Source organism: Photobacterium sp. DA100, from assembly GCF_029223585.1.
Lineage (GTDB): Bacteria > Pseudomonadota > Gammaproteobacteria > Enterobacterales > Vibrionaceae > Photobacterium.
Genome location: NZ_CP119423.1, coordinates 171928 through 633300, shown reverse-complemented (window position 1 = coordinate 633300; position 461373 = coordinate 171928). Strand labels below are relative to the sequence as shown.

Annotated in this window: 424 protein-coding genes, 39 tRNA genes, 7 rRNA genes, 2 other RNA genes, 1 riboswitch and 1 other annotated feature (1 of these 474 only partly in view); of the genes, 178 read left to right on the top strand and 294 right to left on the bottom strand. The window is 54.3% G+C overall.

The window, feature by feature from the left end; genetic code table 11:
* From PTW35_RS03205 to rpsB, 20 genes are all read right to left on the bottom strand, one after another.
* Positions 1-75, bottom strand: the beginning of a protein-coding gene (locus PTW35_RS03205) for an aromatic amino acid transporter (RefSeq protein ID WP_281026507.1). It extends 1137 nt beyond the left edge of the window; the window shows 75 of its 1212 coding nt (coding positions 1-75); the start codon lies at positions 73-75; the stop codon falls past the left edge of the window.
* A 239-nt stretch (positions 76-314) separates the two neighbouring features.
* Positions 315-626, bottom strand: coding sequence for a c-type cytochrome (locus PTW35_RS03200; protein WP_281027425.1), 312 nt, complete (start codon positions 624-626; stop codon positions 315-317).
* Positions 627-756: 130 nt separating this feature from the next.
* Complete coding sequence (tilS, locus tag PTW35_RS03195) at positions 757-2079, bottom strand: tRNA lysidine(34) synthetase TilS (RefSeq protein WP_281026506.1); 1323 nt, start codon at positions 2077-2079, stop codon at positions 757-759.
* 140 nt (positions 2080-2219) lie between these two features.
* On the bottom strand, positions 2220-3179 hold the full coding sequence (gene accA / locus PTW35_RS03190; protein WP_044622600.1) for an acetyl-CoA carboxylase carboxyl transferase subunit alpha: 960 nt from the start codon (positions 3177-3179) through the stop codon (positions 2220-2222).
* A 60-nt stretch (positions 3180-3239) separates the two neighbouring features.
* On the bottom strand, positions 3240-6719 hold the full coding sequence (gene dnaE, locus PTW35_RS03185; protein WP_281026505.1) for a DNA polymerase III subunit alpha: 3480 nt from the start codon (positions 6717-6719) through the stop codon (positions 3240-3242).
* Between the two features lie 145 nt (positions 6720-6864).
* A complete protein-coding gene (gene rnhB / locus PTW35_RS03180) occupies positions 6865-7470 on the bottom strand; it encodes a ribonuclease HII (protein ID WP_044622598.1) in 606 nt (201 codons plus the stop codon).
* Between the two features lies 1 nt (position 7471).
* Positions 7472-8611 (bottom strand): lipid-A-disaccharide synthase, encoded by a 1140-nt coding sequence (gene lpxB, locus PTW35_RS03175; protein ID WP_281026504.1) that lies wholly within the window; start codon positions 8609-8611, stop codon positions 7472-7474.
* A 1-nt stretch (position 8612) separates the two neighbouring features.
* On the bottom strand, positions 8613-9401 hold the full coding sequence (lpxA, locus tag PTW35_RS03170; protein WP_281026503.1) for an acyl-ACP--UDP-N-acetylglucosamine O-acyltransferase: 789 nt from the start codon (positions 9399-9401) through the stop codon (positions 8613-8615).
* A complete protein-coding gene (fabZ, locus tag PTW35_RS03165) occupies positions 9401-9853 on the bottom strand; it encodes a 3-hydroxyacyl-ACP dehydratase FabZ (RefSeq protein ID WP_039458239.1) in 453 nt (150 codons plus the stop codon). Before fabZ ends, lpxA begins: the two co-directional genes overlap by 1 nt.
* Before the next feature lie 94 nt (positions 9854-9947).
* A complete protein-coding gene (lpxD, locus tag PTW35_RS03160; RefSeq protein WP_281026502.1) occupies positions 9948-10976 on the bottom strand; it encodes a UDP-3-O-(3-hydroxymyristoyl)glucosamine N-acyltransferase in 1029 nt (342 codons plus the stop codon).
* Between the two features lie 248 nt (positions 10977-11224).
* The gene (locus PTW35_RS03155) at positions 11225-11734 is read right to left on the bottom strand and encodes an OmpH family outer membrane protein (RefSeq protein ID WP_039458245.1); all 510 of its coding nucleotides are present in this window, start codon (positions 11732-11734) and stop codon (positions 11225-11227) included.
* Between the two features lie 19 nt (positions 11735-11753).
* A complete protein-coding gene (gene bamA, locus PTW35_RS03150; RefSeq protein ID WP_281026501.1) occupies positions 11754-14159 on the bottom strand; it encodes an outer membrane protein assembly factor BamA in 2406 nt (801 codons plus the stop codon).
* A 35-nt stretch (positions 14160-14194) separates the two neighbouring features.
* Positions 14195-15547, bottom strand: a complete 1353-nt coding sequence (rseP, locus tag PTW35_RS03145; protein WP_281026500.1) for a sigma E protease regulator RseP — start codon at positions 15545-15547, stop codon at positions 14195-14197.
* Complete coding sequence (gene ispC / locus PTW35_RS03140) at positions 15544-16740, bottom strand: 1-deoxy-D-xylulose-5-phosphate reductoisomerase (RefSeq protein WP_281026499.1); 1197 nt, start codon at positions 16738-16740, stop codon at positions 15544-15546. Before ispC ends, rseP begins: the two co-directional genes overlap by 4 nt.
* 112 nt (positions 16741-16852) lie before the next feature.
* Positions 16853-17701 (bottom strand): phosphatidate cytidylyltransferase, encoded by an 849-nt coding sequence (locus PTW35_RS03135; protein WP_281026498.1) that lies wholly within the window; start codon positions 17699-17701, stop codon positions 16853-16855.
* Between the two features lie 144 nt (positions 17702-17845).
* Positions 17846-18610: an isoprenyl transferase gene (locus tag PTW35_RS03130; RefSeq protein WP_281026497.1), complete on the bottom strand. Its 765-nt coding sequence runs from the start codon at positions 18608-18610 to the stop codon at positions 17846-17848.
* A gap of 80 nt (positions 18611-18690) precedes the next feature.
* On the bottom strand, positions 18691-19248 hold the full coding sequence (gene frr, locus PTW35_RS03125; protein ID WP_039458266.1) for a ribosome recycling factor: 558 nt from the start codon (positions 19246-19248) through the stop codon (positions 18691-18693).
* Between the two features lie 81 nt (positions 19249-19329).
* Positions 19330-20058 carry a UMP kinase gene (gene pyrH / locus PTW35_RS03120; RefSeq protein WP_039458268.1) on the bottom strand — a complete coding sequence of 243 codons (729 nt, stop codon included), beginning with the start codon at positions 20056-20058 and terminating at the stop codon, positions 19330-19332.
* 91 nt (positions 20059-20149) lie between these two features.
* On the bottom strand, positions 20150-20995 hold the full coding sequence (gene tsf, locus PTW35_RS03115) for a translation elongation factor Ts (RefSeq protein ID WP_281026496.1): 846 nt from the start codon (positions 20993-20995) through the stop codon (positions 20150-20152).
* Between the two features lie 115 nt (positions 20996-21110).
* Positions 21111-21839 carry a 30S ribosomal protein S2 gene (gene rpsB, locus PTW35_RS03110; protein ID WP_281026495.1) on the bottom strand — a complete coding sequence of 243 codons (729 nt, stop codon included), beginning with the start codon at positions 21837-21839 and terminating at the stop codon, positions 21111-21113.
* 326 nt (positions 21840-22165) lie between these two features.
* On the opposite strand from rpsB, the gene map reads away from it, so the two are divergent.
* The 3 genes from map to PTW35_RS03095 all read left to right on the top strand — a co-directional run bounded on the left by map (position 22166) and on the right by PTW35_RS03095 (position 26267).
* On the top strand, positions 22166-23041 hold the full coding sequence (map, locus tag PTW35_RS03105) for a type I methionyl aminopeptidase (RefSeq protein WP_281026494.1): 876 nt from the start codon (positions 22166-22168) through the stop codon (positions 23039-23041).
* A 118-nt stretch (positions 23042-23159) separates the two neighbouring features.
* Complete coding sequence (glnD, locus tag PTW35_RS03100) at positions 23160-25778, top strand: bifunctional uridylyltransferase/uridylyl-removing protein GlnD (RefSeq protein WP_281026493.1); 2619 nt, start codon at positions 23160-23162, stop codon at positions 25776-25778.
* A gap of 108 nt (positions 25779-25886) precedes the next feature.
* Complete coding sequence (locus tag PTW35_RS03095) at positions 25887-26267, top strand: DUF3461 family protein (RefSeq protein ID WP_281026492.1); 381 nt, start codon at positions 25887-25889, stop codon at positions 26265-26267.
* 98 nt (positions 26268-26365) lie between these two features.
* Here the strand turns inward: PTW35_RS03095 and PTW35_RS03090 are convergent, their stop codons facing one another.
* From PTW35_RS03090 to PTW35_RS03080, 3 genes are all read right to left on the bottom strand, one after another.
* On the bottom strand, positions 26366-26830 hold the full coding sequence (locus tag PTW35_RS03090; protein ID WP_281026491.1) for a flavodoxin: 465 nt from the start codon (positions 26828-26830) through the stop codon (positions 26366-26368).
* Positions 26831-26895: 65 nt separating this feature from the next.
* Complete coding sequence (gene truC, locus PTW35_RS03085; RefSeq protein ID WP_281026490.1) at positions 26896-27636, bottom strand: tRNA pseudouridine(65) synthase TruC; 741 nt, start codon at positions 27634-27636, stop codon at positions 26896-26898.
* 2 nt (positions 27637-27638) lie between these two features.
* Entirely contained in the window at positions 27639-27959 is a 321-nt protein-coding gene (locus PTW35_RS03080) for a YqcC family protein (protein WP_281026489.1), read from the bottom strand.
* A gap of 176 nt (positions 27960-28135) precedes the next feature.
* Between PTW35_RS03080 and PTW35_RS03075 the strand changes: the two genes are divergently transcribed.
* The 5 genes from PTW35_RS03075 (at position 28136) to PTW35_RS03055 (ending at position 32398) form a co-directional block, all read left to right on the top strand.
* The gene (locus PTW35_RS03075) at positions 28136-29185 is read left to right on the top strand and encodes a DUF3549 family protein (RefSeq protein WP_281027424.1); all 1050 of its coding nucleotides are present in this window, start codon (positions 28136-28138) and stop codon (positions 29183-29185) included.
* Between the two features lie 57 nt (positions 29186-29242).
* Complete coding sequence (locus PTW35_RS03070) at positions 29243-29548, top strand: DUF3301 domain-containing protein (RefSeq protein ID WP_281026488.1); 306 nt, start codon at positions 29243-29245, stop codon at positions 29546-29548.
* 885 nt (positions 29549-30433) lie between these two features.
* A complete protein-coding gene (locus PTW35_RS03065; protein WP_281026487.1) occupies positions 30434-30691 on the top strand; it encodes a hypothetical protein in 258 nt (85 codons plus the stop codon).
* Between the two features lie 1120 nt (positions 30692-31811).
* Complete coding sequence (locus PTW35_RS03060; protein WP_044622583.1) at positions 31812-32042, top strand: DUF2789 domain-containing protein; 231 nt, start codon at positions 31812-31814, stop codon at positions 32040-32042.
* A gap of 77 nt (positions 32043-32119) precedes the next feature.
* Complete coding sequence (locus PTW35_RS03055) at positions 32120-32398, top strand: hypothetical protein (RefSeq protein WP_281026486.1); 279 nt, start codon at positions 32120-32122, stop codon at positions 32396-32398.
* Positions 32399-32440: 42 nt separating this feature from the next.
* On the opposite strand, the gene PTW35_RS03050 is transcribed toward PTW35_RS03055, so the two are convergent.
* Entirely contained in the window at positions 32441-33217 is a 777-nt protein-coding gene (locus tag PTW35_RS03050) for a Zn-ribbon-containing protein (RefSeq protein ID WP_281026485.1), read from the bottom strand.
* A 3-nt stretch (positions 33218-33220) separates the two neighbouring features.
* The gene (gene syd, locus PTW35_RS03045) at positions 33221-33787 is read right to left on the bottom strand and encodes a SecY-interacting protein (RefSeq protein WP_281026484.1); all 567 of its coding nucleotides are present in this window, start codon (positions 33785-33787) and stop codon (positions 33221-33223) included.
* A gap of 63 nt (positions 33788-33850) precedes the next feature.
* Between syd and queF the strand changes: the two genes are divergently transcribed.
* From queF to xni, 5 genes are all read left to right on the top strand, one after another.
* Entirely contained in the window at positions 33851-34696 is an 846-nt protein-coding gene (gene queF, locus PTW35_RS03040; protein ID WP_281026483.1) for an NADPH-dependent 7-cyano-7-deazaguanine reductase QueF, read from the top strand.
* A 185-nt stretch (positions 34697-34881) separates the two neighbouring features.
* Positions 34882-37161, top strand: coding sequence for a GGDEF domain-containing protein (locus PTW35_RS03035; protein ID WP_281026482.1), 2280 nt, complete (start codon positions 34882-34884; stop codon positions 37159-37161).
* Between the two features lie 172 nt (positions 37162-37333).
* Positions 37334-38851, top strand: a complete 1518-nt coding sequence (locus PTW35_RS03030; protein WP_281026481.1) for a GGDEF domain-containing protein — start codon at positions 37334-37336, stop codon at positions 38849-38851.
* Positions 38852-39080: 229 nt separating this feature from the next.
* On the top strand, positions 39081-40457 hold the full coding sequence (gene ppnN / locus PTW35_RS03025; RefSeq protein WP_281026480.1) for a nucleotide 5'-monophosphate nucleosidase PpnN: 1377 nt from the start codon (positions 39081-39083) through the stop codon (positions 40455-40457).
* A 100-nt stretch (positions 40458-40557) separates the two neighbouring features.
* Positions 40558-41334, top strand: a complete 777-nt coding sequence (xni, locus tag PTW35_RS03020) for a flap endonuclease Xni (protein ID WP_281026479.1) — start codon at positions 40558-40560, stop codon at positions 41332-41334.
* 58 nt (positions 41335-41392) lie between these two features.
* Here the strand turns inward: xni and rlmM are convergent, their stop codons facing one another.
* From rlmM to PTW35_RS03000, 4 genes are read right to left on the bottom strand one after another with little or no spacing between them, the layout of a single operon-like run.
* Entirely contained in the window at positions 41393-42475 is a 1083-nt protein-coding gene (gene rlmM, locus PTW35_RS03015; protein ID WP_281026478.1) for a 23S rRNA (cytidine(2498)-2'-O)-methyltransferase RlmM, read from the bottom strand.
* Positions 42476-42484: 9 nt separating this feature from the next.
* Positions 42485-42868 (bottom strand): DUF423 domain-containing protein, encoded by a 384-nt coding sequence (locus PTW35_RS03010; RefSeq protein ID WP_281026477.1) that lies wholly within the window; start codon positions 42866-42868, stop codon positions 42485-42487.
* A gap of 9 nt (positions 42869-42877) precedes the next feature.
* Positions 42878-43558: an alpha/beta family hydrolase gene (locus tag PTW35_RS03005; protein ID WP_281026476.1), complete on the bottom strand. Its 681-nt coding sequence runs from the start codon at positions 43556-43558 to the stop codon at positions 42878-42880.
* A gap of 14 nt (positions 43559-43572) precedes the next feature.
* Positions 43573-44493: a transcriptional regulator GcvA gene (locus PTW35_RS03000; protein ID WP_044622573.1), complete on the bottom strand. Its 921-nt coding sequence runs from the start codon at positions 44491-44493 to the stop codon at positions 43573-43575.
* Between the two features lie 435 nt (positions 44494-44928).
* On the opposite strand from PTW35_RS03000, the gene csdA reads away from it, so the two are divergent.
* Both csdA and csdE read left to right on the top strand, forming a co-directional pair.
* Positions 44929-46149 carry a cysteine desulfurase CsdA gene (gene csdA, locus PTW35_RS02995; protein WP_281026475.1) on the top strand — a complete coding sequence of 407 codons (1221 nt, stop codon included), beginning with the start codon at positions 44929-44931 and terminating at the stop codon, positions 46147-46149.
* Between the two features lie 8 nt (positions 46150-46157).
* The gene (gene csdE, locus PTW35_RS02990; RefSeq protein ID WP_044622571.1) at positions 46158-46589 is read left to right on the top strand and encodes a cysteine desulfurase sulfur acceptor subunit CsdE; all 432 of its coding nucleotides are present in this window, start codon (positions 46158-46160) and stop codon (positions 46587-46589) included.
* Positions 46590-46672: 83 nt separating this feature from the next.
* Here csdE and tcdA read toward each other — a convergent pair whose 3' ends face one another.
* Together tcdA and mltA are read right to left on the bottom strand one after the other, a co-directional pair.
* Positions 46673-47485: a tRNA cyclic N6-threonylcarbamoyladenosine(37) synthase TcdA gene (gene tcdA, locus PTW35_RS02985; protein ID WP_281026474.1), complete on the bottom strand. Its 813-nt coding sequence runs from the start codon at positions 47483-47485 to the stop codon at positions 46673-46675.
* Between the two features lie 93 nt (positions 47486-47578).
* Positions 47579-48667, bottom strand: a complete 1089-nt coding sequence (gene mltA / locus PTW35_RS02980) for a murein transglycosylase A (RefSeq protein ID WP_281026473.1) — start codon at positions 48665-48667, stop codon at positions 47579-47581.
* Positions 48668-48917: 250 nt separating this feature from the next.
* On the opposite strand from mltA, the gene PTW35_RS02975 reads away from it, so the two are divergent.
* Positions 48918-49151: a hypothetical protein gene (locus PTW35_RS02975; RefSeq protein WP_044622569.1), complete on the top strand. Its 234-nt coding sequence runs from the start codon at positions 48918-48920 to the stop codon at positions 49149-49151.
* Here PTW35_RS02975 and PTW35_RS02970 read toward each other — a convergent pair.
* Positions 49148-49549, bottom strand: a complete 402-nt coding sequence (locus tag PTW35_RS02970; protein WP_281026472.1) for a DUF2850 domain-containing protein — start codon at positions 49547-49549, stop codon at positions 49148-49150. The two genes, PTW35_RS02975 and PTW35_RS02970, sit on opposite strands and share 4 nt — an antisense overlap.
* A 249-nt stretch (positions 49550-49798) precedes the next feature.
* Here PTW35_RS02970 and argA point away from each other — a divergent pair, with 249 nt between their 5' ends.
* Positions 49799-51124, top strand: a complete 1326-nt coding sequence (gene argA / locus PTW35_RS02965) for an amino-acid N-acetyltransferase (RefSeq protein ID WP_281026471.1) — start codon at positions 49799-49801, stop codon at positions 51122-51124.
* 69 nt (positions 51125-51193) lie between these two features.
* On the opposite strand, the gene recD is transcribed toward argA, so the two are convergent.
* The 4 genes from recD to PTW35_RS02945 all read right to left on the bottom strand — a co-directional run bounded on the left by recD (position 51194) and on the right by PTW35_RS02945 (position 61758).
* Positions 51194-53272, bottom strand: a complete 2079-nt coding sequence (recD, locus tag PTW35_RS02960) for an exodeoxyribonuclease V subunit alpha (RefSeq protein ID WP_281026470.1) — start codon at positions 53270-53272, stop codon at positions 51194-51196.
* Positions 53265-56879, bottom strand: coding sequence for an exodeoxyribonuclease V subunit beta (recB, locus tag PTW35_RS02955; protein ID WP_281026469.1), 3615 nt, complete (start codon positions 56877-56879; stop codon positions 53265-53267). The genes recD and recB overlap by 8 nt, the downstream gene beginning before the upstream one ends.
* 293 nt (positions 56880-57172) lie before the next feature.
* Complete coding sequence (recC, locus tag PTW35_RS02950) at positions 57173-60634, bottom strand: exodeoxyribonuclease V subunit gamma (protein ID WP_281026468.1); 3462 nt, start codon at positions 60632-60634, stop codon at positions 57173-57175.
* 143 nt (positions 60635-60777) lie between these two features.
* Positions 60778-61758, bottom strand: coding sequence for a TDT family transporter (locus tag PTW35_RS02945; RefSeq protein WP_281026467.1), 981 nt, complete (start codon positions 61756-61758; stop codon positions 60778-60780).
* A 129-nt stretch (positions 61759-61887) separates the two neighbouring features.
* Between PTW35_RS02945 and PTW35_RS02940 the strand changes: the two genes are divergently transcribed.
* Positions 61888-62808 (top strand): LysR substrate-binding domain-containing protein, encoded by a 921-nt coding sequence (locus PTW35_RS02940; RefSeq protein WP_281026466.1) that lies wholly within the window; start codon positions 61888-61890, stop codon positions 62806-62808.
* Here the strand turns inward: PTW35_RS02940 and PTW35_RS02935 are convergent.
* Positions 62805-63491, bottom strand: a complete 687-nt coding sequence (locus PTW35_RS02935) for a DNA-3-methyladenine glycosylase I (RefSeq protein WP_281027423.1) — start codon at positions 63489-63491, stop codon at positions 62805-62807. The genes PTW35_RS02940 and PTW35_RS02935 overlap by 4 nt on opposite strands.
* An 83-nt stretch (positions 63492-63574) precedes the next feature.
* Between PTW35_RS02935 and PTW35_RS02930 the strand changes: the two genes are divergently transcribed.
* The 5 genes from PTW35_RS02930 (at position 63575) to PTW35_RS02910 (ending at position 67360) form a co-directional block, all read left to right on the top strand.
* Positions 63575-63874, top strand: coding sequence for a YebG family protein (locus tag PTW35_RS02930; protein WP_281026465.1), 300 nt, complete (start codon positions 63575-63577; stop codon positions 63872-63874).
* A 272-nt stretch (positions 63875-64146) separates the two neighbouring features.
* Entirely contained in the window at positions 64147-65178 is a 1032-nt protein-coding gene (gene dapD, locus PTW35_RS02925; protein WP_281026464.1) for a 2,3,4,5-tetrahydropyridine-2,6-dicarboxylate N-succinyltransferase, read from the top strand.
* 143 nt (positions 65179-65321) lie between these two features.
* A complete protein-coding gene (locus tag PTW35_RS02920; protein ID WP_281026463.1) occupies positions 65322-65621 on the top strand; it encodes a hypothetical protein in 300 nt (99 codons plus the stop codon).
* Between the two features lie 103 nt (positions 65622-65724).
* Entirely contained in the window at positions 65725-66924 is a 1200-nt protein-coding gene (locus PTW35_RS02915; protein ID WP_281026462.1) for a multidrug effflux MFS transporter, read from the top strand.
* A 91-nt stretch (positions 66925-67015) separates the two neighbouring features.
* Positions 67016-67360, top strand: a complete 345-nt coding sequence (locus tag PTW35_RS02910; RefSeq protein ID WP_039462956.1) for a hypothetical protein — start codon at positions 67016-67018, stop codon at positions 67358-67360.
* A gap of 447 nt (positions 67361-67807) precedes the next feature.
* On the opposite strand, the gene PTW35_RS02905 is transcribed toward PTW35_RS02910, so the two are convergent.
* The 12 genes from PTW35_RS02905 to rluD all read right to left on the bottom strand — a co-directional run bounded on the left by PTW35_RS02905 (position 67808) and on the right by rluD (position 78976).
* A tRNA-Asp gene (locus PTW35_RS02905) sits at positions 67808-67884 on the bottom strand.
* A gap of 42 nt (positions 67885-67926) precedes the next feature.
* Positions 67927-68042: ribosomal RNA gene (rrf, locus tag PTW35_RS02900) — 5S ribosomal RNA — on the bottom strand.
* 84 nt (positions 68043-68126) lie between these two features.
* A 23S ribosomal RNA gene (locus PTW35_RS02895) occupies positions 68127-71013 on the bottom strand.
* 258 nt (positions 71014-71271) lie between these two features.
* Positions 71272-71347: transfer RNA gene (locus tag PTW35_RS02890), tRNA-Ala, on the bottom strand.
* A gap of 30 nt (positions 71348-71377) precedes the next feature.
* Positions 71378-71453: transfer RNA gene (locus tag PTW35_RS02885), tRNA-Val, on the bottom strand.
* A 30-nt stretch (positions 71454-71483) separates the two neighbouring features.
* Positions 71484-71559, bottom strand: a tRNA-Lys gene (locus PTW35_RS02880).
* Between the two features lies 1 nt (position 71560).
* Positions 71561-71636 (bottom strand) — tRNA-Glu (locus tag PTW35_RS02875).
* Between the two features lie 175 nt (positions 71637-71811).
* Positions 71812-73363 (bottom strand): 16S ribosomal RNA (locus PTW35_RS02870).
* Together the 16S, 23S and 5S rRNA genes with 5 tRNA genes alongside form the textbook arrangement of a ribosomal RNA operon.
* Before the next feature lie 305 nt (positions 73364-73668).
* Positions 73669-74325 carry a tellurite resistance TerB family protein gene (locus tag PTW35_RS02865; RefSeq protein WP_281026461.1) on the bottom strand — a complete coding sequence of 219 codons (657 nt, stop codon included), beginning with the start codon at positions 74323-74325 and terminating at the stop codon, positions 73669-73671.
* 206 nt (positions 74326-74531) lie between these two features.
* Positions 74532-77105: an ATP-dependent chaperone ClpB gene (gene clpB / locus PTW35_RS02860; protein ID WP_281026460.1), complete on the bottom strand. Its 2574-nt coding sequence runs from the start codon at positions 77103-77105 to the stop codon at positions 74532-74534.
* A 169-nt stretch (positions 77106-77274) separates the two neighbouring features.
* On the bottom strand, positions 77275-78000 hold the full coding sequence (gene pgeF / locus PTW35_RS02855; protein ID WP_044622556.1) for a peptidoglycan editing factor PgeF: 726 nt from the start codon (positions 77998-78000) through the stop codon (positions 77275-77277).
* 1 nt (position 78001) lies between these two features.
* Entirely contained in the window at positions 78002-78976 is a 975-nt protein-coding gene (gene rluD, locus PTW35_RS02850; RefSeq protein ID WP_281026459.1) for a 23S rRNA pseudouridine(1911/1915/1917) synthase RluD, read from the bottom strand.
* Positions 78977-79116: 140 nt separating this feature from the next.
* Between rluD and bamD the strand changes: the two genes are divergently transcribed.
* From bamD to pheA, 3 genes are all read left to right on the top strand, one after another.
* A complete protein-coding gene (gene bamD / locus PTW35_RS02845; protein ID WP_281026458.1) occupies positions 79117-79842 on the top strand; it encodes an outer membrane protein assembly factor BamD in 726 nt (241 codons plus the stop codon).
* Positions 79843-80209: 367 nt separating this feature from the next.
* Positions 80210-80551 carry a ribosome-associated translation inhibitor RaiA gene (raiA, locus tag PTW35_RS02840; RefSeq protein ID WP_281026457.1) on the top strand — a complete coding sequence of 114 codons (342 nt, stop codon included), beginning with the start codon at positions 80210-80212 and terminating at the stop codon, positions 80549-80551.
* A gap of 125 nt (positions 80552-80676) precedes the next feature.
* Positions 80677-80799 (top strand) — a sequence feature (Phe leader region).
* A 22-nt stretch (positions 80800-80821) separates the two neighbouring features.
* Positions 80822-82003 (top strand): prephenate dehydratase, encoded by a 1182-nt coding sequence (pheA, locus tag PTW35_RS02835; protein ID WP_281026456.1) that lies wholly within the window; start codon positions 80822-80824, stop codon positions 82001-82003.
* A 225-nt stretch (positions 82004-82228) separates the two neighbouring features.
* On the opposite strand, the gene tyrA is transcribed toward pheA, so the two are convergent.
* The gene (tyrA, locus tag PTW35_RS02830) at positions 82229-83368 is read right to left on the bottom strand and encodes a bifunctional chorismate mutase/prephenate dehydrogenase (protein WP_281026455.1); all 1140 of its coding nucleotides are present in this window, start codon (positions 83366-83368) and stop codon (positions 82229-82231) included.
* A gap of 27 nt (positions 83369-83395) precedes the next feature.
* The gene (locus PTW35_RS02825; protein ID WP_281026454.1) at positions 83396-84469 is read right to left on the bottom strand and encodes a 3-deoxy-7-phosphoheptulonate synthase; all 1074 of its coding nucleotides are present in this window, start codon (positions 84467-84469) and stop codon (positions 83396-83398) included.
* Between the two features lie 215 nt (positions 84470-84684).
* Here PTW35_RS02825 and PTW35_RS02820 point away from each other — a divergent pair, with 215 nt between their 5' ends.
* From PTW35_RS02820 to PTW35_RS02810, 3 genes are all read left to right on the top strand, one after another.
* Positions 84685-86385 carry a sensor histidine kinase gene (locus PTW35_RS02820; RefSeq protein WP_281027422.1) on the top strand — a complete coding sequence of 567 codons (1701 nt, stop codon included), beginning with the start codon at positions 84685-84687 and terminating at the stop codon, positions 86383-86385.
* Positions 86382-87095: a two-component system response regulator BtsR gene (btsR, locus tag PTW35_RS02815; RefSeq protein WP_281026453.1), complete on the top strand. Its 714-nt coding sequence runs from the start codon at positions 86382-86384 to the stop codon at positions 87093-87095. Before PTW35_RS02820 ends, btsR begins: the two co-directional genes overlap by 4 nt.
* 388 nt (positions 87096-87483) lie before the next feature.
* On the top strand, positions 87484-88968 hold the full coding sequence (locus PTW35_RS02810; protein ID WP_281026452.1) for a carbon starvation protein A: 1485 nt from the start codon (positions 87484-87486) through the stop codon (positions 88966-88968).
* 436 nt (positions 88969-89404) lie between these two features.
* Here the strand turns inward: PTW35_RS02810 and rplS are convergent, their stop codons facing one another.
* The 5 genes from rplS to ffh all read right to left on the bottom strand — a co-directional run bounded on the left by rplS (position 89405) and on the right by ffh (position 92925).
* Positions 89405-89758 carry a 50S ribosomal protein L19 gene (gene rplS, locus PTW35_RS02805; protein WP_039468648.1) on the bottom strand — a complete coding sequence of 118 codons (354 nt, stop codon included), beginning with the start codon at positions 89756-89758 and terminating at the stop codon, positions 89405-89407.
* A 37-nt stretch (positions 89759-89795) separates the two neighbouring features.
* Positions 89796-90542: a tRNA (guanosine(37)-N1)-methyltransferase TrmD gene (gene trmD / locus PTW35_RS02800; RefSeq protein WP_281026451.1), complete on the bottom strand. Its 747-nt coding sequence runs from the start codon at positions 90540-90542 to the stop codon at positions 89796-89798.
* 21 nt (positions 90543-90563) lie between these two features.
* Positions 90564-91091, bottom strand: coding sequence for a ribosome maturation factor RimM (rimM, locus tag PTW35_RS02795; protein WP_281026450.1), 528 nt, complete (start codon positions 91089-91091; stop codon positions 90564-90566).
* A gap of 26 nt (positions 91092-91117) precedes the next feature.
* Entirely contained in the window at positions 91118-91366 is a 249-nt protein-coding gene (rpsP, locus tag PTW35_RS02790) for a 30S ribosomal protein S16 (RefSeq protein WP_039468642.1), read from the bottom strand.
* Positions 91367-91548: 182 nt separating this feature from the next.
* Complete coding sequence (gene ffh, locus PTW35_RS02785; protein WP_281026449.1) at positions 91549-92925, bottom strand: signal recognition particle protein; 1377 nt, start codon at positions 92923-92925, stop codon at positions 91549-91551.
* A 210-nt stretch (positions 92926-93135) separates the two neighbouring features.
* Here ffh and PTW35_RS02780 point away from each other — a divergent pair, with 210 nt between their 5' ends.
* Positions 93136-93933, top strand: coding sequence for an inner membrane protein YpjD (locus tag PTW35_RS02780; protein ID WP_281026448.1), 798 nt, complete (start codon positions 93136-93138; stop codon positions 93931-93933).
* 79 nt (positions 93934-94012) lie between these two features.
* Entirely contained in the window at positions 94013-95290 is a 1278-nt protein-coding gene (locus PTW35_RS02775) for a CNNM domain-containing protein (RefSeq protein ID WP_281026447.1), read from the top strand.
* Positions 95291-95357: 67 nt separating this feature from the next.
* Here PTW35_RS02775 and luxS read toward each other — a convergent pair whose 3' ends face one another.
* The 28 genes from luxS to pncC form a co-directional block, all read right to left on the bottom strand.
* Positions 95358-95876, bottom strand: a complete 519-nt coding sequence (gene luxS / locus PTW35_RS02770; RefSeq protein WP_281026446.1) for an S-ribosylhomocysteine lyase — start codon at positions 95874-95876, stop codon at positions 95358-95360.
* Positions 95877-96003: 127 nt separating this feature from the next.
* Positions 96004-96639 carry a hypothetical protein gene (locus PTW35_RS02765; RefSeq protein WP_281026445.1) on the bottom strand — a complete coding sequence of 212 codons (636 nt, stop codon included), beginning with the start codon at positions 96637-96639 and terminating at the stop codon, positions 96004-96006.
* A 105-nt stretch (positions 96640-96744) separates the two neighbouring features.
* Positions 96745-98310 (bottom strand): glutamate--cysteine ligase, encoded by a 1566-nt coding sequence (gene gshA, locus PTW35_RS02760; RefSeq protein ID WP_281026444.1) that lies wholly within the window; start codon positions 98308-98310, stop codon positions 96745-96747.
* Positions 98311-98472: 162 nt separating this feature from the next.
* Positions 98473-101337: a pitrilysin family protein gene (locus PTW35_RS02755; protein ID WP_281026443.1), complete on the bottom strand. Its 2865-nt coding sequence runs from the start codon at positions 101335-101337 to the stop codon at positions 98473-98475.
* A 12-nt stretch (positions 101338-101349) separates the two neighbouring features.
* Positions 101350-101781 (bottom strand): YqaA family protein, encoded by a 432-nt coding sequence (locus tag PTW35_RS02750; protein WP_044622540.1) that lies wholly within the window; start codon positions 101779-101781, stop codon positions 101350-101352.
* 118 nt (positions 101782-101899) lie between these two features.
* Positions 101900-103030: a sodium ion-translocating decarboxylase subunit beta gene (locus tag PTW35_RS02745; RefSeq protein WP_281026442.1), complete on the bottom strand. Its 1131-nt coding sequence runs from the start codon at positions 103028-103030 to the stop codon at positions 101900-101902.
* 9 nt (positions 103031-103039) lie between these two features.
* Positions 103040-104830 (bottom strand): sodium-extruding oxaloacetate decarboxylase subunit alpha, encoded by a 1791-nt coding sequence (oadA, locus tag PTW35_RS02740; RefSeq protein ID WP_281026441.1) that lies wholly within the window; start codon positions 104828-104830, stop codon positions 103040-103042.
* A 68-nt stretch (positions 104831-104898) separates the two neighbouring features.
* Entirely contained in the window at positions 104899-105150 is a 252-nt protein-coding gene (locus PTW35_RS02735) for an oxaloacetate decarboxylase subunit gamma (RefSeq protein ID WP_281026440.1), read from the bottom strand.
* A 520-nt stretch (positions 105151-105670) separates the two neighbouring features.
* Positions 105671-105747: transfer RNA gene (locus tag PTW35_RS02730), tRNA-Arg, on the bottom strand.
* Between the two features lie 39 nt (positions 105748-105786).
* Positions 105787-105863 (bottom strand) — tRNA-Arg (locus tag PTW35_RS02725).
* A gap of 53 nt (positions 105864-105916) precedes the next feature.
* Positions 105917-105993 (bottom strand) — tRNA-Arg (locus PTW35_RS02720).
* 38 nt (positions 105994-106031) lie between these two features.
* Positions 106032-106108, bottom strand: a tRNA-Arg gene (locus tag PTW35_RS02715).
* Positions 106109-106199: 91 nt separating this feature from the next.
* Positions 106200-106276 (bottom strand) — tRNA-Arg (locus tag PTW35_RS02710).
* A gap of 40 nt (positions 106277-106316) precedes the next feature.
* Positions 106317-106393, bottom strand: a tRNA-Arg gene (locus tag PTW35_RS02705).
* Between the two features lie 89 nt (positions 106394-106482).
* A tRNA-Arg gene (locus tag PTW35_RS02700) sits at positions 106483-106559 on the bottom strand.
* 38 nt (positions 106560-106597) lie between these two features.
* Positions 106598-106690 (bottom strand) — tRNA-Ser (locus tag PTW35_RS02695).
* 10 nt (positions 106691-106700) lie between these two features.
* Positions 106701-106777, bottom strand: a tRNA-Arg gene (locus tag PTW35_RS02690).
* A 51-nt stretch (positions 106778-106828) separates the two neighbouring features.
* Positions 106829-106905: transfer RNA gene (locus PTW35_RS02685), tRNA-Arg, on the bottom strand.
* 28 nt (positions 106906-106933) lie between these two features.
* Positions 106934-107026, bottom strand: a tRNA-Ser gene (locus PTW35_RS02680).
* An 11-nt stretch (positions 107027-107037) separates the two neighbouring features.
* Positions 107038-107114 (bottom strand) — tRNA-Arg (locus PTW35_RS02675).
* Positions 107115-107166: 52 nt separating this feature from the next.
* Positions 107167-107243 (bottom strand) — tRNA-Arg (locus PTW35_RS02670).
* Between the two features lie 35 nt (positions 107244-107278).
* Positions 107279-107371, bottom strand: a tRNA-Ser gene (locus tag PTW35_RS02665).
* 205 nt (positions 107372-107576) lie between these two features.
* A complete protein-coding gene (gene csrA, locus PTW35_RS02660; protein WP_036818084.1) occupies positions 107577-107774 on the bottom strand; it encodes a carbon storage regulator CsrA in 198 nt (65 codons plus the stop codon).
* Between the two features lie 85 nt (positions 107775-107859).
* On the bottom strand, positions 107860-109038 hold the full coding sequence (locus PTW35_RS02655) for an aspartate kinase (protein WP_281026439.1): 1179 nt from the start codon (positions 109036-109038) through the stop codon (positions 107860-107862).
* 16 nt (positions 109039-109054) lie between these two features.
* A complete protein-coding gene (alaS, locus tag PTW35_RS02650) occupies positions 109055-111679 on the bottom strand; it encodes an alanine--tRNA ligase (RefSeq protein WP_281026438.1) in 2625 nt (874 codons plus the stop codon).
* A 278-nt stretch (positions 111680-111957) separates the two neighbouring features.
* Positions 111958-112419, bottom strand: coding sequence for a recombination regulator RecX (recX, locus tag PTW35_RS02645; RefSeq protein ID WP_281026437.1), 462 nt, complete (start codon positions 112417-112419; stop codon positions 111958-111960).
* Between the two features lie 88 nt (positions 112420-112507).
* The gene (gene recA, locus PTW35_RS02640; RefSeq protein WP_281026436.1) at positions 112508-113560 is read right to left on the bottom strand and encodes a recombinase RecA; all 1053 of its coding nucleotides are present in this window, start codon (positions 113558-113560) and stop codon (positions 112508-112510) included.
* 133 nt (positions 113561-113693) lie between these two features.
* Complete coding sequence (pncC, locus tag PTW35_RS02635; RefSeq protein ID WP_281026435.1) at positions 113694-114170, bottom strand: nicotinamide-nucleotide amidase; 477 nt, start codon at positions 114168-114170, stop codon at positions 113694-113696.
* A gap of 232 nt (positions 114171-114402) precedes the next feature.
* On the opposite strand from pncC, the gene mutS reads away from it, so the two are divergent.
* The gene (gene mutS / locus PTW35_RS02630) at positions 114403-116973 is read left to right on the top strand and encodes a DNA mismatch repair protein MutS (protein WP_281026434.1); all 2571 of its coding nucleotides are present in this window, start codon (positions 114403-114405) and stop codon (positions 116971-116973) included.
* Positions 116974-117070: 97 nt separating this feature from the next.
* Here mutS and rpoS read toward each other — a convergent pair whose 3' ends face one another.
* The 13 genes from rpoS to rlmD form a co-directional block, all read right to left on the bottom strand.
* Positions 117071-118063, bottom strand: coding sequence for an RNA polymerase sigma factor RpoS (gene rpoS, locus PTW35_RS02625; protein ID WP_281026433.1), 993 nt, complete (start codon positions 118061-118063; stop codon positions 117071-117073).
* A gap of 56 nt (positions 118064-118119) precedes the next feature.
* A complete protein-coding gene (locus tag PTW35_RS02620) occupies positions 118120-119094 on the bottom strand; it encodes a peptidoglycan DD-metalloendopeptidase family protein (protein ID WP_281026432.1) in 975 nt (324 codons plus the stop codon).
* 5 nt (positions 119095-119099) lie between these two features.
* Positions 119100-119729, bottom strand: coding sequence for a protein-L-isoaspartate(D-aspartate) O-methyltransferase (locus tag PTW35_RS02615; RefSeq protein WP_281026431.1), 630 nt, complete (start codon positions 119727-119729; stop codon positions 119100-119102).
* A 5-nt stretch (positions 119730-119734) separates the two neighbouring features.
* The gene (surE, locus tag PTW35_RS02610) at positions 119735-120481 is read right to left on the bottom strand and encodes a 5'/3'-nucleotidase SurE (RefSeq protein ID WP_281026430.1); all 747 of its coding nucleotides are present in this window, start codon (positions 120479-120481) and stop codon (positions 119735-119737) included.
* Positions 120462-121526, bottom strand: a complete 1065-nt coding sequence (truD, locus tag PTW35_RS02605; protein WP_281026429.1) for a tRNA pseudouridine(13) synthase TruD — start codon at positions 121524-121526, stop codon at positions 120462-120464. The genes surE and truD overlap by 20 nt, the downstream gene beginning before the upstream one ends.
* A 64-nt stretch (positions 121527-121590) precedes the next feature.
* A complete protein-coding gene (gene ispF / locus PTW35_RS02600) occupies positions 121591-122064 on the bottom strand; it encodes a 2-C-methyl-D-erythritol 2,4-cyclodiphosphate synthase (protein ID WP_281027421.1) in 474 nt (157 codons plus the stop codon).
* Positions 122064-122765 (bottom strand): 2-C-methyl-D-erythritol 4-phosphate cytidylyltransferase, encoded by a 702-nt coding sequence (gene ispD / locus PTW35_RS02595; protein ID WP_281026428.1) that lies wholly within the window; start codon positions 122763-122765, stop codon positions 122064-122066. Before ispD ends, ispF begins: the two co-directional genes overlap by 1 nt.
* Before the next feature lie 5 nt (positions 122766-122770).
* Complete coding sequence (gene ftsB / locus PTW35_RS02590; RefSeq protein ID WP_039465214.1) at positions 122771-123043, bottom strand: cell division protein FtsB; 273 nt, start codon at positions 123041-123043, stop codon at positions 122771-122773.
* 240 nt (positions 123044-123283) lie between these two features.
* Positions 123284-124585, bottom strand: coding sequence for a phosphopyruvate hydratase (eno, locus tag PTW35_RS02585; protein ID WP_039465216.1), 1302 nt, complete (start codon positions 124583-124585; stop codon positions 123284-123286).
* Between the two features lie 81 nt (positions 124586-124666).
* The gene (locus PTW35_RS02580; RefSeq protein WP_281026427.1) at positions 124667-126307 is read right to left on the bottom strand and encodes a CTP synthase; all 1641 of its coding nucleotides are present in this window, start codon (positions 126305-126307) and stop codon (positions 124667-124669) included.
* Positions 126308-126506: 199 nt separating this feature from the next.
* Positions 126507-127316 carry a nucleoside triphosphate pyrophosphohydrolase gene (gene mazG, locus PTW35_RS02575; protein ID WP_281026426.1) on the bottom strand — a complete coding sequence of 270 codons (810 nt, stop codon included), beginning with the start codon at positions 127314-127316 and terminating at the stop codon, positions 126507-126509.
* 70 nt (positions 127317-127386) lie between these two features.
* Positions 127387-129618 (bottom strand): GTP diphosphokinase, encoded by a 2232-nt coding sequence (relA, locus tag PTW35_RS02570; protein ID WP_281026425.1) that lies wholly within the window; start codon positions 129616-129618, stop codon positions 127387-127389.
* A 32-nt stretch (positions 129619-129650) separates the two neighbouring features.
* On the bottom strand, positions 129651-130970 hold the full coding sequence (gene rlmD, locus PTW35_RS02565) for a 23S rRNA (uracil(1939)-C(5))-methyltransferase RlmD (RefSeq protein WP_281026424.1): 1320 nt from the start codon (positions 130968-130970) through the stop codon (positions 129651-129653).
* A 153-nt stretch (positions 130971-131123) separates the two neighbouring features.
* Between rlmD and barA the strand changes: the two genes are divergently transcribed.
* On the top strand, positions 131124-133910 hold the full coding sequence (gene barA, locus PTW35_RS02560) for a two-component sensor histidine kinase BarA (RefSeq protein WP_281026423.1): 2787 nt from the start codon (positions 131124-131126) through the stop codon (positions 133908-133910).
* Between the two features lie 232 nt (positions 133911-134142).
* Here the strand turns inward: barA and acpS are convergent, their stop codons facing one another.
* From acpS to rpoE, 11 genes are all read right to left on the bottom strand, one after another.
* Positions 134143-134523, bottom strand: a complete 381-nt coding sequence (acpS, locus tag PTW35_RS02555) for a holo-ACP synthase (RefSeq protein ID WP_281026422.1) — start codon at positions 134521-134523, stop codon at positions 134143-134145.
* Positions 134523-135254: a pyridoxine 5'-phosphate synthase gene (gene pdxJ / locus PTW35_RS02550; RefSeq protein ID WP_044622515.1), complete on the bottom strand. Its 732-nt coding sequence runs from the start codon at positions 135252-135254 to the stop codon at positions 134523-134525. Before pdxJ ends, acpS begins: the two co-directional genes overlap by 1 nt.
* Complete coding sequence (recO, locus tag PTW35_RS02545) at positions 135251-135961, bottom strand: DNA repair protein RecO (RefSeq protein ID WP_044622514.1); 711 nt, start codon at positions 135959-135961, stop codon at positions 135251-135253. Before recO ends, pdxJ begins: the two co-directional genes overlap by 4 nt.
* Before the next feature lie 8 nt (positions 135962-135969).
* The gene (gene era, locus PTW35_RS02540) at positions 135970-136875 is read right to left on the bottom strand and encodes a GTPase Era (protein ID WP_281026421.1); all 906 of its coding nucleotides are present in this window, start codon (positions 136873-136875) and stop codon (positions 135970-135972) included.
* Positions 136872-137546, bottom strand: a complete 675-nt coding sequence (gene rnc, locus PTW35_RS02535; RefSeq protein ID WP_039465247.1) for a ribonuclease III — start codon at positions 137544-137546, stop codon at positions 136872-136874. The genes era and rnc overlap by 4 nt, the downstream gene beginning before the upstream one ends.
* Before the next feature lie 10 nt (positions 137547-137556).
* The gene (gene lepB, locus PTW35_RS02530; protein WP_281026420.1) at positions 137557-138456 is read right to left on the bottom strand and encodes a signal peptidase I; all 900 of its coding nucleotides are present in this window, start codon (positions 138454-138456) and stop codon (positions 137557-137559) included.
* A 174-nt stretch (positions 138457-138630) separates the two neighbouring features.
* Entirely contained in the window at positions 138631-140427 is a 1797-nt protein-coding gene (lepA, locus tag PTW35_RS02525) for a translation elongation factor 4 (RefSeq protein WP_281026419.1), read from the bottom strand.
* A gap of 79 nt (positions 140428-140506) precedes the next feature.
* A complete protein-coding gene (locus PTW35_RS02520; protein ID WP_281026418.1) occupies positions 140507-141004 on the bottom strand; it encodes a SoxR reducing system RseC family protein in 498 nt (165 codons plus the stop codon).
* On the bottom strand, positions 141001-141975 hold the full coding sequence (rseB, locus tag PTW35_RS02515; protein ID WP_281026417.1) for a sigma-E factor regulatory protein RseB: 975 nt from the start codon (positions 141973-141975) through the stop codon (positions 141001-141003). Before rseB ends, PTW35_RS02520 begins: the two co-directional genes overlap by 4 nt.
* 14 nt (positions 141976-141989) lie before the next feature.
* Entirely contained in the window at positions 141990-142655 is a 666-nt protein-coding gene (locus tag PTW35_RS02510; protein ID WP_039465259.1) for an RseA family anti-sigma factor, read from the bottom strand.
* A 23-nt stretch (positions 142656-142678) separates the two neighbouring features.
* Entirely contained in the window at positions 142679-143257 is a 579-nt protein-coding gene (gene rpoE, locus PTW35_RS02505) for an RNA polymerase sigma factor RpoE (protein WP_281026416.1), read from the bottom strand.
* Positions 143258-143657: 400 nt separating this feature from the next.
* Here rpoE and nadB point away from each other — a divergent pair, with 400 nt between their 5' ends.
* Positions 143658-145274 (top strand): L-aspartate oxidase, encoded by a 1617-nt coding sequence (gene nadB / locus PTW35_RS02500; protein ID WP_281026415.1) that lies wholly within the window; start codon positions 143658-143660, stop codon positions 145272-145274.
* A gap of 81 nt (positions 145275-145355) precedes the next feature.
* On the opposite strand, the gene PTW35_RS02495 is transcribed toward nadB, so the two are convergent.
* The 3 genes from PTW35_RS02495 to PTW35_RS02485 all read right to left on the bottom strand — a co-directional run bounded on the left by PTW35_RS02495 (position 145356) and on the right by PTW35_RS02485 (position 148031).
* Positions 145356-147185: a methyl-accepting chemotaxis protein gene (locus PTW35_RS02495; protein WP_281026414.1), complete on the bottom strand. Its 1830-nt coding sequence runs from the start codon at positions 147183-147185 to the stop codon at positions 145356-145358.
* Positions 147186-147373: 188 nt separating this feature from the next.
* Positions 147374-147742 (bottom strand): protein YgfX, encoded by a 369-nt coding sequence (locus PTW35_RS02490; RefSeq protein WP_348637732.1) that lies wholly within the window; start codon positions 147740-147742, stop codon positions 147374-147376.
* 28 nt (positions 147743-147770) lie between these two features.
* A complete protein-coding gene (locus tag PTW35_RS02485; RefSeq protein WP_039465267.1) occupies positions 147771-148031 on the bottom strand; it encodes a succinate dehydrogenase assembly factor 2 in 261 nt (86 codons plus the stop codon).
* Between the two features lie 304 nt (positions 148032-148335).
* Between PTW35_RS02485 and ygfZ the strand changes: the two genes are divergently transcribed.
* From ygfZ to PTW35_RS02470, 3 genes are read left to right on the top strand one after another with little or no spacing between them, the layout of a single operon-like run.
* Positions 148336-149316 carry a tRNA-modifying protein YgfZ gene (gene ygfZ / locus PTW35_RS02480; RefSeq protein WP_281026412.1) on the top strand — a complete coding sequence of 327 codons (981 nt, stop codon included), beginning with the start codon at positions 148336-148338 and terminating at the stop codon, positions 149314-149316.
* Positions 149317-149319: 3 nt separating this feature from the next.
* Positions 149320-149781, top strand: a complete 462-nt coding sequence (locus PTW35_RS02475) for a YbaK/EbsC family protein (protein ID WP_039465275.1) — start codon at positions 149320-149322, stop codon at positions 149779-149781.
* Between the two features lie 11 nt (positions 149782-149792).
* Positions 149793-150731 carry a LysR family transcriptional regulator gene (locus PTW35_RS02470; RefSeq protein WP_281026411.1) on the top strand — a complete coding sequence of 313 codons (939 nt, stop codon included), beginning with the start codon at positions 149793-149795 and terminating at the stop codon, positions 150729-150731.
* A 52-nt stretch (positions 150732-150783) separates the two neighbouring features.
* On the opposite strand, the gene nqrM is transcribed toward PTW35_RS02470, so the two are convergent.
* Genes nqrM through PTW35_RS02455 form a run of 3 tightly spaced genes read right to left on the bottom strand, consistent with a single transcriptional unit; the run spans position 150784 to position 151759 of the window.
* On the bottom strand, positions 150784-150981 hold the full coding sequence (gene nqrM / locus PTW35_RS02465) for a (Na+)-NQR maturation NqrM (RefSeq protein ID WP_281026410.1): 198 nt from the start codon (positions 150979-150981) through the stop codon (positions 150784-150786).
* A complete protein-coding gene (locus tag PTW35_RS02460) occupies positions 150978-151454 on the bottom strand; it encodes a NifB/NifX family molybdenum-iron cluster-binding protein (RefSeq protein ID WP_281026409.1) in 477 nt (158 codons plus the stop codon). The genes nqrM and PTW35_RS02460 overlap by 4 nt, the downstream gene beginning before the upstream one ends.
* Positions 151448-151759 (bottom strand): DUF134 domain-containing protein, encoded by a 312-nt coding sequence (locus PTW35_RS02455; protein ID WP_281026408.1) that lies wholly within the window; start codon positions 151757-151759, stop codon positions 151448-151450. The genes PTW35_RS02460 and PTW35_RS02455 overlap by 7 nt, the downstream gene beginning before the upstream one ends.
* Before the next feature lie 461 nt (positions 151760-152220).
* On the opposite strand from PTW35_RS02455, the gene PTW35_RS02450 reads away from it, so the two are divergent.
* Positions 152221-152421, top strand: coding sequence for a DUF1107 domain-containing protein (locus PTW35_RS02450; protein ID WP_044622503.1), 201 nt, complete (start codon positions 152221-152223; stop codon positions 152419-152421).
* Between the two features lie 61 nt (positions 152422-152482).
* On the opposite strand, the gene gcvH is transcribed toward PTW35_RS02450, so the two are convergent.
* From gcvH to PTW35_RS02430, 4 genes are all read right to left on the bottom strand, one after another.
* Positions 152483-152869: a glycine cleavage system protein GcvH gene (gene gcvH / locus PTW35_RS02445; RefSeq protein ID WP_348637731.1), complete on the bottom strand. Its 387-nt coding sequence runs from the start codon at positions 152867-152869 to the stop codon at positions 152483-152485.
* 361 nt (positions 152870-153230) lie between these two features.
* Positions 153231-154439, bottom strand: a complete 1209-nt coding sequence (locus PTW35_RS02440) for an FAD-dependent 2-octaprenylphenol hydroxylase (protein WP_281026406.1) — start codon at positions 154437-154439, stop codon at positions 153231-153233.
* A gap of 2 nt (positions 154440-154441) precedes the next feature.
* The gene (gene ubiH / locus PTW35_RS02435) at positions 154442-155629 is read right to left on the bottom strand and encodes a 2-octaprenyl-6-methoxyphenyl hydroxylase (protein ID WP_281026405.1); all 1188 of its coding nucleotides are present in this window, start codon (positions 155627-155629) and stop codon (positions 154442-154444) included.
* 26 nt (positions 155630-155655) lie between these two features.
* A complete protein-coding gene (locus tag PTW35_RS02430) occupies positions 155656-156282 on the bottom strand; it encodes a UPF0149 family protein (protein WP_281026404.1) in 627 nt (208 codons plus the stop codon).
* Between the two features lie 262 nt (positions 156283-156544).
* On the opposite strand from PTW35_RS02430, the gene zapA reads away from it, so the two are divergent.
* The 5 genes from zapA (at position 156545) to serA (ending at position 160118) form a co-directional block, all read left to right on the top strand.
* A complete protein-coding gene (zapA, locus tag PTW35_RS02425) occupies positions 156545-156847 on the top strand; it encodes a cell division protein ZapA (RefSeq protein ID WP_281026403.1) in 303 nt (100 codons plus the stop codon).
* A 7-nt stretch (positions 156848-156854) separates the two neighbouring features.
* A non-coding RNA gene (gene ssrS, locus PTW35_RS02420) (6S RNA) lies at positions 156855-157036 on the top strand.
* Between the two features lie 83 nt (positions 157037-157119).
* A complete protein-coding gene (locus PTW35_RS02415; RefSeq protein ID WP_281026402.1) occupies positions 157120-157722 on the top strand; it encodes a 5-formyltetrahydrofolate cyclo-ligase in 603 nt (200 codons plus the stop codon).
* A gap of 233 nt (positions 157723-157955) precedes the next feature.
* Positions 157956-158615, top strand: a complete 660-nt coding sequence (rpiA, locus tag PTW35_RS02410; protein ID WP_281026401.1) for a ribose-5-phosphate isomerase RpiA — start codon at positions 157956-157958, stop codon at positions 158613-158615.
* 273 nt (positions 158616-158888) lie between these two features.
* On the top strand, positions 158889-160118 hold the full coding sequence (gene serA / locus PTW35_RS02405; RefSeq protein ID WP_281026400.1) for a phosphoglycerate dehydrogenase: 1230 nt from the start codon (positions 158889-158891) through the stop codon (positions 160116-160118).
* A 259-nt stretch (positions 160119-160377) separates the two neighbouring features.
* Here the strand turns inward: serA and PTW35_RS02400 are convergent, their stop codons facing one another.
* Positions 160378-161076, bottom strand: a complete 699-nt coding sequence (locus PTW35_RS02400) for an oxidative stress defense protein (RefSeq protein WP_281026399.1) — start codon at positions 161074-161076, stop codon at positions 160378-160380.
* Between the two features lie 103 nt (positions 161077-161179).
* Positions 161180-162076 (bottom strand): LysR family transcriptional regulator ArgP, encoded by an 897-nt coding sequence (locus PTW35_RS02395; protein ID WP_281026398.1) that lies wholly within the window; start codon positions 162074-162076, stop codon positions 161180-161182.
* Between the two features lie 177 nt (positions 162077-162253).
* Here PTW35_RS02395 and PTW35_RS02390 point away from each other — a divergent pair, with 177 nt between their 5' ends.
* A complete protein-coding gene (locus PTW35_RS02390) occupies positions 162254-162886 on the top strand; it encodes a LysE/ArgO family amino acid transporter (protein ID WP_281026397.1) in 633 nt (210 codons plus the stop codon).
* Positions 162876-163391: a YbaK/EbsC family protein gene (locus PTW35_RS02385; RefSeq protein WP_281026396.1), complete on the top strand. Its 516-nt coding sequence runs from the start codon at positions 162876-162878 to the stop codon at positions 163389-163391. The genes PTW35_RS02390 and PTW35_RS02385 overlap by 11 nt, the downstream gene beginning before the upstream one ends.
* A gap of 43 nt (positions 163392-163434) precedes the next feature.
* Here PTW35_RS02385 and mscS read toward each other — a convergent pair whose 3' ends face one another.
* The 5 genes from mscS to tkt all read right to left on the bottom strand — a co-directional run bounded on the left by mscS (position 163435) and on the right by tkt (position 170416).
* Complete coding sequence (gene mscS / locus PTW35_RS02380; protein WP_281026395.1) at positions 163435-164358, bottom strand: small-conductance mechanosensitive channel MscS; 924 nt, start codon at positions 164356-164358, stop codon at positions 163435-163437.
* Positions 164359-164633: 275 nt separating this feature from the next.
* Positions 164634-165710 (bottom strand): class II fructose-bisphosphate aldolase, encoded by a 1077-nt coding sequence (gene fbaA / locus PTW35_RS02375; RefSeq protein WP_281026394.1) that lies wholly within the window; start codon positions 165708-165710, stop codon positions 164634-164636.
* Positions 165711-165856: 146 nt separating this feature from the next.
* The gene (locus PTW35_RS02370) at positions 165857-167020 is read right to left on the bottom strand and encodes a phosphoglycerate kinase (protein ID WP_281026393.1); all 1164 of its coding nucleotides are present in this window, start codon (positions 167018-167020) and stop codon (positions 165857-165859) included.
* Positions 167021-167106: 86 nt separating this feature from the next.
* Positions 167107-168147: an erythrose-4-phosphate dehydrogenase gene (epd, locus tag PTW35_RS02365; RefSeq protein ID WP_281026392.1), complete on the bottom strand. Its 1041-nt coding sequence runs from the start codon at positions 168145-168147 to the stop codon at positions 167107-167109.
* A gap of 274 nt (positions 168148-168421) precedes the next feature.
* A complete protein-coding gene (gene tkt / locus PTW35_RS02360; RefSeq protein WP_281026391.1) occupies positions 168422-170416 on the bottom strand; it encodes a transketolase in 1995 nt (664 codons plus the stop codon).
* Between the two features lie 408 nt (positions 170417-170824).
* Here tkt and metK point away from each other — a divergent pair, with 408 nt between their 5' ends.
* From metK to ruvX, 6 genes are all read left to right on the top strand, one after another.
* Positions 170825-171979 carry a methionine adenosyltransferase gene (gene metK, locus PTW35_RS02355; RefSeq protein WP_281026390.1) on the top strand — a complete coding sequence of 385 codons (1155 nt, stop codon included), beginning with the start codon at positions 170825-170827 and terminating at the stop codon, positions 171977-171979.
* Positions 171980-172232: 253 nt separating this feature from the next.
* Positions 172233-172739: a SprT family zinc-dependent metalloprotease gene (locus PTW35_RS02350; protein WP_281026389.1), complete on the top strand. Its 507-nt coding sequence runs from the start codon at positions 172233-172235 to the stop codon at positions 172737-172739.
* A gap of 120 nt (positions 172740-172859) precedes the next feature.
* Complete coding sequence (gene rsmE, locus PTW35_RS02345) at positions 172860-173591, top strand: 16S rRNA (uracil(1498)-N(3))-methyltransferase (protein ID WP_281026388.1); 732 nt, start codon at positions 172860-172862, stop codon at positions 173589-173591.
* A 33-nt stretch (positions 173592-173624) separates the two neighbouring features.
* Positions 173625-174572: a glutathione synthase gene (gshB, locus tag PTW35_RS02340; protein ID WP_039459699.1), complete on the top strand. Its 948-nt coding sequence runs from the start codon at positions 173625-173627 to the stop codon at positions 174570-174572.
* A 146-nt stretch (positions 174573-174718) separates the two neighbouring features.
* Positions 174719-175282: a YqgE/AlgH family protein gene (locus tag PTW35_RS02335; RefSeq protein WP_281026387.1), complete on the top strand. Its 564-nt coding sequence runs from the start codon at positions 174719-174721 to the stop codon at positions 175280-175282.
* Positions 175279-175707, top strand: a complete 429-nt coding sequence (gene ruvX, locus PTW35_RS02330; RefSeq protein ID WP_281026386.1) for a Holliday junction resolvase RuvX — start codon at positions 175279-175281, stop codon at positions 175705-175707. Before PTW35_RS02335 ends, ruvX begins: the two co-directional genes overlap by 4 nt.
* Before the next feature lie 339 nt (positions 175708-176046).
* Here the strand turns inward: ruvX and PTW35_RS02325 are convergent, their stop codons facing one another.
* Positions 176047-177153 carry a PilT/PilU family type 4a pilus ATPase gene (locus PTW35_RS02325; protein WP_281026385.1) on the bottom strand — a complete coding sequence of 369 codons (1107 nt, stop codon included), beginning with the start codon at positions 177151-177153 and terminating at the stop codon, positions 176047-176049.
* 15 nt (positions 177154-177168) lie between these two features.
* Positions 177169-178206, bottom strand: coding sequence for a type IV pilus twitching motility protein PilT (locus PTW35_RS02320; protein WP_281026384.1), 1038 nt, complete (start codon positions 178204-178206; stop codon positions 177169-177171).
* A 23-nt stretch (positions 178207-178229) separates the two neighbouring features.
* On the opposite strand from PTW35_RS02320, the gene PTW35_RS02315 reads away from it, so the two are divergent.
* From PTW35_RS02315 to hemW, 7 genes are all read left to right on the top strand, one after another.
* Complete coding sequence (locus PTW35_RS02315; RefSeq protein ID WP_281026383.1) at positions 178230-178940, top strand: YggS family pyridoxal phosphate-dependent enzyme; 711 nt, start codon at positions 178230-178232, stop codon at positions 178938-178940.
* 113 nt (positions 178941-179053) lie between these two features.
* Positions 179054-179872 (top strand): pyrroline-5-carboxylate reductase, encoded by an 819-nt coding sequence (gene proC, locus PTW35_RS02310; RefSeq protein WP_281026382.1) that lies wholly within the window; start codon positions 179054-179056, stop codon positions 179870-179872.
* A gap of 9 nt (positions 179873-179881) precedes the next feature.
* Positions 179882-180436: a YggT family protein gene (locus PTW35_RS02305; protein WP_281026381.1), complete on the top strand. Its 555-nt coding sequence runs from the start codon at positions 179882-179884 to the stop codon at positions 180434-180436.
* Entirely contained in the window at positions 180433-180726 is a 294-nt protein-coding gene (gene yggU / locus PTW35_RS02300) for a DUF167 family protein YggU (RefSeq protein ID WP_281026380.1), read from the top strand. The genes PTW35_RS02305 and yggU overlap by 4 nt, the downstream gene beginning before the upstream one ends.
* A 157-nt stretch (positions 180727-180883) precedes the next feature.
* A complete protein-coding gene (locus PTW35_RS02295) occupies positions 180884-181321 on the top strand; it encodes a DUF4426 domain-containing protein (protein ID WP_281026379.1) in 438 nt (145 codons plus the stop codon).
* 112 nt (positions 181322-181433) lie between these two features.
* The gene (locus PTW35_RS02290) at positions 181434-182027 is read left to right on the top strand and encodes an XTP/dITP diphosphatase (protein WP_281026378.1); all 594 of its coding nucleotides are present in this window, start codon (positions 181434-181436) and stop codon (positions 182025-182027) included.
* 3 nt (positions 182028-182030) lie between these two features.
* Entirely contained in the window at positions 182031-183194 is a 1164-nt protein-coding gene (gene hemW, locus PTW35_RS02285) for a radical SAM family heme chaperone HemW (protein WP_281026377.1), read from the top strand.
* Positions 183195-183347: 153 nt separating this feature from the next.
* Here the strand turns inward: hemW and PTW35_RS02280 are convergent, their stop codons facing one another.
* The 3 genes from PTW35_RS02280 to trmB all read right to left on the bottom strand — a co-directional run bounded on the left by PTW35_RS02280 (position 183348) and on the right by trmB (position 185563).
* On the bottom strand, positions 183348-183749 hold the full coding sequence (locus PTW35_RS02280; protein ID WP_281026376.1) for a hypothetical protein: 402 nt from the start codon (positions 183747-183749) through the stop codon (positions 183348-183350).
* Positions 183750-183800: 51 nt separating this feature from the next.
* On the bottom strand, positions 183801-184721 hold the full coding sequence (gene glsB / locus PTW35_RS02275; protein WP_281026375.1) for a glutaminase B: 921 nt from the start codon (positions 184719-184721) through the stop codon (positions 183801-183803).
* A 104-nt stretch (positions 184722-184825) separates the two neighbouring features.
* Positions 184826-185563: a tRNA (guanosine(46)-N7)-methyltransferase TrmB gene (trmB, locus tag PTW35_RS02270; protein WP_281026374.1), complete on the bottom strand. Its 738-nt coding sequence runs from the start codon at positions 185561-185563 to the stop codon at positions 184826-184828.
* Between the two features lie 155 nt (positions 185564-185718).
* Here trmB and mutY point away from each other — a divergent pair, with 155 nt between their 5' ends.
* The 22 genes from mutY (at position 185719) to PTW35_RS02160 (ending at position 192771) form a co-directional block, all read left to right on the top strand.
* A complete protein-coding gene (gene mutY, locus PTW35_RS02265) occupies positions 185719-186777 on the top strand; it encodes an A/G-specific adenine glycosylase (protein WP_281026373.1) in 1059 nt (352 codons plus the stop codon).
* 101 nt (positions 186778-186878) lie between these two features.
* Positions 186879-187151: an oxidative damage protection protein gene (locus tag PTW35_RS02260; protein WP_281026372.1), complete on the top strand. Its 273-nt coding sequence runs from the start codon at positions 186879-186881 to the stop codon at positions 187149-187151.
* A 126-nt stretch (positions 187152-187277) separates the two neighbouring features.
* Positions 187278-188423: a membrane-bound lytic murein transglycosylase MltC gene (gene mltC / locus PTW35_RS02255; protein WP_281026371.1), complete on the top strand. Its 1146-nt coding sequence runs from the start codon at positions 187278-187280 to the stop codon at positions 188421-188423.
* 121 nt (positions 188424-188544) lie between these two features.
* Positions 188545-188620 (top strand) — tRNA-Phe (locus tag PTW35_RS02250).
* A 45-nt stretch (positions 188621-188665) separates the two neighbouring features.
* Positions 188666-188741 (top strand) — tRNA-Asn (locus PTW35_RS02245).
* 10 nt (positions 188742-188751) lie between these two features.
* Positions 188752-188827 (top strand) — tRNA-Thr (locus PTW35_RS02240).
* 51 nt (positions 188828-188878) lie between these two features.
* A tRNA-Phe gene (locus tag PTW35_RS02235) sits at positions 188879-188954 on the top strand.
* A gap of 48 nt (positions 188955-189002) precedes the next feature.
* Positions 189003-189078 (top strand) — tRNA-Asn (locus PTW35_RS02230).
* 10 nt (positions 189079-189088) lie between these two features.
* A tRNA-Thr gene (locus PTW35_RS02225) sits at positions 189089-189164 on the top strand.
* A 61-nt stretch (positions 189165-189225) separates the two neighbouring features.
* Positions 189226-189301 (top strand) — tRNA-Phe (locus tag PTW35_RS02220).
* Positions 189302-189307: 6 nt separating this feature from the next.
* Positions 189308-189383, top strand: a tRNA-Asn gene (locus tag PTW35_RS02215).
* A 230-nt stretch (positions 189384-189613) separates the two neighbouring features.
* Positions 189614-190246 (top strand): glutathione S-transferase family protein, encoded by a 633-nt coding sequence (locus tag PTW35_RS02210; RefSeq protein ID WP_281026370.1) that lies wholly within the window; start codon positions 189614-189616, stop codon positions 190244-190246.
* A gap of 133 nt (positions 190247-190379) precedes the next feature.
* Positions 190380-190455 (top strand) — tRNA-Phe (locus tag PTW35_RS02205).
* Positions 190456-190500: 45 nt separating this feature from the next.
* Positions 190501-190576, top strand: a tRNA-Asn gene (locus PTW35_RS02200).
* A 10-nt stretch (positions 190577-190586) separates the two neighbouring features.
* Positions 190587-190662: transfer RNA gene (locus PTW35_RS02195), tRNA-Thr, on the top strand.
* Positions 190663-190713: 51 nt separating this feature from the next.
* Positions 190714-190789 (top strand) — tRNA-Phe (locus tag PTW35_RS02190).
* 48 nt (positions 190790-190837) lie between these two features.
* A tRNA-Asn gene (locus PTW35_RS02185) sits at positions 190838-190913 on the top strand.
* Between the two features lie 10 nt (positions 190914-190923).
* A tRNA-Thr gene (locus PTW35_RS02180) sits at positions 190924-190999 on the top strand.
* 61 nt (positions 191000-191060) lie between these two features.
* A tRNA-Phe gene (locus PTW35_RS02175) sits at positions 191061-191136 on the top strand.
* Between the two features lie 6 nt (positions 191137-191142).
* A tRNA-Asn gene (locus tag PTW35_RS02170) sits at positions 191143-191218 on the top strand.
* A gap of 43 nt (positions 191219-191261) precedes the next feature.
* Positions 191262-191337 (top strand) — tRNA-Thr (locus PTW35_RS02165).
* Between the two features lie 177 nt (positions 191338-191514).
* The gene (locus PTW35_RS02160; protein WP_281026369.1) at positions 191515-192771 is read left to right on the top strand and encodes an HD-GYP domain-containing protein; all 1257 of its coding nucleotides are present in this window, start codon (positions 191515-191517) and stop codon (positions 192769-192771) included.
* Positions 192772-192850: 79 nt separating this feature from the next.
* Here PTW35_RS02160 and mrcB read toward each other — a convergent pair whose 3' ends face one another.
* Positions 192851-195322 (bottom strand): penicillin-binding protein 1B, encoded by a 2472-nt coding sequence (gene mrcB / locus PTW35_RS02155; RefSeq protein ID WP_281026368.1) that lies wholly within the window; start codon positions 195320-195322, stop codon positions 192851-192853.
* A gap of 12 nt (positions 195323-195334) precedes the next feature.
* The gene (gene hrpB / locus PTW35_RS02150) at positions 195335-197800 is read right to left on the bottom strand and encodes an ATP-dependent helicase HrpB (RefSeq protein WP_281026367.1); all 2466 of its coding nucleotides are present in this window, start codon (positions 197798-197800) and stop codon (positions 195335-195337) included.
* 159 nt (positions 197801-197959) lie between these two features.
* Here hrpB and thpR point away from each other — a divergent pair, with 159 nt between their 5' ends.
* The 8 genes from thpR to panC all read left to right on the top strand — a co-directional run bounded on the left by thpR (position 197960) and on the right by panC (position 204641).
* Entirely contained in the window at positions 197960-198517 is a 558-nt protein-coding gene (gene thpR / locus PTW35_RS02145; protein WP_281026366.1) for an RNA 2',3'-cyclic phosphodiesterase, read from the top strand.
* Positions 198518-198534: 17 nt separating this feature from the next.
* Positions 198535-199248, top strand: a complete 714-nt coding sequence (gene sfsA, locus PTW35_RS02140; RefSeq protein ID WP_281026365.1) for a DNA/RNA nuclease SfsA — start codon at positions 198535-198537, stop codon at positions 199246-199248.
* 136 nt (positions 199249-199384) lie between these two features.
* The gene (dksA, locus tag PTW35_RS02135) at positions 199385-199834 is read left to right on the top strand and encodes an RNA polymerase-binding protein DksA (RefSeq protein WP_039457024.1); all 450 of its coding nucleotides are present in this window, start codon (positions 199385-199387) and stop codon (positions 199832-199834) included.
* A 124-nt stretch (positions 199835-199958) separates the two neighbouring features.
* On the top strand, positions 199959-200861 hold the full coding sequence (gluQRS, locus tag PTW35_RS02130; RefSeq protein ID WP_281026364.1) for a tRNA glutamyl-Q(34) synthetase GluQRS: 903 nt from the start codon (positions 199959-199961) through the stop codon (positions 200859-200861).
* A gap of 213 nt (positions 200862-201074) precedes the next feature.
* Positions 201075-202448 (top strand): polynucleotide adenylyltransferase PcnB, encoded by a 1374-nt coding sequence (gene pcnB, locus PTW35_RS02125; RefSeq protein WP_281027420.1) that lies wholly within the window; start codon positions 201075-201077, stop codon positions 202446-202448.
* Entirely contained in the window at positions 202445-202930 is a 486-nt protein-coding gene (folK, locus tag PTW35_RS02120; protein WP_281026363.1) for a 2-amino-4-hydroxy-6-hydroxymethyldihydropteridine diphosphokinase, read from the top strand. The genes pcnB and folK overlap by 4 nt, the downstream gene beginning before the upstream one ends.
* Positions 202931-202958: 28 nt before the next feature.
* Positions 202959-203753: a 3-methyl-2-oxobutanoate hydroxymethyltransferase gene (gene panB / locus PTW35_RS02115; RefSeq protein WP_281026362.1), complete on the top strand. Its 795-nt coding sequence runs from the start codon at positions 202959-202961 to the stop codon at positions 203751-203753.
* 9 nt (positions 203754-203762) lie between these two features.
* Positions 203763-204641: a pantoate--beta-alanine ligase gene (panC, locus tag PTW35_RS02110; RefSeq protein ID WP_281026361.1), complete on the top strand. Its 879-nt coding sequence runs from the start codon at positions 203763-203765 to the stop codon at positions 204639-204641.
* Between the two features lie 78 nt (positions 204642-204719).
* On the opposite strand, the gene PTW35_RS02105 is transcribed toward panC, so the two are convergent.
* A complete protein-coding gene (locus tag PTW35_RS02105; protein WP_281026360.1) occupies positions 204720-205490 on the bottom strand; it encodes an ABC transporter permease in 771 nt (256 codons plus the stop codon).
* Complete coding sequence (locus PTW35_RS02100) at positions 205487-206419, bottom strand: ABC transporter ATP-binding protein (protein ID WP_281026359.1); 933 nt, start codon at positions 206417-206419, stop codon at positions 205487-205489. Before PTW35_RS02100 ends, PTW35_RS02105 begins: the two co-directional genes overlap by 4 nt.
* Positions 206420-206618: 199 nt before the next feature.
* Here PTW35_RS02100 and can point away from each other — a divergent pair, with 199 nt between their 5' ends.
* Entirely contained in the window at positions 206619-207272 is a 654-nt protein-coding gene (gene can / locus PTW35_RS02095) for a carbonate dehydratase (RefSeq protein ID WP_044622472.1), read from the top strand.
* A gap of 73 nt (positions 207273-207345) precedes the next feature.
* On the opposite strand, the gene hpt is transcribed toward can, so the two are convergent.
* Positions 207346-207882: a hypoxanthine phosphoribosyltransferase gene (gene hpt, locus PTW35_RS02090; protein ID WP_107291736.1), complete on the bottom strand. Its 537-nt coding sequence runs from the start codon at positions 207880-207882 to the stop codon at positions 207346-207348.
* A 218-nt stretch (positions 207883-208100) separates the two neighbouring features.
* Between hpt and PTW35_RS02085 the strand changes: the two genes are divergently transcribed.
* On the top strand, positions 208101-208691 hold the full coding sequence (locus PTW35_RS02085; RefSeq protein WP_281026358.1) for a TetR/AcrR family transcriptional regulator: 591 nt from the start codon (positions 208101-208103) through the stop codon (positions 208689-208691).
* 79 nt (positions 208692-208770) lie between these two features.
* Here the strand turns inward: PTW35_RS02085 and PTW35_RS02080 are convergent, their stop codons facing one another.
* The 6 genes from PTW35_RS02080 to PTW35_RS02055 all read right to left on the bottom strand — a co-directional run bounded on the left by PTW35_RS02080 (position 208771) and on the right by PTW35_RS02055 (position 214943).
* On the bottom strand, positions 208771-209805 hold the full coding sequence (locus PTW35_RS02080; protein WP_281026357.1) for an ABC transporter ATP-binding protein: 1035 nt from the start codon (positions 209803-209805) through the stop codon (positions 208771-208773).
* On the bottom strand, positions 209805-211433 hold the full coding sequence (locus PTW35_RS02075; RefSeq protein ID WP_281026356.1) for an iron ABC transporter permease: 1629 nt from the start codon (positions 211431-211433) through the stop codon (positions 209805-209807). The genes PTW35_RS02080 and PTW35_RS02075 overlap by 1 nt, the downstream gene beginning before the upstream one ends.
* Before the next feature lie 181 nt (positions 211434-211614).
* Positions 211615-212628 (bottom strand): Fe(3+) ABC transporter substrate-binding protein, encoded by a 1014-nt coding sequence (locus PTW35_RS02070; RefSeq protein WP_281026355.1) that lies wholly within the window; start codon positions 212626-212628, stop codon positions 211615-211617.
* 161 nt (positions 212629-212789) lie between these two features.
* Complete coding sequence (locus PTW35_RS02065; RefSeq protein ID WP_281026353.1) at positions 212790-214019, bottom strand: ammonium transporter; 1230 nt, start codon at positions 214017-214019, stop codon at positions 212790-212792.
* A gap of 24 nt (positions 214020-214043) precedes the next feature.
* Positions 214044-214382 (bottom strand): P-II family nitrogen regulator, encoded by a 339-nt coding sequence (locus PTW35_RS02060; protein ID WP_281026352.1) that lies wholly within the window; start codon positions 214380-214382, stop codon positions 214044-214046.
* Between the two features lie 192 nt (positions 214383-214574).
* Positions 214575-214943 (bottom strand): YacL family protein, encoded by a 369-nt coding sequence (locus PTW35_RS02055; protein WP_039456975.1) that lies wholly within the window; start codon positions 214941-214943, stop codon positions 214575-214577.
* A gap of 109 nt (positions 214944-215052) precedes the next feature.
* On the opposite strand from PTW35_RS02055, the gene PTW35_RS02050 reads away from it, so the two are divergent.
* The 4 genes from PTW35_RS02050 (at position 215053) to PTW35_RS02035 (ending at position 219513) form a co-directional block, all read left to right on the top strand.
* Positions 215053-216189, top strand: a complete 1137-nt coding sequence (locus tag PTW35_RS02050) for a sugar diacid recognition domain-containing protein (RefSeq protein ID WP_281026351.1) — start codon at positions 215053-215055, stop codon at positions 216187-216189.
* A 157-nt stretch (positions 216190-216346) separates the two neighbouring features.
* Positions 216347-217612 carry a GntP family permease gene (locus PTW35_RS02045; protein ID WP_039456967.1) on the top strand — a complete coding sequence of 422 codons (1266 nt, stop codon included), beginning with the start codon at positions 216347-216349 and terminating at the stop codon, positions 217610-217612.
* A gap of 12 nt (positions 217613-217624) precedes the next feature.
* The gene (locus tag PTW35_RS02040) at positions 217625-218761 is read left to right on the top strand and encodes a glycerate kinase (protein ID WP_281026350.1); all 1137 of its coding nucleotides are present in this window, start codon (positions 217625-217627) and stop codon (positions 218759-218761) included.
* A 290-nt stretch (positions 218762-219051) separates the two neighbouring features.
* Entirely contained in the window at positions 219052-219513 is a 462-nt protein-coding gene (locus tag PTW35_RS02035; RefSeq protein ID WP_039456961.1) for a DoxX family protein, read from the top strand.
* Positions 219514-219570: 57 nt separating this feature from the next.
* Here PTW35_RS02035 and acnB read toward each other — a convergent pair whose 3' ends face one another.
* Both acnB and PTW35_RS02025 read right to left on the bottom strand, forming a co-directional pair.
* Positions 219571-222168, bottom strand: a complete 2598-nt coding sequence (gene acnB, locus PTW35_RS02030) for a bifunctional aconitate hydratase 2/2-methylisocitrate dehydratase (protein WP_044622462.1) — start codon at positions 222166-222168, stop codon at positions 219571-219573.
* Between the two features lie 276 nt (positions 222169-222444).
* On the bottom strand, positions 222445-224685 hold the full coding sequence (locus PTW35_RS02025; protein ID WP_281026349.1) for a patatin-like phospholipase family protein: 2241 nt from the start codon (positions 224683-224685) through the stop codon (positions 222445-222447).
* A gap of 133 nt (positions 224686-224818) precedes the next feature.
* Here PTW35_RS02025 and PTW35_RS02020 point away from each other — a divergent pair, with 133 nt between their 5' ends.
* Positions 224819-226735 carry a methyl-accepting chemotaxis protein gene (locus PTW35_RS02020; protein ID WP_281026348.1) on the top strand — a complete coding sequence of 639 codons (1917 nt, stop codon included), beginning with the start codon at positions 224819-224821 and terminating at the stop codon, positions 226733-226735.
* A 195-nt stretch (positions 226736-226930) separates the two neighbouring features.
* Here PTW35_RS02020 and lpdA read toward each other — a convergent pair whose 3' ends face one another.
* The 5 genes from lpdA to ampD all read right to left on the bottom strand — a co-directional run bounded on the left by lpdA (position 226931) and on the right by ampD (position 234812).
* On the bottom strand, positions 226931-228361 hold the full coding sequence (lpdA, locus tag PTW35_RS02015; RefSeq protein WP_039456949.1) for a dihydrolipoyl dehydrogenase: 1431 nt from the start codon (positions 228359-228361) through the stop codon (positions 226931-226933).
* 182 nt (positions 228362-228543) lie between these two features.
* A complete protein-coding gene (aceF, locus tag PTW35_RS02010) occupies positions 228544-230409 on the bottom strand; it encodes a pyruvate dehydrogenase complex dihydrolipoyllysine-residue acetyltransferase (RefSeq protein WP_281026347.1) in 1866 nt (621 codons plus the stop codon).
* Positions 230410-230423: 14 nt separating this feature from the next.
* Entirely contained in the window at positions 230424-233087 is a 2664-nt protein-coding gene (aceE, locus tag PTW35_RS02005) for a pyruvate dehydrogenase (acetyl-transferring), homodimeric type (protein ID WP_044622459.1), read from the bottom strand.
* A gap of 82 nt (positions 233088-233169) precedes the next feature.
* Positions 233170-233943 carry a pyruvate dehydrogenase complex transcriptional repressor PdhR gene (gene pdhR, locus PTW35_RS02000; RefSeq protein WP_281026346.1) on the bottom strand — a complete coding sequence of 258 codons (774 nt, stop codon included), beginning with the start codon at positions 233941-233943 and terminating at the stop codon, positions 233170-233172.
* Positions 233944-234257: 314 nt separating this feature from the next.
* Complete coding sequence (ampD, locus tag PTW35_RS01995; RefSeq protein WP_039456936.1) at positions 234258-234812, bottom strand: 1,6-anhydro-N-acetylmuramyl-L-alanine amidase AmpD; 555 nt, start codon at positions 234810-234812, stop codon at positions 234258-234260.
* 537 nt (positions 234813-235349) lie between these two features.
* On the opposite strand from ampD, the gene nadC reads away from it, so the two are divergent.
* From nadC to yacG, 8 genes are all read left to right on the top strand, one after another.
* Positions 235350-236237, top strand: a complete 888-nt coding sequence (gene nadC / locus PTW35_RS01990; protein ID WP_281027419.1) for a carboxylating nicotinate-nucleotide diphosphorylase — start codon at positions 235350-235352, stop codon at positions 236235-236237.
* Positions 236238-236556: 319 nt separating this feature from the next.
* A complete protein-coding gene (locus PTW35_RS01985) occupies positions 236557-237006 on the top strand; it encodes a prepilin-type N-terminal cleavage/methylation domain-containing protein (RefSeq protein ID WP_281026345.1) in 450 nt (149 codons plus the stop codon).
* Positions 237006-238706 carry a type IV-A pilus assembly ATPase PilB gene (pilB, locus tag PTW35_RS01980; RefSeq protein ID WP_281026344.1) on the top strand — a complete coding sequence of 567 codons (1701 nt, stop codon included), beginning with the start codon at positions 237006-237008 and terminating at the stop codon, positions 238704-238706. Before PTW35_RS01985 ends, pilB begins: the two co-directional genes overlap by 1 nt.
* Positions 238707-238751: 45 nt before the next feature.
* Positions 238752-239972: a type II secretion system F family protein gene (locus PTW35_RS01975; RefSeq protein WP_281026343.1), complete on the top strand. Its 1221-nt coding sequence runs from the start codon at positions 238752-238754 to the stop codon at positions 239970-239972.
* Positions 239973-240243: 271 nt separating this feature from the next.
* Positions 240244-241113, top strand: coding sequence for an A24 family peptidase (locus PTW35_RS01970; protein ID WP_281026342.1), 870 nt, complete (start codon positions 240244-240246; stop codon positions 241111-241113).
* Between the two features lie 3 nt (positions 241114-241116).
* Positions 241117-241737 carry a dephospho-CoA kinase gene (coaE, locus tag PTW35_RS01965; protein ID WP_281026341.1) on the top strand — a complete coding sequence of 207 codons (621 nt, stop codon included), beginning with the start codon at positions 241117-241119 and terminating at the stop codon, positions 241735-241737.
* A 19-nt stretch (positions 241738-241756) separates the two neighbouring features.
* The gene (zapD, locus tag PTW35_RS01960; protein WP_281026340.1) at positions 241757-242494 is read left to right on the top strand and encodes a cell division protein ZapD; all 738 of its coding nucleotides are present in this window, start codon (positions 241757-241759) and stop codon (positions 242492-242494) included.
* A gap of 8 nt (positions 242495-242502) precedes the next feature.
* Positions 242503-242721, top strand: a complete 219-nt coding sequence (gene yacG / locus PTW35_RS01955) for a DNA gyrase inhibitor YacG (RefSeq protein ID WP_281026339.1) — start codon at positions 242503-242505, stop codon at positions 242719-242721.
* A 78-nt stretch (positions 242722-242799) separates the two neighbouring features.
* Here yacG and mutT read toward each other — a convergent pair whose 3' ends face one another.
* The 17 genes from mutT to rnpB all read right to left on the bottom strand — a co-directional run bounded on the left by mutT (position 242800) and on the right by rnpB (position 263975).
* Positions 242800-243198, bottom strand: coding sequence for an 8-oxo-dGTP diphosphatase MutT (gene mutT, locus PTW35_RS01950; protein WP_281026338.1), 399 nt, complete (start codon positions 243196-243198; stop codon positions 242800-242802).
* A 134-nt stretch (positions 243199-243332) separates the two neighbouring features.
* Positions 243333-246059, bottom strand: coding sequence for a preprotein translocase subunit SecA (gene secA / locus PTW35_RS01945; RefSeq protein ID WP_281026337.1), 2727 nt, complete (start codon positions 246057-246059; stop codon positions 243333-243335).
* 552 nt (positions 246060-246611) lie between these two features.
* A complete protein-coding gene (lpxC, locus tag PTW35_RS01940) occupies positions 246612-247529 on the bottom strand; it encodes a UDP-3-O-acyl-N-acetylglucosamine deacetylase (RefSeq protein ID WP_044622449.1) in 918 nt (305 codons plus the stop codon).
* A gap of 113 nt (positions 247530-247642) precedes the next feature.
* Positions 247643-248830, bottom strand: coding sequence for a cell division protein FtsZ (gene ftsZ / locus PTW35_RS01935; protein ID WP_281026336.1), 1188 nt, complete (start codon positions 248828-248830; stop codon positions 247643-247645).
* A 34-nt stretch (positions 248831-248864) separates the two neighbouring features.
* Positions 248865-250121 (bottom strand): cell division protein FtsA, encoded by a 1257-nt coding sequence (gene ftsA / locus PTW35_RS01930; RefSeq protein ID WP_039459297.1) that lies wholly within the window; start codon positions 250119-250121, stop codon positions 248865-248867.
* Positions 250122-250173: 52 nt separating this feature from the next.
* Positions 250174-250941 (bottom strand): cell division protein FtsQ/DivIB, encoded by a 768-nt coding sequence (locus PTW35_RS01925; RefSeq protein WP_281026335.1) that lies wholly within the window; start codon positions 250939-250941, stop codon positions 250174-250176.
* 219 nt (positions 250942-251160) lie between these two features.
* Complete coding sequence (murC, locus tag PTW35_RS01920; protein WP_281026334.1) at positions 251161-252621, bottom strand: UDP-N-acetylmuramate--L-alanine ligase; 1461 nt, start codon at positions 252619-252621, stop codon at positions 251161-251163.
* Positions 252622-252635: 14 nt separating this feature from the next.
* Positions 252636-253709 carry an undecaprenyldiphospho-muramoylpentapeptide beta-N-acetylglucosaminyltransferase gene (gene murG / locus PTW35_RS01915; RefSeq protein WP_281026333.1) on the bottom strand — a complete coding sequence of 358 codons (1074 nt, stop codon included), beginning with the start codon at positions 253707-253709 and terminating at the stop codon, positions 252636-252638.
* Positions 253702-254880: a cell division protein FtsW gene (gene ftsW / locus PTW35_RS01910; RefSeq protein ID WP_281027418.1), complete on the bottom strand. Its 1179-nt coding sequence runs from the start codon at positions 254878-254880 to the stop codon at positions 253702-253704. The genes murG and ftsW overlap by 8 nt, the downstream gene beginning before the upstream one ends.
* A gap of 23 nt (positions 254881-254903) precedes the next feature.
* Entirely contained in the window at positions 254904-256268 is a 1365-nt protein-coding gene (gene murD / locus PTW35_RS01905) for a UDP-N-acetylmuramoyl-L-alanine--D-glutamate ligase (RefSeq protein ID WP_281026332.1), read from the bottom strand.
* A gap of 1 nt (position 256269) precedes the next feature.
* Positions 256270-257352 (bottom strand): phospho-N-acetylmuramoyl-pentapeptide-transferase, encoded by a 1083-nt coding sequence (gene mraY / locus PTW35_RS01900; protein ID WP_281026331.1) that lies wholly within the window; start codon positions 257350-257352, stop codon positions 256270-256272.
* Positions 257352-258740, bottom strand: a complete 1389-nt coding sequence (gene murF / locus PTW35_RS01895; RefSeq protein ID WP_281026330.1) for a UDP-N-acetylmuramoyl-tripeptide--D-alanyl-D-alanine ligase — start codon at positions 258738-258740, stop codon at positions 257352-257354. Before murF ends, mraY begins: the two co-directional genes overlap by 1 nt.
* Complete coding sequence (gene murE / locus PTW35_RS01890; RefSeq protein ID WP_281026329.1) at positions 258737-260248, bottom strand: UDP-N-acetylmuramoyl-L-alanyl-D-glutamate--2,6-diaminopimelate ligase; 1512 nt, start codon at positions 260246-260248, stop codon at positions 258737-258739. The genes murF and murE overlap by 4 nt, the downstream gene beginning before the upstream one ends.
* The gene (gene ftsI / locus PTW35_RS01885) at positions 260235-262013 is read right to left on the bottom strand and encodes a peptidoglycan glycosyltransferase FtsI (protein WP_281026328.1); all 1779 of its coding nucleotides are present in this window, start codon (positions 262011-262013) and stop codon (positions 260235-260237) included. Before ftsI ends, murE begins: the two co-directional genes overlap by 14 nt.
* Positions 262013-262333 carry a cell division protein FtsL gene (ftsL, locus tag PTW35_RS01880; RefSeq protein WP_281026327.1) on the bottom strand — a complete coding sequence of 107 codons (321 nt, stop codon included), beginning with the start codon at positions 262331-262333 and terminating at the stop codon, positions 262013-262015. The genes ftsI and ftsL overlap by 1 nt, the downstream gene beginning before the upstream one ends.
* The gene (gene rsmH / locus PTW35_RS01875) at positions 262330-263277 is read right to left on the bottom strand and encodes a 16S rRNA (cytosine(1402)-N(4))-methyltransferase RsmH (protein ID WP_281026326.1); all 948 of its coding nucleotides are present in this window, start codon (positions 263275-263277) and stop codon (positions 262330-262332) included. The genes ftsL and rsmH overlap by 4 nt, the downstream gene beginning before the upstream one ends.
* Positions 263278-263586: 309 nt before the next feature.
* Positions 263587-263975, bottom strand: an RNA gene (gene rnpB, locus PTW35_RS01870) — RNase P RNA component class A.
* A gap of 37 nt (positions 263976-264012) precedes the next feature.
* On the opposite strand from rnpB, the gene PTW35_RS01865 reads away from it, so the two are divergent.
* Positions 264013-264243: a hypothetical protein gene (locus tag PTW35_RS01865; protein WP_281026325.1), complete on the top strand. Its 231-nt coding sequence runs from the start codon at positions 264013-264015 to the stop codon at positions 264241-264243.
* Between the two features lie 173 nt (positions 264244-264416).
* Here PTW35_RS01865 and rsmI read toward each other — a convergent pair whose 3' ends face one another.
* Positions 264417-265277 (bottom strand): 16S rRNA (cytidine(1402)-2'-O)-methyltransferase, encoded by an 861-nt coding sequence (rsmI, locus tag PTW35_RS01860; RefSeq protein ID WP_281026324.1) that lies wholly within the window; start codon positions 265275-265277, stop codon positions 264417-264419.
* Positions 265278-265338: 61 nt separating this feature from the next.
* Here rsmI and PTW35_RS01855 point away from each other — a divergent pair, with 61 nt between their 5' ends.
* The 4 genes from PTW35_RS01855 to PTW35_RS01840 are packed head-to-tail and all read left to right on the top strand — an operon-like array spanning position 265339 to position 268672.
* A complete protein-coding gene (locus PTW35_RS01855) occupies positions 265339-267165 on the top strand; it encodes a penicillin-binding protein activator (RefSeq protein ID WP_281026323.1) in 1827 nt (608 codons plus the stop codon).
* A gap of 28 nt (positions 267166-267193) precedes the next feature.
* Positions 267194-267517 (top strand): YraN family protein, encoded by a 324-nt coding sequence (locus PTW35_RS01850; RefSeq protein WP_281027417.1) that lies wholly within the window; start codon positions 267194-267196, stop codon positions 267515-267517.
* Positions 267518-267520: 3 nt separating this feature from the next.
* Positions 267521-268111: a phosphoheptose isomerase gene (locus tag PTW35_RS01845; RefSeq protein ID WP_039464614.1), complete on the top strand. Its 591-nt coding sequence runs from the start codon at positions 267521-267523 to the stop codon at positions 268109-268111.
* A gap of 21 nt (positions 268112-268132) precedes the next feature.
* A complete protein-coding gene (locus PTW35_RS01840) occupies positions 268133-268672 on the top strand; it encodes a BON domain-containing protein (protein ID WP_281026322.1) in 540 nt (179 codons plus the stop codon).
* Between the two features lie 76 nt (positions 268673-268748).
* On the opposite strand, the gene sspB is transcribed toward PTW35_RS01840, so the two are convergent.
* The 8 genes from sspB to zapE all read right to left on the bottom strand — a co-directional run bounded on the left by sspB (position 268749) and on the right by zapE (position 275177).
* Positions 268749-269240 (bottom strand): ClpXP protease specificity-enhancing factor, encoded by a 492-nt coding sequence (gene sspB, locus PTW35_RS01835; RefSeq protein ID WP_281027416.1) that lies wholly within the window; start codon positions 269238-269240, stop codon positions 268749-268751.
* 2 nt (positions 269241-269242) lie between these two features.
* Positions 269243-269881 carry a stringent starvation protein SspA gene (sspA, locus tag PTW35_RS01830; RefSeq protein ID WP_039464622.1) on the bottom strand — a complete coding sequence of 213 codons (639 nt, stop codon included), beginning with the start codon at positions 269879-269881 and terminating at the stop codon, positions 269243-269245.
* An 85-nt stretch (positions 269882-269966) separates the two neighbouring features.
* Entirely contained in the window at positions 269967-270704 is a 738-nt protein-coding gene (locus PTW35_RS01825) for a cytochrome c1 (RefSeq protein ID WP_281026321.1), read from the bottom strand.
* Complete coding sequence (locus PTW35_RS01820; protein ID WP_281026320.1) at positions 270701-271966, bottom strand: cytochrome bc complex cytochrome b subunit; 1266 nt, start codon at positions 271964-271966, stop codon at positions 270701-270703. The genes PTW35_RS01825 and PTW35_RS01820 overlap by 4 nt, the downstream gene beginning before the upstream one ends.
* A complete protein-coding gene (petA, locus tag PTW35_RS01815) occupies positions 271966-272556 on the bottom strand; it encodes a ubiquinol-cytochrome c reductase iron-sulfur subunit (RefSeq protein ID WP_281026319.1) in 591 nt (196 codons plus the stop codon). The genes PTW35_RS01820 and petA overlap by 1 nt, the downstream gene beginning before the upstream one ends.
* Positions 272557-272976: 420 nt before the next feature.
* Positions 272977-273369, bottom strand: a complete 393-nt coding sequence (gene rpsI, locus PTW35_RS01810) for a 30S ribosomal protein S9 (RefSeq protein WP_007464367.1) — start codon at positions 273367-273369, stop codon at positions 272977-272979.
* Between the two features lie 15 nt (positions 273370-273384).
* Complete coding sequence (gene rplM, locus PTW35_RS01805) at positions 273385-273813, bottom strand: 50S ribosomal protein L13 (protein WP_039464635.1); 429 nt, start codon at positions 273811-273813, stop codon at positions 273385-273387.
* 266 nt (positions 273814-274079) lie between these two features.
* Positions 274080-275177 (bottom strand): cell division protein ZapE, encoded by a 1098-nt coding sequence (gene zapE / locus PTW35_RS01800; RefSeq protein WP_281027415.1) that lies wholly within the window; start codon positions 275175-275177, stop codon positions 274080-274082.
* A gap of 233 nt (positions 275178-275410) precedes the next feature.
* Between zapE and zapG the strand changes: the two genes are divergently transcribed.
* From zapG to degS, 3 genes are all read left to right on the top strand, one after another.
* Positions 275411-275854, top strand: coding sequence for a Z-ring associated protein ZapG (gene zapG / locus PTW35_RS01795; RefSeq protein WP_281026318.1), 444 nt, complete (start codon positions 275411-275413; stop codon positions 275852-275854).
* Positions 275855-275961: 107 nt separating this feature from the next.
* A complete protein-coding gene (locus tag PTW35_RS01790) occupies positions 275962-277329 on the top strand; it encodes a Do family serine endopeptidase (protein ID WP_281026317.1) in 1368 nt (455 codons plus the stop codon).
* Positions 277330-277517: 188 nt separating this feature from the next.
* Complete coding sequence (gene degS / locus PTW35_RS01785; RefSeq protein ID WP_281026316.1) at positions 277518-278585, top strand: outer membrane-stress sensor serine endopeptidase DegS; 1068 nt, start codon at positions 277518-277520, stop codon at positions 278583-278585.
* 259 nt (positions 278586-278844) lie between these two features.
* Here degS and murA read toward each other — a convergent pair whose 3' ends face one another.
* The 7 genes from murA to mlaF are packed head-to-tail and all read right to left on the bottom strand — an operon-like array spanning position 278845 to position 283468.
* Entirely contained in the window at positions 278845-280101 is a 1257-nt protein-coding gene (gene murA, locus PTW35_RS01780; RefSeq protein ID WP_281027414.1) for a UDP-N-acetylglucosamine 1-carboxyvinyltransferase, read from the bottom strand.
* Between the two features lie 10 nt (positions 280102-280111).
* Positions 280112-280369: a BolA family iron metabolism protein IbaG gene (gene ibaG / locus PTW35_RS01775; RefSeq protein WP_039464654.1), complete on the bottom strand. Its 258-nt coding sequence runs from the start codon at positions 280367-280369 to the stop codon at positions 280112-280114.
* A gap of 20 nt (positions 280370-280389) precedes the next feature.
* A complete protein-coding gene (locus PTW35_RS01770; RefSeq protein ID WP_044622428.1) occupies positions 280390-280701 on the bottom strand; it encodes an STAS domain-containing protein in 312 nt (103 codons plus the stop codon).
* Positions 280694-281338: a phospholipid-binding protein MlaC gene (gene mlaC, locus PTW35_RS01765; RefSeq protein ID WP_044622427.1), complete on the bottom strand. Its 645-nt coding sequence runs from the start codon at positions 281336-281338 to the stop codon at positions 280694-280696. Before mlaC ends, PTW35_RS01770 begins: the two co-directional genes overlap by 8 nt.
* Positions 281339-281350: 12 nt before the next feature.
* Positions 281351-281827, bottom strand: a complete 477-nt coding sequence (gene mlaD, locus PTW35_RS01760; protein WP_044622426.1) for an outer membrane lipid asymmetry maintenance protein MlaD — start codon at positions 281825-281827, stop codon at positions 281351-281353.
* 37 nt (positions 281828-281864) lie between these two features.
* Positions 281865-282647 carry a lipid asymmetry maintenance ABC transporter permease subunit MlaE gene (gene mlaE, locus PTW35_RS01755; RefSeq protein WP_281026315.1) on the bottom strand — a complete coding sequence of 261 codons (783 nt, stop codon included), beginning with the start codon at positions 282645-282647 and terminating at the stop codon, positions 281865-281867.
* Positions 282648-282649: 2 nt separating this feature from the next.
* Complete coding sequence (gene mlaF / locus PTW35_RS01750; protein WP_281026314.1) at positions 282650-283468, bottom strand: phospholipid ABC transporter ATP-binding protein MlaF; 819 nt, start codon at positions 283466-283468, stop codon at positions 282650-282652.
* Positions 283469-283864: 396 nt separating this feature from the next.
* Here mlaF and PTW35_RS01745 point away from each other — a divergent pair, with 396 nt between their 5' ends.
* The 12 genes from PTW35_RS01745 (at position 283865) to mgtE (ending at position 293246) form a co-directional block, all read left to right on the top strand.
* Entirely contained in the window at positions 283865-284833 is a 969-nt protein-coding gene (locus PTW35_RS01745) for a calcium/sodium antiporter (protein WP_281026313.1), read from the top strand.
* A 14-nt stretch (positions 284834-284847) separates the two neighbouring features.
* On the top strand, positions 284848-285819 hold the full coding sequence (locus PTW35_RS01740) for a KpsF/GutQ family sugar-phosphate isomerase (RefSeq protein ID WP_281026312.1): 972 nt from the start codon (positions 284848-284850) through the stop codon (positions 285817-285819).
* Positions 285819-286370 (top strand): 3-deoxy-manno-octulosonate-8-phosphatase KdsC, encoded by a 552-nt coding sequence (kdsC, locus tag PTW35_RS01735; RefSeq protein ID WP_281026311.1) that lies wholly within the window; start codon positions 285819-285821, stop codon positions 286368-286370. The genes PTW35_RS01740 and kdsC overlap by 1 nt, the downstream gene beginning before the upstream one ends.
* Entirely contained in the window at positions 286367-286924 is a 558-nt protein-coding gene (gene lptC / locus PTW35_RS01730; protein ID WP_281026310.1) for an LPS export ABC transporter periplasmic protein LptC, read from the top strand. The genes kdsC and lptC overlap by 4 nt, the downstream gene beginning before the upstream one ends.
* Positions 286911-287414, top strand: coding sequence for a lipopolysaccharide transport periplasmic protein LptA (gene lptA, locus PTW35_RS01725; protein WP_281026309.1), 504 nt, complete (start codon positions 286911-286913; stop codon positions 287412-287414). Before lptC ends, lptA begins: the two co-directional genes overlap by 14 nt.
* A 7-nt stretch (positions 287415-287421) precedes the next feature.
* Complete coding sequence (lptB, locus tag PTW35_RS01720) at positions 287422-288147, top strand: LPS export ABC transporter ATP-binding protein (RefSeq protein ID WP_039464678.1); 726 nt, start codon at positions 287422-287424, stop codon at positions 288145-288147.
* 108 nt (positions 288148-288255) lie between these two features.
* Positions 288256-289746, top strand: a complete 1491-nt coding sequence (locus PTW35_RS01715) for an RNA polymerase factor sigma-54 (RefSeq protein ID WP_281026308.1) — start codon at positions 288256-288258, stop codon at positions 289744-289746.
* Between the two features lie 26 nt (positions 289747-289772).
* Positions 289773-290060, top strand: coding sequence for a ribosome hibernation promoting factor (hpf, locus tag PTW35_RS01710; protein WP_039464684.1), 288 nt, complete (start codon positions 289773-289775; stop codon positions 290058-290060).
* Positions 290061-290063: 3 nt separating this feature from the next.
* The gene (gene ptsN / locus PTW35_RS01705; RefSeq protein ID WP_039464687.1) at positions 290064-290513 is read left to right on the top strand and encodes a PTS IIA-like nitrogen regulatory protein PtsN; all 450 of its coding nucleotides are present in this window, start codon (positions 290064-290066) and stop codon (positions 290511-290513) included.
* 40 nt (positions 290514-290553) lie between these two features.
* Complete coding sequence (gene rapZ / locus PTW35_RS01700) at positions 290554-291405, top strand: RNase adapter RapZ (RefSeq protein WP_281026307.1); 852 nt, start codon at positions 290554-290556, stop codon at positions 291403-291405.
* Positions 291402-291677, top strand: coding sequence for an HPr family phosphocarrier protein (locus tag PTW35_RS01695; RefSeq protein ID WP_281026306.1), 276 nt, complete (start codon positions 291402-291404; stop codon positions 291675-291677). The genes rapZ and PTW35_RS01695 overlap by 4 nt, the downstream gene beginning before the upstream one ends.
* 210 nt (positions 291678-291887) lie before the next feature.
* Complete coding sequence (mgtE, locus tag PTW35_RS01690; RefSeq protein WP_281026305.1) at positions 291888-293246, top strand: magnesium transporter; 1359 nt, start codon at positions 291888-291890, stop codon at positions 293244-293246.
* Positions 293247-293489: 243 nt separating this feature from the next.
* Here the strand turns inward: mgtE and pmbA are convergent, their stop codons facing one another.
* Entirely contained in the window at positions 293490-294833 is a 1344-nt protein-coding gene (gene pmbA, locus PTW35_RS01685; protein WP_281026304.1) for a metalloprotease PmbA, read from the bottom strand.
* Positions 294834-295003: 170 nt separating this feature from the next.
* Between pmbA and yjgA the strand changes: the two genes are divergently transcribed.
* The gene (gene yjgA, locus PTW35_RS01680; RefSeq protein ID WP_281026303.1) at positions 295004-295528 is read left to right on the top strand and encodes a ribosome biogenesis factor YjgA; all 525 of its coding nucleotides are present in this window, start codon (positions 295004-295006) and stop codon (positions 295526-295528) included.
* A 44-nt stretch (positions 295529-295572) separates the two neighbouring features.
* Here yjgA and tldD read toward each other — a convergent pair whose 3' ends face one another.
* The 25 genes from tldD to csrD all read right to left on the bottom strand — a co-directional run bounded on the left by tldD (position 295573) and on the right by csrD (position 326466).
* On the bottom strand, positions 295573-297021 hold the full coding sequence (tldD, locus tag PTW35_RS01675; RefSeq protein ID WP_281026302.1) for a metalloprotease TldD: 1449 nt from the start codon (positions 297019-297021) through the stop codon (positions 295573-295575).
* A 43-nt stretch (positions 297022-297064) separates the two neighbouring features.
* Positions 297065-297889, bottom strand: coding sequence for a carbon-nitrogen hydrolase family protein (locus PTW35_RS01670; RefSeq protein WP_044624360.1), 825 nt, complete (start codon positions 297887-297889; stop codon positions 297065-297067).
* A gap of 63 nt (positions 297890-297952) precedes the next feature.
* Complete coding sequence (locus PTW35_RS01665; RefSeq protein WP_281026301.1) at positions 297953-301837, bottom strand: YhdP family protein; 3885 nt, start codon at positions 301835-301837, stop codon at positions 297953-297955.
* Between the two features lie 15 nt (positions 301838-301852).
* Entirely contained in the window at positions 301853-303322 is a 1470-nt protein-coding gene (rng, locus tag PTW35_RS01660; RefSeq protein ID WP_039464716.1) for a ribonuclease G, read from the bottom strand.
* Positions 303323-303330: 8 nt separating this feature from the next.
* On the bottom strand, positions 303331-303909 hold the full coding sequence (locus tag PTW35_RS01655) for a Maf family protein (protein WP_044624359.1): 579 nt from the start codon (positions 303907-303909) through the stop codon (positions 303331-303333).
* 108 nt (positions 303910-304017) lie between these two features.
* Positions 304018-304506: a rod shape-determining protein MreD gene (gene mreD, locus PTW35_RS01650; protein WP_039464718.1), complete on the bottom strand. Its 489-nt coding sequence runs from the start codon at positions 304504-304506 to the stop codon at positions 304018-304020.
* Positions 304496-305356: a rod shape-determining protein MreC gene (mreC, locus tag PTW35_RS01645; RefSeq protein WP_281026300.1), complete on the bottom strand. Its 861-nt coding sequence runs from the start codon at positions 305354-305356 to the stop codon at positions 304496-304498. Before mreC ends, mreD begins: the two co-directional genes overlap by 11 nt.
* A gap of 40 nt (positions 305357-305396) precedes the next feature.
* A complete protein-coding gene (locus PTW35_RS01640; RefSeq protein ID WP_281026299.1) occupies positions 305397-306440 on the bottom strand; it encodes a rod shape-determining protein in 1044 nt (347 codons plus the stop codon).
* 115 nt (positions 306441-306555) lie between these two features.
* A complete protein-coding gene (locus tag PTW35_RS01635; RefSeq protein ID WP_281026298.1) occupies positions 306556-311052 on the bottom strand; it encodes a DUF6701 domain-containing protein in 4497 nt (1498 codons plus the stop codon).
* Positions 311049-311474 carry an MshP protein gene (locus tag PTW35_RS01630; protein ID WP_281026297.1) on the bottom strand — a complete coding sequence of 142 codons (426 nt, stop codon included), beginning with the start codon at positions 311472-311474 and terminating at the stop codon, positions 311049-311051. The genes PTW35_RS01635 and PTW35_RS01630 overlap by 4 nt, the downstream gene beginning before the upstream one ends.
* The gene (locus PTW35_RS01625; RefSeq protein ID WP_281026296.1) at positions 311464-312234 is read right to left on the bottom strand and encodes a prepilin-type N-terminal cleavage/methylation domain-containing protein; all 771 of its coding nucleotides are present in this window, start codon (positions 312232-312234) and stop codon (positions 311464-311466) included. The genes PTW35_RS01630 and PTW35_RS01625 overlap by 11 nt, the downstream gene beginning before the upstream one ends.
* Positions 312234-312959 carry a prepilin-type N-terminal cleavage/methylation domain-containing protein gene (locus PTW35_RS01620; RefSeq protein ID WP_281026295.1) on the bottom strand — a complete coding sequence of 242 codons (726 nt, stop codon included), beginning with the start codon at positions 312957-312959 and terminating at the stop codon, positions 312234-312236. Before PTW35_RS01620 ends, PTW35_RS01625 begins: the two co-directional genes overlap by 1 nt.
* Entirely contained in the window at positions 312943-313467 is a 525-nt protein-coding gene (locus PTW35_RS01615; protein WP_281026294.1) for a prepilin-type N-terminal cleavage/methylation domain-containing protein, read from the bottom strand. Before PTW35_RS01615 ends, PTW35_RS01620 begins: the two co-directional genes overlap by 17 nt.
* A gap of 101 nt (positions 313468-313568) precedes the next feature.
* Positions 313569-314051 carry a type II secretion system protein gene (locus tag PTW35_RS01610; protein WP_281026293.1) on the bottom strand — a complete coding sequence of 161 codons (483 nt, stop codon included), beginning with the start codon at positions 314049-314051 and terminating at the stop codon, positions 313569-313571.
* Between the two features lie 23 nt (positions 314052-314074).
* Positions 314075-314671 carry a prepilin-type N-terminal cleavage/methylation domain-containing protein gene (locus PTW35_RS01605; protein ID WP_281026292.1) on the bottom strand — a complete coding sequence of 199 codons (597 nt, stop codon included), beginning with the start codon at positions 314669-314671 and terminating at the stop codon, positions 314075-314077.
* Between the two features lie 43 nt (positions 314672-314714).
* Positions 314715-315197, bottom strand: a complete 483-nt coding sequence (locus PTW35_RS01600; RefSeq protein WP_281026291.1) for a hypothetical protein — start codon at positions 315195-315197, stop codon at positions 314715-314717.
* Positions 315178-316398 carry a type II secretion system F family protein gene (locus PTW35_RS01595; RefSeq protein WP_281026290.1) on the bottom strand — a complete coding sequence of 407 codons (1221 nt, stop codon included), beginning with the start codon at positions 316396-316398 and terminating at the stop codon, positions 315178-315180. Before PTW35_RS01595 ends, PTW35_RS01600 begins: the two co-directional genes overlap by 20 nt.
* 19 nt (positions 316399-316417) lie before the next feature.
* The gene (locus tag PTW35_RS01590) at positions 316418-318133 is read right to left on the bottom strand and encodes a type II/IV secretion system protein (protein WP_281026289.1); all 1716 of its coding nucleotides are present in this window, start codon (positions 318131-318133) and stop codon (positions 316418-316420) included.
* Between the two features lie 2 nt (positions 318134-318135).
* Positions 318136-319395: a tetratricopeptide repeat protein gene (locus PTW35_RS01585; protein ID WP_281026288.1), complete on the bottom strand. Its 1260-nt coding sequence runs from the start codon at positions 319393-319395 to the stop codon at positions 318136-318138.
* A 3-nt stretch (positions 319396-319398) separates the two neighbouring features.
* A complete protein-coding gene (locus tag PTW35_RS01580; protein WP_281026287.1) occupies positions 319399-320241 on the bottom strand; it encodes an AAA family ATPase in 843 nt (280 codons plus the stop codon).
* A 3-nt stretch (positions 320242-320244) separates the two neighbouring features.
* Positions 320245-321909 carry a pilus (MSHA type) biogenesis protein MshL gene (mshL, locus tag PTW35_RS01575; RefSeq protein ID WP_281026286.1) on the bottom strand — a complete coding sequence of 555 codons (1665 nt, stop codon included), beginning with the start codon at positions 321907-321909 and terminating at the stop codon, positions 320245-320247.
* A 17-nt stretch (positions 321910-321926) separates the two neighbouring features.
* A complete protein-coding gene (locus tag PTW35_RS01570) occupies positions 321927-322250 on the bottom strand; it encodes an MSHA biogenesis protein MshK (RefSeq protein WP_044622405.1) in 324 nt (107 codons plus the stop codon).
* Positions 322243-322878, bottom strand: a complete 636-nt coding sequence (locus PTW35_RS01565; RefSeq protein WP_281026285.1) for an MSHA biogenesis protein MshJ — start codon at positions 322876-322878, stop codon at positions 322243-322245. The genes PTW35_RS01570 and PTW35_RS01565 overlap by 8 nt, the downstream gene beginning before the upstream one ends.
* The gene (locus tag PTW35_RS01560) at positions 322875-324368 is read right to left on the bottom strand and encodes a PilN domain-containing protein (RefSeq protein ID WP_281026284.1); all 1494 of its coding nucleotides are present in this window, start codon (positions 324366-324368) and stop codon (positions 322875-322877) included. Before PTW35_RS01560 ends, PTW35_RS01565 begins: the two co-directional genes overlap by 4 nt.
* Before the next feature lie 127 nt (positions 324369-324495).
* Positions 324496-326466, bottom strand: a complete 1971-nt coding sequence (gene csrD, locus PTW35_RS01555) for an RNase E specificity factor CsrD (RefSeq protein WP_281026283.1) — start codon at positions 326464-326466, stop codon at positions 324496-324498.
* 251 nt (positions 326467-326717) lie between these two features.
* Here csrD and PTW35_RS01550 point away from each other — a divergent pair, with 251 nt between their 5' ends.
* The gene (locus tag PTW35_RS01550; protein ID WP_281026282.1) at positions 326718-327605 is read left to right on the top strand and encodes a LysR family transcriptional regulator; all 888 of its coding nucleotides are present in this window, start codon (positions 326718-326720) and stop codon (positions 327603-327605) included.
* Between the two features lie 71 nt (positions 327606-327676).
* Here the strand turns inward: PTW35_RS01550 and PTW35_RS01545 are convergent, their stop codons facing one another.
* On the bottom strand, positions 327677-328228 hold the full coding sequence (locus PTW35_RS01545; RefSeq protein ID WP_281026281.1) for a single-stranded DNA-binding protein: 552 nt from the start codon (positions 328226-328228) through the stop codon (positions 327677-327679).
* A gap of 267 nt (positions 328229-328495) precedes the next feature.
* Here PTW35_RS01545 and uvrA point away from each other — a divergent pair, with 267 nt between their 5' ends.
* Both uvrA and PTW35_RS01535 read left to right on the top strand, forming a co-directional pair.
* A complete protein-coding gene (uvrA, locus tag PTW35_RS01540) occupies positions 328496-331324 on the top strand; it encodes an excinuclease ABC subunit UvrA (RefSeq protein ID WP_281026280.1) in 2829 nt (942 codons plus the stop codon).
* Between the two features lie 104 nt (positions 331325-331428).
* Positions 331429-333174, top strand: coding sequence for a Wzy polymerase domain-containing protein (locus PTW35_RS01535; protein WP_281026279.1), 1746 nt, complete (start codon positions 331429-331431; stop codon positions 333172-333174).
* A 61-nt stretch (positions 333175-333235) separates the two neighbouring features.
* On the opposite strand, the gene PTW35_RS01530 is transcribed toward PTW35_RS01535, so the two are convergent.
* Positions 333236-334354: an alanine--glyoxylate aminotransferase family protein gene (locus tag PTW35_RS01530; protein ID WP_281026278.1), complete on the bottom strand. Its 1119-nt coding sequence runs from the start codon at positions 334352-334354 to the stop codon at positions 333236-333238.
* Positions 334355-334608: 254 nt separating this feature from the next.
* Positions 334609-334795, top strand: a riboswitch (Lysine riboswitch).
* Positions 334796-334991: 196 nt separating this feature from the next.
* Between PTW35_RS01530 and lysC the strand changes: the two genes are divergently transcribed.
* Complete coding sequence (gene lysC, locus PTW35_RS01525) at positions 334992-336287, top strand: lysine-sensitive aspartokinase 3 (protein ID WP_281027413.1); 1296 nt, start codon at positions 334992-334994, stop codon at positions 336285-336287.
* 79 nt (positions 336288-336366) lie between these two features.
* On the opposite strand, the gene metH is transcribed toward lysC, so the two are convergent.
* Positions 336367-340038 carry a methionine synthase gene (gene metH, locus PTW35_RS01520; protein WP_281026277.1) on the bottom strand — a complete coding sequence of 1224 codons (3672 nt, stop codon included), beginning with the start codon at positions 340036-340038 and terminating at the stop codon, positions 336367-336369.
* Positions 340039-340242: 204 nt separating this feature from the next.
* Here metH and PTW35_RS01515 point away from each other — a divergent pair, with 204 nt between their 5' ends.
* Positions 340243-341526: a sodium:proton antiporter gene (locus tag PTW35_RS01515; RefSeq protein ID WP_281026276.1), complete on the top strand. Its 1284-nt coding sequence runs from the start codon at positions 340243-340245 to the stop codon at positions 341524-341526.
* Positions 341527-341591: 65 nt separating this feature from the next.
* Here the strand turns inward: PTW35_RS01515 and metA are convergent, their stop codons facing one another.
* The 9 genes from metA to PTW35_RS01470 form a co-directional block, all read right to left on the bottom strand.
* Positions 341592-342533, bottom strand: coding sequence for a homoserine O-succinyltransferase (metA, locus tag PTW35_RS01510; protein ID WP_281026275.1), 942 nt, complete (start codon positions 342531-342533; stop codon positions 341592-341594).
* 236 nt (positions 342534-342769) lie between these two features.
* A 5S ribosomal RNA gene (gene rrf, locus PTW35_RS01505) occupies positions 342770-342885 on the bottom strand.
* An 8-nt stretch (positions 342886-342893) separates the two neighbouring features.
* A tRNA-Thr gene (locus PTW35_RS01500) sits at positions 342894-342969 on the bottom strand.
* Between the two features lie 48 nt (positions 342970-343017).
* A 5S ribosomal RNA gene (gene rrf, locus PTW35_RS01495) occupies positions 343018-343133 on the bottom strand.
* 85 nt (positions 343134-343218) lie between these two features.
* A 23S ribosomal RNA gene (locus PTW35_RS01490) occupies positions 343219-346105 on the bottom strand.
* 256 nt (positions 346106-346361) lie between these two features.
* Positions 346362-346437: transfer RNA gene (locus PTW35_RS01485), tRNA-Ala, on the bottom strand.
* A gap of 43 nt (positions 346438-346480) precedes the next feature.
* Positions 346481-346557 (bottom strand) — tRNA-Ile (locus PTW35_RS01480).
* A gap of 69 nt (positions 346558-346626) precedes the next feature.
* Positions 346627-348178 (bottom strand): 16S ribosomal RNA (locus PTW35_RS01475).
* A 457-nt stretch (positions 348179-348635) separates the two neighbouring features.
* Positions 348636-349550, bottom strand: coding sequence for a glycosyltransferase family A protein (locus PTW35_RS01470; RefSeq protein WP_281026274.1), 915 nt, complete (start codon positions 349548-349550; stop codon positions 348636-348638).
* A 169-nt stretch (positions 349551-349719) separates the two neighbouring features.
* Here PTW35_RS01470 and PTW35_RS01465 point away from each other — a divergent pair, with 169 nt between their 5' ends.
* The 14 genes from PTW35_RS01465 to PTW35_RS01400 all read left to right on the top strand — a co-directional run bounded on the left by PTW35_RS01465 (position 349720) and on the right by PTW35_RS01400 (position 365636).
* Entirely contained in the window at positions 349720-350859 is a 1140-nt protein-coding gene (locus tag PTW35_RS01465) for a glycosyltransferase (RefSeq protein ID WP_281026273.1), read from the top strand.
* Entirely contained in the window at positions 350856-352244 is a 1389-nt protein-coding gene (locus PTW35_RS01460; RefSeq protein WP_281026272.1) for an oligosaccharide flippase family protein, read from the top strand. The genes PTW35_RS01465 and PTW35_RS01460 overlap by 4 nt, the downstream gene beginning before the upstream one ends.
* A complete protein-coding gene (locus tag PTW35_RS01455) occupies positions 352244-353593 on the top strand; it encodes an oligosaccharide repeat unit polymerase (RefSeq protein WP_281026271.1) in 1350 nt (449 codons plus the stop codon). Before PTW35_RS01460 ends, PTW35_RS01455 begins: the two co-directional genes overlap by 1 nt.
* Positions 353559-354254 carry an acyltransferase gene (locus PTW35_RS01450; protein WP_281026270.1) on the top strand — a complete coding sequence of 232 codons (696 nt, stop codon included), beginning with the start codon at positions 353559-353561 and terminating at the stop codon, positions 354252-354254. The genes PTW35_RS01455 and PTW35_RS01450 overlap by 35 nt, the downstream gene beginning before the upstream one ends.
* Position 354255: 1 nt before the next feature.
* Complete coding sequence (locus PTW35_RS01445) at positions 354256-355398, top strand: glycosyltransferase (protein ID WP_281026269.1); 1143 nt, start codon at positions 354256-354258, stop codon at positions 355396-355398.
* Positions 355399-355501: 103 nt separating this feature from the next.
* On the top strand, positions 355502-355843 hold the full coding sequence (locus PTW35_RS01440; RefSeq protein ID WP_281026268.1) for a hypothetical protein: 342 nt from the start codon (positions 355502-355504) through the stop codon (positions 355841-355843).
* A complete protein-coding gene (locus PTW35_RS01435) occupies positions 355840-357282 on the top strand; it encodes a sugar transporter (RefSeq protein WP_281026267.1) in 1443 nt (480 codons plus the stop codon). Before PTW35_RS01440 ends, PTW35_RS01435 begins: the two co-directional genes overlap by 4 nt.
* The gene (locus PTW35_RS01430; RefSeq protein WP_281026266.1) at positions 357279-358355 is read left to right on the top strand and encodes a glycosyltransferase; all 1077 of its coding nucleotides are present in this window, start codon (positions 357279-357281) and stop codon (positions 358353-358355) included. The genes PTW35_RS01435 and PTW35_RS01430 overlap by 4 nt, the downstream gene beginning before the upstream one ends.
* 10 nt (positions 358356-358365) lie before the next feature.
* Complete coding sequence (locus PTW35_RS01425) at positions 358366-360168, top strand: sugar transferase (RefSeq protein ID WP_281026265.1); 1803 nt, start codon at positions 358366-358368, stop codon at positions 360166-360168.
* A 54-nt stretch (positions 360169-360222) separates the two neighbouring features.
* A complete protein-coding gene (locus tag PTW35_RS01420) occupies positions 360223-360537 on the top strand; it encodes an STAS domain-containing protein (RefSeq protein WP_281026264.1) in 315 nt (104 codons plus the stop codon).
* Position 360538: 1 nt separating this feature from the next.
* Positions 360539-361333, top strand: coding sequence for an OmpA family protein (locus tag PTW35_RS01415; protein WP_281026263.1), 795 nt, complete (start codon positions 360539-360541; stop codon positions 361331-361333).
* The gene (locus PTW35_RS01410; RefSeq protein WP_281026262.1) at positions 361330-363417 is read left to right on the top strand and encodes an SLBB domain-containing protein; all 2088 of its coding nucleotides are present in this window, start codon (positions 361330-361332) and stop codon (positions 363415-363417) included. The genes PTW35_RS01415 and PTW35_RS01410 overlap by 4 nt, the downstream gene beginning before the upstream one ends.
* Positions 363414-364106 carry a hypothetical protein gene (locus tag PTW35_RS01405; RefSeq protein ID WP_281026261.1) on the top strand — a complete coding sequence of 231 codons (693 nt, stop codon included), beginning with the start codon at positions 363414-363416 and terminating at the stop codon, positions 364104-364106. Before PTW35_RS01410 ends, PTW35_RS01405 begins: the two co-directional genes overlap by 4 nt.
* A gap of 27 nt (positions 364107-364133) precedes the next feature.
* Positions 364134-365636, top strand: a complete 1503-nt coding sequence (locus PTW35_RS01400) for a response regulator (RefSeq protein WP_281026260.1) — start codon at positions 364134-364136, stop codon at positions 365634-365636.
* Between the two features lie 3 nt (positions 365637-365639).
* Here the strand turns inward: PTW35_RS01400 and PTW35_RS01395 are convergent, their stop codons facing one another.
* From PTW35_RS01395 to fkpA, 40 genes are all read right to left on the bottom strand, one after another.
* Positions 365640-366620 (bottom strand): glycosyltransferase family 4 protein, encoded by a 981-nt coding sequence (locus PTW35_RS01395; RefSeq protein WP_281026259.1) that lies wholly within the window; start codon positions 366618-366620, stop codon positions 365640-365642.
* 94 nt (positions 366621-366714) lie between these two features.
* Positions 366715-367101: a 50S ribosomal protein L17 gene (gene rplQ, locus PTW35_RS01390; protein ID WP_007468807.1), complete on the bottom strand. Its 387-nt coding sequence runs from the start codon at positions 367099-367101 to the stop codon at positions 366715-366717.
* 33 nt (positions 367102-367134) lie between these two features.
* Positions 367135-368124: a DNA-directed RNA polymerase subunit alpha gene (gene rpoA, locus PTW35_RS01385; protein ID WP_107349871.1), complete on the bottom strand. Its 990-nt coding sequence runs from the start codon at positions 368122-368124 to the stop codon at positions 367135-367137.
* 23 nt (positions 368125-368147) lie between these two features.
* Positions 368148-368768 (bottom strand): 30S ribosomal protein S4, encoded by a 621-nt coding sequence (rpsD, locus tag PTW35_RS01380; RefSeq protein ID WP_039465382.1) that lies wholly within the window; start codon positions 368766-368768, stop codon positions 368148-368150.
* 32 nt (positions 368769-368800) lie between these two features.
* Positions 368801-369190 (bottom strand): 30S ribosomal protein S11, encoded by a 390-nt coding sequence (rpsK, locus tag PTW35_RS01375; protein ID WP_036817716.1) that lies wholly within the window; start codon positions 369188-369190, stop codon positions 368801-368803.
* 17 nt (positions 369191-369207) lie between these two features.
* Complete coding sequence (gene rpsM / locus PTW35_RS01370) at positions 369208-369564, bottom strand: 30S ribosomal protein S13 (RefSeq protein ID WP_036817714.1); 357 nt, start codon at positions 369562-369564, stop codon at positions 369208-369210.
* A 145-nt stretch (positions 369565-369709) separates the two neighbouring features.
* On the bottom strand, positions 369710-369823 hold the full coding sequence (gene rpmJ, locus PTW35_RS01365) for a 50S ribosomal protein L36 (protein WP_000868186.1): 114 nt from the start codon (positions 369821-369823) through the stop codon (positions 369710-369712).
* A gap of 23 nt (positions 369824-369846) precedes the next feature.
* Complete coding sequence (secY, locus tag PTW35_RS01360; RefSeq protein WP_039465384.1) at positions 369847-371172, bottom strand: preprotein translocase subunit SecY; 1326 nt, start codon at positions 371170-371172, stop codon at positions 369847-369849.
* 22 nt (positions 371173-371194) lie between these two features.
* Positions 371195-371629, bottom strand: coding sequence for a 50S ribosomal protein L15 (gene rplO / locus PTW35_RS01355; protein ID WP_039465388.1), 435 nt, complete (start codon positions 371627-371629; stop codon positions 371195-371197).
* Between the two features lie 5 nt (positions 371630-371634).
* Positions 371635-371814, bottom strand: coding sequence for a 50S ribosomal protein L30 (gene rpmD / locus PTW35_RS01350; protein WP_047885214.1), 180 nt, complete (start codon positions 371812-371814; stop codon positions 371635-371637).
* Positions 371815-371819: 5 nt separating this feature from the next.
* Positions 371820-372317 (bottom strand): 30S ribosomal protein S5, encoded by a 498-nt coding sequence (gene rpsE / locus PTW35_RS01345; protein WP_039465392.1) that lies wholly within the window; start codon positions 372315-372317, stop codon positions 371820-371822.
* Positions 372318-372329: 12 nt separating this feature from the next.
* On the bottom strand, positions 372330-372683 hold the full coding sequence (gene rplR / locus PTW35_RS01340) for a 50S ribosomal protein L18 (protein WP_281026246.1): 354 nt from the start codon (positions 372681-372683) through the stop codon (positions 372330-372332).
* A 9-nt stretch (positions 372684-372692) separates the two neighbouring features.
* Positions 372693-373226 carry a 50S ribosomal protein L6 gene (gene rplF, locus PTW35_RS01335; RefSeq protein ID WP_281026245.1) on the bottom strand — a complete coding sequence of 178 codons (534 nt, stop codon included), beginning with the start codon at positions 373224-373226 and terminating at the stop codon, positions 372693-372695.
* Between the two features lie 12 nt (positions 373227-373238).
* A complete protein-coding gene (rpsH, locus tag PTW35_RS01330) occupies positions 373239-373631 on the bottom strand; it encodes a 30S ribosomal protein S8 (RefSeq protein ID WP_064606082.1) in 393 nt (130 codons plus the stop codon).
* A 35-nt stretch (positions 373632-373666) separates the two neighbouring features.
* Positions 373667-373972, bottom strand: coding sequence for a 30S ribosomal protein S14 (gene rpsN, locus PTW35_RS01325; RefSeq protein WP_039465406.1), 306 nt, complete (start codon positions 373970-373972; stop codon positions 373667-373669).
* Positions 373973-373987: 15 nt separating this feature from the next.
* Positions 373988-374527: a 50S ribosomal protein L5 gene (rplE, locus tag PTW35_RS01320; RefSeq protein ID WP_039465408.1), complete on the bottom strand. Its 540-nt coding sequence runs from the start codon at positions 374525-374527 to the stop codon at positions 373988-373990.
* A 16-nt stretch (positions 374528-374543) separates the two neighbouring features.
* Positions 374544-374855: a 50S ribosomal protein L24 gene (gene rplX, locus PTW35_RS01315; RefSeq protein WP_039465411.1), complete on the bottom strand. Its 312-nt coding sequence runs from the start codon at positions 374853-374855 to the stop codon at positions 374544-374546.
* A gap of 12 nt (positions 374856-374867) precedes the next feature.
* Entirely contained in the window at positions 374868-375239 is a 372-nt protein-coding gene (gene rplN, locus PTW35_RS01310) for a 50S ribosomal protein L14 (RefSeq protein ID WP_004410450.1), read from the bottom strand.
* A 164-nt stretch (positions 375240-375403) separates the two neighbouring features.
* Entirely contained in the window at positions 375404-375658 is a 255-nt protein-coding gene (rpsQ, locus tag PTW35_RS01305; RefSeq protein WP_039465415.1) for a 30S ribosomal protein S17, read from the bottom strand.
* Positions 375658-375849 (bottom strand): 50S ribosomal protein L29, encoded by a 192-nt coding sequence (rpmC, locus tag PTW35_RS01300; protein WP_007469134.1) that lies wholly within the window; start codon positions 375847-375849, stop codon positions 375658-375660. Before rpmC ends, rpsQ begins: the two co-directional genes overlap by 1 nt.
* Entirely contained in the window at positions 375849-376259 is a 411-nt protein-coding gene (gene rplP, locus PTW35_RS01295; protein WP_039465418.1) for a 50S ribosomal protein L16, read from the bottom strand. The genes rpmC and rplP overlap by 1 nt, the downstream gene beginning before the upstream one ends.
* Before the next feature lie 11 nt (positions 376260-376270).
* Positions 376271-376960 carry a 30S ribosomal protein S3 gene (gene rpsC, locus PTW35_RS01290; protein WP_281026244.1) on the bottom strand — a complete coding sequence of 230 codons (690 nt, stop codon included), beginning with the start codon at positions 376958-376960 and terminating at the stop codon, positions 376271-376273.
* 19 nt (positions 376961-376979) lie between these two features.
* Positions 376980-377312, bottom strand: a complete 333-nt coding sequence (gene rplV, locus PTW35_RS01285) for a 50S ribosomal protein L22 (protein ID WP_007469139.1) — start codon at positions 377310-377312, stop codon at positions 376980-376982.
* Positions 377313-377326: 14 nt separating this feature from the next.
* Positions 377327-377605: a 30S ribosomal protein S19 gene (gene rpsS, locus PTW35_RS01280; protein WP_007469141.1), complete on the bottom strand. Its 279-nt coding sequence runs from the start codon at positions 377603-377605 to the stop codon at positions 377327-377329.
* A gap of 20 nt (positions 377606-377625) precedes the next feature.
* Positions 377626-378450: a 50S ribosomal protein L2 gene (rplB, locus tag PTW35_RS01275; protein WP_281026243.1), complete on the bottom strand. Its 825-nt coding sequence runs from the start codon at positions 378448-378450 to the stop codon at positions 377626-377628.
* An 18-nt stretch (positions 378451-378468) separates the two neighbouring features.
* Complete coding sequence (gene rplW / locus PTW35_RS01270) at positions 378469-378771, bottom strand: 50S ribosomal protein L23 (RefSeq protein ID WP_039465430.1); 303 nt, start codon at positions 378769-378771, stop codon at positions 378469-378471.
* Complete coding sequence (gene rplD / locus PTW35_RS01265) at positions 378768-379370, bottom strand: 50S ribosomal protein L4 (protein WP_281026242.1); 603 nt, start codon at positions 379368-379370, stop codon at positions 378768-378770. Before rplD ends, rplW begins: the two co-directional genes overlap by 4 nt.
* Positions 379371-379386: 16 nt before the next feature.
* Positions 379387-380016, bottom strand: a complete 630-nt coding sequence (rplC, locus tag PTW35_RS01260; RefSeq protein ID WP_039465436.1) for a 50S ribosomal protein L3 — start codon at positions 380014-380016, stop codon at positions 379387-379389.
* A 14-nt stretch (positions 380017-380030) separates the two neighbouring features.
* Complete coding sequence (gene rpsJ / locus PTW35_RS01255; protein WP_002541412.1) at positions 380031-380342, bottom strand: 30S ribosomal protein S10; 312 nt, start codon at positions 380340-380342, stop codon at positions 380031-380033.
* Positions 380343-380890: 548 nt separating this feature from the next.
* The gene (bfr, locus tag PTW35_RS01250; protein ID WP_281026241.1) at positions 380891-381370 is read right to left on the bottom strand and encodes a bacterioferritin; all 480 of its coding nucleotides are present in this window, start codon (positions 381368-381370) and stop codon (positions 380891-380893) included.
* A gap of 82 nt (positions 381371-381452) precedes the next feature.
* Positions 381453-381641, bottom strand: coding sequence for a bacterioferritin-associated ferredoxin (bfd, locus tag PTW35_RS01245; protein WP_039465447.1), 189 nt, complete (start codon positions 381639-381641; stop codon positions 381453-381455).
* Positions 381642-381863: 222 nt separating this feature from the next.
* Positions 381864-383048 (bottom strand): elongation factor Tu, encoded by a 1185-nt coding sequence (tuf, locus tag PTW35_RS01240; RefSeq protein ID WP_281026240.1) that lies wholly within the window; start codon positions 383046-383048, stop codon positions 381864-381866.
* A 109-nt stretch (positions 383049-383157) separates the two neighbouring features.
* The gene (gene fusA, locus PTW35_RS01235; RefSeq protein WP_281026239.1) at positions 383158-385254 is read right to left on the bottom strand and encodes an elongation factor G; all 2097 of its coding nucleotides are present in this window, start codon (positions 385252-385254) and stop codon (positions 383158-383160) included.
* 90 nt (positions 385255-385344) lie between these two features.
* Entirely contained in the window at positions 385345-385815 is a 471-nt protein-coding gene (gene rpsG, locus PTW35_RS01230; protein WP_039468866.1) for a 30S ribosomal protein S7, read from the bottom strand.
* 95 nt (positions 385816-385910) lie between these two features.
* Entirely contained in the window at positions 385911-386285 is a 375-nt protein-coding gene (gene rpsL, locus PTW35_RS01225; protein WP_004399892.1) for a 30S ribosomal protein S12, read from the bottom strand.
* Between the two features lie 179 nt (positions 386286-386464).
* Positions 386465-386758 carry a sulfurtransferase complex subunit TusB gene (gene tusB, locus PTW35_RS01220; protein WP_281026224.1) on the bottom strand — a complete coding sequence of 98 codons (294 nt, stop codon included), beginning with the start codon at positions 386756-386758 and terminating at the stop codon, positions 386465-386467.
* 23 nt (positions 386759-386781) lie between these two features.
* Positions 386782-387138 (bottom strand): sulfurtransferase complex subunit TusC, encoded by a 357-nt coding sequence (tusC, locus tag PTW35_RS01215; RefSeq protein ID WP_281026223.1) that lies wholly within the window; start codon positions 387136-387138, stop codon positions 386782-386784.
* Between the two features lie 11 nt (positions 387139-387149).
* Positions 387150-387542, bottom strand: a complete 393-nt coding sequence (gene tusD / locus PTW35_RS01210) for a sulfurtransferase complex subunit TusD (protein ID WP_281026222.1) — start codon at positions 387540-387542, stop codon at positions 387150-387152.
* Positions 387539-388261, bottom strand: coding sequence for a transcriptional regulator (locus PTW35_RS01205; RefSeq protein ID WP_039468940.1), 723 nt, complete (start codon positions 388259-388261; stop codon positions 387539-387541). The genes tusD and PTW35_RS01205 overlap by 4 nt, the downstream gene beginning before the upstream one ends.
* A gap of 254 nt (positions 388262-388515) precedes the next feature.
* Positions 388516-389322 (bottom strand): FKBP-type peptidyl-prolyl cis-trans isomerase, encoded by an 807-nt coding sequence (gene fkpA, locus PTW35_RS01200; protein ID WP_281026221.1) that lies wholly within the window; start codon positions 389320-389322, stop codon positions 388516-388518.
* A 176-nt stretch (positions 389323-389498) separates the two neighbouring features.
* Here fkpA and PTW35_RS01195 point away from each other — a divergent pair, with 176 nt between their 5' ends.
* Positions 389499-390476 (top strand): hypothetical protein, encoded by a 978-nt coding sequence (locus tag PTW35_RS01195; RefSeq protein ID WP_281026220.1) that lies wholly within the window; start codon positions 389499-389501, stop codon positions 390474-390476.
* Positions 390477-390480: 4 nt separating this feature from the next.
* A complete protein-coding gene (locus tag PTW35_RS01190) occupies positions 390481-390702 on the top strand; it encodes a SlyX family protein (protein ID WP_281026219.1) in 222 nt (73 codons plus the stop codon).
* Positions 390703-390764: 62 nt separating this feature from the next.
* Here the strand turns inward: PTW35_RS01190 and slyD are convergent, their stop codons facing one another.
* The 4 genes from slyD to kefG form a co-directional block, all read right to left on the bottom strand.
* Positions 390765-391334 (bottom strand): peptidylprolyl isomerase, encoded by a 570-nt coding sequence (slyD, locus tag PTW35_RS01185; RefSeq protein WP_281026218.1) that lies wholly within the window; start codon positions 391332-391334, stop codon positions 390765-390767.
* Between the two features lie 102 nt (positions 391335-391436).
* Positions 391437-391649 carry a YheV family putative zinc ribbon protein gene (locus PTW35_RS01180; RefSeq protein WP_281026217.1) on the bottom strand — a complete coding sequence of 71 codons (213 nt, stop codon included), beginning with the start codon at positions 391647-391649 and terminating at the stop codon, positions 391437-391439.
* Positions 391650-391689: 40 nt separating this feature from the next.
* A complete protein-coding gene (gene kefB, locus PTW35_RS01175) occupies positions 391690-393501 on the bottom strand; it encodes a glutathione-regulated potassium-efflux system protein KefB (RefSeq protein ID WP_281026216.1) in 1812 nt (603 codons plus the stop codon).
* On the bottom strand, positions 393491-394060 hold the full coding sequence (gene kefG, locus PTW35_RS01170; protein ID WP_281026215.1) for a glutathione-regulated potassium-efflux system ancillary protein KefG: 570 nt from the start codon (positions 394058-394060) through the stop codon (positions 393491-393493). The genes kefB and kefG overlap by 11 nt, the downstream gene beginning before the upstream one ends.
* A gap of 239 nt (positions 394061-394299) precedes the next feature.
* On the opposite strand from kefG, the gene PTW35_RS01165 reads away from it, so the two are divergent.
* From PTW35_RS01165 to PTW35_RS01130, 8 genes are all read left to right on the top strand, one after another.
* Positions 394300-396222 carry an ABC transporter ATP-binding protein gene (locus PTW35_RS01165; protein ID WP_044622381.1) on the top strand — a complete coding sequence of 641 codons (1923 nt, stop codon included), beginning with the start codon at positions 394300-394302 and terminating at the stop codon, positions 396220-396222.
* Positions 396209-396667, top strand: coding sequence for a TIGR02444 family protein (locus tag PTW35_RS01160; RefSeq protein WP_281026214.1), 459 nt, complete (start codon positions 396209-396211; stop codon positions 396665-396667). The genes PTW35_RS01165 and PTW35_RS01160 overlap by 14 nt, the downstream gene beginning before the upstream one ends.
* Positions 396668-396682: 15 nt before the next feature.
* The gene (locus tag PTW35_RS01155; protein ID WP_281026213.1) at positions 396683-397663 is read left to right on the top strand and encodes a hydrolase; all 981 of its coding nucleotides are present in this window, start codon (positions 396683-396685) and stop codon (positions 397661-397663) included.
* A gap of 230 nt (positions 397664-397893) precedes the next feature.
* Entirely contained in the window at positions 397894-398115 is a 222-nt protein-coding gene (locus PTW35_RS01150; protein WP_281026212.1) for a YheU family protein, read from the top strand.
* Positions 398116-398220: 105 nt separating this feature from the next.
* Positions 398221-399090: a phosphoribulokinase gene (locus PTW35_RS01145; protein WP_281026211.1), complete on the top strand. Its 870-nt coding sequence runs from the start codon at positions 398221-398223 to the stop codon at positions 399088-399090.
* Between the two features lie 113 nt (positions 399091-399203).
* Positions 399204-399623 (top strand): rubrerythrin family protein, encoded by a 420-nt coding sequence (locus PTW35_RS01140; protein WP_281026210.1) that lies wholly within the window; start codon positions 399204-399206, stop codon positions 399621-399623.
* Between the two features lie 64 nt (positions 399624-399687).
* Positions 399688-401016 carry a heterodisulfide reductase-related iron-sulfur binding cluster gene (locus PTW35_RS01135; RefSeq protein ID WP_281026209.1) on the top strand — a complete coding sequence of 443 codons (1329 nt, stop codon included), beginning with the start codon at positions 399688-399690 and terminating at the stop codon, positions 401014-401016.
* A gap of 23 nt (positions 401017-401039) precedes the next feature.
* Positions 401040-401618, top strand: a complete 579-nt coding sequence (locus tag PTW35_RS01130; protein WP_281026208.1) for a DUF3501 family protein — start codon at positions 401040-401042, stop codon at positions 401616-401618.
* Positions 401619-401628: 10 nt separating this feature from the next.
* Here PTW35_RS01130 and PTW35_RS01125 read toward each other — a convergent pair whose 3' ends face one another.
* Complete coding sequence (locus PTW35_RS01125) at positions 401629-402036, bottom strand: OsmC family protein (protein ID WP_281026207.1); 408 nt, start codon at positions 402034-402036, stop codon at positions 401629-401631.
* 270 nt (positions 402037-402306) lie between these two features.
* Here PTW35_RS01125 and crp point away from each other — a divergent pair, with 270 nt between their 5' ends.
* Together crp and PTW35_RS01115 are read left to right on the top strand one after the other, a co-directional pair.
* On the top strand, positions 402307-402939 hold the full coding sequence (gene crp / locus PTW35_RS01120) for a cAMP-activated global transcriptional regulator CRP (RefSeq protein WP_036801200.1): 633 nt from the start codon (positions 402307-402309) through the stop codon (positions 402937-402939).
* A 187-nt stretch (positions 402940-403126) separates the two neighbouring features.
* Positions 403127-403315, top strand: coding sequence for a hypothetical protein (locus PTW35_RS01115; protein ID WP_281026205.1), 189 nt, complete (start codon positions 403127-403129; stop codon positions 403313-403315).
* 93 nt (positions 403316-403408) lie between these two features.
* Here the strand turns inward: PTW35_RS01115 and PTW35_RS01110 are convergent, their stop codons facing one another.
* From PTW35_RS01110 to rpe, 8 genes are all read right to left on the bottom strand, one after another.
* Positions 403409-404206: a DUF1338 domain-containing protein gene (locus tag PTW35_RS01110; RefSeq protein WP_281026204.1), complete on the bottom strand. Its 798-nt coding sequence runs from the start codon at positions 404204-404206 to the stop codon at positions 403409-403411.
* Between the two features lie 44 nt (positions 404207-404250).
* Positions 404251-405708, bottom strand: coding sequence for a succinylglutamate-semialdehyde dehydrogenase (gene astD, locus PTW35_RS01105; protein WP_281026203.1), 1458 nt, complete (start codon positions 405706-405708; stop codon positions 404251-404253).
* An 11-nt stretch (positions 405709-405719) separates the two neighbouring features.
* Entirely contained in the window at positions 405720-406730 is a 1011-nt protein-coding gene (astA, locus tag PTW35_RS01100) for an arginine N-succinyltransferase (RefSeq protein ID WP_281026202.1), read from the bottom strand.
* A 110-nt stretch (positions 406731-406840) separates the two neighbouring features.
* Positions 406841-408055 carry an aspartate aminotransferase family protein gene (locus tag PTW35_RS01095; RefSeq protein ID WP_281026201.1) on the bottom strand — a complete coding sequence of 405 codons (1215 nt, stop codon included), beginning with the start codon at positions 408053-408055 and terminating at the stop codon, positions 406841-406843.
* A 404-nt stretch (positions 408056-408459) separates the two neighbouring features.
* A complete protein-coding gene (locus PTW35_RS01090) occupies positions 408460-409035 on the bottom strand; it encodes an aminodeoxychorismate/anthranilate synthase component II (protein ID WP_039468998.1) in 576 nt (191 codons plus the stop codon).
* A gap of 121 nt (positions 409036-409156) precedes the next feature.
* Positions 409157-410173: a tryptophan--tRNA ligase gene (gene trpS / locus PTW35_RS01085; RefSeq protein WP_039469001.1), complete on the bottom strand. Its 1017-nt coding sequence runs from the start codon at positions 410171-410173 to the stop codon at positions 409157-409159.
* Between the two features lie 86 nt (positions 410174-410259).
* On the bottom strand, positions 410260-410949 hold the full coding sequence (locus tag PTW35_RS01080) for a phosphoglycolate phosphatase (RefSeq protein WP_281026200.1): 690 nt from the start codon (positions 410947-410949) through the stop codon (positions 410260-410262).
* Positions 410949-411623: a ribulose-phosphate 3-epimerase gene (gene rpe / locus PTW35_RS01075; protein WP_039469006.1), complete on the bottom strand. Its 675-nt coding sequence runs from the start codon at positions 411621-411623 to the stop codon at positions 410949-410951. Before rpe ends, PTW35_RS01080 begins: the two co-directional genes overlap by 1 nt.
* A 193-nt stretch (positions 411624-411816) precedes the next feature.
* Here rpe and PTW35_RS01070 point away from each other — a divergent pair, with 193 nt between their 5' ends.
* Positions 411817-412014 (top strand): DUF2970 domain-containing protein, encoded by a 198-nt coding sequence (locus tag PTW35_RS01070; protein WP_281026199.1) that lies wholly within the window; start codon positions 411817-411819, stop codon positions 412012-412014.
* 7 nt (positions 412015-412021) lie between these two features.
* On the opposite strand, the gene dam is transcribed toward PTW35_RS01070, so the two are convergent.
* The 9 genes from dam to pilM all read right to left on the bottom strand — a co-directional run bounded on the left by dam (position 412022) and on the right by pilM (position 420823).
* Entirely contained in the window at positions 412022-412846 is an 825-nt protein-coding gene (gene dam / locus PTW35_RS01065) for an adenine-specific DNA-methyltransferase (RefSeq protein WP_281026198.1), read from the bottom strand.
* A gap of 104 nt (positions 412847-412950) precedes the next feature.
* Positions 412951-414531, bottom strand: coding sequence for an AAA family ATPase (locus PTW35_RS01060; RefSeq protein WP_281026197.1), 1581 nt, complete (start codon positions 414529-414531; stop codon positions 412951-412953).
* Between the two features lie 15 nt (positions 414532-414546).
* A complete protein-coding gene (gene aroB / locus PTW35_RS01055; protein ID WP_281026196.1) occupies positions 414547-415626 on the bottom strand; it encodes a 3-dehydroquinate synthase in 1080 nt (359 codons plus the stop codon).
* Between the two features lie 18 nt (positions 415627-415644).
* A complete protein-coding gene (aroK, locus tag PTW35_RS01050) occupies positions 415645-416163 on the bottom strand; it encodes a shikimate kinase AroK (protein WP_281026195.1) in 519 nt (172 codons plus the stop codon).
* A 213-nt stretch (positions 416164-416376) separates the two neighbouring features.
* Complete coding sequence (locus tag PTW35_RS01045; protein WP_281026194.1) at positions 416377-418128, bottom strand: type IV pilus secretin PilQ family protein; 1752 nt, start codon at positions 418126-418128, stop codon at positions 416377-416379.
* Positions 418129-418139: 11 nt separating this feature from the next.
* Entirely contained in the window at positions 418140-418673 is a 534-nt protein-coding gene (locus tag PTW35_RS01040; RefSeq protein ID WP_281026193.1) for a pilus assembly protein PilP, read from the bottom strand.
* Entirely contained in the window at positions 418670-419260 is a 591-nt protein-coding gene (pilO, locus tag PTW35_RS01035; RefSeq protein WP_281026191.1) for a type 4a pilus biogenesis protein PilO, read from the bottom strand. The genes PTW35_RS01040 and pilO overlap by 4 nt, the downstream gene beginning before the upstream one ends.
* Positions 419253-419828 carry a PilN domain-containing protein gene (locus PTW35_RS01030; RefSeq protein ID WP_281026190.1) on the bottom strand — a complete coding sequence of 192 codons (576 nt, stop codon included), beginning with the start codon at positions 419826-419828 and terminating at the stop codon, positions 419253-419255. The genes pilO and PTW35_RS01030 overlap by 8 nt, the downstream gene beginning before the upstream one ends.
* On the bottom strand, positions 419825-420823 hold the full coding sequence (pilM, locus tag PTW35_RS01025) for a type IV pilus assembly protein PilM (RefSeq protein WP_281026189.1): 999 nt from the start codon (positions 420821-420823) through the stop codon (positions 419825-419827). Before pilM ends, PTW35_RS01030 begins: the two co-directional genes overlap by 4 nt.
* 149 nt (positions 420824-420972) lie before the next feature.
* Between pilM and PTW35_RS01020 the strand changes: the two genes are divergently transcribed.
* Positions 420973-423501 carry a PBP1A family penicillin-binding protein gene (locus PTW35_RS01020; RefSeq protein WP_281026188.1) on the top strand — a complete coding sequence of 843 codons (2529 nt, stop codon included), beginning with the start codon at positions 420973-420975 and terminating at the stop codon, positions 423499-423501.
* A gap of 78 nt (positions 423502-423579) precedes the next feature.
* Here PTW35_RS01020 and oxyR read toward each other — a convergent pair whose 3' ends face one another.
* Entirely contained in the window at positions 423580-424479 is a 900-nt protein-coding gene (gene oxyR / locus PTW35_RS01015) for a DNA-binding transcriptional regulator OxyR (protein WP_281026187.1), read from the bottom strand.
* 157 nt (positions 424480-424636) lie between these two features.
* Here oxyR and PTW35_RS01010 point away from each other — a divergent pair, with 157 nt between their 5' ends.
* The 3 genes from PTW35_RS01010 (at position 424637) to PTW35_RS01000 (ending at position 427301) form a co-directional block, all read left to right on the top strand.
* The gene (locus PTW35_RS01010; RefSeq protein ID WP_281026186.1) at positions 424637-425365 is read left to right on the top strand and encodes a glutathione peroxidase; all 729 of its coding nucleotides are present in this window, start codon (positions 424637-424639) and stop codon (positions 425363-425365) included.
* 86 nt (positions 425366-425451) lie between these two features.
* Entirely contained in the window at positions 425452-426903 is a 1452-nt protein-coding gene (locus tag PTW35_RS01005; RefSeq protein ID WP_281026185.1) for a dihydrolipoyl dehydrogenase, read from the top strand.
* A gap of 128 nt (positions 426904-427031) precedes the next feature.
* Positions 427032-427301, top strand: coding sequence for a DUF3624 domain-containing protein (locus tag PTW35_RS01000; RefSeq protein WP_281026184.1), 270 nt, complete (start codon positions 427032-427034; stop codon positions 427299-427301).
* A gap of 48 nt (positions 427302-427349) precedes the next feature.
* Here the strand turns inward: PTW35_RS01000 and argH are convergent, their stop codons facing one another.
* The 4 genes from argH to argC all read right to left on the bottom strand — a co-directional run bounded on the left by argH (position 427350) and on the right by argC (position 432411).
* On the bottom strand, positions 427350-429227 hold the full coding sequence (argH, locus tag PTW35_RS00995) for an argininosuccinate lyase (protein ID WP_044622361.1): 1878 nt from the start codon (positions 429225-429227) through the stop codon (positions 427350-427352).
* A 59-nt stretch (positions 429228-429286) separates the two neighbouring features.
* Entirely contained in the window at positions 429287-430495 is a 1209-nt protein-coding gene (locus tag PTW35_RS00990) for an argininosuccinate synthase (RefSeq protein ID WP_044622360.1), read from the bottom strand.
* Positions 430496-430594: 99 nt separating this feature from the next.
* Positions 430595-431380, bottom strand: a complete 786-nt coding sequence (argB, locus tag PTW35_RS00985) for an acetylglutamate kinase (protein WP_281026183.1) — start codon at positions 431378-431380, stop codon at positions 430595-430597.
* Between the two features lie 17 nt (positions 431381-431397).
* Positions 431398-432411 carry an N-acetyl-gamma-glutamyl-phosphate reductase gene (argC, locus tag PTW35_RS00980; protein ID WP_281026182.1) on the bottom strand — a complete coding sequence of 338 codons (1014 nt, stop codon included), beginning with the start codon at positions 432409-432411 and terminating at the stop codon, positions 431398-431400.
* A gap of 631 nt (positions 432412-433042) precedes the next feature.
* Here argC and ppc point away from each other — a divergent pair.
* A complete protein-coding gene (gene ppc / locus PTW35_RS00975) occupies positions 433043-435673 on the top strand; it encodes a phosphoenolpyruvate carboxylase (RefSeq protein WP_281026181.1) in 2631 nt (876 codons plus the stop codon).
* 415 nt (positions 435674-436088) lie between these two features.
* Complete coding sequence (locus PTW35_RS00970) at positions 436089-436652, top strand: PadR family transcriptional regulator (RefSeq protein WP_044622356.1); 564 nt, start codon at positions 436089-436091, stop codon at positions 436650-436652.
* Positions 436653-436734: 82 nt separating this feature from the next.
* On the opposite strand, the gene metF is transcribed toward PTW35_RS00970, so the two are convergent.
* The 3 genes from metF to PTW35_RS00955 form a co-directional block, all read right to left on the bottom strand.
* Positions 436735-437625 (bottom strand): methylenetetrahydrofolate reductase, encoded by an 891-nt coding sequence (metF, locus tag PTW35_RS00965; protein ID WP_281026180.1) that lies wholly within the window; start codon positions 437623-437625, stop codon positions 436735-436737.
* 325 nt (positions 437626-437950) lie between these two features.
* On the bottom strand, positions 437951-440368 hold the full coding sequence (locus PTW35_RS00960) for a bifunctional aspartate kinase/homoserine dehydrogenase II (protein WP_281026179.1): 2418 nt from the start codon (positions 440366-440368) through the stop codon (positions 437951-437953).
* Positions 440369-441535, bottom strand: a complete 1167-nt coding sequence (locus tag PTW35_RS00955) for an O-succinylhomoserine (thiol)-lyase (RefSeq protein WP_281026178.1) — start codon at positions 441533-441535, stop codon at positions 440369-440371.
* Between the two features lie 177 nt (positions 441536-441712).
* Here PTW35_RS00955 and metJ point away from each other — a divergent pair, with 177 nt between their 5' ends.
* A complete protein-coding gene (metJ, locus tag PTW35_RS00950; protein ID WP_039469057.1) occupies positions 441713-442030 on the top strand; it encodes a met regulon transcriptional regulator MetJ in 318 nt (105 codons plus the stop codon).
* A gap of 101 nt (positions 442031-442131) precedes the next feature.
* On the opposite strand, the gene PTW35_RS00945 is transcribed toward metJ, so the two are convergent.
* Both PTW35_RS00945 and rpmE read right to left on the bottom strand, forming a co-directional pair.
* On the bottom strand, positions 442132-443382 hold the full coding sequence (locus PTW35_RS00945) for a malic enzyme-like NAD(P)-binding protein (protein WP_281026177.1): 1251 nt from the start codon (positions 443380-443382) through the stop codon (positions 442132-442134).
* Positions 443383-443675: 293 nt separating this feature from the next.
* Positions 443676-443888: a 50S ribosomal protein L31 gene (gene rpmE, locus PTW35_RS00940; protein ID WP_008988141.1), complete on the bottom strand. Its 213-nt coding sequence runs from the start codon at positions 443886-443888 to the stop codon at positions 443676-443678.
* Positions 443889-444122: 234 nt separating this feature from the next.
* On the opposite strand from rpmE, the gene priA reads away from it, so the two are divergent.
* The 7 genes from priA (at position 444123) to rraA (ending at position 451945) form a co-directional block, all read left to right on the top strand.
* Positions 444123-446324 (top strand): primosomal protein N', encoded by a 2202-nt coding sequence (priA, locus tag PTW35_RS00935; protein ID WP_281026176.1) that lies wholly within the window; start codon positions 444123-444125, stop codon positions 446322-446324.
* Between the two features lie 173 nt (positions 446325-446497).
* On the top strand, positions 446498-447502 hold the full coding sequence (gene cytR / locus PTW35_RS00930) for a DNA-binding transcriptional regulator CytR (protein WP_039469068.1): 1005 nt from the start codon (positions 446498-446500) through the stop codon (positions 447500-447502).
* 157 nt (positions 447503-447659) lie between these two features.
* Entirely contained in the window at positions 447660-448268 is a 609-nt protein-coding gene (locus tag PTW35_RS00925) for an SPOR domain-containing protein (RefSeq protein WP_281026175.1), read from the top strand.
* A gap of 135 nt (positions 448269-448403) precedes the next feature.
* Positions 448404-448931 (top strand): ATP-dependent protease subunit HslV, encoded by a 528-nt coding sequence (gene hslV, locus PTW35_RS00920; RefSeq protein WP_281026174.1) that lies wholly within the window; start codon positions 448404-448406, stop codon positions 448929-448931.
* 9 nt (positions 448932-448940) lie between these two features.
* Positions 448941-450272, top strand: coding sequence for an HslU--HslV peptidase ATPase subunit (gene hslU, locus PTW35_RS00915; RefSeq protein WP_044622350.1), 1332 nt, complete (start codon positions 448941-448943; stop codon positions 450270-450272).
* Positions 450273-450413: 141 nt separating this feature from the next.
* Positions 450414-451325, top strand: a complete 912-nt coding sequence (locus PTW35_RS00910) for a 1,4-dihydroxy-2-naphthoate polyprenyltransferase (RefSeq protein WP_281026173.1) — start codon at positions 450414-450416, stop codon at positions 451323-451325.
* A 134-nt stretch (positions 451326-451459) separates the two neighbouring features.
* Positions 451460-451945 (top strand): ribonuclease E activity regulator RraA, encoded by a 486-nt coding sequence (rraA, locus tag PTW35_RS00905; RefSeq protein ID WP_281026172.1) that lies wholly within the window; start codon positions 451460-451462, stop codon positions 451943-451945.
* Between the two features lie 94 nt (positions 451946-452039).
* Here rraA and zapB read toward each other — a convergent pair whose 3' ends face one another.
* Positions 452040-452282, bottom strand: coding sequence for a cell division protein ZapB (gene zapB, locus PTW35_RS00900; RefSeq protein WP_281026171.1), 243 nt, complete (start codon positions 452280-452282; stop codon positions 452040-452042).
* 150 nt (positions 452283-452432) lie between these two features.
* On the opposite strand from zapB, the gene PTW35_RS00895 reads away from it, so the two are divergent.
* The 7 genes from PTW35_RS00895 to PTW35_RS00865 all read left to right on the top strand — a co-directional run bounded on the left by PTW35_RS00895 (position 452433) and on the right by PTW35_RS00865 (position 458695).
* Positions 452433-452756, top strand: a complete 324-nt coding sequence (locus PTW35_RS00895; RefSeq protein ID WP_281026170.1) for a hypothetical protein — start codon at positions 452433-452435, stop codon at positions 452754-452756.
* Positions 452757-452939: 183 nt separating this feature from the next.
* Positions 452940-453788, top strand: a complete 849-nt coding sequence (locus tag PTW35_RS00890; RefSeq protein ID WP_039458638.1) for an MIP/aquaporin family protein — start codon at positions 452940-452942, stop codon at positions 453786-453788.
* A gap of 104 nt (positions 453789-453892) precedes the next feature.
* On the top strand, positions 453893-455407 hold the full coding sequence (gene glpK, locus PTW35_RS00885) for a glycerol kinase GlpK (RefSeq protein ID WP_044622346.1): 1515 nt from the start codon (positions 453893-453895) through the stop codon (positions 455405-455407).
* A 209-nt stretch (positions 455408-455616) separates the two neighbouring features.
* A complete protein-coding gene (glpX, locus tag PTW35_RS00880; RefSeq protein WP_281026169.1) occupies positions 455617-456624 on the top strand; it encodes a class II fructose-bisphosphatase in 1008 nt (335 codons plus the stop codon).
* A 178-nt stretch (positions 456625-456802) separates the two neighbouring features.
* Positions 456803-457420, top strand: a complete 618-nt coding sequence (locus PTW35_RS00875; RefSeq protein ID WP_281026168.1) for a metalloregulator ArsR/SmtB family transcription factor — start codon at positions 456803-456805, stop codon at positions 457418-457420.
* A 13-nt stretch (positions 457421-457433) separates the two neighbouring features.
* Complete coding sequence (locus tag PTW35_RS00870) at positions 457434-458177, top strand: ferredoxin--NADP reductase (RefSeq protein WP_281026167.1); 744 nt, start codon at positions 457434-457436, stop codon at positions 458175-458177.
* Between the two features lie 182 nt (positions 458178-458359).
* A complete protein-coding gene (locus tag PTW35_RS00865; protein WP_281026166.1) occupies positions 458360-458695 on the top strand; it encodes a DUF3135 domain-containing protein in 336 nt (111 codons plus the stop codon).
* On the opposite strand, the gene PTW35_RS00860 is transcribed toward PTW35_RS00865, so the two are convergent.
* On the bottom strand, positions 458685-459032 hold the full coding sequence (locus tag PTW35_RS00860) for a 5-carboxymethyl-2-hydroxymuconate Delta-isomerase (protein WP_281026165.1): 348 nt from the start codon (positions 459030-459032) through the stop codon (positions 458685-458687). The two genes, PTW35_RS00865 and PTW35_RS00860, sit on opposite strands and share 11 nt — an antisense overlap.
* Before the next feature lie 448 nt (positions 459033-459480).
* Between PTW35_RS00860 and tpiA the strand changes: the two genes are divergently transcribed.
* Positions 459481-460251 carry a triose-phosphate isomerase gene (gene tpiA / locus PTW35_RS00855; protein WP_281026164.1) on the top strand — a complete coding sequence of 257 codons (771 nt, stop codon included), beginning with the start codon at positions 459481-459483 and terminating at the stop codon, positions 460249-460251.
* A 137-nt stretch (positions 460252-460388) separates the two neighbouring features.
* Here tpiA and pfkA read toward each other — a convergent pair whose 3' ends face one another.
* Complete coding sequence (gene pfkA, locus PTW35_RS00850) at positions 460389-461351, bottom strand: 6-phosphofructokinase (protein WP_281026162.1); 963 nt, start codon at positions 461349-461351, stop codon at positions 460389-460391.
* Positions 461352-461373: the final 22 nt, after the last annotated feature.

The window sequence follows — 461373 nt, the reverse complement described above, 5'->3', positions numbered from 1 at the left end:
TAACCCAAGCATGCCGGCCCCAACACAGACACTGGCGATAATACACGCGCCTCCAAGGGTGGATGGTTTACTCATAATGACTCCTAGACAATCCCATTGCATCAGCGTGCTAGTACAATAATGTGTTCTAACATTTAACGCAACAGCAGAGTAATCACTTGGGCAAAAGATAACCAAGCAGGTGGAAATATTGGTTTACAGCATTCATTCATTAAAAATCGCCCAGCCCCTTTGCAAGAAAAGGGCTGGGCGACCGTGGTTAACTGTTGTACTAGGTAACCGGAGGGATCAACCGGCTACTGATGACGCAGGGATCATTTCATTTGAGAAAAATACGCCGCGACATTGGCAATATCGTTGTCACTAAGCATAGAAGCCTGCGGCTGCATCACCATGGCCATGCCGCCGTTACGCTCTTTGTTTTTGTATGCCTTCAGCGAACTGACCAGATACTGCTCATTCTGCCCTTTGAGATTTGGGTAACCAGGAATCATCGCTACGCCGTCAGCCCCGTGACAGGCTGCACACACTGCAGCTTTAGCCTTTCCGGCGACCGGATCGCCCGCAGCCATCGCTGGACTTGCCATTACGGCCGCTAACATTACACAAGCTAATACTTTCTTCATCAGGTCCTCATTATTATCTCTGTTATCCATTCCCCCTTCCGGGGTGACGCTGGCACGACAACACACTCAGCAATTTAAATTGTGCCTTTTTTCAACAATAAATACCAAACTAAGTATTGATATTGTGCGCTTATTCCTGCTCGTAGTGCCAATTCAGATCACAATCCTTGCCTGCAAAGGCTTCGACAACAAACAATCCAGCCACCGCCGCCAGCGACTCGCCATAGAAAAGCAAAGGCGTCCGCCGCCGCTGCCAGCTCGGTACCCCGTACTCCTGGAACAGCTTCTTCAGCTTGCGCTTGCCGACCCGGCCAACCGGCTGGACCTCCAGCCCTGCGGGCTCAAAGCGCACCGACAGCGGCTCGTCCGGCCGCGGACGGCGCAGCTGCCCATGCCCTGACTCCGCAAGCACCAACGAGCCCAATGACGCAGGCAACAGACTCACTTCGTTTAGCCGCAACGGAACCACATCGCCGGAGACAGCCGGCCATGGCCGGACAACATACAAACGGCTGCGAAACCTGCGCACTTCCACTTCGCCCCAGCCCACCTTAGGATTGGCATCCGGCTTGGCCAACACGACCGAATACCATATCTGATCGAGCTGGGCCTGCGACGGCATTTTCACGCCGACAGCAGCAAGCCAATAGCGCAGCAGCGCCTTAGCCCGCCGCTCGCTCCCCGGCTTGTCCGGACACAGGCAGGCGATATCCAAACTCTGATCGGCCGAGATGGCCCGGCAGAGCTGCTCTTCCAACAACTCCTGTAACAGGGCCTCCTGCTCGGCACACAACGCTGCACTGCGGGCAACGGCTTTGCGGATCCCCGGCCAACGGGCATTCAACAGCGGGGTGATTTGATGGCGAAGGAAATTGCGGTCATAGCGCTCGTCGCGGTTGCTCTCGTCCTCCACCCACGCAAGGCAGTGTTGGTGGGCGTACTGCTCAATGGCAGCCCGCGGCTGGTCAAGCAGCGGGCGGAGATGCCAGCCAGACGCGAAAGCCGTCCACTGCGGCATGGCGGATAACCCAGCCGGCCCACTGCCCCTTTTCAGGGCCAGCAGCACGGTTTCCAGTTGGTCGTCGGCATGCTGGGCCGTCAATAGGATATCGCCGGGCTGGATATGGGCGCGCAAGGCCGCATAACGGGCCTCCCTGGCCTGCTGTTCGACACTTGTCCGCTTGCCCAAAGCCAGAGAAACCCTTTCAACCACCAAGTCGATACCCGTCTCTTTGGCCCACCCGGCACAGAGCTCTACCCAGTGATCGGCATTGGTACTCAGGCCGTGATGAACATGGACGGCTTTGCAGGATGCCGCTGGGTTACGTTCTAAATAGCGCCCCATCAAATGCAGCAGCACCCGCGAGTCCATGCCGCCACTGAGGGCAAGAACGAAACGGGCTGATTTGTCCGTCAGGGTTGCAAGGTTGGCTTCTAGGTTGGCATAAAGCATTGAGCGACATCCGAATTAACACACAGCAAAAGTATACCTTCTCAGCCCCGGCAAAGGTAAATCCATAATAAAAAACGGGCCAGCCCAAGGGCTGACCCGTTATTTTCTAAACTTCCTTGCGCACTGGCAAGCTCAGCACCTTAACAGTAACCGTAGCTCATCAGGCGCTGGTAGCGGCGCTCAAGCAGGGTTTCGGTATCAAGCTGGTCAAGCTCTTCCAATGTTGCCAGGATTTGCTTTTTCAATGATGCCGACATCTCGACAACATTGCGATGCGCGCCGCCCAGCGGCTCTTCGATGATGTTGTCAATAAGCTCAAGCTCCTTAAGGCGCTCAGCGGTCATGCCCATCGCTTCGGCCGCCTGAGGCGCTTTGTCAGAGTCGCGCCACAGGATAGAGGCGCAACCTTCAGGCGAGATCACCGAGTAGGTTGAGTACTGCAGCATGTTCACGCAGTCACCCACACCGATCGCCAGCGCGCCACCGGAACCACCTTCACCCACCACATTACAGATCACCGGTACGGTAAGACCGGCCATCTCTTTGAGGTTGGTCGCAATCGCTTCGGACTGGCCGCGCTCTTCCGCACCGACACCAGGGTATGCACCCGCGGTGTCAATGAAGGTCACGATAGGCATTTTAAAACGCTCCGCCATTTTCATCAGGCGAAGGGCCTTACGGTACCCTTCCGGCTTTGGCATACCGAAGTTACGCAGCACTTTCTCTTTGGTCTCGCGGCCTTTCTGGTGACCGATCACCATCACAGGGCGGCCATCAAGGCGGGCAATGCCCCCCACAAGGGCTTTGTCATCGGCAAACGCACGGTCACCTGCCAGCTCGTCGAACTCGGTAAACATATTCTCGACATAGTCGAACGTGTATGGACGCTGTGGGTGACGCGCCAACTGAGCCACTTGCCAAGCGCCTAGATCACCGAAGATTTTCTTGGTCAGCTCTAGGCTCTTCTTTTCCAGTTGCTCAATTTCTTTATCCAAATCAACCGATTTAGACTCATCACGACGCGAAACGTCACGCAGTGCTTCGATTTTTGCTTCTAGTTCAGCAATCGGTTGTTCAAACTCAAGGAAGTTCAGGCTCATACCATTTCAGTCCTTTTGCTCATAATTATGGGAATCTATAACAGATAACTATGGGCTATTTTAATTAAACTCAAGCTCAACCTGCTTATCACCCAGCAAAATTTTGAGATCAGAGATTAGTTGATCTGCCGGGGTAACACGCCACTCTGTTCCCAGAGTCAATTTGGCGCGGGCATTCGAGCGCTGATAGTACACGTTGACAGGTACGGTACCTGCACGGTGCGGTTCCAGCACTTTGCTGAAACGTTCAAAAAACTGTTCATCAATTTGCCTCTCGGTTAACGAGATAGCAAGACCGCGTAGGTGCTTTTCTCTCGCATCTGCGATGTCTAGCACTTCCCGGGCCGACATTTTAAGGCCGCCGTTGAAATCATCAAAGCTGACCTGTCCGGAAACGACCAAAATTCTATCTTTTTCAATCAATTCCAAGTGGCGTTCCAAAGCCTCTGAGAACAGCATCACTTCCATCCGGCCACTACGGTCGTCAAGGGTCAAGATACCAATCCGGGTGCCGCGCTTGGTGGTCATTACCCGAGCACCAATCACCAGCCCGGCGACAGTGACGACTTTGTCCCGCCCGGTCGGGTGGGCATCCTTGAGGCGCCAGGTGGTGTAGTGCTTGAGCTCCTTCACATAGGCATTGATCGGGTGACCCGTCAGGTATAGCCCCAACGTCTCGCGCTCGCCTTCCAGCCACACTTTGTCCGGCCATTCCGGAATATTGGCATAGGCGTGCTCCACCTCTTCCGGTGCCGCCGTCAACACCCCGAACATGTCGGTCTGGCCAAAGGCTTCAGCCTGGTGGTGCTGGCTCGCGGCACGGATAGCATCATCCAGCGTCGCCATCATGGCAGCACGGTTCGGCCCCAGTCGGTCCATCGCACCGGATTTGATCAGCTTCTCCAGTACCCGCTTGTTCACCTTCTTGGTATCAATTCGGGCACAAAAATCAAACAGATCCTTGAAGTGGCCGCCCTTTTCACGCGCGGCAATGATATTTTCGATCGGGCCTTCACCGACCCCTTTCACCGCCCCGATACCGTAGACGATGGCTCCATTGTCATCGACGTTGAAACGGTACAGGCCCTTGTTGACATCCGGTGGCAGCAGCTCAAGCTTCATCCGGTGGCACTCGTCCACCAGGCCAACGATCTTGTCGGTATTATCCATATCGGCAGTCATTACCGCTGCCATGAATTCCGCCGGGTAGTGTGCTTTGAGCCACAGGGTCTGGTAGGAAACCAGTGCATAGGCCGCGGAGTGGGACTTGTTGAAGCCATAGCCGGCGAACTTCTCTACCAGGTCGAAGATCTTCATCGCCAGCTCGCCGTCGACGCCGTTATTCACCGCCCCTTCTTCAAAGGTGGCGCGCTGCTTGGCCATCTCCTCCGGCTTTTTCTTACCCATCGCACGGCGAAGCATATCCGCCCCACCCAGGGTATAGCCAGAAAGGACCTGGGCGATCTGCATCACCTGCTCCTGGTAGAGGATGATGCCGTAGGTCGGCTCCAGGATCGGTTTCAGGCTCTCGTGCTGCCAAGTGGCATCCGGATAGGAGACTTCCTCGCGGCCGTGCTTACGGTCGATGAAGTTATCTACCATGCCCGATTGCAACGGACCCGGACGGAACAGGGCCACCAGTGCGATCATATCTTCGAAGCAGTCCGGCTGTAGACGCTTGATCAGATCTTTCATCCCGCGCGATTCGAGCTGGAATACCGCGGTGGATTCCGAGCGCTGCAGCATGGCAAACGACTTGGCATCGTCCATCGGGATCGCCGCGATATTGACCGGCTCCTTGCCCTGCTTTTCAAGGCGCGGGTTGATCATCCCCAACGCCCAGTCGATGATGGTCAGGGTACGCAAGCCCAAGAAGTCGAACTTAACCAGACCGGCGGTTTCCACGTCATTCTTGTCGAACTGGGTAACCGGGTTGCTCCCTTCGGCATCACAGTACAGCGGGGCAAAATCGGTAATCGTGGTTGGTGAAATTACAACCCCACCGGCGTGTTTACCGGCATTTCGTGTCACCCCCTCAAGGATGCGACACATGTCGATCAGATCTTTGACTTCCTCATCAGCCTCATACACCTGCGGCAGCTGCGGCTCGGCTTCGAAGGCCTTGGCCAGGGTCATGCCCGGCTCGGCAGGAACCAGCTTGGAAATACGATCAACAAAGCCGTATGGGTGACCCAATACCCTGCCTACGTCACGGATCACCGCCTTTGCCGCCATGGTACCGAAAGTGATGATCTGGGATACCGCATCCCGGCCATACATCTCGGCCACGTGATCAATCACCTGATCACGCTTGTCCATACAGAAGTCGATATCGAAATCGGGCATCGAGACACGTTCCGGGTTAAGGAAACGTTCGAACAGCAAGTCGAATTCCAGCGGGTCGAGATCGGTAATATCGAGCGCATAAGCCACCAAAGAGCCCGCACCGGAACCACGGCCCGGTCCAACCGGTACCCCGTTGTCCTTCGACCACTGGATAAACTCCATTACGATCAGGAAGTAACCCGGGAAACCCATCTGGTTGATAACCTTCAGCTCGATATCGAGGCGCTCGTCGTACTCAGGACGGCGTTCGGCGCGCTCTTTTTCGTCCGGGAACAGGAACGCCAAACGACGCTCGAGACCTTCTTTCGACTCCTTGATCAGGAAGTCCTCGATGGTCATCTCCCCGGTCGGGAAATTCGGCAGGAAATACTCACCCAGGCGGACGGTCACATTGCAGCGCTTGGCGATCTCGACACTGTTTTCCAGCGCTTCAGGGATATCGGCAAACAGCTCGCACATCTCTTCTTCGCTGCGCAAGTACTGCTGTTCGCTGTAAAGCTTCGGTCGGCTCGGATCGGCCAGGGTATAGCCGTCATGGATAGCCACGCGAATTTCGTGGGCATCGAACTGATCCGGCGTCAGGAAGCGGACATCGTTGGTCGCCACGACCGGCAACTCTGCCTGCTCGGCCAGCTCAATGGCAAAATGCAGATAAGCGTCTTCATCAGCACGGCCGGTACGTACCAGCTCGAGATAATAGGCATCCGGGAAATGTGTTTGGTAGAACTCGACGCACTTGTCCACCAGCTGCTGGTTACCCTTGAGCAGCGCCTTGCCGACATCGCCGCTCTTGCCGCCCGATAGCAGGATCAAGCCCTTCTTGTGCTCCACCAGCCACTCTTTGTCCATCACCGGCAGGTGCTGGACATGGCCGCGCTGGTAGGCTTTGGAAATCAGCATGGTCAGGTTCTGGTAGCCATCGTTGTCGGCAGCCAGCACCGTCAAGTCACACAGCTCCTCACCCATCTCGTCGGACATAACCTTAAAGTCCGCCCCGATAATCGGCTTCATGCCAGCACCGTGGGCGGCAAAGTAGAATTTCACCAAGCCACACAGGTTGGTAAAGTCCGTCAGTGCCATTGCGGGCATGCCCATACCGGCCACGGCTTTCACCAGTGGTGGTACTTTGGACAAGCCGTCTACCATAGAAAAGTCACTGTGGACACGGAGATGAATAAAACGAGGTTCAGCCATGACTAACCAGAATAGAGTTGTTCAAAAAACAAGATGGAGATTATAGCCCAAAGCACCATGGCTGTTGACTCTAATCACCATCTTTTAACGCCTCGGATTTTAGAGGGATGCAAAAATCCGCGGGTTGGCAGGATTATGACCGCCTTCAGTCCAGGCCAAGGATCCGCTTGACCGGTTTGAAGCTTTTGCGGTGCTGCTCGATAGCACCATGTTCGGCCAGCGCTTCGAAGTGCGCCTTGGTCGGATAGCCCTTGTGCTTAGCAAAGCCATATTGCGGATATTCGGCATCCAAGGCTTCCATCTCGCGGTCGCGGGTCACTTTCGCCAGGATAGAAGCGGCACTGATCTCGGCCACCCGCAAGTCACCTTTCACCACAGCCTGCGCGGCCATCGGCAGCTCAGGAATACGGTTACCGTCCACCAGCACAAAGTCAGGTTGGACCGACAGCCCGGCAACCGCACGCTGCATCGCCACCATGGTCGCCTGCAGGATGTTGAGCTGGTCGATCTCTTCCGGCTCGCAGCGGCCCAGTGACCAAGCCAGTGCCTTCTCTTTGATTTCATCAAACAGCAGGTTGCGCTTCTTCTCGGTCAGTTTCTTCGAGTCCGTCAGCCCCTCGATAGGGTTGGCCGGATCCAAAATTACCGCAGCGGTCACCACCGCGCCGACCAACGGGCCGCGGCCCACTTCATCGACACCGGCAATACAGCTTGCTACCGGATACTCAAACGGTTCTAGTTCTTTGCTCATGTTAGTTATCAATCAGTTGTAATACCGCCTCTGCAGCCTTCTGATCCGCATTACACTTGATCAGCTGGTGCAAACGACTAAATTCAGCCATCAGCTCGGTGTTGTCGGCCTCGAGGAAACGGTTCACCTCAGCAGCCAGCTTTTCCGGGGTGCAGTCATCCTGCAGCAGCTCCGGTACCAGCTCGCGGTCGGCAAGGATATTGGCCAGTGACACATACTTGGTCTTAAGCATCTTCTTGGCCAGCCATGCTGTCAGCGGCTTGACCTTGTAACCTACCACCATCGGCCTTTTGACCAGCATACACTCCAGGGCCACCGTACCAGAGGCCAGCAATACTGCGTCAGCGGCAATCATGACATTGCGCGCAGTATCATCGACCAGCACGAAGTCAAGCTCAGGTGCGGTGTCGCGCCATGCCTGTTCAAACTGGGCCCGGCGCTTCTGGTTAACCAAGGCGACAACAAAACCGAGATCCGGGTGCTGCGCCTTGAGTTGCTTGCAGGTTTCAATAAACGGTGGCGCCAGCAGCTCCATTTCCCCGCCGCGGCTACCCGGCAAGACCGCCAGCCAGCGTTTGTGCTGCTCAAGCCCCAGCAACTGTCGCGCTGCAGCCTGATCGGTTTCCATCGGGATCGCATCCGCCATAGTATGACCGATAAACTCACACGGTACGTTGAACTTGTCGTAGAAGGCTTTCTCGAACGGCAGGAAGGCCAGTACCAGATTGGTCGCCGCTTCGATTTTGAAGATCCGCTTCTGGCGCCACGCCCATACTGACGGGCTGACGTAATGCACGGTTTTGATCCCGGCATCTTTGAGGTTGCGCTCGAGGCGAAGGTTGAAGTCCGGCGCATCGATACCGACAAAGACATCCGGCGGATTATCGGTGAAGTACTTGACCAGCTCGGCCTTGACCTTGAACAGCCGAGGCAGGCGACCGAGCACTTCGACAATGCCCATCACCGCCAGCTCTTCCATATCAAACAGCGTCTGGCAGCCTTCGGCCTGCATCCGCGGGCCGGCGATACCGACAAACTCGGCATCCGGATAGCGCTCGCGTACCGCCTTCATAAAGCCGGCGCCTAAAATATCGCCGGAGATTTCCCCGGCGACAATTCCTATTCGAAGTGGCTTCGTCATCTTAACGAATAATTCCGCGTTCGGTGTTGTTCAGTGCATCCAGGAACAAGCCAACAGACGGCCACTCTTCGGCCATCTCTGCCAGTACCGGCTTCACTTCTTCCATGGTTTTGCCTGAACGGTAAATTTCCTTGTAGGCGCGACGCAAAGCATGCAACTCTTTCTTCTCGAAACCGTTGCGCTGCAAGCCGACCAGGTTCAGGCCGTACGGTGTGGCGTGGTTACCCTGCGCCAACACATATGGCGGCACATCCTGGACCACTGCCGAGCAGCCGCCGACATAGCTGTAGGCCCCGACGGTACAGAATGGGTGGATCGCAGACAGCGCCATCACACCAGCATGGTCGGCAACGGTGACGTGGCCACCCAGAATAGAGTTATTACCGATATGGGTGTGGTTGCCAACCACGACATCATGGGCAATGTGGGCATTGACGCACAGCAGGTTATCGTTGCCGACAATGGTCACGCCTTTGTCCTGAATGGTGCCGCGGTGGATCTGAACGCTTTCGCGGATCACGTTACGGTCGCCAATCTCCAGCCGGGTCGGCTCACCGTTGTACTTCTTGTCCTGGCACTCTTCGCCGACAATCGCATACGGGAAGATACGGTTATCATTACCGATCTTGGTCGGGCCCTTGATCACGACATGCGACATGATCTCGTTGCCGTCACCGATTTCGACATCTTTGCCGATGTAGGTGAACGGGCCGACCGTAACATTGGCGCCAATCTTAACGCCGTTTTCAATCACCGCCGATGGGTGAATCTGCGCAGTTTCGTGGATCATTAAAACTCTCGTCTTGCACATTTGAGCTCAGCAGAACATACCACTTCGCCATCAACTTTCGCTACACCATTAAACATAGCAATACCGCGGCGCTCTTTGAGGAATTCGACCTCGATAACCAGCTGGTCACCCGGTACAACCGGTTTACGGAATTTACCGTTATCAACGCTGGCAAAGTAATACAGTTCGTTTTCTGCCGGCGCACCAAAGGTTTTGAATGCCAGCAAGCCGGTAGCCTGCGCCATGGCTTCAAGGATCATCACGCCCGGGAAGACCGGCATTTTAGGGAAGTGGCCCGTGAACTGAGGTTCGTTAACCGACACATTCTTGATACCGGTCAGGGTCTTGCCTTCTTCGTAGTGGGTTACACGGTCGATCATCAAAAACGGGTAACGGTGCGGAAGAAGCTCTTGAATCTCTGTGATATTCAGCGTTTTATTTTCGCTAGTCAAAACTGAATTCCTGTCTAAAAAAGTAAAAATACGGTGTGCTAGAAAAGCAAAGCGACCCGCCTAGCAGGCCACTGAAGTCGTCATGGGCAAGGCCTTATTCGCCTTTCTCTGCCATCTGCTTTTCAACGGCTTTAAGACGCTTGTTCATCTCGTCAATTTTCATGGTACGAGCTGCAGTCTTACGCCACTCTTTGTTTGGCTGAAGCGGGATACCGGAAGAGTACATCCCCTTCTCTTCAATACTGCGCATCACCATACCCATACCGGTAATGGTAACGCCATCGGCAATCTCGATATGGCCGTTAAGCACAGAGGCACCACCAATAATGCAGTATTTGCCGATTTTGGTGCTGCCGGCCACAATGGTACCACCGGCCATGGCCGTACCATATCCGATCTGCACATTGTGGGCGATTTGCATCTGGTTATCGATAATCACGTTATCTTCGATGATGGTATCGTCAAGGGCACCACGGTCAATGGTAGTACATGCACCGATTTCTACCCGGTTGCCGATACGGACACTGCCCAGCTGCGGGATCTTCACCCACTCGCCTTTGTCGTTGGCATAGCCGAAGCCATCGGCACCAATTACGGTGCTTGACTGTACCAAGCACTGCTCGCCCAGTACCACGTTGTGGTACACCGTCACGTTGGCCCATAGCTTGGTACCCGCGCCGATTTGGGCATTCTTACCGATAAAGCAGCCTGCACCAATTTGGGCATTGTCACCAATGCGAGCACCGGCTTCAATCACTGCGTTATGGCCGATCGAGACGTTCTCGCCGAGCTCCGCGGTAGGATCCACATAGGCCGACGGCGCAATATCCGATGCTGAAGCCGGTGTGGTATCCAGCAGTTGGGCGACTTTGGCGTAACCCAGGTAAGGATCAGCCATCAGCAGGGCATTACCTTCGAACCCCTCGGCATCCGCCGCTTTGAGCATCACGGCAGAAGCCTGGCATTCTGCCAGTTGCTTGCGGTACTTACTGCTCGACAGGAAGGTGATCTGGCCTTCGCCAGCCGTTGCCATTCCCGCAATAGATTCGATAACTACAGTGCCATCACCATGAAGTTCAGCACCCAGCTTAGCTGCTATATCAGCAAGAGTCATTCCAGCCATTCGATACCTTTTATTTTCTAATTCTGTGTTGGCATACCTAATACCAACCGGTAATTCTATCTTGCCGTAACAAGCAGACACCTATGATCAAAGTGCCTATGTTGACGCAGAATATCATTCCACTTGGTAAGACCAGTATGCAGTTGGGCCTTCCGCCCCAAATAAAACAAGTCGAAAGCATGAAGTTTACCAAAGTATCCCCCATCCTTTCGACTTATACGTAAGTTTTCTGAGACGTTAAGGCAAGCTTACTTAACGGCTGCAATCACTTTAGAAGACAGATCGTCTTTCGGGTTAGCATAAAGAACCGCATTGGCATCCACCACAAGATCGTAGCCCTCGCGCTTGGCAACATCTTGAATAGCCAGGCGGATCTTCTGTACCAACTTCTGCTCTTCCTCAGCACCACGGCGACGCTGATCTTCCTGCAGGGCCTGCGCCTTCAGTTTGTAATCAGATTCCAGTGACTGCATTTCACGCTGCAGCTTGGTCTTCTCGCTCGAGCTCATCAGCTCGCCGTCGCGCTTGATTTTGTCAACCTTGGTCTTCATGCGACCTTCAATGCCGCGTAGCTCATCGATGCGATCTTTAAACTCATTGCGCAGCTTTTCAGACACATTGTAGCGCTGTGCCAACTGGGCCATGGCTTGGCCGGTGGCAACATAGCCCACTTTCTGTGCGGCTTCTGCTGCCTGGGCATAAAATGACGACGATAGGATCACCAGGCTAAGGCCAGCCGCTTTCATCCACTGTTTCAAAGGGTATCTCCTCAAATAATTAGAATGTTCGACCAATCGTGAAGGTGAAGAATTCTTCATCATCACCCTCGTATTTCTTGATTGGCTTAGCAACCGAGAATACGAGCGGTCCCATTGGCGACATCCACTGCAGGGCTGCACCATAAGACGCACGAATCAACGACGGATCGGAATAATCCTGGATGTATCGGCCATCCGAGTCACGCAGGTCATATTCCGTATCCCACACGGTACCGGCGTCAACAAATACACTGGTACGAATTTGGTTGCGGACCTCGTCGGACGCAAACGGCGTCGGAACGATCAGCTCCATACTGGCAAGCGCAACGGCATTACCCCCGGCCGCATCATCAGAGCCAATCAGCTCAGGGTTGTTGCCCCCCGCGCTGTAGTCCAGATACACCGCTTTCGGGCCGACCGTGTTGGAGCGGAAGCCGCGCAGCGTAGAGAAACCACCCGCATAGTAGTTCTCGTAGAACGGCAACAGCTGATCGCTGCCGTTATCCGTCGTACCGTAGCCATTACCGTAACCGACTCGGCCGCGTAACAGTAGGCTGTAGCCGTGATCTTCGGTCAACGGGAAGTACTGGCGGACATCATACTGGGCCTTGAAGAACTGCGCATCAGAGCCCGGAATAGTCATCCGGAACGAGGCTCGCTGGTGGTTACCGGCCGTCGGGAAGTAACCCCGGTTCAGGTTGTTTCGGGTCCAGGATACCGACCAGTTGAAGTCATCCAGCTCAATCACGTTATCGCCGCGATCGAAGCCGTGGATCTGCTTGAATTTCTCGATCTGGTAGTATTCTTGGGTATTGGAGATCTTGTTATGGTCATAGCCTAGGCCGAACTCGAAGAAGTTCAGCTCGTCAAACGGGAAACCCCAGGTCAGGCTGGCGCCGTAGCTCTGGTTGGTATAGTCCGAGATGTTCGCGTCTGAGGCTTCGAACTCGTTGTAGTACACCTTACCGCCGAGGCTGATCCCGTCGAGGGTGAAATACGGATCGCGGTATTCCAAGCTGACGTTTTTCTGGTAGTCGTTCATCATCGCATTGATGCCGAAACGATTACCGGTACCCAGGAAGTTGTCCTGCTGGATCCCCGCCTGGAAGCTGATCCCTGATTCCGTACCGTAGCCGACACCAAAGTTGATATTACCGGCATTGGCTTCCTTAACGGTGTACTGCAGGTCAACCTGATCGTCGGTACCCGGTACACGGACCGTCTGGACATCAACCGTTTCGAAGAAACCGGTACGGCTCAGGCGCTCCTTACCCCGCTCGACAGAACGGGAGTTCAACCAGCTCCCTTCCATCTGGCGCATCTCGCGGCGCAGAACCTCATCCTTGGTCGAGGTGTTACCAGAGAAACCAATGTTACGCACATAGATCCGCTTGCCCGGCTCGACATTGACAATCAATGCCACTTCCTGGTTGTCGTCGTCAAAGTCAGGAATGGTATTGACCTGCGGGTAGGCATAACCCAACTCGCCCAGCTTGCGCTTCAGGGCTTCTTCCAAGGCCGTCACTTCCGCGCCGTTGTAGACATCGCCGCTGCTGATCGCCACCAAGGCCTCCAGCTCACCCGTCTTGCCCAGCAGATCGCCCCGCAGTTGGACGTTCTTGACTTTGTACTGCTCACCCTCATCGACTTTCAAGGTGATATACACCCCTTTCTTGTCAGGGGAGATGGCAACCTGGGTCGCGTCAAGACGGTACTTGAGGTAACCATTGTTCAGGTACATCGAGCGCAGGGTCTCGAGATCCCCGGCCAGTACCTGCTTCTGGTATTTTTTATCCGCAAAAAAGTTCCACCACGAGACTTCGGACTGCAGCTTGAACTTCTTGCGCAGTTCGTCGTCGCTGAACACATTGTTGCCGATAAAGTTGATCTGCTGGATTTCCGCAGAGACACCTTCGGTGAAGACAAACTTCAAGTCGGCTCGGTTACGTGGCAGCGGTGTGACCACAGCCTGTACCGTGGCATTGTATTTACCTACGCTGTAGTAGAAATCTTCAAGCCCTTTTTCAATTTTGCTCAGGGTGGTGCGATCGAGAGACTCACCGACCCGGATACGGGAGGCATCCAGGTTCTCCTTCAGCTGCTCTTCCTTGATAGCCTTGTTGCCAGAGAAGGTAATACTGGCAATGGTCGGACGCTCCTGCACTTTGACCAGCAGGGTATTACCGTCACGAAAGACTTGGATATCTTCAAAGTTGCCCGACGCAAACAGCGATTGGATCATTCCTGAAATATCACCATCATCAACATTGTCTCCGACCCTTACTGGCATCTGGAGCAATGCGGCACCGAGCGTGACACGCTGGAGACCCTCAAAGCGGATATCGTCTACTACAAATTGTTCCGCACTCTGCGCAACGCTACTGCCTAGCAGTAGCGATGCGACCAACAGTTTTTTCATCGCCATTACTGTTCTGATTATTCCTTGCTAAAACGCTCTTATTAAAGGCGGGTAAAATCATTGAATAGTGCAACAGCCATCAATGCAACCAAAATGGCTGAGCCCACTCTATAGCCTATATCCTGAACACGTTCAGAAACAGGACGACGTGTTACCGCTTCGATGGCAAAAAACATCAAATGCCCGCCATCCAATACCGGAAGCGGCAACAGGTTGACAATCCCCAGGTTGACACTGATCAAGGCCAAGAAGCCGAGGAAGTACACCACCCCATAATCGGCGGTCATTCCTGCGCCTTTGGCAATCGAGATCGGGCCACTCAAATTCTTCATCGCCACATCGCCGGTCACCAACTTGGTCACCATATCGAAGGTCAATGTGACTAGCTGCCAAGTTTTTTCTGCAGCCTTGCCCACCGCCTCAACCGGTCCGTACTGCAAGTTAATGCGGTACGATTCAGGCCATGGTTCTACTTTTGGTGCAAACCCCGCGTAGCCGACCAGCTCTTCACCTGACGCTTTCGCCTCCGGCGTCACAGTCAGTGAAACCGGTTCACCATCGCGCAGTACTTCCATCACCAGCGCCTGCTGGGGATGAGAGCGCACCGCATCAACGACCTGTTGCCAGTCAGTAACACTTTCCCCGCCGATTGCGATAATTTCGTCATTTAAGCGCAAACCAGCGGAAATTGCTGCTCCGTCTTCCACAAGTTGTGAAATGACCAGAGTAATTTTAGGCGAGTATGGCGTGATCCCCAATGTAGTAAGCACGCGCTCACTTTCCGGGTCAAACGACCAGCGAGACAAGTCGAGTTTTTTCTCGACTTCGTAGCTGGCGCCAGGCTCGGTAACGGTCAGCACCATCTCTTTATCGCCAATATGGGAAATCATCGCCATGTTGACAGATTCCCAGTCTGCGGTTTTGATTCCTGAAATGGTCTTTAGTTCCATTCCACTTTCAATTCCGGCCTCGGCAGCAATCGATTGTGGGGCAATCTCACCAATGACAGGCTTCACGGCCGGTACGCCGATCAGATAAACCACCCAGTAGGCAACAATCGCAAACAAGAAGTTGGCTAGCGGCCCTGCCGCAACTATCGCACTGCGCTGCCATAGCTTCTTGTTGTTAAATGCCATATGGCGGCGGCTTGAGTCGACCGGCTCGACCCGCTCGTCCAGCATCTTGACATAGCCGCCCAGCGGGATCATTGCCAGGGTGTATTCGGTACCGTCTTTGCCCACTTTGCGCCATAGCGCCTTGCCAAAGCCAATAGAGAACTTCTCGACATAAACCCCACAGCGGCGTGCAACCCAGAAATGCCCATATTCGTGAACGGCAATCAGTATTCCAAGGGCAAGGAGAAAGGCTCCCAGGTTCCACAATATTCCTGTCATAACGTTACCTTACGTATTACTTCCTGTGCCAAAACTCGGGTCATTCTATCCAGCTCCATGACGCTTTCCAAGTCAGTCGGTTCTACCAGCGATGCTGACGCCAATACCTGGCTGTTGACCCTGGCAATATCGGTAAAGCCAAGGCGGTTATCCAAAAAGGCCGCAACCGCTTCCTCGTTGGCCGCATTGAGCGCTGTGGTCGCTGCCTGGCCGCTGAAGCAGGCATCCATCGCCAGCTTGAGGCAAGGATAGCGGGCAAAGTCCGGCTTGAGGAAAGTAAACTCACCGACTTGGCTGAAATCGAGCGGCGCAACACCCGCATCCACTCTTTCAGGATAGGACATTGCACAGGCAATCGGTGTTCTCATATCAGGCAAACCCATCTGGGCCAACACCGAACCGTCTTTGTACTGCACCATCGAATGGATAACCGACTGCGGGTGAATAATCACATCCATCTGCTCACGAGTGGCATTGAACAGCCAGCGGGCTTCGATAAACTCCAGCCCCTTGTTCATCATGGTAGCCGAATCCACCGAAATCTTTGGCCCCATCGACCAGTTGGGATGGGCTATCGCCATGGCCGGCGTTACCGCAGCCAGTTCGCTGACTTCCGTATAACGGAACGGGCCGCCGGAGCCGGTCAGTAGGATTTTGCTAACCCCGGCCGCATCCAGATCACAGTGCCCCATCGCTTGCTGGACTTGCTCTGGCAGGCTCTGGAAGATCGCGTTGTGCTCGCTATCGACCGGCAGCAGTTCGGCGCCGTACTCGCGGCAGGCATCGATGAACATCTGGCCGGACATGACCAAGGCTTCTTTGTTGGCTAGCAAAATACGCTTTCCTGCCTTGACGCCGGCCATGGTCGGCATCAGACCGGCGGCACCGACAATCGCCGCCATCACGGTATCAACCTCATCCAGCGAGGCAATCTGGCACAGCCCGGCTTCACCGCCCAGCACTTCGGTTGCCACACCCTGTTGTTTTAGCAGTATACGCAGTTCTGCAGCGGCACTTTCACAAGCCATGGCCGCGTACTTCGGCTGCCACTGGCAGCACAGCTCAAACATTTTCTGGCTATTGCTACCCGCCGCAAGGGCTACAACGTCAAACAACTCGGGATTCTGGGCCGCAACAGCCAGTGTGCTGCTCCCTATAGATCCCGTCGCACCAAGAATCGTTAACTTACGCATACTATCACTTAACAACAAACAATCATTGACAGGCCAATTGAGCATGGCACTCAAGCCGGCAGCAAACAAGTTAGTAATGACTCACGCTGCCGGCCAGAAATGGGCGGTTAGCCTACACCAACCACAAATACAGTAGGGCAAAAACAGGAAGGGCAGCCGTTAGGCTGTCGATACGGTCGAGAATACCGCCGTGGCCCGGCAAGATACTGCCACTGTCTTTGATACCAGCAGCCCGCTTGAACATGCTCTCGACCAAATCACCCAACACTGAGGCAACAACGGACACGACTGCAATCAGCAGCAAGCTCGACAGGCTGACAAACGGGATCTCCATCAGCGCCGCGCCGCCCCAGGTCACCGCTACCGCCAACATGGCGCCACCGACCAGCCCCTCAATCGTCTTATTCGGGCTCACCGCCGGTGCCATCTTGTGTTTACCAAAACGCTTACCGGAGAAATAGGCCCCCGTGTCTGCCGCCCACACCAAGAAACACACCAACATGACCAGCTTGGCACCGTGGTAAGGGTTTTCAAGGTAATTAACCGCACGGAGCATCAACACACTCCAGAAGAAAGGGAGCAAGGTCAGCAATCCAAACAGGTGCTTAAGAGGGGGGAAGGATGACCAGAATTTGGTGCTACCTGGGTAGCTAATCGCCAGTGCCGAGGCGACAACCCACCATAGTCCGCCAACCAGCAGCATGGCCTGGTGAGACGATGCCAAAGCTGACAGCGCAGCAACATCGGTTGGCATCACCACCAGCGAAGCCAGCAAGGCCGCTGCCGGGATAACCATCGCGGCAATGCGCGATTTTGTTTCAACAAATTGTGTCCACTCCCAGAAACCCAGTAGGGTAACGGCCGCTAGGGCAGCAATAAAAGCAGGAAAAGGCAAAAGGAAAATTCCTGCGATAACTAGGGGAGCGAGAATGACTGCGGTAATAATACGTTGCTTAAGCAAACTGCGTCCTCTCATTTTTCTATTGTAACCGCGCCCATCGGCGACGGTGTTTCGGGTAATCCGGTTACCAGTAAAAAAGGCATCGAGACCATAGCCAGATGCCCTATAAAATACATAATCCTGTCAGCGTCGACGAGCGAAAAATCACTTGTTCATTAACGCTTGGATTTGTTCGCCAGTACAGCCAAAGCGGCGCTCCCGGTTAACAAACCATGCCACGGCCTCGGCAAAACTGTCTTCGTCGAAATCCGGCCAGTGCTGCTCGGTAAAATAAAGCTCGGCGTAAGCCGCCTGCCACAGCATAAAGTTACTGATCCGGCATTCACCGCTGGTGCGGATCAGGAGATCGACATCGGGCAGGCCTGCAGTAGATAACCCTGAAGCTAACATCTCCTCAGTGATATCTGATGGTGTGAGCTTCTGCTCCGCAGCTTGCTGAACCAGTTGCTTAGCCGCCTGCAAAATATCCCACTGGCCGCCATAGTTAGCTGCCACGTTCAGCACCAATCCGGTATTGTCGGCAGTCAAGGCTTCCGCGTCGGCAATTTTCTTCTGCAGGCGCTCGCTGAATCGGCGGGTATCACCGATAATGCGCAAGCGAATATTGTTCTTGTGAAGGCGCTTTACTTCACGACCGAGTACAGTCATGAACAGTTCCATCAGCAAGGAGACTTCATCTTCCGGGCGACGCCAGTTCTCACTGCTAAACGCAAACAGTGTGATAACCTGAATGCCCAAACGATTTGCGGCCGAGACTGTCTTACGTACGGCTTCCACGCCGGCCTTGTGGCCAAACACTCGAGGCTTACCCTTGGCCTTTGCCCAGCGACCATTTCCGTCCATAATCACGGCAACGTGCTTTGGCAAGCTGTCTGTACCAAGTGCAGTATCGATTGTATGCTCTGCCATACATCTCCCTCAAAAAAAAGCGCCGTGCTGCACGCACAGCGCCCTAAACCATATCAAGCAATCGAACTGAAGGCTAAGCCTTATACTTCCATTAGCTCTTTTTCTTTCGCTTCCAGGATCACTTCGATGTCCTTAACCGCTGCGTCAGTCAGCTTCTGGATATCGTCCTGTGCGCGACGGTCGTCATCTTCAGAGATTTCTTTGTCTTTAAGCAGTGCTTTCACGTCTGCGTTAGCATCACGGCGGATGTTACGAACCGCAACACGACCCTGCTCTGCTTCAGCGCGAACGATTTTAACCAGATCACGACGACGTTCTTCTGTTAGCGGTGGCAGTGGAACGCGGATCACAGTACCCGCAGACATTGGGTTCAGGCCCAGATCAGACATCATGATCGCTTTTTCGATTTTTGGCGTTAGCTCTTTGTCGAAAACAGTGATAGCCAGTGTACGAGAATCTTCTGCCACTACGTTAGCAACCTGCTTCAGCGGGGTGTTCGCGCCGTAGTACTCAACGTAGATAGTGTCTAGCAGGCTTGGGTGGGCACGACCGGTACGTACTTTAGCCAGCTGGTTTTTCAGCGCTTCAACGCTTTTGCCCATGCGCTCTTGCGCATCTTGTTTAATTGCATCAATCACGATTAATACCCTTAATGATTCGGTAAATACGGGAGCCTAGACGCTCCCGCTAAGAATAAGTGGCGTCACTTACTCGCAGACTTAGTCGTTAGAGATCAACGTACCTTCCTGCTCACCCATTACCACGCGGCGTAGGGAACCAGGTTTGTTCATGTTGAACACGCGAATTGGCATGCCGTGATCGCGAGCAAGCGTAAATGCGGCCAGATCCATCACTTTCAGTTCTTTCTCAAGAACATCCTGATAGCTTAGCTTATCATAAAGAACAGCATCTGGGTTCTTAACTGGGTCATCTGTGAACACACCGTCAACTTTTGTTGCTTTGAGCACAACATCCGCTTCGATTTCGATACCACGCAGGCAGGCTGCCGAGTCAGTAGTAAAGAATGGGTTACCGGTACCGGCAGAGAAAATTACTACGCGGCCCTGGCGCAGCTGGCTGATCGCATCAGCCCAGTTGTAGTTGTCACACACGCCGTTCAAAGGAATTGCTGACATTACTCGAGCGTTCACATAGGCACGGTGCAGCGCATCACGCATTGCCAAACCGTTCATGACGGTAGCTAGCATACCCATGTGATCGCCCACAACTCGGTTCATACCTGCTTCAGCTAGGCCTGCACCACGGAACAGGTTACCACCACCGATAACAAGGCCAACCTGTACACCTAGTTCAATCAGTTCTTTGATTTCCTGAGCCATACGGTCAAGAACTTGTGCATCAATACCAAAACCTTCCTCGCCCTGCAGTGCTTCCCCACTGAGTTTGAGCAGAATACGTTGATAAGTCGGTTTAGGATTCGTGGTCATTAGTTTACCTTCCAGGCTTACAAATATAGATACGGAGTTGTAAAAAGACCGCAGCCTAGGCTACGGTCTTTGGAGTTCTTAGCAAGAAGGATTAACCCTTCTGTACTGCTGCTACTTCTTCAGCGAAGCTCATTTCTTGAGCTTTCTCGATACCTTCACCAACTTCTAGACGGATGAAGTTAGTTACTGTAGCGCCTTTCTCTTTCAGGATTTCGCCAACAGATTTCTTAGGTTCCATGATGAATGGCTGACCAGTTAGAGAGATTTCGCCTGTGAATTTCTTCATGCGGCCGATAACCATCTTCTCTGCGATTTCAGCTGGCTTGCCTTCGTTCATCGCGATTTCAACCTGAACCTGACGCTCTTTTTCTACAACGTCTGCAGGTACGTCTTCTGGGTTCACGAACTCAGGCTTAGAAGCAGCTACGTGCATAGCGATGTGCTTCAGAGTTTCTGCGTCGCCGTTACCAGCTACAACAACACCGATACGGTCGCCGTGACGGTAAGAAGATACGCTCTCGCCTTCGATGAACTCAACGCGACGGATAGAGATGTTCTCGCCGATCTTAGCTACTAGAGCAACACGTGCTTCTTCGAACTTAGCCTGAAGAGCTGCGATGTCTAGGCGCTCAGCTAGAGCTGTTTCAAGAACTTCGTTAGCGAAAGCTAGGAAGCTTGCATCTTTAGCAACGAAGTCAGTCTGGCAGTTAACTTCTAGAAGTGCTGCAACGCCGTCAGCGTCTTTGATTAGGATTGTACCTTCAGCAGCAACGTTACCTGCTTTTTTAGCAGCTTTAGCAGCACCGCTCTTACGCATGTTTTCGATCGCTAGCTCGATGTCAGCGTTAGCTTCAACAAGCGCTTTTTTACATTCCATCATGCCTGCGCCAGTACGTTCACGCAGTTCTTTAACTAGGGCAGCTGTAACTGTTGCCATTGTTATATCCTCAGTTTTGAATACTTGGTGTAAAAATCAGGGGCCATGATCGGCCCCTGGTAACCATTCTTAGTTTACACAAGGTAACTTAAGATGCTCAAAAGGAGCGCGGCTATTATTCAGCTTCTACGAAACCGTCTTGCTCAGCTTGAGCAACGATGTCTTGGTTGCGGCCTTCAGTAACAGTCTGAGCAACAGCACCAGTGTATAGCTGGATAGAGCGGATTGCGTCATCGTTACCTGGGATAACGAAGTCAACGCCGTCTGGGTTAGAGTTAGTATCTACAACAGCAAATACTGGGATACCCAGGTTGTTCGCTTCTTTAATTGCAATGTGCTCGTGATCAGCATCGATTACGAACATAGCGTCTGGTAGGCCGCCCATGTTCTTGATACCGCCTAGAGACTTCTCAAGCTTCTCCATTTCACGAGTACGCATTAGCGCTTCTTTCTTGGTTAGCTTGTCGAAAGTACCGTCTGTAGACTGAGTTTCAAGATCTTTTAGACGCTTGATTGACTGACGAACAGTTTTCCAGTTAGTCAGCATACCACCCAACCAGCGGTTGTTTACGTAGTACTGGTCACAGTTAACTGCAGCTTCTTTGATAGATTCGCTGGCTGCACGCTTAGTACCAACGAAAAGGATCTTGCCCTTGCGAGCAGCAATCTTGTTGATTTCTGCTAGAGCGTCGTTGAACATTGGTACAGTTTTCTCAAGGTTGATGATGTGCACCTTGTTACGAGCACCGAAGATGAATGGCTTCATCTTTGGGTTCCAGTAACGAGTTTGGTGACCGAAGTGAACACCAGCCTTAAGCATGTCGCGCATTGATACAGTTGCCATTGAATATTCCTCTATGGGGTTAGGCGTCCACATATCCCATCTTACCGACCCAGGCAACGCCAGAGGCGTTACAGCTTCGCGAAAAACTGCTGGGCACCCCGGAAGATGTGCCGATATGTGTGAGTGATTAATAAAAGTTTAGTGCAACCGGCATGACTGAATCGAAACCCAATCACCCAATTACGGCGCGCTTTATACCATATTTTACTAACGGAAATCCAGCCCCAATGTCCTCAATTCAGCGATTGTACCGAAACTTGGTTTCCATCCAGCCCCCTCACTGTTACCATGTAAAGAAGAGGTAACAACCAAACAGAGAAGACTGAATGAGCATCAAGATCAAAACGGCTGAAGAGATCGAAAAAATGCGCGCTGCCGGCCGTTTGGCGGCTGAAGTGCTGGAAATGATCGAACCTCACATCAAAGAAGGTGTGACGACAGACGAGCTAAACCAAATCTGTCATGATTATGCGTTGGAAAAAGGCGCCTACTCGGCCCCGCTTGATTACCACGGTTTTCCAAAATCTATCTGTACGTCTATCAACCACATCGTGTGCCACGGCATTCCGGCCAGCCAGGATGAGATGGGTAGCAACGGCCAGATGAAGCCAGCCATACTGAAAAACGGCGACATCATCAACGTTGACATCACGGTCATCGTTCCGGATGACGAAAATGCCGATTTGAGCGTGCGCCCAGCAGGCTACCACGGCGACACCTCAAAAATGTTCCTGGTCGGTGATGTCTCCCCTGCCGACAAACGCCTGTGCCGCGTCACCCAAGACGCCCTTTACGTGGGCATGCGCAAAGTCAAACCGGGGGCCCGCGTCGGTGACATCGGTACCGCGATTGAGAAATTCATCAAGGACAACAACAAGAAGAATCCACTTAACAAATACTCGATTGTTAAGGACTTCTGCGGCCACGGTATCGGCAGCGAGTTCCATGAAGAGCCACAAGTTGTCCATTACCGCAATGGCGACCGTACCGTACTGAAGGCGGGCATGTGCTTCACCATCGAGCCGATGATCAATGCCGGTAAATTCGGCTGCACCGTTGATGCGGCGGATGACTGGACGGTCTACACCGGCGACGGCAAGAAATCTGCCCAGTACGAGCACACCATTTTGGTCACCGAGACAGGTTGCGAAGTACTGACCCTGCGTAGCGATGACACGATTCCGCGCCTGATGAATAACTAAGCCGCGCCACGGCATGAGTTTAGATAGTAGGAGCCGGCCCCTGGGTCGGCTTTTTTATTGCTATCAGGCTGGTCCGTGATAGGGTTATAGCAAGAGTATTGACTATGCACGGACGGCAATGACAGATCCTATTTCTCACCCAGCAACCGAACAGGCTGATCCCATGGCTCCGGAACAGCTTCGCCTTGAGCTTGACCAGTTTACCGCTAACCAAAAGGCCCAGTTCCTGGCCCATACCCCGGTAACGAACCTGGTCGAGTCCCGCTCGCGCTATATAGACCAGCTGCTTGAGCGGCTGTGGCAGCATTTCGGCCTGGCTGCGCACCCAAGCCTGGCCTTGATCGCGGTGGGGGGCTATGGCCGCGGTGAACTGCATCCCCTGTCGGATGTCGACATCCTGATCTTGAGCCAAGCACCGATTGACGAGAAGACCGGCTGCACGGTCAGTGCCTTCCTCACCCTGCTCTGGGATCTCAAGCTTGATGTCGGCCACAGCGTCCGTACCATCGATGAGTGCATCAAGTTCGGCCTGGATGATCTGACCGTGGCGACCAACCTGCAGGAGTCACGCTGGTTATGCGGTAACCCGGATACCTACCAGCAGCTGGAAGAGCGCCTCAATGACGGCAGCTTCTGGCCCAGTGAACAGTTCTACCAAGCCAAGCTAGACGAGCAGAAGACCCGCCATGCGCGTTACCACGATACCACTTACAACCTCGAGCCGGATATCAAATCCAGCCCGGGCGGCCTGCGCGACATCCATACCCTGAGCTGGGTAGCCCGGCGCCATTTCGGGGCCACCAGCCTGCTCGAAATGAGCCGCTTTGGTTTTTTGACCGATGCCGAATACCGCGAACTGGTCGAGTGCCAGGACTCGCTGTGGCGGATCCGCTTTGCCCTCCATTGCGAGCTGCGCCGCTACGACAACCGCCTGACCTTCGGCCACCAGGCCTCTGTCGCCGAGCTGCTGGGCTACCAGGGCGAAGGCAACCGCGGGGTAGAAATGATGATGAAGGATTTCTACCGCACCCTGCGCCGGGTGGCCGAGCTCAACAAGATGCTGCTGCAACTGTTCGATCAGGCCATCCTCAACAAAGGCACCGCCCCCGAGCCCATCGCTCTCGACGAGGATTTCCAGCTACGCGGCCACTTGATCGAGGCGACTAAGCCGGCGCTGTTCCAGGCCCGGCCGGAAACTATCCTCGATATGTTCCTGCACATTGCCCGCAACTCGCAAATCGAAGGGATAGCCGCCCCGACCCTGCGCCAGCTGCGCACTGCCCGCCGCCGGCTCAACCGCTTCCTGATCGAGATCCCTGCGGCACGGGAGAAGTTTATGGAGCTGGTCCGCCAGCCCAACTGCCTCCAGCGGGCATTCAAGCTTATGCACCGTCATGGCGTGCTGTCAGCGTACCTGCCCCAGTGGAGCCAAATTGTCGGCCAGATGCAGTTCGACCTGTTCCATGTCTATACCGTGGATGAGCATACGGTTCGGCTACTGAAAAATATCAATACCTTCAGCGACCCCGCGAACCGACAGCGGCACCCTATCTGCTGCGAGGTATACCCGCGCGTCGCCAAGAAAGAGCTGTTGCTTCTGGCGGCGATCTTCCACGATATCGCCAAGGGCCGGGGCGGCGATCACTCCGAGCTCGGCGGCGTCGATGCCTATGAGTTCTGCCTCCAGCACGGACTGTCCAAGCCCGAGGCCAACCTGGTCAAATGGCTGGTCAACCAGCATTTGCTGATGTCTGTCACCGCCCAGCGCCGCGATATCTACGATCCGGAAGTGATCACCGAGTTTGCCAAGGAGGTGCGCGACGAAGAGCGGCTGGATCATCTGATCTGCCTGACCGTGGCCGATATCTGTGCCACCAACCAAGAGTTGTGGAACAGCTGGAAGCGGACCCTGCTGGCCGAGCTGTATTACTCAACCCAGAAAGCCCTGCGCCGCGGCCTGGAAAATCCGCCGGATATGCGCGAGCGGATCCGCCACAACCAGCAGATGGCCTCGGCCCTGCTTCGCAGCAAAGGCTTCGCCCCGCGTGATATCGAGGTGTTGTGGCAGCGTTTCAAAGCGGACTATTTCCTGCGCCATACCCACAAGCAAATCGCCTGGCATGCCGAGGCCATCCTCAACCACGATGATCACAGCAGGCCGCTGATCCTGATCAGCCAGAAGCCGACACGCGGCGGCACCGAGGTTTTCGTCTACTGCCAGGACAAAGCCAAGCTGTTTGCGATTGTGGTTTCCGAACTGGACAAGAAGAACCTCAGTGTCCACGACGCCCAGGTCATGACCAGCAAGGACGGTTTTGCCCTCGACACATTCATGGTGCTCGATCCAACCGGCAAGGCTCTGGGGGAAAGCCGCCACCAGACCGTGCGCCGGGCACTGGTCAACGCCCTGACCCACATGAAGTCGGACCGCAAAAGGAAGCGCCCACCGTACAAACTTCAGCATTTCAATGTCAAAACCACGGTCGACTTCCTGCCAACCAAATCAGGCAAGAAGACCATGATGGAGCTGGTTGCACTGGATATGCCAGGCTTACTGGCCCGGGTCGGGTCGGTATTTGCCTGCCAGAATATCAGCTTGCAAGCCGCCAAAATCACCACTATCGGCGAGCGCGCCGAGGACTTTTTCATCGTCACCAACCAGGACGGCGAGCAGCTGAGCGACGAGCAGCAGGCGCAGCTGAGGGACGCATTGATAGAGCGCCTAGAGAAGAAATAATCGCATCAAAGCAGGGAGAGCGAGTACGCCTGGCTCTCCGGCTAAAAACAACCAACAGCGACAGCTTAACCACTCCAATACCTATAACAACAGAGACACGAGGCCAGTATGTACCCAAACCTCACAGCTATCGGCATCGAGAAGCCGGACACCATTGAACGCTACAGCCTGCGGCAGGAAGCTGCCAACGACATCCTGAAAATCTACTTTGCCAAGCAGAAAGGCGAACTGTTTGCCAAGAGTGTGAAGTTCAAGTTCCCCCGCCAGCGCAAGTCCGTCATGGTCAACAGCGGCAGCCGGGAATACAAGGAAGTCACCGAGATCAACCGCACCCTGACCTTTATCATCGATGAGCTCGACCGCATCACCAACAAAAAGCACAGCGAAGTGGATATCAAGAAGAAGATCCTCGGCGACCTGCGCCATCTGGAGCAGGTGGTGAGCCACAAGATCGCCGAGATCGAGGCGGATCTTGAAAAACTGAAGTGAACGAAGGATTAGAACCTTGCTTGCCAGTCCCGGTAGCGAGGCTCCTGTGCGGCAGAATGCCCCGTGTCTAGGGGCATTTTAGAAGAGGGCGCAGACCGTTATGCCGCATCGGCCTGCTTGGCCCAGCCTTCGACCCACGGCATCGCCACTTCCAAGGCATCGAAATTGACGCACGCATCGACATCCAGGCGTTCCGTCAGCGGCTTGGCCTGCAGTTGGGCCAGCAGTTCGTCAAACTGGCGCCCGCCGCCACAGAAACGATCTTCGCCATAGCTTGAGTCGCCCAGCGCAATCACCCCGTAGCGCAACCGAGGCATCAACGGAAAGCTGTCATTGAGCGCCTGGTATAGCGGCAGTAAATTATCCGGGATTTCCCCTTGGCCGGTAGTCGACGACACCACCAGTGCCAGATCCTGCTGGTAGCCCAGAAAATCCTCCAAGGTCGGCTCAAGGAACAGCTCGACCTGGTGACCCGCGCCAACGAGATAGCGCACCACCTCTTGGGCAACCTCTTCTGCCCCGCCAAAGACCGAGCCGACAAATACACCTATTTTTGCCATCATCCAACACCATCCTTTGTGTTAACTACGTTACTTAACTGTGGTCTTTGAAGAGGTTAGATGCAAGTTTATTCGTCAGGCTCCATCAAGGCCGCTGCCCAGCCAAAGGCATCCATCACCCGCATCCACGGCTCATCGACACCGGCACGAATATCCAACGCCTCCCCGGTCAGCGGATGCTGCAATTGCAGGCGCGAGGCATGGAGCATCAGGCGGCGACAGTCGTAATTGTCGCGGAACATCCGGTTGTGGCGGCCATCGCCATGGTTCACATCGCCAATAATGTGGTGGCTCAGGTGGTGCATATGGCGGCGAAGCTGGTGCTTGCGCCCCGTCTCCGGCTTCATCTCCACCAGGGTATAACGACTGGTCGCATAGCGGCCGACCGGAATATTGGTCTCCACCTTGGCCAACGGGGCATAGGCGGTGATTGCATCTTTGGCTTCTTTGTCCTGGTCGGCATCTTTGTCGGCGATCTTATCCAGCTCTTCTTTGAGCGGGTAATCCAATACCGCCGCTTCCTTGACCCAGCCGCGAACCACTGCATGGTAAGTCTTTTTGACATCACGCCCGGCAAACAGCGGCATCATCAGCGCCGCAGTCTCGCTCGACAGGGCAAACAGCAGGACTCCGGAGGTTGGCCGGTCCAGGCGGTGGAGCGGAAACACATGCTGGCCAATCTGATCGCGCAAGGTCTGCATCACAAACACGGTTTCGTGGCGGTCAAGCCAGGAGCGGTGCACCAGCATGCCGGCCGGTTTGTTGACAGCGACCAAGTGTTCATCGCGGTATAGGATTTCGAGTTCCATCGCTATTTACTCTTAAATAATTGGTCAAGTTCACGAGTCACGGCCAAGATAGCCGCCTGGCCCTTGGCTTCCTTCATCGCTTCCTCAACATAGGGGGAAATTTCAAACGCCGCCGGCAACGGCATATTCATCGCGATCAGGTGGCTGAGCTTAGGAATAAAAATCCACTGGAGCCATTGCTCACAACGAAGGGTATCAATGGCAAACGGCTGGCTGCTGCTCAGCGCCTCAGCCGAGGGCGGCTTGGCCTCCCAATAACCATTCTCCTGCAACACTGTGGCAAGTTTTTCCAATAATCGATGGCAATGACGGGCTCTATCCATCACGTGACCTCTACAATGAATATCTACGAAATAAGGGATTGTCCGGATTAAGGGGGCGAAGGATACCACCTCCGCAACGCGAGCCCAAGGCAACCATAGCGGCAGCCGAGCGAGAAAGTGTCATCGACAAGGAGGTTTGGTATATACTCGTTGTCCTTGATTGAGGAGCACTGAGACTGCCCATGGATAATTTTCATACCCTTACCCAACTCTTAGACAATGCCGGTTGCCAGTACAAAATTTTCGACCTTGGTCGCCGGGTCAACGAGATCGATGTAGAACAGTTCAAGGCTGTGGAAGACAACCGCCAGCCCTATCCATGGCCCCTGCAGCAGCATGCCCACCTGTCTATTTCCTTCTGGCAAGCCGGCAACCCACCGTGGATCTGGTTTTTGCGCCTGCCGCTTGACGAACGCGGCCTGCTCAAACAAGCGGCCGTGGGGGATTTCATCAAGTATGTCATCGAAGCGATGGGGGCAACCCTCAACAGCACCCCGACAGAAGAAGAGCAGGAGAAACTGGCTGCCAACCCGTATACCTTCAAGCCAAGCGATGACAAGATGGCGATCTTCCATGCCCAGCTCCGCAGCCTGCTGGCCTTGCCGGCCAGCCAATACTACGAGCACGCCCAGCATTACCTGACTGGCGAACTGGGCTGGGACAAATGGCAAGGGGTCGGCCTGCAGGGCCTCGCCGATGTCTGCGCCCGCATCAAACAGCAAAACAATGCCACCTTGCTGCGCAAAGCGGTCAACAACCTACCGCTGACACCGCTGTATGCCTTACTCGGCTGTCTGGAGCACTGCCAACTCCCCGAGCCACTGGCTGCACGCCTAGCCGAGCGCCTGGCTGAAGAAGTGGCGGTGGAGACTCCCGACCTATTCCTGGTTGCCGCACTGATCCGCGCCCTTTCCGGCACCGAAACCGCGCTGCTTCGCCAGCAAGTTGAAAAATTGCTGGCCCAGCCGGAGCTGTGCCACCCGGAAGTGCTGGTTGCGGTGGCTGGCCGTTGCTGGCAGGGCTTGGCCGAACCCCAGGTGGCAACCACCTTCCTGCTCCGCCTTGCCGAAACTGGCAAGCAGGCGCTGTTCAACCAGCTGTTTGCCGACCTGGTGATGCTACCGCAGCTGCGCGGGATCATGCTGCAGGTCCTCCATGGCCAAGCAGATCCGGCACTGGTGGACGCAATCACCAAGCTTCAGCAGCATGCCCGAAGCACCCAGTAACCCGATATAATCTTTCCCCAGCATCTTCGGTTGGGGAAAGCGCAAGGACAATTTGATATGGAAAACCTTCTGGGTATCTTACTGCTGGCCATTTTGGGCTTTCTGTTCTGGCAGCAGCGGCGCCAGACAGAGCTGGCCAATTATTTCATCAACCAACGTTGCGAACACTTGGGCTTGCAACTGCTCAATACAGCAAGGGGGGAGCACCGCCTGCGTGATCGCAACGGTCGCTGGGGCTGGCATACCATTTACTTGTTTGAGTTCTCCGCCGATGGCCAAGACGCCTATCAGGGGCACATCGTGATGAAGGGCTTCCATCCGCTGACGATCCATGTCCCGCCGCATAGGATGCCGGGGGAATAAAAAAGAACGGGCGCAACTCGCGTTGCGCCCTTAGGTCTTACTTGCAGCAGTCCCGCTACTAAGGTGCTCCCTGCATCAATCCATCGAATTGCTGTAATCCGTCAGCAGATTCCTTTTATTCTTCGTCCTGAAGTTGTCCTGTGGCCATCCTGACCCGTCAGCCTATCCTATCCTGACTCTCAACATCCTTCCTGGAGGGGTCCTGACTTCATCCTGAAGTGGTCCTTGTGTCGTCCCGACTGGCAAGCATCCTACTTACCATTTTGCCGCTCCTCGGCTATCCCTTCACAGTCCTTGTTCGATACACCATCCTGGTACACCGGCCTCATCCTGAGACTACCCGAATCCTTGGGTGTTTCCTGTTCCGTTCCGTCAGTTCCTTCCGACACTTATAAGATTACACCTTCAGGCCGGATAAAGTAGCGCTCCCTGGTGAAAAGCTCAGCTGCAACCCGCTTGATATATGCCGCATCGCAATAAAAAGATCTAAAATACATAACCTTACGCGATAAAATGACGATTTCCCCCTCATCCTATCACCTTAATCTCCCACGAACTTGTAAGAGATCTCTCACAAGGTTGACAGAGTATCACTGATGAGAAATGGGAGAGAGCCGAAGGGGGTTTTTGCCGGCCCAAAAAGAACGGGCGCAACTTGCGTTGCGCCCTTAGGTCTTACATGCAGCTTTCCCGCTACGACAGTGCTCCCTGCGACTATCCTTGTTATTCTAAATCCTTAGCGGTAATCCCTAAACCCTATCCCGGGTTGTCCTTGGTAGTTCCTTGACCCGTCGCATTGTCCATGTGCGACTCTCTCGTCCTTCCTGGCGGTGTCCACTGCCTTCATCCTGAAGGGTTCCTGATACTCGTCCCTAAGCCGTCCTCTTGCTCTATCCCAGAGCGCTATCCCTACCCCCAATCCTTGAGGTGTTCCGGCTTATCCTAAAGCTGTCCTACTCGATCCTGACGGCAATCATCCTGATCCCCGACGGTATCCATTCCGTGTCCATGACTTCATGTCTGCCAGCCGCCCTGCTGGCACTGCCTTTCCTAGGCTTGCAGATTCCTTCTGCTTTCCATTTCCTGCGCCAACTCCCTGTCGACAAGGGTCATATTACGCGCTTTGCGGATTCATACAATTGACTATCGGCCGGTATGTCTTGACGAATAACATTCACCGTGAAAATACAAAAGACAATACACTGATTTAAAAAGAAAAAATAATCAAACCCGTCTAGTTTGTCTGGTTCCGGCCTGTATTACTCTCACAGCTTTGTAAGAGATCTCTCACAAGGGGGCAAGGCTATAACTGCACCCTGTTTCACAAGGTGATTATTCTGTGTTTCAGTTCGATTACAGAGATTAGTTAAACATATGACCGGCTTGATCCTCTGGTGTACAGGATAAGTCATTGTTTTGTTATTTTGAGAGTGGTGCTGTGATGCTGTCCGAAGCCGCAAACGATTTCAAGCTATTGATTTCAGCATTAATCAAAAATAATCGCTTCAACTTGAAGAGGTCTTGACCCCATAGGGCCATAGAACCGCTCTTCACCATAGGGCCGTTTATTGCGGAGCACAAAAAAGAACGGGCGCAACTTGCGTTGCGCCCTTAGGTCTTACTTGCAGCAATCCCGCTACTGTGGTGCTCCCTGCATCATTCCGTTGACAGCTGTATTCCTTCAGCCTTGTCCTTTTTTACTTCATCCTGAAGTGATCCTGTGGCCGTCCTGACCCGTCAGTCCATCCTGTCCTGACTCTCAACATCCATCCTGGAGGTGTCCCTAACTTCGTCCTGAAGTGGTCCTTGTGTCATCCTGACTGGCAAGCATCCTACTTACCATGTTGCCGTTCCTCGGCTATCCCTTCACAGTCCTTGTTCGACATACCATCCTAGTACACCGGTCTCATCCTGAGACAAACCATATCCTTGGCTTATTTCCTGTTCCGTTCCGTCAGTTCCTTCCGACAGGGTTAATATTACGATTTTCTCCCTCGGCAAAATAGTTACTGCAGTAAAAACCTTTGCCCCAAGCAACCTACCCACCTCCCAGACGACAACAAAAAACACATCAATTCAATAAGTTAAACCCACACCATAAGCCTATTTACCGACTATTTTTCCTTAATGTCCCACACCCTTGTAAGAGATCTCTCACAAGAGTTCGAGATGAATAGGAATGTTCGTTAAGATGAATGAAGGCAGGCACTGTGAAATATTTCTCTATAATTAGGAAAAACATAGCGCTAGCCAAGGAGTGACCATGGAAACCTTTAACCACAACCTTGCCTCCCTCTTCAGTCAGTTGGGATTGAACAATTCCAAAGAGTTTATCGAGACCTTCTTGGCCGAGCACCGGCTCGCCCAGCATGAGCAATTGTCTGAAGCCAGTTTCTGGCAGCCGGCGCAAAAAAGGTTTCTCAAAGAGTCACAGGAACAAGATGCCGACTGGTGTGAAGTTATCGATCAGCTTGATGCCTTGCTGAGGAAATAACAGGCTACGGGCCTATTGTGCCCCTCGGCTGGAATGAGGGAGAATAGCGCCACACCCGGCAGCAAGAAGGAAACCGCATGTCATCAGAAATTACCCAAGCCCTTTCCGAGGCTATTGAAAGTTTGGTGGCCGAAGGCAAAGAGCCTTCGGTGGCATTAATCAAATCGAGGTTGGCCGATCCCCTGCCGATGCCGCTCATCATCAAGGCACTGCAGAGTTGGAAATCGAGCGCCCGAGTCCCAAGAATTGAAAAAGTCGACCCGCAGCCTTCCGCTGAAGCACGGATTGCCGCCTTGGAGCAGCAAGTCGCCTCATTGACCGCCCGGCTTGAACAGCTGGAAAGCAGGCAGGACTAGGCCAGACAAACAAAAAAGCGCAGTCGGTACTGCGCTTTTTTGTTATTGGAAATCCCAGGACAGATTGGAAACAATACGGCACTTGTCGCACTTGTAATGGAAAATGCCATGCAGCGGCTCATCCAACCACCACTGGCCACCGCATTTCGGACACGGTCGGCTCAATTCACTTTCGAGGCTCTCGCCACCGACCCGGTATTGATAGTAATAGGTCGGGATCTTGGTGATGTACTCAATGCGCCCGCGCAAGTCCCACCCCCGGCGGAAGATATCACTGTCGGCATCTCGGATTTCATGCAGGGCCGCATGCTCGGCCTGGCACGCCCCCGCCATTTGCAACTCGTCACAGGCCTGCCATTCCGTCTGCCACTTGATCACCGCTTTGTGATCGCCATTCAAGGTCGGCTCCGGCAGGCGGTAGAGCGGGATCGGCATCAGGGTATCCCCGCAGCGTAATGGGGAGCAGGTGTGCACATACGTGGTATAAATCACCTGCCAGCTCGGCGAGAAGTTCTCGGCCGCGGCTTCCGAGTTCAGATCTCTGCCCAGCAGCTTGACCTTGGGGCTCAGCAAGCTGGCCTGGCTCAGGCGGTTCATCCCGGCTTTGACCTGCGGGCTATGGAAACGGGAGTGTAGGCTGTCCTGCTCCGGGCACACCGCCCTGACTTTGAAAGTGCCCTCGTCCATGACGATGGGAAACTCACGCCCCAGCACCTGGCCGTTATAGCGCAGGGCATCCATCAATCCGTTGATGGCGCTATCCACCGCGGCGACGGTGGTGTTATCAAAACATTCAAATTGCAATTCGACGACGTACATAACTTACTCGGCTCTTACCACAGGTTGCAGGGCTGCCAGGAACTGCTCCAGGCTCGGCGAGAGTACCTCACGGTTGTCCTTGCCCAGCGTCTCCAGGATCACCTCGCCAGAGAGGTTGCACACCGACACCACCTCACTTTCGGAATCCATCGCGCCGATAAAGACTGTCGGCTTGAGCTTCAAGCGACGCTGGGTCACCAGGTGCCCCAGAATGTTCTCCTGCAGGCGCAATACATCGTCTTCGCTGAAGGCCTGGAGCAAGTCAAATTCAATCATACCCGTAACGGTTTGGAATTTAGCGGCCATGTCACCACTGAACTGGGCACCGTAGAAAGCAACAATATCTTCGTGCAGGCGAAGCTCGATCCCTTTCTCGACACTGGCAAGATCCCCCATCGGCGAGCGAGCAACCGGTTGCCAAGTCACTTCGTAGCCATCATCGGCCTTCACGCAAGGTGATGATAACCCCACCAGGTCATCACTTCGGGGAAAACCTTGACCTGCATCACACCATGCCTGCAAAAAACGGGAAGAAAATTCAGATAACGCCGCTGCAACGGGATGATTCATTCGCAACCTCTCAAAAGATTAAGTAAACTTTGGCTATTCTAATCCAAGTGTGTCCAGGACAGTATGAGCAAATATCAAGACGCGAAAGAATTAGCCGGTTTGACCCTAGGTAAAACGACGGAATACAAAGACCAGTACGACCCATCTCTCCTCCAGCCTGTCCCTCGCAGCCTGAACCGAGATGATCTGTCCCTTGGCGACGACCTACCTTTCACCGGTTATGACATCTGGACACTCTACGAGCTGTCTTGGCTAAACAAGAAAGGCCTGCCACAGGTGGCAATCGGTGAGGTTCGCCTGCCGGCCAACAGCCCTAACCTGATCGAGTCCAAGTCATTCAAGCTTTACCTCAACAGCTTCAACCAGACTAAGTTTGACAGCTGGCAGCAGATTGCAGATACCCTGCAAAAAGATCTGACCCAGTGCGCAGGCGCCGATGTCGATGTCACGGTGCAACCCCTGTCTGACTTCGACAATCAGCCAATCGCCAACTTCTTCGGCGAATGCATCGACGATCAGGATATCGAAATTACGGATTACGAATTCGATCCATCGCACCTGGAAGGTGCCGCATCGGAAGAAACGGTCACCGAAATCCTGCACAGCCACCTCCTAAAGTCTAACTGCCTGATCACCAGCCAGCCAGATTGGGGCAGCGTGCGTATTTCCTATACCGGCAAGAAAATCGATCGCGAAAAGCTGCTGCGTTACCTGATCTCGTTCCGCGACCACAACGAGTTCCACGAGCAGTGTGTCGAGCGTATTTTCACTGACATCATGAAGTACTGTAAGCCGGAGCTATTGACGGTTTACGCCCGCTATACCCGTCGCGGCGGTTTGGACATCAACCCGTACCGAACCAACATGGGCAAAACGCCAAGCGATAACTTCCGTCTGGCGCGCCAATAAGCAGGCAGCGTGATCACCTGAGCAAATACCTTTTCAGCCAGTGGGCAAAAAAGTAATCGCTTTGCAATATCCCCAAGTAACTTCAAGATACTTGGGGATAAGTTACGCAAAATCGAAGACTTTGCTGGACTTGATAGGCTAACCCATTAATATTGGTGGTACTGTTTTTTGGGGTTCATGAAAGTATGTCTGCTAGCCGTTGGCTGATCCGTTTGCTGTTCATAGGCATCATCTCGTTCAGCACACAAGCAAAAATTTTTACCACGCCAATCCTGGCAGAAGCCAATGAGCTGCTCCAAACCAATCCCGAGCAATCGCTGGCCATTACGACCCGCTACCTCGACCAGCGTCGCTTAAGCGCCCCCAAAGAAACCTCCCGCGTCCATATCAATGATGAAACTGACCACTCGGTAAGAACCCCGCTGAGCACAGTCAATGCCTTGCAGATCCTCGCCAAGGCCCACTCACTGTTGAACCATCCGGACAAAGCGATTGCGGCTATCAAGCAGGCCGAAGATATATCCACCGAGGAAAACCTGACATTCAGCCGGCTTGAGAGCCAGCTGATCCATGCCGATATCTACTGGAGCAACCTGAAAAATAACGCCCGCTCGCTGAAAATGCTCAGCAAAGTAGAAACTGACATCGTCGCCAGCAGCCACCTGATGCTCGACAGCCAGATCAAGCGCCTGCAATACCAGGCATTGATGCAGCGCTCGATCATCGAGTCGGCAACCGATCACGAGAGCGAGGCGGAAAAGGGATTTCTCAAAGCCAAGCGCTTCCTGATCAACCTTGATGATCCCGCCGAGCTGATCCACTACCAGCTGGTGGTCGGCAGGCATTACTTCAAGCATGGCCATTACGATACGGCACTGGATCGCTTGCTCAGTGGCTACTGGCTTGCCGTCGAAAATGATGACCAGGCCCAAACCGCCGTTGCCAACTACGATCTGGCGGTGCTGTTCGAGCAGCGCAAGGTGTTCGACAAAGCCCTGGAGCATGCCACTCAAGCCGGCGAGTTCTTCGAGCATTACGACCGTAGCCGGCCACTTGCCAAGACCCTGGAGCTGATCGCCTCTATCTATGAGCAGCAGGGTCGCTTCAACCTGGCTCTGGTTCACTACTTCAACGCCTTGGATCAGGAAAACCAGCTCAACAGCGATATCCGCTCGGCAAGGCTGCGCCTGAGCATCGCGCGGGTTTACCTGCAGCTCTACAACTACCCGAAATCCGAGCAGTACCTCCACCACACTCGCCTGATAGCCACCCAGACCGGTAACGAGGCAATCATGGCCGAGGCCCAGATTCTGCAAGGCGAGCTCGAGCTGGCCGAGGGCAAGCCCGAGGAGGCGATTACCAACCTGCAGACGGGGCTGATGGCTGCCAGCCGAATCGGCAACCGCGATCTTCAGCTGGAAGGGGAAAACCTTCTGTCACGTGCCTTCGAGCAGCAGAACGATTACTACAACGCCCTGCTGAGCCAGCGCCGTTACGAGCAACTTTTCATCACTAAGCAGCAAGCCCAGGTGAGAAGCAATGTCGAGGTTTTCAAGCAGCAGCAGCGCATGCTTGAGCGTTCGCTGCACCTCGAGGAACTGGAGCGCCAGCAGTTTGAGAGCAGCAAGGCCCTGTACAAGCAGAAGAACGTCACCATCTTCCTGTTCTGCCTCAGCGGCGTGATCTTTATCCTACTGGTAAGACGCCACAAAACCGCCAAGCAACTGCAAGCGCGCCTGCTGCGCCTGCGGACCGATTTCTATACCCACCCGCGCAGCGGGTTGAGAAACTTGCGGATGCTGACTGCCAAACTGCCGAATTCCCTGCAGCAAAGCAGCGCTAACTTCGAGCAATGGCACCTTGGCGAAATCATCAACGAGCCACTGAGCGATCGCCTGCGCTTCGCTCTGTTCGAGGTGCCTTTCCTCAAGCATATCTACCTCAAGCACGGCTACCAGCAGGGGCTGGATCTCGAACGCCAGTTTGGCGAATACCTCAACCAGCAGATTTGTGAACCGGCCAGGCTGTACCACTTCTCCGATGCCATGTTCCTGTACATTGAGCCAAATTCGCGGCTCGACTCGGCACCAGATCAACTGGCAGGCTCACTGCAACAGCTGGTCGACCGCTTCCTCGAGAACAAGCATATCGACAACCGCGTCAGAATTGGTATGGCAGAATATCCTTTCTTGCCTAGGGCATACACCGCCATTAACGACCACGAGCTGCTTGATATCCTCCTGATGGCCACCAATGCCGCCAGGGAGATCAGCAAGCAGGAGTCGGGCAGCCAATGGGTCCACCTCAGTGCCATTGACGCGGCCCCAGCGGCTAGCTTTGCCAGTGACAATATCCGCCGTTCATGTATCCAAGGCATACATAATGGGCTAGTAAAAGTACAAACTTCAGGAAGTTGCGACATTAGCTGGAACAATGATCACGTTTCTGACAAAAATATCAGTTAATCGAATGGAAATATCCGGGAGATGGCCGATAACAATGAATTAGCAGAAGGTTTTTGTTAGCATCGAATTTAGGATCACTTTTTAACTTCCTGATAAGAAACAAGTTTACCACCATGGACCGCGCTGTAACCCTGTGACAGACATAAATGCCGTAGCTTCGCAATTGAGTCAATTGAAACTACGTTTGGATCAAGCTCAACTCTCACACCGTGACGCCTCTTTGAAGTCAAGGCGGGAGCTTACGATCCTAAAACGCCTGATCAGCCGTCTGTCAGTTGCGTGCCGGGGGCTAGACACAGAGTTCGATGAGAAGCTCGCCATGCTGCGCCAAGATCTGGAACAGCAGAAGGACATCAGCCAGCTAATCCCTCGTATCGCGGTGGTTGAACGACTCGCCAACCGGATGGGTGAAACCCAGCCCAAAGAGCGGGAGAAGCTGGACAGACAGTTCCAGCGCAGCAGTGAGATCCTGCGCCGCTTCCCTGGCCTGCCAGCCCAGCTCAAGCGTGACCTTCACCAACTTCTTGCCCAGCCAACGGCATCGCTTTCGAGTTCATTCAACCAAGTCCTCGGCCTGATGTCGCTGTACGAGCGCGCGCTGAAACTGGTGGCCACCAAAGGGCTGCAAAACAACCCTGCAGCCATCCAGCACGATTTGCTGATGAAACTGACCACCGAGTTGCAGAATTTGATCACCGAACTCGACTTCGACGGCGAAGCCGGAGACAAACTGCTGACAATCCGTAACCAATTGCTAAAAGGTGTGGCGCCATCCGCATTGCTGGAAATCGCCCTCGAGGTACTGCGACTGGTAATGGATGGGACTCACCAGGAACGCCATACCTCACAGCAGTTTCTCGATACGGTAAACGGTGAGCTCGGTACCCTGAGCAAGACCACCCAGCAGAGTGCCGAGCAGAGCCATACCATCTATGAGCACCGCGGCGAAATGACCAACGAACTGGCCGAGCTCGCCCAGTCGATTAAAACAGGTCTGCAAACCCATAAACAACTCGATAGCTGGCGCCCAGAGCTGACCCACCTGACCAAGGAACTCCTGGTACTCGCCGAGCGCAACAAGGCGCTGGAGAAAAGGGAAAAAGCCTTGCTGGAGCAGCTCAGCTACAACAAATCAAAAATCGAGCACCTCTACGAGCAGACTCAGGATTACCGCCAGCGACTGAGCGATCAGGAGCAGCGTATCTTCCTCGATAACCTGACCAAGGTCTACAACCGCACGGCACTCAATGAGCGTCTCGAACACGAGTACCGCCGCTGGCTGCGCTACCAGCACCCGCTATGCGTGACGCTGGTCGACATCGACAACTTCAGCTCGGTCAATAAGCACTATGGCCATCAGGCCGGCGATAAGATCCTCAAAATTATCGCCCGTACCATTCGCAAGCAGCTCGAGCCGACCGACTTTATCGGCCGCTTCGGCGATGATGCGTTCATGCTCATTTTGCCCGACGTGAGCGAGGAGCTGCGCAACCAGCGCCTGGCGGCAATCCGCCAGGCCGTCGCCCAGCTGCCATTTCGCTTCCGTGACAGTAACATCACCATCACCGTATCGATGGGGGCTACCCTGTTCGAGAGCAACGATACCCCGGCCAATATCATCGAACGGACTGACAAGGCCCTCTCCGGCGCCCGCAACGCTGGCTGCAACCGGATTTTCTGGATTTTCTGATCTCCGCGTAAATCATCCACCTATCAATGGCTGGTAAAAACGGGCTACTCTGTGTATGGTAACTATATCAGTCACTTAAAATTCACTCACACATAAGGCTGATCTTCAGGAAACAGAGTGTACTCCCAACCGGTTTACTTTCTGCTTCACCCGGCAGTATTCACCGATTCTTCCTAAAATGAATACACCCAGTGGATACCGCCGCCTTGTCATGACCAGGGAGGTAATCATGATCACTCATATCAGTCCGGTAGGTGCGATGGACCTACTGTCCCAACATGAAGTCGACTTGCTCAAAGCAACGGCCTCCAGTGATATCTACCGCCTGTACCGTAACTGCTCGCTGGCGGTACTCAACTCCGGCAGCCATTCCGACAACTCGAAAGAACTGCTGGAAAGGCATAAAAGCTTCGATGTCAATGTGATGCGGCGCGAGCGCGGGATCAAGCTCGAGCTGATGAACCCGCCGGAGCATGCCTTTGTCGACGGCCGGATCATCCGCGGGATCCAGGAACATATGTTTGCCGTACTGCGCGATATCGTGTACGTCAACATGCATGTCCAGCAGCGCAAGGACATCAACCTGACCAGTTCGCCGCACATCACCAACTTTGTCTTCAGCGTCCTGCGCAACGCCCAGACCGTGCGCTCCGGTGAAGATCCCAATATTGTCGTGTGCTGGGGCGGCCACTCCATTAATCCGGTCGAGTACCAGTATACCCGCGAGGTCGGCAACGAGCTGGGGCTGCGCGAACTCAACATCTGTACCGGGTGTGGCCCCGGGGCCATGGAGGGGCCGATGAAAGGGGCCGCCATCGGCCATGCCAAGCAGCGCTTCCCCAACAGCCGCTTTATTGGCCTGACCGAGCCATCCATTATTGCTGCCGAGCCACCCAACCCGATCGTCAACGAGCTGGTCATCTTGCCGGATATCGAGAAGCGCCTGGAAGCCTTCGTTCGGGTCGGCCACGGCATTATTATCTTCCCCGGCGGTGCCGGAACGGCCGAGGAGCTGCTCTATATCCTCGGTATTTTGATGGAACCGAAAAATGCCGACCAGCCGATGCCCGTCGTGCTCACCGGGCCGAAAGAATCCGAGCCCTATTTCCGCACCCTGGACAGCTTCATCCGCGACACCCTGGGCGAGGCGGCAACCCAGCATTACCAGATCATCATCGATGATCCCGAGCAAGTCGCACGGGTGATGAAATCGGCCATGCCGCTGATCAAAGAGCACCGCCTGGCAACCGGCGATGCCTACAGCTACAACTGGTCACTGGAGATCCCGCCGGAATTCCAGCTGCCGTTCGAGCCAACCCATGAGTCCATGGCCAGCCTCGACTTGCACATGTCCCAGCGCCCAGAGCACCTGGCCGCGAACTTGCGCCGCGCTTTCTCGGGTATCGTGGCGGGCAACGTCAAGGAGGAAGGGATCCGTGAAATCGAACGCAAGGGGCGCTTTAAAATTAACGGCGATATCGCCCTGATGAAGCGGATGGACAAGCTGCTTGCCCAGTTTGTCGAGCAGCAGCGGATGAAGCTGCCGGGCACCCGTTACGAGCCCTGCTACGAAATCATCACGGCTTTGCCACCGATAGCGAAATAATCCCAGCCACCTGCCAGATGGCGGTGCACATTCGCAGCAACAATGCGTACAATAAAGGGTCTGTTGACCCTTTTTTCTTTACTGCTACACGGTTTACGCTATGTCGTCTATCCACCTTGTCATTATTGATGCCCTCAATCTGATCCGCCGCGTCCATGCAGCCCAGCATGGTGAGCCCGATGTCCACAACACGGCCAAGGTGTGCTGTCAGGCCCTGGGTAAAATCATCAGCAGCAGTCAGCCGACCCACATTGTCGCGGTGTTTGATCACCACGGCGAAGACCGTGGCTGGCGGGCTGATTTGCTGCCGTACTACAAGGAGGGCCGCAAGCCAATGCCAGAAGAGCTCATGACGGGGATGGACATCATCCAGGACGCCTTCATGGACATGGGGATCGACTCGCTGCTATCCGACGGCGACGAGGCCGATGATCTGGTGGCGACCCTGGCACTGAAAGTCGCCTCCCGCGGCCAGCAGGTGACGATCATCTCTACCGACAAGGGCTATTGCCAACTGCTCCAGCCGACCTTGCGGATCCGCGATTACTTCCAGCAGCGCTGGCTCGATAGCCCATTTGTCGAAAAGGAGTTCGGCGTCAAGCCCGAGCAGCTGCCGGACTACTGGGGACTGGCCGGGATCAGCTCGAGCAAGATCCCGGGCGTGGCGGGAATTGGCCCCAAGGCCGCCGTGGAGCTGCTCAGCCAATACCCTAACCTCGAAGCTATCCTGGCGGCTGACGACCTACCTGCCAAATGGCAGAAGAAGATCGACGCCTGCCGCAGTGAGGCCATTGCCTCCAAGCAGGTTGCATCTCTGAAAACCGACTTGGTACTAGGGTTCAATTTGCAGGATATACGTTATACGGCGGGGAGTTAGCAAAGAGCGTAATACAAAAACACCACCCGAAGGTGGCGTTTCATGACTTTGCCGATAATCAATGCGGCGAGCGGTTATCCAGACGCTGGATATGTACCGTGATTTCCTCACGGTCATGGTACAGGTGCTTGGCCTGCAGCTTGAATTTCACCCCGTTCTGGATCAGGTAGACCTTGAGGTTTTCGATATCCTGCAGTACCTCGTCATAGCGGCCTTTCATCGGTAGCTTGAGGTTGAAGATCGCTTCTTTTGCCCAGCCCTTGATCAGCCAGTCACCCATCAGGTGCGCCACACGGGCCGGCTTTTCGACCATATCGCACACAATCCAGGTGACGTTTTTGCGCGGTGGCTCGAACTTGAAGCCATCGACCATGTGGTGCTTGACCTGCCCGGTGTCCATCAGGCTCTGTGCCATCTGGCCGTTGTCAATGGCATGGACAAACATCGAGCGCTTGACCAGCTGGTAGGTCCAACCGCCTGGACAAGCACCCAAATCGACTCCCCACATACCGGAAGCTAGACGCTCATCCCACTCATCTCGCGGAATAAAGACATGGAATGCTTCTTCTAGCTTCAGAGTTGAGCGGCTCGGCGCATCCGACGGGAACTTAAGACGAGGGATCCCCATGAAGAACGGCGAGTTATTGGTAGTGTAGGAATAACCGACAAAGCAGCAGCCCGGTGCAATGAAACACAGGTGAAGCACTGGCTTTTTCGGGTTGTCCTTGGCATACATCGCACCAGACTTACGCAGCGCCTGACGTAGCGGCACGGTAAACTTGCGGCAGAATTTCAGCAGTTCTTTGGCTTCGTTGGTATCTGGCGTTTCAACCCGCAGATCCCCACAGCGAGGGAAGTCCGCCACCATTTCCATAATCGGCGAGATACGGTCTTCCTGCGGCAGATCTTCAAGCATTGGCATCACCGCAACCATCTGGCGAGCAAAGATCAGCTCGGAAAATGGCTGCTGCTGGATAAACGTATCCGCATCACCCGGCTGGTAGAACTCAAACAATACATAGCCGGTATTGTTTTTCGCGCGAGGAAAGCCATACAACTCCAGTGCATTTGCTTTGTCTTGAACTTCACCGGCACATTCCTTCTCGAAGCCGGGACGGCAGTACAACAGAACTTGATTCACTCTCAACCCTCAAGCTGAACGCCAGGCAGCTACTGCAAGCGCTACCCAGCCTATGATAAAACAGACGCCTCCCATCGGGGTGATGGGGCCAAACCACTTGATACCCGTCAACGCCAGCGCATACAGGCTGCCGCTAAAGAGTATGATCCCTGCCACAAAAAACAGGGCTGCGTATGATACCCCTTTTGACGGAAGAATGCGTGCCAATATTGCACAACCGATAATCGCCAAGGTGTGCCAGGCCTGATACTGGACGCCCGTTTCGAAGACCCCGAGCAGATACGGCGGTAGCTGTGCCTTCAGACCATGGGCAGCAAACGCGCCCAGCGCGACGGTCACCGCCCCGCTCAGTGCCGCAAAGACCAATAGCCAGCGGCTTGCTTTATGCTCCATCCTTTCCCCCTAGGCCGTACACGCGGCAATAAAGCGAGCCAGCATCTTCACCGCCAGCTGGCGGTTGCCTGGCTCGGTATGGCCCGATGCCTTGCGGGGCTTGAAGCTGTGATCGCCGTCAGGCAGGAACGCCACCTCCACACTCGGCGCATAGTGCCAGCCTTCGACTTCGCTGCGGGTACCGAACGTATCGCGCTCGCCCTGCAGGATCAGCGTCGGCAGGGCAACCGCCTGCAGATGCTCGCCGCGAAAATTCTCCGGCTTGCCCGGCGGGTGGAAAGGAAAGCCCAGGCAGGCCACACCTTTCACTTTATCCTGGCAGTTGGCCACATCCGGTGATTCATCAGCAACACCCGTAACGATCAGGCTGGCCATGCGACCGCCCATGGATTTGCCGCCGATCACCAGGTTGCCCTCATGGGCAAATGCGTCGATGTGGCGCTGGAAGTCCAGCAGTAGCTTGGGCTGCCTGTCTGGCGGCCGTTTCTTACCGTCTTCACGGCGCTTGACCATATAGGGGAAATCAAACCGCACCACCCGGATCCCTTTCAGGGCAAGGCCGTTGGCAATCTCAGCCATGAACTCGTGATCCATGCCAGCGCCGGCGCCATGGGCAAACAGGAAGGTCGCGCTGTACGTGCCGCTTGGCGGCATATCTATGATGTACTCAGTCACACTTGTCTCCGACATTGTCCCTGTGGCTCCTACAGCTCGTCTTCCACGTCCGGCATATCTTCCTGCTCGCGGGCAGCCTTGGCCAGCACCCAGTCGCGGAAGACCTGGATCCGGCCGGTTTCAGCCTGACGCTCCTGGCAAACCAGGAAGAAGGCATTCTTGCTCATCAGCACTTCATCGAATGGGCAGACCAGGCGACCGGCCTCCAGCTCAGGCTGTGCCAGTACGTTGTTGCCCAGCGCGATGCCCTGGCCATGTGCCGCCGCCTGCAGCACCATGGTCGAGTGGCTGAAAATAGGCCCCTGGTTGACGTTGGTGCCTTCGATGCCGTGGTGGCGAACATAGTTTTTCCATTCCTTGCGCGAGGTATCATGCAGCAGGGTATGGTTTTTCAGATCCGCCAACGTCCGCAGCGGCTTGGTGCCGTTGAGGAGCATCGGTGAACAGACCGGCAGCAAGAACTCCTGGTACAGCTTATCGGCCCGCAGCCCAGGCCAGTTCCCCCGGCCGTAATAGATAGCGACATCGACATCTTCGGTCAACGAGCCCTCGTCCAGATCCACCGCCTTGATCCGGACGTCAATATCCGGATGCTGCTCATTGAAATCTGCCAAGCGGGGAACCAACCACTGGATAGCAAAACTAGGAGGTAAACTAATGGTTAATGCCCCTTTCGCGCCGCGTTCCAAGACCTTATCTGTGGCATCTGAGATTGCAGAAAAGATGTCTTTTATATCGAGAAAGTAACTCTGGCCCTCTTCAGTTAGCAATAAAGAGCGATTACGACGACGAAATAATTTGAGCCCCAAAAATTCCTCGAGCGCTTTAATCTGGTGGCTTACAGCAGCTTGTGTGACAAATAGCTCTTCCGCTGCACGGGTAAAACTGAGGTTTCTGGCCGCCGCTTCAAAGACTTTCAATGAATTGAGTGGAGGGAGACGTCTAGACATACTTAACCTGCATTAGTTTTTTTTATGGGAAACATTATAAATTGTCCATTGTTCAAGTGCTACATAAACCATATGATTTGCCCCGCAACGGTGAGCAAGGCCAAGTTTTTCGCCCTCAGGCATTTGGCCGACCGCACAGTTGCGATGTTGTGTTTGCATATTGTCCGGGTTATGCCGGATAGGTAGTCAATCTACCAATTTTACTTCCTGTATTTTTGACCTGTCTGTCAAAATTAATTCTTGGCACTGCGCCCCAACGCAGTGCTTTTTTTTTTGCCTCCAGCCAGGCTCTCTTACCCCCGCGCCTTTTGTCCTCCGCCGACAGGCCATAAAAGTGATGAGTTTGGTATAATTGAACCAACCGGAGAAATACTTGCCCTTATGTGTTTTTCACCGCATGATCTCCCCCTTGTCTTTTTTGCTATGTGACACACCATGACTGCCCAATTTGATATCCAGCGTATTCGCCAGCAATTTCCTGCCCTGGCCCAAGAATGCAACGGCCAGCCACTGGTCTATCTCGACAGTGCCGCCACAACCCAAAAACCGCTAGAGGTCATTGAAACAATCCGGCAGTACTACAGTGGCCACAATGCCAATGTCCACCGCGGCAGCCATACCCTAACCGCGTCCGCTACGGCACAGTTCGAGCAGGCAAGAGAGACCGTTCAGCACTTCATCAACGCCGCCGACAGCAAGGAAATAATCTGGACCCGGGGCGCGACCGAAGCCCTCAATCTAATCGCCCAGACCTACGCCCGCAATAACCTGCAGCCAGGGGATGAGATATTGGTCAGCGAGCTCGAGCACCACGCCAATATTGTTCCCTGGCAAATCGTTGCCGAGCAGACCGGGGCCAAAGTGGTCAAAATTCCAATGCGCAGCGACTGCACGCTGGATATGGAGGCATTCGCCCAGCGCTTGACGGGGAAAACCAAGATTGTGGCTGTCGCCCATGTCACCAATGTGACCGGGACCCGCAATCCGGTCGAGACCATTATCCAGGCCGCCCACCGCGCCGGCGCGATCGTCGTGGTTGATGGGGCCCAGGCTGTCGCCCATGAGCACATCGACGTACAAGCGCTCGATGCGGATTTCTATGTCTTCTCAGGCCACAAGATCTTTGCCCCGGCGGGGATCGGCGTGTTGTATGGCAAGCGGGCACTGCTTGAGGCCATGCCGCCATGGCACGGCGGCGGTAAGATGGTGGAGAAAGTGAGCTTTGAGGGCACCACCTTTTCCGCCCTGCCGGGCAAATTCGAAGCCGGCACCCCGAATGTCGCAGGCAGCCTGGCCATGGCCGCGGCCATCAACTGGCTGCAGGGGATAGACCGGGAAGGTGCCGAGCATCACATCCAGGCCCTCCGCCAGCGCGCTATCGAAGGGATCAAGGACATCGAGGATTTGCGCATTATCGGCCTGCAGCCTGAAGCGAGCCTGTTTTCCTTCGTGGTGGATGGCGTCCACCACCAGGACATTGCCACCTTGCTCGACCAACAGGGTGTCGCCCTTCGTGCCGGGCATCACTGCGCCCACCCGATGATGGATGCGCTCGGTGTCAGCGGCACCCTGCGGGTATCTATTGCGCTGTACAATACCCAACAAGATATAGACCAATTTGTTGCCGCGCTGCACAAAGCCTGCAGCCTGCTTTAGGAGAGATTATGACGCTGCCAAGCCACCCTTTTGGGACCGAGATTACCTGTGAGGCGATCATAGAATTGATGGGCCAAGCCAACGGCTGGGAGGACCGCTACCGCAACGTGATCCAGCTGGGCAAGAAGCTGCCAGCGATGCCGGAAGAGTTAAAGCAGGACCAGCTCAAGGTCAGTGGCTGTGAAAGCCAGGTCTGGCTCGTCCACCAGCAGCGGGAAGACGGGACTTTCCATTTCGTGGCCGACTCGGATGCGCGGATCGTCCGCGGCCTGATCACTCTGGTGCTGGCCGCCTTCGAAGGCAAGAATGCCCAGCAAATCGAAGCCTTCGATATCGACGGCTATTTCGAGCAGCTCAACCTTCTCGCCCACCTCAGTCCCTCCCGCGGCAACGGGCTCAAGGCGATAGTGGAGCAGATCAAGGCATTGGCTGAAGGGTAAAACAGTCCCTTATATCAAGCTAACAAGATCAAAAAAGCGAGGCTAAGCCTCGCTTTTCTTTCATCTGATGCGGCCCGAATACTTTATTTCTGCAGGTGCTTATCGACCAGTTTCTGCAAAATACGAGAGACAGCAACAAAACCAAAGGTTGCGGTCACCATGGTCGCAGCACCGAAACCGCTGGCGCAATCCATTCGCTTCGGACCTTCAGCCGTCGATTTCACACCACACACCGAGCCATCAGCCTGTGGGTACTTCAGCTGTTCGGTGGAGAAGACACAGTCAATACCGAACTTGCGCTTAGGGTTTTTCGGGAAGTTGTGGTGACGGCGCAGGGTATCGCGCAGCTTCTTTGCCAGCGGATCCTGGATGGTCTTGGTCAAGTCCGCGATCTGGATCTGGGTCGGATCGATCTGACCGCCCGCGCCACCGGTGGTGATCACTTTCAGCTTGTTGCTTTTGCAGTAGGCCAGCAATGCCGCTTTCGGCTTCATGCTATCGATCGCATCCAACACATAGTCGTAGCGTCCGTCGATGTACTGCGCCACATTCTCCGGGGTAATAAAGTCATCGATCAGGTTGACCTTGCACTCAGGGTTGATCAGCTTGATACGCTCGGCCATGACCTCGATCTTGCTTTGCCCAACCGTGCCTGACATCGCATGGATCTGACGGTTGATATTGGTGACACAGACATCATCCATATCAATCAGGGTCAACTCCCCAATCCCTGAACGCGCCAGTGCCTCTGCAGCCCATGAGCCCACACCGCCAATACCAATTACGCACACATGCGCGGCACGGAAGATTTCCACTTCGCTGTTACCATACAGGCGGCGGGTCCCGCCGAAACGCTGGTTGTAATTGTCTGATGCTGGGGTATCTAGTTCTCGCATGGCTTTTCCGCGCTGATTCACACATTCATAAAGAAAGAGTGCGATTTATACGCACTCTTTGGGAAATTGTCCAGTCAACCGGTTGATATCTATTTACTGGGTCAGCCAAGGCTGCTCGGTTTTCGAGCCCTGGAGGCCCAGCTTCCACACTCGGCCAAAGTGCTTGTAATGGCCGGCGTCCACGCCGGCCTGGGCACCCATGCCATGGTACAAGTCAAGATGGTTTTTCTTCACCGCACCGCCGGTATCCAGTGCCATTAGTAATTTAAGCACATGCTGGCCATTCCACTTTCCGGCCTCGTCAAGCTGGGGAACCTCTGCCAGTAACACACTGCCCATCGGCAGGTAATCACGGTCGGCCGCAACCGACGCATAGGCCTGCAGCGGAATACCCGCCGTTCCCATCACATCCAGGTTGTCCTGCGGCTTGAAGAACACATATGACGGGTTCTGCTCCAGCAGCTCGCGCACCGTCTCCTCGTCCTGCTGGTTTACCCACTCATCAATCGCCTTAAGCGACATCTTCTCACGCGGCACTTCGCCACGTTCGATGAGGATACGGCCAATACTGACGTAGCGGTGGCCGTTCTTGCCCCTGTAGGCGAAATATTGCAGCTCGTCGTTATCATCGAAGTGGACAAAGCCACTGCCCTGCACTTCCATCATGAACAGATCAAGCATCGAGGCACTGTAACCCAGCTCCAGTCCTTTGCCATCAAGAGCCCCGGCATAGATTTCGGCCCGGCTCGGGCATTGGCCATTACACTCAGGCATGCCGTACACCGGGTAGCGGTATACCTCATCCGGCTGATGGCGCAACTCGATCACTGGAGAGAAATATCCGGTAAACATGACGTTGCCGTAACCGTCGCCGCCCCCCATCTGAGCAACTTCAATACCGTAGTTGCCAAGCTCGGACAGCTCGCCGCCATTTGCTACCCAGCTCTCTACCTGACGGTAAAGCGCCTGATACGTTCCCGCCATCGACGGAGAGCGCTCAATCACTTTCTCCATCTGCGCCGAAAAGCGGCTAAAGTCTTTCGGCTTATCCGACGCCACAACCTCAACCTGGTTGAGTACCTGATCAAATTCCCCGTCCAGGTATTGCTGACCACGATCAGTTGGCTTGGCGCATCCCACCAAACCCATAATTAACAGAGCAATCGTTGCTTTTCGAAACACCGTGAATCCTATATTGTCTTGTTTGGAATCCAATTTTTCATCAGTGTAACCAACTGCGGCACTCCCGCCTACCAGTGGTTACTCCCAGCAACTATTTTTCCTGATCTTTTTCCTACCTGTGTCAGCAATTTGTCTGAATTGCCTCGCATTCCGCACCCATATGCCACACCTGTCATATTTGTGTCACAGTAGTCATGTAACTAATAAAAACGTAACAAAAACGTCATTTTAAACAGCAAGGAAGCGCCATATGCACCCACCTCTCAAAGTCGGTAAAGACACACTCTTGAACATCAATTCAATTGAATACCAATGGATACGGAACCTGGTCAGCGAGGGCAATCCCCCCCAGCAAATCAATGCGGCTATCCAACGCTGTTTGGGCGGAAGTCCTGCTACCGCAGATATCATGAGGCAAGTTGCGCTCAGGCAAATCCCGGTCAACCAGTTGCTGCGGGAGTTGCCCAAAGCGGCAATCAACTAATGGGTTTGTTCGATTAGAAGGGTCTGGCGAGCAAAAGAAGAAGTATAGTGCGCCGGGCTCTGGCGAATTAGCCGGCCGGAGACAAAAGAATAAGAATAGCGCGTCTCGCCCTTCAGGTATTCCAGCTTGCTGCCATCCCATTGATACTGGGTATTGACCTGGCGGCCACCGACAAACACACCCTCCGGTCGGATTTCAAACCGATCGGCGGCATAAGGGGCGACATCCTGCTCGACCCACACCCCGTAGATATTGGGCAAGTTGTTCTCTTGCGCTACCGCATTATCAAACAGGCCTGCCAGGAGTAGCCCCAGTGCCACCGCGCCGGTTGCGGCAATAGCCATGGCCGAACTGATCCGGCGATGGGTGAACAAGGATGTTTTTTGCTTAATGGTCATAACTCTTCAAACATAGCGCTTTTCCCCGCCAATATAACTTAATGCCAACCATTTTCGGCAGTTATCTATTGGCCAAGATAAATAACGGGATCTTCTCCCCAAAAATCACCCGGGCGTTACGAAGTAATCGCCCCCCTAGATTGAATTTTTATTGACACAAAACGCATAATCATCAATAACATCACTATTACCTCGTCATTTCGTACGTTCATTGCCCAGCCGGCAACACAGCTACAAGGAAAGCCAGCCGTGAAGTTCAGAAGTACCGCCTTGGTCAAAGGGTTCCGCCAGTCGGCCCCATACCTCAACGCCCACATTGGCAAAACCATTGTCATCATGGTCGGCGGGGAAGCCATCGCCCATGAAAACTTTCCCCATATCGTCAATGATATCGCCCTGCTCAACAGCCTCGGGCTGCGCATCGTGATGGTATATGGCGCCAGGCCGCAGATCTCCGGCCTGGCCAAGCAGATGAATTACAAGACCCCCTATCACAAAGGGATCCGGGTCACGGACGAGCGGGCCCTGGAAATCGCCAAGCAAGCGGCGGGGCAGCTGCAGCTGGATATTACGGCCAGGTTTTCAATGGGGCTGAATAATACCCCGATGGCCGGCTCACAGATTAACATCGTCAGCGGCAATTTCGTCATTGCCCAGCCGCTGGGGGTTGATGACGGGGTGGATTATGCCCATAGCGGGCGGATCCGGCGGATAGATACCGAGGCCATCCACCGCCAGCTCGACCAGCGTGCCATTGTCCTGCTGGGCCCGATAGCCAGCTCGGTCACCGGTGAGTGTTTCAACCTGACCTCGGAAGAAATTGCGACCCAGCTGGCCATCAAGCTCAATGCCGACAAGCTGATTGGCTTTTGCTCCGAGCAAGGGGTGCTCGACGCCGAGGGAGGGGTTGTTTCTGAAATGCTGCCGATCGAGGCCGAGTACGCCCTGCAACGCCTGATCGAACTGCAACAGCAAGAGCGCGGCACCGGCCGCTTCCTCCGTGGTGCCATCACGGCCTGCCGGGCCGGGGTTCCCCGCAGCCACCTGATCAGCTACAAAGAAGATGGCGCGTTGATCCAGGAGCTGTTTTCACTCGATGGTATCGGCACCCAAATCGTGATGGAGAGCGCCGAGCAGGTCCGCCAGGCCACGATTGACGATATCGGCGGGATCCTAGAGCTGATCCGGCCGCTGGAGCAAGACGGGATCCTGGTCCGCCGCTCGCGAGAGCAGCTCGAGCAGGAAGTAGAGCAGTTTACCATTATCGAACGCGACGGGCTGATCATCGGCTGTGCCGCCCTCTACCCGTTCCCGGACGAACGGATGGCCGAAATGGCCTGTGTCGCCGTCCACCGTGACTTCCGCGACGGCGACCGCGGTGCCTTGCTGCTGAGCCAGCTCAAACTGCAGGCCAAGCGGATGGGGCTGGCCCACTTGTTTGTCCTCACCACCCGCAGCCTGCACTGGTTCCGCGAGCAGGGCTTCAGCGAGTCCAGTGTCGACAGTTTGCCGGTGGCAAAAAAGGCGCTGTACAACTTCCAGCGCCGTTCCAAGATTCTGATCCTCGACTTGTAGGCGATAATCGCTTCCAACCGACCTCAGTAGCCACTCAAAACTGATTTGTCATTCTGCTGTCATGTCAGCTTACGATAACAAGCTCGCCAAGCCGCTCGCCCGCTCTGTCCGCATGGTCACGGAGCGGCTGAGCACATCCTTGGTGGCAAACATGTACAGCTTGGACTTGGCCCTCGTCACCCCGGTATACACCAGCTCGCGGGTCAGTATCGGGCTGAAGTCAGGCGGCAGTACCATCAGGGTGTCGGCAAACTCCGAGCCCTGCGATTTATGGATGGTCATGGCGTAGACAGTCTCGTGCTCGGGCAGTCGGCTCGGCAGTACGCCGCGGATAGTGCCGTCAGGCATCTCGAAGTATACCCTGAGCACCCGGTTGCCCGTCAGCGGATCGGCCTCGCGGTCGTGCATCGCGATACCGATATCCCCGTTGTAAAGCCCCAAGCCATGGTCATTCTGGCTGATCATAACTGGCCTGCCGACATACCAGGTCTCTTCGCCCGGGGCAATCTTGCCCTTGCGTGCCAGGGCCCGCTCGATGCGCTGGTTCAGCCCCGCGACACCGAAATCACCTTCCCGCACCGCGCACAGCAAACGGACCTGGGCAAATGCCTTGAGCACTTCGCCCGGAGTCTTACCCGCGTCGATCGCCTCGAGGTAATCACTGTAGAAGCTGACCACATTGGTGATCATTGCCTGGTAGGCCTCGGCCCCTAGCGGATAGAGCTGGATATCACGAAAGCCCTGCTGCCAAACCTGCTCAACCCGATACGGCTTGCCGCTGTTGATCGCCTTGGCCAGCTGGCCGATCCCCGACTGGGCGTGGAAACGGTAGCTCTTTTGCAGCATACACAAGCTATCGGCAATCGCCGACGGGGCGGCATGCGCTTGCTGAAAGCCAAACCCGGTCAACTGGCCGAGCAACTGGCTTTGAGCCGGGGTGTAGCCTTGTTCGGCAAAAGCACAGATATCGCCCAGTACTGCGCCCGCCTCGACCGATGCCAGCTGATCCCGATCACCGAGCAGGATCAGCTTGGCGTGGGCTGGCAAAGCATCGAGCAGGCGGGCCATCATCGGCAAGTCGACCATCGAGGCCTCGTCCACCACCAGTACATCCAAGTGCAGCGGGTTGTCGCGGTTATGGCGGAAGGCGACCCGGTTGGGGATCGCCCCGAGCAGACGGTGTATGGTGCTCGACTGGGTCGGAATGTTGCTTTTCACCACCTCGTCGACGGCTAACGAGTCCACCGCCGAGCCAATCGATTCGGTCAGCCTGGCCGCCGCCTTACCGGTCGGTGCCACCAGCTTGATATCCGGCAGCTGCAGGGCACCCTGTTCATCGCGCTCGTCACGCTGGATCGCCTGGGTCACCAGGGCCGCCAGCAACTTGGCCACCGTGGTGGTTTTGCCGGTACCGGGGCCGCCGGAAATCACCGCAAACTGGCGGGTCAGCGCGACCGCAGCGGCCACCTTCTGCCAGTTGAGGCAGCTGCCGGCCGGCACCAGGGTGTCCAGCGGCGCGAGCTCTTCAGCGCTCCCAGCCGACAGGAGGACGGCATCAACCGCCGGCCAGTCCAGCATTTCAGGTTGGACGACATCCAGCTTGTCACAGACTTCACGCTGCCTATCCTGTGCGGTCCCTCCGGCTTGTGCCAGCTGCTGCAGGGCGGCAAACAGGTAGCGGTAATCGCGGGCAAACAGTTCATCGAGCTTGGCCGCCATCAGCTCGGGCTGCAAGCCATCTTCGCCGCTTTGCGCCCGCAGGCGCAACTGCTCCGCGACCTGTTGCTCGAACTGCCAATAGCGATTGAGGTAGATCCGATCGCCATCCATCACCAGCGGGGTGGGCCTGCTGCCATCCGAGACGGCCTCGGACTGTGCCAGCTCCGCCAGCCATAATTGCGGCTCGGGCAACCCGTCGGCCAACGGCAGGCTAAGTTTGGCGGGCAGGCCAAACAACCGCGCAGGATCAACCTCTGGCACTCGCACACAGACATGGCCCTGGCCCAGTTCATAACTCGCCAGCGCCGCAACCAGGGCGACCAGCGGCTCAGCCGAGTGATTGCCTCCCTGGGCAACAAATTTGGCAAACTGGTGGTCCAGCGGGCGTAGGTAGCCCTGGCGAACAAGGACTTCAAGGCGATTAAGCATCTGGGGATTCTCCGTCAATCAAGGTCTCCAGTTCGGTCAGCAGGGCCAAAGACGGCTTGGCACGGAAGATGCCACTATCACTGCCCGCCTTCACTCCCCGCAAGAACAGGTAATAGACACCACCGAAGTGGTCATCGTAGTTGTAGTCAGCCTTGCGGCTCTTGAGGAAGCGGTGCAGGGCCAGCGCATAGAGCTGGTACTGTAGATCATAGCGATGCTCGACCATTGCCTGGTCCAGCATATCTCCCCGGTACAGGTTCGGCTCCTCGCCCAGGAAGTTCGACTTCCAGTCCAGCACGTAGTAGCGGCCATTGTGCTCGAAAACCAGATCGATAAAGCCCTTCAGCATGCCGCTTACCGTGGCAAAACCCAACTCACCGGCTTTGGCCGACAGGTTATCGTGGCGGGCAATGGCCTTGTTGAGCAGCGGGGCCGACAGCAGGTTGATCGGCAGCATAAACTCCATTTCGGTCAAGCGCTGTGACGGTGCGATCTCGCCCAGCCGCATCGCCTCGCCATCGAGCGGGCACGCCAGAACATCGCGGATCATGGTCTGCAACACCGGCAGCCATTCCTCGTCGTAATTTTCCAACCGCAGCAATTCAAGGATCTTCCCGGTCGTTTCCGGACTGTCGACCGGTGCGGTAAACTCAATTTCCTCAAACAGGGTATGCAGGAAGGTCCCCGGCCGCGCGCCTTTCGGAAAGGTATAAATGGTAAGGGCAGGCTCGACGCCCTCGTCCCCCTGGGCTTCGTCGCCCGACGAGTCGGTATCAAAGCCCGGCAGTTCGAAAGAGGCATCATGATGGCTATGGCCCTGCTTGATCAGACCTGAGTAACTGGTGATCCACCAGCTGCGGTCAATCTCTTTGTCAAACACCGATGCCGACAGCTGCGGCTTGTCCTCCTCGCCGGGCACCCAAGGCGTGTCGGGCAAAGGCGGTGGCGGCAGCACGGTGACAGCCTCGGATTGCGAGGCCAATGCAGCCAGAGCGCTGGCCAGCTCGGCCAGCCCGCCCTCTTTGGCGTTTTGTACCAGCCAGCCGATTGCCGAGCGATGCAGGCCGGTCGGCTCCTTCCGGCTCAGGCCGTTGCGGATCGGTGACATGCCGATATAACAGCCATAGACCGCGCGGGTCAGGGCGACGTAGAGCAGGCGTAAATCTTCCGCCAGGCGCTCCTTCTCGGCCAGCTCCATGCTCTCTTCGCTGGCAGCGATATCCAGCACCGACTGCTGGCTCTGATCGTCATGGAACAGCGCGGTATTGGCCTCGCGGTAACTGCAGACGAAAGGCAGGAAGACAATGTCATACTCAAGCCCCTTGGACTTGTGGATAGTAACGATCTGCACCAGGTTACGATCCGACTCCAGGCGCAGCTGCTGCTCATCGGCATTGCCGTTAGGCGCTTCGATATGTTCGGCCAGCCAGCGCAACAAGCCATGATCGCTGTCCAGGGTTTGGCTCGCCTGCTGCAGCAACTCGCCAATGTGCAGGATATCGGTGAGCCGGCGCTCGCCACCGTTTTGGCTCAGCAGGGTTTCGGGGATCTTGCGCTGGGCCAGCATATGACGCAGCATCGGCAGCACCCCGCGGGTTTGCCACAGCTTGCGGTAAGCGCGGAACTCCGACACATATTGCTCCCAAACGCTTTCGCTGGTGTTCATCGCATCGAGCGCCTGGGCCGTCAAGCCAAACAAGCTCGAGGCCAAGGCCGCGCGCATATTGCGATCATCTTCAGGGGTCAGTACCGCCTGCAGAAAACGCAGCAAATCCGCGGCCTCGGTGCAGGCAAACACACTGTCACGATTGGAGAGGTAGACACTGGCAATGCCCTGATCGGCCAAGGTACGGCGGATCAACGCCGCCTCACTGCCGGTACGCACCAGTACCGAAATATCACTGGCATGGATCGGGCGGGTTTGCTCGCCATCAACCAGTACCGCCTTGCCCTGCTGTGACATGGTAAGGATTTTCTGAATTTCAGCGGTGGTAGCCTCCGCCATCACCTGCTGGTAATCCCCTTTCTTGGTAGGCTCCTCAGCCTCTTGATGCCAAAAGCACATGGCCGGCTGCTGCATGCCATCAAGCTGCCAGCCGCGCCCCTGGGCTTTCGGGCTGTGAGCAACCGGCAGGAACGTGATGTCCTCGTCGTAGATAAATGGCCGCTCAGGATGTTGGAAAATCCGGTTCACGGCGCCGACCATTTCGGCGGTCGAGCGCCAGTTGGTGCCCAGGGTATAATGGGCGGTCACCTGGCGACGAGCCTGGATATAGGTAAAAATATCGGCGCCGCGGAAGGCGTAAATGGCCTGCTTGGGATCACCAATCATAAACAGGCCACAAGGGCCGAGCTCGCCTTCCGGCAGTTCAGGCGCCTGACGCTGCTCGCCATAAATCGTACTGAAAATACTGTACTGGAGCGGATCGGTATCCTGGAATTCATCGATCATGGCCACCGGAAAAAGATGGCGGATCCGACTGGCCAGCAAGCCGCTGTCATCTTGGCTCAACGCCGCCGACAGCTGGGTCAGCAGATCATCAAATGACAGCCACCCCTTGCGCTGCTTGGCCTCGCGCAACAGCTGGCGACACTCTTTGATGGCATGCGCCAACAAGGGATCGCGTATATTCGGCTTATTGGCCAACAACTCACCGATAGCCACAAACACCGGATGCTCCGGTGGCTGGCCCTTGCTGGTCTTGTCTCGCAGCACCTGCTGATCAAACTTATCCAGAGCTTTGGGCAACTGGTAACCGGTGTTGTCGCGATCGGCCCACTCTCCCACCTCTGCCAGCGCCTTGGGCAAGCTGGTTTTGGTGTAGCTGCGCTTGTTCACCCCGGAGCTGGCAATGATGTCATGCAGGTCGCCAGCACTGTCGCGCCACAGCCGCTTGACATGATTGATACGCAGCAGGTTTTCCTCGTGTACCTGCTCGAGGCTGCCTGTCAGCTGCGGGGCGCGAACGGTAACTTCCGCTCCCGACAGGAAGCGGTTGATCTCCGGCAGCAGGGCCCCCGGCGCCGACCAGAGTTTGCGTACCTCCGCCGCCAGACTGCGTGGCAACGGATAGAAATTACGGCGCCAGAAATCCGCGACCACCTGGGCCCGCAGGTGGCTCTCTTCGGTAACAAACTCATTGTTGAACAGGCTGCCCGACTCGAAGGCATTCTGGGTTAGCATCCGCTGGCAAAAGCCGTGGATGGTAAAAATGGCAGCCTCATCCATCTGGCGCTCGGCCTGCAGCAAAATGGCGGCGGCCGCCTTGTGATCGCCAATATCTCCCAGCAACGGCTTGATCACCGGATCGTCGCTGCTACCTCGACTAAAGGCCAGGCGGGCATCATGGATCCGGCGGCGGATACGATCACGCAGCTCGGCGGTGGCCGCCTCGGTGAAGGTCACCACCAAAATCTGATCAACCGTCAGCTCCCTGGGAAACCGAGTCTGCGCATCACCATGGCCAAGCAGCAAGCGCAGATACAGGCTGGCAATGGTGAAGGTTTTGCCGGTGCCGGCCGAGGCCTCGATCAAGCGATTACCATGCAGCGGAAAGCACATCGGCTCCAGCGGCTCCGGGGTGATGAGAAGAGATTGTTGAGTCATAGAATACGCTGATTCCTATCAGTGAACTGGGCCAAGGTTTCCTTACAAAACCCCAGCCGTCCGAAATTATTTTTTGTGATCTAGCGCGAATTCAAATAAATATATCGAATTCCAGCACTAACCCATCTATCAATATGAGAGACGTTTCACGGTTTCCGCCCAACCGGTCCGCTAGTATCTGAGCCACGAAATTTGGTCAACCTCTGGACCGGTGGCCGTACAGCGAACACCCTACAATCAATAATGATTTGCTGGCGGCCACGCTACACCTCCCTGCCTTATCCACTGCTCGATTAGCCCTGCTCCACCTCTCGCAACTGCATCACCGCAGGTTTCAGGATATGATCTTCCCACTGCTGCAGCTGTGCGGCCAGTTCGCCATCCCACAGCGGCCACACCCGGTAGATATAGCTGTTGTTGCCCTCGCCCTCGAACATGTAGCCGCCGTTGAACGCCTCCGCCCGCTTGCTCTCGGCCTTTGCCAAGGTCGCGTCATCATTGCACCACTGCCCTTTCTTATCGATACTGGCCAGGATCCCGGCATGGGCGGTCCTTGGGAAATACGGCAGCGGCTGGGTCAAGCCACTGTCATAGCCTTCGACAAGCACGGCCAGTTGCTCCAGTGCATACTGGGCCGATACCGGCTCAAGCAGCCAGCGGCCATCAATGCCGATGAGGTAGGTCGGCTGGCTCGGTTTCATCACCGCCAAGCACAGGTGATCAAGCCAGCAGGCCAGAATATCCTGCGCCCGGATTTTACCCGGCCGGTAGCGAACAAGGCCCTGCTGGGTGACATGCTTGAGCCAGCCCTGCAGCCGGATACCGCGTCCGGCAACCGTTACCACGCAATCCACTTCCACATCCGGCAGCGGCTGGGCCATAAACTGGACAACGCTATCGGCCAGCTGCTCTATCTGGCCACGCTCTTCCATCAGCTCCAGCTCGCCAAACTGCGCCACCGGCAAGCCGCCTGCCGCCTGCTGGTAGCGGGCAAACTGTTCGAACGCCTGGTCGCGGCTGAAGGTGTTCCGGCCGAGTGATTGCTGTCTGTGGCAGTCGAGGAAGGTTGTCAGCAAGGCCTCACGCAGCTGATAACGCCCCAGCCCATCGAGGGCAAACGGCTCATCGTCTTCCGGCCCGCCCTGGAGACCATCAAAAAACACCTTCAAACGACGGTTGAAGAAATACTGCACCGGCAGGCGCCAGAAGCGCGCCAGCTCCGCCAGTTCGAGGACTCCCTCGGCCCTGTCGTCGCTCAAATCAGGCTCCAGCGGAGCCGACTGGAAGGCTTCCGGCTCGATAAAAGCCTGGTTGGCCACCGACAACCATTCGGCGGCATAGCTATGGTTTGCGCCGCTGAACGACTGCGGGCTGAACGGTACCAGCGGGTGGGTTTGGGTGAGGTTGGCAACCAGCCTCTGTGCCGATTGATCGACCGGCAGGGTTTCATCACCCGCCAGGCAGTAACCCTGCTGGCAGTACTCCAGCAGCTCGCTGACCAGGACAGACGGCACTTTTTCGCTGTTATCCTGGATCGAGCGCCCCACATAGCTGATGTACAGTGCCTGTTGGGCAGACTGGATCGCCTCGAGGAACAGGTAACGGTCGTCATCCCGGCGGGAACGGTCACCATGGCGTGAGCGGCCGGCCATCAGGTCAAACCCTTCGGGGGGGATCGAGCGAGGATAAACGCCATCATTCATCCCCAGCAGGCACACCACCTTGAACGGGATCGAACGCATCGGCATCAGAGTACAGAAGTTCACCTGACCGGCCAAAAAGCGCTGGCTAACCCGCTCGCCCGACAGCTTGCCGTTAAGGTAATCCCGCATCACTGCCGGGGTTATCTCCGCATCATAACCCGCATCGGCCAACTGCTGCTCCAGCTGCTGGATCTTGTCGCGGATCATCCTCAGCACCAACTCACCGTCAATGTCGACCGCAAAGCAATCATCCAGCATCTCGTTGAGCAGCGTCATCCAGCTCGCGATCGGCTGCGGCTGCGCCAGTTGCTGGCGGTAGTGCATCAGCGTTTCGATGAACAGGCCGAGCTGCCCGGCCAGTTCGGCATCGAGCCCCTGCACTTCTTCATAGCCCAGCACGCCCTGGTACAAACCAGCCTCTTGCGGCATGGCATACCCCAGCAGCATCCGCTGCAAGCCGAACAGCCAAGTGTTTTGCTGCTGGCGCGGCAAGGCAAACTCTTCGGCCGTGTCATCATCCAGCCCCCAGCGGATCCCCACTTCCTCGATCCACAGCTTCACCCGCTCGAACTTGTCGCTATCAAAACCAAACCTGGCCATGACGGCTGGGACCTCAAGCAGCTCCAGCAACTCAGAAGCCTGGCAGCGGCTTTCCGGCAGGGCCAGCAAACGCAGGAATGCAAGTAGCGCCGGGTTTTCCTGATCGGCACTGCGGTCGGAAATGGAGAACGGAATGTAACGCTCGCCTGGCGCATTGCCGAACACCGCCTGGATATACGGGCTGTAACTGTTGATGTCGGCCACCATCACCACAATATCCCGGGGGGATAGAGCAGGGGTGTCCGCCAGCATCGCCAACAAATTGTCGTGCAGCACTTCCACTTCGCGCATCGGCGAATGGCAGGCATGGACGCTCAGCGAGCGGTCGTCTGCGGCAATGGCCAGCTTGTGGTGGCTAGACTCGGTGATTTCGTCATTGATCCGATCCTCGAGGTTGAGGATGTCGGCCTGCACCGCATGGAGCAATGAGTCGGGCTCGATATCGACAAACGCCTCGACTTCATAGGCCTCCATTTCCGACAGCAGATACAGGTTATCCCGGCCAAGCTTGCCGAGCGAGGCCAGCAAGGTGTTGCCCACCGCCCCCTCGTGGGTCTCGTCAACGACATTGGCCTCGATATCCCCCTTGAGCGGCGAAATCACCGCACCGTGCTCACTGTGATCGGCACACCACTGCAGCTGCTGGCGCTGCTTGGCGGCCAGCCGGGCGAGGAATTTGCGGTCGCGGACATCGCCCCAGTAATGGCGGCAAGGGTTGGTAAACATCAAATGCACATCGATATGCTTACCCAGCGCCGCCAAGGCGTCGAGGTAACGCGGTGGCAGGGCTGAAATACCGAACACAAACAGCCGCTTCGGCAAACCCGCCGGCAGTGGCGAGCCACTTTGTAAATAGCCCTCGAGGGTTTCGATGAAGTGGTCATAAAGGTTGGCACGGTGATACGGCGACTGGCCCAATGCGAGGGTATGATCATAGAGTGCTTGCCACAGCAGCGGCTGCCATGGATGCTCCTCCACCAGCTCGGGATCGATAGTGTCGGACTCCCAGGACTGGATCCACTCCGGCCGATACACCAAGTATTGGTCAAAGATATCGGCGATTTTCTCGGCTAGCTGATAGCTCTTGACCTGGTTGGCGTCGTCACACAGATAATTGGCCAGTGGCGCAAACTCCGGACGCGATAGCTGCGGCGGCAACACCTGAAGCAGCTTCCAGGTCATGGCCTCTTTGTTGAAGGCACTGCGCTCGGGCACATCACTCAACACCTTGGTGAACATGTTCCAAATGAAAGTTGCAGGAAGCGGAAACTCAATATTGGCAGCAATCCCCTGGGATTTGGCCAGCTCCAGTTTCAGCCACTGTGACATGCCGGGGCTTTGGACCAAGATCTGCTCTTGCTCGAATGGGTTATCGAGAGGTTCCAAGCGGATCAGCTCGACAAGCAGGGATTTCAGTAGATCCAGTTGGTTGGAGTGATAGACAGTAAACACGCTGGTGACTCACCGATAGAGGAAATTACCCTTGATTGTCTACCATCAGTGGATTGGCTGCAAATTCAAATCATTAAAAAGCCCAGCATCGCTGGGCTCCTAATCACTCCACCTCTAAAGTGGATAATTTTTGGGTCGCTATATCACGCACGGCTTGGCGCAACACAGTGCAGCAACTGGGAAACCGGACGGTAGAAGGCTGCGTAGCGAAGGGCGACATAGCTCACGACTGCAGTAGCAACATACAGCTCAAGATGAGCCAGCGACGACACCTGACTGATATATTCAACCCCATATCCCTGGGTCGCCATCCAGCTTGCCACCTTGAACATCGCGGTCGCCCCAATCACCAATGGGAAAGTGAATGCCGCATAGCCGGGGCTGAACGACAAACGTAGCAAGCGGTAGAACGCCAGATAAATCACAAAGGTCATCAGCACGGCAATCCCACCCAGCAAGGCAATCACCACCGGAGATGGCTGCTGAGTCACGGTCAGATAGCCCGCCAGAGACAGGCTGGCCGGCGCAGCCATAATAGCAATGGTCGGCTTGGCCGCATCTGGAATTTCATGGCTGAAAATCAGGCGGTATACCATCAACGGCAACATTACCGCATAGATCCCCATACCGAATAACTGCAGGCCTTCAGCCAAAGGACGCAATGCCCCGCCAGGAAAGGCCACATCGGCGACGATGATCCCAATCGGTGGCACGAACCAGCTCGGTACCATATGGTGCAGCTCAAAATCCTTGGCGCGGTGATAGGTAAACAGTACCAAAAAGATCAGATGCAATACCACTGCCGCCAGCCACAATACCTGCCCGGCCACCGGGTAATAGTTCCCCAATGCCTTGGACACAACCATGGTTCCCATGGCAAAGGTCGGCACAACGCTACCAACAACCGGATGACTGAGATCTTGCCACAAGGCGCGGGGATGGATAAGAAACTTAACCAGTAACACCACCAACAAGACACTGGCGATCCCTGCCCCGATCAGTTGTCCACGACCGCCGAGATCGGCAGCATTTTCCCAACACCAGCCAAGGCTAGCAATACCCAAGGCCAAGCCAGCCATTGGAGTCGGTGCACCCAGTACTTTTTGCTTTGTTACTGTAATCATTTCGAGGCTCTCCCAAAGACAGCGCATCACTTCTCATAAACACCCGGCTAGTTTATCGGCATCCGATCGTTTAGGATACTTGAATATATTGAATGTATAGTTAAGAAAAGCAGAACAAGAGCCAATACAATGAATATCGCCCTACGCCAATTGAAAGTGTTTGTCACGGTTGCCCAGGAGCTAACCATTACCGCGGCAGCTGAAAAACTGTTCCTCTCCAAGCCCGCGGTCAGCATGGCACTCTCCGAGCTGGAGAAGCAGCTCGGGCACAAGTTGTTTGACCGCAATAATAATCGTCTGCTCATCAACGAACAAGGCAAACGCTTGCTGCCATTAGCCGATGAGTTACTGGCACGCAGCCAAGATATCGAGCAACTGTTTAGCCAGGAAGGGCCGGTAACCGGCAAATTGAAAATCGGCTCAAGCGATACCGTTGGCAACCAGGTCACCCCGTTTTTGCTGCGGGACTTCCGCCATGACTCGGGCCATTGCGATCAGAGCCTATTTATTGCCAATACCGCCCAGATCTGCCACATGCTGGGCGAGTTTGAACTGGATATAGGCCTGGTCGAAGGCAAGGTGCAAGCCGATAACCTCGCGGTGATACCTTGGCTGGGTGACGAAATGGTCGTTGCCTGCCACCCCGAGCACCCGCTGACAAAAGCAGAGCAGCTCAGCCTGAGCGATCTTGAACACAGCGAGTGGATACTGCGTGAACCGGGCTCAGGGACCCGGGAGTATTTCCTTGGCCGCCTCGCACCGAGGCTGGAAAACTGGCATCAGGCGTTTGAACTCAACAACACCGAAGCCATTATCAACTGCACGGCGGCAGGACTCGGCCTGACCCTGCTTTCCCGACGCGCGGTGGAGCATGCCGTCAAGGACAACCGCCTGACCATCCTGCCACTGCCACTCGATATGCAGCGCCAATACTGGCTGCTCTACCACAAGGAGAAGTACCAGAGCCCACTGCTTAAACTGTTTATCGCGTTCTGCCAGCAGTGGAATTCACCGCTTTGCCAGTACAACCGCAACTCTGCAGATGATTAAACGCGGTTATCCCCGCCGCTAAATGCAATGATCTGGCTGATCTGACACAGCGGTCGGCCAGACTCCTGCTGCCAATCCCTAAAAGCAGATTGCGCTGCCGCCAAGGATTTTTGCGTGTCACGCCCACCGTCAATGATGCCGCCCTGGCGCAGGTAAGCTTCGACATCACCGCTGAGGATAAAGGTATCTTTGCCCATAATGCGCAAAGTGTAGGGGCCGGTATTGCCCCCCAAGCGCTTGCCGTGTTTTTTCAGGTAACGCCACAGACCCGTGATATCATCCTGCGGCCAATCGGCAACCATCGCCGAAAAGGAACCGTGCTCGAGTGCAGCCTCGTGGATCATCTGGGCATTGTCGGGAATCGTCATCACCTTGGCTAGGTGGCGTATGATAGCCGGATCAGTCGCTTTTCGTTCCCACATTTCCGTTGGCATCAGCAGCATCTTCTCGATATCGAAACCGAAAAACACCTCTTCGAAGTTGGGCCATTTGTTGCGCACCACCTGCCAGCTGATCCCGGACTGGAACACTTTCTGGGTAAACGCCGCCAGCCAGCGATCATCACCGATCTGCTTGAGCTGCCCAGCGGACAATGGGGTTGCCAACATGCCCTCTAGCACACCCTTTCCCCCCTTCCGCTCCGCGGCTCGGGCATATATTTGCGAAAATTTTTCTCTAGCCATCACATTAACACGCTTATCACTGGACATTGCCCTTAATGCTACTGTATAAACAGCCAGTAAATCAATTTCGGGAGAGGGTGACCATGGCTGTTATCGTCAAATATGTAGTTGAGCGCAACGGAGAAGAAAAGATGACTTTCACCTCTAAGTCCGAAGCCGACGCATACGACAAGATGCTAGATATGGCGGACGAGATGTTTACTTTGCTAAGCGAGAGTGAACTTTTCGAGGATGAAGCCAAGCAAGAAGAGCTTTCGCTATTCTTGGCACAGAAACGTGAAGACGTGCTAGTTGCACTGGGAGCGAAAAAGAAAGCGGCTCCGAAGAAAAAAGCGGTAAAGCCTGAGCTTGTCGCCGAGCAACAGGATGATGCAGCAGCTTAATCACTAAGCCTGCCAACATTCTTCATGACAAACCTCCTTTCAAGGAGGTTTTTTATTGCTTCCCACGCTAAATCGCCCGGCCCTAGCTTGATATTCCGGCGACCAAATCCTCGACAGCGATAGCCGTGCTGTATTGTTATTATTTCATCATTTTTCACCGATCGTCTCCTGCCCCCTTCAATAACGGCGCAAGTGTCTTTATGATGGGTTCATCACACTTTGCCGACCCAGAGGTCCGGCATAAATTACTTTGACATGGAGAACCAACAGTAATGGCCAGCTTTTCACTAGCCCTTGGTACTGCAACCAAAAACCGCGATAACAAAATCATCGAGGCGTTTTTCCCAACCCCTATCCTAAACCCAGCCGACGCGCTAGTAGATGCCATTGCCGCTATCGTCGATTACAAGGAAGGTAATCAAGCTATCGAAGTCACGGCTGCCCAGTGCGCCGATCTTGCAGCAGCTTTCAGTGCAGCCGGTGAAGAAGCCAGTGCAAACTTCGCAACCAAAGCAGCAGCATCAGAGCAACCGCTGGTTGTTGTGATCCTTGCTACTGACGAAGCGCCTGCTTCTGTTGCTGAAGGCTTCCTGAAGCTACAACTTATCTCTCACCGCCTGGTCAAGCCTCACGGTGTGGTACTGGACGGCATTTTCGGCCTGCTGCACAACATCGCGTGGACCAACCAAGGTCCAATCGATCTACCGGAGCTGGCAGAGCGCCAAATGGAAGCTCGCCTGAACGGCGAAACGATCACTGTCGATTGTGTCGACAAGTTCCCTAAAATGGTCGACTACGTGGTACCAACAGGTGTTCGTATTGCTGATACTTCTCGCGTTCGCCTGGGTGCACACGTGGGTGAAGGCACAACCGTTATGCATGAAGGTTTCATCAACTTCAACGCTGGCACAACTGGCGTAAGTATGGTTGAAGGCCGTATTTCCGCAGGCGTTGTGGTCGGCAACGGCTCGGACATCGGTGGTGGTGCTTCTATCATGGGCACGCTATCTGGTGGCGGCAAAGTGGTTGTTTCCATCGGTGAAAACAGCCTGCTGGGTGCCAATGCCGGCCTAGGCTTCCCGATGGGTGATCGCTGTACGATCGAATCAGGCCTGTACGTAACCGCAGGTTCGAAAGTACGCATGCTGGACAAGAGCGGTCAGGAAGTCGAAGTGGTCAAGGCGCGCGATCTAGCTGGCGTGTCTGATTTGCTGTTCCGCCGCAACTCCATGACAGGCCAGATCGAATGTCTGGCGAACAAATCAGCGGTAGAGCTGAACAGCGAATTGCACAGCAACAACTAATCGCCTGTAAAAAACGCCTCCTCGGAGGCGTTTTTTTTAGCTGCGCTTATTAGCGCGACCTTGTTACTATCCCTTACAACTTCGACCTCCTTCCTATCTCCGTTTGTGAGAAGGTATCGGCAAACAAACACAAGGAGAGATAAATGGCGTTTTTCTTTGAACGGGCAGAGACTGACAACGAAGTAAAAATTGTCCTCAAACCCCACTCACTGTATGTGATGCTGCTGATGCTTGCGACATGGCTGATTAATGAAATGGTGCTGCATATCATGCCAGTCACACAGATCATCATGCCGGTGTTTATCGTCTTCATGGTGATCCGCTTCTTCTCTTTGGTCAAAGTACAAAAAGAAGTGCTGATAGCCATGAAGCAAGGCAAAGTACAGACCAGCGGCAGCAAGTTTTCTTTTTCTAACCCGTTCACCTATACCATCAACAAGTAACTCAGTGCTCGTTCCAGCCAGGAAATAATCCATTAAGCCCGCGCTGCTTATTCTTCCCCTCCTAACCGTGCATAATTAATCGGTTAACCAGAGGGGGGGGAAGATGGCAAATTTTAACTGGAAACCGCTATTACTCGCATGCTTGATCGTCAGTATCGGCCAATTGAGCTTAGGGTTGGTCTTTCCCGCCCTCCCTGCCGTTGCTGACTCACTCCAGCTTTCTTCCGAGCAAGTCCAACTTCTGGTTTCGGGCTATTTATTCAGCTTCGGCACCTCACAGCTTGTCTACGGCCCATTATCCGACGTACTTGGCCGTAGACCGGTCCTACTCGCGGGTTTATTGATTGCCGTATCAGGGCTGGCTGTTGCCGTTCTGTGTGCCGATTCGTTTCATTGGCTGCTGCTTGGCCGAATTATTCAAGGGGTAGGTGCCGGCAGTGTCGCCGTCTTGGCCCGCGCGACTATTCGTGATAGTTACCAACGGCAAGACTTGGTCAAAGCCATGACCTGGGTGGCAATTGTTGCCGCCTTCACTCCTATCATGGCCCCTGTGGTGGGCGGTATTGTGAACCACCATTTTGGCTGGCTAGCCGTTTTTGCCATACTGCTCGGTTATATCGCTATCGTCTGGCTGCTATTGCTAGTGTGCTTCACCGAAACCCTATCGGCCACCCAGGCTCCCCAGTCGGTCGGCCAATTGGCAAAATCCTACCTATCGTTGCTCCAAGAGCTGCACTTCCTTTCCTTTGCCGGGATCGGCTGGGTCAACTTCTCGCTGGTTGTGCTTTCTATCTCCATGATGCCCTTTATCATGCAGGTGCAGATAGGGATGTCCTCCGAGCGCTATGCCCTATGGGCAATGGGGCCGGCATTTGGGTTGTTATGCGGAGGCTTGGTATGCCAGAGGCTTCGTCCCCGGTTGGGAACACAAAAAATGTTAATGCTCTCACCGCTGCTTCACCTTGTTGCTGGCTCGGTGTTAATCGCCGCTCCGCTGTCGCCTATCTGGATGGTCAGCGGCCACTTCCTGATGGCGATGGCCAACGGTATCGCCTTTCCATGCGCCCAGTCACTGCTGCTCGTCCCTTATGGCAATAAAGCAGGCACAGTCTCCGCCTTATCCGGTGCCTGCCAGATGGTATTTGCCTCATTGCTGAGCAACGGGCTGTTGAAGCTAGGGATCAGCCAGGCCTGGCACTTGGGCGGGATCATGATCATTGGTGCCGGATTAGGATTACTGCTGGCAATACTGGGGACACTGAGCGAAAGCGGTCGCCGCGCAGTGGCAACTCTCAACGGATAAACCATAATTAAACCAAATTGCCATCTGTTTCAAACGGCCCCCACACAATCTGCAGTTTGGGTCCCTCCGCGTCGTTGATAGAGGAATAACCATGGCTAGGTTTATACGTTTTTTCTTATTGAGTCTCTTGCTTGTCCTTGTCAGCGCCTGCACCAGCCAATATGAAGCCAATCTTGCAAACAACAAGCAATGGGAAGAGCTCGGCGCCTACCACGGTGAGCAAGGCTACCGGGAGTGGAACCAGGCAGAGTTAGGGAAACACGGCGCCTACTCAGAAACTGACTATGAAAAATACCGTGCCGGCTACCTGCAGGGACGGTTTGACTATTGCAGCGGGAAGCACACCGTCGGTACCGTCATCAACCCGGGCTATCCCGATGAATGCCAAGATAACCAGTCAAGTTCTAGCTATGGCCTGCTAGATCGCGGCTATTGATCCACTCATCGAATGGCGAACATTAGCTGTAAACGTAAAAAAGCCAGAGTCTTTCGACTCGGGCTTAGTATCAGTGGCGGAGCGGACGGGCTGGCACTCCAGTGGGACTCAACGCGCCGACATTGCGGCGGGGACGCCTAGTTCCGCGAAAAGTGCGTAGCACTTTCGGGAGCGTCAGATAGCAAAAAAACCCAGCCTTTCGACTGAGGTTTCTTAATAAGTGGCGGAACGGCCGGGCTGGCGCTCCAGCGGGACTCATTCGCCTGCAAGGCGAACATATCCGACAGACGTAAAAAAGCCCGAGTCTTTCGACTCGGGCTTAGTATAAGTGGCGGAGCGGACGGGAATCGATGGTCCGGCATCCCGGCCCGCGAAAAAGTGCACAGCACTTTCGGGAGCGTCAGATAGCAAAAAACCCCAGCCTTTCGACTGAGGTTTCTTAATAAGTGGCGGAGCGGACGGGACTCGAACCCGCGACCCCCGGCGTGACAGGCCGGTATTCTAACCAACTGAACTACCGCTCCACTCAAATCACCGTGTGTTCAGCACGATAATCTAAATTGGAAGCCTGGCGATGTCCTACTCTCACATGGGGAGGCCCCACACTACCATCGGCGCTATTACGTTTCACTGCTGAGTTCGGCATGGGATCAGGTGGGTCCATAATGCTATGGTCGCCAAGCAAAATTCTTACAATCTCGAAAGCTGATGTTCTCGCACTACATTCAAGTGCTCATGGAGTCCGTTAAAACCCCTTGGGTGTTGTATGGTTAAGCCTCACGGGCAATTAGTACAGGTTAGCTCAACGCCTCACAACGCTTACACACCCTGCCTATCTACGTCGTAGTCTCCAACAACCCTTCAGGAACCTTATAGGTTCAGGGATGACTCATCTTGAGGCTCGCTTCCCGCTTAGATGCTTTCAGCGGTTATCGATTCCGAACTTAGCTACCGGGCAATGCGTCTGGCGACACAACCCGAACACCAGAGGTTCGTCCACTCCGGTCCTCTCGTACTAGGAGCAGCCCCTCTCAATCATCCAACGCCCACGGCAGATAGGGACCGAACTGTCTCACGACGTTCTAAACCCAGCTCGCGTACCACTTTAAATGGCGAACAGCCATACCCTTGGGACCGACTTCAGCCCCAGGATGTGATGAGCCGACATCGAGGTGCCAAACACCGCCGTCGATATGAACTCTTGGGCGGTATCAGCCTGTTATCCCCGGAGTACCTTTTATCCGTTGAGCGATGGCCCTTCCATACAGAACCACCGGATCACTATGACCTGCTTTCGCACCTGCTCGAACCGTCATTCTCGCAGTCAAGCGGGCTTATGCCATTGCACTAACCTCACGATGTCCGACCGTGATTAGCCCACCTTCGTGCTCCTCCGTTACGCTTTGGGAGGAGACCGCCCCAGTCAAACTACCCACCAGGCACTGTCCGCACCCCGGATAACGGGGCGACGTTAGAACATCAACACTACAAGGGTGGTATTTCAAGGACGGCTCCACCAACACTGGCGTGCTGGTTTCAAAGCCTCCCACCTATCCTACACATGTAGGGTCAATGTTCAGTGCCAAGCTGTAGTAAAGGTTCACGGGGTCTTTCCGTCTAGCCGCGGGTACGCAGCATCTTCACTGCGATTTCAATTTCACTGAGTCTCGGGTGGAGACAGCGTGGCCATCATTACGCCATTCGTGCAGGTCGGAACTTACCCGACAAGGAATTTCGCTACCTTAGGACCGTTATAGTTACGGCCGCCGTTTACCGGGGCTTCGATCAAGAGCTTCGACCGAAGTCTAACCCCATCAATTAACCTTCCGGCACCGGGCAGGCGTCACACCGTATACGTCATCTTTCGATTTTGCACAGTGCTGTGTTTTTAATAAACAGTTGCAGCCACCTGGTATCTGCGACTGCCAGCAGCTCCAAGAGCAAGTCTCTTCACCGCCGGCAGCGTACCTTCTCCCGAAGTTACGGTACCATTTTGCCTAGTTCCTTCACCCGAGTTCTCTCAAGCGCCTTGGTATTCTCTACCCGACCACCTGTGTCGGTTTGGGGTACGATTCCTTACTATCTGAAGCTTAGAGGCTTTTCCCGGAAGCATGGCATCAATGACTTCAGCACCGTAGTGCCTCGACATCGGGTCTCAGCCTTAAGTAATCCCGGATTTGCCTAAGATTACAGCCTACACCCTTGAACCTGGACAACCGTCGCCAGGCCCACCTAGCCTTCTCCGTCCCCCCATCGCAATAGTAAGAAGTACGGGAATATTAACCCGTTTCCCATCGACTACGCCTTTCGGCCTCGCCTTAGGGGTCGACTCACCCTGCCCCGATTAACGTTGGACAGGAACCCTTGGTCTTCCGGCGAGGGAGTTTTTCACTCCCTTTATCGTTACTCATGTCAGCATTCGCACTTCTGATACGTCCAGCACACCTTACGATGCACCTTCAACCGCTTACAGAACGCTCCCCTACCCAATACATAAAATGCATTGCCGCAGCTTCGGTGTATAGCTTAGCCCCGTTAAATCTTCCGCGCAGGCCGACTCGACCAGTGAGCTATTACGCTTTCTTTAAATGATGGCTGCTTCTAAGCCAACATCCTGGCTGTCTGAGCCTTCCCACATCGTTTCCCACTTAGCTATAACTTTGGGACCTTAGCTGGCGGTCTGGGTTGTTTCCCTCTCCACGACGGACGTTAGCACCCGCCGTGTGTCTCCCGGATAGTACTTACTGGTATTCGGAGTTTGCAAAGGGTTGGTAAGTCGGGATGACCCCCTAGCCTTAACAGTGCTCTACCCCCAGTAGTATTCGTCCGAGGCGCTACCTAAATAGCTTTCGGGGAGAACCAGCTATCTCCAGGTTTGATTGGCCTTTCACCCCTAGCCACAAGTCATCCGCTAATTTTTCAACATTAGTCGGTTCGGTCCTCCAGTAAGTGTTACCTCACCTTCAACCTGCCCATGGCTAGATCACCTGGTTTCGGGTCTAATCCTAGCAACTGTACGCCCAGTTAAGACTCGGTTTCCCTACGGCTCCCCTAATCGGTTAACCTTGCTACTAAAATTAAGTCGCTGACCCATTATACAAAAGGTACGCAGTCACCCCGAAGGGCTCCTACTGCTTGTACGTACACGGTTTCAGGTTCTATTTCACTCCCCTCACAGGGGTTCTTTTCGCCTTTCCCTCACGGTACTGGTTCACTATCGGTCAGTCAGGAGTATTTAGCCTTGGAGGATGGTCCCCCCATCTTCAGACAAGATAACACGTGTCCCGTCCTACTCGTTTTCACTGATAATGCGCTACCGGTTACGGGGCTATCACCCTGTATCGCTGTGCTTTCCAGCACATTCACCTGACGCAAAACTAGCTTAAGGGCTAATCCGGGTTCGCTCGCCGCTACTGCCGGAATCTCGGTTGATTTCTCTTCCTCGGGGTACTTAGATGTTTCAGTTCCCCCGGTTCGCCTCGCAACGCTATGTATTCACGTTACGATAACTGCTTATGCAGCTGGGTTTCCCCATTCGGAAATCCAAGAGTATAGTGATTCTTACCATCTTCTCTTGGCTTATCGCAGGTTAGCACGTCCTTCATCGCCTCTGACTGCCCAGGCATCCACCGTGTACGCTTAGTCACTTAACCATACAACCCCAAGGGGTCTGTTCGTATGGCTCAACAACCAAGGTTGTTCATCTGAGTTGTGATGAACTGTGTTTCGCCGGACTCTTACACAAGACACTTGAATGTGTGTTGCTTGAGAACTCGTTCTTCATAAAGAAGAACAAAATAAATCAATCTATCGATTGAATTTACTAGTCAGCTTTCCAGATTGTTAAAGAGCATGTGTTTGTCTTTCGACATCCACTTTCTAAACACACTCACAAGAATGTTTTTAGAGAGTGGTGGAGCTAAGCAGGATCGAACTGCTGACCTCCTGCGTGCAAGGCAGGCGCTCTCCCAGCTGAGCTATAGCCCCATCGAAATGGTGTCTTTCAAGAAGAAAGAGTGGTGGGCGATACCGGGCTCGAACCAGTGACCCCCTCCTTGTAAGGGAGGTGCTCTCCCAACTGAGCTAATCGCCCTCCGATGTTTTACATCTTCAAAGGAGAAGATGGTGGGTCGTGCAGGATTCGAACCTGCGACCAATTGATTAAAAGTCAACTGCTCTACCAACTGAGCTAACGACCCGTGGCGTCCCATAGGGGAGTCGAACCCCTGTTACCGCCGTGAAAGGGCGGTGTCCTAGGCCTCTAGACGAATGGGACACAAAGTTTGTCAGCGAAATATGTTTCGCTAACTTTGTGTAAGCGGAGCGACGAGCTTGCGAGAAGCGACATCATACCGAAACACAAGTGTTTTCAGGTTTGGGTACCTGAACATGTTCTCTACTTTTCGACCAAGCAATCTGTGTGGACACTGCATAAAACGCAGTCATATCGTTAAGGAGGTGATCCAGCCCCAGGTTCCCCTAGGGCTACCTTGTTACGACTTCACCCCAGTCATGAACCACACCGTGGTAAACGCCCTCCCGAAGGTTAAGCTATCTACTTCTGGTGCAGCCCACTCCCATGGTGTGACGGGCGGTGTGTACAAGGCCCGGGAACGTATTCACCGTGGCATTCTGATCCACGATTACTAGCGATTCCGACTTCATGGAGTCGAGTTGCAGACTCCAATCCGGACTACGACGTACTTTCTGGGATTCGCTCACTCTCGCAAGTTGGCAGCCCTCTGTATACGCCATTGTAGCACGTGTGTAGCCCTACTCGTAAGGGCCATGATGACTTGACGTCGTCCCCACCTTCCTCCGGTTTATCACCGGCAGTCTCCCTGGAGTTCCCACCCGAAGTGCTGGCAAACAAGGATAAGGGTTGCGCTCGTTGCGGGACTTAACCCAACATTTCACAACACGAGCTGACGACAGCCATGCAGCACCTGTCTCAGAGTTCCCGAAGGCACCAATCCATCTCTGGAAAGTTCTCTGGATGTCAAGAGTAGGTAAGGTTCTTCGCGTTGCATCGAATTAAACCACATGCTCCACCGCTTGTGCGGGCCCCCGTCAATTCATTTGAGTTTTAATCTTGCGACCGTACTCCCCAGGCGGTCTACTTAACGCGTTAGCTCCGAAAGCCAGTGTTCAAGACACCAACCTCCAAGTAGACATCGTTTACGGCGTGGACTACCAGGGTATCTAATCCTGTTTGCTCCCCACGCTTTCGCATCTGAGCGTCAGTCTTTGTCCAGGGGGCCGCCTTCGCCACCGGTATTCCTTCAGATCTCTACGCATTTCACCGCTACACCTGAAATTCTACCCCCCTCTACAAGACTCTAGCCTGACAGTTCCAAATGCTATTCCGAGGTTGAGCCCCGGGCTTTCACATCTGGCTTAACAAGCCGCCTGCATGCGCTTTACGCCCAGTAATTCCGATTAACGCTCGCACCCTCCGTATTACCGCGGCTGCTGGCACGGAGTTAGCCGGTGCTTCTTCTGTTGCTAACGTCAAACACTGCCGCTATTAACGACAATGCCTTCCTCACAACTGAAAGTGCTTTACAACCCGAAGGCCTTCTTCACACACGCGGCATGGCTGCATCAGGGTTTCCCCCATTGTGCAATATTCCCCACTGCTGCCTCCCGTAGGAGTCTGGACCGTGTCTCAGTTCCAGTGTGGCTGATCATCCTCTCAGACCAGCTAGAGATCGTCGCCTTGGTGAGCTCTTACCTCACCAACTAGCTAATCTCACCTGGGCTAATCCTGACGCGAGAGGCCCGAAGGTCCCCCTCTTTGCTCCGAAGAGATTATGCGGTATTAGCCATCGTTTCCAATGGTTATCCCCCACATCAGGGCATATTCCCAGGCATTACTCACCCGTCCGCCGCTCGCCGCCCATAACGTCCCCCGAAGGTTCAGTTATGTCGCTGCCGCTCGACTTGCATGTGTTAGGCCTGCCGCCAGCGTTCAATCTGAGCCATGATCAAACTCTTCAATTAAAGTTTTGGCTCAGTGATTACTGATAAATTGACTGTGCTGATACCGAAGTATCAATTTGGTCACTCAGCTCACTGATAAATCTTTTTGACTATCATTTCACGAGTGCCCACACAGATTGCATGGTCAAATTGTTAAAGAACAATGTTTGCCACAACCGCTCTGATTCAGTGCTTTGCCGTGACAACGGAGGCGCATTATAGAGACTTGATTGGGTTTGGCAACACTATAAATTCAATTATTTTGTCAAAACGAATCAACCGAACATTTATTGACCAATAAGCACACTACTAGCGGAAATATCAAACTACCCCTCAGCTTGTTCTTCTATTCGCGTTACCAGCTCTGCAGGTAATTCCAATGCTTTGGCCAGCTCATCGAGGTAAGCCCGCTCCAAAAAATGGTCTACATCTATTGCTAGAAGAGAAACCAGATAGACTTCCGATGCCAAAGCCATATTATCCACCTGCTGGCTAAGTGCATTGGGATCCAACGGCGCATCGACCCAGCGCAAAATAGCGGTCTCGCTATCACCCCCAAAATCCTTCTCGGCGGCCCATTTCGCGATGGCGGCTCGTTCCTGAACGTCTATGTGCCCATCCGCTTTGGCTGCAAATACCATCGCCTGAAGCAGTAAACCAGCTTTGTCATCCAGTTGCTGTTGGAAAGCAGGTTCCGACGTTGCAGATGTCACTGGCACAGATTCATCTTGCTGCCATTTTTTGTAAGCCTGGTAAGCCAACGTCCCCACCAACGCCGTTCCCCCGACAGCCGCTGCTTGGGTACCGTATTTTTTTGCGAGTTTACGGGTTTTCTTATTGCCCAAAAGCGCACCGACTAACCCACCGCCTAATGCTCCTTTGAGCAAGTCGCTCGACGCCCCAGCCTGTATACCTGAATGCGCCTTTCCTCTCTCCAGATATTTACTTGCTTCGCCCAACAATTTATCCATCATGGTTTTCATACCCCCTCCCGTTGCATACATCTTCAAGCATTCACTAAAAACTCAATAAAAAAGCAGGAAAAAGAAGTGAGACTATCGCCTGATAAAGAATGGCGATATCAACAATACGTAGCCTAGATTGGCAGGGATGAATATGAAGTGAATACAAAAGTAAAGGAATGTAAAAAGCCCTCCATAAGGAGGGCTTGAGGGATTAAACAGGCTACTTATTGTTTGGCTTCAATTTGACCGTCGGTTGCAACAATATTAATTGGCTTACCCGTAACAAACTTGCCTGACAATATATCTTGAGCCAGTGGGTTCTCAATATATTGCTGGATGGCACGCTTGAGCGGCCGGGCTCCGAATACCGGGTCGAAACCAGCCTCGGCAATCAAATCCAGCGCACTGTCATCCAGGTTCAGCAGGTAGTCGCGCTCTTCCAAGCGTTTCTCCAGTCGTGCAATCTGAATGCTGGCAATGTTCTTGATATGCTCGGCACCAAGCGGATGGAATACCACAGTTTCGTCAACCCGGTTAATAAACTCAGGGCGGAAGTGATGACCCACCACCTCCATAACCGTTTGCTTGATACCGTCGTAGTCCAACTCACCAAAGTGCTCCTGGATACGATCTGAACCAAGATTGGAAGTCATGATCACCACACTATTGCGGAAGTCGACCGTCCGGCCCTGGCCATCCGTCAATCGCCCGTCATCGAGCACCTGAAGCAAAATGTTGAACACGTCAGGGTGGGCCTTTTCCACCTCATCGAGCAAAATCACCGAATAAGGACGACGGCGAACCGCTTCGGTCAGATAGCCACCTTCTTCATAGCCAACATAGCCAGGGGGCGCACCGACCAAGCGTGCAACCGAGTGTTTCTCCATAAACTCGGACATATCAATCCGCACCATGGCATCGTCACTATCAAACATAAAGTGCGCCAGGGCTTTGCATAGCTCGGTTTTACCGACCCCAGTTGGGCCGAGGAACAAGAACGAGCCAATTGGACGGTTTGGATCCGACAGCCCGGCCCGGCTGCGGCGAATGGCATTCGCGACCGCATCAACCGCTTCATCCTGTCCGATAACCCGCTTGTGCAAAGCTTCTTCCATCCGCAGTAGCTTATCACGCTCCCCTTCGAGCATTTTGGCTACCGGGATCCCGGTCTGGCGGGAGAGTACTTCCGCGATTTCGGCATCGGTCACCTTGTTCTTGAGCAGGCTCATCTCCTGCATTTCCGCTTGAGCCGCCAAGTCGAGTTGCTTTTCAAGCTCTGGAATTTTACCGTACTGTAGCTCCGACATCCGGTTGAGATCGCCTGCTCGGCGAGCGATTTCCATATCGGTACGGGCTTGCTCAAGCGCTGTTTTGATATGCTGAGTACCAGACAGTGCCGCTTTCTCGGCATTCCACACTTCTTCTAGCTCGGCATATTCGCGCTCTTTTTTGTCCAGCTCTTCGCGCAGATCGCTCAGACGCTTCTGGCTGGCCTCATCACTCTCCTTGTCCAGTGCCTGCTGCTCGATCTTGAGCTGGATAATCCGGCGCTCGAGACGGTCCAGTGACTCGGGCTTGGAGTCGATCTGCATGCGGATACTGGATGCTGCTTCGTCGATCAAGTCAATCGCCTTATCCGGCAGCTGTCTATCTGAGATGTAACGGTGCGACAGCCCCGCCGCCGCAACAATTGCCGGATCCGTAATTTCCACATGGTGATGCAGCTCGTAGCGCTCCTTGAGGCCACGCAAAATCGCTACCGTATCTTCAACAGTCGGTTCATCCACCAGCACTTTCTGGAACCGACGTTCCAACGCGGCATCTTTTTCGATGTACTGGCGATACTCGTCCAGCGTAGTGGCACCGACACAGTGCAGCTCACCGCGAGCCAACGCAGGCTTGAGCATGTTCCCCGCATCCATCGAGCCTTCACCTTTACCGGCACCGACCATGGTATGCAGCTCATCGATAAACAGGATGATATTGCCCTCTTCTTGCGAGAGCTCATTAAGCACTGACTTCAGGCGCTCTTCAAACTCACCCCGGTATTTGGCACCAGCAATCAGCGACCCCATGTCCAAGGAAAGTACTCGCTTGTGGCGCAGTCCCTCTGGGACCTCGCCATTGACAATACGTTGCGCCAAGCCTTCGACAATCGCAGTCTTACCTACCCCTGGCTCACCGATAATGACTGGGTTGTTCTTGGTACGGCGCTGCAGGACCTGGATAGTCCGGCGAATTTCATCGTCGCGGCCGATCACCGGATCCAGCTTGCCCTGCTCGGCACGCTCGGTGAGATCAATGGTGAACTTTTCCAGCGCCTGGCGGTTTTCCTCAGCATTGGGATCATCAACATTCTGGCCGCCACGCACTTTTTCTATGGCCTGTTCGATTTTGTCGGCGGTCAGTCCTTTTTCTTTCAGCAACTGACCGAGCGGCCCCTTGTCGTCTACCGCCGCCAAAATAAACAATTCTGACGAAATATATTTGTCCTTGCGCTTCTGGGCCAGCTTGTCACACATGTTGAGCAACATCCCCATCCCATGCGAAAGCTGGACATCACCGCCGATACCGCTCACCTTCGGCAACCGCTCCAGCAATTCTGATAAACCGGACCGTAGCTGGGCAATATCGACATTCAATAGGGTTAGAAGTGGACGGATGGTACTGCCATCCTGGTTTAGCAGCGCCACCATCAAGTGGGCTGGCTCTATATACTGATGGTCTCGCCCCAATGCTAGCGATTGCGCATCAGAGATTGCCATCTGGAATTTGCTAGTAAAACGGTCAAGACGCATAAGTCCTCCTAATCTTCTCTCACGGTAAGATATGGTGGCCTAGCTCCCATTTTTCAAGCCAAATCTTCCCCACTCATTGTGCAAGCTCGGGTGAACCCTTGTCTCACAACACCCCGGAAAAAGAAAAGCCCTGCATCGGCAGGGCTTTGAACTGGGTAAATACGTATGGCTATTCCAGCCAGATCAAGGTTGCCTGACGGCCTGTCACGCCATCGCGCCGGTACGAGTAAAATTGCTCGGCATCAGAAAAGGTACAAGCCTCCCCGCCAAATACATCACTTACTGACGCACTGGCCAAGCGCTGGCGAGCCAGTAGGTACAGATCTGCCAACCACTTTTCGCCGTGCGGCTGAAAACCTTCGGCAGCAGCTGGCCCGTAAGCAAGAAACTGCTCACGCACCTCTCCACCGACCTCAAATGCTTGCGGTCCAATAGCAGGACCGAGCCAAGCCATGATTTCCGAGCCCGGTACAGTAAACTTAGCGATAGCCTGTTCAATGATACCGTCAACCAAACCGCGCCATCCGGCATGAACTGCTGCAACCTGTGTCCCTTGGCGATCACACAGGATCACCGGTAGACAATCGGCCGTCATCACCACGCAAGGAAGATGCCTTTTCGCAGTATAACTGCCATCAGCATCTAGCGCCTGTGCACTTGGCTGCTCAAGGTTTACCACCTCAATACTGTGGGTCTGATTCAGCCAAACGGGTGCGGTGTCTAATCCAAGCTGGAGCTGCAGCCACTGGCGGTTTTGCAACACAACCTCGGGATCATCCCCAACATGGTTACCAAGGTTTAAACCTTGGTATGGCCCTGCACTCTTACCGCCTTCACGCGTTGTCGCAATGGCTTTGACATTGGCTGGAGCCGGCCAGTCGGGGACAATCCACATATCAGTATTCTTCCTCTTGGTGTGCTTCTTTGTCTTTGCGCAAGATGCTGATCATTGCCACCATGTCGATAGGAAGCGGCGCGCGCCATTCCATCAACTCACCGGTGATCGGGTGTTCTAGACGAAGCATGCGTGCATGCAGAGCCTGACGATCGAAAGCACGCAGGGCCTGTACCAGCTCATCAGAAGCATTTTTGGGCGGACGAGGTCGACCGCCGTATATCGCATCACCAACCAGAGGGTGAGTTAGATACGACATATGCACACGGATCTGGTGAGTACGGCCCGTTTCAAGACGCAGGACAATACGGGTATGCTCTCGGAAATGCTCAGCCACCCGGAAGCGGGTGATTGCCGGTTTGCCAAATTCACTCACCGCCATACAGACGCGCTTGGTCGGGTGACGACCAATCGGTTTATCGACTGTACCGCCACCAGTCATCTTACCCATCGCAATCGCTTCGTATTCACGGGTAATTCTGCGTTTTTGCAGTGCACGAACAAGACGAGTTTGCGCCTGGATTGTCTTCGCTACCACCATCAGGCCGGTGGTGTCTTTATCCAAACGGTGCACAATACCGGCACGAGGCACTTCTGCCAAAGACGGGCAATGGTGAAGGAGTGCATTAAGCACCGTGCCATCCGGAGTACCCGCGCCAGGGTGAACAACAAAATCACGCGGTTTGTTGATGACGATAATGTGCTCATCTTCATATACGATATCCAGCGGGATATCCTGAGGAACCCAGCGGACTTCATCTTCGATCTCCGCTTTGATAAACAGCTCCTCACCGCCCATCATTTTCAAACGTGGCTTTGTCGTAACTTCCCCATCGACAGAAACCATGCCATTTAGGATCCACTCTTTGATCCGTGAGCGGGAATAATCGGGGTATAATTCAGCGATAACCTGATCAAGGCGCAAGCCAAGTTGACTATCATTTACTGTATTTGTTAACTCTATCTGCTGTGCCATAGCGAACTTTTTTAAAAAGCGTGGGACTAAACGTCAAACGCTGCGTAAAATAACATAATAGTGTCATTGTATCTGTTAACGGCTCAGACCGTAATGGATCCGCAGAAATAAAATTATTTATCAAGGAAACAGTCGCCGCAATGAAACGCCTGACTCTATCGTCTCTTCTTGCCGTCGCCATACTTTCAGGCTGTTCAAGCACGGAAGAAGTGGTACCGGATGTACCGCCATCTGAACTTTATGCCACCGCTCAGCAGGCCCTGCAAAGCGGTAGCTGGACAACCGCCATCGAACGACTGGAAACATTAGATTCCCGCTACCCATTCGGTGCCTACTCTGAACAGGTTCAGCTTGATCTGATCTATGCCTACTACAAAAACGATGATCTTGCTTTAGGTGAAGCAACCATCGATCGCTTCAACCGCCTAAACCCTGCCCATGAAAAGGCCGACTGGGTATTGTATATGCGCGGCCTGACTAGCATGGCGCAAGACCGTAGCTTTATGCATGACTTGTTCAATATCGATCGCCACGACCGAGATCCTGAGCCGGCCCGCAAAGCCTTCCGTGACTTCAAACGTCTACTCGAGCGCTACCCGAACAGCCGCTATGCTGCCGATGCCCAAGCGCGTATGGTCTTTTTGAAAAACCGCCTAGCCGATTACGAACTAGCCGCTGCCGATTTCTACCTCCGCCGAGAAGCTTGGGTGGCTGCCGTCAACCGCTCCCAGCTGATTCAGCGCGAATATCCAAACACCGAAGCAGCACGCAGATCGTTGCTGATAATGGAAAGCGCCTACGAAAAACTAGGCTTGAGCGAACCGCTGGAGAATACCCGCAAACTTATCGCACTCAACCCCATTTAATGGACTGACTCTTCGGCCATAAAAAAACAGCAGCCAAATGGCTGCTGTTTTTTATGAATCTCACTACATCGTTATCGACACGTAGGAAACAAGCTGGTCAATTTTAACTCAAGCTATTGTTATAAATCGAAAAAAGTCCCTGAATAGCACCAGCCACCAGCGTTCGTTCTTCCCTCATACTGCCCCAACTTTCTAGTGTTCTACAAGCACTTTCTTCAAACTTTTTTGCAACAAGCAAGACGCGATCACAGAATTTTTCTGGACAATATTTTAACAATGCAATTGTGATCCAGATCGCATTATTGATTCATGAATTTAGTAATCTGAAGTCAACCCAACGAAGGGTAGCAAAAGAGGAAAGATAATTATGACAGTAGACATTACCGGCAAAAACCTAGATATCACCCCTGCTATCCGTGAGCGCATTGAGTTTAAATTCAAGAAGTTAGAAAAATACCAGGTTCCTTTTATCAGCAAGCACGCTGTAATCAGCACCGAGCCAAACCGCCAATTCAAAATTGAAGCATCTGCTGCTATTCCGGGAGGTCAACTAGTCGCCTCAGCAGAGCATGACGATATGTACGGTGCCATTACCGAGGTATACCAAAAACTAGAACGCCAACTGAACAAACAAGCTCACAAGCCAACGGCGCGCCGTGCAAGCCACAGCGACAAGCCGCAGATTGAAGAAGCCGAAGAAGAAGCATAATTATTCAAGAGGATTTTATAAACAGCCCTGCCCTGCAGGGCTGTTTAGTTTCTGCTTGACAACACTTCCAAGGCTGCATAATGTTGAGCCATACCTAACCCAAATTCATAACTTTCAGTATTTATGCAAACGACCCGACTGTTTTTCTTTAGCTTCTTTTTTATGTCACCTTAGTGGGGGCTATTCGTTACGCAAGAAACAAGCTAAAGACGAACAGACAGCCTCCTCTAACCGGGAGGCTTTTTTGTATGAATAAGACAGGGAGCGACAATGACAGAACCGCAGTATTCGCTGGACGAAATCCGAACCAACGTCAGCCGTATCGATAACGAAATATTAAAACTGCTCGCCGAGCGCCGCCAGCTCAGCCTCGAAGTCGCCAAGAGCAAAATCCAAACCGCCAAGCCGGTGCGCGATCAAACCCGTGAGCAGGAACTGCTGCTGCGATTGATCGAGACGGGCAAATCGCTTCAACTGGATGCCCAGTACGTCACCCAGATCTTCCATACCATTATCGAAGATTCTGTCTTGTTCCAGCAGGCTTACCTACAGAAACTCGCTAACCCTGAGAGCCTGCAGCCTGTCGCCCGTGTCTCTTTCCTTGGTGCCAAAGGCTCCTACTCCAACCTTGCCAGCCGGAGCTATTTCAGCAAAAAACAAACCAAACTGGTCGAGCTCAGCTGCTCAACCTTCCGTGATGTGCTCCACACAGTAGAGATTGGCAATGCCGACTACGGCGTGCTGCCTATCGAAAACACCAGCTCGGGCTCGATCAACGAAGTCTATGATCTGCTACAGCACACCAGCCTGTCGATTGTCGGAGAGATCAACCAGCCTATCGAGCACTGCCTGCTGGCCGCGGTCGATACCAAGCTGGAAGACATCGACACCCTATATTCGCACCCTCAGCCACACCAGCAATGCAGTGAGTACCTCCACTCCATGGGCAATATCACTCAGGAATACTGCTCCAGCACCGCAGAGGCCATGAAGAAAGTGGCCGAGCTCCAGCTCCCGAATGTGGCGGCTATCGGCAACGCCTCAAGCGGCGAACTGTACGGGCTGACCCCGCTCAAAACCAATATTGCCAACCAGCAGGAAAACTACACCCGTTTTATCGTCGTTGCGCGCAAGCCGGTGGAAGTAACCTCGCTGATCCCGGCCAAGACCACCCTGACCATGTCGACCGCCCAGAAGGCCGGCTCCCTGGTAGAGTGCCTGCTGGTTCTGCGTAACCTCAACATCAACATGACCAAACTGGAGTCGCGCCCGGTGATCGGCAACCCGTGGGAAGAGATGTTCTACGTCGATGTCGAGGAGAACCTGAAATCGGATGTGATGCAGGAAGCTTTGGAGGAGCTCACCCGCCTGACCCGCTTTATCAAGGTACTCGGCTGCTACCCGAGCGAGAACGTCAAGCCGGTTGACCCTGAGACGGGTGATCTGATTTAAGCGGTGTAGTCTGACACTACAGGCACACATCACTGGATGGGAATTTCAAAAACGCGGTAAATACATCCATGTAGCTCCAACCCTGAAGCGCCAGCCCGGGTCTTCCCTGTCAGGTAGGTTTTGAAATTCCATCCAGAAATATGCCACTCTCCAGTCTCCAAAGACCAAAAAGCCCACGCACTGCGAAGTGCGTGGGCTTTGTTATTCTTATCGAAGGCGCTTGGCTTAGCGCCCTGACGCGGTACGGTGAGTCGAGTCGTTCGCCTGTCTAAGTAATCCCTGGCTCTCGGTTAAAAAATGCTGGGCATAGTCTCCAAACCAGCTCTCAACCCGGCCGAAGGCCTGCTTGAACGTCTCTTTATCTTGGCTATCCAGAACCGCAATCGCCTCGCCGAAGCGCTGGTGGAAGCGCTTGATCATCGCCAAGTTCTGCGGCGACGACATTATAATGTCGGCATAGAGCTGGGCGTCCTGGGCAAACAGGCGCCCCACCATCGCCAATTCCAGGCGGTAGATTGGCGAGCTGAGCGACAGCAGTTGCTCCAGCTTGGGATCTTCCTCGGCAAGGTGCACTCCGTACACAAAGGACGTGAAGTGTCGCAGCGCCTGGATCAAGGTCATCCCCTCATCGTGCTCAATCGCACTGATCCGGTTAAGGGTTGCACCCCAAATCTGGATCTGCTCGAGCAACCACTGGTAGCTCTCCGGCATCCGGCCATCGCAATACGCCACCACCTGCTTGGCCAAGCTGGCGATATCTGGACCAAACATCGGGTGCAAGCCGACAACAGGCCCGCGATGTACCTCAAGCATGGCCTGCAGCGGCCCGCTCTTAACCGAAGTCAAGTCGGCAAGAATACAATCATCCGGCAGGTTACCCAGCTTGGCGATAATGGGCTCGGTGATATTGATCGGCACCGACACCACCACCATGCCGGCATCGGCCAGCAACTCATCAGCCCTGTCCCAATCCTGGCTGCCCAGCTTGCGAACCTGATAACCCGACAACTCAAACAGGCGGCAGAACAAGCCACCCAGCTGGCCGTGGCCGCCGACAACGACAATCGGCCGCAGCTCAGGCTTAAGGCACTTGAAACCAGAATCATTTTCGCTGGCATAGGACTCGCGCATGGTGCGGCGCAAAATATCTTCGATCAGATCCGGCGGCACCCCTTTGCTTTCTGCCTCCTGACGCCGTGAAGCCAGCATCGCGGCCTCACGGTCAGGGGCATAGATCGGCAAGCCGTGTTGGCTTTTCACATGGCCGACCTCTTCGACCAGCGACAGGCGGCGGGCTAGCAGCTCCACCATCTGTCGGTCGACATCATCAATTTGATCTCTCAGTTTACTCAGTTCAGCGACCATCTATGGCTCTCTGCATTGGTGGCGGAATTAGTCTTCAACGCGCTGTTGAAGAAATGGCGTTAGCTCCTGGTGCGCATGACGCAATAGGGTCTCAGTCGACTCCCAGCTGATACACGCATCGGTGATAGACACACCGTAAGCCATCTCCTGGCGCGGTAGATCCGCACTCTGGTTTCCTTCATTAATATGGCTTTCCAGCATCAAACCAATGATGGACTTGTTGCCCTCACGGATTTGGTGGATCACATCTTCGGCAACCAGCGGCTGACGGCGGTAATCCTTGCGAGAATTAGCATGGCTACAGTCTACCATCAGCGACGGAGAAAGGCCTGCCGCATTCATCTCGTTTTCACACTCGGTCACTGAGACAGAATCATAGTTGGTCTGCTTGCCGCCACGCAGAATAACATGGCCATCCGGGTTGCCCTGGGTATTGAGCAGCGCAACCTGGCCATCGGGGTTGATCCCGATGAAACGGTGGCCGGAAGCGGCCGCCTGCATGGCGTTGATCGCGGTACCCAAACTGCCATCGGTACCATTCTTGAATCCAACCGGCATAGACAGACCACTGGCCATCTCACGGTGGGTCTGGGATTCAGTGGTGCGGGCACCGATTGCAGCCCAGCTGAACAAATCCCCCAAGTATTGCGGGCTGATAGGGTCAAGTGCCTCGGTGGCGAGCGGGATCCCCATTTCCACCAAATCAATCAGTAACTGGCGGCCGATGTGCAGCCCTTCTTCCACCTCAAACGAGCCGTCTAGGTGCGGGTCATTGATCAACCCCTTCCAGCCAACGGTGGTACGTGGCTTTTCAAAGTAAACCCGCATCACAATGTACAGCTGATCGCTGAGCTCTTCCGACAGTGCTTTGAGTTTCAGCGCATATTCTTTGGCAGCTTCGATGTCGTGGATAGAGCATGGACCACACACCACCAGCAAGCGGGGATCGCGTTTGTGGATGATATCGGCAATCGTCTGGCGAGACTGACGGACGAAGTTGAGGGCATTGTCACTCACCGGCAGCTTGCTGCACAGCTCTTGTGGCGTGATCAATACCGACTCTTTTTCGATATGGACGTTGTTCAACTGATCTTTTTGCATGCGGGCTTCCCTGTAAACTAATTAATACAAAATCAAAAGAAAAAACAGGACTGCCCTGTCATAAAACAGACAATAGCAGCCATTAACAGGGAATTGCAACCACCTGTAAAGAAAAAAATCCACCGTAAATAAAAATTTACAACCTCAGCATTTTTGGCGCTATCGGCCAAAGCCAGTTACCATAATGGCAATGCCCACTCGCACTCCCTATGGCAATGGAACTGATTTTTTCTCTGTTACAGCAGCTCAGCGTATATCTGGTACTGGCTTACCTGTTGAGCAAAACCCCACTGTTTATGCCGCTGACCTCTATTTCAGGCCGGCTATCACAGCGTTTTACCTGCTATATCCTATTTTCCCTCTTTTGTATTTTAGGCACTTACTTCGGATTACACATAGAAGATGCAATTGCCAATACCCGGGCAATCGGTGCCGTCATGGGAGGATTGCTCGGCGGTCCTATCGTCGGATTTGCCGTTGGCTTAACCGGCGGCCTGCACCGCTACACCCTCGGCGGCTTTACCGACCTGGCCTGTGCCATCTCCACCACAGCCGAAGGACTTATCGGCGGCCTGATGCACAGCTACTATGTCCGAAGGGGACAGGCGGACCAAATTTTCCGCCCGCTGGTAGTGTTTGTGATCACCCTAGTCGCCGAAATCATCCAGATGCTGATCATCCTGGCCGTGGCCCAGCCATTTGAAAAAGCCCTCGGCCTGGTCAGTGCGATTGCCCTGCCGATGGTAATCGCCAACTCGGTGGGCGCCGCTTTTTTCATGAGCATTATCCAGGACAGGAAAACCATTTACGAGAAGTACTCTGCCGCCTTCTCGAGCCGCGCCCTGAAAATCGCCCAGCGCTCGGTCGGGATCTTCAGCCAGGGGTTCAACGAAGAAACCACCAAGAAGATTGCCAAGATCATCTATGAGGAAACCGGGGTGGGCGCAGTCGCCATTACCGACCGCGATAAAATCCTCGCTTTCATCGGGATCGGCGACGATCACCATCTGCCCGGTACTCCTATTTCCTCCGGTTATACCCGTCGTGCCATTGATGGCTGCGAGCTGGTCTATGCCGACGGTTACGATATCCCCTACCAGTGCTCGCTCCACGAGAGGTGCAAGCTCGGCTCGGCGCTGGTGATCCCACTGGTGGGCGGAAACCATGAGGTGCTTGGTACCATCAAGCTCTACGAGCCCAAGCGCAAGCTGTTCTCTACGGTCAATCTCACCTTGGGGGAAGGGATCGCCAAACTGCTGTCCAACCAGATCCTGACCGGCCGCTATATTCAGCAACAGAACCTGCTGACCCAGGCCGAGCTACGCCTGCTGCAAGCCCAGGTTAATCCGCATTTCCTGTTCAATGCCCTCAATACCATCAACTCAGTCGTCAGGCGCGATCCGGACAAAGCCCGCCAGCTGATCCAGCATTTGTCGCAATTCTTCCGCCGTAACCTCAAGCAAAATATCGAAACGGTTACCCTGCAAGAAGAGCTACAGCACATCAATGCCTACCTAGAGATCGAACTGGCGCGCTTTTCCGACCGACTCAGCGTCGAGGTCAATGTGGCAGATGAACTGATGACGATGAAGGTCCCCACTTTCACCCTCCAGCCGCTGGTCGAGAATGCAATCAAGCACGGCACCTCATCACTACTGGAAAATGGTAAAATCACTATCAATGGTTTTGTCGAACAAGACCATGTCATCCTCGAAGTAGAGGACAACGCCGGTAACTATGCCCCTGTCGGGGAAGAAAGTGGACTTGGCATGAAGATTGTCGATAAGCGGTTGAAGAATATGTTTGGCAAACAATATGGCCTGACCATGACATTTCAGGCTCATGAATGGACCCGGGCAACCATCAAACTGCCCGTAGATACCCTCACACACCGTAACGGAGAGCATGCGGCATGATTAAGGCCCTTGTCATTGATGATGAAAAATATGCCAGGGAAGAGCTGATCGACCTGCTGGAAGAAAATGGAACGATCGAGGTGATCGGGGAGTGCAGCAACGCCATTGAGGCGCTGAAGAAGATCAATGCCCTCAAACCCGATGTCATCTTCCTCGACATCCAAATGCCACAGATCACCGGTATCGAAATGCTCAGCATGCTCGATCCTGACACCATGCCCAAAGTGGTCTTCGTCACCGCCTATGACGAATATGCGCTAAAGGCGTTTGAGGATAATGCATTTGACTACCTGCTCAAGCCAGTTGAGACCTGCCGCCTGACTAAAACCATCAAGCGCCTGGAGCGGGAGTGCCAGCCAGCGGACTATTCACCGATTGTCAGTGATATGTTGGAGCTGATCCCGTGCAGCGGCCACAACCGAATTTTACTTCTCCGCCCGGACGAGATTGAGACCGCCTACTCCGATCTGACGGGGGTACATATCGTGGGCCGCGACACCGAGGCGACAACGCAACTCACCCTGAAAACCTTGGAGGAAAAGACCCCGTTGATCCGCTGCCACCGCCAGTACCTCATCCATCCGACAGCAATCAGGGAAATCAAGCTATTGGAAAATGGCTTGGCCGAAATTACCACGCTCGGTAACCATCACGTTCCGGTCAGCCGCCGCTATCTCAAAGAGCTCAAGGATCGCTTCGGGCTCTGTTAATCCCCTGTCCGGCGCGATCAGCGATGGAGCCGTCGCTCTCCATCGCTGACCGCCTCGCCTTTATTCGTCCTTCTTTGCCCTCGCCCAATGGGCCCGGACAAGCAAGGCCGGCATGGCAATACCCTGATACTGATCACGGAATTAAAATTCTGTCTTCCGCCGCTCAATCCTCGGTAAAACCGTTCACCCAATTCGATAAAACCGCTTAATGGAATTATCGACCACTCACCCTGCCATACAACCACTCACCCCTTTTGCAGGTGAATATTGCAGTCAAACGTTTAGGATGGCAGCTATCAAAATAAGTTTTGCGCAGTTGCCGAGGGTGTTGAGGCACGGAACGCAAAACTAAACCAACCCCACTCCAATAGGATTAGAGAGACAAGATATGGCCTGGTTTCTGATGTGTGTCGCAGCGCTGGTAGGTGGTTACTTCATCTACGGTGCGTTCATTGAAAAAGTTTTCGGTATCAACGAAAAACGCCAAACTCCGGCATTTACCAAGCAGGACGGCGTTGACTACGTGCCAATGTCGAACAAGAAAGTTTACCTTGTTCAGCTACTTAACATTGCCGGTGTCGGCCCGATTTTCGGCCCTATCATGGGTGCCCTATACGGCCCAGCGGCGATGCTGTGGATTGTACTCGGCTGTATCTTCGCCGGTGCAGTACACGACTACTTCTCTGGCATGCTGTCAGTTCGTAACGGTGGTGCGTCAGTACCAACCATTACTGGCCGCTACCTGGGCAATGGCGCAAAACACTTTATGAATATCTTTGCCATTGTTCTGTTGCTGCTTGTTGGTGTGGTATTCGTTTCGGCACCAGCCGGTATGATCACTAACCTAGTTAACGAGCAAACCGGTATGGGCATGTCGATGACAACCATGGTGGTTATCATCTTCGCTTACTACATCATCGCGACTATCGTTCCTGTTGATAAGATCATCGGCCGCTTCTACCCGCTGTTCGGCGCGCTGCTAATCTTCATGTCTGTTGGCCTTATCACAGCTATCGCCTTCTCTAGCGAGCACACACTGCTAGGCGACTACGAGATGAGCCAGATGTTCACCAACATGAACCCGAATGACCTGCCACTATGGCCTGCCCTATTCATCACTATCGCTTGTGGTGCTATCTCTGGCTTCCACGCAACCCAGTCACCGCTGATGGCGCGTTGTATGGAAAACGAGAAGAACGGCCGTTTCGTGTTCTACGGCGCGATGATCGGTGAAGGTGTCATTGCCCTTATCTGGTGTGCGCTTGCTCTGTCTTTCTTCGGCTCAGTCGAGTTACTACAAGAAGCCGTTGCCAACGGTGGCCCGGGTAACGTGGTATACAGCTCATCAATCGGCCTGCTAGGCGTATTCGGCGGTATCATCGCTTTCCTAGGCGTGGTTATCCTGCCTATCACTTCGGGTGACACCGCATTCCGCTCAAGCCGTCTGATCCTGGCTGAGTACTTCAACATGGAACAGAAATCGCTACGTAATCGCCTACTGATGGCACTTCCACTGTTCGTTATCGGTGGCATCCTGACCCAGGTTGACTTCGGTATCATCTGGCGCTACTTCGGCTTTGCCAACCAGAGCACCGCGGTAATGATGCTATGGACAGCTTCAGCTTACCTACTGCGCCACAACAAGCTGCACTGGGTAACGACTGTTCCTGCTATCTTCATGACCACGGTATGTATTACCTTCATCCTGAACAACAGCCAGCTAGGTTTCGGCCTACCAATGACGGTATCGACTATCGCAGGTATCGTAGGTTCACTATCCATCGCCGGCTATGTCATCAAGCGTTCGAAAGGCAAAGGCGAAACAGACCTGGCTGACGAAGAGAACCTTGAAGGCAGCACGGAAACCGCTTAAGTTTTAGTTCCCCCTAAAACACAAAAACCAGCCGCAAGGCTGGTTTTTTTATGCTTGTAAAACGGTGCTGGGATGCTGGGATGCTGGGATGCTGGGATGCTGGGATGCTGGGATGCTGGGATGCTGGGATGCTGGGATGCTGGGATGCTGGGATGCTGGGATGCTGGGATGCTGGGAAAGGTTATGTTGTTTACGGAAATAAACAACAAGCTTTAAGCCACAAATAGATAAATGATAATTGCGTCCATGTTTATGGCTCTTTCGATATGAATTGACTGAAACTGCTCCTCCAAGAACTCAGTTCCTTGGGCCGCCTACTCCCACTATCCCAAGTACCCAGGACCTAGGGCCGCTCTCAATCCCGCCCTTCCAAGCATAAAAAAAAAAAGCCCACCTTGCGGTGGGCTTTTTCATTAAACGTCTTACGCGTCGCGAATTACTTAGAAGTAAGCTTCTCGCGGATACGTGCAGATTTACCTGAACGCTCACGTAGGTAGTACAACTTGGCACGACGTACTGCACCACGACGTTTAACAGTAATGCTGTCAACGATTGGAGAGTGAGTTTGGAACGCACGCTCAACGCCTTCACCGTTCGAGATCTTACGAACAGTGAACGCAGAATGTAGACCACGGTTACGCTTAGCGATTACAACGCCTTCGAAAGCCTGTAGACGCTCGCGGTTACCTTCTTTTACCTTAACCTGAACAACAACAGTGTCACCTGGTGCGAATTCTGGTAGGTCATTTTTCATTTGCTCTTGCTCAAGAGCTTTGATGATATTACTCATTTGGTATATACCCTAGAATAAACTGATACTAAATTAATTAAATGCTTGCTTTATGTTCGCGGATAAATTCCGCCAGCAAGAATTCCTGATCGTCAGTCAGAGCTAGGTTTTCCAGGAGCTCTGGTCTTCTCAGCCAAGTTCGGCCCAGCGATTGCTTCAACCGCCAGCAGCTAATGTCCTTGTGGTTGCCAGACAACAAGACCTTAGGGACTTCCTGCCCGTCCAACACTTCAGGACGCGTATAGTGGGGACAATCTAGCAAGCCATTGGCGAAAGAGTCTTCTTCCGCTGACGCAAAGTCACCCAGTACACCCGGTACAAACCGGACGACTGCATCGACCAAGGTCATGGCTGGCAGCTCGCCACCCGTCAGCACAAAATCGCCGATAGACCATTCTTCGTCTACCTCTTGTTGGATAATGCGCTCATCTACCCCTTCGTAGCGGCCGCAGATAAGAATCAGGTTCTCGTTCTGTGCCAGCTCCTCAACACCCGCTTGATCAAGCTTACGGCCCTGAGGTGACAGGTAAATCACTTTAGCCTGGCCTTCAACGGATTGTTTAGCAGCGTGAATGGCATCGCGCAAAGGCTGCACCATCATCAACATGCCCGGTCCGCCACCGTATGGTCGATCATCAACCGTTCGGTGTTTGTCGTGGGTAAAATCACGAGGATTCCACGTTTCCACTGACAAGAGGCCTTTTTTTACCGCCTGGCCTGTTACCCCAAAATTGGTAATGGCATTAAACATGTCAGGAAACAGGCTGATTATGCCTACCTTCATTTGTTCACCTATTACCGGGGATTAAAATCCAGGATCCCAGTCAACTTCGATCCGCTGAGCAGTGCGATCAATCGACTTGATGACCTGCTCATCGAGGAACGGGATTAAACGTTCCTTCTGGCCAAAAGCATCCTTCAGGTTGGCTTTGACTACCAAGACGTCGTTGGAACCTGTTTCCAGGATGTCAGTGACTTTACCTAGATCGTAACCTTCGGTAGTGACCACTGTCATTCCATACAACTCACGCCAGTAGAACTCGTCATCTGACAATGCTGGTAGTTGTTCCGCCAATACGTAGACTTCAGCGTTAGTGAACATCTGCGCGTCCTCACGGACATTCAGACCTTCAAGCTTAGCGACTAACCCCTGACCATGGCGTTTCCACGATTCAACGCGGAACTCCTTCCATTCACCCTTAACTTTGATAAACCAAGGCTGGTAGGAAAAAATGCTTTCAGCTTCTTCGGTGTAAGAAAAAACTTTGAGCCAACCCTTGATGCCATAAGAGGAACCAAGTTTCCCAACAACAATGCGGTCTTGTGTACTCATCGCTTCTCTATTACCTGACATGCTAATTAAGCCGCTTTAGCAGCGTCTTTGATTAGCTTAGCTGCGCGGTCAGACACAGTTGCGCCTAGACCAACCCAGTGATTAACACGGTCAAGGTCAAGACGTAGACGTTCTTCCTGACCCTTAGCTAGCGGGTTGAAGAAACCAATTTTTTCAATGTTACGACCGTCGCGAGCAGCGCGAGAGTCAGCAACAACGATTTGATAGAATGGACGCTTCTTAGCGCCGTGACGTGCCAAACGAATGGTAACCATATCGTCCTCTTTGCATTACTGTAAATGAAATCGGCCCCGAAATGGATATAACGGGGCCCGTGCCAAATTAAGCTCGGGAATTTTACTCTTTAAACTGACGAATGCAACCGCTTTAGCTAAATTTTCACCAGTAAAAGTAAGTTGACTTTCCCAAGCTCAATGATTTAGTGGAAGATTGCCGCTTAACGACCGAACATTCCGCCCATGCCACCACCCGGTGGCATCATGCCTTTCATATTGCGCATCATGTTCTTCATGCCGCCCTTCTGCATCTTTTTCATCATCTTCTGCATCTGGGTGAACTGCTTAAGCAGACGGTTGACGTCCTGTACCTGGGTACCAGAACCCATGGCGATACGTTTCTTGCGCGAACCTTTAATCAGCTCAGGACGCTCACGCTCTTTCGGGGTCATCGAGTTAATGATAGCTTCCATCTGGTTGAACATCTTGTCGTCAACCTGATCTTTAACATTGTCAGGTAGCTGCGACATACCAGGAAGCTTGTCCATCATGCCCATCATGCCGCCCATGCTCTTCATCTGCTGCAGCTGGCCGCGGAAGTCTTCCAGGTCGAAGCCCTTCTTCTCTTTGAATTTCTTCGCTAACTTTTCGGCTTTTTCCTTGTCAACGTTGCGCTCTAGATCTTCGATCAGAGACAGCACGTCACCCATGCCAAGGATACGTGACGCCACACGGTCTGGGTGGAATGGCTCTAGGGCATCGGTCTTCTCACCGATACCAAGGAACTTGATTGGCTTGCCGGTAATATGACGCACTGACAGCGCCGCACCGCCTCGTGCATCACCGTCGACCTTGGTCAGGATCACACCGGTCAGCGGCAGGGCCTCATCGAAGGCTTTGGCGGTGTTGGCCGCATCCTGACCGGTCATGGCATCAACCACGAACAGGGTTTCGACCGGGTTGAGCGCCTTATGGACATCCTTGATTTCGTCCATCATTTCGCTGTCGACGTGCAAACGACCCGCGGTATCGACAATCAGGACATCATAGAACTTCAGCTTGGCTTCGGCGTGTGCCGCGGTAACGATATCTACCGGCTTCTGATCGGGTGTCGAAGGGAAGAAGTCAACCTCCAGATCGCTCGCCAGAGTTTCCAGCTGCTTGATCGCCGCCGGACGGTAGACGTCGGCAGATACCACCATCACTTTTTTCTTCTGGCGTTCTTTAAGCAGCTTACTTAGCTTACCGACACTGGTGGTTTTACCTGCCCCCTGCAAACCGGCCATCAAGATAACCGCTGGCGGCTGGCTGGCAAGGTTCAGGTCTTCATTAGCATCGCCCATGACCGCTTCAAGCTCGGCCTGAACGATCTTGATGAACTCCTGACCCGGAGTCAGGCTTTTCGATACTTCAGTACCAACCGCGCGCTCTTTTACGCGCTTGACGAATTCTCGGACAACGGGAAGCGCAACATCAGCCTCGAGTAACGCCATACGTACTTCACGCAGCGTATCCTTGATGTTGTCGTCCGTCAGGCGGCCACGGCCACTGACATTCTTAAGCGTTCGCGATAAACGCTCCGTTAAATTTTCGAACATGTGCTACTCGCTCGTTACGCAACTAATCGATATGATCTGGCTAGTATAACGCAATCCACACCTTGCTTTCATGCCCTGACGGACACTTTCACTGTGATATCCCCAGATAAAACCGCCTCAATATGCTATTGATCTCGCTTTATCATGGCGGCTTAGCGGCTAGCAAGGTATAATTGCGAACTCTTACCATCTTAAATAGTTAAGTTTACTATGGATATGTTGATTGCCGTAATGGCGGCATGCCTTTACTTTCTTGCCCTAGGGCTGGTTGTACCGGGGCTCACCAACAACAATGGCATCAAGACCAAACCGGTCTTTGTCTGTGCCTTGGCCGCTATTGCCCTTCATATCCTGCTGCTCAAAGATCTCATTCTGGGTGGACAGGGACAGAACCTCAGTATTATGAACGTCGCATCGCTGATCAGCCTGCTGATCGCCGCGATTACCACCGGTGCAATGCTAAAGATGCGGGTCTGGTTCCTGCTTCCTGTCGTCTACAGCTTTGCCGCGATTAACCTTACCGCCGCCACATTCCTGCCGGGGGCCTTTATCACCCACTTGGAAACCCATCCAGAGGTGCTGCTGCATATCTCGCTGGCGCTGTTCTCCTATTCGACCCTGATGATTGCGACCCTGTACGCCATTCAACTGGCCTGGTTGGATCATAAGCTGAAGAATAAGAAAAGCCTGCTGATAAACCCGAACATCCCTCCCTTAATGATGGTTGAGCGCCAGCTTTTCAAGATCATTTTGGTCGGTAATTCCCTGTTGACCGTCACCTTGGTAACGGGATTTATCTTTGTTCAAGATATGCTGGCCCACGGCAAGGCCCACAAAGCCGTCTTCTCGCTGCTGGCCTGGGGCGTCTATTCCATTTTGCTGTGGGGGCATTACCAGAAAGGCTGGCGCGGACGCCGTGTGGTTTGGTTCAGCCTGGTCGGTGCATTCCTGCTGACGCTGGCCTATTTCGGCAGCCGCTTCGTCAAAGAAATTATCATCGGGGCATAAAAATCCGTGCCCCTTTCATTGACACCCAGAGCGTCTGGGTACAAAGTTCAAGTAACAGAAACGTTAAGGAAATAGGTTTTTGGACGATATATCCACGGGGATTTTATTCTCTCTCCTGATATTACTTCTTGTTATTTCCGGATATTTTTCCGGTTCTGAAACCGGAATGATGTCTCTCAATCGCTACAAGCTGAGGCATCTGGCCAACCAGGGACACCGAGGGGCCAAGCGGGTCGAAAAGCTGCTTTCGCGCCCCGACAGGTTAATTGGCCTGATCCTGATCGGTAATAACCTGGTTAACATTCTCGCCTCAGCCATCGCGACGATTCTCGGCATGCGACTCTACGGTGATATGGGGGTCGCGATTGCCACCGGTGCACTGACCCTGGTCGTACTGGTCTTTGCCGAAGTCACCCCGAAAACCTTGGCCACGCTTTATCCTGAGCGGATCTCCTTTGCCAGCAGCATCGTGCTGCAGCTGCTGATGAAACTGCTCTATCCGCTGGTGTGGTTTGTCAACGGTATCACCAACGGCTTCCTACTGCTGCTCGGCCTTAAGGTCGACAAAACCCATGACGGCAAGCTCAACTCGGACGAGCTGCGGACCGTGGTTAACGAGGCCGGAGGGCTGATCCCGCGCCGCCACCAAGACATGTTACTGTCGATCCTCGACCTGGAAAATGTCACGGTGGAAGACTTGATGATACCGCGCAACGAAATCGCCGCCATCAATGTCAACGATGACTGGAAGTCGATAGTCCGCCAGCTCAGCCATTCGGCCCATGGCCGGATTGTGCTCTACCGCGATACCATCGATGAAGTCGTCGGCATGCTACGGGTACGCGAAGCCTACCGCCTGATGATGGACAAGAACGATTTCAGCAAGGAAAACCTGCTGCGTGCCGCCGATGAAGTGTACTTTATTCCCGAGGGGACCCCGCTCAATATCCAATTGCTGAAATTCCAGCGCAACAAGGAGCGTATCGGCCTGATCGTCGACGAGTACGGTGATATCCAGGGCCTGATCACCCTGGAAGATATCCTGGAAGAAATTGTCGGTGAGTTTACCACCTCAATCAGCCCGACCTTGGCCGAAGAGATCACCCCGCAGCCGGACGGCAGCCTGATGATCGAAGGCAGTGCCAATATCCGGGATCTGAACAAGAGCCTCAACTGGGGGCTTCCGACCGATGGCCCGCGCACCCTCAACGGCTTGATCCTGGAGCACCTGGAAGATATCCCCGACAGCCAGCTGAGTATCGAGCTGGCAGGCTACCAGATGGAAATCATCGAGGTCTCCGACAATATGATCAAGCAGGTTCGGGTGCTGCCCAATCAGCTCAAGAAAACGGGATAACGCTCTCCCCCAGACACAACAAAGCCGGCAATCGCCGGCTTTTTCATTCAATTGCTGCCAGACAGGCTTACTTTACTTTGAGCTCTTGCAGCATCGACGCGGGCAGAGCCAGCTCGTCATTCTTGTTCACCGCAATACCCTGCTCGAGGATATGGCGAGCAATCGCCTGTGCTTCCTCAAGCGAGTGCATGCTGTAGGTGCCGCACTGGTACTCGTTAAGTTCCGGGATCTTATCCTGCGACTCCACCTTCAGCACATCTTCCATCGCTGCCGCCCAGCTATCGGCAACCGACTGCTCGGAAGGCGTACCGATCAGGCTCATGTAGAAGCCGGTCCGGCATCCCATCGGGGAAATATCGATGATCTCCACCAGCTCGGAGTTGAGGTGATCACGCATGAAGCCGGCATACAGGTGCTCAAGGGTGTGGATCCCACGCTCGCTCAGGATATCGGCATTCGGGCGGCAAAAACGCAGATCGAACACCGTGATGGTGTCTCCTTTCGGGGTCTGCATGGTCTTGGCCACCCGCACGGCTGGCGCATGCATTCGGGTATGGTCAACGGTGAAACTGTCTAATAGAGGCATTGCTTCCTTACTCCTTGGCCTGGCACCGGACCGGCAAAAGCCCGGTGGTCGATTCATATTAAAAGTTATATCACACCGCGGCTACCCAGCAAGTGGGTTTGGCAATCGCCGGTGGCCCGCCGTTAGATTAGAACGGCCACCAGCTGCGGTTATCTTCCAGTTCCTGGCGACACTGCTTGAGCTGCCAGCCATAGTCTTTGGCTTGCTGTTCAACCCGGCGGGAGACCCTCAGCAGCGTAGGCTTGGACTTATAAGTTCCACGGCGGTACCCACCCCGTCCATCGTGATAAGCCAGATACTGATTGTAGGCATCCCACTTTGAGATCCCCAGCTGACGCTGGGTTTCATGGGTATACCAACCGATAAACATCAGCGAATCAGCAAAGTTGGTGCGAGAGCCGCCATTTCGGGTGGCCTTCTGGTAGTCGGACCAAGCCGGATCCTGTGCCTGCGCATAACCATACGCACTGCTGACCCGTCCCCAGGGAATAAAACCAAGCACGTAGTTCTTCGGTGGTCTGGCGTCATGGCGGAAACTACTTTCCTGTTTCACGAACGCCATGGCAACCTGCATCGGCGTACCCCACTCGGCTTCCATATCCCGAGCCGCCTCATACCATCGCGGGTACTCACGGAAGATATTGCACAGGTTGGATTGATCTTTAGGGGGAGGAGTGGCACAGCCGGAAAGCAATACTGCAGCGCAGAACAGCAGTGCCAAGCGCGATATTATCGATTTAGCAGCCTGAGTTTGGGCAAACATGGAACTTCACGCCATCCTTGTGGTCTGAATTTATGATAAGCAGCCATGCGCTGCTATCATCCCTGCGAAATAATTATCGGGCAGCATGGTCGCTGCCCTCTTTTTTTATTTTATATCAGCAAAATAGGCATCAAGAAAAGCATCAAAAGACAGCTCGTCACTGTTTTCAATTTGCTGCTGACGCTCAACCGAAGCTGCCGCTTCCTGCTCAAACACCTCTGCGGAATAGAACTGATACTGACGGCGGTTCAGATCTTCTGCATGGCCGGCCGCCAAGCTCTCACCCACCGAACCAATCCCTTCGTGCTCACGGATGGCATCGAGCAACTGTGCCGACAGGGTAAACGCCGGCTGTTCAATCCACTTCTGCAGACGTGCCAATGTCTCTTGATAAGCCCTATTGCCCGCTGCAGCATCCATTGCCTCTGCTACCTCGGCCAGTTCGGCAAACACTCGGGTCCCCCAATCCTGAACCGACAGGCGCTCGCCGTTACAGCCGATCTTTAGCATCAGCTCTGGGTTACGGCCATCCAAAACCACCCGGTTCCAGTTATCACGCCAGCACTCCAGCTCAGCATCATCCATCGGTGCCGACGGAGATAGCACAGCCCAAGTCAGGAACATATCCAGGAAGCGAACCTGATCAGCCGTGATCCCAATCGGGCTGAACGGGTTCACATCGAGCGAACGAACCTCAATATATTCCACGCCGCCACGGCTCAAGGCCTCAGATGGTTTCTCGCCATTTTGGGCAACACGCTTAGGCCTAATTGGCGCATACAGCTCATTTTCGATCTGCAGCACGTTGTCATTCAACTGACGGTATTCACCGTCGACTTTCACCCCAATCTTGGCAAACTCGGCCGACGGGGTACGGATCGCCTTTCTCAGGCCATCAAGGTACTGCTCCAGGCCGTTGAAGCCAATTTTCAATGAGCTTTGCTCATGGTTGGTATAGCCCAAATCACTCAGGCGCAATGCGGTCGCATTTGGCAAGAAATAGGTCCCGCGGCCGATCTTTTCAAAGTCGAGCTTAGACCCGGTATTTTCCAAGAAAGATCCACACAGCGCCGGCGATGCTCCGAATAGGTAAGGGATCAACCAACCGAAGCGGTAGTAGTTGCGGATCAGCCCGAAATAGGCATCGGAAACGGCATCTTGGCGGACTAGCTCGGATTGCTCGCCGAACAAGGCATCCCAGAAGCTATCAGGGAAAGAAAAGTTAAAGTGCACCCCGGAGATAACCTGCATGATGCTGCCGTAGCGACGCTTGAGGCCCTCGCGGTAGAGGGTTTTCATCCGGCCACTGTTTGAACTGCCGTACTGGGCCAGCGCGATCTCATCTTGATCTCCAACCACGCAAGGCATCGACATCGGCCAGAGCTTCTCGTCACCCAATTTACTGTAGGTAAATTGATGGATATCGCCGAGCTGAGACAGCAGATGCTCCACATCCTGAGAAACCGGGGTAATAAATTCCAGCAATGGCTCGGCAAAATCTGTCGTCACCCATTTGTTGGTCAACGCCGAACCCAGCGCCGCCGGGTGAGGCTCGCCGGACAGCTTTCCGTTCGGGGTAATACGCAGGGCTTCACGCTCAAGACCTCGCCCCAGTTGGGTCAGGGCATCAGGATTAGCCGCAACTTTTTGCAGCCTTTGTGAAAAATCCATTACTGTGATTCTCAATCTTCAACAACTCAGTCCGGTAGATTAATCATAATTGATACTGATTACCATGATTATCGCATCGAAACTCTTTTACCAACGAGTAACAATCACGGATACCGCCACGCTCTTAAAAATAAAGCCGGCACAGGGCCGGCTTCGATCGGGTTACATCTTGGGCGAGAGCGCCCTGACAGGCAGGTCGAGAGTTTCTAGCTGAGGTTTCAAACTCGCCGCGTCTCCGACCACGATGATCTGGTAGTCGGCCGGATCGAACCACTTGGCCGCCAACTCATCGATCCGCGCCTTGGTAATCGATGCCACGATATCGTTACGGGTCTCGACAAAGTTTTCCGGCAGCGAATAGGTCAGGATCTGGCCTAGCAGCTGGGCCTTCTTACTTGGCGTTTCGTAGTTCAAGGCATCTTTCTGCCCCACCGCCAGGCGCATGAAGTTTAGCTCTTCATCCGTAACCCCTTCACTCGACATTTTCTCAAGCTCGGCCAGGAACTCTTTGAGCGACGGAAGGGTCGCATCAGCCCGGACCTGGGCATAGTAGACCGACAACCCGACTTCCTTGCCGCCACTCTGGTACCCCCCCGCCCCGTAGGTATACCCTTTGTCTTCACGCAGGTTGAGGTTAATTCGGCTATTGAAATTGCCAGCCAGGTTGAAGTTGGCCAACTGGGTTTCGTACAACTCGCCGGTCGCATCATACGGCAACCCCTGGCGAGCCAAGCGAATCACCGTCTGCGGTGCTCCCGGCTTGTCCACCAGCCACACCGTCTGCTTCGGCAGGCTAGGCAACGCCGGGGTTACATAGCTCGGCTCAGGCATCCCCTGCCAATCGGCGAGGAAACCCAGCGATGAGCTCAGCTGCGTCTTGTCGATGTCACCGACCACCACGATATCTGCCCCATTCGGGGTGTAGTAACGGCGGTAGAAGGCTTTGACATCTTCCAGTGTGATTGACTCCAGCGAGGCCTTGGTACCTTCCGGAGGCAAACTGAACGTCGTCCCGCCAAACAACACTTCGCGGGTAGCCTGCCCCGCCAGCCATGCCGGGCGCTGATGCTCGTAGATGATCCCTTCTAGGGCCTGCTGCTTCACTCGGGCAAAGTCCGCCGGATCAAATGCCGGCTGGAACAAACGCTCCTTCAGAATATCAAGTGTCTCAGGCAGGTACTTGGTCAGTGACGTTACCGATACCACAGTGCCATATTTACCGGCCGAGAAGCTTACCGTACTGCCGAGGCGATCCAGGCGGGAGGAGAGCTCTTCCACCGTCGACGCCTCCGAGGCCTCCGCCATCATGCTGGCGGTCAGCTTCGCCAAGCCCGCTTTGCCTTCCGGCTCGAAGCGGCGGCCTGCCGGGACAACCATCTGGATTTCAACCGTTGGCGTCTCGCGGTACTCGGTGCCCAGCACCTTGATGCCGTTGGCCAACTCGAACTGGTACAGGTCTGGCATCACCGCCTCGACCGGCGATGACGGCTGCGGCATCACCGAGCGGTCAAAATCATCAACCGGCACGCGCATCTGCTGCTGCAGTTTTTCCTCGGAGACTTTGGTGTACTCCGGAATAATACGTGGCGGCGGTGTGAAGTTCGGTTTCGCCGCCTCAATGCTGGTGCGCCCTCGAGGCACCACACTCAAGGTCACACTCGGATGACCATTAAGGTAGCGCATATATGCTTGTTCCATGCTCGCGGTGGTCACCGCTCGCAGGTTACCAAGTTCGGTGCCTAGGTAACCAGGATCATCAAAGAAGGTCTCATAGGCAGCCAACTGCGATACTTTGCCGCTGACGCTCTGCAAGCCGAAGATCGCATTGGCTTCCACCATACCTTTCAGCTCTTCAAGCTCGGTGGTGGATACCCCTCGCTCTTCAAGGCCATCAAGGATATCGGTCACTTCCGAGCGCAGCTTCTTCAAATCGCCCTGCTTACCACTCTGGCCAATCGCATAAACATACATAGTACAGGCCAGCTCGGCGCAATCATGGAAAGCACCCGCATCGACCACCTTGCCGGTCTTCACCAGATTCTGGTACATCAGGCTATTCTTGCCACCGCCGATCACTCTTGCCAACATATCGAGCGAAGCTTCATCATCCGCACCGTTGTAGGACGTTGGCCACGCCATCAGCAACATCGGCTGCTGGATCTTGTCTTCCAATGTCAGATATAAATCATTGTCAACCGTCACCGGTTGCTTGGCCGGCTTCTCGACTTCAGGCCCGCGAGGGATAGAACCATAGTATTTGTTGACCCACTCGAGTGTCTGCTCGACATCGATATCGCCGCCAATGGTCAGGGTGGCATTGTTCGGGCCATACCAGCGCAGGAAGAATGCCTTGAGATCGTTCACATCAACACGGTCGAGATCTTCCACATAGCCAATGGTCTGCCATGAATACGGGTGGGTGCGCGGATACAGGGCCTCGCCCATCCGTTCGTAGACCAAGCCGTAAGGCCGGTTCTCGTAGCGCTGCGCGCGCTCATTTTTCACCGTGGAGCGCTGGATTTCAAACTTGCGCTGCGAAACCGCCCCGAGCAAAAACCCCATACGGTCCGCTTCCAACCACAAGACCTTCTCAAGCTGGTTGGCCGGTACGGTTTGGAAGTAGTTGGTCCGATCCCGGTTGGTCGTCCCGTTCAGTGTGCCGCCCGCTTCGGTGATCAGCTTGAAGTGCTCCTGATCGCCGACATGCTCGGAGCCCTGGAACATCATGTGCTCGAAAAAATGAGCAAAACCCGACTTGCCGAGCTCCTCACGGGCAGAGCCAACATGGTAAGTCATATCAACATGCACCAGAGGATCAGACTTATCCTCATGGAGCACCACGGTCAGCCCATTGGCAAGTTGGTATTTAGAATACGGGATCACCGGCGTATCTGAAGACTGCCCGGCCTTGATCTGTTCAATGAATGTCACCCCTTGCGGCAACTCGGGCGCCCCGGCCTGTTGCGACTGTAGTTGGCTACAGCCTGCCAGAGAGATCAGCGCGATCCCCACTATCCACTTTTGCACTCAATGCCTTCCTTATAGTAAACCTTGAACCAGCAAGGCCAGTACGGTATAGCGCGCCGCTTTTCCCACCATGATGATGAAGAAGCTGAGCCAATGGCGCATCCGCAGCCAGCCTGCGGCCAAACACAGCGGATCACCGATCACCGGTAACCAGCTGAACAACAACGACCAGTAGCCGTATTTTTTTAGCCATAGTAATGCTTTATGACCATGTTTTTCTTTAGAAGTTTTATCTGGCAGCAACCTTCCCAACCAATAGTTGGTCATTCCGCCCAGGGTGTTGCCGATAGTCGCCACGGCAACCACCAGCCACACCGCATTATCACCGAGCTTCAGCGTGGCAATCAGGTTGGCCTCGGAGCCGCCCGGCAGCAGGGTCGCACTCAAAAAACCGGTGGTGAATAATATCCACAAGGCAGATTCGCCATTAAATAACTCTAGCATTGATCGTTCTAGTTGATTGATATGTTTGCCGTACCATACCCGATCCAGAGGCAAAAAAAACGGGCTATCCCAAAGGATGCCCGTTTTAAATTGTTGCGATTCTTTGCTGCCAGGCAGATTAACCCACCAATGCCAGCAGGATACCGGCAGCAACGGCTGAACCGAGTACCCCCGCCACGTTCGGCCCCATGGCATGCATCAACAGGAAGTTCTGCGGGTTGGCTTCCAAACCGACCTTGTTGACCACCCGTGCCGCCATCGGTACTGCCGAGACCCCGGCGGCACCGATCAACGGGTTGATATCTTCCTTACTGAAGCGGTTGAGCATCTTCGCCATTAATACACCGCCACCGGTTCCGACACTGAATGCCACCGCCCCCAGCACCAAGATCCCCAAGGTTTCGAAGCGCAGGAACTGCTCGGCTGCCAGCTTAGAGCCAACCCCGAGGCCCAGCATGATCGTCACTATGTTGATCAGCTCGTTCTGTACCGTATTTGACAGGCGATCCACCACCCCGGATTCGCGCATCAGATTACCGAGGCAGAACATCCCCACCAGTGGCGTTGCGGCAGGCAGGAACAAGATAGTCATCAGCAACACGACCAGCGGGAAAATAATTTTCTCACCCTTACTCACTTCACGCAGCTGCTGCATCTTGATCTGACGCTCTTCCGGGGTGGTCAGCGCCTTCATGATCGGCGGCTGGATAATCGGTACCAATGCCATATAGCTATAGGCCGCGACCGCAATTGCGCCGAGCAAATCAGGCGATAGCTGGCTGGCCAGGAAAATTGCCGTCGGGCCATCCGCCCCGCCGATGATCGCGATGGATGAAGCATCAGCCAGGGTGAACTCCATGCCCGGTACAGCATTAAGCAAAATCGCGCCGAACAGGGTGAAGAAGATCCCGAACTGGGCCGCCGCACCGAGCAACAGGGTTTTCGGGTTGGCAATCAGCGCCCCGAAATCCGTCATCGCCCCCACTCCCATGAAGATCAACAGCGGGAAAACGCCCGTTTCGATCCCGATGTAGTAGATGTAGTACAGCAAGCCGCCGGGCTCGGTAAATCCGGCATTGGGAATATTGGCCAGAATCGCACCGAAGCCCATCGGTAGCAGCAACAGGGGCTCGAAGCCCTTGCGGATCGCCAAAAACAGCAAGCCACCACCGACCAGCATCATGATCAGCTGGCCCAATTCAAAATTGGCAATACCGGTCTCGTTCCAGAGAGTTAATAATCCGTCCATGGTTCCCTCTTATGCCAGACTCAGGATCGGCGAGCCGACGGCAACAGAGTCACCTTCCTTGACATGGAGATCCTGTACAATCCCGCTGCGGGCAGCACGGACTTCGGTTTCCATCTTCATCGCTTCGAGGATCACCAGCACGTCACCTTCGGAAACCTGCTGGCCAGGCTGGACATTGATCTTGAAGATATTCCCCGCCAACGGTGCCGGCAGCGCTTCGGCACAGCTCGCCTGCGGCGCGGCAACAGGCGCAGGTACGCTGGCCGCCGCAGGCTCAACCGAGGTCAGCTCACCGCTCGGACCGACTTCAACGTTAAACACCTGACCGTTGACCTTCACGCTGTACGCTTCAACCGTGGCAGCACTTGCTGCTGGCGCAGGCTGTACCGCCGGTGCGGCAGCTTCGGGCTCACTGCCCGGAGCAGGCTCAAACGCTTCGGGATTGTTGCGGTTTTTCAGGAAGTTCAGACCAACCTGCGGGAACAGGGCATAGGTCAGCACGTCATCGACCTGCGCATCCGCCAAGGCGATATTGTCTGATTTTGCCTTAGCCACCAGATCGGCGGTCAGCGCACCGAGTTCAGACTCGAGCAGATCTGCCGGACGGCAGGTAATAGGCTTCGCCCCCTCAAGCACCCGGGCCTGAAGTTCGGCATTAACCGGCGCTGGCGCCGCGCCGTATTCGCCTTTAAGCACGCCTGCAGTTTCCTTGCTGATACTCTTGTAGCGTTCACCGGTCAACACATTCAATACCGCCTGGGTGCCCACAATCTGGGACGTAGGCGTCACCAGCGGAATGAAACCGAGATCTTCACGCACGCGCGGGATCTCTTCCAGTACCTCATCAAAACGATCCGCCGCACCTTGCTCCTTGAGCTGGCTTTCCATGTTGGTCAGCATGCCGCCTGGTACCTGGGCGAGCAGGATTCGGGCATCGACCCCTTTCAGGCTGCCTTCAAACTTGGCGTATTTCTTACGTACCGTACGGAAGTAACTGGCAATCGGCTCAAGCTGCTGCAAATCGAGCTTGGTATCACGCTCTGTGCCTTCAAGCATCGCAACAACCGTTTCCGTTGGCGTATGGCCATAGGTTTGGCTCATCGAAGAGATGGCGGTATCAAGGATATCCAGACCGGCTTCAACCGCTTTAACAGCAGTCGCCGTCGACAGGCCAGTGGTCGCATGGCAGTGCAGTGCCAGAGGCACATCACAGGAGGCCTTGATGCGCTTGACCAGCTCTTCCGCCTCATAGGGCTTGAGCAGGCCTGACATGTCTTTGATACAGATAGAGTGGCAGCCAAGATCTTCCAGGCGTTTTGCCAAGTCAGTCCAGGTATCCAAGTTATGCACCGGACTGGTGGTATAGGAGATCGTACCCTGGGCATGGGCACCGACATCAACAGCAGCTTTGACCGCTTTTTCGAAGTTGCGGACATCGTTCATCGCATCGAAAATACGAAAGACATCCATCCCGTTGGCGTGGGCACGCTCAACAAACTTCTCAACCACATCATCCGCGTAGTGACGGTAGCCCAGAAGATTCTGGCCACGCAGCAGCATCTGCATTGGGGTTTTCGGCATTGCTTGCTTAAGCAAGCGCAGGCGCTCCCATGGGTCTTCACCCAAGAAACGGATACAGGCATCAAAAGTCGCACCACCCCAGGTCTCCAATGACCAATAGCCGACATCATCGAGCTTCTCGGCAATCGGCAACATATCTTCGATGCGAAGACGGGTAGCAAATAACGACTGGTGGGCATCACGTAACACAACGTCAGTGATCGCTAATGGCTTGGACATGCTCAAAAACTCCTTGTAAAAAATACTTCCTAAAAATCACAATGTTCCAGCGACAGCAACGCTATCGCTTAGGCTTTCTGCTCGCGGTAGCGATGTACCGCAGCCGAAATAGCCGCAACAACCTCAGGCTGCACGCCATTGTGATTAACAGCAACTGGTGATGGCTGGCGAGGCGCCGGCGCATTCGATGTCTCTTTAGGCGCAATTTTGGCCAACAGTTGTACTAAATAGATCAAAATACTGAGAAACAGAAAAACCACGATCATTCCGGTAACCATGATCGTCGCTGCCTCCCACAGCAAAGGACCTAGATCTGCCATAATGCTTCCTTTCATTCATTTTGTAATAGGCGGGTTAACAAATACCACGTTCAGTAAATTTATGTCAAACTGATTAACAACAGACCAACCAATGGTGGTTATTTAACCTTTTTCTGGGGGTTTGATCGTAAAATTACAAAAAAGCGCTTAACTCTGGGCACAAGCCCGTTCCAGTTTTGGTTTTAGCCACACGAGGCGGGGCCTCTCTCTGCAGGCCTTTCCTGCCACCTTACCCTGTATCAACCCCCACAATACTTACGTTTACGTAAGCGTAATGTGTTATCACTCAATTTAAAGGGTCCTTGTTTTGTAAGTTATATCAACTGGCTGGTAGGGATCTGTTAGTGAGCTCAAATTAAAAGCGAAAAAGTGAAGGAGGCCGAGGACAATGAGTTCACGGTCTCTGGAGCCCAGGAAGGTAAATACCGCGAGGCAGGACATACTGGCGTTGCCAGGTATCGGGGCGATACTAAACGTCCAGATAGAAAAAAAGCCCAGCCGAGGCTGAGCTTTTCAATAATGGCGCGTCCGGGAGGATTCGAACCTCCGACCGCCTGGTTCGTAGCCAGGTACTCTATCCAGCTGAGCTACGGACGCGCAGGCAATGTTCTGCTAGCGCAGAGCATCTTAAATTAATGGCGCGCTCGGGAGGATTCGAACCTCCGACCGCCTGGTTCGTAGCCAGGTACTCTATCCAGCTGAGCTACGAGCGCACACTTAATTCGGTTTTATAGTACTGCCTAACGGGGCAATACGTTTTAAATAATGGCGCGTCCGGGAGGATTCGAACCTCCGACCGCCTGGTTCGTAGCCAGGTACTCTATCCAGCTGAGCTACGGACGCGCAGGCTATGTTCTGCTAGTGCAGAGCATCTTTAATAATGGCGCGCTCGGGAGGATTCGAACCTCCGACCGCCTGGTTCGTAGCCAGGTACTCTATCCAGCTGAGCTACGAGCGCGCAGAATCTGATTGTCGTTGGGAAAACCCCAACAGCCAATGCATTGTTGGTGCATCGGTATAAGTAACAATCCATTGGTACTTAGAAATAATGGCGCGTCCGGGAGGATTCGAACCTCCGACCGCCTGGTTCGTAGCCAGGTACTCTATCCAGCTGAGCTACGGACGCGCAGGCTATATGTTCTGCATTGCAGAGCATACTATAAGAATGGCGCGCTCGGGAGGATTCGAACCTCCGACCGCCTGGTTCGTAGCCAGGTACTCTATCCAGCTGAGCTACGAGCGCGCAGAATCTGTTTTCGGTTAGGAAATACCTAACGACCAATGCGTTTCCGTCATTGGCGTAAGTAACAATCCATTGGTACTTAAGAATAATGGCGCGTCCGGGAGGATTCGAACCTCCGACCGCCTGGTTCGTAGCCAGGTACTCTATCCAGCTGAGCTACGGACGCGCAGGCTTTCTTTCTCAAGCAGAACTTGAAGAGAAGAATGGCGGTGAAGGAGGGATTCGAACCCTCGATACGGCTACAAACCGTATACTCCCTTAGCAGGGGAGCGCCTTCAGCCTCTCGGCCACCTCACCACACAAATTATGGCGCGCTCGGGAGGATTCGAACCTCCGACCGCCTGGTTCGTAGCCAGGTACTCTATCCAGCTGAGCTACGAGCGCACACTTAATTCGGTTTTATAGTACCGCCTAACGGCAATACGTTTTAAATAATGGCGCGTCCGGGAGGATTCGAACCTCCGACCGCCTGGTTCGTAGCCAGGTACTCTATCCAGCTGAGCTACGGACGCGCAGGCATCTTTCCTAAGAAAGAATAAATGGCGGTGAAGGAGGGATTCGAACCCTCGATACGGCTACAAACCGTATACTCCCTTAGCAGGGGAGCGCCTTCAGCCTCTCGGCCACCTCACCACACAAATTAATGGCGCGCTCGGGAGGATTCGAACCTCCGACCGCCTGGTTCGTAGCCAGGTACTCTATCCAGCTGAGCTACGAGCGCACACTTAATTCGGTTTTACGAGTACCGCCTATTGGCCATACCCTTTAAATAATGGCGCGTCCGGGAGGATTCGAACCTCCGACCGCCTGGTTCGTAGCCAGGTACTCTATCCAGCTGAGCTACGGACGCGCAATGCAAGAACATTCACTTTCTAAGTAAGTAAATGGCGGTGAAGGAGGGATTCGAACCCTCGATACGGCTATAAACCGTATACTCCCTTAGCAGGGGAGCGCCTTCAGCCTCTCGGCCACCTCACCGTCTTGCGGGGGCCCATATTACTGCCAGCCAAAAATAAGTCAAACACTTTATTGTGAAAAAACGACATCCACTGCGCGGATGCGCACTTAATAGCCAACACGGCACATTATCGTGCGTAAATGCCCAGTATCTCTTCTAGATTCAAGAGTATGGCGTGGCAGGCAGTTACAAAAAAGGCCAGCATAACAGCCGACCTTCTTCGAATTAGTAGTTACCAGAACCCTGGGAACCCGTTTCTTTTTCCGCTTGAATGCGCATGTAAATTTCTTCGCGGTGAACAGAAACTTCTTTCGGTGCATTTACACCAATACGAACCTGGTTACCTTTAACACCAAGAACAGTAACGGTTACTTCATCACCGATCATTAGCGTTTCACCTACGCGACGTGTCAAAATTAGCATTCGTGTGCTCCTTGAGTAATCTCAGTCTTATAAGAGTTAACGTTTATTATCCAACAATATTTACATTTACGTAAATGTTCACTGCTCAAGAAACAGCGAGAAGTGGTCGATTATCCAGACTTTCTGGCTCCACCACAAATTTTTTGTGGATGTGTTCTACGGCTAACTGTAAATCTTGCCCATTGATCAATAGTGAGACACAACGAGCAGCGTTTTTTTGTTGATATACTCCCACCCCTTTTTCCGTCAGCGAGGCAGTAACTTGCGCACTGTCCCCTTCTACCCCTTCCCCGACCAGGGTCAGTGTAGCAACAGAGGGTTGGGCCAATTCTGTTTTTTCAAAGATAACATTCAGCCGAGCCAATTCATCATCGGCCGCAACGATATAGGTTGCCTGCTGACTATCACCATAACACCAAGCATCAAAACCCAACAGGCCGAGTTGCTGCTCCACCTTTTCAAGCGGCTGCGCCACCCGGTATAGCGCCTGCTGGCCTTTGACAGCCACCCCCGCGGCCCCTTCTGAAGGTGCCGTCGAGAAATCAACCAAGGTCCCTTCCCCTTCATCGAACGATGAAAGGACCCTCAATGGGACCTGGTGTTGCTCAGCATATTCAACCGACTGTAATTGTAGCACTTTTGCGCCATGGCGCGCCATTGCCGTCATATCATCGAAGTGAATCGTCGCGAGACGCGCCGCTTCGCTGACCAAGCGGGGATCCGTGGTATACACCCCGTCGACATCAGTGAAGATCTGGCACTCGTCCGCCGCCAGTGCTCCTGCAATAGCGACCGCCGTGGTATCTGAACCACCGCGCCCCAAGGTGGTGATATTGTTTCTACCATCACGCCCCTGGAACCCAGCCACCACCACAATATGGTCGCGCTCGAGCAGCTCAGTTACCACCTCGGTCTCGACCGCGGTGATGGTGGCATTATTAAATACAGCATCAGTGCGGATCCCTAACTGGTCACCGGTCAATGATGTTGCCAGATACCCCTTTTTGTTCAGGGCCATAGCCAGCAAAGCAATGGTTACTTGCTCTCCCGTCGACAACAGTACGTCCAACTCCCGCTGGGTCGGCACGGCATCAATCTGCTTCGCCAGCCCCAGCAAACGGTTGGTCTCACCAGCCATTGCCGAAACCACCACCACGACCTGGTGGCCAAGCTGGCGCGCTTTGATCACGCGCTCAGCCACCGCTTCAATACGTTCGATACTCCCGACCGACGTACCACCAAATTTCTGCACCAATAGTGCCACAGCACCTCTCCAACTATTACAGTTTTTCAACCAACCAAGGAGTCACTGACTCCAGTGCCGCAGGCAGTGCCGCTGCATCGGTACCACCAGCCTGAGCCATGTCCGGACGGCCGCCGCCCTTACCACCAACCTGCTGAGCAACCAGGTTAACCAGCTCACCGGCTTTAACCTTACCCGTCAGATCTTTGGTCACGCCGGCAATCAGGCCAACCTTGTCGCCGCTGACGTTACCCAGAACGACAATACCGCTGCCTAGCTGGTTCTTCAGCTCGTCAACCATACCGCGTAGGGCTTTGTTGTCCGCACCTTCCAGCTTGGTCACCAACACCTTCACGCCGTTGATTTCCTGCGCCTTGTTGATGAGGCCCGCACTTTCCTGCGCAGCAAGCTTGTCTTTCAGCTGCTGAATTTCTTTTTCTAGCTGCTTGCTGTGGGCAACTAGTGCGCTAACTTTGTTTGCTACCGATGCCGCGTCAGATTTCACCAGGCTTGCCGTTTCAGCCAGCAATGATTCCTGCGCATGCAATGCAGCAATCGCTGCCTCACCCGTTACCGCTTCGATGCGGCGGATACCGGCTGCGATACCACCTTCCGATACAATCTTGAACAGGCCGATATCACCAGTGTTAGATGCATGGATACCACCACACAGCTCAACAGAGAAGTCACCCATGCTCAGGACGCGAACTTCATCATCATATTTCTCGCCAAACAGCGCCATCGCACCTTTTTCTTTGGCAGATTCGATGTCCATCACGTCAGTGTTGATCGCGTGGTTGAAACGGATTTGCTCGTTCACCACACGCTCGATTTCACGCAGTTCCTCCGGCTTCACCGCTTCTAGGTGAGAGAAGTCGAAGCGCAGACCTTCCGGCTTAACCAGCGAGCCTTTCTGGGTTACGTGCTCACCAAGCATGTTGCGCAGCGCTGCGTGCAGCAGGTGGGTCGCCGAGTGGTTCAGGCTCGTCGCCGAACGGCGAGCGGCATCAACAGTTGCCGTTAGCTTGTCGCCCACTTTCAATGCGCCTTGTGCCAGCTTACCGGTATGCCCGATAGCGTTGCCGAACTTCTGGGTATCCGCAACCACAAACTGAACACCTTCTGCGGTCATGGTACCGGTGTCACCGCACTGACCGCCTGACTCGGCATAGAACGGCGTGTTGTCCAATACGATCAATGCATCTTCACCGGCATTGATCGCGTCAACGGCTGCGCCTTCACGGTAAAGGGCAACCACAGAGGCTTGACCTTCAGTCGCATCGTAACCGCAGAATTCAGTATCCGCGTCGACTTTAATCGCGTCGTTGTAATCTACGCCGAACTGGCCAGCATCACGCGCACGCTGACGCTGAGCTTCCATCGCATCGTTGAAGCCTTCTTCGTCGATAGAGAAACCACGCTCGCGAGCAACATCGTTGGTCAGGTCTGCTGGGAAACCGTAGGTATCATACAGTTTGAATACGGTTTCGCCGTCTAGTACCTTGCCGTCAAGGTTATCCAGCGCTTCGGCAAGGAGCGCCATACCGCGGTCCAGAGTACGACCGAAATTGTCTTCTTCGATCTTCAGTACTTTCTCGACCATTTCCTGCTGTTTCTTCAGCTCTTCGCCTGCCGTCCCCATGATTTCAGCTAACGGGCCGACCAACTTGTAGAAGAAGGCACCCTTGGCACCCAACTTGTTACCGTGGCGAACCGCACGACGGATGATACGGCGCAGTACGTAACCGCGGCCTTCGTTGGACGGCATCACACCGTCTGCGATCAGGAATGCGCAAGAGCGGATGTGGTCGGCGACAACGCGCAGTGACTGGTTGCCCAGATCGTCGTGGCCGATAACGGCAGCAGCTTCTTTGATCAGGGTCTGGAAGATATCGATCTCGTAGTTGGAGTGCACGCCCTGCATGATCGCAGAGATACGCTCGATACCCATACCGGTATCTACCGACGGCTTGGGTAGCGGCTCCATGGTACCGTCTGCCTGACGGTTGAACTGCATAAATACGTTGTTCCAGATCTCGATGAAACGGTCACCATCTTCTTCGGGCGTGCCCGGGCGGCCGCCCCAGATGTGTTCACCGTGATCGTAGAAAATTTCGGTGCAAGGGCCACAAGGGCCGGTATCGCCCATTTGCCAGAAGTTGTCTGACTCGAACGGCTTGCCGCCTTTCTTGTCGCCGATGCGCACGATGCGATCAGCCGGTACGCCCACTTCTTTGTTCCAGATCTCGAACGCTTCGTCATCGGTCTCGTAAACGGTCACCAGCAGGCGATCCTGTGGCAGTTTCAGCGTCACGGTCAGGAATTCCCAAGCAAACTTGATCGCGTCTTGCTTGAAGTAATCGCCGAAGCTGAAGTTACCCAGCATCTCGAAAAAGGTGTGGTGACGAGCGGTAAAACCAACATTTTCCAGGTCGTTGTGCTTACCACCAGCACGGACACAGCGCTGAGCTGTTGTTGCTCGAGTGTAGTTGCGCTTTTCCAGACCTAGGAATGTATCTTTAAACTGGTTCATCCCCGCATTGGTGAACAGCAACGTCGGGTCGTTGGCAGGCACAAGAGATGAACTCTCGACTACCTGGTGGCCTTTACTCTCAAAAAACGCAAGAAACGCACGGCGAATCTCATCAGTGCTCATGTACATTGGCAAATCCTGAATAATGCTTTTATGTAAACTGAATGGTCGAATTTAACTGTCTTAATCGCCTGCCCTGAGTTCCACCATGCCCTCGGCAGGACAATTCGGGCAGGCAGTGATGGGACTAAAATAAATTCTTTGGCGGTTATTGTAAAACAACGGCAGCCAATACGGGAAATGTTATGTTCAGAAATAAGGCAATTTGTCCCTCGCTGGCGATGTGCAGGGGGGATCTTGGGGGTTGAAGGCAGGATTTCAGCTATTGACGACAGTTTGCTGCCAACTCAGTACTCATCGTCGACACCGAGAGCATATTTCACCTGTTCGAAGTCAAAGCCCCGGGACTGCATGAAGCGTAGCCGACGGGCTTTTTCCTTATCCGTCTCCATCGGAGTGTCACCATACTTTTTCTGAGCGACTTCACGGGCATGCTCGAACCAGTCGAATTCATCCCCCTCGAACAGCTGGCTAACCACTTCCTCATGTATCCCCTTGAACGCCATTTCCTGGCGGATCCGCAGCTGCCCCCAGCCCTTGGCAATACCGTTGTTCAACAACCGCTCGGCAAAGCGGGCATCGTCGAGCCAGTTGTAGTCTTGGCACAGGGCAACAGCCTCATCAACCTCAGCCTGCTCATAGCCGCGCGCCAGCAGCTTCTGCTGCAACTCCTGCTCGGCATGGTCGCGGCGCGACAAATACCTCACGGCTGCCTGCTTGGCATTCTGTACTGGTTTCTTTGCTCTCATTGTCTTCTCGCTCCAAACAAAAACGGGCGTGGTAATGCTACCGCGCCCGCTTCTCTATTCTGTCATCCAGCTTCACTGGCTCAATGATTTAGAATGCCTGATCTTCTGCATCTTCTTCTGTCTGAGCTTCTGCTGCCGCCTCTTCCAGGGCAGCTGGAGCTAGCAGAAGTTCACGCAGTTTCGCTTCCAGCTCTTCGGCAATGTGGCTGTTTTCCTCGATGTACTTACAGGCATTAGCCTTGCCCTGGCCGATCTTGTCGCCCTGGTAGCTGTACCAAGCACCGGCTTTCTCAACCAGCTTATTCTTCACGCCAAGGTCGATAAGCTCGCCATAGCGGTTGAAGCCCTTGCCGTAAAGGATCTGGGTTTCCGCCTGCTTGAACGGTGCCGCGATCTTGTTCTTCACAACCTTGATGCGGGTTTCGTTACCGACAACCTCGTCACCTTCTTTGATCGCGCCAGTACGACGGATATCAAGGCGAACAGACGCGTAGAACTTCAGTGCGTTACCACCGGTGGTAGTCTCTGGGTTACCGAACATCACACCGATCTTCATACGGATCTGGTTAATGAAGATACACATACAGTTAGACTGCTTCAGGTTACCGGTGATCTTACGCATCGCCTGAGACAACATACGCGCCTGCAGACCCATGTGCGAGTCACCCATTTCACCTTCGATTTCAGCCTTAGGCGTCAGAGCTGCAACGGAATCGACAACCAGAATATCTACCGCGCCAGAGCGTGCTAGGGCATCGGCAATTTCCAACGCCTGCTCACCGGTGTCCGGCTGGGAAACCAAGAGCTGGTCGATATCAACACCCAGCTTGCGGGCATAGATAGGGTCAAGCGCGTGCTCTGCATCGATGAAGGCACAGGTTTTGCCCTGACGCTGAGCAGCCGCGATAACTTCTAGCGTAAGCGTGGTTTTACCTGAAGATTCGGGACCGTAGATTTCAACGATACGGCCCATAGGCAGACCACCAGCACCCAAGGCGATATCGAGAGACAGAGAACCGGTAGACACGGTTTCGACATCCATAGTGCGGTTGTCGCCCAACTTCATGATCGAGCCTTTACCGAATTGCTTTTCAATTTGACCTAACGCGGCGGCGAGTGCCTTCTGCTTGTTGTCGTCCATTCGACTCTCCAAGGAATGCTTAATTAATGCTTAAACTAAGTACTGATAATGATGACTAGTATACTGTCTATTCATACAGTGTCTAGCACTGTATGAAAATTTTTTCGCCAAATTGATCTTGGCCACCGACAACTCAGGATTGTGCCATCAGAGCTATCAATCCAGATAACGCTTTTTCAACGGCTTGCTGGCGCACCTCTTGGCGATCACCAAAAAACAAGCAGGTTTCTACTTTTGATTTACCCGTTTGATCGGCCCAAGCAAAGCACACAGTGCCAACGGGTTTCTCCTCACTGCCGCCACCGGGACCTGCGATCCCGCTGATTGCCACCGCAATATCGCCGCGAGAATGAGCCAGTGCCCCTGCGGCCATTTCGGCAACGACCGGCTCGCTCACTGCACCGAACGCTGCCAAAGTTTCCGCCCTAACACCAAGCATCTCCTGCTTGGCCTCGTTACTGTAAGTCACGAATGCCCGGTCAAACCATGCCGAGCTGCCTGCAATATCGGTAATGGCTGAGGATACCCCGCCACCGGTGCAGGACTCGGCGGTGACGGCCACCCAATTGCGCTGAGCCAATGCCAGCCCGACCTGTTGTGCTAATGCCATCGTCGTTCCCTAAATAAATTCACCTTGGCCAATACGGCTTATTCGCATCGCCCGCAGCCCTTCACATTACTCGGCCTATCCCTCGCGGGCAAGCCTCTTCCCCGGTCCCCCTCTTGCCATGAGGAAAGTACTGTATCGGCAGGACCGGATCACGTATCCTAGGCGGCCAGTAACTTCCCTCCGGATATGCAGGGTAATCCAGCGCTCCGGCCACAATGTAGCAGGCAACGACGTGACAATAAAAGGCATAGAAAAGCACACCCCCATGATGCAACAGTATTTGCGGATCAAGGCAGAGAATCCGGAAGTCTTGCTGTTCTATCGAATGGGTGATTTCTACGAACTATTTTTTGATGACGCCAAGCAGGCTTCGCAACTGCTGGATATCTCGCTTACCAAACGCGGCTCATCCAATGGCCAGCCAATTCCGATGGCCGGTGTGCCATACCATGCGGTAGAGGGTTACCTTGCCCGTCTCGTTCAGCAGGGCGTCTCTGTGGCTATCTGTGAGCAGGTCGGCGATCCTGCCACCAGCAAGGGCCCGGTTGAGCGCAAGGTGGTGCGGATCATCACGCCGGGTACCGTCAGTGACGAAGCGCTGCTGAGCGAACGCCAGGACAACCTGATTGCGGCGATCTACCACGAGGGTAACCAGTTCGGCTACGCCACGCTGGATATCACCTCCGGCCGCTTTATGCTGACCGAGCCCGAGACCGAAGAAGCGATGCAGGCCGAACTGCAGCGTACCAGCCCCGCCGAGTTGCTGTACCCGGAAGACTTCGCACTGCCAGGCCTGTTCCACGGCATGAAAGGCGCCCGCCGCCGCCCGGTGTGGGAGTTCGATCTCGAGACTGCGCGCCAGCAACTGACCATGCAGTTCGGGACCCGCGATCTGGTCGGCTTCGGCGTCGAACAGGCACAACACGGCCTGTGTGCCGCCGGCTGCCTGATGCAATATGTCAAGGACACCCAGCGCACGGCCCTGCCGCATATCCGCTCGATTACACTCGATACCAAAGATCATTCAGTGATCTTGGATGCCGCCACCCGCCGCAACCTCGAATTGACCCAGAACCTGGCCGGCGGCTTCGACAATACCCTGGCCTCGGTGCTCGATCAGACCGCGACACCAATGGGTAGCCGTTTGCTCAAGCGCTGGCTGCATCAGCCGATCCGCGACCGCCAGCAGCTCAATGGCCGCCTTGATGCCATTACTGCCTTCAAAGACACCGGGCTGTTTTTGGATCTGGCTGGCGTACTGCGCCACATGGGCGACTTGGAGCGTATCCTTGCCCGTTTGGCCTTGCGTTCTGCCCGCCCGCGCGATCTCGCCCGCATGCGCACCGCGCTGCAACACCTGCCTGAACTGGCGGAGATGCTCGGCGACATCGACCAAACCCGTATCGGTGAGCTGGCCGGCCTTGCCGCGCCGATGGACGAACTGTGCGAGCTGCTTGAGCATGCCATTATCGAAAACCCGCCTGTGGTGATCCGCGACGGTGGCGTCCTGGCGCCGGGCTACAATGCCGAGCTAGACGAGTGGCGGGACTTGGCCGACGGTGCCACCAAGTTCCTGGAGGAGCTAGAAGCCAACGAGCGCGAACGCCATGACATCGACAGCCTGAAAGTGGGCTTCAACAACGTCCACGGTTTCTATATCCAGGTCAGCCGTGGCCAGAGCCACCTGGTGCCAAGCCACTATGTGCGCCGCCAGACACTGAAAAACGCCGAACGCTACATCATCCCGGAGCTCAAGGAGCACGAGGACAAGGTTCTCAACTCGAAATCGAAAGCCTTGGCGCTGGAGAAGAAACTGTGGGAAGAGCTGTTTGATCTGCTGCTGCCACACCTGGAGCAATTGCAAAACGCTGCAGCCGCGATTTCCGAGCTGGATGTGCTGGCCAACTTGGCCGAGCGTGCCGATACCCTGAACTACTGTCGCCCAGAGCTGACGGAAACCACCGGCATCGAAATCACCGCCGGCCGCCATCCAGTTGTCGAGCAGGTGCTGAGCGAACCGTTTATCGCCAACCCGATCTCGCTCCACCGTGATCGCCGCATGCTGATCATCACCGGCCCGAACATGGGCGGTAAGTCGACCTACATGCGCCAGACCGCCCTGATCGCCCTGCTGGCCCATGTCGGCTCTTTCGTGCCGGCCGAAGCCGTCAAAATCGGCCCGCTGGATCGGATTTTTACCCGTATTGGAGCCTCCGATGACCTGGCGTCAGGCCGCTCGACCTTCATGGTGGAGATGACCGAAACCGCCAACATCCTGCATAATGCGACGCAGAATAGCCTGGTATTGATGGATGAAATTGGTCGTGGTACCAGTACCTATGACGGTCTGTCACTGGCATGGGCCAGTGCCGAATGGCTGGCCGACAAGATTTCGGCCATGACGCTGTTTGCCACCCACTACTTTGAACTGACCGAGCTGCCATCGCTGATGGACGGCCTAGCCAATGTCCACCTTGACGCGGTAGAGCACGGTGACGAGATCGCCTTCATGCACGCGGTACAGGAAGGTGCTGCCAGCAAGTCTTACGGCCTGGCCGTCGCCAGCCTGGCCGGGGTCCCGAAGTCGGTGATCAAGCGCGCCAAGTTCAAGCTCCAGCAGCTGGAGGCCAGTGGCCACCAGCAAGCCGTAGCCCCAGCCAGCCAAACGCCGGTGGCCGAGCAGCAACTTAGCCTGCTGCCGGAGCCAAGTGAAGTCGAAGAAGCCTTGGCTCGCATCAATCCGGATGAAATGACGCCGCGCCAGGCGCTGGATGAACTCTATCGCCTGAAAGCACTTCTGTAGGTGGAGAGGGCTGACTAGTAAGAAATCAAAAGGGATGCCAAACGGCATCCCTTTTTGCAATCACCGAAAAAAGTGTGGAATAAAAGACCCCGGCTAATTACATTTGTTCCTGATTGAACAGCGACTCAATATTCAGCCCCTGATGGGTCAGCATATCACGCAAACGGCGTAGGCCCTCGACCTGGATTTGGCGTACCCTTTCCCGAGTTAGGCCTATCTCGCGGCCAACATCTTCCAGGGTTGACGCCTCATAGCCCAGCAAACCAAAACGGCGGGCCAGCACTTCACGCTGCTTCGGGTTGAGCTCTTGCAGCCAATGGACGATGGACGTTTTGATATCGTCATCTTGGGTTGATGTTTCGGGACCACCGCTCTTCTCATCGGGGATGATATCAAGCAGGGCTTTTTCCGAGTCACCGCCGATTGGGTTGTCCACCGAGCCCACACGCTCATTCAACCGTAGCATCCGGTTGACATCGTCGACTGACTTATCCAGTTTGAGGGCGATGTCTTCAGCCGTCGGCTCATGATCCAGCTTCTGTGCCAGTTCGCGGGCGGTACGGAGGTAGACATTGAGCTCTTTGACGACGTGGATTGGCAGGCGAATGGTACGGGTCTGGTTCATGATCGCCCGTTCGATGGTTTGGCGGATCCACCAGGTTGCGTAGGTTGAAAAACGGAAGCCGCGCTCCGGATCGAACTTTTCTACCGCTCGGATCAACCCCAGGTTACCTTCTTCGACCAAGTCGAGCAGTGCCAGGCCACGGTTACTGTAACGGCGGGAAATTTTAACCACCAGTCGGAGGTTACTTTCGATCATCCGCTTGCGGGCGACTTCGTCGCCACGCAGCGCACGGCGGGCGTAGAGGACTTCTTCCTCTGCGGTAAGCAAGGGGGAAAAACCAATTTCACCCAGGTAGAGCTGGGTCGCATCAAGAGCTTTCTGCGAAGCCCCGTATTGCGACATATCGACATCATCATCGCTAGCACTAACATCTTCGGCTTTGGTTTCGACAGTTGCGGAATCAACTTCCATTTCTTCGTCAAATTCAAAGTCTTCAATATCTGCAGCAGTATTGCTTCCACTCATAGCGCCTCCCAGATGGCGAGTTAGCAAGACATTACAACTTTACTATGCCATGTTGTCTATCGCGGTAAATAACGCATTGGATCTACGGATTTACCTTTGTAACGGATCTCAAAATGCAGCTTCACAGTATTCGTGCCCGAGCTTCCCATCGAAGCAATTTTCTGGCCAACCGATACCTGTTGCTGCTCCTTGACATAAACTTGGTCGTTGTGGGCATAGGCACTGAGGTAATCATCGTTATGCTTGATAATGACCAAGTTGCCATATCCCCGAAGCGCATTACCGGCATAAACCACCACCCCACTGGCAGACGCATTGACAGATTGCCCACGCTGCCCGGCGATGTCGATACCCTTATTGCCGTTCTCCGAATTGGAAAACTTGGCAATGACACGCCCCTTCGACGGCCAAGCCCATTTAGCCACTTTAGCGTTGCTAGGTTGCGGCTTATTTGTAACAACTTTGTTACTTTTGGTTGTTTGAGAGTACTCTTTTGTGGGAGCCGGATCAACATTTTTATTGGCGACTTTTTGCGCGTTTTGCGCCTGGGATGCTGCCGCCGGAGCCGGTTGCTGGGAGGCCGGTTGCTGGGAGGCCGGTTGCGGTGCAGGCTGCGGCTTGGCCGCTGGCTTTGGTTGAGCCGATTTAGAGCTTGTTGTTTTTGTTGATGTTTTAGGTGCAGGGGTAGCGGCAACTGCAACCGGAGCTGCACGCCCGTACTGCGGGGCGACATATTTCGGCCGCCACAGTTGCAACTTCTGACCAGGAAAAATGGTATAAGGAGCCGACAATTTATTACTTCTAACAATATCGTCGACATCCCGCCCGGTAATGTAAGAGATGAAGTACAGGGTATCGCCCTGCTGCACTTCATAATAGCTGCCGCGATAACTCCCGCGCTCAAGGCTGTTATAGTCCTTGCCGAGGCTCATTACCGGTGCAGGGCTGTGATTGCTACAGCCAGACAGCATTAGGCCTGCAACTAATGCTGCCAGCTTCCACGCCCTTGCTGAAGACAACACCCTGACCATTCTTACTACGCCAACTCCCCGGCAACCAGAGGTACAAAGCGTACCGCCTCAATATCACGATAAGTAAAGCGCTCGCCTTCGCGAACGATCACTTTCAATACCTGTGACACCTCGCCCACCGGGATCACCAGTCGGCCTCCGTCAGCGAGCTGCGCGAGGAGTTCGACCGGGATCTCAGCCGCCGCCGCCGTCACGATAATGGCATCAAACGGGCCTTTACTCGCCCAGCCACGCCAACCATCACTGTGCTTGGTCGAAACATTATGCAGCTCAAGCTGTTTCAGGCGCCGCTTCGCCTGCCACTGCAGCGCCTTGATCCGCTCGACGGAGTAAACATGGTTGACCATGTGCGCCAGTACCGCGGTTTGGTAACCGGAGCCAGTACCAATTTCCAACACCCTTGAACCGGGAGCCAGCTCCATCAGTTCGGTCATCTTGGCCACGATATAGGGTTGCGAAATAGTCTGCCCGCAGCCAATAGGCAGAGCATTGTTTTCATAAGCTTTGTGTGACAGGGCCTCATCGATAAACAGTTCTCGCGGGACAGATGCCATCGCCTGGAGCACCTTTTCATCTGCAATCCCCTGACGGCGCAAATAGTTCAGCAAAAGTGTCCGCTCGTCCACGTTACGCATTGCGACTATTTCTCCTGTTGCTCAATCCACTCACTGATCCCTGCCAGCGCGTCATGCGCGGTAAGATCAACCTGCAGTGGGGTTATCGATACACATTGCTGCTCAATGGCGTAAAAATCAGTGCCAGGCCCGGCATCCTGGCAAGGCCCCGGCGGACCCAGCCAGTAAAGCTCCTTGCCCCGGGGATCGATTCCCTTGACCATATTCTCGGCACGGTGACGGGCCCCCAGGCGGGTCACCTGCCAAGTCCCTAGATCTGAATAAGCGACATCCGGCACATTGATATTTAAAATTTTATTGCTCGGCAGTGGCTGTGACTGCATTTTTTGCAGCACTCGCTTCACCACCTGGGCGGCAGTGTCAAAGTGCTGATGCCCGACCAAGGATACGGCTATCGCCGGTACACCGAGGAAGTGCCCCTCGGTCGCCGCCGCAACCGTGCCTGAGTACAGCACGTCATCTCCCAAGTTGGCACCGTGGTTGATCCCGGCGACGACCACATCAGGGCGCTCATCGAGCCATTCATTGAGTGCAAAGTGGACACAATCTGTCGGCGTGCCTTCCACCGAGATCCGCAGCTCACCTTCATGGCGGATCCGCAGCGGGTTATCCAGAGTCAACGAATTGGACGCCCCTGACCGGTTTCGGTCCGGGGCAACCACCGTCACCTCGCCAATTTCGCTCAATGCCTCCGCCAGGGTATTGATCCCCTCAGCGAAGATACCATCATCATTACTGATCAGAATTCGCATCGTATCCTTCCTGTTGTGGCAGCTCGACCATGAGCTCGCGAACGACTGCGGTGGCAAAACAACCAGCCGGTAGCGCAAAAGAAACCGTAACCGTGTCGCCATCATGCTGCCAAGCCATGTCCTGCGGTTTCAGCAGCAACGGCCGGCGTTCATGGCGCATCCGGTTATCGCGGATCAACTTCAGCAGCAACGGTTCTTGCTCGACAATCTCCATTTCGAACGCTTCGCTTTGGCCACACGTCGGCAAGGCATTGTCGCCCATCATCGGGGCGGTAATGCTGGCAGTGCCGTTATCAACAGCCTGCTGCCACTGCGCAATATCGGCTTCCACCAAGTGGCCCCCCTCATCACCATCGACTTGCAGCAAGTCACCATCAATAACGGTGTGGACATCCTGCTGCTTGATGCGCTCGGACAGCACCATGTTAAACAGCCACGAGCGAGCGGCTGACAAGTAGAAGCTGCGCTTGCTCTTGTCGCGCACGCGGAATTCATCATTGCCCCAGGCCCGTGCCTTGACGACATTGTTGCCGCCATGGCCAAAACGCTGTTCACCGAAATAGTTCGGCACACCCAGTTTGGCAACCTGCGCCAAGCGCGCCACCACATCATCGGCCTGATCCAAATCACGCAGGGTCAACTGGAACCAGTTGCCGACCAGATCCCCGGGACGCAGCTTCTTGTCATGGCGGGCGGTTTCCAGTACTTCGACACCGGGATGCTCGGCAACAAACTGGGCCAAATCCGGATCCGGTTTGCCCGGCAGGTGAACACTGAGCCACTGCTCGGTCACCGCATGGCGGTCTTTCAGGCCCGCCCAGCTCACATCGCGTGATTTGACACCGCAAGCTTTGGCCAGTTCGTTCACTACATACTTGGTGTTTTCACCGGTTTTACGGATCTTCACCATGAAATGCTCGCCCGTGCCGGCAAACTCGAAGCCAAGGTTTTCCTTTACTACAAAATCTTCAGGTTCAACCTTAATTCGGCCCTGACAGCTTGGTTTTCCATACAACCAGCTGAAGTTGTCCATTACCGTAGACATAATTACACCATTCTTTAGCAGCACCGAAATGCCAGAAGACAGGGCTACCACCGCCCTGCCCGATTTATTCTTTGCTGATGAGCACTACCGCTTCACAGGCAATGCCTTCTTTGCGCCCGGTAAACCCTAGGCGCTCCGAGGTGGTCGCTTTGACATTGATGTTGTCAACATCGGTCTCCAGATCCTCGGCAATAGCTTGACACATTGCATCAATATGCGGGGCCATTTTCGGCGCCTGGGCAATAATGGTGACATCCAGGTTGCCTAGGCGATAGCCTTTCGCTTTGACTTTGCGGTATACATCGCGCAGCAGCATGCGGCTGTCAGCCCCTTCCCACTCGGCATCGGTATCGGGAAAATGGCGGCCAATATCACCGGCAGCAATGGCACCAAGCAAGGCATCGCACACCGCATGCAGTGCCACATCGCCATCCGAGTGGGCAATCAGCCCCTGCTCATAAGGGATCGCAACGCCACCAATAATCACCGGCCCGTCGCCACCAAATTTATGCACGTCAAAGCCATGTCCAATTCGCATCATTGTTGCTCTTCCTTCAATAAATGTTGCAGGTAAAATTCCGCGATTGCGAGATCTTCTGGCTGGGTCACTTTCAAGTTGTCGGCACGCCCGGCAACCAATTTCGGCGCCATGCCACAGTGCTCCAGCGCGGAGGCTTCATCGGTGACGCTCGCCCCATCGGCCAGTGCTTTTTCCAGCGCCTGCTTCAGCTGGCCAGCACGGAACATCTGCGGAGTGAGGGCATGCCAGAGATCGCTGCGCTCCACGGTCGAGGCTATCGACTGCTGACCATTGCCTCGCTTCATGGTATCGCGCACCGGTGCCGCCAAGATAGCACCGTACTCGCTCGCCAGCGCCTCCTCGATCAGCTTTTGCAGATCGTGCTGGCGCAGACAAGGCCGGGCGGCATCGTGCACCAGCACCCAGGCATCAGGGTCATCGATGGCCGCCAGGCCGGAAAAGACCGAATCGGCCCGCTCCGCCCCGCCATTGACCCGGGTAACCTGGGGATGCTTCGCCAACGGCAGCGTTGGGAAATACGGATCTTGCTCGCTGACGGCGACCACGACGCGGTCGATCATCGGGTGCTGCAGCAGGCGATCAATGGTATGTTCAAGAATAGTCTTGCCTGCAATAAGCAAGTACTGTTTAGGTCGGTCAGCCGCCATCCGGCTTCCAACACCAGCAGCCGGTACGACTGCGATCAATTTATCTTTCATGGAATTCAGTCACTGACAATACGGAAAAAGGTCTCACCCGTTCCGATCATTCCCAGCTCGTTACGGGCTCGCTCTTCGATTGCTTCCTGACCGCGGTGCAGGTCATGAATTTCGAAATACATTTGCTGATTGCGCTGAGCCAGTTCGGCATTGGCCTGCTGTTGCACCACTACGTTGTCGCGCACCGCCAGGTAGTCGACCATGCCGTTCTTGCCGAGCCAGAAGTCATATTGTAACCAGCTAAGGATTGCCAGCAGCAGGAGGTTTAACAATCTCATTGCATCCTCTTGGCAATGGTATTAGAAATTAAGCTAATCATAACAGATTGAAACACAAAGACGTGTCAAGCCGCTGGTAATAATACCAAACTGAATATTACTCAGTTTGGTATATTCCCATAACTTGCAGGCTGACACTAGGGGCTGTAGGCCTCCAAGCCGCTATTCGCCCATAAAAAAACCGCCCCAGAAGGGCGGTTTTCAGTATCAGCTCGGGTTACCCCGACGCGCAGCTTTTAATTAAGCTTGGCCTTTAACTTCTTTAAGACCGTTGTAAGGTGCTTTCTCACCTAGCGCTTCTTCGATACGGATTAGCTGGTTGTACTTAGCAACACGGTCAGAACGGCTCATAGAACCAGTCTTGATCTGGCCAGCAGCAGTACCTACCGCTAGGTCAGCGATAGTTGCATCTTCAGTTTCACCAGAACGGTGAGAGATAACTGCAGTGTAACCAGCGTCTTTAGCCATCTTGATAGCAGCTAGAGTTTCAGTTAGAGAACCGATCTGGTTGAACTTGATAAGGATTGAGTTAGCAACGCCTTTCTCGATACCTTGAGCAAGGATCTTAGTGTTAGTAACGAATAGATCGTCACCTACTAGCTGGATCTTGTCGCCTAGTAGTTCAGTCTGGTGCTTGAAGCCATCCCAGTCAGACTCGTCTAGACCGTCTTCGATAGAAACGATTGGGTACTCAGCAACTAGGCCAGCTAGGTAGTGGTTGAACTCTTCAGAAGTGAAGATCTTACCTTCGCCTTTCATGTTGTAGTGGCCAGCTTCTTTGTCGAAGAACTCAGATGCAGCACAGTCCATAGCAAGAGTTACGTCTTTGCCTAGCTCGTAGCCAGCTAGCTCAACAGCTTCTTTGATTGCAGCTAGAGCAGCAGCGTTAGATTCTAGGTTAGGAGCGAAGCCACCTTCGTCACCTACTGCAGTGCTCATGCCTTTGGCTTTAAGAACTTTAGCTAGGTTGTGGAATACTTCAGCACCGATACGTAGACCTTCTTTAAGAGTCTTAGCGCCAACTGGCTGAATCATGAACTCTTGGATGTCAACGTTGTTGTCAGCGTGCTCACCACCGTTGATGATGTTCATCATTGGTAGAGGCATAGAGAACTGACCAGCAGTACCGTTTAGCTCAGCGATGTGCTCGTATAGAGGCATGCCTTTAGCAGCTGCAGCAGCTTTAGCGTTCGCTAGAGATACAGCTAGGATTGCGTTTGCACCGAAGTTAGATTTGTTTTCAGTGCCGTCTAGGTCGATCATGATCTGATCGATTTCAGCTTGAGCTTTAGCGTCTTTACCTACTAGAGCTTCAGCGATAGGGCCGTTCACAGCTTCAACAGCTTTAAGAACGCCTTTACCTAGGAAACGAGACTTGTCACCGTCGCGTAGCTCAAGAGCTTCACGAGAACCAGTTGATGCACCAGATGGTGCAGCAGCCATACCTACGAAACCGCCTTCTAGGTGAACTTCCGCTTCAACAGTTGGGTTACCACGTGAATCGATAATTTCACGACCTAGAACTTTAACGATCTTAGACATTGTGTTTCCTCTTGCTTTATCTTCAAATTAAAAGCTAAAAAAATAGCTGCAGCTAACACCCGCCGCAGCTATCCGTAATCCTTACTTGTTCAGCTCACCACGCTGGTTTTCGCCAGCCGCTTTCACGAAGCCTTCGAATAGAGGGTGGCCATCGCGAGGCGTTGAGGTGAACTCTGGGTGGAACTGAGCAGCCACGAACCATGGGTGGTTCGGGTTCTCGATGATTTCCACCAGTTTCTTGTCTGCAGACAGACCAGAAATCTTCAAACCCGCCTTCTCAAGTTGAGCGACGTAGTTGTTGTTTACTTCGTAGCGGTGGCGGTGGCGCTCGTGTACAGTTGGGTTACCGTATAGTTCACGCGCTTTTGAACCTTCCGCTAGGTGGCAAAGCTGAGAGCCTAGGCGCATAGTTCCGCCAAGGTCTGATTTTTCGGTACGCTCTTCAACGTTACCTTCACCGTCAACCCACTCGGTGATCAAACCAACCACTGGGTGCTTGGACTGAGCATCGAACTCGGTTGAGTGAGCGCCTTCAAGGCCTGCAACGTTACGAGCAAACTCGATCAGTGCCACCTGCATACCCAGGCAGATGCCAAGGTAAGGAATTTTGTTTTCACGGGCGTACTGTGCAGTCAGGATCTTACCTTCTACACCACGGCCGCCGAAGCCACCAGGAACCAGGATTGCATCAAGGCCTTCCAGTACTTCCGTACCTTTTGACTCAACATCCTGAGAATCCACGTACTTGATCTTCACAGACAGGCGGTTTTTCAGGCCTGCATGCTTCAGTGCTTCGTTCACTGACTTGTACGCGTCCGGTAGTTCGATGTACTTACCAACCATACCGATAGTCACTTCGGCAGTCGGGTTGGCTTCTTCGTAGATCACCTGCTCCCACTCGGCCAGATCGGCTTCTGGAGCCGTGATGCCAAAGCGCTGGCATACTAGGTCATCCAAGCCCTGAGCCTTGATAAGCTGTGGGATCTTGTAGATAGAGTCTACGTCTTTCATGGAGATAACCGCTTTCTCTGGCACATTACAGAACAGTGCGATCTTGGCACGTTCGTTAGCCGGGATCATGCGGTCTGAACGACAGATCAGCACGTCTGGCTGGATACCGATAGAAAGCAGTTCTTTAACTGAGTGCTGAGTTGGCTTGGTCTTCACTTCGCCAGCAGCCGCCAAGTATGGAACCAGCGTCAGGTGCATGAACATCGCGCGCTCGCGGCCTAGTTCAACAGCCAGCTGACGGATAGCTTCCATGAAAGGTAGAGATTCGATATCACCTACTGTGCCGCCTACTTCGACGATAGCGACGTCGTGGCCTTCAGCACCAGCAATAACACGTTCTTTGATCGCGTTGGTGATGTGTGGGATTACCTGAATCGTTGCACCTAGGTAGTCACCGCGACGCTCTTTACGCAGTACATCGGCGTAAACACGTCCCGCAGTGAAGTTGTTGCGCTTGGTCATCTTGGTACGGATGAAACGCTCATAGTGACCTAGGTCAAGGTCAGTCTCTGCACCGTCTTCCGTTACGAATACTTCACCATGCTGAATCGGGCTCATTGTGCCTGGGTCAACGTTGATGTAAGGGTCTAGTTTCATCATGGTCACTTTCAGACCACGTGCTTCTAGAATAGCCGCCAGCGATGCAGCAGCAATACCTTTACCTAGTGAGGATACGACCCCGCCCGTAACAAAAATGTAATTCGTCGTCATGTTTTACCTGGAAGATTGGTATAGAGGATATAAAAAGTATCTGGACGGGAAATTAGTATACCAGACACACTTTATCGCCACAACGTGAAAACTATCACAGCACGTTTGGTTTTTTTTTGTTTCAAATCAATTCTACTAAACTAGGTGACTATAGATTGACCATTCCCCGGTTCGGCCGCCCGTATCCTCTTCACCTAGATCACTTTGTCTTCAGCTCGTTGCGCTTGACCTCGTCCCAGATTGCATCCAGGTACTCCAGCGAACAATCGTCAAGGCGCTTCCCTTTTTCTAGCACAGTTTTCTCCACTTCGCGAAAACGGCGCTCGAATTTCTGGTTGGCCCGCTGCAAGGCGACTTCCGGCTTGACCTGCACATGGCGGCTGAAGTTGGCCACCGCGAACAGCAAGTCCCCCATTTCCTCTTCGATTCTATCCTGATCCGGTGACGCCTGGATGACCTCTTCCATCACCTCGTCAATCTCCTCCTGCACCTTGTCGACCACCGGGCCCAGGGTATCCCAGTCAAAACCGTGCTTGGCACAGCGCTTCTGGATTTTGTCAGCCCGGCTGAGTGCTGGCAGGGCGCGGGGAATATTGGCCAGAATACTGTCATCGCTGCCCTTACTGGCGCGCTCCTTGGCTTTCTCGGCCTCCCAGTTAGCGTTAATGGCCGCCTCGCTGGCAAACTCGGTATCAGAAAACACATGGGGATGGCGACGGGTAAGCTTTTCGTTGATCCCCTCGACCACATCATCAAAGTCAAACAGCCCCTGCTCCTTGCCCAGCTGGCTGTAGAAAATGACCTGGAACAGCAGATCGCCCAGCTCCTCGCGGACATCATCCCAGTTCTGCTGCTCGATGGCATCGGCGACTTCATAGGCTTCTTCCAGGGTATGCGGCACGATTGTGGCAAAGGTCTGTTTCAAGTCCCACGGGCAGCCCTGCTGCGGATCGCGTAGCTTGGCCATGATCTCAACCAGTTGTTCGATAGGACGCTGTGTCTTGCTCATTGAACTCTTCTCTGTCTACAAAAGAAAAAAGCGGCAGCCTCGGCTCCCGCTTTTGTCATCATAATACGGCTTAGTGGAGCCTTTTCGCTTCGGCGACGTCTCTCACCTGCTCGATGCGTTTGAGTACCCGGCTCAACACTTCAAGATCGGTCAGCTCGATATCGAAATCCATGATCGACATCTGCTTCTTGTAATCGACCCGGCTCTTCATGCCCGCCACTTTGACTTTCTCGTTGGCCAGGGTATTGGTCAGCTCCTTGAGCAGGCCGTTACGCTCAGCCGCGGTGACCCTAACTGTGATGTGGTAGTTACCGACAAAGCCGCCGCCCCACACCGTGTCAATGATCCGCTCCGGCGCAACATGGCGCAGCTCTTCAAGCTGCTCACAGTCACTGCGGTGAACCGAAATCCCCCGCCCCTGAGTGACGAAGCCCTGGATATCATCCCCCGGAATTGGCTGGCAACAGCGGGCAAGGTGGGTCATCAGGTTATCCACCCCTTCCACCACGACGGCATCACGCTGCGGCTTCTTGGTGGTCGCCGGTTTGCTGCTGGCTTCGGTCAGTTTCTCAAGCAGTTGCTGATCTTCTTCCTCGGCAGTGGGCTTGTTGACCAGGGCATTGATATGGTTGATGACCTGGTTGATACGCAGGTCACCGCTGCCGATCCCGGCAAACAGCTCATCGGTCGAGTTGACGTTGAAGCGCTTGAGCGCATAGGCCTCGGCATCTTTCATGGTCGCGCCAATCTTGACCAGCTCGATCTCCAAGATCTCGCGGCCAGCCAAAATATTCTTATCGCGATCCTGCTTGCGGAACCAGGCATGGACCTTGGAGCGGGCGCGGCTGGAATTGACAAAACCCAAATTCGGGTTCAGCCAGTCGCGTGACGGGTTCGGCTCTTTCTGGGTGATAATCTCGACCTGATCACCCATCTGAAGGTTGTAGGTAAACGGCACAATCCGCCCCTCAACCTTGGCACCAATACAACGGTGGCCGACTTCCGAGTGAATGTGGTAGGCGAAATCCAACGGCGTCGCATTGAGCGGCAAATCCACCACGTCGCCTTTCGGGGTAAAGGCGTAGACCCGGTCGTCGAACACCTGGCTGCGCAGCTCTTCGAGCATCTCGCCCGAGTCGGACATCTCTTCCTGCCAGGCAAGCAGCTTACGCAACCAGTTGATTTTCTCGTCGTAGGAGGATTTGGCTCCGCCCGATGACGAGCCACTTTCCTTGTACTTCCAGTGGGCTGCAACACCGAGCTCCGACTCTTCATGCATCTGCTTGGTACGGATCTGGATCTCGATAGTCTTGCCTTCCGGCCCCAACACAACGGTGTGGATTGACTGGTAGCCGTTCGGCTTCGGGTTGGCGACGTAGTCGTCAAACTCTTTCGGCAGGTGACGGTACTTGGTATGAACGATACCCAGGGCGGCATAGCAATCCTGGATTTCGTCGGCGATGATCCGCACCGCACGGACATCGAACAGCTCATCGAACGCCAGGCTTTTCTTCTGCATCTTGCGCCAGATACTGTAGATATGCTTCGGACGGCCCTGGACATCGGCTTTGATGGCCGACGCCTTCATATCGTTGGCCAGGTCCGTCACGAAGTGCTCGATATATTGCTCGCGGTCGATGCGGCGCTCGGAAAGCTGCTTGGCAATTTGCTTGTAGGTCTCCGGCTGGCGGTAACGGAACGCGTAGTCTTCGATTTCCCACTTGAGCTGACCGATCCCCAAGCGGTTGGCCAGCGGCGCGTAGATATTGGCACACTCTTTGGCAGCAGCCCGGCGCACCTCATCCGGCTCGTCTTTCACCTCGCGCAAGTTACAGATCCGCTCGGCCAGCTTGATCACCACGCAACGGAAGTCATCGACCATCGACAGCAGCATACGGCGAATATTATCGACCTGTGCCGACTGCTCTGCACCTTCCTTGGTGGCGTTGAGCTGACCGATGGCTGCCATCTGGCCAACACCGGTGACCATCTGCAAAATGGTGTTGCTGTAGTCTTCCTTAAGCTGCTCCGGGCTGTAGACGCCAGCCTCCACCAGCGGGAACAGCAGGGCTGCCACCAGCGTATCTTTATCCATGCTGAGCGTGACCAGGATCTCGACCATCTCGCGGCCCCGCCATAGCAATAATGACGCGCGCTCGTCCCCTGTCGTCAAGTCGATACAGCGCTGATAAGTCTTGGCAAGATGCTTCGCTACCTTGGCATCCTGCTTCAGGCTATCAACCCAAGATGAAAGCTCGAATGTATCATTTTCCTTTAAATGCGCACCGCGAACTGCGACCATTTCTCTATCCTGTTTACTCTAGTAATGTGAGCCTATTGCTTGATAAACAACGCCATCGACTCCAAATGTCCGGTATGGGGGAACATGTCCATCATACCCAACCGTTCCAACTGATAACCTTGCGCCAGTAGGATCTGGCTGTCTCGTGCCAGCGTCGCCGGGTTGCAGGAGACATAAACCACCCGCTCAGGCCCCAGATTCACCACATGCTGCATGACGCCAGCTGCACCGGCCCGGGCCGGGTCGAGCAATACCTTGCTGAACTTTTCTTGGGCCCAAGATTTTGCCGTGACATCCTCTTCTAAGTTGGCTTGATAAAATTCAGCGTTAACCTGTTGATTATTTTTTGCATTCTCTGATGCACGATGCACCATCTCATCGACGCCTTCAACACCAACCAGTGCTTTTGCTCGCTTTGCGAGTGGTAAACTGAAATTACCAAGCCCACAGAATAGATCAAGTACCCGATCATCAGGTTCGACAGCCAACCAGTCCATCGCCTGGGCCACCATCTTCTGGTTCACCTCGCGATTGACCTGGATAAAGTCCTTCGGCGAGAAAGCCAACTGCAGGCCATCCAACTCATAATAAGGAGCCGGCCCGGAAATGCTATCGAGGGACTCAGAAGTGGGCGCCAGGTACAACATTAGCTGGTGCTGGTCAGCAAACTGACGGATTGCGGTCATGTCTTTGTCAGAGAATGGCTGCAGATGGCGGATCAGCACCACCCGGCCATTGTCGGCGTCGACCAGCTCGACATGGCCAAGGTGCTTGCGCCCCTTGAGCCCAGACAACAGACTACGCAACGCCGGCAAAAGTTCATTCAGCGGCTGTGCCAGCACCGGACAGTGCGCCACATCGACGATTTCCTTGCTCTGCTTTTTGCGAAAGCCGATCTGCAGCTCCCCGCCCTTCGGCATCACGCTGAGGCGGGCACAGCGGCGGTATTGCCATTCGGCGCTGGTGATCGGCGCGACCTGCTCGACCTGTCCGCCCGTACGGGCAAACTTGCCCATCAGCTCCCCCAGGGACTGCTGCTTGGCCGCCACCTGGCCTTGGTGCGACAGATGCTGCAGGTTACAGCCGCCGCACTGGTCGTAGAGCGGGCAAGCCGGGGCTACGCGCTCAGTGCTGTCACTCAAACGGCGGATCACCTTGGCACGGGCAAACTGCTTTTTGTCTTCCGTCAGCTGGATAATTGCCTTCTCCCCAGGCAACAGCCCCTCGACAAACACCGGCTTGCGGTCGAGGTGGCCGATACCGGCACCCAGGTGGTCGAGCCGGCTGATGGTGATTTCTTTATGCTTGGTATCGGTTAATTTTCTTTTCTGAGGCTTAAAAAAGCGTGCCATAGTAATTGGACCCACGGAGCAATTTGTCCAAACTGGTGATTTCTACAACAGTTTAGGATGAGTTGATTGTCGAATAGCCTGACTTTCATTAAGCTAGCGGCCATAGATGGGATAATTGTCCCATAGAATCGCATTCTTGTAATTAAGAGAACCATGACCAAATATGGACTTCGTGCCAGGGTGTTCACCCTGACATTAGCACCGACGCTGATTATTGGCCTGCTTTTGAGCGCATTTTTTACCATGAGCCGATATCGCGATCTTGAACATCAGCTTATCTCGACCGGTGCCAGCATTATCGAGCCCCTGGCGATCTCCACCGAATACGGCATGGCCGACCAGAACCGCGAGGCCGTCCGCCGCTTGATCAGCTATGCCCACCGCAAGCATTCGCAAATCGTGCGCAGTATTGCGGTGTTCAATACCAAGAACGAACTGTTCGTCACCTCGAACTTCCACCGTAACTTCGAGGCCCTGATGTACCCGGAAGATCAGCCAATCCCGCTGTTGCTGGAAACCCGGCTCAACGAAAACTCGCTGATCCTGCGCGCGCCGATCCTCAAGGAAGGCCAGTTCAGCAACGCGTCCATTCCCGGCTACCAGGCCGAAACCCTCGGTTATATCGCCCTCGAGCTCGACTTGAGTGCCCTGCGCCTGCAGCAGTATCAGGAAGTCTTTACCGCCCTGATGGTGCTGCTGCTCGGCCTGACCCTGTCTGCGCTGTTCGCCTACCGGCTGATGAAAGATGTGACCCGCCCGATCTCGCACATGGTAAGCATGGTTGACCGGATCCGCCGCGGCCACCTTGATGTGCGTATCGAAGGCCAGCTGCTGGGCGAGCTTGATACCCTGAAGAACGGTATCAATGCGATGGCGATTTCGCTATCGGAATACCATATCGAGATGCAGCAGAGTATCGATCAGGCCACCTCGGACCTGCGTGAGACCCTCGAGCAGCTCGAGATCCAGAACGTCGAGCTGGATATCGCCAAGAAGCGGGCGCAGGAAGCGGCACGAGTCAAGTCCGAGTTCCTCGCCAACATGTCGCACGAGCTGCGTACCCCGCTCAACGGAGTGATCGGCTTCACCCGCCAGATGCTCAAGACCCGCCTGAGCTCCAGCCAGCAGGACTACCTGCAGACTATCGAGAAATCGGCCAACAACCTGCTGACCATCATCAACGACATCCTCGACTTCTCCAAGCTGGAAGCCGGCAAGCTGCTGCTGGAAAATATCCCGTTCGACTTCACCGAGTCCCTTGATGAAGTGATGAAACTACTGGCACCGAGCGCCCACGAAAAAGGCCTCGAGCTCACCCTCAAGGTCGACCACCGCATCCCGAGCGGCATGATCGGCGATCCGCTGCGAATCCAGCAGGTACTGACCAACCTGATCGGCAACGCGGTCAAGTTTACCGAGCGCGGCAACATCGATGTCTCGGTCGAGCTCAAGACCGAACGCGACGAAAGCCTCGAGCTGCAATTCATGGTCCGTGATACCGGGATCGGTATCTCCGAGCGCCAGCAGGCGCAGCTGTTCCAGGCCTTCAGCCAAGCCGATGCCAGCATCTCCCGCCGCTACGGTGGTACCGGCCTTGGCCTGGTGATCACCCAGAAGCTGGTGAGCCAGATGGGCGGCGAAGTCAGCCTGACCAGCCGCCTCCACCAAGGCTCGACCTTCTGGTTCAGCCTGCGCCTGAACAAGACCGATCTGCCGGTGTCCCAGCCTATCGACACCCATTCGCTGATCAACAAGAAACTGTTGCTGATCGAACCCAACATGCAGGCAGCCTCGGTGATCCAGCAGCGCCTGATCCGTGCCGGTATCCATGTCACGTACCGCTCGAGCATGCCAGATGATGCCGAGCACCACGATTTTGCCCTGCTCAACCTATCGCCGGGCGAGCAGCCGCCGATTGCGACCTTGCTCGACCAGGTGTTCAAGGCCGAACAGCTCAGTGAGAAAGTGATCGTCAGCCTGCCGACCACCGAGCTGGCCCTGTCCGAGCGCCTGCTCAATGCCGGGGTCACCTCCTGCTTGCCGAAACCTCTGGGCCACCGCAAGCTGTTCGAAGCCTTGGTCAGCGAGCCCGATCAGTTCAGCGAACCGGAGCCGCAGCCAATCAGCAGTGAAGCGCCAAGCATCCAGCCGCTGACTGTCATGGCGGTGGACGATAACCCGGCCAACCTCAAGCTGATCTCCGCCCTGCTTTGCGAGCGGGTCGAGACGGTGATCACCGCCAGCGGCGGCCGCAAGGCGGTGGAGTATGCCCACCAGAAAGAGTTTGACCTGATTTTCATGGATATCCAGATGCCGGAAATGGACGGGGTCACTGCCTGCCAGGAAATCCACAAAACCGAACTCAACCATTCCACTCCGGTGATTGCGGTGACCGCCCACGCCATGGCCGGGGAGCGCGAGCGCCTGATTGAAGCAGGGATGGATGATTACCTGACCAAGCCCATCGAAGAGCGGATCCTGCAACAGATCCTGGCCAAATGGACCACGCCGCACGACCAGCCGATCAACGCCCTCGACGCCACGGCACCCGAGTCTTCCCAGGCCGATACCAGCAGCAACGAGGCACCGGCGAGCGCGAACCAGAACGTCAGCTGGGATTGGGACTTGGCCCTGAAGCAGGCCGCGGGCAAGAAAGAGCTGGCCAAGGATATGCTGCAGATGCTGCTCGACTTCATGCCGGAAGTGGAAATGCTGGTCAACGAAGCGCTCGACGGCAAAGATATCGAGCTGTGGCCGCCAATCCACAAGCTCCATGGCAGCTGCGCCTACAGCGGCGTACCGCGCCTCAAGCACCTGTGCCATACCATCGAAACCGAGCTCAAGGCCGGGGCCAGCACCGACGACATCGAGCCGGAGCTGTTCGAGCTCATCGACGAGATGAACAACGTGGTCAAGGCGTCGAAGGCGTATCGGCACTAGAGAGCCTGGGTCCTGGGTCCTGGGTCCTGGGTCCTGGGTCCTGGGTCCTGGGTCCTGGGTCCTGGGTCCTGGGTCCTGGGTCCTGGGTCCTGGGTCCTGGGTCCTGGGTCCTGGGTCCTGGGTCCTGCAGTGATATGACCAAGCGCCATACAAAAAAGCGAGTCAATCGACTCGCTTTTTTTAGCTCTTTGCTCTGCCCCAGGGCCTAGGATCCGCTCTTCCCAGCGCCGATTTAAGATTCCAGCACCACCGTCGCCACCGCGTACTTCTTCTCGTCGGCAATGGTCAGGTGGACATGGTTGACCCCCATCGCCGCAGCGAGTTCAGCCGCCTTGCCCGATAACGCCAGCAAGGGCTTGCCGCGCTCATCGTTGGACACGGTAAAGTCGTGGAAGGTCACCCCACAGGCAATACCGGTACCCAGCGCTTTCGAGGCAGCTTCCTTGACCGCAAAACGCTTGGCCAGATAGCGCCCCTGCTGCTTGAGCGACTGGTATATCTCGTATTCACTCGGGGCCAGCAGGCGCTGGGCAAAGGCATCACCGCTACGGGCGAAAGCTTTCTCCACCCGCTCGATATCGGCAATGTCCGTCCCTAAGCCAACAATGGCCATTAGCGGCGGGCGCTCAACATTTCAGCCCGCATGTCAGCAACAGCCTTCTCCAAACCATCAAACACCGCGCGGCCGATGATAGAGTGGCCGATATTGAGCTCGTACAGCTCAGGCAGTGCCGCAATCGGCTTCACGTTATGGTAGGTCAGGCCGTGGCCAGCGTTAACCTTGATACCCTGATCGTCAGCATAGCTCGCCGCAGCAGCGATTTTCTTCAGCTCAGCCTGCTGCTCTTCTTCCGTCTCGGCATCGGCGTAATGGCCGGTATGCAGCTCGATGTAAGGTGCGCCACAGGCTACCGCGGCATCAATCTGAGCACGGTCGGCATCGATGAACAAGGAAACTTTGATACCCGCTTCTGTCAAGGTGGCGGTTGCTGCTTTGATTTTCTCCAGCTGGCCTGCCACATCCAAGCCGCCCTCAGTGGTCAGCTCTTCACGCTTCTCCGGTACCAGACAAACAAACTCCGGCTTGGTGTCCAACGCGATCTGGACCATCTCATCGGTCACAGCCATCTCTAGGTTCATTCGGGTCTGGATGGTCTCGCGCAGGATGCGGACATCACGATCGGTGATATGACGACGGTCTTCGCGCAGGTGGATGGTAATACCGTCTGCTCCGGCACGCTCAGCTACCTCGGCCGCATGCACCGGATCCGGATAACGGGTGCCACGGGCATTACGCAGAGTCGCAATATGGTCGATATTCACGCCGAGTAAGATGTTGTTCATTTTCCGGTACTCCTTCCTCTAGGGATAAACAATTCCCTGCTTTTTAATGGCTTGCCGCCCAGGTAGGGCTTAAGCGCGATACGGGTAAAGCGCTTGGCTGCCCGGAGCTGATCCGGGTTCTCGAACCGCCTAGCGGCAATCGCCTTTAGTTGTTCACCGGTGAAAGTCAGCTGGCCGACTGTCAACGAGGCGATAAATCCCCGTTGTTCCCGGTAGTTATAAGTCATGGTGTCATCCACCGGCAGGCCACTGCCCGCACAATGGAGGAAGTCCACACCATAGCCGAGATGATCGAGCAAAGCCAGTTCAAAACGGCGCAGTGCAGGCTCTGGATTCTCCGCCTGTGCCAGCTCACGCAGCACATTCAGGTAATCCAGAAACAGCACGGGGTAAGGGGTATCAGTTTCCAGCACCCGGGCTAGCAACTCGTTGACGTACATAGCCGAATAGAGGATATAACTGCGCATCGGCAAGCCGATGCTGATTGGCTCAGCATGGGTGAGTACGGGCATGGAGCCCTTGCCGGACCATTTCATGAAGAGCGGGGTAAAAGGCTGAAGCGCCCCTTTGAGGTTGGAGCGCTTGCGTCGCGCCCCCTTCGACAGGAGGGTAAGACGGCCCGAGTCCTCGCTGAAGACGTCGAGGATCAGGCTCGTCTCGCTATAAGGACGAGTATGAAGGACAAAACAACGCTGAAGCCCTTCCATTCGCTACCTTATAGATCGTCAATATAGCCCAGGCTGCGCAGGGCACGTTCGTCATCCGCCCAACCGGATTTCACTTTCACCCACAGCTCAAGGTAAACCTTGCGCTCGAACAGATCTTCCATGTCGATACGGGCTTCACGGCCGATGGTCTTGATCTTGTCACCACCTTTGCCGATCACCATCTTTTTCTGGCCCTTGCGCTCAACCAGGATCAGGCCATTGATGTCAAAGCCGTCGGTATCCGGGTTGTAGTCGAAACGCTCGATTTCGACCGTCACCGAATATGGCAGCTCATCGCCGGTAAAGCGCATCAGTTTCTCACGGATGATCTCAGACGCCATGAAGCGCTGCGAGCGATCGGTCACATACTCCTCCGGGAAGTAGTACTCGCCCTCAGGCAGGTGCTCTCGCACGATCTTCTCGACCGCATCAATGTTGGTGCCGTGTTTGGCTGATACCGGCACCACATCGACAAATTCCATCTTGCTCGAAAGCTCCTGCAAGTGCGGGAACAACTCGTGCTTGTCTTTGACGTTGTCAACCTTGTTGACCAGCAAAACGGTTGGCAGCTGGGACTTAGCCAACTTGTTAAGTACCATCTCGTCGTCTTTGGTCCACATGGTACCGTCGACCAAGAACAGCACCAGCTCGACATCGGTCAGCGAGCTACTGGCCGCCCGGTTCATCAAGCGGTTGATGGTTCGTTTCTCTTCAATGTGCAGGCCAGGGGTATCTACGTAAACCGCCTGATAGCCATCGCGAGTATCGACACCCATAATACGGTGGCGCGTGGTCTGAGGCTTACGCGAAGTAATAGATAGCTTCTGGCCGACCAGACGGTTCAGGAGCGTCGATTTGCCCACGTTCGGGCGACCGACGATGGCAATAAAGCCACAATGTTGCTTGTCTGTCATGATTCCAACTGCTTAAGCGCAATTTCTGCCGCTGCCTGCTCTGCCTTGCGCCGACTGCCGCCTTTACCGATAACAGGTTTCTCCAAACCTGCCACTTCACACTGCACCGTAAACTCTTGGTTATGGGCCTCACCATGTACCTTGGTCACCGTATAGGCTGGCAATGGCTGGCGGCGCCCCTGCAGGCATTCCTGCAGACGGGTTTTCGGATCTTTCTGGTTGATGCCCGGCTTGATGGTTTCAAGGCGAGATTGATACCAGCGCAGCACGATGCCGCGTACATTTTCAATGTCACTATCTAGATAAATAGCGCCGATGATTGCCTCAACACAGTCGGCCAGAATCGAATCACGGCGGAAGCCACCGCTTTTCAGTTCGCCCGGCCCCAGCAGCAAGTGATCGCCCAGGTCGAACTCGCGGCCCAACTCGGCCAGCGTCTTGCCCCGTACCAGTGTGGCACGCATGCGGCTCATGTCGCCCTCATCCACCGCCGGGAAGCGATGGTAGAGATCGTCGGCGATCACGAAGCTGAGGATCGAGTCGCCCAGAAATTCCAGGCGTTCGTTGTGTGTCCCGTTGGCACTGCGGTGTGTCAGTGCCAGGGTCAGCAAATCAAGATTGTTAAATTGGTAGCCCAGCTTGCGCTGGAGTCTATTTGCAGGAGTGGTCATTTTTTCCCGATCAGTTTATGCCACCGATGCGGCTAAAGCGCACACCGGTAGGAATCCAAGATGGAAGTGCACTGTCAGCACCTCGTTCAAACTCAAAGCTGATCCAGATCCCGACCGCTTTGCCCACTAGGTTAGCTTCTGGCACAAAGCCCCAGTAACGGCTGTCTGCACTGTTGTCGCGATTGTCACCCATCACGAAGTACTGGCCTTCCGGCACCACCCATTCGCTGATCCCCGGACGTGGCTGATAGGCCAGCGTACGGTCACGCTTGAGTGGATTAACCAGAATCTGGTGCTCATGCTCGCCCAACTGCTCGTTGAACTGCACCATGCGGGTCATGCCCTGGCTAAATTCGCTGTCGGTCATCTCTGTCAACGGTACCGGCTTACACTCGCCTGAACCTTTCGTCGCCACACAAAGTTGTTTGTTGGCATTGTAACGAACGGTGTCGCCCGGCAAGCCAACGACGCGCTTGATGTAATCGATGTTCGGCTGAGGCGGGTATTTGAATACCACAATGTCACCACGCTCCGGCTCACCGGTTTCAATCATTTGATGACGGAAAACCGGGTCTTTCAGACCGTAGGCAAACTTCTCAACCAGAATAAAATCGCCAACCAGCAAGGTCGGCATCATCGATCCGGATGGGATCTGGAACGGCTCATAAATAAATGAGCGAAATACCATAATGAGCGCGATCACCGGAAACATCGAGCTGGCAGATTCTACCCAGCTCGGTTGCGGTGCCACGGTCTGTAGGGTTTTGGCATCCACCTGATCGCCGGCATTGGCTGCCGCCGCTTCAATTTTCAATTGACGTTTTGGCGCCCAGATAAATTTATCCAGAGCCCAAATGATCCCGGTCACCAGTGTTGCTAGCACCAGGATAAGCGAAAAAGTATTTGCCATTATCTTCCCTACTTATATCAACTACCGAGCAAGCCGCAGCGGCCTTTGCCGTTGTCGCCCACTCGATATAACAATGCAGCAAGCCTAGCCTGCTGCATTGTCTTTGTTATCAATGCCTTCGCTAATGGTAGCAAGGCGAACACAAAAGCGTCCAGTGATAACAATGAGTTATAGTTACTTGTCTTTACCCACATGCAAGATAGCAAGGAAAGCTTCCTGTGGCAGTTCGACGTTACCGATCTGCTTCATTCGCTTCTTACCTTCCTTCTGCTTCTGCAGGAGCTTCTTCTTACGGCTTACGTCACCGCCGTAACACTTGGCGATAACGTTCTTGCGCAGCTGCTTCACCGTCGAACGGGCGATGATGTGGTTACCGATCGCCGCCTGAATCGCGATATCAAACATCTGGCGAGGAATAAATTCCTTCATCTTCTCAACCAAGTCACGACCGCGGTAATGGGCGTTATCCTTGTGCGTGATAATCGCCAGGGCGTCAACGCGATCACCGTTCAGCAGGATATCCACACGAACCATGTCCGATTCTTCGTAGCGCTGGAAATTGTAATCCAGTGACGCATAGCCGCGAGACGTCGACTTCAGACGGTCGAAGAAGTCCAGTACCACTTCTGACATCGGAATATCGTATGTCAGGGCAACCTGGTTGCCGTGGTAAACCATGTCTACCTGCACACCACGCTTCTCAACACACAGGGTGATCACGTTGCCCAGGTACTCACTCGGAACCAGGATATTACAGCGGGCGATAGGCTCGCCGATCACGTCGATATCGTTCACAGCCGGTAGCTTGGACGGGCTATCAACGTAAATCATCGTCCCATCGGTCTTCTTCACCTCGTACACTACCGTTGGTGCCGTGGTGATCAGATCCAGATCGTATTCACGCTCCAGGCGCTCCTGGATAATTTCCATGTGCAGCATGCCCAGGAAGCCACAGCGGAAACCGAAGCCCAGTGCCGCCGAGCTCTCTGGCTCGTAGAACAAGGACGCATCGTTGAGGCTCAGCTTGCCCAGTGCATCACGGAAGTTCTCGTAATCATCAGAAGAAACTGGGAACAGACCCGCATAGACCTGAGGCTTCACTTTCTGGAAACCTGGTAGCGGCGCTTCACAGCCATGCTTGGCGTGGGTCAGGGTATCACCTACTGGTGCACCAAGGATGTCCTTGATACCACATACCACCCAGCCTACTTCGCCAGTGCGCAGGATATCAGTATCAACCTGTTTCGGCGTGAAGATACCGATACGGTCAACACCCCAAACCTGGCCGGTACTCATTACCTTGATCTTGTCATTCTTCTTCAGCTGGCCGTTCTTGATACGAACCAGAGAAACAACACCCAGGTAGTTATCGAACCAGGAGTCGATGATCAGAGCCTGAAGCGGCCCTTCAGGATTGCCCTCCGGCGCAGGGATCGCCGATACGATGTTCTCCAGAACATCTTCAACACCCAGGCCAGTCTTCGCTGAACAGCGCGTCGCTTCCAGGGCATCGATACCAACGATTTCTTCAATTTCTTCCGCTACGCGCTCAGGATCGGCAGCTGGCAGGTCAATCTTGTTCAAGATTGGCACGACTTCCAGATCCATCTCAATGGCGGTGTAGCAGTTTGCCAATGTCTGGGCTTCTACCCCCTGGCCGGCATCAACCACCAGCAAGGCCCCTTCACAGGCTGCCAGAGAACGAGATACTTCGTACGAGAAGTCCACGTGTCCCGGGGTGTCGATAAAGTTCAGCTGGTAGGTTTCACCATCTTTGGCTGTATAGTCGAGCGTCACGCTCTGAGCCTTGATGGTAATACCGCGTTCGCGTTCAAGATCCATGGAATCAAGAACCTGAGCAGCCATTTCACGATCGGAAAGGCCGCCACATACTTGAATCAGACGGTCGGATAGGGTCGACTTACCATGGTCGATATGTGCAATAATCGAAAAGTTACGAATGTGCTTCATGAATTGGCGTGACTAACTCGTGATTAATAAATGAATGGGATCTACAGATCAAGTTGACGGATTCTACCGAATTTCGCCGCTAGTCGCTATCTTTCGATGCGCCATTTATCGCTAACCCTGCAGAAACCGGACTTCCCAGTACCCGTATTAGGTGGGGTTTATAGGCCAAATCCCCTTCAACCCGCACCGCCAGGCGCCTTGCCAGCCATAACCCAAAGGCTGCGCACCCGAGCGCAGTCAGGATCACGCCCAGCTCTCCGCCGCCCGCCAATACCACAAACCACCATTGGCCCAGCGCCGCACCTAGCACTAAGCATAGCAAAGGCAGTACATAAACAAGGGCCGCTGAATGAAGCATACTGCGTTCGGACAGGCCAATCTCGACCACATCGCCGACCCTGACCGGCTTGTCGGTAGCAATGGTGAGCTGGTGCTGGCGTCCCGGCAATGCCTTGCTGACAATGCCGGTACCGCAGCTATCTCGTGAGGCACAGCTGCCGCAGCTGGTTTGCTGCTGGCAGCTGACGGTGATCTCGCCAGGCTTGGCAGCAATCACTTCGGCAAGCGAGCGCATCATGGAGTGTGGCTCCCACGGTTACCGAACACCACCGATTCGGCAACCCGCCGGGCTGTCGCCGGGGGAATATCACCAACAACCGTGACTTCCTTGCCGTTGAGCAGGTAGCTGTGCAGGGTACGGCGACCTTGGCGCACCAGCTGCTCCCTAACGGTGAAGTTATCGGCCGCGGAAATGTAAATCGAGAAACTAAACAGGCCGTCGCTGTACATCTTGCTCTCAACCGGACGCTCGGTCATCATCAACCGGTGGCGGTTGCGTGAAATCGACTCAAACCCCTGAGGCAACCAATTCACCTGCCAGTCAAGATCCGCCTGCGGCTGGGGAGGCAATTGCACCACGGCCGGCAGCTCGACACTTTTCAGGCTTTTCAGCACATCGGCCACTTTCGAGTTGATGACATACGACACCGCGCGGTATTGCTCCAGCGGCTCACCGTCACGGTCGAGCAAGTCGGCCCGCATCACCAGCTTGCTGCGGGTATCAATCCACAGCAAGTAGGAATAACGGGCACCGTCCTTGGGCGCGATCCGGACCACATCGCAGGCCACCCCGGCTTCCCGGGCCCGACCCATTGAGATGAAGTCATAATAGCCGGCCAGTTCATCGATGTCGGTTTTCATAATTGGCGGCAGTGGCGCCACCATCTTGTTACTGTCGATGGTGAACGGATCCAACCCCGGCTCGAAATAGCTGACCTCCTGCCCGCGCTGGATCACCTCGCGCGGCGGACCGCTGAGATAAACCAGATGAGCGTAGGTCTCGCCATCTTCCAGAGCATGGCGATAACGCAGGGGTTCAATACTGTTTTTCTTGATTAAGATATACGACAGCTCATAGCTGAGCTTACGGCTAGCCTCGTCCATTTGATGCAACAAAGCCTCGGCAGAAGAAACCGGTTCTTCAGCAGAGGCTTGGCACGGCATCGCGAGGCTGACCAGTGTCAATACACCGACCAGGAGTCTCTTCATTTATCCGCCATCGATTAATTCACTTCGAGCATGGTACGGTCAATAGAACCGTCTTCCGCGTTGAGACGAAGCTGTAATTCATAATCCTGCAGCATGGCATTGATGCGGCGACGTTGTTCCATCACCTGCTCTTCGCTCGGCCCAGCATGGCGGCTCGAACGAACGGAATCACGTGTCAAACTAACAGGCTCAGCTGTTCCCGCAAACGGAATAGTCTCTAAAACGGGTAGTTGTGCATCCCCGGCCGACGTGGTCAGTGACTCTTCACCGCCATTGTATTGTTGGACACCAACAATAACTGCCAGAGAAACACTCGCGGCAACTGCCACCTGTCCGAATTGGGTTAACCAAGCCGGCATTCTGCGCTTGGCCTGCTGAGGGGTCGGCTGAGCTTCCTCAATCCGCGCCTCACGCGCCGTCGCAATCGAAACTACAGAGGCAGGCTCTGCCTGTAACTGACCTGTTCCTGTATGGGCAGGTTCATCCTCCAGCGCCAGTGCTACCTTAGCCGCAATGTCCCATTCCTTGTTTTGCGGTGCTTCCCCGCGCATCACATCACCAATGAGGTTGAAGTTCTGCCAGGTCTGCTGACTGTCCTCATCGACAGCCAATGCATTGATAATGCTCTGATCTAGTTCTTCGCCATCAAGCAATGACGAGATTTTTTCTTTATCAGCCATCTTTTTCACCGTTTGGCCCAACACTATCGCTGTGTAAGAGGTCGAATACGCTTTTCAACCGCCTCTCGCGCACGAAATATCCGGGAGCGAACTGTACCGACCGGACACCCCATGACCTCTGCAATTTCCTCATAGCTTAAGCCTTCCAGCTCGCGCAAGGTAATCGCGGTTTTGAGATCATCCGGCAATCCTTCAATAGTACTGAAAACTACCCGCCTTAATTCATCAGACAACATTTGGTTCTCAGGGTTCGAAATTTCTTTCAGTGCATTGCCACTTTCATAATATTCCGCTTCCTCCGCATCCACATCTGACGCGGGTGGACGACGCCCCTGAGCCACTAAGTAATTTTTTGCTGTGTTGACAGCAATACGGTACAGCCATGTATAAAACGCACTCTCCCCCCGGAAGGTGGGCAAAGCCCGGTACGCCTTAATAAACGCTTCCTGAGCGACATCCGGCACATCACCGGAGTTGCTGACGTATCTGGCAACCAAGTTGCAGACTTTATTCTGGTACTTCACTACCAGTAAGTTGAATGCCTGCTTGTCACCACGCTGTACCCGCTCAATTAATACCTGATCAGTTTGCTGCTCGCTCATTCGAGCGTGTACTCCTATATCAAATTCACCGCATTTTTATCAGTTGTTCCGGCTTGAAACCAAAAAACCAACTCTTTTTGCTGGTACACCTTGTGCCAAACCCGTCTTGCAATAACGGGCATGCTCAATCAAAACAATATGATAAAAATATATGAGCGTGAGCACTATTTAAGACCTAGAGATACTGGCAAAGTTCCCGATGAAAAAGTAATTTTCCATTAATAGTGCGCGATTTTTTCATTGTATTAAAGCAGTATGACTGCTTGATGTACGCTTTGGTCACGCCAATTTGTGCATTATATCGCTTATGGCGGGTGTTTTGTGAACCATCCGTCAAAAATGAACAAAATGAATGGAATTTGGTAAGATAGCGGGATTACCACAGGGATATGAAATCATTATGAACGAAAACCGTGAACATCAATGCGATGTGCTTGTAGTTGGTAGTGGTGCGGCAGGACTATCATTGGCCCTTCGACTGGCACCCATGGGCAAAGTGATCGTCCTGAGCAAGGGACCGCGTAGCGAAGGGGCAACCTTCTATGCCCAGGGCGGGATCGCCGCCGTGTTCGACGAGTCAGACAGCATCGACTCCCATGTCGAAGACACCCAGATTGCCGGTGCTCATCTGTGTGATGAAGACGTGGTGCGCTTCATAGCCGAGAATGCCAAGCACTGTGTCCAATGGCTGATCGACGGTGGGGTGCCGTTCGACCGCGAAGACAGCGACAGCGACGATGCCCCGCGCTATCACCTGACCCGCGAGGGCGGCCACAGCCATCGCCGTATCCTCCATGCCGCCGATGCCACCGGGATGGCGGTACAGAACTCGTTGCAGGACAATGTTCACAACCACCCGAACATTGAGGTCCTTGAGCGTCATAATGCGCTGGATCTGATCACCACCCACAAGCTGGGCCAGACCGAACAACCTAACCGGGTGCTGGGCGCCTATGTCTGGAACCGCAACCTCGAGGCGGTAGAGACCGTCAGGGCCAAGTTCGTGGTGCTGGCGACCGGTGGTGCCTCGAAGGTGTACCAGTATACCTCCAACCCGGATGTCTCCTCCGGTGATGGTATCGCCATGGCATGGCGTGCTGGCTGCCGCGTGGCCAACCTCGAATTCAACCAGTTCCACCCCACCTGCCTGTTCCACCCCGATGCCCGCAACTTCCTGCTGACCGAAGCCCTGCGCGGGGAAGGTGCCTACCTGCGCCGCCCGGACGGTTCACGGTTTATGAAAGATTTCGATGAGCGTGGCGAGCTGGCACCGCGAGATGTCGTCGCCCGCGCCATCGATTTCGAGATGAAGCGCCTCGGGGCCGACTGCATGTATATCGATATCAGCCACAAGCCGGCCGAGTTTGTCATCAAGCATTTCCCTACAATTTACGAGAAGTTGCTCACCTTCGGCATCGACATTACCAAAGAGCCGATCCCGATAGTGCCGGCCGCCCACTACACCTGCGGCGGGGTGGTGGTCGACAAGCAGGGCCAGACCGATCTCGATGGCCTCTATGCCATCGGCGAGGTCAGCTATACCGGCCTGCACGGTGCCAACCGCATGGCATCCAACTCCTTGCTGGAATGCGTGGTCTACGCCTGGTCCGCTGCAGAGAGTATTGCCGCGAAACTCGAGAGTGTTGAACTACCACCCTCACTGCCTTGCTGGGACGAGAGCCAGGTCAGTTGCTCAGATGAAGAGGTCGTGATCCAACACAACTGGCACGAACTGCGCCTGTTCATGTGGGACTACATGGGAATCGTCCGTACCACCAAGCGCCTTGAGCGCGCCATGCGCCGGATCCAGCTGCTCAAAGACGAGACTGATGAGTATTACAGCAACTTCAAGGTTTCCAACAACCTGCTGGAGCTGCGCAACCTGCTCCAGGTTGCCGAACTGATGGTACGCTGTGCCCTCGAGCGCAAGGAGAGCCTCGGTCTGCACTATACCCTCGACTACCCGGAGACATCGGGTGAGGCCAAGCCTACCGTGCTGGTCCCGGAGCAACAATAATCAAGCGGCCAATATAAAAAACGAGCGCCACACGGCGCTCGTTTTCATTACAGTGCACTCGTCCCCGCCAGTCAGCCGCCTCTACACCCGGAAACCGGCAATGGCTTGTTCCAGCCCGCTGGCTTGCTGCGCAACAGCCTGGGCAGCCTGGACATTGTCGTGTGCCACCGCGGAGTTGACCGACGTCAGCTCACTGATAGCCGAGACATTCTGCCCGACCTCTTCCGATACCAGGCTTTGCTGCTCGACGGCAGCGGCAATCTGGTGGCTGGTATCCATGATCTGCTGCATATCCGTCATGATGAGGTCGATTTTCTGCTCCGCGCTTTCAGCTTGCACGACACTCTGCCCACCCAGCTCGCGGCAGTGGCTAATATGCTCAACCACCTGCCCGGTTTGCGCCTGCAGGGAGCCAATAATCGTGGTGATCTCCTCTGTCGACTGGCGGGTACGCAGCGCCAGGGTCCGCACCTCATCAGCAACCACGGCAAAACCGCGCCCCTGCTCTCCGGCGCGGGCGGCCTCGATAGCGGCATTGAGTGCCAACAGGTTGGTCTGCTCGGCAATATCTTTGATCACATCCAGTACCGAGCCAATATTATCCGACAGACTGGACAGGTTAGAAACCTGCTCGCTGGTACCGGCCAAATCCTCGGAGAGCTCACCGATCTTGCGTTTGGTGTCAGCCACCTCCTGCAGGCCGTCGGTCGCGCCCCGGTAACTGCGCTCGGCATTGCCTGCCGCCGTTTCAGTGTTGCTGGCGATTTCCCGGATCGTCATCCCCATCTCGGTCACCGCCGCCGCTACCGATTCGGTTTCCCCCTGCTGCTGGCGCAGGGCTTGTTCCGCTTCGTTACTGCGCTGCTGGAGCTGGAGCGAAGCGCAGCCCAATTCAGACACGGCCACCTTCACATCACCGACAAGCTGGCGCAAGCTACCGAGCAAGTAATTAAAATTCGCCGCCATATCGGCAAGCTCATCGCTTCCCTCCTGATCAGCCGTTCGGGTCAGGTCGTGGCTGCCCGCAATTTCTGCCATCAGCTGGCTCATCCCGGCCAAGCGGCGGTTGATCGACTGGCTTATCCACCATGACAGGCAAAGCAGCGCGACAACCACCAGCACAACGGCAACCAGCAACATTGATGATAGCTGCTGCTGGGCATCAGCGACGGTCTTGCCTAGCTGTTGCTTGACATGCTCAAACATTGCCTCGACTTGGTGCGCTTGTTCCCGGATATCGCCACGTAACCCTTGGTTATGGCTCAGGCCAATCTGGATCAATTGCTGGCGGACCTGCTCGGTGGCGTGCTGGTAGCGCTGATAATCAGCCCCCAACAACACAGAGAACGGCTCGTCATAGGCCTGCTTTTTAGCAACAAAATCGGAGACACTGTCCTGGGTACCTTCGAGTACCATGATTTTGCTCGCCATCACCAAGGCAAACAGCGGGCTGACATCTTCCAGTTGCTGATCAGCAACATTCACCACGTTATCCGCTGCAGCAAAATACTCACGCAGCATACCTTCATCAGGCGTGAGGCCAAGCTGTTGATAGCCAGCCATCAGAGCCAGCATCCCCTGGCGGTAATTGGCCATGACACGCCCGAGCTGGCCTAACTCAGGAAGAGACAGTGACAAACTTTGCGCCTGCTCTGATAGCTGAGACTCTAACGCTTTGAAGCGATTGAAATTGCCTTCAAAGGTAGCCTGATACTTCATGTCCATCCGCATCAGGAAGTCTTTCTCATTGCGGCGCAAGTTCAGCAATGCAACTTCCATATCACTGACGGTTGTCATCGCCTGGTTGATACTGACAACCCGCTGGCCAGCCGTTAAACCGATAGCCAGCACCGCGCCCAATGCCACGACTGAGATTAGCGTCAGCCCCAGCAACTTATGTTTGATTTTCATTACCCTTCCTGTTTGTCGCTCTACACTGCCTGACTGCAGCAACCTATATTAATCGGCACTGCAGAAAATCACTTGAAACAAAAAATGAAGGTTTCATTTTCAAGCGACCTACCTCACAAAAAAATCATTTAGAGTTCATGAAGATGGCCAGTTTTAACTCACCAAAAAAAATTTATGGCTGGCGGTGTCTAACCGGATATCGCGTGGTAATGATGGGAATACAGCGCCAGGCTGCGGTAGGCCGTGCTTGAGCAGGCATCGGGGCTGATCGGTAACCAGACCCGCTCTGTCTCTCCTTCGAGTCGCCAAAGGAGGATGAGGCCGGAACGCACACGTGAAGAGTGCAGTTGCCATGACTGGCCTTGCCAGCGAATATTTCCCTCGCGGGAGATCTGAAGCCTGCCAGCCAGTGCGCCAAGATCGAGCAAGCGCCTCTCACCTTCACAGAGCAGCCACCAAGCAACCGCAAAAAAAGCCGGCAGAGGAAGCGTCTGGCGAAATACGCAGAGAAGCAACAGAACAAGCGCACCGGCATACAGCAATGCCAGCGCGCCCATTAAACGGTAGGAAGGAGTGAGGGTGAGATCAGCGAAGCTTGCTGTTGTTGTGGGCGACAATCTTATCGACCATTGCGGCATGGGCCGGGTTTTCACTGCGGCCGTGCTGCATCATCCAGGTAAACAAATCAGGATCATCACACTTCAGGAGAGAGACAAAATCCAGCTGCTCTTGCTCGGATAGGGTATCGAAGCACTCCTCGAAAAACGGCATGATAATCACATCCAACTCCAGCATACCGCGGCGGCACGCCCACTTAACCCGTGCTTTATCGTCTGCACTCAACATTTTACAACCTCATTACTGATCCCGGGGCGGCCTTCGAAGGGCGCGAGTCGATCGCAATAGCCCCGGACGTTAACAATGTCCACCATACTAGCAGCCCGTTAAGCCAGCGACCATGAGGTAGCACAAACATTACCCCAAGTTGAGAGCTAGGATCGATTTTGCACTGCGTGCTCTCGCCAGCCAGTACCGCCGGCAATATCTGACCCGCTTCCTTGGGTATTATGCTGACAAATTCCAGCGAGCGCTTTAACATAGACGCTATTAATCGCACATCATCTATCAACGTCTCTCAACTGGAAGTCCTATGAGCAACTGGTCTGAAAACCTCAATTTTGATCGAATCCCCCTCTCCTCGGGCGATTCCCTGCCTTCCCTCGCTCTCATTGATCTCTCTAACTGGGCACTGGTAACCCTGATCGGTGATGACAAAAAATCTTACCTGCACGGCCAGGTAACCTGTGATGTGGTGGGACTTGCCGCCGACCAAAGCACTTTGGCCGGCCATTGCGATGCCAAAGGCAAGCTACGGACGGTGTTCCGCCTGTTCCACCACAATGACGGCTATGGCTTCTTGCAGCGCCGCAGCGTAATGGCCACCCAGCTCCCTGAGCTGAAAAAATACGCCATTTTCTCCAAGGTCGATATCGAAGCGAGCAGTGATGTTCTGCTGGGTATTGCCGGCAGCGAAGCCGATGCTCAGATCGCACAACTATTCGGAGGTGAGGGCGATGTCCGTGCCGTCAATGGCGGTACTGCAGTTAAAATCGACAGCCAGCGTTGGCTGCTGGCGTTACATGCCGATGCCGCTGGCGATATTGCCAACAAGCTGGCAGCCACTGCCGTACTGAGCGACGACAGCCTGTGGGATCTGTACGATATCCGCGCCGCGTTCCCTCGGGTTGATGCCGCCACCGAGCTTGAGTTCATCCCGCAGGCAGTAAACCTGCAGGCCCTCGGCGGGATCAGCTTCACCAAAGGCTGCTACACCGGTCAGGAAACCGTGGCCCGCGCCAAGTACCGCGGGATCAACAAGCGGGCAATGTACATTGTCAGCGGTCCGGCAGAACACGGTCCGCAGGCCGGTGACAGCCTGGAGCGCAGCGTCGGCGAGAACTGGCGCAAAGGCGGCACGATTGTGGCCGGCTATCAATTTACCGATGGCCAGGCCACGGCATTGGTCGTGCTACCCAACGATCTGGACGAGGGCACGACTTTCCGCTTGGCCGAGGGCGAGGACGTATGGCACCTGCAAGCCCTGCCTTATTCGCTGGATGACAACGGCTAAGCGATGAATACCCCGGTTACTCATTACCTGGACAAGGAAGGCGTGGAATACCGCCTTCTCCACCACAGCCAGCCGGCCAAGACGATTGAGGAAGCCGCCCGCGAGCGCGGTGTTGATCCCCGGCAGATGGTCAAATCCATTTTGCTGCGGGATATGGCAGGATTCCACGTCCTGGCGTGTGTACCCGGCCCGGCCCAGGTTGACCCGAAAAAAGTCCGTGCGATGTTCGGCTGCCGGCGGATGACCTGCGCCGATGCCAGCGATGTCGAAAAAGTCACCGGGCTGGTCATCGGCACGGTGGCCCCCATCGGGCTCAAGCGCCCGCTGCCGGTCATTTTCGATCATCAGATCACCGCCCACACTTTGGTCAATATCAGCAGCGGTGACCGGATGGCCGGCGTCGAGCTGGCCACCGATGATCTGCTGGTGCTCTGTGATCCGCTGTTTGCCGATATCTGCCGCTAAACTGGAGTTGCATGAACAATATCAACTGGCGAGGCATTGACCTCAACCTGCTGGTCGCCTTCTCGGCCCTGATGGAGACCCGCAGTGTCACCAAAGCCGCCGCAAAATTGTCAATTGGCCAATCGGCCATGAGCCACAACTTATCGCGGTTGCGAGCCCTGCTCGACGATCCCTTGTTCGAGCGCCGCGGCCACCAGATGATCGCCACCGAGAAAGCGGTGGAACTCATCCCGGTTGTGGAGCATATCCTCCAGCTGATCACCAGCGAGATCCTCCAGCCAGACAAGTTCTCCGCCAAGGAATATCAGGGCACTTTCCGGATCGGCCTGACCGACTATGCTGAGCTGCTGTTCGCCCCGGCGCTGTTTGATGCCATCCGCGAAGCAGCCCCGCACAGCCAGCTCAGCTTCTGCAACGTTGACCGCAACAACTACCAGCAGGCTACCGAGAGCCAGAAAATCGATCTGATCATCGGCTCGATGACCAACCTGCCCCATGAGTTCGACAGCCAATACCTGTATACCGAAGATCATGTTTGCCTGTTCGACGCCAAGGCCACCGGCCTGTCCTCGCCGATAGATCTGGCCCGCTATATCCAGACACCGCAGGCACTGGTTTCCCCCGATGGCAAATTACTGACCAACGTCGACAACCAGCTGCAGCAACAGGGCTTCCAGCGCCAAATTGCCGTAGGCTCCAGCAGTTTCCTAACTATCCGCCACCTACTGAGCGGAAGAAACTTGCTATGCGTGGTCTCGACCCTGATGGCCCGGCTCGATGTGTTCCACGATAACCTGAGCCAATGCCGGCCGCCGGTCGACATTCCCGACTTTGATATCAACATGCTTTGGCTGCGCCGCAATACCAACCACCCGCGCTTGCAATGGTTGCGCCAGTGCGTCGCCGATGCGGTTACCCTGCGGGTTGAAGAGCTACAGCAGATCAGTTAACGCCGACAAAAAAGCGCAGCTGGCAAGCTGCGCTTTTTCATTCAGTCACCCGTTACTGTTTCGCTTCCGGCTCGCTGATCTGGTAGAGCTTGTGCTCGTCGCATGGCTCCTTGCAGCCACACTCCTTATCTACCCCGACATTGGCGAGCCCGCCGCAGCTCCCCTGGATGGCTTTTTTGCGGAACACCCAGCCGATGGCCATCGCAGCAATTACCAACAGAAAAACCAGTACTGTGAACAAGTAGGTCATAGCTTGAAGCCTCCGATCTTGGTCAGTCCAGTGACATTGACATTACCGCTTACCGTCATACCAATTTTAGCGGGTTTCGCCGCTTTCTTGCTGCCGCACCCACAGCCGCAATCGCCTTTCTCGCGCTTGCACGGGCGGCCCTGCTCGGCTGCCAGCAATGGCTCCCGCACAACCTTACCGCCCAGGACATCTTGCACCGACGCTCTGTTTGGTACTCGGAACACCGCAAAGCCGGCGCGCAGCAAGCGAGCCAACGAGCGCTGGCCGACATTGCCGAGCACGAGTGTCTTTACATCGTGCGCTGCCAATTGGGCCTGAAGCTGCTTTTTGTGTTTGCACCCAACCTCTTTGCGCCCATGGTTAATCAGCTCGGCAACCAGTCTTCCTTGCTCATCGTAAACAACAAAGCCGGCGGCTTTCCCGAAGTGCCCGGCCACCTCATGGTTGGGGGTGACGGCGATAGCTACTAACATGATGGCTCCTTTTCATTGTTTGGCGTGGCGGCACTGTCCAGCTCCAGCGCCATACCTTTTACCAATGCGCTCGCCACTTTGTGCCTGGCCGCGGCAACGATATTGCCCAGCGTCTGGCGAGACACCCCCAGCTCCTGTGCTGCGTCCTGCTGGCTGAGCCCGTTGAGATCAACCAGTCTCAGGGCCTCCAGTTCATCGGCTGCCAATGGCAGGGAGTCAAGCTCGGACATCGGTACCCCGTTGGGCTTGAAGCAACTATAAGCGGGGCGGCACCGGATCCGCCGCTGGATTTTCGGTCTAGGCATGGCTGGCTACGAAGGTAATGGCTAAAACCGTTATTATTGGCATATGCCAATAATAATCTTTGATCCAAAGCAGCTTTCTTACAGATCGGTCCAGTTATGGCAATCAGCATTTTCATCTATGTAGCACGGCGTGCTACCTAATATTGTCATGTTTGAGTCCCCATTCCCCGCCGACAAATTTGCTGTTTTTTTGTCCATCAAGCCGCTCAATAATCATAAGTCTCTAAAAGTATTTGATTAATTGAAAACCATGCAAGAAAACGTGAATAATATTCGCTCTCAATACGTTAACCCATAACATACACCAGCAGAATAAAAATCTGCCCACACCGCTATAGAAAAAAGAAAAAGTAAACCCAAGGTTATTTAACATCCCTATTATGCTGAAGGCATCACAAAAGCATCATGCGCGTTGTTTTATAATTCTGGCCGTCAAAAACAAAAGGAAAGGTTGGCTAACTATGCGGATGTTCAAACGCTACGTGCCGAAGATGATCGCAAAGCACGTAAGTCGTTTATTCAGTGGAAGGATCTACATTGACGGTCGGGGCGGCTATGAATTTAACAATGGTCTGCTACTGGTGCCAGTGAAGGCACAACAGCGCCATTACCAAACGGTAAACGAAATCAACCAAGAAATTCGTCGCCTCAAGGACTGCTGATATCGCAGAAAAAAGAAAAGCCCATGATGGGCTTTTCTTTTATCCGGCCAGCCATCAATGGCTAGTCACTGTCTTCATCAACCAAGTCCGAATAGCTGTCGGCATCGAGCAAGTCGGCAAACTCCCCGTCATCTTCAACTTTGAGCTGAAACAACCAACCGTCACCATAGGGATCACTGTTGACCAGTTCGGGCGAGTTTTCCAAATCTTCATTGATAGCAATCACAAACCCAGATAACGGCGCGTAGATATCCGAGGCAGCCTTGACCGACTCCGCCACCGCACAGTCCTCCCCCGCTTCCGTCGCTGCGTCAATTTCCGGCAGATCGACAAACACCATGTCACCCAGCAGCGACTGGGCATGATCGGTAATACCCACCGTAAATATCCCGTCACCTTCATGGCGGACCCATTCATGGGTATTGGTAAACTTCAACTCAGAGGGAATATAGCTCATAGTGAAACTTCCTTATGAAAGCCTGCCTATCGCCACTCTCATGCGGGCCAGCAGTATCAGTTATCGCAGGGACGAGCATAAGCCAGTATTTATCAGGGCTAACAAGCTGAAAACTAACGCCTGGGCCGGTTACTGCCAGCTCTGTATTTTTCCTGATATTTAATGTAGGAGAAAATCACCAAATTGGATAACAATTTTTTGTCATTTCCATCAATCATCCCGGCCCTCCCTGTTTCGTCCCTTACCGGTCAAGATGTTATGGGTTTCACCCATACTGACAGCAGGCACAAAAAAACCGCCAGCTCGGCGGTTTTGAACGCGCGGTATATCGTCAGGCCTGCGGGCATCTGCTTCAGTGCCGGGCCAGCTCTGGCAACTCGCCGCTTAGCCCGAGCGCCCGGCGCATAAATTCGTCTTTCAGGCCCGGAGCCTTGTCGGCAAACAGCATGCCCAGATCACGCACCAGCTTCTTGGCCGGATGACTGCCGTCGAACAGATCCCGGAAGCCTTGCATCGCCGCGATCATTTTTGCCGCTTCCGCTTTGCGCCAGCGCTCGTATTGGCGCAGGTGGCTCTGACGGCCGATATCTTTCTCTGCCAGCCACAACTGCTTGAGCTCCTGGGCCAAGCTGGCAGCATCCAACAGGCCTAGGTTGACCCCCTGCCCCGCCAACGGATGGATGGTATGGGCGGCATCACCGACCAATGCCACACGCTCACGGACAAAGTCACGGGCATAACGCATCTTGAGCGGGAAAGCCTGGCGTTCGCCCTCGACCTTGCACAGCCCCAAACGGTTGTCGAATGCTGCGGTCAAGCGCTTGTTGAATTCCTGCTCCGGCATTTCGCACAAGCGGCTCGCCTCTTCGGGCGGCAGCGACCAGACAATCGAGCACAGATCCGGCTCGGCCAGCGGCAGGAAGGCCAGCGGCCCTTCCGGACGGAAGATCTGCCGTGCCGTGTCCTGGTGCGGCTCGCTGCAGCGGATGTTGGCCACGACAGCACTGTGGCCGTAATCCCAATGGGTCAAAGGGATAGCCAGCTGCTGACGCACCCAGGAGTTGGCGCCATCGGCCCCCACCACCAGCTTGGCCGTGAGGTTGCGGCCAGATGCCAAGCTAAGCCACGCTTCACTCTCGCCAAAGGCGATGCTCTGGCAGCGCTCCGGCGCCAGCAGGGTCACGTTCGGCAACTGCTTGACACGATCCAACAATGACAGCTGGATCACCCGGTTTTCGACGATATGCCCCAAGTCCGGCTGTGCCAGCCGGGCGGCATCGAATGCGATACTGGCAAAGCTGTCCTGCTCCCATACCTGCATCTTGCTGTAGGGTGCCATCCGCCTTGCCGCGATTCCTTCCCAGGCATCAACCCGACGCAGGATGCGCTCACTGGCTCGGCTCAGCGCCGACACCCGAACATCCGGTAGAGGCTCGAGCGCCGTCTCAGGTAGCTTTCCTTCAATCACGGCGACCCGCAGTTCCGTATCGGCCAGGGCTGCCGCTAGGGTCAGTCCCACCATACCGCCGCCAATAATGGCGACATCAACACTTTGCATCATGGTTATCTATCTACCTGTCCCATTGCCCGCCGAACCAGCGGGGCTTTCAATACATCTACACATTCCATCGCCATCAGGCCAAGGTTGCGGCCAGCCACGAAAGGCATGCTGTCATTGGCAAACACCCCAACCAAGCCCGCCGTCATGCCCACTGTTGCCTCACGGTCCGGCTCCCGACGCTGGCGGTAGCGGCTCAGTACCCGGATATGGCCGGCATCACCGGTTTGGTCCCATTCACGGCAAACTTCCTCGGCCAGGCTCATCACGTCACGCAGGCCAAGGTTGAATCCCTGCCCGGCAATAGGATGCAGCGTCTGCGCCGCATTGCCTACCACGGCAACCCGGTGCGAGGTCAGGCGCTGGGATTGGCGCAGCGATAGCGGATAGGCATGACGCACGCCAGTCTGGCTCAAGCGGCCAAGACGCCAGCCGAATGCCTGCTGCAGTTTGGCAAGAAACGTCTCGTCATTCCACCCCATCACTTCGGCCTGATCACCTGGACGGATACACCATACCAAGGAACTGCGCCCTTCCGACATCGGCAGCAGCGCCACCGGCCCCTGCGGGGTAAAGCGTTCAAACGCCCGCCCCTGATGGGCTTCCTCGGTGGTCACATTGGCGATCACCGCCACCTGCGCGAAATCATGCTCGCTGCGGCCCAGCCCAAGCATGTCACATACTGACGACTGGGCACCATCAGCAGCCACCAGCAAGCGACTGTGCAGCTGCTCGCCATTGTCCAATACCAGGTCGATCCCTTGCTGGTGGCGCTCGATCTCGGCGATCCGGGCCGGACAGAACAGATCGACCTGATCCAGCTTGGCGAGCTTGTGATGGAAGATCCGGCCGGCATCGGCCAGTTCAACCACGTAGCCCAACGCCTCCACCGCCTGCTCGCGGGCATCAAGGTGGACGATCCCGGCATGGCCGCGATCGGAAACATGGATTTGGGAGATCGCCGTTGCAACACCCGCTAGCGCCTGCCAGCAGCCAATGGTGTCAAGCAACTGCGCCGAGCCCAGAGACAGGGCGATACTGCGCGCATCATAGCCAGGATGCCGATCCAGCTTCGGCTCCACCGCTTCCACGACGGCAATCCGCAGCCTGCCGCCACCGAGTTTATCCAATGCAATTGCCAAGGTTGCGCCGGCCATTGCCCCGCCGGCTATCACGACATCGTACTGCTTCACATCCGTCCCTTAAGAAAGTCCTGCTTCTAGTGGAGAGTAGGTTTGGCTGCTGTTTCGTCTTCGGCCTCGCCGCGCTGGCTCAGGCCTACCAAGCACGTAAGTACGCATTCCGGTACATACGCCACAACGTTATCGAACAGCATGGCCTGTTCTTGCATATCCTCGTCTTCATCGATGCCAAGCTGGGCAATTTCCTCCAGCGCGGCGACCGCTTCCGTGACATCGTCGGACAGCTGCTTTTTGTCCATGCCCATTAGACCAAGACCAGAAATAAAGTTTGTCACCCACTCGCTGAGTGCCTCGGCACGCAGCATCAGCTCACTGCCTTCAGCAGGAAGCAGCAGCTCGACCGCAAACTCCATCTCAGCCAACTCGGCAGCCGTAGAGGTGAACAGGGTTTGGGTCAAACCACCGAGCTCACTCGCCGCAGCAGAAAATACCGAGCGAACTACCGTCTTGGCACCATCGGTCAATGCTTCGCCCTGGTTGGCATAATCGCAAACCGGTGCCAGCCACTGCTCTCCGTCAACAGCCATCCCGCCGCAGATCATGCCGCAGAGCAGGCCATGCAGCTCTGACGGGGTAACGGCCAGGCCTTGCTCTTTCAGCATTGGCTCCAGGGTTTCATAGCTAGGTAGTTTTACGTCGCTCATGGGCGGTTCACCTTATTGTCATGGGTGTAAATCGTCTTGTGGTATGCTACCACTTATCCAAAAGTGCAGTCACTCGGCATTTCCGGTCTTAGGGCGATGTTTACCTCAATCTGGTTAATATCTGATTAATTAGACACAATTCGTTCTAAAGCATGACGGGGTCACTTGCATGTTGATAGGGCTTTTTCTATATTGGCCTTCTAGCGCATCTCGCAGCGGAATGCCAAATTGGACGATCTGGCACGGAGCAGATTAAACATTTATGAGTAACCAGGCAGTAGAAATTCAGGTATATGGCCGCACCTTCAAGGTGAATTGCCCAGCAGGCCAGGAAGACGCCCTGCGTGCAGCAGCCGCCGATTTTGACCAACGCTTGAAAGATCTTTCCGAGCGCACCAAAATCACCAACGCCGAACAGCTGCTGATGTTTACCGGTTTGAATATCTGTAACGAGCTGCATAGCGAGCGCCAAGAACAACAACGCAATGCTGAAATATTATCCAATAGAATCAATGAGATGGAAGATTTATTGGAGAAGGCATTGCAATATCAGCCAAAGCGTTGATAATGAATTGACCCTGGGGTGTGCGTCAGCGGATTAACGTCCCCGAGCCGATAAGCAAAAACCCAGGATCAGCTTTAATTAGCTATTGAGCATGCTCGGCACGTACCGAGAAGCCTACGGTTAATGTTGCTGATCCACCTTGAACATCTGGTTCAAGGGCCACAATTCGCAACGGCACCTTGGGGCATACCTTTCCAGATGAAAACAGAGCAGACCGTATCGCTCACTTTCATCCCCAGCTTCCCACAGAACCTTTAGTCACTGGACGACCTATGAGATCTGAGGTACCTGCATCAGCCACACGGCAACACCTCCGCCAGCAAACCCGAGCACGCAGACGCCAGCTAACACCTGCTCAGCAGACAGCAGCCGCGCGCGATTTGCTTGAGCACTGCAAGCAGGCCACCCATTTACTCGGTGCCCAGCATATTGCGCTATACCTCGCCAATGACGGCGAGTTAGATACCACCGCTGTGATCGAATGGCTGTGGCGGCAAGGAAAAGAGGTCTACCTCCCGGTACTCCATCCGTTCAGCAAAGGGCACCTGCTGTTTCTCCACTATACACCGACGACACGGATGACCCGCAACCGGTACGGCATCCAAGAGCCCGACTTGGATATCCGCCTGGTGAAACCGGTCCAGGAGCTGGATATCATCTGTACCCCCTTGGTAGCATTTGACAATACCGGCCAGCGGCTTGGCATGGGCGGCGGATATTACGACCGAACCTTGAGTCTGTGGCATAGCGAGCAGCGCGGCCCCCGTCCGATAGGCCTGGCCCACGACTGCCAGCAAGTCGACAACCTGCCGTTTGAAGCCTGGGATGTCCCCCTGCCTGAAATCATTACTCCGTCTTACCATTTCCGCTGGTAACCGCAAGCAAATAGCTATGGGCAGACCGGTATGGCACCAGAAAACCCGGCCCCTGGCGCAAACGTTTGTTTTTTCTGTGCCACACAGCCGCACTTAACCCTATGTTATTAATAGATTTGTCTTTTTCCCTCCACTAAGGTTGCAGTTATCAGGCCAGATAGGGACTGACGTCAGACCGTGATTTGGCTATAATCGGCGCTCCGCGCAACGTTTGTCATCACTAGGAGATAAGCATGACACAAGATGAAATGAAGAAAGCTGCTGGCTGGGCTGCTCTGGAATACGTAAAGAAAGGCAGCATTGTCGGTGTCGGTACTGGCTCGACGGTTAATCACTTCATCGATGCTTTGGCTACCCGCAAAGAAGAAATCAAAGGTGCAGTATCAAGCTCTGTCGCCTCAACAGAGCGCCTTGAGCAGATCGGTATCCCTGTATTTGATGCCAACGAAGTCTCTAGCCTGGACGTTTACGTTGATGGCGCCGACGAAATCAACGGCGACTTCGACATGATCAAAGGCGGCGGCGCAGCCCTGACCCGTGAGAAAATCGTTGCCGCGATTGCCAAGCAGTTTATCTGTATCGTCGATGACACCAAACAGGTCGATGTGCTGGGTAAATTCCCACTACCGGTTGAAGTGATCCCGATGGCACGCTCTTTCATCGGCCGTGAGCTGGTTAAGCTCGGTGGCGATCCTGAGTACCGCGAGGGCTGCATCACGGACAACGGCAATATGATCCTGGATGTCCACAACATGGCAATCACTGATCCGAAAGCGATGGAAGATAAGATCAACGCCCTACCAGGCGTGGTAACGGTTGGCCTGTTTGCCCACCGCGGCGCAGACGTACTGCTGGTAGGCAGCCCTGACGGCGTGAAAAAATTCGAAAAGTAATCGCCCCGCCCCTTTTTCAACTTGATTGACCAGAAAAAGGCGCTTTATGCGTTACTCACTTTCAAAACGGCATAATATATGCCGTTTTTTATTATCAATCCTGTAATATTCTTACCCATTATGGTCATTTTTTGGTAACTTAACTGGCAGCATGTAAGCAAACCGAATGTGGTGCTCATGGATAGCCCGTACACAGGAAATCTATTCCTTCCTTTTCCTGCCTCTGCCCGGCTCCCATGAGCCCCTCAGCCCTAGCGTTAAGGATGAGTATCAATGGCTAAAGTTTCACTGGAAAAAGACAAAATAAAGATCCTGCTGTTAGAAGGTGTTCACCCTTCTGCAATTGAAGTGCTGCAGCAGGCGGGCTACAGCAATATCGAATACCACAAAGGCTCCCTATCCGGTGACGAGCTGCTTGCCGCCATTGAAGATGCCCACTTCGTGGGTATTCGCTCCCGTACCCAACTGACCGAAGAAGTATTCAACGCCGCACCGAAACTGATCGCGGTTGGTTGCTTCTGTATCGGTACCAACCAGGTTGACCTTGATGCCGCAGCCAAACGCGGGATCCCGGTCTTCAACGCGCCATTTTCCAACACCCGAAGCGTGGCCGAGCTAGTACTGGGGGAAATCCTGTTGCTGCTGCGCGGGATCCCGGAAAAAAATGCCAAGGCCCACCGCGGCGAATGGTTGAAGTCTGCCGATCATTCTTTCGAGGCCCGCGGCAAGCGCCTCGGGATCATCGGCTACGGCCATATCGGTACCCAGCTTGGGATCCTGGCGGAAAACCTCGGCATGAAGGTGTACTTCTATGACATCGAGAACAAACTGTCGCTGGGTAATGCCACCCAGGTACCATCAATGACCGAGCTGCTGAACAAGTGCGATGTGATCAGCCTCCACGTGCCGGAAACCCCGGAGACCCAGGACATGATGGGGGCCGAGGAGTTTGCCCGCATGAAACCGGGCGCTATCTTCATCAACGCCGCACGCGGTACCGTGGTCGATATCGATTCACTGTGCAGCGCCCTGGAAAGCAACCATATTGCCGGCGCGGCTATCGACGTGTTCCCGGTTGAGCCCCAAACCAACAACGATCCGTTCGAGAGCCCACTGACCAAATTCGACAACGTATTGCTGACCCCGCATATCGGGGGGTCAACCCAGGAAGCCCAGGCCAATATCGGCGTGGAAGTGGCAGGCAAGATGGCGAAATACTCTGACAACGGCTCGACCCTGTCTGCGGTTGGCTTCCCTGAAGTATCGCTGCCTGAGCACAAGAACTGCTCGCGCCTGCTGCACATCCACGAAAACCGCCCGGGGATCCTCAACCAGATCACCACAATCTTTGCCTCTGAAGGGATCAACATCGCTGCCCAGTACCTGCAGACCGGTCCTGAAATCGGCTACGTGGTTATCGATGTCGAGACCGAGCGTTCGGAGCAGGCCCTGGCCAAGCTGAAAGCTATCGACGGTACTATCCGCGCCCGTATCCTGCACTAAGCGCAAGCGGCGACCACAAACGACAAAGGAGAGCATCGGCTCTCCTTTTGTTTTTGGTCCTGGGTCCTGGGTCCTGGGTCCTGGGTCCTGGGTCCTGGGTCCTGGGTCCTGGGTCCTGGGTCCTGGGTCCTGGGTCCTGGGTCCTGGGTCCTGCAATAACGTTTACTCTTAGCTAATCAATGTCAATCTCTTCGCTCTTGTTCTTTCGCTCTTCCCGCTTTTCCTAGGTCCGAGGGCCAGATCTTCCTTGATCCTTAAACTATTCTTCCAGCTTAAACACCACCTCGACCCGGTCGCGGATAGTGATCTGGGTGTCCTGGTAGCTCACCGCACTCTCCGGCGCGGCGTCCATCGCCATGCGCATCATCATCGGGCGCGGCTGGCTGGCCTGGTAGGAGATCTGCCATACCCCGTCCAGTGACTCGCCGAACCCTTTGGCCAGCGACTCCGCCTTGGCGATGGCATCCTTGATCGCCGCCTGACGCGCTTGCTCTAGATACTCATCCTCGTTGCTGACCTTGAGCTCAATGTTGTTGATACGGTTGATGCCATCACCCAACGCGCTGTCAAGGTAGGTATTGAGGTTATCCAGCTCATTAACCGTCACCGTCACATGGCGGCTGGCACGGTAACCCTTGAGCTCGGGCTCTTTGTCTTTCGGGTAGCGGTACTGTGGATGCAGGCTGATATTCGCGCTCTGGATCTGGTTACGGTCTATCCCCTCTTTAAGCAAACGCGCAACAAAGGCTTCAACCGCTTTATCCACCGCCTGCTTGGCTTCTTTGGCTGTGGGACGGATTTCTTCTACCGCCACGGCAAAAACTGCCATATCCGGCTGGGCCGTCACTTCGCCGTTACCGGTTGTCTGCAAATGCGGAACACTGACCGAGGCCGCTGCGATACCACTGGTGCCCATTAAACCCAACCCTAACATCACTGCGATAAGTTGTTTTTTCATCTGGCTTATTCCTGTTATCCGAGTCTGTTTTTTTCATGCTTGACCATATGACAACAGGCCAGGGCAAAAAATTCCCTCAACTGTGATTTTTTTGTACATTGTTTTATTGGGGCAGGACATTCCCTGCATACAGGGTCAGCTGCTCGGACAGTTCTGACAGTACCCCGCTCTCAAGCGCCCAGTGATGCCAGTACATTCGCCGGGTCAGGAAAATATCGGGAGTCAGATTGACCAGCATTCCCGTGTCCAGTTCCTGCTGGATCTGAATGCGCGGGATCAGGCAATACGCAATGCCTTCCACCGCCATCCTGACAAACGCCTCCGATGAGCGCACCGTGTGTTTCATCACGCTGCCGAACGGCAGGTTGAAGTGCTGGTGGATAAAGCGTTCGTGCATATCATCATGATGGTCAAACGCCACGCCGGGTGCGGCCAGCAAGGTGTCGCGGTTCACCCCTTGGGCAAAATACTTGTCGGCAAACGACGGGCTGGCGACACAAAGAAAGTCCACCCTTCCCAGATAATCGGCGACACACCCCGGCATCGGGGTCGATTCCATACTGATCGCCCCCACCACTTCACCGCTTCGCAGTTTATCCAAGGTACGGGCTTCGTCCTCGATCATCAGATTGAGTTCGATACGCCGTGAGCGCAGCAGTGGACTTAACGCCGGCAGCAACCAGGTGGCCAAACTGTCGGCATTGGTCGCTATCGACACTGACAGTGGCTGGCTACTGTCATCAGGAGTCAGCTCGGGCAGTAGTTCCTGCTCGAGCAGCCTTACCCGGCGGTATAGCCCCAGTATTTTCTGCCCTGCCGCCGTTGGCCGCGGCGGCTGCTCCCTGACCAGCATCGGCTGGGCCATCAACTTTTCCAACTGCTTGATCCGCTGTGATACCGCCGATTGGGTAATACACAGATACTCCGCCGCCCGCTCAAAACCCCGTTGCGAAATCACCGCATCCAGCGCTTCGATCCAGCGGTAATCCAGTCCCCGCATCCTTTTTCACCCCGTTTTATGACCACAAAACCACCTCATTAGAAACTCTTATATTACATAAATTTTATTAGTTGTACTTAATAATGGTGGCAGGAGTATGCTTGCGCCATCACATTCACACAGGCCTCCCAGAGACGGGAGCTGCCATAAAAACAAAACGATAAGGTAAGCAGTAACATGAGCATTTGGGCGTTATTACAAGGATTTGGACTCGGCGCGTCGATGATTATTCCGATCGGGGCACAGAACGCCTTTGTACTCAATCAGGGGATCAAGCGTAACCACCACCTCACGACCGCAACCGTCTGCAGCATCCTCGACACCCTGTTTATCAGCCTGGGGATCTTTGGCGGCGGCGCTCTGCTATCAAGCAATCAAACCCTGCTGACCAGCGTGACTATCGGCGGTATCCTGTTTCTAACTTTTTACGGTTGCCTATCGCTAAGCAGCGCCCTGCGCAAGCCATCCGAGCAAGAAAAAAGCAAAGAGGTGCTGGCCCGTGGCCGCCGGGCAGTGATTCTGGGCGCGCTGGCGGTGACCGTATTGAACCCGCACATGTATCTCGATACGGTGGTTATCCTGGGCTCTATCGGCGGCCAGTTCGAAGGCAATGACCGGGTGGCGTTTGCTATCGGTACCATCCTGGCCTCGTTTGTCTGGTTCTACACCCTGTCGATGGGTGCCGCCAAATTGGGCCCGACCTTGTCAAAACCCAAGGTAAAGCGCGGAATCGATCTGGCCGTTGCCGCTATGATGTTCTTCATCGCCACTCACCTGGCGCAGGGATTATGGAGCCAATATGCAGCCTGAGAAAATAGAGCGTATCTACCAATCTAACCTTGACCTGTTCAGCCAAACCAATGTCAGCTACCAGCACTGGCAGCACGAGCCGATCCTCGATTTCGAGGCGGACGAGCGGATCGGCAAGGCACTCGGCTGGACAGCCGCACCGACCAAGAGCCTGTTCATGAAGGTCAAAGGAGGCGGTCACTGCCTGCTGCTGACCCATCGTGACCGCCGGCTCAACAGCAAGCTGGTCAAGCAAATATTGGGCAAGCGGGTATCGGTCTGCACCCATGAAGAGATGATTGCTGCCATAGGCTGTACGCCGGGTGCGGTGTGTCCGTTCGGCTTGCCTGCCGAGATCACGCTGCTGATCGACCCCATCGTATACAGCTACCAGGAGCTGATGTTCACTCCAGGAAAACCGGACATGACCTTTGCTTTTGCCAGCGCCGATCTCGAGCGGTTACTGGCAGCCCTACCCAACCGGGTGTTGTCTTTGCCAGCTGAAGCCGAAGTCTCATCCGATTAGGGACATAAAAAATGGAGCCTTGCGGCTCCATTTATTGCTTGTGTTATTTGTCGAGCATCTTATTGAGATGGACATCCATTTGCGGGAATGGGATCTCGATACCTTCTTTGTCCAGCTCTTCCTTGATCGCCTGCAGCAGATCAAAGTACACCGCCCAGTAGTCTGCGGTATTGACCCACGGACGGACGACAAAGTTCACCGAAGAATCCGCCAGTGCCACGACACCAATAGTCGGCTCAGGATCTTTAAGAACCCGCTCTTCGGCAGCAACAACGCGCTGCAGCACCGCTTTGGTCTTCTTCAGATCAGACTTGTACGAGACGCCAATCACGTAATCAATACGGCGGGTTTTGTGGCGCGAATAGTTGGTGATCGGGCCGCCGATCACCGATGAGTTAGGTACCACCACCATCTTGTTATCTGGGGTATTCAAAATGGTCGAGAACACCTGAATCGACTCAACCGAGCCAGATACACCGCCGATCTCGACAAAGTCACCGGACTTGAACGGACGGAAGGCGACAATCAGTACACCTGCAGCAAAGTTTGACAGCGAACCTTGCAGAGCCAGGCCGACCGCCAAACCGGCGGCACCGATCACGGCAACCACTGAGGCCGTCTGTACGCCGACACGGCCAAGGGCGGCGATCAGCACAATAACAAATAGCAGATAGCGAACCAGGGAGTGCAAGAACTCAACGACCGCTTCATCCATGTCCTTGCGGCGCAGCATTTTCGCCACACCGTTAGCAATGCTCTTGGTAATGATATTACCGACGAACAGAATAACCAGCGCAGACAGGATGTTCACCCCGTACTGGATCAATAGTTCCTGATTATCCGCCACCCAGGTACCGGCATTGAGTACACCCGTGGTTAGTTCATTGTCCTTGATGGTATCCACCACCGTATCCGCAACACCAGTGACGGTATCCGCTACGGTATCTGTAACACTACTCTCACTCATACCTTTCTCATCCTGCAAATGTTATTTCCTTTCCCGCAAAAAAGGCCACGGGAGCACAAATAATCATAGGCTTAATTATGTTAATTACTTATGCAATCACTACTATAACAGCGATTTATTCATTTGAGGGATCTTTAGAAGCCCTTTTTCGCGCCGGATGATACTCCTGAGCCTAAAAAAAAACCAACAAAAAATTGATGTGAATCACAAATAACTACAGGCATAAAAAAACCCGCCGAAGCGGGTTTTTCGCAAAGCTTAAAGCTAAACGTAACTTATAGTACGTCGATAGCGTTAAGATCTTTGAATGCCTGCTCAAGACGATCAATCATTGAAGTCTGACCAGCACGTAGCCATACGCGTGGATCGTAGTACTTCTTGTTAGGCGCGTCTTCGCCAGTTGGGTTACCGATCTGGCCCTGTAGGTAGTCACGGTTAGCCGCTTCGTACTGGCGGATACCGTCCCAAGTCGCCCACTGAGTATCAGTATCGATGTTCATTTTGATAACACCGTAGCCGATTGACTCTTCGATTTCTTCCTGAGAAGAACCAGAACCACCGTGGAATACGAAGTTCAGAGCGTTTGGTGCGATACCGAATTTCTCTGCACAGTATGCCTGAGAGTCACGTAGGATAGTTGGAGTTAGAACAACGTTACCAGGCTTGTATACACCGTGTACGTTACCGAAAGAGGCAGCGATAGTGAAACGTGGGCTGATAGCGTTTAGTTTCTCGTAAGCGTAAGCAACGTCTTCAGGAGAAGTGTACAGCTCAGACTGATCCATATCAGTGTTGTCAACGCCGTCTTCTTCACCACCAGTACAACCTAGTTCGATCTCAAGAGTCATACCCATCTTAGCCATGCGCTCTAGGTACTGGCCAGAGATTTCGATGTTCTCTTCTAGAGACTCTTCAGAAAGGTCGATCATGTGAGAAGAGAATAGAGGCTTACCAGTTTGCGCGAAGAACTCTTCACCCGCGTCTAGTAGACCGTCGATCCATGGAAGAAGTTTCTTAGCAGCGTGGTCAGTGTGAAGGATAACTGGCACACCGTAAGCTTCAGCTACAGCGTGTACGTATTTCGCACCAGCAACAGCACCCATGATCTGAGCTTCTTGACCTTCTAGTTTCAGGCCTTTACCAGCGAAGAATGCAGCACCGCCGTTAGAGAACTGAACAACAACTGGTGCTTTAACTTTAGCAGCAGCTTCTAGTACAGAGTTTACAGAGTCAGTGTTAACAACGTTAACCGCTGGAAGAGCGAATTTGTTTTCTTTCGCTACTTCAAATACTTTCTGTACGTCGTCGCCAGAAATAACACCAGGTTTTACGAAATCGAAGATCTTAGACATAACAATAGTCCTATTTGCCTTGTTGTCTTATATAAATATAAATCTGTGCAATCGTTTGCGAAGCGCCCATATTCTACAAAAACATGACCTTATTCACAAACAATTAAGTGCGGAAGCGCTGTTCAGAGCTCCCGCCCTCGAATTACTTAAGCTTTAGCACGCTCTTCTAGCATTGCAACCGCTGGAAGTACTTTACCTTCAACGAACTCAAGGAACGCACCGCCACCTGTAGAGATGTAAGAAACGTCAGCCTTGATACCGAACTTGTCGATAGCTGCTAGGGTGTCACCGCCGCCCGCTACAGAGAAACCTTCTGAGTCAGCGATCGCGCGAGAGATGCCTTCAGTACCTGCTTCGAAGTTCTTGAACTCGAATACACCTACTGGGCCGTTCCATAGGATAGTCTTAGCGTTCTTAAGGATTTCAGCTAGAGCTGCAGTTGATTCTGGACCAAGGTCGAAGATCATGTCGTCGTCCTGAACTTCAGAAACGTGCTTGATTTCAGCTTCTGCATTCTCGTCGAATGCTTTTGCACACGCTACGTCAGTGGCAACTGGGATTGCACACTCGTCCATTAGCTTCTTAGCTGTGTCAACTAGGTCTGCTTCGTATAGAGACTTACCAACATTGTGGCCAGCAGCCGCGATGAAGGTGTTAGCGATACCGCCACCAACTACTAGCTGGTCAGCAACTTTAGATAGTGACTCAAGAACAGTCAGCTTAGTTGAAACCTTAGAACCACCAACGATAGCAACCATTGGACGAGCTGGCTTGTCCATTGCTTTGCCTAGTGCGTCTAGCTCGTTCGCTAGTAGAGGACCAGCACAAGCAACAGGCGCGTGCATACCTACACCGTGAGTAGACGCCTGTGCACGGTGAGCCGTACCGAATGCGTCCATTACGAATACGTCACACAGTGCCGCGTACTTCTTAGAAAGCTCTTCTTCGTTCTTCTTCTCGCCTTTGTTGAAGCGAACGTTTTCAAGAACCACTAGCTCGCCAGTGTTTAGCTCAAGACCGTCTAGGTAGTCTTTTGCTAGCTTAACTTCGCAGTCTAGAGCGTCGTTTAGGTAGTTAACAACAGGCTGTAGAGAGAACTCTTCCGCGTACTCGCCTTCAGTTGGACGACCTAGGTGAGAAGTAACCATTACTTTTGCGCCAGCTTCTAGGCAGTGCTTGATAGTTGGCAGAGATGCAAGGATACGTGCATCAGAAGTTACTTTACCGTCTTTTACTGGCACGTTTAGGTCCGCACGGATGAATACGCGTTTACCTGCTAGTTCCAGATCAGTCATCTTGATTACAGACATGGTTTGTCCTCTCAACATTGATTAATTTAAAGTCAAAGTTTTTGTCGGCCCAGCGTCACTGCCAAGCCCAATAATTCTTACATCTACTACTTGGCAGCCTGGTCGGCAGCCTGCATTGCCAAGGCGGTGTCCAGCATCCGGTTGGCAAAACCCCATTCGTTATCACACCAGACCAACAGCTTGATAAGGTGCTGGTTACTAACCCGGGTCTGGGTACCGTCGACAATCGCGCTATGGGGATCGTGATTGAAGTCTATTGAGACAAGTGGCGCTTCTGTGTAATCCACTATGCCATCTAATGTACAACGAGACGCCTCGGCCAGTGATTGATTTACGTCATTAACTTTCACATTTGTTTTTACAGTGACACTTAAATCCATCGCGGTGACGTTAATTGTCGGCACGCGCACAGAGATGGCTTCAAATTTGTCAGAAAATTTCGGAAAGATACGACCAATACCCAGATGAAGTTTAGTATCAACGGGAATAATCGACTGGCTGGCAGCTCGGGTTCGGCGCAAATCGCTATGGTAAGCATCGATGACCTGCTGGTCATTCATCGCCGAGTGAATCGTGGTAATGGTGCCGGACTCGATGCCGAAGGCGTCATCCAGCAGTTTGATAACAGGGACAATACAGTTGGTGGTGCAGGAGCCGTTGGAAACGATATGATGCTCAGGCTTGAGCGAGTCATGGTTCACACCATAGATAATGGTATTGTCGATATCATTTGCAGCAGGGTGGGAAAACAACACTTTCTTGGCGCCCGCGTTAATATGGGCTTCGCCGTCGGCACGGCTGCCAAAGATGCCGGTACAGTCCAGGACAATGTCGATGTCGAGGTCCTTCCAGGGCAGCAAGTGGATCTCGCTTTGGTGGAGAATACGGATACTGTCCTTCTCGCCGTTCTCGTGAGCAATAAACAAGTGCTCCTGGTCATGGCTGACAGGCTTGAAGAAACGTCCATGGCTGGTGTCATACTGCAGAAGATGAGCCATAGCTTCCGGCTCAGCCAGTTCGTTGACCGCCACGACGTCGATGTGCTGATCTTTACCGCTCTCGTAGAGTGCGCGAAGCACACTGCGACCAATACGGCCAAATCCATTAATTGCGACTTTTAGTGTCATATCCGTGCTACAAAATTAATAAGCCGCGTTAGTGTATAACAAGCCTTGCTGATAATCACCATAAATGTGAGCCGAATCACCCAAGACAGCAAAAAGCTAATATTTCATAACCTTAGATTAAAAACCTTGCATTTATGCTGGTCTTTACCAGCAATTTATGGCGTGACAGGGATCGCATTTCATATAAAAAAAGACCCCATTACGGAGTCTTTTTTTCATCCTTCGAAATAAATCGCCTTGCGCAGCGCATCCAGCGGTTTAATTCAGGCTAGGCTTATGCCAGCAATTCTTTCGCTGTGTTTACCACGTTTTCGGTGGTGAAACCAAACATCTTGAATAGCTCACCTGCAGGTGCTGATTCGCCGAAGGTCGTCATGCCGATGATACGGCCGTTGAAGCCCACGTACTTGTACCAGAAATCAGCGATACCCGCTTCGATAGCAACACGAGCCGTGACATCTGATGGCAGAACCGCTTCACGGTATGCCGCGTCTTGCTTGTCGAATGCATCGGTAGATGGCATTGAAACAACGCGTACTTTCTTGCCTTCTGCGGTTAGCTGGGCAGCCGCTTCTACCGCTAGCTCCACTTCAGAACCGGTGGCGATAAAGATAAGCTCTGGCTTGCCTTCGCAATCTTTCAGGATGTAGCCACCCTTCGCGATGTCAGCAACCTGTGCTTCGCTGCGCTCCTGCTGTGCTAGGTTCTGGCGCGAGAAGATCAGAGACGTTGGGCCGTCTTTGCGCTCGATAGCCAGTTTCCATGCTACGGCAGACTCAACCTGGTCACATGGACGCCATGTGCTCATGTTAGGAGTCAGGCGCAGAGATGCCATCTGCTCAACCGGCTGGTGAGTCGGGCCATCTTCACCCAGACCGATAGAGTCGTGAGTGTAAACCTGGATGTTCTGCACTTTCATCAGTGCTGCCATACGCATTGCGTTACGCGCGTATTCCATGAACATTAGGAACGTTGCACCGTATGGTACGAAACCACCGTGTAGCGCGATGCCGTTCATGATTGCGGTCATGCCGAACTCACGTACACCGTAGTGGATGTAGTTACCAGAGAAGTCGTTCGCTTCTAGCGACTTAGAACCAGACCACATAGTCAGGTTAGAAGGTGCTAGGTCAGCCGAGCCGCCCATGAACTCAGGTAGCATCTGACCGAACGCTTCTAGTGCGTTCTGTGAGGCTTTACGAGATGCGATGTTCGCTGGATTAGCTTGCAGATCAGCGATGATAGCGTTCGCTTTTTCTTCCCACTGTGCAGGAAGTTCACCGTTTACGCGGCGCTTGTATTCTGCAGCTAGTTCAGGGTAAGCCGCTGCGTAGGCTTCGAACTTCTCGTTCCAAGCCGCTTCTTTGGCAGCACCCGCTTCTTTCGCATCCCACTGGGCAGCGATGTCTGCTGGGATTTCAAATGGACCGTGGCTCCAACCCAGGAACTCGCGTGCCGCAGCGATTTCATCGTGGCCTAGTGGCGCACCGTGACAGTCGTGCGAGCCGGCTTTGTTTGGTGAACCGAAACCGATGATAGTCTTGGTACAGATCAGCGTAGGGCGCGGATCGGCTTTAGCCGCTTCGATAGCCGCGTTGATAGCGTCTGCATCGTGGCCGTCTACTGCTGGGATTACGTGCCAGCCGTAGGCTTCGAAACGCTTAGGCGTATCGTCAGAGAACCAGCCTTCAACCTCACCGTCGATAGAGATGCCGTTGTCATCCCAGAATGCGATCAATTTGCCAAGGCCTAGGGTGCCCGCAAGAGAACACGCTTCGTGAGAGATACCTTCCATCAGGCAGCCGTCGCCCATGAACACGTAAGTGTAGTGGTCGACGATGTCGTGGCCGTCACGGTTGAACTGGGCAGCAAGGGCTTTTTCAGCCATCGCCATACCCACACCGTTAGTGATGCCCTGGCCTAGAGGGCCAGTAGTGGTTTCAACACCCGGTGCGTAACCGTATTCTGGGTGACCCGGTGTTTTTGAGTGTAGCTGGCGGAAGTTTTTCAGATCGTCGATAGACAGATCGTAGCCAGTCAGGTGAAGCAGAGAGTAAATCAGCATTGAACCATGGCCGTTCGACAGGATGAAACGGTCGCGGTCAGCCCACTCAGGGTTTTGTGGGTTGTGGTTCATGTGGCCACGCCACAGTACTTCAGCGATATCAGCCATACCCATAGGTGCACCTGGGTGGCCAGAGTTAGCTTGTTGAACACCGTCCATGCTCAGGGCACGGATTGCATTAGCAAGATCTTTACGAGAAGACATGTCTGCTCCAGAAATTCGTAGACGTTGAATATTCGGCTACCCTTACCGTCAATGGTTAAGATTAGCCGCAGTTCGGCGGGCGGGTATTGTCGCAAAGACTGGGCTATAACTGCAAACGATTTCCTGAGAAAAATAAGTTCTATATCAAGACAATGATGACAACTTCACACCGTTACTCGAGGCAACTAACTGTAATAAAAGCGTTACAGGGTAAACGATTGCTTAGAATTTAGCTTTAGTACCCCTACTTATTGCAAGTTGATTTTCAACCAACAAAAGGTATTATAGCCGTCTAGACGGAGGTAGCTCTATACATACAAACGTATATCCGTATGCAAGTATGTGACCATCAAGCATGGTTATAGAGCCCAACAACATCAACTAACACATATATTTATGGGAGCGCTCATGTCGAAGCACCTGTTTACTTCTGAGTCGGTATCAGAAGGTCATCCAGATAAAATTGCAGATCAGATTTCAGATGCAGTATTGGATGCGATCTTAGAGCAAGATCCGAAAGCACGTGTTGCGTGTGAGACTTACGTAAAAACCGGTATGGTGATGGTTGGTGGTGAAATCACTACCTCTGCTTGGGTTGACATCGAAGAGCTAACCCGTGAAACCGTTCGTGAAATCGGCTACGTACACTCAGACATGGGCTTCGATGCCAACTCTTGTGCGGTACTGAGCGCAATCGGCAAGCAGTCTCCAGACATCAACCAGGGTGTTGACCGCGAAGACCCGCGCGAGCTGGGTGCCGGTGACCAGGGTATCATGTTCGGTTACGCGACCAACGAAACTGACGTACTGATGCCAGCGCCTGTTACTTACGCTCACCGCCTGGTAGAGCGCCAAGCAAAAGTACGTAAGAACGGTGCCCTACCTTGGCTTCGCCCTGATGCGAAAAGCCAGGTGACGTTTGCCTACGACCAAGGCAAAATCGTTGGTATCGATGCGGTAGTACTTTCAACCCAGCACTGCGACAGCATCGAACTACCTGTACTGCAAGAAGCAGTAATGGAAGAAATCATCAAGCCGGTACTGCCTGCTGAGTGGCTGAACAAAGACACCAAGTACTTCATCAACCCGACCGGCCGTTTCGTTATCGGTGGCCCAATGGGTGACTGTGGCCTGACTGGCCGCAAGATCATCGTTGACACCTACGGCGGCGCAGCACGTCACGGTGGCGGTGCATTCTCCGGTAAAGATCCATCGAAAGTTGACCGTTCAGCAGCCTACGCAGCACGTTACGTAGCGAAGAACATCATCGCGGCTGGCATGGCTGACCGTTGTGAAATCCAGCTTTCTTACGCAATCGGTATTGCTGATCCAACATCTATCATGATCGAAACATTCGGTACCGAGAAAGTATCGCACGACATCATCGTTGAAGCGGTACGCCAGCACTTCGACCTGCGCCCATACGGCCTGATCGAAATGCTTGACCTGCTTAAGCCAATGTACAAGAAGACTGCGGCATACGGTCACTTCGGTCGTGAAGAGTTCCCTTGGGAAAAAACTGACAAAGCTGACATCCTACGCGACTTCGCTAACATCAAGTAAGCGCCTAAGTTTGTCAGATACAGTCTGGTTGCAAAAAGGAAGCTTCGGCTTCCTTTTTTGTTTTTAAAGTTGGGTCCTGGGCCCTGGGCCCTGGGCCCTGGGTCCAAAAGCGTTTCTACTGGCTAATCGATGTCAAGCTCTTCCAAGGACCTCGTTTTCGCTTTTCCTAGGGCCCCGTGCCTAGGGCCGCTCTTCCCTCCCGCCGCTCTTCCACCTATACTCCCCACCTCCACCAGCAAGCCTTGGAAAGACCATGACCGCCCTGCAACACCAAGTTATCGACCGCGTGAGGCAATGCATCGACCAAGCCAACCGGCGCCTCAACAAACGCCTCGCGATGCCCGAAGTCCGCTTTAGCCAGCGCGGCAAGATTGCCGGCAGCGCTCGGCTTCAAGGCTGGGAAGTCCGTTTCAATCCTGTGCTGCTGGAAGAGAACCCAGAGGCCTTCCTCAGTGAGGTCGTGCCGCACGAAGTGGCTCACCTGGTGGTGTTCAAGCTGTTTGGCAAGGTTCGCCCGCACGGCAGGGAGTGGCAGGTCATTATGCAGGAAGTCTTCGGCGTTACGCCGCGCACCACCCACAGCTTCGATGTCAGCTCGGTACAGGGCCAGACCTTCCTCTACCGCTGCCAGTGCGGCGAACACCAAATGACGGTTCGCCGTCACAACAGAGTCCAACGAGGCCAAGCCCACTACCGCTGCCGCCAATGCGGGCACACACTGGCCTTCCAGCAGCAAGGGCGATTATCGACTCGCGGCTAAATTTCCCTCTTGCCCTTGTTTTTCGTCTATCCAGCGTCCATCTATTTACCAACCGCCTGCAATCAGCGGGAGAGTTGATATAATGCAGCCAGACTACAACCAATGGGTTACAAGATAGCCATGAGAATCCCACGTATTTACCACCCAGAACCATTGCCAGGCTCTGGAACCGTTATGCTCAGCGAAGAGGCCGCCAACCATGTCGGCCGTGTCATGCGCATGCAGGCCGGCCAGGAAGTCCTGCTTTTTGACGGCAGCAATGCCGAGTTCCCGGCAGTGATCACCAATGCCAGCAAGAAAAGTGTGGAAGTGGAGATCCAGGCACGTATTGAGAACAGTGTCGAATCCCCGCTGGATATCCACCTAGGCCAGGTGGTTTCTCGTGGTGAGAAGATGGAATTTACCATCCAGAAATCGGTTGAGCTTGGCGTCAACACCATTACTCCACTGATTTCAGAGCGTTGCGGAGTAAAACTGAATGCTGAGCGTTTCGAGAAAAAACTTCAGCAGTGGCAGAAGATCGCCATCAGCGCCTGCGAGCAGTGTGGTCGCAACACGGTACCGGAAATTCGCCCGATCATGAAACTGGAGGACTGGTGCGCCGAGCAATACGATGGCCTCAAGCTCAACCTGCACCCGCGTGCCAACTACTCGATCAACACCCTGCCGGCACCTGTCAGCAAGGTCCGGCTGCTGATTGGTCCGGAAGGCGGCCTGTCTGCTGAAGAGATCAGCATGACCGAACAGTACAAATTCGACGAAATCCTGCTTGGCCCGCGTGTTCTCCGTACCGAGACTGCCGCGATGACAGCAATCACAGCCCTGCAAGTCCGCTTCGGCGATCTAGGCTAACGCTCACCCAAGGGAAATAATTAGGAGAAAGCAATGATCAAACTGGGTATCGTGATGGACCCTATCGAGTCTATCAACATCAAAAAAGACTCCAGCTTTGCCATGATGCTGGAAGCCCAGCGCCGTGGTTGGGAAATCCACTATATGGAAATGAACGACCTGTCACTGGAACAAGGCAAAGCCATGGCCCGTACCCGTGTCGTTAGCCTGAAAGAAGATCCTACCGGCTGGTTCGAGTTCCATAACGAGCAGGAGATCGCGCTGTCCGATCTTGACGCCGTATTGATGCGTAAAGATCCGCCTTTCGACACCGAATATATTTATGCCACTTACATCCTCGAGCGCGCCGAAGATGAAGGCGCGCTGATCGTCAACAAGCCAGAAAGCTTGCGAGACTGCAACGAGAAACTGTTCACGGCTTGGTTCCCTGATCTGACCCCAACTACCGTGGTTACCCGCAGTGCAGACAAGATCAGAGCGTTCCACCAAAAGCACGGCGATGTGATCCTCAAGCCGCTCGACGGCATGGGCGGCTCGTCGATCTTCCGTGTCATGAAGGGCGATCCGAACGTCTCGGTGATCATCGAAACCCTGACCAACCACGGCCAGAACTTCTGCATGGCACAGACTTTCGTGCCAGATATCAGCAACGGTGACAAGCGCATCCTGGTGGTGGACGGCGAGCCGATGCCTTACTGCCTGGCACGAATTCCGGCCAAAGGGGAAACCCGTGGCAACCTGGCCGCTGGCGGCCGGGGCGAAGCCCGCCCTATCAGCGAAACCGACCGCAAGATCGCAGAAACAGTCGCTCCGGTACTGAAGGAGAAAGGCCTGATCTTCGTTGGTCTTGATGTGATCGGCGACAAGCTCACTGAAATCAATGTCACCAGCCCGACCTGTATCCGCGAAATCGAGGCGGCGTTTGATATCTCGATCACCGGCAAGCTGATGGATGCTATCGAGCGACGCATCAACGCGTAATATTGCAAAACGACGCACCCCTCAATGCCCCTCCGATGCGGCATTGATGGGGTTGCATTAATTTTCAAAATCCTCTCCCATTAATACCAATTCTGTTAATTAGTCGGCATACTGTAAGTAAGTCGATCGGTTGTAGGTATCTTCCCATGAACTTGACTAACCACTTTCTGGTAGCCATGCCGAGCATGCAAGATCCGAATTTCAAAGGAAGTGTTGTCTACATTTGCGAGCACAACGACGAAGGTGCAATGGGTATCGTCATTAACCTGCCGATTGAAATTTCGGTAGGCAACATGCTCGATCAAATTGAGATTGAACGCGAGCTGCCCGTCAGGGATCCTGCTTGCCTTGACCAACCGGTGTTCAATGGTGGTCCGGTATCTGCCGATCGCGGTTTTGTCTTGCATAACCGGGTTGGCCGGTTGAGCTCGAGCATCGATGTCACCGACGAGGTCTCTATCACCACTTCCAAGGATATCCTCTCGCTGCTCGGTACCAGTGAATCACCGGATAATTTTCTGGTCGCCCTCGGCTACGCCGGCTGGGATGCCGGACAACTCGAGCAAGAGCTGATTGAAAATGTCTGGCTGACAACAGAAGCCAATACCGATGTGGTGTTCAACACCCCGGTCAACGAACGCTGGAACAAGGCCATTGCCCAACTGGGTATTAGTGCCGCCCACCTTTCTACAGAACAAGGACACGCATGAGTCAATCTCGCAGCGTACTCGCTTTTGATTACGGTACGAAAAGTATCGGTGTCGCCATCGGCCAAGAGCTGACCGGCACCGCCAGCCCGCTTGCCGCCCTGAAGGCGCGAGATGGGATCCCGAACTGGGATGACATCGAAAAAATCCTCAAAGAATGGCAGCCTGACTTAGTGGTTGTCGGCCTGCCGCTTGATATGCAGGGTGGCGAGCTTGAGGCCATCACCCCTCGAGCCAAGAAGTTTGCCAACCGCCTCCACGGCCGCTTCGGCTGCCAGGTGGAGCTGCATGACGAGCGTCTCAGCACCGCCGAAGCCCGCACCGAACTGTTCGAGCGTGGCGGCTACCGCAACCTCAGCAAAGGCAATATCGACTCGCAGTCCGCCGTGGTTATCCTCGAGAGCTGGTTCGAGCAGCAGTACGGGTAAAAAACCAGAGCCTGGGTTCTAGCTCCTAGAACCTAGGTTTTTCCACCACGCTCTTCCCCTTCTCACCTGTACAGCTTTTTCCTATATTTACAGCCCAAAGCGATCACCGACCAAGATCTTGAATCATTGCCGCTATCTGGCCCACAAAGCTCAAGGGGCGATCAGCTTGTACAGCTTTTGGACTATTTAAACCCAAAAGCTCATATCGCTGTACACTTATATCCCTGTCATTTTTCATTCTGTTTAATTTCAATATCTTAGAAAAAATGATCAACAAAAAAAGCATTAGGATCATAGCAACCCCAATGCTTTTGGTTTACCGCTGGCAGATCGGTTGATCTACCCCATATCGACCGTCACTCCAGACAGCGAATTGTTGCTAAGCTGGCTCTTGCTGCCGACTTTGATCATCAGGCGCAGATCATTGGCCGAGTCGGCGTGGTGCAAGGCATCTTGCTCGGTGATCTTGCCGGCGCTGTAGAGCTCATAGAGCGACTGGTCGAAGGTCATCATGCCCGACTCGTTCGACTTGGCCATTGCCTCTTTGATTTCATGCAGCTCACCACGGCGGATCAGATCGGCCACCCGCGGGGTGTTGATCAACAGCTCGAAGGCCCCATGCCTACCGACACCGTGGGCATCGGGGATCAACTGCTGGGCCAGGATGCACTTGAGGTTCAGCGACAGATCGAACAGGAACTGCTCGCGCCGCTCTTTCGGGACCAGATGCAGGATCCGCTCCAGCGCCTGGTTGGCATTGTTGGCATGAAGGGTCGCCATACACAGGTGGCCGGTCTCGGCGAAGTTCATCGCATACTCCATGGTCTCGGGCGTGCGGATCTCGCCGATCAGGATCATATCCGGCGCCTGGCGCAGGGAGTTCTTCAGCGCAACTTCGTAGCTTTCGGTATCCAGCCCTACTTCGCGCTGGGTGACGATACACTTGTTGTGCTTGTGGACAAACTCAATCGGGTCTTCGACAGTCAGGATATGGCCGCTACGGTTGGCGTTGCGGTATCCGGTCATCGCCGCCATTGAGGTCGACTTACCCGAACCGGTCGCCCCCACCACCAGCACCAGCCCGCGTTTGGCCAGCGCCATCTTCTGCATGTCCATCGGCAGATTGAGCGAGAAGATATCCGGGATCTCGGTTTCGATGCGGCGGATCACCATCCCCGGCAGTTCACGCTGCCAGAACGCACTGATCCGGAAACGATATTCCCCCCTTACCAGAGCAAAATTGGCTTCCTTGCTGGCGCGGTACTCCGCTTCCAGCCCGGTGTCCATCGCCTCGGCAACCATCCGCTCGACCGCCTGCAGATCAAGCGTCTCGCCGAGCGGATGGAGGTGGCCATCGATGCGCAGCAAGCAAGGGGAATCGACTGTAATGTAGAGATCCGACGCCTTGCGGCTGACCATTTCGTTGAGAGCGTGTTGCAAAGTCATTGCTATTTTTCCCCACTAAAATTGCGACAAGCCAGAATCAACTACCCGGCGGCCTTCCTCGGCATCAACCAGCCCTTGGGCTACCAACATCTTGACGCTCTGCTCCATAGTCTGCATCCCCATCGCCGAGCCGGTCTGGATCATCGAGAACATCTGGGCCACCTTATCTTCGCGGATCAGGTTGCGGATCGCCGGGGTTGCCATCATCACCTCGTGGGCGGCAATACGGCCGCCACTGGTGCACTTGAGCAGGTTCTGCGATACCACGGCGCGGAGCGACTCCGACAACATCGAGCGCACCATCGCCTTGTCGTTGCCCGGGAACACATCGATAACCCTATCAACGGTCTTAGCCGCCGAGCTGGTATGCAAGGTACCCAGCACCAAATGCCCGGTTTCTGCTGCCGTCAGTGCCAAGCTGATCGTTTCACGATCGCGCAGCTCACCGACCACAATCACATCCGGATCTTCACGTAGCGAAGAGCGCAGGGCATTATGGAAACTGTGGGTATCGCGGTGGACCTCCCGCTGGTTGATCAGGCAGCGCTTGCCGGTATGGACAAACTCCACCGGATCCTCAATGGTCAGGATATGGCGGTTGAAATTCTCGTTGATGTAATCCACCAGCGCGGCGATGGTGGTGGACTTACCCGATCCCGTTGCCCCTGTCACCAGCACCAGGCCCCGTTGGCACTGGGCGATCTGATAGAACACATCAGGCACTCCCAGCGACTCCAGGGTTGGAATGCTAACCGGGATGGTTCTGAATACCGCCGCGCTGCCGCGTGCCTGCTTGAAGGCATTAACACGGAAGCGGCCGACATCGGGCAACTCGAACGAAAAGTCGACTTCCAGCCGCTCTTCGAACTCCCGCCGCTGGGCGTCATTCATTATATCGAATACCAGACGGTGTACTTCACCGTGCTCGAGGGCCGGCAGGCTCAGCTTGCGCACATCACCATCAACACGGATCATTGGCGGAACCCCCGCAGAAAGGTGCAGATCAGAGGCGTTATGCTTTACACTAAAGTCCAGTAGTTCGGTGATATCCATAAATTTTCCCCACAGAATCAATTATGAATAGTATCAAGCAAAACATTGAACAGGTCATCACCCAGATCGGCCTGGCAGCAGAAAAATGCGGTAGAGATGCCGAAACAGTGCAACTGCTTGCAGTAAGCAAGACCAAGCCTATTGCCGCCATCGAAGAAGCGATTGCCGCAGGCCATAGCGCTTTCGGTGAAAACTATGTTCAGGAAGGCGTCGAGAAGGTCCAGTACTTTGCCCAGCAAGATGCCGGCCCAGCATTGAGCTGGCACTTCATCGGCCCTATCCAGTCCAACAAAACTCGCCCGATTGCCGAGCACTTTGACTGGGTCCACTCGGTAGATCGCGCCAAGATAGCCCGCCGCCTGAGCGAGCAGCGCCCTGCCGACATGCCCCCGCTCAATGTCCTGCTTCAGGTCAACACCAGCGGGGAGGATTCCAAATCGGGATTGGCTTTCGACGAAGTCGCTGCCCTGGCCGACGAGGTGGCGGCGATGCCGAACCTAGTATTGCGCGGCCTGATGTCTATTCCGCAAAAGGCCGATGACTATGACAGCCAACTGGCAGCCTTCTCCAGCCTCTCCGAGGCGATGGACAAGCTCAAGGCCAAACACCCGCAACTTGATACCCTATCGATGGGCATGAGCGGTGATCTCGATGCCGCCGTCGCTGCAGGCAGTACCATCGTCCGGATCGGTACCGCAATTTTTGGTGCCCGCGATTATTCAGCCAAGCAGTAAGCGAATTATACTCAGCACCCTTTCATCGCTTGGGTATATAATAGCCTGACAATTTTAACGTCTAGGAAGGACACCACTGTCCTTCCCGGCCTTGAAAACACAGAGGATGTAACATGGAACAACGCTCGATTGCCTTCATTGGTGCCGGTAACATGGCCCGCTCTATCATCGCCGGCCTCGTGGCCAGCGGCTATGCGCCAGACAAAATCACCGCTACAGCACCAAGCCCAGCCCGTCGAGAGCCACTGGCCCGTGATTACGGAATTCATACCACCGACAATAACCTGAGCGCCGCCTCGGATGCCGATGTCATTGTCCTGGCAGTGAAGCCTCAACTGATGGAAGAAGTCTGCCGCCCGCTGCAGATCCTCGACTTCTCCGGCAAACTGGTGATTTCCATTGCGGCCGGGATCGGTGCCGAGCGATTGAATGAGATGCTGGCCACCAAGCTAAACCTGGTGCGCGTGATGCCCAATACCCCATCGCTGATCGGCAAGGGCATGAGCGGCCTTTATGCATCCAGCGCTCTTAACCCTAACGACCGCCAATTTGCCGAAAGCTTAATGCAGGCTGTCGGAGAGGTATGCTGGGTCGAGCAAGAGTCAGGCATAAACAGTATTATTGCGGCTGCAGGCAGTGCACCGGCCTATTTCTTCCTGTTTATGGAAGCGATGCAGGAAGAAGCTATTAAGCAAGGTTTTACTGCCGAGCAAGCCCGTATGCTGGTGCAGCAGTCGGCGCTCGGCGCGGCGGAAATGGTGGTCGCCAACCCGGAAACCGACTTGGCAACACTCCGTGCGCAGGTCACATCGAAAGGCGGCACAACCGCTGAGGCAATCCGTACTTTCAACGAGTGCCAACTTAGTGATACCGTAGCAAAAGCAATGCGTGCTGCCGTTTCCCGCGCGGAAGAAATGGAAAAATTATTTTAAGGTTAGTATATGAACTCAATTGGTTTTCTAGTCAGTACTCTATTTGATCTCTACATTATGGTCGTGCTGCTGCGCATCTGGCTCCAGTGGGCGCGTGCCGATTTCTACAATCCGTTTTCACAGTTTATCGTCAAGGCGACCCAGCCGGTGGTTGGCCCGCTACGCCGCGTTATCCCGTCCATCGGTTCACTGGATGTGGCTACGCTGCTGTTCGCCTACATCCTGAGTATGGGCAAGTTCGTTATCCTGCAGCTGGTATTGGGCGGTGGCTTCATGTTCACTCCTGAATACTTCTGGATTGGCGCCCTGTCGCTGCTGAAAGCCGCTGGCGGCCTGCTGTTCTGGGTACTGCTGCTTCGCGCGATCCTGAGCTGGGTCAGCCAGGGTCGCAGCCCGGTTGAATACGTGATGCACCAGCTAACCGAACCGATGACAGCCCCAATCCGCCGTATCATTCCGGCAATGGGCGGCTTGGATCTGAGTGTGCTGGTACTGTTTATCGGCCTGCAGTTCGCCAACTTCCTGATTGGTGATTTCGTTGGTCCTATCTGGTTCCAGCTATGAGCCAACAGGCTGTCTACCTCAACGGTGACGATTTGATCCTGCGACTTTATATCCAGCCCAAAGCTAGCCGTGACCAAGTGGTTGGCCTGCACGGCGATGAAGTCAAAGTCGCGATCACCGCCCCGCCGGTAGATGGCAAGGCCAATGCCCATCTGGCCAAATACCTGTCCAAGCAGTTCAAGGTCGCCAAGGGCCAGATTGACATCGAGAAAGGGGAGCTGGGACGTCATAAGCAAGTGCGTATCACCGCCCCCAAAACAATACCCGAGCCGATCAAGGCTCTGCTGTAACCGACAGCCATGACCAGCCCGGCGCCGCTAAGACGCCGGGCTGTTTTTCATCTGAGTCTTTTTCATGACTCATTGGTCACAACTATAATGGAACTAAGCAATACCCACTAACAGTGCAGGGGAATACTCTGCCCAGTGCGTATAGAAGGATAATAAAATGACTCGTCTTTTCAGCCTATTTGCCCTGCTAGTCGCCAGCCTGAGCACCAGCTTTGCGGCCCATGCCGAGCAGTTCAAGAATATTGGTGATTTGGAAGTACACTATTCAAGCTTCCCGTCGACCTTCCTGACCCCGGACGTGGCCAGTACCTACAAGATCCAGCGCAGCCGGTATTCAGCCGTTATCAATGTCACCGTGCTGGATAAGGCCCAGCCGGGCAAACCTGCGGTGACCGCAGTACTCAATGGCCAGGCCAAGAACCTGCTCGGCACCATTAAAAACCTGTCCTTCCGCGAAGTCCGGGAAGGGACGGCCATTTATTACATCGCTGAAATCAAACATGCCAATGAAGAGCGCTTTAGCTTTTCCATTGATGTCTCCCACAACGGTACCCGGGGCAGCATCGAGTTTGACCAGACGTTCTATGTCGACTGAACCAATAAATTCGTCGCCTTCATTGACGGTATAGACAGGGGAGCCTCGTGCTCCCCTTTTATTTTCCGGGCAGTGAGATAAGATAGCGCCCTCTTTATTGCGAGGAACTGTGATGAGCAAATTAGTACTGGCCACTGGTAACCAGGGCAAAGTGAAAGAAATGGCTAGCCTACTGGCCGATTTCGGTTTCGATGTCGTCGCCCAGAGCGATTACAACGTTTCTTCGGTGGCCGAGACCGGCACCACCTTTATCGAAAACGCCATTATCAAAGCCCGTCACGCCACCAAGGAAACCGGCCTGCCGGCGATTGCCGATGACTCGGGCCTCGAAGTGGACTACCTGCAAGGGGCACCGGGGATCTACTCAGCCCGCTTTGCCGGCGAGGAGGCCTCTGATCAAGAAAACCTGCAGAAACTGCTCAAAGAAATGGAAGGCGTTGCGGAAGAGAAGCGTACTGCCCGCTTCCACTGCGTCTTGGTCATGATGCGCCACGAGAACGACCCGACTCCGCTTGTCTGCCACGGCAGCTGGGAAGGCAAGATCCTAACCGAAGCCCACGGCGAAAATGGCTTTGGCTACGACCCGATTTTCTGGGTGCCGGAAGACCAGTGCTCTTCTGCCGAGCTTGAGCCAGCACGTAAGAAACAACTGTCACACCGCGGCAAGGCCCTTGCCAAGCTGTTTGCCGCCCTGAAGGAAGCATAAACCATGCTAGTACCACCACCACTGAGCCTGTATATCCACATCCCATGGTGTGTCCAGAAGTGCCCATACTGCGACTTCAACTCCCATGCGCTGAAAGCTGATATTCCCGAGCTCGACTATATTGATGCGCTTATCGAAGATCTCGATACCGACTTGGCAAAATACGATTTGGCAAGTCAGGGCCGGGAGCTGCATTCCATCTTCATCGGTGGTGGTACCCCGAGCCTGATCTCCGCGCCGGAGATCGGCCGCTTGCTTGAGGCCGTCAAGCAGCGGATCCCATTCAGCAGCGATATCGAAATCACCATGGAAGCCAATCCGGGCACCGTCGAGGCCGACCGTTTCAACGCCTACCGCGAAGTCGGCGTCAACCGTATCTCGATCGGCATCCAGAGCTTCCAGGACGAAAAACTCAAACGCCTCGGACGTATCCACGGCAGCCGCGAGGCGATCACCGCCGCGGAACTCGCCCAAGAAGCGGGGCTTGATAGCTTCAACATTGACCTGATGCATGGCCTGCCGGATCAGAGCATCGATGATGCCCTGTCGGATCTCAAACAAGCCATTGCCCTAGAACCGCCGCACCTGTCTTGGTACCAGCTCACTATCGAGCCTAACACCCTGTTCTATTCCAAGCCGCCGGTGTTACCGGACGACGACGATCTGTGGGAGATCTTCGAGCAAGGCCACAAAATGCTGGCCGAAGCGGGCTACGTCCAGTATGAGATCTCCGGTTACAGCAAACCGGGCCGCCAGTGCCGCCATAACCTCAACTACTGGCGTTTCGGGGATTACCTGGGCATTGGTTGTGGTGCCCACGGCAAGCTGAGTTTTGCCGACGGGACCATTACCCGCACCGTCAAGGTCAAGCACCCGCGCGGCTACCTCAACCCGACCAAACCTTACCTGGATCAGGAAACTCAGGTAGACGATAGCGAGCGCCCGTTCGAGTTCTTCATGAACCGCTTCCGCCTGCTTGAGGCTTGTCCGAAACACGATTATGTCGAGCGTACCGGCCTACCGCTATCCAGCATTGAAGGGCCAATCGACTGGGCGCTGGAGCAAAATTACCTCGAAGACAAAGGCGATCAATGGCAGATCACCGAGCACGGCAAACTGTTCCTCAACGACCTGCTCGCTGCATTTGTCGACGAAGAGGAAGAATAGAATCAATAAATAAATCAGGCATCAGAACGAAAATTTCAAAAACGCATAGATACATCCGTGTAGCTCCGCCTCAGGTGCGCCAGCCCGGGTCATCCATGGCGGATAGGTTTTGAAATTTTGCCCTGCTTCCTGAACTCATTAGCAGTTTACGAATCAGTCCAGAGTCACGCTCTGCCAGCGCTTGAGGGCGGGGATCTGGGATTGGATTTCGCTTTCCTTAGCCTGTCGCATAGCTACCCGATCACACAGTTCCTGGTCGATCAGCTGCGAATGCGACAGGGTATACGGTAGGTCGTCGACCATCAGGCGGTGGTAGTCTGCCAGCAGGGCCGACTGGTCGTCACTGAGCTTCACCTTGTGGACACCGAAATAGAGCTGCCCGCTGGGTTCGATCTGGAAGCTCTCGCCTTCCAGCTCCAGATTGAGTGCCCCATCCTGCATACTCAGGCGGTTGTGCCACTCCAGCTGGCACACCGGCGCTTCATCGGCCTGCACGCCAAATGACAAGGCTATCCCTAAGACCGCTATTTTGACCCCACCAACACGCAACAACATAAGCCTCTCCCCATCTTCGGGATAGGCCAAGGTTAAGTCCCTGCTACCCCGCTAAAAGATTGAACGGCCGATCCGCTCGGCCAGCAATTCAAGGGCTGCCGTGCCAGCCAGAGAGTTCCCCGAAGGATCCAGTTCTGGTGACCATACCGCGATGGCCATCTCACCCGGTACGATAGCGATGATCCCACCGCCCACACCGGACTTGCCTGGCATACCAACCCGATAGGCAAATTCTCCAGCACCGTCATACAAGCCACAGGTCGCCAACAGTGCATTCATTTGCTTACACTGAGTTTGGGTGATAATTGTTTTTTTTGCGCCCAAAGGAAGCCCTTTATTTGCCAAGTAGCTGAAAGTCTTAGCCAAATCAACACAGCTCATCTTCAGCGCGCAATAGCTGAAGTAATTGGTCAGTACCGGCATCACTTCGTTGTCGAAGTTACCGAATGAGCGCATCAGGTAGGCAATCGAAGCATTGCGGTCACTGTGCTGCATCTCAGATGCCGCAACGACCTTGTCGTAGCAGATGTGCGGGTTCTGGGCCAAGTTACGTACCAGCTCCAGCATCCGGTACTGTGGGGCCGACAGGCGGCTGTGCAGCAGATCGGAGACCACCAGGGCACCGGCATTGATAAACGGGTTGCGCGGAATACCGTTTTCCAGCTCTAGCTGGATCATCGAATTGAACGCATGGCCCGATGGCTCCTTGCCTACCCGCTGCCAGATTTCTTCCGGCTGATAGAGAGTCATCGCCAGGGTCAGGCTGAGCACCTTGGAAATCGACTGGATCGAGAAACCTTCCTCGCTATCGCCAGCCTGGATAATTTCACCATCGTTATAACACACAGCAATCCCCAGCTTGCTGGCCGGAACTTCCGCCAAAGCCGGGATATAATCAGCCACCTTTCCTTTGCCGATCAGCGGTCTGACTTCATCTAAAATATCATTTAGCAACTGCTCTGTTGGTTTCATTACTTATCTCCAAGGATAAAAAAGCCAACCTGAGGTTGGCTTTTTCGAACAACTGATGCACCCACCGGTGCGTGGCAATACCTTGCCCAACAACGCCTGAAAGCTTATTCAGTGCGCTCGTATTTCATGTCCCATACGCCGTGGCCCAAACGGTGGCCGCGAGCTTCAAACTTGGTCAGCGGACGGTCTTCAGGACGTGGGATGTAAGGGCCATCTGTCGCCGTGTTGCGATAGCCCGGCGCAGCATCCATCACTTCAACCATGTGCTCGGCATAGTTTTCCCAATCGGTCGCCATGTGGAAGATACCACCGATTTTCAGCTTCTTGCGCAGCATTTCTGCGAAAGCAGGCTGAACGATACGACGCTTGTGGTGACGCGCCTTGTGCCATGGATCAGGGAAGAACAGCTGAACGCAGTCCAGGCTGCCGTCAGGGATCATGTGCTCGAACACTTCCACACCATCGTGGCACATTACGCGCAAATTGGTCAGACCCGCCTCTTCTGCACCCATCAGGCAGGCACCCACACCCGGGCTGTGCACTTCGATACCGATGAAGTTCTTCTCCGGTGCGTTCTTCGCCATCTCAACCAGCGAGGCACCCATACCAAAGCCGATTTCCAGAGTTACTGGGTTTTCGTTCTTGAACACTTCTTTCCAGTCCAGCATCTGCTGAGCGAAGTCGATACCCATCGCCGGCCAGTTATTTTCCATGGCCGCTTCCTGGCCCTTGGTCAAACGACCTTCACGACGAACAAAGCTACGTACCTTGCGTACCAGTTTGCCGTCTTCGGTAAATTCGTTCAGGGTAACCTCACCTGACTTCTTTGAAACTTCGCTCATGCTTACTATCCAAACAAAAAAGAAACGGAACGGCATTATCCAAAGTTACAGCGCAAGTGCAAGTCTATCGATTGCGGCGCCCCTAACTTTGTGGTGCAATCAGGGCCAAAAATAAGACAGGCGAAGACGGCTGTCATTAAAGTGAGCTTGAAACTGTGACCAATACCTTCTCTGATGCCATTTTAGCGTGGTATGACAAATTTGGCCGGAAAACCCTGCCGTGGCAGCAGCAAAAGACCCCTTACAAGGTCTGGCTGTCGGAAATCATGCTGCAGCAAACCCAGGTCGCCACGGTGATCCCCTACTTCGAGCGCTTCATCGCGCGCTTCCCTACCGTTGCCGATCTGGCTGGCGCCGAGCAGGACGAGGTGCTTCACCTATGGACCGGCCTTGGCTACTACGCCCGTGCCCGCAACCTGCACAAGGCGGCCAAGCATATCGTTGATCACCATAACGGCGAGTTCCCGACCGACCTCGAACAGGTCATTGCCCTGCCGGGTATCGGCCGCTCAACCGCCGGTGCCGTGCTGTCACTGTCCCTCAAACAGCACCACCCCATTCTTGACGGCAATGTGAAACGGACCTTGTCCCGCTGCTATGCCGTCGAAGGCTGGCCGGGCAAAAAACCGGTTGAAAACAAACTGTGGGACATTGCCGAGGCCAACACCCCAGCACAAGGTGTGGAGCGCTACAACCAGGCGATGATGGATATGGGGGCGATGATCTGCACCCGCAGCAAGCCCAAGTGCGAGCTGTGCCCGGTAGCAAAGCTGTGCGAAGCCAAGGCACAGGGCCGTCAAACCGATTTCCCGGGCAAGAAACCAAAGAAAACCCTACCGGAAAAACAGGCTTGGTTTGCGATCTTCCAGTACGGTGAATATGTCTGGCTGGAAAAGCGCCCCCCCGTCGGGATCTGGGGCGGTCTGTGGTGCTTCCCGCAGCAGGATCAGGCTGATCTTACTCCGGTGATCGAACAGCGCCTTGGCCAGCGGGAAATCATCGTTGCGCAAGAACAGCTCATTGGGTTCCGCCATACCTTCAGCCACTATCACCTCGATATTGTCCCTGTCAAACTGAGCCTGTCTGAGCAACCCAATGGCATCGGTGAATCTGGCAACGGCCAGTGGTATAACCTCAATCAACCTGCAGAAATCGGCCTGGCAGCACCAGTCCAGCAAATCCTAGAGAGCTTGCGTTACGAGCTGAACAAATAGACCTTTATACCCAAATGACTTGGGTATATAGGCATGGTATAAATAGGTATCCAAGAGACTTGGGTATATCCAAGCAAACCTTAAAACGAAGGAACTTCCTGATGAGCCGTACAGTATTTTGTGCCCGCCTTAAGAAAGACGCTGAAGGCCTTGATTTCCAACTCTACCCGGGGGAACTGGGCAAGCGTATTTTCGACAACATCTCGAAAGAAGCGTGGGCCGAGTGGCAAGGCAAGCAAACAATGCTGATCAACGAGAAAAAACTTAACATGATGGATCCGGATCACCGTAAGTTGCTGGAAACTGAAATGGTGAAGTTCTTGTTCGAAGGCCAGGACGTTGTTATCGACGGTTACACGCCGCCGAGCGAATAATTCCGTTAATGCTTCCCCCTCGCTTGGTCGTTTAATTCAAGGGAAGCACCTTAGTCATTCATTCAGGCATCTTTTGTAACTGGTTAGGAAACTGGGCAAACGATGCCTTTTTCGTATTTCGGAACTATGAAATTACACGCGCTGTTTTTGTCCCTGCTCCTGCTGAGCGGCTGTAGCCGGGAGTTTATCGAACAACTCTACGATGTCGACTACAACACGACCAACCGGTTTGCCAACAACCTTGCCCCGCTGCCCGGCCAGTTCACCCAGGACACGGCCGCGCTTGACCGGTTGATGAACTCATTCAGCGGTCAGGTAAAGCGCTATTGGGGGGATAACGACTCGCTGGTTGCCAGCAAGCGCCAATACGTCAAATACACCGACGGTTACCAAAGCCGGGCCCATGTCGATTTCGAACGTGGTGTTGTTATTGTCGAAACCGTCGCCAAAACCGAGCCGACCAAGCACCTCAAGGAAGCCATCACCACCACCCTGCTGACACCGGATAACCCCGGCGGAGTCGACCTGTACTCCGACTCGGCCGTGGATCTGAACGGCAAGCCGTTTCTCTATGGCCAGGTACTCGACAACGAAGGCAAACCGATTGAGTGGTCGTGGCGTGCCAACCGTTTTGCAGACTACCTGATCAACGGCAAACTGAAGAAACGCTCGGAACGTTTCCACCAAGTCTACTACGTTGAGATCCCCATGGTGGCCGACCACGCCAACCAGCGTAGTTATAAGTACGCCGATATTGTCCGCGACGCTTCCCGCCGCTACGGCATCGCCGAAGATTTGATCTATGCCATCATCAAGACCGAGAGCAGCTTCAACCCCTATGCGGTCAGCCATGCCAACGCCTATGGCCTGATGCAGGTCGTGCCGAAGACCGCTGGGGCCGATGTATTCAAACTGGTCAAAAACAAGCCGGGCATACCGACCCCAGAATATCTGTTTGACCCAGTGAGAAATATTGATACGGGCACCGCTTACTTCTACATCTTGCGTACCCGCTATTTGAAAGATGTCCGCGATCCACTGTCACTGCACTACAGCATGATTTCCGCCTATAACGGCGGCACCGGAGGAGTACTCAACACCTTCCACAGCACCGACCGCCAGCGGGCGATGACCAATTTGAACAATTTGCAACCTAACCAAGTTTATTGGGCACTGACCAACAAGCACCGCAATGCCGAAGCCCGGCGATATTTGGAGAAAGTCACCGCATTCCAGAAGGAGTTCAACCAAGGGAAAAATCTGACCCAGTGACAAGGAAATAGCCACAACCGGCATTTCTGGGCAAAAAGCAGGCAACCGAGTGCGGCAATGAAATTTTTCTCAAAAAAATGGTTGACGAAAAGAACGAAAAACCGTTTAATAGCGCTCCGTTGCCTCGATAGCTCAGTCGGTAGAGCAGAGGATTGAAAATCCTCGTGTCGGTGGTTCGATTCCGCCTCGAGGCACCATATTCATATTGTGGTGCTTGATAGCAACATGATTTAAAAGATAATTCCCCCTTAGTTCAGTTGGTAGAACGGCGGACTGTTAATCCGTATGTCGCAGGTTCGAGTCCCGCAGGGGGAGCCACTTTTAGTGTGCCGACTTAGCTCAGTAGGTAGAGCAACTGACTTGTAATCAGTAGGTCACCAGTTCGATTCCGGTAGTCGGCACCATTTATTCCTTACTTCGGTAAGATGAAGCAGAGTCTTAACCGCTCTTGCTTTGCCTCGATAGCTCAGTCGGTAGAGCAGAGGATTGAAAATCCTCGTGTCGGTGGTTCGATTCCGCCTCGAGGCACCATATTCAGTTATGGTGCTTGAAATTAGCAACATGACGTAAAAAGATAATTCCCCCTTAGTTCAGTTGGTAGAACGGCGGACTGTTAATCCGTATGTCGCAGGTTCGAGTCCCGCAGGGGGAGCCACTTTTAGTGTGCCGACTTAGCTCAGTAGGTAGAGCAACTGACTTGTAATCAGTAGGTCACCAGTTCGATTCCGGTAGTCGGCACCATTATTTAGCAAAGCGTTGTGTAAACAACATTTGCAAAAGTCAGTCCTATGACTGCACTTTTGCCTCGATAGCTCAGTCGGTAGAGCAGAGGATTGAAAATCCTCGTGTCGGTGGTTCGATTCCGCCTCGAGGCACCATACAATTCCCCCTTAGTTCAGTCGGTAGAACGGCGGACTGTTAATCCGTATGTCGCAAGTTCAAGTCTTGCAGGGGGAGCCACTTTAGAGAAAGCCGTGTCATTTGACGCGGCTTTTTCGTATCTGCGATTTATCCCTGAGCACTTCCAGAAAAAACAGCCAAGACTGGGCGTCCCCGACGAAAGCCTAACAGGGGGCTCATCTCACGCCGCTTTTCGTCTCCCGCCAGTGTCAGCACTTTGACGCCCAGCCTGCAGTTCGTCTATTTTTTGCTAACTTTAATATCAACAAAATATAAAAACCAAGGAAGAAATGATGATCACCCTTTACGGCTACCCGCGCACCCGCTCTCTCCGTGTCTCTTGGCTACTTGAAGAACTCGGCCTCGACTGGCACTACCGCTTGGTGAATTTTGCCAAAAATGATCATCGCTCCCCCCAGTTCCTTGCCCTCAACCCACAGGGGAAAGTCCCCTGCTTGATTGATGATGGCATCACCATCTGTGAATCCTCGGCCATTTGCCTCTACCTAGCAGAAAAATATGGCCATCACTGGCTACCGGAACCCGGTAGCGCCGAGTCCGCCAGTCACCATGAGTGGATCAGCTATATCATTACCGAATTGGAGCAGCCGCTTTGGAGCATGGGCAAACACCGCTTTGCCCTCCCCGAGTCAATCCGCCTGCCTGAGATGCTGCCCGTCGCCGCCTGGGAGTTCAAAAAGGCACTGCAGGTGGCAGAAGCTCGCCTTCAGAGTGATGAGTACTTATTGGGGCACTTTCCTGCCGTGGCCGATATTTTGCTGGCTCATACCCTTAACTGGGCGGTGAAGTTTGATCAGAAGCTACCGCTGAAACTTGAAAAATACCGCCAATTTGTCAGCCGCCGCCCGGCTCTTTCGCGTGCTCTTGACCGTGAAAACCGCACGCTTTTGGATAGCGAATAACAGTGCTGCAAGCCGTATAGAGTTAGCAATAAGTTCAAAAACCGAGCGATCAGTGCAAAAAAGGCAAAGTCAGCGTGTTTTTATCAAAAAACCATTGACGCAAAGGCCGAAAACCTTTTTAATGCGCCCCGTTGCCTCGATAGCTCAGTCGGTAGAGCAGAGGATTGAAAATCCTCGTGTCGGTGGTTCGATTCCGCCTCGAGGCACCATATTCATATTGTGGTGCTTGATAGCAACATGATTTAAAAGATAATTCCCCCTTAGTTCAGTTGGTAGAACGGCGGACTGTTAATCCGTATGTCGCAGGTTCGAGTCCCGCAGGGGGAGCCACTTTTAGTGTGCCGACTTAGCTCAGTAGGTAGAGCAACTGACTTGTAATCAGTAGGTCACCAGTTCGATTCCGGTAGTCGGCACCATTTATTCCTTACTTCGGTAAGATGAAGCAGAGTCTTAACCGCTCTTGCTTTGCCTCGATAGCTCAGTCGGTAGAGCAGAGGATTGAAAATCCTCGTGTCGGTGGTTCGATTCCGCCTCGAGGCACCATATTCAGTTATGGTGCTTGAAATTAGCAACATGACGTAAAAAGATAATTCCCCCTTAGTTCAGTTGGTAGAACGGCGGACTGTTAATCCGTATGTCGCAGGTTCGAGTCCCGCAGGGGGAGCCACTTTTAGTGTGCCGACTTAGCTCAGTAGGTAGAGCAACTGACTTGTAATCAGTAGGTCACCAGTTCGATTCCGGTAGTCGGCACCATTATTTAGCAAAGCGTTGTGTAAACAACATTTGCAAAAGTCAGTCCTATGACTGCACTTTTGCCTCGATAGCTCAGTCGGTAGAGCAGAGGATTGAAAATCCTCGTGTCGGTGGTTCGATTCCGCCTCGAGGCACCATACAATTCCCCCTTAGTTCAGTCGGTAGAACGGCGGACTGTTAATCCGTATGTCGCAAGTTCAAGTCTTGCAGGGGGAGCCACTTTCGATTTAAGCTTTCTTAGCTTGAATAATAAGAATAAATTGCCGACTTAGCTCAGTAGGTAGAGCAACTGACTTGTAATCAGTAGGTCACCAGTTCGATTCCGGTAGTCGGCACCATCCTTTGAAACCTCATCTTTGATGAGGTTTTTTTTCGCCTGTCGTTTACCCCGGGTCTATTTATCTGGGGCCGTATTTCCTCTAGCCTCTAGAGAATAAGCAACTTCTGTCATATTTGGGAAATGAATCTGGTTAGGTAGAATTGAGCCTCATTATCAACAGGTTGCACCGGACACCATGGCCAGTATCAAACTATCAGTAGAGCGCTTAACCGAAGGCCTTTATATCAAGCTGCCAGTACAGTGGACCGAGCACCCTTTTCTCCTCAACCATTTCAAAATCAAAGACAACCAGCAAATCAGGCTGATCAAGAACCTAGGAATCAAATACGTCTTCCTGATCCCAGAAAAAAGCGATACCCAACCTCTTGCCCCAGACAATGCCCTGGAAGCTATCAGCGCGCACGAAAGCCGTTTTCTCGACCAGCAGGCTGAAAAGCTATGGCAAGAGAAACAGGGCCGCATAGAGAAGCTCAAGAACTACAAGCGAAAGCTGCAGCGTTGTGAAAAAAACTTCAACCGCTCAGTGGCACAGCTGCGCTCGATTGTCGGCAAAATCAAAAGCCGGCCGGTTACCGCCGTCAAGGAAGCGGAGAGCCTGGTTGAGGAGATGGTAGACGCCCTACTTGAAACCGACAACGTCGCCCTTCACCTGATGAACGAAGGCAGCGATAACGAAGATATCTACAGCCATTCGCTCAACGTGGCCATCATGTCAATGATGCTGGCCCGCTCATGCGGGATGGAGGGGCAAGATATCAAAACCATTGCCATCGGGGCACTGTTCCATGACATGGGTAAATTGAAGGTACCAACGGCCATTACCCGCAAGACCACGCCGCTGACCGAGCCGGAGGAGAACTACCTCAAGCTCCATCCTCGGTACAGCGTTGACTTGGCCAATTTGTCAGACAGCTTTACCGAGCAGGCCAAACCGATCCTTTATCAGCACCACGAACTGCTTGATGGCAGTGGCTATCCCAACCGGCTCACGGCAGACCAAATCGATCCCAAGGCCCAACTGGTTGCGGTAGTCAATGCTTATGACAACCTGTGCCATCCGCAGGATCCTGCCAAAGCACGGATCCCCTACAGCGCCCTCTCCTACTTGTTCAAGCACAAGAAAGAACAATACAACAATGACTACCTGGCCCTGCTAATCCGCTTGCTCGGGGTCTACCCGCCGGGCAGTGTGGTGCAACTGTCAAACCAGCAACTGGGGCTGGTTATCTCGGTAAACTCAGAAAGCCTCCTCACACCCAATATCTTGCTTTATGACCCGACGGTCCCCTCCAACGAGGCACCGATCATCGACTTGGAAGAAAGCCACCTGCGCATCGAGCAGGTGATCCACCCCAGCAAGCTGCCGGACAAAGTCCACGACTACCTTAACCCCCGCAGCCGGATTTCCTTGTACTTCGATCCCGATGACTAACCTGGCCCATATCCAAATCGTCCCCCCAGATAAAAAGAACGCCCCAAATAGGGGCGTGTTTATTACCGCTCGATCTCATTTACCAGCTGAACATCTCTTTGATCCAGCCTGCGGGCTTGCTACCGTCACAGTAGCCCTTGACGGAACCGTCCTGGTCCCACATCGGCAGAGAGTGCTGCCCAGCACAGTCCCTCACCAAGGTGCCATTTGGCATCTGGCTGAACTTGGCCGTTGTTAACTGCTGCGGCCATGGCAGTGCCAAGCGCTCCGGCTGACGGCGATTGAGGTAGTCGCCATACAGGCGCAGCGCCCCAGCAGAGCCCGTCAGGTTAACTGGTGTATTGTCATCCCGGCCGACCCATACCGTAACCACTTCACGGCCATCGGCACCGACATACCAGCTGTCACGATTCTTGTCTGTCGTACCGGTTTTCCCAGCCAATGCAGCCCAGCCAAACTGAGGCTGTAGGAACCGAGCGGTTCCCTGCGAGACCACATTTTTCATCCCGTAGGTCGTCAACCAGGCAGCCTGCTCGGGCACCACCTGACTGGCTCGGGGCATCCACTGGTATAACTGGTTGCCCTGTTGGTCGACCACCGACCTCAATGCAGTGAGCTCGGCTCTCATACCACCACTGGCAACCGACTGGTACATCTGGGTCACTTCAAACGGCGTCAGGGTGAAAGCCCCAAGCAAGATAGATGGCAGTTTGGGTACCTCCCCGCGGTCAACCCCCAAGTCCACCATGGTATCAATCACCTCATTGAGCCCAACCTGCATGCCCAGATTAACGGTTGGAACATTGAGTGACTTGGCCAGCGCATAGTAGAGAGGGACTTCGCCGCGGAACTTGCGATCGTAGTTGCGTGGCTGCCAGCTTTTCCCCTTGCTGCCACTTAGCATGATCGGCTTATCTTCGACCGTGGTTGCTAGCGTGAATTGATCTGGATGGCGCAAAGCCGCCAGGTATACCGCCGGCTTGACCAGAGATCCTATCTGTCGGCTGGCATCCAAAGCGCGGTTAAAACCGGCATAGCCCGGATTGCTGCCGCCGATCATCGCCCTGATCTCACCGGTTCTGCGATCAGCAGCCACCAGTGCCGTTTCAAGCCCTACCCCCGCCTTCTGCCTGAGCTTCGGCACCATACTGACAATCGCCTCTTCCGCTTCTTTCTGCGACAGGGGATCCAAGGTACTGAAGATCCGCAAGCCAACACCCGGAGAATAGTTTTTGCCCACCCGCAGCTTGAGCTCACGCTGGAGTTGCTGGAAATAGGCCGGCTGGCGGCGGGCGATCATCGGGCTCGCCTGCACATCCAGCGGTCGTGAAGCGGCCAACTCATAATCTTGGCCGGACAAGATCCCGCTGTCCATCATCAGCCTCAGCACCAAGTCCCGGCGTTGCTTGGCCCGCTCGGGGTTACGCCACGGGTTGTAGTAGGAAGGGCCTTTCGCCATGGCCACCAGCAACGCCTGCTGGTCGATCCGAAGCTCCTGCAGCGGGCGGCCGAAATACAGCCTTGCCCCCAGCCCAAAGCCATGGATTTCCTTGCCGCCATTTTGCCCCAGATAGATCTCATTGAGATAAGCTTCGAGGATCTGATCTTTGCTGTAGCGGTAATCAATAATAATAGCGATGTAGGCTTCCCGGATCTTTCGCCACAACGAACGCTCGCGGCTCAGGAACATATTTTTGGCAAGCTGCTGGGTCAGGGTACTGCCTCCCTGCACGGTTCTGCCCGCCTTGAGGTTGACTACCATTGCCCTGGCAATCGCCAACGGCGAGACCCCGTCATGGTGGTAGAAATCGCGGTCTTCGGTAACCAGCAAAGCATCGACTAAGACCTCGGGGAACTGCTCGCGCGGCAAGAAAAGGCGCTGCTCACTCTCCCCCGTTTCCAGCATCCCCAGCATCTTCGGCTCAATACGCAGGTAGCCTAGCTGCCGCTTGGAGCCCGCTTCCTGGATGCTCTTGAGTTCACTGCCCTCAAAGGTCAGCATAATATGCCGGGCGCCTTCCGGACCATCAGCAAACTCAAACGGGCGGCGGATCAGCTCTATCCGGGTTGTTGACGACGAATACTCCCCATTGCGCTGCGGTGTCCGCACCTTGTGGTACTGCAGCAGATCCAGCTCGCGGCGCACTTCATTCAGGCTGATGGCCTGTCCCGGCTGCAAATCCAGCACCCGGCCGTAGACAACGGCAGGCAGGTTCCATAGCTGGCCATCAAAACGGTCGCGAACAATATTGTCGAGATAGATCCCGACCACCAGCAGCACCGCAAGTACTGCGACGGATAACTTCAGGCCGAAGCCAAGCAGCCACTTGAACCAGCCCGGCAGGCCCTGTCGCTTCCCTTTAGGGCTCTTCTTGCGGCCTCGGGCCGACTTGGCCGGCCGCTTCTTGGCGGCCGCCTTAGTTTTGCTTGCTGCCGCCGGTTTGCGCTTACGAATCGGCTTTTTGGTATCATCCTTGCCGGCGGCGGGCTTTTTGGCGGCCTGCAGTTTAGAGGCAGAAGCCACCGAACGCCTTGCTTGCTCTGTCATCATGATCTTCTGTTTCTACATGTATTTTTTCGTTTTTTTGGTCGGCGCATGGCTGGCCGGATCATCCGGCCAAGGGTGTTTAGGGTAACGCCCTTTCATCTCTTTTTGCACCTCACGGTAAGATCCCTGCCAAAAAGCGGCCAAGTCACGGGTGATCTGCAATGGCCGCTGTGCCGGCGACAGCAACTCCAGTACCACTGCCACCTTACCATTGGCAATCATTGGCGAGCTCTTCTCGCCAAACATTTCCTGCAGCTTGACAGCCAATACCGGGTATTGCCCGGGCTGGTAGCGAATCGCATAACGCGACCCTGTCGGCACAGTGTAATGGGTGGGCAACGCCTCATCGAGCTTCTGCTTTTTATCCCATCCCAGCCTGGCTTCCAATGCCGCCACCAAATCAAGCCGCTCCAGCGCCTTGAGGGTTTTCATCCCGTTCATATAGGGCAGCAACCACGCCTCAGCATCCTCCAGCAGAGCATCATCATCCATCGCCGGTAGCGCCAGCTCAGGCAGCCATTCAATAGCACAGCGGGCACGGCTCAACAGCCCCTCTGCTGACTTGCTCCACGGCAAAAGCGCCAGTCCCTTGCGCTGTACTGCATTGAGCAAAGCTTCGCTAGCCTTGGCCGGTTCAGGCTCGCCCATCGGCTGGCGCTCGAGTACCAGCTTACCGCAGCACAAATGCTTCTCTGCACTCAGGCGGCCTTTCTTGTCATCCCAGTCCAGCCATTCCCGCCACCTAAACAGATGAGGCAAGGCCCGCTGCAACTCGGTCAGTTGGGCCGGTACCGCGGAGAAGATCCGGCTGTCCCCCTGGCGAGTCTTGACAATATCGGCCACCACCAACAGCTCTTCGTCCGCCAGCGGCTCATCCGGCATCATCATCGCACCTTGGCCATTGGCGAGCTGATAACGGCTGTCTTTGCCGCGAGACAGGGCGATGCGATCCGGGAAGCCTGCCGCCAGCAAAGGGGCAATCCACTCGCTTGCGATGCAGATAGCCACCTTATTGGCGCCCAGTTTCGCCAAATGCTGCGAGGCCCGTTGCTGGTAGGCCTTGCTACGCGATTGCTTACCACTTTCGATGAGGTTGAGCTGGAAGTGTAAATCCGGATTGTTGTTGCCCCTTGGCGGCTCTTCCAGCAAGGCAACCAGTAGCGCTGCAGTGGCCATGGCCTTGTGACCGTGCTTTTGGGCCATCAGCAGCATCGCGGCATGGCGAGGCTCGACGCCCAGCGTCTGTATCGCACTGCCCATCTCGGTCAACCGACCGGCCTCATCCATTGCGCCCAGGCCGACCAGTAGCGCATGGGCTTGCTTCAGGGCAGGTTCAGGCGGCAAGTCCAACCAGTGCAGATCCGCGGCGGACTGGCAGCCCCATTGAGCCAATTCCATCGCCAGCGAGGTGAGATCAGCACGCAAGATCTCAGGTTGCGGTGTGGCCGGCTGACGCGCCAACATCTCCTCACTGTACAAGCGCAGGCAGATCCCCGGCTCCAAACGGCCGGCTCGGCCAGCACGCTGCTCAGCAGAAGAGCGGGCGATACGTACCGATTCCAAACGGCTGATCCCGGTTTTCGGATCCCACTGGGCAATACGCTCCAGCCCGCAGTCCACTACCATCCTGATCCCTTCGATGGTCAAACTGGTTTCGGCAATATTTGTCGCCAACACCACCTTACGCTTGCCTTTCGGTGCCGGTGTAATAGCTTGCTGTTGCTGGCTTCCCGTCAACTGGCCATATAGCGGACACACCAGCACATCGCCACCGAGGTTGCCATCAAGCTGCTCGGCCAGGCGGCGGATCTCCCCTGCTCCCGGCAAGAAAACCAGCATGGAGCCCGACTCCAGGGACAGCAGCGTCACAATCTCCCTTGCAGCCGCTTCGATAATTTGGGTATTGTCCGTCAGCTTCTTGTAGCGTAATTCAACCGGGAAGCTACGCCCTTCAGACTCGATATAGCCTGCCTCAGGTAATAACCCGGTCAGAGCATCAGCATCCAGCGTCGCCGACATCACCAGCAGCTTGAGATCATCGCGCAGCGCTTCCTGTACCTCCAATGCCAGCGCCAGCGACGTATCGGCATGGATACTGCGCTCGTGGAATTCATCGAAGATCAGCAGCTCAATCCCCGCCAGCTCGGGATCCTGCTGCAACATCCGGGTCATGACCCCTTCGGTGACGATTTCAAGTTTGGTCTGGCTGCTGACGCGGGTCTCTCCCCTGATCCTAAGGCCGACAGTGTCCCCCACCTGCTCACCCAGCTGGGAGGCCAGGTAGCGGGCAATATTCCTTGCCGCCAGACGACGCGGCTCCAGCATCACTATTTTGCCCGTGACCGCTCCCTGCTGCAGTAGCACCAGAGGCAAGCGGGTCGACTTACCGGCACCGGGCGGGGCTTTGAGGATCAGTTGCGAGCGGGCATCTAGTTGGGTCAGCAGTGCAGGAAGCACATCATCAATAGGCAGCTGTGACAATGGAAACACCTTGTGTCATATTCAATTTAGGCTTGACCATTGTACCTCATACCGCTTGATTTTGATGGATATGAATACACTGGCAATCCACCACCTAGTTCCTATCCCTTTTTATTCTCGCGGATAGGCCGGAATATTGCTCATTTTTGGTATCACCCCATGAAAGAGAAAAAGCAGCGCCTGTTCTTTGCATTATCGCCCGCTAGCCACTGCGAAGCCTTTCACCGCCTTGCCCGCCTCTCATCGCAATGTGGCCAGTTCGGCCGACCGGTCGCCGCGGACAACCTGCATATTACCCTGGCTTTCCTCGGCATGGTCACTGACGAGCAGACCAATACCATTGTCGCCGCCGCCAAGCAGCTAGCACCTCCCCCGCCCTTTTCATTACAGCTGACCACGCTCGGCTACTGGAAGCGCAGCAAGGTCATATGGCTAGCCCCCGAACGGCCCCCCCAGCCATTACTGGCACTGGCCCAGCAGCTAAGCTCCCTCGCCATAGATTGCGGCCTGGAGCAGGAATCCCGCCCGTACAAGCCCCATATCACCCTCGCCAAGTCTGTCGCCAGGCGCCCGGAACGACTACCGGCATTCGACAAAATAGATTTTCACTTCAAACACTTTGGCCTGTATATTTCCAAGCCAGTCAGCCATGACGGCCGCCAAGGCGTCCAGTACCACAGGATTGACCAATGGCCCCTCGGCAGCCGCCAGCAATAACAACCAAAGGACAAGGCATGAATTTCACCCCGCCACTGCAACCTGCGACCCTGATCAAGCGCTACAAGCGGTTTCTAGCCGACATCACCCTGCCCGACGGCTCAATCACCACCATCCACTGCGCCAATACCGGGGCCATGACCGGATGCGCAGAGCCGGGCAATACGGTGTGGTATTCGACCTCGGACAACCCGAAGCGCAAATACCCGTACAGCTGGGAATTATCACAGACACCGCAAGGACATAGCATTTGTGTCAACACCGCCCAGGCCAATCGGCTGGTGGTAGAGGCGATTAACAAGAATGTCATCACAGAATTGGAAGGCTATTCGTCACTTCGTACAGAAGTTAAGTATGGTAGTGAAAACAGTAGGATAGATATTTTGTTACAAGATGGGCACAAACCAGACTGCTACATCGAGGTAAAAAGTGTCACCCTGCTGGATCAGGGAAAGGAAGGGCAAGGGTATTTCCCGGATGCCGTCACCCCCCGGGGGCAAAAGCACCTTAGGGAACTAATTGAGGTGGCACAAAATGGTGAGCGTGCCATACTTTTTTTCGCAATTTTACATTCGGGGATTGAAAAAGTATCTGCGGCGCACCATATAGACCCGGATTACTTTTCATTAATTCAACAAGCAGAGCGGGCTGGCGTAGAGATCCTGTGTTACAAGGCGGTATTGACTCCAACGGAGCTCTACATTGACCGCCGCATAAAATTCAACCAGTAAATACCGCAAAGTGATGCTTTCTTCACATTGGTATAAAATTGAATATATGCAGCAATTGCCACACCACTCCCTTTCTGCTATAGATACCGCCCAAATTTAACCAGTGACGGTTATTAGGTATATTAGGAGATGCTATATGCCAGAGAGCAACGTTAAAAAATCGCTAGGCATCCTGGCTATTGCTGGGGTTGAACCTTACCAGGAAAAAGCTGGCGAAGAATACATGGGTGAAGCTCAGCTAGAGCACTTCCGTAAGATTCTTGAAGCCTGGCGCAACCAGTTACGCGAAGAAGTTGATCGTACCGTAAACCACATGCAGGACGAAGCGGCCAACTTCCCGGATCCCGTTGACCGTGCAGCTCAAGAAGAAGAGTTTAGCCTTGAGTTACGCAACCGCGATCGTGAACGCAAACTGATCAAGAAGATCGAGAAGACACTTCAGCGCATTGAAGATGACGACTTCGGCTTCTGTGACTCTTGCGGTATCGAAATCGGTATCCGCCGTCTGGAAGCCCGTCCAACAGCCGAGCTATGCATCGACTGTAAGACGCTGGCTGAAATCAAAGAAAAGCAGATGGCAGGCTAGTACACTACGTACTGCACCATGATAGTCAAGAGGGAGCGCCAGCTCCCTTTTTCGTTTGAGACCAAACTGCTTAACTATCTGCGCCGTTCAGAATAGTATTCAGGTTGGTACAGTTGATTTTCTTATGAGTACAAACAAGCAATATATCGGTCGCTTTGCGCCGTCCCCGTCAGGCCCACTCCACTTCGGCTCACTGGTAGCCGCCCTCGGCAGCTACCTCCAGGCCAAAGCCGAGCAAGGGGCTTGGCTGGTAAGGATGGAAGATCTTGACCCGCCGCGGGAGATGCCCGGTGCTGCGGATGATATCTTACGTACCCTCGAAGCCTATGGCCTCGAGTGGGACGGGGGGATCATGTACCAAAGCCAGCGCCACGAAGCGTACCAGGCCCAGATAGAGGCATGGCTCGATGATCAGCAGGCCTATTACTGCCAATGTACCCGTAAGCAAATCAAACTGGCCGGGGGCTTCTACCCTGGCAGCTGCCGTGACCTGCGATTGGGGGCGGCAGGCAATGCCATCCGGCTCAAGGTTGACACCCCCGTACTGGCGTTCAACGACCTGCTGCATGGCCACATCAGCATCCCGGCCCCGCTGGCCGCAGAGGATTTCATTATCCGCCGCCGTGACGGCCTGTTCGCCTATAATCTGGCTGTAGTGCTGGATGATATCGAGCAGGGGATCACCGAAGTGGTCCGCGGCGCGGATTTAATTGAACCCACCGGCCGCCAGATCGGGCTATACCGCCTGCTTGGCCAGCCGGAAGTCCGCTATCTGCACCTGCCGCTGGCAGTGACCGAAAACGGCAACAAGCTCTCGAAGCAGAACCATGCCCCGGCCATCGATAAAACCAATCCAAGGCCGGCCCTTATCGCAGCCATGGGGTTTCTTGGCATGCAGCCACCGGTCGATCTGGTAAGCTCGTCGGTCCGCGATATTCTGCTCTGGGGTACAGCCCACTGGCAAGTGGCAAACCTGCCGGCAACCACCGCGATTACCCTGGCCCATTCAGCCCCTTCATCGGGCTGAAACCAAGCGCCTGCAGTATTGTCGTCCAGCTAACTGTTAATTGCCTGTCGCCCCCGAAATGCCCGCAAATTGCCGCCAAAATGCGGGGGAAACAAGCGCTAGGATTCTAAAATGGCCTGCCGTGATATATGATATGCGGCTGTTTGTTGAATCCGAACCACATAAATGAGGTGTATTATCTTTAATCGAGTCGCCAGCTTTTGCCGTAAGGTACTGAATCGAGACGCAAGTGATCTCGACCATGAGGAACTCGCCTTGCAAGTTTATCAGCGCCAAGAGCACGGTATTTCACGTAAAGATATCAGCGAGAATGCGCTGAAGGTCCTTTACCGCCTGAATAAAGCCGGATATGACGCATATCTGGTAGGTGGTGGTGTTCGCGATCTCCTGTTGGACAAACAACCAAAAGACTTCGACATTGCCACCAATGCAACGCCGGAAGAGATCAAGCAGCTGTTTCGCAACTGCCGCCTGATCGGCCGCCGTTTCCGCCTGGCCCATATCCTGTTCGGCAGAGACGTCATCGAAGTGGCCACGTTCCGCGGTCACCACTCTGATGCCAAGCCGAGCATCAAAGACAAGAAGAATGTCTCGGCCCAGAGCCAGGAAGGCATGCTGCTGCGTGACAATGTCTATGGCAGTATCGAAGAAGACGCCGAACGCCGTGACTTCACCATCAATGCGCTGTACTACAGCATCAAGGATTTTACCGTTGCCGACTATGTCAACGGGGTGGAAGATCTCGACAACCGGATTATTCGCCTGATCGGAGATCCTGAAACCCGCTACCGCGAAGATCCGGTCCGGATGCTGCGCGCGGTTCGCTTTGCCGCCAAACTCGATATGACCATCGAGCCAACGACTGCGGGCCCAATCAAGCCGCTATCAACGCTGCTGCAGGATATCCCGGCCGCACGCCTGTTCGAGGAAAGCCTCAAGCTGCTGCAGTCGGGCAACGGCCTGGGTACCTACAAGCTACTGCGCGAATACAACTTGTTCCAGCAACTGTTCCCGCTACTGGCCGAGCACTTCACCGAAGATCACAGCAGCCAGACCGAGCAGATGATCGAGCATATCCTGTCGGCTACCGACAAGCGTATTGCCGATGGCAAGCGAGTTAACCCGGCCTTTATGTTTGCCGCCATGCTGTGGTACCCGCTGGTTACCCGTGCCGAAGAAGTCGCCTTTGCCAGCGGCCTGGCCTACTACGATGCCTTCATGGTAGCGGCCAATGACATTCTTGACGAGCAGGTCAAGACCATTGCCATCCCGCGCCGCTTTACCACGACGATCCGTGATATCTGGCAGCAACAAACCCGTTTCAGCCGCCGCAGTGGCAAGCGAGCATTCAAGATGATGGAGCACCCGAAATTCCGGGCCGCCTTCGACTTCCTGGAAATGCGAGCCAACTTCGAGAGCGAGGACATTGCCGAGCTGGCCCAGTGGTGGGATAAGTTCCAGCACGGTGACCGCAACCAGCGCAGCAAGATGGTGCAGCAGATCAACGAAGGTGGCTCTGGCGCACCCCGTCGTCGTCGCCGTCGCCCGCAGCAGCGCCGCAAGAAACCACAGGCTAAATCGTCATGACCCTGGCCTACATAGCCATCGGCAGTAACCTGTCCGATCCTGTCGCCCAGGCCAACAGTGCGATCGAGGTGCTCAAGCAGCACCCTGATCTCAGCGTGGTTGCCGTATCATCGCTGTACAGCAGTACCCCGATGGGGCCACAGGATCAGCCTGACTACATCAATGCCGTCGTCGCTGTCGAGACCGACCTCAGCCCGCTGGCCCTGCTTGACTGTACCCAGTCTATCGAGCAAGAGCATGGCCGTGTCCGCAAGGCCGAACGCTGGGGACCTCGTACGCTGGATCTCGATATTGTCCTGTACGGCAACCTTGAACATCACTGCGAGCGCCTTACCGTGCCGCATTACGGAATGAAAGTCCGCGAGTTCGTACTCTACCCACTCGCTGAAATTGCCCCTGAACTGGAACTGCCTGATGGCACTCCGCTCAATGCACTGCTGGAGCAGGTAGACCGCAACGGGCTGAGCATCTGGTCTCAGTAGCCGTTTCTCAGGACCAAAGGGAGAACACATGAAAAAAATCACTATCAACGACCTGATGAAATGGAAGCAGGAAGGTCGTAAATTTGCCTCAGTTACCGCATACGATGCCAGCTTTTCCCAGCTGTTCGAACAGCAAGGCGTGCCAGTGATGCTGGTCGGTGACTCGTTGGGCATGGTGCTGCAAGGCAAACCGGATACCCTGCCGGTAACGGTGGACGATATTGCCTACCACACCCGCGCGGTGCGTGCCGGCAGCCCGAACTGCCTGTTGATGGCCGATATGCCATTTATGAGCTATGCCACCCCGGAACAAGCTTGCGAGAGTGCCGCCACCTTGATGCGTGCCGGTGCCAACATGGTGAAGCTGGAAGGCGGTGCCTGGCTGGCTGAAACCGTAACCAAGCTGACGGAACGTGCCGTTCCTGTCTGTGCCCATTTGGGGCTAACTCCCCAATCTGTCAATATTTTTGGCGGCTATAAAGTGCAAGGACGTGACTCCGACCACGCTGAGCAGATGGTAAAAGATGCTATCCTGCTGAAAAACGCGGGTGCACAAATTATCTTGCTGGAATGCGTACCGGCCAGCCTGGCAGAACGTATTACCAAAGCGGTTGAGGTACCGGTGATCGGTATCGGCGCCGGTAATGTGACCGACGGCCAGATCCTGGTGATGCACGATATGTTCGGGATCTCAGCAAACTATATCCCCCGTTTCTCCAAAAACTACCTGGCAGAAACCGGCGAGATGCGCGCAGCCGTAACCAAATACCTAGAAGATGTCGAGGCCGGAACCTTCCCGGGCCCAGAACATACCTTTGAATAAGGAATAAAAATGCAAACATTCGCCGAGATTGCCCAGATCCGTGAACAAATCCGAAGCTGGCGCCGTGAGGGCCGCCGGATTGCTTTCGTACCAACGATGGGAAACCTGCATGAAGGCCACCTGACGCTGGTCCGCAAGGCCCGTGAACTGGCAGACGTGGTTGTGGTCAGCATTTTTGTCAATCCGATGCAGTTCGACAAGGCAGATGATCTCGACAACTACCCGCGCACTTTGGAAGACGATCTGGCCAAGCTGAACAACGAAGGTGTTGAGCTGGTTTTCACCCCAACGCCGGATGTCATGTATCCGCAAGGCTTGGATCGCCAGACCTTCGTCGAAGTACCGGGACTTTCTACCATGCTTGAGGGGGCCCTGCGCCCGAGCCACTTCCGTGGTGTTTCGACGATTGTGACCAAGCTGTTCAACATCGTGCAGCCTGATATCGCCTGCTTCGGTGAGAAGGACTACCAGCAGCTTGCCCTGATCCGCCAGATGGTGATCGACCTTGCCATGGATATCGAGATTGTCGGCGTGGCCACGGTCCGCGAAATGGACGGCCTGGCCATGAGCTCGCGCAACGGTTACCTGACTGTCGACGAGCGCCAGCGTGCACCCGTGCTGGCCCGCACCATGCGCTGGATCAGCAGCCAGATGCGCGGCGGCCGTACCGACTACGCCGAAATCGTGGTCGATGCCAACGACCAGCTGCGTGCCGCAGGCCTGCAGCCGGATGAAATCTATATCCGCGATGCCGTCAGCCTCCAGCCGGTAAACGATGAAACCCAGCAGGCAGTGATCCTGATGTCTGCTTTCCTCGGCAAGGCACGCCTTATCGACAACCAAGTGGTTGAACTGAGCACGGCAACGGTGGCTTCGACAGAAGAGTAAGCGCCAACCTTCCTCCGATAAGAAAATCCCGGCCTTGGCCGGGATTTTTGTTTGCTGGGTTATCGACCGGGCTCGCGGTTATGAGCGCAAACCTATGCCGCGTGAAATCAGGTAGTAGCACAGGCTATAGAGGATCACGGTGAAAACGCCAAGTACCGCGAACGACGTGCCGATCCCGACATCCGACACGCCGAGGAAGCCGTAGCGGAATGCATTGACCATGTAGACAATCGGGTTCAGCTTGGACACCCCCTGCCAAAACTCCGGCAACAGGCTCAGCGAGTAGAACACGCCACCGAGGTAAGTCAGCGGAGTCAATACAAAGGTCGGTATAATACTGATGTCATCGAAGGTCTTGGCAAACACGGCATTGATCAGGCCGCCGAGCGAGAACACCACCGAGGTCATCAGCACCGTTGCGACCACCACCCCGAGATGCGCGATCTGCAGATCGACAAACAACAAGGACACCACCGAGACAATCACGCCGACCCCGAGCCCCCGCAGCACCCCGCCACCGACAAAACCGGCGATAATGATGTAATTCGGCACCGGAGCCACCAGCAGCTCTTCGATGTTGTGCTGGAACTTGGCACTGAAAAACGATGACGCCACATTGGAGTAGGAGTTGGTGATCACCGACATCATGATAAGGCCGGGAACGATGTATTCCATGTAACTGAAGCCCCCCATCTCCCCGATCCGGCTACCGATCAGGCTACCGAAAATGACAAAATACAATGTCATGGTAATAGCTGGCGGTACCATGGTTTGTACCCAGATCCGGGCAAAGCGGTTCACTTCTTTGGTGATCAGGCTCTTGAAGGCGATCCAGTACTGCCGGTTCATGCTTGGGCTCCTTGGTCGTGCTTGCTGTTGGCTACGAGGGTAACGAACAACTCTTCCAGTCGGTTGGCCTTGTTACGCATCGAAATAACCTCTATCCCCTGCTCTGTCAGCTGGGTGAAGACATGGTTCAGGCTCTCGCCTTTGTTGATATCAACTTCAAGGGTGTGGCTGTCAGGCAGTCTCCAGTGGATGCCTTCCAATACTGGCTGGTTGCCGTTCAGTTTCACATCCAGAATGAAGGATTCAACCTCCAACTTGCCAAGCAGTGCTTTCATCGAGGTGTTCTCGATCAGCTCACCATGGTTGATGATGCCGATATTGCGGCACAGCATCTCGGCTTCTTCGAGGTAGTGGGTGGTGAGGATAATCGTCACCCCCTGACGGTTGATCTCGCGCAGGAACTCCCACATCGAACGGCGCAGCTCGATATCGACCCCGGCGGTAGGCTCATCGAGGATCAGCAGACGCGGCTCGTGCATCAATGCCCGGGCAATCATCAGGCGGCGCTTCATCCCGCCAGAAAGATTACGGGCGCGCTCTTTGCGCTTGCCCCACAGATCCAGCTGAGACAGGTACTTTTTCGCCCTTTCCTTGGCCAGCGCCCTTTCGACCCCGTAGTAGCCGGCCTGGTTAATGACGATCTGCTCGACGGTCTCAAACTGGTTGAAGTTAAATTCCTGCGGCACCAAGCCCAACTGCCTCTTGGCATCGACAAGCTGGGTATCCAAATCGAAACCGAATACCTTTACCTTCCCAGAGGTTTTGTTAACCAGCGAGCTAATAATGCCTATTGTGGTTGATTTACCCGCACCGTTAGGGCCCAAAAGCGCAAAAAAGTCGCCTTCTTTAACACATAGGCTCATATTTTTCAGTGCATTAACGCCACCTTTATAGGTTTTGTTTAAATTTTGTATTTCCAAAGCGTTCATAAAATGCGATCTTAATGTTAGAAACTTTCTTCGGACAACTACTCCGATTTGATATCTAAACAGCTTGTGTATAGTTACACCCGGTTTACATAGCTCTCAGGACTGACAGCAGGACTGATACCTATGTAAATTTGTTTTTCCCCAGCACCAGGGACCTCCCTTGGACTGCGGGTATAAAATATCAGAGAAAGGCATCATCATGGCAGATATTAAACAGCTATTCGCAAATAACGTTGCTTGGTCAGAGAACATCAAGGAAGAAAACCCGGAGTTCTTCAGTCATCTTGCGAAAGCCCAGCACCCTGAGTACCTCTGGATCGGTTGTGCCGACAGCCGAGTTCCCGCCGAGCGCCTGACCGGATTGGATTCCGGCGAACTGTTTGTTCACCGTAACGTGGCCAACCAGGTCATCCACACCGATCTGAACTGCTTATCCGTCGTCCAATATGCCGTCGACGTATTGAAAGTTCGCCACATTATTGTCTGCGGTCACTATGGCTGCGGTGGTGTCACCGCTGCGATCGAAAATCCACAGCTTGGCCTGATCAACAACTGGTTGCTGCACATCCGTGATCTGTACATGAAGCACCGCGACGACCTTGCCCTGCTGCCGCGCGAAGAGTGGGACGACAAGCTGTGCGAACTCAATGTGGCCTACCAGGTCTATAACCTGGGCAACTCGACCATCATGCAGCAGGCCTGGGAACGCGGCCAACAAGTGAAAATCCATGGCTGGATTTATGGTATCGGCAATGGTCAGCTGCGCAACCTTGGTGTCACGGCCACCAGCCGCGAGTCGCTGGAAGCCTCCTACAACGCCGCCATGGCGGAGATACTGCCGCACAAAGGCTGATGATCGCCCGGGGAACATATACAAAAAAAGCGACTGCAGCCCAGTCGCTTTTTCCTTTCCGCCCGGTAGGGGGTTAGTCTTCCTGCGGGACAACCTTGCCGATAAATGGCAGGTGGCGATACTTCTGTGCGTAGTCGATGCCCACACCCACCACAAACTCGTCAGGAATTTCGAAGCCGACCCATTTCACGTCGACATCCACTTCTCGACGCTCCGGCTTGTCAAGCAGGGTGCAGATCTCGATAGAGTTTGGCTCACGCAGAGACAGGATTTCACGTACCTTGTTCAAGGTATTGCCGGTATCGATGATATCTTCGACCAGCAGGACATCCTTCCCTTTAATGTCATCATCCAAATCCTTGAGAATACGGACATCACGGCTGCTTTCCATGGTGTTGCCATAGCTTGATGCCGTCATGAAGTCGACTTCATGAGGAAGTTCAATCGCACGAGCCAGGTCCGCCATAAATACAAATGAGCCGCGTAGCAGGCCCACCATCACGAGATCGTTGGAATCTTTATAATGTTCAGTGATTTGCTTTCCCAGCTCTGTTACACGTGCCTGAACGTCCTGCTCAGAAATCATTACTTCAATGGTATGTTTCATCATTATCTCCATCAGTACGGCTGCATCAGCCGCCTGTCGGCTTGCGGTAAAACGGAGCCTTATTCTACCACCCCTACAAAGTAATAGTTATTTTATCGACCCTGTCAATTATATGATACAGAATGAATAAAACATGATTGAATATGAATGAATGCTGCTGTAAAGTTATCACCGTATAAATCATAACCAAAATAATGACAATTGAGCTAGGAATCATCGACATGGATACGATCGCGAAAAAAACAAGGACTCGTCTATCCCCTGAAAAACGCAAAGAGCAACTTCTCAACTTTGCACTAGATGTCTTTGCCAGACGCGGCATTGGCCGTGCGGGACACGCAGATATTGCCGATATGGCCAACGTCTCTGTTGCCACCGTCTTCAACTACTTCCCAACCCGAGAGGCACTGGTCGAGGAGGTCCTGACCCAGGTCGAGCATCACTTCACAGCAATGATGGACGACGGCCTAGCGAACAAACAGCCCTTTGAACAGCAGCTGACTTCTATTTGCTACCATCTCATCGACGAAGTGGTCGAGCAAAAAGACTGGCTAAAAGTTTGGTTTGAATGGAGCACATCAGTGCGGGAGGAGATCTGGCCGCTTTTCGTCAACCGCAACCAAGAGCATTTCTCACAGCTGAACGAACGGTTTGAACAAGCCGCTTTATCGGATGATTTCTCCGCCTGCGACCGCGCATGGCAGTTTCAGGGCCTGTGCTACATCCTCTACCTGCAAACCAATATCACCCCAGAGCGGGAAAAGATGCAGGCGTTGGCCGATAGCCACATCAAGGCACTGTTCAACAAATAGCTCGCTCTTTCGCAGCCAGAAAACGTACAGGGCCGGTCATGAGACCGGCCCTGTACGTTTTATTCGCTATGCTGTCAGGCTAGCTGGCGGCGGCAAAGACCACCGGCTCGTGCGGCTCAAGGGTGACTGCCACTCGCTGGCCGATCTGCAGAATAAGGTGGGAGTTGACAATCAGGCTGTGGCCTTGGAACTCCACCGTATAACGACAGATATCCCCCATGAACAACTGCTCGGTAATAACCCCTGCACCATCTTCCGCCGGCTGCACCTTGAGGTTCTGCGGACGGAGCAGCCATTCGGCATCGCCGTTGCTGGCTGGGGCACTGCCGAGGTTAATCGCCCCAAACGGCGTCGAGAGCGTTTTGCCATCGGCCAGTGTGACAGGCAAATAGGAGCCAGTGCCGAGAAATTCAGCAACAAAGCGGCTGCTCGGACGATAGTAAAGCTCTGTCGCCGTGCCAAATTGCTCGATCACCCCGTTATTCATCACCGCCATACGGTCGGCAAACGCGAATGCTTCCTCACGGCTGTGGGTGACGAAAATCGCCGTTACCCCCTGCGCCTTGAAGATACGACGGATCTCTTTGATCAAGCCGTGGCGCACCTGAGTGTCAATGTTGGAAAACGGTTCATCCAATAGAATCAAATCCGGCTCGCAGGCTAATGCCCGCGCAATCGCGACACGCTGCTGCTGGCCGCCAGAAAGCTGGTGCGGGTAGCGGTCATCGAGCCCGGTCAGGCGCACTAGCTCCAGCATTTGCTGGATCTTGGCGGTCACTTTGGCCTTGTCCCAGTCACGCAGGCCAAAAGCGATGTTTTCCGCCACCGTGAGGTGCGGGAACAGCGCATAGTCCTGGAAGATCATGCCGATATTCCGCTTCTCCGGTGGCAACCAGGTGTGCTCATCGGCAATGGTACGGCCGTTGATATGAATGACTCCACTTTCCAGTGGCAGCAAACCGGCAATGGCCTTGAGCAAGGTTGTCTTGCCACAGCCACTGGCCCCCAGCAGGCAGACAATTTCATTGTCTTTTACCGGCAGCGACAAGTTTTCCAGTACGGCCTGACCATTGTATTTGCAGGTCAGGTTGCTAACAGATAATGCGTGAGTCATCAGTGTTTCTGCTCCAAAGAACGGTTAACCATCACCAGAGGGATCAGGCCAACAATGACCAGTAGGATCGCCGGTAAGGCAGCCAGCTCAAGCTGCTCGTCAGAAGCGAAGTTAAAGACATAGGTTGCCAAGGTCTCGAAGTTGAACGGACGCAATAACAAGGCGGCATTGAGCTCTTTCATCGACTCGATGAACACCAAAAGACCGGCAATCAAGCAGCCGCGGCGGATCAGCGGTAGGTGGACGCGGCGCAGCATCGACAGCGACGCATACCCCATGGTCTTGGAGGCCATATCCAGCGACGGCGGGATCTTGGCGAGACTACTTTCGATGCTGCCTACCGCCACGGCTGCAAAGCGCACCACAAAGGCAAAAATAATGGCAAACATGGTACCGGAGAATACCAGCCCCGGCCTACCCAAACCATTGGCGATGGTAAAGTCATTGAGCAGGTGATCGGCGCTGGTAAGCGGGATCATCACCCCAATCGCCAATACCGTTCCCGGCACAGCATAGCCCAAGGAAGAAAGTCGGGCCGGCACCATAGTAAAGCTGCGACCGTCCAAGCGGCGATAGAAATTCACAATCAAAGCCAAGGCGACCGCCAGCACAGCGGCAATGAGAGAGACCTTCAGGCTATTGTAGCTGTACTGCTGGAATTGGCTGGTCCAGCTGTCGCCAAAGTAATGCCAACCGTAGTAACCTAGCTGCATCAGCGGCATCAGGAAAGCAAATGCCACCAAGCCCCAGCACCAGCCTAACGCCAGCCACTTCTTCCAGCCACTGAGCACATAGCGGACATCATCGCCATGCTCGAATTCCTGCTGGAACATTTTCTGTTTGCGGCGGCTGAAACGTTCGGCGCTGATCAAGACAAAGATCACCAGTAACATGATGGCAGAGATTTTGGCGGCCGCATTCAAATTAGAATACCCCAGCCAAGTATCATAGACTGCCGTCGTCAGGGTGTTCACCGCGAAATAGCTGACGGTACCAAAGTCCCCCAGAGTTTCCATTGCCACCAGCGACATCCCCACCGCAATCGACGGACGGGCCAGAGGCAGTGAAATACGGCGGAAGCTGTCCAGCGGGCTGCATTTGAGCAATCGGGCCGATTGCAGCAAGCTGGTGCTCTGCTCCATAAATGCCGCTCGGGCCAGTAGGTAGATATAAGGATACAGCACCAAGGCCAGCACCAGGCTCGCCCCACCGAGCGAACGGATATTCGGGAACCAGTAGTCCTGCATCGTCTGCCAACCGAAGATATCGCGCAGCAGGATTTGTACCGGGCCGGCATAATCAAGCCAATCGGTATAGATATAGCCGATGATGTAGCCCGGCATGGCCAGCGGCAGTACCAGTGACCACTGCAGCACTTTTTCACCGGGGATACGGCACATCGCCATGATCCAAGCTGCCGGCAAACCAAACAACAATGCCAACACCAAGGTGCCAGCCACCAACCAAAACGTATTGGCGGCATAAGTCGGCATCACAGTTCCCATCAAGTGGGAGAAGACGTTATCAGTCTCACCGAGAGCGGTGTAGAAGATGGCCAGAATAGGCAAAACCAGCAGCAGGGAAAAGCCCCAACCACTGGTCCGCCAGAATAAATATTTTTCTTTCATTGCTAACTACTTAGTACCTTTTGCAATCAAGATGTGGCACCGATGCACTCTTCCCTTCGCGTTTTTCCTACCTAGGGGGAAAAACCTTGCTACAGGAGGGGGGAAACTACCACAACTTATTGGAAAAAGTACTTAGCCTTGAGCAAGAAATGGGGCATTACACCCCATTTTTTGTAACCAATTACAGATCAAACTTCACTTCGTCCAGCAGTTTGATTGCTGTGCTGTGGTATTGCGCTACTTTATCCAGCGATACCTTGTCTGCCGTGAAGTCACCCCAAGATGCCACTAGCTCAGAACGCTTAACGCCTTCTTTCACTGGGTACTCGTAGTTCACTTCCGCGTACATCTGCTGGGCTTTATCGCCAGTCAGGAATTCCATCAGCTTAAGGGCATTTTCTTGGTTAGGCGCGTATTTCGCCATTGCCATACCACTGACGTTCACGTGGGTACCGTTGTTTTCCTGACCCGGGAAGTTAATGTATACCGCTTCGGCCCAAGACTTCTGCTTCTCGTCGTTAACCATCTTACCAAGGTAGTAGCTGTTACCGATAGCCAGATCACACAGGCCTTCTTTCACTGCTTTAACCTGCGCACGGTCATTACCCTGTGGCTTGCGAGCCAGGTTCGCTTTATAGCCTTCCAGCCACTCTTTGGTTTCTACTTCACCGTAATGAGCGATCATCGAAGACACTAGAGAAATATTGTATGGGTGCTTACCAGAGCGGGTACAAATTTTGCCTTTCCACTCAGGCTTGGCAAGATCTGCGTAATCAAAATCAGCAGGTAGACGGCCAACACGATCACGTGATGAGTACACGTTACGAGTGCGTAGCGTCAGCGCAAACCACTCGTCTTCGTTGTCGCGGAACTGTGCCGGTACGTTAGCCTCAATCACCTTGCTGTCAACCGCCTGAACTAACTCTTTATCAGAAAGCTCAACCAAACGGCTAATATCCGTTGTCAAAACTACGTCCGCCGGGCTGTACTGACCTTCTTGCTGCAGTTTTTCTGCCAAACCTTCTTTGGCAAACTTCACGTTCACCTTGATACCAGTCTCAGCAGTGAACTCCTTGAACATAGGCTCAACCAAGAACGGCTGGCGGTATGAGTAAACATTCACTTCTTCAGCCGCGATAGCCGCTTGAGGAGCCGCCAAACCCACTAGAATTGCCGATGCCAACAGCTTTTTCATTTTAATCCTTCCCTTAAACGCAAAATGTAATGATAACGGTTATCAATATCGCTCAATTATACTGTAGACGAAAAGCAAAACAATGCGCAGAAGCAATAAAAAACAAAAAACGCCGCCTTTCGGCAGCGTTTTTTAAAAGATGTGAACTAAATATATGTTACTTATTTCACACTGACAAACTCAGGGTAGGCATCAATACCACAGTCGTGAAGATCCATGCCCGCCAGCTCTTCTTCTTCCGTCACTCGAATGCCGACGGTGTACTTCAACACAGCCCATACCGCCAAGCTTGCTGCGAATACCCAGCCGAAGATCACCGCCGCACCCAGCAACTGCGCACCGAATGTCGCATCACCATTACTGAACGGTACCGCCATCAGACCGAAGAACCCACATACACCGTGAACCGAAATCGCACCGACCGGATCGTCAATCTTGATCTTATCAAAACCGATGATGCTAAAGACGACAAGTGCACCCGCAACCACACCGATGCTCACCGCGGCCATTGGCGATGGTGACAGAGGGTCTGCGGTAATAGCGACCAAGCCGGCCAAGGCACCGTTGAGGATCATCGTCAGATCCGCCTTGCCCCAGGTTGTCTTACATACCGCCAGCGCAGCAATAGCCCCCGCCGCCGCCGCCGCATTGGTGTTAAGGAAGATCTGGCCTACCGCGGTAGCGTTCTCGAAATCCGACAGCATCAGCTGCGAACCGCCGTTGAAACCGAACCAGCCGAACCACAGGATAAAGGTACCCAGCGTCGCCAATGGCATGTTTGAGCCAGGGATGGGGTGGATGGCACCATTCTTGCCGTATTTCCCCTTACGGGCACCAAGCAGCATCACCCCGGCCAACGCAGCGGCAGCACCGGCCATGTGAACGATACCCGAGCCGGCAAAGTCGCTGAAGCCCGCTTCCGACAGGAAGCCACCGCCCCAAGTCCAGTAGCCTTCGAGTGGGTAGATGAAGCCAGTCAAAATGACAGAGAAAATAAGGAAAGACCACAGTTTCATACGCTCGGCAACCGCGCCTGATACCACAGACATTGCCGTGGCCACAAACACCACCTGGAAGAAAAAGTCAGATTCCAAAGAGTGATCCGCGCCCTCGGCCTGCGAACCAATCAAGGCGCCGATGGAAGGCAGCCAACCGCCTTCGCCATTATCGACGTACATGATGTTGTAACCGACAATCAAGTACATGGTGCAAGCGATAGCATACAAACAAAAGTTTTTGGTCAGGATCTCGGTGGTGTTCTTCGAGCGCACCAACCCTGCTTCCAGCATGGCAAAGCCCGCCGCCATCCACATCACCAAGGCACCTGACATTAAAAAGAAAAAGGTGTCGAGTGCATAACGCAGCTCAGTAACAGTCGTTGCTAGTTCCATAATCTTCGTCCCCTACACTTATTCTTATAAGGCTTCTAAATCGATTTCGCCGGTACGGATGCGCACGGCATGATCCAGGTCGTAGACAAAAATCTTGCCGTCTCCGATTTTGCCGGTATGCGCCGCTTTTGAAATGGCTTCAATAATGGCTTCCATGTTTTCGGCCTGGGTGGCAATTTCCAACTTCACTTTCGGCAGGAAGTCCACCTGATACTCAGCCCCGCGGTACAATTCGGTATGGCCCTTCTGGCGACCGAAGCCCTTGACCTCAGAAACGGTCATTCCCTCGACACCAACATCTGCCAGCGCTTCGCGTACATCGTCCAACTTAAATGGTTTGATTATTGCGTTGATCAATTTCATTGCCTGCTCCTCGAAAACAGAATTCCTTCTCAATCACAGTTCAATAACAAACAAGCAACGTGCCAACTTTTTTAACTCTATATTTTCAGCAACTTAACTAGAAATGTGATTTGGGTACAAAAAAGGCCGCACCTAAATAGTGCAGCCTTTTCACCGTAATGAAGCAACTTCCCCCTGCGCGGGCACCCCCGCTCAAAAACGGGTGACGAAAGCGCGCCACGCTGTCAAAACCAGGGCAAAGTCTTCGAACCCGCACACCGCCACGGCCTCTTCGTCGTAAAAGTCCATATTGTCCTCAAGCTCGGTATCATCTTCTGAAAACAGATAGTTAGCTTGAACTAGCGCTTCATTGTCCTGCAGGCTCAAGGTCAGCTCGTCGCCAATCATCCGCCATTCCTGGGTGCTGTTTTTCAGTGCACCAAGCTGGCACATGACGGCATCCATCTTGTCAAAGTCCTTACCGATCTCTTCCACCAGCCAGCGGCCAAGGGCCTCATGCCCCATCGAGAAAACCGCATGATAGCTACCGTCCAAGGTGTTTTTCTTAAAGTCGTAATCCATAGCTATCCTCTGTGTGATGTCGGTGATCTTAAATGATAAACTGGTTTAAGCTGGGCGGTGAGACCGCCTCTTCGCGCAAGAGCGCACATTTTCAGGATCTGACACCAAAATGCAACTCAATGCGACCATTGCCCGGCAAATCGTCGAGCGAGCGATGAAAATCATCCAACACTCGGTCAATGTCATGGACGAATATGGCCGGATCATCGGCTCCGGTGATCCCAGCCGCCTCAACCAGCGCCATGAAGGGGCGATACTGGCCATCAATGACAACCGGGTGGTCGAGATTGATCCCGGCACCGCGCTGCAGCTCAAGGGCGTCAAACCGGGCATTAACCTGCCCATCGTCTTTCGCGACCAGATTATCGGCGTCGTCGGGATCTCCGGCACACCGGATCAAGTGCGCAACTATGGCGAACTGGTCAAGATGACCGCCGAGCTGATCGTCGAGCAGGAAGCGCTGATGTCCCAGGTCCAGTGGAACAAGCGCCACCGCGAGGAACTGGTGCTGCAGCTGATCAAGGATACCGAGCTCAATGATGCCCAGCTGATCTCCATTGCCCAGAAACTCGATCTGGATCTGGCCCAGCCCCGGATCGCCGCCCTGGTCAAAGTGCTTCCCGCCGCGGGCGCATCGCTGTCGCTCGAACACTTACAGAAAATGGTCCACCTACTCGAATACCCCGAGCGTGATAACTTGGTCGGTATCCACTCGGTCTCGCTCAATGAGATAGTGGTACTCAAGCCGATCACGCTCGAAGAGACGGGCTGGTCGCGGGCAATCGAACAGAAGCGGATTGACAAACTGATACGGCGGGTGGCCAAGCAAAGCCACTTTTCGATCCAGATCGCCCTCGGCGACTACTTCCCCGGGCTACAGGGACTGTCGCGCTCGTTCCAAACCGCCCAGGCCACGCTCAATGCCGCCACCAGCAAGGATAGTGTCCTGTTCTACCAAGATCACCTGCTGCCGGTGCTGCTCAGCGGGCTCAAAGAAGACCCATGGCGCTACGAACAATTGGTCAAACCGCTCGAAACCCTCAGGGCCAATGATCCCAAAGGCACCCTGCTAAAAACCTTGAAGGCATTTTTTGCGCAGAATTGTGATTTAGCTCAAACGTGCGAAGTGCTCCATATTCACCGCAATACGCTGCGTTACCGCCTCGATCGCATCGAGCAGGAAACCCAGCTAAGTTTCAATAACTTATCTGATAAGACCCGATTATACCTCGCCCTTTCCTGCTAGCTGACAACCCCCTCAATTTGTGCGATTGCACAAAAACATAATGCTGGGGTGATGATTTTTCGTCACCTCGCCTAAAGCCAAAACGGGCCAGGCCAAGTACATTCCACCGCAGTTAAGAATTTTCGTTTTCTTTTTTTATTTTGACGTGGAATAGAACATGGTAGAAGTATCAACACTTGGTGCGTTGGCTGCGCTGGTCGTGGCCATTAGCCTGATCCTGAAAAAAGTACCGCCCGCCTACGGCATGATCATCGGTGCCCTTGTCGGTGGTATTGTCGGTGGCGTGTCGCTAACCGACACCGTGAACCTGATGATTGGTGGCGCCCAGGGTATTGTCACAGCGGTATTGCGGATCTTGGCCGCGGGTGTCCTTGCCGGTGTCTTGATTGAATCAGGGGCCGCAACCTCTATCGCTGAAACCATCGTAAAGAAAGTCGGTGAAACCCGTGCCCTGCTGGCACTGGCTGTCGCCACCATGATCCTGACCGCTGTCGGCGTTTTCGTTGACGTGGCCGTGATCACTGTCGCCCCGATTGCGCTGGCCATTGCCCGCCGTGCCGACCTGTCGAAAATGGCCATCCTTCTTGCCATGGTCGGTGGCGGTAAGGCCGGTAACATCATGTCACCGAATCCCAATGCTATCGCGGCTGCCGATGCGTTCGATGTCCCGCTGACATCCGTGATGGCAGCCGGTGTGATCCCGGGCCTGTGCGGCATGGCTTTCGCCTACTTCATTGCCAAAAAACTGGTTAACCGCGGCAGCAAGGTGGCTGAGCACGAAGTCGTCGCCATCGACCACAGCCGCCTGCCAAAATTCGGTGCCGCCATTGTTGCACCGCTCATCGCAATTGCCCTGCTGGCCCTGCGCCCAATTGCCGGCATCAACGTTGACCCACTGATCGCGCTTCCTCTTGGTGGCTTGGTCGGTGCCGTCGTGATGGGCCGCTTCCGCGATACCAACCACTTTGCGGTATCCGGCCTGACCCGTATGGCTCCTGTTGCCGTTATGCTGCTGGGTACCGGTACCCTGGCTGGCATCATTGCCAACTCCGGCCTGCGTGACGGCCTGATTGAGCTGCTGACCGCCTCTGGCCTGCCATCTTACCTGCTGGCGCCTATCTCGGGCTCGATGATGTCACTGGCCACGGCTTCAACCACCGCCGGTACCGCCGTTGCCGCAAGTGTTTTCAGCCACACCATCCTTGAGCTGGGTGTGCCAGCACTGGCAGGTGCCGCGATGATCCATGCCGGTGCAACGGTACTGGACCACATGCCTCACGGCAGCTTCTTCCATGCAACCGGTGGTGCTGTGCACATGGACATCAAAGAGCGCCTCAAGCTTGTCCCTTACGAGTCAGCAGTTGGCCTAGTGATTGCTGTCATCTCGACCCTTATTTTCGGTGTATTCGGCTTCTTCGTTTAAGGATTCATAGTCATGAAAATTGTAATTGCCCCAGATTCATACAAAGAAAGTTTGACGGCCATGGAAGTGGCTACGGCTATCGAAGCGGGTTTCCGCCAAGTCCTGCCGGAAGCGGAGTACCACAAACTACCGATGGCTGACGGCGGTGAAGGCACCGTGCAGTCTCTGGTTGATGCCACCAATGGTTCTATCGTCGAACAGTCTGTGACCGGCCCTCTGGGTGAGCAAGTGGACGGTTTCTTCGGTGTGATGGGCGACGGCCGTACCGCGATTATCGAAATGGCGGCGGCATCGGGCCTGCACCTTGTCGAGCCTGAACTGCGTAACCCGCTAAAAACCACCACTTTCGGAACCGGCGAGCTTATCAAGGCGGCATTGGACAAAGGTGTCGAGCACATCATCGTCGGTATCGGCGGCAGTGCCACCAATGATGGCGGTATCGGTATGGCACAGGCTCTGGGTATCCGTTTACTTGACGAAAACGGCGAGGACGTTGGTTTCGGCGGCGGCGAGCTGGCACGCATCGCAACGATCGACAAGACCAACCTAGACCCACGCCTTGCCACCGTGAAACTCGAAGTGGCTTGCGACGTCGACAACCCACTTTGTGGCCCGAAAGGTGCCTCGCAGATCTTCGGCCCGCAGAAAGGCGCGACACCGGAAATGGTCGAGCAACTTGACGCCAATCTGGCCCACTATGCAGATATCATCAAAGCCCAACTGGGCCGTGATGTCAAAGACATGGCCGGTGCCGGGGCTGCAGGAGGCCTTGGCGCTGCCCTACTTGGTCTGCTGGATGCCAGCCTTCGCCCGGGTATCGACATCGTGATGGATGCGGTTAACTTGCTGGATATCTGTGCCGATGCGGATTTGGTGATCACCGGCGAAGGCCGTATCGATAGCCAGACAGTTCACGGCAAAACCCCAATTGGTGTTGCCCGTACGGCCAAGCGCTTCCACCTTCCGGTGATTGGTATCGCAGGCTGTCTGGCTGCAGACTGTGACGCGGTTTACGACCACGGCATCGACGCAGTATTTAGCGTGACTCCACGAGCTATGGAGCTTCAAACCGCCATGGATGAAGCCGCCTTCAACGTCGAGATGACCGCACGCAACGTTGCCGCCATGCTGACCGTCGGCAAACGCTGATAGTTAGCTAGATAACAAGGCCGGTACTACACGTATCGGCTTTTTTTTTGCGCTGACGTCGAGTAATGAAAAACCATGATGTACGAATTTGAGAATTCACCCCGAGTCTACTTTATGGGGCATACCACTCGAGCCTCTAGCTCAAGTGTTACCCACCCCACAAAACCACCATCCTGAAACTGTGTTAGCTTGCTCCCAGAACCACATATTGATCGGTGTCATTCAGATTAAAGTCATCTCCCCCGTAGTCTAATAGGACAAGCTACTCTTTCCCTCTAAAGGATCCTGTCATGGACAAACTACTTGCTCTCTTATCCGGCCGTAACGGATCTCACCGTATCGAAGATCTGCTTCTGCTGCTGCTCCGTTTGGCTATCGGCGGCGCGATGCTGACCCACGGTATCGGCAAGATCATGAACTTCAGCGAACTAGCTCCGACTTTTATCGACCCGTTCGGTATCGGCTCTACCCCAAGCCTGGTACTGGCCATGTTAGCCGAGGTACTTGGCTCGATAGCCTTGATGCTGGGTGTATTAACCCGTATCAGTGCATTGGTACTGCTGTTTACCATGGGCACAGCAACCTACGCGGTGGGAATGGCCAAAGGCTGGGCAGGCGCTGAACTGGCCTTTATCTACTCGCTGGTTTACCTCACCCTGATGGTACAAGGCGGCGGCCGCATCGGCCTCGAACACTTTTGGCTCAGCAAGCGCCGTAAAGCCAAGGCATTAGCGAAAGAAAAAAGCGCATAATTAAAGCAAACAACAACGCCTCCAACTGGAGGCGTTTTTATTAGTAGCAACTTACCCTTAGGCTGGCTGCTGGATAATCACATCATCCGCTTTCTTGGTGTACTGCTCCATGCGGTGGAAGTTGAGGTAGCGGTAGGTATCCGCTGCCGTCGCATCGATCTGCTTGGCGTACTCCAGGTACTCTTCCTTGGTCGGGATACGGCCAAGAATTGCGCCCACTGCCGCCAACTCTGCCGAAGACAGGTACACATTGGCCCCCGTACCCAAACGGTTCGGGAAGTTACGGGTCGATGTCGACATCACCGTTGCCTTGTCGGCAACGCGGGCCTGGTTACCCATACACAGCGAACATCCCGGCGTTTCGATACGCACACCGGCACGGCCGAAGATACCGTAGTAACCTTCTTCCGTAAGCTGGTCTTTGTCCATCTTGGTTGGCGGTGCCACCCACAGGCGGGTATCGAGCGTACCGCCGAACTTCTCTAGCAGTTTACCTGCCGCACGGAAGTGGCCGATGTTGGTCATGCACGAGCCGATGAACACTTCATCGATTGCGGTGCCCTGTACGTCAGACAGCAGACGCGCATCATCCGGGTCATTCGGTGCACACAAGATAGGCTCATTGATTTCTGCCAGATCGATTTCGATAACATGCGCGTACTCGGCATCGCCATCGGCTTCCATCAACTCAGGATTTGCCAGCCACTCTTCCATCGCCGTGATACGACGCTCGATGGTACGGCGGTCGCCATAACCTTCAGCGATCATCCACTTGAGCATCACGATATTCGACTCAAGGTACTCGGCAATCGACTCTTGCGATAGCTTAACAGTACAGCCTGCCGCACTACGCTCGGCGGATGCATCCGATAGCTCGAACGCCTGCTCTACCGTTAAATGCTCAACACCTTCGATTTCCAGCACGCGGCCCGAGAATTCATTGATCTTACCCGCTTTCTCAACGGTCAGCAGCCCCTGCTGAATCGCGTAATAAGGGATGGCATGAACCAGGTCACGCAGGGTAATGCCTTCCTGCATCTCGCCCTTGAAGCGGACTAAGATAGATTCAGGCATGTCCAGCGGCATGACGCCAGTTGCCGCCGCAAACGCGACCAAACCAGAGCCTGCCGGGAACGAAATCCCCAATGGGAAACGGGTATGCGAGTCACCACCAGTACCGACGGTATCAGGCAGCAGCATACGGTTCAGCCATGAGTGGATAACACCGTCACCCGGACGCAGCGACACACCGCCACGGTTCATGATGAAATCAGGCAGGGTGTGGTGGGTGTTCACATCAACCGGCTTAGGGTACGCCGAGGTGTGACAGAACGACTGCATGGTCAGTTCAGCTGAAAAACCCAGACAAGCCAAATCTTTCAGCTCATCACGGGTCATTGGACCGGTGGTATCCTGCGAGCCCACGGTAGTCATCTTCGGCTCACAGTATGTGCCAGGACGGACACCTTCAACACCACACGCTTTACCGACCATCTTCTGGGCCAAAGTGTAACCTTTGCCTGAGTCTTCAACCGCAACCGGGCGGCGGAACACATCAGAAGAAGCGAGCCCCAGAGACTGGCGGGCACGGTCAGTCAGGCCGCGGCCGATGATCAGAGGAATACGACCACCAGCACGCACTTCGTCAATCAATACATCGGTTTTCAGCTCGAAGGTAGACACCACATCATCGCTGCCGTGGCGGCGGACTTCGCCCTTGTACGGGTAGACATCTATCACATCCCCCATGTTAAGCGCAGTCACGTCAACTTCGATTGGCAGTGCACCGGCATCTTCCATGGTATTGAAGAAGATTGGCGCGATCTTGCCGCCAAGTACGTAACCACCGGCACGCTTGTTAGGGACATTAGGGATATCATCGCCCATGAACCACAGTACCGAGTTGGTCGCCGACTTACGGGAAGAGCCGGTACCGACAACATCACCAACATAGACCAACTGATGGCCTTTCTCTTTCAGTGCTTCAATCTGCTTGATAGGACCGATAGAACCCGGTTGTTCAGGCTCGATACCTTCACGTTCGTTCTTGAGCATAGCAAGGGCATGCAGCGGGATATCAGGGCGAGACCATGCATCCGGTGCTGGAGACAAGTCATCAGTATTGGTTTCACCAGTGACCTTGAAAACAGTCAGGGTGATCTTTTCAGCCAACTCCGGCTTGGACAGGAACCACTCGGCATCCGCCCAAGATTGGATCACCTGCTGGGCGAAAGCATTGCCGGCTTTGGCTTTTTCTTCGACGTCATAGAAGGCATCGAACATCAGTAAGGTATGAGACAGCGCTTTAGCCGCAATCGGAGCCAGGGCTTCATCGTCTAGCAATGCAATCAGCGGCTCGATGTTGTAACCACCCTGCATAGTACCCAATAGCTCGGCAGCTTTTTCCTTGCTGACGATTGGGGACTGCGCTTCGCCTTTGGTCAGTGCAGCAAGGAAGCCCGCCTTCACATAGGCGGCTTCATCCACACCAGGGGGAATACGATTTTCCAGGAGATCTAGCAGAAAGGCTTCCTCACCGGCTGGTGGGGTCTTTAGTAATTCAACCAGAGCGGCAACCTGCTCAGCATCGAGCGGCTTTGGAACAACTCCTTCTGCAGCACGTTCTTCGACGTGTTTACGGTAGGCTTCAAGCACGACATATTCCTCATTTTAGGTTTGGCCGCGATGGCCAAACATCCTTGGAAGTGATTGATCTACCGTTAGCGTGTTGGAAGGGCTTGATATTCCTTCTGTCACATAAGAAATGTTACTATTTCAGCCAACGGAGACCAAAACCGTTTATCGAGCATACCAGATTTAACGTAATATTAAAATCCGGTCGTTTTTTACAACATTCACAAATTTTGAATAAATGTAAGCAACCGTAATACCCACCGTTGGCATTCTTCCCCCTCATATCAGACTGTTAACTTATAGTGCCCCGCCGAAGAAGACATAAAATGCATGGTTCGACTGCTCGGTCCGGCCATAAGCCAAGATAAGCGGCCCCACCGGGGTGGTGAGCCCCGAGTACAAGCTGCCTGCGGTATAGAGGGGTACATCCTTGAAGCTCAGATCTGAACTGTTGTAGACCCCGCCGTATTCCAGCGAGCCGCCGAAAAAAACCGAAGATTTGAACAAGCCAAAATCCTGCTCCATCAGGTTGTAGCGGTAAATCGCGGCGGTGAATATTTTGTTGTTACCCGACAAGCTGTTCTTCGGGATCCCGGACAGGTTGAGGAATCCCCCCAGCTCTTTGGGGTCAAGCCGCAAATCAAAGTCCGAGCTTACCCGACCATATTCAGCCTTGCCCATGAAGGTATGATCACCATAGGTCAACGCCCCCTTCCAGTTAATGTCCATATGAACCGAAAAGTCTTCATACTCAACACCATCTAAGCGACTGCTATCATCCGAAGCCGCCAGCTCTAGCTCGAGGAGATTGCCTTGCTTGGGCAGCATAATATCGTCGAGGGTATCGAGACTGTAGCGGATATAACCAATTTGGCTCCTTCGCTTTTCAAGCCCAAGCTCCGGAAAACCCAACACCTCGGTTTCACCGCTGAGATAACGCATCCCAATCCGGAACTCTTGCCACAGCGTCGGCTGCCAGCCAAACGAAGCATCAAATACGGTATCGGTATAGGTGGCAGGAAGGAAGAAATCAATATCCTCAAGAGCCGGCTCCTCCCCGAATAGCGGGATATTGTAATCGGTACTTTTATACTCGGCGGAGATCAGCGAAAACCAGTCGTGATCCTTGACTAGAGGCAGGTATAGCCCGGTGCCAATTCGCTTGTCCGAGCCGTATTCCAACTCGGTACGCCACTCGGCGCCTGCCCGGCTCAGTCCGGTCACATTGAAGGCGACACCAAACGAATAATCGGTACTGTTTTCGAAATCGTCCTCCAGGGCAAAGCGAAAATCGATAAAATTCGGCCCCCAGCTTTTCTCCCTCACATCGAGCAAAATGACATTATCACCGTCAATCTGCTCGATACGGTAATCAACCCGCTCAAAACGATCCAGGGCATACAAGCTGCGTACGCTCTCGCCCAGCTCCTCGGAGGAAATAACCTGGCCGGCCTCGAGCTGCAAGCGGTCGAGCAGCACGTCGTCGGCATAGCTGCTGTTATTCTGCAGCCGGATTTCATCGACCACTAACTCATCGAGCGGTACCAGCTGGCGGCGGCGTTTCTGTTTGTTGTCGATATACTGCTGGAACCAGGTACTTCGACCGAGGTGAGCCAACTCGTCGGCCATCGCCATCACCTCGACATAGCCGCTCTCGAAAGCCAGCGGCATACGGGCAAAATCTGCGGTTTTAATGCCGCGGATGTTGGGGCGGATCAGAAAATCCTTATCCGACAGCAAAGCGATCTGGCGGTCAGCATTATCACGCACCATAAAGTCCGTCAGCTGATCCATCACCGCGAAATAATTGCTGAGCTCATCACGCTTTTTGAACTCATTGCTAATATCAACCGCAATGATGATATCTGCCCCCATATTGCGCACCACTTCAATCGGCAGGTTATCGGTGATCCCGCCATCGACCAGCAGCTTATCATTGAGCTCTTTCGGTGGCAGCAGGCCCGGTATCGACATACTGGCCTGCATCACCTCGGCCAAATCCCCCTTATCAAGAACCACCGGTTGCAGGTTTTCGATATCCGTCGCCACCGCCCGGTAAGGGATCACCATCTGATCAAAACTGTCGAACACCGGCAGGTTGCCGGAGGTCGAGCGCAGGATCTCCCCCATGGTCTGACCCTGGACAATTCCCCGCGGCGCTTTGAGCTCCCAAAAACCAAACCCAAGCTCACTAGTCACCTGGTATCTGTCTTCTTGTTGCTTCTCCCTAACCCGGCGGTCCCCCCGCATCACCCGGTCTTGATAGCCCCGCTCCCAATCGACACTGGTCAGCAACGCCTCAATTTCATCGGCACTCATCCCGGTCGCGTACAAACCGCCGACATAAGCGCCCATACTGGTCCCGGCAATATAGTCGACCGGAATATGAAGATCTTCCAGCGCTTTGAGTACCCCAATATGGGCGGCACCTTTGGCACCGCCGCCACCGAGTACCACGCCAATCTTAGGTCGCTGCTCGGCAAAGGCCACAGCAGAAAAAGAAACGCTGAACAAGCACAAAAATGTGATACCTAGCACTAAAGTTCTGCAACAGTTGTGCAGATAACATATCACGCCGTGAGTTGCCGCAAATGGCTGTTCTTGGGTCATGGGCTACTTATTCCGTGAACGTACACACCGTTCACATCGTCAGACAAAACTATAAAAGACTATGAAGTTCAACCAATTCACAATCAAACAAAAGCTGATCCTGGCTATGGTCCTTGCGGTTCTCGCTTCTACCCTGCTCGTTGGCATCATCAGCCAAAAGCAAGCAAGGCAAGTGGTCGAAAACCGGTTACTGCAGTCGGAGCTACCGGCTACCCTGCTGCAAATCCGCAATAGCATCGATAAAGAAGTATCACTGATGCTGGCTGCCGCCGAGCAACTGGCCACCAGCCGCTTCATTACCGACCTCTATCATGATGGCAGATCGCAAGCCGATGAAAGCAAAATAATCCGGCGCCTGAATGATATCAAAAACCAGTACCAATTGTTCGATGCCTCTATTGCTGATCGTACCAGTGGCGACTACTGGAATCAGGACGGATTTCTGCGCCGCCTGACCCCGCAGCAAGATAGCTGGTTCTATGATTTCACCCGCTCAGGGCAAGCCCGATCGCTCAGTGTCTTCCGCGAATCAAACGGCGACGTCAAACTGTTCGTCAACTACCAGCAGCTAAATGGCAAAGGCATGGCCGGCCTTTCCAAGTCCCTCGCCGAGATGAGCCGCTTCATCAACCAGTTCCAGCTGGAAAAAACCGGCTTTGTCTTCCTCGCTGACGGCCAAGGCCAAGTGCAGATCCATCGCGACCGTGGCGTAATGGGCAAAATGCAGCTCGCGAACCTGTACGGCCAGCAGGCTGCCGCCACCTTACTGGCAAAGGATGATTTCAATGTCGTCCAGCAAACCATCAACGGCCAAGATGTGTTGGTGGCCACCAGCTACATCCCATCCATGAACTGGTATGTGGTTGCCCAGCTGCCCCTGGAGGAAGCCTTTGCCGAGCTGAATCAGGCCCGCCAGCAAATCATGCTATGGACCGCAGGGATCGCCGCCGCGTTTGTCTTGCTTGCCATTTGGCTCGGTAGCAATATCACCCAGCCGATTTCCCGCCTGGCCGCCATGTTCAAAGATCTGGGCGAAGGTGAAGGGGATCTCCGCCACCGTATTGAAGTATCAGGCAATGATGAAATTGCCCAGCTCTCTGCGGGCTTCAACAGCTTCATCGGCAAGATCCACTACTCAGTCAAAGAGGTGGCGGAAACCGGCAACAGCCTCCGCGAAGCGGCCGAGTCTGTCGCCCAGCAGGCTGAAATCACCTTGGATACCAGCCACAGCCAACGTGATCGTACCCTGCAGGTCGTCACGGCTATCAATGAAATGGGTGCCACCGTCAACGAAATTGCCAGCAATGCCGCGCACGCAGCCGATGCCGCGCATAATGCCGAAAACGAAACCCAGAGCGGCCAGAAGGTGGTCAGCCAGGCCCGCGATACCATTAACCAGCTCGCCAATGATGTGACCCAGGTCAGCGAAGTGATTGAGTCGCTGGCCAGCAACACCCAGGCCATTGGCAGTATTCTGGATGTGATCCGCGGTATCTCCGAGCAAACCAATTTGCTGGCGCTCAACGCCGCAATTGAGGCGGCCCGCGCCGGCGAGCAGGGCCGCGGCTTTGCTGTGGTTGCTGACGAGGTACGCAGCTTGGCCAGCCGCACCGCCGATTCGACCGATGAGATCCAGGCGATGATCAACCGCCTGCAGGAAGAAGCCAGCAACGCAGTCAGCGCGATGGTGCAGAGCCGCCAGCTCACCTCCGATGGCGTCTCGGCAGCGGACGAGGCCTCCGGCGCCCTGCTGTCGATATCGGATCGCATCACCCTGATTTCCGACATGAATACCCAGGTCGCCACGGCAACGGAAGAGCAGTCCACCGTGGTCTGCGATATCAACTGCAATATCGAAGAAATCAACGAAGCGACCCAGCGCACTGCCGATACCGCTTCGCAGCTCGCCCAGTCAAGCCAAGCACTGCGCGATCTGTCCAAGCGCCTGGATGACATGGTCGGCACGTTCACGCTCTAAGCGGATACGATGGCGAAGACATAAAAGCAAACGGCAAGGAGGGTTTCGGCCCTCCTTGTTGTTTTCTGGGTTCTAGGTTCAGCAAGCAGACTCTGCGAACCTCAAATTCAAGCCAAGCTTTTGGCTCTTCCTAGCCCCAAAATACCAAAAAAGCGCCCGAAGGCGCTTTTTTCATATCCGCTAGCAAAGCCGTAATTACTTACGCTTAACGGCTTTCGGGTTAGGAAGGTCAGTGATTGAGCCTTCGAATACCTCTGCAGCCAGACCAACAGATTCGTGTAGCGTTGGGTGGGCGTGGATAGTCAGAGCGATATCCTCTGCATCACAGCCCATCTCGATCGCCAGACCGATTTCACCCAGCAGCTCGCCACCGTTAGTACCCACGATAGCACCACCGATCACACGGTGAGTGTCTTTGTCGAAGATCATCTTCGTCATACCGTCGGCACAGTCAGAAGCGATTGCACGGCCAGAAGCAGCCCATGGGAATGTCGCCACTTCGTAGTTGATGCCTTCAGCTTTTGCTTCTTTCTCGGTCTTACCAACCCATGCCACTTCTGGCTCGGTGTAAGCGATTGAAGGAATAACTTTAGGATCGAAGTAGTGCTTCTTGCCAGAGATAACTTCTGCCGCAACGTGGCCTTCATGCACACCTTTGTGAGCAAGCATTGGCTGGCCAACGATGTCACCGATAGCGTGGATGTGAGGAACGTTAGTACGCATCTGCTTGTCAACGTTGATGAAACCGCGCTCGTCAACTTCGATACCCGCTTTCTCTGCGTCAATCAGCTTACCGTTTGGTACACGGCCGATTGCCACAAGAACAGCATCGTAACGTACAGGCTCAGCAGGGGCTTTCTTGCCTTCCATTGATACGTAGATACCATCTTCACGCGCTTCAACAGCGGTCACTTTGGTTTCTAGCATCAGGTTGAATTTCTTCTTGATGCGCTTGGTGAAGACTTTAACGATGTCTTTATCAGCAGCAGGGATAACTTGGTCGAACATCTCAACCACGTCGATCTGTGAACCCAGCGCGTGGTATACCGTACCCATTTCAAGGCCGATGATACCGCCACCCATTACAAGTAGCTTCTCAGGAACTTCTTTCAGCTCAAGGGCGTCAGTTGAATCCCAGATACGTGGGTCTTCATGCGGGATGAACGGTAGCTCGATTGGGCGAGAGCCCGCCGCTACGATCGCATTGTCGAAGTTAACCGTGGTCTGCTCGCCGTCTGCGCCAGCAACTAGGATAGAGTTAGGGCCAGTAAACTTGCCGTAGCCCTGAACCACGTTAACTTTACGCATCTTAGCCATGCCGCCAAGACCGCCAGTTAGCTGGGTGATTACTTTTTCTTTCCAAACACGGATCTTGTTGATATCGGTTTGAGGCTCACCGAATACCACACCATGCTCAGCCATGGCTTTTGCTTCTTCGATAACTTTAGCAACGTGAAGCAGGGCTTTAGATGGGATACAACCCACGTTTAGACATACACCACCAAGCGTGCTGTATTTTTCGATTAGTACCGTTTCTAGGCCTAGGTCGGCGCAACGGAATGCCGCAGAGTAACCTGCAGGGCCTGAACCCAACACCACTACCTGGGCTTTAATTTCTTTACTCATCATGACCTCGTTGTAAGTCTTTTATCCCTAACAGGCTAAGTATTCGTGTTCTACTTTTTGTTTCAGCTGGCTAACGATTTTACAGAGGTGTTAACAAACTGAAAAGTAAATTGCTATAGCCTGTGAGCTACACAACACTTCCATGCCCGCTTTTGCAGGCATGGAGGTTGGGTTAGGAAACCTTAAAGTACCAGACGGCGAATGTCAGACAGACACGCGTTCAGGTAAGTGATGAAGCGAGCACCTTCCGCGCCATCGATCACACGGTGGTCGTATGATAGAGACAGTGGAAGCTGCAGGCGTGGTTCGAATTCTTTGCCGTTCCACACAGGCTTCATTTCAGACTTAGATACACCCAGGATACCAACTTCTGGAGCATTCACGATTGGTGTGAACGCAGTACCGCCGATACCGCCTAGGCTTGAGATAGTGAAACAGCCACCCTGCATGTCAGCAGCAGTCAGCTTGCCAGCGCGTGCCTTCTTAGACACTGCCATTAGCTCTTCAGATAGCTCGTAAATACCTTTCTTGTTCACGTCTTTGAACACAGGAACAACCAGGCCATTTGGTGTATCTACGGCGATACCCACGTTTACGTACTTCTTCAGGATCAGGCTCTCGTTGTCTTCAGACAGCGAAGCGTTGAACGCTGGGAAGGCTTCTAGCGCTTTCGCTACCGCTTTCATGATGAATACAAGCGGAGTGATCTTCATGCCAGTATCTTTCTTCGCTTCGATAGCATTCTGCTCTTTACGGAATGCTTCCAGCTCAGTGATGTCTGCGTTGTCCCACTGTGTAACGTGAGGGATCATTACCCAGTTACGGTGCAGGTTGGCGCCAGAGATCTTCTTGATGCGAGAAAGAGGCTTAGTTTCAGTCTCACCGAACTTGCTGAAATCAACTTTCGGCCATGGTAGTAGACCCAGCGCAGAGCCATCGCCCTTGCCAGATGCCGCCGCACCAGACTCAAGACGCTTAAGCGCATCTTTAACGAAGTTCTGAACGTCTTCTTTCAGGATACGGTTCTTACGACCAGTACCTTTAACCTTAGACAGGTTAACACCGAACTCGCGAGCAAGACGGCGAACAACTGGAGACGCGTGAGCGTAATCGTTGTTCTCCTGGAAATCACCGGTAGATGCAGGAGCTGCCGCCGCTGGCGCTGCTGCTGGAGCAGGTGCTGGGGCTGGGGCTGCTGCCGCAGGAGCCGCTACAGGTGCTGCGCCAGCAACTTCGAATACCATGATTAGCGAGCCAGTCGACACTTTGTCGCCAGCTGCAATCTTGATCTCTTTAACCTTACCAGCGAACGGTGCAGGGACTTCCATAGAAGCCTTGTCACCTTCAACAGTGATCAGAGACTGCTCTTCTTCAATCATGTCGCCTACCGCAACCATGATTTCAGTCACTTCTACTTCGTCGCCACCGATGTCCGGTACGTGAACTTCTTGGTCAGCTGCCGCTGCAGGAGCTGCAGCCGGAGCTGCCGCTGGCGCTGCTGCAGGTGCAGAGCCTGCTGTTTCGAAGATCATGATAAGAGAGCCAGTCGATACTTTATCGCCTGCCGCTACTTTGATCTCTTTTAGAGTACCAGCGAATGGTGCCGGTACTTCCATTGATGCTTTGTCGCCTTCAACAGTAAGAAGAGACTGCTCTTCTTCGATGCTGTCGCCAACGGCAACCATGATTTCAGTCACTTCTACTTCGTCACCGCCGATGTCCGGTACGTGAACTTCTTTCAGTTCAGCCGCTGCTGCTGGAGCTGGAGCAGCAGGCGCTGCTTCAGCCGCAGGAGCAGGTGCTGCAGCTGCAGCACCCTCGGCTTCGAAAATCATGATTAGAGAACCGGTAGAAACCTTGTCGCCTTCAGCCACTTTGATTTCTTTAACGATACCCGCCTGAGAAGCTGGTACTTCCATAGAAGCCTTGTCGCCTTCTACAGTGATCAGAGACTGCTCTTCTTCAACCTTGTCGCCAACGCTTACAAGGATCTCAGTTACTTCAACCTCATCCGCACCGATGTCAGGTACATTAATTTCGATTGCCATGTTTAATTTGCCTCTTACGCGTATAGCGGGTTGATCTTGTCAGCGTCGATGTCGAACTTCGCGATTGCTTCAGCAATTACCGATTTCTCAACATCACCACGCTTAGCCAGTTCAGTCAGTGCAGCAACAACTACGTAGCCAGCGTTAACTTCGAAGTGGCGGCGTAGGTTCGCACGGCTGTCAGAGCGGCCGAAACCGTCAGTACCAAGTACTTTGAAAGACTCAGAAGGCATGAACGCGCGAACTTGTTCTGCGTAGTTCTTCATGTAGTCCGTTGCAGCGATTGCAGGCTCAGTGCCCATAACCTGTGCGATGTACGGTACTTTCGCTTCTGCTTCAGGGTGAAGCATGTTGTAGCGCTCTACGTCTTGACCTTCACGCGTTAGTTCGTTGAAAGACGTCACAGAGTAGATGTCAGAAGCGATACCGTAGTCGTCGCTTAGGATCTGTGCTGCTTTGCGAACTTCGTTCATGATAGTACCAGAGCTCATTAGCTGAACTTTAGACTTGTCACCCGCGTAAGATTCTAGCTTGTAGATACCCTTACGGATGCCTTCTTCAACACCTTCCGGCATTGCTGGCATCGCGTAGTTCTCGTTCATTACCGTTAGGTAGTAGAACACGTTCTCTTGCTCGCCGTACATGCGACGGATACCGTCTTGCATGATCACAGCAACTTCGTAAGCGAACGTTGGGTCGTAAGAGATACAGTTAGGAACAGTGTTAGCCATGATGTGGCTGTGACCGTCTTCGTGCTGTAGACCTTCACCGTTCAGGGTAGTACGACCTGCAGTCGCACCCAGTAGGAAACCACGCGCCTGCTGGTCACCTGCCATCCACGCCATGTCGCCCACACGCTGGAAGCCGAACATTGAGTAGTAGATGTAGAACGGGATCATTGGAAGATCGTTGGTGCTGTATGAAGTTGCTGCAGCAACCCATGAAGACATTGCACCTAACTCGTTGATACCTTCCTGTAGTACCTGGCCCGAAGTCGCTTCTTTGTAGTAAGAAACGATGTCACGGTCCTGCGGCGTGTACTGCTGGCCGTGCGGGTTGTAGATACCGATTTGACGGAACAGACCTTCCATACCGAAAGTACGTGCTTCGTCAGCAATGATAGGAACGATGTTCTTACCGATGTTCTTGTTCTTAAGTAGAACGTTTAGCGCACGAACGAATGCCATCGTGGTAGAGATGTCACGCTTCTGCTCTTCTAGCAGAGGCTTGAACTCTTCAACTTCTGGAAGCACTAGCTCCTCGGTGAAGTTAGGCAGGCGCTGTGGCGTGTAGCCGTGAAGTGCGTTACGACGAGCGTGTAGGTACTCGTGCTCTTTCGAACCTTCTTCCAGTTTCAGGTAAGGCAGGTTCTTCACGTCTTCGTCAGATACTAGGTCTTGTAGGCCTAGGCGGTCACGCAGGTGCATAACAGAAGACATGTCCATCTTCTTAACCTGGTGCGCAATGTTCTTACCTTCAGCCGCTTCACCCATGCCGTAACCTTTAACAGTCTTAGCAAGGATAACTGTTGGACGGCCTTTGGTTTCTGCCGCGTTCTTGTATGCCGCGTACAGCTTAGATGACTCGTGACCACCACGCTTAAGGGCGAAGATTTCGTCATCAGTCATGTCTGCAACCAGTGCTGCAGTTTCTGGGTACTTACCGAAGAAGTGCTCACGTACGTAAGCGCCGTCTTTCGACTTGAATGTCTGGTAGTCACCGTCGATAGTCTCGTTCATAAGCTGCAGCAGCTTGCCAGAGGTGTCTTTCGCCAGTAGGGAATCCCAGTTGTTACCCCAGATAACTTTAACCACGTTCCAGCCAGCACCTTTGAACAGGCCTTCTAGCTCTTGGATGATCTTGCCGTTACCCATTACCGGGCCGTCAAGACGCTGTAGGTTACAGTTGATTAGGAAGCATAGGTTGTCCAGTTTCTCACGCGCAGCGAAAGAAATGGCACCACGTGATTCTGGCTCATCCATCTCACCGTCACCCAGGAACGCGTATACGCGCTGCTCTGACGTATCTTTCAGGCCACGGCCGTCTAGGTACTTAAGGAAACGAGCTTGGTAGATAGCAGAGATTGGACCCAGACCCATAGATACGGTCGGGAACTGCCAGAACTCAGGCATTAGTTTAGGGTGCGGGTATGAAGGGATACCTTTGCCGTCTACTTCCTGACGGAAGTTGTCTAGCTGCTCTTCGGTCAGACGACCTTCAACGAACGCACGAGAGTAGATACCAGGGGCAATGTGGCCTTGGTAGTATACTAGGTCACCACCGTCCTTCTCGTTCGGAGCACGGAAGAAGTGGTTGAAACAGGTCTCGTAGAACGCTGCAGCAGACTGGAATGAAGCCATGTGACCACCAAGCTCTAGGTCTTTCTTAGAGCCGCGCAGTACGATCATTGCAGCATTCCAACGGATGATCGCGCGGATACGGCGCTCAAGCGTTGTGTCGCCAGGGTAAGCTGGTTCTTGATCTGATGGGATGGTGTTGATGTAGTTGGTAGTGATACCAGTTGGCATATCTACGCCATCAAGACGAGCCTTGTCCAGTACTTGCTCAAGTAGGAACTGGGCGCGTTCTACACCTTCTTCACGAACGACTGACTCAAGGGCTGCTAGCCACTCTTGAGTTTCCAGTGCGTCCACGTCATTTTTCATGACTTCAGACATGCGATCTATCCTTTCGTTGATAATCTACAAAACTAACAATGTCGCGACTGTTTACTAGTGCCCTCGGCTTATATGAGGGGTACTAATCCAGCCCGTCCTTGCGTTGTTGAATGCGTCGAAGAGAGCGTTCTCGTCTGCTGTCTTCACGCGATAAATCCAACAAGGTTTCCTCGATATAAGCCAAATGTGCATGCGATGCTTCGCGGGCCTGAACGGGCTCACCCGAAACAATCGCCTGGACAATGTTGGCTCGATGATTGCGCACCTTTTCCACCACATCGGGGCGACGGTTCAGGAGCTCAAAGTTTTGTAATACGTTTTGCTCCAGCAGAGGGGCAAGGCTACGGATGATATGGAGCAATACCACGTTGTGTGCGGACTCGGTCACCGCAATCAGGTATTGCATCACAGCGGCGGCTTCGGCCGGCAAATCACCTTGCTGCTGGGCTTCCTGTATCCGCGAATGGCAGTCACGAATACGGGTGAAATCTTCTTCGTTGCCGCGCAGGGCGGCGTAGTAGGCAGCCAGGCCTTCAAGGGCATGGCGCGACTCCAGCAGGTCAAGCTGGGTCTCTGGGTGGGCGGAAAGGAGTTCCAACAGTGGCTCGGAAAAGCTCTGCCATAGCTTTTCGGTCACAAAGGTACCGCCACCCTGGCGGCGCGTGAGTAGTTTTTTTGCCTCAAGGCGCTGGATAGCTTCACGGACAGACGGGCGAGAAACATCGAATTGCTTGGCCAGCTCACGCTCAGGCGGCAGCTGCTGCCCCGGGGATAGGATTCCCTCGAGGATCAGATGCTCCAGTTCCTGCTCGATAGCATCGGAGAGCTTGGGTTGGCGGATTCGTTTATAAGTCATTCGTTATTTGTTCTTGGTTGTACTTATACGTTTCAAGGTAGTCCGGAATACGGATAATTGGTATTACCAATTTAACTATGGGAGGAAAGTTTACAGAAATAATTGAGGATGTCTACCGACAACTTGATTGAAATCATAGAACGAGGGGTGATTTAACAAAAATTTCAAATTATGAAAACTTGTTAAAACATCACAAACACTAGTAGTCAACAGGGGTTAGGGCAATCTTTGACGAGAAAACAAACAATGGTCAGACCAATTCTTTGTTACACTTTCCCGCCAATTTTCTCATCAGCACTCGCTCTGATTGGCGATTACTTGAGCAATATTGAAGACTTATAGGCAAGCCAATCAAATGCCAAACCCGGATCGGTTTTTCGCCCGGGGGCAATAAACTCGTGGCCGGTGATCCGGCTGGCATCCATGCGGGGGTAGTTGTCGAGCAGCACCCGGGTGAGTGCGGCAAGGGTATCGTACTGGGCCTGGGTATAAGGCAGGGTATCCGTTCCTTCCAGTTCAATTCCGATCGAATAGTCGTTGCACTTGTCGCGGCCTGCAAATGTCGACACACCCGCATGCCAAGCCCGACAGTCAAACGGAACGAACTGGATAATATCGCCATTTCGCATAATTAGACAGTGAGCCGATACCCGAAAACCGGAAATTAACTCGAAATAGGGATGTTCGTCAGGTTTTAGAGTACCGGTAAACAACTGTTCGATATACGGACCGCCGAATTGGCCCGGCGGCAAGCTGATATTATGTACAACAAGCAGCGAAATATCGTCACTATCCGGTCTGGCATCATGGAACGGCGAAGGCACATGCTTGACCCCTTCCAGCCAGTGGTCTTGATTAATTGTTAACATTGTTAAGTCCTGTGGTCCTGTGGTCCTGTGGTCCTGTGGTCCTGTGGTCCTTGGTCCTTGGTCCTTGGTCCTTGGTCCTTGGTCCTTGGTCCTTGGTCCTTGGTCCTTGGTCCTTGGTCCTTGGTCCTTGGTCCTTGGTCCTTGGTCCTTGGTCCTTGGTCCTTGGTCCTTGGTCCTTGGTCCTTGGTCCTTGGTCCTTGGTCCTTGGTCCTTGGTCCTTGGTCCTTGGTCCTTGGTCCTTGGTCCTTGGTCCTTGGTCCTTGGTCCTTGGTCCTTGGTCCTTGGTCCTTGGTCCTTGGTCTAGCAGAAGCATTTACTGATAGCGATTATACGTCAAGCTCTTCGCTCTTATTTATAGCTCTTCCTGCTTTCCTAGGGCCTGCTCCTCCTAGGTCCAAGCACCATCTTTCCTATGAACTAGGCACTCGCACCTAGGATCTCACCCCACATCGCGGTATGATCAGCGCCAGTTAACCTGGGAGCGGCTCCCGCCCCTTTTCAGCAGCCAAACCTTGCTACGGATTTGTCATGACTCAAATGGAAAAGAAGCACGACAGCGAATCGCGCTTGAATTACCTTAAACAGCAGCTTCCCCTTGAAATTACCCGTGCCGTTGCCGACACCCTGCGCGAAGATCTCGGCGGCGAGATTGATGCCAGCCGCGATATTACGGCCAGCCTGATCCCGGCAGACAGCCAAGGGATCGCCACCATCATCACCCGCGAACACGGTATTTTCTGCGGCCAGATGTGGGCCGAGGAAGTGTTCCGCCAGCTTGGCGGCGAAGTCAGCATTGAGTGGCATGTCGAAGACGGCGACAAGGTCGAGCCGAACCAGACCCTGTGCACCCTGCGTGGCCCGTCACGCATTCTGCTGACCGGCGAGCGCAACGCGATGAACTTCATCCAGACCCTGTCTGGCTGTGCCACTACCGTTGCCGAATATGCCAAGCAGCTCGAAGGCACCGAGTGCCGCTTGCTTGATACCCGCAAGACGATTCCGGGCCTGCGCAGCGCGCTGAAATATGCCGTGACCTGCGGCGGCGGTTACAACCACCGTATCGGTGTGTTCGATGCGTACCTGATCAAGGAAAACCACATCATCGCCTGCGGCGGTATCGAGCAAGCCATCAGCACCGCCAAGCAGCTCAACCCGGGCAAGCCGGTTGAAGTCGAGACCGAGTCGCTGGACGAACTGCAGCAGGCCATTGATGCCGGTGCCGACATCATCATGCTGGACAACTTCACCACCGACATGATGCGCCAAGCAGTGAAAATCAACGCCGGCCGCGCCGCGCTGGAGAACTCCGGCAACGTGACGCTGGAGACCATCCGCGAGTTTGCCCAAACGGGTGTGGATTACATTTCCGTCGGCGCACTGACCAAGCACCTCAAGGCGATGGATCTGTCGATGCGCTTCAAATAAGCGCAGCCGCTACCAGTCTTGATTGTTGAGCAGGCTCCTTCGGGGGCCTGTTTTTGTTTCGGGGTACGGCCCACGAGCAGAGATTCGCTTCAATTGACATAAAAATCAACACCTTAAATATGTCTCCACCGACTTAAACGCCTCGGCAGCAGCGCCATTTCCCTTCACCGCGTCGCAAAAAAATGATCAACTTCTGTAAGCCGCTGATCATTTTTCCAAACTATTTCCAGCAACCTTTCGCCACCATTAAAACCCATTGCATATCAGGCGTATGCTGAGCCTACTTTACATTCATGGCTAGAAAACAAGGACAACAACAATGAAAGGACAAAAAGGCTTTACGCTGATTGAGTTGATGATCGTGGTGGCGATTGTTGGCATTATCTCGGCCTTCGCAATTCCGGCGTACTCAGACTATACCCAGCGAGCTCGAGTTGCAGGTGCTGTTGCAGGTATTACCGGTTTTAAAACCGCAGTAGCATTGTGTGCACAAGATTTAGGTACTCTGGCCGGGTGTGCGCACAACACAAATGGCATTCCAGATACCATTGCTGTGGGTGATGGTGGTGCTACTGTTAATTTTGTCGATGGAATAACTGTCGCTGATGGAATAATCACAGTCACATCAACAGGTGTAACCGCTGGTGGAGCTAACATGGCGATTACCCTTACTCCAAATATTACAAACGGAGCTATGGATTGGAATTTAGCTGGAACTGGATGTGCTGTCACCACTCCAGGTCGTGGCATTGATTGCTCAGGCAGCTAATGCACACCAACCTCGCTTCAATCCTGCACCAGGCTGAGCTGATCAGCCCGGTGCAGTTGCAACAGGTGGTTGACCAGGTCCAGGCTGAAAAGCAGTCGGTACCGGCGGCGTTGATTGGCCTTGGGATCATGACCAGCCAGGATCTGGCGCGCCAGCTGGAGGTAATTTTTGCCGTTGCCTTGGTCGATGCCCACCAGTATGACTACGCCGAGTGCTGCAAGACCCTCAACCTGCGTGATTTGATCCTGCGCCACCGAGTACTGCCACTTACCCATACCGACAACACCCTGTTCATCGGCCTGTGCGACCCCACCTATCTCGATGCCCTCGATGACTTCCGCTTTGCCACCGGCAAGCATGTCGAGCCGATGCTGCTGGAATACAAGCAGCTCGAGGCGGCGATACGGCGGGTTTACGGCAGCGAGCTCAAAGGCACCGAACAGCACGCGCCGCAGCGCGGCATCAGCGAAACCGAGCTGACCCAACTGGTGGAGCTCAGCGATGGCGAGCTGATCGATGACACCACCGACCTCAGCAGCGACAGTGCCCCGGTCACCCGCTACATCAACCAGACCCTACTCGATGCCCTGCGCAAGCACGCCTCGGATATCCATTTCGAGCCTTACGAGAAACACTACCGGATCCGCTTGCGCTGCGACGGTATTTTGCACCAGTATGCCACCCCGCCAGCCAACCTCTCCCGCCGCCTGTCGACCCGGCTAAAAGTCATGTCGCGGCTCAATATTGCCGAGCGGCGGATCCCGCAAGACGGCCGGATCAAGCTCAAACTGTCCGATACCGTCTCGGTGGATCTGCGGGTGTCGACCCTGCCGACCATGTGGGGCGAGAAAATCGTGTTGCGGATCCTCGATAGCAGCAGTAGCAAGCTGGATATCGATCATCTCGGTTATAACGAGGTGCAAAAACAGGCCTACCTTGACGCGCTAAACCAGCCGCAGGGCATGATCCTGATGACCGGGCCGACCGGAAGCGGCAAGACCGTCTCGCTCTATTCGGGACTGAAGATCCTCAATACCGAAGCGCGCAACATCGCCACCGCCGAAGACCCGATTGAAATCAACCTGCCGGGGATCAACCAGGTCCAGATCAATCCCGCCGCCGGCTTGGGCTTTGCCGAAGCACTGCGGGCTTTTCTACGCCAGGATCCGGACGTGGTGATGGTGGGCGAAATCCGCGATCTCGAAACCGGTGGCATTGCGGTCAAGGCCGCGCAGACCGGCCACCTGGTGCTATCGACCCTGCATACCAACTCGGCAGCCGAAACCATCACCCGACTAACCAACATGGGGATCGAGGATTTCAATTTGGCCTCGTCACTCAGCCTGATCATCGCCCAGCGCCTGGCCAGGCGGCTTTGCTCCCACTGCAAACAGTCGGACGATCTCGACCCGCAGCTCCGTGCCAGACTCGAGATCCCGCTAGGTGCCGAGCTGTTCAAGGCCAGTCCGAACGGCTGTGATGACTGCAACAAGGGCTACCTGGGACGGGTCGGAATTTATGAAGTGATGCCCTTCTCAAGGCCGTTGTCACACGCCTTGTTGCAGGGAGCCAGTACCTTGGAGCTGGAGGATATCGCCTGCCAGCACGGCATGATCACCCTCCGGCAAGCCGGTATCGAAAAGCTCTGCCAGGGCACCACCAGCCTCGCCGAGCTTCAGCGTGTCCTGCATTTCGCTTGAACAAGCACTCACTAAAAACAACGTCTAGCAAATAAGGAACTCCCCATGGCCAAGGACAGAAAAATACGTTATTACCGCTGGCGTGGGATCAACCCAACCGGCAAGCGCTTGTCAGGTGTCATGCTCGGCTTTCAGGAGCAGGAGATCCGCGCCAAGCTCGGCGAGCAGCAGATCCAGGTACGCAAGATCAAGCGCCACCAGCCCTCGACCCTGAGCAAGCGTAGGAACCAGCTCATGGCCACAGATGTCTCCGCGATCACCCGCCAGCTCGCCACCATGGTGAACGCCGGCGTGCCCGTGGTGCAGGCCCTCAAACTCATCGCACAGAGCCACCACAAAGCCGAGGCCAGGGCCACACTGACCATGGTCAGCAACCAGGTCGAAGCCGGCTCAAGCCTTGCCAAAGCCTTGCATACCAGCTCGCCGCTGTTTGATGATTTCTACTGCGATCTGGTCGCCACCGGCGAGCAAACCGGCCACTTGGCCGAAGCCTTCAACCGCCTTGCCACCTACCGCGAAAAAAACGAAGCCATGCGCAAGAAGGTGATCAAGGCGATGATCTACCCGTCGATGGTGACCCTGACGGCGATTATCGTCACCGTGCTGATGCTGATTTTCGTGATCCCGCAATTTGCCAATATCTTCAATAGCTTTGGCGCTGAACTGCCATGGTTTACCCAATGGGTCATCGATGTATCAAACCTCATGATCAGCCATGGCCCCTACCTCGCGCTGGGCTTGCTGGTGGCGATCATCTTTTCCATTACCGCTTACCGTAAATCAGACAAACACAAGCTGCGGGTTCACCGCTTGCTGCTGGCGATCCCCATTATGGGCCCCATCATGCGCAAAGCCGCCATTGCCCGTTTTGCCCGAACCCTTGCCACCACTTTCTCGTCGGGGATCCCACTGCTGAGCGGTTTGGAAGCGGCCGGAAGAACGGCGGGCAACCGCTTTATCGAGCAAGCAATCGAAGGTGCCCACGGCAATACCGCGGCCGGCATGCCACTGCATCTGGCGCTGCGCCACAGCGGGGTCTTTCCCGAGCTGATGCTGCAGATGGTGATGATCGGCGAAGAATCCGGCTCCATTGACGATATGCTCAACAAAATTGCCCTCACCTACGAGGACGATGTCGACAATAGCGTCGATAATCTGGGGAAAATCCTCGAACCCCTGATTATCCTGCTCCTCGGCGGCCTGATCGGCGGGTTGCTGATCGCCATGTACATGCCGGTGTTCAAGCTGATGAGTGTGGTGGGGTAGCTCCTGGGAACTGGGAACTGGGAACTGGGAACTGGGAACTGGGAACTGGGAACTGGGAACTGGGAACTGGGAACTGCAAGAGATTTCCAATATGTTCGAAGTAGTATCAAGTACTTACTTATGTTTTTCGCTTTTGCTTTTCCTAGGACCTAGGGCCAGCTCCTCCCAGGACCCAGATCCCGCGCCTACCGGGGCCTTTCTTCTGCTTTTCCTAGGATCCATGATCCATTTCCCCTACAATATCCCCATTGAGTAATATGAGAGCTTTTTCATGACGCTGCTGTCTGTCTATCCTTGGTTATTTCCTGTTTTTGCTGCAATTTTCGGATTGCTGGTAGGTAGCTTCCTCAACGTGGTGATCTATCGCCTGCCAATCATGATGGAGCGCCAATGGAGAGCCGACTGCACCGAGTATTTCCCCGAGCTAGGCCCACTGCAGGACACTGGCACCTTCAACCTCAGCATCCCACGATCGCGCTGCCCGCACTGCCAGCACCCAATTAGCATGTGGGATAACATTCCGGTGATCAGCTGGCTGCTGCTCAAAGGTCAATGCCGCAACTGCAAGGCCAGCATCAGCGCGCGTTACCCGGCGATCGAACTCCTAACCGCGGTGATCAGTACCACGGTTGCCCTCTTTCTGCCGGCTTCGACCTGGTCACTGGCGGTGATCCTGTTCAGCTTTGCCCTGATCGCCCTGACCTTTATCGACATCGACAAGATGTTGCTGCCGGATCAGATCACCCTGCCGCTGATGTGGGCTGGCTTGCTGCTGTCGCTACTGGGGATCTCTCCGGTCAGCCTTCAGGATGCCGTCATCGGGGCCATGGCCGGTTACCTCTCGCTGTGGAGCCTGTACTGGACCTTCAAACTGCTAACCGGCAAGGAAGGCATGGGCTACGGCGACTTCAAGCTGCTGGCAGCTCTGGGGGCCTGGCTGGGCTGGCAGTTACTACCATTTGTCGTGCTGTTCTCCTCCCTGGTTGGGGCGATATGCGGCATTATCATGATGCGCCGCCAGCAAACAGACGGTCAGCAGCCCTTCTCTTTCGGCCCTTACCTGGCAGTGGCCGGCTGGGTCGCGATCTTGTGGGGTGAGCCACTGCTCAACTGGTATCTAACCGTTTATCTGGGGCTTTAATTTATGTCTTTCGTTATAGGATTAACCGGCGGGATCGGCAGCGGCAAAACTACTGTTGCCAATCTCTTTGCTGCCCAGCACATTGATATTATCGATGCCGACATCGTTGCCCGTGAAGTAGTGGAGCCCGGCAGTGACGGTTTGCAAGCGATTGTTGAGAAACTGGGTTCTGACATCTTGCTGACAGATGGGTCGCTCAATCGCAGTAAGCTGCGTGAAGCCATCTTCAGTGATCACCAGCTAAAAGAGTGGCTTAACCAGTTATTGCATCCGATGATCAGGGAAAAAATGCAGCAGGATATTGCCGCCGCCCAATCACCGTATTGCTTGCTGGTTGTCCCGCTTATGGTGGAAAATAACCTACAGGTGATGACCGACCGCCTGCTGGTGGTCGATGTCGATGAAGAGATCCAGATCGCCCGCACCCAGCAGCGGGACAACGTCTCTGCTGAGCAGATCCGCAGCATTCTTGCTTCTCAGGCCAGCCGCGAGCAGCGCCTTGCCGCCGCCGATGATGTAATTTGCAATAACGGCAATGGTGACAACCTTGAGCAGCAAGTTGCCAAACTGCACCAAGAATACCTGGCGCTGAGCCGCCAGCAGAACAATACGCCGCAGTGCTAACTAATTTGGGTACGTTGATATGCAAGTAAACCGCTTTGAACACCCGTTGAACGAGAAGGTACGCATTTACCTTCGCCTGGAGTACCTGATCCGCCAAATGCAGCATGCCAGTGAGCTGACTGATCCTTGGCAGCATCAGCTATTCTTCCGCGCTCTGTTTGATTTGCTGGAAATCCTCGACCAAATCCAGCTCAAGTCAGAGCTTGCCAAAGATCTAGAGAAACAGCGTGGTCGCCTCAAACAATGGCTCAATATTGAAGGCGTCGATCAAACCGCGCTGCTGGCATTACTGGACCAACTAGAGCTCGCCCAGCACCAGCTACTGACAGCCAACCGTCTTGGCCAGGCCCTGCGAGAGGACCGCTTCCTAAGTGGGATCAAACAGCGCCTCTCTATTCCTGGGGGCAGCTGCTGCTTTGATTTACCGACCCTGCATCACTGGCTGCACTTGCCGCTGGCCCACAAGCAGAACGATCTCACTAACTGGCTGTCGCAAATCAAGGAGCTGAGCGTCGCCCTCAACCTGTGGCTCAAGCTGGTCAGGGAAAGCGGCCAGTTCCAGAACCAAGTAGCACGCGGCGGCTTCTTCCAGCACGAGGCTGAGGAAGCCAGCCTGATCCGGCTAGAAATTTGCCCCAGCCACGGTGTCTACCCTATGATATCAGGGCACCGCAGCCGGTTTGCCATCCGCTTCATGCCGTTTGAAGAAGGCGCCGGTATTGCCGAGACGATAGAATTTAAACTAGCGATTTGCTGAGGTAACAAGTGACGCAATCCAACACGCCAACTACACCGATCACCGTGGTGAAATGCCCAACCTGCCAAACCGAGGTAGTCTGGGGAGAGCAGAGCCCATTCCGTCCGTTCTGCTGCAAGCGCTGCCAGCTGATCGATCTGGGTGAGTGGGCCGAGGAAGAGAAAGCCATTCCGGGCGCGCCGGATATGTCTGATTCCGACGGCTGGTCGGAAGATATGGGATACTAAGAATCGATCCTATGGTGCTGTGGCCCTATGGTAGTCAAACGCTATAGGTCCACAGAACCACAGAACCACAGAACCAACTTACAAGCTCATCAACCTCTCCAGCACCACGTCGTTGGCCTCTGGGAACGCGTAGTTGCTCAGCTCTTCCAGCCGTACCCACTCGCTTGGCTGGCCTTCTTTTCCGTAGGCCTTGCCTTCGAAGGCGCGTATCAGGAAGAAATCAAACTTCAGTGACTTTTCCGGATAATCGTGCTCCAGCGCCATGAAGTGCTCCAACACTGTCGCCTTGATCCCGACTTCTTCGTACAGCTCCCTGACGACCGCCTGCTCCGCTGTTTCGCCAGCTTCGACCTTGCCCCCGGCAAACTCCCAAAAACCGCCCTTGTGGGCTTTGGCTGCGCGCTGGGTGATAAAAACTTTATCCTGCTCGGCATTGAGGATGATCCCCGCCGAAATCCACACCTGTTTCTTTTCCAAAGCTGTTTACTCTCTCATTGCCTGATCATCAGGTCTCTTTGTGAGGATATACCCAGAAGCCCCCTCTCCATGAAGTGATTTGGGTATAGAAAAAAGGCCGCGAATGCGGCCTTAGTATCGGTTAAGCAGCCCGGTTAGTTAATCTTACCGTGGCATTGCTTGTATTTCTTGCCAGAGCCACACGGGCAAGGCTCGTTACGGCCTACCTTGCGCTCTTCGCGCTGGTAAGGCGCAGCCTCGTCGCTCTGCTGGCTGTCGTCGGCAATTTGGTTTTCCGCATTCTGGTGCTGGAACTGCTGGCGACGAGCTAGCTCTTCAGCCTGGCGGCGGCGCTCGGCTTCAACCCGCTCAACTTCTTCCTGCTGCTGCACACGTACCTTGCTCAAAATCGCAATCACGTCAGACTTCAGGTTCTCCAGCATCCCTTCGAACAGCTCAAACGATTCGCGCTTGTATTCCTGCTTCGGGTTCTTCTGGGCGTAACCGCGCAGGTGGATACCCTGACGAAGGTGATCCATTGCCGCTAGGTGCTCTTTCCACAGCGTATCGAGGTTCTGCAGCATCACTGTCTTCTCGAAGTTGCGCAGTACAGGGGCACCAACGACTTCTTCTTTGTGGCGGTAGATTTCAACCGCTTTATCAACGATGCGCTCACGCAATGCTTCTTCGTAAAGCTTCTCTTCGCTGTCCAGCCACTCCTGAATTGGCAGCTCCATATCGAAGTCGGCTTTCAGGCGCTCTTCCAGACCCTGGATATCCCACATCTCTTCCAGCGACTGCGGTGGGATGTAGCCATCGATAACCGCCTGGATCACATCCTCGCGGTTCTGCTCGATCATCTCGCTGATGTCATCGGCATTCATCAGCTCGTCACGCAGCTCGTAAACCACCTTACGCTGGTCGTTTGCCACGTCATCGAACTCCAGCAACTGCTTACGGATATCGAAGTTGCGGCCTTCAACCTTGCGCTGGGCATTTTCGATCGCCTTGGTCACCCATGGGTGCTCAATCGCTTCGCCTTCTTCCATCCCCAGCTTCTTCATCATGTTAGATACACGATCCGAGGCAAAGATGCGCATTAGGCCATCTTCCATCGATAGGTAGAAGCGAGAAGAGCCGGCATCACCCTGACGGCCCGCACGACCACGTAGCTGGTTATCGATACGGCGAGATTCGTGACGCTCGGTACCGATGATGTGCAGGCCACCAGCAGCCAGAACCGCATCGTGTTTTGTTTGCCACTCGGCTTTGATCTTGGCAATTTGCTCGTCTGTCGGGTTGTCCAGCTTGGCCACTTCGCTCTGCCATGAACCACCCAGTACGATATCGGTACCACGGCCGGCCATGTTGGTCGCGATGGTTACCGCGCTTGGTGCACCCGCCTGGGCGACGATATCTGCTTCACGCTCGTGGAACTTGGCGTTCAGAACTTCGTGCTTGATGCCTTGTTTCTTCAGCGATTTCGACAGCAGCTCAGATTTTTCGATCGAAACTGTACCGACCAGAACCGGCTGGCCGTTCTCAACACGGTTTTTGATGTCTTCGCTGATCGCAGCAAATTTTTCCAGCTCGGTCATGTATACCAAGTCACCCATGTCATCACGGATCATTGGTTTGTTCGTTGGCAACACCACGGTTTCCAGACCGTAGATTGACTGGAATTCGAACGCTTCGGTATCTGCGGTACCGGTCATGCCCGACAGCTTGGTGTAGAGGCGGAAATAGTTCTGGAAAGTGATCGATGCCAGTGTCTGGTTCTCGTTCTGGATCTTCACGCCTTCTTTGGCTTCAACTGCCTGGTGCAGACCTTCAGACCAGCGGCGGCCCGGCATGGTACGGCCGGTGTGCTCATCAACGATGATAACTTCACCGTCTTTGACAATATAATCGACATCACGCTCGAACAGTACGTGAGCACGCAATGCTGCATTGACGTGATGAAGCAGGCTGATGTTGGCTGGCGAGTAGAGGGTATCTTCCTCTTCCATCATGCCATTTGTCTTGAGCAGCTCTTCGACAAACTCCTGGCCGTTTTCGGTAAGGTGGGCTTGCTTCGATTTTTCATCAACCGTGTAGTGACCTTCGCCACGGTATTCTTCGCTGTCTTCCTGATCCTGCTTAGCCAACTGTGGGATCAGGGTATTGATCTTGGTGTACAGCTCAGAGCTATCTTCAGCCGGACCAGAAATAATCAGCGGGGTACGGGCTTCATCGATAAGGATGGAGTCAACCTCATCGACTACCGCAAAGAAACGCTCGCGCTGCACACGGTCTTCCGGACGGAATGCCATGTTGTCACGCAGGTAGTCGAAGCCGAATTCGTTGTTGGTACCGTACAGGATGTCGGCAGCATAGGCTTCTTTTTTCGCCTGAGGCGGCATGTTTGGCACGTTGACGCCAACGGTCATGCCAAGAAATTCGAAGAGCGGGCGGTTAGTTTCGGCATCACGTGCAGCCAGGTAATCGTTCACCGTAACAATATGCACGCCTTTGCCAGTCAGGGCGTTGAGGTAAGCTGGCAGGGTTGCGGTCAGAGTCTTACCTTCACCAGTACGCATTTCCGCGATTTGGCAAGCATTAAGAACCATACCACCCATCAGCTGCACATCGAAATGGCGCATACCGAACACACGCTTGGAGGCTTCACGCACCGTCGCAAACGCTTCAGGCAACAGCTGGTCAAGGTTCTCTCCCTGCTCCAGACGCTCACGGAATTCAACCGTTTTGGCCTTTAGTTCTTCGTCCTGCAAACTTTCGAATTGAGGTTCAAGCTTATTGATCTGGTCAACAATTTTGCGCATACGACGCAGTGTGCGGTCGTTACGGCTACCGATAACTTTGGTCAGTAGTTTTGATAACATGGCGTTGCCGTTTTCTCTTAGTTATTTCAGCCTATCGAGGCTGAATTCTTAATCTGAATTTTTCAACCGGGATTATATCAGCAAGACGCTTGGCGAAGACTTGCGATGAATCATCCCTGTCCCGTCTAAACTCGCCACAAGTGTGACTACGGAAGCCGATACGAAAAACAATGGTTATTGATGATATTGTGGTACGAGTCGACCATTTCAAGGGATAAACGAAAACAATACCAGAAAATTGAACACCATCAGCTATCCGTGGAGGGGTGAAACCCAAACAGACCACAACCGGCCAAACGCCTTTGGCCTATGGGTCTAAGCTCTCCCAAGCTAGGTATAATAAGCCATATTGACGGTGCCGCCTATGGCTAATGGCCTGACGGCGTTTTCCATATTCGAAAAATTAGAACTTAACCCCCTCTTTTCGCTCACTCGAACCTGGCGCATAGCAGGCATTACCTCCCTCCTGGCACCTATCCATGCTGACGAGGCAAAAAAAAACGCCGGACTGAGTCCGGCGTTTATGAAATTCTTGAAGCGCTATTGGCGGATTTACGCCAGCACCATACCTGGCTGAGCAAAGGTTACTGGAACCTGCTGTTCGTCATTGAAAGTCGACCACTCAAAAGCTTCTTGATCGGCAAGCACCGCTCGCAGCAGCTTATTGTTAAGCGCATGGCCTGACTTGTAAGCCACCATTTCGCCAATGATATTGTGGCCACACATGTACAAGTCGCCAATTGCGTCCAGTACTTTGTGGGTCACCAGCTCATTGTCGAAGCGAAGCCCTTCGTCGTTCAGGATGCGGTAGTCGTCAAGCACAATCGCATTGTCAAAGCTCCCGCCCAGGCACAGGTTCTGTGACTGAAGGTACTCGATATCGCGCATGAAGCCGAAGGTACGGGCACGGCTGATATCTTTAACGAATGATTGGCTAGAGAAGTCCAATACCAAACGCTGCTGCTCTGATTCAATCGCCGGGTGATTAAAATCGATAGCAAAATCAAGACGGAACCCGTTGTAAGGACGGAGCTCTGCCCATTTGTCGCCATCTTCGACGCGAACAGTTTTCTTGATACGCAAGAAGCGCTTAGGCGCATTCAAAGTATCGATGCCGGCAGACTGCAGCAGATAGATGAACGGGCTCGCACTGCCATCCATAATTGGGATTTCAGGTGCGTCCACTTCGATAATCACATTATCGATGCCCATTCCTGCCAAAGCAGCGTTAAGGTGCTCAACCGTTGAGATACGCACGCCTTGCTCATTAACCAAAGCGGTACATAACATGGTGTCGCGAACCGAATCTGCGTCTGCCGGAAAATCAACAGGCGGATTCAAATCGGTACGGCGATAAATCACACCAGTGTTTGCAGCAGCAGGACGAAGAATAAGCGTCACTTTACGCCCAGAGTGAAGTCCCACCCCAGTCGTTTGCACAATGCTTTTCAGTGTACGTTGTCTTATCATCTGCTTATCTCAACTAAAATTGCCATAATATCGGCCCCTATCCTTTGTCAAAAAAAGGACAAGGACAGATATCATATCACTTTTTAACCAGTTTCCCAAAATAATTTGCGCGCTTAGTCAGCTTGCTTGCGCAAAAATGCTGGGATGTCCAGGTAGTCGTGATCAGCCTGTGGCTTAGGGTTTGCCGCTGTTGCCGCCTGCGGGTTGCCAGATTCAGACGCCGGTGCAGACTGGTTCAATGGTGCCGCTTTGGTCTCTTCCACCGCAGCCACAGCCGGTTTCTCTGCCGCCACGGCTTGGACTGGCTTCGCAGTACCTGTCACCAAAGTGATGTCAGGCTTGCACTCTTTGCCAATACCGGTCGCAACAACCGTTACACGCAGCTCGTCAGACATTTCAGGGTCAAGCGACGTACCGATGACTACGGTAGCGTTATCAGAAGCAAATGCCTTAACGGTGTTACCAACCGTTTCGAACTCGTCAAGACGCATGTCCAGACCCGCTGTAATGTTAACAAGAACACCACGTGCGCCAGCCAGATCGATATCTTCCAGCAGCGGGCTTGAAATCGCCATTTCCGCCGCTTCTTCTGCGCGGTCATCACCGGTTGCCACGCCGCTGCCCATCATGGCGTGACCCATTTCGGACATTACGGTGCGTACGTCAGCAAAGTCGACGTTGATCATACCCGGGCGGGTGATCAGCTCGGCAATACCCTGTACCGCATTTTTCAATACGTCGTTAGCCTTGGCAAACGCATCGAGCAGCGTGATGCCGCGGCCCAGCACTTTCAGCAGTTTTTCGTTCGGGATAGTGATCAGCGAGTCAACATGCTTTGACAGCTCTTCGATACCCTGCTCGGCAAACGCCATGCGCTTTTTGCCTTCGAAGCTAAATGGCTTGGTCACCACCGCCACCGTCAAGATCCCTAGCTCTTTCGCTACCTCAGCAATGATAGGCGCCGCACCAGTACCGGTACCGCCACCCATGCCGGCCGCGATGAAGATCATGTCAGAGCCTTCCAGCTCTGCCTTGATCGCTTCGCGATCTTCCAGTGCCGAGTCACGACCAACCTGTGGGTTGGCACCCGCGCCCAGACCTTTGGTGATTGCCCCACCGATCTGGATCACTGTACTTACACTGGTTTTACGCAGCGCCTGAGCATCAGTGTTCACACTGATAAACTCAACGCCCTCAATTGATTCACGTACCATGTGATCGACAGCATTACCACCGCCGCCGCCAACGCCTATGACTTTAATTACCGCTTCGTCAGACATTTCCATCATCGGTTCAAACATGTGTTCTCTCCGTCCATCCTGTTCGCATCAGGTTTTAAAATTCTTTTCTAAACCAGCCACTGAGCTTAGAGAAAAAGCCAGAAACAGAACGTTTCTGCTCGATTTCGCTATCATCAAATGTCTGACTATCCTTTCCGTAATGCAGTAAGCCTACTGCAGTCGCATAATGTGGGAATTGTACATGTTCCGTCAGCCCTGTCACATTGAGAGGCAGGCCAACACGTACCTGGTTGCTGAATACACGCTCGGCGCACTCCACCAGGCCTTCCATCTGGGCCGCACCGCCGGTCAGGACAATACCCGCCGCCAGCTGGTGCTTAACTCCCGCATTACGCAGTTGTTCTTGTACTTCTATCAGCTTCTGATTAACCAGCCCCAGCAACTCACTGTAACGGGGCTCTATCACTTCAGCCAGTGTTTGGCTCTGCAGGCTGCGCGACGGTCGGCCGCCAACGCTCGGGACGTCGACCTTGGCATCCTTGCTCACCAGCTCGCTCAGTGCACAGCCATACTTCACTTTAATTTCCTCGGCATCCCCCAACGGGGTACCGAACGCATAGGCAATATCGCTGGTCACGACATTGCCCGCATAAGGGATCACGGCCGCATGACGCAAGGCGCCACCGGTCCAGACGGCAATATCCATGGTACCGCCGCCAATATCCACCACGCACACACCAAGCTCGCGCTCATCAGGCGTCAGAACTGCGTGGCTGGCAGCCAAGCCGGAGAAAATAAGCTGATCGACTTTGAGATCACAGCGCTCTACCGCTTTGACGATATTCCGCGCCATGTCGTTATGGCAGGTGATCAAGTGAACACTGGCCTCCATGCGTACCCCAGATAAACCAACAGGGTTTTTAATTCCCTCTTGATAATCAATAGCAAATTCCTGAGGAATTACATGCAAAACTTTATGTTCATCACTAATTTTTACCGATTTAGCGGTGTGAATGACGTTATCAACATCATCCTGAGTCACTTCTTTGTCAGAAATCGGCACCATGCCTTCTTCCGTCTGGCAGCGGATATGCTTGCCCGACAGAGACAAAAATACCGAGGAGATCTGGCAGTCAGCCATCAACTCAGCTTTGTAGATCGCGCTCTGTACCGATTTGACTACAGACTCGAGATCATTCACGCCACCCTTGTCCATCCCTCCGGACGGACTGCTACCTTCACCGATGACATTGACCTCGCCATCCGGTAGCACTTCACCGACCAAAGCACTGACTTTGGACGTACCAATATCCAGGCCTACTATCAGTTTTTTATCTGCCGCCTTCGTCATAGCGCCTACTCTTATAGTTCTCTTAAGCCAAACAGGCTGCGGGCGAGCCGATCTATTTGGTCTTGCTTTGCTCTGGGCCTGCGACCCAGCCTACAGCAGCCCCAGTATCATAGCGTAAGTCTATGTACTCAATGGCCCTTCCTTGCTGTTCTAATTGCGGAGACAAGGCAATAAAGCGGTCAATCCGCTCCATACGCTCCTTGCGCCCCAACTCAAGCCTGACACCGTTGGTTAACCAAACCCGCCAGGCCCGACGTTCGTTTAATGCCAGCGTAGCAATTTCAAAGCCCGCATGCTGTAACCTCGGTTGCATTTCGCGCAATGCGCTCAACACTTCCGAGCTGGTGCCGTCTGGCCCCGCGAGGCCCACCAGCAATTGGCCGGCCTGTTCGGGCGGGGCTTCGAACACCTCACCATCATGGTTGACCAAGTAACGGCCATTCCAGGTGGCGGCGGGATCTTGTTCCACCAGAAATACTTTCAGGGTATCCGGCCACTGCTTGCGCACTGCCGCCCTGGCAACCCATGGCATCGCCTCGAGCGCATGCTGAATGTCATCGACATCCTGGGTCATGAAACTGCCAAGCTGCTCAAGGTGTAAGATCCCCGCTCGGACGTCGCCGGGCGTGAGGTAGTGTAGCTCACCCTGAATCACCAACTGTGACAACGGCAGTCGGTTGGCATCCGTCATCCAGTTGATGGCCGCGCTGAACAGCCAGGCAACCAACCCGATCACAAACAGAAAAAAAACCAATCCCCTACGGTTGTGTAACGGAGCCGCAGGGGAAAACGATATTCTTTTTAGGACACTATCAGCCATAAATAGTTTAATCCCAATGTCATAGCCGATACCTACCCAGAAAAAGCGGCAAGATCATTCCCTCAATCCGTTCCGCTTTCTCGCGTAAAGTTGACAGATTATACCGAGCAAGTTCCGGCTCTCCAACAACTGATAGCCGATTCCTCGCATATCCTTGGCTACAAGCTTAAATTAAAGCAAAAAACAAGCCAAATATATATTTTTTTATACCACCAAAATTTATTGCTGGCTCATCTGCTCAATATTCAATTGCATATCAGCCAACTGGCGAGCAATTTTGCCAACATCCCCTGCGCCTTGTGTCAGAACCAAATCATCATTTTGTAGAATATTTGCCAATGCTGACGGAAGTGCATCGATATTCGGCACAAAAATCGGATCCAGCTTACCTCGGCCACGGATGGTGCGGCACAGTGCTCGGCCATCCGCGCCGGCAATCGGCTGCTCGCCCGCAGCGTATACATCCAGCATCACCAGCACATCAACTTGCTCAAGCACATTAGCAAAGTCATCATACAGATCGCGGGTACGGCTATAGCGGTGCGGCTGGAACACCATCACCAAGCGCTTATCTTCCCAGCCAGCCCGTGCCGCCTGGATCGTCACGTCGACTTCACTTGGATGATGGCCGTAGTCATCGACCAGCATCACCTTACCATTACCCGTTTCAAACTCACCCAGGTGATCAAAACGTCGTCCAGTACCCTCGAACTCGGCCAGCGCGCGGATGATAGCTTCATCGGCCACCCCTTCTTCCGTTGCTACCGCAACAGCAGCGGTGGCATTGAGCGCATTGTGCTTGCCCGGAATATTCAGTTTGATCTGCAAGGCTGGCTTGCCTTTGCGTAGTATCGAGAAATGTCCCTGCTGACCGCGCTGATCATAATCAACCAAACGCACATCTGCATCTTCGGAAAAACCGTAGGTGATCACCTGACGACCGATTCTCGGCAGCAGCTCACGCACCACAGGATCATCAATACACATCACGGCCAGGCCGTAAAACGGCAGGTTGTGGAGGAAATCGACAAAGGTCTGCTTCAGAACTTCAAAGTCACCACCATAGGTATCCATGTGATCGGCTTCGATATTGGTCACCACGCATACCATTGGCTGCAGGTGCAGGAACGAGGCATCACTTTCGTCTGCTTCGGCAATCAGGTAGCGGCTCGAACCCAAGCGGGCATTGGTTCCGGCACTCTTGACCAAGCCACCATTGACGAACGTTGGATCTAAACCTGCCTCGGAATAAATCTGGGTAACCAGCGCAGTGGTGGTAGTTTTTCCGTGGGTACCGGCGATCGCAATACCGTGACGGTAGCGCATCAGCTCGGCCAGCATTTCCGCCCGGCGCACGACCGGAATACGCAGCTCACGGGCTGCTGCCAACTCAGGGTTGGTTGGGTCGATAGCCGTCGAGGCCACGACAACGCTGGCACCATCGATGTTGCTGGCCGCATGGCCAAAGAAAATCTCAGCCCCTTTGCTTGTTAGGCGGTTGGTCACGGCATTCGGCGCCAAATCCGAGCCGCTGACATGGTAGCCTTCGTTCACCAAGACTTCGGCGATACCGCTCATGCCAGCACCACCGATCCCTACAAAGTGGATACGCTCTACGCGGCGCATCTCTGGCACCATGGTTCTAATTTTTGCTAATTGCTGGTTATCCAGTTTACTCATCACTTTGTCTCGTCTTATTGCTTTGCCAGCGATTTAATCACCTCCGCCACCCGGCGGTCAGCATCCACAATCGCTGCGTCTCGTGCCGCCTGCGCCATCAGGGCCAGCTGTGCACGATCTAATTGTTGTAAGGTATCGGCCAACCCTTCGGCAGTCAGCTCTGGCTGCTCAATCATTTTTGCGGCGCCACACTGCACCAAATGATCGGCATTGAGGGCCTGCTGGCGATCCTTGTGCATGAATGGCACAAACACCGCGCCGAGGCCTGCCGCCGACAGTTCGGAGACCGTCAGGGCCCCCGAGCGGCAAACGACGATGTCGGCCCACGCATAGGCGGCGGCCACATCGTCAATGAATTCGGTTACTTGGTAATTGTCGCCCGGCGCGTTGGCGTATTGGGCGTAATCTTGCTCGGTCTGTGCCTGGGCCCCTTTGCCGGCCTGGTGCCACACCGTGATTTTATCGCCCAGTAAGCCCGCTACTTGAGGCAGTGTTTGATTGAGGATGCGAGCACCCTGGCTACCGCCCATCACCAATACCCTGATCGGGCCTTCACGCTCGCCGAAGCGCTGCTCTGGCGCTGCCAGCGAAACCACATCCTGACGCACAGGGTTGCCGACAACCTCGCGGTTCGGGAAAGCGCCCGGAAAGGCCTGCAGTACGCTGGAAGCAATACGTGAAAGCCACTGGTTGGTCAGGCCGGCTACCGCATTTTGTTCGTGCAGGATCACCGGTACGCCCGACAACCAGGCTGCGACGCCGCCCGGACCGCTGACATAGCCGCCCATGCCCAGCACGGCATCGGGCTGCCACGCTTTGATATATTTTCTCGCCTGCAGGATCGCACCGACAATCTTGAATGGTGCAGCCAACAAGCGGGTAATCCCCTGGCCGCGCAACCCCTTAACCTTGATAAAGTCGATCTCGATACCGTGCTTTGGTACCAATTCGGCTTCCATTCGATCAGCCGTGCCCAACCAGCGAATATCCCAGCCTTCTTGCTGCAAGCGCTTGGCAACAGCCAAGCCCGGAAAGACATGCCCTCCGGTTCCGCCCGCCATGACCAGCAGGCGTTTATTCTTATTCATTGTCATTTTCTTCTACTTCCGGATCCGGCATCGCTTTGACAGCGATTCGCTGCTCGTAGTCTATCCGGATCAAAATGGCGACCGCAGTAGCCATAATAAATAAACTGGAGCCACCGTAACTGATCAGTGGCAGAGTCAGGCCTTTGGTCGGAACCATGCCCGCGGCAGCCCCTACATTGACCAAGGTCTGGAAAGCAAACCAGAATGCAAAGCCAAATGCCAGAAAACCACCATATAACTGCTCGGTCTGCAGGCAGCGGCGGCCAATCATCAGCGCCTTGAACACCAGGGCGAAGATCAGCAGCAGCACCACCGTCACCCCAATCAGCCCGACTTCCTCAGCCAATACCGCAAACACGAAATCGGTATGTGCCTCGGGCAGATACTCGAGTTTCTGGATTGAGTTGCCCAGCCCCTGTCCCAGCCAATCACCCCGGCCGAAGGCCATCAGTGACTGGGTCAACTGGTAGCCGCTGCCAAACGGATCATCCCACGGGTCGAGAAACGACGTCACCCGTCGCCAACGGTAAGGTTCGAAGTAAATCAGAGAGGCAATACCGACGCCCGCCGTGGCTATCATGACAATGAACTGCCACAGTTTGGCACCAGCAATAAACAGCATACCGACCGTGGTAACGAACATCACCACGAAGGAGCCGAGGTCGGGCTGCTCAAGCAACAAGCCGCCGAGTACAATAAGTACTAGCAGCGGCTTGGCAAAACCGACGAAGGTTTCCCTCACCTGCTGATATTGGCGGACCAGGTAACCCGAAAGAAACAAGAACAGGGAAAGCTTGGCCACTTCAGCAGGCTGCAGGTTGAAAATCCCCAGCGGGATCCAGCGCGATGCCCCGTTGACTGAACGGCCAACGCCAAGGACCGCGATCAGCAAAACAATCGAAAGGATCAGCATTGGCACGCTGTACTGACGCCACTTTTCGAGCGGGATCATCAGAACGAAACTTGCCAGCACCAAAGAGCACACCAGAAAGAAGCCATGGCGCAGGGCAAAGTAGAACGGCATATCTGTCAGGCGGGTCGCGATCGGCACCGAGGCAGAGGTCACCATAACCAGCCCTGTGACCATCAAGGCCAATGCGATCCAAACCAGTTGCCTGTCATACGGGCTGTGTGCCGCCGGTTTGGTCATCCAGTCAAAAAACTGCCCCATCCCTTCCTTTACCGCTCCTGCCATCAGCTATCCTTGCCTACTTGATGCTGCAGTGATTGCGCCAATTCGACAAAGGTATCACCACGTACCATAAAGTTAGCAAATTGATCGAAGCTCGCACAGGCCGGAGATAGCAAAATCATGTCACCAGCACGGGCGGTATGCGCGGCTTGCGACATGGCTTGCTCCATCGTCTCAACCATTACCGGCTGCGGCACCAATGGGGCAAACTGATGGCCATCACGGCCAAAACAATATAGCTGGGTATCCAATGTGGCCAACACCGGGGCCAACTCGGAAAAATCCGCCCCCTTGCCGTCACCACCGACCAGCAAGTGCAGCTTGCCGTCAAGCTGCAGACCGTTAAGCGCGGCCAGGGTGCTCGCCAGGTTGGTCGCTTTGGAGTCATTGACCCACTTTACGCCATGCTGCTCGGCAACCAGCTGGCAGCGGTGGGCCAAGCCGTTGTAGCGACGCAGCGCCCGGCACGAGGCCTCGCGGTCAATGCCAGCTGCATCGGCCAGGGCCAGCGCCGCCAAGCTATTGGCCACATTGTGGCGGCCGACCAGGGCAATATCCTTGCTAGGCATGACAGGCTCTCCGGCTACGGCCAGCCACTCCTCGCCTTGGTGCTCAACCAAGCCATAGCGCTCAGTGCTATCACTGTTACCGGCATTGAGGCCAAAGCTGACCAGCTCAAGCTTACGACGATCAGTATCCGGCTTGGTCGCCAGATCTTCGCGGTTGAACACCGCCAGCTCGGCATGGTTGAAGATCCGCATCTTGGCCGCGCTGTACTGGGCCAGGCCGCCAGGATAGCGGTCCATATGATCTTCGGATAGATTGAGGTACGCCGCCGCTTTCAGCGCCAGGCTTGAGGTGGTTTCGAGCTGAAAGCTGGACAACTCGAGGACATACAGATCGTGATCCTCTGCCAGCATATCCAGCGCAGCAAAACCGATGTTACCACCGACACCGACGGTGATACCGGCCTCTTTGGCCATCTCGCCGACCAGGCTGGTCACTGTACTCTTGCCGTTGGAACCGGTGATCGCCACCACCGGCTTGCCTACCGCCCGGGCAAACAGCTCGATATCACCGACGATCTCAATCCCGGCCGCTGCGGCCTGCTGCAACTGCGGGGTAGCCAGGGCGATCCCCGGGCTCGAGACAATCATGTCTGCCGCCATCAGCCAGTCCATCTGCCACTGGCCGCTGCAAAGCTCAACCGACGGCGGGAGTTGTTCGCGGCCTGGAGGGTGCTCGCGGGTATCAATGACCTTGATGTCCAATGGCTGAGCCGCCCTCAGCAAATGGTTCACCACCGACAGGCCTGTCATGCCCAGCCCGATCACCACAACCTGTTTTACGCCTTCCAAGCCTTTCATCTTATCGTACCTTCAGGGTTGCCAGTGCGATCAGTACCAGCATCAAAGTAATGATCCAGAAACGCACAATCACTCGTGGCTCCGGCCAGCCTTTCAATTCATAGTGATGGTGGATCGGTGCCATGCGGAAGATCCGCTGGCCACGCAATTTGTACGAGCCAACCTGCAGGATCACCGACACGGTCTCCATCACGAAGACACCGCCCATCACAACCAGCAGCAGCTCCTGGCGAACCAGTACCGCAATGGTACCCAGCGCGCCGCCCAAGGCCAATGAGCCGACATCGCCCATAAAGACCTGTGCCGGATAGGTGTTGAACCACAGGAAGCCCAAACCGGCACCGACGATCGCGGTACAGACGACAACCAGCTCACTGGCATCTTTGAGGTAAGGGATATGCAGGTAGTTGGCAAAGTTGACGTTACCGGTCGCCCAGGCGATGAATGCCATACCGCCGGCTACCATCACGGTCGGCATGATTGCCAAGCCGTCAAGGCCGTCGGTCAGGTTGACGGCATTACTGGTACCGACAATGACAAAGTAGGTAAATACGATGTAGAACAAGCCAAGCTGCGGCATGACATCCTTGAAGAATGGCACCACCAGCTGGGTCGCCACGGTATCCTGGCCATGCACATACAGGGCAAAGGCTACCCCCAAGGCAATCACCGACTGCCAGAAATACTTCCAGCGGGCGATCAGGCCATCGGTATTCTTGCGCACCACCTTGCGGTAGTCATCGACAAAGCCGACTGCGCCGTAACCTAGCATTACGGTCAGTACCGCCCAGACATACGGATTGGTCAGATCGGCCCAAAGCAGCACCGTAATGGCAATGGAGGCCAAGATCATGATCCCGCCCATTGTCGGGGTACCGCGTTTGCTGAAGTGAGATTCAGGGCCATCGTGGCGGACTACCTGGCCGATCTGCAGCATCTGCAGTCGGGCGATCAGGCGAGGTCCCATCCACAATGAAATCATCAGCGCGGTCAAGATGCTGATGATGGCGCGGAAAGTCAGGTATTCAAACAGTCGAAAAAATGGAAATGTCGATTCCAGTAAATCAGCTAACCAGTAAATCATTATTTATGTTCCTGCAGTGCAACAATCACATCTTCCATGCGGGAGCTACGGGCTCCTTTTGCTAGCACTGTCACTTGGATGTTGTCTTCATTGAGCAAAGGATCAAGCTGCTGCTGCAGCGTCTCAATCAATGCTGTTTTATCGTTAAAATGTTGACCATTGTTGAGCGAGCTGACGATTTGGCTGGCATTGCCAAACGTCAGTACCTTATCCAGGCGACGTTCGAGGGCATACTCTGCCACTTCCTGGTGCAGTGCTGCACTGTCATCGCCCAACTCGGCCATGTCCCCCAATACAAACCAGCGCTGACCGTCGAATCCAGCCAACAAATCGATCGCCGCCTTCACGGAAGCAACACTGGCGTTGTAGGTATCGTCGATCAGGCGCAGATTCTGGCGCGGCTCAGTCACATCGGCACGGCCCTTCACATTGGCCACACCGCCCAGCCCCGCCTGTACCTGCTCCGGCGTTGCCCCCATCGCCATTGCCAGCGCTGCAGCGGCAAGAGCATTGGCGACATTATGACCACCAGCCAACGTCAGGCTGACCGGAAATGTTGCTGCGGGGGTGCGCATTGTAAAGCAAGCACGGCCCATACTGTTAATACTTATGTCAAGCGCGTGAAAATCTGCTTCTGGCTGGCTGGCCGAAAACGTCTGCAGCTGATGCTTATCCAACATCGGCTGCCACATATCCAGGGCATTGGAGTCAAGGTTGATAACGGCGACGGCGTCTTTACCACGCGCTTCCAAGCCTTCGAAGATCTCGCCCTTGGCTTTCGCCACCCCGTCCAGCGAGCCAAACCCTTCGAGATGGGCGGCGGCGAGATTGTTGATCAGTGCCACCTGCGGCTTGACCAGATTAGTGGTGTAGGAAATCTCTTTCTGGTGATTGGCACCCAGCTCAATCACCGCAAACTCATGCTCTGGCTCCAAACGAAGCAGGGTCAGCGGGACTCCAATGTCATTATTGAAGTTTCCACCCGTTGCCAGTACCTTGCCTTTCTGCGCCAAGATAGCAGCCGTCATCTCTTTGACTGTGGTTTTGCCGCAGCTACCGGTCAGGGCCACCGTCTTCAAGCCATGGCGCTGCTCCATCTCTGCCTTTAACCATGCGCCAAGCTGGCCGAGTGCCTTGTGGGTATCGCCGACCACCAACTGTGGCAGCTCAACCGGTAAGTGCTTGCTTACCAGCAAGGCGGTAGCCCCTTGCTCTTTGGCGCTCTGGCAAAAGTCATGGGCATCAAAGCGCTCGCCGATCAAGGCAATGAAAAGGGTCTCGGTGCCGATTTTACGGGTATCGGTCGAGACTGCCGATATAGTGGTATCAGCACCCACCAGCTGGCCGCCCAGCACCTCGGCCAATTGGGATAGTTGAACCGGGATCATGCCTTTACCTCCAGCAACTCGGCGACCGTCTCGCGGTCAGAATAATGAATAGTACGATCAGCCAAGATCTGGTAGTCCTCGTGGCCCTTGCCCGCTACCAACACGATGTCCTCGGCAGCGGCATGGGTAAGTGCCCACTGACACGCTGCGCGGCGGTCATGGATGGTCTCGGCTAATTGCGGCTGGGCGAGACCGGCCAGCATATCAGCCATGATAGCGCCCGGCGCCTCGCTGCGCGGGTTGTCATCGGTCAGGATCACCCGATCCGCCAGGCTCTCCGCCGCCTGCGCCATCAGTGGGCGCTTGCCGCGGTCGCGATCGCCGCCGCAGCCAAAAATACACCAGAGCTTGCCGTGGCAGTGCACTCGCAGGGCTTGCAGGGCCTTTTCCAGGGCGTCGGGAGTGTGAGCATAGTCAACGACCATCATAGGTTTGTCAGGCTTTTGAAAAACTTCCATCCGCCCGGTAACCGCCTGCAGCTGCGGCGCCGCAGCCAGCAGGGCTGCCATCGGATAGCCTGTCGCCAGCAGGGTTGCCAGCGACAGCAGCAGGTTGGTGACATTGAATGCCCCGACTAGCGGCGCGGTGAACTGCCCGGCTCCCCAACTGGACCCAAAGGCAACGGTGACACCCTGCGCGCTGTAGTCAACCGACTCCAACCACAGCAGCTGGCCTTTGTGGCCTGCCAGTTGAGCCGGCTCCATAGCGACCGCAACAGCTTGCGGCAGCTCGACCAGCCATTCACGGCCGACCGGGTCATCGGCATTGATCACCGCAACACCGCACTGGTGCTCGGTAAACAGGGTTTTCTTGGCCTCGGCATAGCTGGCCATATCACCATGGTAATCGAGGTGGTCACGGCTGAGGTTCGTGAAGATACTGGCCTTGAACTCCAGGGCCTTGACCCGCCCCTGGACCAAGCCGTGGGAAGATACTTCCATCGCAGCAAAACGGGCTCCCTGGCCCGCCATCTGCTGCAAGACACAAGGAATTTCAAGGGCGCTACCGGTAGTGTTCGTGGCCGGCTGGATCTGCCCCAGCAAACCGTTGCCCGTCGTGCCCATCACCCCTGCCGGTTTACCCAGCAGCATAACCCATTGCGCCAAGAGCTGGCTGATAGTTGTCTTGCCGTTGGTTCCCGTCACGGCAACCACATCGACGTGTTCGTCCGGCGCCCCATAAAAACGCTTGGCGATTGCCGACAGCAAGTCGCCCAGGCGGGGGAGGTAAATCACGGCACCGCTATCGCTTTGCTCAAGGTAAGGCTGATCGGTGTCGGCCTGTGCCAACACCAACGCGGCACCGGCTTGCTGAGCCTTGGCGATAAACTGCCGGCCGTCGACGCTGTGGCCCTTCACGGCAACAAACATCTCGCCGGTCTTGATCTGCCGGCTATCGAGGGTCATCCCTGAAATAGTCACTGTCGCCAGAGACTCAGGCAGGCAAAGGTCCTCCAGCCACGGCGACAACAGCTCACCGATGGTGTGTAATAATTTAGGTTCCGGCATGGGTATTGCCTCTGTGGTTCACTACATTTAATTCTTCAAGCGTTCCCGCATCCGGCGGGATATTCAAAATCTGTAAGGCACTCTCCATCACTTCGGAGAAAATCGGCGCGGCAATGGCGCCACCGTAATAGGCATCCCCCTGCGGTTCGTTGACCACCACCACCATCGCCAGTCGCGGGTTGCTGATCGGAGCCAGTCCAGCCGTCATCGCCACGTATTCATCGCTGTAGCCGCCGGCTGCCGCTTTCTTCGCGGTACCGGTTTTCGCCCCGACACGGTAGCCCGGCACCGCCGCACGGCGGGCACTGCCGCCCTGGTGGGTCACCAACTCAAGCATATCGAGCAGCTTGCGGGTGTTCTCAGCCGAGACAACCTGGCGACCGGGCACCACCGATTCGGTCTTGAGAATAGAAAGCGGACGGTTGACCCCCATCGCTCCCAGCGTGGCATAGGCCCGCACCAGCTGGATAGGGGTAACGGAAATCCCATAGCCAAACGAGAGGGTCGCCCGTTCAAAGTCAGACCAACGGCGGCGATCCGGGAAAAAGCCCTGCGCCTCACCGATCAGGTTGATCCCCGAGGCATCGCCCAGTCCGACGCTGCTGTACATCCCCAGCACCGCATCGACCGGCATCGCCAGCGAGAGCTTACTGACCCCGATATTACTGGACTTTTGCAGGATCTTAGCAAGATTGGCCTTGCCGACCCGGGACACATCCCGCACCCGGCTACCGCCAATCTGCATCAGGCCGTTGCCGGTATCGATAACGGTATCTTCGTCGGCAACACCATTTTCCATGGCCGCTAACACCACAAACGGCTTGATCGTCGAACCCGGCTCCATCGCATCGGTGATCGCCCGGTTACGCATCCGGAAACTCTTCAGCTGGTCGCGGTTGTTCGGGTTATAGGACGGCGCATTGACCATCGCCAGTATTTCACCGGTACGGACATCGACCATCACCACCGATGCCGACGTCGCTTGGTAATCCGCCACCGCCTGCTTCACCGCGCGGTAGGCAACGGCCTGCAGGCGCTGATCAATACTCAGGCTGAGCGGTTGGCCCGGCTCGCGCTTCTTGAGGGAAATATTCTCGACGACCCGGCCATAGCGATCTTTGCGCACGGTACGGCGACCCGGCTCGCCGGTCAGCCAGCCATCATAGGTCCGCTCGACGCCTTCCAGGCCGTGGCTATCAATACCGGTCACACCGATCAGGTGGGCACTGACTTCACCGGCAGGGTAAAAGCGGCGGGATTCATCTTTCAGGCCAATGCCGGGTAGCTTAAGCTTGCCGACATAGGCTGCCATGGCAGGACTAACCTGGCGTTGCAGGTAAATAAAGCGGCGCTTGCTGTTGTTTTCGAGCCTTGTCATCAACCCTTGGCGATCAAGCCCCAGCACATCGGCCAGGGCATACCAGCGCTCGGGCTGGGCAAGGCCGCCATTGTTGAAGATCTGGACCGGATCGGCCCACACCGCCTGCACGGGGACGCTGACCGCCAACTGCTCGCCATTGCGGTCGGAGATAATCCCGCGGGCAGAAGGCAGTGCCTTGACCCGCAGCGAGCGCAAGTCGCCTTCCTGGATCAGCTTGCCGGGCTCAAGGACCTGGATATAGGCCGATCGCGCCAGCAGGGCGACCAGGGCCAGTAAAATACACGCACAAATAACACCAAAGCGCCACGGGATAAATGCCGGTGGCGCTTTCTGGCGACGTTGATTCTGCTTATCAGAACGCTTGAAGGCTTTTGTTATTTTCATTATTTAACAATAATTTCGCTATCACGGGATGGACGCTGCATCTCCATCTCCTGCTCGGCTAAACGTTCAATTCGACTGTGCTCGGCCAATGAACTTTCTTCAAGGATCTGATTTCGCCACTCGATATCGAGCTGATCACGCTCGATCAGCAGTTGTTCCTGCTGGGCTATCAGCTGGCGCGAATGGTGGGTGATCAACACCACCCCCATTGCCGAAATCAGAACCAGAACCAACAATACCATCGGGATACGACCGACTGATATTAAATCCCGGCCAATGATCTGGGCCAGGTTATCCGTTGGTTCCGGTTGCTGGCTCATAGGCGTTCAGCCAAGCGCAGTACAGAACTACGGGAGCGAGCGTTATCGCTCACTTCATTTTTCGATGGCTTGATCGCTTTACCGACCGGCTTCAGATCCGCGCTGCCCAGCGCCTTGATCTGCTCTTCCGTCAATGGCAAACCAGCCGGTACTTCCGGTCCTTTGCTCTGTTTGCGGATAAAGCGCTTAACCATACGGTCTTCCAGCGAGTGGAAGCTGATCACCGACAGGCGGCCCCCTTTCGCCAAGATACTCACGGCGCCTTTCAGCGCGGTTTCAATTTCTTCAAGCTCGCTGTTGATGTAGATACGAATCGCCTGGAAGCTACGCGTTGCCGGGTGCTTGTGCTTATCCTTGAACGGCGACACATCCGCTATCAGCTTGGCCAGCTGGGTGGTACGGGTCAACGGCTCGTTCTCCGGATCTTCCCGGTAGGCCACGATGCCGCGGGCAATGCGTTTGGCAAAGCGCTCTTCACCAAACTCTTTCAGTACCCAGGCAATGTCATCGGCTTCCGCTTCAGCCAGCCATTCTGCCGCAGAGATCCCGGATGTCGGGTCCATACGCATATCAAGCGGCCCATCTCGCATAAAACTAAAGCCGCGCTCGGCATCGTCCAGCTGCGGAGAAGAAACCCCCAGATCCAACAACACGCCATCGACGCGACCGATCAAATCGCGCTCTTCCATATACTTTTCCATACCCGAGAACGGGCCATGGATGATGGTAAAGCGCGGATCATCAATTTTCTGGGCTTCGGCAATCGCCTGGGGATCGCGGTCAATACTGTATAGACGCCCGTTTTCACCTAGCTGGGAAAGGATCAGGCGGCTGTGACCACCGCGGCCAAATGTACCATCGATATAGATACCATCTGGCTTGATGGCCAAACCATCAACCGATTCATGAAGTAAAACCGAGACGTGCTCAAACTGTTCAGACATAAGTAGTTCTTCAGCTCTTGTAAAAGCGTGCCAACCCGTTAGACAACAAGCCAGCATAAAATCCAGTAACAGTGGAAATTCATAAACTTAGACTATTAAAACACTGTTTTAAAAGAATTTTCCGCAAATTCCCACCGCAAAGTGTACGTATTTGATAAAAAAGATGTCAAGCCGAGGGCCGCAATTCTAACAATCACTTGAAATTAATTGCGGAGGCTAAGGGGGATCACGGCGGTGTCACCGAGCCCAAAACGACAAAAGGTGATGCAACGTCTCGCAAGAGACCTCGCATCACCTTTTATGCTTAAAGGGGTGAGTTGGCCGATGAGCCGGGTTCTGTCCCGCTTACGCGGTGGTAACCATTCCTCTAGGCCTGCAATCACTCACAGGCTCAAGCAACCTACCCGTCCCCAACGCGGGCCACGCCATTAGGGACCTATTTGGTCTTGCTCCGGGTGGAGTTTACCGTGCCACGAACTATTACTAGCCGCGCGGTGCGCTCTTACCGCACCCTTTCACCCTTACCTGTGCACCACTCCGAAGAATGGGCCATCGGCGGTCTGCTCTCTGCTGCACTGGTCGTAGGCTCGCGCCCCCCAGACGTTATCTGGCACCCTGCCCTGTGGAGCCCGGACTTTCCTCCCCCTCGTCAGTCTCCCAAAGGACATCAACGAGGCAGCGGTTACCTGGCCAACTCAGGCGGGCGATTGTATAGGACTTGGCTCACAGTTACCAGTGAAAAATCCTACAAAAACGCGAAGCGGTGGAAATAGCAACAGCGGTGCTGTGGTGCTGTGGTGCTGTGGTGCTGTGGTGCTGTGGTGCTGTGGTGCTGTGGTGCTGTGGTGCTGTGGTGCTGTGGTGCTGTGGTGCTGTGGTGCTGTGGTGCTGTGGTGCTGTGGTGCTGTGGTGCTGTGGTGCTGTGGTGCTGTGGTGCTGTGGTGCTGTGGTGCTGTGCAAGATTGATTCATCCATTCATCTTGTCAATGCCCTTTGTTTCCCAAGGCATATTATAATTATGTGAGCAAAACTTTGTAAGCATATAAAAATCCCCGATTTTGGTTCGGGGATTTCTTTATCGATATTATTTAGTCAGGCAAATCACTGTTTACCCATAGGGCCATAGCCACATAGGACCGTTAATCGAGGTTTTCAAGTCCCCACTTATACAGCGCGTTCTTCTTGACCCCGTGGATCTCCGCCGCCAGCGCCGCCGCCTTTTTCAGCGGCAACTCTTTGACCAGCAGCCCCAGGGTGCGCAGCGCATCGGCCGGCAACTCTTCTTTCTCGGCGCGATGCCCGGCCACCAGCAGGACCATTTCGCCCCGGGTCCGGTTACTGTCTTCGCCCAGCCACTCAATCAGCTCGCCCAGCGGTGCCCCATGGATAGTTTCGTAGGTTTTGGTCAGCTCGCGCGCCAGCACCACCTGGCGGTCGGGGCCCAGCACGGCCAGCATATCTGCCAGCGAGTCCATGATGCGATGCGGTGATTCATAGAAAATCATGGTGCGCTCGTCATTGGCCAGAGCCTGGAAGCGATCACGGCGCCCCTTGCTTTTTGGCGGCAAAAAGCCCTCGAAGCTGAAGCGGTCGGACGGCAGGCCGGCCCCGCTGAGCGCCGTCACAACCGCACAAGGCCCAGGAAGAGGGACAACTTTAACACCCGCCTGACGACAACGGTTGACAAGATGGTATCCTGGATCACTGATCAGCGGCGTACCGGCATCGGACACAAGAGCGATACTGGTACCAGCCTGAAGTTTTTCGATCAGGTAGTCAGCTTTTTGCTGCTCATTGTGATCGTGAAGCGCAAAGGTGCGGGTCGAGATCGAAAAATGGGTCAGCAGGCGCGAGGTATGTCGCGTATCCTCGGCGGCAATCAGATCGACATTTGCCAATACGTCCAATGCACGCTGCGTGATGTCCGCCAAATTACCGATTGGTGTAGGTACGATGTACAAAGTTGCGACATCTACCGTGCATGAATTGGTCTCACTCATTTGTCTAAGATCTCATCTGCAATTAATATAGAGAGTAATTTGTCACAGTTGAATGAATTCAATGCTCAATTTTACCCATAAGCGTAAAAGTGTATCACGACTGTTAGCCCCTGTAGCCCTTGCCGTACTTCTGGCAAGCTGTAGTACTTCTAACCAGCCGGTCGTGGCCACCGATATTACAGCCGCCGCTACTGATAGCGCAGCCAATTATCTGATCAAAGCCGAGTCAAGTGAAGGTGCCCAGAGCATCAACTGGAATATCCTGGCGCTCAAGGCGCTGATCAAGGAAGGCCAGTGGGGCCAAGCCGAACAGCTGGCTACCCGCTTGAGCAGAATGAACATGGATCCGCTGCAGATGGCCGAATGGCAGCTGGCACGCGCAACCCTGCGCTACCAGCAAGGCCAGCCCAAAGCTGCCCTTGATTCGCTCAACTTCCAGCCATGGTGGACACTGGCCGATAGCCAGTACCTGCGCTACCACATGCTGCGCGCAGAACTTTACCGCCAGACCAACCAGCCTCTCAGCGCCGCCCGATCGCGTACGGCATTGGATCAGTACCTGAACAATGACCAGAAAGCAGCGAACTGGCAGAACCTGTGGCAGGATCTGGCCAACTACAACAACAATCAGCTCCAGTCGGTAACCCTGGCTGGCGATGAAGAAGTGTTGCGCGGCTGGATCCAGCTGGCAGTGCTAAAAAATACCTATTCACAGCGTCCGGTCAAGCTCAAGTCGATGGTCGAGGAGTGGCTGGGTAGCCACCCTTACCACCCGGCCAATCAATACCTGCCGACCGATCTCGACAGTATTATGTCACTGGAAATTGCCCAGCTCGACAATGTTGCCCTGCTGCTACCGCTATCCGGCCGCTTTGAACAATCGGGCAAAGCCGTTCGCGATGGCTTTATCAATGCCATGCTCGACGACACCGGCCGTGAGGCCCAAACCGAGCTGACGGTCTACGACACGGAAGCGGAAACCATGGCTTCCATCATGGCCAAGCTGGAGCAAAGCGGCGTCGAGATGGTGATAGGTCCCCTTCGTAAGGAAAAAATCACCGAGTTCCAGCGAGCCAACAACAGCAACATTGCCTTGCTCGCCCTCAACGAGCCGGATCCGAGCCAACTGACCCAGAACAATGCGTGCTACTTCTCGCTTTCTCCGGAGCAGGAAGCGGAGCAGGCCGCCCGCCACCTCTTTGCCAAGGGGCACCAGTACCCGATGGTGCTGGCTCCGGGCAACAGCTTCGGCAGCCGCGTTAGCAACGCCTTCATCGAGCAGTGGCAGCAACTGACCGGCAATACACCGGCGACCCGCCAGTTCAGCTCGCGCAAACAAATCCAGCAGGAAATTGCTGCAGTATTTGGTCTCACCGACAGCCAAAGCCGCATCCAGCAGATGCAGCAGGTACTGGGAATGGAGCTTGAAGCCGAGCCTCGCAGCCGCCGTGATACCGATGCGGTTTACCTGATCGCCAATGTCAACGAGCTGACCCTGCTCAAGCCGTTTATCGAAGTGGCTATCAACCCGGATGCCTCGCAGCCGAAGCTTTACGCCAGCTCACGCAGCTACCCGGATCGTACCGCGGATACTTCTGAAATCCGAGGTATCGAGTTCAGCGATATCCCGTTGCTGATCGACGCCAACCACAATTTCATGAACCGCTATGAAGAGCTGTGGCCAGATAGCAGGAATACCGATGTCCGCCTTCATGCCTTCGGGATGGACGCCTACAAGATGGTTTCCGAACTGCCGCAAATGCGTGTGGTCGATAACTACACCACCCAGGGTAATACCGGCCAGCTAAGCCTCGATGACCACTGTGTGATCCAGCGTCAGCTAAGCTGGGCGATCTATACCGGGAACGGTATTGAGCCCGCTCAATAAGCGCCAGCAAGGACAAACCTACGAGGCCATGGCCGAGCAGTACCTCTGCCGCCATGGCCTGCTCCCCCACACCCGCAACTTCCAGTGCCGCAGTGGCGAAATCGACCTGATCATGCGCCATCGCCAGTGCTGGGTCTTCGTCGAAGTCAAATTCCGCAAAAACAACCATTACGGTTCTGCCGCAGAAGCGGTAAACTGGCGTAAACAACAACGCGTTAAACGTGCAGCCTTGTTGTGGCTAAAGAAAAATGGCCTGGCCATTGAACACACTGAGTTTCGATTTGATGTGGTATCGCTTGAAGGCACACCACCGCAAATCGAATGGTTTACCAACACCCTAGTAGAAGGTTAATCCATGCTAGAGAGCATCAAAGAAAGTTTCACTGAAAGCATCCAAACCCAGATTGCCGCCGCCGAGGCCCTGCCAGACGCAATATCACAGGCAGCCCAGGTCATGGTGCAAAGCCTGCTCAATGGCAACAAGATCCTCTGCTGCGGTAATGGTGGCTCGGCGGCGAATTCACAGCACTTTGCTTCGTGCCTGATCAACCGCTACGAGACCGAGCGCCCCAGCCTGCCAGCTTTGGCACTGACGGCCGATACCACAACCCTGACAGCCGTCGCCAATGACTATCACCACGATGAAGTCTTCTCCAAGCAAGTAAGGGCACTAGGCCAGGGCGGTGACATCCTGTTTGTGCTGTCAACCAGCGGCAACAGCAAGAACATCATCAAGGCCATGGAGGCTGCGCTGACCCGTGATATGACCATTATTGCCCTGACCGGTAAAGATGGTGGCGAGATGGCGGGGTTGCTTGGTATCCAGGATGTCGAGATCCGTATTCCGTCGCAACGAACCGCCCGGATCCAGGAAGGCCAGCTATTGGTGGTTCACTGCCTCTGTGATCTGATCGACAAGGTCTTGTTCCCCCACCACGAAGGATAGAGCCACACAAGGAAGGTAATCATGAACTGGCGTCCGCTAATTGTTCTCCTACTGGCACTGGGCCTGCAAGCCTGCGCGGCTCTGGATCCAGCCGATACCCGCTCGACCAAGCAGCAATGGTATGATCAGGAAATTGAAATGGAGGTCGGAGGCCTCGCCAATAAGCCACCGTACCGTCAGCACACCCGGGTCAACGCCATCGCCATGGAAGGTAAAGTACTGCTGGTTGGTCAGGCGACCGAACAAACCTACAGCCGCCAATTGGAGCAGCAAGTCCGTGAGCTGAAAAACGTCAATACGGTCTACAACCAAATCCAGATCCGCCCGCTGCCCCAACTGGGTGAAGTCAGCAAGGACGGCTGGCTGACTACCAAGGTCAAAGCCCAGCTTATTGGCAGCAAGCAGTTGGGCAATGCCACCATCAAGGTGATCACCGAAGGCCAGGAAGTCTTCCTGCTCGGCTATGTCAGCCGCGAGCAGGGCAATATTGCCGCCGACATCGCCCGCAACGTTTCGGGCGTCAAGAAAGTGGTCAAGGTATTTGAATACCCCAAGGAATAGGGATTAAGACGAGAATTGACCCCAAAAAAAACGCAGCGATAGCTGCGTTTTTTAATTGGGTTATTTGACCGTGTGATTATTTCACGACGCGCAGGCTCGGACGGCCGCGCGGGCGCGGTGGTTCATCGTCAGGCTCGATGTCCGATACGGCTTCAGCCACCGATTCAACAGACGACAGGGTATCCTGTGGCTGCTCCTCGATACCATCTAGCTCTTCGATGTCCGCCATATCCGTCGCATAGGCCGGATCTGGTTCGAACATCGTACCAGCGCCATTTTCACGCGCATAAATCGCCATGGCAGCATACAGCGGAACGATCACCGAGTGAGGCCGACCGCTGAAACGGGCGCTGAAACTGATCGCCTCGTTGCCCAGCTCCAAGTTGCCCACTGCGCGCGGCGCAATGTTCAGGACAATCTGCCCATCACTGACAAATTCCATCGGAACCTTGACACCCGGTAGCGTCGCATCCACCACCAAGTGCGGGGTCAGATCGTTATCTACCAGCCAATCATAAAAAGCACGCAGCAAATACGGTCGACGCGGTGTCATGTTGTCGATGTCCATCATTACTTGCCAGCCAAACGCATTTCGCGCTCTGCTTCAGTCAATGAGGCCAGGAATGAATCACGCTCGAAAACGCGGGTCATGTAGTTTTTCACTTCCTTGGCGCCAGCACCGGTCAGCTCGATACCCATTTCAGGCAAGCGCCACAGTAGCGGAGCCAGGTAACAGTCAACCAAGCTGAACTCTTCGCTCATGAAGTATGGGAACTCAGCAAATACAGGAGCAAGAGCCAACAGCTCTTCGCGCAGCTGCTTACGTGCCTTCTCAGCTTCGTCGGCAGTTCCTTTATTTACTTTTTCAGCCAATGTGTACCAGTTACGTTCGATACGGTACATCATCAAACGGCTGTTACCACGAGCAACAGGGTAAACAGGCATCAACGGTGGATGAGGGAAACGCTCATCCAGATACTCCATAATGATGCTTGCTTGGTAAAGTGCAAGCTCACGGTCAACCAAAGTCGGCACAGAGTTGTACGGGTTTAGGTCTAGCAAGTCCTCAGGCAGGTTGTTTGGGTCAACCAGCTCGATTTCAACACTTACACCTTTTTCTGCTAGTACGATACGCACCTGATGGCTGTAGATGTCAGAAGCATCAGAATACAGAGTCATCACAGAGCGTTTATTGGCAGCAACAGCCATTAACCCCTCCAGTATACTTAAATACACAAAAAGCAACGGGGGCACCGGCCCCCATTGCGAGATTCTAACCCACTAGATTACCTGATCAGTGGACATCACGCCAATATTCTTTCTTCAACAGTAATGTTAGTACAAAGAATACGACGATAAAGCCCATCACCCAGTAACCCAAGCGCTGGCGTTCCAATTTCATCGGCTCGGCTGAATATTCGAGGAAGTTGACCAGATCGCGTACCGCCTCGTCATATTCGTCATCATTCAGCTCACCCGTGCCGTCAGACTTGATCCCGACGTATTCCTGTACTTCTTCCCCGTCAATCAGGCGGGTTTCGTACACCTTGGTCGGTACCCCCTGCAGCTCTTCCAGTACGTGGGGCATGCCCACGCTCGGGAACACCACGTTGTTGACCCCAAACGGACGGCTAGGATCCGCGTAGAAGGAGCGCAGGTAAGTATAGATCCAGTCACTGCCGCGAACACGAGCCACCATGGTCAGATCCGGTGCCGGCGCCCCGAACGAGGCTGCCGCGTATTCGGTCGGAATGGCATTGACCATCAAATCACCGATTTTAGCTTCAGGATCGAAGATCATGTGCTCCTTCATCAGCTCGGCCGGGATCCCGAGATCCGTCGCCACCCGCTCGTAGCGCTGGTACTGGGTCGCATGACAGCCAAAGCAGTAATTCATAAAGGTTTGGGCACCGCGCTGCAGCGACGCTTTATCCGTCAGATCATTGCCTGCCTTGTCCAGCGGCACCGATGGGCCCGCCGCCATAGCCAGAGACGGCAGCAGGGCAAATAGCATTACAATCAACTTCTTCATTTGAATGTTACCCTCTCTGGTAGCGGTTTGGTTGCTTCATTCTTGCTGTAGAAGAACAGCAGGACGAAGAACATGAAGTACGCAAAGCTGAAGATCTGCGCCAGGATAGTGTACGTCGGTGTTGCAGGCAGCGCCCCCAGGATCCCCAGTGCAATAAAGCTGATGGTGAACTGGACGATGTTGGCCAAATGCAACTTGCTACGGTAGCGGTAAGAACGCACCTTACAGCGGTCAAGCCAAGGCAGCAGGAACAGGGCAACAATCGAGGCTCCCATCGCGACAACACCCAGCAGCTTGTCCGGCACCGCACGCAAGATGGCGTAGAACGGTGTGAAGTACCATACCGGTGCGATGTGCTCAGGGGTCTTCAGCGGGTTGGCCGCCTCAAAGTTAGGTGGCTCAAGGAAGTAGCCGCCCATCTCAGGGTTGAAGAAGATCACGTAGCTGAACAGGAAGGCGAATACCGCAATACCGACCATATCTTTTACCGTCCCGTATGGGTGGAAAGGAATCGAGTCGATAATGTCGTACTTCTTGCTGTAGTACTCGTGGAACGGGAACTGGGTCTTGTAGCCATCGCCCTTGGTACCTTTCGGCAGCTTGGTTTCGATGCCATCTGGGTTGTTCGAACCCACTTCGTGCAGTGCCAGGATATGCAGCACAACCAGCAGCAGCAGTACGATAGGCAGTGCGATAACGTGAAGCGCGAAGAAGCGGTTCAGGGTCGCCCCGGAAATCACATAGTCACCCCGGATCCACAGCGTCAGATCATCGCCGATCACAGGGATCGCGCCGAATAGCGAGATGATAACCTGAGCTCCCCAGTAAGACATCTGGCCCCACGGCAGTAGGTAGCCCATGAAGGCTTCGGCCATCAGTACCAAGAAAATCAACATCCCGAACAGCCACAGCAGTTCGCGGGGTTTCTGGTATGAACCGTAAATCAAGCCACGGAACATGTGCAAGTAGACCACGACAAAAAATGCCGAGGCGCCGGTCGAGTGCATGTAGCGCAGCAGCCATCCGTACTCAACATCGCGCATGATGTACTCGATCGAGGCGAAGGCCCCCTCGCCGGACGGCACGTAGTTCATGGTCAGCCAGATCCCGGTAATGATCTGGTTGACCAAGACCAGCATGGCCAGCGAGCCGAACAGATACCAGAAGTTGAAGTTCTTCGGCATCGGGTACTCTGACAAATGCTTGCGGTAGGCATTCATCACAGGCAGGCGTTTCTCAACCCATCCAAGTAACGCTTCCATTAGGCAACCTCCTCATCAACACCGACCAGAATGGTATTATCATCCAGGAACGTATGAGGCGGCACGACCAGGTTCAATGGTGCAGGCACCCCGGCAAAGACCCGGCCAGCCATATCGAACTTCGATCCGTGACACGGGCAGAAGAAACCGGCTGAAATACCGCTGACCTGCTCACTGAAGGTATTCGGTAAATAGGTCGGTGAACAGCCAAGGTGGGTACAGATACCTACGGCTAGAAAGATTTCAGGCTTAACTGAACGAAATTTATTTTGGGCATATCCGGGCTGCTGCGGTTCCGCCGACGACGGATCGCGAAGCTGGCCATCATGGCCACCCAATTCTTTTAAAACAGCATCGCTACGGCGGACCACCCAGACAGGTTTGCCACGCCACTCGACGCGAACCATCTGGCCTTCTTCCAACTTGCTGATATCAACTTCAACTGGTGCACCCGCGGCTTTTGCTTTCGCGCTCGGGTTCCATGATTTGATAAAAGGCACGGCTACAGCGGCTGCACCTAAGCCTCCAACAACCGAAGTCGTCGCAGTCAGGAAGCGGCGTCGGCCGTTACTTACTGGCGCATTGCTCATCCAACATTCTCCCATGTGCTCCCGCTCTGGATTATTATTATGTCCTTGTGCGTCCCTGGAGCTTACGGCTAACTTTCAACGGAAAGAAACAACAGCTACCCCTTCCAACCCGGAAGGCTAAAAGCTGTTGCTTATCACGCCAAATGATAAAGAAAACCCCACTTTTTGACAAGATAAAGCTACTTTTTCGCAACAAATGTGAGAGGTATGTTCTTTTTGTTACTTTGTGTGATGCAAACGGCTGTTGTAAAGCAAATTTAAGCTGCAGGAAGGAGCAGACAAAGACACGGAGACTGGGCTAGATGCGGTGGGTTTGTTGCTTAGATGTGACAAGCCGACGGCTTTTTCAGGCAATAAAAAAGCCCAACCCGAAGGTTGAGCTTTTGCACACAGTTTCCAGAAAAAATCTGGAGCGTTGAATTAACGCTTAGAGAACTGTGGACGACGACGTGCTTTACGTAGACCAACTTTCTTACGTTCAACGCGACGAGCGTCACGAGTAACGTAACCAGCTGCACGTAGAGCAGGACGTAGAGTTTCATCGTACTCCATAAGAGCGCGAGTGATACCGTGACGGATAGCACCAGACTGACCAGTGATACCACCACCTTTAACAGTGATGTATAGGTCAAGCTTCTCAGTCATTTCAACTAGCTCTAGAGGCTGACGAACAACCATGCGAGCAGTTTCGCGACCGAAGTACTCTTCGATGCTGCGCTTGTTGATTACGATGTTACCAGTACCCGGTTTAATGAAAACGCGAGCAGCTGAGCTTTTGCGGCGACCAGTGCCGTAGTATTGATTCTCTGCCATTGTCATCTTCCCCAATTAGATGTCTAGAACTTTAGGCTGCTGTGCAGCGTGGTTGTGCTCAGCACCAGCGTAAACTTTCAGCTTACGGTACATAGCACGGCCTAGAGGACCTTTAGGAAGCATGCCTTTAACAGCAGTCTCGATAATCATTTCTGGTTTCTTATCAAGAAGCTTGTCGAAGCTGATAGACTTCAGACCACCGATGTAGCCAGTGTGGTGGTGGTACATCTTGTCAGTGCGCTTAGCACCAGTTACTGCAACTTTTTCAGCGTTGATAACTACGATGTAGTCACCAGTGTCAACGTGCGGAGTGTACTCCGGCTTGTGCTTACCACGTAGACGAGATGCGATTTCAGTTGCTAGACGACCAAGAGTTTTACCTTCAGCGTCAACAACATACCAGTCACGTTTTACAGTTTCTGGTTTAGCAACGAAAGTTTTCATGCTAATTCTTACCCAAAATTAAATAGTTTCACTTTACAGGAGCAGCAATGCTCCCTCTGTACAGAGCCCTCTCATCACCCCTTCGAGTGGTTGGCACTCCCGGCTTTTGCCGTTACAGGTACGGTGGGTCGCAAGATTATAGGGAAGGGTGGAGAAAAAATCACCTTTTTTTGAAAAAAAATTATGATTTTTTCTCTGGGAGGGTTTAAGGCCCAAAACAACAGGTTATCAACGGCTATTTTGGGTGATTTTAGCACCGATAATCACTACGGAAGGTGCGGGCTGGCCAGATAGTCGTGGCTCTGCATCTCGATGAGCCTTGAGCAACAGCGCTTAAACTCAAACGCCAGCCGCTCCCCTTTGTAGAGTTGCGCCAGGTCGACCTCGGCAGAGAGGATCAATTTGACGTTGCGCTCATAGAATTCATCGACCAAGGCAATGAAGCGGCGGGCGGCATCGCTGTCATCCTCGGCCATCTGAATCACCCCCGATAACAGCACCGTGTGGTAGATCTGCGATAACTCCATATAATCGCTCTGGCTCCGGGCTGTTTGGCACAAGGTGGCAAAATCAAAGTGGATCACCCCTTCCCCCTCATTCAGGATCGGCAAGGCCCGGTTGTTGATCTCCACCGTTCCCCCCGTGCGGTGCTTGCCCGCCGCCAACTGCTCAAAGTAACGGCGCATATTCTGCTCGGCCTGCTCATCGAGCGGGAAATGGTAGATTTCGGCCTGCTCAAGCGTCCGCAGCCGGTAATCGGTCCCCGAATCGACATTGACCACCTCGCAGTGGGTCTTGATCAGATCGATAGCCGGGAGGAAGCGAGCCCGCTGCAGGCCATTGCGGTAAAGCTCGCCCGGCGGTATGTTCGAGGTCGCCACCAAGGTAATTCCCCGACGGAAAAGGGCCTCGAACAAGGTCCCCAGAATCATGGCATCGGTGATATCGGAAACAAAAAACTCATCAAAACAGATGATGTCGGTCTCGGCGGCAAAACGTTCGGCAACAACATCAAGCGGGTCGACCTGCTGCTCCAGCTGCTTCATTTCCTGGTGCACCCGGTGCATGAAGCGGTGGAAGTGAACCCGCATCTTGCGCTCGGTCGGTAGGCAGTCGAAAAAGGTATCCACCAGGTACGTCTTGCCGCGACCTACTCCGCCCCAGAAATAGAGCCCCTTAACAGGCTCAGCCGCTTCGGCCTGGCGACGCATCAGGCGATCGAGCCAACGGCGGGTAGGCGCCGGTCTGGGGGCGAGGAGCCGATGGTACAGGTCGTCGAGATGGCGCACCGCCAGCGCCTGGGCCGGATCGGCAACGAAGCCGCTACGCTTGAGATCTTGTTGGTATTTTTGCTGTGGGGTCATCCTTGTTTGGCCCAAACCGTCATTCTCCATATGCTTGATAGTACCATGCAGCGTCATGTACATGTATAGTAACTAAACATGTACATGAAGTTGACGTGCTATTCAGCACCAATTAAATTTTGATGTTATACAACAGGTACGATGATGTACGTTCACCATTTCGCCCGGCAGGCGAGTCTGCCCATGGTGCCGTAATCCCCCCTGTCCCTATATAAGAGCAAAAGGAGTTTTTCATGGCTTGGATTTATGCGCTGCTGATTTTCATTGCCGGTGCCATTGTCGGTGCCTTTGCCACGAGGCTGAGCAATAAGGGTTTGAAACAGCAAAAAGAACTGAAGAAAGAGCTGGATAAGTCTAAATACGAACTTGAGCAGTTCCGCCAGGAACTGGTTGATCACTTCGCCCAGAGCTCAGAGCTGCTCGATAATATTGCCAAAGACTATGGCAAGCTCTACGAGCACATGGCGAAGACATCCACCGAACTGATGCCGAACTTGCCGGAGCAAGACAACCCGTTTTCCCGCCGTATCAGTACACTGGAAGCAGTAAAAGACGTTAAAGAGGAAGAGCAGCCACGAGATTACGCCAACGGCGCAACCGGCCTGCTGAAAGACCAAAAACCTGAGCAAATCACCGAAGAACCAAAGCCGGTCGCCGAAGAATCCAAGGCGAGCTAAAATTTCTCAGGAACTAAACATCCGTTTTCAAGTCTGAGATTAAGCAGGCATATCAAGCCACTAGGAAGCTGCCTGCGCTTGGACTTGAAAACCGGAGTTTAGTAATAATGAAAAAAACATTACTTGTTTTAAGTGCCCTGACCATCGGCATCAGCTCAGTTATTACCCCAGTGACGGCAACCGCCGCCCTTCCCCAGTCAGTCAACAACCAGCAAGTACCTAGCCTGGCTCCGATGCTAGAGCAAGTCACGCCTGCTGTGGTCAGCATTGCCGTTGAAGGTAAACAAGTATCCAAACAACGCTTACCCGAGACATTCCGTTTCTTTTTCGGCCCTGACTTCCCTGAAGAGCAAATCCGCGAGCGCCCATTCCGCGGCTTAGGATCGGGGGTAATTGTCGATGCTGACAAAGGCTATATCGTCACCAACCACCATGTCATTGGCGGCGCCACCAAAATCCAGGTCCAGCTGCATGATGGCCGTGAGGTTTCCGCCGAGTTGATCGGCAGCGACGAAATGTCGGATATCGCCCTGCTCAAGCTAAAAGATGCCTCTAACCTGACCGAAATAAAACTGGCCGATTCCGATAAGCTGCGAGTCGGTGATTTCGCGGTCGCCATCGGTAACCCGTTCGGCCTAGGACAGACCGTCACATCGGGGATCATCTCGGCCCTCGGCCGCAGCGGCCTGAACATCGAGAACTTCGAGAACTTTATCCAGACCGATGCCGCCATCAACAGCGGCAACTCTGGCGGAGCCCTGGTCAACCTCAATGGCGAGCTAGTCGGGATCAATACCGCTATTCTTGGCCCTAACGGCGGAAACGTCGGCATCGGGTTTGCGATTCCGGTCAACATGGTGAAAAACCTGACGGAGCAGATCATCGAATTTGGCGAGGTCAAGCGCGGCGTTCTTGGGGTACAAGGCGGCGAGCTGACTTCCGAACTGGCTGAAGCTTTCGGTTACGAGACCAACCACGGTGCCTTCATCAACCAGGTGATGCCGGACTCCGCCGCGGAAAAAGCTGGCTTGAAAGCCGGTGACATTATCGTGTCAGTCAACGGCAAGCAGATCCGCACCTTTGGCGAGCTGCGGGCGAAAATTGCCACCTTAGGTGCCGGCAAGCAGGTGTCACTGGGTATCGTCCGCGACGGCAAGGCCATTGATGTAACCGCCAAGCTTCAGGAAGCCTCGGTCAACAAAGTGAAAGCGGACAGCTTGCACGAAGGCCTGGCCGGTGCAGAATTTGCCAACACCACCTCCAGTGACGGTACCAAAGGGGTCAAAGTCACCAGCTTGCAGGAGAACTCCCAGGCAGCCCGCTTCGGCCTACGCGAAGGCGACATCATCCTTGGCGTCAACCGCCAGGCCATCCGTAACCTGGGTGAGCTGAGAAAAGCCCTTGACCAAAAACCAAGTGTGCTGGCCCTTGAGGTGAAACGCGACAACAGTATCCTCTATCTCATCATCCGCTAATCAACCCTACCGGCAGCCGGCCACCGCCGGCTGCCGCATGCCCTTTCCCCCAGCACAAGCTGCTTGGTTCAGACTTCGCTTGCTGTTCATTATTGACTAAAATAGACCGCCAATACTTGGTATCTTGTCTAAGGTAATGGTAACCTCTTCGACTCTTATCAGTAGTTTATTCAATCAAGGGAGCGAACATGCTGGCTTTTTTGGCTAGATCCATTTTGCTTGGTTTCGTTACGGCCATTGCCCTGCTGCTGATCTTCCCTGATCTCCGCACCCAGATGCTCAATACGCCCCAGGTATTGGCCCCAATAGAACTCAACCAGCCGCAAGTCTCCTTTAATTACGCGGTTCGCCGGGCCTCTCCTGCGGTGGTGAATATCTATAACCGCCGCTACAATGCCGACGACCGCCTACAACTCAGCACCCAGGGTCTAGGCTCCGGTGTGATCATGAGCGACAAAGGCTATATCGTTACCAATTACCACGTCGTTGCAGAAGCAGATCAAGTCATTGTCGCCCTGCAAGACGGCCGTATCCTCACCGCCCAGCTGATCGGTAAAGATCAGCGTACCGACTTGGCGGTGCTAAAAATCCAGGCCGAGAACCTGCCGGTGATCCCAACCAGCACCGAATATCGCCCTGCGGTTGGTGATGTGGTATTGGCCATCGGCAACCCCTACAACCTCGGCCAGACCACGACCTATGGCATCATCTCTGCGACCGGCCGCTCGGGCATGAGTTTCTATGGCCGCCAGGACTTCCTGCAAACCGATGCCGCCATCAACGAGGGGAACTCCGGGGGGGCACTGGTCAATACCCGCGGCGAGCTGGTCGGGATCAATACCGCCTCTTTCCAGCAGGCAACCGATATTGAAACTTACGGTATCTCCTTTGCCATTCCCTACGAGCTGACCCAGAAAATCATGAACAAGCTGATTGCTGACGGCAGGGTGATCCGAGGCTATATCGGTATCGAGGCGCGTGATATCAATCCGGTTATGGCGAGGCTCTATGATGCCGAGCAAATCAGCGGGATCATAGTGATGGGAATGGATCCCAACGGCCCAGCGGCCAAAGCCGGCTTCAAGGTGCAAGATATCCTGATCGAAATTGATGGCAAGCGGGTGACAGACCGCCGCAACGTGCTGGATATCGTTACCGAGCTCCGCCCGGGCACCGAAGTCAGCATGAAGGTACTGCGCAACGGCCAGCCAACCGATTTAACCGTCAAGATCGGCGATGAGCCGAATGGGTATTAATATTTAATAGTGCTGTGGTGCTATGGTGCTGTGGTGCTGTGGTGCTGTGGTGCTGTGGTGCTGTGGTGCTGTGGTGCTGTACAAGCTAGCCTGAAGGCGTCATAACTTCAATGACTTTCAAATTTCCCTGACTGTTGGTCAATCTTCCATTTTTAAAACATAAAAAAATCCCCAACATCATGTCGAGGATTTTCTTATCTATGGAGTCAACAGATTCCATGGAACCATAGGGCCGCTTTAACCCCACAGAACCATTATCTTACTCGCTAAAACGCTCGATCTTCATACCTAGGGCGCTGAACTTGTCTTCGATGTGCTCGTAGCCACGGTCAATATGGTAAATACGGTCAACGATGGTTTCGCCTTTAGCAATGCTGCCGGCAATCACCAGACTGGCAGACGCACGTAGGTCGGTTGCCATCACCTGGGCACCGCTCAGGCCGTCGGTGTCACCACAGATCACAGTATTGCCTTCGATTTCAGCATGAGCCCCCATACGGATCAGCTCAGGAATGTGCATGAAGCGGTTTTCGAAGATCGTCTCGGTGATGATACCTGTGCCCTTGGCAACCAGGTTGAGCAACGAGAACTGGGCCTGCATGTCTGTCGGGAAGCCCGGGTGCGGAGCCGTACGAATATTGACCGCCTTCAACTCTCGGTCGGTCATATCCAGGCTGATCCAGTCTTCGCCGGTTTCAATCTTGGCACCCGCTTCTTCCAACTTGGCCAGCGCTGCTTCAAGCAAAGAAGGGCGGGTGTGACGGCACATGATCTTACCGCCAGATACCGCTGCGGCAACCAGGAACGTACCGGTTTCGATACGATCTGCTACGACTTCGTGGTAGCCGCCCCCAAGACGCTCAACACCCTCGATGGTGATAGTATCGGTACCGGCACCGGTAATCTTCGCGCCCAGCGTATTGAGGAAGTCCGCGGTATCGACAATTTCCGGCTCACGGGCCGCATTCTCGATCACGGTAGTACCTTCCGCCAGTGTTGCCGCCGACATAATGGTCACAGTTGCACCAACACTGACCTTGTCCATCACGATGTGGGCACCTTTAAGGCGACCGTCAACCGTCGCTTTAACGTAACCTTCTTCCAGCGTGATTTCTGCGCCGAGCTGCTCAAGGCCGTGGATATGCAAATCCACAGGGCGAGCACCAATTGCACAGCCGCCCGGCAGAGACACTTGCCCCTGACCAAAACGCGCCACCAGCGGACCCAGCGCCCAGATCGAGGCGCGCATGGTTTTCACCAAGTCATACGGCGCGCAGAACTCATTGACCGGACCGGCATCAACATGGACCGAACCGTTGCGGGATACCTTGGCACCCAGTCGGCTCAGCAGCTCCATCGTGGTATCGATATCGCGTAGCTTTGGTACATTCGCCACTTCTACCGGCTCTTCGGCCAATAGAGCTGCGAACAAAATTGGCAATGCTGCATTCTTAGCACCAGAAATGGAGACTTCGCCACTCAGTGGGCCACCGCCCTGGATTCGAAACTTCTGCATCATTAACCTCTTAAGACAGGGACATCAATTTTTTGTCACGTGCCCACTCTTCAGGCGTGTATGTTTTGATGCTCAGCGCATGAATTTCATTCGCTGCGATCTGCCCCATCAGCGGACCGTAAATAGCCTGCTGCTTCTTAACACGGTTCATACCCTCGAACATGGCACCAACAGCGATCACTTCGTAGTGACTGCCGTCGCCCTTGACAATCACTTCGTCAAGTTCCAAGGCATTTTCCAGAATATTCTTAATTTCAGAGATTTCCACAAGCTATCCTCTTTCGCGACTCACTCGATGCAAGCCGCTAACATTGATTCAACGTGACTCAGACGTAGCAGCGTGACAAGCTGCTCTGGCACATTCAATATTTTCAGCTCAGCCCCATTTTGGCTCAGCTGTTGGTATATGTGCAGCAACATCACCATACCGGCAGAGTCGATCCGCCCGACCGCAGACAGATCCAGCTGCACTTTGCTATCCTTCGGCATCCATTCATGGCGTTGCTGCCAAAAAGCTGGAACTGTGTCACGTTCCAATGCCCCTGACAAGCAGTAAAGCCCATTTTCCTGAGCTTGCCACTCAATCTTTTGCTTAGTCATTGTTTTCTGACTCACGACGGATCGGCTTGGCCGCTAATCGTTTCAGATCCTGCGTCACGGCATCAACCCCCTGGCTGCGCAGCTGACCATTCCACTCGCTTTGCTTGGTGGAGATCATACTGACCCCTTCGGCCACCATATCGAAGCCCTGCCACTCGCCGGTTTTCTTGTTCTTGCGCAATGTGAAGTCCAGGCGGATAGGCGGTCGCTTGGTATCGACAATGTCCACCCGGACAGAAATCACACTGCGATCGGCCGGAATCGGCTTTGGCGGCTCGATTTCAATATCCTGATCCGTGTACTGGGTCAGTACCTGGGCATAGGAAGCAACCAAGTAGTCCGTGAACGCCGCCACAAAGTCATTGCGCTGCTGCGGCGTCGTGCTTTTCAGGTGGGGCCCCAGCACCTTGTAAGCGGCATAGCGGGTGTTGATGTAGGGCAGCAGCTCCTGCTGCACCACCCGGCGCAAATGTTCAGGGTTCTGCTGGATCACGCCCTGCTCCGACTTCAGCCGGGCAAAAGTCTTCTGTGAAACCTGATCCATCATGGTATAGGGATTGGTCTTGTCGACCACAGCGGCCTGCGCCATCAGCGGCAGGCAGACAACCATCATCATTACATAACGAAACCATTTCATAATCGTGCTCTCTTAATTACTGTCGCCGCCGATGCTGTACAGCACCTGGCCAATCATATCTTCCAGTACCAGTGCGGACCGGGTCTCTTCGATCAAGTCACCATCACCGAGCATCTCGATATCCTCATCGATAAACCCCGGAGAGATCCCGAGGTACTGCTCACCCAGCAGTCCTGAGGTCAGAATGGCCGCCGAGCTGGTCTCTGGGAAGTAACCGTATTTCTTCTCGATAGACAGAGTGACCACCGGGACATAGGTCTCGGTATCCAGATTAATATTGGTTATTTTTCCAACCGTGACTCCACCGACCTTGATCGGCGAACGGACTTTCAAGCCGCCGATATTGTCAAAATGCGCCTTGAGGGTGTATGTCTCCGCGCCACCCAAATTCTGGACATCGGCAACCTTAAAGATCAAGACCAGCAGGGCAGCAAAACCAGCCAATACGAAGCTGCCTACCCACAATTCTAGTTTTTTCGTTTGCTGCATCAGTTTATTCCTGTTGTATTACCGCGTTGCGGCTGTATCAGTTGCCAAACATCAAGGCGGTGAGGACGAAATCCAGCCCCAGTACTGCCAATGACGAATTCACTACGGTACGTGTCGTTGCCCGGCTGATCCCTTCCGAGGTCGGCACCGCATCGTATCCATTGAAGACCGCAATCCACGTAACGGTGATGGCAAACACCACCGACTTGATAATGCTGTTGCCGATGTCATAACCGAGCTCGACCGACGACTGCATCACTGACCAGAAGCTACCATGGTCAATACCTTTCCAGTCCACACCCACCAGCTCACCGCCCCAAATACCAACAGCACAGAACAACATCGCCAGCAGCGGCATCGAGATCACCCCGGCCCAGAAGCGCGGCGCAATCACCTGGCGCAGGGGATCGACAGCCATCATCTCCATGCTCGACAGTTGCTCGGTGGTTTTCATCAGGCCAATTTCGGCAGTCAGCGCCGAACCAGCCCGGCCGGCAAACAACAAGGCGGTGACCACCGGCCCCAGCTCCCGCAGCAGGGACAAGGCCACCATCTGGCCTAAACTGGTTTCGGCACCGAAATCGACTAGCACAATATAGCCCTGCAAGCTAAGCACCATGCCGATGAACAACCCCGAGACCAGAATGATAGCAACCGACAGCACGCCAACATTGTAGAGTTGACGCATCAGCAGCGGGAACATCTTGCCGGGTTGCGGCCGGCTCACCAGCGCGCCATACAGCACCATGCTGGCCCGGCCTATGGTCTGGCAGATATCCAGCGCCCGCCGCCCCTGACGGGCAATAAAATCAGTCACCATGCTCAGCGCTCCTTCCCACCACCGGTAAACAAGTCCTGCACCATCGGCTGGGCAGGATAACGAAACGGCACCGGCCCATCCGCCTGGCCATCAATAAACTGGCGGATACGGGGATCGGGGTTATCCAGCAGTTGCTGCGGTGTGCCCTGCCCGATAATCTGGCCACCAGAGAGAATATAGACATGATCCGCGATCCCCATCACCTCGGGTACATCATGGGAAACGATCACCGAGGTCGCGCCCAGCGCCTGGTTGAGATCACGGATCAGCTTGACCAACACCCCCATGGTGATCGGATCCTGGCCGACAAAGGGCTCGTCATACAAGAGAAGATCCGGGTCCAGTGCAATTGCCCTGGCCAGAGCCGCCCGGCGGGCCATACCGCCAGACAGTTCACTCGGCATCAATTGGGCCGCACCGCGCAATCCCACTGCCTCGAGTTTGAGCAGCACCAGGGTATGCAATAGATCTTCTGGCAACTGGGTATGCTCGCGCAACGGAAAAGCCACGTTGTCGAACACCGTCATGTCCGTGAACAGTGCCCCCGACTGGAACAGCATGCTCATTTTCTTACGGGCCCGATACAGCTCACTGCGCCCCAGTGTCGGGATATTCCAGCTGTCAAACCAAATATCCCCACTATCTGGCACGATCTGCCCGCCAATCAGCCGGAGCAAGGTGGTCTTACCGATCCCCGACGGCCCCATTATGGCCGTCACTTTGCCCTTAGGCACATCCAACGAAACATCATCAAAGATTTTTCGCTCACCACGGGAGAAGGTCATATGCCGGATGGATACCAGCGCCTCTGTCTGCTCCATAGTTACCTTATCTGGCAGTCCTGCCTGTCCGATAGCCGGCCTGTTAACATAACAAGCGACATTATATGAATAGAATTAATTAGTTATCTTTATGCCTTTGATGATAGGTAGATTATGCAACCAACTCAAGAGATGAACTGTAAGAAGTCTGTGATTTCTCGGCCCTCGCTATGCCAGTCCATTCCCCATGCCAATTATGCCCGATACGGTTTTCACATGACGCCAACATCATAAAAATCCACCGGTATTAACGAATTTCTCACCCCTTTTGCTTTCTTTTTGATGGCCGAACCGTCAAAATTAGTCTCTTAAATTTATCACCCCAATTGGATCACAGCCCCCTTTCTGGCATGCAGCAGTGATCCAATCCAGCACATTTACACAAAAGGGACAACAATGCTCGAAGCCATCGTGTTTCTCTGTATCGGCCTGACTTTACTGGTATGGAGCGCAGATCGACTTGTTTATGGCGCTGCGGCGCTTGCGAAAAATCTAGGTGTCACCCCGCTGGTCATCGGTATGACCATCCTTGCCATGGGTTCATCTGCACCAGAAATGATGGTATCGGCAACGGCGGCCCTGGACGGCAAGACAGATACCGCGGTCGGAAATGTACTGGGCTCTAACATTGCCAATATTGCGCTGATCCTTGGTATTACCGCGCTGCTAAAACCGCTATCTATCAGCTCGGAGATCATCCGCCGCGAGCTGCCGCTAATGATGGGGGTAACACTGATTGCCGGCGCCCTGCTGTGGGACAGCCACCTTGGATTCCTGGAAGGCGTCCTGCTGGTCGTGCTGTTTGTGGCCTTTTTGCTCGCGATGCTAAAAATCAGCCGCAATGCCAAAGCAACCGGCGGCGATCCGCTGGTTGAAGAGCAGGAATCCGAAATCCCTGACGGCGTCAGCAATCCGAGAGCCATCATGTGGACCCTGGTGGGTTTGGTTCTGCTGCCTTATGCTGCCAGCATGCTGGTTGATTCTGCCGTAACTATCGCAAAATACTTCGGCATGAGTGATCTGGTGATCGGCCTGACGATTATCGCCATCGGTACCAGCCTGCCGGAACTGGCGGCATCTATCGCCAGCCTGTTCAAGGGCGAAGATGACATGGCAGTCGGCAACATTATCGGCTCCAACGTCTTCAATATCCTGGCCGTTATGGGTATCCCTGGCCTACTGAACCCATCAACCCTGAGCCCGCTGGCAATGGGCCGCGACTACTACGTCATGTTGGGGGTATCTATCTTGCTGGTGCTAATGGCACTTGGAAAACGTCGCCGAATCAACCGCGTAGAGGGCTTCATCCTGCTGGCGACCTTTATCGCCTATCAAGGTTATCTGTTTTATAATCTAGCGGCCTAACGGAGAGGAATATTATGTCTACAGCATTTGATTATTGCGAAATCGGCCGCAAAGTTATTGAAATTGAAGCAGAAGCTCTAAAAGGACTGACCCATTTCATCAATGGCAGTTTTACCCAGGCCTGCCAGCTGATCAATGACTGCAACGGCAAGGTCATCATCATGGGGATGGGGAAGTCGGGCCACATTGGCAACAAGATAGCCGCGACCTTGGCCAGTACCGGCACCCCAGCCTTTTTCGTCCATCCGGGCGAAGCCAGCCACGGCGACTTGGGCATGATTGAAAAGGGCGATGTGGTACTTGCTATCTCCAATTCCGGCGAAGCCTCTGAAATCCTGACCTTGCTACCGGTGATCAAACGCTTGGGCATTCCGCTGATCAGCATGACCGGCAAGCCAGAGTCCAGCATGGCAAAACTGTCGCAGATCCACTTGCAGATCACCGTCAACAAGGAAGCCTGTCCGCTGAACCTGGCGCCAACATCCAGCACCACCGCCACCCTGGCAATGGGCGATGCCCTGGCCATCGCGCTGATGGAAGCCCGTGGCTTTACCGCTGATGACTTCGCCCTCTCCCACCCGGGCGGCGCGTTGGGCCGTAAGCTGCTGCTCCGTATCAGCGACATCATGCACACTGGCGACCGCCTACCGGTTGTCGGCGAGCAGGCGCTCATCAAAGACGCCCTGCTGGAAGTCTCTCGCAAAGGCTTGGGAATGACGGCTATCATTGATAATGACCAGCAACTACTTGGTATCTTTACCGATGGTGATCTCCGCCGCCTTCTGGATAACCATGTTGATATCCACACCACGGCCATTGGCGAGGTGATGACCCGTAACCCGGCGACAATTCGTGCCGACGTACTGGCCGCCGAAGGCCTGAAATTAATGGAAGACCGCAAAATCAGCGGGCTTCTGGTCACCGACAACGGTATGTTGGTCGGTGCACTCAACATGCACGACCTACTAAAAGCGGGAGTAATGTAATGCAAATCGAGACCCTCTACGGCCCTGTAAGCCAAGCCGTATTTTCCCGCGCCCGTACAATCCAGCTGCTGATCTGCGATGTCGACGGCGTCTTTTCCGACGGCCGCATCTACATGGGAAATGATGGCGAAGAGCTGAAAACCTTCCATACCCGGGATGGCTACGGGATCAAATCCCTGATGGCAGCCGGTATCGACGTCGCGATCATCACTGGCCGCAAATCGGCCATTGTCGAAAACCGCATGGCCGCATTGGGTATCAAGCATGTCTATCAAGGGCAGGACAACAAGCTGGCCGCCTACCAAGACATCCTTGCCAACCTAGACATTTCGCCAGAGCACACCGCCTATATCGGCGATGATCTGATTGATTGGCCAGTAATGGAAAAAATCGGCCTCTCCGTCTGTGTCGCCGACGGCCACCCTCTGCTGGCCCAGCGTGCGGACTTTGTCACCCGTATCCAGGGCGGGTACGGTGCGGTTCGCGAAGTGTGTGATCTGATCCTTGAAGCCCGTGGGGAATTAGATAAACATAAAGGCTTAAGTATATGACCTTACAACGGCTACTCTATGCACTGCTGATTGTCATCTGTGCATGGACAGGCTATTACCTGCTAGAAAAGCACTGGGCAGACGATATTCAGATCGCGCCGGACGCCGAGAAACCGATCTTCACCGGTAAGTCCGTTGTCAATACGTCCTACAATGAGTCGGGACTGCGCAGCTATCAGATAGATGCGGCTCACCTCGAGCATTTTAGCCAGAGCGGCAACACGGACTTCGTCGAACCGGTCCTGTGGGTATACAAAGACGGCAGTGAAACCGAATGGCGGATCAGCTCCAATGAAGCACGACTAGATAAAAACCATATCCTGCAAATGACCGGCAATGTCCGCATATTCAACTTGTTGCCAGAGTCTGCAGTTCGTGTGATTCAGACCGATACCCTGCGCCTGAATTTGGTCAACAAAGACTTCGATACACCGGATCATGTCATTATTACCGGTGATGCCTTCCAAAACGAGGGAACAGGCATGAAAGGCAACATGGACCGTAACATCGCCACCTTATTGAATAATGTAAAAGGTAGATATGAAGCGCTATAAATTAACAACCCTGCTCTGCCTGTGCCTGAGCACCGCCAGCTGGGCACTGAGTAATGACACCGAGCAGCCTATCTATATCGACTCAGACAACCAGGAGTTGGATATTCAGAAGAATATCGTGACCTTCACCGGCAACGTCATCCTGCGCCAAGGCAGTATCGACATCCGGGCTGATAAAGTAGTCGTCACGCGCCCTGGAGGCCAGGAAGGCAGAGAGACAATCGATGCCTATGGCAACCCGGCGACATTCCACCAGGTCATGGACGACGGCAAGCCAATCGACGGCTCAGCCAAGAAAATGCGCTATGAGACGGCCTCTGAGTTCCTCAAGATGACCGAGGACGCCGTCCTGGTTCAGGAAGGCAGCGAAATCAAAGGTAACGTGATCAGCTACCGCATCGACCAGCAGAAACTGGTTGCCGAGAGCGGCAAGAAGCAGCGCGTCACCACGATCCTCCAGCCTAACCAGCTGAACAACGACAAGAAGTAACCACGCTATGGCAATCTTAAAAGCACAACACCTGGCCAAAAGCTATAACGGCCGCAAAGTGGTTTCTGATGTCAGCCTGCAGGTTGAGTCGGGCAAAATCGTCGGCTTGCTGGGCCCTAACGGTGCCGGCAAGACAACCTCTTTCTACATGATTGTCGGCCTGGTAGCCCGCGACGAAGGTACCATCACCATTGATGATACCGATATCAGCCTGCAGCCGATGCACAATCGCTCGCGCATGGGGATCGGCTACCTGCCGCAGGAAGCGTCTATTTTCCGCAAGCTATCTGTCCACGATAACCTGATGGCCGTCCTGCAGACCCGTAAGGAGCTGTCTCGGCTCGAACGTCAGGAAAAACTGGAAGAATTGTTGGATGAATTCAACATACAGCACATTCGTAACAGCTTAGGTATGGCACTATCAGGGGGGGAAAGGCGCCGGGTAGAAATTGCTCGGGCACTGGCCGCCAACCCAAAATTCATCCTGTTGGATGAGCCTTTTGCCGGCGTTGACCCTATATCCGTGATCGATATCAAGAAAATCATTGAGCATTTGCGCGATCGTGGGCTTGGCGTACTGATCACCGATCATAATGTAAGGGAAACGCTGGATGTATGTGAGCAAGCCTACATCGTCAGCCAAGGGCACCTGATTGCCCATGGTACGCCAACAGAAGTGCTCAATGATGAACATGTAAAACGAGTCTATCTGGGTGACCAGTTCCGTCTATAGTTAATTTATAGATGCTTCATGGAAGCCGATGTGGAAGCAGAGGATTCGAACAATATTTTGGGTATTAGGCAGTAAAACCAGCGACAAAAATAAGGTACATACAATAATATGAAAACCTCGCTCCAGCTTAAACTTGGTCAACAATTGGCAATGACGCCGCAGCTACAGCAAGCTATTCGCTTGTTGCAGCTATCTACCCTGGATTTGCAACAGGAAATCCAGGAAGCATTGGATGCAAACCCATTACTCGAGCTGGAAGAAGGGACCCCTGAAGCCACCAGTGGCGACGAAGACAACAACTCAACGGCATCAGAAACAGGCGATAGCAGCAATGATGATGGCCTGTCCGAAGTCGCTGATTCCGAAGCATTTGATACCTCCGATGCCATTGAACAGCAGGAAATGCCGGAAGATCTCCCTGTCGATACCACCTGGGACGATGTCTACAGTGCCAGTACCGGCAACACCGGTATCGCATTGGATGACGACATGCCGGTCTACCAGGGGGAAACGACCGAGAGCCTGCAAGACTACCTGATGTGGCAGGTAGAGCTGACCCCGTTTAGCGAGACAGACCGTACCATCGCGACCGCCATCATTGATGCCATCGACGAAAAAGGCTACCTCACCTGCTCGGCCGAAGACATTCTTGACAGCTTGGGGGATGACGAAGTCGAGCTCGATGAAGTCGAAGCGGTGCTCAAGCGAGTCCAGCAATTTGACCCACTTGGCGTGGCTTCTCGCAACCTGCAAGAGTGCCTGCTGCTGCAGCTGGCCACCTTCCAGCCGGATACCCCTTGGCTCGCCGAGGCCCGAATGCTGCTGACCGATTATATCGATCTTCTGGCCAACCGCGACTACCGCCAGCTGATGCGCGATACCAAGCTCAAAGAGCCTGAGCTCAAGCAAGTCATGCAACTGATCCACGGTTTGGATCCACGCCCTGGCAACCGGGTCATGGCTTCCGAGACCGAATATGTCGTGCCTGATGTCTCGGTATTCAAAGATCACGGCAAGTGGGTGGTCACGATCAATCCAGACAGCGTGCCGCGGATCCGGGTCAATGAGCAGTATGCCGCGCTAAGCAAAAACGCCCGCAACTCGGCTGACAGCCAGTTCATCCGTACCCATTTGCAAGACGCCAAATGGCTGATCAAGAGCCTGGAAAGCCGCAACGAAACCTTACTGAAAGTCGCCCGCTGCATTGTCGAGCACCAACAGGACTTCTTTGAATATGGCGAGGAAGCCATGAAGCCGATGGTACTTAACGACATTGCCCTGGCGGTCGATATGCATGAATCGACCATCTCCCGCGTGACAACGCAAAAATACATGCATACGCCGCGCGGGATTTTTGAACTGAAATACTTCTTCTCCAGTCACGTCAGCACCGATAACGGTGGCGAGTGTTCGTCCACCGCTATCCGGGCCTTGGTGAAAAAGCTGGTTGCCGCCGAAAACCAGGCCAAGCCGCTGAGTGACAGCAAAATCGCGACATTACTGGCGGAACAAGGGATCATGGTAGCAAGACGGACCATTGCCAAATACCGTGAATCGCTAGGTATTCCGCCGTCCAATCAGAGAAAACGTCTGCTCTAACAGACGCAACAAGAAGGAAGATGTCTATGCAAATCAATCTCACTGGCCACCATGTTGAAATTACCCCATCCATGCGTGAGTACGTGGAGACGAAGTTCAATAAGCTAGAGCGGTTTTTCGATAAAATCAATAATGTCCATGTCATCCTAAACGTTGAGAAACTGCAGCAAGTTGCCGAGGCAACCTTGCACATTAACGCTGGAGAAATCCACGCAAAGGCGGATTCGGAAAATATGTATGCCGCTATTGACGCATTAACTGATAAACTGGTGCGTCAACTTAACAAACACAAAGATAAGCTCAACAGCCACTGAATCATGCAACTGAGTAATGTATTGAGCCTGGACTGCACGAAAAGTGCAGTCCCTTGCTCCAGTAAGAAACGTGCCTTGGAAATCATCAGCGAAGTCGCTGCCAAGCATCTTGACCAAAATCCGCAGCCACTGTTTGAGTGCATGCTCAACCGTGAAAAAATGGGCAGTACCGGGATCGGTAACGGTATCGCTATCCCACACGGTCGAATCAGCAGCAGTGACCACGCTATTGCCGTTTTGATCCAGTGCCAGGACCCTATCCAATTCGATGCCATCGACAACCAACCTGTCGACCTTCTTTTTGCCCTGCTGGTACCCGATGAACAGTGCCAAGAGCACCTCAAAACCCTTTCAAGCATGGCTGAAAAGCTCAGCAACAAACAGGTTTGTAAGCAGCTACGCACCGCAAAAAGTGACGAAGAGCTTTATCAAATACTTACCTGTGATTCATAATGACCCCTATACCATCTATGAATGTTAAGGACTGCCAGCCATGATGCTAATGGTCGTAAGCGGACGCTCGGGCTCAGGTAAATCTATTGCCCTGCGGGTATTAGAGGATCTGGGCTATTACTGTGTTGATAACCTCCCGGTAAACCTACTGCCTCAATTCATCAAGACCCAGCAGGGAAACCAGCAAAACATCGCCGTCAGTATCGATGTGCGTAACATGCCGGAAGATCCCGAGGACATCAGCCACACCCTGGATACCCTCGGTGACGACGTCGATGTCAACGTGATCTACCTTGATGCCGACGACAAGACGCTGGTCAAGCGCTATAGCGAAACCCGCCGCCTGCATCCGCTCTCCCGCCATGGCATGAGCCTTGAGCAAGCGATTCTGTCAGAGAGCACCCAGCTTTCCAGCCTCAAGGCACGGGCAGATCTGGTCATAGATACCACCACCAAGTCGATCCACGACCTGAGTGAAACCGTGCGCTCGCGGGTACTCGGCCGCGATTCGCGCGAGCTGATCATGGTGTTCGAATCATTCGGCTTCAAGCACGGCCTGCCGAACGATGCTGACTATGTGTTTGATGTCCGATTCCTACCCAATCCACACTGGATTCCGGAACTCAAGCCATTGACCGGCTTAGATCAGGAAGTCAAAGACTACCTCGCGGGCCATGCCGAGGTCAGCCAGCTGATCTACCAAATTCGCAACTTCATCGAAACCTGGCTACCAATGCTGGAGAAGAACAACCGCAGCTACCTGACCGTGGCCATTGGCTGCACCGGCGGCCAGCACCGCTCGGTCTACATTACCCAGCAGTTGGCCGAGTACTTCCGCTACGAAGGGCATCAAGTCCAGGTGAGACACCGCACGCTGGAAAGCAAATCATGACCGTGTTCTCTCGTGAGCTATTTATCAAAAACCGCCTGGGCCTGCATGCCCGGGCAGCAATCAAACTGGTTGAGCTGGCACAAAGTTTCGAGTCCGTCATCACCATCAGCAACGGTGAAAAAAGCGCCACCGCTGACAGTGTCATGGGCCTGTTGATGCTTGAATCGGCCCAGGGCCAACAGGTGCAGGTCTGTGCAGACGGTGACGACGCTGAGCAAGCCATCAATGCGGTCAGCGACCTGATCGAAGCCGGCTTTGACGAAGAAAACTAACCCCTGAAGCGGCTCTCCCCCTGCCCGTACGGCTGCGGGCAGATAAATCCCGCAATAATTCATCATTCCTCTCACATCTGGTGAGACAACACCCCAGCGATTGCGTTAAAATTCAATTTATTGCGCTGTTATACCATCCCGTCATCCACCACGAATATTCCGGATACGCTGAGGTATTTCGCATCTGAGTCATTTGGGGTACTGCAAACAATGGCCGATGTCATCGATCAAGATCAAACTCATCAAACGCTGCAAGAAGTCAACCAGGCGCTTGAAAACGGCATGTTTGTCCATGTCCGCCGTATGCTCCAGGATATGGAGCCGGAAGATATTGCCCACCTACTAGAGGCCTCTCCACCCAAAGAGCGTCAGGTGCTGTGGCAACTGACCGATCCCGAAGAGCAAGGCGAGATCCTTGACGAGCTGTCGGAAGACGTCAAAGACGGCATTGTGGCCCAGATGGCACCGGATAAACTGGCAGCAGTTACCGAGGGCATGGAAACCGATGATGTCGCTTACGTCCTGCGTAGCCTGCCAGATAGCAAGTACCAGGAAGTTCTGGCCCAGATGGATGCCACCGACCGGCACCGGGTCGAAAAGGCACTGGCCTATCCGGAGGAAACCGCCGGTGGGATCATGAGCACCGACTTCATCACCATCCGCGGTGATGTGACTGCCGATGTGGTGCTACGCTACCTGCGCATGAAGGGTGAGCTGCCGGAAGCCACTGATGCCTTGTACGTAGTCGATCAGAACGAAATGCTGATCGGCCACCTGTCGCTCGCCACCCTGATCACCACCCAACCGGATACCGAAATCCATGATGTGATGGACGATGCCGACGAAGCAATCCCGGTCGATATGGATGACGGCGAAGTGGCCAACCTGTTCGAACGCCGCAACTGGCTGTCAGCGCCAGTCGTCGATGCCGACAACCAGCTCGTCGGCCGTATCACCATCGATGACGTGGTTGATATCATCCGTGAAGAGGCCGAGCACTCGATGATGAGTATGGCCGGTATGGATGACGACGAGGACACCTTTGCACCGGTGGTCAAATCGGCCAAGCGGCGCAGTATCTGGCTCGGCGTCAACGTGCTGGCAGCACTGGCGGCCGCATCGGTCTCCAACCTGTTCGAAGACACGCTTGAGCAAATGGCGGCCATTGCCATCCTGATGACCATCGTTCCCTCGATGGGCGGTGTTGCCGGTAACCAAACTGTCGCCCTAGTGATCCGCGGTTTGGCCGTGGGCCATATCGGGGACACCAACACCCGTTGGCTATTAAGCAAGGAAGCCCGCGTCGGCCTACTCAACGGTATCCTCTGGGCTGCCATCATTGGTGGTGTGGTCGTACTATGGAAAGGCAACCTGCTGCTCGGCGCCATTATCGCCGGTGCCATGCTGACCAACCTACTGGTTGCCGGTATTGCCGGGGTGTGTATTCCAATCATGCTCAAGAAAATGGATATCGACCCGGCACTGGCGGGCGGGATGGCCCTGACCACCATCACCGATATCGTCGGCCTGTCGGTCTTCCTCGGCTTAGCGACCCTCTTTCTTGTCTAAACAGTTTCTGTAGCGGTTAAGTCCAAAAGACACACATAAAAAAGCGAGAGCAGCAATGCTCTCGCTTTTTTGTTTTTGGGTCCTGGGTCCTGGGTCCTGGGTCCTGGGTCCTGGGTCCTGGGTCCTGGGTCCTGGGTCCTTCAAAAAGTAGACACTAATACACTTCTATTCAAAGCTTTGGATTTTGCTTTTCCCAGGTTCTAGGGCCTGCTCTTCCTAGGATCTGGAGAATAGGGTTACGCCCTATTCACCTGCTATCTTCATACTATCAAGCAGCATCGAGCCGGTCTGGATCTGACTACGGGTCTCGGTATCGGTGCCGATAGCCACGATGTTCTGCATCATATCCTTGAGGTTACCGGCAATAGTGATCTCGCTGACCGGGTACTGGATTTGGCCGTTCTCGACCCAGAAACCGGCCGCGCCGCGGGAATAGTCCCCGGTGACGATGTTGACGCCCTGTCCCATCAACTCGGTCACCAACAGGCCACGGTCCATCTTCTTAAGCATCTGCTCAAAGCTCTCGCCGGTCGAGTTAACCAGCCAGTTGTGGATCCCTCCGGCATGGCCGGTTGGCTGGCGGCCCAACTTGCGGGCAGCGTAGCTGGTCATCAAGTAAGTTTGCAGTCGGCCGTCCTGGATGATCTCCAAGTCTCTAGTGGCCAAACCTTCGCTGTCGAATGGCGTACTGGCCATGCCGCGCAGGATATGGGGGCGCTCGCTGATGTTGAGCCATTCAGGGAAAATTTGCTCACCCAGCTTATCAAGCAAGAAAGACGACTTGCGGTACAGGTTCGAGCCACTGATCCCCATCACCAAATGACCGAACATGCCGGTGGCAATATCAGCTGCGAACATCACCGGGGCTTCGCGGGTTGATAGCTTTTGCGGATCAACCCGGCAGGCAGTACGCTCTGCCGCATGCTGGCCGACCGTTTCCGGCGTCCACAAATCACAGACTCGGCGGGCAGTGGTATAGCTGTAATCCCGCTCCATCTCGCCATTCTTGCCTTCGGCGATTACACAGCAACTGGTGCTGTGGCGACTCGAGGCGTAGCTGGCCAACATACCGTGGCTGTTGCCGTAAACGCGGATACCGTAGTGACTATCGTAGCTGGCACCATCGCTCTGCTTGATCCTAGGGTCAAACTCCAGTGCCGCCTGCTCGGCACGGGCAGCGATCTCGGCAGCGTGGTCCGGCTCCGGCTCATCCGGATGGAACAGATCCAAATCAGGGATGTCCTTGGCCATCAGCTCTGCTGGGCCAGGGCCGGCAAACGGATCTTCGGAAGTATAACGGGCGATATCCAGTGCCGCAGCAACCGTTTGGGCAATAGCCTGCTCGCTCAAATCGGAAGTCGACGCGCTCCCTTTTCGCTGGCCACGGTATACAGTGATCCCAAGGGCTCCGTCGCTGTTGAACTCAACGTTCTCGACTTCGCACATCCGGGTCGATACGCTGATCCCTGTAGTTTTATTGATGGCAACTTCCGCTGCATCCGCTTGCTTGCCAGCCACTTCAAGTGCCTTTGCCACAGCGGCCTCTAATTCCACACGCTGCTGGGCAACCTGTTCTCTCACGTCCATACTTATCGTCTCGAAAATGGCCCTTCCCCCCAGATCTGCCTGGCAGCTTGAAAGGTAAGCCAATGAAATTGGTATTACTCTTAGGATAACACTGCCTAGGTGGATTTTGCGCCCCAAATCACGATTAAACTGGTAAAATAAAACTCAAATGCAATTGTCATGAGCCTGTTATGAGCCGTAAAAATCAAAAAGCCCCATGGGAACCCGAAGAAGAAATCATCTGGGTAAGTAAATCCGAGATGAAACGCGACATGGAAGCCCTGCAAAAGCTAGGTGAGCAGCTTGTTGACCTAAAACCCAATGCTCTTGCAAAGATACCTCTCGATGAAGAGATGCTGGAGGCGATCAAAGACGCCCAGCGCTTTAGCAAAGAAGCGCGCCGCCGCCAACTGCAACGCATCGGTAAACTAATGCGTCAGGTAGAAGTTGAGCCGATCCAGGCTGCGTTGGATAAGCTGAACAACAAGCACAACCAAGCGACCGCCGAGCTGAAGAAGCTGGAACAAAAGCGTGATAAGTTGATTGAAAATGGCGATAGCATGATTAATGCCATCTTGGTTGATCACCCAGACGCCGACCGCCAGCACCTGCGCCAGCTGGTACGCCAAGCCAACAAGGAAAAGGCCCAGAACAAGCCACCCAAAGCCTACCGCGAGATTTTCCAGTACCTCAAAGAATTGTACCTGGAAGACTAAGGGGCAGAATTGATTAAAAAAGCCAGCTTGCGCTGGCTTTTCTTTTACTGGGTGCCGCCGACGGTCATCGACTCGACTTTCAAGGTTGGCTGGCCAACACCGACCGGGACACTCTGGCCGGCTTTACCGCACACACCGACACCTCGGTCGATATCCAGATCGTTACCGACCATCGACACCTGCTGCATCGCCTCGATACCACTACCGATCAGGGTCGCCCCCTTAATTGGACGGGTGATCTTACCGTTTTCGATCAGGTAAGCTTCGGATGCCGAGAACACAAACTTACCGGAAGTAATATCTACCTGGCCACCACCAAAGTTCGGCGCATAGACACCTTGCTTCACACTGGCAATGATCTCTTCCGGCGAATGCTCACCCGGCAGCATGTAGGTATTGGTCATCCGCGGCATCGGCAAGTGAGCGTAGGACTCACGGCGCCCGTTACCCGTTGGGGCCACACCCATCAAGCGCGCATTGAGCTTATCCTGCATATAGCCCTTGAGCTTGCCGCCCTCGACCAGCACGTTGTACTGGCCCGGAGTCCCTTCATCATCGATGTTGAGCGAGCCTCGGCGGTCTTTCAGGGTACCGTCATCGACGATGGTACACAGGCTAGAGGTCACTTGCTGCCCCAACTGGCCCGAGAACATCGACGAGCCCTTGCGGTTGAAGTCGCCTTCCAAGCCATGGCCTACCGCTTCGTGAAGCAATACGCCCGGCCAGCCGGCACCCAGCACGACCGGCATGGCACCCGCCGGCGCCTCATCGGCATCGATATTGATCAGCGCCTGACGAATTGCCTCGTCGGCATAATTCAGAGCCACCGACTTACCATTGCCTTCCTCGGTCTGGAAATATTCGTAGCCGTAGCGGCCACCACCACCGGCACTGCCATGCTCACGCTTGTCACCTTTTTCGATCAACACGCTGATAGAAAGGCGAACCAGCGGGCGGATATCCGCCGCATAGGTACCGTCCAGAGCGGCAACCAGCACCTGCTCATAGACACCGTTGATGCTCACCGATACTTCTTTAACCAGCGGCTCTTTGGTGCGGATATAGCGGTCGATTTCCTCTAGCAGAGCGATCTTCTGGTACTTGTCGAAGCTGTCCAGCGGGTTAACCGGTGCATAGATCCCTTGAGCCGTAACAGGGACAAAAGCCTTAACCTGGCCATTACCACCGCTTCGGGTAATACCGCGAGCTGCCTTGGCAGATTGCTGCAAAGCAAGCTGATTGATTTGATCAGAATAAGCGAAGCCTGTCTTCTCGCCAGACACCGCCCTGACACCAACACCACGGTCAATGTTAAAAGAGCCATCCTTAATGATGCTGTCTTCAAGCACCAGAGACTCATGCCAGCATGACTGGAAATAGATGTCGGCATAATCCACATCGCGTGCCGCCACTAGCCCCAGTACCTGATTTAGCTCTTCACGTCCTAACCCTGACTGGGCCAGCATTGTGTTTTCTACAGTTTCCAGCGTCATTTAATTTGCTCTTATATTCATTGCCAGCCGGCCCCTCTGCCGGTCAGCCTTCACGTTGCTGAACACTAAATCTTGCGTGATCAACAAGTGGCATGTTTGTTCTGATCGCCTTGCTCAAATCAAGGTCGACATCGGCCACCATCACCCCGGTGCCCTGTTGCTGGCAAGCAACAACCTGCCCCCAGGGATCGACAATCATCGAATGGCCCCAGGTCTCCCGCTGCTCATTGTGCTCTCCCCACTGTGCGGCAGCAACCATCCAACACTGGGTTTCCACCGCGCGGGCACGCAGCAGCAACTCCCAGTGCGCCTTACCGGTCACTTTGGTAAAAGCAGCAGGAACCACAATAATGTCTGCACCCTGCTCACGCAACGCAGCATAAAGTTGCGGGAACCTGACATCATAGCAGATAGATAAACCAATGTTGCCAAATGGCGTGGAGATCACCTTGGTTTCGCGGCCGGCGCGGAAAGTGTCAGATTCACGATAGCTGTGATGGGCATCGTCGATTTCCACATCAAACATATGCAGCTTATCGTAATGGCCCTGAAGCTGGCCCTGATCATCGAACAGCAAGGCGGTAGTGGTAATCGCTCCATCAAGCTGACGGATAGGCATCGAGCCAATCAATACCCAGATCCCCAATTGCCGGGCCAAAGCAGCCACCTCGGCCTGCATCGGGCCCTCACCCAGCGGCTCAGCATGGGCAAGGTAATCCTCGCGGGAGCCAAATACCAGGCAGTTTTCCGGTGTGACAACCAGTTTGGCCCCCTGCAGCTGCAGCCCCTTAAGTTTCAGCTTCAGGTGTTTGAGGTTGGTTTGAGGATCCGCGCCCGAAGTCATTTGTACAATACCGAATTTAGCCATCTGCATTCTCCCTTTGCTGCCGCTATCAAGCTACCTGTCTCGGTAGCTTGGCGGGTATTGTTGTTATTTTGCTTCCTTATCTTTGCCTTTTAGCATCTCTGAAACATTGTACTCGCCAGTAAAGCGCGACTGCTCGGTCACCACCGGCGCGTCAATCGGCCCTTTCACCACATAGTTAACTTGGGTAAAGACATCCAGAACCGGTGAGAGTGCTGTTGAGATAGCAAAGACATAAATAGCGGTTTGAGGTGCCACCGCAAACGCGGTAAGCACTGGAATTCCTGATGTAAAATCAGGAATGAATCTCACCCTCGCATCCACTGTCTCATTGACAAGATTAGCACTTCCGCGAATAAACATGTCACCCGCAAGTGCCTGCATCTTAATATTGTCGGTCTCAAACTGGCCATTTTCAATTCGCCCGCTCCCCCGGATATAGTTGAAAGCCAGGCCCTCGTCGAAAATCCCCGAGAAGTCGAGCTGCATCCGGCGGATCAGCGAATCAATGCTGAACAAGCCCAGCAGGCGACCGGCACCACCGATATCACTGATGATCCCCTGCCCGGTTTCCGACTTCAGCTCGCCGGTTAAGGTTTCACGGTGCATGGACCAAGGCGCACCTTGCCACTGAATAGAAGCGTAGGTGCTGAATTTTGCCCCCTGGATCCCGCCAGTAATCCCAAAGCGCCCCATCAGATCCGAACTGTTCTGGCCATCAATATCAAATGCAATCTGGGTCTCGCTGCGATCGCCATCAAGGCTCCAGTGGCCATCAAGATTGAGCGACGTGGCCCCAGAGTCGACCGTGAAGTTTCTCAGCTCCAGCATATTGCCCTCACGGCGCAGCTTGCCGGACACCTCACCGAGACTGTAGCCCTGCAACCAAGCATCGTGCAGCACCAGATCGATTTCCGGCATATTTGCCATCATACTACGATCAAAATCGGTCGCCGCCGGCACATCGCGCTGGGGCCGGTACTTTTCCTTCGGCTCGGCACCGCCAACTTGCGGCAAGTTCAAGTGGAAACTATCGATAGTCAAATCCAACGGTAGCCCTTCCGGCCAACGCGCTTGGCCTTTTGCCTCCCGGCTGTCGAGATGAAAACGCCAGATATCGGCCAGCCGATCGGCCGAAAAGTCGACCCGATTCCAGTCCAATGACGCCAATTTCAGCTGGCGAACCTTGGCTTCAATCCGTGTGGGAACAGGAATATCCGGTTTGACAGACACACCGCCAGCTGCCGCCTCGGCTTCGACCTTGTCATGTACCGCCGAAATCAGCTCAACCCAGCGGTCGCCATCGACCTGGTCGGCCACAATATCCAAGCCATGCTCACCATGTTTGAGCGGCAGTAAGGCGGTGGGACCAATCGCCATTTGGCTAGCATCGATTTTGAGCTTTTCCTCTGCCAGATTAATCTTGGCTTGATACGCCACCCCAGGCAGGGACGCCTTACCGACCAGAGCTTGCCCGTTGCCGGTGACATCCAGCTTGAACACCTCCGGGCTACCGGCAGCCAGAGCTAGCGGATAAGGCAGCGTGCTCACAGCCTGGGCCAGGGCCGCCTCAATACCAACTTGATATTCAAAGCCGGTATCATTGAGATCAACCCCGACAGTACCCTGCCAACGGCTTCGGCCCGTTACGTCAGCCAGCAATGGGTCCTGCACCTGCTGCTGCAAGGTCTCGACCTGCCAGTCACCATCAAGCGCGACATCGACCCGGTAGCCATCGGCCACACTGTTGCCGGTAAAGCCCACATTCACCGGTTGCGCCAATAGCTTCGCCGTGATTTGCTCCGCCGAGACCTTATCATCATCGAAACTGATAATTCCGCTAGCCCCTTCAAGGAAGAGCGGCGGCGCATCCAAGCGTACCTGGTTGTCCGTCAACTCGGCGCTGCCCCACGCCCTAACATCACTGCCATCAAAAGGAATATCGAGCTTGAACCGAGAGGTCACCGGGCCACCGACCTGCACCGTCGTCAGCGCCGCCCCCACCGAGTCCACCAGCGGGGTCGCCAGCATGTAGTCCCGTACCTGCTCGCCATCCGCCGCCACATCGACCGTCAATTTCAGGTGCCCGTCTCCGCTCAGCTCGGCATCGCCAGTCACTCTAGAGGCCGTCGCCCCCATAGTCTTGGCATGCGTGGCATCGAGGTACATAAAGTCATTTTCAAACAACAGATCAAGCTTGAGATCAGTCAGCTCAGGCCAGGCGGTATCGAAACTGAATTTACCATTGCGCAATGGTACAAATGCCTGGAATACCCCGTCATGGTTGCCATAGGGGAAATCGGCCAGCTCGCCGTACCACAGCAACTGGGCCGATTTGGCCTGACCACCGCGGATCGCCGCCGACAAGTAGTCGGTCAAACTGCGGCCCAGCGCCAAAGTCGGCAGGTAGCGCCAGGTTTCGCCGGCATTATTCAGGCTGGCTTCACCATAGAATGACAGCCAAGACGGGGCATCGGCCGGGAAGTCCAGCCGGAACTGGCCGTCCACCTTGAGGTGTGGCGTCGCCACATCAATTTTGTCGCTCCACAAACGCCAGCCATCATCCCCAACCTGCCAGTAAGCGGTCACATCCGCAGCTTTGATTTTGAGCGGTGCCTGGAAGACTTCGCCGTACGGCAGTTCATCATCTTGCAGGTTCACTATGGCACGGCCACCCTGGGTGTCACCGGCCACAACCGCATCCAGTTTGTGGATCCCCGGCAGCAATTCCCACTGCTTCAGGCCAAGCTGGCTAACACGGAAAGAAAACTGCGGCGCATTGCCCGCGCTGCTAGCCACACGGATATCGCTGATCTGGCCAGAAGGCTGCAACGTCGATAATACATCCACCAGCTCACTGTCATCGGGTAAGAAAGTGACAAACGGCTGCAGGTTCTCGAGAGAAAGGTTACTCGCAGCCAGGATCCAGTCATCAGGCAGCCAGCGAGCTGCGATATCAAAGGCTGGCCAAGGAGTACCATCGGTCTCCAATACCATCTGATCACTGTCGATACGCCAGCCCGGCTCGCCGTTCTCATTTTCCAGCGGCTGCAGCTTCACCAAGCCCTGCCTCACCCGGAACTGGTGCTTGTCTTCGCCGAGCTGCCAGCGCAAGAAGCTATCATCAAACTTAGCCAGGCTCTGCTGTAGGGCACCGTTCGACAGGGTCAGCCAGATCTCGGCATTGAGGTTACTGCCGCTAATATTGGCATCGGTCAGGTGCTGCTTGTTAAGCCATGGCGTTACCGACAGATTGCGCGCCTGCAGGTAGATGTCACCGGACATCTTGGCCCATGACTGGTTATCGGAAAGGTTAGCAATCACTTGCATTTGGCTGAAATGGGTATCGGCAATACTGACAATCCCTTCCGCCCGGCGCTGACGGTTATGGGTATCCCACTTCAGCTCCTTGATGTCGACCGTCAGCTTCTCATCGGCCGGTGACATCAGAGTAATATCGGAATTGCGGACCGAAAACTGGCCCAGCTGGACAAACAGCAACTCCTCAATCCGCTCGATGGTCGCCATTTGGCTGCGCTCGGAGCTGGCGCTATCGTCGCTCCCGCTGCCCGATAGACGGGTGAGATCCAGGCTCAGCTCATCAATGCGGATATCCTGGAAGACCGGGCGGAGACTCAGTACCGAACCCAGCATATCGAGCTGCATCGAGACATCGCCCACCTTGACCAGCGACTCGGGAGCCCCCGGCAGGTTAACCTTCACCCCTTGCAGCACCAATGATGGGCCAAAGTTGCGCCAGTGCCCCTCAACCAAGTCAACCTCGAGATCCATATCAATCTGCGCCGAGGCCCATTGGCGGATAGGTTCACGGTAATCATTGAGCTGGGGAAGATAAAATCGCAGACCGCTAATCGCAACAGCGGCCAGTACCAACACTGTCAGTACCAGCCACATCAATCCACGTGCCAGCCGAACTGGAACTGTTGTCACTCTGTATTGCTCCGCTTACATCATCACGACGTCAAACTGTTCTTGAACGTACAGCGGCTCCGCTTTGATTTTCACCTGCTTGCCAATGAACACTTCCAGCTCGGCAAGGGCATGGTACTCATCGCCGGCGAGGGCTTCGGCCACAGCCGGAGACACATAGACGACAAACCGATCGGCATCGTAGGCACGGTTGACCCGGGTAATTTCACGCAGAATTTCATAGCAGACACTTTCCACCGTTTTCACGGTGCCGCGCCCTTCACAGGTCGGACAGGTGTCACACAAGACGTGCTCGATACTCTCGCGGGTACGCTTACGGGTCATTTCGACCAGGCCCAGCTGGGTGAAGCCGTTAATATTGGTCTTAACCCTATCGTAGGACAAGGCCTGCTCCAACGCCATCAATACCCGGCGACGGTGATCGTCGTGGGCCATATCGATAAAGTCGATAATGATGATCCCGCCTAGGTTGCGCAGGCGAAGCTGGCGGGCAATGGCCTTGGTAGCTTCGATATTGGTATTGAAGATCGTCTCTTCAAGGTTACGGCGACCGACAAAGGCACCAGTGTTGATATCGACCGTGGTCATCGCTTCGGTTTGGTCGATGATCAGGTAACCGCCTGATTTCAGTTCTACCTTGCGGTCCAGCGAGCGCTGGATTTCATTTTCGGTATCGAACAAATCAAAAATCGGCTGCTCGCCGGCATAGTAATCCAGCTTATCGCTCAGTTCAGGTACAAACTCATCGGTAAACTCCTTGAGCTTCTCGTAGCCCAAACGGGAGTCAACCTGGATACAGTCAAGTTCGGTACCGACAAAGTCACGCAAGATACGCTGCGCCAGGCCAAGCTCACCGTAGAGCATGGATTTCGGCTTGTATTTAGCGCGACGTTCGAGCACTTTGCGCCACAAATGCTTGAGGAATGCGGCATCCTGCGCCATTTCTTCATCCGTTGCCCCTTCGGCGGCGGTACGGATAATGAAGCCGCCCAGATCGTCGCAGTACTCGTTAACGACGGCTTTCAGGCGCTCACGCTCCTCTTCGCTTTCGATACGCTGCGAAACGCCGACATGGCTCGCCCCCGGCATAAATACCAAGTAGCGGGATGGCAAGGTGACATCAGTGGTCAGGCGTGCGCCCTTGGTACCCAATGGGTCTTTGACCACCTGCACCACCAGATCCTGGCCCTGGCGGACCAGTTCTGAAATGTCACGAACCTGAAACTGCTGTTTTTCGTTTTCCGCCACACACTCGGTATGCGGAACAATATCCGACGCGTGCAGGAATGCGGCTTTTTCAAGGCCGATATCGACAAAGGCCGCCTGCATCCCCGGCAGGACGCGGCTGACGCGCCCCTTGTAAATATTGCCGACAATCCCCCGCTTGGATTCACGTTCGATATGAACTTCCTGCAAGGTCCCGGACTCGATCATGGCGACTCGCGTTTCACTCGGGGTTACGTTAATTAGCAGCTCAGTGCTCATGGTTGCCTCTAAATTGATAAATCTAAAAAGTCTTGAACCATGATGTCGGTTTCCACCAAAGGTAACCCCACCACAGCATAATAACTGCCATCGATACGCTCGACGAACTTGCCGCCAATCCCCTGAATGCCGTAGCTCCCTGCTTTGTCCTGCGGCTCACCACTGTGCCAGTAGTCTTCGATTTCTTTATCTGACAGCGTCTTGAACCACACGTCGGTCACCACCAGACGTGTTTCCCGGCGCGCTTCGCTGGCCACGGTCACTGCCGTCATCACCTGATGGCGCGTGCCGGAAAGCAGGCGCAGCATCTGCTGGGCATCGTCAAAATCCTTGGGCTTTTCCAAGATACGATCACCCGCCACCACGATGGTGTCGGCCCCCAGTACGGGTGCCTTGCCGCCGACCTCCGCGACTCCGGCCAAAGCCTTGTCCACCGACAGGCGCTGGACATAGTCGGCGGGCGTTTCACCGGCCTGGTGCTGCTCTTCAACATCCACCACGACCCGCTCAAACTGGTAGCCAAGCTGGGTCAGAAGTTCTTTACGGCGCGGAGAGCCAGAGGCCAAATACAGTTGCGGTGTCGACATGATATCATTCATTTGGTTTTGTGTGATAAATCAATGTGATCCATTCGAAGCACGTTCGATGTGTTTGGTTACACCCTAGCACTGAACGGATCCCATTGGGAAACTAATTTAACGAATTGAGAGCTTGCGACGCATCCGTCGCAACAGCAGGAATAACCATGGCCATAACAAGAAGTTAAGTAGCACGGCCCACAACCTCTCCGGATCAAAAGTGATCACCGAAACCAGGTATTCGGCCCAGAACTCAACCAGCTTACCGCCCAATGTCAGCAGCCCCACCAGCAGAGCCTGCTGCCATAATGATAGATTACGCAGCACCTGGAAGTTCAGCGCAACAATATAGCAAAGCACTGCCATCATCAGCCCCCTGACCCCAAGGGTCGAGCCGAGCATCAGATCCCACAGCAAACCGAGGATCAATGCCGTCCCGACGTTCACCCGGTGCGGCAAGGCCAAGACCCAGTAAAACGCGACCAAGACAACCCATGACGGGCGGAATGGTTCCAGCTCCCCCGGCCAAGGGGCAGCCTGCAGGATCAGCGCAATCAGAAACGACAGCCAAATCCAAATTCGGCCGTTAGCGCGACTATTTGCCACTATTGAACTCTCCCTCAGTCAAGGTTTCACGCGGGGTCGGCCATACCAGCAGCAGGTAGCGCAGACGGTCGAACTGTACCGTCGGCCTTGCTTTGATTTGAGCAAACGGGCGCTTGTTATCAAACGAGAACTCCGTGACGTTGGCCACCGGATAGCCCTCCGGATAACGGCCACCCAACCCCGAACTCACCAGCAAGTCGCCCACTTCGATATCGGTACTGCTTGGCACATGCTCCAGCTGAATTTGGTCAATCTGGCCACTGCCCGAGGCAATCACCCGGATATCATTGCGCACAACCTGCACCGGGATCGCATGGGACGGGTCAATCAGCAGCAGCACCCGGCTGTTGTGAGCCCCTACGTACGAGACCTGACCGACAATCCCCTTTTCGTTGATCACCGGCTGGCCCTCATAGACACCGTCTACCCGCCCCTTGTCGATCATCACCTGATGGCTGTACGGATCGGAGTCGACCGCCATTACCTCGGCAATCAGCTTCTTTTCATCACGGACAAACGGCGAGCCCAGCAGCTCACGCAGGCGCTGGTTTTCCTGTTTCAGCTGCTCGAGCAGCAAGACATCACTCTGCTGAACCAGCAGATCACGTTGCAAGGCTTTGTTTTCTGCCAGCAGACGCCGGTGCGAGCTGAACTGTCCGGAGACACCGCCGAGCAAATCACGCGGCAGGTTAGCCGCATATTGCAACGGGGAGATGGCCGAATTGAGCAGGTAACGGACGTTGGCAAAGGCGTCAAGACGACTGTCGGCCAGCATAAGGCCAACCGACAGTAAAATGGCAAGAAACAGGCGCAGTTGCAGGGAGGGGCCCCTGCCAAAGATAGGTTTCATGTAACACTATAACCTGTTTGTCGATATGCCCAGGCGGGCATTATTCTTCGCTGAATAGATCGCCACCGTGCATGTCGATCATTTCCAGGGCCTTGCCGCCGCCACGGGCAACACAAGTCAACGGCTCGTCGGCCACAACCACTGGAATACCGGTTTCTTCGGTCAGTAGGCGGTCTAGGTCACGCAGTAGCGCACCACCACCGGTCAGTACCATACCGCGCTCGGAGATATCCGATGCCAGCTCTGGCGGACACTGCTCAAGAGCCACCATTACCGCCGATACGATACCTGTCAGCGGCTCTTGCAGCGCTTCTAGGATTTCGTTGGAGTTCAGGGTAAAGCTGCGAGGCACACCTTCAGCAAGGTTACGGCCGCGAACTTCAATCTCACGAACTTCATCGCCCGGGTAAGCCGAGCCGATTTCGTGCTTGATGCGCTCTGCGGTCGCTTCACCGATCAAGCTGCCGTAGTTACGGCGCACGTAGTTGATGATAGCTTCGTCGAAGCGGTCACCACCGATACGGACAGACGATGAGTACACCACGCCGTTCAGCGAGATAACCGCTACTTCTGTGGTACCACCACCGATATCGATCACCATCGAGCCGGTTGCTTCAGAAACTGGCATGCCCGCACCGATCGCCGCCGCCATTGGCTCGTCGATCAAGTACACCTCGCGTGCACCGGCCCCCTGGGCAGATTCACGGATAGCTCGGCGCTCAACCTGAGTAGAGCCACAAGGAACCGCAACTAGAACTCGTGGGCTTGGACGCAGCAGGCTATTGTCATGTACCTGCTTGATAAAATGCTGCAGCATTTTCTCAGTAACATAAAAGTCCGCGATAACACCGTCTTTCATCGGACGGATTGCCGCGATATTACCCGGAGTACGGCCCAGCATCTGCTTGGCGTCGTGACCGACAGCGGCCACACTCTTGGTTGCTCCGGCACGATCCTGGCGGATCGCTACTACTGATGGTTCATCCAGTACGATGCCCTGTCCTTTGACGTAAATAAGGGTATTGGCTGTACCCAAGTCAATAGACAGGTCATTAGAAAACATGCCACGAAGTTTTTTAAACATAGTCTTCGGCTAATCCTGCAAGCTCACAAATTCGTTAAATTGCGCTAAATGTATCAAGGGGTGCGGATCGAGACAAGGCAAGGATTGTCAAACCTGCCACAGATCGGCATTTTATTTAATCGAGCATTGTATTAATGCCCTTTTCGCCGCGATAAAGTACCCGATCGTTGCCGCGATAGGCACCAAAGGTCACTGTCGAGTGCGGACTCTCGTCGCCTTTACCGCGCCAATCGAAGGTCAACCACGGCTGATAGCTGCTGCCATTCGCTGACGATCCAGCCTCACAGCGGATCTCAGGCTCATTATCTATCGCTTTTGGCTTATCGCTAACCACTTTCTGCCAGAAACGCACCTGCTCACGATAAATCACAGCATTACCGTCGTCATCCTTCACGTCGGTTGGCACCGCAACAAACTCGCCGGAGCGAGTCTCCCCTGATTGTACATTTCCTGATCCCTGAGTGTACGAGGTGCTTGTCACGTCAGTGTCAGACTGGGAAAGAATTTGTTTGCACAACAGCTTTCCATCGAAAGCGGCACGACTGTCTTGTTTGTTGGTAACAAAGTCCACACCATCCCAGTACTCAACTCGAAGCGGGATAGACAGTTCACTATCAAAACGGCCGGCGACATCGTCCAGCACCATGCGGCCATAGCGAGTATTGAAAGAAGCAAACTCCATCACTCCCCTCGAATCGGCATCGCGACATCCATCCGGCACCAAATCACAAGGAAACAGCACCCTGTCCACATCGATTGCCGGGTAGCCGATACGCTCAGCCATCCCCACACTCAACGCTTCACGCATAATCCCCAGGGCAACATCATAAGGGCCATCCGGCTCGGTGGTTAGCGCCTTATCTTGTGAAGCGGCACTTTTGACCTCACGCTTAAAGGCCAAGTCAAACCAATTAACTGTGGTGTAAGCCCCCTCCCAACTCTTCTGCCAAGCGTTAGGCAAACCGCCCCAGTCAATGCGCCCACCCAAGTCATTGACTAACCCCGGTTCGACCGCTGTATCTATTGCCGCGATCTCCAAGCCAACTTGCTTGGTCGGCGCAAAATAACCGTAGTTATTGGTTGGGTCCCCTTTTTCATTTTGAGCCTCAACCTTGAAGCGGGCTGGCATTGGCTGGTTCATGTAGACAAACGACTGACCATATGGGTATTGCTTGCTACTCTCTGCCGATACGATGGCGAATCGATACGGATAAAAACGGCCTACCGGGCGGTAGCCCACATTCATTGCCATCCCCAGGTACTCGCCTTGGGTCGATGCCCGTAGCTCAATACTGCCTACCTCATCCCATTTGGCAGTAAAATCGCTATTTTTTATCGCTTCGTTACTTAACGGGGCACTGGTCAGGGTACCGCTGACGGCCCCCGCCTCGGTCGGTGAGTGCGGCTTGATGCCTTCTCCAGACGGAATGGAGAGCGCAACCGTTGCTTGCGGGGCATCACTGGCGTAGAAACCGGGCGTGACCGCCCGGCTACACATATTGCTGCTATCGACCATTGAGGTTGCATTGCCATTGCTATCAATATTCTCAGCATCACCGGCAAGCCAAATGACAGGTTTTGCCTTAACATTGAACGTCTCGCCAGCAGAAACAAATGCGTCACGACTATATGCCGTGCCGTTTGCCGACTCGATTAAATGCTCACCCGCATTGCACGAAGCAAAGGTATACGGTCGCGACCAGACTGATTGTGTCCCCTCGAGGCGGGTCCAGTTGCCGATATTCGATCGGGTCAACATCCTGCTTTGCGGCAGAATCTCGCAGCCCTGCTCCAAGGTGCAGTTAGGATCATGGACAGTCAGCGCAGTCTTGCCCGCATCAAAATAACGCAGCTGGGCATCGGCAACGCCCCTATCAAACGTCAGCTCCACCTCCTGTTGCTGCCATTGAGTGTGCTCCGGCGCTTTAAGTTGCAGCAGATGGCTGTTGGTACTTGTCATCCCCTGGCTTGGCGAGATATAGGTCGTAGCGAATTTCAATGTACGCTTGCCGTGATAGCCGACCGCCACATCGCTATTGCTATCATCGCGGCACGATTTTGCCTTAATCGTAATACTGGCAGGTTTACCGGCCACGACGGGGATACGGCCACCATTAATGTCAAACCGGAAAGGCACGAAGCTTAGCGATGAAAAGGCCGGATCGGCATCGTCATCGACAATCACACCAGTCACCTCAACTTTGCCGACAAAATCACTCTTCATCCATAGTTTGACCTTACCTGCAACAGGAGTTGCGATATAAGGCAAGCTGGCATCCGTTCCCGCGCCGGTACCATTGCTGTTGCTAAACCACTGTGCCTGGCCCGAACGGCTCAAGTTGGTTGTGATTCTTAACTGGCCATCAAAGTCGGTTGCAATCCCGCCACTGTCCATGACAGTAAACTCGACCTCCTGAAGATCACAGGTAAGAGATAGGTCAGTAGTTGGTGTCACTATCAGCGTATAATTTGGCGAGCCACCACCGCATTGCAGCTCAGTGCGACCACGAACACTATTTCTCCAACCCGATATCGCTACACTGTGAGAAGCGATACCTCCGGCGACTTCATTATCACTACCTGCAATATCAAAACCGATGCTTTGAACGAGGTTACCATCAGCCCCGACATAATTAACGCCTTCAATATAGAAGTAAGCATAAATCAGTGAGTTATTAACCCCACCATTGAGGTAAATCGCCGAGTTATTACCATGGCCGATAAAGAGTAAGTTCTCGCTGGTTCCACCGACTCCTGCCGGTGCATTGATATAGATATCCCCGCTGGAAAATCGCATTGTTTTATAATGGACAATCGCTTTACCATTAACCTCCAAGCGTGCCCCGGCTCCCAGAAAGTCAATATTTTCGAACCAGTATTCACCTTCATTCAGCGTAAGGATAGCCCCCGAACCAATGCTTACGTTCTGGTAATTATTGTCACGGAATAGTTCACAGTTCGCCGTACAATTTAATGAACCAGAAACAACCTCAAACGGCTCGAGTTGAGGCGGGTAGTTATCAAACACTTTTTGTGGGTCTGCTTTACATAGCGCGGCACTGCCATCGGGATTTATACAGCTTTCGCCGCCTTGGTATGCAAGATAAGCAAACCAATTTTTCTTGTTTCCATCCAACTGCGGAGATTTAAGATAGACATTACTGCCGGTTCCCGGGGTAATATTCAGCGAACCATGGGGCACCCCAGCCGGATAAGCGTTAGATACCAACTCTTGTGGCACATACTTACAAATATCAAGCTCAATATCCTGCTGTGGAAGCTCAAAAGCAAAGAAGCCAATATCTTCCGCGGTGCGATGCTTGCGGCTATCCAAAGTGTCTTCATCAAAAACAAAGCTGAAGTCAGTTGGTGTTAGCTCGCAACGGCGGATCCAACCACCATCACCGCCATTTCGCGTCTGCTTCATACCCACAACACCCGGCTGCCCGATGTACTGATTAGCAAAAGGGATCCGTAAGTTCTGGCAAGACTGCGCGAGGGTTCCGGCCTGGCTTAAATTATGTTTAAGACCAAACTCAAACTTCATGCCGGAGCTTGTCACTCCCGTCCCTTCACTACTTGCTAAAAAAGCAACCCGTCGTTTATTCGATGGCTCGTCGGTGCCACGTCCCAGCTCCAGAGCCAAATCCAAATCTTGTCTGGTAACACCTTTAATTGCCGACGTTGAAAAAATATCATCTCGGTTTAGCGCTTGCTGCTGGGTCAAAACCACAGGATTAAAGATAGTCGTCCCGCCCCAGTCGGAAAATTTTATCCCTCGCTCCCAACCCCGCCCATTGCCAGAAGCCGCCTGGTACTCAGTCGTATCAACATAGCCGGCAATCACTTCCTTGCCATAAAAATTAGCTCGGCCAGGCTCCATGATTAAATAACTAATCCGGCTCATTTGTTCGGCAGGCCCCATACCAGCGGGAGAGATCTGCTCGATCACCACTTTTCCTTGCAACAAATCGACCGATTTCACGGCCATTGTTGCCGGGGGATCATTATCTGGCGAACCCTGCTCGATGGTCGGCATCAAAAACACCAATGGTTTAATGGTGTATTCACTAGCATTGTTAATTGGAATTTCACATTCACTGGATGTGCAATTTTGCACACCAAACTGGAACTTGGCATCTAGGCTATACTCTGGCTCAACATCAGGAACCTGTGCATCACAGTCAAGTTCCATCTGGATAGAGGAGACCGTAATAGCCCCTTGTTTTAAAAAGTAAATCTCCTTACTTTCTTCTTTTCGCCAGCCATTGATACCATCATTTACATAATATGTAAGCAGGCCATAACCATGGCTATCAGGAGCAAAGTCCAAAACGACATCATACGTACCCGATGTCTCCATATAGTGATCGATAATCTTGTTATAACTACTAAAAGAGCGGTTATTGGTCCAAATATATTGCAGCTCTTTCTCTTTATTACCATGGCTATGGGTAGATTTTACATACGAAAAACCGGTCTGTTGCGAGAAAGGGTTATCGATATGAAAGCCAATGGTAAATCCGTGATTTGTATTTTCCGGACATGACATCGCCGCCAGCGTATTTAGCGAATAAAACAAAGTGACCAATATAAAAATAATGTTTTTCATTGTTTTAAATCCTTCGCCCACACTTCTTGGGTACGGGTCGTTGTAAACTGCCCAGTGCCGCAGGTTGCGGTACTTTCTAGTTGGTATTTCTTCGCTGGCTTGCCGTTGTCTTTGTAGGCATAGCTTTTACAGACAACCTGCAATGCCTGGCACGAGAACAGCTCGGCTTCCTGGTTGAAATTGTAAGTTTGGTCACAGGCCAGGGGCTCCGATGCCTTCCTCCCGAGCGGAAACAGTTTACTCAATACGATTTCGTTGCCGGAATGGGCGGCGTACCAGGCACGGGTCGAGAACACTTCACGGGCCGTGGTATCCTGCCCGGACCAGTCAATACGGATCATGGCGGCGGCAAAAGCTCCCATCACGGTAATAATAAACAGCGATACCACCAACGCGCTGCCGCGCTGCCTGCTATAGAACATTGATCACCTGCACTGTGTGTTCGTAGCGAAAGTGCTCACCCGTCCGGCCATCTTGAAAAGCCAAATTAATATGCACCATACTATTGTTTTCCAAGCCCTTGCCATTGACGGCCACATCAAACCCCGAGACCTGCTCGGCAATAACCACACTGGAATTACCAGACTTTCGCCTCAGCACATTGGCCTCCAGGCAGAACGATACCGGCTGGCCGTATACATAAGCCCGATTCGCAGGCGAGCGATTCTCAAGCGGAGCCGAGACATTGACCAATACCGTCCCACTTCCTGCCGCTCCGGCATCAACACTGCGGATTTTATAAGGTTGCAGGGCATACTCTGCAGCATTCCCGAGTCCAACCGCCAACGCTAACTGGTCACCGCTCTCGACCGCCTGCCACTCAGACTCCGAGCCAATAGTAGGCACTAACTCAACATTTGTGGTCCGCGTATTGCCAAGGGTAAAACCGGCCAGGTGAATCGGATAAAAACTTACGCAGCGCCCTGTCGGTGCCACACTGAACTGAGAGCTGGTCACCAGGCTGTTGGGGGCCGCATGGCGAATTTCGCGGGTCATTTTCTCCAAGGCAAAACGGGCCTGAGACTGAACCCGGTCACGGCTAACGGTGCTGACATAGCCCTCCGCCCCCAGCTGCAGATAGCTGCCGATAGCCAACGAAATAATGCCGAGGATCACCAAGGCAATGATCATCTCCATCAACGAGAAGCCTTGGCTCATCTTCATTGCGGTGCGCTTAACCATCAGTAATTACTCCGGTAGGCGACAAAATCGTACTTACCGTAGCGGCCGGTATCGACTTCGACCACAACACGCTTGTGCTGATGGGGAAAAGGCGTCTCCTCCGGATACGCCGTGTCGAAGCGAGAGTCGTAACTCACTGCAACGCTGACCGTCATATTGTTATAAGTGCCGCTCTCTGCCACCTGATCACCCACGAGGTTCTCTATCGCCCCGCGCCATGGCAACCGGTTGTGGTTATAGCGCTCATGGCAAAGAGACAAGTCCCCCCAGCAGCCATGGAAATCATCGACATCATTGGCAATCGCCACCACCAGGCCTTTTCCGGCTGGCAGCGAGCTGCCGGGAAGCACATAGTCGAAGTACTCGCTCTCCTTGTCTATCGGCCATACGCCACTCTCGTTGGGCTCACTGCAGGTATAGGTTTTCCCCTCATGGGTTTCGCCGCAGCGCACTTGGCTATCGCCAAACGGGTCAGAATATTCATCGAACTGGCGCGAGAGGATTTCATTGAGAAAGGCATTGCCGATCGCCGCCGCGCGTGTCTGGTAATACGGCGTGGCCGAACGCTCGACCTGCGGGAACAGGAAACTGGTCAGGGTCACCATGGCAATCCCCAGGATCACTATGGTGATAACCCCTTCAATCAGGGTAAAACCGCTCTGGTTACCAAGTGTTAGGAGCGTATGGGAAGTGCGAGGACGGCTAATCTTAGAGCGTGCAGTCATTGATATACCCCTCGCTGTTGATACACAGGCTCGCCTGCTCGCCATTGCGTGACGTCATCGTCACCCGGCAGCTCGACGCGGTGCAGATACGCTGCAGTTGCTGGTTGTTGACCACCGACGGACGCCCGAGCATATCGAAATAAATCGCGGCAGAGGGCTGATGGTTGGCACCATCGAAATAGATGAAATTGACCCTGTCGTTCTCGGCCGTCAACTTGCGGGTCGAGTGGCTATTGCTGGCACACTCCTGGCTACCAAATTCGGCCGGGTTAACCACCAGGGCCAGACAGGTATTCGGCGTTGTTGGGTCGACGGGGCTGTTCATCCCCACCAGTTGGATCTGGCGGGCAATGGCAATGGCTTGGTCGCGGGCCAGCACCGCATCGAAGCCGCTGCGGCCGAACAGACGCGAGGCCGCCGTCACGCTGATAATCCCAATCAGCACGATGACAATGATGAGTTCGATAAGCGTAAAACCGGCGCTTTTTCGGTAATCGTGTCGGGGCATCAATCACCCGGAAGGTTGTTATGGTCTCTATTTATTCAGGGCGATAATCAAAATTATCACCCTGAATAAATAGCGCTCCGAGGAGCGCTATAGCATATTGGTTACTTACAATCTTTCACTGTAACTTTTGCAACTTTGTCAGTTGTTGTACCTGTTGCCTGTACATACTCAACATAACACTTAGTTGCACCACCTGTTGGAACAGAGTAATCCTTCAGTGTGTATGCGATAGTTGTACCCTGAGTTGGTGTTGCTGCGGAAACAGCTTTCCATTCTTCAGAATCGGCTAGTCCTTGCACTACTTTATCAAGTGAGTCTGCCTTAGGATAACCATAAGCGATATTTACAGTTTCACCGTCAATTGTTAGCGTTGAACCTTCATCTTGCTCTTTACCTTCAACAGCAGCTTTACCATAAGTAATACCTGCAGCACCATTAATTGCACCTTTCAATCCTTGTAACGCAGAGTTACGAGCATCATCTTGCAGGTTCAAAAAGCGAGGGGCTGCTGTTACAGCTAGGATACCCAAAATAACGATCACAACGACCATTTCAATTAGCGTAAAACCGCCTTGACGTTTCATATTATTTCTCCAAATACAAATTATTATTGAATGTTGACGACAACAGAGCCTTCTTTAGGCGTATACGTAAATGAGTGTGCCGACGTTATCTGAGCAACACCATTTGCATTATTTGTTACTGACGCAAGCTGGAAGTAAGTACAGGCTGAATTATTGCCGTTGTTATCCTTACGTGCTGCGTACTGGTACTTACCGTTCAGGACATCACCGGAATCAATCTCTGCCACCTGAGGCGGGTTTTGCATCAACTGCTCAAACAGCACCTTGCATTCGGTATTATCCAAACCGCCAATGGAGGCTGTGTTGTCCTGACCGTAATGGATCGGGTAACCCACACGGACATCGTTTTGCTCAGCGGTCAGCATGAACGTCGAACCGTCATAGCTCACGCTATTCACTTTGGCGTTATTCACAATTGCAGAAGGGCGACCGTTCGCCTCCCACTGGGCACGCGCTGAAAGAACGGCTGTTGCATAACCACCCGCCACACCTTCAATCGACGCTTTCTTCGCTTCATCCGTGACGTTCAAAAATCGCGGCAAGGCAGCAACAGCAAGCAGGCCGACCACGATAATGACAATCACCAATTCCACCAACGAAAAACCGGCTTGTTTCTTCATCTTTACTTACTCAATTTTTGTTTTTGTCAATTCGACGGCAGCATTATTCGGGCAGCGTCAAAAAACCGTTGGTGTGTATTGTCTCATTTTCATAAAATAATGCTAGCCATTTTCCGTCAGTAATTTGGAAATAACACGAATTATAATGCACTGATCGCACTTCTTTTTTATCCACAAGGCTCAAGTAATCGACAGGCGCCTGTCTTGATGACAGCAAATTCCACATTTTTGCACAATCAATGTGCTGATCTCGGATAATTATCGGCCAACCTTTATGGGTAAACGAGTATTCGATCCCATTGGCCTGAGAGTGGCTGGGCTTATTTTCCAGCTCCCACTGCTGGCGCAATGACGCGGCACTACGGCTCATTGTCTGCGCCAATAATTTGACCCTGGTGCGTTCAGCCTGCTCATTGACCTTATGCCATTGCACCAGCAACACCCAGATCATCAGGAAAATGACGCCGCCCCAGAGAAACCAGCGCATATGACCGAAGTGCTTGAGGTTAGACACCGCGCGCAACATCCAGCAGGCTCCACATTGGCAGGAAGATACCCAGCGCCAATACCAGCACCATAATCGCAACAATAAACAGCAAGATAGGTTCGATACGGGCCGTCAGTGTCTTGAGGTCATAATCCACTTCACGGTCGTAGAAATCCGAGACTTCAAGCAGCAAATCATCGACCTGGCCGGTCTCTTCGCCCACCGCGATCATCTGCAGTACCAAAGGAGTAAACACCCCGGACTGGCGCGCCATCGCGGCAATACTGCTACCACTCTCGATACCGTTTTTCATCTCGATGAGACGGTTTTCAAGGTAGTGGTTGCCCAGCGATTCCGCCGCCATCTGGATCGCCTGATTGAGCGGCACACCAGCGCGTATCATTAGTGAGAAAGTGCGGGAAAAGCGCGATAGCTGGGCTCGATTAACAATATCGCCCACAATTGGCACTTTTAACCGGAATTTATCCCACTTTTCGCCACCCGCTGGGGTTTGGCGCCACATCTTCAAACCGATCCAAATCACCACGACCGCCCCCAGCATCAGAGGCCAGTAATGGACAAAGAAATTCGAGGTTGCGATCAGGATCCGGGTCGGCAGCGGCAACTCTACCCCGAAGCGGCTGAACATCGAGGCAAACTGCGGGATCACCTTAATATTCAGTACCGACATCGCCAGCGTGATAGCGATCAGAACAAAAGTGGGATAGCGCATCGCCGACTTGATCCGGCGGCGGGTTTCCATCTCCTGCTCGAAATACTGCGCCAGCTGGAGCAGCGTTTCATCCAGCCGACCGGTGTTTTCACCGACACTGATCATCGACACGAACAGCTCGGAGAACACCCGCGGGTGGGCCTGCATTGCCACCGACAGCGCCTTACCGTTGGTCAGCTCCACCACCACGGCATCCAGGGTTTCGCGCATCAAGGGGTGGCTGGCACTCTGGCCCAAACCACGTACCGCACGCAGCAAAGGCACACCGGCTTTGGTCAGGCTATAAAGCTGACGGCAGAAAATCACCAGCACCTCGAGCGGGATCCGGCTCTTGAACAGGCGGTCAATATCCAGCCCGGCCGATTTGGCTTTACCTTCGCGAATTTCCAGCGGAATAATGCCTTGGCGCATCAAGATATCTGCCGCGGCATCTTGCGAGGCAGCTTCCAGCTGCCCCCGCTTCATGTCACCCTGGGCACTGCGGCCGCGGTAATTAAAAATTGCCATCTCTCGTACCTGCTAGCCGTTAGACCACATAACTATTGTGCTCATCACCCTCACCGAGCAGCAGCACTTCATCCAGGCTGGTGACGCCTTCCAGCGCCAGCTCCATCGCCGACTCGATCAGCGGCTTATACCCCGCGGACTGACGGGCTATCTGGCTGAAATGCACGGCATCACCGGCACGCAATGCATCCATCATATCCGGCCGTATTTCCAATAGCTCAAACACCCCGATACGGCCACGGTAGCCGGTAAAGTTACAGGTCTGGCAGCCCCGTCCCTTGCGGAAGGTCGTCTCGGTCAAATGGGGGAACCGCGCCATCAACCACTGCTGCTTGTCGGCCTCGAGCTCATGGTCAGTCGCACAGTCTTTACAGACCCGGCGTACCAGGCGCTGAGCCAGTACCGCCCGCACCGCACTGGCAACCAGGTAGCCAGGAGCTTCCATGTCGATCATTCGCAGAGCACTGTCTACGGCATCGTTGGTATGCAGGGTGGACAGCACCAGGTGGCCGGTCAGGGCCGAGCGCAGGCCGATCTCCACCGTTTCCTGATCGCGCATCTCGCCCACCAGGATGATATCGGGATCCTGGCGCAGGAAGGTACGCAGGATCGACGAGAAGTTCAGGCCTATCTTGCTGTTGACCTGAACCTGGTTGACCCGCGGCAAGCGGTATTCCACCGGATCTTCCGCGGTGATCAGCTTCTTGCCCGGCTGGTTGAGCTCACTCAGCGCGCCATACAAGGTGGTGGTTTTCCCCGAGCCGGTCGGGCCGGTAACCAGGATCATACCGTGCGGCCGGCGCAACTGGCGGCGGAAGCGCAGCAAGATATCTTCGGGCATACCAATCTGCTCAAGGCTCAAGATCCCCGCCGACTGGTTGAGCAGACGCATCACCACGGATTCACCGTGCTGCACCGGCATGGTCGATAGACGTACATCGACCGACTGGCCGCGCACCGACATATTGAAGCGGCCGTCTTGCGGCAGGCGCTTCTCGGAAATATCCAGGCTGCCCATCAGCTTCAGGCGCAGCACCAATGCCGATGCGACACCAGATTCCTTGAGCAGGGTTTCGTGCAGCACCCCATCGATACGCTGGCGGATCCGCAACACATCGCTGTCCGGCTCGATATGGATATCCGATGCCCCCACCTGAATTGCATCTTCAAACAGCGAATTGATCAGCTTAACAACGGTGACTTCGTCATTGTCGTTGTCCTCCAAGCCAAACGCGTATTCCGAGTGGTGCTGGTGCTCGGCCTGCAGCTGCTCGGCAAAGGAGACAATTTCCTGGGTACGGCGGTAATAGCGGTCAAATGCCGTGATCAGCTGGCGCTCCGAGGCAATCACCAACTCGATCCGGTACTGTGCCAGCTGGTCGTAAACCGCTTCCTGAGAGGCCAGATCCGCCGGATCACTCATCGCCACCCGGACCATGCCGTCCTGTTCGCTGAGCACCAATGCTCGCAGGCGGCGCGCATGGACTTCGGCCAGCAGGGCCACCGCATTGGTATCTATCGTCAGGCGGTTGAGATCGACCAGCGGAATATCAAGCTGGCGGGAGAGGAACTGCAGCATTTTCTGCTCGCTCAGGAACCCCATGCTGATCAGGGTATCCCCCAGCTTGCGGCCGGTTGACTGCTGGTTGTCCAGCGCCTGTTCCAGCATATCCTGCGAGACGATGCCCTCTTCAATCAACAGGTCGCCAAGGCGTTTACGTAGTCGAAGTGCCATAATTACCCCTTGCTATTGGCCAGCACGGCCAGGCGTTGGCGAATAAACTGTTGCGTCTCACCGGAGATCTGCCCCATCCGCAATGCCTGCTGGTAGGCCTCTTCGGCTTCGGCCAAGTCCTGGTTACGCTCCAAGGCCACCCCTAGCCCCAGCCACCAGCGGCCATCATAAGGCTCGGCTTTGACTAGGTTGTGGTAACTGCTCAGGGCCAAGTCATTTTGGTTAAGCTGCTGGGCCAAGGCACCGCGCATCGCCAAATAATCGCTATGGGCATAACTTGGCAACTGGCTCAGTACGTTCAGTGCCGCCTGCTGCTGTGACTCGTTAACCAGCAGCTTGGCCATGGTCAGGCGCAGATCCGGCTGACCGGCATCCAGCGACAAGCCTTGCTGCAGCGTCGCCATCGCGCGGCGGGTTTCTCCCCGTCCGTAATACAGTGCCGCCAGTTTCTGGCGTGCCGTGATCCACTCAGGGTTGTATTTCACCGTCGTTTCCAAAAAGCTGATCGCCTTGCGGCTATCGCCCTGTTTGAGGGCCTTTTCAGCTTTCCTGTATTCAATCTGGGCCAGCTGACCGGCATCGAGCTCGACCGTTTCAATCATCAGGCTCTCTTCGCCATCGGCTATTTCCATGTCGCCACTGCGATGGATGTCATCAGCATGGCTCAATGTCGTTACCGGCTCAGGTGTCGCAGGCTCTGAAACAACAGGCTTTGCTGCCGGCGCTTTCTGAACCGAAGCCTTAGGTGCAGGGGCTTTCGGGGCAGCAGCTTTAGGCGCTTTAACCTCAGCCACTGGCGCTTGTGTCACTACCGTTTGCTGTTGTGCGGGCTGAGGAGCGGCTTTCACAGACTCTTTCTCAACCGACTTCTTCGCAGGCTCTTGCGGCAAGACCGTTTGTTCAACCTCTGTCATGTTAGCGACAGGTTGCGGCTCGGCCGTCACCTTTTCAGCTTTATCCACCATGGCTTCTGCGATAACCGGAGGCTCTGCAGCAATGGGCTCTGAAGCAGCTTCTGCCGGCGCGACCGGGTTGACCGCCATGACTACCTCGCCGACCGCATTGTCGCTGGACCACAACTGCCAGCCACCTATACCCATGGCGATGCCAAGGCCCAGCACGCCCAGTGTCGCCCAAGGCTTGAGGCTTGCTTGCTTGACCGGCTTAATCGCTGCCGGCTTGATTTCACTGCGACTGAGGCCTCTTTGTTGCTGGCCCTGCTGGCGGCTTAGCGCGCTCAGTTTTTTATTCAATTCACTCATAGATTATTGCCATCCCCATAGTACCGGGTAGGTCCATCTTGGCTGGCGCGCGCCCAAGGTGTCGCGGATTGCCACGAGTACCTCTTCACGCCCAGCCATCAATTTGTCTTCACTGTATGCGGCAATTAACGCCTTGTGACACAGCTGGTTAATTAGTCGGGGGATACCGCCACTGGCCTGCCATATCGCCTTGCCCTGCGGCAGGGCAAACAGCTCGTGCTGGATACCGGCAGTCTGCAGGCGGTGCTCGATATAGGCCAGGGTCTCGGCCAGATTGAGTGGCCTTAATTCGCTACGGAACGTGATCCGCTGGCGGAACTGGCGCAGCTCATGCCTGGCGAGCTGCCGGTCGAGCTCAGGCTGCCCCAGCAGTACAATGTGCAGCAGCTTTTCCTGCTCGGTTTCCAAGTTGCCCAGCAGCCGAATGGCCTCCAGGGCATCATCCGGCAGAGCCTGTGCCTCATCGATCAATACCACAACGGTTTTCCCCGCCGCTTTGCGTGCCAGCAGAGCTTGCTGCAGCCGGTCGGCCAGCAGGCTATTGTCACCTTCGCTTGCCAGCCCCAACTCACGGGACAAGGCAATGCGCAATGCCGGGCCGCTCTCGGCTGGCGTCGGCAAGTAAGCCAGCTCAAAGTGCGCAGGCAACTGGTTGATCAGCATTCGACATACCAAGGTTTTACCCGTGCCCACTTCACCGCTGATCTGGATGATCCCCTCGCCCATCCCCAGCGCCGCCAAGGTGGTATCGATCGCCTCCAGGTGCGGTGGCAAGGCATGGAAAAAATGGGTATTGGGTGTCAGGCCGAAAGGCGCTGACACCATGCCGAAATGCTCGAGGTACACGGCTTAGCCCTCTTCGGGGAACCACTCGTTGAGCAGGGCGCGGGAGCGTTCCACTTCCTGCTGCCAGGTCTGTTCGCCGACGACCGTAGGCTTGAGCAAGATCACCAGCTCGGTCTTGACCTGCAGCTTGTTGACGTTACGGAACAGGTGCCCCAGCATCGGGATATCCCCCAGCAGCGGCACTTTCGACACTTGGTCGGTGGTCGCCGATTTCATCAACCCGCCAATCACCACCACATCACCAGAGCGGGCGTGGATCACCGAGTCCGACTCGCGGATAGAGCTCTTGGCCAGCGGCAGCTGGTAGGTACCGAAAGTATCACCCAGGGCAATATCGCGGATCTCGGTTTCAACATCGATAACCGCCGGGTGGACGTGGAGCAAGACACTGCCCTCATCGCCAATCTGCGGGGTCACATCCAAAGAGATCCCTGAGAAGAACGGTGTCAGCTCGATATCCGGCGAGGCGGTTCCGCCATCACTGTTGACCTCGCCGCCGGAAATGTCGGTCACGAAGTACTGATCGCTACCTACTTTGATCACCGCTTTCTGGTTGTTGGCCGCCGTCACCCTCGGGCTGGACAGCACGTTCAGATCGCCCTGGGTATCGAGGAAGCTCAGTACGGCTTCGAAGTTACCGTCCGAGATCGTAATGTTGGTCTGCCCGCCCAGCAGCGCAGCAATCGGGTCGGCCCCCGGCAAGGTCGGGATAGTGCCGTTGGAAATATTGCCGCGGCCGAAGACAATTTCTGTACCGCCAATGGTCTTGGTAATATTGCTCCAGTTGATCCCCTGCTGGTAGCCATCACTCAGGGCCACTTCCATGATCTTGGCTTCCAGTACGACCTGACGCTTAAGGCGCTGCTGGGAAACACCGAGAAACTCTTTGACTTCGCGCAACTCGTTCGGATAGGCACGGACCGAGATCAAGCTCGCCTGCGGCGAAACCACAATGCTCCGTCCCTGGCCGCTGCCAATCATCGCCTGCACGGCTTTTTCCAGCTGGGCCCAGAAATCACTTTCCGAGACAGTTTCGATCGTCGTGCCACCCGTGGTGGTTGAGCTGTTATTGTTATTGCTGTTGTTTTTATTGCTGCTGTTGCCGGTGTTGTTTTTGGAGTTACCGGCGTTGCCTGAATTACTGTTGGTGATTGAGCCGGTAGTCAGCGAGGTCAAAGAAACACCGCGGCGCTGCAGCTGGAGGTAGTCGACAGGGATCACTTCCGTGCGCAAGGTGGCCGGGAAAACCTGGATTATATTGCCCTTGCGAGTCGTGTTGTAACCGTAAATATCGGAGACCACAGACAGCACTTCGTCCAGCGTGACATCGCGCAGGGTCAGGGAGATACGGCCCTGCACATCCGGGTGGATAACCATATTGAACGGCGTGCCTTTCACCAGGCTACCGAAGAATGCCTTGGCTTCAACATTGCGGGCATTAACCCGAAAGCGCTTTTCAAGCACTGACTGGCTAGCATAATCCATCCCGTCGAGGCCCGGCATCAAATCATTGCTGACCGCCGGCGGTAGATCCATCAATGGTCTACTGTTCGCTTCGTTGGCGGCCTGGTTAAGGGCACCTTTGACCTCCACCGGGTCTCGGTGTCCCATATTGGTCGAGCATCCTGCCAGGGAAGCCATGACTACGGCTACTATTAATCCACGCATGTTTACCACTTCTTGTTCTACTCTGACTTTATGTTATCGGCGAACATTTCCAGCCGCCATTGCCGCCCACCCCGCTGCAAAATGACGTAATCATCCGTCACCTGACTGAGGGTATAACCGCTTATTCGCCCGCCGGTCCCGACAGACACACTGTTAAGAATTGCCCGGCATGCCTGACCATCCTGATCGCAAAAGATCCCCTGCAACTGCGGCAGGCGTGCCCGTGACGGGCTTGTCTTGACCGCCGGCGCCTGCCAGCCCAATGGCGCAGTCGGATCCTGCGCGGCCTGTGCCAGCGGTATCAACAGCCATACCACTACCACCATTGCTAATCTAACCACCAATAAAGTCCTCGCTTACTCCGAGTGTGTAGACTTCCAGCTGGATATCGGCCCAAGGGTAGTTATCCACCCGGTAATCCAAGCTCCGCCAGTAGTACTGGACTGGCAGCGCTTCCAGCTGTTCGAGGTAGCGGATCAAATCAAAGTACCGGCCGCGCAATGTCAGCCTCACCGGGTGGATGTAATACCCCTGATCTTCCCCACCGACCAACTCTACCGGCGGCAGAGACTCCAACGACAGAAGCTTTAGCTGACGCGAATGCTGGAGCACTTTCTCCATCAAAGCCGACATCTGTACCGGCGTAACCAAACTCGATACCCGCCCATCGAGCTGGGCATCCAGCTCTGCATTCTGCTGCTCCAGCAAGGTGATCTGCTCATCGATATCAGCGTCAGGATCCCCCTTGAGCTTGCGCTCCATCACCAACAGTTGATTTGTGTTGGTAAGCAGGGCATTTTTCACCGACTGCAGCTGCCCCTTGGCGGCATCAACCGCTTTCATCTGGGGCTCAATCACCACGATAAAGCCGACGAACAGCAGGGCAATCCAGCCCGACAGGGCGATCAACCACTTCTCTCGCTGGGTCAGCAGGGCAAATTTGTCACACAGCGTCTGCCATTGGTTCATTGGGCGACTCCTTGCGTGACAGCAGGTGCTGCAGGCTGATTTCGCTCTGCCAGCAGCTTGAAGGTCACGATATTCTGTTTGTTACGGCCGAGCGTCATCAGCTTGAAGCGGCGATCCGACAGCGATGGATACTGCCTGAACTCCTGCAACCAAGCCGGAACAGCATCCGGGGTTCGCGCCAACCCTTCAAGATTGAGCTGCGGCCCTTTTACTCTCATGTGCTGGACCGAGATATCACCACTGGCTGCCGCCGACAACTGCTGCATCATGCCGGCATACCCCACCTGCAAGCTACTGTCATGCAGGGCGATGGCCTCCAGGGCAGCCTGCTTCTCGGCGAGGTGCTGCTCCAAACCGTTGGCCACATCCACCTTAAGCTGGCTCGGCAAATGCTTGGCCAGAGCAGCCTTGGTCCGTTCGAGCTCTGCGGATCTTTGCTGCAGGCGCTGCTGCTCAGCAGCTAGCTCTCGCTGTTGCTGGTAACTCTGCCAGCTAAACCAGCCAGCCAACGCCGCCAATACCACAGTGATCGCCACCCAGCTCATTACGACATTGGGAAGGGTCAACAGCTCAAGCTTTGGCTTGAGGGCATCGCTGTAGAAGTTAATCCCGACATGCTCGGGCTCTATCACGGCACAATAGGCCACACGCACGGCGTTGCTGGCCAAAGAAGGATGCGAAGGGGTAACTGGCTCAACCTTGACGTTGAGGCGCTGGCTCAACGCTTGGGCTAGCTCACTGTCGTCATCGTCATCACAGGAAACCAGCAGCTGGGTGATCGGAGCATCACGCAGCTGAGCGCTAAGGAAGTCCAGCGACCGCTGCAGCTCCAATGCCAACCCATCGAGCTGTAAGCCTTTTTCCAGCGACTGGGCATCGTCACCTGCCAACAACGGCACGCTGAAGCCGCGAAGCTGACGCTGGAAGCACAGCACCTGCTGTTTGAAAGCCGACAGCTGCAGGTTGGCTTTCCCCCGGCGGTGCAAGACCAGCTGGCTTCGCTCAAACGCGGTCAGCTGTCCCCATACCACTTCTTCGGCGGAAACCGACAACAGCTCGCACCCCGCCTCCCGGCAGACCTTGTCCAGCTGTTCAATTTGCTTTTTCTGGGTCGAAAATGCCTGCAGGCGCTCTTTCAACGGCGCGACAAAACCATCGGCCACCAGCTCCATCGGCGACTCGTTGACCAGCTCTTTGACCAAAAAGGGCAAGGCCGTCGGATACTCTTCCCGCGGCAGCTCGGGCTTGTCGATCAACATACTCTGATACAAGCCATGGCCTAGCACCAGGCGCAACTCCGCCCCTTTTAGCTGGTGCTTCTCAATCAAGGAACGAATCGCCCCCGGCCAGCCGATCAGTCCCGACACCGGCTGCTCATCCGTTACCCATGATTTATTTTCCTGGTACACCAAAGCCACGGTATCGGCGAATAATGCCATCCCCGCCACAGGAGAATGTGTCTTCTTCCTCAACAATTTCTTTATTATCATTTCAGGCTACTTGGTTTAAACAGGCTTATTTCAAGAGGTATCGCAGGAATTCACTATCCTTGACAACAAGTGTCAATATTTTGACCATTATAATGATAATTCCCTTAATGAATAGTGATTTTTTGCTCTACCCTGTATTTTTTCCAAACAATTTCCGTGGGTTATTATTATTTCCAGTATCATTCTCTGCTGAAATTTCAGGCGAAAAGTAGCGACCTTGACCGCCATTTATCCCTAACTGCTTGAGAACTTGCCACTCATTGGCATTTTCCACCCCCACAGCAATCACCTTGACCTCGGAATCAGCACAAGCCCCCAGCATACTTCTAACAAATAACTGGTTTTCCTGGCGCAGATTTATCTCACGAACCAAGCTGCGGTGCAGTTTGATGTAATCGGCACAGATATCCTTGATATAGTGGGTACTGACAATGGTTCTGCCGGCCTGATCAACCACCAGGCTGCAGCCAAGGCCAACCAGCATCCGGGTTACCGGGCGCATCGCATCCAAATGCTTGACCAGTCCCCCCTCGGGAATTTCGAACGACAGCCGGTTGAGCACCGTACGCGGGGTCTGCAGCAATTCGTCCCGCAGCCATTTGACAAAGCTCTTCTCCAGCAAGGCCTCTACGCTGAGATTGACCGAAATCGACTCGGTTACCGGCTCGCTCTTAAGCATGTGCAGTGCCTTGGTCACCACGATTTTATCCATCCGGGCACTGAAACCGACTTGCTCGACAGCGGTGAGGAAACGCGATGCTTTGATCATCATGCCGTTCTCATCCCTGATGCGGGACAGCAACTCACGATGTAGCGGGCTACCGTCCACCAACTGCACCGACTGCTGATACAAGGCCGGCCCGCCGTTGCTGAACACAGCATCGAGCAAAGTCCGCCAACGTACACTGCCCCTGGCATCTTCAAACTGCTGATCTTTCTTGAAGGCATACCAGCTGTTGGAGCCCTGCAACTGGGCACTGCGCAGCGCCATGTCCGCTTCGTCCATGATCCGGCCTCGGCGCTCGCCGCTGGCACAGAAGGTTACCCCGATATGGCACCAGTTGTCGGGCTCCAGCGGTGCTGGCGGCGACAGCCGATCCAAGGCGTTCATCAGCGTATTGCTGAACTGCTTGACCTCCTTGGCCGACTGCTGCGGCAACAGAATGGCAAACTCCGCATCGAAATAGCGCGACAGCACCGTATCCGGGTAGCGCTGGATAAGGTTCGATAAAATCCCGCCGACATCCTGGATCAGCTCATCGGCCTCGGCTTTGCCCTTGTCAGCCAGCAGCTCTTCCCAGTCGGTGATCCGGATCAAAATGACCGCTCCATGGGTTTCCTGATCCTGCAGCATCGACTGCAATCGGCTATCGAACAACACCCGGTTGGCCGCCCCTGTCAACTGGTCGAGGAAGGTATGGGTTCGAATAAAGGTGTCGAAACGACTGCGCTCCTGTCGGGCATCCTTGAGTTCGGCGATCATCTTGTCGAGGGCCAGACTGGCTGTGGCAGGCCACTCCTGCTCATCGCCCACGGCATTTTCATCCACCCTGCCTGCCAGGATCATCCTCCCTCGGTGCTCGAGCAGCTCCGAGCCGTAAAGCTGGCGACGCAGCCAGTCCATCCCCCAAACCAAGCCCATGATGATGATCGCCACGGCCAAGCTTATCGACGACATCGCACCTAACGAGTAGGTAAACTCGGTATATGGTGGGATCGATTTCATGGTGACGGTGAAGCCTGGGTTGTGTTCGAGCTCGTAGCGGCTCTGATGGAGGATATTCGGGTCGGTCAGCGGCTGTAGCCCCTTGAAAGCGTATACCACCCCGGCCTCGCTGCCGACTTCCAGCTCCACCACATTACTGGCCTTGAGCAACTTGGGCAGCCAGCGCGAAATCGCCTGCGAACCTTGCGGATCGGCCAACTCCTGATCGATGACCCCGACCACCCCTTCCAGATAATGGGTCAGGTAGTCCTGCCCCAACTTACGGAAACTTACCGCCCCGCCAATAAAAATGACGAAAATGGCAGAGATAACAATTAATGTGACAAAGGCGACTAGACGGTTGGTTAACCGCATCCCTGAAGCTTTTCTCATAGGCAGCCAAAAAAACTCATATAGTCAAACAGATACTTAGCCAGATCAAACACCAGAAAGACCAAGGCATGGGCGTATAGTGAAAGCAAAAATACCATTGTATTGATCATGCTGTCAGTGCCAAAGTCGACAAATTAACAATTTTGTAAACCCTTGTAAGACATAAACCGTCTGAACCGGGAGGAAACTCATGGTAATGTAAGGAAATCTGCAACTTCGCCTCCCACCAGCGCAATAGGGTTATTAACAACATGGATTGGATCACCTGCACCAAAAGCTTTGTTACCGTTGTCGATCAGGGCTCACTGGCCCAGGCTGCCACCAAGCTCAATACTTCCAGCTCGGCCCTGTCCAAACGTTTGGCCTGGCTGGAAAAACAGCTGGGCGTGCAGTTGCTCAAACGTACCACCCGCAGCCTGACCATGACCGATGCCGGCCGACTCTTTTACCAGCGCAGCGCACGCCTGCTGGATGACTGGCACCAGATGCTGGCAGAGACCACCTCGACCTATGGCGAAGTCAGCGGGGTATTGCGGATCGGTGCGCCGCTGGCGGTTGGCAGCCGCCTGCTGGTCAACTACCTGGCAGAGTTCATCGAGGTGTATCCCAACATCCAGGTCGAGCTGCATACCATTACCCCTGGCCAGCTCCCGGATCTCAACCTGGACGTCTTTATCAGCAAGGAGCTCACCGATTTCAATTCATCGAGCTATATCGCCACCAAGCTGTTCAACTTCCGCCATGGCTTCTATGCCGCCCCGTCTTACCTGGAAGGAAAACCGCTGATCGACAGTCCTGATCAACTGGCACAGCATAACTGCCTGATGTTCGGCACTCATGGCCACGAGCAAGAGCATTTGTTTGAAAATGAGGTCAGGGTGCGCCTCAAGGGCAACTTCACAACCCAGAACCCGGAGGCGCTGGTCGCCGCCGCCGTGGCCGGGATGGGGATCATTCTGGCGGGAGAGAACACCGTCAAGCGCGAACTCAGCAAGGGCTTGCTGGTACCGGTATTGCCCGAGCTCAGACAACCCGTGAGTTCGGCCTACGCCTACTACCCCAAGCTCGACTACAACCATGTCAAAACCAAGCTGTTCATTGACTTTATCAAGGCCAAGTCCAACCCGGCTCACAGCTAACAGACAATAAAAAGCCCCGCATCGGCGAGGCTTAATCGTTTGGGTCAGTGACCTGTCAACACAGCAAGTGCTTAGAACGGAATATCGTCGTCGAAATCCATTGGCGGCTCGTTGTACTGAGGCTGAGGAGCAGCCTGCTGCTGTGGAGCCTGTTGCTGTTGCTGCGGGGCAAAATTCTGCTGAGGCGCCGCTGCTGGCTGCTGAGGCTGGCCCCAACCACCCTGCTGCTGGCCGCCACCCATTGGTGCGCCCATACCCTGGCCACCGCCCTGACGGCCGCCAAGCATCTGCATTACACCGTTGAAGCCCTGAACCACAACTTCTGTCGTGAAGCGGTCCTGACCGTTTTGGTCTTGCCACTTACGCGTCTGCAGTTGGCCTTCGATGTATACCTGAGAGCCCTTACGCAGGTACTCACCAGCTACTTCAGCTAGCTTGCCGAATAGCGCCACACGGTGCCATTCCGTCTTCTCGCGCTGCTCGCCAGTGTTCTTGTCACGCCAGCTTTCAGAGGTGGCAATGGTAATATTTGCTACTGCACCACCACTTGGCATGTAACGGATTTCCGGATCATTACCCAAGTTACCCACGAGGATAACTTTGTTTACGCCACGACTGGCCATAGTTCACTCCGATCTCATTATCGACGCTGGGAAAAACCAGCTGCCGTTATTGAAAGTTTATACTTAATCGCGCAGTCTATCATGCTTCACCCCTGATCGAACAGGGCTGAATCCGAGTAAAATACAGCAAATGCCAGCACGAATAAGCGACACAGAATGGTGCTATTATAACCAGCTCACTGTGTTTTTATACAGCTTTTTCTTTCAAGGCCCTGAGCCCTGTGCAATAATGCCGCAGTCATAAATCAGTCAATAAAGCTCATCGATATGGATAACATTGAAGTCAGGGGTGCCCGTACCCATAACCTCAAGAACATTTCCCTCACGCTGCCTCGGGATCAGCTGATTGTTATCACCGGCCTGTCGGGATCGGGAAAGTCATCCCTGGCTTTCGATACCCTATACGCCGAGGGACAGCGCCGTTATGTCGAGTCACTGTCGGCCTATGCCCGCCAGTTCCTGTCACTGATGGAAAAACCGGATGTTGACCATATCGAGGGGCTATCTCCCGCAATTTCCATCGAGCAGAAATCCACCTCGCACAACCCGCGCTCGACCGTAGGCACCATTACCGAGGTCTACGACTACCTTCGCTTGCTCTACGCCCGTGTCGGTGAGCCGCGCTGTCCGACCCACCATGTTGAGCTGGCTGCGCAAACCGTCAGCCAGATGGTCGACAAAGTACTCGAGCTGCCGGAAGGCAGCAAGATGATGCTGCTGGCACCGATTGTCAAAGAGCGCAAGGGGGAGCACGTCAAGACCCTGGCCAACCTCGCTGCGCAAGGCTATATCCGCGCCCGTATCGATGGCGAAGTGTGTGATCTGTCCGATCCACCGACGCTCGAGCTGCACAAGAAGCACACCATCGAAGTGGTGGTCGATCGCTTCAAGGTCCGCGATGATCTACAGCAGCGCCTGGCGGAATCCTTCGAAACGGCCCTCGAGCTTTCCGGCGGTACCGTGGTTGTCAGCCCGATGACCGACGGTGAGCATGAGGAGATCGTCTTCTCGGCTAACTTTGCCTGCCCGCACTGTGGCTACAGCATGCAGGAGCTCGAGCCTCGCCTGTTCTCCTTCAACAACCCGGCCGGTGCCTGTGGCACCTGTGACGGCTTGGGGGTACAGCAGTTCTTCGATCCGGAGCGGGTGGTACAAAACGGTGAGCTGAGCCTGGCCGGCGGCGCGATCCGCGGCTGGGACAAGCGCAACTTCTACTATTTCCAGATGCTCAAGTCGCTGGCCGAGCATTATGATTTTGATGTCGAGGCCCCGTTCGACAGCCTGCCGAAGAAGGTCCAGAACGTGATCCTCAATGGTTCGGGCAGCACCAATATCGAGTTCAAATACATCAACGACCGGGGGGATATCACGGTCCGCCGCCATCCGTTCGAGGGGATCCTCAACAACATGGAGCGCCGCTACCGCGAAACCGAATCCAACTCGGTACGCGAAGATTTGATCAAGTTCGTCTCGACCAAACCGTGCAGCAGCTGTAACGGCTCCCGCCTGCGCCTCGAGGCCCGCAATGTCTTTATCGCCGATACCACCTTGCCAACCGTGAGCGAGATGAGTATCAGCGAGGCAATGGACTTCTTCCAACAGCTGGCGCTGACCGGACAGAAAGCCAAGATTGCCGAGAAGGTCCTCAAGGAAATCAATGACAGGTTGAGCTTCCTGGTCAATGTCGGCCTCAACTACCTCAACCTGTCGCGCAGTGCCGAAACCCTGTCGGGCGGTGAAGCCCAGCGGATCCGCCTGGCCAGCCAGATCGGTGCCGGCCTGGTGGGCGTGATGTATGTGCTGGACGAGCCGTCAATCGGCCTCCACCAGCGCGATAACGAACGCCTGCTCAAGACCCTGACCCACCTGCGCGATCTCGGCAACACCGTGATTGTGGTCGAGCACGACGAGGACGCCATCCGCACCGCTGACCATGTGATTGATATCGGCCCGGGAGCCGGTGTCCACGGCGGCAATGTGATTGCCGAGGGCAAGCTGGCCGATATCGTTGCCAACGACAACTCGCTGACCGGCCAATACCTCAGCGGCAAGAAATGCATTGCGGTACCGGAGCAGCGGGTGGCCATGGATCCGGAGCGAACCGTCAAGCTGCTGGGCGCGACCGGCAACAACCTGAAAAATGTCGATGTCGAGATCCCTGTCGGCCTGCTGACCTGTATTACCGGGGTATCGGGCTCGGGCAAGTCGACCTTGATCAACGACACCTTCTTCCAGATCGCCCACCACCAGCTCAACGGGGCGACATCGGGCCAGGCTGCGCCATACCGTGAAATTCAGGATCTCGAGCACTTCGACAAGGTCATTGATATCGACCAGAGCCCGATTGGCCGTACGCCACGCTCTAACCCGGCGACCTATACCGGGATCTTCACCCCTATCCGTGAATTGTTTGCCGGCACCCAAGAGTCGCGTTCACGCGGTTACAAACCGGGCCGCTTCAGTTTCAACGTCAAGGGTGGCCGCTGTGAGGCGTGCCAGGGCGATGGGGTTATCAAGGTAGAGATGCACTTCCTGCCGGATGTCTATGTGCCGTGTGATGCCTGTAAGGGCAAGCGCTACAACCGCGAAACACTGGAAGTCCGCTACAAGGGCAAAACCATCGACGAGGTGCTGGAGCTGACGGTCGAAGATGCCCGCGAATTTTTCGATGCGGTACCGGCTATAGCGAGAAAGTTGCAGACCCTGATTGATGTCGGCCTGTCGTACATCCGCCTGGGCCAGGCGGCGACTACGCTGTCGGGCGGTGAAGCCCAGCGGGTCAAACTAGCCCGAGAACTGTCCAAGCGCGACACCGGCAAGACCCTGTATATTCTGGATGAGCCGACCACTGGCCTGCATTTCCACGATATCCAGCAGTTGCTCAATGTCCTGCACCGCCTGCGTGACCACGGCAATACCATTGTGGTGATCGAGCATAACCTCGATGTGATCAAAACCGCTGACTGGATCATCGACCTCGGTCCCGAGGGCGGTAGCGGTGGCGGTGAAATCATTGCAACCGGTACCCCAGAGCAAGTGGCGCAGATCGCAGGTTCGCACACAGCACGCTTCCTCAAGCCTTTGCTGCCAGAGTGAACGCCAGTACAATAGCTCTGGCAACCTAACCGACGACGAGAAACCGGGCTTACCTTCAAGCCCGGTTTTGTTTGATTCAGACAGTGAGATCCAGCGTAACCACCATGACAGTGTTATATGTAAAAGGCACCAACCTTGCCGAGAAAGGGATCAGCAAGCCGATGATAAAGCCCTTCTTGGTGTCACTCGGGATCCTGTTCCTGTTGGCGATGCATTACTTTCAGCATAATCCCGGCGGCTCCGGACTGGAGCTCTCGTTCAATGCCATGAGCTGGATCCCGTTCAGCTTCGCTATTGCCTTCGGCCTGCTGGAAATCTGCCGCCAACGGATATGGCGCTATTCGCGGCTGACCATTGTCCTGACGATATGCTGCGTCCTGCTCACCCTGCCCATGTTCTACCCCAACGCGGACATCGGCCAGAGCTTGCCACGGCTGCTGGGCCTGTGGGCTGGTTTGCTGTTTTTTGTCGGCTTGCAGCAATTCTCCTTCAACCACAAGCAGCGCCAGCGCATGCTGTGGTTTGTCCTTGCCGCGGTATGGCTTCAAGCCATCCTCGGCTGGGTGCAGTTCATGCTGCTGGAGCCGGGTAACCCGCTGGGCTACGACACGTTGGCCAACCGGCCTTACGGGATTTTCCAGCAGCCCAATGTCATGGCTAGCTTTTTGGCGACCGGCTTAGTGCTGTCCGGCTACCTTCTTGCCCGTATTCCCATGTACCGGGGCAAGTGGAGCTGGCAGCAATGTTTCTTGCTACTGACCCCTGTTATTACCCTGCCATTACTGGTGGTGCTAAGCTCCCGCACCGGCTGGCTCGGTGCCACCGTCGGTACCCTGCTGCTGCTCCCGTACCTGCGCCGCTTTGCCGCCAAAGCCCAGTGGCGGATGTGGCTGCTGATGATTGCGCTCGGGCTTAGCCTGTCATGGCATATCAATAGCACCACGGGGTGGTCGCCTCAGGAGAACCGCCTGAGCTTGGTCAGTGCCCGCGCCATGCATATCCCGCAAGCGGTTAATATGTTCCTCAACCAGCCCTTGACCGGCTACGGCTACGGCACCTTTGAGGTGAGCTACATTACCCAGACTGCAAAATGGCACCATGACAACCCGGACAACCCGGCAGGCATGGCTGCCCTCACCCACCCGCATAATGAGCTGGCACTCTGGGCTGCAGAAGGTGGTATCATTCCACTCCTTGCCCTGTTGGCAGCAGCGGCCGCAGTGTTCCTCAAAATCAAGAAAGCCCGGGAAGGGACACAGCTGGCTCTGATCGGACTGTTTTTCCCGCTGGTCTTGCATAGCCAGCTGGAGTACCCGTTCTACCACTCTCTGGTCCACTGGGTGATCTTCATCTTGTTGATTTACTGGGTCGACAACCTGACGGCCAAGTACTACAAGCAAAACATGCGCTACATCCTGTCGATCCGGGCACTGGTACTGACGCTGCCACTCATCACCACCGGTTTTATGGCGACAACCCTCTACTCCGGCGCCCAGCTGACCCAGTACGAAACCAGCCGCCCCGCCAATGTTGACTATCTGCTGCGGGTCAATAACCCATGGGCGTGGCAGAACCGGTTTGAGTGGGATTTGCATCTTACCCAATTGCAGCTTGGGGTCGCCAGCGACAACCCCGCCCTGATCCAGGAGTACATCAACTGGGCCCAGCAAAAGGCCAAGCGATGGCCACGTCCTGAGCTGTACCAAAACCTGGTCACGGCTTATTACCAGCTGGGGCAACGCAACCGGGCGGAGCAAATCCTGGATGAGGCCCAGTACCTCTATCCTGGCCGTACCTTTTCATCTCCTGGCGCTGAGTCTCCACAGTCGGACAAGCCGGAAATGCCCTGATGCCCAACAAAAAATGGCTACCTCGCGGTAGCCATTTTTCCATGCCGTCACCGAAGGTCGGTTATTTCAGCGTGGTCTCCAGTGCACGTAGGCACAGCGCGACATTTTCACTGCGGGCGGCATACCCCATCAAACCAATACGCCACGCCTTGCCAGCCAGCGCGCCAAGACCGGCGCCAATTTCCAGGTTGTAGCGCTCCAGCAGGGTTTTCCTCACCTCGGCATCATCAATACCGTCAGGAATGTAGACCGCATTGAGCTGCGGCAGGCGGTGGGCTTCATCGACCACGAATTCAATGCCCAGTTGCTCCAGCCCTTCACGCAGCTCCTGGTGGACATCCTTGTGGCGCTGCCACGCATTCTCCAAGCCTTCGTTTTGCAGCAGCACCAAGGCTTCATGCAGTGCATACAGGCTGTTTACCGGCGCGGTATGGTGGTAGCTTCGCTTGCCTTCACCGCTCCAGTACCCCAGCACCAAGCTCTGGTCGAGGAACCAGCTCTGAACCGGTGCCTGCCGGCTCTGGATCTTAGCCACGGCCTTCTCAGAAAAGGTCAACGGCGACAGCCCCGGGACACAGGACAAACATTTCTGGCTGCCGGAATACACCGCATCCAGCTGCCATTCATCCACCAGCAGAGGCACGCCCCCCAGCGATGTGACGGCATCGACGATGGTCAGGCAATCATGGGCTCTGGCCAGCTTGGCAATTGCCTCAGCATCGCTCAGCGCCCCGGTAGAGGTCTCGGCATGGACAAAGGCCACGATCTTCGCATCGGGGTGACTCTCCAGCGCTTGGGCAACCAGGGCTGGATCAACCGGCTCGCCCCAATTGTTATCGACCATGACCGCCACGCCACCGCAGCGCTCGACATTCTCACGCATCCGATCGCCAAATACGCCGTTGCGACAGACAATCACCTTATCACCCGGCTCAACCAAGTTGACAAAACAGGCCTCCATACCGGCACTGCCCGGTGCTGATACGGCAATGGTGAAGGTATTTTGCGTCTGGAAAGCATATTGCAGCAGCTGCTTGAGCTCATCCATCATGCCGATAAACAATGGGTCTAGGTGGCCAATGGTCGGGCGGCTCAGGGCCTGCAGCACCTGCGGGTAGATATCCGATGGGCCCGGTCCCATAAGGGTACGCTGTGGTGGATAGAAGCTGCCAATCGTCATTGTTGTTTTCCTCCCTGGCGGTAAGCGTGACAGTAGATCAGTTATTGTAAGGTACTGATTGACTATATCAGCTATATGCTAATTATGCTTATACCAAATCACCATGACCTCGGGCGGATAGCGTCCACTTCTGTCCGTGACAACTTTTTGCAAATTTTATGCATAATTTACCTCTATCTGATTGACAAAAGGCCAGGAAATCCGGTTCAATATAGAACGTTTTTTGTTCATCCTGAGAAATAGCTTTCTCAGGGGCAGACAGAAGAGGAGCGTTACCCAGGTATCTAGGTTGCGGGGCCCCACCCCGAAGCAGTCTGGAGAGGGGGAGTAACGCCGAGATACGGCATGACAGGGGGCATGGCGTATCGGCTACGAAGGTTGAATCCTTCTGGCTGTCATCTATTCACTATGGTAATGAATAGATGGGGAGCTTCTGGTTGTTGTACCGGTTTACATCTTACCTTACTGCTCTCCTGACTTTTTTGTCGGGACTACCATCCCGAGCCCCCTGATAAATACGTATATACTCTTTATTACTGGGAGACTCGCCGTGAGCTTTGTCGAAAATAACTTTACTGTTCCTCCTCCGATTACTGTAGCGAAATTTGGCGGTACCAGCGTAGCCGATCATGCCGCCATGAGCCGAAGTGCCACGATCATCAAGGAAAATGCTGCTGCCAAAGTAGTTTTGATCAGTGCCTGTTCCGGCGTCACCAACCTGCTAGTTGAACTTGCAAACGGAATTGCCGATAACGAGCAGCGCTCCCTACGGCTACAAAAACTGACCTCTATCCACCAGAACATTATCGACAAGCTGGCCCAGCCAGACACTGTCGCTGGCCACATAGAACAACTCATTAATAACGTGGCAAGCCTCGCCGAGCAAGCCGCCGAATCACCATCGACCAAACTGACCGATCAGTTGGTTGCCCATGGTGAACTATTGTCGACGCACTTATTTACCCAAATTCTCAACGAAATGGGGGCGACTGCCCAGCGTTTCGATATTCGCTCTGTCATGCGTACCGACAGCCAGTACGGCAAAGCCATCCCGGAAATTGATACCATCCGCCAACTGGCCGACTCACAGCTCCAGCCTCTGCTGGAAGGCGATACCATTATTGTTTCTCAAGGCTTCATTGGCTCAAACAGCGACGGGGAAACGACCACCCTCGGCCGCGGTGGCAGCGATTACAGTGCCGCCCTAGTTGCAGAAGCCATCAGCGCAGAAACACTGGAAATCTGGACGGATGTACCGGGCATGTACACCACCGACCCGCGCATCACCGCCAATGCCAAGCCAATCAGCGAGATCAGCTTTAGCGAAGCATCAGAGATGGCAAACTTCGGTGCCAAGATCCTCCACCCGTCGACTCTGCTGCCGGCTGTCCGCCAACAGATCCCGGTCTTTATCGGCTCATCGAAAGCCCCAGAGCAAGGTGGTACCTGGATCCGCCAGCAAGTCAGCGAGCCGCCGAAATTCCGGGCGCTGGCACTGCGCTGCAACCAGACCCTGGTCACCCTGACCAGCCTGAATATGTTCCATGCCTACGGCTTCCTGTCCGAAGTGTTCCGTATTCTGGCCGAGCACAAAATCTCGGTTGATTTGATCACCACCTCGGAAGTCAGTGTATCACTGACCCTGGACCAAACCGATACCGGCGGTGGTGCCCCTAGCCTGCCAGCAGCCGCTATGGAGCAACTGAGCAAACTATGCCGCGTGGAAGTCGAGCAAGATCTGTGTTTAGTTGCCCTCATTGGCAACCAGCTCGGTGATGCCCCGGGTGCCGCAACCCAAGTGTTCAGCCGCCTGGAGCAATACAGCCCGCGCATGATCTGCTTCGGTGCCAGCACCCACAACTTGTGCTTCCTGGTCAAAACCAAAGAGTCGCGTGACGTGGTCAAGGTCTTGCACCAAGGGCTGTTCGAGTAACAGCGGTGTGGATAGACCCCGCAGATAGCAAATAAAAAAGGCGCTCAATGAGCGCCTTTTTTGTTTAGGGTGTCCCCATTTAGCCGTGCAGGTTCGGGCCCAGCCATTTCTCGGCCTCGGCCAGATCCCAGCCTTTGCGATCGGCATAGCTGTCGCGCTGATCGTCCTGGATCTGGGCGATCGCAAAATAGCGCGAGTCCGGGTGGGAGAAATACCAGCCCGATACCGAAGCGCCCGGCCACATCGCATAACTGGTTGTCAGCGACATACCAATCGCCTCTTCAACCTGCAATAGCTCCCACAGCGTGCCTTTTTCGGTATGCTCAGGACACGCCGGATACCCCGGCGCAGGACGGATCCCTTGGTATTTTTCACGGATAAGATCGTCATTCGATAAATTCTCATCCGGCGAATAGCCCCAGATCTCCGTGCGTACCCGCTCATGCAGATACTCGGCAAAGGCTTCTGCCAAACGGTCGGCCACCGCCTGGATCATGATCGCGTTATAGTCATCGCCCGCAGCCTTGTAGGCATCGGCCAACTCACGCTCACCAATCCCGCCGGTTACCGCAAAGGCCCCTATCCAGTCGGCCTTGCCGCTCTCTTTCGGCGCGATATAGTCCGACAAACAATAGTTGAAACCCTTCGGCTTCTCGGTTTGCTGGCGCAGGTTATGCAGTACCTTGGCCACTTCAGTACGCGACTCATCCGTGTACACCTCGATATCATCACCGACACTGTTGGCCGGGAACATGGCGCACATACCACGGGCTTCAAGCAAGCCTTCCTGCTCGACCCTATCAAGCAAGGCGTTGGCATCGTTGAACAAGCGCCGGGCTTCCTCACCCACTTCCTCATGATCAAGAATGGCCGGGTACTTGCCCATCAGCGACCAAGTCATGAAGAAAGGGGTCCAGTCGATATACTCACGCAAGGTCGCCACATCAAAGTTATCAAACACCTGCACACCGGACTTGAGCGGCGCCGGTGGGGTATACGCTTCCCAGTCAATCGCCACCTTGTTAGCCCTTGCCACCTCAAGCGAGACCGGCTGGGTCCTCGGGCGCTTGCGGCTGTGCTGATCACGTACCCTGACATAATCCGCATCCAGTTTTTCAACAAAGGCCGGGCGAAGCTCATCTGACAGCAGCGAGGTGCATACCCCCACCGCACGGGAAGCGTTATTCACATACACCACAGGGTGACTGTAGTTCTGCTCAATCTTCACCGCGGTATGAGCCTTGGACGTCGTGGCCCCGCCAATGAGCAACGGCAGATCAAAGCCTTGGCGCTCCATCTCTTTCGCGACATGGACCATCTCGTCCAGCGAGGGGGTGATAAGGCCAGAGAGGCCGATGATATCGACATTCTCTTCCTTGGCGACCTTGAGGATCTTCTCGCACGGTACCATCACACCCAGATCGATGATCTCGTAGTTATTACACTGCAATACCACGCCGACAATGTTCTTGCCAATGTCGTGGACATCGCCTTTCACCGTTGCCAGCAGGATCTTGCCATTCGACGTACCGGACTGTTTTTCGGCATTGATAAACGGCTCAAGGTGGGCAACCGCCTGCTTCATCACCCGGGCAGATTTCACCACCTGCGGCAAGAACATCTTACCTTCACCGAACAAGTCACCGACCACATTCATACCGTCCATCAGCGGCCCCTCGATCACTTCAAGCGGCTTGGAAGCATTGAGACGGGCTTCCTCGGTATCATCAACGATAAACTCGGTGATGCCTTTCACCAAAGCATGCTCGAGACGCTTTGCAACCGGCCAGCTGCGCCACTCCAGCGCCGCACCGTCATCTTGCTGGCCGACAGTGCTGGTGCGGTACTCTTCGGCGATTTCCAGCAAGCGTTCGGTTGAATCATCGCGGCGGTTGAGGACCACATCCTCTACCGCCTCGCGTAATTTCTCCGGCACGTTGTCGTACACTTCGAGCTGTCCGGCATTGACGATGCCCATGTCCATCCCGCGCTTGAAACAGTGATACAGGAACACGGCATGGATCGCCTCGCGGACATAGTTATTACCCCGGAACGAGAACGACACGTTGGAGACACCACCGGAAATCATCGCATGCGGTAGCTCACGCTTGATATCGCCGACGGCCTCGATGAAATCAACGGCATAGTTGTTGTGTTCTTCGATACCGGTGGCCACAGCAAAGATATTCGGGTCGAAAATAATGTCTTCCGGCGGGAAACCGACTTCATCGACCAAGATACGGTAGGCATTGGTACAGATCTCTACCTTGCGCTCCCGGGTATCTGCCTGACCCACTTCGTCAAACGCCATCACTATCACCGCGGCACCATAGCGGCGGATCAGCTTGGCCTGCTCGACGAATTTCTCTTTGCCTTCCTTGAGCGAGATAGAGTTGACGATCCCCTTGCCCTGGATACATTTAAGGCCCGCCTCGATCACTTCCCACTTCGAGGAGTCGACCATAATCGGTACTTTGGAAATCTCAGGCTCGGAAGCACACAGCTTGAGGAAGCGCACCATACACGCCTCGGCGTCCAGCATCCCTTCATCCATATTGATATCGATGATCTGGGCACCGTTTTCGACCTGCTGGCGGGCGACTTCCAAGGCTTCATCGTACAGCTCTTCTTTGATCAAGCGCTTAAACCGGGCAGAGCCGGTCACGTTGGTCCGCTCACCCACATTGACGAACAGCGTATCCTTTTCAATGGTCAGCGGCTCAAGGCCCGAGAGACGACAAGCGACAGGTAATTCGGGCAAGGTGCGCGGAGCAATGTTTACTACCGCTTCAGCCATCCGGCGAATATGTTCAGGCGTGGTACCACAACAGCCTCCGACCAAATTCAGGAAGCCGCTTTGCGCCCACTCCTTGATATGCACCGCCATTTCCTCTGGCGACAAATCATATTCACCGAAAGCATTCGGCAGGCCGGCATTCGGGTGAGCTGAGACCGCGCACTCGGAGATGCGCGACAACTCCTCGACATATTGGCGCAGCTCATCTGGCCCCAACGCACAGTTAAGGCCAAAGGAAATAGGATTGACATGGCGAAGCGCATTGTAGAACGCTTCGGTTGTCTGGCCCGATAGGGTTCGGCCTGAGGCATCGGTGATGGTACCTGAAATCATCACCGGCAAAGCGTAACCCAACTCTTCAAACACAGTTTCTACTGCGAACGCACAGGCCTTGGCATTGAGCGTATCGAAAATGGTTTCGATAAGGATGATATCCGAGCCGCCCTCGATCAAAGCCCGGGTTGACTCGGCATAAGCCTCTACCAACTGATCGAAGCTGATATTACGAAAGCCGGGATCATTGACATCCGGCGAGATAGAACAGGTACGGTTGGTTGGCCCCAGTACCCCTGCGACAAAACGTGGTTTATCCGGCGTCTTTGCCGTCCACTCATCGGCCACTTGGCGGGCCAGCTTCGCGGCCTCGAGGTTGATCTCGGCACTCAACGCTTCCATCTCGTAATCGGCCATCGCAATGGTCGTTGCGTTGAAGGTATTGGTTTCAAGGATATCGGCCCCCGCCTCTAGATACGAGGCATGGATCTCCTTGATCAATTGCGGTTGTGTCAGTACCAGTAAGTCGTTATTACCTTTGAGGTCCATATGCCAATCGGCAAAACGCTGACCACGGTAATCTTGCTCTTCCAGCTTATAGCCCTGGATCATGGTGCCCATGCCACCATCAATGATCAGGATCTGCTCAGCCAAGCGTTTATTTAGTAAATCCTTGCCCATCAACACCGCTTTACTTCCTTTTCTAATGTCACAGCTAATTCACATCCTACCATAGCAGAAATGGAAATCTAGACGTCTAAAGGGCTTTTCGTTGATTAAATTTTAACTCATTGGAATGAAATTAATGATAGCTATCGGACAATGATAGATTTATATTTTGACACAATTTTCAGCTTTACTTTCAACTATCATCGAGGTCACGGGATGTCAGTTTACAGCACCCTCTGTTTTCTGGCGGCAGCAGCGATGCTGATCGCTTTTATAAACAGCAAAATAGGAAAAATGCAGACCACTATCGCCATCACTGCGGGGGCATTGGTACTATCGCTGGGCATCATCGTTGCCGGGCAAAACGGCTGGTTCCATCTAGAGGACGTTGCCGCTGCCCAGCTTGGCGAAATCAACTTTGAAAATTTCCTACTCAAAGGGATCCTGGGCTTCTTGCTGTTTGCCGGTGGCCTTGGGATCAAACTGCCCCACCTGGAAGACCAAAAATGGGAAATCACCACGCTGGCACTCGCCGCAACCTTGTTCTCGACCTTTTTTATCGGATTTTCCCTATGGGGTATTTGCCAGGCGCTCGGCATCCCGCTTGATCTAATCTACTGCCTGATCTTCGGCTCGCTGATCTCCCCGACCGACCCGATTGCCGTCCTTGCCATTGTCAAAAAACTCGATGCGCCAAAACGCATCTCAACCCAAATTGAGGGCGAATCACTATTCAATGACGGCTTCGGCCTAGTCATTTTCGTTACCCTATTTACCATCGCTTTCGGTAACGAAGCCCCTACCGTTCTTGGCGTCGGCCAGCTATTCCTGCAAGAAGCCATCGGCGGCATTGCCTACGGCTTCGCCCTTGGCCTGATCTTCCACTACCTCATCAGCTCGACCAATGACCACTCGATGGAGCTACTGTTGACCTTGGGTGTCCCAACCGCAGGTTATGTCTTCGCCGACGTTATTCATGTTTCAGGCCCTCTGGCCATGGTGGTATCAGGCATCATGATCGGTAACTGGACACGCTATATTGGCTTTTCCAAAGAAAGTGAAGATCACCTCGATCACTTCTGGGAGCTGGTCGATGAGTTCCTCAACGGCGTACTGTTCCTGTTAATTGGTATGAGTATGCTGCAATTTAGCTTCCACCAAGAAGACTGGATACTGATGGTAATTGCGGTGCCATTGGTTCTACTGAGCCGCTTCCTCAGTATCAAACTCTCTTACGCCGGCTTCCAGCGCTATCGTGACTACAACCCGTTATCCGTCAAGATCCTCACTTGGGGTGGCCTGCGAGGCGGCCTTGCCCTAGCAATGGCAATGGCTATTCCGGCGGGCGTCATGGTGATCCCGGATAAAAACATCGACGTCCGTGAAATCATGCTGGTGATGACCTACTCCGTCGTGGTGTTCTCGATATTGGTCCAGGGCTCAACAATCACTCCGCTCATTCACAAAGCCAAGCTGTGGGAAGCTGAGAACAACGCCTGATAATCGACTGAGGCGGATACAAAAAAGACCTGCATAACGCAGGTCTTTTTTTTCGCCCTTATAGGCTATTCATCCTTGGTGAAATTGGCTTCCGAGAAATGGTCCAAATCATAAGGTGTTTGCTGGTAAACGCAGTAGTTGAGCCAGTTGGAAAATAACAAATGACCATGGCTACGCCAGCTGGCAATCGGCGGGTTATCAGGGTTATTGTCTGGGTAGTAGTTTACCGGTACATTTGGCTCCATGCCCTCACCGACATCGCGTACATATTCATTATGTAAGGTATCGACATCATACTCCGGGTGACCGGTGACAAAGACGTTACGCTTGTCTTTGGTTGCAGCAAGGTAAACGCCAGCTTGCTCTGATGTCGCAAGAATATCGAGATCGGTATGCTCAGCCAGGTACTCCGGCGAGAAGTCCGCATAACGGGAATGCGGCGCCAGGAAAGAGTCATCAAAGCCACGCAGAATAGGGTTGTGGCCATCATGGATCCGGTGCCAATACACGCCGGAGAGTTTCTCCTTACGGGTGCGCTTGGGCAGATCGTACAGCAGTTTCAGTCCAGCCTGGGCTGCCCAGCAAACAAACAAGGTCGAGGTCACATGCTCCTTGGCCCAATTCATGATGGTCTGGATCTCTTCCCAATACAGCACATCCTCAAACTGTACCAGACCTAATGGCGCACCGGTGACGATCAGGCCGTCAAAGTTCCGCTCCTTCACCATCTCGAACTGACGGTAGAAGGTATCGAGGTGTTCTGTCGGCGTATTTCTCGTCGGCCGGTTATCGATGCGGAGCAACTCAACATCGACTTGAAGCGGGCTGTTGGACAACAAGCGCAGGAACTGAGTCTCCGTTTCGATCTTCTTCGGCATCAAATTAAGCAGCAGCACCTTCAAAGGACGGATTTCCTGACTGGATGCACGGGCTTCCGACATCACGAAGATATTCTCACTTCGCAGAATGTCGGTGGCAGGTAATTGGTCAGGGATCTTAATCGGCATTGGTGCTTCTCCTTAAACGTTTTCCCGTCTATTTCCCCTACAGAGATGTTTAGACGTCCAGATATCTAAATAAAACTATAAGAGATCACTCGCAGGTGCAAGCAAAAGAAGATTAAAAGAATGAAAGAGCAGCCTTTATAGCATGAAGAAAACTCATCAAGAGACGACGAGGGCGTGCTATTTTACAAGCGCCAGATATGAAAAAACCCAGCCGTTAGGCTGGGTTTGGAAGAAGTGTTCAGCAATGACCTACTCTCACATGGGGAGGCCCCACACTACCATCGGCGCTACAACGTTTCACTTCTGAGTTCGGCATGGGATCAGGTGGTACCGCTGTGCTATTGTCGCTGAACAAAATCGTGGTGCTAGTACCCAGATTTGAACTGGGGACCTCACCCTTACCAAGGGTGCGCTCTACCAACTGAGCTATACCAGCACGCAATTCTGCGTTGAAACCCGCGTTTGCGAATTTCTAAAATTTAAAGCCTGGCGATGTCCTACTCTCACATGGGGAGGCCCCACACTACCATCGGCGCTATTACGTTTCACTGCTGAGTTCGGCATGGGATCAGGTGGGTCCATAATGCTATGGTCGCCAAGCAAAATTCTTACAATCTTAGAAAGCTGATGTTCTCGCACTACATTCAAGTGCTCATGGAGTCCGTTAAAACCCCTTGGGTGTTGTATGGTTAAGCCTCACGGGCAATTAGTACAGGTTAGCTCAACGCCTCACAACGCTTACACACCCTGCCTATCTACGTCGTAGTCTCCAACAACCCTTCAGGAACCTTATAGGTTCAGGGATGACTCATCTTGAGGCTCGCTTCCCGCTTAGATGCTTTCAGCGGTTATCGATTCCGAACTTAGCTACCGGGCAATGCGTCTGGCGACACAACCCGAACACCAGAGGTTCGTCCACTCCGGTCCTCTCGTACTAGGAGCAGCCCCTCTCAATCATCCAACGCCCACGGCAGATAGGGACCGAACTGTCTCACGACGTTCTAAACCCAGCTCGCGTACCACTTTAAATGGCGAACAGCCATACCCTTGGGACCGACTTCAGCCCCAGGATGTGATGAGCCGACATCGAGGTGCCAAACACCGCCGTCGATATGAACTCTTGGGCGGTATCAGCCTGTTATCCCCGGAGTACCTTTTATCCGTTGAGCGATGGCCCTTCCATACAGAACCACCGGATCACTATGACCTGCTTTCGCACCTGCTCGAACCGTCATTCTCGCAGTCAAGCGGGCTTATGCCATTGCACTAACCTCACGATGTCCGACCGTGATTAGCCCACCTTCGTGCTCCTCCGTTACGCTTTGGGAGGAGACCGCCCCAGTCAAACTACCCACCAGGCACTGTCCGCACCCCGGATAACGGGGCGACGTTAGAACATCAACACTACAAGGGTGGTATTTCAAGGACGGCTCCACCAACACTGGCGTGCTGGTTTCAAAGCCTCCCACCTATCCTACACATGTAGGGTCAATGTTCAGTGCCAAGCTGTAGTAAAGGTTCACGGGGTCTTTCCGTCTAGCCGCGGGTACGCAGCATCTTCACTGCGATTTCAATTTCACTGAGTCTCGGGTGGAGACAGCGTGGCCATCATTACGCCATTCGTGCAGGTCGGAACTTACCCGACAAGGAATTTCGCTACCTTAGGACCGTTATAGTTACGGCCGCCGTTTACCGGGGCTTCGATCAAGAGCTTCGACCGAAGTCTAACCCCATCAATTAACCTTCCGGCACCGGGCAGGCGTCACACCGTATACGTCATCTTTCGATTTTGCACAGTGCTGTGTTTTTAATAAACAGTTGCAGCCACCTGGTATCTGCGACTGCCAGCAGCTCCAAGAGCAAGTCTCTTCACCGCCGGCAGCGTACCTTCTCCCGAAGTTACGGTACCATTTTGCCTAGTTCCTTCACCCGAGTTCTCTCAAGCGCCTTGGTATTCTCTACCCGACCACCTGTGTCGGTTTGGGGTACGATTCCTTACTATCTGAAGCTTAGAGGCTTTTCCCGGAAGCATGGCATCAATGACTTCACCGCCGTAGCGGCTCGACATCGGGTCTCAGCCTTAAGTAATCCCGGATTTGCCTAAGATTACAGCCTACACCCTTGAACCTGGACAACCGTCGCCAGGCCCACCTAGCCTTCTCCGTCCCCCCATCGCAATAGTAAGAAGTACGGGAATATTAACCCGTTTCCCATCGACTACGCCTTTCGGCCTCGCCTTAGGGGTCGACTCACCCTGCCCCGATTAACGTTGGACAGGAACCCTTGGTCTTCCGGCGAGGGAGTTTTTCACTCCCTTTATCGTTACTCATGTCAGCATTCGCACTTCTGATACGTCCAGCACACCTTACGATGCACCTTCAACCGCTTACAGAACGCTCCCCTACCCAATACATAAAATGCATTGCCGCAGCTTCGGTGTATAGCTTAGCCCCGTTAAATCTTCCGCGCAGGCCGACTCGACCAGTGAGCTATTACGCTTTCTTTAAATGATGGCTGCTTCTAAGCCAACATCCTGGCTGTCTGAGCCTTCCCACATCGTTTCCCACTTAGCTATAACTTTGGGACCTTAGCTGGCGGTCTGGGTTGTTTCCCTCTCCACGACGGACGTTAGCACCCGCCGTGTGTCTCCCGGATAGTACTTACTGGTATTCGGAGTTTGCAAAGGGTTGGTAAGTCGGGATGACCCCCTAGCCTTAACAGTGCTCTACCCCCAGTAGTATTCGTCCGAGGCGCTACCTAAATAGCTTTCGGGGAGAACCAGCTATCTCCAGGTTTGATTGGCCTTTCACCCCTAGCCACAAGTCATCCGCTAATTTTTCAACATTAGTCGGTTCGGTCCTCCAGTAAGTGTTACCTCACCTTCAACCTGCCCATGGCTAGATCACCTGGTTTCGGGTCTAATCCTAGCAACTGTACGCCCAGTTAAGACTCGGTTTCCCTACGGCTCCCCTAATCGGTTAACCTTGCTACTAAAATTAAGTCGCTGACCCATTATACAAAAGGTACGCAGTCACCCCGAAGGGCTCCTACTGCTTGTACGTACACGGTTTCAGGTTCTATTTCACTCCCCTCACAGGGGTTCTTTTCGCCTTTCCCTCACGGTACTGGTTCACTATCGGTCAGTCAGGAGTATTTAGCCTTGGAGGATGGTCCCCCCATCTTCAGACAAGATAACACGTGTCCCGTCCTACTCGTTTTCACTGATAATGCGCTACCGGTTACGGGGCTATCACCCTGTATCGCTGTGCTTTCCAGCACATTCACCTGACGCAAAACTAGCTTAAGGGCTAATCCGGGTTCGCTCGCCGCTACTGCCGGAATCTCGGTTGATTTCTCTTCCTCGGGGTACTTAGATGTTTCAGTTCCCCCGGTTCGCCTCGCAACGCTATGTATTCACGTTACGATAACTGCTTATGCAGCTGGGTTTCCCCATTCGGAAATCCAAGAGTATAGTGATTCTTACCATCTTCTCTTGGCTTATCGCAGGTTAGCACGTCCTTCATCGCCTCTGACTGCCCAGGCATCCACCGTGTACGCTTAGTCACTTAACCATACAACCCCAAGAGGTCTTTCGTATGGCTCAACAACCAAGGTTGTTCATCTGAGTATGATGAACTGTGTTTCGCCGGACTCTTACACAAGACACTTGAATGTGTGTTGCTTGAGAACTCGTTCTTCATAAAGAAGAACAAAATAAATCAATCTATCGATTGAATTTACTAGTCAGCTTTCCAGATTGTTAAAGAGCATGTGTTTGTCTTTCGACATCCACTTTCTAAACACACTCACAAGAATGTTTTTAGAGAGTGGTGGAGCTAAGCAGGATCGAACTGCTGACCTCCTGCGTGCAAGGCAGGCGCTCTCCCAGCTGAGCTATAGCCCCATCGAAATACCGATACCGTCACCACATCCTCTGGGAGAAGAAGTGGTGGGTCTGAGTGGACTTGAACCACCGACCTCACCCTTATCAGGGGTGCGCTCTAACCACCTGAGCTACAGACCCGATACCGTATGTCTTTTACTATTAACCAAGCAATCTGTGTGGACACTGCGTAAAACGCAGTCATATCGTTAAGGAGGTGATCCAGCCCCAGGTTCCCCTAGGGCTACCTTGTTACGACTTCACCCCAGTCATGAACCACACCGTGGTAAACGCCCTCCCGAAGGTTAAGCTATCTACTTCTGGTGCAGCCCACTCCCATGGTGTGACGGGCGGTGTGTACAAGGCCCGGGAACGTATTCACCGTGGCATTCTGATCCACGATTACTAGCGATTCCGACTTCATGGAGTCGAGTTGCAGACTCCAATCCGGACTACGACGTACTTTCTGGGATTCGCTCACTCTCGCAAGTTGGCAGCCCTCTGTATACGCCATTGTAGCACGTGTGTAGCCCTACTCGTAAGGGCCATGATGACTTGACGTCGTCCCCACCTTCCTCCGGTTTATCACCGGCAGTCTCCCTGGAGTTCCCACCCGAAGTGCTGGCAAACAAGGATAAGGGTTGCGCTCGTTGCGGGACTTAACCCAACATTTCACAACACGAGCTGACGACAGCCATGCAGCACCTGTCTCAGAGTTCCCGAAGGCACCAATCCATCTCTGGAAAGTTCTCTGGATGTCAAGAGTAGGTAAGGTTCTTCGCGTTGCATCGAATTAAACCACATGCTCCACCGCTTGTGCGGGCCCCCGTCAATTCATTTGAGTTTTAATCTTGCGACCGTACTCCCCAGGCGGTCTACTTAACGCGTTAGCTCCGAAAGCCAGTGTTCAAGACACCAACCTCCAAGTAGACATCGTTTACGGCGTGGACTACCAGGGTATCTAATCCTGTTTGCTCCCCACGCTTTCGCATCTGAGCGTCAGTCTTTGTCCAGGGGGCCGCCTTCGCCACCGGTATTCCTTCAGATCTCTACGCATTTCACCGCTACACCTGAAATTCTACCCCCCTCTACAAGACTCTAGCCTGACAGTTCCAAATGCTATTCCGAGGTTGAGCCCCGGGCTTTCACATCTGGCTTAACAAGCCGCCTGCATGCGCTTTACGCCCAGTAATTCCGATTAACGCTCGCACCCTCCGTATTACCGCGGCTGCTGGCACGGAGTTAGCCGGTGCTTCTTCTGTTGCTAACGTCAAACGCTGCCGCTATTAACGACAACGCCTTCCTCACAACTGAAAGTGCTTTACAACCCGAAGGCCTTCTTCACACACGCGGCATGGCTGCATCAGGGTTTCCCCCATTGTGCAATATTCCCCACTGCTGCCTCCCGTAGGAGTCTGGACCGTGTCTCAGTTCCAGTGTGGCTGATCATCCTCTCAGACCAGCTAGAGATCGTCGCCTTGGTGAGCTCTTACCTCACCAACTAGCTAATCTCACCTGGGCTAATCCTGACGCGAGAGGCCCGAAGGTCCCCCTCTTTGCTCCGAAGAGATTATGCGGTATTAGCCATCGTTTCCAATGGTTATCCCCCACATCAGGGCATATTCCCAGGCATTACTCACCCGTCCGCCGCTCGCCGCCCATAACGTCCCCCGAAGGTTCAGTTATGTCGCTGCCGCTCGACTTGCATGTGTTAGGCCTGCCGCCAGCGTTCAATCTGAGCCATGATCAAACTCTTCAATTAAAGTTTTGGCTCAATGAATACTGTTATTACTTCCAATTTATTTCACTTTAAAAAGTGAAGACAAAAAGTAAGTAAGAATTGACTGTGCCGAATCTTGCGATTCGATTTGGTCACTCAGTTTCATTGATAATTCTTTTTGACTATCATTTCACGAGTGCCCACACAGATTGCATGGTCAAATTGTTAAAGAACAATATATTCAACGTCTTATTAGTGATTATCGAAACAATCTCTCGTTGAACAGGGCAGCCATTCTATCCAATCAATTCTCAGTGTCAAACACTTTTTGAAAATTTATTTTTAAGAGTGAACTCCCTTCCGCTACGCAGTGGGCTTTTCAGCACCGTTCTCCGTGTCGGTGATGCGGCATTATAGGGAGAGATTTATTATTGGCAAGCATAAAAACCAAAAAAAAACGCCGACCGAGCAAAAAACAAACCAGGCAATCCAAACCGGTTCATTTTAGCGTCAAAACACTCAATATATCCCGACCTGCGGCTTTCACTCTTCTTTTACTCGGCTGGAAACACAGCACCATGATCTCCTGGCAGGCCGAATAGCAATAGGCTTTCTTCAACCGATTATATTCCGCCTTCCCTGTCACCCAGCGCAAATACCCCGCCAGCAGATCCGCTGGGTGTTTGCTAACTTTAGGACGGTGCCGGTCAAGGATACGCTTCATCGCTTCGAGCCGCTTGTTGTGATCACGACTTATTGCATCAGCTCTATCTGAAATGTAATGACAAAAATTAGCATTAAGAACCCCAACGACACCTTGCTCTGCTACTTTCAACCACAAATCCCAATCAGAAGCCGATTTCAAGTGAGGATCGAACCCCCCAACCTCTAGTAGGGTTTGCTTTCTTACGATGACGGTACTGGTACCGACCACGTTCTCGGCATAGAGTAATGGGGTGAGCGACGTCAAAACCACGACTGGATTATTGCCTATTTGCTTCCTAAAGCGCGGCCAATATTCAAAACAGCTGATAATAGGCCGCCCTGCCTCGCTCACATGCATGTAATCGGTAAAACTACATACCAGCTCCGGGAAATGTCGATGCAACGATAGTTGCTGGGGTAACTTGTTTTCCAACCAATAGTCATCAGCATCAAGAAAAGCAATTAACTCATTGGAGCAATGCGAAACCCCAACGTTTCTTGCTTGCGACACCCCCGCCCGTTCTGTCAACAACAATGTGATGTCCACTTGCCTAGCCAACCACTCACGTGAGCCATCGGTTGAACCATCGTCCACAACAATGATCTCAACCGGCATTCCTTGCATCCTGATGCTTTCGATGGCACGTGGTAGCGTCGGCAAACAATTATAATTAGGAATAACAACACTCACTTCTGCTTCTGAGCTCATCCGATACACCTCTGTCAATTTTCCTCGCTAGTCAATGCAATCGACACGCCAATGCGTATTGGCATCAATATTGGATATGTGATTAAGGAGACCACTTGCCTGGAAGCCCAAGAGATAGTGCTCAAGCAGCCACCTCTAGCTCGGGCAAAGACACCGCGAGGATTGAGCAATGAAGAAGATTGGTTATGTGATACCGGTATTCCCAACGTTATCCGAAACCTTTGTTGGTGTTGAGATCAGGGCAATGAAAGCACTGGGGCATCCAGTCCAGACCTATGCCTTCAGTCCAGGACAGCATTTCCAGCCTGCGGACGACGAGCTCAAGCAACATTGCCGCTACCTATCCACAGCACCAACCTACCCATTTGAAGGGCTGTGGAACATTCATCGCTGCCACACATTTCTCAGACAGCAAAAAGGGTTTACATACTTGTCACTACTAAGACAAGGACTGCAGCTGGCTTACTTGGCCAAGAGAGACCAATGCGAACACCTTCACGCCCACTTTGCCTGGCACAGCACGGCAACCGCTATTGTCGCGGCCAAATTACTCAATATTCCCGTCTCATTTGTCGGCCATGGCGCTGATATCTATGCCACACCGCAGGACATTGATAGCAAGCTGCAAGCTGCCGATTTTATCTGCGCGGTCACCAAAGAGATGCAAATTGAGCTGCAGGCTGCAACTGAACGTCCAGTTTTGCATATTCCCTGCGGTATTGATTCAGCCCAGTACCCTCCGCTCAATCCCTACTGGCAACCCGATAAAGACTTTCTATTTGTCGGTCGATTGGTGGCCAAGAAAGGGCTGGACACACTGCTTAATGCACTGCACCGGCTGCCACCAGACACGAATTTGGACATTGTTGGTGATGGCCCCCTGCTATCTCACTTACAGCAGCAAGCCCGACAACTGGGGCTTAGCGCACAGATCCACTTTCTGGGCCGCAAAGAAGCCACCTGGTACCGCCAGCACGCCAGTGACTATAAAGCCTTGGTTGCCCCGTTTACTGTTGCGCCCAATGGCGATAAAGACACCGGCCCGCTTGTCATCAAAGAAGCGATGGCCCTGGGGCTACCCGTTATTACAACGGATCTGGCAGGTTGCGATGAAATCCTCGAAAAACAATATGGCCTTCAGGTTCCCATGAATGATCACCGCGCACTGGCCGACGCCATGGCATATCTCCGCCACCAGCCCGCCTCGGCACTCGCTCCGATCAGGGAAAAGGCGTTTAAACGGGTCATGGATCAATTTACTGCTCGAACGCAGGCCCAAAAGCTCTCTGCCCAAGTGGAAGTTTCATGACCGTCTCCATGACGATGGCGGTGTACGCCGTTGGGTTGATCAGCAGCAAGCTCATCGCTTTGGGACTACAGCCCTTTGTCACCCAATGGCTGGGACCGGAACAGTTTGGTCGCTTGGATGTGCTAGTCACCCTGAGCTGCTTACTGACACTGGCGATGTCATTTGGGATCAGCGATGCTATCTACCGCTTTGCCCATGAACAACAAGAGCCAATGACCATTTTCAGCTCGGCGTTTGGGCTCATACTCACAATTGCCGGCGGGCTAACTATTATCGGCCAATTGGCGGTACCTCAAATACAGCAGATCTTGCCCGGCATGCCTGCCGAGTTTGCCCTCCGCTGCCTGCTCGTTACCCTGTTTCTCAATACACTTTGCTGCGTGCCCTTGGCCATTTTGCGGATCCGCAACCAAGCAACACATTTTGTTGCCGCCCAGGTTGTGTTTGCACTGACCCAAGGAGTAGGGATTGTCCTCCTTGCTCCCCATTACGGCATCGAGGGGATCATGGCTGCGGGCTTGGTTGCCCAGATAGTGCAAGTCATCGTATTAGCCAAAAGCTTTCCCTCCCCCAAGCTGGGCAATAACTCGTTGCTACTCAAATATGGCTGGGCAATTACCCTGTCGGGAGTGCTTAACTTCATGGTGCTCGGAGCTGAACGCTGGGCAATAGCACAAACGCTGGGGCTGGCCTCCCTTGCCCCCTATGCCATCGCTATCCAGTGGGCAATCGCTGCCAGCTTGTTGCTCGAACCATTCGGGCTGTGGTGGTTTCCCAAGCGCTTTGGTCTACTGCGCACTCAAGCCGATCGCCAACACGCCGCCACGATCAGCGTCCTTGGCTGCCAGCTAAGTAGCCTAGTTGCCGCGGGGATCATCACCATCGGCTCTCGCTTCCTGCTGATATGGCTTCCGCCCGAATTTCATGCCAGCGCCAACATACTGCCCCTACTGGGCATTGCTATCATGTTCAAACATGCCAGCACATTGCTCAATATCGGCTGCTATTTCCAGAAAGACGGCAAAAGCATCATGATGATAGGCGTGATCAGCGCCAGCTGTGCGGTACTACTGCTGTTATTCATCCTGCCCAATTTCGGCCTTTATGCCTTTATCTGGGCGAGTATCGCTTTGCAGCTGTTGCGGGCCGGCCTCTTTTTTGGCTGGAGCCAACACTACCTTCGCCTGCCCTACCCGCTCTATCGATTGGGTGCCAGTTATGCTCTTGTGGCCATGCTACTGTTCAGTCACTTTCAATTATCTATCATGTATGAGGCGCTCTGCCTGCTATTACTGGCCATCCAAGTCAGCTGGCCATGGCTTGGCAAGCAAATAACCAAAAAAAGAGAGCCGTCAGGGCTTAACAAAGGCTTGGGGAGCGGCTAATGACGCGACCAAACCAATGGCTCCTCGCCCTGACCAGCTGTTGCCTGATTTGTCTGACCTGGATGTCTCACGGCAACTTGGTGTTAGTCGTTAGCCTGTTATTCGTTTTGCCTTTTGTCATCAGCCAAGCCTTTCTGGTTTGTGTCGGCTTTATCATCTTCTCCTATTTCAGGATCCATGAAGCCTTCCCAGTGCTGATGCCACTGAAGATCCCCCAGCTGTTAGCCTTGGCCAGCCTGGCAGGGCTGGGCTGGCAGCTCTGGTCGCAGAGAGAGACGATCTGCTGGCATCGCTTACAGACCCTGATTTTACTGTTTAGCGGCTGGGTACTGGTCTCCTGCGTATTTGCGACCAATCGGGGCGAAGCCTTCGCCAGCCTCAATGGCAATTTCATCAAAATAGTGATCATGGTCTTCGCTATCAGCTGGCTACCGCAGCGGCTGGCACAGCTCAAAATCATTCCTTACCTGCTATTGCTCAGCGGATTGCTGATTGGTGGTTTGGCCCTCTTCAACAAAGCCAATGGCATCGGCTTGGTGGAAGGCACTCGGGTCACTATCAGTAGGGATATCGGCTCAATGCTCGGCGATCCCAATGATCTGGCCTTGGTGCTGCAGTTCCCGGTTTCATTTGCCATGGCGTACAGCTTCCACGGCCCGAAGTGGCAACGGGCTTTGTCGATACTGGTACTGCTCACCATGATCATGAGCGTCCTGGCGACCCAAAGCCGCGGCGGTTTATTGGGGATAGCCAGTGTCGTCTTTGCGATGGCCCTGATGAGAAGCCGCTCGATTGTGCTGCCTACCGTTATCAGCGGGATCGGACTACTGACCTTGGTGCTACTAGCGGGGATCAGCGATCGTAGCTCAGGCGGCGCTGCCGAAGCTGGCATCGATGAGTCGGCAATGGGCCGTATCTACGCTTGGCAGGCGGCCCTCAACATGGCTATCAGCAACCCCTTCACCGGCGTCGGGCTCAACAACTTCTTCTATAACTACTACTTCTATTCGCCGCACTGGGATGGCAAAAACCATGCGGTACACAGCACCTGGCTCCAGATCCTATCGGAAACAGGTTTTGTCGGGCTGGTATTATTCCTGCTTATGCTTATCGGGGCCCTGCGTGTCAGCTACCAGCTTCTCAAACGGCTTGAGGATCATGAAATGAAACCACTGGCCCAGGGGCTGTGGCTTGGCACCTTGTCATTCTGTGTCGGCGGCACTTTCCTCACCCAGGGTACCACCTGGCCGCTGTATATATTGATCGGCCTGTTACTGGCTTTAGATCGGCTAACCCTTAATCAGGAGGCTAACCATGCGCGCGTTCGTCAAGGCCCATCTGGCACCTAGCCACCTTGCGCTCCTTAAAAACTGGCTCCGTCAGTTACGCGGAAGCTACTTTCCTTGCATTCCGGTTGTGCACCGCTGCATGTACCAGTTGCATCTCGCTGTTAAGCAAAGCCTGCATTGCATTTTGCAAAAAGGCTATTTCACACCCATGTTTATCTCCCGTCTCGCCAACCGGCCACGCCAACTCCACCTTGCTTGTGGTATGCCGCAAGTCCTTGGCCCGCTGGATATTCAAATCGGCGAACAATGCCGCCTCTCCGGTATCGCAACCTACTGCGGACGGGCATGGGGGCAACAAAAACCCCGGCTTATCGTGGGGAACAATGTCGATATCGGCTGGCAGAACACCCTTGCGGTGGGGCGTACCATTCGTATTGACGACAATGTCAGGCTTGCCAGCCAAGTCTTTCTCGCCGGTTTTCCCGGCCACCCTATCGATCCTATCGCCCGGGCCGCTGGCCAACCGGACACCGAGGGCCAGGTAGGTGATATTCATCTGTGCCGCAATGCCTGGCTTGGCACCGGCGTCATGGTGATGGCTGGCGTTACCATTGGTGAAGGAAGCGTAATTGCCGCAGGCAGTGTAGTGACAAAAGACATCCCCCCCGGCGTGCTCGCCGGAGGAAACCCGGCTAGAGTGATCAAGCCGCTGGAGTACTGAGATGGAATTTCTGGTTTTCGGCGAGGATTGGGGGCGTCACCCCTCCAGCAGCCAACACATATTGCAGGCAATCGGGGAAAAATATCCGGTCCATTGGATCAACTCCATCGGCTTACGCCAACCGACACTGACCCGCCGGGATCTCAAGCGGGTATGGGAAAAAATCTGCGCCGCCAGGCCGTGCCCTAAAGCAAGCGTACCAAGCCTAACGGCCTTGGAGCCGGCAACCATCACCAAGCCGATGGTATGGCCAATGGCACAATCCACGTTGCTCAGGCACCTCAACAGGCAGTTACTCAAACGGCAACTCAGGCGGCAACTCAATGCAAAGCAATCCCAGCGGATAGTTTGGGCGGCGCTACCCAGCGCGGTTGATTACCTCGATATCTGCGACGGCGATTTAGTCGTGTATTACTGTGGCGATGATTTTTCCGCTCTGGCTGGCGTCGATCACCAACAGGCCACCAGGGCCGAACAGCGCTTGGTGGCTCGGGCTGATCTCATTTTTGCCTGTAGCACCACCCTTCAAGAAAGATTTCCCGCCAGCAAAACCGTTCTGCTACCGCACGGGGTACATTTGTCGCATTTTGCAAAACCTACCGATTGTCCTGATGATATCGACCTGTCCCGGCCCAGTATCGGGTTCTATGGCAGTCTCAACACCTGGCTGGATCAGCCCTTGCTGCTCAAGCTTGCCAAGGCCCGGCCCAATTTCAATTTTTACTTCATCGGCCGCCAAGATGGTGATATCGAAACATTGCGCCAGCAAGGAAATATCATCTTATTGCCCGCCAAGCCCCACCACCAGCTAGCGCGCTACCTGCAACACTGGACCATGGCTATCCTGCCCTTTGTTGACAATGAGCAAATTCAGGCATGTAATCCGTTAAAACTCAGAGAATATCTAGCCGCGGGCTGCCCGGTGATCAGTAGCCGCTATCCCGCAACGCTCCCTTACCATTCCGTCATCACCACCGCCACCAGCACCGATGAGTGGCTGGCCGCTATCGACCACTACATCCAGTGGACACCACGGCAAAGACAGAGCTATTCGCGACAAGCCTATAGAGCCGTAGCAAATGAAAGCTGGGAGCACCGTGCGATACAAGCCGTCGAGGCCATTCAACAGGGGCTGAGACGCTGAGTGATGTCAATGATTTCAGGCGTCAGATTACAACTTAGCTAACTTCGGGCACTTTTTTTGCTATCAATAAATGAAGTAGTAATTTAAAACCTCCGGGGGATGTATGAAAAGAATATTGGTTGTCATCGGCTGCCTACTGGTATTTGGCTGTGCCTCGCCCCCTCCTCAGGCCAGCCTGACACTTTTTTTCAGCCCGGAGCAAATCTCGCTGACGTCCGAACAACAAAGAAAAATTAGTAAATTCTTGGCCGACAATCCCTATCACCAGTTAATTGCCAAAGTGGCGCCGGCAGACTTGGCCAATCCTTTTGATGCTTTGATGCAGGGCCAGAAACGAATCCATGCTGTCAGCAAGTTGGCGGAGAGCCAAAGCATTCCACTGCACCTGGAATATGCGCCCAGTCAGAATGCCGATACCCTGGTATTGCAAAGACAGTCGCCATGAGACACCAACTCTTCGCCAAGCTGTATCCGCTACTGCAGGCGCTGTGGAATCATCGCTACCTGCTGCTGCTCCCTATGGTCATCATGCCCTTGCTCATGACGGCTGGCGGTGCCGTGAAGGCCAAGCGTTATTTCGCCCAAACCACAATCCTGGTTCAGGAAGCCGCGATGCTAAATCCCTTTTTGGAAGACCTGTCAATTTCGATGAACCTCCAAAAACGGATCAAGGCGCTGCGGGTGTTACTCCACAGCCAGTTTGTGCTGGAGCAAGTCGCTATCGACTTGGGGCTCTCTCCTGCCGGTAACCAAAGCCAACTCAATACGGTTGTCAGCCAGCTCAATAGCAATCTCAGTATCAACCTGGTCGGCAGTGACTTGGTTCAATTAGGCCTGAATTGGCACACACCAGCGGAAATGCCGCACATCCTCAACAAGCTCTCTGCATTGTTTCTCGATAAGCTACGCGCTCCAGGTCGCGCCTCGGTTGACAACTCCGAGCAATTTCTCCAGCAGCAGCTCGAAGCAACCCTAACCGACTTGGAAAATGCCGAAAGCGCCCTGGCGAAGTTCAAATCAGACAATGCCGGCAACCTCCCCCAGCTACAAGGAAGCCGAATCCAAAATGATGCCCAGATAAACACCCTTATCCAAGAGACCAAACGCGAACTGCTCAACGCCCGCGCCAAACGCGATAACTTCTATGGCCGCCTTGCCAGTACCAACCCTATCGTTGGGATGCTCGAAGCGGAGATTGTCAAAGCCGAAGCCGAGCTGACCATACTCAGGGCCCGTTATACCGACCTCCACTCTTCGGTCAAGGCCGTGCTTCGCCAGCTAAATCGCCTGAAGCAAGAGCGTTCGCGCTTAGTTGACCAGCAACAATCACTCAACGCTCAAGAGATTGGCCAACTCTGGCAGCGCATCGCCAGCAATACTCAACAACTCGATAACCCCAACCAACCTCTGCTGATCAGCCAGTTCGAACAACTGCAGCAGGCAGAAAGCCAAATCCAATCGCTGGAGGGGGAGCTCAACTTGCTCCAGGCCCAGGCCTCACGTTTGGAGAGGAAACGGGTCGAGTTTGCCCAACTGGAAAAAGAGCTGACCGTGCTGCAGCGCAACTATGACGTCAAGGCCAAGATATACAACCAGCTACTCGAGCGCTACGAAATGGCCAAGGTGACCGGCCAACTCGGGCGTTTTGAAGAACCCGACAAACTCAAGATCATTGCACGTCCCAGCGTCCCTAATCAGCCATTGAACTGGCCGTGGTGGTTCAACTTCACCATGGGGATTGTGGTCGGTTTCGGCCTCGGGCTATCACTGGTTTGCGCGGTGCAATTGCTTGATACCCGACTGTACCAAAGCCAGCAGATCGTCCGTCTGGCCAAGGCCCCCGTGCTAATACGCACCCCCCACTTTCCCGAGGAGACAGCATGACCACTACGACTCTCCAGGTTGTCCAGCATCTAAGTCCCGGCGGTATTGAGCGACTGGTACTCAACCTGGTGCGATTTGCCTCCGCCGACAATCAAGTGTATGTCGTCGCACTGGAAGGCTGCAAAGCGCAAGCTATCGAACAATGGCCCGAGCTAGCCCCACTTGCGGATCGCTTATTCTTCCTCGGCAAACCTTCTGGCCTTAGCGTGAAAATCGTTTTCACTCTGCGCCGCCTTATCCGCTCATTACAAGCCCAAGTGGTCCATTCCCACCACCTGGGCCCGTTACTCTACAGCCGTATGGCGTGTATCGGGCTCAGCGGGATCACCCACATCCAAACAGAACACGACAGCTGGCACCTCGATGATGCCAAGCAGCGCTTACTCACCCGCAGCCTGCTGATGGGCAGCAGTATCCAGCTTGTTGCCGACGCGCCGCGCATTGCCGCTCAGCTCAAAGTCCGGGGGATCGGCACTGATCATGTTATTGTCAACGGGATCGATACCCAGCACTATTGCCCGGGGCAAACCAACCAGGCAAGGCAACGCCTATTGCTACCCACGGATAAACGGCTCATTGGCTGTGCCGGTCGCTTGGTTCATGAAAAAGGGCTGGATACCCTGCTCGAAGCACTGGCAAAGCTACCAGAGGCCTACCACGTCGTAGTGGCCGGCCACGGCCCAGAACGAATAAAGCTGCAAAACATGTCGCAGCAGCTTGGGCTGGCGGTCCGCGTTCACTGGCTTGGCCGCTGTGACAACATGCTGGATTTCTACCGCGCCATCGACCTGTTCTGCATGCCTTCCCGCCAGGAGGGGCTGCCCCTGGCATTGCTTGAAGCCCAGGCGTGCGGCAAGCCTGTTGTCGCCACTAATGTCGGCGGGATCCCCGATCTGATCTGTCCTCATAGCGGTCACCTGATCCCGCCAGAACAACCCACGTTACTGGCCCAGAGCTTAGAGGAAAAATTCCGCATACCTATCCATGACTGCCAGCAAACAACCCAATATATCCGTCGGTTAGCCGATGTTCGGGAAATGACGGCTTCATATGAATCGCTTGGAAAAGGATAACGAAATGACTATGAGCTGGATTGTACTAACCGCAATGACTGTCGTGATTATCTATCACCACATCATCTATACCGCTTTGATGGTATTTCTGGGGCGCAAGGCAAAAGACTCTGCACAAGCGGAGGCAACCTTAGGGCCCTATTCCGTGGACAAAACACTCCCCTCGGTTGCCATCATGATTCCAGCCCATAACGAGGCAGAATTTATCGACGCCAAGCTAGCCAATCTGGTGGTGCTCGATTACCCAGCCGAAAAGCTCTCTGTCTGGATCTGCTGCGATGGTTGCAGTGACAATACCGCCGAGCAGGTACAAGCGTGGCAAGCCAAGTATGCCGGTGCTGGCATTCAGCTAGAGTGCATCGTTGAAGCGGAAAACAAAGGCAAAGTGATACGCATCAACCAGCTGCTCAGTATGGTTAGAGACCAAGCAGATTTGATCGCTATGTCCGATGTCTCTGCGTTGCTCTCCATCGATGCCCTTCGCCAAGCCGCCGATAGCTTCACCGATCCGAAAGTCGGGGCCTTGACCTGTAACTACCTATTGGCCGAAGCCACCAGCGGTGAGCAACAGTACTGGCAGTGGCAGAACTCAATTCGCCAGACGGAAGCAAAACTCGGCAGTGTCATGGGCGGCAACGGGGCATTCTATATTGTCCGTGCCCCGCTTTTTTCCTACTTGCCGGAAGATACCATTAATGATGATTTCATCCAGACCATGCTGGTGATCAAGCAAGGCTACCAAGTCCAGTTCAACCACTATATCAACAGTGTCGAACTCTCCCTATCCACCGTTCAGGATACCTACCAGCGCCGCCAACGCATTGGTGCCGGCAATCTGCAGCAACTGATCCGCTGCCGCTTCGTGTTCCGCCACTCCCATCATGGTGCGCGCTGGCTTTTCACGTCAGGCAAAGCCATGAGAACCGTCATGCCTTTCATTTTGATCGGTTACTTTCTGCTCTCGCTTAGCTTGGCCATCCAGGGTTCAGCAGTAGCCCAAGCCCTGACAGTCCTGCAGGCAACAGGGTATATCGCTGCCACCCTGCCGCTATTTGGCGTGTCCAGCAAGGCTACCGATAAACTGCATTATTTTGTCAGCAGCTATGCAGCCTCGCTAATAGGTATGCTCCGTTACCTGCTGGGCCACTTTCGCAGTGGCTGGCGCCACTTGCCCCCATTGTCAAACTACCAGGCCCTGTCGACCCAGCTACTCAAGCGCACCAGTGATATCTTGCTGGCATCAATCGGTATGGTATTAACGTTACCGATCTGGCCTTTGATCGCCTTGTTGATCAAGCTTGACTCCCCTGGCCCCATTTTCTATCGCCAGCTTCGTGTTGGCCGGATCAGCGAGGAGCAAGTTGAACTGTTTGAAATTATTAAATTTCGCTCTATGTCTAGTCATGCTGAGTCGAAGTCTGGGGCGATCTGGGCCCGGCAGAATGACTCCCGCATTACCCGCACCGGCCACTTTCTGCGTGTCACCCGGCTCGATGAGCTGCCCCAGTTGCTCAATGTCCTCAAAGGCGATATGGCATTGATCGGGCCAAGGCCTGAGCGCCCTGAATTTTGCGGCAAATTGCAAAATGCATTGCCATTTTACCTCGAGCGCACAGCTGGCCTGAAACCGGGAATCACCGGTCTCGCCCAGGTCAACCAAGGCTATGACAGCAGCCTGGAAGATGTAAAAAACAAAATCGCCTTTGATCACGCCTATGCACTGGCTCTGAGTTCAACGTTCCAGTGGCTCAAGATGGATCTATTCATTATTTTCAAAACGATTTACATCATGGTTGGCAAACGCGGGCAGTAATTGGCATAGCACTTGTATTGAATGGAGATACGTCCACTATCGAAAAGGCCACTTATGAATCACACCGTAAATACCGCCAATATCGGATTGACGCTACAGAATGAATTCGATGCCCATCTCGCCAGACAGATGGAACCAGACTTCGAAGCACTGAGCCAAACCGATAGCGATGAGATGGTCATCGACATGACCCAGGTACAATTTATTGACTCCTGTGGAATTGGTGCCATTGTTTTCTTATACAAGCGCTTAAAAAGCAGAGGAAAAACATTACGTCTGCTCAATGTTAACGGCCAGCCGCGCCAGCTAATGAAAATGTTAAGGATCGACAAGGTGATCCCTCTGATCACCTCAGCGGAGTTAGGTTGATATGGGAAAACTCTCAAGCCTGCTAATGATACTGCTCGCCAATGGCTGCACCACCTGGCCAACCACGGGTGATACACCATACTCACCACCTGATGTGGATCAGTGGCACGAGCTTGAGCACCATAGGTTCGAGCTCCAACTACTGGCGACCCGCGGCGTCAAATTGTGCCTGCCGGGACAATACCAGCAGCTTGTCAACCTCCATGATAAAGCAAATCAAGAACACAAAGCGGGGTTCAGCGATGATGCCGATATTACCCTGTTGGCCTACCAAACCCAGTTCGCCAAAATCCAGCGCCAGATGGACTGGCTCGAACACCATACTGAGTGTTTGGATACCCGCTATTCCGAGATCCAGCTCAGGGAGCAACTGCTGCTATTGATGCGGGTCGACAATCAGTTTGCCTTTGACAGAACCAAACTATTACCTGATTACCAAAATGCATTGCGTCGTGCAGCCGCTATTCTGAAACGCCAAGAACACTGGCTGCTTGAACTCACCGGTCATACCGACACCATTGGAACCGCACAGAGCAATTACCAGCTGGGGATGCACCGGGCAGATGCGGTTAGGCGCTACCTTATCGAGCAAGGGGTCAATGCCCACCAAATTTCAATTTTCAGCGCTGGTGAAAAAGAGTCGCTCGAGGATCCTAGTTCTAAGACCGAGAGACTCAGCAATCGTAAAGTCGAGGCCCGGGTGTTGGTTGACCACCATACCCGAGCCTCACACCGGGTATATTCTCTCGGTGACTGGCATGCGGTCCGCGAACAGCTTACTCCGGGGTCACTATGAAATGGCTTATGCTAATTCTATGCATTGTCGTATTCTCCCCGGCCAGGGGAGATCCCCTTACCCCCGGGGATCGAGTATTTCTCCAGCTGCCGGGAGAGCGCGATTTCAATGGCCCCTTCACGATCGACGATCAAGGCCAGATCAGGCTGCCTGAGGTGGGCTTAGTCCCCATTGCAGGGCTAAGCCAGCAGCAAGCCGAGCAGCTATTGCGAGAACGGCTCAGGACTGTGTACCGCAACCTCGATGAATTCAGGCTCAGTATCCTCGAGCAAGTCCTGCGGGTGCAGGTTCTCGGCTATGTCGAGCAGCCAGGAATGATATCGCTCAAGCCCGGAGCCAATGTTCAGATGGCAATATCCACCGCCGGAGGGGCCCGGCCCGGCGCCCAGCTGGATCAATTCAAGCTGATCCGCAACGGCCGCTCCGTGCTGTTCAATTACAAGGCCTATCTCGACAGCGGCGATCCTGCCATGCTCCCAGCCTTGCAAGGGGGCGATACCATATTTGTCCCGGCCTCACCGCTGCTCGGCAACGTCGAAGTCGATTTTGATGCAGCCTCACTGAGGGAGGGGGGCGATGCCGACGAAGAGCAAGGGATCACCATCTTCGGTGAACTGCGAAATCCCGGAACCTTCAGCTACAAACCCGGAATGACCGTTGTCGATGCCCTGATGCGTGCCGATGGCGTCACCCGCTATGCTGATGTCACCAAAATCAGGGTGATCACCGATAACGTCCCTTACCTCTTCGATCTCAAAGCCTATTTAGATACCGGGGTTACCACCGAACTTCCTCCCGTCAAGCCGGGTACCACCATCTTTGCTCCTATCGAAGTTGAGGATATCAACACAACCACTCGAACCGTCTACGTTATGGGAGAGGTCCAGGCACCCGGAGCCTATGAAAGCTCCCCCGGTACTGGCTTTGTCGATGTGCTCGCTAACGCCGGCGGGCCGACACGCTTTGCCGATACCACACAAATCAAACTGCTTCGTAGCAAGGGAACCCCGGTCGGCATCAATCTGGTCACCTATACCCAAAACCCGGCTCAATATCCATTGCCTGATATTGCTCCCGGCGACGTTATCTTTATTCCTGAAAAAATAGACTTCAACGAAAAGTCCTGGCTCAAGATCACCAATGACCGTGCGATCAAAATTATCGGTGCGGTCAACAATCCCGGTCGATTCGAGTGGAACAGCAGTATGGGCCTACTGGATGTCCTCTCCCATGCAGGAGGGCCCAAGCAGCAGGCCAACCTCAGCAACATTCGCTTGCTGCGTGACCAGGCAGGAACCGGAAACAGTGTGGTTTACTTTGACTTGGAGAGCTTTATCACCCAAGGGGGAAGCTTCAGCCAACTCCCCCGCCTAGCCGCAGGCGATACCATCATTATTGACGAGCTTCCCCATGATCCGACAGACAACAAGTCGAGCTGGGTACGCCAATCTGCCGATGACTCTATTTATGTATTCGGTCAGGTCGGCGCCCCTGGTCGCTATGCCTTCAACAAAGAGCTGGGCTTTCTCGATATCCTCTCTGCCGCAGACGGTCCCGATGGCGACGCTGATCTACGCCAGATCCGCATCAGCCACCGTAACGGCAACACGGCAAGGGTGACGACTCTCAACCTCTCACTCTATTTTGAGACCGGAGATGAAAGCCTGCTGCCCGAAGTGGTTCCCGGGGATGTTATTTATGTTCCCCAAATGAAAGGCAACTGGCTGGACAAGCCAGCCGAGCAGGTGGTCAGGCTGATGGGCTCGGTCAACAAACCCGGCCGTTATGCCTTCAATAACCAAATGAATATCCTCGATTTACTGGCCGAAGCCGGTGGCCCTTCAGACAATGCCTATATCGAGCGGATCATGATCGTCAACACCTCATGCTGTGGCGACCAAGCCCAGACATTCAATCTACGCGACTATGTCATCGACCCGGCCCGTTATCCCCTGCCCCTACTTCGTCCCGGCGATACGGTTTATGTCCCCAACCTCAACGACTCGGTGGGCGAGCAATGGCGCAAAGGGCTGCGTGACGTGCTGGGGATCTTTACCCTGATCGCCCTAGGAGCAGCATTATGAAACCTTGGCTTAGCGGCGAATATGAGCAACTCTTCCACCAAATCCATCGCCATCACGCCAGAGTGATCACTCTGGCAGGCGCCTCAAGCCAATGTGGCACCTCAACCCACTGCAACTGGCTGGCGCGCCGCTGCGCGGAAGATCATAAGGTACTGCTGATAGATCTGGATCTGACCGGATCCGGCCAGGGGTGTACCGCCAAGCCCTGGCACAGCAACGGGCTAGGAGAAGCCGAGGCCATGCTCCAGCTCACCGAGCAGCTAACACTACTGCCCCGTCCGAGAGATGAGAAAACAGTGCTAGATTTGCGTCAACACGATAGTTTTTGCCAAGCCATTAAGCGCTGGAAGCAGCGCTACCACTATATCCTGTGCGATGTCGGCACTCTGACCCAGACCAACTGGCGTAACTTACCTATCGGTACGATCAGCCATGCCAGCGATGCCACCATTCTTTGCCTTGCCGCCGCAAAAACTACCGAGAGTGAGCTACTGACCTGCATCCATAAACTGGAACAAAACGGCGTCAGCTTACTCGGTACCTTGGTCAACGATCAGTACAACCCCTCATTGGCCGAAGAGATCATCAGGGTATTGAACGGGAAAGCACGGTGGTTACCCCAGAGCCTCAAATACCTGCTTATCGACTACATTCAAAACAGTCCGCTGCTACAGGGAAAATACCAATAGCCAAGTTACGATCAAGGATCAATCGGGATGAATCAGGTTTTGTTCCAGCGCCAGTTTGCGCTAAGTTATGAAAACATAGCCAATATACGACGGGTGCTGGACGTCAAAACCCAGGCGCTGCTGCTAACTCCTGACTTAATTCAGGACATCAAGCTAGTATGCAGCGAGTACTGTACTAACCTATTAGATCACCAGCAGCAGTCCGCGACTCACTGCACAATCAGTTACGGTAAAGTCGAAGGACAATATCGTTTTGCCATCACCGACAACGGTGCCCCCTGGGCGGCACTTGCACAGCAACTATCAGATGCAGCACTACCCGAACTCCCTTGCGAGTCCGGCATGGGGCTGGCCATCATCAAAACCATTTTCCCCGATTTCAGTTACCAAGTTACCACAGGCGGCAACACCATTGAGTTTGCCCTGCCCCAGGCCTCTTCCCGTAAACATTTGGTCATTGTCGATGACAGCCATAGTCAGCTGGCCATGCTTTGCAGCTACCTCGAACAGGATTACCAAGTCTCTATTTTCAGCCAGGCAGATGATGCTCTAGTTTGGCTGGATGACAACCACTGCGACCTGGTGCTGACCGACTTGTGGATGCCAAATATCAATGGGCTCGAGTTTCGCCGTTTAGTGGCCAATAAGCGCCAACACCGGTTGCTACCTTTTGTCTTCTTATCGGGAGATACATTGTCGGAAACGATGACGGCCGTCAGTCAGTCAGGCATCGATGATTTCCTCACCAAGCCTATCGACAAGTGGCGCTTACTCCAAGTACTAGAACGGGTACTCAAACGCCATGACAACTTACTCAGTGCCTTCGAAGACAACCTGCTGCAACAATTTGAGCACACCGCTATGCCCGGTTCAAAAGCAGCTGCCACAACGACATTGACCACGGGAAACTTCAGGCTCCTGCTAAGCAGAGAGCCGGAGATCAGTGGCGATTTCTTTATTCACCAGCCGCGGCCAGATGGCTCCACTATGGTGATCCTCGGCGATCTGATGGGGCATGGCGTCATCGCAAAAGCCAATGGAGGGATCAGCTACGGGGTGATCCTGGGCCTGCTCCAAGATCCGGACATCACCCCAGAACAGTTTTGCCGCCGCCTCAACCAATACCTCTATCAAACCCAGGCAAATAACTTGGTGTGCTTACTGGTCCTTCACCTTGCTACCGACAACACCATCACCCTCTACAACGCCGGAATGCCAAAGCCGATCCACTGCACTAACTCATGCCATCATATTGACCAGTCTTCCGGCTTGTTAGGGTTATTCGAGTCGCCTCAGACTGGGGGATATCGCATGAAACTGGATGAGGGTCATAGCCTGCACGGCTACAGCGATGGTTTATTGGAAACGGTGCTGACAGAACACGAAAGACAGGACATGGTGCTGATGCCCAGTAGTGAACGCCACCAGTATCTTTGGCAGCGCACTCCACAAAATCACGAAGACGACCGTGCTCTATTCACTCTGACTACAATCCCAGAAATGGGGCACATAGCGGAGAACAACGAGTAGCCATCATACCATCCGATAGATCCGCGCCAGTTGTTGCCAGCACGCCTCACCGCTGTAGTGGTTCTTGACAAGCTGGTGTTGCCGCTTTGACAGCCGCTGCCAGGCTTCGTCACCGGCATTATCGAGCTCTTTCACCCTTGCGGCGAGAGCCTGCCAGTGCGCCTCGGCAACCAAACACTCCTGCTCCAGTAGCGAGGGCATTTCACCCACATCCGTAGATAGCACCACGACACCGTGCGCCATGGCTTCGAGGGCAGCCATCGGCATGCCTTCCGCCCGAGAGGTAATAAGTAAAACATCAAGCAAGTGCCAATAGGGCTCCATCGCAGGCACGGCACCATGCCAGATGACAGGCCGACCTTGCAGCATCCCGGCTTGGTCGCCATCACCAAACACATGGCACTTGATATTCGGTAGCTGTGCGCAGAGAAAAACAAAGCGATCGATGGCCTTTTCATGGCTTAGCCTGCCGACAAAGCCGACCTGCAGCGTCGAATGGCGGTTGCGGCTATCGTTAGCGTTTTGGCAATGGACAAAATTGCGCAGCAATTCGCAACGAAATGGCAAGTCTGTTTTGATTTTTTCACTGACGGCAAGGTTGTAGGAAAAGGCCGCGGTATAGCGGTTGAGCCACTCATAGAAGGCCAGCTTGCCTGACACCGCCTCGCCAGCATGGAAAGTGGTCACCAAATGGTATCGAGCCAGTAACCGGCCAAAACGAGATAGGATCGAGGCCTTGTAGCCGTGGGCATGGACGATGTCATCCGCCTTAAGCTGACGAAAAAAAGTAGTAACAGAGCTCTCGCTAAGGAAACGGTAGGAAATATGGTGCTGCTCTAGCTCCGCATACTGCGGGTGTGAGGGGTAATGCTGGAGGTAAACAACTTCAAGCTCGGCCTGCTTGGACTGAAGCAGTATAGCTAACTGCTGGATGTGGCTCTCAATTCCGCCAAATCCCGAGCTGTCGACAATCAGATAAATCATACATCCGCGTCCTTACCATTATGAGTAATAAACCAGATGCAAAAAAAAAGCCGAGTCTAAGACTCGGCCTCTTTTTTATTTAACGCGCTAGTGCTTATTCAGCAGCAGCTTCTTCCTGAGCTTCAGGACGGTCTACTAGCTCGATGTAAGCCATAGGGGCTTTATCGCCAGCACGGAAACCGCATTTCATGATGCGAGTGTAACCGCCTGGACGCTGAGCAAAACGTGGACCCAGTTCGTTAAATAGTTTCGCAACAACTTCGTTATCACGAGTACGTGCGAATGCAAGACGACGGTTAGCAACACTGTCAGTCTTAGCTAGGGTAATCAATGGCTCAATTACGCGACGCAGCTCTTTTGCCTTAGGCAGGGTAGTCTTGATAAGTTCGTGACGTACCAGAGAGCCAGCCATGTTGCTGAACATCGCTTTGCGATGGCTGCTGTTGCGGTTGAGTTGACGACCACTCTTACGATGGCGCATGACCTAATCCTTCTAACTAGATATCAGTAACTATTAATCTTCAGCAATAGATGCTGGCGGCCAGTTTTCTAGGCGCATACCTAGAGACAGACCACGTGATGCCAGCACGTCTTTGATTTCTGTCAAAGACTTCTTACCAAGGTTTGGAGTCTTAAGGAGCTCAACCTCAGTACGCTGAACAAGATCACCGATGTAGTGGATCGCTTCTGCTTTTAGACAGTTAGCAGAGCGAACAGTTAGTTCAAGATCGTCTACAGGACGCAGTAGGATCGGATCGAACTCCGGCTTCTCTTCTTTCTCTTCAGGAACACGTACATCACGAAGATCTACGAATGCATCCAACTGCTCAGCTAGGATAGTAGCTGCGCGACGGATCGCTTCCTCAGGATCAAGAGTACCGTTAGTCTCCATATCGATAACTAGCTTATCAAGGTCAGTACGTTGTTCTACACGTGCTGCCTCAACGGCGTATGCGATACGGTCAACTGGGCTGAAAGTTGCATCAACTAGCAGACGACCAATTGGACGCTCGTCTTCTTCAGTGTGAATACGAGCAGACGCTGGTACATAGCCACGACCACGCTCTACCTTGATGCGCATGCTGATGTCAGCATGGTCATCAGTTAGGTGGCAGATTACGTGCTCTGGGTTCGCAATCTCAACATCACCGTCGTGGGTGATGTCACCTGCAACAACAGGGCCTGCACCAGATTTGTTCAGAGTAAGGATAACTTCGTCTTTACCCTCAACCTTAACGGCTAGGCCTTTAAGGTTTAGAAGGATTTCAAGGATGTCTTCCTGTACTCCTTCTTTGGTGCTGTACTCGTGTAACACACCGTCGATTTCTACTTCAGTTACGGCACAACCCGGCATTGAAGATAGAAGAATACGACGGAGAGCGTTACCAAGAGTGTGGCCGAAACCACGCTCTAGCGGCTCAAGAGTTACTTTTGCATGCGTCGTGTTAACTTGTTCAATATCAACAAGACGTGGCTTAAGAAATTCTGTTACAGAACCCTGCATTGTGTCCTCTCTTAACTATAGCCTTACTTAGAGTAAAGCTCGACGATCAGGTGTTCGTTGATGTCGGCAGACAAATCAGAACGTTCTGGAAGGCGCTTGAAAGTACCTTCTAGTTTGCTGCTGTCTACTTCGACCCAAGTCGGTAGTTCACGCTGAGTAGCAACTTCTAGAGCTGCTTTGATGCGTGCTTGGTTCTTAGCTTTCTCACGAATGCTAACAACGTCGTTTGCCGCTACCTTGAAAGAAGGAACGTTTACGACTTGACCGTTAACTAGGATCGCTTTGTGGCTTACCAGCTGACGTGCTTCAGCGCGAGTAGCACCAAAACCCATGCGGTAAACTACGTTATCTAGACGACCTTCAAGAAGCTGAAGCAGATTTTCACCTGTGTTGCCTTTAAGGCGAGCAGCTTCTTTGTAGTAGTTACGGAATTGCTTCTCTAGTACGCCGTAAGTACGACGAACTTTTTGCTTCTCACGAAGCTGTACGCCGTAGTCAGATAGACGACCGCGACGAGCACCATGCACACCAGGTGCATTGTCAATTTTACACTTGGTATCAATCGCGCGTACACCAGACTTAAGGAACAAGTCTGTGCCTTCACGACGGCTAAGCTTCAGCTTAGGACCCAAATATCTTGCCATGTTCTTTCTCCAGTTTTCCTAGAAACGAAACGTTATACGCGACGTTTCTTAGGTGGACGACAACCGTTATGAGGGATCGGAGTCGCATCAACAATGTTAGTGATACGGAAACCCGCAGCGTTTAGAGCGCGGATAGTAGACTCACGACCAGGACCTGGGCCCTTAACCATAACTTCCAGGTTCTTAACGCCATACTCTTTGGCCATTTCGCCAGCGCGCTCAGCAGCAACCTGTGCAGCGAACGGAGTAGACTTACGAGAACCACGGAAACCAGAACCACCTGCAGTAGCCCAAGATAGAGCGTTACCCTGACGGTCAGTAATGGTTACGATTGTGTTGTTGAAAGAAGCATGAATGTGCGCAACGCCATCAGCAACTTGCTTACGTACGCGCTTACGAGCGCGAGTTGGTTGTTTAGCCATTGTACTCTACCTTCCGATTATTTTTTGATCGGCTTGCGCGGACCCTTACGGGTACGTGCGTTGGTTTTAGTACGCTGTCCACGTAGTGGTAGACTGCGACGATGACGAAGACCACGGTAACAGCCAAGGTCCATTAGACGCTTGATGTTCATGGAAACTTCACGACGTAGATCACCTTCTACAGTGTACTTAGCTACACCATCACGCAGTAGATCGATCTGCTCTTCAGTTAGTTCACTGATCTTAACATCTTCAGCGATACCCGCTTCAGCTAGGATAGCTTTTGAGCGAGTCTTACCGATGCCGTAGATCGCAGTAAGAGCGATTACAGAATGTTTTTGATCAGGAATGTTAATGCCTGCAATACGGGCCACTATTCACTCCTAGTACTTTTCAAGAATAACCGCTGCAAAGCCCGTTTAGGATACGCAGCGGTGGAACAATTCTTTTGCACACACAAAAGATTGGTTGGCTAATTTAGCCAACCTACCTTCAATTTGCAAGAAATATTTCTGCTAATTAGCCTTGGCGCTGTTTGTGCTTTGGCTCACTGCAAATTACACGCACAACACCGTTGCGCTTGATAACTTTACAGTTACGGCAGATTTTCTTAACGGAAGCACGAACTTTCATTGCTAAACTCCGTAAATGGGATCTTAACGGCCTGAGCCCTTAAGATTAGCCTTTTTCAAAACAGACTCATATTGTTGAGACATCAGATGTGTCTGAACTTGAGCCATGAAGTCCATAATGACCACAACTACGATAAGTAGTGAAGTACCGCCAAAATAGAAGCGGACATTCCATGCAATCATCATAAACTCGGGGATCAGACAGATAAATGTGATATACAACGCGCCAGCCAATGTCAGGCGAGTCATCACTTTATCTATATATTTTGCGGTCTGCTCACCCGGGCGAATACCAGGTACGAACGCACCAGACTTCTTCAAGTTGTCAGCTGTCTCGCGAGGGTTAAACACCAACGCGGTATAGAAGAAACAGAAGAAAATAATCGCAGCAGCATACAGCATCACGTAAAGTGGCTGACCTGGGCTTAGCGCCAGTGAAATATCGCTGAGCCAACCTAGGTTCTCATTCTGACCGAACCACTGAGCCAGTGTACCCGGGAACAGAATAATGCTTGATGCAAAAATCGCTGGAATTACGCCTGCCATGTTGATTTTCAACGGCAGGTGAGTGCTCTGCGCGGCAAAGACACGACGGCCTTGCTGACGCTTGGCGTAGTTAACGACGATACGGCGCTGACCACGTTCCATGAACACTACAAAGTAAATAACAGCGAAAGAGATCACTGCAATTAATAGTAGAAGAAGTACGTGCAATTCACCTTGACGCGCTTGCTCCACTGTCTGTCCAATAGCTGGCGGCAAACCTGCAACGATACCAGTGAAAATAATCAAAGATATACCGTTACCTATGCCACGCTCCGTAATCTGTTCACCCAACCACATCAAGAACATGGTACCGGTAACCAAACTAACAACCGCAACAAAGTAGAATCCAAGGCCTGGGTTAATAACCAGACCCGGGATCATACTTGGTAACCCCGTTGCAATACCAATTGCTTGGAAGGTTGCCAAAACAAGCGTGCCGTAACGGGTGTACTGGCTAATCTTACGACGGCCAGACTCCCCTTCCTTCTTCAACTCGGCAAGAGCCGGGTGAACAACCGTCAGCAACTGGACAATGATCGATGCCGAGATATACGGCATGATACCCAGTGCTAGAATGGAAGCACGCTCAAGTGCACCACCAGAGAACATGTTGAACAGTTCAATGATGGTACCCTTTTGCTGTTCGAACAGATCGGCAAGTACAGCAGCGTCAATACCAGGAATAGGCACAAAAGAGCCTGCTCGGAAAATTAAGATAGCACCTAAAACGAATAATAGGCGTGTCTTAAGCTCTGCTAGGCCACCTTGGGCGCTACGAAAATCTTGTCCTGGTTGTTTAGCCATCTGTACCTCATCCTCGAGTTAATTATTCCTCGATTTTACCGCCTGCAGCTTCGATAGCAGCTTTAGCGCCTTTAGTCACGCGTAGACCTTTAACTGTTACAGCGCGAGCGATTTCACCAGAAAGTACAACTTTCACGAACTCGATGTTCTTAGTGATTACGTTCGCAGCCTTAAGAGTTTCAAGGCTTACTACGTCACCTTCAACTTTCGCTAGCTCACCTAGACGAACTTCAGCTGTTACAAGGCTCTTGCGAGAAGTAAAACCGAATTTTGGTAGACGCTGTTTCAAAGGCATTTGACCGCCTTCGAAGCCTGGACGTACAGAACCACCTGAACGTGATTTCTGACCTTTGTGACCACGGCCACAAGTTTTACCCAGACCTGAACCGATACCACGGCCTACGCGCTTCGCAGAAGGCTTAGAACCCGCAGCCGGTGATAGAGTATTCAAACGCATTCTGATTACTCCTCAACTTTAACCATGTAGTAAACCTTGTTGATCATACCGCGTACGCACGGAGTATCTTCAAGTTCTACAGTGTGGTTGATGCGACGAAGGCCTAGGCCACGCAAAGTAGCTTTGTGCTTAGGCAGACGGCCGATAGAGCTCTTGGTCTGCGTAACTTTAATAGTCTTAGCCATGTCAATTACTCCAGAATTTCTTTAACAGAAAGACCACGCTTCGCAGCGATCATTTCTGGAGAGTTCATGCCACTCAAACCGTCAATTGTCGCGCGAACGATGTTGATTGGGTTTGTAGAGCCGTATGCTTTAGCTAGTACGTTGCGAACACCCGCAACTTCTAGCACTGCACGCATTGCACCACCGGCGATGATACCAGTACCTTCTGATGCAGGCTGCATGTACACTTTAGAACCAGTGTGGCGGCCTTTAACAGCGTGGTGAAGAGTACCTTCGTTTAGGGCAACATTAACCATGTTGCGACGTGCTTTTTCCATCGCTTTCTGGATCGCAGCAGGAACTTCACGTGCCTTGCCGTAACCGAAACCAACGCGACCGTTACCGTCACCAACTACAGTTAGTGCAGTAAAGCTGAAAATACGACCACCTTTAACCGTCTTAGATACACGGTTAACAGCGATCAGCTTTTCATGCAAATCTGATTGTGTTTTTTCGTTAGCCATCTTCCGCCTACCTTAGAATTTCAGACCAGCTTCACGAGCAGCTTCTGCTAGTGCAGCTACACGGCCGTGGTATTGGAAACCAGAACGATCGAATGCAACTGTAGAGATGCCTTTTTCAATCGCGCGCTCAGCAATAGCTTTACCTACAGCTGCAGCAGCGTCTTTGTTACCAGTACCCTTAACCGACTCACGGATCGCTTTTTCTACTGTAGAAGCGGCTGCGATTACCTCAGAACCATTTGGTGCGATAACCTGAGCGTACACGTGACGTGGAGTACGGTGTACAACTAGGCGAGTTGCACCCAGTTCAGCAATCTTACGACGTGCACGGGTCGCACGACGGATACGAGATGCTTTCTTATCCATAGTGTTACCTTACTTCTTCTTAGCTTCTTTAGTACGCACGATTTCATCGGCGTAACGAACACCTTTACCTTTGTAAGGCTCAGGGCTACGGTAAGCGCGAATATCAGCAGCTACCTGACCAACAAGCTGCTTATCAGTACCAGTTAGTACGATTTCAGTTTGTGATGGACATTCAGCTTTGATACCTGCTGGAAGTTCGTGCTCAACTGGGTGAGAGAAGCCAAGAGTTAGCGCTACTGCGTTGCCTTTGATAGCAGCACGGTAACCAACACCCTTAAGGGTAAGCTTCTTGGTGTAACCTTCAGTAACACCAACAACCATGTTGTTAACTAGTGCACGTGCAGTACCTGCCTGTGCCCAAGCTTTCTCGAAACCTTCGCGAGGACCGAAAGTGATAGCGTTCTCTTCCTGGGAAAGAACAACTGCTTCGTGGATAACGCGAGATAGTTCGCCTTTACCACCTTTAACAGTGATTTCCTGACCGTTAAGCTTAACTTCTACGCCGGCAGGAATAACTACTGGTGCTTTTGCAACACGAGACATTTCCTACTCCTATTATGCTACGTAGCAGATAATCTCACCGCCAAGACCCGCTTTGCGTGCAGCGCGGTCGGTCATCAGACCCTTGGAAGTGGAAACAACAGCAATACCAAGGCCACCCATCACTGATGGAAGTGCATCTTTCTTCTTGTAGATGCGCAGACCAGGACGTGATACACGTTGGATTTGCTCGATAACTGGGTTAGCTTCGAAGTACTTAAGAGTAACTTCTAGCTCAGGCTTAACTTCACCAGAAACAGTGTAGTCAGCCACGTAACCTTCTTCTTTAAGCAGTGCAGCGATTGCAACTTTTAGCTTAGAAGATGGCATTTTAACAGCAACTTTTTTCGCTGCCTGACCGTTACGAATGCGGGTCAGCATATCCGAAATCGGATCTTGCATGCTCATAAGTCAATACTCCGTGATTCTAAAATGGTAAAAAATTACCAGCTTGCTTTACGCAGACCCGGAATCTCGCCTTTCATGCAAGCTTCACGAACCTTGATACGGCATAGACCAAACTTACGTAGGTAGCCGTGTGGACGTCCAGTCTGGTTACAGCGGTTACGCTGACGAGACTTCGCAGAATCACGTGGTAGTGACTGAAGCTTAAGCACTGCATTCCAGCGATCTTCTTCAGACGCATTCACGTCGCTAATTAGAGCTTTTAGCGCAGCACGCTTTTCAGCGAACTTAGCTACTAGCTTGGCACGTTTAGCTTCGCGTGCCTTCATTGATTCTTTAGCCATTAGTAACCCTTACTTTTACTTACGGAATGGGAAGTTAAAAGCAGACAGCAGAGCACGAGCTTCTTCGTCAGAATTCGCAGTAGTAGTGATAGTGATGTCAAGACCACGTACACGATCTACTTTATCGTAATCGATTTCTGGGAAGATAATCTGCTCACGAACGCCCATGCTGTAGTTACCACGACCATCGAATGATTTCGGGTTTAGACCACGGAAATCGCGAATACGAGGTACAGCAATTGAGATTAGACGCTCGAAAAAGTCCCACATACGTTCGCCACGTAGAGTCACTTTACAGCCAATAGGGTAGCCCTCACGGATCTTAAAGCCAGCAACAGACTTACGAGCTTTAGTGATTAGCGGCTTCTGACCTGCGATTGCAGTCATGTCAGCAGCAGCATTCTCTAGAAGCTTCTTGTCGTTGATCGCGTCACCCACACCCATGTTAAGTGTGATTTTTTCGATCCTTGGGACTTGCATGATGCTCTTGTATTCGAACTTGTCAGCAAGCTCTTTTACAATAGTCTCTTTGTAGTAATCATGCAGTTTCGCCATAGTACTACTCCAAAAATTACTTGATAGTTTCGCCAGTCGACTTGAAGAAACGAACTTTTTTGCCGTCTTCAAATCGGAAGCCTACACGGTCCGCTTTACCTTCACCGTTAACGATTGCAACGTTAGAAGCGTCGATTGCAGCTTCTTTTTCAACGATGCCACCTTGGATGCCCATAGCCGGTACTGGCTTCTGGTGCTTCTTAACAAGGTTGATACCTTCAACGATTACTTTACCGGTTGCTAGAACCTTAGTTACTTTACCTTTCTTACCTTTGTCTTTACCAGTAAGAACGATAACTTCGTCGTTACGACGGATTTTAGCTGCCATTTTAGTCGCTCCTTACAGTACTTCAGGCGCTAGTGAAACGATCTTCATGAACTTATCGCCACGAAGCTCACGAGTCACAGGGCCGAAGATACGAGTACCGATTGGTTGCTCAGTGTTGTCGTTCAACAATACGCAAGCGTTACGGTCAAAGCGAATGACAGAGCCGTCTGGACGACGTACGCCTTTACGAGTGCGCACAACCACCGCTTTCAGAACGTCACCTTTCTTAACTTTACCGCGAGGAATCGCTTCCTTAACAGTAACCTTGATGACATCACCGATATGTGCATAGCGACGGTGTGAACCACCCAGAACCTTAATACACATTACGCTACGAGCGCCGGAGTTATCCGCTGCGTCAAGCATACTTTGCATTTGGATCATGTTAGTGCTCCGCTAATTTTAAACATCTAGACCCATCACGGGTCGATTTGCCTTTTCTTCAAAGGCGGCGAATGATAACACTCTTTTCGACCGTTGGGTAGACAAAAAATGAACGGCCCCAAAATATTTTCGGGGCCGCTCTGTTATATCGTAGTTAAGTTCGCTTAGATGCGAGCTTTTTCTACTACGCGTACCAGAGTCCAAGACTTAGTCTTAGACAGTGGACGGCACTCACGAATCTCAACAGTGTCGCCTAGGCCACACTCGTTGTTCTCGTCGTGTGCGTGAAGCTTAGTCGTGCGAGTGATGTACTTACCGTAGATTGGGTGTTTCACCTTACGCTCGATAGCAACAACGATAGACTTGTCCATCTTGTCGCTGATTACGCGACCAAGCTGAGTACGAATTTTATCGCTCATTATGCGCCAGCCTTCTCTGTCAGAACGGTTTTAACACGTGCGATATCGCGACGTACTGCTTTTAGAGTGTGAGTCTGCTGTAGCTGACCAGTTGCAGCCTGCATGCGCAGGTTGAACTGCTCGCGCAGTAGGTTCACAAGCTCAGCATTCAGTTCTTCAACGCTTTTAGCGCGCAGATCTTGTGCGTTCATCACATCACCGCCTTAGTTACGAATGTTGTCTTGATTGGTAGCTTACGTGCAGCAAGGTTGAATGCTTCACGTGCTAGCGCTTCAGGAACACCATCCATCTCGTACAGAACTTTACCAGGTTGGATTTGAGCTACCCAGTATTCAACGTTACCTTTACCTTTACCTTGACGAACTTCAAGAGGCTTAGATGTAATTGGTTTGTCTGGGAAGATACGAATCCAGATTTGGCCCTGACGTTTGATGTGACGAGTCATCGCACGACGAGCTGCTTCGATCTGGCGAGCAGTAATACGGCCACGGCCAACTGCTTTAAGACCAAATGTACCGAAGCTTACGTCAGTACCGTTCGCTAGACCGCGGTTACGACCCTTGTGGGTCTTGCGGAATTTAGTGCGTTTAGGTTGCAGCATCAATAAACTCCTTATTTACGGCCTTTGCGCTGCTTCTTAGGCTTGTCAGCCTTTGGCTCTTCTACTGGCATGCCGCCTAGAACTTCACCTTTGAAGATCCAAACTTTAACGCCAATTACACCGTACTGGGTGTGAGCCGAAGAAGTTGCGTAATCAATGTCAGCACGTAGAGTGTGTAGAGGTACACGACCTTCACGGTACCACTCAGAACGTGCGATTTCAGCGCCGCCTAGACGACCGCTTACTTCTACCTTGATACCTTTAGCGCCAAGACGCATAGCGTTCTGAACTGCACGCTTCATAGCGCGACGGAACATAACACGACGCTCTAGCTGAGACGAGATGCTGTCTGCAACTAGCTGACCGTCTAGCTCAGGCTTACGTACTTCAGCGATGTTGATCTGAGCTGGAACACCAGCGATCTTAGCAACGCGAGCGCGTAGTTTTTCTACGTCTTCACCTTTCTTACCGATAACAACGCCTGGACGAGCAGTGTGGATAGTCACACGGATGCTCTTAGCAGGACGCTCGATAACGATGCGTGATAGAGACGCTTTTGAAAGTTCCTTAGTAAGGAACTGACGTACCTTGAAGTCGCCGTCTAGGTTGTCAGCGAACTCTTGGCTGTTAGCAAACCAAGTGGTATTCCATGGCTTAACGATGCCAAGACGAATACCATTAGGATGTACTTTTTGACCCATTGCTTTCTCTCCTAGTCTCTTAGCGGTCTGCTACAACAACAGTGATGTGGCTAGAACGCTTCAAGATGCGATCGGCACGGCCTTTAGCACGAGGCATAATACGCTTCATGGTAGGACCTTCGTCAACGAAGATTTTAGCTACTGATAGATCATCAATATCTGCGCCTTCGTTGTGTTCTGCGTTAGCGATAGCTGACTCTAGAACTTTCTTGATTAGATCAGCAGCTTTTTTGTTGCTGAACTGTAGAATTTCTAGAGCTTGAGCAACTGGCTTACCGCGCAGTTGATCTGCAACCAAACGAGCTTTCTGCGGTGAGATGCGAGCAAAGCGATGTTTAGCGATAGCTTCCATTACCTATACTCCTCTTAGCGCTTCTTAGCTTTCTTATCCGCAGCGTGGCCGCGGTAAGTGCGTGTTGGTGCAAATTCGCCTAGCTTGTGACCGATCATTTCTTCAGAAACGAAAACAGGAACGTGCTGACGACCATTATGGACAGCGATGGTCAAACCGATCATCTGAGGGATGATCATTGAGCGACGGGACCAAGTCTTAACAGGCTTCTTGTCACCGCTTTCCACCGCTTTCTCTACCTTCTTCAGCAAGTGCAGGTCAATAAAAGGACCTTTCTTGAGAGAACGTGGCATGGCTTATCCTCTGATATAAATTACTTGTTACGACGACGTACGATGTACTTGTCGGTACGCTTGTTCTTACGAGTCTTGTAACCCTTAGTAGGAACACCCCAAGGTGTAACTGGGTGACGACCACCAGAAGTACGGCCTTCACCACCACCGTGTGGGTGGTCTACTGGGTTCATTACAACACCACGTACAGTTGGGCGAACACCGCGCCAGCGTGAAGCACCAGCTTTACCTAGCTCACGTAGCATGTGTTCTGCGTTACCAACTTCACCTAGAGTCGCACGACCTTCAGCAAGAACTTTACGCATCTCACCAGAACGTAGACGTAGAGTCACGTAAGTGCCTGCACGTGCAACGATCTGAGCGTATGCACCAGCTGAACGAGCCAGCTGAGCACCTTTACCAGGCTTAAGCTCAACACAGTGTACTGTTGAACCTACTGGGATGTTGCGCATTGGTAGAGTGTTACCAACTTTGATAGCAGCATCTGCGCCAGACTGGATAGTGTCACCAGCCTGAAGACCTTTAGGTGCGATGATGTAGCGGCGCTCACCGTCTGCGTACAGAACTAGAGCAATGTTTGCGCTACGGTTTGGATCGTATTCAAGACGCTCAACTTTCGCTGGGATACCATCTTTAGTACGTTTGAAATCGATGATACGGTAAGCATTCTTGTTACCACCACCGATGTGACGTACTGTGATACGACCGTTGTTGTTACGACCACCTGACTTAGATTTTTTCTCAGTTAGTGGTGCGTACGGCTTACCCTTATGCAGGTCAGAGTTAACCACTTTAACTACGTGGCGACGACCTGGGGAAGTCGGCTTACATTTTACAATAGCCATTCTTCTTTGCTCCTAGCCTTACTCTGCACTACCAGCGAAGTCGATGTCTTGACCTTCTTTCAGGATAACGTAGGCTTTCTTAACGTCTGAACGACGGCCTTGACGCATACCTTGACGCTTGGTCTTACCCTTAGTGATAAGAGTATTTACAGACTTAACTTCAACCTCGAACAGTTTCTCAACTGCTGCTTTGATCTCTTTCTTAGTCGCATCTTTAGCTACTTTGAATACGATAGTGTTACCGTTTTCAGCAGCCATAGTTGCTTTTTCAGAGATGTGCGGAGCACGTAGAACTTTTAGAATACGCTCTTCAGTGATCATGCTAGCATCTCCTCAACTGCTTTAACTGCTTCAGCAGTCATCACAACTTTATCGAAAGCGATCAAGCTAACTGGGTCGATTGCCTTAGCATCACGTACGTCTACTTTGTATAGGTTACGTGCAGCTAGGAATAGATTCTCATCTAGTTCGCCAGTTACGATCAGCGCATCAGTCAGCTCAAGCTCTTTAAGCTTAGCTACTAGCGCTTTAGTTTTTGGTGCTTCTACAGAGAAGTTATCAACAACGATTAGACGCTCTTGACGAACTAGCTCAGAAAGAATGCTCTTCATAGCACCACGGTACATTTTCTTGTTAACTTTCTGGCTGTGGTCCTGTGGACGAGCAGCGAAAGTTACACCACCGGTACGCCATAGTGGGCTACGGATTGTACCTGCACGAGCGCGGCCTGTACCTTTCTGGCGCCATGGTTTAGCACCACCACCAGAAACGTCAGAACGAGTCTTCTGAGCACGTGTACCCTGACGAGCACCTGCTGCGTAAGCAACAACTACCTGGTGTACAAGCGCTTCATTGAAGTCACGCCCAAAAGTAGTTTCGGAGACAGTTAGCGCATCAGCGCCTTTGACTACCAATTCCATTACTAACTCCTCGACGTTACGCTTTAACAGCTGGTTTAACGATCACGTTGCCACCTGTAGCACCTGGTACTGCACCTTTGATAAGAAGCAGATTGCGCTCAGCGTCAACACGTACGATCTCTAGGTTCTGAGTCGTTACACGCTCAGCACCCATGTGACCAGCCATTTTCTTGCCTTTAAATACGCGACCTGGAGTCTGACACTGACCGATAGAACCAGGAGCACGGTGAGACAAGGAGTTACCGTGAGTCATATCTTGAGTACGGAAGTTCCAGCGCTTAACAGCACCCTGGAAGCCTTTACCCTTAGATGTACCAGTAACGTCTACTTTTTTAATTTCGTTGAACAGCTCAACAGTTAGCTCAGCGCCAACAGCGAACTCTTCGTTGTTCTCTAGACGGAATTCCCAAAGACCGCGACCCGCTTCAACACCTGCTTTCGCAAAGTGGCCAGCTTCTGGCTTAGAAACACGGTTAGCTTTCTTTGAACCAGTAGTTACCTGGATTGCGTTGTAGCCGTCAGTTTCTACAGATTTAACCTGAGAAACGCGGTTAGCTTCAACTTCAACCACAGTTACTGGGATAGAAACGCCATCTTCGGTAAATACGCGGGTCATGCCCACTTTACGACCGATTAGACCAATCATTCTCTTATCTCCCCTTAACCTAGGCTGATCTGAACATCAACGCCAGCAGCTAGGTCTAGACGCATAAGAGCGTCAACAGTTTTGTCTGTTGGCTCAACGATGTCGATAAGGCGCTTGTGAGTACGGATTTCGTACTGGTCACGTGCGTCCTTATTAACGTGAGGAGAAATAAGAACAGTGAAACGCTCTTTGCGAGTAGGTAGTGGGATTGGACCCTTAACCTGCGCGCCAGTACGCTTAGCTGTTTCAACGATTTCCGCAGTCGACTGATCGATCAAACGGTGATCGAACGCCTTAAGGCGGATACGAATACGTTGGTTCTGCATGAGACAGAGCTCCAATAATAAAAATTACACAAACAATATCGCCACTCAGACTCGTAAAGACGAGAGAATGCCGATTGATTTATGTGAACGTAGTGTCCCTATCGGACACATTGTCAGTCAATTTAATGACTGCGAACATAAGTCAGAGTATACATTTAGCAAACTGGCTAGCAGTTTCTTCCTCAACGCTTATTGGTTCACAACTGCAGTTACAAGGCTATATCCTCAGGCAGTGGAGGGCATTATACAGATCACAGTTTCGAACGCAAGCCCTGCCGGAAAATTAATCAAGAAGGAAGTAAGTTCCTGGTTCTTGCAGTTTGGGGGCTGGCTTCTGGGTTGGGTTCTGCAAAAGACTCAAATACCATAGCGCTGCTTCAAACTCTTTAGCTCTTAATCTTTTCCTAGGAACCAGAACCCGCTTTTCCTAGGGCCTTGTGCAGTATTATTCCTAGAACCCAAAAACCCACACTGATGTGGGTTTACATGCTTTACCATAGAGGTAGATCTCGCTCTACTCAGGAGCCAGGAGTCTCTGCCCCCCGACCCTAATCATCTTCATCGACAATCTGGGCCTGGTTATAGTTGGCGATCCCCATCTTCTCGATCAGCCCAAGCTGGGTTTCGAGCCAGTCGACATGCTCCTCTTCGTCTTCGAGGATGTCCTGGAATAGATCCCGCGACACGTAGTCCCTTACTTCTTCAGCATAAGCAATCGCATCTCTCAGGTCCGGAATCGCGGCCATCTCCAACGCCAGGTCACACTCAAGCATTTCCTGGGTATCTTCACCGATATTGAGCTTGCCAAGATCCTGCAGGTTCGGCAGCCCTTCCAAAAACAGGATGCGCTCAATCAGATGATCCGCATGGTTCATCTCGTCGATGGACTCGTGATATTCCTTGTCGGCAAGATGCTTAAGGCCCCAGTCTTTGTACATTCTGGCATGGAGGAAATACTGGTTAATGGCAACCAACTCGTTGCCGAGGACTTTGTTGAGGTGCTGGATGATTTTCGGATCGGCTTTCATTACAAAACACTCCTCTGTCAGTTCCCATAAGCATAGAACCGATCGGAAGCGTGTCAAAAGAGACAGCGTGGAAAGCGGTGTTTTAGCTGGCTTTCTTGTACCGAGTGACCGTCGCCTGCTCGATGACTTCTTTGGCCTGGCGAATGCATTTGCCGCACTGCGAACCCAACGGGGTGAACTGGCGAATACCGCGGACATCACTGATGCCATGCTGGTCAGCAAGTTTCATGATCTTCTTGTCGGAAATACCGTGGCAGAGGCAAACGTACATATTCATTCCATCCTAATGTTGACGGAAAGAATATAAACGAGAATTGTTTGCATTACTAGTTGTGACCCACGACTTCAATAGATCGTTTGGCAATAGAAAATTAGGGTTTATGCGATTTACAAATATAAAGACAAACATGACTAAAAATGCAGACCAATAAGCCAGATAGCAAAAAGGGAAGCCGAAGCTTCCCTTTTCTTAGTGTCGTTAGACTATTGCAAATTAAGCAACGATCTTAGCAACAACACCAGCACCTACTGTGCGGCCACCTTCACGGATAGCGAAGCGTAGACCTTCGTCCATCGCGATAGGAGCGATTAGAGTAACAACCATCTTGATGTTGTCACCAGGCATAACCATTTCTACGCCTTCTGGTAGCTCGATAGTACCAGTTACGTCAGTTGTACGGAAGTAGAACTGTGGACGGTAGCCTTTGAAGAATGGCGTGTGACGGCCACCTTCGTCTTTAGACAGAACGTATACTTCTGACTCGAAAGTAGTGTGCGGAGTGATAGAACCTGGCTTAGCAAGAACCTGACCACGCTCAACTTCGTCACGCTTAGTACCACGTAGAAGAACACCAACGTTCTCACCAGCACGGCCTTCGTCAAGAAGCTTACGGAACATCTCAACACCAGTACAAGTAGTTGTGATAGTGTCTTTGATACCGATGATTGCTACTTCGTCACCTACAGTGATGATACCCTGCTCAACACGACCAGTTACAACAGTACCACGGCCCTGGATTGAGAATACATCTTCGATTGGTAGGATGAACGGCTTGTCGATTGCACGCTCTGGCTCTGGGATGTAGTTGTCTAGTGCTTCAGCTAGCTCAACAATCTTGTCTTCCCACTCTTTCTCGCCGTTTAGTGCGCCAAGAGCAGAACCCATGATTACTGGGCAGTCGTCACCTGGGAAGTCGTACTCAGATAGAAGTTCACGTACTTCCATCTCAACTAGCTCTAGAAGCTCTTCGTCATCAACCATGTCACACTTGTTCATGAACACGATGATGTAAGGGATACCAACCTGACGGCCTAGTAGGATGTGCTCACGAGTCTGAGGCATTGGGCCGTCAGTCGCAGCAACAACTAGGATACCACCGTCCATCTGCGCAGCACCAGTGATCATGTTTTTAACGTAATCGGCGTGTCCTGGGCAGTCTACGTGTGCGTAGTGACGAGATGGAGTATCGTACTCTACGTGAGAAGTAGAGATTGTGATACCACGCTCGCGCTCTTCTGGAGCGTTATCGATAGATGCGAAGTCTTTAGCCTCACCACCGTATACTTTAGCTAGAGTAGTACAGATAGCAGCAGTTAGAGTAGTTTTACCGTGGTCAACGTGGCCGATAGTACCAACGTTAACGTGCGGTTTCGTACGTTCAAATTTTTCTTTAGACACGATCGTGTTCCTTCCTAGTTATGATACGCCCCACCGAAATTTTTATGGGACGCGTCAGAAGTTGCTATTTTATGCGCCAACAGCCATCGGCGCAATATAGATCTTGCGATTAACCGCGCTCGGCGATAATAGCGTCGGAGACATTCTTAGGAACATCAGCGTATTCGCTAAATTCCATCGAGTATGACGCACGACCCTGGGTCGCAGAACGCAAGTCGGTTGCGTAACCGAACATTTCCGAAAGCGGTACTTTGGCACGGACAATCTTCAGGCCAGCTGGGCCTTCGTCCATCCCTTCGATCATGCCGCGGCGACGGTTAAGGTCACCAACAACATCACCCATCCAGTCTTCCGGAGTAGTTACTTCAACCTTCATCAATGGCTCAAGAATAACAGGATCCGCTTCTAGCGCACCTTTCTTGAATGCCATAGAACCGGCAATCTTAAATGCCATTTCGTTGGAGTCAACGTCATGGTAAGAACCGTCGAACAGGGTCGCCTTGACATCCAGTACAGGATAGCCAGCCAGCACACCATTGTTCATCTGCTCTTCGATACCTTTAGCAACAGCACCAATGTACTCTTTCGGTACCACACCACCAACGATTTCATCCACGAACACGAAACCTTCATCAGGCTCCGATGGTTCGATTTTCAGCCATACGTGACCATACTGACCGCGACCACCTGACTGGCGGACAAACTTACCTTCCACTTCCGTTTTGCCACGGATAGTTTCACGGTATGCCACCTGCGGTTTACCAACGTTACATTCAACGCTGAATTCGCGCTTCATACGGTCAACGATGATATCCAGGTGAAGCTCACCCATGCCTGAAATCAAAGTCTGACCAGATTCCTGGTCGGTTTCGACGCGGAATGATGGATCTTCTGCAGCCAGTTTACCTAGCGCAATACCCATTTTCTCTTGGTCAGCCTGAGAGCGAGGCTCAACAGCGATTTGAATGACTGGCTCTGGGAACTCCATGCGCTCTAGGATCACTTTGTGGTCCTGGTCACATAGGGTGTCACCGGTGGTGACGTTCTTCAGGCCAATCGCTGCCGCGATATCACCCGCGCGGACTTCCTTGACTTCTTCACGTTTGTTCGCGTGCATCTGAACGATACGACCGAAACGCTCGCGTTTTTCTTTTACTGAGTTGTAGACAGTGTCGCCTGAATTTACAACTCCAGAGTAGACGCGCATGAAGGTCAAGCTACCAACGAATGGGTCGGTCGCGATTTTGAACGCTAGCGCTGAGAATGGTTCGTCATCGCTTGAGTGGCGTTCAACTTCGTTACCGTCTTCGTCTTCACCGCGGATAGCTTTCACTTCCGTTGGCGAAGGCAGGTATTCAATTACTGCATCAAGTACAGCCTGAACACCTTTGTTCTTGAATGCTGAACCACAGGTTGCCAGCACGATCTCGTTCGCTAGCGTACGCTGGCGAAGACCGGCCTTGATTTCCGCTTCAGACAGCTCACCTTCTTCAAGGTACTTGTCCATCAGCTCCTCAGACGCTTCCGCGGCTGATTCAACCAGGTTCTGACGCCATTCCTCAGCAAGCTCAACCATGTCAGCCGGAATGTCCTCATAGGTAAATGACATACCCTGATCGTCTTCATTCCAGTTGATGGCCTTCATCTTGATAAGGTCAACAACGCCTTTGAATTCGTCTTCAGCACCGATATTCAGCTGAATAGGCACTGGGTTCGCACCAAGACGGTTCTTGATCTGGTCGACGACGCGAAGGAAGTCGGCACCAGCACGGTCCATCTTGTTTACGAAAACCATACGCGGTACTTCGTACTTGTCAGCCTGGCGCCAAACGGTTTCAGACTGAGGCTCAACACCTGAAGAACCACAGAAAACAACAACCGCACCATCAAGTACACGCAATGAACGCTCTACCTCGATGGTAAAGTCAACGTGTCCAGGGGTATCGATGATGTTTACGCGGTGCTCAGGGAACTGAGCTTCCATACCACGCCAGAAGGTTGTAGTGGCAGCAGATGTGATTGTGATACCACGCTCCTGCTCCTGCTCCATCCAGTCCATGGTAGCTGCGCCGTCGTGAACCTCACCAATTTTGTGAGATAAGCCTGTATAGAACAGGATACGCTCGGTAGTTGTTGTTTTACCGGCGTCAACGTGAGCACAAATACCGATGTTACGGTAGCGCTCGATAGGCGTTTTACGAGCCACGGCAGTATCCTCTTACTAAGGGAGTCCTTAGAGTATGGTTTAGGCGCGACAAGCCAAGCTTGCCGCGCCCTATTTGTATTACCGAGGTGATTACCAGCGGTAATGTGCGAACGCTTTGTTCGCGTCTGCCATACGGTGAACGTCTTCACGTTTCTTAACAGCAGAACCTTTGTTGTCAGCCGCATCTAGCATTTCTGCTGCAAGACGCTGAGCCATAGATTTTTCACCACGCTTACGCGCAGCTTCAACCAACCAACGCATAGCTAGTGCGTTACGACGTACTGGACGTACTTCTACAGGCACCTGGTAAGTTGAACCACCCACACGGCGAGACTTAACTTCTACCGCTGGACGTACATTTTCAAGAGCTTTTTCAAAGATAGCTAGGTGTTCTTCACCAGAACGCTCAGCCATTGTGTCTAGTGCAGAGTAAACAATTTTCTCAGCAGTAGATTTCTTACCGTCAACCATTAGGATGTTAACGAATTTTGCCAGCAATTCAGATTTGAACTTTGGATCTGGAAGGATCTTACGCTGACCGATTACGCGACGACGTGGCATGGATATTCTCCGTTGTCTTCTTCAGGTTATCCAAAACTTTTCAGTTTCTTCAAAATTAAATAATTTTAGTGTTTGGCCTTACTTAACGGAATCCATTAAGACTTAGGACGCTTCACACCGTACTTAGAACGACCTTGTTTACGGTCATTTACGCCTGCACAGTCAAGTGCACCACGAACGGTGTGGTAACGCACACCCGGAAGGTCTTTAACACGACCACCACGGATTAGAACAACTGAGTGCTCCTGAAGGTTGTGACCTTCACCGCCGATGTACGATGTTACTTCGAAGCCGTTTGTCAGACGTACACGACAAACTTTACGAAGTGCTGAGTTAGGTTTTTTAGGAGTAGTAGTGTATACACGAGTACATACACCACGCTTCTGTGGGCACGCTTCTAGTGCAGGCACGTTGCTTTTTACAACTTGCTTAGCACGTGGCTTACGTACCAACTGGTTAATAGTTGCCATTAAATAGCTCCTGAAAATATTACTTTCGTAAATGTGAAAAATCTGCCTCCCAACAACAGGAGGACGCGAAATTTTAGGCATCGCACCCAAGGGTGTCAAGATGTAACCAGCGATCAATCAAATGATTATTTCTTAATCAACCTGATATCCACGGGTTTTCCAAGGTTTGCGAATGCCAGTTAGACCCACTTCATTTGCGTTTCGCAATCGACCGTCAAGCCAACAAAGCCTTTATAATCAACAACATTGACATCCAGCTTGAGCTTATCTTGCAGCCCGCGTGCAGCCAGATCCTCAGCCAGTAAAAAAATTTTTACGCCAGCATCGCGCAACGAAAAAATTGGGCTATTTTCAACCGTAGCAGCGATAACTGCGTCTTGGATCAACAAAATCGAGTCATTTGGACTGATCATTGCGGCGGCTTCGACATAAGCCTGCGTTTGAAAAGGGGAGCGGGTAAAGATATGGAGCATACTTGCCTCGAAAACGGATGGGGCTAGAACGTCAGCACGCGCTGGCAGGCATGCAGGTGATCGGAAAACTCGGCTGACTCGCATTCGATGACATCGATCAGCAAGTCATCCGCGCTTAAACCACGCGCCTGCAGTGACTGGCGGCAGACGTAGACCTGCTCGATATCATACAGCTCAAGCATCTTGAAGGTCGCGATATAGTCGCGCGACAAAATGTCTGCCGGCTGCTGCCCTTGCAGCAGCTGGTACACGCCATCGCCATGGAAAAACAACGAGATATCCTCGCTGTACGCCGAGGTGGCCAGTACGGCGTCCAACCCCTCTCGGCCAGAGGCATTGCCATGCGGGGCATGGCGGAACACAAAACCTAAGGTAGTCATGGCTATCCCCGTTAGAACTGAATGACACGGTCGGCGGTCAGCATAGCTTCGGCCAAGCCGCCCAACCCCGCCTGCTCAAATCCGGCGGCCAGGTTACTGCCTGCCAACTGGTTCTGCTCGGCTTCCTGGGGACTGACAATACCCCGGCGCAAAGCCGCCGCCACACAGGTTTGCAGCTCGGTGCCGTGCGCCTGGGCCAGCTGCTGCCAGGCCGCTACCAGGTCAAACTCATCCGACGCCGGTGCCGTCAGGGCAGAGCCGTTATAGACCCCGTCCTGATAGAAAAACACCCGCGACAGGCGATGGCCTTCTGCCACCAGTGTGCTGGCGAACTGGTAGGCCGAACGTGCCGACTGGGTCCCGTAAGCCGGGCCTTCCACCACCAGCACATAGTTCAGGCTCATTTTTCGCCATCCTCGGTTTTGCGCTGGCGGATGTAGAGGTAGACCGTGTGCTTGGAGATATTGAGGCGGTCTGCCACCCGGTTGATCGCATCCTTGATATCGAAAATACCCTTGTCGAACAGCTCCATCACGATCTGGCGATTCTTGGCATTGTTCGACACGTTCTTGTCGGCATTGATTTCTTCGATGGTGCGCTCGACCGTCTGATCCACCAGCTCGTCGACATCACTGGCGAAGTTGACGCTCGAGGCCGCTTGCTTGGCTTCATCGGTCGGCATAAAGGACTGCAGGATCTGCGAGAACGGCGCATCCAAATTGATGTTGATACACAACAGGCCAATGATGTCATTGTCGCCATTGCGGATAGCGATGGTGATCGATTTCATCAAATCGCCGCCCTTGGCACGGGTAAAGTAGGCACGAGAAAAGTTACGCTCAGAGCCTTCGATATCACGCAGCATGCGCAGGGCAAGATCGGTGATCGGCGAGCCGACTTTACGACCGGTATTCTCACCATTGGCAATCTTAATCGCCGAGGTGTTGAGATCGGCCAGCGAGTGCAGCACGATTTCACAGAACGGACCAATCAAGGCCGCCAAACCGTCAACCACCGCCTCGTACGAACGTAGGATAATGTAATCGTGCTCGCTAAAAGCACGCGGCTCAATCAAGTCGCTCTCGACCATCACCTCTGAGCCAAAGTTTTCAGTAGATACCACGCGTCTATCTTCCTTGCTGTTGCCCATTCTATTTAACTTCTGCGCCACAGAAATGGGAAAAATTAATAGAATAGGCTATGCCTCGCCGAGAAAAACTTTCACGGCGATTGATAAATTTTAAAATCTTGCTTGCAAGTTTATCAGATTTCAGACACTAGCCTGAACATTTTCGCGTCATATACAACTAGAATGATAAAAAAACCCAGCAAATGCTGGGTTTTTCAAATCATAATTATCGGCAAACGGGTTGTCGATTACTGCGTTTCTTCTTCAGAAGCCGGCTTGTCAGCCTTCACGATATCCAGTAGTTCAACTTCGAATACTAGCGTCGAGTTAGCAGGAATGCTTGGGTTGGCCTGCGAGCCGTAAGCCAGCTCAGGTGGGATAACGAATGTGAACTTAGAACCAACAGGCATTAGCTGAACACCTTCAGTCCAACCAGAAATGACCTGGTTTAGCGGGAAAGTGGCCGGTTGGTTGCGAGCGTAAGAGCTGTCGAACTCAGTGCCATCAGTCAGCATACCTTTGTAGTGAACCTTAACCGTGTCAGTAGCCGCAGGCTTGTCACCTTCACCTTCAGTATCAACCTGGTATAGCAGACCCGACTCGGTCTTCACCACACCGTCTTTTTTCTCGAACTCGGCACGGTACTCTTCACCAGCCTTCATGTTCTTCTCTGCTTCTTCCTGTGCTTTCTGCATGGCCATTTCCGACACGCGCTGATCAAGTGATTGCAGCGCCTGCTGGGTTTCTTCCGGCGTTAGGCGGCTATTGCCCGCAAACACATCGGTAACACCGGCCAGTACTTGCTCACGGCTCAGATCCAAGCCCAGCTCTTTCTGCTGGTCCAGGTTAGCTGCTAGGTACTGGGCCAACGACGCCCCGATAGCGTAAGCAGCTTTGTCATCCTCAGAAGCAAAAGTCGCAGGTGCGGCTTCAGCTGCCACCTGCTCTACTTTTGCAGGCTCTGCCGATTTTGTCTCCGCTGCTTTTTCATCTTGGCAGCCGACAGCTAGCAGGATCGTTGCAGCCAAAACAGACATCTTTAGAACAGGTTTCATGTGTTTCTCCATTTTAAACTGAGGCAATGCCTCAAAAATCAGTCATCAGTCTTTTCATCAAGCGGTATGAAAAGCACTGTAGATCAATATACTAATACGCACCTTATGAATTCACTGCCGACAGTGCATTCATAAGGCAATGACACTATGTGTTAACCAAGTGGAACAAGACCTTAATGCAAACAAAAAGATACGTGCCATGTTTCATTTTGGCACTTTTCATCCTCACTGGCTGTTTTTTTTCCGGCAAAGAGTTAAATCGCTGGCAACTCGCTCCGGAAGGCACCACCAGTTTCAGCCTCAGCCGGGACGGACGGTTTGCCCTTTACCACTCAGACCAACAAGGTATCGTGCTGTGGGACTTACAGCAAAACAAAAAGTTAGCTGATTTTGGTTCTCAAGATCCATATCACAATACGGTACTCAGCAGCCAGATTTCCGACAACGGCCGCTATGCAATTACCGCCACCGCACAGAACTTTGCCGTGTGGGATCTCGCCTGGGGACAGTCCGAAGGGTTATGGTCCATTTCCGACGGTCTGATCCGCGACGTGGCAATTGCCAACAATGGCCAGCATGTACTGCTGGCGCTGTCCAACAGTAAAGCACTGTACGTCGACTTGGGCAGCGGAAGACGGCTAGAGTTCCTTGCCCACCGAGAAAAAGTCAATTCCGTTGCCATTTCTGCCAATGGCCGTTACGCCCTGTCGGGCGGCAATGATCACTCCGCCTATCTCTGGGATACCCAAAGCGGCCAGATCCTGCAACGCTTCGAGCACCAGAGCCGGATCAGCCGGGTCGCCCTGCAGCGCGACGGCAAACTGGCGATGACCGCCGACGGCAGTAACAATATTCTTATCTGGGATTTGCCAAGCGGCAGACAGGTTTCCTCGCTGGCGGTGCGCCTGCGCCAACAGATTATCTCCAGCGCCCGTTTTTCCGATGACGGCCAACAGCTTGCGACCGGCACCCCGGCCCGGCGGATTGAGTTATGGGATACCCAGAGCGGAGATAACCTCGGCCGCTGGGAGGCCGCAGCCAAACAAGATACTCGACCACCCGCTGCGGTGGTGTATGATGTGGCCATTACTCCCGAAGGTCATGTGATCTCGGGCACTTCGGCAGGTATCGCCCAGCAATGGACGACGGAATAACGCAATGAAAGAAATCGAACAGCTACAGGCCCGTATCGACGAGCTTGAAATGAAGCAGGCTTTCCAGGAGCAAACTATCGAGGAGCTAAACCAGGCCCTCACCGAGCAGCAGTTCCTGATTGAGAAAATGCAGACCCAGATGAAGTTCATGGTCGGCAAGGTCAAGGGAATGGAGCCGTCGAACCTGGCCAGCGAGTCGGAAGAGACCCCGCCACCGCATTATTGATTTGAAAATAAAAACGGGAAGCAAATGCTTCCCGTTTTTGATCACTCAACCATTAGAAATGATTAGTGCGAGCAGCCGCAGCCGCCTTTTTCTTCGCCGCCGCAGCAGCCTTCTTCTTTCTCACCGTGGTCGTGGTCGCCGCAGCTACCGCCGCCACAGCAGCCGCCACCCTGGTGGATGTGGCCGTGAGCGATTTCTTCTTCAGTCGCAGCACGAACAGCAACAACTTCTACGCCGAAAGTCAGAGTCTGACCGGCTAGCATGTGGTTGCCGTCAACCACCACGTGGTCACCGTCAACTTCAGTCACTTCCACAGGGATTGGGCCCTGATCAGTGTCTGCTAGAAAACGCATACCAACGGTGATTTCGTCTACGCCCTGGAATACGTCAGCCGGTACGCGCTGAACCATAGCGTCGATGTGCTCGCCGTACGCTTCTTCTGGAGCAACTGTCACTTCAAACTTGTCGCCAGCTTCGCGGCCTTCAAGCGCCTTCTCCAAACCTACGATCAGGTTGTTGTGGCCGTGTAGGTAATCAAGAGGTGCTTCTGTTGTCGACTGATCAACAACCACGCCGTCTTCGGTCTTCACTTGGTAAGCCAGGCTTACTACGATGTCTTTAGCGACTTTCATGTTTACTCCAATTTTGAACTGGGTATCAAAGGATTTCGCCCGCATGATACCGGATAATGGCAGCAAGATGCCAATATTCTGTTTAAAGGCTGTGCAGCCGGATCAGTCCTCGGGCTTGAATATCCCGATAACCTGTTGTTTAGTTTGCGAAGAGAGCTGCTCACTCTGCTCGACCGACTGAGGTGCTCTCACATCGCTATGGCCGCAGGCCACACACTCGACCCGCTCCACATCATTTTCCTGCCACCAGCGCAACGTATCCTGCTGACTACAGCTTGGACAGACTGCACCGGCGATAAACCGTTTCTTGGCCATGCTTTCGCTCCTTGCCACTGTGTTCGAGATGGGGGGCTGGTCAGTCCCAGCCATCATGCCGCTCGCGCTCCCCCCGCATTTCCCTATCAAAGATTTCTTCCAGCTCCTTGCGGGCTTCCCGGGCCCGGGTTGCCAAATGGACGTCTTCCGAGTGCTGCGGCAACAAGTCTCTCAAGGCGGTGGTATCCAAGCGGCGGAAATGGGCCTCGGCCCGCTTGGCCTGATAAGGGTGCATACCAAGGGATATGAGGGCCTGGCGTCCCAAATCAAGGGCACCGGCAAAAGTTTCGCGGGAAAAATTCTCCACCCCGTGACTGAGCAGCTCGTGTGCCTCGACCCGGCTCCTGGCCCTCGCCAGTATTTTAAGCTTAGGAAAATACTGCTGGCACAAATCGACCACTTCCATCACCTCGTCCGGCTCGTCGGTGCAGATAATGATGGCTTCGGCCTTGTCGGCCCCCGCCGCGCGCAGCAAGTCCAACTGGGTCGCATCACCGTAATACACCTTGTAGCCGAACTTGCGAAGAAATTGGATCTGGCTCGGGTCCCGCTCCAGCACCGTTACCCGGATTTTGTTGGCAAACAGCAAACGCCCGACCACCTGGCCGAAGCGGCCAAAACCGGTAATGATCACCCGCGGCTCACGGTCGATCACATCCGATTCCAATTCTGCCTCGGCTTCCGCTTTGAAGGTGCGGATAAACCACTTGTCCTGCAACAGCAAAATCAGCGGCGTTGTCATCATCGACAGGCTGACCACCACCAGCAGGAACGCCGATAGCTCGCGCCCCAACAGCCCCTCGCCCATTGCCGCGGTAAACAGGACAAAGGCAAACTCCCCGCCCTGGCTGAGGATCGCCGCCATCTGGCTGCGCGACTTGGCCCGGATCCCAAACAGGCGTGCCAAGCCGTACAGAATGAAACCTTTGATACTGATCAGCGCCACCACCGCGAGCAATATCTGCAACGGGTACTGCAGCAGCAAGCCCAGGTTGACGGCCATCCCGACCGAGATAAAGAACAGCCCCAGCAACAGCCCCTTGAACGGCTCGATAGCGATTTCCAGCTCGTGCCGGTACTCACTCTCGGCCAGCAGCACGCCAGCCAAAAAGGTCCCGAGCGCCATCGACAACCCCAGAGACTGCATCCCCAGCGCAATGCCTATCACCAGCAGCAAGGCCGCGACATTGAACAGCTCGCGCACGCCGCTCAGCACCACCCAGCGAAACAGTGGCCGCAACAGGAAATGGCCACCGACCAGCAAGGCAAGAATGCCGCCGATCATCCAGGCAAAATCAATCCAGCTGCCACCGCCGCCCCCGGCCAGGACCGGCAGGAAGGCCAGCATCGGGATCACCGCGATATCCTGAAACAGCAGCACCGCGAAACCGGACTGGCCGGTTTCGCTGCCCCCCAGGTTTTGCTCTTCTATCACCCGCAGGGCAATCGCCGTCGACGACAACGCCAGCCCCATCCCGACCACCAGGGCATCCCGCCAGGACACCGCGGGCAGCCATGATTGCCCGGCCAACAGCAGCACCAAGGCCGCTATCACCAAGCTTGTCACCACCACCTGGCTGCCGCCCAGCCCCAAAATCGGTTTGCGCATCTGCCACAGCTTCTTGGGGTTGAGCTCCAGGCCTATGAGGAACAGCAGCAGCACCACACCGAATTCGGAGAAATGGAGAATCGCATCGACATCAGAAATCAGCCTCAGCCCCCACGGACCAATGGCGATCCCCGCCAACAGATAGCCCAGCACCGAGCCCAACCCCAACCGCTGGGCGATCGGCACCGCCACCACCGCGGCGGCAAGGAAAACGACACTGACCGACAATACATCACTCGCCATCCTTCACCTCCTCCATCAAGGCCATTGGTGCTTCCAGCCATTGGCGGTAAAGCTCGGCGTGTTGCTGGCGCTCCTGGGCCGGTATTCGCCGCGCCCAGTGCAGCACCAGCGGGGGCAGCCAAGTCATCCGGCACAGCATGGCACTGAGCTCGAACGGGCGAAGGATTTCATCGACACTGCAGCGGTTGTAGCCATCCGGGGTATAGGCTTCCGCCGCCCCGCCGGTGGTGATCACCGAGCGCCAGTACTTGCCCTGGGTCTGTGTTCCCTCACCATGGGCAAACCCCTTGCTCAGGACCACATCGATCCACTCCTTGAGCAGCGACGGGCAGGAATACATATACAGCGGGTGCTGGAACACGATGACATCATGGTCCCTGACCAACTCGCGCTCGAGGGTGATATCGATGAAAAAATCGGGATAGGCCGCATAGAGATCATGGACCGTGACATGGGGCAAACTGCCAATTGCCGCCAGCATGGCGCGGTTAGCGACCGAAGCCTCCGGATCGGGATGGGCATAGAGTACGAGTATGCGTGGAAGTCCTTTTGCTGACATAGCATTCCTTGTTCAGCGGCAAAATAGGTTTATTTCACCATGAGTTACAACTTTTCATTAACCTATATCCACATAATACATAATTGCAGCCAAAGAAGATCGATTAATCGCCCTTAGCCTCCTGCATGCTTCCCTTTTCTCATTGCAGGGCGATATTAGCGGTCACCGCCGCTTTGCGGTAGACTCCGCACTTATTCTTGCATTTAGTTTTTGCGGAGCGGGCATCCCCGGCACAGTCAATGATCACTTTTTCCGATATCCAACTTCTACGCGGTGGCAAGATCCTGCTTGACCAAGCCACGGCGACTATCCACCCGGGCGACAAGGTCGGTCTGGTCGGCAAAAATGGCTGTGGTAAATCCACCCTGTTTGCCCTGCTCAAGCATGAGCTCAGTGTCGATGCCGGCAACTGCCAGTACCCGGCCAACTGGGAGCTGGCATGGGTTGCTCAGGAAACCCCTGCCCTCGAGCGCGAGGCGCTGGAGTACGTGATTGACGGTGACCGTGAATACCGCCAGCTGGAAGCCGATCTGCACGCCGCAGAGCAAGCTGACAACGGCACCAAGGTCGCGGAGCTGCACGGCAAGCTGGAAGCCATCGGTGGCTACAGTATCCGTGCCCGTGCCGCCGAGCTGCTGGACGGCCTGGGCTTCTCGCAGGAGCAAATGAGCTGGCACCTGACCCAATTCTCAGGTGGTTGGCGGATGCGCCTCAACCTCGCCCAGGCCCTGCTATGCCGCTCCGATCTGCTGCTGCTCGATGAACCAACCAACCACCTCGACCTCGATGCCGTGATGTGGCTGGAGAAGTGGCTGCAGAGCTACCGCGGTACCCTTGTGCTGATCTCGCACGACCGCGATTTTCTCGATCCTGTGGTCAACCGGATCATCCATATCGAAAACCAAACCATGAATAGCTACACCGGTAACTACTCGTCGTTTGAAACCCAGCGCGCAGAAAAACTGATCTTGCAGCAGGCGATGTACCAAAAGCAGCAGAAGCAGATGGCCCACATGCAGTCCTATATCGACCGCTTCCGCTACAAGGCCAGCAAGGCCCGCCAGGCCCAGAGCCGGATCAAGGCGCTGGAGCGGATGGAAAAAGTCCTGCCGGCCCAGTTCGACAACCCGTTCAGCTTCGAATTCCGCGAGCCGAGCGCCCTGCCGAACCCTATCTTGATGATGGACCAAGTCGCCGCCGGCTATGGCGACAACCTGATCCTCGAGAAGATCCGTCTCAATCTGGTGCCGGGCAGCCGCATCGGCCTGCTGGGCCGCAACGGTGCCGGTAAGTCGACCCTGATCAAGATGCTGGCTGGCGAGCTGCCTGCCAAGGCCGGGGATCTGGCCTACTCGCAAGGTGTGAAGATTGGCTACTTTGCCCAGCACCAACTCGAGACCCTGTACATGGACGACACCCCGGTCCAGCATATGGCCCGTATTGCCCCGCAGGCCACCGAGCAGCAACTGCGCGACTACCTCGGCAGCTTCGGCTTCTTGGGTGACAAGGCGCTGGAAAAGGTCGGCCCGTTCTCCGGTGGCGAGAAAGCCCGTCTGGTCTTGGCGCTGATTGTATGGCAGCGCCCTAACCTGTTGCTACTCGATGAACCGACCAACCACCTCGATCTCGACATGCGCCAGGCGCTCACGCTTGCCCTGCAGTCTTATGATGGTGCCATGGTGATTGTCAGCCACGACCGTTTCCTACTGCGTGCTACCACCGATGATCTCTATCTGGTCCATGATCGCCAAGTCGTACCGTTCAACGGTGATCTCAATGACTACCACAAGTGGCTGACCGAACAGCAGCGCAACGAGCGCCGCGAGCTGCAGGCCAGCAAGCCGGATGTGACCAAGGACAACAGCGCCGCCTCGCGCAAAGAGCAAAAGCGCCTCGAGGCCGAGCTGCGCAAGCTCACCGCCCCGCTGCGCAAGAAAATCACCCAGCTTGAAACCAAGATGGACAAGCTCAATGCCACTATCGCCGATGCCGAAGCCCAGCTCAGCGACAGCAGCATCTACGAGGCGGAAAACAAGGCACGCCTCAACGAACAGCTGCAGCTTCAAGCCGATGCCAAGTCATCGCTAGAAGAGGTCGAGATGGAATGGATGGAGCTGCAGGAAGAACTCGAGGCGATGGAGCAGCAGCATGCCCCAGAGTAATGCACTGAGCCATGATGCTTTTTGGCAGTTCAGCTACAACCATTATTTCAAGGCGGACGTCGAGGCCGCCTGCCTGGCTCTGCAGACTTTCCACAAAGGTAGCGTCAATCTGGCCCTGCTGATGATCTGGCTCGATGCACAGGCCATTGGCCTCTCGCACGCTCAGCTGCTGCAGCTGGAGGACAGCCTCCAGCCGACCGAAGGCTTACTCGAACGCTACCGTCATATGCGCCGAGCGCTGAAACCCCAGCTAGATAGCGACGGGTACGAGCAACTCAAGGACTTCGAACTGCAGATGGAGCGCCAGCAGCAGCATGACTTGATAGCAGTGCTAAACCAAATGCTGCTTCGCCACGTAGCAGAGCAAGAGCCGGCCGCGAACCTGGCCCGCTATTGCCATCGCCAGGGAGCCATGGCATTAATTGACAAACTGCTGGCGAAATAACACCGAGGTAACGTTATGACAATGGCTTTCCACCCAGCCAAAGGGCTTGCCAATCCCCACCTGCAGACCCTGCTGCCGCGCTTTTTGCGCCGCAAGCCATTGTTCATGCCCCTTACCCAGCGGATCGAGACGCCGGATGGTGACTTCCTCGATTTGGCCTGGACTGCGCCTGCTGCCGACTGCCTGCCCCGCCAACCGGTGCTGATCCTGTTCCACGGCCTGGAAGGCAGCTTCCACAGCCCCTATGCCAACGGTTTGCTCCATGCCGCCAAGCAACAGGGCTGGCTCGGGGTAATGATGCACTTTCGCGGCTGCAGCGGCGAGCTGAACCGCAAGCCACGCGGCTACCATTCGGGGGAAACCAGCGATGCCCGCTTTTTCATCCAGTGGCTGCGCCAGCAACTCCCCGGGCGCCCTTTCTTTGCCGTCGGGGTCTCGCTCGGTGGCAATATGTTGGTCAACTACCTGGCCGAAAGTGGCGACCACTCGCAGCTCACGGCCGCCCAGGTGATTTCTCCCCCGCTGGATCTAGCTGCCTGCTCGGAGCGGATCCAGCAAGGCTTCTCCAAAGTCTACCAGCAGTACCTGCTCGGCTCGATGAAGCGCAACCTGGAGCGGAAGATCGCCGCCCTGCCCGATGCGATGCCTCTCTCGGGCGAAGATGCCAAACAGCTCGAAACCCTGTGGCAATTCGACGAGTTCGTCACCGCGCCGCTGCACGGCTTCAAGGATGCCGCCGATTACTACCAGCGCTGCAGCGGGCTGTCCCGACTGGGCGATGTCGCCATCCCGTTGCGGGTGATCCACGCCAAGGACGACCCGTTCATGACCGAGGCCGTGATCCCCACCGGCCCGCTTCCCCCCCATATCCGATATGATCTGTACCAGTACGGCGGCCATGTCGGCTTCGTCACCGGTTCGTGGCGCCAACCGGACTTCTGGCTGGAGAAGACAGTGCCAGCGTGGTTTCACAAGATCCTAGGTTCTGGCTCCTAGTTCAGGAGTGAAACTCTGGGTCCTGCGGTCCTGCGGTCCTGCGGTCCTGCGGTCCTGCAAACAGAATCTTAAAGCCGACAGCCTGTGTCAAACCTTTAACTTTTTAATATCTTAGGCTTTTACCCATAGGGCCATAGAACCTCAGAGCCTTAGAACCGCTCTTATCCCTCTACAACTGATGTATTTGCCAATATAATCGTCGTATCGTCTGCAACAGAAAAAGTGCCGTTATGAATATCCCTTGGCAAGACATTGATCCCGAAACCCTGACCAACATCATCGAACATTTCGTCTTGCGCGAAGGGACCGACTACGGCGAACGCGAGCTGTCCTTGGCTGCCAAGGTAGCCAGGGTGCGCCAGCAATTGGAAAGCGGCGAGGCGGTGATCGTTTACTCGGAACTGCATGAAACCATCGACATCAAATCCAAACGCCAGTTGGGACACCGCTAACCCCTCGCAAATTCTGTCGACCCTGCATTTTTGACATCCCGGCTTGACCTTGCCGCCCAGCCCTGTTAATAACTCTTTCCGTTAATGTTAACGACAGGGTTTGTCATGTCTGCAAAACACCCCATTATTGCAGTAACAGGGTCCTCGGGGGCGGGTACGTCTACCACCTCCGAAGCATTCCGTAAGATGTTCAATATGATGGGCATCAATGCTGCCTGGCTTGAAGGCGACAGTTTTCACCGCTTCACCCGTCCGGAAATGGACGTCGAAATCCGCAAGGCCAAAGAGCAAGGCCGCCATATCAGCTATTTCGGGCCCCAGGCCAACGACTTCCCGCTGCTGGAGACTTTCTTCCGCCAGTACGGCGCAGACGGCAGCGGCCAGTTCCGCCGTTACCTGCACACGTTTGACGAAGCCGTGCCGTACAACCAGATGCCGGGCACGTTCACGCCTTGGCAGACCCTGCCAGAAAATACCGACCTGCTGTTCTATGAAGGGCTACACGGCGGGGTGGTTGATGGCGAGGTCAATGCCGCCCAGCATGTCGACCTACTTATCGGCATGGTGCCTATCGTCAACCTCGAGTGGATCCAGAAAATTGTCAGGGACACCCGGGATCGCGGCCACTCCCGCGAGGCGGTGATGGAGTCCATCGTGCGCTCGATGGATGACTACCTCAATTACATCACCCCGCAATTCTCCCGCACCCATATCAATTTCCAGCGGGTGCCAACGGTCGATACCTCCAATCCCCTCAGTGCCAAGGGGATCCCGAGCCTGGATGAAAGCTTCGTGGTGATCCGCTTCCGCGGGATCAAGAATGTCGACTTCCCCTACCTGCTGTCAATGATTCAGGGCTCGTTTATGTCGCGCCACAACACCCTGGTGGTACCCGGCGGCAAGATGAGCTTCGCGATGGAGCTCATCATGCGGCCGCTGATCCAGCAATTGATCGATACCGGTAAAATCGGTTAAACCATCGATAAAAGCGATGGTATTGGCCTAGAGAATCTATTGGCTGAAATGGAAGTTCTCTTCTTTAATCTTATTGAGTGATGTCTCAATAATTACCAAGAGGAGGACTTCCCATGGCTCTCAAAGGCTCCGCCACTGAACAGAACCTCAAAGATGCTTTCGCCGGTGAAAGCCAGGCCAACCGGCGCTACCTCTACTTTGCCGCCAAAGCCGATGTCGAGGGCTACAACGATGTCGCAGCCGTCTTTCGTTCCACGGCCGAAGGGGAAACCGGTCATGCCCATGGCCACCTTGAGTACCTCGAAGAGGTCGGTGACCCGGCTACCGGCTTGCCTATGGGCGATACCGGCAATAACCTCAAAGCCGCCATTGCTGGCGAAACCCACGAATACACCGACATGTACCCGGGCATGGCCGCCAAAGCCCGCGAGGAAGGCTTCGATGAAATTGCCGACTGGTTCGAGACCCTCGCTAAGGCCGAGCGAAGCCACGCCAACCGCTTCCAGAAAGCCCTAGACCAGCTCGACGACTGAGTCCGCCTATGGCAGCACCTGAAGCAGGAGCCGTGCCTTCTGCTTCCCTACCGGGAACCATGCCATGAAAAACAAAAAAGAGGGCGGGATAGAAGCCCCGACCCGCCATGCCATCGACTGGCAAAGTGAAGACTTTTACGACACCGATGCCCTTAACCAAGAGCTGGGGCGGGTATTTGATATCTGCCACGGGTGCCGCCGCTGCGTCAACCTATGCCACGCTTTCCCGACCCTATTCGATTTGATCGATGAGTCATCCACCCTGGAAGTTGACGGCGTCGACCCAGCAGACTTTAGCAAGGTGAGCGACCAGTGCTATCTCTGCGATATGTGCTACATGACCAAATGCCCGTATGTTCCGCCTCATGAGTGGAATGTCGACTTTCCCCACCTGATGCTACGCGCCAAGGCGAACCACTTCAAGCACCATGGTGCCAGCCTCCGTGACAAGATCTTGTCGAGCACTGACGCCGTCGGCAAAGCCGCGACCCTTCCCGTCATCGACAAAACCGTCAACGCCCTCAACAACAATGTGCATTTCCGGGGAGTACTGCACAAAGCCGGGGTGCACAAGGACGCCCCGGTCCCGGCTTACCACAGCCGAACCCTGCGCAAATCCGTCCCCAACGTGCCGTCGGCGATTGCCCCCCAGCCCGCCAACGGGACAACCGGCAAGATCGCCCTGTTCGCCACCTGCTATGGCAACTACAACAGCCCCGCCGTCGGCACCGACTTCTTCAAAGTCTTCGAGCATAACGGTATCGCCATCGAGCTGGTAAAATCCGAGCAGTGCTGCGGAATGCCCAAAATGGAGCTGGGAGATCTCGAAAGTGTCCGCCAGGCCAAGGAACGCAATATCCCGGTGCTGCTGGGCATGGTTGAGCAAGGCTTCGACCTTACCGCCCCCATCCCCTCGTGCGTACTGATGTTCAAACAGGAGCTGCCGCTGTTGTTTCCGGATGACCCGGACGTGCTAAGGGTGCGGGACGCCTTCTTCGACCCTTTTGAATATCTGTCGCTCCGCCACAAGGCCGGCTTGCTCAACACCGACTTTCCGCATCCCCTGGGAGACATCGGCTACCAAGTCGCCTGCCACCAGCGGGTGCAGAATATCGGCATGAAAACCGAAGAGATCCTCAAGTTGGTTCCCGGCACGACCCTGCATACCCAGCCGCGCTGCTCCGGCCACGACGGTACTTACGCGGTCAAGGTCGAGAGCCATGAGCTCGCCGTTAAAATTGGCCGCCCGGTGGTCCGCAAACTCGAGCTGCATCCGCTGGATCATTTCACCAGCGACTGCCCGATGGCAGCCACCCACCTGGCCAATTTGGCCAGCAATATCGAGCAGGCCGAGCATCCCATTACCTTACTGCGCAAAGCCTATGGGCTATGACCTTCAACCAACAAGGAGCTCCCATGACCCTTTCCGCTTCCGACCTAATGTCCCTCGAGGTATATGCCCGCCAACGGCCTGAGTTCCGGCAGCGGGTAATGGCCCATAAACAGCCACGGCGCATCGCGATCGGCCCCGATGTAAAGCTCTATTTCGAAGACAGGCTGACCATCCAGTACCAGATCCAGGAAATGCTGCGCGTTGAGCGGATCTTCGAGCCCGAAGGGATCGCCGACGAACTTGCGGCCTACAATCCGCTGATCCCCGACGGCAGTAATTGGAAGGCTACGATGATGATCGAGTACCCGGCGCCGGAGGAGCGCAAACGCCAGCTGCAGCGGCTGGTCGGTATTGAACGGAAAACGTGGATCCAAGTCAATGGCGGGGAGCGAGTAAGTCCTATATGCGACGAGGACCTAGCCCGGGAAGACCGGAACAAAACATCCAGCGTCCACTTCTTGCGCTTTGAGCTGAGCCAGTCAGACATCAGCCTGCTCAAGCAGGGGGCCCATGTGAAAATGGGGATCGACCATCCCCACTACCGGGCCGTCACCGAGCTGACCGCCGAGCAGCGACTGGCGCTGCTCGCCGATCTCGACTAATGCCGCTAGATCAAAGCTGCTCCAGCACTTCGTATGAATGGGTCATCTCGACCCCTTCACCCAACATCAGGCATACCGAGCAGTATTTTTCCAACGAGTCTGCTACCGTCTTGGCCACAACCGCTTCATCCAAGTTTTCACCAGTGACGACGAAATGCAAATTGGCCGTGGTAAAAATGCGCGGGGCCTGCTCGCGTCGTACCGAGGAGATCTGCGCTTCGCAGCCGGTAATTTTCTGCCCCGCCGACTTAAGACCATCAACCACATCCACCGAGCTACACCCGCCTGCAGCCATCAATACCAACTCCATCGGACTCGGTGCTTTTTCGCCACCGTTACCGTCCATAACTACGCTGTGGCCAGAATTTGACTGTCCTAGAAAGGTCATATTTTCGACCCATTTCACTCGTGATTGCATTGCTTTCTCCTTACAACTTTTAGGGGCTTTGGGCACTATCTAGCAACTGTGTGATCATGTGCACACTTATGACTACAAAATGGCCTTTTCAGATAGATCAATATCAAGAAAAGCGCGCCGAAAAAAGATAAAATCTGAACTAATTATTCACGTGAGCTTGCAGCCCAGCGGTTGACTGAATATCCTAAACGACGAGCTAATTATGATTAGGCCCAGCCTCATTTTGAAGGACGTCGTTGTTGGGCAACAAACGCAGAGGAAGTTAGTAATATGGTTCCAGGTAAACCTCAAACAGATCCAACTCTAGAGTGGTTTCTTTCCCATTGCCACATTCATAAATACCCATCAAAGAGTACTTTGATCCACGCGGGTGAAAAAGCAGAGACGCTCTACTACATCGTCAAAGGTTCTGTTGCGGTCCTGATCAAGGATGAAGAAGGTAAGGAAATGATCCTGTCTTACCTAAACCAAGGTGACTTCATCGGTGAATTAGGCCTATTCGAAGAAGGCCAAGAGCGTACCGCTTGGGTTCGTGCCAAGACCCCTTGTGAAGTAGCAGAAATTTCGTTCAAGAAATTCCGCCAGCTTATCCAGGTTAACCCGGATATCCTAATGCGCCTATCGGCACAGATGGCAAGCCGCCTTCAGGTGACGAGCCAGAAAGTAGGTGACTTGGCATTCTTGGATGTTACCGGCCGTATCGCACAGACACTATTGAACCTGGCCAAACAGCCAGACGCAATGACGCACCCAGACGGTATGCAGATCAAGATCACCCGTCAGGAAATCGGCCAGATTGTTGGCTGTTCCCGCGAGACGGTGGGCCGCATCTTGAAGATGCTGGAAGAGCAGAACCTGATCTCAGCCCACGGTAAGACCATCGTTGTTTACGGTACGCGCTAAGCAGCCCGTTTGAACAAGCAGATAGCCAAAAGCCGCATCATGCGGCTTTTTTTATTGCCTCTCGCCCGCCCCTTTCATACTTACACAGCATTACTGTCTAGCGCATCACTGTTTTTATGCTTGTATCTACACCGCTTAATGCTACATTGTGCATATCAACCCTCATCACCTGTAATGGAATACCGGTATGGACATCGAACGCTTTTCACCACACAGCTCCCACCACTTGCACCGCGGGATCATTTCGCCGCTTCCTGATACCATCGAAATGACCGGTTTCAGTGACAGCCGCCACTACCTCGAGCAGCACGAGAGGGTGAAGCGCCACTCGCCTGGAGCTCACTTGGGCTATCCGCTCGACAGTTTCAAGCATTAGTACAACGCATAGAACTGAGCCTGTGACAGCAAGTGGCCACAGGCTCTTGGGCTTGGGACTTTTACGCTACCCGCTGCAGCGAGGGCTGCGACGTTAACCTGCGTCGGTACTTTCGAAGATCTTGTCAGCCGACGCCTCGACAAAGCCGGTATACAGCTCGCCGTCTTCCTTCGGATAACGCTTGGCAAACTCATAGAAGCCACCGGGGATGGTATACACACCATCGGTAAAGCCGACCTCTACCCTATCAGCCATGGTCGATGACTGCTCCAGCATCACCTCGGGACTGCCCTTGACCTCACCGCCCGAACTATTGATTTCGAAACCGTTATGGCGCAGTAGGTGATTGACCTCGGCCACCTCGGTAAACTGCTCGAGCTGGTTGAGGCTGACAGTAAAGTGATTGGCCCCGAAACCATGGGCGGCCAGCCAGCCGGCATATTCGCTCTCTGCCGCCAGCAACTCATAGGTCGCGTAGTCCAGATCCCACAATCGGCCACCATACAAAAAGGCCGGATCGTGCATGGCCTGCTCGGGAACCTGATCAACCAGATCCCTGACCGTTTGCTGCAGCAAGGAGCTAAACTGGCCGACCATCAGCTCGCTGATAAACACTTTGGGTGCCAGTGGATTGGGGTGCTCAAAGTGCTCGGCGTACAGCTTCTTGGCCTCGAAGTGATAACGGCCACACGGCTTGTAGCCAAGCGCGATAAACGGTGCCGCCAGCCGGTCAAGACCGACCTTCGGCAAGTTGAATGTCCGCAGCGCAATATGGTCGTTGAGCAGCGGCTCCTCCTCGGTCAGCAGATCGTGAACCTGGGCAGCCGAGGGGCACAGGCGCTGGATGTAATCCTGCCATAACTGTTCAAATAGTTGCTCTACCCTTTCCATGTGCTCGCTATCCTCTTTGGCTAGTGAATGATTGTCGATGGCCCTCAAAGCATGATCCCCGGTGAAAGCTGGGCTGGTAGCTCCGGCTGCTCACCTTCCATCGAGGCCATCGGGTACGCACAGTAGTCTGCCGCGTAATACGCACTCGGCCGCAAGTTGCCAGACGCTCCCGGCCCACCGAATGGCGCATCGCCGCTGGCCCCGGTCAACTGGCGGTTGCGATTGACGATCCCGGCCCGGATATGCTCGATAAAGTACTGCCACTCGCTGTCATCGGTCGACACCAGGCCTGCCGACAGGCCGTAGCGGGTGTCATTGGCCTTCTCCACCGCCTCCTCCAGATCGCGGTAGCGGGCAACCTGCAGCAATGGGCCAAAATATTCTTCATCCGGCAGCTCAGCGATTTGGCTAACCTCAATGATTCCCGGGGTGACAATCGCCCCCTGGCCACGGGCCGCCGGCAGCAGCGAGACGCCGCCCATCTCGACCAGTCGCGACTGGGCCTGGATGATATTGTCGGCGGCCTGGACCGAGACTTGCGCCCCCATGAACGGGGCTGGCTCGTCAAACTGGCCGCCCACCCGGATTTGCCGGGTCAGCTCAATCAAACGGGCCAAAATGCGATCGCCTTCCGTGCCGTGCGGCAGATAGAGCCGGCGGGCACAGGTACAACGTTGGCCGGCACTGATAAAGGCAGACTGAATAATAGTGTAGACAGTGGCATCCAGCTCGCCAAAGTGACGGGAGATCACCATCGGGTTGTTGCCGCCCATCTCGAGCGCCAACATCTTACCCGGCTGGCCGGCAAACTGACGGTGCAGCAAGTGGCCGGTATTGGCACTGCCGGTAAAGAGCAGGCCATCAATCCCTTTCGAGCCAGCCAGGGCTTCCCCGGTTTCTCGGGCCCCCTGCACCAAGTTGATAACCCCGTCCGGTAACCCGGCCTGCTGCCATAGCTTCATGGTCTCTTCCGCGACCTTCGGCGTCAGATCCGAGGGTTTGAACACCACGGTATTGCCCGCCAGTAACGCTGGCACAATATGGCCGTTAGGCAAATGCCCCGGGAAATTATACGGCCCGAACACCGCCATCACCCCCAACGGGCGGTGGCGAAGCACGGCCTGGGTACCCGCAACCTCTTTCTGCTTCTCGCCGGTACGTTCATGGTAGGCGCGCAGCGATATCGCAATCTTGCCGACCATGGCCCCGGCTTCGGTGCGGGTCTCCCACAGCGGCTTACCGGTTTCCTCGGCAATCACCACCGCAATGGCCTCGCTATGGGCTTTGACCAGCTCGGCAAACCGTTCGACTATCGCCTGGCGCTCGGCCAACGGTGTGTGGCGCCAGCCCACCAGGGCTGCCCTCGCGGCAGACACAGCCTGCTCGACCTGCTCAGCCGTTGCGGTCTGGCCCTGCCACACCACTTCACCGGTATAGGGATTGAGCGACTGCATCGCCTGCCCTTCGCCGGCGAGCCAGCGACCTGCAATCCATTGAGTCATGATGTTCTCCTTTACTGGGCGATCAGGCGCACCTGATCCCCTTGTTTAACGTCCAACGCCCTGGCTGCCTCTGGGCTCAGCAGCGCGGTGCCATCCAGTACATCGACCTTGTCGACCACCGCTCGGAAATGGGTAAATGAGGTATTGCTGACAATGCAATCGGTCTGCCCGGCCGGTTGGCCGATCTCGACCCGGCATACTTGCGAGTGACGGACCGACTCGATATTTCTGACATCGCACTCGACGGTCGGACCGGCATCGAAAATATCGACATAGCCGCGGCAGGTGAACCCCTCATTCTCCAGCAAACGCAGTGCCGGGCGGGTCTTCTCGTGTACTTCTCCGATCACCGCCTGGGCTTCAGGGCTGAGCAAGTTGACGTAAATAGGCAGCTTCGGCATCAGGTCGGCGATAAAACCCTTCTTGCCGATACCAGTCAGGTAGTCAGCCAGGGTGAAGTCAATCGAGAAGAAATGCTCTTTGAGCCATTCCCAGAACGGGGAATGGCCGTCTTCATCCGATACCCCGCGCATTTCGGCAATGACGGTGCTGTCAAAGCGCTCGGGGTGCTGCGCCATCATCAGGAAACGGCATTTAGACAGCAGCCGGCCATTGAGGCCTTGCCGCCACTCCGGACGCAGGAACAGGGTACAAAGCTCACTTACGCCGGTGTAGTCATTGCCAAAGGTCAGCACCTTGACCACGTTGTGGACATTGAGGCGGCGGGACGAGTGCACTACGGTACTCAAGTGGTAGGTATAGAACGGATTATCCAACCCAATGGCGGCTTCGATCGCCGTCGTCCCAGCAATTTCCCCGGTCTCGGTATCTTCCGCCACCATCAGGTAACCTTCCGAACCCGGCAGGGTCACCGCCTTGGCAAAGCTCTCTTCAGAGTGTTGAATCCGGTTGGCGAGGATTTCCTCGTTAACCGGTAGCGAGGTGAAACCATGGCCCGACTCTTCCGCGCACTGTAGTAGTGCCGGCAGATCCGCGGCAGTAATAGGACGTATAACCAGCATCGAACTCCCTCCTGATGCAAGCTGCAGCAACGCTGCCAATGAATGAGAATACCGGCACAGGGCCGGAGGCAGCGGCCAAGCTCCTGCCAGCCGCAACCAGTTGACTAAACTTATGAATAGATTTTGGCGATGGCACGCTCGAGCCGGGCCATGCCCTCGTCGATATCGGCTTTGTCAATCACCAGAGACGGGGTGAAGCGCACGACATTAGCCCCGGCGACCAGCACCATCAGCCCTTCTTCACCGGCAGCAACAAGAATATCTCTTGCCCGGCCCTGCCACTCCTCGTTGAGTGCCGCGCCCAGCAGCAAGCCCTTGCCGCGGATTTCGGCAAACACCGGATACTTGGCATTGATTGCTGCAAGGGCTTCGCGGAACCATTGCTCACGCTGCTTGACCCCAGCCAGCACTTCCGGCTTGGTCACTTCACTGACCACCGCCTCGGCCACTGCACAAGCCAACGGGTTACCACCGTATGTCGACCCATGGGTACCGACTTTAAGGTGCGCTGCCAACGCGGTTGTGGTCAGCATGGCACCGATAGGGAAACCGCCGCCAAGGGATTTGGCAGTACTGAGGATATCCGGCGTCACTCCCAGCCCCTGGTAGGCATAGAAATCCCCTGTCCGGCCATTGCCAGTCTGCACCTCGTCGAAGATCAGCAGGGCATTGTGCTTGTTACACAGCTCGCGGACCCCCTGCACAAATTCCGGCGTCGGCGACACAATACCGCCCTCGCCCTGCAGCGGCTCCATCATCACCGCACAGGTCCGCTCCGACATGTGCTCGGCCAGGCTGGCCAGATCGTTATAGGCAAGGTGGGTGACCGCGCCCGGCTTGGGCCCGAAGCCATCGGAATACGCTTCCTGGCCACCGACAGTCACAGTGAAAAAGGTCCGGCCGTGGAAACCTTGCTTGAAGGAGATAATCTCGGACTTCTCCGGACCAAATTTATCCGCCGCATAACGGCGCGCCAACTTCAGCGCAGCCTCATTGGCCTCGGCCCCGGAGTTGGCAAAAAAGACTTTCTCGGCAAAGCTGTGTTCGGTGAGCAGCTTAGCCAACCGCAGTGCCGGCTCGTTGGTCATGACATTGCTGAGATGCCAGATCTTCTCGGCCTGCGCCTTGAGCGCATCCACCATCACCGGGTGACAATGCCCCAAACAGCTCACCGCGATGCCGCCGGCAAAATCAATATACTCCCGCCCGTCTTGGTCCCACACCCGAGCACCCTGACCCTTGACCGGGATCATCTGCATCGGTGCGTAGCACGGCACCATTACTTCATCGAACACCTGACGATCGACGCTATACTCCTTTGCCATTATCGTTTCCTTCTCTCGTTTTTGCCCTAAGCATAGTATTTACATTTTATTAACCAATTCCAATAGCAGAATATTTTTTTATTCCCCACCAGTGACCGGTTAATTACCTACAAAATACATATTTATGCGGGGTTGCGGAAAACTTATTAAGCCCAGATCACAAAAAGGTGTTTTTCCTGCAAGGAAATAAAATCATTCCCCGCCCCGGAGCTGCATAATTTTTCCGTGCCAAAAAATGCAAAAAAGCTAAGCAAATGTTAAGAAAGGTGACAAGGATCGCGTCCTTGGGACAGCCGTGAAGACGGATTCCACGAATTTTGGTGCAGAGATGAACGAGGGGGGGGACAAAAAGTGGGGCACAAACGGGGCATGGCAGCATTTCCTGCTGCCAGCGGCTGACACACTCAACGGCGAAGGAAATTCGCCAGCAGCTGATGGCCCTGCTCGGTCAGGACACTTTCCGGGTGGAACTGGACCCCTTCGATCGGCAGCGTTTTATGGCGGATCCCCATGATTTCATCGCGCACGCCGTCTTTTTCCGTCCACGCCGTGACTTCAAAGCAATCAGGCAACGTCTCAGCCTTGACCACCAGCGAATGATAGCGGGTCACGGTGAGCGGGTTATTCAGCCCGGCAAACACGCTGCGGTCGGTATGGATAACCGGGGAGGTCTTGCCGTGCATCACCTGGCGGGCGCGGACGACGTCGCCACCAAACACCTGGGCAATGGACTGATGGCCGAGGCAAACCCCGAGGATTGGCAGCTTGCCAGCAAAGTGGCGGATAGCCGCCAGCGAGATCCCCGCTTCATTCGGGGTACAGGGGCCCGGCGAGATCACCAGGTGGGACGGGGCCAGCGCCTCGATGCCCGCAATATCGATGTCATCATTACGTACCACCTTCACCTCGGCCCCCAGCTCACAGAAATACTGGTACAGGTTGTAGGTAAACGAGTCGTAGTTATCGATCATCAATAGCATGGGTACTTCTGCTCCCTGGAAAATACAGCGGCCTATTGTGCAGCAGGACAGCAAAAAGGCAAGCATAGACGAAAAAAAACCGGCCAGAGGCCGGTTTTCGGTGTTTAGCGCTGCGCTGGCATTATGGGCGAGCCACAAAACCTACTGCTGCATACGCTTTCTTAAGCGTTTCAGCTGCGCGGGCAGACGCCTTCTCGGCACCGGCTTTCATCACTTCGTCAAGGAAGGCACGGTCAGCGCGGATACGGTGGTATTCCGACTGGATAGGCTCGAGCATCGCCACAATCGCTTCACCGACGTCTTTCTTGAACGGACCGTACATCTCAACGCCCTGGTACTGCGCTTCGATTTCAGCAAACGTCTTGCCGGTTGCTGCCGAGTACAGCCCCATCAGGTTGGAGATCCCGGCTTTGTTCTCGATATCGTGGGCGATACGCGGTGGTGTTTCGGTATCGGTCTGGGCCTTGTTGATCTTCTTGATGATCGCCTTCGGCTCTTCCAGCAGGGTGATCACGTTCTTGCGGTTATCATCCGACTTCGACATCTTCTTGGTCGCATCCTGCAGGCTCATCACGCGTGCGTTTACCGTCGGGATGTATGGCTCAGGCACCTGGAAGATCGCTTCGCCATCGCCGTAGATGTTGTTGAAGCGGGTTGCGATATCGCGTGCCAGCTCAAGGTGCTGCTTCTGATCGCTACCCACGGGTACCTGGTGGGCACCGTATAGCAAGATATCGGCCGCCATCAGTACCGGGTAGCCGAACAGGCCAACGTTCACATCGTTGGCGTGGCGCTGCGACTTGTCCTTGAACTGGGTCATGCGGCTCAGCTCACCCATTTGGGTGTAGCAGTTCAGCAACCAGCCAAGCTGGGCATGCTCAGGCACGTGCGACTGAACAAACAGGGTGCTCTTCTTTGGATCTACACCAACAGCCAAGCAAATCGCCAGCGCGTCCAGCGTCGCTTCGTGCAGCGCTTTTGGGTCCTGGCGCACAGTGATGGCATGCAGGTCTACAACACAGTACTGGCAATCATAATCATCCTGCATCTGTTCCCACTGACGCAGCGCACCCAGATAATTACCGATACTTAATTCACCTGAAGGCTGTACGCCACTCAATACAATGGGTTTGGTCATGATGAGATTTTCCTATGTCACAAAAAAGCTGCGGCTATCTGCCGCAGACACAATATCAATCCAGGCTCGGCACAACACCGAACGTACTAGCTGCCTAGTTTAACCACTTCTGCCAAGTGACTGAAGTGATCCAGTACAATATCTGGGTTACTTTCGCTGATCGGCTGGCCATAGTTGTAGCCGTAAGTCAGCCCCACAACATAACATGACGCCGCTTTCGCCGCCAAGATATCGTTACGGGAGTCACCGACCATCAGCATTTTCTCTGCCGTGATCTGGTGTTTGTCGAGCAACCAGTTCAGGGCAAACGGATCCGGTTTTTTCAGCGGGAAGGTATCGCCACCGATGACATCGACAAAATACTCGGCGATGCCATGCTCTTCCAGCAAGTGCGGTACAAACTGGGCCGGCTTGTTGGTCACGATAGCCATCGGTAGCCCAGCAGCATGGAATGCCGCCAGCGTCTCCCTGACCCCAGGGTAAAGCGCGCTCTTCTCATGGCCGCCTTCTTCGTAGAAGCGGTCAAACAGCGCCCTGGCTTCACGGTGCAAGGCTGGGTCGAGAGCCGGGTCAACATCAATGCTCTGGCTCAGGGCGCGGCCAATCAGGATATCGGCCCCGTTGCCAATCCAGGTGGTGACCTGCTCAACCGTCACCCCCGCGCGGCCCAAGGCGCGCATGGTCTTGTCAGCTGCATCGGCCAAGTCCGGCACGCTGTCGAGCAGCGTACCGTCGAGGTCAAAAGCAATAAAATCTATACCGCTCAACTGGCTCATTAGCGCTCAACCTTGGCCAGCTCAGCACGCATTTCATCGATCACCGCCTTGTAGTCCGGCTGGCTGAAAATCGCCGAGCCCGCCACAAACATATCCGCACCGGCTTCGGCGATTTCGCGGATGTTGTCGACCTTCACCCCACCGTCAATTTCAAGACGGATCTGGCGGCCTGAGGCATCGATGCGCTTGCGCACTTCACGCAGCTTGTCCAGTGTCGCTGGGATAAACGACTGGCCGCCGAAGCCCGGGTTGACCGACATCAACAGGATCATGTCAACCTTGTCCATGATGTAGTCAAGGTAGTGCAGCGGCGTTGCCGGGTTAAATACCACACCGGCCTGGCAGCCGTGCTCTTTGATCAGCTGCAGTGAGCGATCCAGGTGCTCGGTCGCTTCGGCATGGATAGTGATCATGGTCGCACCGGCCTTGGCAAAATCAGGAATAATGCGATCCACCGGCTTCACCATCAGGTGTACGTCGATCGGCGCAGTAATACCGTAGTCACGCAGGGCCTTGCACACTGGCGCACCGAAAGTCAGGTTCGGTACGTAGTGGTTGTCCATCACGTCAAAGTGCACGACATCGGCACCAGCTGCCAATACTTTCTCTACATCCTCGCCAAGACGAGCAAAATCTGCAGACAGGATAGATGGAGCGATCAAAAAGTCCTTCATGTTCAGCCTCTATACGGTACAAACGAAAACGTTATCGGAAGTCGGCGCAATTCTACCCGATCCTCAAGATGATGTCTTACCGGATTTCGAGATGGGTGTGCCACAGGGCAGCTACACTTATGTTCGGGCTGCCGGATGTCGCAAGCGGTAGATATAGAAACTCAACAGTGACTGTTTTATACGGAGATAAACCATGGCCGAGCGCAAACCGCCCCGCCCCAACTTAGTGAAAAGCATCGCCGGGGCACTGTTCGGGGTGCAGTCGGAGAAAAACAGGGAGATAGATTTCAGCCAGCAGCGCCCGCTGCCATTTATTGTGGCCGGTCTCGCTGCTATCGCGCTGTTTGTCGGGGTGCTGGTCGCTATCAGCCAGCTGGTCAGCAGCGGCTAGCGTGTGCTTAGCCTTGTGACGGCCGAAACAGGGCCAGCAGCTCATCGACCTTGTTACGGCCACCGCCATTGCGGCTGATGGTACGCTTGACCTTAACCACAGACAGCTCGGCACCGTGGTACAAGCGGCGGGTCAAGGTGGTGTCATGGTTGGAAATCAGCACCGGTATATCGCGCTCGGTTGCCGCCTTCTCGGCGGCATCGGCCAACGCCGCCTGATCATCGAGGCTGAAGCCATTGCCGGCATATGACGTAAAGTTTGCCGTGGTCGAGAGTGGCGCATACGGTGGATCACAGTACACGACACACCCCTTGCGCGCCCGCGAGAAAGTCTGCTGGTAGCCCTCGCAGACAAAGGTGGCCCGCTTGGCTTTTTCGGCAAAGAAATACAGCTCATCTTCCGGGAAGTACGGCTTCTTGTACGAGCCGAACGGCACATTGAAGCCACCTTTCTTGTTGTAGCGGCACAATCCGTTGAAACCGTGGCGGTTCATGTACAGGAAGTACAACGAGCGCAAGTACGGATCCTGGGTGTTGTTGAACGCCTCACGGATCTCCAGGTATGCCCCCTTCTGATTATATTCCGGGGTAAATAGCGCCTTGGAATCGCGCACATACTGCTCGGGGTTGTCCTTGAGGATATTGTAGAGGTTAATCAAATCGGGATTGATATCGGCAAGCAGGTACTGCTCGAAATCCGTATTGAGAAAAACCGAGCCGGCACCGACAAAGGGCTCGACCAATTTTCGCGCAGGCGGCAAGTGGCGCTCGATCTCCTCGACCAGAGAATATTTACCTCCAGCCCATTTCAGGAATGCACGATGCTTTTTCATTCAGCTGACCACCAATACCGACTTTGTAACGAAAGGTGGCGGATTGTACACCATTTCAATCTGTGTCTGTACCGCTTGAGGGAAATATCTGACAAAGAAACAGGTTATTTAGCCCGATCCATTTCAGTATGGATCTGGCGGTAGGACTTCACCCAGGGATCGACCGACTGCAACTGGGCCGGCAGACGGCTTTCGGCAAGGCGTGCCGACTGCACATCCGGGTAGTCGCCGGTGACGATAATAAACCACGCCACACCGTTACGGCGGGTCTCGTACACTTCGGCCAAGGTTTCGATATCATAATCCAGGATAAACTGCTGGGCGGTCGGCAATGAGCGCATTGCCGCCAGCTGCAGGGCATAGTGCTCAGGCGCAACTGCGCGCAGCTTGCTGCCCAGCTCTTGAGCGACAACGGGAGTGGCAGCGACAGCCGATGCCCCTTCCTCTACCGCAGCGCCCTCCGCGGCATCGAGCTCGGTCACCTCAACCGGCGGCTCAGAGCGGGCTGCGGAGTCTTCCCCTGCCTCGGGGACTGGTTGCGGGCTGTCACCATCGGGGTGAACCTCTGGCAGCGCTACCGGCTGTCCTTCGGGTAAGCTCGGCTGCAGGCTATCCTGGCGTTCGGCGACCGCCTGCTCGCCAGTGCCGCCGAGCTGCTGTTCATCCAGCATTGCGTCAACCACATCGGAGGGCACGACAACCCGAGGGGCACTATCACGACGGCCGACCGTCAGCCCTTCGACCGACACATCCGGCGGCAGGGCATGGCTGTCCTCTTCAACGGCTGGCGTTGAATCAGGCACCGGCGAAACCGCATTATCATCTGCGATGGCCGTCTCAGCCGGCTCGTCCGGCAGCCGATCCAACTGTGCTTGAGGGATCCCCCCCGGAGTCGGGCGCTCATCGTCAAGCGGCATGAACCACCAGGCTATCACGGCGACCACGACCACAACCAATCCGCCCAGCAGCGCCAGCGGCGATACCCTGCGGGATACTTTTTCAGCCATATCCTTATCCTCTGCTAATTCGAGCTTGAGCAACTCCCCCGGCAGCGGGGCACAGCTTGAAGCCAGCTCGCGGATCCTCCGCCTTCCCTGCGCATCAAGGTGCTCGCCATCAAACAACTTTTCGACCATCAACTGGGCTTCTTGTTCCGACAGCGGACCGATTTCTACCTCCAGCGGCGTGTTGCCCTGTCCCTGTACCAGCTGGCCCAGGTATTTATCCAGCCTGCTGCTGTAGCTAAACAGCAGTACATTGACCTGCCAGTCCGGATAGAGACGGGCCTGCTGCACAATCCCCCACAGCTCAGCCACCAGTTCCTGGCTCAGCAAATGCGCATCATCAACCACGATCAACGCATTGACCGGCTGGCCCTGACACAAACGTTCAAGACTCTGGCCGAGCGGATCCTGCTCATTGAACACGGCGCGGGGAGCAAGTTGCTGGAGTATAATCGAGCGGTGCTGACCGTCCTGCTGGTTGGGATGGCAAAGCAGTAAGGACTGGCGGGAATCACCGGCCCAGTGTTCGAGATAGCGCTGGGAGAGCCAGGTTTTACCGGCCCCTTCATTACCCGTCACCTGGATGAGGTTGGAGCTGAAGCGGGTGAGAAACTGCAGTCGGGAAAGAAGCTGGACTTGGGAATCCAAATCCAGCGGGTTCAAGTGTAGGCCGCGGCTCATAGGCAACCTACGGGATCAGGCTTGTACCGCTTGGCGCAGTACGTCTTCCGGTACACCAGCGACGACTTCTGCACTGCCAATACCGGTCGGCAGGATCAGACGCAGCTGACCAGAAAGTACTTTTTTGTCTCGCATCATATGCTTCATGTAAGCATCAAAGTCCATGCCTTCCGGGCCTTTTACCGGCAGGTTGGCTTTTTCCAGCAAGCGGATAATACGCTCGACATCTTCCTCTGCGATAAGCCCCTGCAGTTGCGCGGTGCGGGCAGCCTGTACCGTGCCAGCAGCAACCGCTTCTCCGTGTAGCCAGTTACCATAGCCCATTTCGGCCTCGATAGCATGACCGAAGGTATGGCCAAGGTTAAGCAATGCCCTAACCCCCGATTCCTTTTCGTCAGCCGCCACCACATCGGCCTTGATTTGGCAGCAACGGGCAATGGCATAACTCAGGGCATCGTTATCAAGGGCTTGAAGCTTGTCGATGTTCTGCTCGAGCCAAACAAAGAAATCAGCGTCGACAATAATGCCGTACTTGATCACTTCCGCCATACCTGCTGCAAACTCGCGGGCAGGCAAGGTCTGCAAGCAGTGGTTGTCGATCACTACCGCTTTCGGCTGGTAGAACGCCCCGACCATATTTTTACCCAACGGATGATTGACCGCCGTCTTGCCGCCGACCGAGGAGTCGACCTGGGCCAGTAGTGTGGTCGGGACCTGGACAAAATCCACCCCGCGCTGGAAGCAGGCAGCCGCAAAACCGACAATATCCCCAATCACCCCTCCGCCCAGGGCGACCAGGACCACATCGCGGCCGTAGTTGCCTTCTAGCAGGAAGGACATGATTTGATTGAAAGTATCGAGGGTTTTGTACTGTTCGCCGTCGGGCAGTGACAGCAAAGCGACGTCGCTTGGCAGCGAACGGATAGTCCCGATGATCTGCTCGGCATACAGCGGGGCTACCGTTTCATTACTGACCACAACAACGCGTCGGCCTGCCGGGATGGCAGAGGAAAACAACGCCGGGTTATCGAATAACTCGGCGCCGATTGAGATAGGGTAACTTCTGTCACCAAGATTGACGTTGATCCGTTCCATGGCCAGCTCTCTTTTCGATTAACGCTCTTCTAGCATTTTGATGATTTGATTAGCAACTACCTTGGCGCTCTGATCATCAGTGCGAACCACGTAGTCTGCTACTTCTTCATACAATGGATTACGCTCGTCTGCAAGTGATTCCAATACGTCGCGAGGAGTATCAGTTTGCAGTAGTGGACGCTTTTTATCGCGCTGAGTACGTGCCAGCTGCTTCTCGATAGTCGTCTCAAGGTAGACCACAATGCCACGGGCAGAAAGGCGGTTACGGCTTTCTTTGCTCTTCACCGAGCCACCACCCGTTGCCAGCACAATCCCCTGCTTCTGAGTCAGATCGTCAATCACGTTCTCTTCACGAGCACGGAAGCCGTCTTCACCTTCAACATCGAATACCCAGCTAATATCAGCACCGGTACGCTCTTCAATCACAGTATCTGAATCAAAAAACTCCATATGCAGCTGCTGTGCAAGGTGTCTACCGATAGTACTTTTGCCGGCACCCATCGGGCCGACCAGGAAAATATTTCGTTTTTCAGCCATTTTTAGCAATATTTACGCGCGGTTAATAAAACGACACCGCCCGCAGGCTTCGATAAATCAAGCCCGAGGCGCCAACTTCCTCACATTTAATTCGTGATAAGATCGAAAATTATCTCAGGACAAGGCCGCTGTTGGCAATAGCTAGGTGGGGATTAATTCCGTTCTGGCGCAATGCTGGGACGATTATTGTCCCAGCGCGCGGCCAAAAATAGATCACTGGTAGACAATTTTGGGCGTGACAAAAATCAGCAGCTCCTTCTTGCCCAGCTCTTCCAGCCGATGGCGGAACAGTGCCCCCAGCATGGGCAAATCCCCCAGCAGCGGCACCTTGCGTACCGTATTATTGATGGCGTGCTGGTAGATCCCGCCGAGCACCACCGTTTCGCCGTTTGCCACCAGCACCTGGGTACCGATACGCTGGGTGTCGATGGCCACCGCTTCACCCGTACCGGTTTGCACCACCTTGCCTTTTTTGTCCTGGGTCACCACCAGATCCAGCACCAGGTTACCGTCCGAGGTGATTTGCGGGGTCACCATCAGGCTCAGCACCGCTTTCTTGAAGCTGACCGAAACGGCACCGCTGGAAGCCGCCTCGAGGTAGGGAATTTCAGTTCCCTGCTCGATGTAGGCCATTTTCTTGTTGGTGGTCACCAGCCTTGGGCTGGAGATCACTTCAGCCTTCTGTTCCGACTGCAGGGCCGAGAGCTCCAGGTCGAGCAAGATATCGCCCATCTTGGCGACCTGAAAGGCAATGCTTGAGGCGCCGGGAGAGGTTGCCCCCAAGTTGACATTGAGGAAGTTCTCCACCGCCTTCTCGCCATCGGTGATATCCAGCAGCCCGGCCGACGCCAAATTCCCCTCGATCGAGCCACCAACCGTCGAGCTGCCGTTGGTCTTGAGGATCCCCCAACGGACGCCCAGTTCATCGATATCCCCCTCGTTGATGGTGACAATCCTGGCTTCGATTTCGACCTGCTGTACCGGTATGTCTAGCGCTGCCACTATGTCACGGATATTGGCCAGGCTGTCAGGAATATCATTGATGATCAGAGAGTTGGTCCGCTCATCGATATGCAGTGAGCCCCGGGCCGATAGCATGCTGATCCCGTCATCGGCCCCCTGCAGCAGCCCTCCCAGTTCAAGCGCATTGGCGTAATTTATCTTGAAGATCTCCGAACGCAGCGAGGCCAGCTCCTCGGCCTTGCGCTTCGATTCCAGCACCTGCTGCTCGCTGCGGGCGAGCTCCTCCTTGGGTGCTACCATCAATACCGAGCCCTGCTCTCGCTTGTCCAGTCCCTTAGCCCGGAGAATGATATCCAGTACCTGTTGCCAGGGTACCTCGTCGAGGCGTAAAGTCAGGTTACCCTGCACCGAGTCTGAGACCACCAAGTTGAAATCGTTATACTCGGCGATAAGTTGCAGCACGTTGCGTACCGGCACATCTTGGAAGTTAATCGAAATCGGCTTGCTATCGTAGCGGATCCCCGCTCCGCCACCATTGCCCCCCTGCGGCTGCACGGCCGGCTGTACCGTCACTAACAGCGACGTGCTCCCTGCCGTATCCCGGGTGATGTAGTCGTAGCGGTAATCCCCCTCAACGGCCAGTACCAACCGGCTACCGCTTGTCACCTGGAAAGTTTCAACGGCGAGTACCGGGGTGCCGAACTCCTTGACATCAAGCACATAGACCAACTCCTCGGGCAGCTCTGCCTGCGGCAACTCGATCACCAGTTGCTTATCCAGCCGCCGAGCACCGACCTCAACGGCCCCGCTCGACAACACCACCTCCAACACGCCGTCCCCCTTTACGTTACGGGAAAAGTCGATACTGCTGATCTGCGTGACCGCGTTGGCGGCAACCGCATGGCCATGCAGCAACGCCACGCCGAGCAGTACCCCCCAGCCACCCCGTGCCACTCTCTTTGCCCATCTCAACCGCAGGGCCTGCAACCATTTCCTTGTCATCCGTTCTATCTCTATTCTGGTAGTGCTTGCGATGCCAGCTTCAATATCGCGGGGATCTTCAACCAACAGCCGTCCCCATCCGGCATAATTTGCTCTATGGCCACCTTATTAGCCGTGACGGCCATTACCCGGCCATGATTTCTGCCGACATAACTTCCTTCCCTTACCCTGACCAGCGCACCATCGGGGGTATGGATCAGCGCCCACTCCTTGCCGCCACCACCTATCACCCCGCGCATACTGAGCTGATCAAGCGAAAAGCTCTCCAGGGGTGACGAGCGCTCCCTCTGCCTCGGCTGCCAACAGGCTTTGCCTTCTTCCCACCCGGGGATACCAGGCTCCTGGTGAGGCAACTGAAAGGGAGAGCGTTCACTGCTCATCGTGAACACTTGCGCCACAAAAACCGGCTGCTCATCCAGCGGCTCGACGCGGGCGACAGCCTGCTGGTATGCCTGGTTGATAAACAGCTCGACTGAGTCATCATTGGCTTGGCACCCCATCAGTGCCAGCCAGAGCCCGAGACAAAGAATTGGCTTGATCGTCATGCTCCCTCCATCGACGGTGCCTTGAAACGATAAGTCGTTGCCGCCACCTTAAGCTGCAGTAACCCCGGCTGGGAGTGGCTCCGGCGCAGATCGATATCCTTCAGCGAGACAATGCGAGGCAGCTGGGCAATATCGGCGGCAAAGCGGCCTATATCCTCATAGCGGCCAACGACATTGATATGGAGCGGCAATTCGAAAAACAGCGGGTGCTCAACCCGTGCTGCCCATTCAATACGCTGGAAATCAAGCCCATTGCGTACTCCGATGTCATTCACACTGGCCAGCAGACTCGATAGCTCATCCTCTTCGGGCAACTGCTCCACTACTTGCAGGTAGCGACTGTGCAACATCTCCACCTGCTCACGGACTTTCGGCAACGCCGCCACCTGGTTGGCCCGCCGGACAAGCTGCAGCCGCAGCTCCTGCTCTTGGGACTTGAGTCCTTCCAGACTGTCCAGCCGGGGGGAGACCCAATACCAGTACCCCGCCAATGCCACTACACCGGCCACGATAAGGACAACCAGTGCCTGGGCCATCAACGGCCAATCGGGCATTTCATCAAGTTCCAATTCTTGCCAATCAATCATTGCGGCTCCTTCCATCGCTGCTGGCCGGCGATGAGGCCAGCACAAACGACGCCTTAAACTGGATCAAGGCTTCTTTATCACTGGCACGGACTATCGAGTGCATGGTGACATCCCTTACCCATTCGGATTGTTCAGCATTGGCCAACAGAGTAGCCAAATGCCCGTTCGACTCCCCTTTGCCACTGAACTTGACCTGCTCGCCAGTCAGCGAGATATCATCGAGATACACCCCTTGCGGAACCAAACCGGGCAGCAAGCCGAGCAACTGGGTGATATGGTTGCGGCCTTTTTGGATATCGGTGATCACGCTCAGCCGCTTGAGCAGGGCTTCTCGCTGGATATCCATCTCCGGCAGCAACGAGAGTTTGTTTTCAAGCACGCTGATTTCCTGTTGTATCCGGGTATTGCGTTCCGACTGGATATCGAGCTGCGTATCGAACAGCCAGCCGCTCATGCCCACCAGCAACACCGCCGCCACAACAGCCCCTCCCAGCATCAGGCCGAAGCGCTGTCGGTAGCGCTTTTTCCCCTCTTCCCGCCACGGGAGTAAATTGACTTTTGCTATCATTCACAACACCCTCTGATGGCCAGCCCCGCAGCAACAGCAAATTGGCCGAAGGAGCCGCCTTCCAGCACAAGATCCAGCTTGGCCGAACGGCGGAATCCCAACAGCGGCTCTATCTTGCGGACGGATATCGACAGCATCCTTGCCAGCATTTCCTCAATAACATGGTGCTGCCCACCGCCTGACAGCCAGATCCCCTGCAGGGGCGAGCGAGGATAGGTCGTGCTGTAGAGCTGCAGTTGCCGCTTCAAGTGATCGGCCAGCTGCTTGGTAAACTGTTCGGCCCGTTCGGCGTTTCCACCGCCAACGGGCAGGGTCTGCGCAATCTGCGACATCGCCTCGCACCCCATTGCCAGTTCTCGTCGGTAAACCGTGCCGGCCGGTACCCGGATCCCAATCGCCGTCGCGCTCTGGCCGATATCGACCATCCCCCAGCAGCCCTCGCTGCCTAGCCGCTCGGCCTGGTACTGCTCAAGCCAGACCAAGGCATGGGTTTGCAGTTCCACCACTGTCGGGGAAAGCCTGACTTGGCGCAGTGCGTCCACCCGGCTATCGATGGTTTCTTTACGGGCCGCGTAAACCTGAACCGGGTGGGTCTGTGCCGGCTCGCCAAATGACTCCGCGGGGATTGGAAAGAAGTCCAGCCTGAGCTCTTCGACAGGGAACGGCGACGAGGCGCTAATAGCCTGCTCAACCGCAAACACTGACTCCTCTTCCGTGAGGTGGCTGTCAAGCTGGATCACCTTGCTGATGATCGCGCTATCGGGCAGGGCCAGCACCGTCCGCCGCGCGCCAAAGGGCAGCCCTTTCTTTAATTTACGCACGGCTGACAACAACGCAGGGGCATTTACGCTATTCTGGTTGTTTAACACTGGGGTGGGCCATTCCACCTCGGCAAAGGCAACAAGCTCGAGCTCTGGCTTTTTCTGTCGCAAGACCACCGCTTTAATGCTGTGATGGCCGATATCAATCCCAATAGTTAGTGGGTTCCGAAACATACCGTGCTATGCTCCCTCTTAGACAGAAAAGCAAATTACTTATTTAAAACAAACACTGGCAATTTAGCGTTAATTTTCCATGAGTTATCTTTATACTATTAGTGGAAACCGATGAAACGCATGAATGCTGGTGTAACGGGAAATCTCAAGTGAAGTTCATAAAGCGATTACTCATATTTGCAATTATTTGCATAATTCTTGGAGTCACTACAATTTTTGGTTTTTACCTTTACGTAAAACCAGAACTGCCTGATGTTGCCACCCTGAAAAATGTTGAATTACAAACACCTATGCAGGTATTCAGTGCAGACGGCAAACTGATCTCCCAGTTTGGCGAACAACGCCGGATCCCGCTAACGCTTGATGAAATCCCACCGCAGATGATCAATGCGGTTCTCGCAACAGAAGATAGCCGCTACTACGATCACCCGGGTATCGACCCGATTGGTATCGCCCGTGCGGCGTTCGTGGTCGCCACTTCCGGGTCGGCCAAGCAGGGGGCGAGTACCATCACCCAGCAGCTTGCGCGTAACTTCTTCCTCTCCAACGAGAAGAAGATCATGCGTAAGGTCAAAGAGATTTTCATTGCCATCCATATCGAGCAGCTGCTCAGCAAAGATGAAATCCTTGAGCTGTACCTGAACAAAATCTATTTGGGCTACCGGGCCTACGGTGTGGGTGCCGCGGCACAGGTGTACTACGGCAAAGACGTCAGCCAGCTGACTCTGAGCGAAATTGCAGTAATTGCCGGCCTACCGAAAGCCCCATCGACCATGAACCCGCTTTACTCGGTGAGCCGTGCCACGGCACGCCGTAATGTGGTGTTGGGTCGTATGCTGGCTGAAAACCACATCACACAGGCAGAGTTTGACCAAGCCCGCGCCGAGCCTGTCGTCGCCCGCTACCACACCGCAGAAATCGAGCTCAGCGCACCGTATTTTGCCGAGCAGGCTCGCGCCTGGATGATCAACCGCTACGGCGAGGATGCTTACACCTCCGGCATGCGTGTCTTTACCACGGCCGATCCTAAGCTGCAGACTGCAGCCCAGCAGGCAGCCATTGATAACCTGCTAGGTTATGACCAACGCCACGGCTTCCGCGGTGCGGTTGAAACGCTTTGGAAGTCGGGGCAATCGGCATGGTCGAACGAGCAAATCAACGACCATCTCACCAAGCAGCCAACCTATGGCCAGCTCGTCCCAGCCGTGGTACTGCAGGTGGAAGGCAAAACGGCTACCGTACTGGCTAAGGGCGGCGAACAGCATACCCTTGGCTGGGAAGGCATGAAGTGGGCCCGCAAGTTCATTACCGATGACCGCCAGGGGCCTGCCCCGAGCAACGCCGGTGATATTTTGGCTGCCGGCCAGCAGATCTGGATCCAGCAGCGCGGTGAAAACTGGGTACTGAGCCAGGTGCCTGATGCCAATACGGCTTTCGTCGCGGTATCGCCACAAGACGGTGCGGTCAAGGCCATGGTCGGCGGTTTCAACTTCGTCCACAGCAAATTCAACCGCGCTACCCAGTCGGTTCGCCAGGTCGGCTCGGCAATCAAGCCGTTCATCTACTCGGCAGCACTGGACAATGGCATGACCTTGGCCAGCCTGGTCAACGATGCCCCGATCAACCGCTGGGACCAGAGTATGGGTACCGCTTGGCGGCCGAAGAACTCACCGCCAACCTACAACGGCCCTACCCGCCTGCGTATCGGTCTGGCACAGTCCAAGAACGTTATGGCCGTTCGCGTGCTGCAGAATGTCGGCCTGGACGAGACCATCGACTTCCTGACCCGTTTCGGCTTCAAAAAGCAAGATCTGCCTCGTGCCGAGCCCCTGGCTCTGGGTGCGGGTAGCCTAACCCCGCTGGAAGTAGCGCAGGGCTTTGCCGTGTTTGCCAACGGCGGCTACTACGTCGAGCCGTACTTCATCGATCGCGTTGAAGACCCGAATGGCAACGTGGTGTACCAAGCCAGCCCAACAGTCGTCTGCAGCGAGGAGTGCCAACAACAGCAAGGCATGGCAGCAGTGCAGCCAACCTCTAACCCTATCCTGGACGACATTGCGCTCAGTGAGGAAGAGCTGGGTGACGAGCCACAGCAGCCAGGTCCCCATTACGCCCAGCAGGTGATCTCGGAGCAGAATGCCTTCTTGATCCGCGAGATGCTGGAAAGCAATATCTGGGGCGGCGGCGACTGGCGCCACGGTACGGGCTGGAATGGTACGGGATGGCGTGGCCAGGTACTCAAGCGCCGCGATATCGGTGGCAAAACGGGTACCACCAACGACTCAAAAGATGCCTGGTACTCTGGTTTTGCCCCGGGTCTTGTCGCCACTGCGTGGGTCGGCTTCGATGATCACAGCCGCAACCTCGGCCGTACGGCATGGAACAACAACGACGACAAGAACCAGATCTCCGGTGCTGAAGCTGGTGCGAAAACCGCGCAGCCGGCCTGGATCGAGTTCATGAAAAATGCCCTGGAAAATGTCCCGGTACAGCGCAAGCAGCTACCGGAGCACATTATCCAGGTCCGTATCGACCGCGATAGCGGCAAGCTGAGCAACCAGAACGACTACACCTCGATGTTCGAGTATTTCGAGGAAGGCACAGAGCCGACAGAGTCGGTCAGCGACTCGGTTTCAGAGGGCATTTTCGAATCCGATAGCTCTGACGAGCTGTTCTAAACCTCGTCAATCCAAAGCGAGCAGTCAAAACCAAGCAGAGCGCCTCGGCGCTCTGTTTTTTTATGTGCCTTTCCGGGATCAGGCAGGCAACTGCGCTTCCAGGTGATCCTGGATCAACGCCGCCAATTTTTCATAGCGCCCTTTTAGCGGCGAGCCTGGACGATAGGCCAAGGTGATCAACCGGCTCGGTACCGGATCTTCGGCTGCAATATAGCAGACCCCGTCCCGGCGCTGCTCTTTCGGGGTCGCCAGCTTGGGCATCAGGGTGATCCCGCTGCCCGCCGCGACCATATTGCGCAGGGTTTCCAAGCTGGTTGCTTTGAAACTGCCGTCCTCCTGCGCCCCGGCGGCAAAGCAGAACCCCATCGCCTGATCCCGCAAGCAATGGCCGTCCCCCAGCATCAGCAATGTATGGCCATGTAACTCTTCCATCGGCAGCGACTGGCGATCCGCCCAAGGGTGATCTTCCGGCACCGCCAATACCATCGGCTCATGGTAGAGCGGTAATTCGATGAACGGCTCGCTTTCCTTGACGGCCGCCAAGATAATGCAGTCAAGCTTGCCATCTTCAAGCTGCTGCACCAGCTGATGGGTTTGCGCCTCATGGAGGAACAGCTCCAGCTCGGGAAAGCTGGCTTTTATCTTGGGAATAATATGCGGCAGCAGGTAAGGCCCGACCGTCGGGATAAAACCGATATGCAAAGGCCCGGACATGCTGCCCCCCTGCTCACTGGCCAGCTCGGTCAGTACCTTGACCTCCAGCAGAACCTTCTGCGCCTGCGCCACCAGCGCCAAGCCGGCGTCGGTAAACAGCACCTTGCGGCTGGTGCGCTCCAGCAATGCCACGCCCAACTCCTCTTCCAGCTTGCGGATCTGCCCGCTCAATGTCGGCTGGCTGACAAAGCAGGCTTCGGCCGCCTTGCGAAAATGCTTGTGCTCGGACAATGCCACCAGATATTCGAGATCACGGATATTCATCACTTACCACTTTGATAGAAATTAACTATCAAAACCATAGCACCAAACGATTAGAGCTATCAATGTCAAACTTGCATAATCATCACATCAACAGGGAGCAATGAAGACAAGGCTCCGGTTGCTACAAACAACGCATTCAAATTCAAAGGAAATAATCATGTTCGCATCTAAAGAAGGCCAAGCCGTACCTCAGGTAACTTTCCACACACGCCAGGGCGACCAGTGGGTTGACGTAACCACACAGGAACTCTTTGCCGACAAAACCGTTATCGTGTTCAGCCTACCGGGCGCATTCACACCGACCTGTTCATCTAGCCACCTGCCTCGCTACAACGAACTGGCTTCGGTATTTGCCGAGCACGGTGTTGACGACATTCTGTGTGTATCGGTCAACGACACCTTCGTGATGAACGCATGGAAAGCGGATCAGGAAGCGGAGAACATCACCTTCATTCCGGACGGCAACGGCGAGTTTTCCAAAGGCATGGGCATGCTGGTCGGCAAGGAAGATCTTGGCTTCGGTGCTCGCTCATGGCGCTACAGCATGCTGGTGAAAAACGGTGTGGTTGAAAAAATGTTCATCGAAAACGACGAGCCGGGCGACCCGTTCAAGGTTTCTGATGCGGATACCATGCTCGGCTACATCGCGCCGGAGCACAAGCTGCAAGAATCTATCACGGTCTTTACCAAGCCTGGCTGCCCTTTCTGCGCCAAGGCCAAGCAGAACCTGATCGACAAAGGCCTGAGCTACGAAGAAGTGGTGCTGGGCAAAGATGCCACCACCGTTAGCCTGCGCGCTATCTCTGGCCGCAGCACCGTTCCTCAGGTGTTTATCGGCGGTAAGCACATCGGTGGCAGCGAAGAGCTGGAAGCCTACCTAGGCTAATCCGCCACCTAACGACAAAGGGCCCGCTCGACGGGCCCAGACCGGCAAGACCGCCCTTGGCAAAGCTAGATTGGAGAGAAGAAGATATGAAAACCCTGAATGTTGATGTTGCTGTAATCGGTGGTGGCACCGCTGGCCTTGGCGCTTACCGTGCCGCCAAAGCCCATACCGACAGCGTTGTGATGATTGAAGGCGGCCCTTACGGCACCACCTGTGCCCGCGTCGGCTGCATGCCATCCAAACTGCTGATCGCGGCAGCTGAAAGCGTTCACCAGATCGAAAAAGCCCCGGGCTTCGGTGTCCACCCGCAAGGTGAGCTCGTGATCAACGGCCGCGAAGTCATGGACCGTGTGAAGCGCGAGCGCGACCGCTTCGTTGGCTTTGTTCTGGAGGGGGTGGACGAGATCCCAGCCGGAGACAAAATTGCCGGCTATGCCAAGTTTATCGACAACAACACCCTGGTTGTTGACGGTCATACCACCATCCATGCCAAACGCATTGTGATTGCCACCGGTTCACGCCCGGCCTACCCTGCGGTGTGGAACGAGTTGGGTGACCGCCTGATCATCAACGATGACGTGTTCAACTGGGATGATCTGCCAAAAGCGGTGGCGGTTTTCGGCCCGGGTGTTATCGGCCTTGAGCTCGGCCAGTCACTCAAGCGCCTAGGTGTGGAAGTGGTAATGTTCGGCCTGGGTGGCCAAGTCGGCCCGCTGACCGACCCGGAAGTCATGGCCTACGCCAACAAGACTTTCAATGAAGAATTTTACCTCGATGCAGACGTACGCATCGAGAGCATGAAGCGTATCGGTGACGAGGTTGAGATCCAATACCTCGACCAAGAAGGGGCGCTGCAAGTGATCAACGTCGAGTACGTGCTGGCCGCGACCGGACGCCGCCCTAACGTCGACAAGCTGGATATCGACAACACCACCATGGAGTTGGATGCCCGCGGAGTACCGGTCGCCGATTACTACACCATGCAGACCTCGGTTGACTCGATTTTCGTCGCCGGTGATGCCAGCAACCAAATTCCGCTGCTGCACGAAGCCGCAGATCAGGGCCGTATCGCCGGTGACAATGCAGGCCGCTTCCCGGATATCCGAGCCGGCCACCGCCGCTCGAAGATTTCAGCGGTGTTCTCGGATCCGCAGATTGCCATGGTCGGCGAGACCTACAAAGAAATTACCGAGCGCCTGGGTCTATGCGGCTGCTTCGAGACCGGTGAAGTGTCGTTCGAAAACCAGGGCCGCTCCCGTGTGATGCTACGCAACAAAGGCATCCTGCATGTCTACGGTGAGCAAGGTACCGGCCGCTTCCTGGGTGCAGAGATGATGGGCCCGAATGCCGAGCACCTGGCACACCTGCTGGCCTGGGCACACCAGAACAAGATGACGATTGCCGAAATGCTGGATATGCCGTTTTACCACCCGGTTATCGAAGAAGGTGTCCGTACTGCGCTGCGCGATCTGAACGCCAAATTGCACTTAGGCCCTGAAATGATCAAGCATTGTCTGGACTGTGGCCCGGGTTGTTAAGACCAAGACCAGACTGAACAGAACTCTCCCTTGCACTACCGAACCGCCCTCCTTGTGAGGGCTTTTTTTGTTTCCGGCAGCTGTCATCAAAGATAAACTGGCTCGAGTAAATAAAGGAGAATAACCACATGGGATGCCAAGCCTGCACTCGCTCTGAATTCTGGCACAAACTCGGCCGCTGCCGACGTTGTATTCGCCAGTTATCAGTATTAAGCCCGTTTGGCTGGTTCATCTGGCTTACCTTCTATCGCCACCAGCCGGCCACCATCGAAGCCATCACCGTCTTTGTCGCCGCCAGCAGTACGACCTTGCTACTGCTGGCCCATGGCATTCGCGCGTGGCAACTGCGCCTAAAGGCGACTCGAGCAAAGTCGGTAGATAAAAAAAGCCCGACATAATTGCCGGGCAAATAGACTAAGAGAATCGTATCATGCTGGCGCTGAGGCTCAGGCCACATTTATCGTCGGGATAACCTGCTCCTGATCCATGCGAACTTCCAGCGCCACTTCGTCACAGGCATGTTGGCGCGGACAGCGGTCACAGTCTTTCATCACCTTCTCAGGCAACAGCGATTTCGACGTCGGTACAAAGCCTTGCTTCATGAAGAATTCCGGTACCCGGGTCAGCACGAACACTTTCTTGATCGCCATCTGCCCGGCTTTCTCAATCAGGTACTCGACTATCGCCTTGCCCTGCCCCTGCTGCTGCCAGCCCGCTTCCACGCCCAGCGAACGAATTTCGGCCAAGCCTGAATCGTAGACATACAAGGATGCACAGCCGGTAACCGTTCCATGATGCTCAGCAACGGCGAACGAGCCGATATCACGCACCAGTTCATTGCGCATCCGCGGCAGGTTCTCGCCAAGGCCGGCCCAGTAAGCAACCATCCCCTCGAGCGCATCAAGATCGGTCAGACGCGCACCCCGTACTTTCACCCCAGGCGAGTAGCGTTTCTCGAGACGCTTCTCTGCTTGACCAATGGCAAAGTCGACCTGATTTGGTGCCACACCGCCCAAGGCGCAGCGCTTCTCCAAGCAAGACTCAATGGTGAGGATTGGATATACGTCCTCGTCAATGACCTCGGAGAAGGCCTTCATCTCGGCCAGCGACAGCTCTTCAAGTGCACAGCCTTTTTCGATCGCGGCAACGACGGCGACACCGACAATATGGTGGGCCTCACGGAACGGGATCCCCTTGGCGACCAGATAATCCGCCAGCTCAGTGGCATTGGAATAGCCCTGCATCGCCGCTTCCAGCGTCCGCTCCTTGTTGACCTTGATGCCTTCAAAGCACAGTGCTGCCATTTCCATGCACTCATACCAGCTGTCGAGCGCATCGAACAGCCCCTCTTTGTCTTCCTGCATGTCTTTGTTGTAGGCCAGCGGCAGCGCCTTGACTGTCATCATCATGCCGGTCATCGCGCCGTAAACCCGGCCGCATTTGCCACGGATCAGCTCCAGGGCATCCGGATTCTTCTTCTGCGGCATCAGGGACGAGCCGGAGGTGACAGTATCGGCCAGCTCGATGAAGTTTGATTCACCGGAGTTGTAGAAGATCAGATCTTCTGCCATCCGCGACAGGTGCAACATCGAAATCGATGCGGTCGACAGCAGCTCCATCACATGGTCGCGATCCGACACCGAATCAAGACTGTTGCGGGTCGCTCGCTGGAAACCCAAGCTATGGGCCAGCACCTCACGGTCAATCGGGTAAGCGGTACCAGCCAGCGCGCCGGAGCCCAGCGGGCAGGTATCCAACCTGTTCAGCGCATCAGACAAACGCGAATAGTCACGTTCGAACATCTCGACATAAGCCAAGCACCAATGGGCAAAAGTGACCGGCTGGGCCCGCTGCAAGTGGGTGTAGCCCGGCAAGACTGTCGCTTGGTGCTGGCGAGCCACCGTTACCAGCTGGTTCTGCAGCTGATCCAGCATCAACAGCAACTGCTGTCCCTGCTGGCGACACCACAACTTGAGATCGGTCGCCACCTGATCATTACGCGAACGCCCGGTATGGAGCTTCTTGCCCAGGTCACCGACCTTACCGATCAACTGCTGCTCAACCCAACTATGGATATCCTCAGCATCAGAACGCAAAATCTGCTCCGGATCTTCCATTACAGCCAGCTTCAGCTCATTGAGTGCCAGCTCGAGGCGCTGCTGCTCCTCGTCGGTCAGCACATTGACCTGGCGCAGCGCCTTCGACCAGGCGATCGAGCCGACGATGTCCTGCTCCGCCAAACGGTAATCAAAACGCAATGAATCGTTGAACTGCTTAAACCGTGTGTCAGCCGCCTGACTGAACCGTCCGCCCCATAGTGCCATGGCCTTTCTCCTGTGTATCTTGCTCGACTTGCTCGTTATTTATAATGTCGTGGTCTGGGTTATTTCTTCTGTTCGTTCAGCGCACGGATACGACTTGCCAGCGAGTAAAGGCGGATGAAACCACCAGCATGGCTGTGGTCGTATACCTCGTCCTCACCGAAGGTGGCGAACTCTTCGGAATACAGGCTATTGGCCGAACGCTTCTGTACTACCGTAGCTTGGCCTTTATACAGTTTGACAACAACCTCACCGCTCACATCTTGTGACAGCTCTTGTGCGGCAGCCAGCAAAGACTTGCAAAGCGGCGTGAACCAACGGCCATCGTAGATCAGGTGGGACGCTTTGAGGCCAATGCTTTCACGGAACTCAAAGGAGTCTTTGTCCAGTACCAGCTGCTCTACCGCACGCAGGGCTTCATTCATAATGGTGCCGCCCGGGGTTTCGTAACAGCCACGGGATTTGATGCCGACCAGGCGGTTCTCGACGATGTCGATACGGCCAATGCCGTGCTCGGCACCTTTCTCGTTGAGGTAAACCAGCGCGTTGTATGGCGACATGGCTTCACCGTCCACCGCGACAATTTCGCCCTTCTCGACCAGGATCGAAACTAGCTCAGGTTTATCCGGCGCCGCTTCAGGATCCTTGGTCCATACCCAGCACAGTTCATTCGGCTGGTTCCACGTCTCTTCCAAAACACCACCTTCAGTAGAGATATGCCAAGCATTGGCATCACGGGAGTAGATTTTCTCCAGCGAGGCAGAACAAGGGATATCGCGCTCGGCCAGGTAATCCAGCAGGGCTTCACGGCTGCGCAGATCCCATTCACGCCACGGTGCAATCACTTCTAGCTGCGGTGCCAGCGCCGCATAGGCACTTTCGAAACGGACCTGATCATTACCTTTACCGGTACAGCCATGGCAAAGGGCATCAGCACCGACTTCAAGTGCACACTCAACCTGCGCCTTGGCAATAATTGGACGGGCCATTGAGGTACCCAACAGGTACTTGCCCTCGTAAACCGCACCGGTCTTCAAGCTTGGGTAGATGTAATCCTTGACCATCTCTTCTTTCAGATCGGCGATGTAGCAGGCCGATGCACCAGAAGCCAAGGCTTTCTCTTCGATGCCTTCCAGCTCTTCCTCACCCTGGCCGACATCGGCCACGAATGCCACCACTTCGCAGTCATAGTTTTCTTTCAGCCAAGGAATGATTGCCGAGGTGTCCAGTCCGCCGGAATAAGCCAATACCACTTTATTTACTTTGCTCATAACTCTCTCCTGATGCCTGTTCGACGGTCTTCCCGCTCAGGCGTTATCTCAATCCGTGTGTACTAATGTGTGTCTTAACTGTGTTCTTTACCGTAGGCATTACGCCTGCGGAGAAAATTTGGTCCCGATGCTCTGGCCATCAAACAGCGCCGCCAGTTTGTCCGGGTAGCGCCAGGTCGCCACTTCAATCGAGCGCCCTAGGGCATTGGCGGCTTCAAAGGCGGCGCGCACTTTGACGACCATGCCATCGGTGATCACCGCCTGGGCGATCAGTGTTTCAGCCTGTGTCTCGGTCAGCTCGCTGATCAGCTTGCCTTTGCCATCCAGCACCCCGCTGACATCCGACAGCAGTACCAGCTCACCGTCCAGGGCTGCCGCGACGGCCACCGCAGCCTGATCGGCATTGACATTCATCAGCTGGCCGGTGCCATCAAGGCCAATCGAGCTGACAATCGGCAAGAACCCCGCCTGCATGATTTGACTCACCAGACTGCTGTCCCCCGGCTCGGCCTTGCCCACCGCGCCCAGCTCAGGATCCAGCTCGGTCACGTTACACAGGCCGCCATCGGCCAAGCTCAGGCCAACCGCAGCAACACCCGCTTTCTTTGCCTGCCCCTGCAGCAGCTTGTTGGCAGTACCAGCCAATGCTCCGGCGATGAAAGGGATCTGCTCAACCGGCGTGACCCGCAGGCCTTCTTTTTTCACCGTGTCCAGCTGCAGCTTGGCCATCAGCTCATCGACCAGGTATCCGCCACCATGCACCAGAACCAACGGGCGCTGCGCCTGCTGCTGGTAGGCACTGATCGCACCAAATAATTTCTCTAGGGTTTCACCGCAAGACAGCACTGCACCGCCTAGCTTTATCACCAAAGGAACCTGACTCATTGCTACTCTCCTGACCGTTAAACCAACGCTGTAAGCTGTGGAAAACCATTTCGAATATTTATGCACTGCATCGCTTGCGATGACGCGCCCTTAAGCAGGTTGTCAATCGCAGACGTTAAAATTATGTGTCCATCCTGTATCTGCCAACCGATATCACAGAAGCAGGTACCGACCACGCTCTGTAGTTTCGCCGCCTGCTGGCCCAGCAGACGAACGGCATGCATGTCACTTTCACCGGCATACGCTGCATTCATTGCCGCTTCGACTTGTTCGGCAGTGACCCCAGCAGCCAATTTGGCGGTGATGGTCGCCAGGATCCCACGCTTGAAGTTGCCGAGATGAGGAATAAAGATCACCTCCTGGCCGAGGTGGGTGGCAATTTCAGGCTGGTGACGGTGGTTGAAAATACCGTAGGCCTGGAGGCTGACTTCGCAAAAGCTGTTGGTCATTGATGCCTTGCGGCCTGCCCCGGACACACCGCTTACCGCATTGATCACCGGCCACTGCAGGGTATCTAACAGTTCACTTTCAATAAGTGGTTTTAAAGCCAGTTGCGAAGCCGTTGGGTAACAGCCCGGAACGGCAACTAGCTGGGCACTGGCAATGGCGTCATGGTTCCACTCGGCAAGGCCATAAACCGCTTTTTCCAACCATGTCGGAGACTGGTGGTCAAAACCATAAAACTGGGTATAAAACGCGTCGCCCTGAACCCGAAACGCCCCTGACAAATCAAACACCTGACAACCACAATCCAAAAAAATCGGAGCCAAGTCATGGCTCACTTCATGGGCCGTTGCCAGCAACACGATGTCACCCGCCTTCGCGACCTCTTGCGGCGAACATAGCGGCTGCAGCGGCAAATCAACAATACCTTTTAGCTGACCGTGGAGTTCACTGATCGGCTTGTTGGCATCGAGGCTGTTGGCCGAAACGAATAAGCCCGCCAGCTTGAGGTGAGGATGTAGGTGTACCATTTTCGCCAGCTCTGCGCCGGTGTAGCCGCTGGCACCGATAATATAGGTGTTCAACATAATCAATCCGTGTATTTTGGTTTGTGGGTGCTTTGGGTTAGGGGTGTAGCTAGCAGCAAGGCTGCCTCGGGATGGGGTGCGCAGAGGCACCAAGCGAAACTCAGCGTCGTCGGAGGGCGTGTTGTGATTGGCTAGTCGCTTGGTTCATGGGGCTTCGTACCTATTTCAGTTCCGTTACAAACATTGATACTGTTTGGTTAACATTCCACTCTGGCTAACCGAACCTCAAGATCAATATTTTTATTCATATCTTTTGAATTAATATGTTTACCGACATTTACTGCCAGTGTCAACTCCTAGGCGGGAAAAAATAATAAAAGATGCACCAATCAGCCCATTTAGGGGATTTCTCTTTTTATCTACGCCAATCAACCGCAGCACAAAGCACTAAATCGCACCAAAAATGAGAACTTTCTCAACACATTGCACACCAAGCACGCAGTTTTTGTGCCTTATCACACCATTTTAGAGAAACTTTGTTACACCCTCCGTTTCATAACATGATAAAAATCAATGCACTGTCGTTTTCTTACTAGTTATGACGATCAATGTTGACCTCAAAGCCTGAACACGGCTAGATTGTTGTCTAATGAGTTAATTGGATGTAATAAATTTACGAGATGGATGCGATATGAACGAAAAGTACAGCGCGCTTAGAAGCAACGTCAGTATGCTCGGTCACATGCTGGGTACGACAATCAAGGATGCGCATGGTGAAGAACTGCTAAGTAAAGTAGAAACCATCCGCAAACTATCCAAGTCCGCCCGCGCAGGCAATCAAGACGATCGTGCCAAACTGATCGACGAACTGCAGAACCTGCCGGACGACCAGCTATTGCCTGTAGCCCGGGCCTTCAGCCAATTCCTGAACCTGACTAATATTGCCGAGCAGTACCATACCGTCTCGCGCCACAGTGAAGAACATATCTGCAGCCCAGACTCCATTGATGCATTGTTCGCCAAACTGGACGAGCAGGACATCAGCAAATTCGATTCAATCCAGGCGGTCCGTGATCTCAACATTGATTTGGTCCTGACGGCCCACCCAACCGAGATTGCCCGTCGTACCATGATCCACAAGCTGGTACAGATCAACAAATGCCTGTCCAAGCTGGAGCTGAGCGAGCTGTCTAACAGCGAACGCCAGCGCGTTGAGCGTCGCCTCGAGCAGCTGATCGCCCAGGCATGGCATTCCGATGTTATCCGCAAGCAACGCCCGACGCCGCTCGATGAAGCCAAGTGGGGCTTTGCCGTGGTCGAAAACTCGCTATGGCAAGCTGTGCCGGAATTCCTGCGCCAGTTTGACGAGAAACTTACAGCCCACCTGGGCGAAGGCCTGCCGATTGACGCGGCACCGGTCACCTTCTCATCATGGATGGGTGGGGACCGTGACGGTAACCCGTTTGTGACGTCGGAAGTAACCCGCGAAGTGCTGCTGCTATCCCGCTGGAAAGCGGCCGACCTCTACCTGCAGGATGTCAAAGAGCTGGTCAGCGAACTGTCGATGGTCAAGTGCAACGACGAGGTCCGCGATCTTGCCGGTGACGAACACGAACCTTACCGTGCCATCTTGAAAGATCTGCGCGCCAAGCTGACCAATACCCGTGATGTGCTTGATGCCAAGATCAAGGGCCTCGACGCACCAAGCTACGGTATCATCGACGATGTCAGCCAGTTGTGGGATCCGCTTTACGCCTGCTACCGCTCACTTCACGAATGTGACATGGGCATCATCGCCGACGGCCTGCTGCTCGACGTACTGCGCCGCATCAAGTGTTTCGGTGTCCACCTGGTCCGCTTGGATATCCGCCAGGAAAGCACCCGCCACTCCAACGTGATTTCCGAGTTGACCCGCTACCTGGGCCTGGGCGATTACGATCAATGGAGCGAGCAAGACAAAGTGGCCTTCCTGGTCCGCGAACTGTCCTCCAAGCGCCCGCTGCTGCCTCGTGACTGGGCCCCTTCTGACGAAGTCAAAGAAGTTATTGATACCTGCAAGGCCATTGCCGATCAGCCACGCGAAGCCCTGGGCGCGTATGTCATCTCCATGGCCCGTACTGCCTCTGATGTGCTGGCCGTACACTTGCTGCTGCAAGAAGCCGGCTGCAAGTTCCGCATGGATGTGTGCCCGCTGTTTGAAACCTTGGACGATCTCAACAATGCCGAGAGCGTGATCAAGCAACTGATGAACATCGACTGGTACCGTGGTTATATTCAGAACCACCAGATGGTGATGATCGGCTACTCCGACTCCGCCAAAGATGCCGGCGTCATGGCCGCTGGCTGGGCCCAGTACCATGCGATGGAATCGCTGGTTGAGGTGTGTGAGGAAGCGGGCGTCGAACTGACCCTGTTCCACGGCCGCGGCGGCTCCATTGGCCGGGGCGGTGCACCAGCACACGCAGCCCTGTTGTCACAGCCACCGCGCAGCCTGAAAGGCGGCCTGCGCGTGACAGAGCAAGGCGAGATGATCCGCTTCAAGCTGGGCCTACCTGAAGTGGCGGTCAACAGCCTGAGCCTGTATGCCAGCGCAATCTTGGAAGCGAACCTGATGCCGCCTCCGCAGCCTAAGCAAGAATGGCGCGAGCTGATGGATGTGTTGTCTGAGGTGTCCTGCGACGCCTACCGCGACGTCGTGCGAGGCAATGAAGAGTTTGTCCCATACTTCCGTGCAGCAACCCCTGAGCTAGAACTGGGCAAACTGCCGCTGGGCTCACGTCCGGCCAAGCGTAACCCGAAAGGTGGCGTGGAAAGCCTACGTGCTATCCCGTGGATCTTCGCCTGGAGCCAGAACCGCCTGATCCTGCCAGCTTGGTTGGGTGCCGGTGAGGCCATCCAGTTCTCGATTGACAAGGGCCATGCCGCTCAGCTTGAGGAAATGTGCCGCGAGTGGCCATTCTTCTCAACCCGCCTGGGGATGCTGGAAATGGTATTTACCAAGACCAATATCGGCATTGCGGAATACTACGACCAGCGCCTGACCGACAAGTCACTGTGGCCTATGGGACAGAAGCTACGTGAGCAACTGCAAAAAGACATCAAGGCGGTGCTGAACGTGGAAAACAGTGCCCACCTGATGGAACAAAACCCATGGGGTGCCGAGTCAATCCGCCTGCGTAACATCTATGTCGAGCCGCTGAATATGCTGCAGGCCGAGTTGCTCTACCGTACCCGCCGCCAGGAGACGCCATCGCCGATGCTGGAAGAAGCACTGATGGTCACCATTGCTGGTATCGCGACCGGTATGCGAAACACCGGCTAACCGGCACGCGCCATATTCGACATAAAAGGCTAGCGCCTGATGCGCTAGCCTTTTCTTTTCTCCACAGCTTCACATCGCCTCACTATTGAGACAGTACTGCCAACACGGGTTTAACTAAACTAAACCACACGCAGTGAAATTGTTTGATGCAAAACAATTTGCATCAAAGAATGAATAGCAAATAACAGGCAATATATAGACCAGCATCACAAGACGGGCAATTGGTTGCACCAGTTTTCGTCGATATCACGCTCTGATGTCGAAAATTAGCTCATTGATGTGTATGCTACGTGATCTTGATCAGGCACTGCAACAGCACGATTATAAAAACGCCAATGAGCGATGGGTACGTTGCGGCCGTCTCAGGCCATGCCGATTGAGTTATTTTTTTGTAGTATTTTAACGGATAGAAGAGATGTCACTACCACACGTTATTTTGACTGTGTTGAGTAACCGAGATGCCACCGGTTACGATATCACCAAAGAGTTTTCCCACAGTATTGGCTACTTCTGGAAAGCCAGCCACCAGCAAGTATACCGCGAGCTGAACAAGATGGCCGGCAATGACCAGGTAACCTGCAAACTGGAGCCGCAAGAAGGCAAACCCGATCGCAAAGTCTATTCCATTACCGATCTGGGCCGTCAGGCACTGTTTGAGTGGTTCCAAGAGCCAGCCCGAAACCCAACCATCCGCGATGAATTTTCTGCCAAGCTGGTCGTGTGCGGTGTCCACAATTCAGAGCCGATGCAGCAGCAGCTTGAAGGCCTGATCGAAGAGTCACACACACTAATCAACCATTACAACGAAATGGAGAAAATCCATTTTGCTGACCACAAGAACCTCGATCGCCAATCCCGTCTTGACCGTCTAACCCTTCGCCGAGCGATCCACAACCGCCAGGCATGGATTGACTGGGCCGAAGAAGTACTGGCTGAGCTGAAAGACATGGACTCCGCTGGCAGCCCTGTTGCCCTGTAAGTTTTAACTTCAGCGAAGAACATAAAAAAGCCGCTCCGAGCGGCTTTTCTTTTATTTATCACTTGGTGCCGGCCTTCTCGCATCAGGCCTTGGCACGCACCCCCAGCGTATGGCAGATGGCATAGGTCAGTTCGGCGCGGTTAAGGGTATAGAAGTGGAAGTCCTTCACCCCTTCGCGGCTCAGTACCCGCACCATATCGATCGCATTGCTGGCCCCTACCATCTGGCGGCTGAGCAAATCGTCATCCAGCCCTTCGTACTGCTTCTCCAGCCAGCCCGGGATCTTGACGTTATTGGCGTTGGCAAAGCGCTTGGCCTGCTTCATGTTGGAAACCGGCAGGATCCCCGGTACGATTTCAACATCGATCCCCGCCGCCACGCAGCGGTCACGGAAGCGCAGGTAGCTTTCAACGTCAAAGAAGAACTGGGTGATGGCACGGCAGGCACCGGCATCTACCTTGCGCTTGAGGTTGATCAGGTCGGCCTGGGCACTCTTGGCTTCAGGATGCACTTCCGGGTACGCTGCCACCGAGATATCGAAGTCGGCTTCCGAGCGCAGCAGCTCAACCAAGTCCGCCGCATACATATCCGGCTTTCCCCCCTGGGCCGGCAAATCGCCGCGCAGGGCAACGATATCGCGGATACCGTTGTTCCAGTAGTCGCGTGCAATGCTGCGCAGTTCATCGCGGGTCGCATCGATACAGGTCAAGTGCGGTGCCGCCACCAAGCCGGTCTGCTCCTTGATGTCTTTGATAATCGAGTGGGTACGGTCACGCTCACCCGAGTTAGCCCCGTAAGTCACCGAGACGAACTTAGGTTGCAGCGTTTTCAGGCGGTGAATGGAATTCCACAGCGTCTGCTCCATCTGCTCGCTGCTTGGCGGAAAGAATTCGAACGACACATTGATGTTGCCGTCAATGTCAGCAATATTCTGGTTCAGTGAATCCAAGTGGCTTGCGTATGAATACCCCATAATCCATTCCTTACTCTTGTTGGCGCGCGGCCGCTCCCTAAAACTGACGTCATCCAAATAACCGTTTAGACGTCTATATGTCTACAGGATGTCTTGTAACCAATTTAATGTCAACACGATGATCATGAATATTTCTCAACTTCAAATTGCAGGATCTTCAACATTGCCCGGCCACTAAAAAGCCCGCAAACAGCGGGCTTGTCGGTCATTAACGATAGTCATGGACACTTGAGCTGGGCAATCTCAACCACCCAGACCATTGCACTGGATCGCCTTCTTTTAGCCAGTGAATTTCACTGACGAGAGGCGGCAGTTGGCAGCCTGATTACAACATCGACGCCAGGCGGTTGATATCCGACAGCAGCGCCCCGGCCGTCACATCACGGCCCGCCCCCGGTCCACGGATCACCAACGGATTATCGCGGTACCAGCGGCTTTCAATCGCAAAGATATTATCGCAAGGCAGCAAGTTAGCCAGGGCATGCTCGCGCGGCAGCGCCTCTATCCCCACCGCCGCCTTGCCGTGGCGATCAAGCCGGGCAATATAGCGCAGGACTTTCTCCTCTTTCTGGGCCTTGCCCAGCCGCTCATAGAGCAGCTCATCCAACTCTACGGACTGTTCGAAAAAGTCATCGACCCCAAGAGCGGCCAGCGACTCAGGCACCAAGGTTTCCACCCTGACCTGCTCAGGCTCCAATGACAGACCGGATTCTCGAGCCAAGATCACCAGCTTGCGCATCACATCGCTGCCGTCCAGGTCATGGCGCGGATCCGGCTCGGTCAGCCCCTGCTGCCAGGCCTGCTCGACCAGCTGCGAGAAAGGCACCGAGCCATCATACTGCTGGAACAACCACGACAAGGTTCCGGAGAAGATGCCCGACAAGGCAATGATTTCATCGCCGCTCTCGCGCAGGTCACGCACCGTATGGTTGACCGGCAGGCCGGCCCCCACGGTCGCATTGTAGAGCCAGAACCGGCTGCTCTTGGCGAACGCATCAATGACCTGATGGTAGGCATCACCTGAGGCAGAGCCTGCCACCTTGTTGGCCGAAATCAGATGCAGCCCCGCTTCGGCCACCTGCGGATAACGCGCAGCCAGTTCGCTGCTGGCGGTCACATCCAGCACGATCACATCGTCATAGGTGTGGCTGGCCAGCACCGACAGCCACTCACTGCCTTCATATTCCACCGATTCATCATCAAAGGCATGCTGGGCTCGGCCGGCATCAATGCCCTCAAAGTCAATCCAGTGGCGGCGGCTGTCGACCACGCCAATCAGGGTAAAGCTCATCCCGTGGCGCTTTTCCAGCGTCGCCTTCTCGGCCCCGAACAGCTCGAGCCAGCGGCTGCCGATATTGCCCTTGCCACACAGCACCAGGCCAATCCGCTTCTGGGCCTGGAACAAACTCTGGTGGATCCCCTGAATCAGGCTGTCGGTATCGGCCTTGCGCAGTACCGCGACCAGACTCAGGCCCGATTCCGACTCGGCGATAAATTCCAATGCCTGACCTTTGAGCTGCTGGTAGAAACCGTAGCAGTGCACCGCATTGTTCACCACCCCGGCCCCCACTGCCGCCACCAGCGAGAAGCCCTCGCGCAAGCGCAGCTCAGCCGCGATGCCGCTATCTTGCAGCTGGGCCAACACACTGTTGACCACTTCCGCGGTATAGGCCAGCTGCACCCGGCCTTTGTCCGGCTCAACGCTGCTGGCAAGCGGCTGCAGTTGGGTACGCTGCAGGAAACGCTCGATATCGGTGGCAATCGGTGCAAAGTCATGGGCTCGGGTCACCGACAGTTCAATCAGGCACACATCATCGAGCGAGGTAATGATCTTGGCACCGCGCCCCGAGGCCAAGACCCGCTCAACCCGGGTCGAGCCCTGCTCCGGCTGATGGCTACAACGAAGAGTCAGGTCGATAGCACTCTGCGCCACCGGCTGCAAGGTACGGCTATGCAATACCGGTGCTGCCAAACGCGCCAGTTCACTGGCCTCATCAAGGCGCAGCAGCGGCAGCAGGCAGGCATCGGCTACCTTGCGCGGATCGGCACTGTAGACACCGGCGACGTCACTCCAAATCGTGACCCGCTCGACATCCGCCAGAGCCCCGATCACGGTGGCCGAATAGTCAGAGCCGTTGCGACCGAGCAGCACTGTCTCGCCGCTCCCGTTTTGGGCCATAAAACCGGTGATCACCACCCTTTGCTGGCTGTACTGGGCCAACTGCTCCTTGAGCAGCGGCCATGACTGAGCACGGTCCACTTCCGGCTGGGCAGCGCGCTCGGCGCGCAGGAAGCAACGCGAGTCGAGGCTGACAGCCGGCACCTGCTGCTTGTTCAGCAACGCGGCCAGCAACCGCGCCGACCACTGCTCGCCGTGGCCCAGCACCCTGGCATATTCCGCCTCGGTCAAAGGCTTTTCCGCCAGGGCGGACAGCCCCCCCAGCTCAAGGTGCAGCTGGGTCAACAGCGCATCAGCCGCCTCCCCCTCAAGCAGCGACTCTATCAGCTCCTGCTGGAACCCGCGCAGTGACTGCAACGCCTCGTGGGCCTGGCGGCCGTCTTTCTCCAACAGCTCAAGCCACTCAATCAAACGGTTGGTGGTCTTGCCGGCCGCCGACACCACCACCAAATCGCTCTCGTTCGAATACTCGCGCAAAATCTCAGCGACCCGCAGGTAGCACTGCGGATCCGCCAGGCTACTTCCCCCGAACTTGTGCAGCTGACGTGTTACCGAAACGCTCATTTACACTTCCTCCGCCGCTTTGTTGAAGGCCTGTTCCAAATCGGCAATCAAGTCCGCGGGATCTTCAAGCCCTACCGACAGCCGCAGCAAAGACGGCTTCAAACCCGCTTCGGCCTGGGCCTCATCTGACATCGCGCGGTGAGTCATGCTGGCCGGGTGACAAATCAGGCTTTCGGTCCCACCGAGAGACTCTGCCAATGAGAAACAGTTTAGCGCTTTCACAAACACTTCAAGCTGCGCCATGCTGCCAGCTATTTCAAAACTCAGCATCGCCCCGAAGCCCTTCTGCTGCTTGAGAGCAATGGCATGGCCTGGGTGCTCCGGCTGGCTCGGATGGTAGATCGTCCCCACCAATGGCTGCTGCTGGAGATAAGCCAGGATCTGGCGGCTGTTTTCTTCGTGCATGCGCATTCTCGGCGCCAGTGTTCGCAGGCCGCGCAGTGTCATATAGGCATCGAACGGTGCCCCGGTCGCACCGATACAGTTCGCCCACCAGGCGATCTCCTCGGCATGCTCGTCCTGCTTGGCGATCAGCACACCGCCAACCACATCCGAATGGCCGTTGATGTATTTGGTGGTAGAGTGGACAACAAAATCAGCCCCAAGGGCGATAGGCTGCTGCAGGATCGGAGACAGGAAAGTGTTGTCGACCGCCACCAGCGCACCAGCCTGTTTGGCTGCAGCACAAAGCTCAGCCACATCGACAATACGCAGCAGGGGATTTGACGGGGTTTCCACCCAAATCAACTTGGGCTGCAACGCCAGCGCATCGGCCAGGGCAGCCGGATCGGTCTGGTCCACAAAGCGGACCTTAAAATCGCCTTTTGCTGCCCGGGTATTGAACAGGCGGTAGGTACCGCCGTAGCAGTCATGCGGGGCTATAATCAAGTCATCCGGCCCGATCAGTGCAGAAACCAGCAGGTTGATCGCCGCCGTCCCACAGTTGGTCACCACAGCACCCGCCCCTCCCTCCAGCTCAGCCAGCGCATCGGCCAAGGTGTTACGGGTCGGGTTGCCAGAGCGGGAGTAATCATATTGAGGCACCTCGCCCAACTGCGCAAAACTATAGGTCGAGGTCAAATAGAGGGGAGGTACCACAGCATTGTACTGGGTGTCAGATTCGATGCCGGTGCGAACAGCGACGGTGGCTAGCTTCTTGTCACACATAATTACTTTCCTTGTCAGGGCGGCCCTGGTGAATAACTTTTATGCAACAACATAACCACAAACACAGAAGACGTCAACACTTCTAGACGTCTATATGTCTTTGCTTATGGCGGTAAATCCCGCTAAAATTCAGGCATACTATATTTCATCACTTTTATATCGCTGAGAAGGTAAAAAATGGCAGAGTGGAATGGCGAATACATCAGCCCTTACGCGGAACATGGTAAGAAAAACGAACAAGTAAAAAAAATTACAGTTTCGATTCCATTGAAGGTACTGAAAATTCTGACCGACGAGCGTACCCGCCGCCAGGTCAATAACTTACGCCATGCTACCAACAGTGAACTGCTGTGCGAGGCTTTCCTGCACGCCTACACCGGACAGCCGCTTCCTACTGATGACGACATCCGTAAAGACCGTCCTGACGACCTTCCGGCCGAAGCCAAGGCCCTGATGGAAGAGATGGGGATCAACTACGAAGACATTACCGAATAAGCCAATGTGCATTCGTCTGCGTCAATAATGCCACGGTATTTTGACGATAAAAAAACCAGCCTTGCGGCTGGTTTTTTCGTTTACGGTGCAATGTGCGAAAATTATTTCGCTTCCATGTAGCCGGCAGGCATCTCGATTTGGGCCACGCCCGACTCCACGGCGGCCTGGGCGACGGCCTTCGCCACGCGTGGCAGCAGGCGAGGATCCATCGGCTTAGGAATGATGTAATCCGGGCCGAACTCCAGCTTGTCAGCACCGGCAGCGGCAACCACCTCGGCCGGTACCGGCTCTTTGGCCAGCGCCCGGATGGCATCCACCGCGGCCAGTTTCATCTCGTCATTGATCTCGCTGGCGCGAACGTCCAGGGCGCCACGGAAGATGAACGGGAAGCAGATAACATTGTTGACCTGGTTCGGGTAGTCCGAGCGACCGGTACCCATGATCAGATCATCGCGCACCGCATGGGCCAGCTCAGGCTTGATTTCCGGATCCGGGTTAGAACACGCAAACACCACCGGTTTGTCTGCCATCAGCTTCAGCGCTTCCGGTGCCAGCAGATCCGGACCTGATACCCCGACAAAGATGTCGGCACCTTCGATCACATCTTCCAAGGTACGCTTGTCGGTGTTGTTGGCGAACAGCTGCTTGTACTCGTTGATGTCGTCGCGACGGGTGTGGATCACGCCCTTGCGGTCAAGCATGTAGATCTTCTCGCGCTGGGCACCGCACTTGATAAGCAGCTCCATACACGCCACCGCTGCCGCACCGGCACCCAGGCAGACAATCACGGCTTCGCTGATCTTCTTGCCCTGGAGCTCCAGCGCATTGAGCATACCCGCCGCAGTCACAATCGCCGTGCCGTGCTGGTCATCATGGAATACAGGGACGTGGCAACGCTCAATCAGGCGTTTTTCGATTTCGAAACAATCAGGCGCCTTGATATCTTCCAGGTTAATGCCGCCAAACGTGTCGGCAATATTGGCTACCGTATCAACGAACTCATCAATCGTACGGTGCTTGACTTCGATATCAATCGAGTCCAGACCCGCAAAACGCTTGAACAGCAGCGCCTTGCCTTCCATAACAGGTTTTGAAGCCAATGGGCCAAGGTTGCCTAGACCTAGAATTGCAGTGCCGTTGGTGATCACCGCAACCATGTTGCCCTTGCCGGTGTACTTGTAGACATTTTCCGCGTTTTGCGCAATTTCACGCACAGGCTCGGCAACGCCCGGGCTGTAGGCAAGGGCGAGATCTTCGACGGTATTGGCAGGCTTGGTAAGCTCTACTGCAATTTTGCCGGGTACTGGGTAAGCATGGTAATGAAGGGCCTGTTGGCGAAAATCTTCAGACATAGTGTTCGAAATCCTGACTGGAGGTGACTTTATTTTGGAATTTAGACATAGATCATATTCTATGGCAGCTCAAAATCCTAGCACCTAACATCTGGTCGATCCAATGATTCCCGGGCGGAATGTCCAACACCAGAGGGGAATATCGTGGCCAGGAGGATAACTCCCAGTGCGACTTACCAGCGCCGCGGGCCAAAGCATACAGATTGGGTATAAAGCAGGGAAAACGTGGAATAAAAAACGGGCATAAAAAAAGGGATGCTTGCGCATCCCCTTTTTCGAAATTCATCTGGCAATTACTTGCTAGAAAGCGCACCGAAACGCTTGTTGAATTTGTCGATACGACCACCAGAGCTAACCTGACGCTGCTTACCAGTGTAGAATGGGTGACACTTGTCGCATACATCAAGGTTGATGTCTTTACCCATAGTAGAGTTAAATACGAAAGTGTTGCCGCAAGAACAACGTGCGTTTACTGCAGTGTACTCTGGGTGAATACCTTGTTTCATGGGATAACCTCAAAAGTAAGGCCGTGTCGCTCTCCCGATCCAAAGCCGGGCACCACACGTCGTTAATAACAAGCGTAACGGCTACATTGCCAATACGCCAAATTCAGGCGGCGTATAGTAATCAATCGCGCAGCCCAGATCAACCGATATGCGCCTTTTTTCGCCGCTTTGCCGCCTGACGCCGGGCAAGGTACACTTCTCTATCTTAGTAAATACGGATTTAGCCGGTTAGATATGACGCCCAACATTGCCCGAGTGGCCCTTCCTGTTCCCCTGGACAAGCAATTTGATTATCTGGTCAAGCCCGGCCAGCAGCCTGTCGTCGGCGGACGGGTCAAAGTGCCGTTCGGGCGCCAGCAACTGGTCGGGATCGTGATGGCACTGACCGATACCTCCGACTTTGCCATCAACCAGCTCAAGCCGATCCACACCGTGCTAGATTCGGCTCCGCTGTGGGAGCCCAGCCTGTTCAAGCTGCTGACCTGGGCCAGCCAGTATTACCAATACCCCCTGGGTGACAGCTTGGCCAACGCCATGCCCGCTTTGCTGCGCAAGGGCCGCGAGGCCGCCCCCTCGGCCCTGAAGATGTGGCAGTTGACCGAGAGCGGCCACAACCAGCCGCTGACCGCCCTCAAACGCGCCCCGCGCCAGGTCCAGGCCCTGACCATGCTGCGCCAGGGCGCACTGAGCCACGAAGCCTTGCTGGCTGAAGAGGTCAGCAGTACGACCCTCAAAGCACTGGCCGATAAAGGCTGGATCGAAGCCATCGAGCAAACCCCCGCCCTGCGCCACTGGCAGTCTCAGTTTGCCGTCACCGAGGAGAAGCCCCGGCTCAACGAAGAGCAGGCCCTGGCCATTGCCAGCGTCAACGCCAACCCGGATTTCGGCTGCTACCTGCTCGAGGGCGTCACGGGCTCGGGCAAGACCGAGGTCTACCTCAACCTGCTGGAGCCGGTGCTGGCCGCCGGCAAGCAGGCGTTGATCCTGGTCCCCGAGATAGGCCTGACCCCGCAGACCATCAACCGCTTCCGCCGCCGCTTCAATGTGCCGCTGGAAACCGTCCACTCCGGACTCAACGACACCGAGCGTCTGTCAGCCTGGCTCGCCGGCCGGGATAACCAGGCCGGGATCATCATCGGTACCCGCTCGGCGCTGTTCACCCCGCTTGCCAACCTCGGCATTATCATTGTCGACGAGGAGCATGACGCCTCCTACAAGCAACAGGACAGCCTACGCTACCATGCCCGGGACTTGGCGGTGATGCGCGCCAGCCAGGCCAACATCCCCGTTGTCCTTGGCTCGGCCACCCCGGCGCTGGAGACCCTGCACAACGCCAAGAGCGGCAAGTACCACCACCTGATCCTGTCGCGCCGGGCAGGCTCGGCGCAGGCCGCCCGCCACGGCGTGCTCGACGTCAAGGGGCAGTACCTCGAGGCCGGGTTATCCGCCCCGCTGATCGCCCGGATGCGCCAGCACCTCGAGGCGGGCAACCAGGTAATGCTGTTTCTCAACCGCCGCGGTTTCGCCCCGGCGGTGATCTGCCATGACTGTGGCTGGCTGGCCGAGTGCCAGCGCTGCGATGCCTACTACACCTTCCACCAGCAGAGCGGCGAGCTGCGCTGCCACCACTGTGCCACCCAGCGGCCGATGATGCACCATTGCGGCCAGTGTGGCTCGACCCAGCTCAACGCGGTCGGGGTCGGGACCGAGCAGCTCGAGCAGCAGCTCGAGGCATTGTTCCCAACCTTCAGGACGGTACGCATCGACCGCGACAGCACCCGGCGCAAGGGCAGCCTCGAGAACTACCTCGAGGCGATTCGCAACAACGAATACCAGATCTTGATTGGCACCCAGATGCTGGCCAAGGGGCACCATTTCCCCGATGTCACCCTGGTTGCCCTGCTTGATGTCGACAGCGCACTGTTCAGCAACGATTTCCGGGCCAGCGAGCGCCTGGCGCAGCTGTTTATCCAGGTTGCCGGGCGCGCGGGCCGCGCCAGCAAGCCCGGAGAGGTGGTCCTGCAGACCCACCACCCGGAACATGCCCTGCTGCAGTCCCTGCTCTACAAGGGCTATGACCACTTTGCCGCCGAGGCCCTGAGCGAGCGCAAGCAGGCCTGGCTGCCGCCCTTTACCTACCTCGCCCTGCTTCGGGCCGAGGCCAACCAGAGCGAGCTGGTCGAGCAGTTCCTGCAGCAGGTTCGGGGGATTTTCGAGACCAGCCCTGTCGCCAGCCAGGATACCCAGGTGATGGGCCCCAACCCGGCCCCGCTGGCACGCCGGGCGGGGCGCTACCGCTGGCAGCTGCTGTTGCAAGCACCGAGCCGCAGGGCGCTGCAGCAATGGCTGTCGGTAGCCAAGCCGGCGATTGCCTTGCTGCCCCTCGCCAAGAAGATCCGCTGGTCAATTGATGTCGAACCGCAAGATTTAACTTAAAATGAACAATGCGACGTACATCACATATCGGATGTAATTTATGCTGTTTAAAGCATGTTTAATCCCCGGCAGACAGCCTACAATAACAAGCTCGCTGGCTCAGGTATCGGCCGTTTTGGCCATGATCCCCCAGCGGCAAAAGAGAGAAAAATAAATAGAGAGGAACCTTAACTATGGCGACAATGAAGGATGTTGCCCAGCTCGCCGGTGTCTCGACGGCCACGGTTTCCCGTGCCCTGATGAACCCGGAAAAAGTGTCAGCCTCGACCCGGAAAAAGGTCGAGCAGGCTGTCATGGATGCTGGCTATTCACCCAATTCACTGGCTAGGAATCTACGTCGCAACGAATCAAAAACCATCGTCACTATCGTACCCGATATCTGTGATCCCTATTTCACCGAAATCATCCGCGGTATCGAAGAAGCGGCAATGGAACATGGCTACCTGGTCCTGCTAGGCGATAGCGGGCAACAGAAAACCCGCGAAAATTCATTCGTAAACCTCGTATTCACCAAGCAAGCTGACGGAATGTTGCTGCTCGGCACCGACCTGCCCTTTGATGTCAGCAAACCCGAACAGAAAAACCTACCACCGATGGTGATGGCGTGTGAGTTTGCGCCGGAGCTCGAGCTGCCAACTGTCCATATCGATAACCTGACCGCCGCCTTTGAGGCCGTCAATTACCTGACCCAGATGGGCCACAAGCACATCGCCCAAATCGCCGGTCCGGACAGTGCTGCCCTGTGCCAGTTCCGCTCGCAGGGTTACCAGCAGGCGCTGCGCCGTGCCGGGGCCGAGTTGAACCCCGCGTATACCGTCAAGAGTGATTTCAGCTTTGCCGGTGGTGCCCGGGCCGTCACCGCACTGCTGTCGCTTCCGGAGCCACCAACCGCGCTGCTGTGCCACAACGATGTCATGGCCATTGGTGCCATGCAGCAAGCCAAGCGCCTGGGCTTCCGCGTACCGCAAGATCTGTCGATTGTCGGCTTCGATGACATCCAGTTTGCCGAGTACTGCGATCCGCCGCTGACCACGGTCTCCCAGCCGCGCTATGAGATCGGCCGCCAGTCGATGCTGATGCTGCTCGATATCCTCAAGGGCAAAGATATTGCCTCCGGCTCGCGCCTGCTTGATGCCAAACTGGTCATCAGGGAAAGTGCCGCGCCACCGGCCAATTAACCCTAACCAGCCATATTGGCAGATTTTTTAGGGCAAGCTCACAAAACCCATGCCTTACGGTGCAACCTGAAAGTCAGGATGCATCGCAAGGTCTGGTCAGAGCTGACGCAAATTTGTACCATAGGTTTATTCTAATCACCTTATACTGATCAACACCGTGGCTACCAAAGATTACGTCAAACGCGGCCGAGCCGCCGCCAAGAAACCCCGTGGCAACCGCAATCAAGCCCCTAGCAATGGTTTCCCGTTCAAATGGGCCGCAGTCGCCCTGTGCTTGGTCGGAGCCCTGGGCTATGGACTGTATTTCCTGTCCGCCAACCCGGCGCCCCCATCCCAGCCGCAAACCAGCCCACCGGCAACCAGCCCACCGGCAACCAAACCCGAGCCGGCCAAACCGGTCAAACCGCAGCCGGTGACCACGCCAAAGGCGACCAAGCCGCTACCGCCGAAGCCGGAGGAGAAGTGGCGTTACATCGAAGAGCTGGAGAACAAGGAAGTCCAGGTTGAAGCCAAGAAAGAGCAGGCCCCTACCCGCCCGTACTTGATGCAATGCGGCGCCTACCGCAGCGAGAGCCAGGCCGAAGAGCGCAAGGCGATGATTGCCTTCCAGGGGTTGACCAGCCAAGTCAAGGTTAGCCAGGGCGAAAAAGGCAACTGGTACCGGGTGGTGCTCGGTCCATACCCGCAAAAACGCAAGGCCGAGAGTGATCGCAACCAGCTGCGCCGGGCCGGTATCGAGCCGTGTGCGATCTGGTTCTGGGAGTAGCCTCGCTGCAGCTTGAAAAAGGATGCCTTCGGGCATCCTTTTCTTTTCCCCCTTGAAACTTCTCTCCCCCGTCCCCAGATCTGCAATATATCGAGACCGGCATATTGGCCGGAGCAGACCAAAAGAGGTAAGACCGTGACAACTATCGTATCTGTTCGTCGAAACGGTAAAGTCGTTATCGCTGGTGATGGCCAGGTGTCCCTGGGCAACACCGTTATGAAAGGTAACGCCCGCAAAGTACGCCGTCTATACAACAACAAAGTGCTGGCTGGCTTTGCCGGCGGTACAGCGGACGCCTTCACCCTATTCGAACGTTTCGAGCGCAAGCTGGAAATGCACCAAGGCCACCTGCTAAAAGCCGCAGTGGAACTGGCAAAAGACTGGCGTACCGACCGTATGCTACGCAAACTGGAAGCCCTGCTGGCCGTCGCCGACGAGACCGGCTCGCTGATCATCACAGGTAACGGTGATGTGGTTCAGCCTGAAAACGACCTGATCGCCATTGGCTCAGGCGGCAACTTCGCCCAGGCCGCAGCAACAGCCCTGCTGGAGAATACCGATCTCAGCGCCCGTGAAATCGCCGAGAAATCACTGAAAATTGCCGGTGATATCTGCGTCTTCACCAACCACTTCCACACCATTGAAGAGCTTGAAGAGAAATAAGGAAGGGCTATGTCTGAAATGACTCCTCGCGAAATCGTCCATGAGCTTGACCGCCACATTATCGGTCAGGACAAAGCCAAGCGTGCAGTGGCCATTGCCCTGCGTAACCGCTGGCGCCGCATGCAGCTACCTGAAGAGCTGCGTGTCGAAGTCACCCCGAAGAATATTCTGATGATCGGCCCAACCGGTGTCGGTAAAACCGAAATCGCCCGTCGCCTGGCCAAACTGGCCAACGCACCGTTCATCAAGGTCGAAGCCACCAAGTTCACCGAAGTAGGCTACGTGGGTAAAGAAGTCGAAACCATCATTCGCGATCTGACGGATGTCGCAGTGAAGATGACCCACCAGCAGGCGATGGAAAAAGTGCGCTTCCGCGCCGAAGAACTGGCCGAAGACCGTATCCTGGATATCCTGCTGCCGCCGGCACGCGATGCCTGGGGCCAGAACGAAGAAGCCGACAACAACTCTTCGGCCCGCCAGTCATTCCGCAAAAAGCTGCGTGAAGGCAAGCTGGATGACAAGGAAATCGAAATTGATGTTGCCGCCCCGCAAATGGGTGTCGAGATCATGGCGCCTCCAGGCATGGAAGAGATGACCAACCAGCTTCAGGGCATGTTCCAGAACCTGGCTGGCAACACCACCAAGAAGCGCAAGATGAAGATCAAGGACGCGATGAAAGCCGCGACCGAAGAAGAAGCCGCCAAGCTGGTTAACCAGGAAGAGCTCAAAGAGCAGGCGATCTTCGCGGTCGAGAACAACGGTATTGTGTTCCTCGATGAAATCGACAAGATCTGTAAGCGTGGCGACACCTCCGGCCCGGACGTGTCGCGCGAAGGTGTACAGCGTGATCTGCTGCCGCTGGTTGAAGGCAGCACGGTATCGACCAAGCACGGCATGGTGCGTACCGACCACATCCTGTTCGTGGCCTCAGGTGCTTTCCAGGTGGCCAAGCCATCCGACCTGATCCCTGAGCTGCAGGGCCGTCTGCCGATCCGTGTAGAGCTGGAAGCCCTGACCAGCAACGACTTCAAGCGCATCCTGACCGAGCCGAATGCGTCTCTGACCGAGCAGTACAAAGCCCTGATGGCAACCGAGTCGGTGGACATCGAGTTTGCCGAGAGCGGGATCAACAAGCTGGCCGAAGCGGCATGGCAGGTGAACGAACGTACCGAGAATATCGGTGCCCGTCGCCTGCACACGGTGATGGAACGTCTGATGGAAGAGCTGTCTTACGACGCTTCTGAGAAATCCGGCGACAAGATTGTGATCGACGATACCTACGTGACATCACGTCTGGGCGAGCTGGTCGAAGACGAAGATCTCAGCCGCTTCATCCTGTGATCCATCCCGGCGCATGACAACAAACGGCACCCCCAGCGGGTGCCGTTTTTTTGTTCTCAAACAAACAAAGTGGCGATAAAGTTGCCCCCTGCTACAGTTACGCCATAATAAGCACCTACTCGGTTATCGGTAAATCACATTATGAAATCATCTTCTCTCACAGTTTGGCTCGATGCGGCAAGGCCGAAGACCCTGCCCCTGGCCATCGCCTCAATTGTTTGTGGTAGTGCAGTAGCAGGATGGCAAGGAAGTTTCTCCGCAGTCATAGCAGGCCTGGCCCTGTTGACCGCTCTGTTATTGCAAATTCTCTCCAACCTGGCCAATGACTACGGTGACGCGGTAAAAGGCACGGATAACGACCAGCGATTGGGGCCGCAGCGCGCTATCCAATCTGGCCTGGTCACCCCTGGAGCCATGCGCAAGGCGATGATCCTCAATATTGTCCTGACGGCAATCAGCGGCCTGAGCCTGATCTTCATCGCGACCAACAACCTGCAGGATATGGTTGGTTTCATGCTGCTCGGCCTGATGGCGATTGTCGCCTCAATCGCCTACACCGTTGGCAATAAGCCCTACGGCTACCGTGGCTTGGGCGATCTTTCGGTATTAATGTTCTTCGGTTGGCTGGGTGTCGCAGGAACCTATTACCTGCAGGCCGGACAGATTGATTCGATCATTATGCTGCCGGCAACGGCCTGTGGCCTGCTGGCCGTGGGCGTGCTCAATATCAACAACCTGCGCGATATCGACAACGATCGCGAGTGCGGAAAACTGACTCTGGCCGTTCGCATGGGGCCGGAATGGGGCCGCAAATACCACCTTTTCTTGCTGGTTGGCAGCGTGCTGTGTCTGGCACTGTTTGCCTTGCTGGAGCTGCATTCGCCGTTCGGCTGGCTGTTTATCCTCAGTGCCCCGCTGCTGTTCAAGCACGGCAAACAGGTACTGCAATCGGCTGACGGTGCGGCCCTGCGCCCGATGATGGCGACCATGGTCAAATGCGCTTTGCTGACCAACTTGCTGTTCGCCGCGGGGGTGGTGCTGGCTGCCGCCTAAGTAACCATGCTAGCGGCAAGGATATCTCCTTGTGCGAAAGCTTATTAACTGGTTATACTTTCAACAAGTTAAGTTTGGCCGCGCCAGCCAGCGGCCAACCAACCCTTTTCAATTGCCACAGAAGAAACGCGCTTATGGAATACAATACGTCCGAGTTATGCGATATCTATCTCGACAAAGTTGACGTCGTCGAACCCATGTTCAGCTCCTATGGCGGTCGTAGCTCCTTCGGCGGCCAAATCACCACGATCAAATGCTTCGAGGACTGCGGGCTGCTCCGCACTGCGCTGCAAGAGCCGGGGGCCGGCCGAGTATTGCTGGTCGATGGCGGCGGATCGCTGCGCCGGGCTCTGCTGGATGCCGAGCTAGCCCAACTGGCGGCCGATAACGAGTGGGAAGGGTTGATCATTTATGGCTGTGTCCGCCACGTGGATGATCTCGACGAGCTGGATATCGGGATTCAAGCCATGGCCTCGATCCCTGTCGGTGCCGATGAAAACGGCATCGGCGAAATGGATATCGCCGTCAATTTCGGTGGGGTCACCTTCCTGCCGGAAGATCATATCTATGCCGACAATACCGGTGTGATCCTATCCCCCGAGCCGCTGGATATCGACTAGCGACGGGACATCACCAGGACCATAAAAAAACAGAGCCGGCCGGCTCTGTTTTTGTCTCTACTGACAGACTCATTGGCTGCCCGGCAAATAGCACTTATTCAACGTGCTCCATTTTGCCCAGCAACGCACGAACACGCTCCTGCCATGCCTGATGGTCATTGCGCAGTTTGTTGTTCTCTTGCTCCAGCTCTTCACGGCCAGAACGCAGTGCCTGCGCTTCGCCAGCTAGGCTATCATTTTTTTCTTTTAGTTCTTCAATTTCCATCTGTAGCAGAGAAATTGTATCAACAGCCATTTGTACTTTGGCTTCCAGCTTTTCCAACATTTCTAATGACATATTGTCCACCTGTATTCAGCCTATCAGTTTGCCCTAACCGTTTAAGGCAACGTTCCACAGGCACATTTACGATTAATTACCACCTATTCTAACGAGGCTGCCGCCTTCTGACATCTACAAATACCATGCTTTGTCGTAAATGGGGAAATTTTGCACGAATTTAATCAAATCCTTGCTTTCCATATGCTTGCGCTCCCTCTGGAGTGGACTCCAATAGCGCTTGGCAAAAGAAATGAGCAAGCCGTGCAAAAATCAGCCGGCCTCGCAGCCAAATGCTTAGAATTGCGATCAAACTCTATTTTAATGCACCAGCAGCGTGCTAATTTTTATCTTGATCGTATCTCTCTTGGAATTTTCCAAGAATTTGCCCCTCTGGCACATCCGACCTTTTTAGGTCGGATTTTTTATTCTATAAACAAACACATACCACCAAAGCACATTTTTACCCCGCCCCTCCAATTACGCAACAAGTAGCAATGGGGATTTTTCCCGCTAAACGGCAATCGTTTGCGCGAACGCGCAAAAATCAAAACCATTTTATGCTCGAACGCACACTTTTCGCGCGACCCAATTTTATTCTTTGTGGATTCGAGTACATTAGCCACACATAAATACAAAAAAAGCTATACCCCTACGACATTGACAAAAGGACTGAACATGACTACCCAAAAACAACATACCCTGCTCGGCGAATGCCTGGCCGAGTTCATTGGTACTGGGCTTCTGATCTTCTTCGGCGTCGGCTGTGTCGCCGCCTTGGTACTGACCGGAGCCGAATTCGGCCAGTGGGAAATCAGTATTATGTGGGGCCTTGGCGTTGCCATCGCCATCTACTGCACTGCTGGCGTCTCCGGCGCCCATATCAACCCAGCCGTCACCATTGCCCTTGCCCTGTTCCACGGATTCGATAAGCGCAAAGTACTGCCATACATTGCTGCCCAGCTACTCGGGGCTTTCTGTACCGCAGCACTGATCTACAGCCTGTACAGCAACCTGTTCGTTGAATTCGAAGCCGCCAACGGCATTGTCCGAGGTAGCGAAGCCAGCCTGGCGACTGCCGGCATTTTCTCTACCTACCCGCATGCAGCGCTGTCATTTGCCGGTGCCTTCGCGGTGGAATTTGTGATCACCGCGGTACTGATGTTTGCCATCTTGGCAATTGGTGATGAGAAAAACGGCGCACCACGTGGCGCAATGGGCCCGCTGCTGATCGGTATCTTGATTGCGGTTATCGGTGGCTCACTCGGTCCACTAACCGGTTTTGCGATGAACCCAGCCCGTGACTTTGGCCCTAAATTCTTCGCCTTCCTAGCTGGCTGGGGTGATATGGCCCTGACCGGTGGTAAAGATATCCCGTACATGATTGTACCTATCCTTGCCCCTATCATGGGTGCCGCCTTCGGTGGTTGGCTATACCCGAAAGCCATCGGCGCCTACTTGCCAGGCAACCGCTGCACCCTGCCGAACCAGTGCGAAGACACGGCAGAAGAAGCCGCAAACGCCTAGTAACAAATTCATAAAACTAGAACATTATCGGCCTGCCCCCGCACAGGCCGATCCGAACACCACACTCTACTACCCTTATATAATGACAATGAGAGGAAACCGTTATGACTACTGAGCAAAAGTACATTGTTGCACTCGATCAGGGTACGACCAGCTCCCGTGCCGTGGTGCTTGATCACAACGCCAACATTGTGTGCTCGTCACAGCGTGAATTCACCCAAATTTATCCCAAGGCTGGATGGGTCGAGCATGATCCTCTAGAAATCTATGCAACCCAGAGCTCAACGCTAGTTGAAGCCCTGGCCAAAGCAGGGATCCGCTCAGACCAAGTCGCTGGTATCGGTATCACCAACCAGCGCGAAACCACCATTGTCTGGAACAAGAACACAGGTAAGCCGGTTTACAACGCCATTGTATGGCAGTGCCGCCGTACTGCAGATACCTGTGAAGAGCTGAAAAAAGCCGGCCTGGAAGAATACATCCGCGAAAACACCGGTCTGGTGGTCGACCCTTACTTCTCAGGCACTAAAATCAAGTGGATCCTCGACAATGTCGAAGGTGCCCGCGAAGAAGCCGAAGCCGGTAACTTGCTGTTCGGTACCGTTGATACCTGGTTGATTTGGAAGATGACTCAGGGACGTGTACACGTTACCGACTACACCAACGCCTCACGCACCATGGTGTTCAACATCAACACCCTGGAGTGGGACGAAAAACTTCTCAAAGCGCTGGATATTCCGCTTTCTATGATGCCGGAAGTGAAATCGTCGTCTGAGGTCTACGGCGAAACCAACATCGGTGGTAAGGGCGGCACCCGTATCCCAATCGCCGGTATTGCCGGTGACCAACAAGCAGCCCTATTCGGCCAGATGTGTGTGGAACCAGGCCAGGCCAAGAACACCTACGGGACGGGCTGTTTCCTACTGATGAATACAGGTAAGGAAAAAGTGACCTCGCACAACGGCCTGCTGACCACGCTGGCATGCGGCCCTAAAGGCGAAGTGGCTTACGCCCTTGAGGGTGCGGTATTTATGGGCGGCGCCTCTATCCAGTGGTTACGCGATGAAGTGAAATTGCTTGATGACGCCAAAGACTCCGAATACTTCGCCGAAAAAGTCGGTAGTGCCAATGGGGTCTATGTCGTTCCTGCATTCACCGGCCTTGGCGCCCCATACTGGGACCCATATGCCCGTGGTGCTATCGTCGGCCTGACTCGTGGCGTAAACAGCAACCACATCATCCGTGCAACGCTGGAAAGTGTCGCCTACCAGACCCGAGACGTACTGGATGCGATGCAGGCTGACTCCGGCATCAAGCTGGGTACCCTGCGCGTCGACGGTGGTGCCGTGGCCAATAACTTCCTGATGCAGTTCCAGTCAGACATCCTTGATACCGAAGTCCATCGTCCCGTGGTTACCGAAGTCACCGCACTGGGCTCCGCCTACCTCGCGGGTCTGGCTGTTGGCTTCTGGGGCAGTATTGATGAGCTGAAAGACAAAGCGGTATTGGATCGCAAGTTCGTCGCCTGCAACGACGATGGCAAGCGTAACCGCCGTTACAACGGCTGGAAGCGCGCGGTCGAGTGTGCCAAAGGCTGGGCGGTCGAAGACGACATCTAAGCCGAAGCAACCCTCGCATTACCACGTTCCCCATCAAGGCCTGCGCAAGCGGGCCTTTTTTTTGCCAACACGCCGCGAAACGGCAAGAAATAAACATTTTTGCGCTAACGCAAACGTTTCCTTGCAACCTGTGTTAGAATCGCCGCCAGATTTATTCGGGCCTGTAGCCTACAGGCCCTAGCCCACTGATTTCTATTTCTGGAGTAATCATGAAACGCGATTTGGCGATGGCATTTTCCCGTGTCACTGAAGGCGCTGCGCTGGCTGGCTACAAATGGCTAGGCCGTGGCGACAAGAATGCAGCAGACGGTGCTGCGGTTGAGGTTATGCGTTCACTGCTTAACCAGACCGAGATTGAAGGTGAAATCGTTATCGGTGAAGGCGAAATTGATGAAGCACCTATGCTTTACATCGGTGAGAAAGTGGGTACTGGTGGCGACGCTGTTGATATTGCGGTAGACCCTATCGAAGGGACCCGCATGACAGCGATGGGCCAGAACAATGCCCTGGCGGTACTGGCTGCCGGCGAAAAAGGCTCTTTCCTGAAGGCGCCTGACATGTACATGGAAAAACTGGTTGTCGGCCCGGGAGCCAAAGGCGCGATTGATCTGAGCAGGCCGCTGGCAGAAAACCTGGAAGCTGCTGCGGCGGCGCTGGGCAAGAGCTTGGACAGCTTGGTCGTGATCACGCTGGCTAAACCGCGCCACGATGCGGTTATTGCCGAGATGCAGGCCATGGGTATCCGCGTCTACGCCGTGCCAGACGGTGACGTTGCGGCATCAATCCTGACCTGTATGCCCGACAGCGAAGTCGATATCATGTACTGCATCGGCGGCGCGCCTGAAGGCGTGGTATCAGCAGCGGCTATCCGCGCGCTGGGCGGAGACATGCACGGTCGCCTTCTTCCTCGCCACGAAGTGAAAGGCGACACACCAGAAAACCGCGATCACGGCCAATTGGAAATTGACCGCTGCCGCGAGATGGGTATCGAGCCGAACACCGTACTACGTATGGAAGACATGGCGCAGAGCGACAACGTTATCTTCGCCGGTACAGGTATCACCAAAGGTGATCTGCTGGACGGCATCAGCCGTCAGGGCAACATCGCGACCACAGAAACCCTGCTGATCCGCGGCAAGTGCCGGACTATCCGCCGTATCAAGTCGACCCACTACTTGGATCGCAAAGACGACGCGATCAAGGGCCACATCCTGTAAGTCGCAGATACCGCTATCTAGCGCGCCGTTTGGCGCGCTTTTTTATATCCGCATATCCAAAGCATCCCTCCCCTCCCAGCTTCTCGATGCCTGAAGGTTTTTGACTTTGTAAAGTTGTTGCTTTATTTAGCAAGCTGGCTACATAATTAACTATGCAAATTTGTTACCTGGGGCGGCCATGAAAACCATCGACAAAATACTCTACCGAATGAAGCGTGAAGGGCCGGTTACCGCCAAAATGCTGGCCGAGGACTTCCAGCTCACTACCATGGGAGTACGCCAGCACCTACAGGGTCTGGAAGAAGATGGCCTGGTCGACTTCGAGGACATCAAAGCCAAAGTCGGCCGGCCAACCCGCCATTGGCACCTGACCCAAAAAGGGCACCGCCGTTTTACCGACCGCCATGGCGATCTGATCATTCAAATGCTTGATTCTGTCGAAGAGTTGTTTGGCCCGGATGGACTGAGCAAAGTTGTCGATCGGCGAGAGGCTCAAACCTTTGAACAATACCAAACCCAATTGGCCGGGGTGGAAAATATCGCAGAAAAACTGCAAATCCTGACTACACTCAGGGAGCGGGAAGGTTACATGGCCGAGCTTCATCAGGACGGTGAAGATTTCGTGCTGATTGAAAACCACTGCCCGATATGCCACGCGGCCCAACGCTGCCCTTCACTGTGCCAGTCCGAGCTGGCTGTTTTCCAGCGCTTGCTGGGCAGCGAATACCAGGTCAACAGACAGGAACACATCATTGCCGGAGAGAGGCGCTGTGCGTATCGAATAATAAAATCATAACGAGGAGAACATTATGGCTGACTGGATCCCTGCAGAGGTCATCAAAAACCGCCACTGGAACAACGACTTGTTCAGTCTTGTGCTGCAAGCCAATATCGAGCCCTTCAAGGCTGGCCAGTTCACCAAGCTGGGGCTGGAGATCGACGGCAAAATGATCCAGCGGGCCTACTCTTTCGTTAACCCTCCCTCGAGCAATCAGATCGAAGTGTACGCCACCCGGGTGGCCGACGGTCTGCTGTCCCCCCGGCTCCATGCCCTCGAACCGGGTCAGCAGGTGTTCATCTCCGCCCGGGCCAACGGCTTCTTCACTTTGGAGGAGGTTCCTGACAGCGATCACCTATGGTTGCTGGCAACCGGTACCGCCATCGGCCCATACCTCTCCATCCTGCGCGAGTCCGCGGCCTGGCAGCGATTTCGCAAAATCGTGCTGGTCCATGCGGTACGCTTTTCGGCTGATCTGAGCTATCAGGCCGAGATCAACGCACTCAAGGAGCTGTATCCGGAGCAATTGATCGTACAGCCCTTCGTCAGCCGAGAGCCGGCTCCCCCGGCTCTGCCGGGCCGTATCCCCCAGGCCATCGAGGATGGCATGCTGGAACGCCATGTCGGCCTCGCCCTAACGCCCGAGCAAAGCCAGATAATGCTATGCGGTAACCCGGAGATGGTCCGGGAAACCAAGGCGGTATTGGAGCAAAAGGGCTTTAGCAAAAACCTGCGCCGCCAGCCCGGTCAAATCACCACCGAACACTACTGGTAAACCACCACCTGCAGGCTCGGGTAACCGGGCTTGCCCTTTCCCTTCTTGGCAAAATGTGGCTTTGTCTCATTCCTGAGCCAGTTTATCGCCCTGTTGACAACTAACTTTATTGCATAGCAACCGAGCGGATAAACGCCACATCTGTCCGCGCGCAAATGTTTTTTGCCGTAAGGGGAAGCACGATGCAAACACTGCCACCGTTTGATGAGTTGAAAGCCATGGCCGAGAATGAGCCGGAGAAACTCGAAGCCCTCCGGCTGGCGATGAGCGAGGAGGTCATCCACAATGCCAGCAGCGAGATGCAGCCCCGGCTGCGGGCTCAGATGAGCCATATCAATCACGTGATTGCCAAAGGCAAGAACCCGAACCATACCAATATCATGCTGATGGCAGAGTTGCAGCAACAGCTCAAACGGTTCGCCCAGGCACTGAATGCCCCAGAGACCCTGACCGAGCACCAAGCGGATATCACGCCCTTCCGCCGGCCAGAGTCAACAGATCAGTCCGTCAGCAGCTGACTTTAAGGAAACAGTCGCTGTCCATATCACGGATATCCACCGTCAGGCTGTTGATGGTACTGGCATGCTGTTCTAGAGCGCTCATCAGGGCGCGGGATAATTCGCGCTTGACCTCGGCGCTGCGGCCGGAGAGCATGGTCAGCTCGATATGGATGAAGGTATCGAGATCGCGGTTCTCGCCCACCAGCCAGTTATGGCAGCGATAGCTGCGCGATTTCACCGACTCAGGCTCGAAGACCCCGCACTCGAGCAAAATGGTATGTAGATCATCGAGAAGCCCTGGAATATTGACCCTCTCGACGACAGGTTCGGCATACTCCATCACTAAGTTAGGCATCCGCTCCTCCTTGCGCTTTACACTTCACTTATTTTGACCGGAAAAAGCCATACCTGGCATAGCTTTATCCTGAAATGGGCCTCAACCTTAGCGGATCTTCTCCCACGACGCCAAAGATACAGGCTATATTTCAATCACGGATCACTGTCTTTTTTTTCCCCGCCATGATGCGATTCGCACCAGAGTGAAAAAAATTCCCGCGTAGCGGTTCACTTTTGCCGGGGAAAAGGGTACAACCGAGCACTGATATGATTTCGGACAGGAAATTGATTTCCTAAGCTGTGGTAATGTTGGCGCTGCTTTCGGTGTTAACAGATAAGACCGCAAGCAAACCCGGCCAGTGATACTCTATAGCCTAGTGTTTAGCGCCGCCTACAACGGGTTGTCCCCGGGGCTGTATGCTAAGCTATTGAGTATTTTTTAAGTCAATTTGATATGGAGAAAAGCTATGCGCCATCCTGTGGTTATGGGTAACTGGAAGCTTAACGGTAGCAAAGAAATGGTATCTAACCTTCTTAAGGGCCTTGATGCTGAACTTAAGGGCCTTGAAGGTGTAGACGTTGCCGTTGCGCCACCAGCTATGTACCTTGACCTGGCTGAGCAACTGATCGGCAAAGCTGAGAGCAAAATCATCCTAGGTGCACAGAACGTTGACGTTAACGCTAGCGGTGCATTCACTGGCGATATCTCTCCAGAGATGCTGAAAGACTTTGGTGCAAGCCACATCATCATCGGTCACTCTGAGCGTCGCGACTACCACAACGAGTCTGACGAGTTCGTTGCTAAGAAATTCGCGTTCCTTAAAGAGCACGGCCTAACACCTGTACTATGTATCGGTGAGTCAGAAGCACAAAACGAAGCGGGCGAAACGGTCGCTGTTTGTGCTCGTCAAATCGACGCAGTGATCAACACCCAGGGCGTAGAAGCGCTTGAAGGTGCGATCATCGCTTACGAACCAATCTGGGCTATCGGTACCGGTAAAGCAGCAACCGCTGAAGATGCACAGCGCATCCACGCAGCTATCCGCGCTCACATCGCTGCGAAGAGCGAAGAAGTGGCGAGCAAAGTTGTGATCCAGTACGGCGGTTCGGTTAAGCCAGAAAACGCAGCAGCTTACTTCGCCCAGCCAGATATCGACGGCGCGCTAGTGGGCGGTGCAGCGCTTGACGCAGCAAGCTTTGCAGCAATCGCGAAAGCAGCGGCTGAAGCGAAAAAATAATCCTGTTCTTGGCTAAGAGCAAGACATTAAAAAAGCTACCCGAGGGTAGCTTTTTTATTACCTCAAATTAGCCAAAGGCTTTTATTCGGTACAAAAAAACCGGCCGCAGCCGGTTTTTTTACGTCAAGGGAAGTCCCTTAGAACAGCTTGTCAGCCAATGCGTAAAGATCTTTACGGACTGGGCGCTTCATGTTCTCGATAGCGTCGATGATGTCGTGGTGAACCATCTGCTCGTTCTGGATACCCACACAACGGCCGCCGTGACCTTCCATCAGCAGCTCAACCGCGTAGGCACCCATGCGAGATGCCAAGATACGGTCGAAGGCTGTTGGCTGGCCGCCACGCTGGATGTGGCCAAGAACGGTTGCACGCGTTTCACGGCCGGTTTCGTCCTCGATGTACTTCGCCAACTCGTTAGCATCCGTCATCAATTCCGTCAGGGCAATAATCGCGTGCTTCTTGCCTTTGTAGATCCCTTCTTTGATCTTCGCTAGCAGCTCTTCTTTGTTCAGGCCCGTTTCTGGTGTGATGATGTACTCACAACCGCCGGCAATTGCAGACATCAGAGTAAGATCGCCACAGTGACGGCCCATCACCTCAACGATCGAGATACGCTGGTGAGAAGAAGACGTGTCGCGCAGACGGTCAATCGCATCGATAACCGTGTTCAGCGCCGTCAGATAACCGATTGTGTAGTCAGTACCTGCAACGTCGTTATCAATTGTGCCCGGCAAACCGATACATGGGTAACCCATCTCAGTCAGCTTCTTCGCACCCATGTACGAACCGTCACCACCGATCACAACCAATGCGTCGATACCGTGGATCTTCAGGTTTTCGATCGCTTGCTGGCGAACTTTCTCTTCCTTAAACTCAGGAAAACGAGCAGAACCCAGGAATGTACCGCCTCTGTTGATGACGTCTGATACGCTTGAGCGAGTCAGTTTTTCAATACGGTTCTGGTGCAGGCCCTGGTAGCCGTCGTAAACACCGTAAACTTCTAGGCCTTCAGACAATGCTGCACGAACAACACCGCGAACAGCCGCGTTCATACCAGGTGCGTCACCACCACTGGTCAATACACCAATCTTCTTAATCATGGTTACCCTCTGACTTTGGGAA

Excerpts from the sequence above, each read along its gene's own strand:
- PTW35_RS01460 (WP_281026272.1), top strand. The coding sequence starts at position 350,856 with ATGACCGTCTCCATGACGATGGCGGTGTACGCCGTTGGGTTGATCAGC.
- rplO (WP_039465388.1), bottom strand. The coding sequence starts at position 371,629 with ATGCGTTTGAATACTCTATCACCGGCTGCGGGTTCTAAGCCTTCTGCG.
- ygfZ (WP_281026412.1), top strand. The coding sequence starts at position 148,336 with ATGAGCAACTGGTCTGAAAACCTCAATTTTGATCGAATCCCCCTCTCC.
- kefB (WP_281026216.1), bottom strand. The coding sequence starts at position 393,501 with ATGGCGAGTGATGTATTGTCGGTCAGTGTCGTTTTCCTTGCCGCCGCG.
- PTW35_RS03055 (WP_281026486.1), top strand. The coding sequence starts at position 32,120 with ATGTCATCAGAAATTACCCAAGCCCTTTCCGAGGCTATTGAAAGTTTG.
- PTW35_RS01145 (WP_281026211.1), top strand. The coding sequence starts at position 398,221 with ATGTCTGCAAAACACCCCATTATTGCAGTAACAGGGTCCTCGGGGGCG.
- glpK (WP_044622346.1), top strand. The coding sequence starts at position 453,893 with ATGACTACTGAGCAAAAGTACATTGTTGCACTCGATCAGGGTACGACC.
- folK (WP_281026363.1), top strand. The coding sequence starts at position 202,445 with ATGACCCTGGCCTACATAGCCATCGGCAGTAACCTGTCCGATCCTGTC.
- ftsA (WP_039459297.1), bottom strand. The coding sequence starts at position 250,121 with ATGACGAAGGCGGCAGATAAAAAACTGATAGTAGGCCTGGATATTGGT.
- metA (WP_281026275.1), bottom strand. The coding sequence starts at position 342,533 with ATGCCGATTAAGATCCCTGACCAATTACCTGCCACCGACATTCTGCGA.
- rplM (WP_039464635.1), bottom strand. The coding sequence starts at position 273,813 with ATGAAAACTTTCGTTGCTAAACCAGAAACTGTAAAACGTGACTGGTAT.
- PTW35_RS01195 (WP_281026220.1), top strand. The coding sequence starts at position 389,499 with ATGCAAACAAAAAGATACGTGCCATGTTTCATTTTGGCACTTTTCATC.
- PTW35_RS02510 (WP_039465259.1), bottom strand. The coding sequence starts at position 142,655 with ATGGCTGATAAAGAAAAAATCTCGTCATTGCTTGATGGCGAAGAACTA.
- PTW35_RS01530 (WP_281026278.1), bottom strand. The coding sequence starts at position 334,354 with ATGACGATTGGCAGCTTCTATCCACCACAGCGTACCCTTATGGGACCG.
- PTW35_RS01600 (WP_281026291.1), bottom strand. The coding sequence starts at position 315,197 with ATGTTGCGCGCGGTGTCTAACCTCAAGCACTTCGGTCATATGCGCTGG.
- queF (WP_281026483.1), top strand. The coding sequence starts at position 33,851 with ATGAGCAAATATCAAGACGCGAAAGAATTAGCCGGTTTGACCCTAGGT.
- map (WP_281026494.1), top strand. The coding sequence starts at position 22,166 with ATGAGCATCAAGATCAAAACGGCTGAAGAGATCGAAAAAATGCGCGCT.
- pfkA (WP_281026162.1), bottom strand. The coding sequence starts at position 461,351 with ATGATTAAGAAGATTGGTGTATTGACCAGTGGTGGTGACGCACCTGGT.
- PTW35_RS02495 (WP_281026414.1), bottom strand. The coding sequence starts at position 147,185 with ATGAAAATCAAACATAAGTTGCTGGGGCTGACGCTAATCTCAGTCGTG.
- rpsJ (WP_002541412.1), bottom strand. The coding sequence starts at position 380,342 with ATGCAGAACCAACGTATTCGTATCCGCCTTAAGGCGTTCGATCACCGT.
- PTW35_RS02810 (WP_281026452.1), top strand. The coding sequence starts at position 87,484 with ATGGCCTGGTTTCTGATGTGTGTCGCAGCGCTGGTAGGTGGTTACTTC.
- trmB (WP_281026374.1), bottom strand. The coding sequence starts at position 185,563 with ATGAGCGAAGTTTCAAAGAAGTCAGGTGAGGTTACCCTGAACGAATTT.
- PTW35_RS02910 (WP_039462956.1), top strand. The coding sequence starts at position 67,016 with ATGGCTAGGTTTATACGTTTTTTCTTATTGAGTCTCTTGCTTGTCCTT.
- argC (WP_281026182.1), bottom strand. The coding sequence starts at position 432,411 with ATGTTGAACACCTATATTATCGGTGCCAGCGGCTACACCGGCGCAGAG.
- PTW35_RS02615 (WP_281026431.1), bottom strand. The coding sequence starts at position 119,729 with ATGCGTAACGTGGACGAGCGGACACTTTTGCTGAACTATTTGCGCCGT.
- zapE (WP_281027415.1), bottom strand. The coding sequence starts at position 275,177 with ATGACCCCACAGCAAAAATACCAACAAGATCTCAAGCGTAGCGGCTTC.
- panC (WP_281026361.1), top strand. The coding sequence starts at position 203,763 with ATGCAAACATTCGCCGAGATTGCCCAGATCCGTGAACAAATCCGAAGC.
- PTW35_RS02765 (WP_281026445.1), bottom strand. The coding sequence starts at position 96,639 with ATGTTTGCCCAAACTCAGGCTGCTAAATCGATAATATCGCGCTTGGCA.
- PTW35_RS03080 (WP_281026489.1), bottom strand. The coding sequence starts at position 27,959 with ATGGATAGAGCCCGTCATTGCCATCGATTATTGGAAAAACTTGCCACA.
- mlaF (WP_281026314.1), bottom strand. The coding sequence starts at position 283,468 with ATGGAGCAGACAGAGGCGCTGGTATCCATCCGGCATATGACCTTCTCC.
- murF (WP_281026330.1), bottom strand. The coding sequence starts at position 258,740 with ATGATCCCGGTTCAACTATCCCAATTGGCCGAGGTGCTGGGCGGCCAG.
- PTW35_RS02070 (WP_281026355.1), bottom strand. The coding sequence starts at position 212,628 with ATGAAAAAGCTGTTGGCATCGGCAATTCTAGTGGGTTTGGCGGCTCCT.
- lpxB (WP_281026504.1), bottom strand. The coding sequence starts at position 8,611 with ATGACGAAGCCACTTCGAATAGGAATTGTCGCCGGGGAAATCTCCGGC.
- PTW35_RS02390 (WP_281026397.1), top strand. The coding sequence starts at position 162,254 with ATGAGCATTTGGGCGTTATTACAAGGATTTGGACTCGGCGCGTCGATG.
- degS (WP_281026316.1), top strand. The coding sequence starts at position 277,518 with ATGCTGGCTTTTTTGGCTAGATCCATTTTGCTTGGTTTCGTTACGGCC.
- rnc (WP_039465247.1), bottom strand. The coding sequence starts at position 137,546 with ATGACCACTCCTGCAAATAGACTCCAGCGCAAGCTGGGCTACCAATTT.
- PTW35_RS02780 (WP_281026448.1), top strand. The coding sequence starts at position 93,136 with ATGGATATGTTGATTGCCGTAATGGCGGCATGCCTTTACTTTCTTGCC.
- ppc (WP_281026181.1), top strand. The coding sequence starts at position 433,043 with ATGAACGAAAAGTACAGCGCGCTTAGAAGCAACGTCAGTATGCTCGGT.
- PTW35_RS02160 (WP_281026369.1), top strand. The coding sequence starts at position 191,515 with ATGGCCAGTATCAAACTATCAGTAGAGCGCTTAACCGAAGGCCTTTAT.
- lptB (WP_039464678.1), top strand. The coding sequence starts at position 287,422 with ATGGCAATCTTAAAAGCACAACACCTGGCCAAAAGCTATAACGGCCGC.
- ftsL (WP_281026327.1), bottom strand. The coding sequence starts at position 262,333 with ATGAGCCAGCAACCGGAACCAACGGATAACCTGGCCCAGATCATTGGC.
- priA (WP_281026176.1), top strand. The coding sequence starts at position 444,123 with ATGACGCCCAACATTGCCCGAGTGGCCCTTCCTGTTCCCCTGGACAAG.
- PTW35_RS01985 (WP_281026345.1), top strand. The coding sequence starts at position 236,557 with ATGAAAGGACAAAAAGGCTTTACGCTGATTGAGTTGATGATCGTGGTG.
- kdsC (WP_281026311.1), top strand. The coding sequence starts at position 285,819 with ATGCAAATCGAGACCCTCTACGGCCCTGTAAGCCAAGCCGTATTTTCC.
- astA (WP_281026202.1), bottom strand. The coding sequence starts at position 406,730 with ATGCTGGTTATACGTCCTATTACTGCCGCGGATCTGCCGGCACTACTA.
- rpoE (WP_281026416.1), bottom strand. The coding sequence starts at position 143,257 with ATGAGCGAGCAGCAAACTGATCAGGTATTAATTGAGCGGGTACAGCGT.
- gshA (WP_281026444.1), bottom strand. The coding sequence starts at position 98,310 with ATGGATTTTTCACAAAGGCTGCAAAAAGTTGCGGCTAATCCTGATGCC.
- PTW35_RS01165 (WP_044622381.1), top strand. The coding sequence starts at position 394,300 with ATGATCACTTTTTCCGATATCCAACTTCTACGCGGTGGCAAGATCCTG.
- PTW35_RS01745 (WP_281026313.1), top strand. The coding sequence starts at position 283,865 with ATGCTCGAAGCCATCGTGTTTCTCTGTATCGGCCTGACTTTACTGGTA.
- lpxA (WP_281026503.1), bottom strand. The coding sequence starts at position 9,401 with ATGATCCACGAAACTGCGCAGATTCACCCATCGGCGGTGATTGAAAAC.
- PTW35_RS01590 (WP_281026289.1), bottom strand. The coding sequence starts at position 318,133 with ATGGCACTTCGACTACGTAAACGCCTTGGCGACCTGTTGATTGAAGAG.
- truD (WP_281026429.1), bottom strand. The coding sequence starts at position 121,526 with ATGTCTACGGTAATGGACAACTTCAGCTGGTTGTATGGAAAACCAAGC.
- csdA (WP_281026475.1), top strand. The coding sequence starts at position 44,929 with ATGACTGCCCAATTTGATATCCAGCGTATTCGCCAGCAATTTCCTGCC.
- PTW35_RS01455 (WP_281026271.1), top strand. The coding sequence starts at position 352,244 with ATGACGCGACCAAACCAATGGCTCCTCGCCCTGACCAGCTGTTGCCTG.
- zapD (WP_281026340.1), top strand. The coding sequence starts at position 241,757 with ATGCAAGTAAACCGCTTTGAACACCCGTTGAACGAGAAGGTACGCATT.
- lpxC (WP_044622449.1), bottom strand. The coding sequence starts at position 247,529 with ATGATAAGACAACGTACACTGAAAAGCATTGTGCAAACGACTGGGGTG.
- PTW35_RS01770 (WP_044622428.1), bottom strand. The coding sequence starts at position 280,701 with ATGACTAAGCAAAAGATTGAGTGGCAAGCTCAGGAAAATGGGCTTTAC.
- rimM (WP_281026450.1), bottom strand. The coding sequence starts at position 91,091 with ATGAGTACACAAGACCGCATTGTTGTTGGGAAACTTGGTTCCTCTTAT.
- PTW35_RS02940 (WP_281026466.1), top strand. The coding sequence starts at position 61,888 with ATGAATATCGCCCTACGCCAATTGAAAGTGTTTGTCACGGTTGCCCAG.
- PTW35_RS01470 (WP_281026274.1), bottom strand. The coding sequence starts at position 349,550 with ATGAGCTCAGAAGCAGAAGTGAGTGTTGTTATTCCTAATTATAATTGT.
- PTW35_RS02430 (WP_281026404.1), bottom strand. The coding sequence starts at position 156,282 with ATGAGCGACGTAAAACTACCTAGCTATGAAACCCTGGAGCCAATGCTG.
- hslU (WP_044622350.1), top strand. The coding sequence starts at position 448,941 with ATGTCTGAAATGACTCCTCGCGAAATCGTCCATGAGCTTGACCGCCAC.
- mgtE (WP_281026305.1), top strand. The coding sequence starts at position 291,888 with ATGGCCGATGTCATCGATCAAGATCAAACTCATCAAACGCTGCAAGAA.
- rpsG (WP_039468866.1), bottom strand. The coding sequence starts at position 385,815 with ATGCCACGTCGTCGCGTAATCGGTCAGCGTAAGATCCTTCCAGATCCA.
- zapA (WP_281026403.1), top strand. The coding sequence starts at position 156,545 with ATGAGTAACCAGGCAGTAGAAATTCAGGTATATGGCCGCACCTTCAAG.
- glnD (WP_281026493.1), top strand. The coding sequence starts at position 23,160 with ATGACAGATCCTATTTCTCACCCAGCAACCGAACAGGCTGATCCCATG.
- PTW35_RS00870 (WP_281026167.1), top strand. The coding sequence starts at position 457,434 with ATGGCTGACTGGATCCCTGCAGAGGTCATCAAAAACCGCCACTGGAAC.
- rsmE (WP_281026388.1), top strand. The coding sequence starts at position 172,860 with ATGAGAATCCCACGTATTTACCACCCAGAACCATTGCCAGGCTCTGGA.
- rpe (WP_039469006.1), bottom strand. The coding sequence starts at position 411,623 with ATGAAGGACTTTTTGATCGCTCCATCTATCCTGTCTGCAGATTTTGCT.
- PTW35_RS03200 (WP_281027425.1), bottom strand. The coding sequence starts at position 626 with ATGAAGAAAGTATTAGCTTGTGTAATGTTAGCGGCCGTAATGGCAAGT.
- PTW35_RS00955 (WP_281026178.1), bottom strand. The coding sequence starts at position 441,535 with ATGTGTGACAAGAAGCTAGCCACCGTCGCTGTTCGCACCGGCATCGAA.
- PTW35_RS01715 (WP_281026308.1), top strand. The coding sequence starts at position 288,256 with ATGAAAACCTCGCTCCAGCTTAAACTTGGTCAACAATTGGCAATGACG.
- PTW35_RS01115 (WP_281026205.1), top strand. The coding sequence starts at position 403,127 with ATGGACATCGAACGCTTTTCACCACACAGCTCCCACCACTTGCACCGC.
- rpmJ (WP_000868186.1), bottom strand. The coding sequence starts at position 369,823 with ATGAAAGTTCGTGCTTCCGTTAAGAAAATCTGCCGTAACTGTAAAGTT.
- tpiA (WP_281026164.1), top strand. The coding sequence starts at position 459,481 with ATGCGCCATCCTGTGGTTATGGGTAACTGGAAGCTTAACGGTAGCAAA.
- rseB (WP_281026417.1), bottom strand. The coding sequence starts at position 141,975 with ATGAAGAGACTCCTGGTCGGTGTATTGACACTGGTCAGCCTCGCGATG.
- metK (WP_281026390.1), top strand. The coding sequence starts at position 170,825 with ATGTCGAAGCACCTGTTTACTTCTGAGTCGGTATCAGAAGGTCATCCA.
- tldD (WP_281026302.1), bottom strand. The coding sequence starts at position 297,021 with ATGACGCTGGAAACTGTAGAAAACACAATGCTGGCCCAGTCAGGGTTA.
- recA (WP_281026436.1), bottom strand. The coding sequence starts at position 113,560 with ATGGACGACAACAAGCAGAAGGCACTCGCCGCCGCGTTAGGTCAAATT.
- PTW35_RS01080 (WP_281026200.1), bottom strand. The coding sequence starts at position 410,949 with ATGAGCCAGTTGAGCGGTATAGATTTTATTGCTTTTGACCTCGACGGT.
- PTW35_RS02105 (WP_281026360.1), bottom strand. The coding sequence starts at position 205,490 with ATGAACCGGCAGTACTGGATCGCCTTCAAGAGCCTGATCACCAAAGAA.
- era (WP_281026421.1), bottom strand. The coding sequence starts at position 136,875 with ATGACAGACAAGCAACATTGTGGCTTTATTGCCATCGTCGGTCGCCCG.
- rng (WP_039464716.1), bottom strand. The coding sequence starts at position 303,322 with ATGAGCACTGAGCTGCTAATTAACGTAACCCCGAGTGAAACGCGAGTC.
- rplR (WP_281026246.1), bottom strand. The coding sequence starts at position 372,683 with ATGGATAAGAAAGCATCTCGTATCCGTCGTGCGACCCGTGCACGTCGT.
- PTW35_RS01585 (WP_281026288.1), bottom strand. The coding sequence starts at position 319,395 with ATGAGTGAATTGAATAAAAAACTGAGCGCGCTAAGCCGCCAGCAGGGC.
- rpsD (WP_039465382.1), bottom strand. The coding sequence starts at position 368,768 with ATGGCAAGATATTTGGGTCCTAAGCTGAAGCTTAGCCGTCGTGAAGGC.
- rplN (WP_004410450.1), bottom strand. The coding sequence starts at position 375,239 with ATGATCCAAATGCAAAGTATGCTTGACGCAGCGGATAACTCCGGCGCT.
- PTW35_RS02820 (WP_281027422.1), top strand. The coding sequence starts at position 84,685 with ATGGAACTGATTTTTTCTCTGTTACAGCAGCTCAGCGTATATCTGGTA.
- PTW35_RS03000 (WP_044622573.1), bottom strand. The coding sequence starts at position 44,493 with ATGTCTAGACGTCTCCCTCCACTCAATTCATTGAAAGTCTTTGAAGCG.
- PTW35_RS02370 (WP_281026393.1), bottom strand. The coding sequence starts at position 167,020 with ATGTCTGTAATCAAGATGACTGATCTGGAACTAGCAGGTAAACGCGTA.
- PTW35_RS02325 (WP_281026385.1), bottom strand. The coding sequence starts at position 177,153 with ATGACTTTGCAACACGCTCTCAACGAAATGGTCAGCCGCAAGGCGTCG.
- pdhR (WP_281026346.1), bottom strand. The coding sequence starts at position 233,943 with ATGACTTATAAACGAATCCGCCAACCCAAGCTCTCCGATGCTATCGAG.
- metH (WP_281026277.1), bottom strand. The coding sequence starts at position 340,038 with ATGGGCAAGGATTTACTAAATAAACGCTTGGCTGAGCAGATCCTGATC.
- tcdA (WP_281026474.1), bottom strand. The coding sequence starts at position 47,485 with ATGCGAGAACTAGATACCCCAGCATCAGACAATTACAACCAGCGTTTC.
- argH (WP_044622361.1), bottom strand. The coding sequence starts at position 429,227 with ATGGCACTATGGGGCGGACGGTTCAGTCAGGCGGCTGACACACGGTTT.
- PTW35_RS01000 (WP_281026184.1), top strand. The coding sequence starts at position 427,032 with ATGGGATGCCAAGCCTGCACTCGCTCTGAATTCTGGCACAAACTCGGC.
- PTW35_RS02490 (WP_348637732.1), bottom strand. The coding sequence starts at position 147,742 with ATGGGCGCGCTGGCATTGCTGTATGCCGGTGCGCTTGTTCTGTTGCTT.
- PTW35_RS01125 (WP_281026207.1), bottom strand. The coding sequence starts at position 402,036 with ATGCAATCACGAGTGAAATGGGTCGAAAATATGACCTTTCTAGGACAG.
- PTW35_RS03060 (WP_044622583.1), top strand. The coding sequence starts at position 31,812 with ATGGAAACCTTTAACCACAACCTTGCCTCCCTCTTCAGTCAGTTGGGA.
- PTW35_RS01625 (WP_281026296.1), bottom strand. The coding sequence starts at position 312,234 with ATGGTTAAGCGCACCGCAATGAAGATGAGCCAAGGCTTCTCGTTGATG.
- PTW35_RS01970 (WP_281026342.1), top strand. The coding sequence starts at position 240,244 with ATGACGCTGCTGTCTGTCTATCCTTGGTTATTTCCTGTTTTTGCTGCA.
- rplS (WP_039468648.1), bottom strand. The coding sequence starts at position 89,758 with ATGAGTAATATCATCAAAGCTCTTGAGCAAGAGCAAATGAAAAATGAC.
- PTW35_RS01635 (WP_281026298.1), bottom strand. The coding sequence starts at position 311,052 with ATGAAAAACATTATTTTTATATTGGTCACTTTGTTTTATTCGCTAAAT.
- ppnN (WP_281026480.1), top strand. The coding sequence starts at position 39,081 with ATGATCACTCATATCAGTCCGGTAGGTGCGATGGACCTACTGTCCCAA.
- PTW35_RS03090 (WP_281026491.1), bottom strand. The coding sequence starts at position 26,830 with ATGATGGCAAAAATAGGTGTATTTGTCGGCTCGGTCTTTGGCGGGGCA.
- tusD (WP_281026222.1), bottom strand. The coding sequence starts at position 387,542 with ATGAGCCTGAACTATGTGCTGGTGGTGGAAGGCCCGGCTTACGGGACC.
- PTW35_RS01415 (WP_281026263.1), top strand. The coding sequence starts at position 360,539 with ATGGGAAAACTCTCAAGCCTGCTAATGATACTGCTCGCCAATGGCTGC.
- oadA (WP_281026441.1), bottom strand. The coding sequence starts at position 104,830 with ATGTCCAAGCCATTAGCGATCACTGACGTTGTGTTACGTGATGCCCAC.
- rnhB (WP_044622598.1), bottom strand. The coding sequence starts at position 7,470 with ATGAGCAAAGAACTAGAACCGTTTGAGTATCCGGTAGCAAGCTGTATT.
- pdxJ (WP_044622515.1), bottom strand. The coding sequence starts at position 135,254 with ATGAACAACATCTTACTCGGCGTGAATATCGACCATATTGCGACTCTG.
- PTW35_RS01465 (WP_281026273.1), top strand. The coding sequence starts at position 349,720 with ATGAAGAAGATTGGTTATGTGATACCGGTATTCCCAACGTTATCCGAA.
- recD (WP_281026470.1), bottom strand. The coding sequence starts at position 53,272 with ATGCTTAATCGCCTTGAAGTCCTTGTTCGCCAGGGCTACCTACGCCCG.
- sspA (WP_039464622.1), bottom strand. The coding sequence starts at position 269,881 with ATGGCTGTTGCTGCCAATAAACGCTCTGTGATGACTCTGTATTCTGAT.
- rplC (WP_039465436.1), bottom strand. The coding sequence starts at position 380,016 with ATGATTGGTCTAATCGGTCGTAAAGTGGGCATGACCCGCGTATTTACC.
- PTW35_RS02485 (WP_039465267.1), bottom strand. The coding sequence starts at position 148,031 with ATGTTGAGTGCAGACGATAAAGCACGGGTTAAGTGGGCGTGCCGCCGC.
- PTW35_RS01435 (WP_281026267.1), top strand. The coding sequence starts at position 355,840 with ATGAGACACCAACTCTTCGCCAAGCTGTATCCGCTACTGCAGGCGCTG.
- PTW35_RS02035 (WP_039456961.1), top strand. The coding sequence starts at position 219,052 with ATGGACAAACTACTTGCTCTCTTATCCGGCCGTAACGGATCTCACCGT.
- murG (WP_281026333.1), bottom strand. The coding sequence starts at position 253,709 with ATGAATAAGAATAAACGCCTGCTGGTCATGGCGGGCGGAACCGGAGGG.
- zapG (WP_281026318.1), top strand. The coding sequence starts at position 275,411 with ATGGCTTGGATTTATGCGCTGCTGATTTTCATTGCCGGTGCCATTGTC.
- PTW35_RS01790 (WP_281026317.1), top strand. The coding sequence starts at position 275,962 with ATGAAAAAAACATTACTTGTTTTAAGTGCCCTGACCATCGGCATCAGC.
- rpmC (WP_007469134.1), bottom strand. The coding sequence starts at position 375,849 with ATGAACGCACAAGATCTGCGCGCTAAAAGCGTTGAAGAACTGAATGCT.
- PTW35_RS02305 (WP_281026381.1), top strand. The coding sequence starts at position 179,882 with ATGAACTCAATTGGTTTTCTAGTCAGTACTCTATTTGATCTCTACATT.
- PTW35_RS02100 (WP_281026359.1), bottom strand. The coding sequence starts at position 206,419 with ATGAACGCTTTGGAAATACAAAATTTAAACAAAACCTATAAAGGTGGC.
- PTW35_RS03005 (WP_281026476.1), bottom strand. The coding sequence starts at position 43,558 with ATGTCGGAGACAAGTGTGACTGAGTACATCATAGATATGCCGCCAAGC.
- PTW35_RS02920 (WP_281026463.1), top strand. The coding sequence starts at position 65,322 with ATGGCGTTTTTCTTTGAACGGGCAGAGACTGACAACGAAGTAAAAATT.
- thpR (WP_281026366.1), top strand. The coding sequence starts at position 197,960 with ATGAAAGAGAAAAAGCAGCGCCTGTTCTTTGCATTATCGCCCGCTAGC.
- rpsK (WP_036817716.1), bottom strand. The coding sequence starts at position 369,190 with ATGGCTAAACAACCAACTCGCGCTCGTAAGCGCGTACGTAAGCAAGTT.
- bfr (WP_281026241.1), bottom strand. The coding sequence starts at position 381,370 with ATGAAAGCCGATCCGAAAATCATCCAGCACCTCAACAAAGTCCTCGGC.
- rplD (WP_281026242.1), bottom strand. The coding sequence starts at position 379,370 with ATGGAATTGGTAGTCAAAGGCGCTGATGCGCTAACTGTCTCCGAAACT.
- PTW35_RS02280 (WP_281026376.1), bottom strand. The coding sequence starts at position 183,749 with ATGTTGTTGCGTGTTGGTGGGGTCAAAATAGCGGTCTTAGGGATAGCC.
- barA (WP_281026423.1), top strand. The coding sequence starts at position 131,124 with ATGACCAAATATGGACTTCGTGCCAGGGTGTTCACCCTGACATTAGCA.
- PTW35_RS02315 (WP_281026383.1), top strand. The coding sequence starts at position 178,230 with ATGAATAGTATCAAGCAAAACATTGAACAGGTCATCACCCAGATCGGC.
- ispC (WP_281026499.1), bottom strand. The coding sequence starts at position 16,740 with ATGCGTAAGTTAACGATTCTTGGTGCGACGGGATCTATAGGGAGCAGC.
- rplP (WP_039465418.1), bottom strand. The coding sequence starts at position 376,259 with ATGCTGCAACCTAAACGCACTAAATTCCGCAAGACCCACAAGGGTCGT.
- PTW35_RS01130 (WP_281026208.1), top strand. The coding sequence starts at position 401,040 with ATGACCCTTTCCGCTTCCGACCTAATGTCCCTCGAGGTATATGCCCGC.
- ampD (WP_039456936.1), bottom strand. The coding sequence starts at position 234,812 with ATGTTAACAATTAATCAAGACCACTGGCTGGAAGGGGTCAAGCATGTG.
- ftsI (WP_281026328.1), bottom strand. The coding sequence starts at position 262,013 with ATGAAAATAACAAAAGCCTTCAAGCGTTCTGATAAGCAGAATCAACGT.
- PTW35_RS02050 (WP_281026351.1), top strand. The coding sequence starts at position 215,053 with ATGCAACTCAATGCGACCATTGCCCGGCAAATCGTCGAGCGAGCGATG.
- murC (WP_281026334.1), bottom strand. The coding sequence starts at position 252,621 with ATGAGTAAACTGGATAACCAGCAATTAGCAAAAATTAGAACCATGGTG.
- recB (WP_281026469.1), bottom strand. The coding sequence starts at position 56,879 with ATGACTCAACAATCTCTTCTCATCACCCCGGAGCCGCTGGAGCCGATG.
- aceF (WP_281026347.1), bottom strand. The coding sequence starts at position 230,409 with ATGGCAATCGAAATTAATGTACCTGACATCGGTGCGGATGAGGTTGAA.
- PTW35_RS00960 (WP_281026179.1), bottom strand. The coding sequence starts at position 440,368 with ATGAGCGTTTCGGTAACACGTCAGCTGCACAAGTTCGGGGGAAGTAGC.
- oxyR (WP_281026187.1), bottom strand. The coding sequence starts at position 424,479 with ATGAATATCCGTGATCTCGAATATCTGGTGGCATTGTCCGAGCACAAG.
- PTW35_RS01610 (WP_281026293.1), bottom strand. The coding sequence starts at position 314,051 with ATGAAACGTCAAGGCGGTTTTACGCTAATTGAAATGGTCGTTGTGATC.
- tkt (WP_281026391.1), bottom strand. The coding sequence starts at position 170,416 with ATGTCTTCTCGTAAAGATCTTGCTAATGCAATCCGTGCCCTGAGCATG.
- PTW35_RS02970 (WP_281026472.1), bottom strand. The coding sequence starts at position 49,549 with ATGACCATTAAGCAAAAAACATCCTTGTTCACCCATCGCCGGATCAGT.
- sfsA (WP_281026365.1), top strand. The coding sequence starts at position 198,535 with ATGAATTTCACCCCGCCACTGCAACCTGCGACCCTGATCAAGCGCTAC.
- PTW35_RS01140 (WP_281026210.1), top strand. The coding sequence starts at position 399,204 with ATGGCTCTCAAAGGCTCCGCCACTGAACAGAACCTCAAAGATGCTTTC.
- cytR (WP_039469068.1), top strand. The coding sequence starts at position 446,498 with ATGGCGACAATGAAGGATGTTGCCCAGCTCGCCGGTGTCTCGACGGCC.
- trpS (WP_039469001.1), bottom strand. The coding sequence starts at position 410,173 with ATGACCAAACCCATTGTATTGAGTGGCGTACAGCCTTCAGGTGAATTA.
- dnaE (WP_281026505.1), bottom strand. The coding sequence starts at position 6,719 with ATGGCTGAACCTCGTTTTATTCATCTCCGTGTCCACAGTGACTTTTCT.
- lpdA (WP_039456949.1), bottom strand. The coding sequence starts at position 228,361 with ATGAGTAAAGAAATTAAAGCCCAGGTAGTGGTGTTGGGTTCAGGCCCT.
- PTW35_RS02580 (WP_281026427.1), bottom strand. The coding sequence starts at position 126,307 with ATGACGACGAATTACATTTTTGTTACGGGCGGGGTCGTATCCTCACTA.
- PTW35_RS01845 (WP_039464614.1), top strand. The coding sequence starts at position 267,521 with ATGCTAGAGAGCATCAAAGAAAGTTTCACTGAAAGCATCCAAACCCAG.
- PTW35_RS02395 (WP_281026398.1), bottom strand. The coding sequence starts at position 162,076 with ATGCGGGGACTGGATTACCGCTGGATCGAAGCGCTGGATGCGGTGATT.
- serA (WP_281026400.1), top strand. The coding sequence starts at position 158,889 with ATGGCTAAAGTTTCACTGGAAAAAGACAAAATAAAGATCCTGCTGTTA.
- crp (WP_036801200.1), top strand. The coding sequence starts at position 402,307 with ATGGTTCCAGGTAAACCTCAAACAGATCCAACTCTAGAGTGGTTTCTT.
- mrcB (WP_281026368.1), bottom strand. The coding sequence starts at position 195,322 with ATGATGACAGAGCAAGCAAGGCGTTCGGTGGCTTCTGCCTCTAAACTG.
- PTW35_RS01515 (WP_281026276.1), top strand. The coding sequence starts at position 340,243 with ATGTCAGTTTACAGCACCCTCTGTTTTCTGGCGGCAGCAGCGATGCTG.
- PTW35_RS01445 (WP_281026269.1), top strand. The coding sequence starts at position 354,256 with ATGGAATTTCTGGTTTTCGGCGAGGATTGGGGGCGTCACCCCTCCAGC.
- PTW35_RS00890 (WP_039458638.1), top strand. The coding sequence starts at position 452,940 with ATGACTACCCAAAAACAACATACCCTGCTCGGCGAATGCCTGGCCGAG.
- PTW35_RS02320 (WP_281026384.1), bottom strand. The coding sequence starts at position 178,206 with ATGGATATCACCGAACTACTGGACTTTAGTGTAAAGCATAACGCCTCT.
- PTW35_RS01670 (WP_044624360.1), bottom strand. The coding sequence starts at position 297,889 with ATGGCTAAATTCGGTATTGTACAAATGACTTCGGGCGCGGATCCTCAA.
- tilS (WP_281026506.1), bottom strand. The coding sequence starts at position 2,079 with ATGCTTTATGCCAACCTAGAAGCCAACCTTGCAACCCTGACGGACAAA.
- glpX (WP_281026169.1), top strand. The coding sequence starts at position 455,617 with ATGAAACGCGATTTGGCGATGGCATTTTCCCGTGTCACTGAAGGCGCT.
- pilM (WP_281026189.1), bottom strand. The coding sequence starts at position 420,823 with ATGTTTCGGAACCCACTAACTATTGGGATTGATATCGGCCATCACAGC.
- truC (WP_281026490.1), bottom strand. The coding sequence starts at position 27,636 with ATGGAACTCGAAATCCTATACCGCGATGAACACTTGGTCGCTGTCAAC.
- rplF (WP_281026245.1), bottom strand. The coding sequence starts at position 373,226 with ATGTCTCGTGTTGCAAAAGCACCAGTAGTTATTCCTGCCGGCGTAGAA.
- rpsS (WP_007469141.1), bottom strand. The coding sequence starts at position 377,605 with ATGCCACGTTCTCTCAAGAAAGGTCCTTTTATTGACCTGCACTTGCTG.
- hpf (WP_039464684.1), top strand. The coding sequence starts at position 289,773 with ATGCAAATCAATCTCACTGGCCACCATGTTGAAATTACCCCATCCATG.
- bamD (WP_281026458.1), top strand. The coding sequence starts at position 79,117 with ATGAAACGCCTGACTCTATCGTCTCTTCTTGCCGTCGCCATACTTTCA.
- PTW35_RS01110 (WP_281026204.1), bottom strand. The coding sequence starts at position 404,206 with ATGGAAAGGGTAGAGCAACTATTTGAACAGTTATGGCAGGATTACATC.
- PTW35_RS01850 (WP_281027417.1), top strand. The coding sequence starts at position 267,194 with ATGGCCGAGCAGTACCTCTGCCGCCATGGCCTGCTCCCCCACACCCGC.
- murE (WP_281026329.1), bottom strand. The coding sequence starts at position 260,248 with ATGCCGGAACCTAAATTATTACACACCATCGGTGAGCTGTTGTCGCCG.
- PTW35_RS03095 (WP_281026492.1), top strand. The coding sequence starts at position 25,887 with ATGTACCCAAACCTCACAGCTATCGGCATCGAGAAGCCGGACACCATT.
- PTW35_RS01090 (WP_039468998.1), bottom strand. The coding sequence starts at position 409,035 with ATGCTATTGATGATCGATAACTACGACTCGTTTACCTACAACCTGTAC.
- PTW35_RS02385 (WP_281026396.1), top strand. The coding sequence starts at position 162,876 with ATGCAGCCTGAGAAAATAGAGCGTATCTACCAATCTAACCTTGACCTG.
- PTW35_RS01420 (WP_281026264.1), top strand. The coding sequence starts at position 360,223 with ATGAATCACACCGTAAATACCGCCAATATCGGATTGACGCTACAGAAT.
- rplV (WP_007469139.1), bottom strand. The coding sequence starts at position 377,312 with ATGGAAGCTATCGCTAAACATCGCTTTGCTCGCATCTCACCGCAGAAA.
- relA (WP_281026425.1), bottom strand. The coding sequence starts at position 129,618 with ATGGTCGCAGTTCGCGGTGCGCATTTAAAGGAAAATGATACATTCGAG.
- glsB (WP_281026375.1), bottom strand. The coding sequence starts at position 184,721 with ATGAAACCAACAGAGCAGTTGCTAAATGATATTTTAGATGAAGTCAGA.
- rpsL (WP_004399892.1), bottom strand. The coding sequence starts at position 386,285 with ATGGCAACTATTAACCAGTTGGTACGTAAGCCACGTGCTAAGCAAGTT.
- PTW35_RS02825 (WP_281026454.1), bottom strand. The coding sequence starts at position 84,469 with ATGCAAAAAGATCAGTTGAACAACGTCCATATCGAAAAAGAGTCGGTA.
- PTW35_RS01070 (WP_281026199.1), top strand. The coding sequence starts at position 411,817 with ATGGCCGAGCGCAAACCGCCCCGCCCCAACTTAGTGAAAAGCATCGCC.
- tsf (WP_281026496.1), bottom strand. The coding sequence starts at position 20,995 with ATGGCAACAGTTACAGCTGCCCTAGTTAAAGAACTGCGTGAACGTACT.
- PTW35_RS02475 (WP_039465275.1), top strand. The coding sequence starts at position 149,320 with ATGAATACCCCGGTTACTCATTACCTGGACAAGGAAGGCGTGGAATAC.
- rsmH (WP_281026326.1), bottom strand. The coding sequence starts at position 263,277 with ATGTCTGAACAGTTTGAGCACGTCTCGGTTTTACTTCATGAATCGGTT.
- PTW35_RS02295 (WP_281026379.1), top strand. The coding sequence starts at position 180,884 with ATGACTCGTCTTTTCAGCCTATTTGCCCTGCTAGTCGCCAGCCTGAGC.
- PTW35_RS03035 (WP_281026482.1), top strand. The coding sequence starts at position 34,882 with ATGTCTGCTAGCCGTTGGCTGATCCGTTTGCTGTTCATAGGCATCATC.
- aceE (WP_044622459.1), bottom strand. The coding sequence starts at position 233,087 with ATGTCTGAAGTCATGAAAAATGACGTGGACGCACTGGAAACTCAAGAG.
- PTW35_RS01430 (WP_281026266.1), top strand. The coding sequence starts at position 357,279 with ATGACCACTACGACTCTCCAGGTTGTCCAGCATCTAAGTCCCGGCGGT.
- tusB (WP_281026224.1), bottom strand. The coding sequence starts at position 386,758 with ATGCTCCATATCTTTACCCGCTCCCCTTTTCAAACGCAGGCTTATGTC.
- coaE (WP_281026341.1), top strand. The coding sequence starts at position 241,117 with ATGTCTTTCGTTATAGGATTAACCGGCGGGATCGGCAGCGGCAAAACT.
- luxS (WP_281026446.1), bottom strand. The coding sequence starts at position 95,876 with ATGCCTCTATTAGACAGTTTCACCGTTGACCATACCCGAATGCATGCG.
- PTW35_RS02085 (WP_281026358.1), top strand. The coding sequence starts at position 208,101 with ATGGATACGATCGCGAAAAAAACAAGGACTCGTCTATCCCCTGAAAAA.
- alaS (WP_281026438.1), bottom strand. The coding sequence starts at position 111,679 with ATGTACATGAGCACTGATGAGATTCGCCGTGCGTTTCTTGCGTTTTTT.
- PTW35_RS01840 (WP_281026322.1), top strand. The coding sequence starts at position 268,133 with ATGAACTGGCGTCCGCTAATTGTTCTCCTACTGGCACTGGGCCTGCAA.
- PTW35_RS03010 (WP_281026477.1), bottom strand. The coding sequence starts at position 42,868 with ATGGAGCATAAAGCAAGCCGCTGGCTATTGGTCTTTGCGGCACTGAGC.
- aroK (WP_281026195.1), bottom strand. The coding sequence starts at position 416,163 with ATGGCTGAAAAACGAAATATTTTCCTGGTCGGCCCGATGGGTGCCGGC.
- PTW35_RS01160 (WP_281026214.1), top strand. The coding sequence starts at position 396,209 with ATGCCCCAGAGTAATGCACTGAGCCATGATGCTTTTTGGCAGTTCAGC.
- pncC (WP_281026435.1), bottom strand. The coding sequence starts at position 114,170 with ATGGCATTAGCACAACAGGTCGGGCTGGCATTGGCTCAGCGCAATTGG.
- pilB (WP_281026344.1), top strand. The coding sequence starts at position 237,006 with ATGCACACCAACCTCGCTTCAATCCTGCACCAGGCTGAGCTGATCAGC.
- PTW35_RS01095 (WP_281026201.1), bottom strand. The coding sequence starts at position 408,055 with ATGGCAAAGGAGTATAGCGTCGATCGTCAGGTGTTCGATGAAGTAATG.
- PTW35_RS02945 (WP_281026467.1), bottom strand. The coding sequence starts at position 61,758 with ATGATTACAGTAACAAAGCAAAAAGTACTGGGTGCACCGACTCCAATG.
- PTW35_RS01150 (WP_281026212.1), top strand. The coding sequence starts at position 397,894 with ATGAATATCCCTTGGCAAGACATTGATCCCGAAACCCTGACCAACATC.
- aroB (WP_281026196.1), bottom strand. The coding sequence starts at position 415,626 with ATGGAACGGATCAACGTCAATCTTGGTGACAGAAGTTACCCTATCTCA.
- slyD (WP_281026218.1), bottom strand. The coding sequence starts at position 391,334 with ATGAAAGTCGCTAAAGACATCGTAGTAAGCCTGGCTTACCAAGTGAAG.
- xni (WP_281026479.1), top strand. The coding sequence starts at position 40,558 with ATGTCGTCTATCCACCTTGTCATTATTGATGCCCTCAATCTGATCCGC.
- PTW35_RS02735 (WP_281026440.1), bottom strand. The coding sequence starts at position 105,150 with ATGGCAGATCTAGGTCCTTTGCTGTGGGAGGCAGCGACGATCATGGTT.
- rlmD (WP_281026424.1), bottom strand. The coding sequence starts at position 130,970 with ATGGCACGCTTTTTTAAGCCTCAGAAAAGAAAATTAACCGATACCAAG.
- rseP (WP_281026500.1), bottom strand. The coding sequence starts at position 15,547 with ATGACAGGAATATTGTGGAACCTGGGAGCCTTTCTCCTTGCCCTTGGA.
- PTW35_RS00970 (WP_044622356.1), top strand. The coding sequence starts at position 436,089 with ATGTCACTACCACACGTTATTTTGACTGTGTTGAGTAACCGAGATGCC.
- mraY (WP_281026331.1), bottom strand. The coding sequence starts at position 257,352 with ATGATTTACTGGTTAGCTGATTTACTGGAATCGACATTTCCATTTTTT.
- PTW35_RS00990 (WP_044622360.1), bottom strand. The coding sequence starts at position 430,495 with ATGAGCAAAGTAAATAAAGTGGTATTGGCTTATTCCGGCGGACTGGAC.
- PTW35_RS01045 (WP_281026194.1), bottom strand. The coding sequence starts at position 418,128 with ATGACAAGGAAATGGTTGCAGGCCCTGCGGTTGAGATGGGCAAAGAGA.
- syd (WP_281026484.1), bottom strand. The coding sequence starts at position 33,787 with ATGAATCATCCCGTTGCAGCGGCGTTATCTGAATTTTCTTCCCGTTTT.
- PTW35_RS01400 (WP_281026260.1), top strand. The coding sequence starts at position 364,134 with ATGAATCAGGTTTTGTTCCAGCGCCAGTTTGCGCTAAGTTATGAAAAC.
- PTW35_RS03130 (WP_281026497.1), bottom strand. The coding sequence starts at position 18,610 with ATGGCAGAGCATACAATCGATACTGCACTTGGTACAGACAGCTTGCCA.
- fkpA (WP_281026221.1), bottom strand. The coding sequence starts at position 389,322 with ATGAAACCTGTTCTAAAGATGTCTGTTTTGGCTGCAACGATCCTGCTA.
- ftsB (WP_039465214.1), bottom strand. The coding sequence starts at position 123,043 with ATGAGATTGTTAAACCTCCTGCTGCTGGCAATCCTTAGCTGGTTACAA.
- proC (WP_281026382.1), top strand. The coding sequence starts at position 179,054 with ATGGAACAACGCTCGATTGCCTTCATTGGTGCCGGTAACATGGCCCGC.
- PTW35_RS01395 (WP_281026259.1), bottom strand. The coding sequence starts at position 366,620 with ATGATTTATCTGATTGTCGACAGCTCGGGATTTGGCGGAATTGAGAGC.
- mlaD (WP_044622426.1), bottom strand. The coding sequence starts at position 281,827 with ATGCAGCAAACGAAAAAACTAGAATTGTGGGTAGGCAGCTTCGTATTG.
- epd (WP_281026392.1), bottom strand. The coding sequence starts at position 168,147 with ATGACACTAAAAGTCGCAATTAATGGATTTGGCCGTATTGGTCGCAGT.
- astD (WP_281026203.1), bottom strand. The coding sequence starts at position 405,708 with ATGACTCAATGGATTGCAGGTCGCTGGCTCGCCGGCGAAGGGCAGGCG.
- rpoS (WP_281026433.1), bottom strand. The coding sequence starts at position 118,063 with ATGAGTGGAAGCAATACTGCTGCAGATATTGAAGACTTTGAATTTGAC.
- PTW35_RS01545 (WP_281026281.1), bottom strand. The coding sequence starts at position 328,228 with ATGGCCAGTCGTGGCGTAAACAAAGTTATCCTCGTGGGTAACTTGGGT.
- dapD (WP_281026464.1), top strand. The coding sequence starts at position 64,147 with ATGGCCAGCTTTTCACTAGCCCTTGGTACTGCAACCAAAAACCGCGAT.
- csrD (WP_281026283.1), bottom strand. The coding sequence starts at position 326,466 with ATGAGAAAAGCTTCAGGGATGCGGTTAACCAACCGTCTAGTCGCCTTT.
- rplE (WP_039465408.1), bottom strand. The coding sequence starts at position 374,527 with ATGGCGAAACTGCATGATTACTACAAAGAGACTATTGTAAAAGAGCTT.
- rplX (WP_039465411.1), bottom strand. The coding sequence starts at position 374,855 with ATGGCAGCTAAAATCCGTCGTAACGACGAAGTTATCGTTCTTACTGGT.
- pilO (WP_281026191.1), bottom strand. The coding sequence starts at position 419,260 with ATGATTGATTGGCAAGAATTGGAACTTGATGAAATGCCCGATTGGCCG.
- PTW35_RS01425 (WP_281026265.1), top strand. The coding sequence starts at position 358,366 with ATGAGCTGGATTGTACTAACCGCAATGACTGTCGTGATTATCTATCAC.
- mscS (WP_281026395.1), bottom strand. The coding sequence starts at position 164,358 with ATGAGTGAGAGTAGTGTTACAGATACCGTAGCGGATACCGTCACTGGT.
- rpmD (WP_047885214.1), bottom strand. The coding sequence starts at position 371,814 with ATGGCTAAGACTATTAAAGTTACGCAGACCAAGAGCTCTATCGGCCGT.
- metF (WP_281026180.1), bottom strand. The coding sequence starts at position 437,625 with ATGGGGTATTCATACGCAAGCCACTTGGATTCACTGAACCAGAATATT.
- PTW35_RS02460 (WP_281026409.1), bottom strand. The coding sequence starts at position 151,454 with ATGTTAGTAGCTATCGCCGTCACCCCCAACCATGAGGTGGCCGGGCAC.
- nadB (WP_281026415.1), top strand. The coding sequence starts at position 143,658 with ATGAACGAAAACCGTGAACATCAATGCGATGTGCTTGTAGTTGGTAGT.
- rpmE (WP_008988141.1), bottom strand. The coding sequence starts at position 443,888 with ATGAAACAAGGTATTCACCCAGAGTACACTGCAGTAAACGCACGTTGT.
- mlaC (WP_044622427.1), bottom strand. The coding sequence starts at position 281,338 with ATGAAATGGTTTCGTTATGTAATGATGATGGTTGTCTGCCTGCCGCTG.
- rapZ (WP_281026307.1), top strand. The coding sequence starts at position 290,554 with ATGATGCTAATGGTCGTAAGCGGACGCTCGGGCTCAGGTAAATCTATT.
- murA (WP_281027414.1), bottom strand. The coding sequence starts at position 280,101 with ATGCAGAAGTTTCGAATCCAGGGCGGTGGCCCACTGAGTGGCGAAGTC.
- fbaA (WP_281026394.1), bottom strand. The coding sequence starts at position 165,710 with ATGTCTAAGATCTTCGATTTCGTAAAACCTGGTGTTATTTCTGGCGAC.
- panB (WP_281026362.1), top strand. The coding sequence starts at position 202,959 with ATGAAAAAAATCACTATCAACGACCTGATGAAATGGAAGCAGGAAGGT.
- rpsH (WP_064606082.1), bottom strand. The coding sequence starts at position 373,631 with ATGAGCATGCAAGATCCGATTTCGGATATGCTGACCCGCATTCGTAAC.
- PTW35_RS03050 (WP_281026485.1), bottom strand. The coding sequence starts at position 33,217 with ATGTACGTCGTCGAATTGCAATTTGAATGTTTTGATAACACCACCGTC.
- PTW35_RS01005 (WP_281026185.1), top strand. The coding sequence starts at position 425,452 with ATGAAAACCCTGAATGTTGATGTTGCTGTAATCGGTGGTGGCACCGCT.
- tyrA (WP_281026455.1), bottom strand. The coding sequence starts at position 83,368 with ATGGTCGCTGAACTGAGTAAACTGAGAGATCAAATTGATGATGTCGAC.
- petA (WP_281026319.1), bottom strand. The coding sequence starts at position 272,556 with ATGAGCAATGCGCCAGTAAGTAACGGCCGACGCCGCTTCCTGACTGCG.
- PTW35_RS01825 (WP_281026321.1), bottom strand. The coding sequence starts at position 270,704 with ATGAAGAAGTTGATTGTAATGCTATTTGCCCTGCTGCCGTCTCTGGCT.
- mreC (WP_281026300.1), bottom strand. The coding sequence starts at position 305,356 with ATGAAACCTATCTTTGGCAGGGGCCCCTCCCTGCAACTGCGCCTGTTT.
- clpB (WP_281026460.1), bottom strand. The coding sequence starts at position 77,105 with ATGCGTCTTGACCGTTTTACTAGCAAATTCCAGATGGCAATCTCTGAT.
- PTW35_RS02020 (WP_281026348.1), top strand. The coding sequence starts at position 224,819 with ATGAAGTTCAACCAATTCACAATCAAACAAAAGCTGATCCTGGCTATG.
- csdE (WP_044622571.1), top strand. The coding sequence starts at position 46,158 with ATGACGCTGCCAAGCCACCCTTTTGGGACCGAGATTACCTGTGAGGCG.
- PTW35_RS00945 (WP_281026177.1), bottom strand. The coding sequence starts at position 443,382 with ATGTCTGAAGATTTTCGCCAACAGGCCCTTCATTACCATGCTTACCCA.
- ftsZ (WP_281026336.1), bottom strand. The coding sequence starts at position 248,830 with ATGTTTGAACCGATGATGGAAATGTCTGACGAAGCGGTAATTAAAGTC.
- secA (WP_281026337.1), bottom strand. The coding sequence starts at position 246,059 with ATGTTATCAAAACTACTGACCAAAGTTATCGGTAGCCGTAACGACCGC.
- PTW35_RS02750 (WP_044622540.1), bottom strand. The coding sequence starts at position 101,781 with ATGCTAGAGTTATTTAATGGCGAATCTGCCTTGTGGATATTATTCACC.
- PTW35_RS02055 (WP_039456975.1), bottom strand. The coding sequence starts at position 214,943 with ATGGATTACGACTTTAAGAAAAACACCTTGGACGGTAGCTATCATGCG.
- PTW35_RS01450 (WP_281026270.1), top strand. The coding sequence starts at position 353,559 with ATGCGCGCGTTCGTCAAGGCCCATCTGGCACCTAGCCACCTTGCGCTC.
- PTW35_RS00910 (WP_281026173.1), top strand. The coding sequence starts at position 450,414 with ATGAAATCATCTTCTCTCACAGTTTGGCTCGATGCGGCAAGGCCGAAG.
- PTW35_RS02335 (WP_281026387.1), top strand. The coding sequence starts at position 174,719 with ATGAACTTGACTAACCACTTTCTGGTAGCCATGCCGAGCATGCAAGAT.
- PTW35_RS01855 (WP_281026323.1), top strand. The coding sequence starts at position 265,339 with ATGCTCAATTTTACCCATAAGCGTAAAAGTGTATCACGACTGTTAGCC.
- PTW35_RS00875 (WP_281026168.1), top strand. The coding sequence starts at position 456,803 with ATGAAAACCATCGACAAAATACTCTACCGAATGAAGCGTGAAGGGCCG.
- csrA (WP_036818084.1), bottom strand. The coding sequence starts at position 107,774 with ATGCTAATTTTGACACGTCGCGTAGGTGAAACGCTAATGATCGGTGAT.
- btsR (WP_281026453.1), top strand. The coding sequence starts at position 86,382 with ATGATTAAGGCCCTTGTCATTGATGATGAAAAATATGCCAGGGAAGAG.
- rsmI (WP_281026324.1), bottom strand. The coding sequence starts at position 265,277 with ATGAGTGAGACCAATTCATGCACGGTAGATGTCGCAACTTTGTACATC.
- PTW35_RS01925 (WP_281026335.1), bottom strand. The coding sequence starts at position 250,941 with ATGGCTGATAGTGTCCTAAAAAGAATATCGTTTTCCCCTGCGGCTCCG.
- PTW35_RS02915 (WP_281026462.1), top strand. The coding sequence starts at position 65,725 with ATGGCAAATTTTAACTGGAAACCGCTATTACTCGCATGCTTGATCGTC.
- PTW35_RS02290 (WP_281026378.1), top strand. The coding sequence starts at position 181,434 with ATGAGCAAATTAGTACTGGCCACTGGTAACCAGGGCAAAGTGAAAGAA.
- tusC (WP_281026223.1), bottom strand. The coding sequence starts at position 387,138 with ATGACTACCTTAGGTTTTGTGTTCCGCCATGCCCCGCATGGCAATGCC.
- rpsN (WP_039465406.1), bottom strand. The coding sequence starts at position 373,972 with ATGGCTAAAGAATCAATGAAGGCACGCGAAGCTAAACGTGCCAAGCTA.
- surE (WP_281026430.1), bottom strand. The coding sequence starts at position 120,481 with ATGCGAATTCTGATCAGTAATGATGATGGTATCTTCGCTGAGGGGATC.
- lepA (WP_281026419.1), bottom strand. The coding sequence starts at position 140,427 with ATGAAGCACATTCGTAACTTTTCGATTATTGCACATATCGACCATGGT.
- PTW35_RS00865 (WP_281026166.1), top strand. The coding sequence starts at position 458,360 with ATGCAAACACTGCCACCGTTTGATGAGTTGAAAGCCATGGCCGAGAAT.
- rplB (WP_281026243.1), bottom strand. The coding sequence starts at position 378,450 with ATGGCTATTGTAAAATGTAAGCCGACTTCCCCAGGTCGTCGCCACGTA.
- dksA (WP_039457024.1), top strand. The coding sequence starts at position 199,385 with ATGCCAGAGAGCAACGTTAAAAAATCGCTAGGCATCCTGGCTATTGCT.
- mazG (WP_281026426.1), bottom strand. The coding sequence starts at position 127,316 with ATGAGCAAGACACAGCGTCCTATCGAACAACTGGTTGAGATCATGGCC.
- recX (WP_281026437.1), bottom strand. The coding sequence starts at position 112,419 with ATGAGAGCAAAGAAACCAGTACAGAATGCCAAGCAGGCAGCCGTGAGG.
- lptC (WP_281026310.1), top strand. The coding sequence starts at position 286,367 with ATGACCTTACAACGGCTACTCTATGCACTGCTGATTGTCATCTGTGCA.
- PTW35_RS01820 (WP_281026320.1), bottom strand. The coding sequence starts at position 271,966 with ATGGAAGCGTTACTTGGATGGGTTGAGAAACGCCTGCCTGTGATGAAT.
- nqrM (WP_281026410.1), bottom strand. The coding sequence starts at position 150,981 with ATGACCTACTTGTTCACAGTACTGGTTTTTCTGTTGGTAATTGCTGCG.
- PTW35_RS02455 (WP_281026408.1), bottom strand. The coding sequence starts at position 151,759 with ATGCCTAGACCGAAAATCCAGCGGCGGATCCGGTGCCGCCCCGCTTAT.
- yggU (WP_281026380.1), top strand. The coding sequence starts at position 180,433 with ATGAGCCAACAGGCTGTCTACCTCAACGGTGACGATTTGATCCTGCGA.
- hemW (WP_281026377.1), top strand. The coding sequence starts at position 182,031 with ATGCTAGTACCACCACCACTGAGCCTGTATATCCACATCCCATGGTGT.
- PTW35_RS01190 (WP_281026219.1), top strand. The coding sequence starts at position 390,481 with ATGAAAGAAATCGAACAGCTACAGGCCCGTATCGACGAGCTTGAAATG.
- argB (WP_281026183.1), bottom strand. The coding sequence starts at position 431,380 with ATGAGTCAGGTTCCTTTGGTGATAAAGCTAGGCGGTGCAGTGCTGTCT.
- PTW35_RS01615 (WP_281026294.1), bottom strand. The coding sequence starts at position 313,467 with ATGCCCCGACACGATTACCGAAAAAGCGCCGGTTTTACGCTTATCGAA.
- sspB (WP_281027416.1), bottom strand. The coding sequence starts at position 269,240 with ATGGACATCGACAACATGACACCGCGTCGACCGTATTTGCTGCGTGCT.
- ruvX (WP_281026386.1), top strand. The coding sequence starts at position 175,279 with ATGAGTCAATCTCGCAGCGTACTCGCTTTTGATTACGGTACGAAAAGT.
- acpS (WP_281026422.1), bottom strand. The coding sequence starts at position 134,523 with ATGGCCATTGTTGGCTTAGGGACGGACATTGCCGATATCGAGCGGGTG.
- PTW35_RS02040 (WP_281026350.1), top strand. The coding sequence starts at position 217,625 with ATGAAAATTGTAATTGCCCCAGATTCATACAAAGAAAGTTTGACGGCC.
- PTW35_RS01010 (WP_281026186.1), top strand. The coding sequence starts at position 424,637 with ATGTTCGCATCTAAAGAAGGCCAAGCCGTACCTCAGGTAACTTTCCAC.
- lysC (WP_281027413.1), top strand. The coding sequence starts at position 334,992 with ATGAGCCGAAGTGCCACGATCATCAAGGAAAATGCTGCTGCCAAAGTA.
- murD (WP_281026332.1), bottom strand. The coding sequence starts at position 256,268 with ATGAAAGGCTTGGAAGGCGTAAAACAGGTTGTGGTGATCGGGCTGGGC.
- PTW35_RS02065 (WP_281026353.1), bottom strand. The coding sequence starts at position 214,019 with ATGGAACTAGCAACGACTGTTACTGAGCTGCGTTATGCACTCGACACC.
- PTW35_RS01440 (WP_281026268.1), top strand. The coding sequence starts at position 355,502 with ATGAAAAGAATATTGGTTGTCATCGGCTGCCTACTGGTATTTGGCTGT.
- PTW35_RS02470 (WP_281026411.1), top strand. The coding sequence starts at position 149,793 with ATGAACAATATCAACTGGCGAGGCATTGACCTCAACCTGCTGGTCGCC.
- PTW35_RS01695 (WP_281026306.1), top strand. The coding sequence starts at position 291,402 with ATGACCGTGTTCTCTCGTGAGCTATTTATCAAAAACCGCCTGGGCCTG.
- PTW35_RS01040 (WP_281026193.1), bottom strand. The coding sequence starts at position 418,673 with ATGACGATCAAGCCAATTCTTTGTCTCGGGCTCTGGCTGGCACTGATG.
- accA (WP_044622600.1), bottom strand. The coding sequence starts at position 3,179 with ATGAGCCTGAACTTCCTTGAGTTTGAACAACCGATTGCTGAACTAGAA.
- ispF (WP_281027421.1), bottom strand. The coding sequence starts at position 122,064 with ATGCGAATTGGACATGGCTTTGACGTGCATAAATTTGGTGGCGACGGG.
- ptsN (WP_039464687.1), top strand. The coding sequence starts at position 290,064 with ATGCAACTGAGTAATGTATTGAGCCTGGACTGCACGAAAAGTGCAGTC.
- PTW35_RS02935 (WP_281027423.1), bottom strand. The coding sequence starts at position 63,491 with ATGGCTAGAGAAAAATTTTCGCAAATATATGCCCGAGCCGCGGAGCGG.
- PTW35_RS02075 (WP_281026356.1), bottom strand. The coding sequence starts at position 211,433 with ATGAAAGAAAAATATTTATTCTGGCGGACCAGTGGTTGGGGCTTTTCC.
- trmD (WP_281026451.1), bottom strand. The coding sequence starts at position 90,542 with ATGAAGGTAGGCATAATCAGCCTGTTTCCTGACATGTTTAATGCCATT.
- PTW35_RS01410 (WP_281026262.1), top strand. The coding sequence starts at position 361,330 with ATGAAATGGCTTATGCTAATTCTATGCATTGTCGTATTCTCCCCGGCC.
- PTW35_RS02450 (WP_044622503.1), top strand. The coding sequence starts at position 152,221 with ATGCGGATGTTCAAACGCTACGTGCCGAAGATGATCGCAAAGCACGTA.
- PTW35_RS01135 (WP_281026209.1), top strand. The coding sequence starts at position 399,688 with ATGAAAAACAAAAAAGAGGGCGGGATAGAAGCCCCGACCCGCCATGCC.
- rpsP (WP_039468642.1), bottom strand. The coding sequence starts at position 91,366 with ATGGTTACCATTCGTTTGGCACGTCACGGCGCTAAGAAGCGTCCATTC.
- metJ (WP_039469057.1), top strand. The coding sequence starts at position 441,713 with ATGGCAGAGTGGAATGGCGAATACATCAGCCCTTACGCGGAACATGGT.
- mltC (WP_281026371.1), top strand. The coding sequence starts at position 187,278 with ATGAAATTACACGCGCTGTTTTTGTCCCTGCTCCTGCTGAGCGGCTGT.
- mshL (WP_281026286.1), bottom strand. The coding sequence starts at position 321,909 with ATGCGTGGATTAATAGTAGCCGTAGTCATGGCTTCCCTGGCAGGATGC.
- PTW35_RS02975 (WP_044622569.1), top strand. The coding sequence starts at position 48,918 with ATGCACCCACCTCTCAAAGTCGGTAAAGACACACTCTTGAACATCAAT.
- zapB (WP_281026171.1), bottom strand. The coding sequence starts at position 452,282 with ATGTCATTAGAAATGTTGGAAAAGCTGGAAGCCAAAGTACAAATGGCT.
- PTW35_RS01030 (WP_281026190.1), bottom strand. The coding sequence starts at position 419,828 with ATGATAGCAAAAGTCAATTTACTCCCGTGGCGGGAAGAGGGGAAAAAG.
- uvrA (WP_281026280.1), top strand. The coding sequence starts at position 328,496 with ATGGATAACATTGAAGTCAGGGGTGCCCGTACCCATAACCTCAAGAAC.
- PTW35_RS01405 (WP_281026261.1), top strand. The coding sequence starts at position 363,414 with ATGAAACCTTGGCTTAGCGGCGAATATGAGCAACTCTTCCACCAAATC.
- PTW35_RS02745 (WP_281026442.1), bottom strand. The coding sequence starts at position 103,030 with ATGGACGGATTATTAACTCTCTGGAACGAGACCGGTATTGCCAATTTT.
- PTW35_RS02520 (WP_281026418.1), bottom strand. The coding sequence starts at position 141,004 with ATGATGCGCTCGCTTGCCGAAGTGATTGCTGCCAAGCCTGGCGAGATC.
- PTW35_RS02060 (WP_281026352.1), bottom strand. The coding sequence starts at position 214,382 with ATGAAATTGATCAACGCAATAATCAAACCATTTAAGTTGGACGATGTA.
- PTW35_RS01740 (WP_281026312.1), top strand. The coding sequence starts at position 284,848 with ATGTCTACAGCATTTGATTATTGCGAAATCGGCCGCAAAGTTATTGAA.
- PTW35_RS01640 (WP_281026299.1), bottom strand. The coding sequence starts at position 306,440 with ATGTTTAAAAAACTTCGTGGCATGTTTTCTAATGACCTGTCTATTGAC.
- PTW35_RS03070 (WP_281026488.1), top strand. The coding sequence starts at position 29,243 with ATGGAAAACCTTCTGGGTATCTTACTGCTGGCCATTTTGGGCTTTCTG.
- PTW35_RS02260 (WP_281026372.1), top strand. The coding sequence starts at position 186,879 with ATGAGCCGTACAGTATTTTGTGCCCGCCTTAAGAAAGACGCTGAAGGC.
- pyrH (WP_039458268.1), bottom strand. The coding sequence starts at position 20,058 with ATGACCACGAATCCTAAACCGACTTATCAACGTATTCTGCTCAAACTC.
- PTW35_RS01535 (WP_281026279.1), top strand. The coding sequence starts at position 331,429 with ATGACAGTGTTATATGTAAAAGGCACCAACCTTGCCGAGAAAGGGATC.
- PTW35_RS01975 (WP_281026343.1), top strand. The coding sequence starts at position 238,752 with ATGGCCAAGGACAGAAAAATACGTTATTACCGCTGGCGTGGGATCAAC.
- hpt (WP_107291736.1), bottom strand. The coding sequence starts at position 207,882 with ATGATGAAACATACCATTGAAGTAATGATTTCTGAGCAGGACGTTCAG.
- secY (WP_039465384.1), bottom strand. The coding sequence starts at position 371,172 with ATGGCTAAACAACCAGGACAAGATTTTCGTAGCGCCCAAGGTGGCCTA.
- rluD (WP_281026459.1), bottom strand. The coding sequence starts at position 78,976 with ATGGCACAGCAGATAGAGTTAACAAATACAGTAAATGATAGTCAACTT.
- lpxD (WP_281026502.1), bottom strand. The coding sequence starts at position 10,976 with ATGGCTGGAATGACTCTTGCTGATATAGCAGCTAAGCTGGGTGCTGAA.
- rplQ (WP_007468807.1), bottom strand. The coding sequence starts at position 367,101 with ATGCGCCATCGTAAGAGTGGTCGTCAACTCAACCGCAACAGCAGCCAT.
- PTW35_RS02350 (WP_281026389.1), top strand. The coding sequence starts at position 172,233 with ATGACCGCCCTGCAACACCAAGTTATCGACCGCGTGAGGCAATGCATC.
- bfd (WP_039465447.1), bottom strand. The coding sequence starts at position 381,641 with ATGTACGTTTGCCTCTGCCACGGTATTTCCGACAAGAAGATCATGAAA.
- ispD (WP_281026428.1), bottom strand. The coding sequence starts at position 122,765 with ATGAAAGATAAATTGATCGCAGTCGTACCGGCTGCTGGTGTTGGAAGC.
- kefG (WP_281026215.1), bottom strand. The coding sequence starts at position 394,060 with ATGTCAGCAAAAGGACTTCCACGCATACTCGTACTCTATGCCCATCCC.
- eno (WP_039465216.1), bottom strand. The coding sequence starts at position 124,585 with ATGTCTAAGATCGTTAAAGTTCTAGGTCGTGAAATTATCGATTCACGT.
- PTW35_RS02210 (WP_281026370.1), top strand. The coding sequence starts at position 189,614 with ATGATGATCACCCTTTACGGCTACCCGCGCACCCGCTCTCTCCGTGTC.
- ffh (WP_281026449.1), bottom strand. The coding sequence starts at position 92,925 with ATGTTCGAAAATTTAACGGAGCGTTTATCGCGAACGCTTAAGAATGTC.
- PTW35_RS02080 (WP_281026357.1), bottom strand. The coding sequence starts at position 209,805 with ATGACTCACGCATTATCTGTTAGCAACCTGACCTGCAAATACAATGGT.
- can (WP_044622472.1), top strand. The coding sequence starts at position 206,619 with ATGGCAGATATTAAACAGCTATTCGCAAATAACGTTGCTTGGTCAGAG.
- rpsB (WP_281026495.1), bottom strand. The coding sequence starts at position 21,839 with ATGGCAACTGTATCAATGCGCGACATGCTTAAGGCTGGTGTTCACTTC.
- rpsI (WP_007464367.1), bottom strand. The coding sequence starts at position 273,369 with ATGGCAGAGAATCAATACTACGGCACTGGTCGCCGCAAAAGCTCAGCT.
- lepB (WP_281026420.1), bottom strand. The coding sequence starts at position 138,456 with ATGGCAAATACTTTTTCGCTTATCCTGGTGCTAGCAACACTGGTGACC.
- yjgA (WP_281026303.1), top strand. The coding sequence starts at position 295,004 with ATGAGCCGTAAAAATCAAAAAGCCCCATGGGAACCCGAAGAAGAAATC.
- PTW35_RS01595 (WP_281026290.1), bottom strand. The coding sequence starts at position 316,398 with ATGGCAATTTTTAATTACCGCGGCCGCAGTGCCCAGGGTGACATGAAG.
- PTW35_RS02400 (WP_281026399.1), bottom strand. The coding sequence starts at position 161,076 with ATGAAAAAACAACTTATCGCAGTGATGTTAGGGTTGGGTTTAATGGGC.
- rpoA (WP_107349871.1), bottom strand. The coding sequence starts at position 368,124 with ATGCAGGGTTCTGTAACAGAATTTCTTAAGCCACGTCTTGTTGATATT.
- rpiA (WP_281026401.1), top strand. The coding sequence starts at position 157,956 with ATGACACAAGATGAAATGAAGAAAGCTGCTGGCTGGGCTGCTCTGGAA.
- ftsW (WP_281027418.1), bottom strand. The coding sequence starts at position 254,880 with ATGGGGCAGTTTTTTGACTGGATGACCAAACCGGCGGCACACAGCCCG.
- pheA (WP_281026456.1), top strand. The coding sequence starts at position 80,822 with ATGACAGAACCGCAGTATTCGCTGGACGAAATCCGAACCAACGTCAGC.
- PTW35_RS01550 (WP_281026282.1), top strand. The coding sequence starts at position 326,718 with ATGGATTGGATCACCTGCACCAAAAGCTTTGTTACCGTTGTCGATCAG.
- PTW35_RS02045 (WP_039456967.1), top strand. The coding sequence starts at position 216,347 with ATGGTAGAAGTATCAACACTTGGTGCGTTGGCTGCGCTGGTCGTGGCC.
- rpsE (WP_039465392.1), bottom strand. The coding sequence starts at position 372,317 with ATGGCTAACGAAAAAACACAATCAGATTTGCATGAAAAGCTGATCGCT.
- gshB (WP_039459699.1), top strand. The coding sequence starts at position 173,625 with ATGATCAAACTGGGTATCGTGATGGACCCTATCGAGTCTATCAACATC.
- PTW35_RS01155 (WP_281026213.1), top strand. The coding sequence starts at position 396,683 with ATGACAATGGCTTTCCACCCAGCCAAAGGGCTTGCCAATCCCCACCTG.
- recO (WP_044622514.1), bottom strand. The coding sequence starts at position 135,961 with ATGGAAGGGCTTCAGCGTTGTTTTGTCCTTCATACTCGTCCTTATAGC.
- dam (WP_281026198.1), bottom strand. The coding sequence starts at position 412,846 with ATGAAAAAGCATCGTGCATTCCTGAAATGGGCTGGAGGTAAATATTCT.
- pgeF (WP_044622556.1), bottom strand. The coding sequence starts at position 78,000 with ATGTGGATTGTCCCCGACTGGCCGGCTCCAGCCAATGTCAAAGCCATT.
- PTW35_RS01655 (WP_044624359.1), bottom strand. The coding sequence starts at position 303,909 with ATGTCGACACCGCAACTGTATTTGGCCTCTGGCTCTCCGCGCCGTAAA.
- rpsQ (WP_039465415.1), bottom strand. The coding sequence starts at position 375,658 with ATGAGCGATAAAATTCGTACTCAGCTTGGTCGCGTAATCAGCGACAAG.
- PTW35_RS02415 (WP_281026402.1), top strand. The coding sequence starts at position 157,120 with ATGAGATCTGAGGTACCTGCATCAGCCACACGGCAACACCTCCGCCAG.
- rpsC (WP_281026244.1), bottom strand. The coding sequence starts at position 376,960 with ATGGGTCAAAAAGTACATCCTAATGGTATTCGTCTTGGCATCGTTAAG.
- PTW35_RS01180 (WP_281026217.1), bottom strand. The coding sequence starts at position 391,649 with ATGGCCAAGAAACGGTTTATCGCCGGTGCAGTCTGTCCAAGCTGTAGT.
- PTW35_RS01605 (WP_281026292.1), bottom strand. The coding sequence starts at position 314,671 with ATGAAGAAACAAGCCGGTTTTTCGTTGGTGGAATTGGTGATTGTCATT.
- PTW35_RS01630 (WP_281026297.1), bottom strand. The coding sequence starts at position 311,474 with ATGTTCTATAGCAGGCAGCGCGGCAGCGCGTTGGTGGTATCGCTGTTT.
- PTW35_RS02930 (WP_281026465.1), top strand. The coding sequence starts at position 63,575 with ATGGCTGTTATCGTCAAATATGTAGTTGAGCGCAACGGAGAAGAAAAG.
- PTW35_RS01560 (WP_281026284.1), bottom strand. The coding sequence starts at position 324,368 with ATGATAATAAAGAAATTGTTGAGGAAGAAGACACATTCTCCTGTGGCG.
- gluQRS (WP_281026364.1), top strand. The coding sequence starts at position 199,959 with ATGAGTACAAACAAGCAATATATCGGTCGCTTTGCGCCGTCCCCGTCA.
- PTW35_RS00860 (WP_281026165.1), bottom strand. The coding sequence starts at position 459,032 with ATGCCTAACTTAGTGATGGAGTATGCCGAACCTGTCGTCGAGAGGGTC.
- PTW35_RS01060 (WP_281026197.1), bottom strand. The coding sequence starts at position 414,531 with ATGAGCCGCGGCCTACACTTGAACCCGCTGGATTTGGATTCCCAAGTC.
- bamA (WP_281026501.1), bottom strand. The coding sequence starts at position 14,159 with ATGGCGATGAAAAAACTGTTGGTCGCATCGCTACTGCTAGGCAGTAGC.
- rraA (WP_281026172.1), top strand. The coding sequence starts at position 451,460 with ATGGAATACAATACGTCCGAGTTATGCGATATCTATCTCGACAAAGTT.
- raiA (WP_281026457.1), top strand. The coding sequence starts at position 80,210 with ATGACAGTAGACATTACCGGCAAAAACCTAGATATCACCCCTGCTATC.
- nadC (WP_281027419.1), top strand. The coding sequence starts at position 235,350 with ATGGAAAAGAAGCACGACAGCGAATCGCGCTTGAATTACCTTAAACAG.
- PTW35_RS02865 (WP_281026461.1), bottom strand. The coding sequence starts at position 74,325 with ATGAAAACCATGATGGATAAATTGTTGGGCGAAGCAAGTAAATATCTG.
- PTW35_RS01565 (WP_281026285.1), bottom strand. The coding sequence starts at position 322,878 with ATGAACCAATGGCAGACGCTGTGTGACAAATTTGCCCTGCTGACCCAG.
- mlaE (WP_281026315.1), bottom strand. The coding sequence starts at position 282,647 with ATGGTGACTGATTTTATTGCCCGTCAGGGGCGGCGGGCGCTGGATATC.
- PTW35_RS02440 (WP_281026406.1), bottom strand. The coding sequence starts at position 154,439 with ATGATGCAAAGTGTTGATGTCGCCATTATTGGCGGCGGTATGGTGGGA.
- lptA (WP_281026309.1), top strand. The coding sequence starts at position 286,911 with ATGAAGCGCTATAAATTAACAACCCTGCTCTGCCTGTGCCTGAGCACC.
- rplW (WP_039465430.1), bottom strand. The coding sequence starts at position 378,771 with ATGATCACTGAAGAGCGTATTCTAAAAGTTCTACGTGCTCCGCACATC.
- PTW35_RS01620 (WP_281026295.1), bottom strand. The coding sequence starts at position 312,959 with ATGACTGCACGCTCTAAGATTAGCCGTCCTCGCACTTCCCATACGCTC.
- pmbA (WP_281026304.1), bottom strand. The coding sequence starts at position 294,833 with ATGGACGTGAGAGAACAGGTTGCCCAGCAGCGTGTGGAATTAGAGGCC.
- PTW35_RS02620 (WP_281026432.1), bottom strand. The coding sequence starts at position 119,094 with ATGGTCAGGGTGTTGTCTTCAGCAAGGGCGTGGAAGCTGGCAGCATTA.